391 protein-coding genes and 6 tRNA genes (2 of these 397 running past the window's edge) are annotated in these 461,373 nt (G+C 50.0%); 241 read left to right on the top strand and 156 right to left on the bottom strand.

All coding sequences use genetic code 11. The annotated features are described in order from the left end of the window. The 5 genes from HF324_RS32830 to HF324_RS32810 form a co-directional block, all read left to right on the top strand. Nucleotides 1-86, top strand: the 3' end of a protein-coding gene (locus HF324_RS32830; protein ID WP_168861675.1) for an FtsX-like permease family protein. 2,323 nt of this gene lie to the left of the window's left edge; only the last 86 of its 2,409 coding nucleotides appear in the window; the start codon falls outside the window, past its left edge; it ends in the stop codon at nt 84-86. 75 nt (nt 87-161) lie between these two features. Further along, on the top strand, nt 162-827 hold the full coding sequence (locus tag HF324_RS32825; RefSeq protein WP_168808067.1) for an ABC transporter ATP-binding protein: 666 nt from the start codon (nt 162-164) through the stop codon (nt 825-827). Nucleotides 828-981: 154 nt separating this feature from the next. Then, entirely contained in the window at nt 982-2,334 is a 1,353-nt protein-coding gene (locus tag HF324_RS32820; RefSeq protein WP_168808065.1) for a TolC family protein, read from the top strand. 80 nt (nt 2,335-2,414) lie between these two features. Beyond that, on the top strand, nt 2,415-3,716 hold the full coding sequence (locus HF324_RS32815; RefSeq protein WP_246269354.1) for an efflux RND transporter periplasmic adaptor subunit: 1,302 nt from the start codon (nt 2,415-2,417) through the stop codon (nt 3,714-3,716). Between the two features lie 169 nt (nt 3,717-3,885). Then, entirely contained in the window at nt 3,886-4,914 is a 1,029-nt protein-coding gene (locus HF324_RS32810) for an NAD(P)H-dependent glycerol-3-phosphate dehydrogenase (RefSeq protein WP_220100652.1), read from the top strand. Nucleotides 4,915-4,929: 15 nt separating this feature from the next. Here HF324_RS32810 and HF324_RS32805 read toward each other — a convergent pair whose 3' ends face one another. After that, complete coding sequence (locus HF324_RS32805; RefSeq protein ID WP_078669906.1) at nt 4,930-5,208, bottom strand: hypothetical protein; 279 nt, start codon at nt 5,206-5,208, stop codon at nt 4,930-4,932. Between the two features lie 662 nt (nt 5,209-5,870). On the opposite strand from HF324_RS32805, the gene HF324_RS32800 reads away from it, so the two are divergent. From HF324_RS32800 to HF324_RS32785, 4 genes are all read left to right on the top strand, one after another. Next, entirely contained in the window at nt 5,871-8,147 is a 2,277-nt protein-coding gene (locus HF324_RS32800; RefSeq protein ID WP_168861674.1) for a glycosyltransferase, read from the top strand. Beyond that, nucleotides 8,116-8,514, top strand: a complete 399-nt coding sequence (locus tag HF324_RS32795; RefSeq protein WP_246269353.1) for a response regulator — start codon at nt 8,116-8,118, stop codon at nt 8,512-8,514. The genes HF324_RS32800 and HF324_RS32795 overlap by 32 nt, the downstream gene beginning before the upstream one ends. A 69-nt stretch (nt 8,515-8,583) precedes the next feature. Beyond that, nucleotides 8,584-10,017, top strand: a complete 1,434-nt coding sequence (locus HF324_RS32790) for a sigma-54-dependent transcriptional regulator (protein ID WP_168808057.1) — start codon at nt 8,584-8,586, stop codon at nt 10,015-10,017. A 58-nt stretch (nt 10,018-10,075) separates the two neighbouring features. After that, entirely contained in the window at nt 10,076-10,585 is a 510-nt protein-coding gene (locus HF324_RS32785) for a low affinity iron permease family protein (RefSeq protein WP_168861673.1), read from the top strand. On the opposite strand, the gene HF324_RS32780 is transcribed toward HF324_RS32785, so the two are convergent. Both HF324_RS32780 and HF324_RS32775 read right to left on the bottom strand, forming a co-directional pair. Beyond that, complete coding sequence (locus tag HF324_RS32780; protein WP_168808053.1) at nt 10,582-12,021, bottom strand: hybrid sensor histidine kinase/response regulator; 1,440 nt, start codon at nt 12,019-12,021, stop codon at nt 10,582-10,584. The two genes, HF324_RS32785 and HF324_RS32780, sit on opposite strands and share 4 nt — an antisense overlap. Before the next feature lie 77 nt (nt 12,022-12,098). Next, a complete protein-coding gene (locus HF324_RS32775) occupies nt 12,099-13,529 on the bottom strand; it encodes a sensor histidine kinase (RefSeq protein WP_168808051.1) in 1,431 nt (476 codons plus the stop codon). A 320-nt stretch (nt 13,530-13,849) separates the two neighbouring features. Here HF324_RS32775 and HF324_RS32770 point away from each other — a divergent pair, with 320 nt between their 5' ends. The 4 genes from HF324_RS32770 to HF324_RS32755 all read left to right on the top strand — a co-directional run bounded on the left by HF324_RS32770 (nt 13,850) and on the right by HF324_RS32755 (nt 16,681). Then, nucleotides 13,850-14,053: a hypothetical protein gene (locus HF324_RS32770; RefSeq protein WP_168808049.1), complete on the top strand. Its 204-nt coding sequence runs from the start codon at nt 13,850-13,852 to the stop codon at nt 14,051-14,053. A 31-nt stretch (nt 14,054-14,084) separates the two neighbouring features. Continuing rightward, the gene (locus HF324_RS32765) at nt 14,085-14,660 is read left to right on the top strand and encodes a YciE/YciF ferroxidase family protein (RefSeq protein ID WP_168808047.1); all 576 of its coding nucleotides are present in this window, start codon (nt 14,085-14,087) and stop codon (nt 14,658-14,660) included. A 91-nt stretch (nt 14,661-14,751) separates the two neighbouring features. Beyond that, nucleotides 14,752-15,618 carry an SDR family oxidoreductase gene (locus tag HF324_RS32760; RefSeq protein WP_168808045.1) on the top strand — a complete coding sequence of 289 codons (867 nt, stop codon included), beginning with the start codon at nt 14,752-14,754 and terminating at the stop codon, nt 15,616-15,618. Continuing rightward, on the top strand, nt 15,611-16,681 hold the full coding sequence (locus tag HF324_RS32755) for a DNA topoisomerase IB (RefSeq protein WP_168808043.1): 1,071 nt from the start codon (nt 15,611-15,613) through the stop codon (nt 16,679-16,681). The genes HF324_RS32760 and HF324_RS32755 overlap by 8 nt, the downstream gene beginning before the upstream one ends. Here HF324_RS32755 and HF324_RS32750 read toward each other — a convergent pair. Next, on the bottom strand, nt 16,667-17,014 hold the full coding sequence (locus tag HF324_RS32750; protein ID WP_168808041.1) for a hypothetical protein: 348 nt from the start codon (nt 17,012-17,014) through the stop codon (nt 16,667-16,669). The two genes, HF324_RS32755 and HF324_RS32750, sit on opposite strands and share 15 nt — an antisense overlap. A 119-nt stretch (nt 17,015-17,133) precedes the next feature. Between HF324_RS32750 and ku the strand changes: the two genes are divergently transcribed. The 5 genes from ku to HF324_RS32730 all read left to right on the top strand — a co-directional run bounded on the left by ku (nt 17,134) and on the right by HF324_RS32730 (nt 22,458). Continuing rightward, on the top strand, nt 17,134-17,922 hold the full coding sequence (gene ku / locus HF324_RS32745; protein ID WP_168808039.1) for a non-homologous end joining protein Ku: 789 nt from the start codon (nt 17,134-17,136) through the stop codon (nt 17,920-17,922). Beyond that, nucleotides 17,919-18,533 (top strand): DNA polymerase ligase N-terminal domain-containing protein, encoded by a 615-nt coding sequence (locus tag HF324_RS33770; protein ID WP_258539355.1) that lies wholly within the window; start codon nt 17,919-17,921, stop codon nt 18,531-18,533. The genes ku and HF324_RS33770 overlap by 4 nt, the downstream gene beginning before the upstream one ends. Before the next feature lie 53 nt (nt 18,534-18,586). Beyond that, nucleotides 18,587-20,455 (top strand): DNA ligase D, encoded by a 1,869-nt coding sequence (ligD, locus tag HF324_RS32740; RefSeq protein WP_258539354.1) that lies wholly within the window; start codon nt 18,587-18,589, stop codon nt 20,453-20,455. A 26-nt stretch (nt 20,456-20,481) separates the two neighbouring features. Next, nucleotides 20,482-20,997: a DUF4199 domain-containing protein gene (locus tag HF324_RS32735; protein ID WP_168808036.1), complete on the top strand. Its 516-nt coding sequence runs from the start codon at nt 20,482-20,484 to the stop codon at nt 20,995-20,997. Between the two features lie 129 nt (nt 20,998-21,126). Next, complete coding sequence (locus tag HF324_RS32730; RefSeq protein ID WP_168808034.1) at nt 21,127-22,458, top strand: sigma-54-dependent transcriptional regulator; 1,332 nt, start codon at nt 21,127-21,129, stop codon at nt 22,456-22,458. Between the two features lies 1 nt (nt 22,459). Here the strand turns inward: HF324_RS32730 and chrA are convergent, their stop codons facing one another. The 4 genes from chrA to asnS all read right to left on the bottom strand — a co-directional run bounded on the left by chrA (nt 22,460) and on the right by asnS (nt 27,306). Beyond that, nucleotides 22,460-23,653 carry a chromate efflux transporter gene (gene chrA, locus HF324_RS32725; RefSeq protein ID WP_168808032.1) on the bottom strand — a complete coding sequence of 398 codons (1,194 nt, stop codon included), beginning with the start codon at nt 23,651-23,653 and terminating at the stop codon, nt 22,460-22,462. 358 nt (nt 23,654-24,011) lie between these two features. Then, entirely contained in the window at nt 24,012-24,968 is a 957-nt protein-coding gene (locus HF324_RS32720; protein ID WP_168808029.1) for an isopenicillin N synthase family dioxygenase, read from the bottom strand. A gap of 119 nt (nt 24,969-25,087) precedes the next feature. Then, the gene (locus HF324_RS32715; RefSeq protein ID WP_168861672.1) at nt 25,088-25,618 is read right to left on the bottom strand and encodes an ExbD/TolR family protein; all 531 of its coding nucleotides are present in this window, start codon (nt 25,616-25,618) and stop codon (nt 25,088-25,090) included. A 248-nt stretch (nt 25,619-25,866) separates the two neighbouring features. Continuing rightward, nucleotides 25,867-27,306 carry an asparagine--tRNA ligase gene (asnS, locus tag HF324_RS32710; RefSeq protein WP_168808025.1) on the bottom strand — a complete coding sequence of 480 codons (1,440 nt, stop codon included), beginning with the start codon at nt 27,304-27,306 and terminating at the stop codon, nt 25,867-25,869. 464 nt (nt 27,307-27,770) lie between these two features. Here asnS and rho point away from each other — a divergent pair, with 464 nt between their 5' ends. Beyond that, nucleotides 27,771-29,477, top strand: a complete 1,707-nt coding sequence (gene rho / locus HF324_RS32705) for a transcription termination factor Rho (RefSeq protein ID WP_168812033.1) — start codon at nt 27,771-27,773, stop codon at nt 29,475-29,477. A 185-nt stretch (nt 29,478-29,662) separates the two neighbouring features. Here rho and HF324_RS32700 read toward each other — a convergent pair whose 3' ends face one another. From HF324_RS32700 to trmB, 9 genes are all read right to left on the bottom strand, one after another. Continuing rightward, nucleotides 29,663-30,277: an outer membrane beta-barrel protein gene (locus HF324_RS32700; protein ID WP_168808023.1), complete on the bottom strand. Its 615-nt coding sequence runs from the start codon at nt 30,275-30,277 to the stop codon at nt 29,663-29,665. Between the two features lie 62 nt (nt 30,278-30,339). Then, on the bottom strand, nt 30,340-31,203 hold the full coding sequence (locus tag HF324_RS32695) for a TetR/AcrR family transcriptional regulator (RefSeq protein WP_168808021.1): 864 nt from the start codon (nt 31,201-31,203) through the stop codon (nt 30,340-30,342). 73 nt (nt 31,204-31,276) lie between these two features. Next, nucleotides 31,277-32,026: a LytR/AlgR family response regulator transcription factor gene (locus HF324_RS32690; protein WP_168808019.1), complete on the bottom strand. Its 750-nt coding sequence runs from the start codon at nt 32,024-32,026 to the stop codon at nt 31,277-31,279. 34 nt (nt 32,027-32,060) lie between these two features. Further along, a complete protein-coding gene (locus tag HF324_RS32685) occupies nt 32,061-34,142 on the bottom strand; it encodes a histidine kinase (RefSeq protein ID WP_168808017.1) in 2,082 nt (693 codons plus the stop codon). 19 nt (nt 34,143-34,161) lie between these two features. Further along, the gene (locus HF324_RS32680) at nt 34,162-34,392 is read right to left on the bottom strand and encodes a 4a-hydroxytetrahydrobiopterin dehydratase (RefSeq protein ID WP_168808014.1); all 231 of its coding nucleotides are present in this window, start codon (nt 34,390-34,392) and stop codon (nt 34,162-34,164) included. 92 nt (nt 34,393-34,484) lie between these two features. Further along, on the bottom strand, nt 34,485-34,928 hold the full coding sequence (locus HF324_RS32675) for an IPExxxVDY family protein (protein WP_078669930.1): 444 nt from the start codon (nt 34,926-34,928) through the stop codon (nt 34,485-34,487). A gap of 35 nt (nt 34,929-34,963) precedes the next feature. After that, nucleotides 34,964-35,401, bottom strand: coding sequence for an MGMT family protein (locus HF324_RS32670; protein ID WP_168808012.1), 438 nt, complete (start codon nt 35,399-35,401; stop codon nt 34,964-34,966). Continuing rightward, a complete protein-coding gene (locus HF324_RS32665; protein WP_168808010.1) occupies nt 35,325-35,531 on the bottom strand; it encodes a C1orf53 family protein in 207 nt (68 codons plus the stop codon). The genes HF324_RS32670 and HF324_RS32665 overlap by 77 nt, the downstream gene beginning before the upstream one ends. Continuing rightward, nucleotides 35,503-36,210, bottom strand: coding sequence for a tRNA (guanosine(46)-N7)-methyltransferase TrmB (gene trmB / locus HF324_RS32660; protein WP_168808008.1), 708 nt, complete (start codon nt 36,208-36,210; stop codon nt 35,503-35,505). The genes HF324_RS32665 and trmB overlap by 29 nt, the downstream gene beginning before the upstream one ends. Before the next feature lie 610 nt (nt 36,211-36,820). Between trmB and HF324_RS32655 the strand changes: the two genes are divergently transcribed. Both HF324_RS32655 and HF324_RS32650 read left to right on the top strand, forming a co-directional pair. Continuing rightward, nucleotides 36,821-37,288 carry an Lrp/AsnC ligand binding domain-containing protein gene (locus HF324_RS32655; RefSeq protein WP_029465139.1) on the top strand — a complete coding sequence of 156 codons (468 nt, stop codon included), beginning with the start codon at nt 36,821-36,823 and terminating at the stop codon, nt 37,286-37,288. Nucleotides 37,289-37,354: 66 nt separating this feature from the next. After that, nucleotides 37,355-38,284: a tryptophan 2,3-dioxygenase family protein gene (locus HF324_RS32650; RefSeq protein WP_168861671.1), complete on the top strand. Its 930-nt coding sequence runs from the start codon at nt 37,355-37,357 to the stop codon at nt 38,282-38,284. A gap of 4 nt (nt 38,285-38,288) precedes the next feature. On the opposite strand, the gene HF324_RS32645 is transcribed toward HF324_RS32650, so the two are convergent. Together HF324_RS32645 and HF324_RS32640 are read right to left on the bottom strand one after the other, a co-directional pair. Continuing rightward, on the bottom strand, nt 38,289-38,993 hold the full coding sequence (locus HF324_RS32645) for an alpha/beta fold hydrolase (RefSeq protein ID WP_168861670.1): 705 nt from the start codon (nt 38,991-38,993) through the stop codon (nt 38,289-38,291). A gap of 160 nt (nt 38,994-39,153) precedes the next feature. Next, nucleotides 39,154-39,906 (bottom strand): SDR family NAD(P)-dependent oxidoreductase, encoded by a 753-nt coding sequence (locus HF324_RS32640; RefSeq protein WP_168808003.1) that lies wholly within the window; start codon nt 39,904-39,906, stop codon nt 39,154-39,156. Between the two features lie 139 nt (nt 39,907-40,045). On the opposite strand from HF324_RS32640, the gene HF324_RS32635 reads away from it, so the two are divergent. The 8 genes from HF324_RS32635 (at nt 40,046) to HF324_RS32600 (ending at nt 49,034) form a co-directional block, all read left to right on the top strand. Then, a complete protein-coding gene (locus HF324_RS32635) occupies nt 40,046-40,759 on the top strand; it encodes a DUF4290 domain-containing protein (protein ID WP_168861669.1) in 714 nt (237 codons plus the stop codon). Next, nucleotides 40,756-42,066, top strand: coding sequence for a UDP-N-acetylglucosamine 1-carboxyvinyltransferase (gene murA / locus HF324_RS32630; RefSeq protein ID WP_168807999.1), 1,311 nt, complete (start codon nt 40,756-40,758; stop codon nt 42,064-42,066). Before HF324_RS32635 ends, murA begins: the two co-directional genes overlap by 4 nt. Nucleotides 42,067-42,175: 109 nt before the next feature. After that, entirely contained in the window at nt 42,176-42,745 is a 570-nt protein-coding gene (gene gmk, locus HF324_RS32625; protein ID WP_168807997.1) for a guanylate kinase, read from the top strand. A 42-nt stretch (nt 42,746-42,787) separates the two neighbouring features. After that, nucleotides 42,788-44,053 carry a hemolysin family protein gene (locus HF324_RS32620; protein ID WP_168861668.1) on the top strand — a complete coding sequence of 422 codons (1,266 nt, stop codon included), beginning with the start codon at nt 42,788-42,790 and terminating at the stop codon, nt 44,051-44,053. Between the two features lie 579 nt (nt 44,054-44,632). Further along, a complete protein-coding gene (gene tatC, locus HF324_RS32615; protein ID WP_168807994.1) occupies nt 44,633-45,490 on the top strand; it encodes a twin-arginine translocase subunit TatC in 858 nt (285 codons plus the stop codon). Between the two features lie 34 nt (nt 45,491-45,524). Next, the gene (gene rpiB, locus HF324_RS32610; RefSeq protein ID WP_168807992.1) at nt 45,525-45,986 is read left to right on the top strand and encodes a ribose 5-phosphate isomerase B; all 462 of its coding nucleotides are present in this window, start codon (nt 45,525-45,527) and stop codon (nt 45,984-45,986) included. A 126-nt stretch (nt 45,987-46,112) separates the two neighbouring features. Next, on the top strand, nt 46,113-47,600 hold the full coding sequence (locus tag HF324_RS32605) for a M28 family peptidase (protein WP_168861667.1): 1,488 nt from the start codon (nt 46,113-46,115) through the stop codon (nt 47,598-47,600). Between the two features lie 903 nt (nt 47,601-48,503). After that, complete coding sequence (locus HF324_RS32600) at nt 48,504-49,034, top strand: HdeD family acid-resistance protein (protein WP_168807988.1); 531 nt, start codon at nt 48,504-48,506, stop codon at nt 49,032-49,034. 101 nt (nt 49,035-49,135) lie between these two features. On the opposite strand, the gene HF324_RS32595 is transcribed toward HF324_RS32600, so the two are convergent. Beyond that, nucleotides 49,136-49,336, bottom strand: a complete 201-nt coding sequence (locus HF324_RS32595) for a hypothetical protein (protein WP_168861666.1) — start codon at nt 49,334-49,336, stop codon at nt 49,136-49,138. On the opposite strand from HF324_RS32595, the gene HF324_RS32590 reads away from it, so the two are divergent. The 8 genes from HF324_RS32590 to HF324_RS32555 all read left to right on the top strand — a co-directional run bounded on the left by HF324_RS32590 (nt 49,326) and on the right by HF324_RS32555 (nt 57,122). Next, nucleotides 49,326-49,826 carry an RNA polymerase sigma factor gene (locus HF324_RS32590; protein ID WP_078669945.1) on the top strand — a complete coding sequence of 167 codons (501 nt, stop codon included), beginning with the start codon at nt 49,326-49,328 and terminating at the stop codon, nt 49,824-49,826. The two genes, HF324_RS32595 and HF324_RS32590, sit on opposite strands and share 11 nt — an antisense overlap. 384 nt (nt 49,827-50,210) lie before the next feature. Beyond that, a complete protein-coding gene (locus HF324_RS32585; protein WP_168807984.1) occupies nt 50,211-52,556 on the top strand; it encodes an ATP-dependent helicase in 2,346 nt (781 codons plus the stop codon). 4 nt (nt 52,557-52,560) lie between these two features. Continuing rightward, entirely contained in the window at nt 52,561-53,019 is a 459-nt protein-coding gene (locus tag HF324_RS32580; protein WP_168807982.1) for a regulatory protein RecX, read from the top strand. Between the two features lie 65 nt (nt 53,020-53,084). Beyond that, nucleotides 53,085-53,891: an amidohydrolase gene (locus HF324_RS32575; protein WP_168861665.1), complete on the top strand. Its 807-nt coding sequence runs from the start codon at nt 53,085-53,087 to the stop codon at nt 53,889-53,891. Between the two features lie 12 nt (nt 53,892-53,903). After that, nucleotides 53,904-54,293 (top strand): VOC family protein, encoded by a 390-nt coding sequence (locus HF324_RS32570; RefSeq protein WP_168807978.1) that lies wholly within the window; start codon nt 53,904-53,906, stop codon nt 54,291-54,293. A gap of 11 nt (nt 54,294-54,304) precedes the next feature. Continuing rightward, the gene (gene nagA / locus HF324_RS32565; RefSeq protein WP_168807976.1) at nt 54,305-55,402 is read left to right on the top strand and encodes an N-acetylglucosamine-6-phosphate deacetylase; all 1,098 of its coding nucleotides are present in this window, start codon (nt 54,305-54,307) and stop codon (nt 55,400-55,402) included. Nucleotides 55,403-55,443: 41 nt separating this feature from the next. Next, nucleotides 55,444-55,617 (top strand): hypothetical protein, encoded by a 174-nt coding sequence (locus tag HF324_RS32560; protein WP_168861664.1) that lies wholly within the window; start codon nt 55,444-55,446, stop codon nt 55,615-55,617. Further along, nucleotides 55,614-57,122: an ArnT family glycosyltransferase gene (locus tag HF324_RS32555; RefSeq protein ID WP_168861663.1), complete on the top strand. Its 1,509-nt coding sequence runs from the start codon at nt 55,614-55,616 to the stop codon at nt 57,120-57,122. The genes HF324_RS32560 and HF324_RS32555 overlap by 4 nt, the downstream gene beginning before the upstream one ends. A gap of 198 nt (nt 57,123-57,320) precedes the next feature. Here the strand turns inward: HF324_RS32555 and thiL are convergent, their stop codons facing one another. Together thiL and HF324_RS32545 are read right to left on the bottom strand one after the other, a co-directional pair. Continuing rightward, nucleotides 57,321-58,352, bottom strand: a complete 1,032-nt coding sequence (gene thiL / locus HF324_RS32550) for a thiamine-phosphate kinase (RefSeq protein ID WP_168807972.1) — start codon at nt 58,350-58,352, stop codon at nt 57,321-57,323. Nucleotides 58,353-58,364: 12 nt separating this feature from the next. Then, nucleotides 58,365-59,135, bottom strand: a complete 771-nt coding sequence (locus HF324_RS32545) for an inositol monophosphatase family protein (RefSeq protein ID WP_168807970.1) — start codon at nt 59,133-59,135, stop codon at nt 58,365-58,367. A gap of 166 nt (nt 59,136-59,301) precedes the next feature. Between HF324_RS32545 and HF324_RS32540 the strand changes: the two genes are divergently transcribed. Then, nucleotides 59,302-60,846: a GH3 family acyl-acid amido synthetase gene (locus tag HF324_RS32540; RefSeq protein ID WP_168807968.1), complete on the top strand. Its 1,545-nt coding sequence runs from the start codon at nt 59,302-59,304 to the stop codon at nt 60,844-60,846. 23 nt (nt 60,847-60,869) lie between these two features. Further along, nucleotides 60,870-61,508, top strand: coding sequence for a LysE family translocator (locus tag HF324_RS32535; RefSeq protein WP_168807966.1), 639 nt, complete (start codon nt 60,870-60,872; stop codon nt 61,506-61,508). A 111-nt stretch (nt 61,509-61,619) separates the two neighbouring features. Here HF324_RS32535 and HF324_RS32530 read toward each other — a convergent pair whose 3' ends face one another. Both HF324_RS32530 and HF324_RS32525 read right to left on the bottom strand, forming a co-directional pair. Further along, nucleotides 61,620-62,654: a 2-oxoacid:ferredoxin oxidoreductase subunit beta gene (locus HF324_RS32530; protein ID WP_168807964.1), complete on the bottom strand. Its 1,035-nt coding sequence runs from the start codon at nt 62,652-62,654 to the stop codon at nt 61,620-61,622. Nucleotides 62,655-62,702: 48 nt separating this feature from the next. Next, a complete protein-coding gene (locus HF324_RS32525; RefSeq protein ID WP_168807962.1) occupies nt 62,703-63,047 on the bottom strand; it encodes a carboxymuconolactone decarboxylase family protein in 345 nt (114 codons plus the stop codon). A 246-nt stretch (nt 63,048-63,293) separates the two neighbouring features. On the opposite strand from HF324_RS32525, the gene HF324_RS32520 reads away from it, so the two are divergent. After that, a complete protein-coding gene (locus HF324_RS32520) occupies nt 63,294-65,507 on the top strand; it encodes a transferrin receptor-like dimerization domain-containing protein (protein ID WP_168861662.1) in 2,214 nt (737 codons plus the stop codon). 55 nt (nt 65,508-65,562) lie between these two features. Here the strand turns inward: HF324_RS32520 and HF324_RS32515 are convergent, their stop codons facing one another. Both HF324_RS32515 and HF324_RS32510 read right to left on the bottom strand, forming a co-directional pair. Next, a complete protein-coding gene (locus HF324_RS32515; protein WP_168807957.1) occupies nt 65,563-67,308 on the bottom strand; it encodes an N-acetylmuramoyl-L-alanine amidase in 1,746 nt (581 codons plus the stop codon). A gap of 141 nt (nt 67,309-67,449) precedes the next feature. Continuing rightward, on the bottom strand, nt 67,450-69,240 hold the full coding sequence (locus HF324_RS32510) for an acyl-CoA dehydrogenase FadE (protein WP_168807955.1): 1,791 nt from the start codon (nt 69,238-69,240) through the stop codon (nt 67,450-67,452). A gap of 297 nt (nt 69,241-69,537) precedes the next feature. Between HF324_RS32510 and HF324_RS32505 the strand changes: the two genes are divergently transcribed. The 23 genes from HF324_RS32505 to HF324_RS32395 all read left to right on the top strand — a co-directional run bounded on the left by HF324_RS32505 (nt 69,538) and on the right by HF324_RS32395 (nt 91,138). Then, nucleotides 69,538-70,338 (top strand): alpha/beta hydrolase, encoded by an 801-nt coding sequence (locus HF324_RS32505; protein ID WP_168861661.1) that lies wholly within the window; start codon nt 69,538-69,540, stop codon nt 70,336-70,338. After that, nucleotides 70,339-71,481, top strand: coding sequence for a glycosyltransferase (locus tag HF324_RS32500; RefSeq protein WP_168861660.1), 1,143 nt, complete (start codon nt 70,339-70,341; stop codon nt 71,479-71,481). Between the two features lie 105 nt (nt 71,482-71,586). Further along, a complete protein-coding gene (locus HF324_RS32495; protein ID WP_168807949.1) occupies nt 71,587-72,708 on the top strand; it encodes an ABC transporter permease in 1,122 nt (373 codons plus the stop codon). Between the two features lie 48 nt (nt 72,709-72,756). Next, on the top strand, nt 72,757-73,191 hold the full coding sequence (locus tag HF324_RS32490; RefSeq protein WP_168807947.1) for a hypothetical protein: 435 nt from the start codon (nt 72,757-72,759) through the stop codon (nt 73,189-73,191). Between the two features lie 67 nt (nt 73,192-73,258). Beyond that, the gene (locus tag HF324_RS32485) at nt 73,259-74,371 is read left to right on the top strand and encodes a glycosyltransferase (protein WP_168807945.1); all 1,113 of its coding nucleotides are present in this window, start codon (nt 73,259-73,261) and stop codon (nt 74,369-74,371) included. Between the two features lie 55 nt (nt 74,372-74,426). Beyond that, a complete protein-coding gene (gldC, locus tag HF324_RS32480) occupies nt 74,427-74,771 on the top strand; it encodes a gliding motility protein GldC (RefSeq protein ID WP_168807943.1) in 345 nt (114 codons plus the stop codon). A gap of 32 nt (nt 74,772-74,803) precedes the next feature. Then, on the top strand, nt 74,804-75,253 hold the full coding sequence (locus HF324_RS32475; protein WP_168807941.1) for a GatB/YqeY domain-containing protein: 450 nt from the start codon (nt 74,804-74,806) through the stop codon (nt 75,251-75,253). A gap of 122 nt (nt 75,254-75,375) precedes the next feature. After that, complete coding sequence (locus HF324_RS32470) at nt 75,376-75,918, top strand: CvpA family protein (protein WP_168807939.1); 543 nt, start codon at nt 75,376-75,378, stop codon at nt 75,916-75,918. Between the two features lie 60 nt (nt 75,919-75,978). Next, on the top strand, nt 75,979-76,755 hold the full coding sequence (locus HF324_RS32465; protein WP_168807937.1) for an alpha/beta fold hydrolase: 777 nt from the start codon (nt 75,979-75,981) through the stop codon (nt 76,753-76,755). A 115-nt stretch (nt 76,756-76,870) separates the two neighbouring features. Then, nucleotides 76,871-77,530 carry a CBS domain-containing protein gene (locus tag HF324_RS32460; protein WP_168807934.1) on the top strand — a complete coding sequence of 220 codons (660 nt, stop codon included), beginning with the start codon at nt 76,871-76,873 and terminating at the stop codon, nt 77,528-77,530. A gap of 114 nt (nt 77,531-77,644) precedes the next feature. Then, nucleotides 77,645-79,084, top strand: coding sequence for a POTRA domain-containing protein (locus HF324_RS32455; RefSeq protein WP_168807924.1), 1,440 nt, complete (start codon nt 77,645-77,647; stop codon nt 79,082-79,084). A 121-nt stretch (nt 79,085-79,205) separates the two neighbouring features. Continuing rightward, nucleotides 79,206-80,096, top strand: coding sequence for an NAD kinase (locus HF324_RS32450; RefSeq protein WP_168807922.1), 891 nt, complete (start codon nt 79,206-79,208; stop codon nt 80,094-80,096). 169 nt (nt 80,097-80,265) lie between these two features. After that, nucleotides 80,266-81,132: a type IX secretion system protein PorG gene (porG, locus tag HF324_RS32445; protein ID WP_168807920.1), complete on the top strand. Its 867-nt coding sequence runs from the start codon at nt 80,266-80,268 to the stop codon at nt 81,130-81,132. Nucleotides 81,133-81,351: 219 nt separating this feature from the next. Further along, complete coding sequence (gene uppS / locus HF324_RS32440; RefSeq protein ID WP_078669975.1) at nt 81,352-82,113, top strand: undecaprenyl pyrophosphate synthase; 762 nt, start codon at nt 81,352-81,354, stop codon at nt 82,111-82,113. Further along, the gene (locus HF324_RS32435; RefSeq protein ID WP_168807918.1) at nt 82,094-84,841 is read left to right on the top strand and encodes a BamA/OMP85 family outer membrane protein; all 2,748 of its coding nucleotides are present in this window, start codon (nt 82,094-82,096) and stop codon (nt 84,839-84,841) included. Before uppS ends, HF324_RS32435 begins: the two co-directional genes overlap by 20 nt. A 66-nt stretch (nt 84,842-84,907) precedes the next feature. Further along, complete coding sequence (locus tag HF324_RS32430; RefSeq protein WP_078669977.1) at nt 84,908-85,423, top strand: OmpH/Skp family outer membrane protein; 516 nt, start codon at nt 84,908-84,910, stop codon at nt 85,421-85,423. 60 nt (nt 85,424-85,483) lie between these two features. After that, nucleotides 85,484-85,993, top strand: coding sequence for an OmpH/Skp family outer membrane protein (locus HF324_RS32425; protein WP_168807916.1), 510 nt, complete (start codon nt 85,484-85,486; stop codon nt 85,991-85,993). Between the two features lie 187 nt (nt 85,994-86,180). Continuing rightward, nucleotides 86,181-86,336, top strand: coding sequence for a 50S ribosomal protein L34 (rpmH, locus tag HF324_RS32420; RefSeq protein WP_012788729.1), 156 nt, complete (start codon nt 86,181-86,183; stop codon nt 86,334-86,336). 12 nt (nt 86,337-86,348) lie between these two features. Continuing rightward, a complete protein-coding gene (locus HF324_RS32415; RefSeq protein WP_309475683.1) occupies nt 86,349-86,747 on the top strand; it encodes a ribonuclease P protein component in 399 nt (132 codons plus the stop codon). A gap of 90 nt (nt 86,748-86,837) precedes the next feature. Beyond that, nucleotides 86,838-87,059: a membrane protein insertion efficiency factor YidD gene (gene yidD / locus HF324_RS32410; protein WP_168807914.1), complete on the top strand. Its 222-nt coding sequence runs from the start codon at nt 86,838-86,840 to the stop codon at nt 87,057-87,059. Between the two features lie 56 nt (nt 87,060-87,115). Then, nucleotides 87,116-88,792, top strand: a complete 1,677-nt coding sequence (locus tag HF324_RS32405) for a S41 family peptidase (protein WP_168807912.1) — start codon at nt 87,116-87,118, stop codon at nt 88,790-88,792. Nucleotides 88,793-88,938: 146 nt separating this feature from the next. After that, the gene (locus HF324_RS32400; protein WP_168807910.1) at nt 88,939-90,321 is read left to right on the top strand and encodes a Gfo/Idh/MocA family protein; all 1,383 of its coding nucleotides are present in this window, start codon (nt 88,939-88,941) and stop codon (nt 90,319-90,321) included. Between the two features lie 22 nt (nt 90,322-90,343). Continuing rightward, on the top strand, nt 90,344-91,138 hold the full coding sequence (locus tag HF324_RS32395) for a 3-keto-disaccharide hydrolase (protein ID WP_168861659.1): 795 nt from the start codon (nt 90,344-90,346) through the stop codon (nt 91,136-91,138). Nucleotides 91,139-91,282: 144 nt separating this feature from the next. Here the strand turns inward: HF324_RS32395 and HF324_RS32390 are convergent, their stop codons facing one another. Then, on the bottom strand, nt 91,283-91,888 hold the full coding sequence (locus HF324_RS32390) for a superoxide dismutase (protein WP_168807907.1): 606 nt from the start codon (nt 91,886-91,888) through the stop codon (nt 91,283-91,285). 238 nt (nt 91,889-92,126) lie between these two features. Between HF324_RS32390 and HF324_RS32385 the strand changes: the two genes are divergently transcribed. The 3 genes from HF324_RS32385 to HF324_RS32375 all read left to right on the top strand — a co-directional run bounded on the left by HF324_RS32385 (nt 92,127) and on the right by HF324_RS32375 (nt 94,460). Beyond that, nucleotides 92,127-92,831, top strand: a complete 705-nt coding sequence (locus HF324_RS32385; protein WP_168807906.1) for a LuxR C-terminal-related transcriptional regulator — start codon at nt 92,127-92,129, stop codon at nt 92,829-92,831. 296 nt (nt 92,832-93,127) lie between these two features. Next, the gene (locus HF324_RS32380) at nt 93,128-93,337 is read left to right on the top strand and encodes a hypothetical protein (RefSeq protein WP_078669986.1); all 210 of its coding nucleotides are present in this window, start codon (nt 93,128-93,130) and stop codon (nt 93,335-93,337) included. A gap of 196 nt (nt 93,338-93,533) precedes the next feature. Further along, nucleotides 93,534-94,460, top strand: a complete 927-nt coding sequence (locus HF324_RS32375; RefSeq protein WP_168807905.1) for an SPFH domain-containing protein — start codon at nt 93,534-93,536, stop codon at nt 94,458-94,460. 97 nt (nt 94,461-94,557) lie between these two features. On the opposite strand, the gene HF324_RS32370 is transcribed toward HF324_RS32375, so the two are convergent. The 3 genes from HF324_RS32370 to ligA are packed head-to-tail and all read right to left on the bottom strand — an operon-like array spanning nt 94,558 to nt 97,806. Further along, a complete protein-coding gene (locus HF324_RS32370; RefSeq protein WP_168861658.1) occupies nt 94,558-95,229 on the bottom strand; it encodes an acetyltransferase in 672 nt (223 codons plus the stop codon). Between the two features lie 27 nt (nt 95,230-95,256). Next, nucleotides 95,257-95,697, bottom strand: coding sequence for a nucleoside deaminase (locus HF324_RS32365; RefSeq protein WP_168807903.1), 441 nt, complete (start codon nt 95,695-95,697; stop codon nt 95,257-95,259). Between the two features lie 3 nt (nt 95,698-95,700). After that, entirely contained in the window at nt 95,701-97,806 is a 2,106-nt protein-coding gene (ligA, locus tag HF324_RS32360) for an NAD-dependent DNA ligase LigA (RefSeq protein WP_168807902.1), read from the bottom strand. 168 nt (nt 97,807-97,974) lie between these two features. On the opposite strand from ligA, the gene HF324_RS32355 reads away from it, so the two are divergent. The 6 genes from HF324_RS32355 to HF324_RS32330 all read left to right on the top strand — a co-directional run bounded on the left by HF324_RS32355 (nt 97,975) and on the right by HF324_RS32330 (nt 110,220). After that, nucleotides 97,975-98,694, top strand: a complete 720-nt coding sequence (locus tag HF324_RS32355) for an NUDIX hydrolase (RefSeq protein ID WP_168807901.1) — start codon at nt 97,975-97,977, stop codon at nt 98,692-98,694. 777 nt (nt 98,695-99,471) lie between these two features. After that, entirely contained in the window at nt 99,472-102,867 is a 3,396-nt protein-coding gene (locus HF324_RS32350) for a methylmalonyl-CoA mutase family protein (protein ID WP_168861657.1), read from the top strand. 337 nt (nt 102,868-103,204) lie between these two features. Beyond that, entirely contained in the window at nt 103,205-105,634 is a 2,430-nt protein-coding gene (locus HF324_RS32345) for a bifunctional YncE family protein/alkaline phosphatase family protein (protein ID WP_168861656.1), read from the top strand. A 64-nt stretch (nt 105,635-105,698) separates the two neighbouring features. Continuing rightward, nucleotides 105,699-107,129 carry a glycoside hydrolase family 125 protein gene (locus tag HF324_RS32340; RefSeq protein ID WP_168807895.1) on the top strand — a complete coding sequence of 477 codons (1,431 nt, stop codon included), beginning with the start codon at nt 105,699-105,701 and terminating at the stop codon, nt 107,127-107,129. A gap of 93 nt (nt 107,130-107,222) precedes the next feature. After that, complete coding sequence (locus HF324_RS32335; RefSeq protein ID WP_168861655.1) at nt 107,223-109,004, top strand: MutS-related protein; 1,782 nt, start codon at nt 107,223-107,225, stop codon at nt 109,002-109,004. Nucleotides 109,005-109,137: 133 nt separating this feature from the next. Next, on the top strand, nt 109,138-110,220 hold the full coding sequence (locus tag HF324_RS32330; protein ID WP_168861654.1) for a PA0069 family radical SAM protein: 1,083 nt from the start codon (nt 109,138-109,140) through the stop codon (nt 110,218-110,220). On the opposite strand, the gene HF324_RS32325 is transcribed toward HF324_RS32330, so the two are convergent. Beyond that, nucleotides 110,217-110,366, bottom strand: a complete 150-nt coding sequence (locus HF324_RS32325) for a hypothetical protein (protein WP_168807889.1) — start codon at nt 110,364-110,366, stop codon at nt 110,217-110,219. The genes HF324_RS32330 and HF324_RS32325 overlap by 4 nt on opposite strands. 584 nt (nt 110,367-110,950) lie before the next feature. On the opposite strand from HF324_RS32325, the gene HF324_RS32320 reads away from it, so the two are divergent. The 5 genes from HF324_RS32320 to HF324_RS32300 all read left to right on the top strand — a co-directional run bounded on the left by HF324_RS32320 (nt 110,951) and on the right by HF324_RS32300 (nt 117,158). Further along, nucleotides 110,951-111,517, top strand: a complete 567-nt coding sequence (locus tag HF324_RS32320; protein ID WP_168807887.1) for a DinB family protein — start codon at nt 110,951-110,953, stop codon at nt 111,515-111,517. A gap of 828 nt (nt 111,518-112,345) precedes the next feature. Then, entirely contained in the window at nt 112,346-113,410 is a 1,065-nt protein-coding gene (locus HF324_RS32315) for an AAA family ATPase (protein ID WP_168807885.1), read from the top strand. 129 nt (nt 113,411-113,539) lie between these two features. After that, nucleotides 113,540-114,289, top strand: a complete 750-nt coding sequence (locus tag HF324_RS32310) for a hypothetical protein (RefSeq protein WP_168861653.1) — start codon at nt 113,540-113,542, stop codon at nt 114,287-114,289. A gap of 12 nt (nt 114,290-114,301) precedes the next feature. Then, complete coding sequence (locus tag HF324_RS32305; protein WP_168861652.1) at nt 114,302-115,714, top strand: RtcB family protein; 1,413 nt, start codon at nt 114,302-114,304, stop codon at nt 115,712-115,714. A gap of 226 nt (nt 115,715-115,940) precedes the next feature. After that, nucleotides 115,941-117,158, top strand: coding sequence for a sterol desaturase family protein (locus HF324_RS32300; RefSeq protein ID WP_168807879.1), 1,218 nt, complete (start codon nt 115,941-115,943; stop codon nt 117,156-117,158). Here HF324_RS32300 and HF324_RS32295 read toward each other — a convergent pair. Both HF324_RS32295 and HF324_RS32290 read right to left on the bottom strand, forming a co-directional pair. Continuing rightward, the gene (locus HF324_RS32295) at nt 117,143-118,264 is read right to left on the bottom strand and encodes an acyltransferase family protein (RefSeq protein ID WP_246269347.1); all 1,122 of its coding nucleotides are present in this window, start codon (nt 118,262-118,264) and stop codon (nt 117,143-117,145) included. The genes HF324_RS32300 and HF324_RS32295 overlap by 16 nt on opposite strands. A 68-nt stretch (nt 118,265-118,332) precedes the next feature. Then, nucleotides 118,333-118,833, bottom strand: a complete 501-nt coding sequence (locus HF324_RS32290; protein ID WP_168812027.1) for an RNA polymerase sigma factor — start codon at nt 118,831-118,833, stop codon at nt 118,333-118,335. A 542-nt stretch (nt 118,834-119,375) separates the two neighbouring features. On the opposite strand from HF324_RS32290, the gene HF324_RS32285 reads away from it, so the two are divergent. From HF324_RS32285 to HF324_RS32185, 21 genes are all read left to right on the top strand, one after another. Continuing rightward, a complete protein-coding gene (locus HF324_RS32285; RefSeq protein ID WP_168861651.1) occupies nt 119,376-121,883 on the top strand; it encodes an SLBB domain-containing protein in 2,508 nt (835 codons plus the stop codon). Between the two features lie 20 nt (nt 121,884-121,903). Further along, the gene (locus tag HF324_RS32280; protein ID WP_168807875.1) at nt 121,904-122,992 is read left to right on the top strand and encodes a Wzz/FepE/Etk N-terminal domain-containing protein; all 1,089 of its coding nucleotides are present in this window, start codon (nt 121,904-121,906) and stop codon (nt 122,990-122,992) included. Nucleotides 122,993-123,060: 68 nt separating this feature from the next. Next, nucleotides 123,061-124,077, top strand: coding sequence for a UDP-N-acetylglucosamine 4,6-dehydratase (inverting) (gene pseB, locus HF324_RS32275; protein ID WP_168807873.1), 1,017 nt, complete (start codon nt 123,061-123,063; stop codon nt 124,075-124,077). Nucleotides 124,078-124,083: 6 nt separating this feature from the next. Beyond that, nucleotides 124,084-125,298, top strand: coding sequence for a UDP-4-amino-4,6-dideoxy-N-acetyl-beta-L-altrosamine transaminase (pseC, locus tag HF324_RS32270; protein WP_220101256.1), 1,215 nt, complete (start codon nt 124,084-124,086; stop codon nt 125,296-125,298). A 165-nt stretch (nt 125,299-125,463) separates the two neighbouring features. Next, nucleotides 125,464-126,156: a pseudaminic acid cytidylyltransferase gene (pseF, locus tag HF324_RS32265; protein ID WP_168807863.1), complete on the top strand. Its 693-nt coding sequence runs from the start codon at nt 125,464-125,466 to the stop codon at nt 126,154-126,156. 123 nt (nt 126,157-126,279) lie between these two features. After that, nucleotides 126,280-127,149, top strand: coding sequence for an aldo/keto reductase (locus HF324_RS32260; RefSeq protein WP_168861649.1), 870 nt, complete (start codon nt 126,280-126,282; stop codon nt 127,147-127,149). Beyond that, on the top strand, nt 127,146-127,904 hold the full coding sequence (locus tag HF324_RS32255) for a cytidylyltransferase domain-containing protein (protein ID WP_168807859.1): 759 nt from the start codon (nt 127,146-127,148) through the stop codon (nt 127,902-127,904). The genes HF324_RS32260 and HF324_RS32255 overlap by 4 nt, the downstream gene beginning before the upstream one ends. Nucleotides 127,905-127,912: 8 nt before the next feature. Then, nucleotides 127,913-129,232, top strand: a complete 1,320-nt coding sequence (locus HF324_RS32250; RefSeq protein WP_168807857.1) for a glutamate-1-semialdehyde 2,1-aminomutase — start codon at nt 127,913-127,915, stop codon at nt 129,230-129,232. A 295-nt stretch (nt 129,233-129,527) separates the two neighbouring features. Beyond that, nucleotides 129,528-130,307: a hypothetical protein gene (locus tag HF324_RS32245; RefSeq protein ID WP_168861648.1), complete on the top strand. Its 780-nt coding sequence runs from the start codon at nt 129,528-129,530 to the stop codon at nt 130,305-130,307. A 6-nt stretch (nt 130,308-130,313) separates the two neighbouring features. Next, complete coding sequence (locus HF324_RS32240; protein WP_168807853.1) at nt 130,314-131,186, top strand: methionyl-tRNA formyltransferase; 873 nt, start codon at nt 130,314-130,316, stop codon at nt 131,184-131,186. Between the two features lie 8 nt (nt 131,187-131,194). Beyond that, nucleotides 131,195-132,235 carry a pseudaminic acid synthase gene (gene pseI / locus HF324_RS32235; protein ID WP_168807851.1) on the top strand — a complete coding sequence of 347 codons (1,041 nt, stop codon included), beginning with the start codon at nt 131,195-131,197 and terminating at the stop codon, nt 132,233-132,235. A gap of 18 nt (nt 132,236-132,253) precedes the next feature. Continuing rightward, nucleotides 132,254-133,351 (top strand): hypothetical protein, encoded by a 1,098-nt coding sequence (locus HF324_RS32230; RefSeq protein WP_168807849.1) that lies wholly within the window; start codon nt 132,254-132,256, stop codon nt 133,349-133,351. Between the two features lie 27 nt (nt 133,352-133,378). After that, nucleotides 133,379-134,653, top strand: coding sequence for a hypothetical protein (locus HF324_RS32225; RefSeq protein WP_168861647.1), 1,275 nt, complete (start codon nt 133,379-133,381; stop codon nt 134,651-134,653). 2 nt (nt 134,654-134,655) lie between these two features. Further along, nucleotides 134,656-136,194: a lipopolysaccharide biosynthesis protein gene (locus HF324_RS32220; RefSeq protein ID WP_168807845.1), complete on the top strand. Its 1,539-nt coding sequence runs from the start codon at nt 134,656-134,658 to the stop codon at nt 136,192-136,194. A gap of 50 nt (nt 136,195-136,244) precedes the next feature. Beyond that, complete coding sequence (locus HF324_RS32215) at nt 136,245-137,522, top strand: glycosyltransferase family 4 protein (protein ID WP_168861646.1); 1,278 nt, start codon at nt 136,245-136,247, stop codon at nt 137,520-137,522. Between the two features lie 10 nt (nt 137,523-137,532). After that, nucleotides 137,533-138,471 (top strand): NAD-dependent epimerase/dehydratase family protein, encoded by a 939-nt coding sequence (locus HF324_RS32210; protein WP_168807841.1) that lies wholly within the window; start codon nt 137,533-137,535, stop codon nt 138,469-138,471. Next, on the top strand, nt 138,444-139,340 hold the full coding sequence (locus HF324_RS32205; protein ID WP_168807839.1) for a glycosyltransferase family 2 protein: 897 nt from the start codon (nt 138,444-138,446) through the stop codon (nt 139,338-139,340). The genes HF324_RS32210 and HF324_RS32205 overlap by 28 nt, the downstream gene beginning before the upstream one ends. Nucleotides 139,341-139,367: 27 nt before the next feature. After that, nucleotides 139,368-140,537, top strand: coding sequence for a hypothetical protein (locus HF324_RS32200; RefSeq protein ID WP_168807836.1), 1,170 nt, complete (start codon nt 139,368-139,370; stop codon nt 140,535-140,537). A gap of 35 nt (nt 140,538-140,572) precedes the next feature. Continuing rightward, a complete protein-coding gene (locus tag HF324_RS32195; protein WP_168807834.1) occupies nt 140,573-141,622 on the top strand; it encodes a glycosyltransferase in 1,050 nt (349 codons plus the stop codon). Nucleotides 141,623-141,664: 42 nt separating this feature from the next. Then, nucleotides 141,665-142,477, top strand: coding sequence for a glycosyltransferase (locus HF324_RS32190; protein WP_168807832.1), 813 nt, complete (start codon nt 141,665-141,667; stop codon nt 142,475-142,477). 55 nt (nt 142,478-142,532) lie between these two features. After that, complete coding sequence (locus HF324_RS32185) at nt 142,533-143,606, top strand: acyltransferase family protein (RefSeq protein WP_168807830.1); 1,074 nt, start codon at nt 142,533-142,535, stop codon at nt 143,604-143,606. Here HF324_RS32185 and HF324_RS32180 read toward each other — a convergent pair. Further along, nucleotides 143,563-144,258 (bottom strand): class I SAM-dependent methyltransferase, encoded by a 696-nt coding sequence (locus HF324_RS32180; protein ID WP_168807828.1) that lies wholly within the window; start codon nt 144,256-144,258, stop codon nt 143,563-143,565. The genes HF324_RS32185 and HF324_RS32180 overlap by 44 nt on opposite strands. A 414-nt stretch (nt 144,259-144,672) precedes the next feature. On the opposite strand from HF324_RS32180, the gene HF324_RS32175 reads away from it, so the two are divergent. The 7 genes from HF324_RS32175 to HF324_RS32145 all read left to right on the top strand — a co-directional run bounded on the left by HF324_RS32175 (nt 144,673) and on the right by HF324_RS32145 (nt 153,810). Further along, complete coding sequence (locus HF324_RS32175) at nt 144,673-145,836, top strand: hypothetical protein (RefSeq protein ID WP_168807826.1); 1,164 nt, start codon at nt 144,673-144,675, stop codon at nt 145,834-145,836. A gap of 114 nt (nt 145,837-145,950) precedes the next feature. Beyond that, nucleotides 145,951-147,063, top strand: a complete 1,113-nt coding sequence (gene gmd / locus HF324_RS32170) for a GDP-mannose 4,6-dehydratase (RefSeq protein WP_168807825.1) — start codon at nt 145,951-145,953, stop codon at nt 147,061-147,063. A gap of 2 nt (nt 147,064-147,065) precedes the next feature. Continuing rightward, nucleotides 147,066-147,830 (top strand): GDP-L-fucose synthase family protein, encoded by a 765-nt coding sequence (locus HF324_RS32165; RefSeq protein ID WP_309475643.1) that lies wholly within the window; start codon nt 147,066-147,068, stop codon nt 147,828-147,830. Nucleotides 147,831-148,232: 402 nt separating this feature from the next. After that, nucleotides 148,233-149,822, top strand: coding sequence for a hypothetical protein (locus tag HF324_RS32160; protein ID WP_168861645.1), 1,590 nt, complete (start codon nt 148,233-148,235; stop codon nt 149,820-149,822). Nucleotides 149,823-150,073: 251 nt separating this feature from the next. Further along, nucleotides 150,074-151,975: an ABC-F family ATP-binding cassette domain-containing protein gene (locus tag HF324_RS32155; protein WP_168861644.1), complete on the top strand. Its 1,902-nt coding sequence runs from the start codon at nt 150,074-150,076 to the stop codon at nt 151,973-151,975. Nucleotides 151,976-152,048: 73 nt separating this feature from the next. Next, nucleotides 152,049-153,044, top strand: coding sequence for an aldo/keto reductase (locus tag HF324_RS32150; RefSeq protein WP_168807821.1), 996 nt, complete (start codon nt 152,049-152,051; stop codon nt 153,042-153,044). A gap of 88 nt (nt 153,045-153,132) precedes the next feature. After that, nucleotides 153,133-153,810, top strand: coding sequence for a carboxypeptidase-like regulatory domain-containing protein (locus tag HF324_RS32145; RefSeq protein ID WP_168861643.1), 678 nt, complete (start codon nt 153,133-153,135; stop codon nt 153,808-153,810). 85 nt (nt 153,811-153,895) lie between these two features. On the opposite strand, the gene HF324_RS32140 is transcribed toward HF324_RS32145, so the two are convergent. Both HF324_RS32140 and HF324_RS32135 read right to left on the bottom strand, forming a co-directional pair. Beyond that, nucleotides 153,896-155,488 carry a RagB/SusD family nutrient uptake outer membrane protein gene (locus tag HF324_RS32140; protein WP_168807819.1) on the bottom strand — a complete coding sequence of 531 codons (1,593 nt, stop codon included), beginning with the start codon at nt 155,486-155,488 and terminating at the stop codon, nt 153,896-153,898. A 19-nt stretch (nt 155,489-155,507) separates the two neighbouring features. After that, on the bottom strand, nt 155,508-158,627 hold the full coding sequence (locus tag HF324_RS32135) for a SusC/RagA family TonB-linked outer membrane protein (RefSeq protein ID WP_168807817.1): 3,120 nt from the start codon (nt 158,625-158,627) through the stop codon (nt 155,508-155,510). A 907-nt stretch (nt 158,628-159,534) separates the two neighbouring features. Here HF324_RS32135 and HF324_RS32130 point away from each other — a divergent pair. Further along, entirely contained in the window at nt 159,535-160,185 is a 651-nt protein-coding gene (locus tag HF324_RS32130; RefSeq protein ID WP_168861642.1) for a hypothetical protein, read from the top strand. 326 nt (nt 160,186-160,511) lie between these two features. Beyond that, complete coding sequence (locus HF324_RS32125) at nt 160,512-161,006, top strand: hypothetical protein (RefSeq protein ID WP_168807806.1); 495 nt, start codon at nt 160,512-160,514, stop codon at nt 161,004-161,006. Nucleotides 161,007-161,492: 486 nt separating this feature from the next. Here HF324_RS32125 and HF324_RS32120 read toward each other — a convergent pair. Both HF324_RS32120 and HF324_RS32115 read right to left on the bottom strand, forming a co-directional pair. Then, nucleotides 161,493-161,567: transfer RNA gene (locus HF324_RS32120), tRNA-Arg, on the bottom strand. A 48-nt stretch (nt 161,568-161,615) separates the two neighbouring features. Beyond that, nucleotides 161,616-162,182: a MarC family protein gene (locus tag HF324_RS32115; RefSeq protein ID WP_168807788.1), complete on the bottom strand. Its 567-nt coding sequence runs from the start codon at nt 162,180-162,182 to the stop codon at nt 161,616-161,618. A 64-nt stretch (nt 162,183-162,246) separates the two neighbouring features. Between HF324_RS32115 and HF324_RS32110 the strand changes: the two genes are divergently transcribed. The 4 genes from HF324_RS32110 to HF324_RS32095 all read left to right on the top strand — a co-directional run bounded on the left by HF324_RS32110 (nt 162,247) and on the right by HF324_RS32095 (nt 169,263). Then, a complete protein-coding gene (locus HF324_RS32110; protein WP_168807786.1) occupies nt 162,247-162,831 on the top strand; it encodes a helix-turn-helix domain-containing protein in 585 nt (194 codons plus the stop codon). Between the two features lie 125 nt (nt 162,832-162,956). After that, a complete protein-coding gene (locus HF324_RS32105; protein ID WP_168861641.1) occupies nt 162,957-166,166 on the top strand; it encodes a SusC/RagA family TonB-linked outer membrane protein in 3,210 nt (1,069 codons plus the stop codon). A gap of 20 nt (nt 166,167-166,186) precedes the next feature. After that, the gene (locus HF324_RS32100) at nt 166,187-167,773 is read left to right on the top strand and encodes a SusD/RagB family nutrient-binding outer membrane lipoprotein (protein WP_168861640.1); all 1,587 of its coding nucleotides are present in this window, start codon (nt 166,187-166,189) and stop codon (nt 167,771-167,773) included. A 185-nt stretch (nt 167,774-167,958) separates the two neighbouring features. Continuing rightward, entirely contained in the window at nt 167,959-169,263 is a 1,305-nt protein-coding gene (locus HF324_RS32095) for a DUF5690 family protein (RefSeq protein ID WP_168807780.1), read from the top strand. 136 nt (nt 169,264-169,399) lie between these two features. Here the strand turns inward: HF324_RS32095 and HF324_RS32090 are convergent, their stop codons facing one another. From HF324_RS32090 to HF324_RS32035, 12 genes are all read right to left on the bottom strand, one after another. Further along, nucleotides 169,400-169,615, bottom strand: a complete 216-nt coding sequence (locus HF324_RS32090) for a Sec-independent protein translocase subunit TatA/TatB (protein WP_078670031.1) — start codon at nt 169,613-169,615, stop codon at nt 169,400-169,402. Between the two features lie 132 nt (nt 169,616-169,747). Then, entirely contained in the window at nt 169,748-170,305 is a 558-nt protein-coding gene (cobC, locus tag HF324_RS32085; protein WP_168861639.1) for an alpha-ribazole phosphatase, read from the bottom strand. Next, nucleotides 170,287-171,063, bottom strand: a complete 777-nt coding sequence (locus HF324_RS32080; RefSeq protein WP_168807776.1) for an adenosylcobinamide-GDP ribazoletransferase — start codon at nt 171,061-171,063, stop codon at nt 170,287-170,289. The genes cobC and HF324_RS32080 overlap by 19 nt, the downstream gene beginning before the upstream one ends. Further along, nucleotides 171,060-172,103, bottom strand: coding sequence for a nicotinate-nucleotide--dimethylbenzimidazole phosphoribosyltransferase (gene cobT, locus HF324_RS32075; RefSeq protein WP_168807774.1), 1,044 nt, complete (start codon nt 172,101-172,103; stop codon nt 171,060-171,062). Before cobT ends, HF324_RS32080 begins: the two co-directional genes overlap by 4 nt. Before the next feature lie 11 nt (nt 172,104-172,114). Beyond that, the gene (locus HF324_RS32070; protein WP_192023216.1) at nt 172,115-172,627 is read right to left on the bottom strand and encodes a bifunctional adenosylcobinamide kinase/adenosylcobinamide-phosphate guanylyltransferase; all 513 of its coding nucleotides are present in this window, start codon (nt 172,625-172,627) and stop codon (nt 172,115-172,117) included. 117 nt (nt 172,628-172,744) lie between these two features. Further along, complete coding sequence (locus HF324_RS32065; RefSeq protein WP_168807772.1) at nt 172,745-174,073, bottom strand: DUF5074 domain-containing protein; 1,329 nt, start codon at nt 174,071-174,073, stop codon at nt 172,745-172,747. Between the two features lie 128 nt (nt 174,074-174,201). After that, a complete protein-coding gene (locus HF324_RS32060) occupies nt 174,202-174,798 on the bottom strand; it encodes a DUF6580 family putative transport protein (protein WP_078670037.1) in 597 nt (198 codons plus the stop codon). Between the two features lie 17 nt (nt 174,799-174,815). Next, entirely contained in the window at nt 174,816-176,756 is a 1,941-nt protein-coding gene (locus tag HF324_RS32055) for a TonB-dependent receptor plug domain-containing protein (protein WP_168861638.1), read from the bottom strand. A 134-nt stretch (nt 176,757-176,890) separates the two neighbouring features. Further along, nucleotides 176,891-177,541, bottom strand: coding sequence for a tetratricopeptide repeat protein (locus HF324_RS32050; protein WP_168807768.1), 651 nt, complete (start codon nt 177,539-177,541; stop codon nt 176,891-176,893). Between the two features lie 64 nt (nt 177,542-177,605). Further along, nucleotides 177,606-178,511, bottom strand: coding sequence for an EamA family transporter (locus HF324_RS32045; protein WP_168861637.1), 906 nt, complete (start codon nt 178,509-178,511; stop codon nt 177,606-177,608). 93 nt (nt 178,512-178,604) lie between these two features. Then, on the bottom strand, nt 178,605-179,831 hold the full coding sequence (locus HF324_RS32040; protein WP_168807764.1) for an MFS transporter: 1,227 nt from the start codon (nt 179,829-179,831) through the stop codon (nt 178,605-178,607). Nucleotides 179,832-179,915: 84 nt separating this feature from the next. Continuing rightward, entirely contained in the window at nt 179,916-180,590 is a 675-nt protein-coding gene (locus HF324_RS32035) for a FadR/GntR family transcriptional regulator (RefSeq protein WP_168807762.1), read from the bottom strand. A 156-nt stretch (nt 180,591-180,746) separates the two neighbouring features. Here HF324_RS32035 and HF324_RS32030 point away from each other — a divergent pair, with 156 nt between their 5' ends. The 8 genes from HF324_RS32030 to HF324_RS31995 all read left to right on the top strand — a co-directional run bounded on the left by HF324_RS32030 (nt 180,747) and on the right by HF324_RS31995 (nt 190,327). Then, nucleotides 180,747-181,451, top strand: coding sequence for a sterol desaturase family protein (locus HF324_RS32030; protein WP_168807760.1), 705 nt, complete (start codon nt 180,747-180,749; stop codon nt 181,449-181,451). Nucleotides 181,452-181,547: 96 nt separating this feature from the next. Then, nucleotides 181,548-183,941 carry an alpha/beta hydrolase family protein gene (locus HF324_RS32025; RefSeq protein WP_168861636.1) on the top strand — a complete coding sequence of 798 codons (2,394 nt, stop codon included), beginning with the start codon at nt 181,548-181,550 and terminating at the stop codon, nt 183,939-183,941. A gap of 277 nt (nt 183,942-184,218) precedes the next feature. Beyond that, on the top strand, nt 184,219-185,097 hold the full coding sequence (locus HF324_RS32020) for a helix-turn-helix transcriptional regulator (RefSeq protein ID WP_168861635.1): 879 nt from the start codon (nt 184,219-184,221) through the stop codon (nt 185,095-185,097). Nucleotides 185,098-185,244: 147 nt separating this feature from the next. Continuing rightward, nucleotides 185,245-185,577 carry a hypothetical protein gene (locus HF324_RS32015; protein WP_309475642.1) on the top strand — a complete coding sequence of 111 codons (333 nt, stop codon included), beginning with the start codon at nt 185,245-185,247 and terminating at the stop codon, nt 185,575-185,577. Nucleotides 185,578-185,761: 184 nt separating this feature from the next. Continuing rightward, nucleotides 185,762-187,108, top strand: a complete 1,347-nt coding sequence (locus tag HF324_RS32010) for a TolC family protein (protein WP_168861634.1) — start codon at nt 185,762-185,764, stop codon at nt 187,106-187,108. Nucleotides 187,109-187,121: 13 nt separating this feature from the next. After that, entirely contained in the window at nt 187,122-188,354 is a 1,233-nt protein-coding gene (locus HF324_RS32005) for an efflux RND transporter periplasmic adaptor subunit (RefSeq protein WP_168807751.1), read from the top strand. Continuing rightward, nucleotides 188,351-189,097, top strand: a complete 747-nt coding sequence (locus HF324_RS32000; RefSeq protein WP_281354956.1) for an ABC transporter ATP-binding protein — start codon at nt 188,351-188,353, stop codon at nt 189,095-189,097. Before HF324_RS32005 ends, HF324_RS32000 begins: the two co-directional genes overlap by 4 nt. A gap of 9 nt (nt 189,098-189,106) precedes the next feature. Next, on the top strand, nt 189,107-190,327 hold the full coding sequence (locus HF324_RS31995; protein WP_168861633.1) for an ABC transporter permease: 1,221 nt from the start codon (nt 189,107-189,109) through the stop codon (nt 190,325-190,327). Nucleotides 190,328-190,426: 99 nt separating this feature from the next. On the opposite strand, the gene HF324_RS31990 is transcribed toward HF324_RS31995, so the two are convergent. After that, nucleotides 190,427-190,732: a hypothetical protein gene (locus HF324_RS31990; protein WP_168807747.1), complete on the bottom strand. Its 306-nt coding sequence runs from the start codon at nt 190,730-190,732 to the stop codon at nt 190,427-190,429. 203 nt (nt 190,733-190,935) lie between these two features. Between HF324_RS31990 and HF324_RS31985 the strand changes: the two genes are divergently transcribed. Then, on the top strand, nt 190,936-191,502 hold the full coding sequence (locus HF324_RS31985; protein WP_168807744.1) for a hypothetical protein: 567 nt from the start codon (nt 190,936-190,938) through the stop codon (nt 191,500-191,502). Between the two features lie 109 nt (nt 191,503-191,611). Here HF324_RS31985 and HF324_RS31980 read toward each other — a convergent pair whose 3' ends face one another. Next, entirely contained in the window at nt 191,612-192,007 is a 396-nt protein-coding gene (locus HF324_RS31980; protein WP_168861632.1) for a nuclear transport factor 2 family protein, read from the bottom strand. A 147-nt stretch (nt 192,008-192,154) separates the two neighbouring features. On the opposite strand from HF324_RS31980, the gene HF324_RS31975 reads away from it, so the two are divergent. Then, on the top strand, nt 192,155-193,156 hold the full coding sequence (locus HF324_RS31975; RefSeq protein ID WP_168807740.1) for an AraC family transcriptional regulator: 1,002 nt from the start codon (nt 192,155-192,157) through the stop codon (nt 193,154-193,156). Here HF324_RS31975 and HF324_RS31970 read toward each other — a convergent pair. After that, on the bottom strand, nt 193,144-193,698 hold the full coding sequence (locus HF324_RS31970; RefSeq protein ID WP_193114978.1) for an SMI1/KNR4 family protein: 555 nt from the start codon (nt 193,696-193,698) through the stop codon (nt 193,144-193,146). The genes HF324_RS31975 and HF324_RS31970 overlap by 13 nt on opposite strands. A 162-nt stretch (nt 193,699-193,860) precedes the next feature. On the opposite strand from HF324_RS31970, the gene HF324_RS31965 reads away from it, so the two are divergent. After that, nucleotides 193,861-194,142, top strand: a complete 282-nt coding sequence (locus tag HF324_RS31965) for a hypothetical protein (RefSeq protein WP_078670054.1) — start codon at nt 193,861-193,863, stop codon at nt 194,140-194,142. A 55-nt stretch (nt 194,143-194,197) separates the two neighbouring features. On the opposite strand, the gene HF324_RS31960 is transcribed toward HF324_RS31965, so the two are convergent. Then, on the bottom strand, nt 194,198-195,049 hold the full coding sequence (locus HF324_RS31960; protein ID WP_168807736.1) for an AraC family transcriptional regulator: 852 nt from the start codon (nt 195,047-195,049) through the stop codon (nt 194,198-194,200). Between the two features lie 83 nt (nt 195,050-195,132). Here HF324_RS31960 and HF324_RS31955 point away from each other — a divergent pair, with 83 nt between their 5' ends. After that, nucleotides 195,133-195,531, top strand: coding sequence for a DoxX family protein (locus HF324_RS31955; RefSeq protein ID WP_168807734.1), 399 nt, complete (start codon nt 195,133-195,135; stop codon nt 195,529-195,531). A gap of 81 nt (nt 195,532-195,612) precedes the next feature. Here HF324_RS31955 and HF324_RS31950 read toward each other — a convergent pair whose 3' ends face one another. Beyond that, nucleotides 195,613-197,208, bottom strand: a complete 1,596-nt coding sequence (locus HF324_RS31950) for a Na+/H+ antiporter (protein ID WP_168861631.1) — start codon at nt 197,206-197,208, stop codon at nt 195,613-195,615. A 104-nt stretch (nt 197,209-197,312) separates the two neighbouring features. On the opposite strand from HF324_RS31950, the gene HF324_RS31945 reads away from it, so the two are divergent. Further along, nucleotides 197,313-198,032: a hypothetical protein gene (locus HF324_RS31945; RefSeq protein ID WP_168861630.1), complete on the top strand. Its 720-nt coding sequence runs from the start codon at nt 197,313-197,315 to the stop codon at nt 198,030-198,032. Here HF324_RS31945 and HF324_RS31940 read toward each other — a convergent pair whose 3' ends face one another. After that, nucleotides 198,033-198,752, bottom strand: coding sequence for a carboxypeptidase-like regulatory domain-containing protein (locus HF324_RS31940; RefSeq protein ID WP_168861629.1), 720 nt, complete (start codon nt 198,750-198,752; stop codon nt 198,033-198,035). It lies immediately after the preceding gene. Nucleotides 198,753-198,820: 68 nt separating this feature from the next. Here HF324_RS31940 and HF324_RS31935 point away from each other — a divergent pair, with 68 nt between their 5' ends. The 3 genes from HF324_RS31935 (at nt 198,821) to HF324_RS31925 (ending at nt 200,595) form a co-directional block, all read left to right on the top strand. Next, nucleotides 198,821-199,495 carry a hypothetical protein gene (locus tag HF324_RS31935; protein WP_168861628.1) on the top strand — a complete coding sequence of 225 codons (675 nt, stop codon included), beginning with the start codon at nt 198,821-198,823 and terminating at the stop codon, nt 199,493-199,495. A 62-nt stretch (nt 199,496-199,557) separates the two neighbouring features. Continuing rightward, nucleotides 199,558-199,785: a hypothetical protein gene (locus HF324_RS31930; RefSeq protein ID WP_168861627.1), complete on the top strand. Its 228-nt coding sequence runs from the start codon at nt 199,558-199,560 to the stop codon at nt 199,783-199,785. Nucleotides 199,786-199,794: 9 nt separating this feature from the next. Further along, entirely contained in the window at nt 199,795-200,595 is an 801-nt protein-coding gene (locus HF324_RS31925; RefSeq protein ID WP_168807723.1) for a hypothetical protein, read from the top strand. Here the strand turns inward: HF324_RS31925 and HF324_RS31920 are convergent. Then, complete coding sequence (locus HF324_RS31920; protein ID WP_168861626.1) at nt 200,573-201,139, bottom strand: 2'-5' RNA ligase family protein; 567 nt, start codon at nt 201,137-201,139, stop codon at nt 200,573-200,575. The genes HF324_RS31925 and HF324_RS31920 overlap by 23 nt on opposite strands. A gap of 203 nt (nt 201,140-201,342) precedes the next feature. On the opposite strand from HF324_RS31920, the gene HF324_RS31915 reads away from it, so the two are divergent. Continuing rightward, nucleotides 201,343-202,089 (top strand): glycosyltransferase family 2 protein, encoded by a 747-nt coding sequence (locus tag HF324_RS31915; RefSeq protein WP_168807719.1) that lies wholly within the window; start codon nt 201,343-201,345, stop codon nt 202,087-202,089. A gap of 9 nt (nt 202,090-202,098) precedes the next feature. Here the strand turns inward: HF324_RS31915 and HF324_RS31910 are convergent, their stop codons facing one another. The 14 genes from HF324_RS31910 to HF324_RS31845 all read right to left on the bottom strand — a co-directional run bounded on the left by HF324_RS31910 (nt 202,099) and on the right by HF324_RS31845 (nt 214,591). Continuing rightward, nucleotides 202,099-202,680, bottom strand: coding sequence for a hypothetical protein (locus HF324_RS31910; RefSeq protein WP_168861625.1), 582 nt, complete (start codon nt 202,678-202,680; stop codon nt 202,099-202,101). 243 nt (nt 202,681-202,923) lie between these two features. Then, entirely contained in the window at nt 202,924-203,196 is a 273-nt protein-coding gene (locus tag HF324_RS31905) for a hypothetical protein (protein ID WP_168807715.1), read from the bottom strand. Between the two features lie 50 nt (nt 203,197-203,246). Then, nucleotides 203,247-203,591, bottom strand: coding sequence for a DUF5615 family PIN-like protein (locus HF324_RS31900; RefSeq protein WP_168807713.1), 345 nt, complete (start codon nt 203,589-203,591; stop codon nt 203,247-203,249). Next, nucleotides 203,588-203,815 carry a DUF433 domain-containing protein gene (locus HF324_RS31895; RefSeq protein ID WP_168807710.1) on the bottom strand — a complete coding sequence of 76 codons (228 nt, stop codon included), beginning with the start codon at nt 203,813-203,815 and terminating at the stop codon, nt 203,588-203,590. Before HF324_RS31895 ends, HF324_RS31900 begins: the two co-directional genes overlap by 4 nt. A 245-nt stretch (nt 203,816-204,060) precedes the next feature. Further along, a tRNA-Arg gene (locus HF324_RS31890) sits at nt 204,061-204,132 on the bottom strand. Between the two features lie 56 nt (nt 204,133-204,188). Next, nucleotides 204,189-206,003: an AMP-dependent synthetase/ligase gene (locus HF324_RS31885; protein WP_168861624.1), complete on the bottom strand. Its 1,815-nt coding sequence runs from the start codon at nt 206,001-206,003 to the stop codon at nt 204,189-204,191. Nucleotides 206,004-206,034: 31 nt separating this feature from the next. Then, a complete protein-coding gene (locus HF324_RS31880) occupies nt 206,035-206,289 on the bottom strand; it encodes a 2TM domain-containing protein (RefSeq protein WP_168807707.1) in 255 nt (84 codons plus the stop codon). An 84-nt stretch (nt 206,290-206,373) separates the two neighbouring features. Then, on the bottom strand, nt 206,374-207,036 hold the full coding sequence (locus HF324_RS31875; protein ID WP_168807705.1) for a YceI family protein: 663 nt from the start codon (nt 207,034-207,036) through the stop codon (nt 206,374-206,376). A 64-nt stretch (nt 207,037-207,100) separates the two neighbouring features. Next, on the bottom strand, nt 207,101-208,756 hold the full coding sequence (paaN, locus tag HF324_RS31870; RefSeq protein WP_168861623.1) for a phenylacetic acid degradation protein PaaN: 1,656 nt from the start codon (nt 208,754-208,756) through the stop codon (nt 207,101-207,103). A gap of 132 nt (nt 208,757-208,888) precedes the next feature. Continuing rightward, the gene (locus HF324_RS31865; RefSeq protein WP_193114977.1) at nt 208,889-209,974 is read right to left on the bottom strand and encodes a tetratricopeptide repeat protein; all 1,086 of its coding nucleotides are present in this window, start codon (nt 209,972-209,974) and stop codon (nt 208,889-208,891) included. A gap of 237 nt (nt 209,975-210,211) precedes the next feature. Further along, a complete protein-coding gene (locus HF324_RS31860; protein WP_168861621.1) occupies nt 210,212-211,456 on the bottom strand; it encodes a DUF1015 domain-containing protein in 1,245 nt (414 codons plus the stop codon). A gap of 171 nt (nt 211,457-211,627) precedes the next feature. Continuing rightward, nucleotides 211,628-212,698 (bottom strand): 3-phosphoserine/phosphohydroxythreonine transaminase, encoded by a 1,071-nt coding sequence (serC, locus tag HF324_RS31855; protein WP_168807697.1) that lies wholly within the window; start codon nt 212,696-212,698, stop codon nt 211,628-211,630. 192 nt (nt 212,699-212,890) lie between these two features. Beyond that, nucleotides 212,891-213,877 (bottom strand): zinc dependent phospholipase C family protein, encoded by a 987-nt coding sequence (locus HF324_RS31850; RefSeq protein ID WP_258539343.1) that lies wholly within the window; start codon nt 213,875-213,877, stop codon nt 212,891-212,893. Nucleotides 213,878-213,982: 105 nt separating this feature from the next. After that, the gene (locus HF324_RS31845) at nt 213,983-214,591 is read right to left on the bottom strand and encodes a DUF502 domain-containing protein (RefSeq protein WP_168807695.1); all 609 of its coding nucleotides are present in this window, start codon (nt 214,589-214,591) and stop codon (nt 213,983-213,985) included. Between the two features lie 384 nt (nt 214,592-214,975). Between HF324_RS31845 and HF324_RS31840 the strand changes: the two genes are divergently transcribed. The 6 genes from HF324_RS31840 to HF324_RS33765 all read left to right on the top strand — a co-directional run bounded on the left by HF324_RS31840 (nt 214,976) and on the right by HF324_RS33765 (nt 224,620). Further along, nucleotides 214,976-215,587: a TetR/AcrR family transcriptional regulator gene (locus tag HF324_RS31840; protein WP_168807693.1), complete on the top strand. Its 612-nt coding sequence runs from the start codon at nt 214,976-214,978 to the stop codon at nt 215,585-215,587. Nucleotides 215,588-215,589: 2 nt separating this feature from the next. Next, a complete protein-coding gene (locus HF324_RS31835; protein WP_168861620.1) occupies nt 215,590-216,951 on the top strand; it encodes a TolC family protein in 1,362 nt (453 codons plus the stop codon). Nucleotides 216,952-216,988: 37 nt separating this feature from the next. Further along, nucleotides 216,989-218,098 (top strand): efflux RND transporter periplasmic adaptor subunit, encoded by a 1,110-nt coding sequence (locus HF324_RS31830; protein WP_168807691.1) that lies wholly within the window; start codon nt 216,989-216,991, stop codon nt 218,096-218,098. A gap of 30 nt (nt 218,099-218,128) precedes the next feature. Continuing rightward, nucleotides 218,129-221,686: an efflux RND transporter permease subunit gene (locus HF324_RS31825; RefSeq protein WP_168807690.1), complete on the top strand. Its 3,558-nt coding sequence runs from the start codon at nt 218,129-218,131 to the stop codon at nt 221,684-221,686. A gap of 417 nt (nt 221,687-222,103) precedes the next feature. Continuing rightward, nucleotides 222,104-223,372: a kynureninase gene (gene kynU, locus HF324_RS31820; RefSeq protein WP_168807689.1), complete on the top strand. Its 1,269-nt coding sequence runs from the start codon at nt 222,104-222,106 to the stop codon at nt 223,370-223,372. A gap of 9 nt (nt 223,373-223,381) precedes the next feature. Then, nucleotides 223,382-224,620, top strand: a complete 1,239-nt coding sequence (locus HF324_RS33765; RefSeq protein WP_258539342.1) for a 2'-5' RNA ligase family protein — start codon at nt 223,382-223,384, stop codon at nt 224,618-224,620. A gap of 250 nt (nt 224,621-224,870) precedes the next feature. Here HF324_RS33765 and HF324_RS31810 read toward each other — a convergent pair whose 3' ends face one another. The 3 genes from HF324_RS31810 to HF324_RS31800 form a co-directional block, all read right to left on the bottom strand. Next, a complete protein-coding gene (locus HF324_RS31810; RefSeq protein ID WP_168861619.1) occupies nt 224,871-225,620 on the bottom strand; it encodes a head GIN domain-containing protein in 750 nt (249 codons plus the stop codon). A 146-nt stretch (nt 225,621-225,766) separates the two neighbouring features. Continuing rightward, nucleotides 225,767-226,084, bottom strand: a complete 318-nt coding sequence (locus HF324_RS31805) for a peptidase associated/transthyretin-like domain-containing protein (RefSeq protein ID WP_168807687.1) — start codon at nt 226,082-226,084, stop codon at nt 225,767-225,769. 227 nt (nt 226,085-226,311) lie between these two features. After that, nucleotides 226,312-227,052: a Bax inhibitor-1/YccA family protein gene (locus HF324_RS31800; protein WP_192023214.1), complete on the bottom strand. Its 741-nt coding sequence runs from the start codon at nt 227,050-227,052 to the stop codon at nt 226,312-226,314. A 301-nt stretch (nt 227,053-227,353) separates the two neighbouring features. Between HF324_RS31800 and HF324_RS31795 the strand changes: the two genes are divergently transcribed. After that, the gene (locus tag HF324_RS31795) at nt 227,354-229,201 is read left to right on the top strand and encodes a 2-oxoacid:acceptor oxidoreductase subunit alpha (protein ID WP_168807686.1); all 1,848 of its coding nucleotides are present in this window, start codon (nt 227,354-227,356) and stop codon (nt 229,199-229,201) included. Nucleotides 229,202-229,384: 183 nt separating this feature from the next. Then, nucleotides 229,385-229,975 carry a DUF6134 family protein gene (locus HF324_RS31790; RefSeq protein ID WP_168807685.1) on the top strand — a complete coding sequence of 197 codons (591 nt, stop codon included), beginning with the start codon at nt 229,385-229,387 and terminating at the stop codon, nt 229,973-229,975. 203 nt (nt 229,976-230,178) lie between these two features. Here HF324_RS31790 and HF324_RS31785 read toward each other — a convergent pair whose 3' ends face one another. The 7 genes from HF324_RS31785 to gldA form a co-directional block, all read right to left on the bottom strand. Beyond that, nucleotides 230,179-231,381, bottom strand: a complete 1,203-nt coding sequence (locus HF324_RS31785) for a nucleoside permease (protein WP_168807684.1) — start codon at nt 231,379-231,381, stop codon at nt 230,179-230,181. A 113-nt stretch (nt 231,382-231,494) separates the two neighbouring features. Then, nucleotides 231,495-232,214, bottom strand: a complete 720-nt coding sequence (locus tag HF324_RS31780) for a YqjF family protein (RefSeq protein ID WP_168807682.1) — start codon at nt 232,212-232,214, stop codon at nt 231,495-231,497. A gap of 33 nt (nt 232,215-232,247) precedes the next feature. After that, nucleotides 232,248-232,895 carry an endonuclease III gene (gene nth / locus HF324_RS31775; RefSeq protein WP_168807680.1) on the bottom strand — a complete coding sequence of 216 codons (648 nt, stop codon included), beginning with the start codon at nt 232,893-232,895 and terminating at the stop codon, nt 232,248-232,250. A gap of 90 nt (nt 232,896-232,985) precedes the next feature. Next, complete coding sequence (locus HF324_RS31770; RefSeq protein ID WP_168807678.1) at nt 232,986-233,198, bottom strand: hypothetical protein; 213 nt, start codon at nt 233,196-233,198, stop codon at nt 232,986-232,988. Between the two features lie 110 nt (nt 233,199-233,308). After that, nucleotides 233,309-233,620 carry an FtsB family cell division protein gene (locus HF324_RS31765; protein WP_168807677.1) on the bottom strand — a complete coding sequence of 104 codons (312 nt, stop codon included), beginning with the start codon at nt 233,618-233,620 and terminating at the stop codon, nt 233,309-233,311. 111 nt (nt 233,621-233,731) lie between these two features. Beyond that, the gene (gene eno / locus HF324_RS31760) at nt 233,732-235,021 is read right to left on the bottom strand and encodes a phosphopyruvate hydratase (protein WP_168861618.1); all 1,290 of its coding nucleotides are present in this window, start codon (nt 235,019-235,021) and stop codon (nt 233,732-233,734) included. 26 nt (nt 235,022-235,047) lie between these two features. Then, nucleotides 235,048-235,995, bottom strand: coding sequence for a gliding motility-associated ABC transporter ATP-binding subunit GldA (gene gldA / locus HF324_RS31755; protein WP_168807674.1), 948 nt, complete (start codon nt 235,993-235,995; stop codon nt 235,048-235,050). A gap of 84 nt (nt 235,996-236,079) precedes the next feature. On the opposite strand from gldA, the gene HF324_RS31750 reads away from it, so the two are divergent. Both HF324_RS31750 and bcp read left to right on the top strand, forming a co-directional pair. Continuing rightward, nucleotides 236,080-237,774 carry a peptidoglycan DD-metalloendopeptidase family protein gene (locus HF324_RS31750; RefSeq protein ID WP_168807673.1) on the top strand — a complete coding sequence of 565 codons (1,695 nt, stop codon included), beginning with the start codon at nt 236,080-236,082 and terminating at the stop codon, nt 237,772-237,774. A gap of 23 nt (nt 237,775-237,797) precedes the next feature. Beyond that, a complete protein-coding gene (gene bcp / locus HF324_RS31745; protein ID WP_168861617.1) occupies nt 237,798-238,271 on the top strand; it encodes a thioredoxin-dependent thiol peroxidase in 474 nt (157 codons plus the stop codon). A gap of 144 nt (nt 238,272-238,415) precedes the next feature. Here the strand turns inward: bcp and HF324_RS31740 are convergent, their stop codons facing one another. Beyond that, entirely contained in the window at nt 238,416-239,969 is a 1,554-nt protein-coding gene (locus HF324_RS31740; protein WP_168807671.1) for an SUMF1/EgtB/PvdO family nonheme iron enzyme, read from the bottom strand. A gap of 226 nt (nt 239,970-240,195) precedes the next feature. On the opposite strand from HF324_RS31740, the gene porU reads away from it, so the two are divergent. The 8 genes from porU to HF324_RS31700 all read left to right on the top strand — a co-directional run bounded on the left by porU (nt 240,196) and on the right by HF324_RS31700 (nt 251,756). Next, nucleotides 240,196-243,594, top strand: a complete 3,399-nt coding sequence (porU, locus tag HF324_RS31735; protein WP_168861616.1) for a type IX secretion system sortase PorU — start codon at nt 240,196-240,198, stop codon at nt 243,592-243,594. A gap of 108 nt (nt 243,595-243,702) precedes the next feature. After that, nucleotides 243,703-244,878: a type IX secretion system outer membrane channel protein PorV gene (gene porV, locus HF324_RS31730; protein WP_168807661.1), complete on the top strand. Its 1,176-nt coding sequence runs from the start codon at nt 243,703-243,705 to the stop codon at nt 244,876-244,878. Between the two features lie 129 nt (nt 244,879-245,007). Next, entirely contained in the window at nt 245,008-245,496 is a 489-nt protein-coding gene (gene ispF / locus HF324_RS31725; RefSeq protein ID WP_168807658.1) for a 2-C-methyl-D-erythritol 2,4-cyclodiphosphate synthase, read from the top strand. Nucleotides 245,497-245,619: 123 nt separating this feature from the next. Next, a complete protein-coding gene (dut, locus tag HF324_RS31720; RefSeq protein WP_168807657.1) occupies nt 245,620-246,063 on the top strand; it encodes a dUTP diphosphatase in 444 nt (147 codons plus the stop codon). 3 nt (nt 246,064-246,066) lie between these two features. Then, nucleotides 246,067-247,800, top strand: a complete 1,734-nt coding sequence (locus HF324_RS31715) for a tetratricopeptide repeat protein (RefSeq protein WP_168807655.1) — start codon at nt 246,067-246,069, stop codon at nt 247,798-247,800. A gap of 68 nt (nt 247,801-247,868) precedes the next feature. Continuing rightward, a complete protein-coding gene (gene lolB1 / locus HF324_RS31710; RefSeq protein WP_168807653.1) occupies nt 247,869-248,699 on the top strand; it encodes a lipoprotein insertase outer membrane protein LolB1 in 831 nt (276 codons plus the stop codon). 114 nt (nt 248,700-248,813) lie between these two features. Continuing rightward, complete coding sequence (locus tag HF324_RS31705) at nt 248,814-250,265, top strand: murein hydrolase activator EnvC family protein (protein WP_168807650.1); 1,452 nt, start codon at nt 248,814-248,816, stop codon at nt 250,263-250,265. 111 nt (nt 250,266-250,376) lie between these two features. Beyond that, nucleotides 250,377-251,756 carry a murein hydrolase activator EnvC family protein gene (locus HF324_RS31700; protein WP_168807648.1) on the top strand — a complete coding sequence of 460 codons (1,380 nt, stop codon included), beginning with the start codon at nt 250,377-250,379 and terminating at the stop codon, nt 251,754-251,756. On the opposite strand, the gene bshA is transcribed toward HF324_RS31700, so the two are convergent. Then, nucleotides 251,753-252,892: an N-acetyl-alpha-D-glucosaminyl L-malate synthase BshA gene (bshA, locus tag HF324_RS31695; protein WP_168807646.1), complete on the bottom strand. Its 1,140-nt coding sequence runs from the start codon at nt 252,890-252,892 to the stop codon at nt 251,753-251,755. The two genes, HF324_RS31700 and bshA, sit on opposite strands and share 4 nt — an antisense overlap. Nucleotides 252,893-253,080: 188 nt before the next feature. Here bshA and HF324_RS31690 point away from each other — a divergent pair, with 188 nt between their 5' ends. Beyond that, nucleotides 253,081-254,454 (top strand): M20/M25/M40 family metallo-hydrolase, encoded by a 1,374-nt coding sequence (locus HF324_RS31690; RefSeq protein ID WP_168861615.1) that lies wholly within the window; start codon nt 253,081-253,083, stop codon nt 254,452-254,454. A gap of 25 nt (nt 254,455-254,479) precedes the next feature. Next, complete coding sequence (locus tag HF324_RS31685; protein WP_168807642.1) at nt 254,480-254,869, top strand: hypothetical protein; 390 nt, start codon at nt 254,480-254,482, stop codon at nt 254,867-254,869. Between the two features lie 106 nt (nt 254,870-254,975). On the opposite strand, the gene HF324_RS31680 is transcribed toward HF324_RS31685, so the two are convergent. The 5 genes from HF324_RS31680 to HF324_RS31660 all read right to left on the bottom strand — a co-directional run bounded on the left by HF324_RS31680 (nt 254,976) and on the right by HF324_RS31660 (nt 260,513). Next, nucleotides 254,976-255,680 carry an SAM-dependent methyltransferase gene (locus tag HF324_RS31680; protein WP_168807640.1) on the bottom strand — a complete coding sequence of 235 codons (705 nt, stop codon included), beginning with the start codon at nt 255,678-255,680 and terminating at the stop codon, nt 254,976-254,978. A gap of 2 nt (nt 255,681-255,682) precedes the next feature. After that, entirely contained in the window at nt 255,683-256,384 is a 702-nt protein-coding gene (locus tag HF324_RS31675; protein WP_246269340.1) for an EI24 domain-containing protein, read from the bottom strand. A 241-nt stretch (nt 256,385-256,625) separates the two neighbouring features. Then, on the bottom strand, nt 256,626-257,645 hold the full coding sequence (locus HF324_RS31670) for a PorP/SprF family type IX secretion system membrane protein (RefSeq protein WP_168807636.1): 1,020 nt from the start codon (nt 257,643-257,645) through the stop codon (nt 256,626-256,628). Between the two features lie 244 nt (nt 257,646-257,889). Further along, complete coding sequence (gene upp / locus HF324_RS31665) at nt 257,890-258,543, bottom strand: uracil phosphoribosyltransferase (RefSeq protein ID WP_168807634.1); 654 nt, start codon at nt 258,541-258,543, stop codon at nt 257,890-257,892. 47 nt (nt 258,544-258,590) lie between these two features. Beyond that, on the bottom strand, nt 258,591-260,513 hold the full coding sequence (locus HF324_RS31660) for a vWA domain-containing protein (protein WP_168861614.1): 1,923 nt from the start codon (nt 260,511-260,513) through the stop codon (nt 258,591-258,593). 109 nt (nt 260,514-260,622) lie between these two features. Here HF324_RS31660 and HF324_RS31655 point away from each other — a divergent pair, with 109 nt between their 5' ends. Next, complete coding sequence (locus HF324_RS31655; protein ID WP_168807631.1) at nt 260,623-261,714, top strand: anhydro-N-acetylmuramic acid kinase; 1,092 nt, start codon at nt 260,623-260,625, stop codon at nt 261,712-261,714. A 77-nt stretch (nt 261,715-261,791) separates the two neighbouring features. Here the strand turns inward: HF324_RS31655 and ade are convergent, their stop codons facing one another. Continuing rightward, nucleotides 261,792-263,426 (bottom strand): adenine deaminase, encoded by a 1,635-nt coding sequence (gene ade, locus HF324_RS31650; RefSeq protein WP_168861613.1) that lies wholly within the window; start codon nt 263,424-263,426, stop codon nt 261,792-261,794. 108 nt (nt 263,427-263,534) lie between these two features. On the opposite strand from ade, the gene HF324_RS31645 reads away from it, so the two are divergent. Then, nucleotides 263,535-264,272 carry a LolA family protein gene (locus HF324_RS31645; RefSeq protein WP_168861612.1) on the top strand — a complete coding sequence of 246 codons (738 nt, stop codon included), beginning with the start codon at nt 263,535-263,537 and terminating at the stop codon, nt 264,270-264,272. Between the two features lie 38 nt (nt 264,273-264,310). Here HF324_RS31645 and HF324_RS31640 read toward each other — a convergent pair whose 3' ends face one another. Next, nucleotides 264,311-265,315: a helix-turn-helix transcriptional regulator gene (locus tag HF324_RS31640; RefSeq protein WP_168807626.1), complete on the bottom strand. Its 1,005-nt coding sequence runs from the start codon at nt 265,313-265,315 to the stop codon at nt 264,311-264,313. A gap of 142 nt (nt 265,316-265,457) precedes the next feature. Between HF324_RS31640 and HF324_RS31635 the strand changes: the two genes are divergently transcribed. Together HF324_RS31635 and HF324_RS31630 are read left to right on the top strand one after the other, a co-directional pair. Then, nucleotides 265,458-266,060 carry a hypothetical protein gene (locus HF324_RS31635; protein WP_168807625.1) on the top strand — a complete coding sequence of 201 codons (603 nt, stop codon included), beginning with the start codon at nt 265,458-265,460 and terminating at the stop codon, nt 266,058-266,060. Nucleotides 266,061-266,902: 842 nt separating this feature from the next. After that, nucleotides 266,903-267,538, top strand: coding sequence for a peroxiredoxin (locus HF324_RS31630; RefSeq protein ID WP_168861611.1), 636 nt, complete (start codon nt 266,903-266,905; stop codon nt 267,536-267,538). Between the two features lie 377 nt (nt 267,539-267,915). Here the strand turns inward: HF324_RS31630 and HF324_RS31625 are convergent, their stop codons facing one another. The 3 genes from HF324_RS31625 to rlmN are packed head-to-tail and all read right to left on the bottom strand — an operon-like array spanning nt 267,916 to nt 271,172. Next, a complete protein-coding gene (locus HF324_RS31625) occupies nt 267,916-268,635 on the bottom strand; it encodes an RluA family pseudouridine synthase (RefSeq protein WP_168807623.1) in 720 nt (239 codons plus the stop codon). A 3-nt stretch (nt 268,636-268,638) separates the two neighbouring features. After that, complete coding sequence (locus HF324_RS33760) at nt 268,639-270,069, bottom strand: pseudouridine synthase (protein ID WP_258539341.1); 1,431 nt, start codon at nt 270,067-270,069, stop codon at nt 268,639-268,641. Nucleotides 270,070-270,128: 59 nt separating this feature from the next. Continuing rightward, nucleotides 270,129-271,172 (bottom strand): dual-specificity RNA methyltransferase RlmN, encoded by a 1,044-nt coding sequence (gene rlmN / locus HF324_RS31615; RefSeq protein WP_168807622.1) that lies wholly within the window; start codon nt 271,170-271,172, stop codon nt 270,129-270,131. A gap of 226 nt (nt 271,173-271,398) precedes the next feature. On the opposite strand from rlmN, the gene HF324_RS31610 reads away from it, so the two are divergent. Then, nucleotides 271,399-272,673, top strand: a complete 1,275-nt coding sequence (locus HF324_RS31610) for a thiolase family protein (protein ID WP_309475641.1) — start codon at nt 271,399-271,401, stop codon at nt 272,671-272,673. A 99-nt stretch (nt 272,674-272,772) separates the two neighbouring features. On the opposite strand, the gene HF324_RS31605 is transcribed toward HF324_RS31610, so the two are convergent. Continuing rightward, the gene (locus HF324_RS31605) at nt 272,773-273,345 is read right to left on the bottom strand and encodes an RNA polymerase sigma factor (RefSeq protein ID WP_078670126.1); all 573 of its coding nucleotides are present in this window, start codon (nt 273,343-273,345) and stop codon (nt 272,773-272,775) included. A 324-nt stretch (nt 273,346-273,669) separates the two neighbouring features. Between HF324_RS31605 and uvrA the strand changes: the two genes are divergently transcribed. Next, nucleotides 273,670-276,486, top strand: coding sequence for an excinuclease ABC subunit UvrA (uvrA, locus tag HF324_RS31600; protein WP_246269338.1), 2,817 nt, complete (start codon nt 273,670-273,672; stop codon nt 276,484-276,486). Nucleotides 276,487-276,560: 74 nt separating this feature from the next. Here uvrA and HF324_RS31595 read toward each other — a convergent pair whose 3' ends face one another. Further along, on the bottom strand, nt 276,561-277,001 hold the full coding sequence (locus HF324_RS31595) for a DUF4293 domain-containing protein (protein WP_078670128.1): 441 nt from the start codon (nt 276,999-277,001) through the stop codon (nt 276,561-276,563). Between the two features lie 146 nt (nt 277,002-277,147). Between HF324_RS31595 and HF324_RS33970 the strand changes: the two genes are divergently transcribed. The 13 genes from HF324_RS33970 (at nt 277,148) to HF324_RS31535 (ending at nt 297,614) form a co-directional block, all read left to right on the top strand. Then, complete coding sequence (locus tag HF324_RS33970; protein WP_168807621.1) at nt 277,148-279,475, top strand: NADP-dependent malic enzyme; 2,328 nt, start codon at nt 277,148-277,150, stop codon at nt 279,473-279,475. A 196-nt stretch (nt 279,476-279,671) separates the two neighbouring features. Next, nucleotides 279,672-280,439 (top strand): hypothetical protein, encoded by a 768-nt coding sequence (locus tag HF324_RS31585; protein WP_258539340.1) that lies wholly within the window; start codon nt 279,672-279,674, stop codon nt 280,437-280,439. Then, nucleotides 280,391-280,702, top strand: a complete 312-nt coding sequence (locus HF324_RS33755) for a hypothetical protein (protein ID WP_258539339.1) — start codon at nt 280,391-280,393, stop codon at nt 280,700-280,702. The genes HF324_RS31585 and HF324_RS33755 overlap by 49 nt, the downstream gene beginning before the upstream one ends. A gap of 62 nt (nt 280,703-280,764) precedes the next feature. Further along, entirely contained in the window at nt 280,765-281,508 is a 744-nt protein-coding gene (locus HF324_RS31580) for an MlaE family ABC transporter permease (RefSeq protein WP_168807618.1), read from the top strand. A gap of 2 nt (nt 281,509-281,510) precedes the next feature. Beyond that, a complete protein-coding gene (locus HF324_RS31575) occupies nt 281,511-282,335 on the top strand; it encodes an ABC transporter ATP-binding protein (RefSeq protein WP_168807616.1) in 825 nt (274 codons plus the stop codon). A 122-nt stretch (nt 282,336-282,457) separates the two neighbouring features. Next, nucleotides 282,458-283,345: a succinate--CoA ligase subunit alpha gene (sucD, locus tag HF324_RS31570; protein ID WP_168807614.1), complete on the top strand. Its 888-nt coding sequence runs from the start codon at nt 282,458-282,460 to the stop codon at nt 283,343-283,345. 196 nt (nt 283,346-283,541) lie between these two features. After that, nucleotides 283,542-289,544 carry an alpha-2-macroglobulin family protein gene (locus HF324_RS31565; RefSeq protein WP_168861610.1) on the top strand — a complete coding sequence of 2,001 codons (6,003 nt, stop codon included), beginning with the start codon at nt 283,542-283,544 and terminating at the stop codon, nt 289,542-289,544. Between the two features lie 111 nt (nt 289,545-289,655). Further along, nucleotides 289,656-290,705 (top strand): NAD(P)/FAD-dependent oxidoreductase, encoded by a 1,050-nt coding sequence (locus HF324_RS31560; protein ID WP_168807610.1) that lies wholly within the window; start codon nt 289,656-289,658, stop codon nt 290,703-290,705. 129 nt (nt 290,706-290,834) lie between these two features. Continuing rightward, nucleotides 290,835-292,583, top strand: coding sequence for an aspartate--tRNA ligase (gene aspS / locus HF324_RS31555; RefSeq protein ID WP_168807608.1), 1,749 nt, complete (start codon nt 290,835-290,837; stop codon nt 292,581-292,583). 279 nt (nt 292,584-292,862) lie between these two features. Beyond that, nucleotides 292,863-293,447 carry a glucosaminidase domain-containing protein gene (locus tag HF324_RS31550; RefSeq protein WP_168807606.1) on the top strand — a complete coding sequence of 195 codons (585 nt, stop codon included), beginning with the start codon at nt 292,863-292,865 and terminating at the stop codon, nt 293,445-293,447. A gap of 22 nt (nt 293,448-293,469) precedes the next feature. Beyond that, nucleotides 293,470-294,891, top strand: a complete 1,422-nt coding sequence (locus HF324_RS31545; RefSeq protein WP_168861609.1) for an SGNH/GDSL hydrolase family protein — start codon at nt 293,470-293,472, stop codon at nt 294,889-294,891. Between the two features lie 7 nt (nt 294,892-294,898). After that, nucleotides 294,899-296,143, top strand: coding sequence for a GDSL-type esterase/lipase family protein (locus tag HF324_RS31540; protein WP_168807602.1), 1,245 nt, complete (start codon nt 294,899-294,901; stop codon nt 296,141-296,143). Beyond that, the gene (locus HF324_RS31535) at nt 296,130-297,614 is read left to right on the top strand and encodes an MBOAT family O-acyltransferase (protein WP_168807600.1); all 1,485 of its coding nucleotides are present in this window, start codon (nt 296,130-296,132) and stop codon (nt 297,612-297,614) included. Before HF324_RS31540 ends, HF324_RS31535 begins: the two co-directional genes overlap by 14 nt. Before the next feature lie 72 nt (nt 297,615-297,686). Here HF324_RS31535 and HF324_RS31530 read toward each other — a convergent pair whose 3' ends face one another. Further along, nucleotides 297,687-298,607, bottom strand: a complete 921-nt coding sequence (locus tag HF324_RS31530; RefSeq protein WP_168861608.1) for a helix-turn-helix transcriptional regulator — start codon at nt 298,605-298,607, stop codon at nt 297,687-297,689. A gap of 172 nt (nt 298,608-298,779) precedes the next feature. Here HF324_RS31530 and HF324_RS31525 point away from each other — a divergent pair, with 172 nt between their 5' ends. Next, nucleotides 298,780-300,108, top strand: coding sequence for a porin (locus HF324_RS31525; protein WP_258539338.1), 1,329 nt, complete (start codon nt 298,780-298,782; stop codon nt 300,106-300,108). Between the two features lie 7 nt (nt 300,109-300,115). On the opposite strand, the gene HF324_RS31520 is transcribed toward HF324_RS31525, so the two are convergent. Both HF324_RS31520 and HF324_RS31515 read right to left on the bottom strand, forming a co-directional pair. Continuing rightward, on the bottom strand, nt 300,116-301,174 hold the full coding sequence (locus tag HF324_RS31520) for a sensor histidine kinase (RefSeq protein ID WP_168807596.1): 1,059 nt from the start codon (nt 301,172-301,174) through the stop codon (nt 300,116-300,118). Nucleotides 301,175-301,337: 163 nt separating this feature from the next. Further along, on the bottom strand, nt 301,338-302,021 hold the full coding sequence (locus HF324_RS31515) for a response regulator transcription factor (RefSeq protein WP_168807594.1): 684 nt from the start codon (nt 302,019-302,021) through the stop codon (nt 301,338-301,340). A 265-nt stretch (nt 302,022-302,286) separates the two neighbouring features. Between HF324_RS31515 and HF324_RS31510 the strand changes: the two genes are divergently transcribed. From HF324_RS31510 to HF324_RS31445, 14 genes are all read left to right on the top strand, one after another. Beyond that, nucleotides 302,287-304,488, top strand: coding sequence for a hypothetical protein (locus tag HF324_RS31510; RefSeq protein ID WP_168807592.1), 2,202 nt, complete (start codon nt 302,287-302,289; stop codon nt 304,486-304,488). A gap of 196 nt (nt 304,489-304,684) precedes the next feature. Beyond that, nucleotides 304,685-306,445 carry an ABC transporter ATP-binding protein gene (locus HF324_RS31505; RefSeq protein WP_168807591.1) on the top strand — a complete coding sequence of 587 codons (1,761 nt, stop codon included), beginning with the start codon at nt 304,685-304,687 and terminating at the stop codon, nt 306,443-306,445. A gap of 298 nt (nt 306,446-306,743) precedes the next feature. Further along, entirely contained in the window at nt 306,744-307,859 is a 1,116-nt protein-coding gene (atpB, locus tag HF324_RS31500; protein ID WP_246269336.1) for a F0F1 ATP synthase subunit A, read from the top strand. A 102-nt stretch (nt 307,860-307,961) separates the two neighbouring features. Next, nucleotides 307,962-308,219, top strand: a complete 258-nt coding sequence (gene atpE / locus HF324_RS31495; protein ID WP_078670146.1) for an ATP synthase F0 subunit C — start codon at nt 307,962-307,964, stop codon at nt 308,217-308,219. Nucleotides 308,220-308,380: 161 nt separating this feature from the next. Continuing rightward, nucleotides 308,381-308,875, top strand: coding sequence for a F0F1 ATP synthase subunit B (atpF, locus tag HF324_RS31490; RefSeq protein WP_078670147.1), 495 nt, complete (start codon nt 308,381-308,383; stop codon nt 308,873-308,875). A 59-nt stretch (nt 308,876-308,934) separates the two neighbouring features. Next, nucleotides 308,935-309,495 (top strand): ATP synthase F1 subunit delta, encoded by a 561-nt coding sequence (gene atpH / locus HF324_RS31485; RefSeq protein ID WP_168807587.1) that lies wholly within the window; start codon nt 308,935-308,937, stop codon nt 309,493-309,495. An 82-nt stretch (nt 309,496-309,577) separates the two neighbouring features. Then, nucleotides 309,578-311,155 carry a F0F1 ATP synthase subunit alpha gene (gene atpA / locus HF324_RS31480; RefSeq protein ID WP_168807585.1) on the top strand — a complete coding sequence of 526 codons (1,578 nt, stop codon included), beginning with the start codon at nt 309,578-309,580 and terminating at the stop codon, nt 311,153-311,155. Between the two features lie 376 nt (nt 311,156-311,531). Next, nucleotides 311,532-325,670 carry a DUF7927 domain-containing protein gene (locus HF324_RS31475; protein WP_168861607.1) on the top strand — a complete coding sequence of 4,713 codons (14,139 nt, stop codon included), beginning with the start codon at nt 311,532-311,534 and terminating at the stop codon, nt 325,668-325,670. A gap of 26 nt (nt 325,671-325,696) precedes the next feature. Next, complete coding sequence (locus HF324_RS31470) at nt 325,697-326,698, top strand: PorP/SprF family type IX secretion system membrane protein (protein ID WP_220100649.1); 1,002 nt, start codon at nt 325,697-325,699, stop codon at nt 326,696-326,698. Nucleotides 326,699-326,710: 12 nt separating this feature from the next. After that, entirely contained in the window at nt 326,711-328,144 is a 1,434-nt protein-coding gene (locus HF324_RS31465) for a tetratricopeptide repeat protein (RefSeq protein WP_168861606.1), read from the top strand. After that, nucleotides 328,126-328,374, top strand: coding sequence for a hypothetical protein (locus HF324_RS31460; RefSeq protein WP_168861605.1), 249 nt, complete (start codon nt 328,126-328,128; stop codon nt 328,372-328,374). Before HF324_RS31465 ends, HF324_RS31460 begins: the two co-directional genes overlap by 19 nt. A 198-nt stretch (nt 328,375-328,572) precedes the next feature. After that, nucleotides 328,573-330,729 carry a TonB-dependent receptor gene (locus HF324_RS31455; RefSeq protein ID WP_168807577.1) on the top strand — a complete coding sequence of 719 codons (2,157 nt, stop codon included), beginning with the start codon at nt 328,573-328,575 and terminating at the stop codon, nt 330,727-330,729. A gap of 11 nt (nt 330,730-330,740) precedes the next feature. Next, nucleotides 330,741-331,388 (top strand): hypothetical protein, encoded by a 648-nt coding sequence (locus HF324_RS31450; RefSeq protein WP_168807574.1) that lies wholly within the window; start codon nt 330,741-330,743, stop codon nt 331,386-331,388. A 199-nt stretch (nt 331,389-331,587) separates the two neighbouring features. After that, the gene (locus HF324_RS31445; RefSeq protein ID WP_168807572.1) at nt 331,588-331,887 is read left to right on the top strand and encodes a winged helix-turn-helix domain-containing protein; all 300 of its coding nucleotides are present in this window, start codon (nt 331,588-331,590) and stop codon (nt 331,885-331,887) included. Nucleotides 331,888-331,896: 9 nt separating this feature from the next. On the opposite strand, the gene pdxA is transcribed toward HF324_RS31445, so the two are convergent. Continuing rightward, nucleotides 331,897-332,985: a 4-hydroxythreonine-4-phosphate dehydrogenase PdxA gene (gene pdxA / locus HF324_RS31440; RefSeq protein ID WP_246269335.1), complete on the bottom strand. Its 1,089-nt coding sequence runs from the start codon at nt 332,983-332,985 to the stop codon at nt 331,897-331,899. Nucleotides 332,986-333,051: 66 nt separating this feature from the next. Between pdxA and rsmA the strand changes: the two genes are divergently transcribed. From rsmA to HF324_RS31420, 4 genes are all read left to right on the top strand, one after another. Continuing rightward, the gene (rsmA, locus tag HF324_RS31435; protein WP_168807571.1) at nt 333,052-333,804 is read left to right on the top strand and encodes a 16S rRNA (adenine(1518)-N(6)/adenine(1519)-N(6))-dimethyltransferase RsmA; all 753 of its coding nucleotides are present in this window, start codon (nt 333,052-333,054) and stop codon (nt 333,802-333,804) included. Next, nucleotides 333,801-334,730, top strand: coding sequence for an NAD(P)-dependent oxidoreductase (locus HF324_RS31430; RefSeq protein ID WP_168861604.1), 930 nt, complete (start codon nt 333,801-333,803; stop codon nt 334,728-334,730). Before rsmA ends, HF324_RS31430 begins: the two co-directional genes overlap by 4 nt. Nucleotides 334,731-334,916: 186 nt before the next feature. Beyond that, nucleotides 334,917-335,390 (top strand): transcription elongation factor GreA, encoded by a 474-nt coding sequence (gene greA, locus HF324_RS31425; protein ID WP_168807566.1) that lies wholly within the window; start codon nt 334,917-334,919, stop codon nt 335,388-335,390. Between the two features lie 209 nt (nt 335,391-335,599). Next, complete coding sequence (locus HF324_RS31420; RefSeq protein WP_168807565.1) at nt 335,600-335,989, top strand: HIT family protein; 390 nt, start codon at nt 335,600-335,602, stop codon at nt 335,987-335,989. Nucleotides 335,990-335,991: 2 nt separating this feature from the next. Here the strand turns inward: HF324_RS31420 and HF324_RS31415 are convergent, their stop codons facing one another. Both HF324_RS31415 and ruvC read right to left on the bottom strand, forming a co-directional pair. Then, nucleotides 335,992-336,690 carry a response regulator transcription factor gene (locus HF324_RS31415; protein ID WP_078670371.1) on the bottom strand — a complete coding sequence of 233 codons (699 nt, stop codon included), beginning with the start codon at nt 336,688-336,690 and terminating at the stop codon, nt 335,992-335,994. 174 nt (nt 336,691-336,864) lie between these two features. Then, a complete protein-coding gene (gene ruvC, locus HF324_RS31410) occupies nt 336,865-337,425 on the bottom strand; it encodes a crossover junction endodeoxyribonuclease RuvC (protein WP_168807563.1) in 561 nt (186 codons plus the stop codon). A 76-nt stretch (nt 337,426-337,501) separates the two neighbouring features. On the opposite strand from ruvC, the gene HF324_RS31405 reads away from it, so the two are divergent. The 3 genes from HF324_RS31405 (at nt 337,502) to HF324_RS31395 (ending at nt 340,077) form a co-directional block, all read left to right on the top strand. Next, entirely contained in the window at nt 337,502-338,446 is a 945-nt protein-coding gene (locus HF324_RS31405) for a lysylphosphatidylglycerol synthase domain-containing protein (RefSeq protein ID WP_168807561.1), read from the top strand. 9 nt (nt 338,447-338,455) lie between these two features. After that, the gene (locus HF324_RS31400; protein ID WP_168807559.1) at nt 338,456-339,247 is read left to right on the top strand and encodes a DUF3108 domain-containing protein; all 792 of its coding nucleotides are present in this window, start codon (nt 338,456-338,458) and stop codon (nt 339,245-339,247) included. Between the two features lie 122 nt (nt 339,248-339,369). Beyond that, nucleotides 339,370-340,077 (top strand): response regulator transcription factor, encoded by a 708-nt coding sequence (locus tag HF324_RS31395; protein ID WP_168807557.1) that lies wholly within the window; start codon nt 339,370-339,372, stop codon nt 340,075-340,077. Nucleotides 340,078-340,239: 162 nt separating this feature from the next. On the opposite strand, the gene ruvB is transcribed toward HF324_RS31395, so the two are convergent. Continuing rightward, entirely contained in the window at nt 340,240-341,280 is a 1,041-nt protein-coding gene (gene ruvB / locus HF324_RS31390; RefSeq protein WP_281354954.1) for a Holliday junction branch migration DNA helicase RuvB, read from the bottom strand. 202 nt (nt 341,281-341,482) lie between these two features. On the opposite strand from ruvB, the gene HF324_RS31385 reads away from it, so the two are divergent. Next, a complete protein-coding gene (locus HF324_RS31385) occupies nt 341,483-342,787 on the top strand; it encodes a M28 family peptidase (RefSeq protein ID WP_168807555.1) in 1,305 nt (434 codons plus the stop codon). Between the two features lie 145 nt (nt 342,788-342,932). Further along, a complete protein-coding gene (locus HF324_RS31380) occupies nt 342,933-343,688 on the top strand; it encodes a hypothetical protein (RefSeq protein WP_168807553.1) in 756 nt (251 codons plus the stop codon). 167 nt (nt 343,689-343,855) lie between these two features. Here HF324_RS31380 and HF324_RS31375 read toward each other — a convergent pair whose 3' ends face one another. Further along, nucleotides 343,856-344,719: an endonuclease/exonuclease/phosphatase family protein gene (locus HF324_RS31375; protein WP_168807551.1), complete on the bottom strand. Its 864-nt coding sequence runs from the start codon at nt 344,717-344,719 to the stop codon at nt 343,856-343,858. A gap of 91 nt (nt 344,720-344,810) precedes the next feature. Next, nucleotides 344,811-345,500 (bottom strand): peptidoglycan DD-metalloendopeptidase family protein, encoded by a 690-nt coding sequence (locus tag HF324_RS31370; protein ID WP_168807549.1) that lies wholly within the window; start codon nt 345,498-345,500, stop codon nt 344,811-344,813. A gap of 44 nt (nt 345,501-345,544) precedes the next feature. Here HF324_RS31370 and HF324_RS31365 point away from each other — a divergent pair, with 44 nt between their 5' ends. The 4 genes from HF324_RS31365 to HF324_RS31350 all read left to right on the top strand — a co-directional run bounded on the left by HF324_RS31365 (nt 345,545) and on the right by HF324_RS31350 (nt 348,277). After that, nucleotides 345,545-346,327, top strand: a complete 783-nt coding sequence (locus HF324_RS31365) for a prolipoprotein diacylglyceryl transferase family protein (protein WP_168807548.1) — start codon at nt 345,545-345,547, stop codon at nt 346,325-346,327. After that, complete coding sequence (locus HF324_RS31360; protein WP_168807547.1) at nt 346,320-347,726, top strand: radical SAM protein; 1,407 nt, start codon at nt 346,320-346,322, stop codon at nt 347,724-347,726. The genes HF324_RS31365 and HF324_RS31360 overlap by 8 nt, the downstream gene beginning before the upstream one ends. Nucleotides 347,727-347,839: 113 nt before the next feature. Further along, nucleotides 347,840-347,998: a hypothetical protein gene (locus tag HF324_RS31355; RefSeq protein ID WP_168861603.1), complete on the top strand. Its 159-nt coding sequence runs from the start codon at nt 347,840-347,842 to the stop codon at nt 347,996-347,998. A 24-nt stretch (nt 347,999-348,022) separates the two neighbouring features. Then, nucleotides 348,023-348,277: a hypothetical protein gene (locus tag HF324_RS31350; RefSeq protein ID WP_168807545.1), complete on the top strand. Its 255-nt coding sequence runs from the start codon at nt 348,023-348,025 to the stop codon at nt 348,275-348,277. 126 nt (nt 348,278-348,403) lie between these two features. Here the strand turns inward: HF324_RS31350 and leuS are convergent, their stop codons facing one another. Beyond that, on the bottom strand, nt 348,404-351,169 hold the full coding sequence (gene leuS, locus HF324_RS31345) for a leucine--tRNA ligase (RefSeq protein ID WP_168861602.1): 2,766 nt from the start codon (nt 351,167-351,169) through the stop codon (nt 348,404-348,406). Between the two features lie 262 nt (nt 351,170-351,431). On the opposite strand from leuS, the gene HF324_RS31340 reads away from it, so the two are divergent. The 3 genes from HF324_RS31340 to HF324_RS31330 all read left to right on the top strand — a co-directional run bounded on the left by HF324_RS31340 (nt 351,432) and on the right by HF324_RS31330 (nt 353,488). Next, nucleotides 351,432-352,304: a cell division protein FtsX gene (locus tag HF324_RS31340; protein ID WP_078670167.1), complete on the top strand. Its 873-nt coding sequence runs from the start codon at nt 351,432-351,434 to the stop codon at nt 352,302-352,304. A gap of 28 nt (nt 352,305-352,332) precedes the next feature. Then, entirely contained in the window at nt 352,333-352,614 is a 282-nt protein-coding gene (locus tag HF324_RS31335; protein ID WP_168807543.1) for a DUF3098 domain-containing protein, read from the top strand. A 79-nt stretch (nt 352,615-352,693) separates the two neighbouring features. Continuing rightward, the gene (locus tag HF324_RS31330; protein WP_168807542.1) at nt 352,694-353,488 is read left to right on the top strand and encodes an undecaprenyl-diphosphate phosphatase; all 795 of its coding nucleotides are present in this window, start codon (nt 352,694-352,696) and stop codon (nt 353,486-353,488) included. Between the two features lie 148 nt (nt 353,489-353,636). Here the strand turns inward: HF324_RS31330 and HF324_RS31325 are convergent, their stop codons facing one another. Together HF324_RS31325 and tsaE are read right to left on the bottom strand one after the other, a co-directional pair. After that, the gene (locus HF324_RS31325; protein ID WP_168807541.1) at nt 353,637-354,854 is read right to left on the bottom strand and encodes an alanine dehydrogenase; all 1,218 of its coding nucleotides are present in this window, start codon (nt 354,852-354,854) and stop codon (nt 353,637-353,639) included. Between the two features lie 40 nt (nt 354,855-354,894). After that, nucleotides 354,895-355,332 (bottom strand): tRNA (adenosine(37)-N6)-threonylcarbamoyltransferase complex ATPase subunit type 1 TsaE, encoded by a 438-nt coding sequence (gene tsaE / locus HF324_RS31320; RefSeq protein WP_168807539.1) that lies wholly within the window; start codon nt 355,330-355,332, stop codon nt 354,895-354,897. Nucleotides 355,333-355,463: 131 nt separating this feature from the next. Between tsaE and HF324_RS31315 the strand changes: the two genes are divergently transcribed. Together HF324_RS31315 and HF324_RS31310 are read left to right on the top strand one after the other, a co-directional pair. Continuing rightward, nucleotides 355,464-357,572, top strand: coding sequence for a heavy metal translocating P-type ATPase (locus tag HF324_RS31315; RefSeq protein ID WP_168861601.1), 2,109 nt, complete (start codon nt 355,464-355,466; stop codon nt 357,570-357,572). A gap of 35 nt (nt 357,573-357,607) precedes the next feature. Then, the gene (locus HF324_RS31310; RefSeq protein WP_168861600.1) at nt 357,608-359,509 is read left to right on the top strand and encodes a RecQ family ATP-dependent DNA helicase; all 1,902 of its coding nucleotides are present in this window, start codon (nt 357,608-357,610) and stop codon (nt 359,507-359,509) included. 127 nt (nt 359,510-359,636) lie between these two features. Here the strand turns inward: HF324_RS31310 and HF324_RS31305 are convergent, their stop codons facing one another. The 11 genes from HF324_RS31305 to HF324_RS31260 all read right to left on the bottom strand — a co-directional run bounded on the left by HF324_RS31305 (nt 359,637) and on the right by HF324_RS31260 (nt 370,498). Further along, nucleotides 359,637-360,683: a Gfo/Idh/MocA family oxidoreductase gene (locus HF324_RS31305; protein ID WP_168807525.1), complete on the bottom strand. Its 1,047-nt coding sequence runs from the start codon at nt 360,681-360,683 to the stop codon at nt 359,637-359,639. Nucleotides 360,684-360,797: 114 nt separating this feature from the next. Then, nucleotides 360,798-362,216, bottom strand: coding sequence for a helicase HerA-like domain-containing protein (locus HF324_RS31300; RefSeq protein WP_258539337.1), 1,419 nt, complete (start codon nt 362,214-362,216; stop codon nt 360,798-360,800). A gap of 5 nt (nt 362,217-362,221) precedes the next feature. Further along, a complete protein-coding gene (locus HF324_RS33750; RefSeq protein ID WP_258539336.1) occupies nt 362,222-362,350 on the bottom strand; it encodes a hypothetical protein in 129 nt (42 codons plus the stop codon). Nucleotides 362,351-362,547: 197 nt separating this feature from the next. Continuing rightward, the gene (locus HF324_RS31295; protein WP_246269334.1) at nt 362,548-362,928 is read right to left on the bottom strand and encodes a co-chaperone GroES; all 381 of its coding nucleotides are present in this window, start codon (nt 362,926-362,928) and stop codon (nt 362,548-362,550) included. A 57-nt stretch (nt 362,929-362,985) separates the two neighbouring features. Beyond that, entirely contained in the window at nt 362,986-363,825 is an 840-nt protein-coding gene (locus HF324_RS31290; protein WP_168807521.1) for an MBL fold metallo-hydrolase, read from the bottom strand. 122 nt (nt 363,826-363,947) lie between these two features. Then, nucleotides 363,948-365,216, bottom strand: a complete 1,269-nt coding sequence (locus HF324_RS31285) for an MFS transporter (protein ID WP_168807519.1) — start codon at nt 365,214-365,216, stop codon at nt 363,948-363,950. Between the two features lie 53 nt (nt 365,217-365,269). After that, nucleotides 365,270-365,890 (bottom strand): ABC transporter ATP-binding protein, encoded by a 621-nt coding sequence (locus HF324_RS31280; protein WP_168861599.1) that lies wholly within the window; start codon nt 365,888-365,890, stop codon nt 365,270-365,272. Continuing rightward, a complete protein-coding gene (gene lpxA / locus HF324_RS31275; RefSeq protein ID WP_168807515.1) occupies nt 365,874-366,674 on the bottom strand; it encodes an acyl-ACP--UDP-N-acetylglucosamine O-acyltransferase in 801 nt (266 codons plus the stop codon). The genes HF324_RS31280 and lpxA overlap by 17 nt, the downstream gene beginning before the upstream one ends. Before the next feature lie 5 nt (nt 366,675-366,679). Continuing rightward, a complete protein-coding gene (locus tag HF324_RS31270; protein ID WP_235021570.1) occupies nt 366,680-368,098 on the bottom strand; it encodes a bifunctional UDP-3-O-[3-hydroxymyristoyl] N-acetylglucosamine deacetylase/3-hydroxyacyl-ACP dehydratase in 1,419 nt (472 codons plus the stop codon). Nucleotides 368,099-368,134: 36 nt separating this feature from the next. Next, nucleotides 368,135-369,184, bottom strand: a complete 1,050-nt coding sequence (lpxD, locus tag HF324_RS31265) for a UDP-3-O-(3-hydroxymyristoyl)glucosamine N-acyltransferase (RefSeq protein WP_168807513.1) — start codon at nt 369,182-369,184, stop codon at nt 368,135-368,137. A gap of 87 nt (nt 369,185-369,271) precedes the next feature. Then, the gene (locus HF324_RS31260) at nt 369,272-370,498 is read right to left on the bottom strand and encodes an HD domain-containing protein (protein WP_168807511.1); all 1,227 of its coding nucleotides are present in this window, start codon (nt 370,496-370,498) and stop codon (nt 369,272-369,274) included. Nucleotides 370,499-370,840: 342 nt separating this feature from the next. On the opposite strand from HF324_RS31260, the gene porX reads away from it, so the two are divergent. From porX to HF324_RS31230, 6 genes are all read left to right on the top strand, one after another. Next, nucleotides 370,841-372,394: a T9SS response regulator signal transducer PorX gene (porX, locus tag HF324_RS31255; RefSeq protein ID WP_168861598.1), complete on the top strand. Its 1,554-nt coding sequence runs from the start codon at nt 370,841-370,843 to the stop codon at nt 372,392-372,394. A gap of 127 nt (nt 372,395-372,521) precedes the next feature. Beyond that, entirely contained in the window at nt 372,522-372,842 is a 321-nt protein-coding gene (locus HF324_RS31250; RefSeq protein WP_168807507.1) for a hypothetical protein, read from the top strand. An 8-nt stretch (nt 372,843-372,850) separates the two neighbouring features. Then, on the top strand, nt 372,851-373,612 hold the full coding sequence (locus tag HF324_RS31245) for an MBL fold metallo-hydrolase (RefSeq protein WP_168807506.1): 762 nt from the start codon (nt 372,851-372,853) through the stop codon (nt 373,610-373,612). A gap of 71 nt (nt 373,613-373,683) precedes the next feature. Next, complete coding sequence (locus HF324_RS31240) at nt 373,684-374,613, top strand: ComEA family DNA-binding protein (protein WP_168861597.1); 930 nt, start codon at nt 373,684-373,686, stop codon at nt 374,611-374,613. Between the two features lie 11 nt (nt 374,614-374,624). Next, nucleotides 374,625-375,764 (top strand): acyl-CoA dehydrogenase family protein, encoded by a 1,140-nt coding sequence (locus tag HF324_RS31235; RefSeq protein ID WP_168807502.1) that lies wholly within the window; start codon nt 374,625-374,627, stop codon nt 375,762-375,764. 440 nt (nt 375,765-376,204) lie between these two features. Continuing rightward, nucleotides 376,205-377,080 carry a c-type cytochrome gene (locus tag HF324_RS31230; protein ID WP_168807500.1) on the top strand — a complete coding sequence of 292 codons (876 nt, stop codon included), beginning with the start codon at nt 376,205-376,207 and terminating at the stop codon, nt 377,078-377,080. A gap of 71 nt (nt 377,081-377,151) precedes the next feature. Here HF324_RS31230 and HF324_RS31225 read toward each other — a convergent pair whose 3' ends face one another. The 10 genes from HF324_RS31225 to HF324_RS31180 form a co-directional block, all read right to left on the bottom strand. After that, nucleotides 377,152-377,466, bottom strand: a complete 315-nt coding sequence (locus HF324_RS31225) for a YtxH domain-containing protein (protein ID WP_193114976.1) — start codon at nt 377,464-377,466, stop codon at nt 377,152-377,154. Nucleotides 377,467-377,631: 165 nt separating this feature from the next. Then, nucleotides 377,632-378,873 (bottom strand): ATP-dependent Clp protease ATP-binding subunit ClpX, encoded by a 1,242-nt coding sequence (clpX, locus tag HF324_RS31220; RefSeq protein ID WP_168807496.1) that lies wholly within the window; start codon nt 378,871-378,873, stop codon nt 377,632-377,634. A 258-nt stretch (nt 378,874-379,131) separates the two neighbouring features. Next, nucleotides 379,132-379,836 carry an ATP-dependent Clp endopeptidase proteolytic subunit ClpP gene (clpP, locus tag HF324_RS31215; protein WP_168807494.1) on the bottom strand — a complete coding sequence of 235 codons (705 nt, stop codon included), beginning with the start codon at nt 379,834-379,836 and terminating at the stop codon, nt 379,132-379,134. Further along, on the bottom strand, nt 379,826-381,205 hold the full coding sequence (gene tig, locus HF324_RS31210; protein ID WP_168807492.1) for a trigger factor: 1,380 nt from the start codon (nt 381,203-381,205) through the stop codon (nt 379,826-379,828). Before tig ends, clpP begins: the two co-directional genes overlap by 11 nt. 226 nt (nt 381,206-381,431) lie before the next feature. Next, a tRNA-Leu gene (locus HF324_RS31205) sits at nt 381,432-381,513 on the bottom strand. Nucleotides 381,514-381,683: 170 nt separating this feature from the next. Next, a complete protein-coding gene (locus tag HF324_RS31200; protein WP_168861596.1) occupies nt 381,684-382,583 on the bottom strand; it encodes a DUF1501 domain-containing protein in 900 nt (299 codons plus the stop codon). Further along, nucleotides 382,580-383,827 carry a sugar MFS transporter gene (locus HF324_RS31195; protein WP_168807488.1) on the bottom strand — a complete coding sequence of 416 codons (1,248 nt, stop codon included), beginning with the start codon at nt 383,825-383,827 and terminating at the stop codon, nt 382,580-382,582. The genes HF324_RS31200 and HF324_RS31195 overlap by 4 nt, the downstream gene beginning before the upstream one ends. 2 nt (nt 383,828-383,829) lie before the next feature. Next, nucleotides 383,830-385,035: a n-acyl-d-glucosamine 2-epimerase gene (locus HF324_RS31190; RefSeq protein ID WP_220100648.1), complete on the bottom strand. Its 1,206-nt coding sequence runs from the start codon at nt 385,033-385,035 to the stop codon at nt 383,830-383,832. A 3-nt stretch (nt 385,036-385,038) separates the two neighbouring features. Further along, a complete protein-coding gene (locus HF324_RS31185) occupies nt 385,039-385,971 on the bottom strand; it encodes a DUF4434 domain-containing protein (protein ID WP_168807486.1) in 933 nt (310 codons plus the stop codon). Between the two features lie 12 nt (nt 385,972-385,983). Continuing rightward, entirely contained in the window at nt 385,984-387,846 is a 1,863-nt protein-coding gene (locus tag HF324_RS31180) for an FAD-dependent oxidoreductase (protein ID WP_168861595.1), read from the bottom strand. A 206-nt stretch (nt 387,847-388,052) separates the two neighbouring features. Between HF324_RS31180 and HF324_RS31175 the strand changes: the two genes are divergently transcribed. Then, nucleotides 388,053-389,276, top strand: coding sequence for an ROK family protein (locus HF324_RS31175; RefSeq protein ID WP_168807482.1), 1,224 nt, complete (start codon nt 388,053-388,055; stop codon nt 389,274-389,276). Between the two features lie 184 nt (nt 389,277-389,460). On the opposite strand, the gene HF324_RS31170 is transcribed toward HF324_RS31175, so the two are convergent. After that, on the bottom strand, nt 389,461-391,755 hold the full coding sequence (locus HF324_RS31170) for a tetratricopeptide repeat protein (RefSeq protein ID WP_168861594.1): 2,295 nt from the start codon (nt 391,753-391,755) through the stop codon (nt 389,461-389,463). Between the two features lie 277 nt (nt 391,756-392,032). After that, nucleotides 392,033-392,440: a response regulator gene (locus tag HF324_RS31165; RefSeq protein WP_168861593.1), complete on the bottom strand. Its 408-nt coding sequence runs from the start codon at nt 392,438-392,440 to the stop codon at nt 392,033-392,035. Nucleotides 392,441-392,577: 137 nt separating this feature from the next. Here HF324_RS31165 and HF324_RS31160 point away from each other — a divergent pair, with 137 nt between their 5' ends. From HF324_RS31160 to HF324_RS31135, 6 genes are all read left to right on the top strand, one after another. Further along, nucleotides 392,578-396,606: a response regulator gene (locus tag HF324_RS31160; protein ID WP_168861592.1), complete on the top strand. Its 4,029-nt coding sequence runs from the start codon at nt 392,578-392,580 to the stop codon at nt 396,604-396,606. A 2-nt stretch (nt 396,607-396,608) separates the two neighbouring features. Beyond that, nucleotides 396,609-396,983, top strand: coding sequence for a response regulator (locus HF324_RS31155; RefSeq protein ID WP_168807474.1), 375 nt, complete (start codon nt 396,609-396,611; stop codon nt 396,981-396,983). A 3-nt stretch (nt 396,984-396,986) separates the two neighbouring features. After that, entirely contained in the window at nt 396,987-397,814 is an 828-nt protein-coding gene (locus HF324_RS31150) for a CheR family methyltransferase (RefSeq protein WP_258539335.1), read from the top strand. Nucleotides 397,815-397,833: 19 nt separating this feature from the next. Continuing rightward, nucleotides 397,834-398,421 (top strand): chemotaxis protein CheB, encoded by a 588-nt coding sequence (locus HF324_RS31145; protein ID WP_246269332.1) that lies wholly within the window; start codon nt 397,834-397,836, stop codon nt 398,419-398,421. 29 nt (nt 398,422-398,450) lie between these two features. Continuing rightward, nucleotides 398,451-400,034, top strand: a complete 1,584-nt coding sequence (locus tag HF324_RS31140; protein ID WP_168861591.1) for a hybrid sensor histidine kinase/response regulator — start codon at nt 398,451-398,453, stop codon at nt 400,032-400,034. 67 nt (nt 400,035-400,101) lie between these two features. Then, nucleotides 400,102-400,488 (top strand): hypothetical protein, encoded by a 387-nt coding sequence (locus HF324_RS31135; RefSeq protein ID WP_168861590.1) that lies wholly within the window; start codon nt 400,102-400,104, stop codon nt 400,486-400,488. A 67-nt stretch (nt 400,489-400,555) separates the two neighbouring features. Here the strand turns inward: HF324_RS31135 and HF324_RS31130 are convergent. The 7 genes from HF324_RS31130 to HF324_RS31100 form a co-directional block, all read right to left on the bottom strand. Beyond that, nucleotides 400,556-400,631, bottom strand: a tRNA-Ala gene (locus HF324_RS31130). A gap of 56 nt (nt 400,632-400,687) precedes the next feature. Further along, nucleotides 400,688-401,107 (bottom strand): response regulator, encoded by a 420-nt coding sequence (locus HF324_RS31125; RefSeq protein ID WP_078670208.1) that lies wholly within the window; start codon nt 401,105-401,107, stop codon nt 400,688-400,690. Continuing rightward, nucleotides 401,091-402,188, bottom strand: a complete 1,098-nt coding sequence (locus tag HF324_RS31120) for a sensor histidine kinase (protein WP_168807468.1) — start codon at nt 402,186-402,188, stop codon at nt 401,091-401,093. Before HF324_RS31120 ends, HF324_RS31125 begins: the two co-directional genes overlap by 17 nt. Before the next feature lie 15 nt (nt 402,189-402,203). After that, a complete protein-coding gene (locus tag HF324_RS31115; RefSeq protein WP_168807466.1) occupies nt 402,204-404,378 on the bottom strand; it encodes a sensor histidine kinase in 2,175 nt (724 codons plus the stop codon). Nucleotides 404,379-404,391: 13 nt separating this feature from the next. Further along, on the bottom strand, nt 404,392-405,510 hold the full coding sequence (locus HF324_RS31110) for a ThiF family adenylyltransferase (protein WP_168807463.1): 1,119 nt from the start codon (nt 405,508-405,510) through the stop codon (nt 404,392-404,394). Between the two features lie 18 nt (nt 405,511-405,528). Continuing rightward, a complete protein-coding gene (locus HF324_RS31105; RefSeq protein WP_168807461.1) occupies nt 405,529-406,251 on the bottom strand; it encodes a hypothetical protein in 723 nt (240 codons plus the stop codon). Nucleotides 406,252-406,364: 113 nt separating this feature from the next. Further along, nucleotides 406,365-406,661 carry a hypothetical protein gene (locus HF324_RS31100; RefSeq protein WP_168807459.1) on the bottom strand — a complete coding sequence of 99 codons (297 nt, stop codon included), beginning with the start codon at nt 406,659-406,661 and terminating at the stop codon, nt 406,365-406,367. A gap of 86 nt (nt 406,662-406,747) precedes the next feature. On the opposite strand from HF324_RS31100, the gene HF324_RS31095 reads away from it, so the two are divergent. After that, a complete protein-coding gene (locus HF324_RS31095; RefSeq protein ID WP_168861589.1) occupies nt 406,748-407,473 on the top strand; it encodes a superoxide dismutase in 726 nt (241 codons plus the stop codon). A gap of 175 nt (nt 407,474-407,648) precedes the next feature. Here HF324_RS31095 and HF324_RS31090 read toward each other — a convergent pair whose 3' ends face one another. The 3 genes from HF324_RS31090 to HF324_RS31080 form a co-directional block, all read right to left on the bottom strand. Then, complete coding sequence (locus HF324_RS31090) at nt 407,649-409,160, bottom strand: ArnT family glycosyltransferase (RefSeq protein ID WP_168861588.1); 1,512 nt, start codon at nt 409,158-409,160, stop codon at nt 407,649-407,651. Between the two features lie 215 nt (nt 409,161-409,375). Then, on the bottom strand, nt 409,376-410,047 hold the full coding sequence (locus tag HF324_RS31085) for a phosphatase PAP2 family protein (RefSeq protein ID WP_168807453.1): 672 nt from the start codon (nt 410,045-410,047) through the stop codon (nt 409,376-409,378). 11 nt (nt 410,048-410,058) lie between these two features. Then, nucleotides 410,059-411,516: an LptF/LptG family permease gene (locus HF324_RS31080; protein WP_168807451.1), complete on the bottom strand. Its 1,458-nt coding sequence runs from the start codon at nt 411,514-411,516 to the stop codon at nt 410,059-410,061. A gap of 248 nt (nt 411,517-411,764) precedes the next feature. Here HF324_RS31080 and HF324_RS31075 point away from each other — a divergent pair, with 248 nt between their 5' ends. After that, nucleotides 411,765-412,379: a hypothetical protein gene (locus tag HF324_RS31075; RefSeq protein ID WP_168861587.1), complete on the top strand. Its 615-nt coding sequence runs from the start codon at nt 411,765-411,767 to the stop codon at nt 412,377-412,379. Here HF324_RS31075 and HF324_RS31070 read toward each other — a convergent pair whose 3' ends face one another. Further along, on the bottom strand, nt 412,380-412,760 hold the full coding sequence (locus HF324_RS31070; RefSeq protein ID WP_078670219.1) for an START-like domain-containing protein: 381 nt from the start codon (nt 412,758-412,760) through the stop codon (nt 412,380-412,382). Between the two features lie 364 nt (nt 412,761-413,124). Between HF324_RS31070 and HF324_RS31065 the strand changes: the two genes are divergently transcribed. The 9 genes from HF324_RS31065 (at nt 413,125) to HF324_RS31025 (ending at nt 421,445) form a co-directional block, all read left to right on the top strand. Next, nucleotides 413,125-413,991: a sigma-70 family RNA polymerase sigma factor gene (locus HF324_RS31065; RefSeq protein ID WP_078670220.1), complete on the top strand. Its 867-nt coding sequence runs from the start codon at nt 413,125-413,127 to the stop codon at nt 413,989-413,991. Nucleotides 413,992-414,428: 437 nt separating this feature from the next. Continuing rightward, nucleotides 414,429-415,754, top strand: a complete 1,326-nt coding sequence (ffh, locus tag HF324_RS31060; protein WP_168807447.1) for a signal recognition particle protein — start codon at nt 414,429-414,431, stop codon at nt 415,752-415,754. A 108-nt stretch (nt 415,755-415,862) separates the two neighbouring features. After that, complete coding sequence (gene rpsP / locus HF324_RS33920; protein WP_078670222.1) at nt 415,863-416,321, top strand: 30S ribosomal protein S16; 459 nt, start codon at nt 415,863-415,865, stop codon at nt 416,319-416,321. 38 nt (nt 416,322-416,359) lie between these two features. Beyond that, nucleotides 416,360-416,938: a ribosome maturation factor RimM gene (gene rimM / locus HF324_RS31050; RefSeq protein ID WP_246269331.1), complete on the top strand. Its 579-nt coding sequence runs from the start codon at nt 416,360-416,362 to the stop codon at nt 416,936-416,938. A 121-nt stretch (nt 416,939-417,059) separates the two neighbouring features. Further along, entirely contained in the window at nt 417,060-417,731 is a 672-nt protein-coding gene (trmD, locus tag HF324_RS31045) for a tRNA (guanosine(37)-N1)-methyltransferase TrmD (protein ID WP_168807445.1), read from the top strand. A gap of 152 nt (nt 417,732-417,883) precedes the next feature. Then, nucleotides 417,884-418,231 (top strand): 50S ribosomal protein L19, encoded by a 348-nt coding sequence (gene rplS, locus HF324_RS31040; RefSeq protein WP_078670224.1) that lies wholly within the window; start codon nt 417,884-417,886, stop codon nt 418,229-418,231. 166 nt (nt 418,232-418,397) lie between these two features. Then, nucleotides 418,398-418,661, top strand: coding sequence for a Sec-independent protein translocase subunit TatA/TatB (locus tag HF324_RS31035; protein WP_168807443.1), 264 nt, complete (start codon nt 418,398-418,400; stop codon nt 418,659-418,661). A 50-nt stretch (nt 418,662-418,711) separates the two neighbouring features. Then, nucleotides 418,712-420,157 carry an Asp-tRNA(Asn)/Glu-tRNA(Gln) amidotransferase subunit GatA gene (gene gatA, locus HF324_RS31030; protein ID WP_168861586.1) on the top strand — a complete coding sequence of 482 codons (1,446 nt, stop codon included), beginning with the start codon at nt 418,712-418,714 and terminating at the stop codon, nt 420,155-420,157. Nucleotides 420,158-420,167: 10 nt separating this feature from the next. Further along, nucleotides 420,168-421,445 (top strand): lytic transglycosylase domain-containing protein, encoded by a 1,278-nt coding sequence (locus tag HF324_RS31025; RefSeq protein ID WP_168861585.1) that lies wholly within the window; start codon nt 420,168-420,170, stop codon nt 421,443-421,445. A 121-nt stretch (nt 421,446-421,566) separates the two neighbouring features. On the opposite strand, the gene HF324_RS31020 is transcribed toward HF324_RS31025, so the two are convergent. The 3 genes from HF324_RS31020 to gap all read right to left on the bottom strand — a co-directional run bounded on the left by HF324_RS31020 (nt 421,567) and on the right by gap (nt 425,442). Beyond that, entirely contained in the window at nt 421,567-422,979 is a 1,413-nt protein-coding gene (locus HF324_RS31020; RefSeq protein ID WP_168807436.1) for a cation:proton antiporter domain-containing protein, read from the bottom strand. Nucleotides 422,980-423,072: 93 nt separating this feature from the next. Continuing rightward, complete coding sequence (locus HF324_RS31015) at nt 423,073-424,263, bottom strand: phosphoglycerate kinase (RefSeq protein WP_168861584.1); 1,191 nt, start codon at nt 424,261-424,263, stop codon at nt 423,073-423,075. 162 nt (nt 424,264-424,425) lie between these two features. Further along, complete coding sequence (gene gap, locus HF324_RS31010; RefSeq protein WP_168807432.1) at nt 424,426-425,442, bottom strand: type I glyceraldehyde-3-phosphate dehydrogenase; 1,017 nt, start codon at nt 425,440-425,442, stop codon at nt 424,426-424,428. Between the two features lie 140 nt (nt 425,443-425,582). On the opposite strand from gap, the gene HF324_RS31005 reads away from it, so the two are divergent. The 4 genes from HF324_RS31005 to HF324_RS30990 all read left to right on the top strand — a co-directional run bounded on the left by HF324_RS31005 (nt 425,583) and on the right by HF324_RS30990 (nt 430,265). After that, a tRNA-Glu gene (locus HF324_RS31005) sits at nt 425,583-425,654 on the top strand. A gap of 412 nt (nt 425,655-426,066) precedes the next feature. Further along, entirely contained in the window at nt 426,067-426,750 is a 684-nt protein-coding gene (locus HF324_RS31000; protein ID WP_168807422.1) for a DUF1345 domain-containing protein, read from the top strand. A 115-nt stretch (nt 426,751-426,865) separates the two neighbouring features. Then, nucleotides 426,866-426,937 (top strand) — tRNA-Glu (locus tag HF324_RS30995). A 274-nt stretch (nt 426,938-427,211) separates the two neighbouring features. Then, nucleotides 427,212-430,265 (top strand): DEAD/DEAH box helicase, encoded by a 3,054-nt coding sequence (locus HF324_RS30990; RefSeq protein WP_168861583.1) that lies wholly within the window; start codon nt 427,212-427,214, stop codon nt 430,263-430,265. On the opposite strand, the gene HF324_RS30985 is transcribed toward HF324_RS30990, so the two are convergent. Continuing rightward, on the bottom strand, nt 430,240-430,632 hold the full coding sequence (locus HF324_RS30985; RefSeq protein ID WP_168861582.1) for a winged helix-turn-helix transcriptional regulator: 393 nt from the start codon (nt 430,630-430,632) through the stop codon (nt 430,240-430,242). The two genes, HF324_RS30990 and HF324_RS30985, sit on opposite strands and share 26 nt — an antisense overlap. A gap of 82 nt (nt 430,633-430,714) precedes the next feature. On the opposite strand from HF324_RS30985, the gene HF324_RS30980 reads away from it, so the two are divergent. The 3 genes from HF324_RS30980 to HF324_RS30970 all read left to right on the top strand — a co-directional run bounded on the left by HF324_RS30980 (nt 430,715) and on the right by HF324_RS30970 (nt 434,759). Next, nucleotides 430,715-431,455, top strand: coding sequence for an SDR family oxidoreductase (locus HF324_RS30980; RefSeq protein ID WP_168861581.1), 741 nt, complete (start codon nt 430,715-430,717; stop codon nt 431,453-431,455). A gap of 137 nt (nt 431,456-431,592) precedes the next feature. Then, nucleotides 431,593-432,447, top strand: a complete 855-nt coding sequence (locus tag HF324_RS30975; RefSeq protein ID WP_168861580.1) for a ligand-binding sensor domain-containing protein — start codon at nt 431,593-431,595, stop codon at nt 432,445-432,447. Beyond that, nucleotides 432,447-434,759, top strand: coding sequence for a sensor histidine kinase (locus HF324_RS30970; protein ID WP_168861579.1), 2,313 nt, complete (start codon nt 432,447-432,449; stop codon nt 434,757-434,759). Before HF324_RS30975 ends, HF324_RS30970 begins: the two co-directional genes overlap by 1 nt. A 97-nt stretch (nt 434,760-434,856) precedes the next feature. Here the strand turns inward: HF324_RS30970 and HF324_RS30965 are convergent, their stop codons facing one another. From HF324_RS30965 to HF324_RS30945, 5 genes are read right to left on the bottom strand one after another with little or no spacing between them, the layout of a single operon-like run. Next, a complete protein-coding gene (locus tag HF324_RS30965) occupies nt 434,857-436,263 on the bottom strand; it encodes an MBL fold metallo-hydrolase RNA specificity domain-containing protein (protein ID WP_168807412.1) in 1,407 nt (468 codons plus the stop codon). Nucleotides 436,264-436,292: 29 nt separating this feature from the next. Further along, a complete protein-coding gene (locus HF324_RS30960) occupies nt 436,293-436,817 on the bottom strand; it encodes a DUF4442 domain-containing protein (protein ID WP_246269330.1) in 525 nt (174 codons plus the stop codon). Further along, nucleotides 436,810-437,337 carry a thioredoxin family protein gene (locus HF324_RS30955; protein WP_258539334.1) on the bottom strand — a complete coding sequence of 176 codons (528 nt, stop codon included), beginning with the start codon at nt 437,335-437,337 and terminating at the stop codon, nt 436,810-436,812. Before HF324_RS30955 ends, HF324_RS30960 begins: the two co-directional genes overlap by 8 nt. A gap of 10 nt (nt 437,338-437,347) precedes the next feature. Further along, the gene (gene ppk1 / locus HF324_RS30950) at nt 437,348-439,339 is read right to left on the bottom strand and encodes a polyphosphate kinase 1 (RefSeq protein WP_168861578.1); all 1,992 of its coding nucleotides are present in this window, start codon (nt 439,337-439,339) and stop codon (nt 437,348-437,350) included. Nucleotides 439,340-439,345: 6 nt separating this feature from the next. Next, the gene (locus HF324_RS30945) at nt 439,346-440,596 is read right to left on the bottom strand and encodes a Pycsar system effector family protein (RefSeq protein ID WP_168861577.1); all 1,251 of its coding nucleotides are present in this window, start codon (nt 440,594-440,596) and stop codon (nt 439,346-439,348) included. 148 nt (nt 440,597-440,744) lie between these two features. On the opposite strand from HF324_RS30945, the gene HF324_RS30940 reads away from it, so the two are divergent. Then, on the top strand, nt 440,745-441,569 hold the full coding sequence (locus HF324_RS30940; RefSeq protein WP_168807406.1) for a hypothetical protein: 825 nt from the start codon (nt 440,745-440,747) through the stop codon (nt 441,567-441,569). Then, nucleotides 441,566-445,213: a BamA/TamA family outer membrane protein gene (locus HF324_RS30935; RefSeq protein WP_168861576.1), complete on the top strand. Its 3,648-nt coding sequence runs from the start codon at nt 441,566-441,568 to the stop codon at nt 445,211-445,213. The genes HF324_RS30940 and HF324_RS30935 overlap by 4 nt, the downstream gene beginning before the upstream one ends. 89 nt (nt 445,214-445,302) lie before the next feature. Here the strand turns inward: HF324_RS30935 and HF324_RS30930 are convergent, their stop codons facing one another. From HF324_RS30930 to HF324_RS30910, 5 genes are all read right to left on the bottom strand, one after another. Further along, the gene (locus HF324_RS30930) at nt 445,303-447,645 is read right to left on the bottom strand and encodes a hypothetical protein (protein ID WP_168861575.1); all 2,343 of its coding nucleotides are present in this window, start codon (nt 447,643-447,645) and stop codon (nt 445,303-445,305) included. 256 nt (nt 447,646-447,901) lie between these two features. Then, complete coding sequence (gene lysA / locus HF324_RS30925; protein ID WP_168807402.1) at nt 447,902-449,125, bottom strand: diaminopimelate decarboxylase; 1,224 nt, start codon at nt 449,123-449,125, stop codon at nt 447,902-447,904. Between the two features lie 77 nt (nt 449,126-449,202). Beyond that, complete coding sequence (locus HF324_RS30920) at nt 449,203-449,604, bottom strand: RNA-binding S4 domain-containing protein (RefSeq protein ID WP_168807401.1); 402 nt, start codon at nt 449,602-449,604, stop codon at nt 449,203-449,205. Nucleotides 449,605-449,700: 96 nt separating this feature from the next. Continuing rightward, on the bottom strand, nt 449,701-451,071 hold the full coding sequence (locus HF324_RS30915; protein WP_168807400.1) for a dipeptidase: 1,371 nt from the start codon (nt 451,069-451,071) through the stop codon (nt 449,701-449,703). A gap of 129 nt (nt 451,072-451,200) precedes the next feature. Then, nucleotides 451,201-451,665, bottom strand: a complete 465-nt coding sequence (locus HF324_RS30910) for a response regulator (RefSeq protein WP_168861574.1) — start codon at nt 451,663-451,665, stop codon at nt 451,201-451,203. Nucleotides 451,666-452,056: 391 nt separating this feature from the next. Here HF324_RS30910 and HF324_RS30905 point away from each other — a divergent pair, with 391 nt between their 5' ends. The 4 genes from HF324_RS30905 (at nt 452,057) to HF324_RS30890 (ending at nt 454,942) form a co-directional block, all read left to right on the top strand. Further along, the gene (locus tag HF324_RS30905; RefSeq protein ID WP_168807398.1) at nt 452,057-452,635 is read left to right on the top strand and encodes a LemA family protein; all 579 of its coding nucleotides are present in this window, start codon (nt 452,057-452,059) and stop codon (nt 452,633-452,635) included. A gap of 96 nt (nt 452,636-452,731) precedes the next feature. After that, nucleotides 452,732-453,190, top strand: coding sequence for a TPM domain-containing protein (locus HF324_RS30900; protein ID WP_168807397.1), 459 nt, complete (start codon nt 452,732-452,734; stop codon nt 453,188-453,190). A 36-nt stretch (nt 453,191-453,226) separates the two neighbouring features. Then, nucleotides 453,227-453,997, top strand: coding sequence for a TPM domain-containing protein (locus HF324_RS30895; protein ID WP_168807396.1), 771 nt, complete (start codon nt 453,227-453,229; stop codon nt 453,995-453,997). A 30-nt stretch (nt 453,998-454,027) separates the two neighbouring features. Further along, nucleotides 454,028-454,942 carry a hypothetical protein gene (locus HF324_RS30890; protein ID WP_168807395.1) on the top strand — a complete coding sequence of 305 codons (915 nt, stop codon included), beginning with the start codon at nt 454,028-454,030 and terminating at the stop codon, nt 454,940-454,942. Nucleotides 454,943-455,000: 58 nt separating this feature from the next. Here HF324_RS30890 and HF324_RS30885 read toward each other — a convergent pair whose 3' ends face one another. Next, nucleotides 455,001-457,544: a M1 family metallopeptidase gene (locus HF324_RS30885; protein ID WP_168861573.1), complete on the bottom strand. Its 2,544-nt coding sequence runs from the start codon at nt 457,542-457,544 to the stop codon at nt 455,001-455,003. A 136-nt stretch (nt 457,545-457,680) separates the two neighbouring features. Here HF324_RS30885 and HF324_RS30880 point away from each other — a divergent pair, with 136 nt between their 5' ends. From HF324_RS30880 to HF324_RS30865, 4 genes are all read left to right on the top strand, one after another. Next, nucleotides 457,681-458,178 carry a biotin/lipoyl-containing protein gene (locus HF324_RS30880; protein WP_168807391.1) on the top strand — a complete coding sequence of 166 codons (498 nt, stop codon included), beginning with the start codon at nt 457,681-457,683 and terminating at the stop codon, nt 458,176-458,178. A gap of 78 nt (nt 458,179-458,256) precedes the next feature. Beyond that, a complete protein-coding gene (locus HF324_RS30875) occupies nt 458,257-459,669 on the top strand; it encodes a proline and serine-rich protein 1 family protein (protein WP_168861572.1) in 1,413 nt (470 codons plus the stop codon). A gap of 108 nt (nt 459,670-459,777) precedes the next feature. Beyond that, nucleotides 459,778-460,539, top strand: a complete 762-nt coding sequence (gene truA / locus HF324_RS30870) for a tRNA pseudouridine(38-40) synthase TruA (RefSeq protein WP_168807387.1) — start codon at nt 459,778-459,780, stop codon at nt 460,537-460,539. A 567-nt stretch (nt 460,540-461,106) separates the two neighbouring features. After that, nucleotides 461,107-461,373, top strand: the 5' portion of a protein-coding gene (locus HF324_RS30865) for a hypothetical protein (protein ID WP_168807385.1). Its footprint extends 54 nt past the window's final position; the window shows 267 of its 321 coding nt (coding positions 1-267); the start codon lies at nt 461,107-461,109; its stop codon lies off the right edge, out of view.

The following is a 461,373-nucleotide window of genomic DNA, read 5'->3' as shown; positions in this document are numbered from 1 at the left end:
TGGCCCTGATGGCCCTCGGGGCCATGAGCCTGAAGACCGTGCGGGCAGCCCTCAGCAATCCGGCCAATACTTTAAAAACTGAATAAAAAGATCCGGTGAAATGAACTTATATTGCTTCACCGGAAAATTGTAAGCAAGTCCAAATTTCAAAAAAAATTATCATGATAGAACTGCAGAAAATATCCAAGCATTACCCGGTAGGATTTGGTAAAAACGAGATCCTGAAAGACGTTGACCTGACGATCAGGGAAGGCGAATTTGTGTCTATTATGGGACCTTCCGGATCTGGTAAATCAACCTTGCTACATATTCTGGGATTGCTGGAAGAACCTTCTGCCGGGCAATATCTCTTTCAGGGAGAGCGGGTGGATAAAATGAACGAGAAAAAACGGACGCAGTTGCACCGCGGCGCCATTGGTTTCGTATTTCAGGCTTATCACCTGATAGATGAACTGACCGTTTATGAAAACATCGAGACCCCGCTTTTATATAAAAACCTTTCCGGTTCTGAAAGAAAGAGCAAGGTGGCGGATGTGCTGGACCGTTTTAATATGGTAGCCAAAAAAGACCTTTTCCCCAACCAGCTCTCCGGCGGCCAGCAGCAGCTGGTAGGCATCGCCCGCGCTATTGTGGCCGAGCCGAGGGTAATACTGGCGGACGAACCTACCGGCAACCTGCATTCGGACCAGGCGAAGGTGATCATGGAACTTTTTAAACAACTGAATGACCAGGATAAAATAACCATTGTACAGGTGACCCACTCTGACCTGAATGCTACCTATGGCAACCGGATCATCCAGATCCGGGACGGGCATATACAGGGGTAACGACAGATGGTGCGCTTAATCAGTATTAATCTCCAAAAAAAAGACTATGTTGTATACGCATGGCGTTGGGTATGACACCATACCTAACAAAATTTTGCCTTCTATCAAGAAGCGAGGAAAACTATCCTTACATTTATTATATTTTTGGCCTGTTATGAGAATATCCCAAATCGCAGGATTTTTCCTGTTCTTCTGCTTCTTTGCTAACATAACCCCGGCTGTAGCGCAGGATACGTGGAGTTTGAAACGCTGTGTGGACTATGCTATGGAACACAGCATCACTGTAAAACAACAGGAGGTGCAAAAACGGCTTGCAGAACTTACGCTGCAACAAAGCCGCCTCAGTATGATACCCGGCTTCTCCGGCAACGTCAGTGCAGGGTATTCCGATGGTCGTATCGCCAGCATTCAGGATAACGCCTATATCAACCAGTCTGTCTTCAACGCCAGTGGTTCACTTAATATGAGAGGCGATTTGTTCAACTGGTTTTCAAAACAGAACCAGATAGCAGCCAACAGGCTGGATGCAGAATCCAATAGTTTCCTGCTGCAAAAAGCCCGGAATGACCTCGCTTTCAATGTTGCAACAGCATTTCTGCAGATCCTGCTGAAGGAAGAACAGGTAAAAGTAAACGAGGTACAGGTAAAACAAACCTTGTCAAACCTCGACAATACCAAAAAGCTGGTAATCGCCGGTTCTGTTCCGGAAAGCAACCAGGCCGACCTGGAAGCGCAACTGGCGCAGGACAGCACCAACCTGGTGACCGCCAGGAATGATGTAATTTTGGCTATCTTGCAGATGAAGGCTTATCTGAACCTCGGATTTGAGATTCCTTTCGTACCGGAAATCCCGGAGAACATCGCCACGCTGCCGATGACACCTCTCGGGGAAATGGACCCGGAAATGGTGTATAGCGCCGCGCTGACCACCTATCCGCTGGTAAAATCCGATGAGCTCAGGATCAAAAGTGCAGACAGGGCCTACCGTTCAGCGAAAGGACAGCTATACCCGACCTTGTCCCTGGTGGGTGGGCTTTCTACCAGCTATGCCAACAACTTCTATGACCGTGACGGAAAGCTGATCCCTTTCAACAAACAGCTGGATAATACCTTCGGTAAAAATATCGGGCTGAGTCTGGGAATTCCGCTGTTCAGCGGCTGGCAACAAAGGACCGCTGTAGCAAAGGCAAAAGTGAATGTACATAGCATGGAACTGAGCCGCGACCTTGACAACCAGAAACTACGGCAGGACATCTATACCGCCCATGCCAACGCGGTGGCCGCCCTTCAGAAATTCAACGCTTCCACTACCGGCGTAATGGCCGCCCAGAAAGCGTATGACTTCGCCACCAAACGTTTTAACCTTGGATTAATGAACACCATTGATTATATCACAACGCAAACCAGATTGTTCAAAGCCCAGATTGATAAAGTCTCGGCGCAATACGATTACATTTTTAAAATGAAATTGCTGGAGTTCTACCGGGACCAAAGAATATCCCTGTAGACAGCCGGGAAATAAATTGCTTTATGAAGAAGAATAAAAAGACCCTTTTTTGGCTCACGGGCTTAGGTTTACTTGTTATTTTGCTCATTGTTTTAAAAGTTTCGGGTGTTATCGGTAAAGAAGAAGCACTGAACGTAGCGGCAGACAAAGCAGAAAAAAAGAATATCATTGAGGTAGTAACCGCCAGTGGCAAGATTTATCCCGAAATAGAAGTAAAAGTCAGCTCCGACGTATCAGGCGAAATTACAGAGCTGACAGTACTCGAAGGGGATACTGTGGCAAAAGGCCAGGTGCTGGCCCGTATTTACGGAGATATTTACGGTTCTATGGTGGACAAAGCCATGGCTTCCGTTAGTCAGTCACAGGCACAGCTGGCCAATACCGCTGCTGCGCTCAATTCCTACAAAGCCCGCCTTGACCAGAACAAGGCCGCTTATCTTCGTAATAAAGAATTGCTTTCCCAGAAAGTGATCTCCCGCTCCGAGTTTGAAACCAGCGAAGCCACTTTCCTCGCTTCCCAGGCGGATTACAACGCGGCGGTGCAACAGATCAACAGCAGTAAGTTTGGCGTGCAGAGCGCACAGGCCAATCTGAAAGAAGCTAACAAAAACCTCGGTCGTACCACGATCGTAGCTCCCATGAACGGTATCGTATCCCTGCTCAATGTAAAGAAAGGGGAACGCGTGGTAGGTACCGCCCAGATGACCGGTACCGAAATGCTGCGTATCGCTGATCTGAGCCGTATGGAAGTACAGGTGGACGTTGGCGAGAACGATGTCCCCAAAGTGAAATACGGTGATACCGCCATCATCGAGGTAGACGCCTATAACAACCGTCGTTTTAAAGGGGTGGTAACCCAGATCGCCAGCTCCAGCAAAGGCGCTGCTACAGCTACCACTGCCACTGCCTCTTCAGCGGAACAGGTGACCAGCTATATTGTGCATATCCGCATTCTGCCGGAATCCTATGCAGATCTGCTGAACCCTGCCCTTCACAAAGCATTTCCTTTCCGCCCCGGTATGAGCGCCAGCGTGGATATACAGACCCGGCATGAAAACAACGTGCTGTCTATACCCATCAATGCCGTTACCACCCGCGACACTGATTCCACAAAGAAAGAAGAGAAAAAACCGGAAGATGCCAATAAGAACACCGCAGCGCTGAACGAAGTGGTATTTGTATTGCAGAAAGACAACACCGTGAAAATGGTGCCCGTAAAAACCGGTGTGCAGGACGACACCAATATCCAGATCCTGTCCGGCTTACAGGAAGGTGACCAGGTGATCAGCGCGCCCTACAGCGCCGTGTCCCGCACCCTGAATAATGGCAAGAAAGTGAAGGTGGTGCCTAAAGACAAACTTTTCGAAGGGCAGAATAAATAATTGCTCGCAAAGAAATAAAGTTGGCAAAAGAACGCAAAGATTTTGCTGACCAGGTAAGAAAGCAAAGGAGCGAAGATCATATGATCTTCGCTCCTTTGCTTTCTTACCAAATAAGGTCTTCTTTGCGCCTTTGCGTGCCGGATTTCCTATCTTGCGTAAAATTAGCATTGTGAGCAAGGAGAATCGCATTGGTATTATCGGCAGTGGCAGTTGGGCTACTGCATTGGCCAAGATACTGACAGACAATGGACAGCATATCCACTGGTGGATCCGCAATGAAGATACCATCCGGCATATGCAGCAGCGCCATCATAACAAACATTACCTGACTTCTGTATATTTTGATACCAGCCTGTTGTCGCTCAGCAGCGATGTGCGTGCTGTGGTGGCAGCCTGTGATGAGCTGGTGCTGGCGGTGCCTTCGGCGTTCCTGACAGAAGTGCTGGAGCAGCTCCCTGCTTCGGCGCTGGAAGGGAAGAAGGTGATTTCGGCCATTAAAGGACTGGTACCGGGCAATAACCAGCTGATCAATGAGTACCTGGAAGAACGTTTCCGGCTGCCGGCTGCACATTACTTCACCATCACCGGGCCTTGCCATGCGGAGGAAGTGGCCAATGAAAAACTCTCTTATCTTACTTTCTCAGGCGTACATCAGGAGGCCGCACAGGCTATTGCCGATAAGTTTACCGGCAGCTATTTGCAGACGATCGTCAATACAGATATGATTGGCGTGCAGCTGGCCGCGGTGATGAAAAATATCTATGCGCTGGGGGCGGGGATTGCGCACGGCCTGGAATATGGCGATAATTTCCTGAGCGTATATATCACCAACTGCTTCCGGGAAATGCAGGCTTTCCTGGAGCAATACGAGGCCCGCAAAGCGGAGCTGCAGGGCAGCGAACCTACGGTGCATAACTACAGCGCCAGCGCCTACCTGGGCGACCTGCTGGTGACCTGTTACTCCCTGCATAGCAGGAACCGGACTTTCGGTAACATGATCGGGAAAGGATACTCCGTTAAAGCAGCGCAGCTGGAGTTAAATATGATTGCAGAAGGGTATTATGCCAGCAAATGCATGTATGAGATGAACAAGGAGATAGGAGCGGTGATGCCTGTTGCCCAGGCGGTGTATGCAGTATTATGGCAGCAGGTGCATCCATCCGAGGCCTTTCTTTCACTTGAAAAAGGATTTATCTGACACGAGGACTGACGACTAGTAGTCGTCATAGTCCTCATAATTATCTTCCCCTACTTTTACAATGGCTTTTACTTTGGGAAAATACTGTTTGATAAGGGCAGCTATTTTCTCAAAGAGATAGTCGTCTAATTTTGGTCCTTCATAGTATTCCACTTCATTGGTCTCGTCTGAAATGATGTATTCTGTAACTGTCTGATCTACAATTGCCAGGAATCTTCTTTCTTTGGCTACTTTCCGGATGTTGATTTTAGTGGGGACTCCATCCACGTTGAGGGTACATGCAATATGTCGCATAAGCGCGGTAAGGTTTTATAATGAATAGATAGATTTTGATCCAAGTAAATCGCCGATACTATAAAACGTCAAAAAAAGAAGTGTGTTAATCTTTGGTTAATTGGGCCCGATATGGTCGTGAGTTTAAAAATAAGCAAGTTTGGACAATTAACAAAATTGTATACTTTTTTTGATGTTTTATAAATATTTTAAATTATTTTTTCATCTCTTATGTCCTGTGCCGCCCAACAACCTGCTGTGGCCGGAGATCCGCTATTATGGCTGCAAGACAATCAGTGCCATGATTTACCCCCAGCCAGGCATCCGCGCCGGAACCGCTTGTGATATGTGCTTTCAGTGATCCCTTCACATCCTTGGTTTTATGGATGTATCCACTGCGAATGCTGTGCTTTGCCCCCCTGTTTCCGGTAAAGGAAACAAATATTTTACAATTATAATAATAAATAGATATATCAAATGTTAATTACTTCTTAACGCCGGGCAAAAATTGTTTTCCCCACCCGGGAAAAAACGGGATAAACATATGGGGAATATTTTCTACAGTTTTTGTTTGATGAATCCGGTAAAATGCAGCAGTCAGGCGTTGGATTGATATTTGAAAAGCTTAGATCCCGGACTACCCAATGGGTCCGTTGTGAATGAAAGCCTTAAATTTTTGACCAATGACTAAAAACTTGCTTTTTGTATCATCATTTCCGCCCCGTGAGTGCGGTATCGCTACATTTGCGCAAGATCTGATCAACGCGCTGGACAAAAGTTTCGCCGGGAAACTGAATATCGAAATCTGTGCACTGGAAGAATCGGGAAAACCATGGGGAAGCAAACAAGCCCCGGTCACGTACACCGTTAATCCTTTCGACATTGACAGCTGCATCGCCTTTGCGCAACAGGTCAATGAAAACAGTAAAATAGACCTGCTCTGCTTCGAGCACGAATTTGGCCTGTACGGCGGCGAATACGGGCACAACCTGCTCGCCATGCTGTCGCTGCTGGATAAACCTTTTATCGTCCGTTTTCATACCGTACTGCCATTCCCCGACCAGAAATGCCTGAAGGTAGTTAGCCTGATCGGCGCCCTGGCCACCAAAGTGACCGCCATGACCCGCTCGTCGGTTGATTTGCTGCGTGATGTATACCAGGTGCCGGCAGACAAAATCGTTCATATTCCACATGGCACCCACGCCCATATCATCGATGACGTGAATGCCCTCAAAAAGCAATACGATCTGGAAGATAAGCTGGTGCTCAGCACCTTCGGCCTCCTGAGCGAAAATAAAGGGCTGGAAACGGGTATCAGGGCCATGAAAGACATCGTCAAAACATATCCCAATGCCATCTATCTTATTCTGGGCAAAACCCATCCGGTCATCGTGGCCCGCGAAGGAGAGCGCTACCGCGAACGATTGGAAGAAATGGTAAAAGAATATCAGCTGGAAAACAACGTGCGGTTTGTTAATACCTACCTCTCCCTCGATACCTTACTGGACTATCTGTCACTGACCGATATTTACCTTTTCACCTCCAAAGATCCCCATCAGGCTGTCAGCGGAACTTTTGTATACGCCATGAGCGCAGGTTGTGCCGTTATTTCAACGGCCTTCGTTCAGGCAAAGGAAATGCTGGATGAAAGCTGCGGCTGCCTGATCGATTTCAATAATGCGGAACAACTGTCCCATGCTGCCATGACGCTGCTGGGCAATCCTGAACTGCGGCGCACCATGAGCCGCAATGCCATCGAGAAAACACGCAGCTCCATATGGGACAACGTGGCCATCGCGCACATGGCCATGTTCAGCGAAGTGCTCGATGACAGCAAAGTGACCATGCCCAATCTGCCGGCGCCTTACCTGGACCATGTAGACCGTCTGACAGACGAACGCGGTATGCTGCAGTTCGCCCGCCACGACGTGCCGGACCCGGCTCACGGTTATACCCTCGATGACAACGCCCGCGCACTCATCGCGCTCTGCATGTATATTACTACCATCAAACCCAGCACCTTCGCGGATTCCCTGATCCGTAAGTATATTCGTTTTATTGCCTCCTGTCGTAAACCGTCAGGCCGCTTCCTCAACTATGTAGACAAAGAAGGGAACTTCACCAGCCAGAATGAAGAAGTGAACCTGGAAGACGCCAACGGCCGTGCGGTATGGGCGCTGGGATACGCTCTTTCCTGCCACCGGGTACTGTCTTTCGATATGACACAGGAGCTGCTGTCCCTCTTCAGGCCCTGCCTGCGGTGGATGGACAGCCTCTCTTCCCCGAGGGCCATCGCTTTTGCCATCAAAGGACTGTATTATTTCCAGCATTACCGGAAAACCGAACAGGTCGCTGAGCTGCTCAATAAATTGGCCTCCCGATTGCAGGGATTATATACAGCGGAAGCAGATGATGACTGGAAATGGTTTGAATCGAGCCTTACCTACGGTAATGCCGTGCTCCCTGAAGCCATGATGCTGGCTTTCCAGGTAACCGGAGTGCCCGCTTACCGTAAAACCGCAGAAGAAAGCCTGGCGTTTCTTTGTGGCAAAACCTTTACTGACAGCTATATGAAAGTCATCAGCAATAAAACATGGTACCATAAACATATGCCCCCTGCCAATGAAGCAGGTGGAGAGCAATCCATCGAAGTGGCATATACCATGTTGGCCCTGGACACTTTTTATAACACTACTAAAAACCATTTGTACCTGGAAAAAATGCGCGTTGCCTTCAGCTGGTACCTGGGGAATAACCATCTCAAACAACTGGTCTATAACCCCCTTACCTACGGATGCTATGATGGACTGGAACGTAACAATGTTAACCAGAACCAGGGCGCCGAATCTACGGTGTGCTACCTGATTGCCCGTCTTTTGATGGAACAATGGAACAAACACAAATATGTTACAACCAAAAAAGACAACCGTGAACCGGTCCGGATCGGGTTCAGCGGATGAAATAAAAAACGGACCAAGTATCCTTATTATCGATGATGAACCGGACATTTGTCGATTGTTGCAGCTGACGCTCGTAAGACATGGCTACCAGGTAACCTATGTCCATGCACTGAATGAAGGAATGCTGCATCTGCGCCACCAGCAGCCGGACCTGCTGTTCCTGGATATCCATCTTCCGGACGGGTCAGGGCTCGACGCACTGCCGGTCATCAGACAAGAATGCCCAGCCTTGCCGGTGATAACCATTAGTGCCTATGACAACGGAATGGAGAAACAAAAAGCGCTGAGCGCAGGGGCTACCTTCTTCCTGCCCAAACCATTCAGCGTGAAACATGTTGATGAACTGATAGGCATCATCAGGCACTAACCGCCACGAGCCGGGATTTATTTAGTAATTTTAAGTAAGCTGTTGACAAATACCACATATTAGAGAAGTATGAAAAATATCCTGATTATAGATGACGAAATTAATATCTGTACGCTCCTCAGTAAATTTCTGAGCAAACACGGGTTCAATGTAGACACCACCATGACAGGCGCTGCTGCGCTTAAAATGATGAAGGAAAAAACATTCGATCTCGTACTGTGCGATTACAGGCTGAAAGATACAGATGGCGCACAATTGCTGCAGGACATCCATCAGATCAATCCGCAGACAATCGTCATTATCATCACCGGCTATACGGACGTGCGTGTGGCCGTGGAAATGGTGAAAAACGGTGCGTACGATTATCTGTCCAAGCCGCTGTATCCCGATGAAATACTGAACCTGGTGCACAAAGCTTTTGCGCACAAAGAATCCGAACAGGAGCGCCTGGCCGTGCAGCCGGTGGATGCCGGCAGCGCCCCGGAAGCCCGCGAAACGCTGCTGTCCCGCAACCAGAGCGATAAAAATGATAAATATGTATACGGTGAAAGTGAAGGCGCCCGTGAATTGATCCGCCAGATAAAATTGGTAGCGCCCACAGACTACAGCGTGATCATCTTCGGGGAAACCGGTACCGGTAAGGAATCGGTGGCCCACCTGATACATCACCACAGTAAACGTTCATCCCAACCGTTTGTGGCGCTGGACTGCGGAAGTCTTTCCAAAGAACTGGCTGCCAGTGAACTGTTTGGTCACGAAAAAGGGGCCTTTACCGGCGCTATCGGTACCAAAATAGGCGCTTTCGAACAGGCGCAGGGAGGCACGCTTTTCCTCGATGAAATTTCAAACCTCTCGTACGACATACAGGTGGCCATGCTGCGCGTGTTACAGGAAAAAGTGATCCGCCGCGTGGGCAGCCTCAAGGAAATACCGGTAGACGTACGCATCATCGTGGCGTCTAACGAAAAGCTGTCGGAGTCGGTGCAACGGGGCAAGTTCCGCGAAGACCTCTTCCATCGCTTCAATGAATTCACCATCTACATTCCGCCGCTGCGCGAACGCCGCGAAGACCTGCCGCTGTTTGTGGCTGCCTTTGTGGAACAGGTGGAACGGGAACTGGAGAAATCCTGTGGCAAAATATCACCGGAGGTATGGAAATGTTTCCAGCAGTACAACTGGCCCGGCAATATTCGTGAGCTGAAAAATATCATTCGCCGCGCCTGCCTGCTGACACCGGAAATGCAGGAAATCACCATGGCAGCCCTGCCGCTGGAGATGAAAGAGTCTTTTACCCAGCCACAGGAAGAAATGCAGGTAACCGGGGAACTGGCCATCATGGCTAATGACAACGACCTGAAGACTGTAGCGCTGCAGGCGGAGTACAACAAAATCATCAATGTGCTCAAAGAAGTAAAATACAATAAAACGAAAGCAGCACAGTTGTTAAACATCGACCGAAAAACCCTCTATAATAAATTACGCTTGTTGAATATCAACTACTAAAAGCAGGAGATGCAGGCAGGCTTTTTGCCTGCATCTCTTTGTAACAAATGAGGCAGCTATGAAACCACTATCCGAAAACCAGTCCGGTACACGATTCTTCGAAACCATGGCCGCCAAAGTAATAGCCGCTACCGGCAGCCCCTGGGCCTTCTTCCTGGCACTCGGTGTCATTATCCTATGGGGTGTAAGCGGCCCTATATTTCATTACTCCGATACCTGGCAGCTGGTCATTAATACCGGTACTACTATCATCACTTTCCTGATGGTTTTTATTATCCAGAAATCACAAAACAAAGATTCCAAATCTATCCAGCTGAAACTGAATGAACTGATAGCCGCACATAAGCTGGCCAGCAACCGGCTGATTGATGTGGAAAATCTCTCTGAAGAAGAATTGGACATCCTGCATAAATACTATCATGTAATGGCGGAAGAAACCGCCAAAAAAATCAGGATGAATGAGTCGCATTCAGTGGAAGAAGCGATTGACGGCGCACTCAGCAAACACGAAGAGCGCCTGCGCAGACGCAAGAAATTTCCTGAAGGCAGCGGAGAAGAAGAAGATTAAACCGCCGGTAGCGTGATGGTAAAGGTGGTTCCCTTCCCCTGTTCACTATCTACGTGAATGGTCCCCTTATGATTTAGCAGTATGTTTTGTGTGCTGGTCAGACCAAGACCGGTCCCTTTGGTTTTGTTGGTATAGAACGGGTCAAACAGCCGGGAGATTTTTTCTTCCGGGATACCGATGCCGTTATCCGAAATCTGTACCTGTGCTTTGTCCTGGTTGCGGCGGGTGGTAACGGTGAGGATACCCTTGCCCGGTGTCATAGCTTCAATAGCATTGATGATGATATTCAGAAAGGCTATCACCACTTTTTCATCATCGGCATTTACTTTTATATCGGGCGTTACCAGCTGTTTGTGGAGCCGTATTTCATGCAGCTGCATACGGTCCTGTGCCAGCCGGAGCGCATTTTCCATCAGTTGGTTAATGCCGTATTCTGCGGTGTGCAGCTCTATCATGCGTGTGCTGTCCAGCAGTTCGGTGATCAGCTGGTTAATACGGGTGCAGTTCCGCTCAATGATGTCAGTGTAGAGCGAGGAGTCGTCATTGGTTGCCACTTCATCTTCTTCTTTGAACTGGCTGACCGCCAGCAGGATGTTGGTCAGCGGGTTTCTCACCTCATGGGCAATTACCCTGGCGATACGGCCGGTGATCACAAATTTTTCCTGGTGTTGTTTCTCCTGTTCTTCCCTTTTTTTCTCCGTAATGTCCTGTATAACGCACAGGAATATCTGTTCCGCTTCATCCAGCATCACTGCATTGATGAGCACAAACAGTTTTTTGTTGTCGCGTGTTTTGAATTCATATTCCTGTGTGCCTGCTACGCCGTCATTGCAGATATTCTCCAGGAACTGTTCGCTCTGTTCCTGGAAGGTAAAGAGGTCGCGCAGGTGCAGCCGGAGAATATCTTCTTTCGCATATTGCAGCCGCCGGAGGGCGGCCGGATTGGCATCGATGATGTTTTTATCGCAGTCGGCCAGGATGATCAGGTCGTGGGCTTTTTCAAAGATGCCGAAGTATTTCCTTTCGCTTTCCTCGATGCTGCGGAGGTGTTTATATTCGTCGAGTGCATAGCGGATAGAGCGTTCCAGCAGGTCGGCGGTGATTTCGCCTTTCACGAGATAGTCGTACGCACCTGCTTTCATGGCTTCCTGGTCAATGGCATAGTCGCCTTTGCCCGTCAGCATAATGACGGGCATACTATATTGCATTTCCTGAAAATGATGGAGAATGTCCAGGCCGGTGTGTGGTCCCAGCCGGTAATCTACCAGGAAGATGTCATGGGCTTTCCTTTCAATGGCTTCAACGCCTTTCTGATAGGTAGGCGCCCATTCCAGGGTGTATTGACCGGGAGAAATATCACGCAATAGTTCCGTCACCAGGAAAAAATCGTCTTCATCGTCATCAATCATGAGTATCTGTATCGGACGCTCGCTCATCTGGATAAGTTAAAGAGTGGCAAAAGTTATCTGAACTTTGCCCCGCAAGAAAAGTGCTAATCTTTTCGGAAAGCGTGTCATCCTTCATTTTTATTCCCCTGCAGGAGGGGTAAAACAACGACAAAAGTGGCTCCCTGCCCGGGTTGGCCCTCTGCGAAGATGAAACCGTTGTGGCTGTCAACTATTTTTTTACAGATGGCCAGTCCGATGCCGGTACCGGTGTACTCGCTGATGCCGTGCAGGCGCTGAAAGATCAGGAAGATGCGCTCCGCGAAGGCCGGGTCGAAGCCGATGCCGTTATCTGCGATGCTGATACGGCAGAAGGAGGCGTCCCACCGGTTTTCTTTTACAAACCCCAGTTCCTTGCCTGTCAGCACCTGTTGCCGGATGGTGATCACGAGCGGCCTGTCGGGGCTGGCGAATTTGATAGCGTTGGCCAGTATGTTCTGAAATAGCTGGTGGAAAGAGGTATCGCTGCCTTCTATCTCGGGCAGGCTGTCGTAGGTGACGGTTACTTTTTTCTCTTCGAGGGTTACCTCCAGGTCGGTGAGCACTTCCTGTAAAAGCACATTCATATCTACCCGGGTGATGCTTTCCGGGGTGATGCGCCCTGCCCGCGAGAACACCAGCAGGTCGTTGATCAGCACCCGCATACGGGCCACTGCTGACACCATGCGGTCTATCAGCTGGATAGCGTCGGGAGGCAGGTTTTCCTTGTATTTCATCTGCAACCGGTCGCTGAAGGTGGATATCTTGCGCAGGGGCTCCTGCAGGTCGTGAGAGGCCACATAAGCAAACTGTTCCAGTTCCTGGTTAGTCTTATTGAGCAGGGAAATATTCTGCTGCAGATCGCGCTGGTAGGATTTCATTTTGCTTTCAATATGAAGCTGCAGGCGGAATTCGCGGGTCAGCGTCACATAGGAATAAATGCCGATCAGGATGGCCACGATCGAGGAGATGAAGATCACCGGCACCCACAGCACGGAGAAGAAATGAAACAGTTTGGATTTTTCATGCACGAGGCTTTCCTCGATGCGTATCATGTCCTGTACCTTTCTGTCCAGCCGGTCAGCTGCCTTTTCCCCTTCTTTTACGGACGTCTCCCGTCGTGCCACCGTCACCGTCTGGCTGCCGGACATGAGCTGTTCGTATTTGATGGTCAGCAGCTGCCGCAGGGTGTCCAGGTGTTTTTGCTGCAGGGGATTATCGGCCGTAATTTTTCGCAGCAGCAGGTATTCTTTTTCTATACGCATGCTTCTTTCCTGCATGGTGGGGTTCAGGAAAGAACTGTCTTTGGTGAGATTATAGCCCCGTATGGCCGCCTCTGCTTCTTTCAGTTGCCGGGTGATCACCTCCAGCCGTTTGGACACTTCTATGGCGTGATTCAGCCTGCCGGCGTTGTCCAGCAGGTTCTTGGCCACGAGGTAGGAAAAGATGGATGCAGCTATAATAACCGTAAAGGCAATGAAAAATCCGATGCGTATTTTTTTATATACTGGAAAATGCATTTGGTCTCTTCAATAGTGGTTACTGTGTAAGCAATTCAAGATACTATTTTATGTGCTAAAAACAGATGACCGGGCTGCCTATTTTTCTGAAGTCCTTTCTGCGCAACTATTTCCACAGTATGCTACTTATTTCTACGGCTCATGCGGAACCGTGAATACGCCGTGCGGCTGGCGTCGTTGACAAGTGTTGATGACGGCTGAATCCCTTTGCTGTACTGCGTTTGGTAGTAATGTAAGTGCGCATTGATGACGGTTATGGTGGCATTGGAATGAACTTTGATTTTTTTTCAACAGTTATTTAACCCATAAAACAGCAAGCTATGAACCCGGAAAGAAAAAAGCAGCCAGACGAGGAACCTAAGCCGGACAAGGAACAACCGGGAAGGGAAAATCCGACGCCTGTGCAACCTCCCCCCGACAAGCCTGAGCCCATTCCGGAAGAACTGCCCGAAAGGGAAGTGCCCCGGCAACCGGCAGACCCTCAGGCCGATCAGGCGTTTCAGAGACACACACCAGATAATTAGCATTTCATCACACAACTAAACTTTTACGTTTATGCCTACGTCCAGAACAACAGCAAAAACAGCTTCCACAAACAGAAAACCCGCCCGCAAATCCAATACAGCGGAGCAGATGAGTAATTCCAAATTCCATGAACTGTTCATGGAAGAACTGAAAGATATTTACTGGGCGGAGAAAGCCCTGGTAAAAGCCCTGCCCAAAATGCAGAAAGCGGCTACTTCCGAAGAACTGAAAACCGCCATCGGTGACCACCTGGAGGAAACGAAAACCCACGTTAGCCGCCTCGAAGAAATTTTCGAGATGATGGGCAAAAGAGCGATGGGCAAAAAATGCGAAGCTATGGAAGGGCTTATCGCTGAAGCCCAACAGGGTGTGGAAGATACAGAGGAAGATTCCATGGTCAGAGACGCCTGCATTATCATCGCCGCCCAGAAAGTGGAACACTACGAAATTTCCGCTTATGGCAGCCTGCGTACACTGGCTAACGTCATGGGCCATTCCGATGCAGTAGACCTGCTGGAGCAAACCCTCGAAGAAGAAAAACACGCAGACAGTCTGCTCACAGAGATAGCTGAATCTACCGTTAACGAAGAAGCAGCTGCGGAATAAATACGCTTGTGTAAAAGATTGTTCGTTTGTTGAATAGAAAAACTGCAAGGGTCCCTGTTATTGCACAGGGGCCTTTTTAAATGAAGATATCATGCAGAAATCCAATCCAAAGAAGGCCGTAAGACCGGCACAGCAACAGCGCCGTCAACCAGGACTGGAAACGGCTATGGACCCTAAGCCCGTATTTGACAAGAAGCAGCCATCCAAAGGCCGCCTGCAAGGCAAAGTAGCAGTCATCACCGGTGGCGACAGCGGCATCGGCAGGGCAGTGGCGGTCGCTTTCGCCCGCGAAGGGGCAGACGTGGCCATCTCTTTTTATGACGAAAAAGAAGATGCCGCCATCACCGCTAAAGAAGTAGCACGTTACGGTCGCCAATGCCTTACCATTGCAGGAGATATCCGCCAGGAAAAACATTGCCAGGATATCATCAAAAAAGTCATCAAACAGTTTAAAACACTGGACATAGTGGTCAACAATGCGGCGGTGCAGTACCCGCAGCAGGGATTGGAAGATATCACTGCAGAACAGTTGCATAAGACTTTTGAGACGAATATCTACCCGCATTTTTACCTCACCCGCGCGGCATTGCCGCACCTGAAAAAAGGCAGCTGCATTATCTGCACCACTTCCGTGACGGCCTACCGCGGCAGCAGCCATCTCATCGACTACAGCGCCACCAAAGGCGCTATTGTGAGCTTCGTCCGTTCGTTGTCGGCATCCCTGACGGAAAAGGGTATCCGGGTAAATGGCGTAGCGCCGGGCCCTATCTGGACGCCGCTCATCCCGGCAACCTTTACACCGGAGGAAGTGTCCAAATTCGGGTCGGACGTGCCCCAGAAACGGGCGGGCCAGCCTGTGGAGGTGGCGCACTGCTACGTTTTCCTGGCCTGTGAAGAATCTTCTTACCTCACCGGACAAATCCTGCACCCTAACGGAGGAGAAATTGTAAATGGATAACACCGCGATCATAACAGACCCCGTGGCGGTAGCCAGGGCAGTGAAATTACGCTACGTGAAGGCCGGCGCTCCCGGCTACTCCCGCGAACGCACGAAGAACGGCGACTTTGTCTATAAAGATGAACACGGCGCCGTCATCACCGACGATACCGTGCTGGAGCGTATCCGTAAGCTGGTGCTGCCGCCGGCCTGGGAAAACGTGTGGATCTCCAAATGGGCCAATGGCCACCTGCAGGCTACCGGCCTAGATGTGAAAGGGCGCAAGCAATACCGCTACCATACTACGTGGTCGCAGGTACGCAATGAAACCAAATATGACCGGCTGCGATATTTCGGCGCACTGCTGCCGGCCATACGGCGGCAAATACAGCAGGACCTCCATGGCAGCCAGCTAAACAAAGAAAAGGTGATCGCCATTGCACTGGCGGTCATGGAGGAGACACTGATCCGCGTGGGCAACAGCGCCTACGAAAAACTGTATGGCTCCCACGGCCTCACTACACTCCGCAATAAACATGTGACGATCAACGGCTCCGCAGCCTTCTTTCAATTCAGCGGCAAAAAAGGCGTGGCCCATAAAATCCAGTTACGCCACGCCGCGCTCACCCGCCTCCTCAAAAAGGTACGGGACATACCCGGTCACGAACTTTTTCAGTACTACGACGACAACGGTGAGACACACGCGCTGGATTCCGGGGAAATCAACGACTACCTGAAACAATGTACCGGGGAAGACTTTACCTGTAAAGATTTCCGTACCTGGGCAGGTACGGTACATGCGTTGAACCTGCTGGCGGAACTGGAGGACTTTACTTCTGTGACAGCCTGTAAACGCAATGTGGTGGGTATTATAGACACGGTGGCCGCCAAACTGGGGAATACCCGCGCCGTTTGCCGGAAATATTATATCCACCCCCAGCTGCTGAACGACTATGAAAACGGAACACTGGAGCCCTGGCTGAAGAAAATCCGGCTCCAACGCAAACAACCCGCCAATAGCGACGGGTTGCATGCTGATGAAAAAGTTCTGCTGGATTATTTGAAGCAGCTAGCCAAACAGTAGCTGCTCTTCCCTGTCTTCCACTTTGATTTTCTTGATAAACTCGTCGAACCAGGGCTCGTCGTGGGAGGTGTAGGCGCCATAGGCGTCCAGTACATACCCTTTATTGCCCTCGGCATCTTCCATTACATACAGAATGGAAGAATCTGACGGGTCTGATTCGCCTTCGAAACGATAGGTTTTGATAATGGTAAGGTCTTCCGGATTGTAGATTTTCTGCATGTCCGGCGATTGCATTCTGCCGTGGTCACTCATCTTCAGCTCATGGTCATATCCCTTTTCATGCAGTCGCTCTAAAACGCGTGTCAGTGTTGTCATTTCTCCTGGCTTTTCCATAAAATAAGGGTTTTGGTTACCAGAAGAAAAAACCAAAAGTTATGCCGCGCTGTTTACCATTATAGCGTACACTGGTACTATTTGTGTTAACATTAACGTATAACCAAAACTTTCACACTATGCGTGCAATTTGGTCAGGATCAATCGGCTTCGGATTGGTCAATATACCCGTCAAATTATACAGTGCCACACAGGACAGCAGGCTGGACCTCGATATGCTCGACAGCCACGGACTGGCTCATATCAAGTTTAAAAGAGTGAATGAAAATACCGGGAAAGAGGTGCCCTGGGAACAGATAGTGAAGGGATATCTCTACAATGATGAATATGTGATACTGGAAGACGAAGATTACGAAGCCGCCAGCCCTAAGAAAAGTAAGATCATTGAAATAGAGTCCTTTGTGGAAGAGGTTTCTATAGATGATATCTATTTTGAAAATCCTTACTTCCTGGAACCGGCCAAAGGTGGTGAAAAAGCATATGAACTGTTGCTGGAAGCCCTGCAGAAAACAGGGAAAGCAGGGCTCAGCCGCTTTGTGCTGCGCACGCAGGAACACCTGGCTGTCATCAGGCCCCGGGAAAATTACCTGCTGCTGCAGCAGCTGCGCTATGAAGAGGAGATACGCTCCTCGGAAGACCTGAATCTGCCGGATAAGGTGAAAATCGCTAAAAGGGAGCTGGACATGGCCATAGAGCTGATCAAACAATACTCCACCGAGTTTGATATCAGCCAGTATAAAGATGAATACAAAGCGGAACTGATGAAGATCATCAAAGCCAAAGCCGGCGGTAAGAAACCGGTAGTGAAGAAACTCAAGGTAGTACATACCAAGAGCGATGATCTGTTCGACCAGCTGAAAGCCAGCCTGGGCGGTAAACCTTCCACCAGTAAAAAACGCGCGTCATGAGCCTTACCCGGTATAAACAAAAACGGAACTTCGGGGAAACCACGGAGCCTGTCGCCGGCAAGCCGGCGAAGGGGAAACATATTTTTGTGGTGCAACGGCATCACGCCTCCCGGCTGCATTACGATTTCCGCCTGGAAGTAGATGGCGTGCTGAAAAGCTGGGCCGTGCCCAAAGGCCCTTCGCTGGACCCCGCCGATAAGCGCCTGGCCATGCAGGTGGAAGACCACCCGTATGACTATAAAGACTTTGAAGGGACCATCCCTAAAGGAAACTACGGCGCAGGCACGGTGTACATCTGGGACAAAGGCACCTTTGAACTGCTGCGTGACGATGGCAAAGATTTCGATAAAGAAGCCCTGAAAGAGATGAAGGCCGGTGATCTTAAAATAGTGCTGAAAGGAAAGAAGCTGAAAGGAGAGTTCGCGCTGGTGAAGATGAAAGCCTCGGAAGATAACGCCTGGCTGCTGATCAAACACCGCGATAAGTACGTGAAAGAGAAGTATGACAGTGAAGACTATACGCCGCAGCGGGTAAAAGAGCAGGGCCTTCGGGAGAAAGCCGCCGGTAGTAAAAAAAAAGCCCCGTCCGCAAGCCCGCACCGGAGCCGGTAAAGACATCAACCGCTTCGCGCAGGAAAGAGCCCATTAAAAAAGTCTACAAGCCTATGCTGGCCACCCTGGTAGACGCACCCTTTGACGATGCCGGCTGGCTGTTTGAAACCAAATGGGACGGGTACCGCGCCATCGCCGCCGTGCAGAACGGTAAAGTACAGCTGTATTCCCGCAATGAAAAAGACTTTGGCAAAGACTATCCCGCTGTAGTGGCGGCCGTGGAGAATATTGCGCATAATGTGGTGCTGGATGGCGAAATTATCGTGCTCGACAGTAAAAAGAGTTCGCATTTCCAGTCCCTCCAGAACTATAAAACCACCGGTAAAGGTAATCTCGTGTATATGGTATTTGACCTGCTGCATCTCAACGGTACTGAGCTGCAGCAGCTGACACTGCTGGAGCGTAAAAGCCTGCTGAAAGAGGTGGTAGCACAGCTCAACGATAAGCGGGTACAGTATTCGGGACATGTGCTCAAAAAAGGAAAGGAGTTCTTCGAAAAAGCCCGGCAGCAGCAATGGGAGGGTATGATCGCCAAAAAAGCCGACAGCCCGTATGAGGAAGGCCGCCGCTCCGCCTCCTGGCTGAAGATAAAGGTCACCAATGAACAGGAAGCCATTATCTGCGGTTTTACCGCACCCAGGGGCAGCCGCAAGAAACTGGGCGCGCTGGTACTCGGCTTGTATGATGATAAGCAGCTGAAGTATATCGGCAATTGTGGCGGCGGGCTCAATGAGGCTACGCTGGACATGCTGTCAGAAAAGCTGCGGCCGCTGGTGCAGCCTACGTCACCATTTGACCGTAAAATCAGGACAAACATGCCTGTCACCTGGGTAAAGCCCAAACTGGTATGCCAGGTGAAATTTTCAGAATGGACCGGCGACGGTATCCTTCGTATGCCGATATTCCTTGGATTAAGAGAAGATAAACCACCGTCAGATGTACATCCGGAAACACCTAAAACAGTTCAGACCATGGCTACCACTACCGCTGCTGCTACCGCAGAAAAAGACCGCGTTCTTACGCTCAACGGCAAAAAGGTAAACCTTACCAATCAGCAGAAAATATACTGGCCGAAAGAAAAGATCACCAAAGGCCAGCTGGTGGATTATTACCTGTCAGTAGCGCAGTACATACTGCCGCATCTGAAAGACAGGCCCATGTCGTTGCACCGTTTCCCGAACGGGATAGACAAACCTTCCTTTTATCAGAAAGACCTGGACCTGGAACAGACGCCGGCATGGATTAAAAGCATTGCGTTGCACGCCGCTTCCACCGGAAAGGATGTAGACTACCTGTTGTGCAATAACGAGGCTACGCTGGCTTATATGGTCAACCTGGGCTGTATAGAGATCAACCCGTGGCTGTCGCGCACCGGCAGGCTGGATAATCCTGACTACGTGGTGATGGACCTCGATCCGGAGAACATCGATTTTAAATATGTGGTGGAAGCTGCCCTGCATATCAAGGCTTTCCTGGACCCGTATAAGATAACTTCTTTCTGCAAGACTTCCGGTTCAACCGGCCTTCATATTTATATTCCTACCGGCGGTAAACACAGCTACGACACAGGACGGTTGTTTGCGGAATATATTGCCCGTCAGGTAAACAAACAGTTGCCGAAGAGCACCAGTGTTACCCGCGCCAAAGCAGCCCGTAATAAGAAAGTATACCTTGATTTTCTGCAAAACAGCCGCGGCCAGACAGTAGCCGCTCCTTATTCGGTAAGGCCCAAACCCGGCGCTACTGTGTCTATGCCGCTCCATTGGAAAGAGGTGAATGAAAAACTGAAGATCAGTGACTTCGATTTGTTTAACTCACTGGAACGGATAAACGAAGTTGGCGATATCTGGCACGATATTCAAAGTACAAAAAATGACCTGCGGAAGTTTATCCGTGATGTGGAACAGTCCGCAGACAGCTGATTTTTTTGACGTTAAAACCCAATGTTATGCAACAGTCATCGCAAGTTCCTGTGAAATTGTCCCCTGTTTACGGTATTATTATCGCGGTCATCTGTATGGCGCTGACAGTTATTTTTTATGTCACCAATCAGTACGGCACGCTATGGACCGGCTTCTGCACGAGCCTGGTGTTTTTCCTGGGCGTGATGTTGTCCATCGTGCATTATAATGGCCGGCATCATAACCAGACATCGATGAAGTCGGCATTTGCCATGGGGTTTCGGACCACGCTGCTGGCCACCTTCCTGGTAGCGGTGTTTTCGCTGGTATTTCATTTCCTGGTGGTCAGCGGAGATGGGCACTATATGGTGCAGCAGGAAAACGGCGCTGGCACCACCGTAGTCAGCAACGAAAATACGGAACAACAGAAGTTCTGGATCATGTTCCTGGGCAACGTGCTCTTTGCCAACATCGCGATGGGCGCATTGGCGGCGGTACTGGCGGCACTTGTTTTTAAAGCCAATCAGAAGACCACGCGGAACAGACCGGAGCAAAACGTATAATCATTTAGCTATTTTGATATTTGGTTATTTTGATATTTGGTTTAGGTTATTGGGTTATTTAGTTACTTTGTTGTGTTTATCGAAATCGATGAATAATTTAATAACCCAATAACCAAATAACAAAATACCTTGGAGGGCCATATACTCATTATAGACGACGAGGACCAGTTGCGGAAGCTCCTGAGCCGGTTGCTGTCACTGGAAGGTTACACCATGCATGAAGCGGGAAACATCCGCTCTGCCTTGAAAATCCTGGAGAAAGAGGACATCAGCGTGGTATTGTCAGATGTGAAGTTGCCCGATGGCAACGGGGTAGAGCTGGTGCAAACGATCCGCAGCCGCTTCCCGCAAGTGGAAACGATCGTTCTTACGGCCTACGGCAATATCGCCGATGGGGTACAGGCTATTAAGAACGGCGCATTCGATTATATCACCAAAGGAGACGACAACAACCGTATCCTCCCGCTGGTCAGCAAGGCGATGGACAAAGCCCGGCTACAGTTTCGCATCCGCGACCTGGAAAAGAAAATAGCCGGCAAATATAATTTCGACAATATCCTGGGCAATTCCCCCGAAATCAATACCGCCAAAGAACTGGCCCGCAAGGTGGCCCCTACCGACATGACAGTGCTGTTGCTGGGTGAAACCGGCTCCGGCAAAGAAGTGTTTGCCCATGCTATCCATGAGGGCAGCAACAGGCGCCAGCAGCCGTTTGTGGCGGTCAACTGCAGCGCCATTGGCAAAGACATCCTCGAAAGCGAATTGTTTGGCCACGTGGCCGGCGCCTTTACCGGAGCGGTAAAGGATAAAAAAGGTTTTTTCGAAGAAGCCCGCGGAGGCACCATTTTCCTGGACGAGATCGGGGAGATGCCGGTGGAACTGCAGGCCAAATTACTGCGGGTGCTGGAAGCGCAGGAGTTTTATAAAGTGGGAGAGGCCAAACCGGTTAAAACCGACGTAAGGGTGATCGCCGCTACCAACCGCCACCTGGAGCAGGAAATAGCGGCGGGCCATTTCCGGGAAGACCTGTTTTACCGCCTGTCGGTGTTTCAGATCTCGCTGCCCTCGCTCAACGAACGGAGAAAAGACATCCCGCTGCTCGCCACCTGGTTTATACAGCAGTTTTCCCCTAAACTGAACAAACGCCTCACCGGCATGAGCCCCGCTTTTCTACAGGCGTTGCAGCAGCATAGCTGGAAAGGCAACATCCGCGAGCTGCGGAACGTGATAGAGCGGGCCGCCATCCTTACGGACACGGATACACTGGACGTGTCTGCCCTGCCATTTGATTTCCAGCAGGGGGTGGACAATACGCCCTCGTCTATGCGGCTGGCCGAGATGGAGCGGAGCCACATCATCCGGGTACTGGCCCATGTAAAAGGCAATAAAACCAGGGCCGCAGAGCTGTTGGATATCGGCCTTACCACCTTGTACAATAAAATCAGGGAATATAATATCTGAGTTACAGCAGCCAGCCCATGAGCAGGCAGGCTATTACGATAAAGGGCGACGGCAGCCGGCTAAACAGCAGCAGCGCCAGGGTGGTAAACATGATCAGCAGGTTGTACCACGTGACCGGGATAGCGAAAAACAGGATCAGGGTGGCTGCCCACATAATACCTACCACCACGGAGTTGATCCCTTCCAACGCCCGGTAGATGACCACGTATTTTTTCAGGTTATGCCAGATGGGAAAGAAGAAGAGCACCAGCAAAAGGCTGGGCAGGAAGATAGCGATGGGAGCCAGGATACAGCCCAGGAACTGGTAACCCATCCCCAGATTACGCATGGCCATGCCGCCTACATAGGCGGAGATGGAGAACGTCGGCCCCGGAAGGGCCCTCATGATACCGGCGCCGGTCAGCAGCTCTTCGGCGCTCATGTAGTTGGACTTGGTGCGGGTAACGTACTGCTCCAGCATCATGGCGATGAGGATATCGCCGCCGCCGAAAACGAGGCTGCCGAAACGGTAGAAGTTCTCAAACAGGTTAAAGGGACGGCGGGTGATCCATTCATGGGACCGCGCATATTCAGAGAGAAAACCAGCCAGCACAAAAATGACCACAAACAGCCAGATATTCCCCCATTGTATTTTTTTAGGTTTGTCCGAAATGTCGGGGATACGTTTGTTACTGAAGTTGGACACAATTCCCCCCAGTATGATCAGCGCCGGAAAGGTCCATGGCGATTTCAGGTAAAAGGCGGCAAACATGGCGACGATCATGATCACGAACGTGGCCAGGCTGTTGATGCTGATGCGGAAAGCTTTGACGCTGCCGAAAGCAAGGAAGCCTACCGCCATCGGCTGTACGTATTTAAAAATATCTGTCTGTAACGCGCGCTTGTCGAAGTACTGCAGCAGGAAACTAAGCGAACCCATCATTAAACAGGCAGGCGTGATCCAGATAAGCAGGGTAACGATGGCGAGCATAACGCCGCCGCGTTTATAACCGATAAGGGTAAGTGTCTGGGAAGAGGATGCGCCCGGAAGGAGCTGGCAGAAGGCATTATATTCCATCAGTTCCTGCTCGGTAACGTCTTTTCGTTGGTACACAAATGTTTTCATCATCATTGCCAGGTGCCCCTGCGGGCCACCGTAGGCAGTTATGCTATGTAATAGCACCGCTTTCAGAAAAGGTATATGACGTAGAAACACAGTTATTGATAAAGTGAATTCCGCTCGATGGATTCAATAAGTTAGTAAAAATAATCCGACAAAATACAACAGTGTTGCTAATAATACTAATCCGTAATATAATAAGGGCACAATACTTGTAATAAGGGTGGCTATTGTAATCGAATATGGCCTTTTATCCGTTGTAACTGGTTTGTACTGTGAAACTTATAACCCACCGGCATGAAAGAGTGCCCGGACCAAAAAAGTGACCATATCAGAAAAACCTTGAAAAAAATAACCATGCTGAAAAGCCTGAAATAACCAGACTTGCCCTTGCGCAGGATAAACGAAAAGTCCCGGTAGGTAGTCCTGCCGGGACTTTGAACATATAGGAAGTCTATTTTTTCAATCCGATTTCGCGCAGGCGTTCATCGAGGTATTCGCCGGCGGTGATGGGTTCATAGGCCAGCGGGTTGTCGGCGGTAACGCAGCTTTCCAGGCAATCCAGTCTCATGGCGGATTTGGGATGCAGGAAGAAAGGAATGGAATAACGGGAAGTGTGCCACATTTCGCGGGGAGGGTTTACCACCCGGTGAGTAGTGGATTTTAACCGGTTGTTGGTAAGCCGCTGCAGCATATCGCCCACGTTTACCACAATCTGCTCCGGCAGGGAGGTAACCGGCACCCAGTTGTTTTGTTTATCCAGGATCTGTAACCCGTCGGCAGAAGCGCCCACCAGCAGGGTGATCAGGTTGATGTCTTCGTGTTGTTCCGCCCTGATGGCTGATTTAGGTTCCTCTTTGATAGGAGGGTAGTGGATAGCCCTCAGGATGGAGTTCCCGTTGTGGATTTTATCGTCGAAATATTTTTCGTCCAGTCCGAGGAACAGGGCGATGGCCTGTAACAGGTACCTGCCGGAAGTTTCAAAGCCGCGGTAGGCTTTGAAGAAGGTAGGCGTAAAAGCCGGGACTTCGTCTACCTGTACATTCGGCGGATATTCTTCCCCAATGGGATCGCTGTCTTCCACAGTTTGTCCAAACTGGAAAAACTCTTTCAGGTCGGGCGCCTCGTACCCTTTGGCGTGCTCTTTACCAAAAGAGGTGTAGCCGCGCTGGCCGGCCAGTTCAGGGATTTCATATTTATGTTTGGTGTCAAAGGGCAGCTGGAAGAACTGTTGCACATACTTGTAGAGGTCAGCAATCAGCTCGTCAGGAATGCCGTGATTCTTTACTGCTACAAAACCAACTTCTTCGTAAGCTTTTCCCAGTTGCTGCACAAAGGCTGCTTTCCGGCCGGCGTCACCAGAGGTAAAGTCCGCCAGATCTACAGAGGGGATAGAGTGGGTTATTGCCATATCATATTGTTTTGGAGCGGTAAAGGTACGGATCCAATTACGAATTACGGATTACGAATTACGAATTGTAAATTTATTTAATGTATTTTATCCCCAAATTCGTAATTCGTAATTCGTAATTATCTGAAGTACCCTTCTTCCTGCCGGCTGATATCCACGATAGCATAACGGTCTACCTGGTTGATCAGCATTTCATCCATGATATCCACCACATTTTCATAGCGGGCCTGTTTATCCGCTTTGATCAGCACCATCAGGTCATTCTTTCGGGTGGCGCGGTATACGGCTTCTTTTTTCCGGATGATCACGTCGCGGATACCGTTGTGATTCGCGAAGCTGGTGTAGCTGACCTGCGGCGGTGCTGCGGGATCATTACCCATGCCTTCATACCAGGCGATGCGGCCTTCCGGTCCGAGGATGACGGTCAGTGCTTTTTTAGCCGGGAGCGACATGGGATCGCTGTCAGTGCGGGGCATCAGCAGTTGCATGGTCTTGGGTTGGGCGAGGGTGGTCGTAAGCATAAAAAAAGTGATCAGCAGAAAGCCCAGATCTACCATAGGCGTCATATCCACGCGGGTGGATTTTTTACTGCTGCGGGTATTTTTACTGCCATGACGGCCCTTGGGCGCGTCGGTGTTCATTTCAGCCATAAGTAACGGTTTGGGATGTACGAAATTGGTTGAAAGCGCTTTCTGCATAAGAGATGCAGTGTCTTTTATTTTCCATACAGGATGGTGGCGCAGGGCATAAAAAAAGAAAAAACCCGTACAAGCCAGGCCTGTACGGGTTCCATAAATATCTAAAAAGAGAATGCCCGAAGGTAAATAAAAGTAGTTACAATGTAATCACAGTCTTGTCAAACAATCAGGCGAATCAGTGATAATCATATCTGTCACTGTTAGAATTCAGCGCTCTTCGGTGTTCTGGGGAAAGGTATTACGTCCCTGATGTTAGTCATACCGGTTACGAACAGCATCATGCGTTCGAAGCCGAGACCGAAACCGGAGTGGGGTGCGGTACCAAAGCGGCGGGTGTCGAGATACCAGGACAGTTCATCTACCGGTACGTGCATGTCCTGCATGCGCTGCACCAGTTTGTCATAGTCCTCTTCACGCTGGGAGCCGCCCACGATTTCACCGATGCCGGGGAACAGGATGTCCATGGCGCGAACGGTTTTGTTATCGTCGTTGAGCTTCATGTAGAAAGATTTGATTTCTTTCGGGTAGTCGGTAAGGATCACCGGTTTCCTGAAATGTTTCTCTACAAGATAACGTTCATGTTCGCTCTGGAGATCGGCGCCCCATCCTTCGATGAGATACTGGAACTTCTTGTTCCTGTTGGGTTTGCTGTCTTTCAGAATGTCGATCGCTTCAGTATAGGTGATGCGGACGAATTCGTTGTGCAGCACAAATTCCAGTTTTTCGATCAGGCCCATGTCACTGCGTTCCTGCTGTGGTTTCTGTTTTTCCTCTTCTGCCAGGCGGGTAGCGAGGAAGTCGAGGTCTTCGCGGTTATGCTCCAGGATATGGCTGATGAGCGATTTGATGAACGCTTCAGCGAGGTCCATGTTATCTTCCAGAGCATAGAAGGCCATTTCCGGTTCAATCATCCAGAACTCAGCGAGGTGGCGGGCGGTGTTGGAGTTCTCAGCGCGGAAAGTAGGGCCGAAGGTGTAAATTTCACCGAAGGCCATGGCGCCGAGTTCCCCTTCCAGCTGGCCGGACACGGTAAGGTTAGTAGACCTGCCGAAAAAGTCTTCTTTATAATCGATCTCGCCGGCTTCCGTGCGGGGCGGGTTTTTCATGTCGAGGGTGGTTACCCGGAACATTTCGCCCGCGCCTTCTGCGTCAGACGCAGTGACGATGGGGGTATGCAGGTATACAAAACCGCGGTCGTTAAAGAACTTGTGTACCGCGAAGGCCAGCGAATGGCGGATTCTGAAGATGGCGCCGAAAGTGTTGGTGCGGAAACGCAGGTGGGCGATCTCGCGCAGGTATTCCAGGCTGGGCTTGTTTTTCAGCTGCAGCGGATATTTTTCCGGGTCGCAGTCGCCCAGTATTTCGAGCGTTTCGGCTTTCAATTCCACACGCTGACCTTTACCCATGGAAGGGATAACCTGGCCGGCAGCGCTGATGGCAGCGCCGGTGGTGATCCTTTTCAGCAGGGCAGCATCGGTGTTTTCTGCATCGATAACGATCTGTAAATTATTATTGGTAGAGCCGTCGTTTAAAGCTATAAACTGGTTGTTACGGAAAGACCGCACCCAACCTTTTACCGTTGCTTCATAATGCGTCTTGTCGTCTGACAAGATTTGTTTGACTTTCAGTCTCTGGCTCATAAAAAATTAAATTTTGGATTGCAAAAATAAGTGTTCTCCGCCATAGTCCATAGCATCTTATGCCGGCCGCTACAAGATAATTAGTCCTGCCGGGTTGCAAAAAAAATGTTAAAAATGGATATAATACAAAAAAGGATATATGTGGGGGGCGGGTTTTGAGGGCCGCGCCCTTCCGCATTTATAGCCGGAACAGCGAAGCCGGAATAGCGTCACAACGGTGACTGCGGGGCGTTTGGGCTGAAATTTTTTTGGATAATAATAAAACTTGTTTTAATCTTGCGGTATAATCTGACTGATTAAGTTCAAATTCACGCCTTCATCAGCAGTTCCTAAACTCAATCATTCCCTATCAAATTTAATAATCTATTAAATTTCTTGACACAAAACAATTATTTGTAATTGGTGTATGTTGGTATGCAGTGGTACCCGCCTCACAACACTTCTAAAATTTGACAACACAGATGATGTACGACATCTTACAATTGAACGACATGCTCGTTCCTGAGCTGCTTGACATTGCAGAGAAGCTTGATGTTCCCAACGCGAAAAAATTGAACAAACAGGACCTGATCTACAAAATTCTGGACAAACAAGCAGTGATGGCCTCAGAAGATAACCAGTCCAACGGAGAAGAGAAAAAAGCACGCAAACGCAAACCTGTAAAGAAAGAAGAAGCGCATCAAGAGACTGAAGAACCCTCCTCCGCCGCGGAAGAAAAACCAGCCGCTAAAAAATCTACCAAAAAAGTTTCCGGAAGCAAAACAAAAGAAGTGGAAGCAGAACCCGCTCCCGCTCCGGCAGCTAAATCCAAAATAAAAGATTTCGATATAGACCTGGACAGCATTCCTTCGCTCACTTTTGACGATGATGATGATATCATCATTCCTGCTTTCACCGAAGATGAAGCGGAAGAAGAAGAGGAAGCAGCACCTGTTCCGGCACTGGAAGAAGAAGAGGAGGACGATGATTTTGTGATGCCGGAAGGTCTGGACCCGGTTGTTCCTGCTGCGCAGAAACAGCGCTATCCTAAAAAGGACGTAGCTTTTAACATTGAGTTCGACGGTGTGATCCTGAGTGAAGGCGTACTGGAAATGATGCCCGACGGCTATGGTTTCCTCCGCTCCTCTGATTATAACTACCTGAGCTCCCCGGATGATATTTATGTATCTCCTTCCCAGATCAAACTGTTTGGCCTGAAAACCGGTGACACTGTGAACGGTTCCGTTCGTCCGCCGAAAGAAGGAGAGAAGTATTTTGCACTGCTGAAAGTGGAAACCATCAACGGCAAGTCGCCGGAAGAAGTACGCGACCGTGTGCCTTTCGACTACCTGACGCCGCTGTTCCCCTTCGAGAAACTGAAGCTCACCACCACGTCCAATAACTACTCCACCCGTATCATGGATATGTTTACCCCTATCGGTAAAGGACAGCGCGGCCTCATCGTAGCGCAGCCGAAAGTGGGTAAAACCATGCTGCTGAAAGAAGTAGCCAACGCCATCGCCACCAACCACCCCGAAATCTATCTGATGGTGGTGCTGATCGATGAACGTCCGGAAGAGGTGACCGATATGGAACGCAGCGTAAAAGCGGAAGTTATCGCCTCTACGTTCGACGAACCGGCAGAAAAACACGTGAAAGTGTCTGCTATCGCTTTGCAGAAAGCAAAACGCCTGGTAGAATGCGGCCACGATGTAGTGATCCTGCTCGACTCCATCACCCGTCTGGCAAGAGCCCACAATACCGTTGCCCCTGCCTCCGGCAAGGTGCTGAGCGGTGGCGTGGAAGCCAACGCCATGCAGAAACCCAAACAATTCTTCGGCGCCGCCCGTAAAATAGAACACGGCGGTTCCCTTACCATTCTGGCCACTGCCCTGATTGATACAGGTTCCAAAATGGACGAGGTGATCTTCGAAGAGTTTAAAGGTACCGGTAACATGGAGCTGGCGCTGGACCGCAAACTGGCCAACAAACGTATCTTCCCGGCAATCGACGTATCTGCGTCTTCTACCCGCCGCGACGATCTGCTGCTCGACAAGGACGCGCTCAAACGTATCCACATCCTGCGCAATCACCTGGCAGACATGAATACAGACGAATCCATGCACTTCATGCTGCAGCATATGCGTGGTACCAAAAACAACGAAGAATTCCTGATCTCCATGAACGGATAATCAGGAGTCCAACTAATAATGAAAAAGCCCCGCCATACCGGCGGGGCTTTTTTGTGCGTCATATATGTATCTGGCAAAACAAAATGCACGTAAAACAAGAATCCCGCTACAGTAATACTGCAGCGGGATTATCCAATCTATCTAACCTTTTGACTTTCTTATGTAAAACATTCAATCAATACGGACTAGAAAATGAAGTTCACACCCAGGTTCAGCTGTTTGGTGAAGTTGAAATCGAAGTCGCTAACGTTGGTTTTAACACCAGTTCCTTCAGCTTTGTGCTGGGCGTAAGAGTAACCCAGGCCACCAAATGCACCTTCAATCATGAAGTGTTTAGTCACGAAGTAAGTGATACCAGGCAGTACGTTTACGTTGAAGCCAGTGTAGCTTTCAGTTTTGTTGCCTTCTACTTTAGTGTTACCGAAACCGTAGCCGGCATTTGCTTCAGCAAAGAATGCAAATTTGCTCTGGCCAATCATGTGGTAGTTGCGAACGAATACACCAGGAGTGATATCCAGGGTTTTAGTTTTTACATCACCGGTTGCAGTAGAAACTTTTTTGTTGCCAAACTGAGTTTCAGCAAAAACACCGATTACCCAGTTAGAGTTCAGTGCGTAACCTACTTTAGGGCTAACACCAAAAGAAGTATTGGTGGTTTTGTTGTCAGTGTCTTTTACTTTCGCTGAAGTGGTTTTTACATTAACATTTCCACCCAGGATAACATCGCCTTTTGATAACTGTGCCTTAGCTACTTGTGTGCCGAACAGTGCTACTGCGGCCATTACAATCAACTTTTTCATCTTTCGTAAAATTTAAATATACATTAAAACTGTTCTCTCTGTCTTTGATTCTTCTACATACATTAAAGCCTAGCCTGGTTGATTGCTGGTCTATATCTTAATCCATTAAAGAAAATGTCCAATACCTTTTTTTCCCGCTGCATAAAACAATGCAGCCCTTCCCGGTCCTGCGGATCAAAGCCTGTTGCCTGCCACTTGCACCATATTACCCATAAACCGAATAATACGTTGATCAACAACTGCGCTGTATCGTCAGCGTCAATATCTTCGTTCAGTTCCCCGAGGCTGATCCCTTTTCTGATAACGGCGGAAAGGAAGGAAATTTCCACCGTCTGCAGCAACTCTATCGTCTGCCGCATCAAAGAAGATGGCATATCTTTTATCCATTGGTTAATACCAAACAGAAAATGATACTCGATCAACATGGTTTCCTTCAACTCCAGATACCGGTTAATAATCGCATCGGTAGAAGGGGCCGTTTCCACAAACGCCGACATGTCAATGAAACAGTCCGCGATCATGCGCTCCACTACCGCTACATAAATGGATTCCTTATCTGAAAAATAATAATACAAAGACCCTTTTGAGATGTCCAGATCCCTGGCGATCTCTTCCATAGTAGTTTTAGACAGCCCGAACCTTTTGAACCGCTTTAAAGCGGCCTCAAGAATAAGTGTTCGCTTCTGGTCTAACTCTGCCATAGTTTGTTTCGTCAAATTTCCAAAGTCTGACTGTCTGACTTTTTTGTTTGACGAGTCAAAATTACAACCAAAACCTATTCCACCAAATTTTTTTGTTAAATAATTGTTACGTATTCTCCGCGCAACAGCATCAAAAAGAAAAAAAACAGGTACCCCTTTGCTCTGCCCGCTAAAAAAGAGGATGTTTTTTGAAGGAAATTGAACGAGGGGCCTTAAAATTTTCAAATTGCGTAATACAGCGGGCGTAAACCCCGGATAAACCAGTAGTTATCAAATACAATTTTTCCGCGATGCCGCGCTACCGCTGCAACCGGCCCAATAAGTCCTTCCGGCGGCGCTCTGTAATCTCCACCACCATGCCACTTTTGAGCACCACCCTGCCATGACTGGCATCGATCTGGCTGATATTCGACAGCTGTATCATCTGCATATTATTCACCTGGTAAAAAGCAAGCGAGGAAAACAAATCGGCGTAATACCGGAAAGGCCGCTCCGCCAGCAGTTCCTGGCCGTAATTCATCCGGAAAAGGCAGTTCTCCTGCCGGGCCTCCAGGCATTCTACGGCAGGAAGAAATATCGTTTGGGTGTCTCCGTTAGTGTCCTGCACCAGCAGTTTCCACGACGCCTGCTGCAGGTTGTGAAAGTTCTCCAGCAGCACCTGGTAGCGTTGTTTGCTGCTATTGCCCGCAATCCGGTCACGCACCAGCGAAACGGCCTGCAACAGGCTTTCCTTATCGATCGGTTTGAGGATCAGCTCCACTTCGGCGCAACGGATCACGTGCAGGAACTTCTTCTCAAAGGCGGTCACAAACACTGCTTCAAAAGAAACGTCCTCCCGTGTGCCCAACAGCACGTCAAAGCCGGTGCCATCAGGCATTTCAAGGTCAAGGAATACCAGCTCCGGCTGATGCTCCCTGATCCGCGCAATACCTTCTGCACAGTCGGAGGCCGTAGCCGCTACCGTTACTTCGGGGCAATATTTTTCCAGCATCAGGGCGATGATGTCCCTGCTGTTTCGCTCATCATCAATAATCACTGCTTTTATCATAACAGTATGTTGCTAACTAACGTTTACGTATATATTACAGTTGAGGTATCAGGATCTTTACCACCGTACCGCTTTCAGCTTCGTTCCGCGCTGACAGGTCAATGATTTCTATATGGATCTCCGTATTATACATTTTATTCAGCAGCTCGGCCCTGTTCTGGCTGATCTCCATGCCCGACGACTGGTGGTGCTTCGGCAGCGTGCGTAAAGAACGGGAGCGGGCAATACCAATACCATTGTCGGCAATCACGCATTCAAGCATGTCTGCGGCAACCTGTGTGAAACGGATAGACAGCTGGCCGATGGGCTGCTGCGGATTGGTCATACCATGCTTGACGGCGTTTTCCACATAGGGCTGCAACAGCATGGCCGGGATCTCCAGTTCCGCGGTAGCTATCTCCGGGTCCACCACGATTTCATATTCCATCCTGTTCTCAAACCGCATTTTCTCAAGGCCCAGATAGGTGTTGAGATAGGTGATCTCGTCAGCAAGGGATATAAAGTTACGCCGGGAGAAATCCAGCGTTTTCCGGATCAGGTAGGAAAAGTCGGACAGGTATTTCTGGGCATACTCATAATCGCGCTGCATTACAAACAGCTGTATGGAATTCAGGCAGTTGAAGATAAAGTGAGGATTGATCTGCGCCCGGATGGCTTTGAGTTCTATCTCGGTGAGCTTTTTATCGTACTCCGTTTCCAGCTGTATCTTGCGTTGTTCTTCCAGCTCCTGTTTCTTGCGGAGTATTTCGGTGGTCTGCTCTTTTACCAGTTCCTCCAACTGCTCGTTGAGCTTGTGTTGCAGCTCCTTGTTCTTATTCAGTTGTTTAATCAGCAACTCCTGGGTACGGGTCCTTTCCAGGTGCACCAGTTTGTTGCGGTAACTGAGGCCGGCCAGGAAAAACATGGCCTGCAGCAATACGCCGCCGATGAGCAGCATACTGGGCGCAGCCAGCTCGCCTAAAGCGCTCAGCAGTCCCAATGGCCTGATATGCATGAGGAAAGAGCCGAGGCAGGCCAGGTACAGGCATACCGACCCGTACAGGAAAAAGCGCACCAGCGGATGATGGCGGGAACGTCTGGCCAGCGCTACAAACACCACCAGGAAGGGAACCAGCGTACAGAAATAAACATAACTGTAGATGATTACCGGCAGATGGTATTGCTCCATCAGAATACAATAGATACAAACAATGATCAGCCCTCCCACCACCGTAGACACCCAGGTGAACACCTGTTCCATAAAAGGATACCGCTCTTTCAGGTTCAGGAAGGTATTGCCGAACATGAGGTACATAAGATAAAAACAGAACAGCAGCCCCGGTATGTCCCAGTAATATTTCAGCATGGGCCAGCGGTGGAAAAAAGAAAGCTGATAGGGCTTACTTTCCAGCCGCAGCGCAAAAAACAGGATCAGCCCGAGGATATAAATGGCAAAGTAGATATACGACCGGTCGGGCAACTGGATGTAGTTGATAACGGAGATGCTGAAGAAAACAAGGAGCATGCCCAGCAGCACCTGTATGATGACGGCCTCTTTGCGGTAGCTGTCCTGTTCCCTGTTATGGAACCGGGCAAAAGCCTGCTCGCTGAAGAGGGTGGGCATGAGCGGGTTTTCGTTGTACGATTTGTTGATGATATGGAGATAAAAAGTGCGGACCTGGCCGGGAGGCACGCTGACGTTAAAACCGTAGTGGTCCCATCTTTCCACGCCGCCTTTGTCATACATCAGGCCTGTCTGCATCAGCAGGGCGGCGCTGTCGCCGGGTGGTTTGGCGTACCAGTACATGAAGTCGTGCCATCCGGCAAAGAGGATGGCGGAGAGGCTGTCGGTGCCTTCATTTTTTATTTGCAGCCTGAACCAGCAGTTATTGACCTGGCCGTTATTTTTCTTGAAGTTGTGAAAATACCGGGGGGAAGACGCAAAAGGGAGGTGTACCACCTGCTGTATGGTCAGATGGCCCTCGGGGTCGGAGAGACTGTTTATGTAGGGACGCAGGTCCAGGGCCGAGGCAGCAAAGTCGTCTTTTGCTATCAGGGTGTCCGGAGCGGGGGTAACGGCAAGGGCGCCTACGGCGTAACAGTACAACAACAGCATTAAAATAATAATGCGCTTCACAAATGGTGTATGGATTTGATTATAATAATTGATCGATTGCTTTCGCCAGCGCCCGGTCTTTTTCTGTCACTACATTGCCCGCATCATGTGTAGTCAGATAGATGTCTACCTTGTTGTAGACATTGGTCCAGTAGGGATGGTGATCCATTTTTTCTGCGACCAGCGCCACCCGGGTCATAAACCCGAATGCTTCCCGGAAATCTTTAAAGGTAAAGGCCCGGTGCAATTGATTGTCTTTTTCTTCCCACATACAGCGAGTGTTTAAAGGTGAAAATGTGGCAATTCACTAGGTTACTGGTCAAATTATTAAGTGCTGTAACAGCTTCAGGTCGTCTTCCTGTCCTAAAAAATGAGGTTCATTTTATTTTTGATCTCTCTTGTATCCAGTAAAGATACTAATTGTACGAGGGGAACAAGGCGTAATTGTTCCAATAATTTTTTGACATCGTCCGCCTGGTAATAGTCGCCCTTGATCATCCAAAGGAAGTGTATATGTTTGAGCTCGGGCAGCAGGAACTCGGCCTGGCAGTGATTGTTGTAGAAATAGTGGGATACAGAATTAGTAGGTTCGTGGAACTCCATGACGGTGAAATGGAAGGACCTGTTTTTCTTGGAGAGCGTGATCTCCAGCAGATTGTTGACCCGGAAATTGGTATGCAGCTGTCGGTTGATCTGCCAGCAGAGCTGGTAATCCCGGGCGCTGGAGGCGATACCGATCAGGTGGGTGTTTTCAAAGAAATCCTCTACCAACTGTTCCTGGTCCAGTTTTAATTTTAGTATCGACATAGTATAAAAATAAGGTGAATCAGGGGAATTAATGCTCAGGCTTTCTTGCTGACAGTTTTTTTGGCGGTGGCAGCTTTGGGTTTGCCAGGGTCCCAGAATACATTTTTGAAGTCGCTGACCTTGTCGTTTTTGATGGTCACCCCTTCCTGTTCCAGCAGTTCCTGCATGAGGGTAGGAGTGGCGAAGAACTGGCGGCCACTGAGTTCTCCGATGCGGTTGACCACGCGATGGGCGGGGACCGCCGGTTTGGCGCTGCCGGCGCCGTTCATGGCCCAGCCCACCATGCGGGGCGTTAGTTTAATACCGGCCGCTTCCGCAATGGCGCCATAGGTCGTTACCCGGCCTTTGGGGATTTTGCGGGCTATTTTATACACCACATCGAAGAAAGAGACGGGCTTAGGATCGTCCGTCTTTTTCTTCGTTGCGGCGTTTTTCGAGGAGGACGGACCTTTTGGGTTCGGGTACTTTTTCATATGAAAATGGACAATGTTTACAGCCGTTGCCACAGCAGTAGCCCCGGTCCAGGTGATATTTTTCGGTAAATACCATATAGCCCTCCGCGTTATAGTAAAAATCAATCTTCTCCACTAACGGTTGCTTCATCGGAAGGCAGTTTTATGCTGCGCCAGTTCAACGGTGTGTCGGGCAGGCGGAATTTCAGGTAGCGGATGGTACGGCCGTCGGCCAGGTGCATGCCTTCGTAGTAGGTCTGTATTTTCAGCAGGGCGGGTACTTCCGGCAGTGCGTACACATCCGGGATATCTTCCACGAGGGTGAGGCCGGCGGCGGCGATCACTTCCTGCGTAAAAGCATATAATTCCGGGGAATCGGTTTTCAGGTTGATGGTGGCGCCGGTGGCCAGCAGCGGCTGGTACAGCTGCAGGAAGCGCGGGTGGGTCAGTCTTTTGCGGGCTTTGGATTTGCGGAGAAAAGGGTCCGGAAAGGTGATCCAGATGTCTTTGATCTCCCCGGGCGCAAAATAATTGTCCAGCTTTTCGATCTGTGTACGGAGGAAAGCCACATTGGTGAGTGATTCGTCGAGGGCTGTTTTGGCGCCTCTCCAGATGCGGTTGCCTTTCAGGTCTACCCCGATGAAGTTCTGGTCTTTGAACAGGCGGCCCATTCCAAGGGTGTAGTCCCCTTTGCCACAAGCCAGTTCCAGGGTGACCGGATGGTTGTTTTTAAAGTATTCGTTCCATTTTCCCTGCATGCCTTCCGGGTATATCAATACATTGGGGAAGGTCTCAATTTCAGCAAAGCGTTGTAGTTTTTTCTGTCCCATTTGGCGCAAAAATACCACGATATTTTTTTATTTAGTTATTTGGTTATTGGGCTATTGGATTTACGGATTTAGGGATTTGCGGATTTTGAAGGTGGGAATTTTGTTTTTTTAAGTTTTTGATTTTTTGGGAGATTTTATTTGTTCCCCTGATTTTAGGGATTTAAGAAGGACTTGGTTGCATCATGAGTTTATTTGCTGATTGGTCCCCAAAATCAAAAAATCGTAAATCAAAAAATCCCTAAATGAAAAAAGCCCATGAACCATAGGCTCACGAGCTCTTTAAACCAATTTGGCTGTAGGAGGAGGAGTCGAACCTCCACGGGGCAGTTAGCCATAGCACAATTAAGATTAGTGGTCAACCCAGTTATGCTACGTTTATCCCGAATTCCCCACCCCCGAGACAAGGGGGCATGTCTGCCAGTTTCATCATCCCACAATTTTTATTATCATTACTGTCACGTTCTTTCCGGTGGCTTTTTTGTAATGATTATAATGCAAATCTAAAGACGCGGGCGATTCCTTGCAAATTTTTTAAGAAAAATTTTTGAATTTTCGATATTTTTTAAATATTTGCATATAACTTTAAAACATTCAAAAACAAATTGTAAAAATGAGCCACAATTTGAATATTGACAAACTCGATTTGCAGATTATCAGCGAGATGATGAATAATGCTGAGATCTCCTACGCCGATCTGGGGAAGAAACTGTTCGTTTCCGGCGGCACTATCCATGTGAGAATGAAGAAATTGCAAGAACTGGGTATAGTTAAAGGTACTAAATTACATGTAGATTTGAAAATGATCGGCTATGATGTAATTGCCTTTATCGGTATTTACCTCGAAAAAAGTTCCATGTATGATACTGTAGCCAAAGAACTGCGTAAAATCCCGGAAATGGTGCGCCTCAATTATACCACCGGCAGTTACAGCATGTTCGCCGAAATCATCTGCAAAGACATTACCCAGTTGCGCCGTATCCTCCACGATGAATTACAGAAAATAAAAGGTATCGAAAGAACTGAAACCCTCATCTCGCTCGAAGAAAGTTTTTACCGCACTATCAATGTGGTGGAATAATTAAAGCAGGCCGGACCCGGAAAATGCTGCAGTTGCTTTTTCAGCCGGAATGATTAATTTCCGCCAATGGTTACAACAGAAATTGCCGATAAAATAAAACGGCTGGAAGAGAAATACGCCGCCATGGGGCAGAACCTGTCTTCCTATCTTGACGGGCTGCTGTATGCGGACTATCTGACATACTGGGATTATATCCAACTGGATGTGTTGCTCAACCTGCAACATCCGCGCACGCCGATTCCGGATGAAAACATCTTCATCATTTATCACCAGATAACGGAATTGTATTTTAAACTGACGCTGCAGGCCATCGAACAGATCGGCTTCGCGCCGGAACGGACCGCTACTGTGTTTACGACACAGCTGAAACGGATCAATAACTATTTCCGCAACCTGATCCACTCGTTCGAGATCATGGTAGACGGAATGGACAAAGATCAGTTCCTGCAGTTCAGAATGGCGCTGCTGCCGGCCAGCGGCTTCCAGAGCGGACAGTTCAGGATGATCGAGATCTGCTCCACCCGCCTGGTCAACCTGGTGTATGAACCCCAGCGCCCGGCTATGGAGAACAGCGACCTGAAAACGGTGCTGGACAATATTTACTGGAGAAGCGGCGCTACCGAACTGGCTACCGGCAAGAAAACCCTTACCCTGCAACAGTTTGAAAAGAAATATATGGGCCCCTTCCTGCAACTGGCCACCCGGTACGAAAACTGTAACTTACAGGCGGCCTACCGGCAGCTGCCGGAGGCTGACAAGGCAATCGTCTTACCCCTGCTGAAGGAATATGACCTGAACATTAACGTAAGATGGCCCCTGATGCACTATAAATCAGCCGTCAGGTACCTGCATAAAAAACCGGAAGACATTGCCGCTACGGGGGGTACCAACTGGCAACAGTTCCTGCCTCCGAAAAACAAGCGCATTGTATTTTTCCCGGAACTGTGGACGGAAGAAGAACTCAATAACTGGGGCAAACTGGCGATGGGCGAATAACCCCTCAGTCTATTTTCTGTGTAGTAAATCTCTTGATAAAATATGCCAACAACGGTACATCTGCCTTTTCCAGCGGATGTGCCGTGTCCGGCAGCATAGTCATCTGCGCCTCTGGCAAAGCCCGGAACACCTCCACCGTTTCCGAGACGGACACCATGTTATCCCGGTCACCCATCAGTAACATACAGGGAGAAGCGATCTGCGCATAATCCTGTGCCTTCAGCAGCGACTGGTGCCCCAGGTCCTCGATCAGCTGCGCTGTCCGCGTTACCACTTCCTTCCAGTCGTTCGGGTTGTGCCGCTCCGCCAGCAATTGTGCAAAACCGGGTACTTTTTCCGCTATCAGCGCGGGATTCAGTTGCTTCACCTCTTTGCCTGCCGTCGCTTCGTTCCAGTTGTATTTGGTGCCCAGCGTCATCACCCTCCCGATTTTCTCCGGATAGTGCCGGGCCAGGTACATGGCCACATAACCGCCCATGCTGTACCCGAAGATATGCACGAAGTCAAGCTGGTGCTGGTCGAGATATTCCAGTACCTCCGCAGCAAACACCTGTATATTAAAGCCATTTTGGGAAAACGGCACACCGCCGTGACCACTGAAGTTGACCGTATGGATATCGTAGTAGGGTTCCAGTTGCGCTGCCAGCTGTTCGAACTGTTTTGCGCAGCCCAGGGCGCCGTGCAGCAGCAGTAGAGGGAATTTATGCATTTTGAAATTTTGATATTTAGAGATTTACCGGAGTTTTTGTCTTAACAGATTGCTATTTAAAGGAAAATCCCTTTAAAAACAAACGCTTTAAAACAAAAACGTTTAAAACAAAGGCCGGTCAAATAACTAAATATCAAAATGTCAAAATCCGAAAATCCAATCATCGAGCCAGGTATGCCCCGTCTACCGGGTAATAACCACCGGTTACGAAGGAAGAGAGGGGCGCGCTTAGCCATAATACAAGTTCCGCAACTTCCTCCGGCTTGCCTAACCGGCCTATGGGATGCAAACCTACCAGGCCCTGCATCTCCTGCTGGCTCAGATGTTTGGTTAATAGAGGTGTTTCAATGAATCCGGGCCCCACGGCGTTAACACGGATGCCTTTGGCAGAATACTCGATGGCCGCTGTTTTGGTAAGGCCTACCACCGCGTGTTTGGCCGCTACATAGGCGCAGGAGCCTGCAAATCCTGCCGTTCCGAGGATGGAAGCCATGTTGACGATGGCGCCGGCGCCGGCTTTTACCATCACGGGCAACTGGTAGCGCATCCCGTAGAATACGCCGTTGAGGTTGATACCGATCACTTTTTCCCATTCGGTCAGCTTGTAGCTCCCGGTGGGAGCGGATTCTCCGCCGATGCCCGCATTGTTGCAGGCAATGTCCAGTTTGCCGTATTCTTTGAGGGTGGCCGCTACCAGCTGCTCATTGTCCTCCGCTTTGCTCACGTCCGCCCTTACGAAAAAAGCTTTGCCGCCCGCGCGCTGTATGTCTTCCACCACGGCAAACCCGCCTTTGTCGTCTATATCGCTGACCACTACGCTGGCGCCGTTGCGCGCATAAAGTTCCGCTACGGCGCGGCCGATGCCTGAGCCGGCCCCTGTTACCAAAGCCACCTTGTCTTTCAGAAGTTCCATAACATTCGTTTTGGCTCTTTAACAAAGCTGTAGTGTTAAATGTTCCTCGTATTTTTTTGTTATTTTTGCAGGGATGTTGTCACTTTACTATCTTCACTTTAAGATGTTCCTACATCAATAATACTTTTAAATACTTATAATGGAATATAATACCACGCGTAATTACCTGATAATGAAGGAATATGGCCGGAATATCCAGAAAATGGTGGAGTTCCTGGGAACCATAGAGGACGATGAGGAACGCCAGCGCAATGCCATGGCGGTGATTGAATTAATGGGTACGCTGAATCCGCATCTGAGAAATGTGGAAGACTTCAGGCACAAACTATGGGACCATCTGTTCAATATATCCGGCTTCACCCTGAAAGTGGAATCACCATATCCGGTGCCTACCCAGGAAGCTTTGCGGGCAAAACCGGACCGTTTGCCTTATCCCAAAAAATATCCGCGTAACCGTCACTTCGGTAAAAACCTGGAGATGGTGATCGATAAAGCCCTGCATGAGGATAATACGGAGAAAAAGGAAGGGTTTACCCAGTGCATCGGCAACTACATGAAACTGGCTTATTCCAACTGGCATAAGGAGAGCGTACACGACGACGCTATCAAGGCGGAACTGGCGGCTATCACCAATGGCGGCCTGGAATACCAGACCGGCAACGCGGCAGCCCCGGCGCCGACGGCTACGTTTAACCTCGGTGGCAACACCAGCGGCGGTGGCGGCGGAGGAGATCATTTCCGTACCAACAAACGCAAAAACTTCCAGCAGAACAAACAGTTCAAAAGCAACAGCGGCGGAGGAAAAAATAATAACAAGCACAATAACAAATACAACAAAAACAGGAACAAGTGAGCAGTGCTTTTGAAGTAAGAGGTGGCAACCGTCTCAAAGGTGAAATTATACCGCAGGGAGCCAAAAACGAAGCTTTACAGATCATCAGTGCCGTGATGCTGACTTCAGAGAAAGTCACCATTCACAATATTCCCGATATAGTAGATGTCAACCTGCTGATAGAGCTGCTGGGTGATGCCGGCGTGAAAGTAAACCGTATCAGCCGCGACAAGTGCGAGTTTCAGGCAGATGATATCGACCTGGCCTATCTGCAGGGCGCCGATTTTAAAAAGAAGTCCGGCCGTCTGCGTGGCTCCGTAATGATTGCCGGTCCGCTGCTGGCAAGGTTCGGCAAAGCGCTGATCCCCAAACCGGGAGGCGACAAGATCGGCCGCCGCCGGCTCGACACGCACATCATCGGTTTTGAGAAACTGGGTGCGCGCTTCAACTATGAATCCGACGATAACTATTTTCGCCTCGAAGCCCCCGGTGGCCTGAAAGGCACTTATATGCTGCTGGATGAGCCCAGTGTGACCGGTACCGCCAACATCGTGATGGCTGCCGTACTGGCGCAGGGCACTACCACCATCTACAACGCTGCCTGCGAACCCTACCTCCAGCAGCTTTGTAAAATGCTCAACAGCATGGGCGCCCGTATCAGCGGCGTGGGTTCCAACCTGCTCACCATTGAAGGCGTTACCAGCCTGGGCGGCTGTCAGCATACCATGCTGCCGGACATGATCGAAATCGGGTCATTCATCGGCCTCGCCGCCATGACGCAGAGCGAGCTGACCATCAAAAACGCCGGCGTGGAAAGCCTGGGCATCATCCCGGAAAAATTCCGCTCCCTCGGCATTCAGCTGGAAATCAAAGGCAACGACATCTATATCCCTTCCCAGGAAACGTATGAAATACAGACCTTCCTGGACGGTTCTATCCTGACCATTGCTGACCACCCGTGGCCCGGCTTCACGCCCGACCTGCTCAGTATCGTGCTGGTAGTCGCCACACAGGCAAAAGGCAGCGTGATGATCCATCAGAAAATGTTCGAGAGCCGCCTGTTCTTCGTGGATAAGCTCATTGACATGGGCGCACAGATCGTACTGTGCGATCCGCACCGCGCCGTAGTAATAGGCCTGGGCCGCCAGCACCCGCTGCGTGGGATCACCATGTCTTCTCCGGATATCCGTGCCGGTGTGTCGCTCCTGATCGCCGCCCTCAGCGCAGAAGGCAAAAGCACTATCCAGAACATCGACCAGATTGACCGCGGTTACCAGTACATCGACGAACGGTTGAGAAACCTGGGAGCCGATATTAAACGCGTATAAAAACAAACGGTTAATATTACCTCAAAACCCAAACTCCGGGCAACCTTTTGCCGGATTTTGGGTTTTGCATTTGAAAGACACCGCCACATTTCGATTTTTGATTAGCATAATGGAAAAAAAGATCATCATTATTACCGCCCCCTCCGGAGCGGGTAAGACCACCATCGTAAAGAAACTGCTGGCCAGCATGCCTGTACTGGCCTTTTCCATATCTGCCGCCACCCGCACCGCCCGCGCCGGCGAGGTGAACGGCAAAGATTATTATTTCATGACCACCGAAGAATTTCACGCTAAAATCGATGAAAACGCCTTCGCTGAATATGAAATGGTATATGCGGGTAAATATTATGGCACCCTGAAAAGCGAACTGGAACGTATCTGGAACAATACACAGATACCCATGGTGGATATTGATGTGAAAGGCGCCCTTTCTATTAAAGAACACTACCACGATAAAGCCCTGACAATTTTTATTCAGCCGCCTTCCATCGATGCGCTGCGCGCCCGTCTCAGTGACAGAGGCACCGAAACACAGGCGTCTATCGACGAGCGGCTGGCCAAAGCACAGTATGAACTGTCGTTTGCCCATGAGTTTGACAGGATCGTTGTCAACGATGAACTGGAACGCGCCTACGAAGAAGTAAAAACGCTGGTACAGGATTTTTTAAATATAAAATAGCAGGGTGATCGTTGGTGTACCTAATTCATTATTTTTGTTAGGATGGACGGATACACAATTATAATTCTAGTTTCTCTCTTACTGCTGGCAGGCTTCTTTGCGGGCATCGAAGCTGCCTTTGCCAATGTGAATAAACTCAGCATTGAGCTCAAAAGAAAGCAGGGGAGAGCTACCGGCAAAATACTGGCCGGTTTTACCGAGCACCCCAGCCGTTTTCTGGCTACCAGCCTGGTAGGGCTGACCATTACGGTCGTGATCTACAGCATCCTGCTGGCAGGCTTCTTCCAGCCCGTGTGGGAAGCCAGCACCGCTGCGCCGGACAATGTGCCCATGCCGCTGGTGATCTTCCTGGAAATATTGCTGGCATCACTGGCCATGCTGTTTCTCGGATTTTTTATTCCAAGGGCTATCTTCCGCTCACGTCCCGAAGCATTGCTGAGCTTTTTTGCGTTGCCTATTTCTGTCGTGGCCAAACCACTGTACATCATTGGCAACCTGCTGGTGTCTATCTCTGAATGGATGCTGAAATATCTTTTCAACGTCCGTATCCTCGAAACACGGGAGTCCTTTACCCGCGTGGATGTAGAGCATTTCATCCGGCAGTCGCAGCAACATGTGGGCGAAAACCAGGAACTCAATACGGAACTGTTTGAAAACGCTCTCTCACTGGCGCATGTGAAAATCCGTGGCTGCCTTATCCCGCGCAAGGAAATTGAAGCGCTCGATATCAAAAGCCCGATCATCGATGCCCGCAAAAAATTCATGGAAACCAAACTCTCCAAGATCATTATCTATGATACCACCATCGATAATATTCTCGGATATATTCATCAGCTGGACATGTTCAAGAACCCGCAGGACATCGAAAGCATCATCCATCCGATACTGGCCGTACCGGAAACCATGAGCGCCATCGATCTGCTGAGCAAGTTCAACAAAGAACGCAAAAGCATTGCGTGGGTGGTGGATGAGTTTGGCGGGACCGCCGGTATTGTGACCATAGAAGACGTACTGGAAGAAATTTTCGGGGAAATCAAGGACGAACACGATGAAGAAGAATTCGTGGAAAAACAGATCGCCGAAAAAGAATACATTTTCTCTGGCCGGCTGGAGCTAGATTACTTAAACGAAAAATACAGCCTCGATTTTCCGGAAGATGAAAGCGAAACACTGTCCGGTTATATCATCAACCATCATGAAACCATTCCGAAGATCAAGGAACGGATTATTATCGGTGACTATGAGTTTGATATACTGAATGTTACGGATACACGTATCGAAATGGTAAAGATGAAAATCCTGGGCTAGAAGATTGTTTTTTGACCAGTGTTATACGATGTTTATATGATATAAAATTTTTTATAATATCTGTATTAACGGTACAATAACAATTTTGCTAAAACGTTTTCAAAAAAAGTAGTAGGAATTTAACACGGATTGTATACATTTGCTGTAGATGATGTAACACAATGATTTGATTTTTGTTAAAAGGTTGTAAAAAAAGTGTTCCAACATTGATAATAAAATAATTCTTGTTATTTTTGTATTACAAAATAAAAGCAACCAGTGATTCTTACTTATTCTGAACGCTTGCCATCAATTAGGTAAGTAGCTGAACTGGAAGCAAAAGACATTCTCGAATTCAACTTTTTTGGGGTTAACAAACAATGGATGAAAGGCCGGCTCTTGATTCTTCTCGGGCTGGCTCTTTTTTTTGTCCCTGCTCATCGCCTGCTATCTTCCGCAACATCATGCCGTTGCAGCACATCCTCTCTTAAAAGACTATTAAAACCTCCTACTTTATCGCCCATGCGCTGTAAATTGTAGTCTCCATCCGCTATATTTGTGCTCCTGTAGAAGAAACATTCAACTTCGACCGATCGTATCATGTTAAAGAAACTTTTTTCCAATAATGAGGACAAGGCAGAGATGTCGTTTTTTGATCACCTCGAAGATCTCCGCTGGCACCTCGTAAGATCAGCATTTGCGCTTGTGGCGTTCAGTATATTCGGGTTTGTGTATACCCAGGAAATTCTGGACAATGTGATTTTCGGGCCTACGAATGCGGATTTCCCTTCCTACATCGCCTTGTGTAAGCTGAGCCACTGGATTGGCATGGGCGACAAACTTTGTATTACACCGGTAAAGGTGACTTTCCTGAACTATAAGATGGTAGGCCAGATCATGCTGCAGTTCAAGCTGGCCTTTATGATCGGATTTGTATGCGCCTTCCCCTATATTTTCTGGGAGTTCTGGCGCTTCGTGAAACCGGCGCTGAAAGAGAAAGAGCTGAAAGGGGCCAGGGGCGCTATCTTCTGGGTGTCTTTCCAGTTTTTTCTGGGTATCGCTTTTGCCTACTTCCTGATGGCGCCTTTCACCATCAACTTCCTGGCGTCTTACACCGTGACGGACAAAGCGCTGAACCAGTTCTTTATGGACGATTATTTCGATCTGATGACCCAAATCGTCCTTGGTATGGGACTGTTGTTTGAATTGCCGATCCTGGTGTTTTTCCTGACCAAACTGGGCATTTTGACGCCGGACTTCCTGCGGGCCTACAGAAGGCACGCTATCGTGGTTATTCTGATCCTGGCGGCCGTTATTACCCCGCCCGACCTGATTGACCAGCTGATTGTATTCGCACCTTTATACTGTCTTTACGAAATCAGTATCTTCGTGTCCAAGAAAGCGCTCCGTGACAGAGAATCAGTAGAACGGAAACAGGAAGTGCAGGAATGGTCCTAAAAGTGGATGCTCATTAACCGTAAACACTCACGCTATGCAACAACATAACACCTTTGACACTGCTTTGCCTGTAGCCATCGGCTCAGACCATGCAGGATTTGAATACAAGGAGGAAGTGATTTCCTACCTGGAAGCGAAAGGGCTGTCCGTTAAAGATTTTGGTACGCATTCCAAAGATTCGGTAGACTACCCGGATTACGCACATCCGGTGTCCACAGCTGTGGAAAGAGGACTGGCTGCCTTTGGTATCCTGATCTGCGGCAGCGCCAACGGGGTGGCTATCACGGCCAACAAGCACCAGGGTATCCGCGCTGCCATCTGCTGGGGCGAAGAGCTGTCCAGGCTGGCGCGTTCCCACAACAACGCGAATGTATTGTGCATCCCTGCCCGTTTTGTGGATGTTGCCGTAGCCAATCAAATGGTGGACGTGTTCATCGATACGCCGTTTGAAGGCGGCCGTCACCAGAACCGTGTCAGCAAAATGGCCTGCCTGTAATGGTTTTTGACCACTCCCCACAAAGGATGGTCTGTACCTTTTCATATTATTTGTAACTTAAAGAGCCGGATGAAAATCCGGCTCTTTTTTTATAGGCCGGCATCCGGCGTCATCAAAAAACAGTTCATGAGATTGTTAGTCACGGCAGTATGTGTCTTTTCGCTGTCCACCGCATTTGCACAAGGGAAATCCCCGCTGATATTCGACCAACCCAACGCCCTGCGCTACGGCGCTACCATTACACCTGCATCCGCAAAGGCGCAGCTGGCGGTGATCGCCGGAGAAGAGATGGAGGGCCGGGAAACCGGCACACGCGGGCAGGAGAGGGCTGCTGCCTACATCATATCCCAATTTAAGGAGGCCGGGCTGCAACCCGGGGCCAACGGGCAATGGGAGCAACATTACCCCTTGTACCGCGACAGCCTGGAAACAGGTACCATCACCACAGATGGCCGTACCTTCCATTTCGGAACAGATTTCTACGCCAATGTACAGGAAACGCTCAACAGCACGGTGGAAGCAGCAGTAGTCTTTGCCGGCTATGGCATCGTCACCCCCGGTCGCAACGACTACCAGGGACTCGATGTGAAAGGTAAGATCGTGATGGTCCGTGAAGGCGTGCCTGCCGGCGTGCCGCGCGAAAAAGCCAGCCCCGCAGAGAAGGCTGCCATTGCCGCTTTCAGAGGGGCTGCCGCGGTACTGGTGGTAAGCAGAAGCGCTAACCGCTTCCGGCTGCTGGACCAGGAATATCTCCGCAAAACAGACATCTATAAATTCCGCGATACCAGCAGCAGGCCGGGCGTTTACTATATTACGCCGGCTATGGCGGGCGTAATGATGGGGCGGGACAGCGCGCAGGCGGAACGGGGCTTGTTGCCCGTAACGTCGCCGCAACCGGTGCAGATCCGTTTTGCCAAAAAAGACCTTACCCTCTGGCCGTCCAATGTGCTGGGGTATCTTGAGGGCACAGACAAAAAAGACGAAGTGGTATTCATCACCGCACACTACGATCACCTCGGTATTGTAGATGGCAACATCAACTACGGCGCAGATGACGATGGCTCCGGCACCACCGCTGTGATAGAAATGGCGAAAGCCTTCGGAAAAGCCGCCCGCGAGGGCCGCAGGCCGCGCAGAAGCATCGTGTTCATGACGGTGTCCGGCGAAGAGAAAGGTCTGCTGGGATCTGCCTATTATACCGCCAACCCGGTGTATCCCCTGGCCAAAACGGTGGTGGACCTGAACATTGACATGATTGGCCGTATTGATCCGGAGCACGAGCACGATCCCAATTACATCTACATTATCGGCGACGATAAAATCAGCAGCGAACTGCGCCCGCTCAGCGAAAGCGTCAACAAGGCATATACCCGTTTCACGCTGGATTATAAGTTCAATGATCCGAACGATCCGCACCAGTTTTATTCCCGTTCCGATCACTATAACTTCGCCCGGCACGGTATTCCGGTAATCTTTTATTTCAATGGCACCCATGCAGATTATCACCAGCCGACGGATACGGTGGAAAAAATCAACTATGGGCTGCTGGCCAGAAGGGCACAGCTGGTGTTTTACACTGCATGGCAGATAGCGATGACAGACACAAAACTATAACTGTGATGGCTTTGATTATTACTGATTCTTCTGATTTGGGAAGAAGGGAGAGGGTAGGATAGAAGAAACATTACAGTATTTACCGCCTTTATGGATGATCGGTCTGACAGGTCGTCCGTGAAGGCGGTTTGTTTTTTACACCATTATTTTGAAAGTAAAGTATACGGTCTTAAACCTCCGGGATTTGGAGTTGTCATATAACCGGTTTAGTGATTTATCCGGGCTGCTTCATTCTTTTATTTTGGGTGCCATCAGCAAAAGGTAGTCATCCTGCCTATGACGGGAGAGATCGTTCATTTTCGCTGTGGTATTGACGTTCCATACTGCTCAGGTATCCGCTTTTTATTTTCCTGGATCGGGTAAATCTGCAGGAATCATGAACATTGCACTTTTTTTTGTTTTTTTTAACAAAATTTTATAAATTGTGTATAGAGTCCTAGCTTAAAATAATAGATATATATATCATATATCTTATGTGAATTTGAAGTTGAATGTAAGTGATGTCATTTGAGTGTGAATGGACGATTTTATATACGAGAGTCAGGTAAAACCCTTTAAACTTTTCGACAAACCTGTTGTTGTTCAAGTCGGTATTTATAGTAATCAGGCGGTGTATAAGCTTGTCTTTTTATTGAAATCGGAAACTTAGACCCCGCTATTTGGTAACATTATAAAATTACCATCATGAAAGCACCTGCCACCTTTCCTTTGATGACCCATTGTACCCGCAGGATGTATGCATTAGTCCCGGGCCGATGTTGTCATGGAATTCCATAGGGGGCATCATTATCGTTTTATAATTAATCCTGCATGAAAACTCAAGATATACCTGGTTGTTTATAATGATTGTGTACCCTATTCACCTGGCTGGAGCGCCTGTTGTGAAATTATAAAACGAAATGCATGCGGAACTTTTATAGTGCCTATTGGTGGATTTTTTTGCTCAGGGGAATATTTGCGTTGGTTTTGGGTGTGCTGGCTATCGTTTGGCCGGGGGCTACTTTCACCACTTTGATTGTCTTTTTGGGAGCTTATCTCTTTATTGCCGGCTCTTTTGCGATGGTGGGCGCTATTGCCGCCCGCAAAACGGCTGAGAACTGGGGGCTTTTTTTGCTGTCTGGTTTAGCTGGAATTATATTAGGGATCCTTACATTGTACAATCCTTTTGCTACCGGCGCCGCACTGATATTCCTGGTAGGGTTCTGGGCGATGCTGGCCGGTATTTTCGAAATCATTATTGCGATCAGGTTAAGAACATTGATAACCGGTGAAGGTTGGTATATCGCAGGCGGATTGCTGTCTATACTTTTTGGCATTCTGCTTTTATCTAATCCTGAAAACGCTGCTATTACGCTGACCTGGTTGTTTGGCTTTTATGCGGTGATGTCGGGAGTCATGTTGATATTATTATCGTTCCGGTTACGGAAAAAATAAAACTGAAACGGAAACCCTTGTTGTTGTTCAACTAAATTATCCCCATATGCAAGCTTATTTTCTAACTAAAACGCTTATACGATGCTGATCAAAACACCTGGTTAGTGGCACCTGTTGCTGCGTCTGCCGCCGGTGTTGATACCGCCGCGGCTCCCGACGCCCGCAGGTGCCGGCAGTACGCCGGTCCGGAGTACCGGCGGCCACCATTGCTGCCCCACGCACACGCTCGCTCCCTGGCCCTGGAAGGGGTTAGCATGCTGCAGCCTATTTTGAAACTTAAAGTTAACCGTTATGTCATCCACCGAATTCAATAATTTGTTACTGGGAAATGCTGATTTCCTGCGGCCGTATGCTGTTACGCTGACAAAAGACTCTGAATCCGCCAAGGACCTCTACCAGGAAACCTTGTTCAGGGCGCTGTCCAACCGTGATAAATACCTCGCCGGCACTAATATCCGTGCATGGTTATATACCATCATGCGGAATATTTTTATCAACAACTACCGCAGGGGAAACCGTCAGTATAAATTGCTGGACAACGCAGTAGGCGATTACCTGTTGAGCCACCAGCCTTCTGCTATCGGCAATTTCGCTGAATCCGACCTCCGCGTGAAAGACGTGCAGATGGCCGTGTATAACCTGCCGGTTATCTTTAAACAGCCTTTTCTGCTCTATTTCGAGGGCTATAAATACTATGAGATCGCCGCTATCCTTAATGAACCATTGGGAACAGTGAAAAGCCGCATCCACTTTGCGCGGAAAATGTTGAAAACCAGGATAACCAGACACTAAATATTATTATTCCCAATAAGGCTTTGGGAAACCGAAAGCCCGGCAAACAGGACAAAATACCGGAAGCCGCTGTTCTATGATTTACCCGATAGCAGGCTGAGATGTGTTAAGATACGCCTGCCACCCGCGCTGCAGAACCCTCCTGCAGCTCAGATAGCCAGTATCTGTTGTACTGCCTTTGCGGGCTTCGGTTCAGTCCGTAGCCCGGAAAACCGATATACCTGACGGCCCTTGTTTTTTATCACCGGAAAAAATATCCGCCATCGCCCCTTCAGCCTGCTGGCCCATCCCGCCGGTTAAAGTCATGCGCGTGCTCAAAGACGACCGCAAAATCAAAAGAATCACAGTTTCATTTCGTACTTTTACACCCTCAAAAAAGTCGTGATGAAGGCAAATTATTTAGACGAGCTTAACGAAAGACAGCGGGAAGCAGTTACACATATCAATGGCCCCCTGATGATCGTTGCAGGCGCGGGTTCAGGAAAAACAAAAGTTCTGACCACGCGTATTGCACACCTGATGCGGAACGGGGTAGACGCGTTTAATATTCTGTCGCTCACGTTTACCAACAAAGCGGCGCGCGAAATGAAAGAACGTGTGGAAAAAATCCTGGGAGGCAGCGAAGCCCGCAACCTCTATATCGGTACCTTCCACTCCGTATTTGCCCGCCTTCTCCGTGCAGAAGCACACCGGCTGGGCTACCCCAACGATTTTACCATCTATGATGCAGATGATGCCAAAAGCGTTGTGAAAACTATCGTGAACGAGCTTAACCTCGACGATAAGCACTATAAACCGAACTTCGTATACAACCGGATCTCCGCGGCTAAAAACAGCCTGATGGGGCCGGAAGAATACCAGCTCGATCACCTCGTACAACAGGAAGACATGCGGGCCAACAGGCCCCTGATCGGGAAGATCTACGATATGTACGCCAAACGCTGCTTTAAAAACGGCGCCATGGACTTCGACGATCTCCTCTTCAAAATGTACGTGCTGCTGAAAAGCTTCCCGGAAGTACTGCACAAATACCAGCATAAGTTTAAATATATCATGATCGATGAGTACCAGGATACCAACCCGGCTCAGTACGAGATCATTAAACTGCTGGGCGCTGTCAACGAAAATATATGCGTGGTGGGAGACGACGCCCAGAGCATCTACTCCTTCCGCGGTGCCACCATTCAAAACATCCTCCAGTTCGAAAAAGACTACGATGACGTAAGAGTAGTAAAACTGGAACAGAACTACCGCAGTACTAAATCCATCCTGAGCGTGGCCAATGAAGTTATTGCCCACAACAAAGGACAGATCGAGAAAAACCTGTGGACAGACAATAACGAAGGCGATACCATCAAACTGGTACGCACCATGACCGATAACGAAGAAGGCAAATTCGTAGCGGACACCATTGCAGAACAAAAGCTGCGCAACCACTACGATAACCGCGACTTCGTGATCCTCTACCGTACCAACGCCCAGAGCCGTTCCTTCGAGGAAAGCCTGCGCCGGAAAGGGATCCCCTACCGTATCTTCGGCGGCCTGTCGTTCTACCAGCGGAAGGAAATCAAGGATTTCGTGGCCTACCTCCGCGTCACCATGAACACCCGCGACGAAGAAGCCCTGAAAAGGATCATCAACTACCCGGTACGCGGCATCGGTAAAACCACCATGGAAAAAACCATTGTCCTTGCCAACGACCACAACATTACCATGTGGGAAGTGCTGGAGAGAGCCAGGGAGTTCGGTTTCAAAGGTGGCACCCTTGAAGCCATCGAAGCTTTTGTAGTGATGATCAAAAGTTTTCAGGCCTTGCTGACCACCCACAACGCTTATGATGTGGCCGTGGTAGTAGGTAAATCCACCAATATCGTAAAAGAGCTGTTCAACGACAAAACCACAGAAGGTCTCGCCCGTTACGAAAACGTGCAGGAATTGCTCAACTCCATCAAGGAATTCACCGAAACGCCGGATGAAGAAGGCGAACTGCTGGATAAGAGCATGGGCTCTTACCTGCAGCAGATCACCCTGCTCACTGACGCCGACCAGGGCAGTGATGAGGACAGCAACGTGGTAAAACTGATGACCATTCACGCCGCCAAAGGACTGGAGTTCCCCGTGGTATTCACTGTGGGCCTCGAAGAAACCCTGTTCCCCAGCGGTATGTCTATCAATACCCGGGAGGAACTGGAAGAGGAAAGACGCCTGTTCTATGTGGCCATTACCCGGGCCAAAGCAAGACTGTGGCTTACACATGCCAACAGCCGGTATCGCTTTGGCAACCTGGTACAGAATGAGCCCAGCCGTTTCCTCGAAGAAATGCCGGAGAAGTTCATCGACCGCAGTTATGCCGGTGGCGGAAGCGTTCGCAACGCTTTCGGCGGTGGCAGCACCTCCGGATGGGGCGGAGGCAGCAATATGGGCAATATGTTTGACCGGATGCAGAAAAAAACGCCCGGACAAACCGCTTCCCAGCCGTCTTCTTCTCCCAAACCGGCGCCACGTCCCGTGTCAGCAGCCACTACCCATGTGCCTACCCCCGGGTTTACCCCGGACGACCCCGCAGGCATGGAGCCCGGTATGCAGGTGGAACACCAGAAATTCGGCTTCGGCACCATTATGGGCATGGAGGGCGCTCCCAACAACAGGATCGCTACCGTGGTATTCCCCAAAGGTGGCGGCGAAAAGAAAATTATGCTTAACTACGCCAAGCTGAGGATCGTCAGATAGCTGCATGGAAAAAGAACTGGAGATGCTGCGCCGCTACTGCGCTTACCAGGAGCGGTGCCATCAGGAAGTGAAATATAAAAGCCTGGAACTGGGATTACGCGGAGAAGCAGTAGATGCGGCCATTGCGGAACTGATAGCCGACAATTTCCTGAATGAGGAAAGATACGCCAAAGCCTTTGCCGGTGGCAAATTCAGGATCAAACAATGGGGCCGCAACAAAATCAAAGCGGAGCTGAAACAGAAGCAGGTGTCTGATTACTGCATCCGTAAAGGGCTGGCGGAGATCGACGAAGACGACTATTACGCCACGCTGCGGAAGCTGGCCGATAAGAAATGGCAGTCGCTCAACAGGGAAACTGCGCTCAAACGGCGGTATAAAACCATGCAACACCTGATGCAGCGCGGCTTTGAAAGTTCCCTGGTCCAGGAAGCGCTTGAAGAAATTGCAAATAATGACGCCTGAACAAGGGATAATTTGAAAAGTTTCTAATCCATCAGGCAGTACTTTTGTAGTCACAATACCCGATAATGGCAGATTTAAAAGTTACACTGATACAATCCCAGCTTTACTGGGAAGATATTGCGGCAAACCTGCAGATGTTTGACGAGAAAATCGATCGCATAGGTGAGCGGACAGAAGTGGTGTTTCTCCCCGAAATGTTCAGCACCGGCTTCAGCATGCAGCCGGAGAAACTGGCGGAAACCATGGACGGAAGCGCTGTGCAATGGATGAAGAAAAAGGCTGCCGAAAAAAATATCATCCTCACCGGCAGCCTGATCATCGAAGAAAACGGGCATTACCTGAACCGCCTCGTCTGGATGCTGCCCAACGGCACCTATGGCACTTACGATAAACGCCACCTGTTTGGTTATGCCGGCGAACATGAGCATTACCAGCCGGGCGACAAACGGCTGATCGCACAGGTGAAAGGCTGGAAAATCAATCTGAATATCTGTTACGATATGCGTTTCCCGGTATGGGCACGCAATACCATCCAGCCGGACGGCAATCCTGCCTACGACGTATTGGTATATGTGGCCAACTGGCCGGAACGCCGCAGCACCGCATGGACTACGCTGCTGCAGGCCCGCGCCATTGAAAACCAGTGTTACGCCATCGGCGTCAACAGGGTGGGCAATGACGGCAATAACATCTACCATAGCGGGGAAACCAGCCTGATAGACCCTATGGGCGAAATTATCTACCGCAAGTCACATGATGAAGATACCTTTACGTATACCCTTCAGCGTGACCGGGTGGATGAAGTGAGGAAAAACATCCCTTTCCTGAAAGATGCCGACAACTTCACTATTCTCAGTAACGAACTCGTTTAATCTCTGTTATAGATGCATCTGCAGGCCGTGCACCATATCGCTGTTATTTGCGCTGACTATCACCGTAGTAAAGCCTTTTACACCGATGTGCTGGGCCTGCAGGTCATCCGGGAGGTATACCGCGAAGAACGCGACTCCTGGAAGCTGGACCTGGCGCTGGGCGACCAGTATGTGATAGAACTTTTTTCCTTCCCCGATCCGCCGCCACGGGCCAGCCGCCCGGAAGCCTGCGGCCTCCGTCACCTGGCCTTTGCCGTGAAAGATATCGCGGCTGCCGTACAGGAGCTGCACCAAAAAGGCGTATCCCCGGAACCCATTCGTACAGACCCATACACCGGCAAGCGTTTCACTTTTTTTACTGACCCTGATGGCCTACCTTTAGAGCTGTACGAACAATCCTAATACTTCCGGCCATGTCCGTTATTTATACAAACGCCCTGATATTCACCGGCGACAGGATACTCAGTGACCATGCAGTAGTGACGGACCATCACATTATCACAGGCATTGTACCTGCTTCCGAATATAAAGACCATCCCAACGTGATAGACCTGCAAGGCGGGTTTATGGCGCCGGCCTTTGTGGATTTGCAGGTATATGGCGGCAATGGCAGCGTATTTTTCCTGCATCCTTCTGTGGAAAGCCTCCGCGCTGTTTATGAAGCCGGTAAGGCCGGCGGGGCAGCGCATATCATGCCTACGCTGGCCACGGTGGCGCCGGAGAAAGTATTGCTGGCCATACAAGCCGTGAGAGACTACTGGCAGGAAGGCGGCCGGGGCGTGCTGGGACTGCATCTCGAAGGGCCGTTTATCAACCCGGTGAAAAAAGGCGCTCACCTGGAAAGGTATATCCATCCCCTTACCCGCGAAGATGTGGACTGGATACTGTATCACGGCAAAGGCGTGGTGAAGATGATCACGCTGGCGCCGGAATGCTGCGATCCTGCGCTGGTGAAGGCGTTCCAGGAGGCGGGGATCACCATTTTTGCCGGCCACAGCAACGCCACCTATGCCGAGGCCACAGCCGCTTTTGAAAACGGTATCCACCATGTCACGCATCTGTTTAATGCCATGTCCCCGTTGGAAAGCCGGGCGCCCGGCCTGGTAGGCGCAGTATATAATCAGTCGAAGGTATTTGCCAGTATCGTGGCCGACGGGGTGCACGTAGATTTCGCCAATGTGAGCATCAGCCATAAAATAATGGACGGCCGCCTTTTTCTGATCTCCGATGCGGCAGCAGAAAACCCGGAAGGAGACTATGTATATATTCAGCAGGACGACCGCTACGTCAATGCAGCCGGTGTACTGGCCGGTTCCCGGCTTACCATGCTGCAGGCCGTGCACAACTGCGTAGAGAAAGCAGGCATCCCCTTGCACACCGCGCTGCAGATGGCATCTCTTTGTCCGGCGCGGGCTTTACGCCTCGATTCGAGGCTGGGACGCATCGAAACCGGCTATGAAGCGGCATTTATCGTGCTGCGCGACCACTGGGATATGACAGTTTACTGCTAATACTACTATCTTCGCAGGATAAATCATCATTTCATTAGCGCATGGATGCCATAATCCGTTTTTTTACAAGACGCCAGTACAAGAACCTGTTCCTGCTGACCTGGGTGGTCCTGGGCCTGCTGCAGGCCTGTTTTTCTGAACTGTGGGACGATGAAGCCTACTACTGGGTGTATTCCAGGCATATGGACTGGGGATATTTTGATCATCCCCCATGATCGCCCTGTTGATAAAAATGGGCTACGGCATTTTTCACAACGAACTGGGCGTACGGTTGTTTATTGTGCTGTTCAACACCGCCACCCTGTGGCTGACCGCCCGTTTGATCGCTTCCAAAGACAATATCCTGTTTTATCTGATCATGGGCTCCATGGGCGCCATGCAGATAGGCGGTATGCTGGCTGTTCCGGACCTGCCGCTGATATTCTTTGCCGCCGTGTACTTCTGGGCGTACCGTTATTTCCTGGCCGGCCAGAACTGGCGTAATACGCTGCTGCTAGGCGTTGCCATGGCTTTAATGTTCTACAGCAAATACCACGGGGTATTGCTGGTGTTCTTTACGGTATTGTCCAATATGAACCTGCTGCGGGTGGGTAAGTTCTGGGCCGCCTGTATTATCACCACCATCCTGTTTTTCCCGCATATCTACTGGCAGTACACACATGGCTTCCCTTCCCTGCAATATCACCTGGTAGAACGTAACGCATCGTCTTACGATATCACCTATACGCTGGACTACCTGGCGGGACAGCTGTTGCTGTTTGGCCCGCTGATGGGCTGGCTGCTGCTGTATTATGCTTTCCGTTGCCCTATCCAGAACACTTTTGAGCGGGGGCTGAAATTCAGCCTGATAGGAGTGCTCGTGTTTTTTGCCATCAGCACTTTTAAAGGAAGGGTGGAGGCCAACTGGACCGTGATGGTATTTACGCCGGTGGTGATACTGGCCCACCAGGCGATTGTTCGCAGAGGCTGGTCCCGTAAGCCGCTGTTATATACGTTGCCCGTATCCCTGTTGCTGGTGCTGGCGACGAGGGTATACATGATATGGGATTTTATGCCGGGAGTGGAAATAAGGCCGGAGATCCATCACAACAAAGAATGGACATCCGCGCTGGCCACCCGTGCCGAAGGGCGTCCGGTGGTGTTTACGAACAGTTACCAGCTGCCCTCCAAGTATATGTTCTATACCGGTAACCTGTCTTACAGCCTTAACAGCCGTTATTCCCGGCGCAGCCAGTATAATTTCTGGGACACGGAAACGCAGCTGTGGGGTAAACCGGCCATGGTCGTATTTGAGCCGGGGGCTGATATGCCGGTTACCGATAGCATCAAAACCATCCGGGGTACCTGGGACCTCAACATACAACCGGCTTATTATTCTTATTCGCTGGTGCAGATGAAAGCCGGACTGCAACACATCAAAGCCCGTCCGCGTGAACAGGTGAACGTGCTGCTGCAGCCGAACAACGGTTATAAAAGGCCGCTGCCGATAGACCGCGAGCACCCGCCCATGCTGGGTTATGGCTTCTCTACCAAAGAGGAAGCATTACCTCCGGTCAAATCGGAGCTCACGCTGGAGCGAGCCATGCTGCGCAGGGTGGTGACCATGCCGGTGGTGATGCCGGATAAACCAGGGGAGTACCTGCTGAAATTCTGTGTGTTTGCCGGTGATCTGATCCCTACGCATAACAGCCAGGGGATAAAGGTGATCGTGGAGAAATAATCACGCAAAGGCGTCACGCAAAGGCGCAAAGCAGCAAAGAGCGCAAAGATTTTTTTAAGATTAAATAAGAAAGCAAAGGAGCGGAGATCAAATTTGATCTCCGCTCCTTTGCTTTCTCTGCTCGCTTATATTTTATTCTTTGCGCTCTTTGCTGCTTTGCGCCTTTGCGTGACGCCTTTGCGTGACGCCTTTGCATGATTACTGTTTAAACGCGTTCCAGCCCTGGGCTACCAGTTTGAATTTGTTGCCGCCCTTGGTATGGATATGTGCGCCTTCGGCGATGTCTGTCATATAGCCGATAACGCTGATTTGCTCATTGAGCACGATCTTATCGTAGTCCTGTTGTTTCATGGTGAACAGCAGTTCATAGTCTTCTCCGCCGCTGAGTGCGCAGGCAGTAGGATCGAGGCTGAATTTGAGGGCCATTTCCTTGCTTTCCTGTGCAATGGGTATTTTCTCTTCATACAATACCACGCCAAGGTTGCTTTGTTTGGCGATGTGGAGTATTTCGGAGCTGAGGCCGTCGCTCACGTCCATCATGGCGGTGGGCACTATTTCCTGTTCCTGCAGGAACTCGATGATATCTTTACGGGCTTCGGGTTTCAGCTGGCGGCCGATGATATAGGTTTGATCTTCCAGATCGGGTTTTACCTCGGGATTTTCGAGGAATATTTTCTTTTCCCTTTCGAGGAGGGTGAGGCCAAGGTAAGCCGCGCCCAGGTCGCCGGTAACGCAGAGCAGATCGCCTTTCTGGGCGGTGGATCTTTTCACGAACTGGTCGGGGGTAACTTCGCCGATGGCGGTTACGCTGATGATAAATCCTTTCTGGGAATTGCTGGTATCACCACCTATAAGGTCTACACCGTATTTTTCACAGGCGGCGTAAACGCCTTCATAGAACTCGGTGAGGGCTTCGAGGGATACTTTGTTGGAGAAGGCGATGCTCACGGTGATTTGCGTGGGCGTGGCGTTCATGGCGTAGATGTCGGAGAGGTTTACTACCACCGATTTGTAGCCGAGGTGTTTCAGCGGCGTATACATCAGGTCGAAGTGAATGCCTTCTACCAGCATATCCGTGCTGATCACGGTTTGTTTGCCGAAGTGATCGATGACGGCGGCATCGTCGCCTACACCGAGTACGGTGCTGGCGTTTTGTATTTCAATATTCCTGGTGAGGTAGTCGATCAGACCAAATTCGCCCAGGTCTTTTATTTCTGTTCTTTCTTCCATGTTGTCCAATACTTATTTACCGTTAATGAGGTTCCTCAGTTCACTATGGATATGGCCGTTGGTGGCCAGGATATCGTTTTGATAAGGGGAGTATTTATCGCCGGAGAAGTCGGTCACTTTACCGCCCGCTTCTTCTACCATCAGGTATCCGGCGGCGCTGTCCCAGGCCTGGAGGTGGTGTTCCCAGAAACCGTCGAAGCGGCCGCAGGCAACCCAGCAGAGGTCTATCGCTGCGGAGCCGAGGCGGCGTACGGGGATGCCCTGCTGGATAACGCTGGTCAGCACCTGTAGGGGATTACGGTCACTTTCTTCCCATTTGTAAGGGAAGCCGGTCACCAGGCAGGAGGTGGCCACGCTGGCTTTGGCAGAAACATGGATGGGTTTGTCGTTCAGGGTGGCGCCCTTACCTTTTTCAGCAACGAACAGCTCGTTCATAAAAGGATTGTATACCGCGCCCAGCACCATTTCTCCTTCTTTTTCCACGCCTATGGAGACGCAGCAGATAGGGATGCCGTTGGCAAAGTTAACCGTGCCGTCTATGGGGTCGATGATCCATTTATAGGCAGAATCCGTTTCCATGGCGCCCACTTCCTCGCTGAGAATGAAATGGTCAGGATAAGTATCACGGATTACCTCGATAATTACCGCTTCAGATTTTTTATCCGCTTCCGTTACCAGATCGTTGACAGTGCTTTTGCTGCTCACTTCGAAAACCCCGTTAAAATATTGTTGGAGTATTTTTCCGCCGGCTTCAGTAGCTTTGAGTAAAGTAGATTTTAGCATGCCGCAAAGGTAAAAACGAATTATCAATTGCCGGTTGCCAATTTTATCGCTTTATTAGTAAAAAATACATGTGTTAATAGTTAACTTGCAATCTATAACTGGTAATTCGCGTTTATATTCATTATTCAACTTATTTTTGCAGTTCAATTAAAGAGAGGGAAAGTTAATGGCCATCATAGGTAATCTGATTTCCAGGTCACTACGTATCAGGAAGAAGTTCACGTTTAAGTTAGGTACACCTCGCCAATACCAGCTGCAGGTGCTGCACCGTCTGCTGGAGAAGGCCAAGGATACTGAGTTTGGCCGGCACTACGATTTCCAGGACATTTTGGACAGTCCGAATTTCATCGGTCAGTACCGGGAGAAAATACCTGTGCACAATTACAGTAAGATGCACAAGGAGTGGTGGTATCGTTGCCTGGAAGGGGAAGCCAACGTTAGCTGGCCGGAGAAGATCAAGTATTTTGCGCTGAGCTCCGGTACTTCTGAATCAGCGAGCAAGCATATTCCTGTTACCAAAGCCATGCTGCGGACGGTGAAGAAGGTGGGCGTGAAGCAGCTGTATTCCATGGTGAACTTCAACGTTCCGCCCAAGTCTTTTACAAAAGGAATCCTGATGCTGGGAGGCACTACCTCCCTGTTCGAAAAAGGCGACTATTACGAGGGAGACATGAGCGGCATCCAGGCCAAAAACATCCCGCGTTGGTTCCGCCGTTTTTATAAGCCCGGGGGCAGCATTTCCCGCAAGCCTAACTGGGAGCAGCGTATCAAGCTGATTGTCCGTAAAGCGCCCAGCTGGGACGTAGGGACCGTATGCGGTGTGCCTGCCTGGGTACAAATTGTATTTGAAGAGATCATCAAATACCACGGCGTAAAAAATATTCACGAAATATGGCCTAACCTGGCTATCTATATCCACGGCGGGGTATCTTTCGAACCTTACCGCGAGAGCTTCCAGAAGTTACTGGGTAAGCCGATCAACTTCATTGAAACCTACATGGCCTCCGAAGGTTCTTTCGGTTTCCAGGCACGCCCGGGCGTAAGAGGCATCAAACTGGTGCTCAATGCCGGTATCTTCTACGAATTCATTCCTTTCAATGAAGAGAACTTCGACGCAGACGGAGAAGTAAAGCCTAACCCCAGGTCTTACATGATCAATGAGGTGGTGGAAGACGTGGAGTATGCGGTGATGTTGTCTACCTGTGCGGGCGCATGGCGCTACCTGATCGGTGACGTGGTGAAATTTACTTCCGTGAAGGAACATGAAATCGTGATCGTAGGCCGTACCAAGCAGTTTCTCAGCCTTGCCGGCGAGCATATGAGTGTCGACAATATGAACAAGGCCATCGATACGGTGCAGAAAAAGATGGGTATCACCATCCGCGAATTTACCGTAGCGGGTTTCCCTTACGAGAACCTGTTCGCCCACCGCTGGTATATCGGTACCGATCAACCGGTGGCGGACGTGGCTAAGATCCGTGAAATCATTGACCAGACGCTGGCCGAAGTGAATGATGACTATGCGGTGGAAAGAACTTCCGCTTTGAAAGAAGTGTTTGTAGAAGTGTTGCCTAATGAAGTATTTATCGATTACCTGCGTTGCAAAGGCAAGGAGGGCGCGATGAATAAATTCCCGCGGGTCATGAAAGGTGAGAAACTGAAAGACTGGGAGAAATTCCTGGCAGGTAAGACAGTGAAGCACCAGGCATAACCCGTGACCCCGAATATATACACATGATAACATCAATTGTAGCTGGATTAGGACTGGGATTATTTCTGTCGTTATCGGTGGGGCCTGTAATTTTCGCCATCATCAAGTACAGTATCAATAATGGCTTCAAGGCGGGCATCAGCTTTGCGCTGGGCGTGTCTATGAGCGATATTTTCTTTGTATTGACCGGTAACCTGGCCACCTCCTTTATCACCGGGCTGGAAGAATACAAACGCTCTATCGGTGTGGTAGGCGGCTTCCTCCTGATTGGTATGGGTATTTACGGGCTGTTCTTCAAAAAAGTGAAAATCAGTACCGGAGACGAAAGACCGGAAATGTTCCGCACGCATGACTACCTGAAGATATGGCTGGCCGGCTTCCTTATGAATACGCTGAACCCCGGGGTCATTATCTTCTGGCTGGGTGTATGCGTGGCCAACGCCGCCACTTCTGTGGGCCATCGCTTTGTGATGTACGCGGTCTGTCTCACCCTGGTGCTCTCCGCGGATATCCTTAAAGTCTTTATCTCCGACAAAATCCGTCATAAACTTACCCTCACCAATGTTGAATGGCTTAACCGCGTAGCGGGCGTGAGTATGATTATCTTCGGCGTGGTGCTGTTGTACAAGGTGATGTTTGAGCTGGGATCACTCGGCCATTGATAGAATTACGAATTACGGATTACGAATTGAGGGCTCTTTTATAGGTAGGTTACTTAGTAACTTCTCCATAAAAGAGCCCTCAATTCGTAATTCGTAATCCGTAATTCGTAATTAACTGATGGTCCAGGTTTCGTTACCAGCCAGCAATTTATCCAGGTCGCCGGGGCCTTTCCTGGAGATGGCGTCTTCCAGCTGCGCGGCCATTACGGCTTCGTAGGTAGGACGTTGCGTTTGATAGAACACGCCGAAAGGACGCGGCATATGTCCTTCGATACGAGGATCGTCGAACAGGCGGGTCAGCAGCTGTGCTTTATAGAAATCGCTTTCATCGTGTATCCAGAGGTCGGCTGCGCTGTATTCGCTGCCCAGTTCCACTACTACGGGTTTGAGGCCGTCGAGGCGGAGTCCTTTATTTTTCTGTGCGCCGAAGATCAGCGGCTGTCCTTGTTCTACGAACAGGGTCTCTTCTGCTTTGCTGGATTTTTCGGTGAATATTTCGAATGCGCCATCGTTGAAGATGTTACAGTTCTGGTATATTTCCAGGAAAGATGCGCCTTTGTGGGCGTGGCTGCGTTTCAGCAGTTCCTGCAGGTGTTTCGGGTCGCGGTCCATGCTGCGGGCAATGAAGGTGGCGTCGGCGCCCAGTGCCAGTGCCAGCGGGTTGAACGGGTGATCGATACTGCCGAAAGGCGTGGATTTGGTCACTTTGTTCTCTTCGGAAGTAGGAGAGTATTGCCCTTTGGTCAGACCATAGATCTGGTTGTTGAACAACATCACATTCACGTCGAAGTTACGGCGCAGCAGGTGGATGGTGTGGTTACCGCCGATAGACAGGCCGTCGCCGTCGCCAGTAACGATCCATACGCTCAGTTCGGGGCGGGTAGCTTTGAGACCGGAAGCGATGGCGGTAGCACGACCGTGGATCGAGTGCATGCCGTAAGTATTCATGTAATAAGGAAAACGCGAAGAGCAGCCGATACCGGAAACGATCACAATATTTTCGCGGGGAATGCCCAGCGAAGGCATAATGGTTTGAACCTGTTTAAGTATAGAGTAGTCGCCGCAGCCAGGGCACCAGCGTACTTCCTGGTCCGTTGCAAAATCTTTGGCTGTTAAGGCCTGCGGAGCTATAGTTGCTGTTGACATTTGTATGAGTTAAGTATATATGAGTATGTTTATATGTAGTCTGTAAAGTTACTGATTATTCAGCTCTTCCCAATATTCAGCTGCCCTGCGGGTATGCGGAATAACGATCGTGCCGCCTACAATGTTGGCCACGGCAAAGATCTCGTACATTTCCGCTGTGCTGATACCCTGCTCATGGCATTTGCCCAGATGGTATTTGATGCAGTCGTCGCAGCGAAGCACCATCGACGCCACCAGCCCCAGCATTTCTTTCGTCTTAGTACTCAGCGCTCCCTCGGCATAGGTGTTGGTATCGAGGTTGAACAGCCTGTTAATCACCTTGTTCTGCTTTCCCAGAATCACTTCGTTCATCTTACTGCGGTAGTCGTTGAACTCCTGTATCGTATTCGACATATAAATCCTCTTTATAATTGTTTAACGGATGGTTTCACAGGGATAAAGCTATGAAAGTGTTTACAAATATACATTAATCTACTGACCGAGTGGACTATTCGGCCTATAACCTGTGATTATGGACAATAACAAAAAGTTATGTTGACAATTTCTTCATCAAAAAGGTCTATTGATATGGTAGACTATTTGTATATTGTCTGATATACCAACTTTCTTTTTGTCAACCAACAGATCTGAACCTCTATTATGAAAAAAACGCTTTTTTACCGCCTGCTGGCCGTATGCGTATGTGCCAGCGGCACCGTACTGGCGCAGGACAAAAAAATGCTGGGGTATACCGACAGCGAAGCGGCCCGCCAGCAACAACTGGAAACCCGCTTTGACCAGCATCTCAGCAGCAGCCATATTGGAGAAGCCATTAAAGCCCTTTCTGCCAAACCGCATCATATCGGCTCCGCCCAGGGCAAAGCGGTGGCGGAAGACATCCTGCAGCGTTTTAAAAGCTACGGCTGGGACGCTGAAATCGTTACCTACCAGGTGTTGTTTCCCACGCCTAAAGAGCGCCTGCTGGAAATGACCGGCCCTACCAGCTATAAAGCGGTATTAAAAGAACCTGCCCTCAGGGAAGATGCTACCTCCGGCCAGGAAGGCCAGCTGCCGACCTACAACTGCTGGAGCGCTGATGGCGACGTCACCGCCCCGCTGGTATTCGTGAACTACGGTCTCCCGGAAGATTATGAATACCTCGAACGCGCCGGCGTAGATGTAAAAGGCAAAATCGTCATCGCCAAATACGGCCGCTCCTGGCGTGGCACCAAACCCAAAGTGGCGCAGGAACACGGCGCCGTGGGCTGTATTATCTACTCCGACCCTAAAGACGACGGCTACTTTGCGGGCGACGTATACCCGCAGGGCGCTTTCAAAAACGAATATGGCGTACAGCGCGGCTCTATCATGGATATGGTCATCTATCCCGGAGACCCGCTCACGCCCAACGAAGGGTCCACAACCAACGCCAAAAGGCTCGACCGCCTGCAGGCTCCTAACCTGCTGAAAATACCGGTACTGCCCATCAGTTACCACGACGCAGCCCCGCTGCTGAAAGCACTGGACGGGCCCGTAGCCCCGGATGCCTGGCGCGGCACCCTGCCTTTTACCTATCATATCGGACCGGGAAAAACCAAAGTACACCTCAAACTGGCGTTCGACTGGCAGATACGTCCCTGCCACAACGTGATCGCTAAAATAAAAGGTGCCGAAGAACCCGATCAGTGGGTAGTACGCGGCAACCATCACGACGCCTGGGTGAACGGGGCAGCCGACCCCATCAGCGGGCTCGCGGCACTGCTGGAAGAGGCCAAAGCCATCGGCGAACTGACCAAAGAAGGGTTCAAACCCCGCCGCACACTCGTATACTGCGCCTGGGACGGCGAAGAGCCCGGCCTCATGGGCTCCACTGAATGGGTGGAAGACCATGCGGCTGAACTGCAGGAAAAAGCAGTGGTCTATGTCAACTCCGACAGCAACGGCCGCGGTTTCCTCAATGCCAGCGGTTCCCATGCCCTCGAAACACTGATCAACCAGGTAGGCCGTGATATCATCGACCCGCAAACAAAGGTCAGCGTACTGGCCCGCCGTCAGGCTGCCGATGTGCTCAGAGCGGCTACCGTTAAGCAAAAGAAAGAGAAACTGTCCCGTCAGGGTATTCCCATCAACGCCATGGGCTCCGGCTCCGACTATTCTTCCTTCCTTCAGCACCTCGGCGTTCCCTCGCTGGACCTCGGCTATGGCGGAGAAGACGCCGGTGGCGAATACCATTCCATCTACGACTCCTACGATAACTATGTACGGTTCAAAGACCCTACTTTCAGTTACGGCGTAGTACTGTCACAGACTGCCGGTCATACAGTATTACGTATAGCCAATGCCGTTACACTGCCGTTTGATTTCCGTAACCTCTATGAAACGACGAATGGTTATGTAAATGAGCTGACAGCGCTGGCAGCCGACCTGAGGGAGTCTACCGCGCTCGAGAATCAGCTGATCCGTGAAAACAAGTACCAGCTGGCTGCAGACACGGCCAAACACCTGTTGCCGCCGGCGCCCCGGGCGGTGGTGCCCTACATCGATTTCAGCCCCTTGCAGAATGCACTCGCCGCGCTGGACACCGTGACACAGGGTTTTACAGGTAAGCTGGCCACCGGCAAACCGCAGCTCAATAAACTGCTTTATCAGGCAGAACAACAATTGCTTAACAGCAACGGGCTGCCTTCGCGGCCATGGTATAAACATACGCTGTACGCACCCGGATTCTACACCGGCTATGGCGTGAAAACCATTCCCGGCGTAAGGGAAGCGCTGGAACAGCGTCGCTGGAAAGAGGCCGGAGAACAGATAGATGCAGCAGCAGCAGCTATCAACCGGCTCGCCAAATATCTGCAGACGGCAACTACCCGCTAAAAACAGAAAGGGCTGATCCATCGATCAGCCCTTTCTGTTTCAATAAGGTGAAGTGCTATCTGCCATCCGCCAGGCCTTTCAGGTAGTCTTTCAGCCCCAGCATAATTTTGCTGACCAGTTCCTGCTGGAACTGCGGGTCCAGTATCTGCTCCTCGTCGCCGGGATTACTGATAAACAGTGTTTCAATGAGCGCATCCGGGAACTCTGTCGGGTTGTTCAGGATAAAGTTAAAACCACCGTTGTTTTTAAAATCATTTAACCCGGTTTCCAGCAGTCGCCGGTGAATAGCGGCATTCAGCTGTTCGCAGAAAGGATGTTTATAGTAGGTGGCAGTACCGGATACATCTACCGGGTTGCCGGAAGAATTGAGGTGTATGCTGAGCAACAGGTCGGGGTTGGCGTTGCGGAAGAACGACAGCCGGTCTTCATTGGCCACGAACTTTTCACTGGTGCGGGTCATGATGACGCTGGCGCCTTCTCTTTCCAGTGCTGCTTTCAGTTGCAGTGACAGGTTGAGCGTGAGTGTTTTTTCATAAACGCCGGTAAGACCTACGGAACCCATATTGCCGCCGCCGTGACCGGCGTCTACGCCGATGACGAGGCCGCGCAGGGAAAGATTCTCCGGAACGCGTTTAACCTTCACCGTTATACGGTTGCCTTCATAGTATATCTGGTACCCCCACGGGGCGTGTTTCAGGGAGATGGCCATGCGGAAAACGTCATGCGCCGGCTGTTGCCATTGTACGCCGGTGATTTCCCGCGTTCCCTGCAGCAGCGTGCTGATACCCTGTTCTGCATATGCCCCGTGTACATCCACAATGATTTTTCCGGGAGATACAATTTGCGTGGAGGTGTACGGCAGTTTATCCGATAGTTCCACGGATACATAATCCGCTTTTTCATCGCCCCATACTTTGGCGTCTGATACGATGCTGACGGCGGGGGCTTCCTGCGGGATTTCCGTATCCAGCAGCGGCTCGGGGATAAAGGCCGTCTGGAGGGATGACAGCCGTACCTTATAGTAGTCGCCTTGTTTACCGACTACCTGCAGCAGCACGTCTTTATCAAGATAGCCGGTTTTATCCGGACCAAGCCGGTCGCCGTTTGCGGAGGAAGTGAGATAGGTCATGTTGTCGATCGTACGGCCCGTCAGCGGGGTGCCCTGGGGCATCATACTGTAACGGTAGGTACTGTTCAGCACAGCTGTTTCGCTGCCGTTTTGAAGACGGACGGGTATCCTGCCGTTCAGCAGCGAATCTGAAGGCTGCAGTATATACATGCCGGTGTAATAACCCGGTACACCGCCACTCTGGGAGGCAGGCAGTTCGCGCAGCGGTACATTGTTGAACCAGGTGGCCCTTGCGCCGGGATAGCCTTTCATCTTTATACGCAGCGTGTCGCCGGCAGACAATTCCAGGTTGCCTCCGGGGGATATTTCCATAAAGTCTATGCGAAAGACGCTGGTGGCGCGGGCTGGCGGCGGCGGGGCATAATACCAGGTGATATTTTTCGTATAGGTTTTGCCGTTATCGTCTTCTGCTACGATGGTAAAACTGTTTCTTCCTTCTGTCAGTTCTTTTTTCACGGCGAAGGTGCCGGTGCTGTATACGTATACCTTTTCCCCGTTGATGGTAACCTGGCAGCCGGTACAGGTCCTGCCGGCGATAAACTGCCGGGCAGTGCTTACATTACTTTGTTCCCGGGAAGGTTGGCTGAGCCGGATAAACGCCTGGCTGCTGGCCCGGAGGGGAACTACAATGGCAATTAAAGTCTGGAGTAATAATCTCGATACGTGCTTCATATCCCTGCGTAATCATGTAAAGATAGGAGGGAAATAGGAGAAAGCAATTGATATTTAATGATTTAGGGATTTTCGGATTTTTTGATTTTGGGTATAAGACAGCGAAATCAAAAAATCCGAAAATCGAAAAATCCCTAAATGTTAGAAGATGTATTTATTTTCTGCAATCAGCTGGTCCGCTATTTTTCTGCGGGCTTCTTTTGCGTTGAAAGGTTCTGCTTTGGTGAAGCGTTTGAGGCCGAGTAACATCATCCGTTGTTCGTCGCCTTCCGCGAATGCGTTGATGGCGTCTTTACCGGATTTGTTGATGCGGTCTGCTGCGTCGTAGAGGTAGGTGCGAACGATGTCTGTCTGCAGGGCGGCGGCAGCTTCGCCTTTGTGTTGTACCAGTTTCATGAGGCGCAGGAGGGCGCTTTCAGCCACAAAGGTTTCGATGGCCATATCGGCGATGTTCATCAGCACTTCCTGTTCGGTTTCCAGCTTCATCATGAGTTTCTGGGCGGCGGCGCCGGCAGTCATGAGGATGGCTTTCTTGAAGTTGGCGAGGAGTTTTCTTTCCTTGCTGAAGGCGCTTTCATCGTCGTTACCGAAATCGGGGATGCTCATCAGTTCCTTCATGACGTTCATGGCAGGGTTCATGAGGTCCAGTTTGCCTTTCATGGCACGTTTCAGCGTCATGTCCAGTGTCAGGAGGCGGTTGATTTCGTTGGTGCCTTCGAAGATGCGGTTGATACGGGAATCGCGGTAAGCTTTGGAGATGATGTATTCATCGCTGAAGCCGTTGCCGCCGTGAATCTGCACGCCTTCGTCCACCACGTAGTCCAGCACTTCGGAACCGTTTACTTTCAGGATGGCGCATTCTACGGCGTATTCTTCGGCGGCGCCCAGCAGGGCTTCGTTGAAGGGTTTGCCGGAGGCGAGCAGTTCTTTTTCCTTTTCATCGATCAGCTGCGCGGTGCGGAACAGGGCTGATTCGGCTGTCCAGGTACGGATGGCCATCTCCGCCAGCTTATGTTTAATGGCGCCGAAATTGGCGATCGGTTGTTTGAACTGTTGACGGGTATTGGCATACTGTACGGAAGTAGTGATGCACTTCTTGGCGGCGCCGAGCGCAGCGGCGCATAGTTTCAGCCTGCCAATGTTCAGGATGTTGAAAGCGATCAGGTGTCCTTTACCGATTACGCCGAGTACATTCTCCACAGGTATTTTAGCGTCCTGGAAATAGATCTGGCGGGTGGAAGACCCTTTGATGCCCATTTTATGTTCTTCCGCCCCTAATGTAAAGCCGGGGGTGCCCTTCTCTACGATAAAAGCGGTGAATTTATCGCCGTCGATTTTGGCGAACACGGTAAACACGTCCGCAAAGCCGGAGTTGGTGATCCAGCTTTTCTGGCCGTTGAGCACATAGTGCTGGCCGTCTTCCGTGAGTTTGGCGGTCGTCCTGGCGCCGAGGGCGTCTGAACCGGAATCGGGCTCGGTGAGGGCGTAAGCGCCTTTCATCTCACCGGTAGCCAGTTTGGGAATATATTTCTGTTTCTGGGCTTCTGTACCAAAATAGAGGATAGGGAGCGAGCCAATGCCGGTGTGAGCGGCCATAGCTACAGAAAACGAGTGACCGGCGCCCAGTCCTTCATTGATAATGGTAGCCGTTACAAAATCTTTACCCAGCCCACCGTATTCTTCAGGGAAAGAAGCGCCCAGCAGCCCCTGCTCGCCTGCCTTTTCCAGCAGGGAAGGCATCAGGCCCTCTTCCAGTTTATCAATCCGGTCAACGATCGGGGTGATCTCCTTGCTGATGAACTGATCGGCCATGTCTTTAATCATCAGCTGCTCTTCCGAAAAATCTTCGGGGGTAAACACATCCTCCGGTACACTTTCCTTTATCAGGAACTCTGCGCCTTTCAGCGCTTGCTTATCAACTGTTGCGTCCATGTTTTCTGATTTTTTTGGTACTTCCGTAATTTACCGAATTAACCTGAAATATAACCATACCGGCTGCAGCTCCTGTACCCCTGCAGCTCCTGTACCCCGGTTGGCCCGCTGTTTGCCCGCGGGGCGGCTGTTCCGGGGCGGAATTTTTAACAAAACCAAAACATTTCCCATTCAGGGATTTTTTGATTTACGGATTTTGAAGAACGCCGGACTGCCTCTAAAATCAAAAAATTCGTAAATCAAAAAATCCCTAAATCAAAAATGGCTGGGGTTTTTTCCCTATCATTGTTGCCCCTTATGCATTTTTATCTGCCATATGCTAAAAGCCGGTTCCACGGAATCACCAGTGGAACGGGTCCGCAACTGCTGATCTGCCTGCACGGGTTCGGGGAAAGCGCCGCTCACTTTACGCCATTGGCGGAAGGCCTGGGCGACCGGTTCACCATGGTGGCGCTGGACATGCCGCTGCATGGGGAAACGGTCTGGCAGGAAGAACGCCCTTTCGAAAAAAAAGATCTGGCGGCCGTAGTGGAAATGGTGCTGCAACAGCAGCAGCAAGAACGGTTTTCGTTGCTGGGGTATAGCATGGGCGGCCGCCTGGCACTCTGCCTGGTGGAGACCATGGCCAATAAGATAGATCATCTCGTGATGCTGGCAGCCGATGGTCTCCGGAATAACCCCTGGCATATGTTCGTCACCCAGACCAGCGTGGGAAACAGGATCTTCAAATACAATACCGACAACCCCCGGCTGTTTTTTACCTTGCTGGAGCTGTGGCGTAAGCTGGGACTGCTGAATCAAAGTGTGTACAAGTTTGCTTTGCACCGGATGAACCAGCAGGCCAAGCGGGAGCAGGTTTACAGCATCTGGACACTCATGCGCCGGATGATGCCGGATAAAAAAAAGTGTAAACAGTTATTGGGAGCCCATCATATTTCCACGCTCCTGATATTTGGTAAATATGACCGGGTAATACCGCCCGTACTGGGCACCCGGTTTATGGACGGTTCGTTCCCCTGTAAAATGCTGGTCCTCGATAAAGGACATCAGCTGATTTCAAAGGAGCTGGCCCCCGTTATTAAAACAAACCTGAGCTGAATGTATTTTTTCTTGATCGTTATAGCCATACTGGCTCTTGGATACGGATTGTTGATGCTGTGGTACAGCCGCGGCTGGAGAAAGCTGCCGGACTATGTGCCGGCGAAACCCATAGAAGGCGCTACCAGTGTAACTGTTATTATCCCGGCACGGGATGAGGCGGAGAACCTGCCGGTCCTCTTAAAGGCCTTACAGCAGCAAACCTATCCTGTTGAACTGCTGGAAGTAATTGTTGTCGATGATTTTTCCACAGATGATACCCCTGGCATCGTTACCCGCTTTCCGGCCGCCAATATCCGCCTGTTGAAAATGGAAGATATGCTCTCTAAAGACGAACGTCTTAACGCCTATAAGAAGAAAGCGATCGCCATGGCCATCGAGCGGGCGAAAGGAGACCTGATCGTTACTACAGATGCGGATTGTGTGATGGGACCGCGGTGGATCGAAACTATCGTCCGTTTCTATGAAGCTTACCGCCCGAAGTTTATTGCGGCGCCGGTAAGTTTTTACAGGGAGCGTAATTTCTTCATGAAGCTGCAGTCGCTCGATTTCATCACCATGCAGGGTATTACAGGGGCGGTAGCCCGGCTGAAGTCCGGTACCATGTGCAATGGCGCCAATCTCGCCTACGAGAAGGCCGCTTTTCATGCGGTGGGCGGTTTTGCGGGGATCGATAATATCGCCTCCGGCGATGATATGCTGCTGATGTACAAGATCTACAACGCTTACCCCGAAGGGGTGCTGTACCTTAAGAATGACGATGTGATTGTTCGCACCCTGCCGGTGGAAACGCTGCGCGGGTTTATGAACCAGCGTATCCGCTGGTCGTCCAAGGCCGACAAATATGAAGACAAGCGCCTTACCTGGATGCTGTTGCTGGTGTATTTCTTCAACGTGGGCACACTGGCCCTGGGCGCTGTGGCACTGTTTGTGCCGCACTGGTGGCCTGCCTTCCTGATCCTGATGCTGTATAAAGTAACGCTGGAACTGTATTTCCTGGTGCCGGTGGCCGGGTTTTTCCATAAAACGGCTTTACTGGTGTGGTTTATACCGGGACAGATCTTTCATATTCCTTATATTGTTCTTGCCGGATGGCTGGGGAAGTTTGGCAGTTATCAATGGAAGGGCCGGCAGGTGAACTGACTTTCATTTGGTTATTGGTTATTTGTTCATTTTGGTATTTTTTCAATAGAAGTGTTCCTGCTTCCGCCAATACCCAAATAAAAAATAAAAAAATAAAAAAATTCTATGGGGGCTGCCTGGAAAAGGCTTCAGAAAAACAAAGGCGCACTGGCTGGTTTGATAGTAATAGCGCTGGCCGTGGTTGTCAGCCTGCTGGCGTATGTGATTGCGCCGGATAATACGCCGGACGCCAACAGGATGGTGCTGGAAGTAGGAGGGCAGCATCCCGGGTTCCGGGTGCATATGCTGGCCGTCAAAAAAGCGCAGCCGGTGGCCCGGGTGTCTTTTTTCGGGAGGTTATTATATGGACAGGAATCTGACGTTACGTGGACCCCGGTGCGTTCCTGGCAGGTGAAAGACACTATGCTGGTGGTACAGCGATATGTAGATGAATCCCTGTCCCGTGAAGAAAAATACGATCTCCGTGAAATATGGTATGGCAGCCGGCAGGCGGGGGATATGCCTTTACCGGAGCTGCAGCGGCGGGTTACCGGTGAAAGGATTTTTCCGGTGACCTACTGGCTGGGGACCGATAAATTCGGCCGGGATATCCTGAGCCGGCTGCTGGTAGGTACCCGTGTCAGCCTGGGCGTGGGCTGCATTGCGGTGATCATCTCCCTGACCATCGGGGTGTTTATGGGCGCTGTTGCCGGTTATTTCAAAGGTACGGCCGACGACCTGGTGATGTGGCTGGTGAACGTGGTGTGGTCTATGCCGTCGCTGTTATTGGTGTTTGCGCTTACCCTCGCGCTGGGCAAAGGTTTCTGGCAGGTGTTCATAGCGGTGGGGCTCACCTTGTGGGTAGGAGTGGCCCGTATTATCCGCGGGCAGATACTGGCACTGCGGGAGCTGGAGTTTGTAGAGGCTGCCCGGGCGCTGGGATATGGGCATACCCGTATTATCGTTCGCCATATCCTGCCTAATATCCTCGGGCCGGTGATGGTGGTAGCGGCCGGAAATTTCGCCACCGCCATCGTGGTGGAGGCGGGACTGAGTTTCCTGGGCGTAGGGGTGCAGCCGCCGCAGCCTTCATGGGGACTGATGATCAAAGAAAACTACAACTTTATTATCACGCATAACCCTTTGCTGGCGCTGGCCCCCGGCGTAGCGATCATGTTGCTGGTACTGGCTTTCAATCTGTTAGGCAATGGTCTGCGCGATGCGCTGGATGTGAGAAGTAAAATTTGATTTACATAAGGAAAAAATATAATTTTATTGCTTACATACCCTGTTGCCATGTCTTTAAAAAACTATTTATCCATACTGCTGATAGGTGCCCTGATCGCACTGGCTGCCTGCAAAAAAAATAAAAAGAGCGGGGACCCTGCGCCTGTGACGCAGGAGGAGGCCCTTCAGGTGGAGCTGGCCGGCGTAGTGGCCGGTAAAGCCAATGTAGCTATGGACAGTACCTTCACCTTCCAGGTGAAAGTGACCTCCAAAGTACCGGACAAAGGGGTGAAAGTAACGCTCAACGTGGTGACAGACCCCGGAGGTATCCCGCTGGCGCAGGACGATGTTCCCAACGCAACGGGTAATGTGGTCAATATTACGCTGAAACATCTGAAGGAAGTAAAAACCTATAAGGTAACCGTTACCCTGGCATCGCTGGGTAATACCGCCAATATCGCTACTCCGCTGGAATTCCTGATTACCAATAAGTCCGGCTCCTAAATTATCCGTCTTGCGGCAAAACAAAATAATGTAGGTTTGCAGGCTGTCACATCAAGTGAAAACGACTATGCAAATTGCTGTTAATGCCGCCTGCCTGAGAAAAGACCTGCCTGCAGATGCCGGACAGGTGGCAACTGAGATCATATTCGCCCTCTGCCGGCAACAGCCGGAGCACCGTTTTACTTTTTATTTTGATGGGGAGATACCCGCGCACCTTAGTTTTCCGGCCAATGTTACTCCGGTGGTGCTGCCGCTGAAAGGAGGTAAGCGATGGCACCGTTACTGGTGGCGCGAATGGCAGTTGCCGCGTGCCATGAAAGCCGGGGGCGCGCAGTGGTACATTGGGCTGGACGGCACCCTGCCGTTGCGCAGCAAAGTGCCGGCGCTGATCCTGTTAAGGGACCTGTCGTTCCTGAAGGATGCCGGCCTGCAATCCACCGGGGAACAGGAGTCGCTGAAGAAACACATTACCCGTTACCTGGACAGGGCCGGCAGGGTAGCCGTGTTGTCGGCCACCGCCAAAGAGGAGCTGCTGCGTTATGCTCCCGCCGCCGCCGGTAAGGTGGTGCAGCTGGAACCGGCCGTCAGCAGCGTTTTCCGACCGCTGGAATGGGACGACAGGGAGGCTGCCAAAAAGAAATGGTCCGGAGGCGTGGAATATTTTCTGGTGACGGGCAGTATTCATCCGCGCAACAATATGATGCCGGTGTTCAAAGCTTTTTCCGCCCTGAAGAAGCGGCAGCGCACCAACCTGAAACTGGTGCTGGCCGGCAACCTGGCCCCTGAAGGCGCGGAGATCGTGAAGGCGCTGGAGTCCTTTAAGTTCCGGCATGACGTGGTATGGAAGGAAAACCTGACGATGGAGGAGCTGGCGTCGGCCATTGGAGGCGCTTACGCGCTGATATACCCCACCCGTTTCGACGGGCTGCCGTTGCCCTTGTATATGGCCCGGCAGTGCCAGGTGCCAGTGATCGCGCTGGAGAGCGTGGCGGCCCGGGAAGCTGGCGGAGAAACGGTACTATATACCGATCCTGCCAATATCGATGACCTGTCGGAGAAAATGAGCCTGCTGTATAAGGACGAGCAGTTGCGCAGCCGGTTGCTGGCCATGGAGCCACCGGTAAGGCCGGGAAGCAGCTGGGAGGCTGCCGGAGCAGCACTGGCCGGCCTGTTAAAATAAAGCCGGATGTCAAAATCCTGAATGATTAGTTATTTTTGCGCTTTAATAGAAAAACATGAGTAAGAAAAACATACAGATCCAGGTGGGTCTGGACGAAAATAAAGTGCCGGAAACGATTGAGTGGAGCGCCACTGACAGTAAGGAAGAACGGATGATCAAGGCGAAAGCCATGATGGTTTCTTTCTGGGACCCGGCGGAAAAAGCCGCCCTGCGGATTGACCTGTGGACCAAAGACATGATGGTAGACGAGATGGCTGATTTCTTCTTCCAGACCATGATGACCATGGCCGACACGTATGTGCGGGCCACCCAGTACCGTGACCAGGGCGATGAAATGAAAGCCTTCGCGCGGGACTTCTTCAAAAAATTCCAGGAAAAACAAGCGGCAGAAACCAAATAATCGACCAGATTATCCATTAAACGTAACCACATATGTCATTAGAAACAAACATCAACGCCGAGATCAAAACGGCGATGCTGGGCAAGAAAGAAGCAGACCTGCGTGCGCTGCGCGCCATCAAGGCGGCCATCCTGCTGGCTAAAACAGCAGAAGGCAGCACCGGCGAGCTGACCGAAGCCGATGAAAGCAAGCTGTTACAGAAACTGGCCAAACAACGGAAAGATTCCCTCGAAATTTTCCGTCAGCAGAACCGTGAGGACCTGGCGAAGAAGGAAGAAGAGGAGCTGGAAGTAATTGAGCGTTTCCTGCCCAAACAAATGACCGAAGAGGAATTGAGAGTTGCCCTGACAGGCATCATTGCGTCTGTAGGCGCCGCTTCCCCTGCCGATATGGGCAAGGTGATGGGAGCGGCCACCAAACAACTGGCCGGTAAAGCCGACGGAAAGGCTATTTCCGCAATGGTGAAAGAACTCCTTAAATAAGGATTTTTTGATTTACGGATTTTGAAATTTGGCGATTTGAAGGATGTTTAATCACCGGTAGTTGGTAAAATCGCTCAATAAATTCCAAAATCCGTAAATCAAAAAATCGTAAATCATAACTATTGTCGATTGATATCGTTTTTGCCATTATCATGGTGTTTGCCCTGTACAAGGGGTATACCCGTGGACTGATAGTGGCGGTATTTTCGCTGGTGGCCGTAACGCTGGGTATGGCGGTAGCCCTTAAACTTTCCGCAGTGACGGCCCTGCAGGTCCAGCAACGATGGGATGTCCATTCCCGCTGGGTCCCCGTACTTTGCTTCGTTTGTCTTTTTGTGGGAGTGGTATTGCTGGTACGGCTGGGCGCAGGCGCCCTGCAGAAGCTGGTGGAAATGGTCATGATGGGATGGCTGAACCGGCTGGGCGGTATCCTGTTATATGCCCTTATCTTCACGATTATTTACAGTGTGGTGTTGTGGATGGCCAACCAGATATACCTGCTGAGCCCGGAAACCAAATTGCAATCTGTAGTATATCCTTATATTGAACCTATAGGCCCCTGGGTACTGGACCATATGGGTGACTGGATACCTGTTTTTAAAGACATTTTCTCCCAGTTACAGGACTTTTTTGATAAAGCTGCCCGGCAGTTGCAACCGGCCTGACAGTATTTAGATTAATAAAAAGAATTATTTTAGCGTAAAATTGACTTTCAAGATTTGGCAATGGATTACGAAATCAAAACACAGGGCAAGTTTAATTTCATAGAAGAAGGAGAAGGAGAACCACTGGTATTATTGCATGGACTTTTTGGTGCTTTGAGCAATTTCTCGCACATGATCGAGTATTTCCGGCAGTATAACAAGGTTGTGATACCCATGTTACCCCTGTATGATTTAAACATCCTGGAAACGTCTGTTGGCGGACTGGCGAAGTTTGTGCATAAGTTTATAGAGGCCAGAGGCTATCAGAACATACACCTGCTGGGCAATTCCCTCGGCGGCCACGTGGCGCTGGTATACCTGCTGAAACACCCTGAAGCACCGGTTAAGTCCCTGATACTCACCGGTAGTTCCGGCCTGTTTGAAAACGGCATGGGAGAAACCTATCCTAAGAGAGGAGACTACGAATACATCCGTAAAAAAGCAGAACTAACCTTCTATGATCCCAAGATCGCTACCAAAGAGCTGGTAGACGAGATGTTCGAAATTGTGAACAACCGTCTGAAAGTGATCAAGATCATTACCCTCGCCAAGTCAGCTATCCGGCATAACCTGGGCGATGAACTGAAGGACATACAACAACCTACACTGTTGATCTGGGGCCGTAACGATACCGTAACACCACCTATGGTAGGCGAAGAGTTCCAAAAACTTATACCTAATTCTGAACTGGAATTCATTGACAAATGCGGCCACGCCCCGATGATGGAAGTGCCCGATGAATTCAACAAGATCCTGCATGCTTTCCTGGAAAGACTGAAAACAAAGCCAACTGCCTGAAACTTAGCTGCAAACGCCATTATACCGCCCTCTGCAGGAGCGGCTGGTAGCCTGTGCGCGTAATTTCTTTTTTGTTGGAAGATTCTTTGTTATTATTGTGTAAGAATACACGAAAATGACCGCCAGAGAACTCATATCCACCGTGCCAATTCTGCAGCCTTCGGATGCAGGTGCCAAGGCATTGCGCCTGATGAATGAATATCATCTCACGCAATTGCCGATGGTAGTGGAAAATAAGTACATGGCGCTGGTGGAGGAAGATCAGATCATGGACCTGGAAGAGCCGGAAATAAAGCTGGAGTCCATACACTACAACGGCGCCAACCGTACGGCCATCCAGGAAGGAGCCCATCTCTTTGAGGCGCTGAAGTTGTTTCACGAATTCAAATTGTCTGTACTGCCCGTCATTACCAAAGAAAATGACTACCTGGGCATTATTACAAAAGATAACCTGCTGGCAGCCCTGGCCCAATACAACGGCGCCAAGGAAGCCGGCGGCATCCTGGCGCTGGAAATGGAGCCCCGGGACTACAGCCTCAGCGAAATCGCCCGTATCGCAGAATCAAACGATGTAACCCTGCTCAGCGTAAATACGTTGACCGATCCGTCCGGTAAACTGGAAGTACTGCTGAAAACCAACCGCCAGGAACTGCATTCCCTTGTAGCTACCTATGAGCGGTTTAATTACACCATCAAATACATCTATTCTGAAGAACAGGAGGAAGACCTGCTCAAAAAGAACTACGACCTGCTGATGAATTATATCAGCATGTAAGGCTCACCGCATTAAATTTCCGGTTATTTGATTAATTTGATAGGGTTCGTTATCTTCCATGATAGCGACACACATTTAAATAACTTTAGAAGACGCTAAATCAGAGAGCCTACAATGCTGAGATGCTGTTATTACTTGCTGGGAATCGTATGCCTGCTCGGCATCGGATTATCCGGCACGGCCGCAGGCCGGATAGAGGGGGAAGGAGAGGCTGTTACAGCGCTGGTGCAGGATTCCGGCTACCTGGTTGTCCGTAATATTGCTATTATTGGTAACAAGAAAACCCGTACCTCCATCATTCTCAGGGAAATCAGTACTGTGCCGGGAGATACCATCTACCTGAAAGATCTGGCGGAAACGCTGGAAGAACGCCGCAAACAGCTACTGAATACTTCTCTCTTCCTGAATGTCACCGCCAACGTCAAAAACTGGGACGGCAACAGCGCCGATCTGGTGTTTGAAGTATGGGAGCGGTGGTACACCTTTGCTTTTCCCATTTTTAAACTCGCCGACCGCAACTTCAACCAGTGGTGGGTGGAAAAAGGACATAAACTGAACCGCCTCAACTTCGGCGTGAAAGGCACCCAGGAAAACCTGACCGGCCGCAATGACGGACTGGACGCCACCCTGCAGTTCGGTTATACACAGAAGATCGCCCTCGCCTATAACCTGCCCTATATCGATAAAAGTTTCCGCCACGGACTGGGCATCCTGTTTTCATATAGCCGTAACCGTGAGGTAAACAATTTCACCAGCAATAACAAACAGCAGTTTTTCAAAAAAGACGACGAATACCTGCGGCAGGCCTACGTAGTTGGCCTGCGCTACAGCTATCGCAAAGCCATCAACGCCCGCCACCAGGTGTTTCTCAACTATAACTACGAAAAAGTGGCGGACTCAGTGGCCATCATCAACCCGGATTACCTGGGAAAAGGGCGCACCAGCGTACGCTACCTGGACCTGGCCTACCGGTTTACCTATATCAAAGCAGACAGCTGGATATACCCGCTGAAAGGCGTGAGCGTCATGGGCGAGGTGGCCAAACGGGGCATCGGTCCGCTCAGCGATATCGATGACGTCCGTTTCCGGCTCAATTATACCAAATACTGGCAGTTGCGCCGCAAAACCTACCTGGCGCTGGGCATGCGCGGACAGGTGAAATTTTCCGCCGATCAGCCCTATATCAACCAACAGGCGCTGGGCTATGCGGAAGACTACCTGCGCGGATTGGAGTATTATGTGATAGACGGCACCAGTTTCGCTATTCTGAAATCCACTTTACGCCAGGAGCTGGTGTCTTTTAAAATCAAGCTGCCCCTCGTCCCGAAGAAATTCAATAGCGTGCCTTTCCGGATCTTTGCCAAAACCTATGGCGATGCAGCCTACGCCTACAGCAAATTTCCGGGCAACGGCTTCCTGAATAACCGCTTTCTGTATACCGGCGGCATTGGCATCGATATCGTTTCCTTCTATGACACCTGTCTGCGTATAGAGTACAGCGTTAATCAGTTAGGGCAAAAAGGACTATTTTTGCACACCAGTGTAGATATGTAAGTCAATTACGAATGACGGATTACGAATTACGAATGAGGAATTCGTAATTCATCTGTACTCCGTAATGGGCAACAAGTGGGGTTGTAATTCGTAATTCGTAATTTGTAATTCGTAATTTAATATGCAGGTTGCTCTTTATAGCAGGGGATTTATTTCAGAAGACATAGCCAATATCCGGTTGTTGCTGGATGAATTACAACGCGCGGAGATTTCCGCTACTTTTTACGAACCGTTTTACCGCATCCTGGTACAGTATATTCCTTTTGAAAAGGATCCTGCCCTGTTTTCCTGTGCGGAAGACCTGCCGGGAAAAATAGACTTCCTGATGAGCCTCGGCGGCGATGGCACCCTGCTGGACACCGTATGTTATGTCCGGGATACCAATATCCCCGTTATCGGGATCAATTTCGGGCGGCTGGGCTTCCTGGCCAGCATCGGTAAAGATGAGATCCATGCGCTGGTACAGGCCCTGCTGGACCGTACCTACATGGTAGACCAGCGGTCGCTCATTCATCTCGACGCCAATGTGCCCCTGTTCGGCGATATTCCATATGCATTAAACGAATTTACCATACATAAGAAAGATACCTCCGCGATGGTGAAGATCCACACTTACCTGAACGGCGAGTTTCTCAACACCTACTGGGCAGACGGGCTGATTGTGTCCACACCGACAGGATCTACCGGGTATTCCCTGAGCTGCGGCGGTCCCATCGTCTTCCCGGATGCGGGTAATTTCGTGATCACCCCGGTGGCGCCGCACAACCTCAACGTGCGCCCGATCATCGTTCCCAATGAAAGCGTTATTTCCTTTGAAGTAGAAGGCCGGAGTGACCAGTTCCTGTGTACGCTGGACAGCCGGATGGAAACCATCGACAGCTCTGTGCAGCTGGCTGTCAAAAAAGAAAAGTTTAAAATCAGCCTGTTACGGCTCGATGAAAGTAATTTCCTGCATACCCTCCGCAATAAACTGCTCTGGGGTATCGACGCCCGGAACCGGATCAAAATATGAGTGTGGGTTATAATATTTGTTAAATATATTCCTACATTTACAAATGTATTGCCTGCTGATTGTAAATTCAGTTATGCCTGTGAAGAAGGTTGGTAAGGAAGCTGTAGCATAAATGACCAGTCACACATTAAATAAATCCGGCATTATTGCGTTTAAGTAGAACTGATTTATGCTGAAACCTTTTTTATATCCTAAGAACTTCGTGCTATCGTTCCTGTTGGCGGCGGCCTGTTTGCTGGCCGGCGAGGCGAAGGCGCAAAATGAACTGGAATATGTGGGTGAGCTGGGAATATCGGTCGGAGGGGCGCAATATTTCGGGGATTTGAACACCAGGGGGGCCTTGAACACCATCAAGCCGGCAGTCGGCATTTACTACCGTAAATACCTCAATGAGTACGTGGGCGTACGGGCCCATGGCCGTTTTATGCAATTGGGCTACTCAGACGCATATAATAAAAATGAATTTGAACGCCGCAGGAACCTGAGTTTTAATACGGATGTATTCGAGCTGGCCCTGCAGGGCGATTTTAATTTTTTTAAGTTTGAACCCGGCAGCCTGGACCATCGTTTTTCCCCGTATTTGTCCGGCGGCGCCAGTATCTTCCATTTTAACCCTTACGCCTACCTGGACGGGGTCAAATACAAATTACAGCCCCTGCGCACGGAAGGGCAGGGAACAGCCCTGTATCCCGACCGGAAGCCCTACAGCCTTGTTTCTTACGCCTTCGTGATCGGCGGCGGCTTTAAATATAATATTTCAAAAAAAGTGAATGTGGGCCTGGAAGCGTTGTACCGGTTTACGCAGACGGACTATCTCGATGATGTAAGTACCACCTACGCCGGACCGGGGGCATTTCCGGCATTGGCAGGCGACAAGGCCAGTGTGGCCTACCTGTTACAGGACCGGTCATACGCCACCGGCGAGCGTTTGGGCGTAACGGGGCGCCAGCGGGGCAACAGCCGCGACAAGGACCAGTTTCTGACCATAGAGCTCACGATTAGTATATTGTTCACTTCTTACAACTGTAGATTTTAATTTACGGTTAATATACTTTCTACAAGTCGGCATTTCTTGCCTCCGGATGGCCCGGTTCTACCGCCGAAAATCCTGAAATCCCCGCTGGTATTGATTTCGCTGTTAAAACTACGTTAAAACAAGGGGTCAAGCTTTGCTAAAAAAGTCATTGCTCTATTTTTGTATCTTTGCACACTTTTAGTGAATCTGTATAAACTGATATAATACGCCTGACACAAAATGAGCTTGAAGGATAAATTAGACTTACAACGGTTACCCCGCCACATCGCCATTATCATGGACGGTAACGGCCGTTGGGCTAAGGAGCGTGGACAAGACAGGCTGTATGGGCATCACGAAGGCGTGGAAAGTGTGCGCAATATCGTTGAAACCTGTGCAGAACTTGGAATAGGCTACCTGACCCTGTATGCTTTCTCAACTGAAAACTGGGACCGCCCCGTTTACGAGGTGAACGGCATAATGGAATTGCTGGTGAATACTATCCGGAAGGAAGTAGGTACCTTATCCAAAAACAATATCAGGCTGAGTGTCATCGGTGACATGAGCATGCTGCCCCCCCAGGCCCAACAGGAAATGGAAGAGGCTATTGCGCTGACCAGCCACAATACCGGCCTCAATCTTATCATGGCCCTCAGCTACAGTGCCCGTTGGGAAATCGTGAATGCTGCCCAGAAAATCGCTCTGGATGTGAAAAAGGGAACCCTCGACCCGGCTTCCGTAACACCGGAGGTATGGGAAAAATATCTCTGTACCGCAGGACTGCCCGACCCGGAATTAATGATCCGCACCAGTGGTGAATGCCGGATCAGCAATTTCCTGCTATATCAACTGGCTTATGCAGAACTGTATTTTACAGATACCCGCTGGCCGGACTTCCGCAATGAACATCTTTACCAAGCCATCTTAAATTATCAAACCAGAGAACGGCGCTTTGGCAAAACAAGCGAACAAATTCAGCAGAATGAAGAAATTATTTCCTAAGGGCCTTCTGGCTATAGCATTATGTTGCAGTGCAGGCATACGTGTATCCGCTCAACAGAAAGATACCGTGCCTCCCGCGCAGCCTCCCGCTAATCTGCCGGCAATTATGGCTAATCCGCAACAGTATGAAATTGCCGATATCACCGTTGCTGGGACCCAATACCTGGATAAAGCATTACTGCTGTCTCTCTCCGGCCTCAGTGTAGGCGATAAGGTGGTATACCCCGGCGGAGACCAGTTCACCAAAGCTATCCAAAGCCTCTGGTCCCAGCGTCTCTTCGCTGACGTTACCATCTACGTCACCAAAATCGAAGATGGCAAAATCTGGCTGGAAATCGGCCTGACGGAAATGCCCCGTATGAACAGCTTTCAGTTCAAAGGCATCAAAAAAACAGAAGCTGACGACATCGCTACCAAAGCCGGCCTCCGTAAAGGCACCGTGGTAACCCCGGCCCTTAAACAAAACGTGATCGGCGTAGTACATAAATTTTATGCTGACAAAGGCTTTGGCAACGCCACCGTAAGGATCGAGGAAAGAAAAGACAGCGGCCAGGTAAACTCCATGGGCCTCGTCTTCCTGGTGAATAAAGGCAACAAGGTACGTATCGACAATATCAACTTTGTTGGCAACTACAACATCCCCGATTCCAAACTCAAAAAGAGAATGAAGGGCACCAAGGAGCGCACCCGCTTCACCCTTCACCCTGATACCAGGCAGGTGTATGTGGACTCCCTGGCACAGCCGGACGACTTCTGGAAAACCTACGGGTTCCTCCAGCCCACCCGCGCACTGGATAAGCTGGACCCCTACTTCCGCTTCAAACTGTTCAGCTCTGCCAAATTCAACGAAACGAAGTATATCGAAGATAAAAGCAAAGTGGTGAGCTACTATAACTCCAAAGGTTACAGGGACGCGCTCATCCTCAAAGACACCACCTATAAGTCCAACGCCAGCAACCTGAATATCGACCTGGCCGTTTCTGAAGGTAAAAAATACTACTTCGGCGACATCACCTGGAAAGGCAACACCCGCTACTCCGACTCCGTGCTGACCCGTATCCTGGGGATCAAAAAAGGAGACGTGTATAACCTCGAACTGCTGGAAAAAAGACTGGGTAAACAAATGTCCCAGGAAGGCGGCGACATCACCGGTTACTACATGGACTATGGTTACCTCTTCTTCCAGATCGATCCCGTGGAAATCGGCATCCGTGGCGATACCATCGATTATGAGATCCGCTTGCGCGAAGGCCCGCAGGCCACCATTAAAGAGGTACGCATCGCCGGCAACGAAAAAACCAATGAACACGTTATCCGCCGCGAGCTGCGTACCATCCCCGGGGAAAAGTTCAGCCGCGCTGACCTGATCCGCTCCAACCGTGAAATTGCCAACCTCGGCTTCTTCAACCCGGAAAAGATCGGTATGAACCCCGTGCCCAATGTGGCCGATGGTACCGTGGACATCGACTATACCGTAGAGGAAAAAGCCAATGACCAGCTGGAACTGTCTGCCGGCTGGGGCGGTTACATCGGTCTGACCGGTACACTGGGCGTTACGTTCAACAACTTCTCCCTGCGTAATATCTTCCGTAAGGAAACATGGGACCCGCTGCCCAGCGGCGATGGCCAGAAGCTCTCTGTCCGCGTGTCTTCCAACGGTAAAGCATACCGCTCTTACAACTTCTCCTTTACAGAACCCTGGCTGGGCGGTAAAAAACGTAACCAGTTCTCCGTTAGCTTCTACAGCAGCTACCAGAACCCATACGCTTACAGCAACTACTACGCGAACATCTATAACCAGAACGCCACTACTACCGATGGCCACTTTAAGGTAATGGGTGCTTCCGTATCGCTCGGTAAGCAGCTGAAATGGCCGGACGACTTCTTCACGCTGATCTACTCTGTCAACTACCAGCAGTATAAGCTGAAGAACTACAACTACTTCGGTATCGCCGGTTTTGACAACGGTACTTCCAACAACCTTAACCTGAAGTTCACCCTGGCACGTTCTTCTGTAGACCAGCAGATCTTCCCGCGCAGTGGTTCCAACTTCATGCTGTCTGCCCAGTATACGCCGCCGTATTCTGTGTTCAACCCGAACAAAGACTATACGAAAGAGCCTATCTCCAAACAGTTTAATTTTATCGAGTACCAGAAATACCGCTTCAACGCAGAATGGTATGTGCCGTTGAGCCGCCCGATGGGTAGCGATAACAAGACTTTCGTGTTGAAAGTGGCTGCCAAGTTCGGGTATATCTCCCGGTACAACAACCGTACAACGCTGTCTCCTTTCGGCCGCTTTGAGCTGGGGGGCGACGGTTTGAGCAACTTCGCGATCTATGACCGTGATATCATCTCCCAGAGAGGTTATCCGGTGTATTATACCTCCGATCCGAGTATAAACCCGGAAAGCGGTCAACCGATAGATTACCGTGGATTCACCGTATTCAACAAATATGTGATGGAGCTGCGTTATCCGTTCAGCCTGAACCCCAGTTCCACCATTTTCGGTCTGGCGTTCATCGAGGCGGCCAACGGTTACCGCGACATGCAGGATTACAATCCTTTCCGCCTGCGTCGCTCTGCTGGTATAGGTATGCGCTTCTATCTGCCGATGTTTGGTCTGCTTGGATTTGATTATGGTATAGGATTTGACCGTATCAAGTCCGGCGGTGGCCTGAAGGATGCGGCTAAGTTTACCTTCATGCTCGGCTTTGAACCAGAATAATTGTGAAATAAATTTATATATTGCAAAGATTAACCGGTGTTCCGGAAGCCAAAAATCTATAGTAGCATGAAGAAAATATTTATTACAGCGGCCTTAGTGGTGGCCATGGCAGGTGCAGCCAATGCACAGCGCTATTGTGTGATAGATACCAAATATATCCTGGAGAGCATCCCTGAATACAAGGACTCCCAGAAAAAACTGGATGCAGTGGCGGAACAATGGCAGAAAGAAATTGACGCCAAGTTCCAGGAAGTGGATAAAATGTACAAGTCTTACCAGGCGGAGCAGGTAATGCTCACGGAAGAGCTGAAACGCAAGCGGGAAGACGAGATCGTTGCCAAAGAGAAGGAAGCCAAGGACCTGCAGAAAAAACGTTTCGGATATGAAGGGGACCTGTTTAAAAAGCGGGAGGAGCTGGTAAAGCCGATCCAGGACAAGATCTACAATGCTGTTCAGAAGCTTTCTGCCAGCAGAATGTACGATTTCGTGCTGGACAAGGCCGGCGGCACCACCGTTATTTTCTCAGATCCTAAACTGGATAAAAGCGAGGAAATATTGAAATCGCTGGGCGTAAAGAAATAATCACTTGTACCTATTTTTTAACTAATAAGTATTAAAATTTTTTTAAACACAGACAACATCATGAAGAAGTTCGTAATTATTGCTTTCGTGGCAGTTACCGGTTTGTTCAGCGTGAATGCAATGGCCCAGTCCAAAGTAGCACATATCAATGCGCAAGCGCTCGTAGGTAGCATGCCTGAAGCCAAAAAAGCAGAGACTGATCTCCAGACTTATGCACAAAGCCTGGAAGCTGAGGGCAAAACAATGGTGGACGAGTACACTAAAAAAGTAAAAGAATTCGACGAGAAAGCGGCCAGCATGACTGACAATATGAAAGAAATCAAAGGCCGTGAAATCCAGGACGCGCAGAAACGCATCCAGGACTATCGCGAAAGAGCTGAATCCCAGGTACAGCAGAAACAACAGGAGCTGCTGAAACCGATCTACGATAAAGCCCGCAAAGCTATCGAAGACGTTGCCAAAGAAAAAGGTTACGGCTATGTGATCGACAGCTCTGCCGGTCTGCTGCTGGTGTCTCCTTCTGCTGACGACCTGCTGCCGGCTGTAAAAGCTAAACTCGGTATCAAATAATTAACTTCGTTAATATAAGAGATGGAATACGGCGGATGCTGTATTCCATTTTTTATTCCGGAAGCAGGTATTTTGCGATTTATTTTACTTTTTGAATTATTTCTGCTACCTTTGCCTTCCGTTTTAAAAATAGCGTCTCCGAAAGGGGAATCTTTTAGTATAGTACAGGTAAAAACATAAAAAAGAAATGAAACGTACTTTTCAACCGCATAACAGACGCAGAAAGAGCGTTCACGGCTTCAGAAAGAGAATGGAAACTGCCAACGGCCGTAAGGTACTGGCTTCCCGCAGAGCTAAAGGTCGTAAGAAGCTGACTGTTTCTGACGAGCGTAAGCTGAAATAATCCAGTAGCTAAATACTATTTGCCATAAAAACTAATTCTTTTACAAAAGAGGAGAGGTTAAAGAGCAGAAAACTTATTGAAACGCTTTTTCGTGAAGGAAAAGCGTTTTCTGTTTTCCCGTTCCGTGTCGTTTACCTGCCCGTAAAGGAGCTGCCGGTAAACAAATACCCGGTGCAGGTAGGTTTTAGTGCCTCCTCCCGGCGTTTTCCCCATGCGGTAGACCGTAACCGCATTAAAAGGCTTTCCCGTGAAGCCTGGCGCCTCCAGAAGCAGGGTTTGTATGATCACCTGCGCGCCGAATCCCGCCAACTCGCCGTTTTCCTCGTCTACACGGATAAAAAAATAGCGGATTTTTCTACCCTTCACCACAAAATTTCGGTAATTTTAGAGAAATTGAAGAATAGCTACTAGCCTGTTGCTGTTAGCTTTTAGGGAATGCTGGGAAAGTTGTTTTACTAAAAGCGGACACCCCGGCGGGCTATGGCCTAAAAGCGATGCTATATGAAGCGCTGGTTAAGTTACCCGTTTATTTTCCTGATTAAAGTATATCAGTGGCTGATCTCTCCGCTGCTCGGCGCCAAATGCCGCTATACGCCCACCTGTTCCCAGTATGGACTGGAAGCGTTCCGGAAACACGGCGTTTTTAAAGGAGGCTATCTGACGATAAAGCGTATCTTGTCGTGCCACCCCTGGGGTGGGCACGGTTACGATCCGGTTCCCTGACAGCGCCGCTTCCACCCGCCAACGATCATCATCATTCATCTTATACCCTCATTTGCATGCGTGCATTCTTGAATAAAAGGAAAAAGTTGCTGGCAGCCCTGCTGTTGCTGGTCACCGCCGGTGGCCTTTTCGCCTATAACGAAAGCGACCGCTACTTCCAGATCGCCAAAAACCTCGATATCTTCGCCGCCTTTTATCGGGAGCTGAATACCTACTATGTAGACGACCTGCCCCCGGAGAAAGTGATGCACCGGGGCATAGAGGCCATCCTCGAAGAAACGGACCCTTTCACCGATTTTGTGACCGAAGAGAACCTGGACGACCTGAAGTTCATGGCCACAGGCAAATACGGCGGGGTAGGAGCCTCTATCAACAAAAACGGGGAATGGACCTCCATCACCGACGTGTATGAAGGCAGCCCGATGGACAAAGCCGGAGTCAAACCGGGAGACATCATCGTTACCATGGACGGAAAATCCGTGAAAGATACCCCCCAGGAAGAAATCAGCAAACTGTTGAAAGGCGCCCCCGGCACCCCCCTGGATATCCTCTTCCGGAACCCGGTAAGCGGTAAGGAAACCCCTAAAAAGATCATCCGCGAGGAGATCAATGTAAAGCCTGTCAGCTACTCCGGCCTGGTAGGCAAAGACGTGGCCTATATCCGGATGACACAGTTCACCGAAAACAGCGGCGCCATGGTGCGCAATGCCTTTCAGCAGCTGAAACAGGCCAATCCCGGCCTCAAAGGCGTGATACTGGACCTGCGCGGCAACCCCGGTGGCCTGCTGGATGAGGCAGTCGTGGTGTCCAACATATTCGTGGAAAAAAATAAACTCATCGTCAGCACCAAAGGCAAAGTGAAAAACTGGGACCGCAATTACGAAACTTCGGAGGCGCCGCTGGATACCCATATTCCGTTGGCAGTACTGACTAACCACTCCTCCGCTTCTGCCGCAGAAATCGTGGCAGGGGCCGTACAGGACCTCGACAGGGGCCTGGTGATCGGTCAGCGCTCCTATGGCAAGGGACTGGTGCAAACCACCCGCCAGCTGCCTTATAATACCAAACTGAAAGTCACCACCGCTAAATACTATACGCCCAGCGGCCGCTGTATACAGGCGATCGACTACTCCCACCGCGCCGATGACGGCAGCGTGGACTATGTGCCGGACTCCCTTAAAAAAACCTTCCGCACCGTGAACGGGCGTACGGTAAAAGACGGCGGCGGTATCGAACCGGATACCCTCGTACCACCCACCTATATCAGCCAGGTGTCTGCCACCCTGCTGCGTAAACAGTTTATCTTCGACTACGCCACCAGCTATTACTACAGTCACCCTAAGATAGCGCCTGCAGCAGATTTCGCACTGACAGACGAAGAATTCTCTGATTTTGAACGTTATCTCGACAACAAGGACTACAGCTATAAAACCCGCAGCGAAGACGCGCTGGAGAATTTCAAGAACACCGCAAGGCGGGAGAAGTACTACGACGCCGTGTCTAAGGAGCTGGAACAACTGGAGCAGAAGATGAAACATGATAAGAAGCAGGACCTGCTGAAAAATAAAACAGAGATCAAACGCCTGCTGGAAGAGGAAATCACCAACCGCTATTATTCACAGCAGGGCCGCATCGCCAAATCGCTGGCATGGGACCGGGAGGTAAATACCGCAGCAGCCATGCTTCGCGACCCTGTCGTATACAAACAGGCGCTTACCACCAGCCGCAAGTAGATTCAAACCCGCCCGATATAACTGTAAAGCCTGCTTCCCTTGTCCGGAGCAGGCTTTCGTATTGCTAAAATTATGATTTCCCATTTATTGTTTTTATTTTAACAAACGCATTCATCAATTTCTTCCATTAAAGTAAAAAGATATACATGCCAGTAAATTCCAACGAAAGCTCACGCCGGCATTTTATCAGCAAATTTGCAAAAGGTGTGGTGGGGGCCTCTTTATTGCCTAGCATCATTACAGCAGCTGACAGAAAACGGAACGTTGAATCACTCTCACGACTAAACGAAAAGTACAGTGCCAATGACCAGATCCAGGTGGCATTGATCGGCGCCGGAGGTATGGGCACCGCAGATGCCAACACCGCGATCACCGTACCCGGTGTGAAGCTGGTGGCTGCCTGCGACCTGTATGACGGCCGCCTGGCAGACGCCAAAAAGAAATGGGGTAATGATATTTTCACTACCCGCAACTACAATGAAATCCTTGACCGTAAAGATATTGACGCGGTCATCATTGCAGTGCCGGACTTCTGGCATAAGGATATTTCCGTGGCAGCGATGAACAAAGGCAAATCTGTTTATTGCGAAAAGCCGATGGTACATGACGTCAGCGAAGGCCCTGCCGTAGTAGACGCACAGAAAAGAAACGGCAAAGTGGTGTACCAGGTAGGCAGCCAGGGCATGAGCTCACTGGGCAATGAAAAAGCCCGTCAGCTGCTGAAAGACGGCGCTATCGGTAAACTGAACTATGCAGAAGGTTTCTGGGCGCGTATGTCGCCAACAGGCGCCTGGCAGTACCCGATCCCGGCAGATGCTTCCACTAAAACGGTAGACTGGGACGCTTACCTCAAGAATGCACCCAAACGTGCTTTTGACCCGCTGCGCTTTTTCCGCTGGCGTAACTATAAAGACTATGGCACCGGCGTTTCCGGCGACCTGTTCGTGCACCTGTTCTCCAGCCTTCACCTGGTAACCGGTTCTATCGGTCCCAATAAAGTAATGGCTACCGGTGGCCTGCGTTACTGGAAAGACGGCCGTGAAGTGCCGGATATCATGCTGGGCATGTTCGATTACCCGGAAACGGCCATCCATCCGGCGTTTAACCTGTCGCTCCGCGTGAACTTCGTAGATGGTACCGGTGGTACCAACTACCTGCGTATGGTGGGCAGCGAAGGCTCCATGACCGTAGAATGGGATCGTGTAACGTTGTATCGCAACAGAGTGGCGGTAGACGAGAATGATCCGCTGGCCGCCGCCAACGCCGCTGCTGACGCTGCCAAATCGTATACCTATCACCGTGCGGAAATGCTGTCGCCGGACAAGATGATCTACGAAGCCGACAAAGGCTATAAAGGCGCGCATTTTGATCACTTCTACAACCTGTTCAATGCCATGCGTACCGGTGGCAAAGTAGCGGAAGATCCGTTGTTCGGCTTCCGTGCAGCTGCACCGGCGTTACTGTGTAACGAAAGTTATTTCAACAATAAGATCATTCAGTGGGACCCACAGAACCTGAAAGTTGTATAATAATCCATAAAACGTGAACCATATGAAAAAGTTTTTAGTACCTGCCCTGTCCGTGATGGCCGTCACTGTGATGTCGTGCGGCGGAGGCGCTACCAAAGAAGCGAAAGATTCAACAGTTGTAACGGATTCGGTGACCACTACTGCCCCGGCAGCTCCGGCAGTAGATACCACGGCGATTACCGCGCTCAGCGACGCGGACAAAGCAGCCGGCTGGCAGTTGCTGTTCAACGGCACCAGCAAAGACGGCTGGCGCGGTTTCAAAAATAAGCCCACAGAACCATGGGTGGTGGAAAACGGTGTCCTGCACTGCCTGGGCAGCACTACCGATAAAAGTGATAAACGCGGCGACCTCATCACCGACAAAGAATACGAGAACTTTGAACTGACGGCCGACTGGAAGCTGGCGCCGAAAGGTAACAGCGGCATCCTGTACATGGTGACCGAAGAATTTGACGCACCCTACCTGAGCGGACCGGAGTATCAGATCATTGATGACAATAACTTCCCGGAGAAACTGGAAGACTGGCAGAAAACCGGCGCTAACTACGCGATGAATCCTCCGCTGGTAGCTGCATCCAATCCCATCGGACAGTGGAATACCACCCGGATCGTTGTTAACAAAGGACATGTGGAGCACTGGCTGAACGGTCAGAAAACAGCTGAATATGACCTTGGTTCAGAAGAATGGAAGAAACACAAAGCCGAAGGCAAATGGAAAGATGCCAAAGGCTACGGTATGTCTAAAAAAGGCCACATTGCGTTGCAGGACCATGGCAGCGAAATCTGGTTCAAGAATATCAAGATCAAGGAGATTTAGGGATTTTTTGATTTACGAATTTTTTGATTTCGTAGACCGATAAAAAAACAGACCGAAGCGAGTGATTTCGCTTCGGTCTGTTTTTTTATTCGCTCTTCTGATCCACGAAATCAAAAAATTCGTAAATCAAAAAATCCCCAAATATCAGAGCGCTGCTTCGTATCTTTTATTGATAGCGTTCCAGTCAACCACGTTCCAGAATGCGTTCAGGTATTCCGGGCGACGGTTTTGGTATTTCAGGTAGTAAGCGTGTTCCCACACGTCTACGCCCAGGATGGGGGTGCCTTTTACTTCAGCAACGTCCATCAGCGGGTTGTCCTGGTTAGGCGTGGAAGTTACCTCCAGTTTGCCGTCTTTTACGATCAGCCATGCCCAGCCGGAACCGAAGCGGGTAGCGCCGGCAGTGTTGAATTTCTCTTTGAAAGCGTCGAAAGAACCGAAAGTGCTGTTGATCGCTTCTGCCAGTTTACCGGTAGGCTGACCACCTGCGTTAGGAGCGAGGCTGGTCCAGAAGAAGCTGTGGTTCCAGTGGCCACCGCCGTTGTTTCTTACTGCAGGGCTGATTTTTCCAGCATTTGCCACCAGTTCTTCCAGTGATTTGTTCTCGTTTTCAGTGCCGGCAATCGCTTTGTTCAGATTGTCAACATATGCCTGATGATGCTTACCATGGTGAATTTCCATTGTCAATTTATCAATATGCGGCTCTAACGCGTCTGTTGCGTAGGGTAAGCTCGGGAGTGTAAATGCCATAACTCGTGTTTTTATTGGGTTTAAAAATATTATTTACTGATAGTCGCCAAATTTACTGCCAATCCGTTAAAAATCAATTTCATTTTTCAATTACTAAATTAGGCCCCGTCCGATGCTATGTCATATGGAAAATTATTTTATATTTACATATACTCGGTTTAACAGGACGTAACATCAGACATGTTTTTTCGTATGTGCCTGACAGTTGTTTACCTATTGTTTGTTTAAAACGTATAGTATGCATACAGGCTCGGACTTAGGGCAAAACCTTTCCCTCACTGCCTTACAGAAGGAAAATGAGCAGTTAAAAGATCGTCATCTGTGGTTGGAGAGCATTGTAAACAGTGTACCGGCCATGCTTTATTGTTATGATAATAACAACAAAACCATCACCTGGTGCAACCATTACCTGGCAGCGGCTTTTGGCTATACGCCTGCGGAGATGACCGGCCTCGGCATGGACTTTTTCAGGCACATCATGCATCCTGATGATTTTAAAATGGCGGTGGTGGCCCAGCAATCATTCATAGACAATAAAAGCCATTTCGGCGGGGTGGCCCGTATACGCAGGAAAGGCGATACAGACTACCGCTGGCTGCTGGGCATGGAAGTGCCCTTTACCTGGGATACGCAGGGGAAAGTGAAAGAGATCATCTGCGCTTTCCTCGACCTCACCAATGCCATTGATACCAACGCCCAGCTGACGGTAGCGCTCAGTGAAATACTGCGGCGGCAGAATGAAAACCTGCTGAATAAACTTACCCCCCGTGAAAAAGATGTGCTGGGACTGGCAGTACAGGGGCTCAATAACAAGGAGATTGCCAACTCTTTAAACCTAAGCCGTTATACGGTTGAAACGCACCGTAAGAATATCCGGCTGAAGCTGAAAGTCCGCAATACGACGGAACTGGTGGCCATCGCCCGGAAGATAGGTTTTCAGTAAGTAACGATTGGTTAAAATAATATCAGTTTTTTGCGATTTTGCATCGGTTTTTTTGCACCCTCAAAATGAGCATCCAGGTATGAAAAACATATTAATAAATTGTATATTGTTGATTGTCAACTATTGTAACTGCAAAAACTGCGAAAAAAATTTTGCTAAACCCTGCTAAATTTTCATAAAAATACCCAAGGTTGGGTATTTGCTTGCTTTCGTATCTCCACTAATTTAGTGTATTAAAAAGAAGTATGTTTTTTAAACATCCGGACATGATTATTGGCTGAAATACCCCTATCACTATGATAACCGAGGAAAGAGCATTTGATATCTTACAACTGGAACAAACTGCCACAGCAGAAGAAATCGTCGAGCGCTATGAGGACCTGAAAGATCAGTACAGGAAAATCAAGGACGAAACGGAGGATCTGCGGACCCGGCTGGCCTACCAGCTGAAACAAATTGAACTGGACGATGTGTTCATCTACTTCAGGAGAAAACAAAGGATCTAATTAACTCAGCTTTTTATAATATTCATTCATTGTCTTTTTAAGCTCAGTTTTTCATCCATTGTTTGTCTTCATACAAACACCCTCAAAATGTAACCTGCTTTCAGCTTGCCGGTATTCCTTTGTCCATCCTGTACATTGCGTTTTATTTGATTATATTTAGGGCCTTAAACCCGACCCTAAACCAAAAACACGCATTATGAATGTATTTCTGATGATCCTGGGAGTGCTGGCGCTGATAGTGATCTTATCCTCTTTTGTAACTGTGCAGCAGGGGAATGTAGCGGTTACTACTATCTTCGGCAAGTATAACCGGATGTTGTTCCCCGGACTGAACTGGAAAATACCCCTGATTGAAAAAGTATTCAAGAAAATTTCTATTCAGAACAGATCTGTCGAGCTGGAGTTTCAGGCCATTACTGTAGACCAGGCCAACGTTTATTTTAAAGCAATGCTGCTGTACTCCGTGTGGAACCAGGAAGAAGAAACCCTGAAAAACGTAGCGTTTAAGTTCATGGACGAGAGAAGTTTCATGCAGGCGCTGGTACGTACCATCGAAGGTTCCATCCGTGGTTTTGTGGCCACTAAAAGACAGGCGGAAGTGCTGGGCCTTCGTAAAGACATTACCGAGCACGTAAAAGAGCAGATCGACAAAACGCTGGAAGAGTGGGGCTTTCACCTGCTGGACCTGCAGATGAACGACATTACTTTTGATGAAGTGATCATGAAGTCGATGGCGCAGGTAGTGGCATCCAACAACCTGAAAGCTGCTGCTGAGAACGAAGGCCAGGCGCTGCTGATCACCAAAACAAAAGCTGCCGAGGCCGATGGTAACGCCATTAAAATTGCTGCGGAAGCAGAACGCCAGGCAGCACAGCTGCGCGGTATGGGCGTGGCCCTGTTCCGCGAGGAAGTGGCCAAAGGTATGACCACTGCCGCCAAAGAGATGCAGCAGGCCAATCTCGATACCTCCGTGATCCTTTTCTCCATGTGGACGGAAGCGATCAAAAACTTTGCAGAGAACTCGAAAGGCAACGTTATCTTCCTCGATGGTTCTTCCGAAGGCATGGACCAGACCATGAAACAGATGATGGCGATGAATAAGCTGATGCAGAACCAGAAATAATTACGAATTACGAATTACGAATTGAGGGCTTCATGATAGAGCGGTTACTAAATAACCTTTCCATCAGGAAGCCCTCAATTCGTAATTCATAATTGCTTTAAAGGTATTTGTCTCCCGGTTGCCTGTCTCTTATTTTTCTGGCAGGTGTGCCATACCACACACTTCGGGGACTGACATCACTGAGTACAACAGCCCCGGCTCCCACTACACATTGTTCGCCTATATTAATTCTGTGTTTAATAACAGCGCCTATACCGATCGCTGTATTTGCCCCAATATTTACATTGCCGCCTGTTGTCACACCTGGCGCAATGCTGGTAAAATCCATTATCTGGTTATCATGGTCTATACTGGAGGCTGTATTGACGATGCAGAAGTTGCCAATCGTTGTATTCGTGTTAATGACAACATTAGCGCATAGGACATTGCCTTCTCCGATAATCGCCCGGGGGGATACTACACTGGAAGGGTGGCAGGCATTGACAAATTTAAACCCCGGGGCCACTGCTTTTATTCTTGACACCATATTAGCCCGGTCAGTGTTGTCTCCGATGGCAACAATGCCACCATAGATGTCATATGTCGCTGTTAGCGTGGGTATATCGTTTTCGTGACCAAGCACGGTAAGATGGTCTATACATGGAGTGTTTTTAGGTTTAAAACTGTCAATAAAACCCACGATATTGTATTCCTGCATCAATTGCAGGATCTCCATTACTACAAATCCATGGCCCGATGTGCCGACAATAACTATGTTTTTTCGTTGCATAGTAAGTTTTTCAATAAAATAATATGGTTAGCGTCTTTGCTCGAAAAAGGTTTTCATGAGTTGCAGGCTTTCTTCTTCACAGGGACCTGCTTCCAGCTTTGTTTTCGGATGGAAGGGCGACCGTTCGCCGGTGGCCCGCCGGTAGCTGTTTTTATCGTCTGCCGCGGCGTAAACGATGCGGCCTATTTTGCTCCAGTACAAAGCGCCGGCGCACATCAGGCACGGCTCTACGGTAACATACAGCGTGGCCTCCATCAGGTATTTGCTGCCCAGCGTGTTAAACGCCGCGGTGAGCGCGATCATTTCCGCATGGGCGGTGCAGTCGTTCAGCCGCTCCACCTGGTTGTGACCACGGCCGATTACCTGGTTGTTCAGCACCACCACGGCGCCGATGGGCACTTCTCCGTCTTCAAAAGCTTTGTGCGCCTCTTTCAGCGCCTGCTTCATATAATAAGTATCGTCAATCATAATCTATTTAATCATCTCCAGGAACTCATCTTCCGTGATAATCCTGATGGTGTTGATTTTCTTCGCTTTTTCCAGTTTGCTGCCGGCCTCTTCGCCTACCACGAGATAGTTGAGTTTACTGCTCACGCCGCTCATGATTTTACCGCCCTGTTGCTCCACCATTTCTTCTGCTTCGCTGCGCTTCAGCTTGTGCAGGGTACCTGTGAAGAGGAAGGTCTGGTCAGCGAGGTTGCCGCCGGTATGGCGTTCACTCTTGGTGTTGGTCATATTGATGCCCAGCGACGCCAGCTTTTCCAGCATATGGATGTTATCGTCGTTGGTGAAGAAGACGCGGATAGAACCCGCAACTTTAGGGCCGATATCTTCCAGCGCCAGTATTTGTTCTTCTGTCCAGTGGCGCAGGTCCATGATGTTGGTGACGGCATTGGCCAGTGTTTTGGCGGTGGTTTCGCCGACATAACGGATACCGAGGCCGAAGATGAGGCGGTGCAGGGGTTGTGTTTTGGACTGTTCGATCGCTGTTTGCAGGTTGCTGAGCGATTTTTTGCCAAAGCCTTCCATAGCGCCTATTTTTTCGAAGTCCAGCTCATAGATGCCGGGGATGTCTTTCATGAGGCCCTGCGCATAGAACTTGCGGACATTGCTTTCGCCGAAGCTTTTAATGTCCATGGCATCTTTGCTCACGAAGTGGATCATCCGTTCCACGACCTGTGCTTCACAGTTGATGTTGGTACAGCGCCAAACGCTTTCTCCTTCGGGTTTCACGAGTTGGTCGCTGCAAACGGGGCACTGTGTGGGGAATACGATATCCTTTTCTTCGCCGGTACGGAGGTCGGCCACGGACTTAACAATATAGGGGATCACGTCGCCGGCTCTTTCTACCAGTACCATGTCGCCCAGCTTCAGGTCTTTTTCCCGGATCACGTCTTCATTGAACAGGGAGATGGAGGATACCGTTACGCCGCCAATGTGGACAGGATCTATTTTAGCGACCGGCGTGATGGAGCCGGTACGGCCTACCTGGAATTCCACGGCGCGCAGGCGGCTGGTGGCCTGGCGGGCTTTGAACTTATAGGCGATGGCCCAGCGGGGGTGGTGGGTGGTCATACCCAGTTTGTCCTGCAGGGCATAATCATTTACCTTGATCACCATGCCGTCGATTTCGTACGGCAGGTTGTCACGTTCTGTTTCAAACTGAAGGCAGTAGTCGATCACGGCTTGTACGCCTTTGACGACTTTTTTCTCTTTGGCAGGGCTGCGGAAACCGAGGGTTGACAGCAGGTCAAGGGTGCCACTGTGTGTTTTGATGGCATCCGGTTCTTCCCGGCCGGCTTCCATGGAATGAAAGCTCATGTGATAAAGGAAGGCTTCCAGTCCGCGTTTGGCCACTTCGTTGGGATCTACCATGCGCAGCGAGCCGGAGGCGGCGTTGCGGGGATTGGCCAGCGGTGGCAGGTTTTCAGCGACACGTTTGTCATTGAACGCCTTGAAAGTGTTTTTATTGATCAGCACTTCCCCCCGTATTTCTATCTGGTGGATACCATATTGGGAGAAGCTGGCAGACAGCGGAATAGAACGTATCTGGCGGATATTGGTGGTGATGTCTTCACCGGCGATGCCATCGCCGCGGGTAGCGCCTCTGGAGAGCCGGTCGTTCTCATAAATGAGGGAGATGCTGGCGCCGTCGAATTTAGGCTCGATGCAGTATTCTATTTCCTGCAGTCCGCTGGCCTCCCGGGCTTTGCGGTCCCAGTCAATGAGGTCGTCGGCGTTGTAGGAGTTTTCGAGGCTCAGCATCGGCACCAGGTGCTGTACGGTCACAAATTCTTTGGTGAGGCCTTTGGCCACACGCTGGGTGGGGGAGTCGGGACTGATGAGGTCCGGGCGTTCCTGTTCCAGTTTTTTGAGCCAGGCAAAGAGCTGGTCATATTCGTAGTCGCTGAGCACAGGATCGCTCTGTACATAGTAACGCCAGTCATTGTAAGAGATGACGCGGCGCAATGCCTCCAGGGTTTCGTCAATGGAATGCAGCAACGTTTGTTGCTGCTGATGCTTCAGCAGGTCTTTGGCCAGCTGTGCCAGGGTTATTTCTATTTCCTTTGTGTACATATTGCTTGATACTGAGCTGTAAAAATAAACTTATCTTTCCGCTTCACTAAAACAAAGCAAAAAAATCCGGCCTTTTTTGCTTTTAATGTCCCTTTTTTTTCTTTCATTTGGATTATGAATACCTTACCGCGAGGTTTAAGACGATAACTGTAATTCCACGTATTTTTTATGATGTCCATGTACACCAAAAACATCAATACTCACCTTGTTGAGATTAAGAGTTATTTCAAAGTTGCCATATCGGTAGATTGTGTCATTTTCGGATTTAATGGGAATGAACTGAAAGTACTGCTGATTGAGTCCGACCTGAAAGAATACAAAGGAAAATGGTCGCTGCTGGGAGACATCGTGCGGCCGGACGAAGAGCTGGACGAAGCGGCCTACCGGGTATTGAAGGCGCGTACCGGGCTGGATGATCTGTATATGGAGCAGGTGCAGACGTTCGGAGCGATCAACCGCCATCCTGCCGGCCGTGTGATCACCGTAGCCTATTATTCGCTGGTGAACATCGAACATGTGGAACTGAAAAAACACAATAACGACCTGCACTGGCACTCTGTCAAAGACCTGCAGAACATGGCTTTCGACCATAAGCAGATACTGGATACCTGTCATGAACGACTGAAGCAGCAGGTGATGGTACAGCCCATCGGTTTTAACCTGCTTCCTAAAAAGTTCTCCCTGCGCGAACTGCAGAACCTCTACGAGGCTATCCTGGACGTGGAACTGGACCGCCGTAATTTCAGAAAGAAATTCCTTTCCATGGACCTGCTGATGGACCTCAATGAAGAGGAAGAAGACGTGCCACACCGCCCGGCCAAGCTCTACAAGTTTAACTTCGATAAATACGACCAGCGTAAAAAACGATACCTCGGCATCGGATTTTGATATTGGGCTCTTTTGGTATTTGGTTATTTAGCAGGCTTTTACGGGATTTATACTCCAAAACACAGTAACGAAATACCCCCATAATCAAATAATACTTTTTTAGCCCTCAGGGCTCTCTCCGCTTAAATTCCTGTTAATATAGATGTTGATGAAATCCTTTGCCATGAAGGATTAGACGTGCTATGCCCGGTGGCGCGGACATTTGAACTTATTTTCCGTAAAAAGGGAAAAAAAGTTTGTTTTTAACAAAAATTTAAGTAAGATTGTGTAAAATATACACACCCTGCGCAACGGCTATTGGCAGGGGTGTGATGAAAACCAGAATTTAGATCGTATTTGCACGTTTTGCCATTGAGTCGGGGTTTAGAAATTTTCCATTTATCAAGTATGCCAGAAAGAAATCAATAAAGTATTTATCAATAGTTTGATTTTATAGTTCCACGTTATGAAACAAGAAGGCCGCTAAGCACTTTTGTGAGTGTCTTATTTTCCACGCTTTCCCTTGTGCAGTCATTTGTACAGGGGAAAGTTGTTTTTAGGGAAAAACTAACCCTTCCCGGCTATGCTTAAATAATTTGCAACAGGATTCTTTTTCCGTTTGATCTCTTCTAAACCCCTGTTAGTCCTGTATTTCAGGCAGTTTTTCCGTAACTTGCATTGCTCGCAAAGCAGGTAAGAAAGCAAAGACACAAAGATTGTTGTATAAGATTTTATTGTGTTGTGTTCTTTGCGCTCCCCGTTCTCTTGTTTGCTTTGCGTGAAAAAAAAGAATCTCATATGTCATATACACCACAACATAAGGTCCGTATCGTAACCGCAGCAGCACTGTTCGACGGGCATGACGCCGCTATCAATATCATGCGGCGTATCATGCAGGCCAAAGGCGCCGAAGTGATCCACCTGGGACATAACCGTTCCGCTGCAGAGATAGTAGACTGTGCGGTCCAGGAAGATGCACAGGGAATAGCCGTTACCTCCTACCAGGGCGGGCACGTGGAATTTTTTAAATACATGTATGACCTGCTGCAGGAGAAAGGCTGCGGGCATATTAAGATCTTCGGCGGCGGTGGCGGTACCATCCTCCCTGCGGAAATCGAGGAACTGCACGCCTACGGCATAGCCCGGCTCTATTCTCCGGACGATGGCCGCCAGATGGGCCTTGAAGGCATGATCGAAGACCTCATCCGCCAGTGCGATACGGCTGTCACCCCGCTGAGCAGCGGTGGCAGTGTGGAAGACATCCCGCAGCTGAAGAAGAGTAAAAACCCGAAAATCATCGCCCGCGCGATCAGCCTCGCGGAAAACGACATGCCGGTAGCGCTGCTGAGCGGCGTTAAAACACGCAAAGCAGTGACAGTAGACGCAGACGCTGGCGCCCATATCACCAGCACACCGGACGGCACCTCGCCGGTACTGGGTATTACCGGCACCGGCGGCGCGGGGAAAAGCAGCGTGACGGACGAACTGGTACGCCGCTACCTCACGCATTTTTCCGATAAAACAGTGGCCGTTATCTCGGTAGACCCCTCCAAGAAAAAGACGGGCGGCGCCCTGCTGGGAGACCGTATCCGGATGAACGCCATCCACCACCCCAGGGCTTACATGCGCTCCCTCGCTACCCGCGAAAGCGATAAAGCCATCAGCGAACATATCCAGGAAGCGATCGATATCTGCAAACTGGCAGGCTTCGATTTCATCATCCTCGAAACATCCGGTATCGGCCAGAGCGATACCGCCATCACTGATTACTGCGACGTGTCCCTCTATGTGATGACACCTGAATACGGCGCTGCCTCCCAGCTGGAGAAAATCAACATGCTGGACTACGCCGATGTGATCGCCATCAACAAGTTCGATAAAGCCGGCGCCCTCGACGCCCTGCACGATGTGCGCAAACAATATAAACGCAACCATACCCTGTGGACGGCGAAAGATGAAGAGCTGCCGGTAGTAGGCTCCATCGCCTCCCAGTTCAACGACGCAGGCATCAACCTCCTCTTTGAAAAAGTGATGGAAAAAGTAGTGGAGAAAACCGGCGCCCCCTTCGGCCCGATGGCCCACGAAAGCCTGAAGTCCACCACCACCAAATCCCAGATCATTCCCCCGGCAAGGGTGCGTTACCTGGCGGAGATCGGCGAAGCCATCGCCGACTACAGCAAATGGGTGGACGAGCAATGTAAGATCGCCACACAGCTCTACCAGATAGCAGGCGTTATCGGCATTGATGCTTCCAAAGCGCCAATGCTGGCCGATATTCAGGCCAAACTCACGGAAGCGCTGCACCCGGAATGCAAAAAGCTGGTAGACGAATGGCCGGCATTGCTGAAAAAATATGCTGCCGATAACTACGAATTCCAGGTAAGGGACAAAGTGATCAAATTACCCTTGTTCACCGAAAGCCTCAGCCATAGCCGTATTCCGAAGGTTAGTCTGCCTAAGTACAACGACTGGGGCGACATCCTGCGGTGGCAGCTCACCGAAAACCTGCCGGGAGAGTTCCCTTATGCTGCCGGCGTGTTCCCGCTCAAACGCGAAGGGGAAGATCCTACCCGTATGTTTGCCGGTGAAGGCGGCCCGGAAAGAACCAATAAACGGTTCCACTACGTATCGCTCGATCAGCCGGCAAAGCGCCTGTCTACCGCGTTCGACAGCGTGACGCTCTACGGGGAAGACCCGGCTGTGCGTCCCGACATCTACGGGAAAATCGGTAACTCCGGCGTCAGCATCGCCACGGTAGATGACGCCAAAAAGCTGTACAGCGGCTTCGATCTCTGCGATCCGAAAACATCGGTGTCCATGACCATCAATGGCCCGGCGCCGATCCTGCTGGCTTTCTTCATGAATGCTGCCATCGATCAGCAGTGCGAAAAATACATCCGCGAAAACGGGCTGACAGAACAGGTGCAGGCCACGATCCGTGAGAAATTCAAAGACCATCCGCTGCCGCACTACAACGGCGACCTGCCGGCGGGTAACGACGGCCTCGGCCTCAACCTCCTCGGCATCTCAGGTGAAGAAGTGCTGCCCCGCGAAGTGTATGAAAAAATCCGCACCCACGCCCTCAGCACCGTACGCGGTACCGTGCAGGCCGACATCCTGAAAGAAGACCAGGCGCAAAATACCTGTATCTTCTCTACCGAATTCGCCCTGAAGCTCATGGGCGACGTGCAGCAATATTTCATTACACAGAAAGTCCGCAACTTCTATTCGGTCAGCATTTCAGGTTACCACATCGCCGAAGCCGGTGCTAATCCCATCACGCAGCTGGCCTTCACACTGGCCAACGGCTTCACCTATGTGGAATACTACCTGAGCCGCGGCATGCATATCGATGACTTTGCGCCTAACCTGTCCTTCTTCTTCAGTAACGGCATGGACCCCGAATATGCGGTAATAGGCCGCGTGGCACGCCGTATCTGGGCCAAGGCCATCAAATACAAGTACAAAGGCAACGACCGCTCCCAGAAGCTGAAATACCATATCCAGACTTCCGGCAGAAGCCTCCACGCGCAGGAGATCGACTTCAACGATATCCGCACCACGCTGCAGGCGTTGTATGCCATCTATGACAATTGCAACTCCCTCCATACCAACGCCTACGATGAAGCCATCACCACGCCCACAGAAGAAAGCGTGAGAAGGGCCATGGCCATACAGCTCATCATCAACCGCGAACTGGGTACCGCCAAAAACGAAAACCCGGTACAGGGCTCTTTCTTCATCGAAGAACTGACCGACCTCGTGGAAGAAGCCGTGCTGGCTGAATTTGAACGTATCACCGAACGCGGTGGCGTACTCGGCGCAATGGAAAGGATGTACCAGCGGAATAAAATCCAGGAAGAAAGCCTTTACTACGAATCGCTGAAACATACCGGCGAATACCCGATCGTAGGAGTGAACACCTTCCTGAACAAAAATGGTTCTCCTACCATCATCCCTGCAGAAGTGATCCGCTCCACCACAGAAGAGAAAGACTTCCAGATTAAAACGCTGGAGGCCTTCCATCACCGCCATCAGCATAAAAGCGCCGCTGCACTGAAACAGCTGCAGCAGGTGGCCGTCAACAACGGCAACCTTTTCGCTGAACTGATGGAAACGGTGAAACACTGCTCCCTTGGCGAAATCACGCACGCCTTGTATGAAGTGGGTGGCCAGTATCGCCGCAACATGTAACGGTGATGGCCATGATTTTTACTGATTCGCCTGATGTGCGGAGATAAAAAAAGATAATCATTGACTTGCTATATGGGCTGGCTTTTAGGGCCGGCCCTTTTTTATATCCGCCCTGGCGATTTGAAACTACCTAAGTAATAACCCCTGATTAAGCCGTGATCATTAAAGCATCTGAACAACAACGTTGCCCGGGACGTTAGTCCCGGGGGCAAATAAAAATCTCCGCTCCGAATATTATATTAGTATTATCAATAGCGTGGCTATTGTTTCGCGCCGGGTGTCTGTCCTATTTTTATCAGCTTATTGGTTAATTGTCAGCACATTATCAGATATGCATATGAAAAAAATGATTTTCAGTGCGCTGTTACTGGCCGGGTTACAGGCCGCAGCACAAACAACAGATACCGTGGCCGCGCGGATATTATTGCCCAACGGATGGGCGCTCACACCTGCCGGTCATTCCCTGCCGCTGGGCGATTTGCCCCTGAACATGGTACTCTCCGCCTCCGGGAAATACCTGGCGGTAAACAACAACGGACAAAGCAAACACACCCTGCAACTGATAGACGCCCGGCAGGAAACACTGCTGGACGAAGTGGTTATCCCAAAATCATGGTATGGGCTGGCTTTCAGCAAAGATGAAAAGACGCTTTACGCTTCCGGCGCCAACGATAACGTAGTGCGGGAATACCAGCTGCGAAACAACAAGCTGTTGGCGACAGACAGTATCCGCCTCGGGGCGGCATGGCCGAAAGAAAAAATATGTCCTGCCGGCATGGCGCTGGACCATTCACGGAACCGACTATACGTAGTAACAAAAGAAGACAGCAGCCTTTACCTGCTGGACTTGTCTGCCAAACAGGTTATACAGCGGGTGCCCCTGGGGGCAGAGGCTTTTACCTGCCTGCTGTCCAAAGACAACAAAACGTTGTACATCTCCCTGTGGGGAGGAGATGCCATCGCGGTGTATGATATCGCAGCCGGTAAAATCATGCAGGAGATAAATACAGGTAGTCATCCTAATGAAATTATTTTATCTAAAAATGGTAAGTACCTGTATGTGGCGAATGCCAACGATAACTCGGTATCTGTTATTGCCACTGCCGGCGGTAAGGTGATAGAAAACCTGCATGCCGCGCTGTATCCGGACGCGCCCACGGGTTCCACTACCAACGGTCTTGCGCTGTCGGAAGATAATAAAACACTGTACATAGCGAATGCAGACAACAACTGTCTCGCGGTGTTTGATGTGGCCACCCCGGGCAAGAGCCATGCGGAAGGGTTTATCCCGGTAGGGTGGTATCCCACCTGTGTGCGGGTGACCGGTAAAAAAGTGCTGGTGGCCAATGGAAAAGGTTTTACTTCCATGGCTAACCCGGAAGGACCTAATCCGATCAGTCGTAAGGACGCCAGCGGTTCACATCTGGCCAACACCCGTAAGGACCGCCCGGTGCAATATATCGCAGGGCTGTTTAAAGGCACGTTGTCTGTCTTCCGGGAACCGGGAGAAAAGGTGCTGGGGCAGTGGTCAAAACTGGTATACGATAATACGCCCTATACAAAGAACAAGGAGTTGCGCGCACCCGGAGAAAAAGGCAATCCTGTCCCACAGGAGGCAGGGCAGTCTTCACCTATCAAATATGTGTTTTACGTTATCAAGGAAAACCGCACGTATGACCAGGTGCTGGGCGATGTCAGGGAAGGCAATGGTGATAGCAGTCTCTGTATCTTTCCTGAGCGGATCACGCCCAATCAGCATAAGCTGGTCAGGGACTATGTGCTGCTCGATAATTTTTATGTGGATGCAGAAGTAAGCGCTGATGGTCATAACTGGAGCACGGCAGCTTACGCTACCGACTATACGGAAAAGACCTGGCCTACCAGCTATGGCGGCAGAGGCGGCACCTATGATTATGAAGGTAGCCGTAAGATAGCCTATCCCAAGAAAGGGTTTATCTGGGATTATTGCCATCGTGCGGGCGTAAGCTTCCGCAGTTATGGTGAATTCGCCGGTAAAGGGTCGGCTACGCTGAAAACGCTGGAAGGCCATTATTGCAAGGCGTATCCGTCGTTTGACATGAGTTTCCTGGATGTGGACAGGCAGCAGATCTGGCAACATGACTTCGATTCACTGCTGGAGGCGGATGCGGTCCCCCGTTTCAATACCATCCGGCTGGGCAACGACCATACCAGCGGCATGCGGAAAGGCGCCTATTCGCCTTATGCTTCCGTGGCGGACAACGACCTGGCGGTAGGTAAACTGGTAGAATACATCTCCCATAGCCGTATCTGGAAAGAAAGCGCCATTTTTATCCTGGAAGACGATGCCCAGAACGGCCCGGACCATATCGATGCCCACCGCTCCACCGCTTATGTGATCAGTCCTTATGTGAAGCGGAAGACCGTGAACCATAACATGTACTCCACTTCCGGGATGTTGCGTACCATGGAGCTGATCCTGGGGCTGCCGCCCATGAGCCAGTACGATGCTGCCGCCACGCCTATGTGGGAGCTTTTCACCGCTACGCCCGATCTGACGCCTTTTGTGGCGCTGGAAGCCAATGTGGATATCCGGGAGCGGAACACCGCCTGGAATGAGAGCGCCCGCCGCTCTGCTGCTTTTGATTTTGCCCATGAAGACCGGGCGCCCGACCTGGAGCTGAATGAAGTGGTGTGGAAGGCCGTCCGTGGCGAGAATGCGGTGATGCCGGCACCCCGGCGGAGCGCCTTCGTGAAGCTGCAGGAGAAGGAAGAGGACGACGATTGATAAATCGATTAAGCAAATCCCGGAAACTTTTCTATTTTAGCCCTACTTAAATGTAATAAACAGTATGGTAGCAAGGAGAGATTTTATCAGGAACAGCGCACTGCTGGCAGGTGCTGTTAGCCTGGGGATGCCCAAAACTGTGTTGGGCTGGGATGGTTATTCTTCCCAACGTCCGCCGGTGGCGAAACGAAAATTTACCAGCGACGCGGTGGAAAAGACAATCGCCAGCGTAAAAAAACAGATTGCCGACAACAAACTGGCCTGGATGTTTGAGAACTGTTTCCCGAACACCCTTGATACCACTGTCAACTTCAAAACAATGGACGGCCGGCCGGACACTTTCGTGATCACCGGTGATATCAACGCTATGTGGCTGCGCGACTCCTCTGCGCAGGTATGGCCTTACATTCCGCTCATCAAGGAAGACAAGAAGCTGGAACAGATGGTGGCGGGGGTGATCAATCGCCAGGTGAAATGCATCCTGATAGACCCGTACGCCAACGCCTTCAATGATGGGCCTACCGGCAGCGAGTGGGAGAAAGACCTGACAGACATGAAGCCGGAGCTGCATGAGCGTAAATGGGAGATAGACTCGCTCTGCTATCCCGTACGCCTGGCGTACCACTACTGGAAGCATGGTGGCGATACCAGCGTCTTTGACGCGAAATATAAACAGTCGGCCCAGCTGATCGTTAAAACCTTTAAAGAACAACAACGTAAAGAAGGCAAAGGCCCTTACAAGTTCCAGCGTGTCACCGCCTGGCAGTCTGATACCGTCCCGAATTCTGGCTACGGTTCACCGATGTTGCCGGTAGGGCTGATCGTTTCCATCTTCCGTCCTTCCGACGACGCTACAGTGTTTCCTTTCCTGATCCCGTCCAACATGTTTGCAGTGGTATCCCTGCGGCAGCTGGCGGAGATCAGCACGGAGATCTACAAAGATGCGGCTTTTGCCAAAGAGTGCGCTGAACTGGCGGACGAAGTGGACCGCGCCATCAAAGCCTATGCGATCGTAGAACATCCGTACCTGGGCAACATGTACGGATTTGAGGTGGATGGTTTTGGAAATCGTTTATTCATTGACGATACCAACGTTCCAAGCCTGCTGTCTATTCCCTACCTGGGCTATACCACTGCAGACGACCCGCTGTACCAGGCTTCCCGCCACTTTGTATGGAGCAGCTTTCATCCGTGGTTCTACAAAGGCAAATATGGCGACGGCGTAGGCAGCCCGCATACCGGGGTGGACTACATCTGGCCGATGAGTATTATCATGAGAGCATTGACCAGCCAGAGCAAGGAGGAAATTGCAGCGTGTATCAAAACACTGCGCAATACTGACGGTAACACGGGTTTCATACATGAGTCGTATCACAAGGACGACCCTACGAAGTTCACCCGGAAATGGTTCGCCTGGGCGTGTACCCTGTTTGGTGAACTTATCCTGAAGGTGAGCCAGGAGTATCCTGATCTGCTGAAACGGCAGTACGCCTGATCATTTTTTTAGTTTATTATTTTTTATGTTGATATTTGGAATGCAGCGGAGACGATCGTCTTCAGCTGCATTTCACTTTTAAAAATGTAAGTAATGGAGCACCCTCATCTATACCAGCAACGCATCAACGACTTTCAACAGGCGATTGACAGGGAGAAGAAGCGGACAGCGCTGCTCTCGTGGTCCCGGTTGTTGAGTTTCCTGTTGATCATTGCCGGGGTGGTGTTTTACTTCCGTGAGGGAAGGGAAGGGGCGTGGCTGCTGGCCACAGCAACGGGAGTGGTGGCTTTCGGTTTTTTCCTTAAAAGACATAATCGTTCCCAGCAACAACTGGCGTTACTGAAAACGTTACTGGAGCTGAATAAAAAGGAACTTCAGCAGGCTACCACCTGGGAGTCTTCCTTTGAAGACGGTCATGAGTTCATCAACGATCAGCATGATTATTCCGGCGACCTCGACGTGTTTGGCCCTGCTTCCATTTTTCAGTCGATCAACCGTACCGGCACCTTGTCCGGAAAACAACGGCTGGCGGCTTCGTTGTCGGCCCCGATGCTGGACGCTGCGCAGATCCTGGCTACCCAGGAAGCGCTGAAAGTGCTGGCCCCCGAAACGGATTTCCGGCAGCATCTTACTGCCAATGCCATGCTGGCCAAAGAGGATGCCAGCGACCGCCGCGAGCTGGCGCAATGGCTGGATATGCCTTTTGCCTTTATCCATAACCGGTTTATGGGGATTGCCCGGTGGCTGTTCCCGGCGTTAACGCTGGCGGCAGTGGTGGCAGGCAGGTACATGGGGCATTACTATCTTTTTATCGGGATGGTGATGGTCAACTGGCTGGTACTGCTGAGCATCCAGCCTAAATTGCTGGAGCAGTACAAACTGATATCCCAGAAGGAAAGGATCCTGGAGAAGTTTGCCCTGTTGCTGGGATTGATTCGTAAAGGCGCGTTTGAGCAGTCGGCGTTGCTGCGGCAGCAGCAGGAAACGGCGCGTGAGGCAGATGTAGCGCTGCATCAGTTGTCCCGCATCAGTTCCGCGTTTGACCAGCGGCTGAACCTGTTGGTGGGCATCGCTCTCAATTCTCTGCTGCTATATGATCTGCATTGCATTCTGCGGCTGGAGCGGTGGAAAGAGCAGCATAAAACGGCGGTGGACAAATGGATTGATGTGATAGCGCAGCTGGAGGTATGGAACAGCCTGGCCACTTTTGCGTTTAATCATCCGGGGTATGCTTATCCGCAGCCGCAGTCGGAGCCGATGTTGCTGGAAGCGGAAGGGTTAGGGCATCCGCTGATCCCGGAGAGCGAATCCGTTAAAAACGACGGGCATATTGGCCGGGATGCCAGCTTCCTGATTATTACCGGTTCCAATATGTCGGGCAAGAGCACTTTCCTGCGCAGCGTAGGTGCCAACCTGCTGCTGGCCATGTGCGGCGCGCCGGTATGTGCCGGCCGGCTGGTGTTTACGCCCATGCGCATCATGACCTCCATGCGTATCAAAGATTCTATCGCCAGCCATACTTCCTATTTCCAGGCGGAGCTGCTGCGGCTGCAGCATATCATTGTTCAGCTGAAAACAGGGGAGCGGGTGTTCATCCTGCTGGACGAGATCCTGAAAGGCACCAATTCGGAAGACAAGCTTTCCGGTTCCCGCAGCCTGATAGAGCATTTCCTGGCGTATAACTGCCTTGGGATGATTGCCACGCATGACTTGGAGCTGGGGCACCTGGAGGAAAATTATCCGAGCAAAATCCGGAACTACTGTTTCGAGAGCACTATCCAGGACGACCACCTGTTCTTCGATTACCGTATCCGCCCGGGTATTGCGCGTAACAAAAACGCTACTTTCCTGATGAAACAGATGGAAATCATTTAGATTTTGATATTTGGATATTTTGTTATTTGATTATTTGCCGAAGTCCCTGGAAAATCAGGCGCTCGTCAAATAATAAAATACCTGAATAATAAAATGACAAAATATTTAGTATTTTTACTAAAATATTTAGTGTATGACATTGCCATTCCAGGAAGGAGGAGCCGAAACTCCCTATTACAAAGGACGTGGTGCGCAGATCAATCCGCGAAACAAATACCTGAAGGGCGAGTATGTGCAGGAGCATGCAGAGGGGATTGACGAGTGGTGGCAGGCGGATGTGCCTACCCAGGTATTTGAGGAGCATGCCAAAACGCTGGTCAATAAGGTGGAGAGCCCGGACGTGGGAATGTGGTATTCCATGAACCCCTACCAGGGCTGTGAGCATGGCTGTATTTATTGTTATGCCCGTAATGCCCACCAGTTCTGGGGATTAAGTGCGGGATTGGATTTTGAACGGAAGATTATTGTCAAACATAATGCTCCGGAGCTGCTGCGTAAGTTCCTGGACAATAAAAACTGGGTGCCCAAGCCTATTTCCCTCTCCGGTAATACAGACTGTTACCAGCCGGTGGAGCGTAAGATGTGGCTTACCCGGCAGCTGCTGGAAGTGGCGCTGGAGTATAAACAGCCGGTGGGCATCATCACCAAAAACTCGCTGGTGCTGAGGGACCGTTACCTGCTGCAGCAGCTGGCACAGGAAAAGCTGGTCTGTGTGTATGTTTCCATTACCACCTTACAGGAGGAGCTGCGGCAGAAGATGGAGCCGCGGACCACAACGGCGGCGCAGCGGTTTAAGATTGTGAAGGAGCTGAGTGATTTTGGTATACCCGTTGGCGTGATGACGGCGCCTATGATCCCCGGGCTGAATGATCATGAGATTCCGCGGCTGCTGGAGATGGCTGCTGCCAATGGGGCGAAGTATGCCGGGTATACCGTTGTGCGGCTCAATGACGCGGTGAAGCTCATTTTCAATGACTGGCTCTATAAAAACTTCCCTGACCGTGCGGACAAGGTGTGGCACCAGATAGAGAGCATGCACGGGGGAAATGTGAATGACAGTGAATTCGGCCGGCGGATGCGGGGGGATGGCAATATCGCGGAGCTGATCCGGCAGCAGTTCAGGGTACACGTAAAAAAGAACGGCTTGAACCAGGAGCGGTTTGAGTTTAATACGGAGTCCTTCCGCCGTCCTACCAGCCAACTGAGTTTGTTCTAGGAAAGAATGACGGCAAAATGCTGGTCCTGAATAGTTTGGAGAATAGCCGGGAAGTGGCCGGGGTGGCGGGGCTGCAGCTGGATGCCGTTGGCCGCCGTCTGGCAGATGTTGCGGCCGGATAGCAGCGGAGGTCTGTAGCGGGCCATGGTGAGGGAGAGAGGAGGAGTGAATCCCGGATATAAACGAATTGTTAACTCTATAAAAAAAGTAGGCTATATTATTGTGTAATCAAAAAAATAAAATCTACCTTTGTAGCAAATAACAAAATTTCTTAGTGCAACTTCTGTCAACATATAAGATTATTGCGATGGCCTGCAAGCAAAAGCAGGTCTATGACGGATTGCGGGCACGTTGCACCGATTGTTAACGAAAAAGTTATCAAACGATATAAACAAAGGTCCCGCTCTCAACAGAGGCGGGACTTTTTGCTTAGTAGCAGTACTGAAATGACGACAGTGAAAGAACTTCAGACGATAACTGGTCAGAATATTCAATACACCATCTGGTGTAAAGGGAATGGCTTTGCCTTAAAAAAGCCATACGGACAAGGTATGCAGTAATGTAAGCTTAACCCATTACATGATTGCCCGGTCCGTAAATACGGCCGGGTTTTTTATTTCACGGGAAAATCCGGCACAGAAATGGCAAACAATTTTTTAAGAACGTTATGTGCTCGGCCCATTTGATCTCGTACAGACAGGTATAGTGCATAACCCCAAAACGTTAGTATATGAGAAACGTTATTCAAGTTGTAAGAGAGGCTTTACTCACCAATTTCAGAGAATTGGACAATTGGTTTGACAAGGAACCGGCGTTGCTGGACTTCAAACCGGACCGCGATCAATGGAGTATACGGGAAGTGCTGGAACATATTTCCCTCACTAACTACTTCCTGTTACTGATCATCAACAAAAGTACCCGCAGGGCGCTTGACCGTAAAAGAAACGGCCATACCGTTGTTGTGCCGGCAGATTACCAGGAGAAATTCAGCCAGATCGATGTGATCAGCAGTAAGTCTTTCGGATGGGTAAGGCCGGAACACATGGAGCCTACAGGGCTTAAAGATATGCAGGAAGTAAAAGCGCTGCTGAAACAACAGTATGCGCAATGCATGTACAATCTGTCTTTGCTGAAGAATGGCGAAGGAGTGCTGGTATTCACCAACATGTCTGTAAACCATCTGGGCAAACTGGATATCTATCAGTACATCTATTTCCTGACCAAACATATAGAACGTCATATCCGCCAGATGAAAAGACTGGAGAGGGAATATGAAGAAAGCGCCGTTCTGATCTGATTTTTTTGGTCGACCAACAACGTCTATTATTGTTATCCTCATTCGATTACAACAACCGGAAGTATGCGCACTTCCGGTTTTTTTATACCGTCAGGAGCCGACACTATATTTATCTACATAGAAAAAATATTTGAAAAAAGTCTGTTAAAAATTTGCATTATCACTATTTATCACGTTATCTTTGCATCGTTAAAAATTGATAATAGTAAACACTCGTAAAAATGGTACGCTTTAAATTAAATATGGAATCAGCAATCCCCTGCGGCACGCAGGATTGGGGCGGGTTCCGGGCGTTTCATGGTTACAGGTAGTACAAAATATTTGTATCATATAACAGAAGCCCGGATCCATGGATCCGGGCTTTTTTTATGATGGTTTTGATAATGATATTACCACTGAATACAATCAATAACCGGGCACTGGCCGCTGGAATGCGCCGCAGTAAAGGATTCAAGGATAGCATCAATCATATTGACGCTAAACGGACCTGGCATGCCTTAACGTAGTATGTGCGTTAACGTTAGTAGCCCGGTCCGTGTAAACTGACCGGGTTTTTTTGTGTTCATCGCGAAAAGATATTTGAGGAGGTACAATTTATAAACAGGTAGCGGAGTAATCCTGCTCCGCTGATCCTCTCTCTTTAAGTTGTTTTTTTCGTCTCTGTTTGAATTAGCCCCCATCTTCAGGTTATCAAGAGGATAACTTGTAACTTCCCCCAAAAAGAGGTACCTATACGTACCGGAAATGATAAGCCTGATTTGCCTGGAGCCCAACAGGGCTCCGGTAAATCACTATCAGGGAAGATTAATTTTAACGTGCAATTTGTAAATGAAAACAATGGTCAATAACCAGATAGATATCACCGATGGAGAATACTTTGCACCCAAAGGGGTGTATACGTTTCATTTTAACAGTATACCCAACATCAATAATATCTACGATATAGACGGAGAAAAAGCAGCGGCGGCGTTTGTAAAGACTTTTGAAAAAATGATACTGCATACCTACCGCTACACCGACTACGATACTAAAAAGAAAAAGTATAAGCATGCCCAAACGGTGATGGTGCTCAGCAACAACAGCGTAGTGGCCTTCTGGCATTCCTGGGTGGAAATACTGCACGATGGTGCGGATACCGCTTTTGTCTCAAAAGTAACTGAAACGGCTACACGCTATAAGGAAAAACAACGCCGCGAACCGCATGAGATCAACCTGATCGTGAGCGGGCGTAAAGGGCTGGAGCTGAAGAGCATGGAGATCAAACGCACGAAGCTGGACATCGGGCTGTTTTATGAAGATGATTTCCGTGAGGTGGACAAGGTGATACAGCAACGGCTGCGTAAGGATAAAGACAAGGGCATCGTGCTGCTGCACGGTATTCCTGGAACCGGTAAGACAACCTACCTGCGTTATCTCATCGGTAAAATTAAAAAGCGCATCCTGTTTGTATCGCCCGACCTGGCACACAATATCATGAATCCCGAATTCATGGAACTGCTGATAGATAACCCCAACTGCGTGGTAATTATCGAAGATGCAGAAAACGTGATCATGGACAGGAAGTTCAGCGGCAATTCATCGGTATCCAATCTGCTCAACCTGTCCGACGGACTGCTGGCAGACTGCCTGAATATACAGCTGGTGTGCTCTTTCAACAGCGATCTGTCTGCTATTGACAGTGCGCTGCTGCGCAAAGGAAGACTGATCTCCAAGTATGAGTTCAAAAAGCTTTCGCCGGCGAAAGCGCAGCGCCTGTCCAAACATTTGGGCTTCGACACCGTGATCAGCAAACCCATGAGTGTTGCTGAAATAGCCAACCAGCATGAGCCATCCTTTGAAGCGCCGAAAAACGTGATCGGCTTCAGAAGGACCCTGCTGGAAGAAACCGTATAAACAAACATTATTCATCTCATTTAAAATATTATTCGTCATGAAAAAGAATCACTTGTCTGTATACAATCCAATGGTACACCGTGTTTACCGATCGGTAAACACTATTGAAAAACAAACAGACCATTTGTTATGGACAAGTTATTTTCTGACGAACTACAATATTATATCGATACCGCACGGCTCAGAACCGCAAGACAAAAGCGCCGTGCAGTTATAACAGCAAGGGATAAACAGCTGCTGCAGCTGGACGAATATGAAAAGGAGCTGTGGAGTCAAAGCCGCAAGCCTATATATGTTCCGCTGGACCCGCCTGTACAAAAAGGGTACGTACGTTTCTTTGTATTAAGGGATGATGTGGCCCGTGGAAAACAGGCATTATTTTTTCAGGGTATCCTGGATAAAATCAACACAGAACAATACTTTCACCGGAAGGATTTTAAAAAGAAAAAACGGGTACGTGGCAAGAAGGTGTGGGTAGACAAAGAGCAGCATGTTAAGAAGCTGTATGCGTGGGAAGTGGAAAAGCTGGGGCTTACGCCGCAGGAAATGGCTTACTTTGAAGTACGGCCCGAATTTTCCAAGCTGAAAGGAAAAGAAGTTCTCATGACTGTGTTTACGGAGCCCTGGCGTTTTGTATTGCGGGTGCGGCCGTATATGCTGACGCACCGGAGAGTGGTAGATCCTGTGCTGGAATCACGGATGAGGGAGGTGGATAATTACATCACCATCCGCCAGTTGAGACACCGCATGAACTGGCTTACACAAAGCCGTGGAGGCGGGCGCAGACGCTGGGAACCTCCCGTGAAAGCAAAAGAACGGTATAAAAAGAAAACCCTGCTGCAGATGCTGCAGGAAGAATATTACGATAACATTGATTGAAACACCCCCATTATGTCTGAATTGAAAATGACCGGAAAACAATTACGTGCCCTGGGTTACCCGCAGGGTCCTGTAATCAGTGTAGCCATGGACGTTATTGCCCAACATTATACAACGGCGGCTACGGACGAGATAGAAACGGTACTGGCCAAAGTGCTGGCAGATCCGGCGGCCTATGCCGAAGACGCGGTATGGGCGCAGGTAGCCCTTGCTTTGATCCCGGAAGAACGTCCGGCAATAATACCCTTGCGCGAGAAACCGGTGGATTATGCCGTTTTCGGCGCCGGCTTTATTGAAGAAGGTACGATCCGGCAGCTGAACAGTGCAGTGCGTTTACCCGTAGCCGTAGCCGGTGCGCTGATGCCGGATGCCCATCAGGGTTATGGCCTGCCTATCGGTGGCGTGCTGGCCACGGAGAATGCCGTTATTCCCTACGGCGTAGGCGTGGATATCGGATGCCGTATGTGCCTGAGCATCGTGGACCTGCCGGTGGAGAGCCTGACGACGAGGGCCGGTCAGTATGAGAAAGCATTGAAATACAAAACCAAATTCGGCGCCGGTGCAGAATGGAAAAGGAACGACGAAGATCCGGTACTGGAAAGAAACGAGTTCAAAGAAATTCAGATATTGCGCAACCTGCAGGCAAAAGCAGCGGGGCAGCTGGGAACTTCCGGTTCCGGTAACCACTTCGTAGAGTGGGGCGTAGTGACGATCACCGATGCCGGTAACGAATGGGACCTGGCGCCGGGTGATTATGTAGCATTGTTGTCGCACTCCGGGTCCCGTGGCCTGGGCGCCCAGGTGGCCGGACATTATACCCGGCTGGCGAAAGAGCTGTGCGTACTGCCGAAAGATGCGCAGCACCTGGCCTGGCTGGACCTGGACACAGAAGCCGGGCAGGAATACTGGCTGGCGATGAATCTTGCCGGTGATTACGCTTCTGCGTGCCATCACCTGATCCATAAAAGACTGATCGCTGAAATGGGCGCTACCATGCTGGCACGGGTGGAGAACCACCATAACTTTGCCTGGAAAGAAATGCATCATGGTAAGGAGCTGATCGTGCACCGTAAAGGCGCTACCCCTGCCGGGAAAGGCGTACTGGGTATTATACCGGGTTCTATGACCGCTCCTGGCTTTATTGTGCGTGGCAAAGGGGAAACGACCAGCCTGCATTCCGCGTCGCATGGCGCCGGGCGGCAGATGTCCCGTACCAAAGCCATTGCTTCCATCACGCATGACGAGATGCGGAAGATGCTGCAGGATAACGGTGTAACGCTGATCGGCGGCGGACTGGATGAGGCGCCGGGCGCCTACAAGAATATCCGTACCGTGATGGCAGCGCAAGCCGACCTGGTGGAAGTAGTAGGCCAGTTCCAACCTAAAATGGTGCGGATGGCCGATGGCGGACCAGCAGAAGATTAGCAGAAGACTAAATAGATATATGCAATGTCGCAAAGGCGGGAGATGGCGCGAGCTGTTTCCCGCCCTTTGTTTTTTATAGTCTACAAGTTTAGTAGGATATTCAAAAAATATTCTCTAATATTGTTACCAGTTACCACCAATAACGAGATTCAATACCCTTGCACATGGGCTGGCACCATGCGGGGATACCTGTGTTTTCATTTTTAGCGTTTTAAACTTTATCAAAGTGCATTTGAATTTTCTGGCATTGGCGGTTCCTTTTTTCCTGACATTTATGGGGCTGGAGTACCTGGTGGCGCATCAGCGGGGAAAACGCTATTTCAAGTTCAACGATTCCGTAGCCAACATCAGCGTGGGCATTGCCGAGCGCCTGCTCGACACTTTTACAGTAGGCCTTTTTTATTTCCTGTATGACTATCTGCACCGCCATTATGCCTTGTTTGATATAAAACCGGGCGTCCTGCTGTGGGTAGCGCTGCTGGTATGCACTGACTTTATCTGGTACTGGTACCACCGGCTGGCGCATGAGGTGACGTTGTTCTGGTGCGCGCACGTGGTGCATCATCAGAGCGAGGAATTCAACTATACCGTATCGGCGCGGATCACTGTTTTCCAGGCCTTCATCCGTACCGGTTTCTGGGCGGTGTTGCCGGTGATCGGATTTCCGCCGGCGATGATCACCAGTATGTTGCTGGTGCACGGATTGTACCCGTTTTTCATTCATACCCGTACGATCGGCAAGCTGGGCATCCTGGAATACATCCTGGTAACGCCTTCGCATCACCGGGTGCATCACGCGAGCAATCCAAAGTATCTTGATAAAAACTATGGTGATGTGTTTATCATCTGGGACAAGTTGTTCGGCACCTTTCAGAAAGAAGAGGAGGAGCCGGTATACGGGCTGACGAAACCCCTGGAGAGCAATAGTTTCCTGTGGCAGCATTTTCATTTTATACTGGAAATGATCTATTCCGTGAGGCGGGCAAGCGGCTGGAGGAATAAGTGGCGCGTAGTGTTCGGGAAGCCTGACTATGTAGACCCCGCGGCGCGGGAGGTGCTGGAGGCGTCGTTTCTGCTGCGGAACCGCACCATAACGGAAACGCCTAAGCTGAATAATTATGTGGTGTGGCAGATGGCTGCCACACTCACATTGTTATTTACTTTTTTATTGCTGGAGCATTATGTGCCGGTATTTGTACAGATATGTGTGACCCTGCTGATCCTGCTGACGCTGATTAACTGCGGCGCTATCATGGAGCAGAAACGGTGGGTGTTTTACCTGGAGTATGCGCGTTACGGTGTTTTATGTTTCGCGCTGTATTACTACTGGCCGCATCCTTCATTGCTGACACTGGCGGCGCTGGTGTTAACCACAGCGCTCCGGTTCCGGTCGCGGCTGAAGGAGCGGTATTACCGGTTGGTATACGGTTATACCCGTACGTAAATTTTCTTTTTGTCCATCCAGTAACCGATCGCGGCGAAGGCGCACACATGGAAGAGGGCGAACAGGAAAGAGCCTACCATGTTCCCACCTATGGGTTGAAATACGCTCTGGTACAGCCATGAATACATGTTCTGGCCGGGTACGGGGCGAATCAGCAGGTATAATTTTACGACTACGCCGGACAATACATAGATAAAGAGCGGGTTTTTACCGAAAACGGTGAAGAAGGTCGTCCACCGGGTTTGTCCGCGGAATTCCACTATATACATCAGGATGGAGATCAGCAGCAGTGCGATGCCTACAGTGTAGAGCACATAGGAGCTGGTCCATATTTTTTTATTGATCGGGAATACCATGTCCCAGCAGAGCGCTGCGAAGATGAGCAGGCAACCCATGATCATCAGGCGGGCGAGCATTTCATAGGTTTTACCTTTTTCCTGGATGAATTTACCGGCGAGGTAGCCGAAGATCACGTTGCAGATGGCCGGGAAGGTGCTGAGTATGCCTTCCGGGTCGAAAGGCACTCCTTCTCCTCTATACATGTGATTTTCTCCCAGTATTAACTTATCGAGCGGCAGGCCGGCATAGCCTTCGAGGCTGTAGGGATCTCCGGTGCCGAAGGCGATCAGCACAAACCAGTAGGCGAGCAGGATGACGCAGGCGGCCACGAAGGCGCCCCTGTCTTTCAGGTAGTGGACGATGAAGGCGGCGGCGCCATAGCAGAGGGCTATCCGTGGGAATACGCCCAGGATGCGCAGGGAGCTGAGTGGTTTCATGACCAGGTGCCCGTCGTCCCATTTTACGAACGGGAACCAGTTGAGCAGCAGGCCGATGCCGAAGATCATCAGGGTGCGTGTGAGTATTTTCCGGATAACGGCGGCGTTGCCGGCTTCGGCGTATTTTTTCATGGCAAAGCTCATGGCATTGCCTACGGCAAAGAGAAAGAAGGGAAATACGAGGTCGGTGGGCGTGCAGCCGTGCCATTTGGCATGCTCCAGTGGTGGGTATACGTATTCCCAGCTGCCGGGATTGTTGACCAGGATCATGGCGGCCACTGTCAATCCGCGGAACACGTCCAGCGATAAAAAACGTTGCGATGCAGTCACTATAGGATGATTTGGTTGTTTGGTAATTCGCCAAGATAAATATTATAGTGAAGGATCGCAACAGTCATTTAGTGCCGGAGCACCTGTGTCTTGAGTATTTTACGGGCGAAGTGGATCCTGCTTTTGATGGTCCCGAGGGGTTCCTGGAGGATATCGGCTATTTCAAAATATTTATATCCTTCGTAATAGAGCAGGAATGGCTGTTTAAAGATCTGCGGAAGATGGTAGACAGCGACGTGTATGTCTTTTATCCGGAGATTGGTATCAGCTTTGTTAGTAGTCGGGCTCTGCTGGTAATTGAGGAAGAAATCGCTGACGCTGGGTTCGGCGATCATCCTGTTTTTGGCTTTTTTCCGGTAGTGGTTGATGAAGATATTGCGCATGATGGTAAAGAGCCAGGCGCGGATATTGGTGCCTTCCAGGTATTTCTCCTGGTTGGAGAGGGCGCGGAAGAGTGTTTCCTGGTATAGGTCCTTGGCCTGTTCGGCGTCTTTGGTAAGGGTAAAAGCAAAGGGTTTCAGGAAATCAGCGTTTCCGATGAGCAAGGTGTTAAATTCAACAGATGACATCATGTTTCAGGTTTTGGCTTAACTGAATGAAACGGAATCACACGGCGTCTGACGTTCACGAAATGTTAATAAATTGATTTACAAGGGCTTTAGGATATTTTTTAGTCGAATATGGTCTTCTGAGTGTTCCGGTCCGGTAAAAAAGCGCTGATTTTGGATGGTTAATAAATACAACAGGTCTTATCAGCATGACTCTCTGATATTATTAACGAGAAAAAGTAAAAAACGGATTGAAAATCTTTCAGTTATATTGAAAGAGTTAAATTATAAAAATATTTATATTATAAATAACTTAAAATTAATTTAAACCTGTGCCGGTAAGGTAATTTTCCTGATCTTACAGGAACCATCAGTAGATGTTCCAACGCATATCAGATAATGTCTAACGATTTCGAAACAAAACGGTTAGCTTATCTGATTCCTGTAACATTTATATGTTATTTTTAATAGATTTGCAACTTGTTTGGCCATCCCCATAAGGTATGGTCCGTTTAAAGTTGTTTTCCAGAAAGTATTCGAGAAGTTTTTTATCCTATTAATACATGTTCAGAAAATTATTGCTGCTACAGCTTTTCCTGTTTATTGGCTATTGTGTGACCGCGCAGAATCCAGCATTATCCAAAGAACAAATCCGGCAGATGAAGGTGGACAATCTGAGCGATGATCAGATTCGTCAGCTGGTGGCGGATATGAAAAAGAATAATATTGCTTTTTCTGATATTGATACCTATGCACAGCAGAAGGGTATACCGGACATTGAGGTGACCAAGCTGAAAGGCCGCATCCAACAGATGGGGCTGGACAGGGAATTAGAGCAGAGCCAAAAGAGCAAGGAGAACAGTAACAGAGGGAATGAAGATGAGGCGGGTACCCGCAAGCTAGACGATGATGACGAGTTAATGGACTCCACCACAGAAAAGAAGGACCGGACAAAGAGTAAGGAGGAGCGGGAGCGGGAAAAAAGACGGAAGCGCATTTTTGGGTCCGAACTGTTCAACAACAAAAACCTGACGTTCGAGCCCAATCTAAAGATGCCTACCCCGCCTAACTATCGTCTGGCAGCAAATGACGAAGTCCTGATAGATGTATATGGTTATTCCGAGGTACAACACCGGCTTAAGGTAACGCCGGACGGCTATGTCCGTATTCCCAATCTCGGTCCGGTTTATGTAAACGGGATAACCATGGAGGAAGCTAAAAACCGTATCACCAGGCAGTTGGCCACCATATATAGTGGTATTGGGAGTGGTAACACTTTTGTGCAGGTTTCTCTCGGTAGTATCCGCAGTATCCGGGTATTATTGATTGGAGAAGTGGTAAACCCGGGTTCTTACACCATTCCGTCATTGGCCACGGTCGCCAACGCATTGTACGTTTCCGGGGGGCCTGGTGAAAATGGCTCCTTCCGGGATATCCAGGTTATCCGAAACGGCTCGCCAGTTGCCAGGTTTGATCTCTATGACTTCCTCGTAAGGGGCGACCTCAGTAATAATATTGTGTTGCAGGAACAGGATATCGTAAAGGTGAATCCCTATAAGACCAGAGTGGAGCTGACCGGAGAGGTTAAACGCCAGGCTATTTTTGAAGCGAAGGAAAATGAAACCCTTCAGAATATCCTCGATTATGCTGGTGGTTTCACAGATCTTTCTTTCAGGGATGTAATACGTGCCTACAGGGTAAACAATAAAGAAAGGGAGGTAGTCAACATTCCGGCGGGAGAGATCGCTTCTTTCAAAGTACGGTCAGGGGACCAGTTCTTTATCGATTCTATCCTCAACCGCTTCAGCAACCGCGTAACTATTGCCGGTGCGGTATTTCACCCTGGTAACTATGCCCTGGAAAATAATATGACCGTTAAGGACCTGATGAAGCGGGCTGATGGTGTGAAAGAAAATGCTGCCTTGTCAAGAGGTCTGATCCGGCGTTTGCAGGCCGATTATACTCCTTCCTTCATCAATTTCAGTGTGCAGGACGTTCTGTCTGGCAAATCAGATGTGCGTTTGCAGAAGGAGGACAGTGTAATGATATACTCCAAGTTTGATCTCCGGGAAGAATATGAAGTAAGGATCGACGGGGAGGTTAATAAACCAGGATATTTCAACTATGCAGACAGTATGCACCTTGAAGATCTGATCCTGCTGGCAGGAGGCCTTACAGACGCGGCTTCTGTGCAGGAAGTGGAAATCTCCCGGAGAAAACGCGGTGGTGTATATGACGCAAAAGACAGCACCAAGGCAATTGTGGAGCGATTTAGTATCAATGCAGACCTCAGCAATAACCCGGAAGCAAAAGCCTTTGTATTACAACCTTTTGATGAGGTGGTCGTGCGCCGTTCTCCGGCCTATGCGTCGCAAGCCAACGTGATGGTTAGCGGAGAGGTGGTTTACCCGGGTGATTATACCATAAATAGCCGTTCTGAGCGTATTTCAGACCTGATCAAAAGATCAGGCGGATTGCGTCCGGAAGCTTATGCTGAAGGCGCAGTGATGATGCGGAAAACGTTTATCAATGAAGGAGACAGTATGCTGTTGGCTAACAAGCTGCAGGTGTTCTATAATAAATTACAGGACAGTACGGATATTGCCAGGGTACAGGCTGCGGTAGACCGGAAGGAGCAGCTGTTGGGTATCAATCTGGAGCAAATCATGAAGCATCCTGGTTCCAAGTATGACCTTCTCCTGGAAGAAGGGGATATTATCAAAATTCCCAAGAAGCTGCAAACTGTTCAGTTGTTTGGCGAAGTATACTTTCCCAAGAAAGTGAGATTTGATAAAGTATATAACTTTAAAGATTATATCCATGGTGCAGGTGGGTTTACAGCTCAGGCTTTGAAAAGACGCAGCTATATTGTGTACGCCAATGGCGAGGTAAAGAACACAAAGAAGGTATTCTTTTTTAACTCGTACCCCAAGGTGAAGCCAGGGGCAGAAATATATGTGCCAACGAAGAAAGAAAAGAAAGGTTTGAACGGCCAGGAAGGGGTTGCCATTGCAAGCGGGCTGGCGTCTATTGCACTGGTAATAGTAACAATTCTGAATACTATAAAATAGAGTTTGTAAACGAAGTTTTTATGGGCGGGCCACATACCACAACTAATGCCGAAAAAAATAAATTTGTAGAGGAAATTTCCTTCAAAGACCTGATTCTTAAGTTAAAAGAGTTCTCTAAATATATATGGCGTAAAAAAATTATTGTAATATTATCCGGATTGATTGGTGGTGGGCTGGGGCTAACAGCCGCTTTCATGTCTAAGCCAACTTATAAAGCGGAATTAAGTTTTGTGCTGGAAGAAAGTAATTCAAACCCACTGGGCGCTTACATGGGAATTGCGAGTCAGTTCGGCTTGGACCTGGGAGGAAAAGGCGGTAGCGGCCTTTTTGAGGGGGATAACATTATGGAGTTCCTTCGTTCCCGGCTGATGATTGAAAAAGCCTTACTGTCTGCGGTAACTTATGACAATAAACAATCCACGCTCGCCGAACTTTATATGGATGCATATAAGACGAGGCAGGGCTGGGAAAAAGATTCCCTGTTAAAAAAGGTAAGTTTTCCTTTGAATGCAGACAGAAGTAGTTTTTCGCGGCAACAGGATAGCGTACTGAATACAATACAGGGGGCAATAGCGACGAACCATCTGAATGTGGCAAGGCCGGATAAAAAGCTCAGTTTCATCGTGGTGGGTTGTACAACGTTGAATGAAACCTTTTCGAAAGAATTTGTAGAAACATTGGTTAGAGAAGCCACCCGCTTCTATATAGAAACAAAGACCAAACGTTCCACTACAAGTGTGGACCGCCTGCAGGCCCAGGCCGATTCAATGGAAGTATTACTGAACCGGAAGACCTACGAAACGGCACGGGTGCAGGATATCAACCAGAATCCTGCGAGACAGGTGGCAAATGTCAAAAGCGAATTAGTGATGCGTGACAAAGTAGTGCTGCAGACAATGTATGCTGAGGTTGTGAAAAACCTGGAAATAAGTAAGATTGCCATGGCACAGGATATGCCCGTTATTCAGATAGTTGATAAGCCTATTCTTCCCCTTGATAAAAGAAAGTTTGGCAAGCTGAAAGGCATTGCGCTGGGTGGCATATTGGGAGGAATGTTATGTGTATTGGTCTTAATCGGGAATAAAGTTTTGAGAGAAGAATTGGCTTAATACCGGAATCAACTACCCGATAATTTTCTTGTAAATTAAGTTTGGTAATAATTTAATAATAATTCTAAATGTTGGATTTAAATAACAAAAGCCTTCTTATAACCGGTGGTACTGGTTCTTTTGGTAAAGCATTCACAAAAATCATCCTGGAGCGCTGGCCACAGATTAAACGACTTGTCATTTACTCCCGTGATGAGCAGAAACAATTTCAGATGGCGATGGACTATCCGGAGTCCAAGTATCCTCAGATCAGGTTCTTCATTGGTGACGTGAGAGATTTTGACAGGCTGAGAAGGGCTTTAAAAGGAATTGATTATGTGATTCATGCTGCAGCGATGAAACATGTGCCAATTGCGGAATACAACCCGATGGAATGTATCAAGACCAACATCATGGGGGCAGAAAATGTTATTAACGCTTCTTTGGAAACCGGTGTACAGAAGGTGGTTGCATTGTCTACTGATAAGGCTGCTGCTCCGATTAACCTGTATGGTGCAACGAAGCTGGCCTCAGATAAACTGTTTGTAGCCGCTAATAACATCAAAGGCACCAACCCCATCAAATTTTCAGTAGTACGGTATGGAAATGTAATGGGCTCCAATGGCTCTGTTATCCCCTTCTTTCTCAATAAAAGAAAGGAAGGTGTGTTACCCATTACGGATACAACGATGACCCGTTTTAATATCACACTTACAGAGGGAGTGGACATGGTATTGCATGCCCTGGATTCTGCCTGGGGGGGCGAAATATTCGTTCCGAAAATTGCTTCCTACAAAATTACTGATGTGGCAATGGCTATCGGACCTGACTGTGAACACAGGGTTGTGGGCATTCGTCCCGGCGAGAAAATTCATGAAGAAATGATTACTACTTCGGATTCCTTTAGCACTTACGATCTGGGAAGATACTACGCCATTTTGCCACAGAACCTTTCCTTCAAAGTCAAAGACTTTGTAGAGCAGCTGAATGCTAAACCAGTGCCTCAGGGATTTCGTTACAACTCAGGAGAAAACGATCAATGGGTATCTGTAGACGAGATTCGTACGCTTATAAAAGACCATGTTGACCCAACTTTTACCATTTAATTGCTAATGATGAAACCGATACCATACGGAAGACAGGAAATAACAGCTTCGGATATACAGGCGGTAACCAGTGTTTTAACATCTGATTATCTTACACAAGGTCCTAACATTAAGGCGTTTGAAGATGCATTTGCGGCCTACATAGGCGCAAAATACGCGGTAGCAGTGTCTAATGGTACAGCCGCATTACATCTGGCCGCCATGGCCGCTGGCGTGAAACCCGGCGACCGCGTAATTACAACACCGATCACATTTGCAGCCTCGGCTAACTGTGTGCGTTATTGTGGCGGTGAAGTGGTTTTTGCAGATATTGATCCGGACACTTTCCTGTTGGATATTAATAAGGTAAGAGCGCTGCTGGAACAACATCCCCGAAATACTTTTCAGGGAATCATCCCGGTCGATTTTGCAGGGTATCCGGTAGATATGGAGGCATTCAGAACGTTGGCTGATGAATACGGAATGTGGATTATTGAGGATGCCTGTCATGCACCAGGTGCCTGGTTTACCGATAGTAAAGGTGTAAGGCAAATGGCCGGAAATGGGGTTTATGCAGACCTCGCCATTTATTCATTTCATCCGGTAAAACACATTGCTGCAGGAGAAGGCGGGATGATTACTACGAATGATGAAACGTTGTATAAAAAACTGTTGACGCTCAGGACGCACGGGATAACCAAAAACCAGAACGATTTCAGTAATTCCCTGGAGATGGCTACCGGCGTACCGGGAATGGAAACAGGTACATTTCCTGGCTGGTATATGGAAATGCAGGACCTGGGGTTCAATTACCGCCTGACCGATTTTCAGGCTGCACTGGGGCTAAGCCAGCTTCAAAGGGCAGATGAAGGATTGATGCGCAGGGTAGAGATCGCCAGGGTCTACGATCAGGCATTTCAGCATAATGACAAAATTGAATGCCAACAGTTACAGTTGAAAGAACGTGACCTGGAACACGCTTATCACCTCTATGTCATTAAGCTAGCGGATAGGCTGGGATTATATAATTATCTGAAGGAAAAGAATATTTACGCGCAGGTACATTATTTTCCGACACATCTGATGCCTTATTATCGCCAACAAGGCTGGAAACCCGGGGACTTTCCATTGGCAGAAAAATACTATAGCCAATGTTTGAGCTTACCAATGTTTCCTAGTTTGACGGAAAAAGAACAAACATTCGTTATTGATCAGATAAATCAGTTTTTAACCTCGAAATGAGCTTAAATATCCTTGCATTTTTACATGTTAGGATTTTTTTTACTAAATTTGGAGACCTGTTCTATTGATAGGCCTGGCTTTTCATTTGTATTAACGTCATGTAATTCCCGTTGAACCATATCAGGGGATGTGATCTATATAACCGAACTAAGGGAGCAAATCTTTATGAAAAATGTTGCTTTAATACCTGCTCGTGGTGGAAGTAAGCGGATTCCGGGAAAAAACACAAAGGATTTTCTTGGTAAACCTATTATTCATTATTCAATTCATGCCGCTATTGAGTCTGGTTTATTTGATGAGGTAATGGTTTCTACGGATGATGAAAAAACTGCCGAGATTGCAATGGCTGCTGGTGCCAAAGTGCCCTTTTTAAGATCAGCTAAAGCTTCTGACGATTATGCGACGATTGCAGACGTTATTAAAGAAGTACTGGACAGTTATAAGGAAAAGCAGAACCTTGAATTTGATAACCTCTGTTGTATTTTCGCTACTGCACCATTCACCACTCCGGAAAAGCTCAGATTGGCGTACGAGCTTATGAATGAAAAAAATTATATATCCGTTTTCCCAGCGTCCAGATTTTCTTATCCCATTATGCGTGCATTAAATGTAGACAGCGCTACCAATAAAGTGTCGATGGTGTGGCCGGAGTATATGCAGACGCGTTCTCAGGACATTCCCGATGCCTATCATGACTGCGGTCAATTTTATTGGGTCAAAGTGGCCGGATTCATGAAACATAATGCCTTGTTTACCCCTAATTCAGGCATAATAGAATTGAACTTTACTGAATTCCAGGATATTGACACGGAAGAAGACTGGAAACTGGCAGAACTTAAATATGAATTAAACAAATAACGCCATTAGCCCCACTTAATACCCGGGAACTTTATTTTTGCTTTAAGAACTGATTTATAGAGGGTGTTTTCACTTTAAGCGTCGATAAAGAGGACGATTATCGTGACTCACTTAAATACCTTTATGAAGAAGTTAATACTGGGCACAGTCCAGTTTGGTTTAAGTTACGGGATAAGCAATAGGAATGGCCAACCGCAACCCGGGGAGGTATTTGAAATTCTTCGGGTTGCCAGAAAAACAGGAATTGAAACGCTGGACACAGCAGAAGATTATGGTTCAGCCCAGGAACTCATCGGTCAATACCACAACAGCAGGGAGAAGAATTCCAGTTTTGATGTTATATCTAAAATTTCTCATGAGTTTGGAAGCCAGTCAGTCTCAGATCATGTAAAGCAGACCTTATCGGTTTTAGCGTTAACCACTTTAGAAGCATACCTGTTTCATAGTTTCCGGATGTATAAGGCATCTCCTGAATTATTGAACGAGTTGGTGTCTTTGAAGGGCAAAGGGATGATCAGGAAGCTAGGCGTGTCCATCTACACTAATGACGAGTTACTGGAAGTTATTGAGGATGACCGTTGTGATGTCATTCAGATTCCCTATAACCTATTGGATAATTCCTCGCAAAAAGGAGCACTCCTGGAGAAAGCCAAAGCAGCAGGAAAAGAGCTGCACGTGCGCTCTGTATATTTACAAGGCTTGTTCTTTATGTGCCCGGAACAAATTCCCCGAAACCTTTTGCCACTGGTGCCTTACCTGAAAAAAATAGAGGAGATAGCCAGAGGTCATGCTGTTGATATGGGGACGCTTTCACTGCAGTATGTTTATAACAATCCCCTCATAGATAAAGTATTAATTGGCGTTGATACGGTTGAGCAATTAACCCATAATATTGACGGGCTAAAGGTACCGTTGGATAGGTCTGTTTTCTCGGAAATTGATAAAATCCTTGTTAAAGAACCCCACTTATTAAATCCTGTCAACTGGAAATGAAGATAATAGCTGTTACCCAAGCCCGGGTGGGGTCTACCCGCTTGCCGGGCAAAGTACTGAAAAGCATCAATGATATTTCATTATTGCAGATTCACCTGGAAAGAATAGCGCTGGCCCAAAAGCCGGATAAGATAATAGTAGCAACTACCAATGAAGCAGGGGTGGAGGCCATTTGTGAGGTAGCGGCTGCACTGGGTATCGATAGCTACCGGGGAAATACCACTGACGTTCTAGACCGGTTTTATAATGCCGTTAAAGAAGAAAGACCGGATTACGTCATCCGGCTGACATCGGATTGTCCGCTGATAGATCCGGAAATAATTGATAAAGTAGTCTCAGCAGCAGTAACAAAACGACTGGATTATGCGTCCAATACTATGGCCACTACCTTTCCCGATGGCATGGACGTTGAGGTGTTTACATTTCATGCTCTGGAAAAGGCATGGACGGAAGCCAAACTAAAGTCAGACCGGGAACATGTAACGCCCTATATATGGCGTAACTCTACCTTTAAAGGTGGTGGAATATTTTTATCTGATAATGTAACCCATGAAACGGATTATGGAAATATCCGTTTAACAGTCGATGAACCTGCTGACCTGGAGCTGGTCACCCAACTAATTATGCAGCTGGGAAGCAAGGCTGGATGGAAAGAGTATGTTGCCTATCTGCTGTTGCATCCCGACCTGTTGAATCTCAACAGTAATATCATTCACAACGAGGGTTACATCAAGTCCCTATTAAACGATAATTAATTTCAAACATGATCACTGACTTCAATATGTCTAATCAATACAGAGCTAAAATTCATGAGCTCATTCCGGGTGGTGCCCATACTTACTCTAAAGGCGACGACCAGTTTCCCCAGTTATCACCGGCAGCTATTGCGTATGGAAAAGGGGCACATGTATGGGATATAGATGGCAATAAATTTCTTGATTGTTCTATGGGGTTGACATCTGTAAGTTTGGGACACGCATATGAGCCTGTACTGGAAAGGGTAAGGGAGGAGTTGGCCAAGGGGGTGAATTTTCAGCGTCCCGCTTATATCGAAATGGAAATGGCGGAAGCTTTTCTGGCATTGATACCTTGTCATCAGATGATAAAATTTGCCAAAAACGGGTCTACAGTAACCACAGCAGCCATTAAACTGGCAAGGGCCTATACTGGCAGGAGAATGGTAGCCTTCCCTTCGGACCATCCTTTTTATTCTTATGATGATTGGTTTATCGGACAAACTGCGTGTTCTAAAGGGGTGCCTCCTGAAAATGCTGTATTGTCTGTAACCTACAAATCAGATGATCTGGTTTCCCTGACGGAGCTTTTTGAAAAGTATCCCGGTCAGATTGCAGGCGTAATTTCTGAACCGGAGAAAAACTTTGGCTTGTCAGAAAACTATTTGCAGCAGGCTATTGACCTTGCGCACAAACATGGAGCGTTATACATCGTAGATGAAATGATCACTGGCTTCAAGACAGATTTCCCGGGTTCCATTAAAAAATATAATGTGCAGCCGGATCTGGCTACCTGGGGAAAAGGTATTGCCAATGGCTTTTCTTTCTGCGCTTTGACTGGCAAACGGGAGATTATGGATTTAGGCGGAATAAAAAATGAGGGGCAGGAGAAGGTTTTCCTGACGTCCACCACACATGGGGGAGAAACACATGCCATTGCAGCAGGGCTGGCGACCATTAAGGAGTTTCAGGAAAAAAATGTGATTAAGCATAATCATAGGATCGGGGATTATTTCCTAACCAGGGTGAACGCTGAAATTTCAGCAAGTGGGTTAAATGACCAGGTACAGATGGCTGCCTGTAACTGGATGCCGGTATTTATCTTTAAAGATGCGTCCGGGGTGCCCAGTATGGGACTCAGAACATTGTTTTTACAGGAAATGATTGCCAGAGGAGTGCTTTTTCAGGGCTCTTTCGTTCCTTGTTTCAGTCATACTACCGATGACATAGACTTTTTTGCGGAAGCATTCCGCGCATCCCTGGAGCGATATAAAGAAGGTCTGGCCGTAGGGTACGAAAAACTGTTAACCGGCAGCCCGGTGAAACCCGTATTCAGAAAATATATATAAATAATTTTATATTCATTTCAAGATATAACTTTAGTAAGTTTGCACATCGTTTAATTATATTTTTCGTAGGGGCGAAGACCAAAAGGAGTTTCTTAATGAAATCACGCGTTTTTTTCCGGGCAGATGGAAATAGCAAGATAGGATTAGGTCATGTAATACGTACCTGTGCGCTGGCACACATGTTAAGGCATGATTTTGATTGTTTTTTTTTAATTCAGGCCCCTCTGGATACCCTTCGGAAGGAAATTTTGTTGTCAGGAGCCCAGGTAATTGAACTCCCCCCCAGACTGATTATTTGGCGGACGCCCGGCACTGTGCTGCTTTTTTTACGGATAAAGACATCATGGTGCTTGATGGGTATAATTTTTCATCTGATTATCAATGTGTTGTAAAAACATCAGGGGCAAAACTTGTTTGTATAGACGATATCCACCAGTATCACTTTTATGCCGATGCTGTAATAAATCATGCTGGTGGAATTACCCCTGCGGACTATAGTGCAGCACCGGATACTGATTTTTATTTGGGCCCTGCCTATGCCCTGCTCCGGGAGCCGTTCCTGCATGCAGCCAGAAACAGGGCGTTGGCAAGTCGGCAAAACCAATTGTTAATCAGTATGGGAGGAGCCGACCCGAATAATGATACCTTGTCTGTTTTGTCAAAGGCGTTAAAAAGTGAGACGATTGATGACTTTTATGTAGTTATCGGAGGTGCGTATAAATATTTGGAAGAACTGGAGGCATTTATAGGGGGGCAAAACAAATCGATATACCTGCGTAAAAACCTGACGGCTATCGATATGTGTAATTTAATGCGACAATGTGGAGTAGCTGTTTGTCCGCCGAGCAGTACTGCTTTTGAGTACTTAAGCGTCGGTGGACAGCTTTATTTGCATATGATTGCGGACAATCAGCGGGATATAGGGAAGTATTTTCTTGAATCAGGATTGGCGTTCGATTTTGATCGTTTTGGGCAAATCGGCGGCCGTCAGGCAAGCGATGCCCTTTCTCTTCAGCAAGCAATCTTTGATGGACAGTCCGACAGCAGGTTGATTCAAATTTTTAAAACGTTATAAGTTATTATGTTAGAGGTAGTATTCCTGGGAAGCGGTGGACTGGGGCTGGATGTTCTTAAACAGGTTTGGTCTTCTTACCGGGTGAAGGCAGTCCTGACAGATAAAAAGTCGGTATCAATTATTTCATTCTGTAATGAACATCAGATCCCTTGTTTTGCAGGTAATCCGAGGGGCAACAAAACCGCCGATTTTGTTAAGGATATCCGATGCGATATACTACTTTCTGTCAATTATCTTTTTGTTATTGAAAAGGACCTTATTGATCTTCCTGCTTTATTTGCGATAAATATTCATGGTTCACTATTGCCAAAGTATCGGGGAAGGACCCCGCACGTGTGGGCTATTATTAATGGGGAAACGGTGACAGGGGTAACCGTACATCTGATTGACGAGCTTGTTGACAATGGTAAAATATTGAAACAGCGTGAGGTCAGCATATCACCTGATGATACCGGTGCTACTATCCTCGAAAAATTCAGCTATTTGTATCCCTCCATGGTGCAGGAAGTGCTGACTGAAATAGCACAGGAGAAAGTGACGCTGGTAGAGCAGGATAATGCCAAGGCAACTTACTTTGGAAAAAGGACACCGGAAGACGGCAAGATCGAATGGAGCTGGTTTAAGGAACGTATCCGGAACTGGATACGCGCGCAGGCGGCCCCCTATCCGGGCGCTTTTGCTTTTTATGAGGGGCATAAAGTGTCCATTCATAAAGCTACGTTTTCTGATATGGGATTTGCTCAGGATATAGCAGACGGGACTATTCTTGCCACAGATCAGCAGACGCTGCATGTTAAAACGCCCAACGGTGTACTTCAATTAAGCGATATCAAAGCAGAAAATCCCATTACATTTAGAATCAATGGTTTATTAAAATAGATTTTTCCATGAAAATTGCCAATTTCGTCATTGCACCTGATAGTCGACCTTTTGTTATTGCAGAGATGAGTGGAAATCACAACCAGTCATTGGAAAGGGCTTTGCAAATTGTTAAAGCTGCAGCAGACTCCGGCGCCCATGCAATTAAGTTGCAGACCTATACTCCGGATACGCTAACAATTGATCACAGGGGTGGATTATTTGATATAACAGATGAACATTCACTGTGGAAAGGACGGAATCTATACGATCTGTATAAAGAGGCTATGACTCCCTACGAGTGGCATAAACCCATTTTCGAGTATGCGAAGGAGCTGGGAGTGCTTTGTTTTTCCACTCCATTTGATGAGAATGCAGTAGACATGCTGGATGAATTAGGCGCGCCCTGCCATAAAATTGCATCTTTTGAAAACAACCACCATCCGCTACTAAGAAAGATTGCAAAAACGGGAAAACCGGTGATTATGTCCACAGGTATTTCTGCATTGGGCGATATCGAGGAAAGCGTAGGAGTATTGAGAAGTAATGGCTGTCAGGATTTAGCATTGCTGAAGTGTACCAGTTCTTACCCGGCCACCCCTGAAAATACCAACATTGTTACTATTCCGCATATGAGAGAGATGTTTAAATGTGAAGTGGGTTTATCTGATCACACAATGGGGGTTGGTGCCGCGGTAGCTGCTGTCGCATTGGGCGCCAGAATTATCGAGAAACACTTTTGTCTCAGCAGGGCAGAAGGTGGTGTGGATAGTGCATTTTCGCTGGAGCCAGATGAATTTAAATTGTTGGTCACTGAAACAGAAAGGGCGTTTCTTGCTTTGGGAGAAGTACAGTACGGAATAATGAAAGCAGAGGAAAAAAGCCTGCGCTATAAACGCTCTGTTTATGTTATAAAGGATATCAATGAAGGAGAACTGCTGACACCTGAAAATATCAGCATCATAAGGCCGGGAGACGGTTTAGCTCCTAAATATTATGAGCGTTTGCTGGGAAGGCCGAGCAAGCAAAAATTACAGAGGGGAACTCCTCTTACCTGGGATTTAATATGATTTTATCTGTACCTACATATGAATACAATATCTTCCGCACTTAGAACCGCTGTTTTATCAGGGTGCTGCGTTATTTTATCGATCCTGACAGGATGCAAGAAGGAGGGATTGAAAGGAGAAGTTGGAGATGTTTTTAAATATACCGAATTCCAGATAATGCCAGGAGTTACCCTGGGAAGCGTATATTATACTAATAAATTTAATGCATTTACCGACCTTGCCTATTTTAAAGGACGATGGATGGTTGTTTTTCGTGAAGGTACCCAACACGAAGGGGGAATGCCCGGGCGTATTAAAGTGTTGACGAGCGCTGATGCACAAAATTGGAAAGTGGAACAGACGTTTGCCCTGGACTCTGTGGATTTGCGCGATCCTAAACTTGTGATTGATTCGGTAAACAATACGTTGTCTGTCACTTTCTTTGGTATTGATCTTAGACCCCGGTCCGCTATCCGCATTCGAAATTACTATGTTGAATACAGCAACCCGAGCACTGATATAGCAGAAATAGTGGAGGAGTGGCCTAACAAGGAAAACTATTATTTATGGCGCTGGACCTCTGAAAGCAATGAGAATTATTGTGTTGGTTACAGGATCTCCCGATATGAAGATACCACTACCAACTTGATATTATTGGCTGGAAATCATAGATTTGGTAATCGTAAGATCATAAATCACCTGAATTTAAGGGGGCAACCGACGGAAACGACGTTAAGATTTGGAGAGAATAAGCGCATGGTAATGGTTGTCCGGTCAGATGAAGGAGCGTTTCATATCGGTACAGCAGAAAAGCCTTACACCAACTTTGTCTGGTTACCCAATAATGAGTTTACAAGATTGGCGTCACCTAATTTTCTGTTTTATAAGTCATATCTGCTGATAACAGGCAGAGACCTGAGAGATAACAAGTTCAGGTTCTTTGCCTATAACCAGGTTAGCGGCAAGATAGAGAAGGAAATAGAGTTCCCGGGTGGTTATGAAGTAGGATACGGTGGCATGTCTTTCAATCCTGCTAATAAATCTGAAATGTGGGTGTCTTATTATTCGATAGAACATGGAGGACGTAAGAGTAATATTTATCTGGCAAAAATAAATTTACCGGAAGTCCTTAAATAAAAAATTAAAATAAATTTTAACTCGTTCATGAAGAATGACTCTTTGTATCAGTATATCAGGCAATCACATTCTAAAGACTTGTTGTTATATGATAATCTGAGATATGTATTAGAAGGTCAGGTGTACTATTATGGGAACCATTTCTTATTTTCCAACGAACGCAGGCAGAAAGCGAAAGACATTATACAGTGGAAAGAACTGTTAAAAACAGGGTATGCGTATTACAATTTTGTCAGGAAAAACGGTAAAGACGCAGCACCGCGAGTGTTATCGAACGCTTATTTTAATTTTAATGCTGAACTCGAGAGGTTAGGCTATGCTGTGTTGGCCCCTTGCTGGTCTTTTCGGAAAGGTGACCGTCAGTTATTTGGTGATATGGCCTTTTACAAGGCGATGAAGCAGATAAGGAAGCGTGTCTTTGGTTCAGATTTTAATGATCTTACCAGTGAGGATTTCAGTAAGGCGTACTACGCATTTCGAAGTAAGCTGGCAGACAAGGTTGTTGAATCTGATGTAAAGGCGCTTTTTGTTCCTAATGATGTCTCTTTCTTTGAGAATCTGTCTATCAATGTATTTAAAGAGCTTAAAAAACCCTCTTTTATTTTCCTGCATGGATTACCCGGCAGGTATAATATTATAGATGAAAACCGAACGGATTATCTCATTGTTTGGGGAAACCGCATAAAGCAGCACTATATTGATACAGGTTTTTCAGCGAATAAAATTTTTGTGGCGGGGCATCCTTTCTATAAACAGCTATCTGTAAAGGAAGTGAGGTCCGGCATGACGGATATATTGGTGCTGGCCAAAGTCGGGCTTGGTTCTCCGCATAGTGATGGAATGACCTTGTACGACAGGGGAGCACAGATCGTTTATTTACTGGAAATTCAAAAGGTGTTACAACAAAAAGGCATTAAGCAAGTGCGCCTTAGATTTCATCCATCTGCAAACCCTGATTGGCACTATCAGTTTATTGACAGGAATTTCTTTGTACCGGATTTCCAACCATTGAATAATTCCTTGCAAAAGGCAAGTTTGGTTATTGGCCCGGTTTCTACGGTGTTTTTGGAAGCATTATACAATGGGGTGAACTATATGGTTTTTGAACCAAGTGAGAATGGCGTAAACATCTTTAACGAACTTTTGGTGGCGCCGTTTAACGGAAAGGAGGAAGGAGTTCCCTTTGCCGGCTCGGGGGTGGCTCTCCACCGGCTGCTGACAGATAATGTGAAGGCAGACACCGCAATTTTCAATGAGTATGTAGCGCCGTTTGATATTGGATTCATTAAAGAGATTACTTAAAGATGTTACAATCATATACGAAAAACTATATACGCATTTATTTCTGGCAGATACTTTCGATTGTACTTAACCTGCTTTCTCTTTTTATTGTTATTCCCCAGCTATCTTCCCAGCCAGGGGTTTATGGTATTTATTCCATTTGTGTATCAGCCATTATTTTTCTTTCCTATGCTGATTTAGGCTTTTTAAGCGCCGGATACAAGTATGCCAGCGAAGCTTATGCAAAACGCGACCGGGAGCGGGAAGTCGATATTTTAGGCTTTATTTGTTTTATCCTGTTTTGTCTGGTCCTGATTTTCTCAGGGGTTATGTTGTTGTTGTCTTTCCATCCTGAATGGTTGATAAAGGGGATCAATAAGGACAGCAACCTGATAGTGGCCCAGAGACTGCTGCTGATCCTCGCCATTTTTTCTCCTAACGTTGTATTGCAGCGCGCCCTGCAGGTCATATTCGGCGTACGTCTGGAAGACTATATTTATCAGATAGTACTGATAGCAGTGAGTATCTGCAAAATATTATCTGTTTTCTATTTTTTCCGTCCGGGACATTATGATATTGTTCCCTATTTTCTTTTTACCCAGATCGTTACAACTACCGGATTGTTATATGCATTTTATCTGACTACGAAACGATATGGGATTTCATTGATGAGTTTTCTTAAAAGACTCAGATTTTCCCCGGTTCTTTTTAAGGAAATCAAAGCGCTGGCGTTAAGTACGTTTTTTATCACCCTGTCATGGATCATATACTATGAACTGGATATTTATGCTATTGCAAGACTGTCCGGGGCACAGGCAGTAGCCTATTATTCCATCGGTCTGACCTGTTTGTCTTTCTTTCGCTCTATTTTTGGAACGCTTTTTAATCCCTTCTCTGCCCGGTTTAATCATTTTGTGGCGCTTAACGACGAGAAGGGACTCAGATCATTGTATAAAACCGTTCTTTGCGTAATGCTCCCGCCGGTTGTATTTCCGATAATTGCCATCGCCAGCCTGAGCAAACCTTTCGTTTTCAGCTGGGTTGGCAGCAATTTTTCTGATAGTGTACAGATTGTGAGATTACTGGTACTTAGCAACATCCTCGCTTTTATATCCTATCCTTCCGGGATGCTGATGGTGGCAAATAAGAATATTAAGGCGCTTTATTTTCTGGCAATATTGCAACCGGTACTTTTCTGGGGTGGTATTAGTTTATTATTCCCCTTTATCGGGTATTTGGCTTTCTCTTACTTTACCCTGCTGTCGTTTATGGTGAGTGGCGCGATCTATTTATGGATTTCCCTGAAATTTTTGCGAATGAATCTGTTGAATTTCCTGGGTACGGTTATAAGGCCAGCGGTGTTACCCGTCCTGGCGATGCTTTTGATATTGATTCCTTTATCGGCTTACCTGCCGCAGGAAAAAAGCAAGCTGAACCTGTTGCTTACCGTGTTTGCTGGTGGTACTGCGGCGCTGATCGCATTGGTCATTTACTATTTTACATCCACTATTTTTTGTGACTATATAAAGAATATATATTATAAATTTGTTCGTAAAGGGTAAAAAAGTATCAAATAGAATAAATATGATATGTTTATAGTTCAAAATATAGTATGGCTAAAAAGAATGTGTTGATTTTTACGGATTGTTATATTTATGGAGGAAGTGAACGGTTGATGACTTTTCTGTTAAGTAACCAGTTGCTGAATGAACAGTTTGATCTTACCCTGGCCTTCAGAAATCACAAATCGTATGTTGATGGATTGAATAATGATCTGCGGAAATGGGGCGTCAACGCTAAAACACATCCTGTTACGCTACTTTCCAACACAGCTTTTTTTCATAGGATCTCATGTTCGCGCCTTCACCCGCTTTTAAAGAAAGGTATAAAAGTTCCTTTCTACTTGGCAGAGCGCATAGGTATATATTTTATTTTTAATATATTTGTCATGCTGGGCTTCCTTCTCAGAAGGAAGCCGGATATTGTTCATGTGAATAATGGTGGATACCCGGGGGCCCGGTCATGCAATCAGTTTGTACTTTGCTGCCGTGCGTTGGGAATCCGTTCAATAGTCTATCAGGTTAACAATATCGCTTATCCGGCTCCTCATATCTTTGCAAGGTGGTATGACAGACTGATTGGTAAATATGTATATTCTTTTATAACAGCCTCTTCTGAGGCTCGGTCGGCTTTGACCAGCCAGCGAAACTTCGATCCGGTGAAAATAGTCCAGATTCCTAATACCGTGAAATTAGAGGCGGCTACGATGGGCAGGGCTCAGATTTTAGCAGAGGCCCGATGGCCGGAGGATACTTTTCTGCTGGTTCAGGTAGCTTTTCTGACAGCGAGAAAAGGGCAGATATATTTATTACGTGCCTTAAAGGAAATCATGGATGGAAATCACCCTGTTTTAACAAAGAAGTTAAAGGTATTGTTGGTAGGCAATGGTGAAGATGAAGATATGCTGAAAGAGTACGTTTCTGAAAATGATCTCCAGAGCTATGTTTTCTTTGCAGGGTATCGCACCAATTCTGTTGATTTTATCCAGGCATGTGATGTATTCATGTTACCCTCGGTAACCAATGAAGATATGCCATTGGCGTTGCTGGCAGCGATGAACATGGGGAAACCTTTGATTTCGACCGGTTTTGCCGGTATTCTGGAAGCTGTCAGGAATGGCGAAAATGGGATATTGATTTCTAAATCCACGGACGAGATCACGGCACAATTAAAGTCGGCCATTATTCAGTTGTTTGAACGGCCGGACCTGAGGATATTGTTCGGGGCAGAAGCGCAGAAGACGTTCAATGAAAAGTATTCAGAGGCCGCTTACGGGAAAGCTTTATCCGGCTTATATGAGAGCAGTATCGTAACCAAAGCTTCTTATTAAAGTATGTAACATGGAGACAATATTAATACTGGGAGGATATGGTTTCCTGGGTAGTAATGTAATTGATTATGCCGGTAGGTATCTAGGCGGGCAATACAATTTTATTGTATTTGACTTTTATATCAATCATCCATTGCAGGCACAATTCAGCAATGTTATTAAAACCTACAAAGGTGATTTTACCAATCAGGAGGATGTAAGGGTAATTTTTGAGGAGAATAAAATAGATTATATATTTCATTTCATCAGCACTACCGTTCCGTCTACTTCCAACAATAACATTATTTATGATATAGAGTCCAATCTCGTTCCCACGATTCATTTGCTGGATCTGGCTCACCAATACGATATTAAAAACGTGGTATATATATCTTCAGGAGGGGCCATTTATGGTGCTGCTTCAAAATATGTTCATAAAGAAGAAGACCCTTTGCATCCTATAAGTTCATATGGTATCGTTAAGATGTCAATTGAAAAGTACCTCAAACTATATAATCACCTGCACGGAATTAACTATCTCGCTCTCAGGCTGTCTAATCCTTATGGGGCGTACCATTTGTCGGAGAAACAAGGGCTCATTAATGTGGCTTTGAAGAAGGCGCTGAAGCAGGAGCAGTTTGAGGTATGGGGTGATGGAACCAACATCAAGGATTATATTTATGCAGAAGATTTTGCGAAAATCATCTTCCGGTTGTTGGAGAAAAAAGTGGAGAACAAGGTAATAAATGTAGGGTCCGGCAAAGGCTATTCCATTAATGAGCTGTTGGAAATTGTGAAGGGCCTGGTACCTTCTTTCCAGATCAAATACCAGGATGTAAAATCTTTCGATGTGCCTAAGGTCATTCTGGATACCAGTGAAATGGCCGGGTTTATCGATTTTGAGTTATTGGATATTGAAAGTGGAATTAATAAAACGTATAAATGGATACAGGAACAGCAACCGGACTAACTTTTTCTATTATTATACCAACATATAACAGGGCTGAAAAACTGAGAAAATGTCTGCAGTCATTACGACAACAAACATATCAGCATTTCGAAGTGCTGGTATGCGATGACGGTTCCCAGGATGATAGCAAAGCAGTGGTGGATTCGTTTAGAGAACATCTCAATATAAAATATTTTTATAACGACAATTGGGGCGGGCCGGCATATCCCAGAAATGTGGGAATAGAAAATGCATCGGCCCCCTGGCTGTGTTTTTTGGATTCTGACGACAGCTGGTATCCGCAAAAGCTGGAGCGTGTGAAAGCACATCTGGATGCCTATGATTTAATCTGCCACGATTTTGATGTGGAGGGCAAGGTAACCTACAGGTCCCGGTTAAAAACCCGGCCGTTGGGTAAGGATGTTTTCAAAACCTTAATGACGAAGGGAAATTCTATCGTGACGTCCAGTGTTTGTATAAGAAAGGACGTGTTCCGTGAAATGAAGGGATTTTCTCTTGAAAGGGAACTGATTGCTGTAGAAGACTTTGATTTATGGTTGCGGATGGCCCATAAAGGGTATCGTTTTGGGGTTATCTCAGAGGCAATGGGTGCTTATTGGACAGGAGATGGCAATATAACTGGTGTTAATGATAAACAAATAGCCCGTATTAAAGCGGTGTTTGGACGTCATATGCATGAGCTGCCGGCCAACAGTCATGCGTACGCGCAGTCGCTGGGCTTTCAGTATTATCTTACAGGAAGAATAAAACATAAGATGTGTGAGTTTAAGGAAGCGAGAAGGCTTTATGCGAAAGCGATAGCCAAAGGAGCGCCGGTGATAAAATTCAATGCATGCTGTCACCTGTTAATTGCATTGATTCGCAAATAAAAAATTGATTTACGATAATAATAACAGATGCTGGAAGCAATCTTCTTTTTTTTGATATCGGTACTGATGCTGAGTTCGCTGCCTTTTTCAGGGTCACTCTGGATCCCGGCCGCTGTCCGCATTGGAGTCTTGCTGACGCTGCTGGCGCTGTCTATTGCCATATCATGGAAGAAGAAGCCTATCTTTTACTTTTTTCTGATCTATTTCCCTGCGGCTGTCATATTGGCCCTGCTTTGGAGAAGGAATTCTCCCCAGTCATTACCTCCAATATTATATACCATTTCATTCGTTGGGTTTGCGGTGTTATTGATGCACATTGCCCGGCGGCTGCCACTGTTGCCTTACCTGATATCAAGGTTCCTGTATCTGCTGGTGATGTTTACGGCGATAATGGCTGTCCTGTCTTTTTTAGCTTTCAACCTGGACCTGATCCCGTATAAGGAGATTAAGCTGGGTGATTTTGATTATTACAACTTTTATTACCATCCGGTATTTGGATACGTTGCACCAAAGAAATTCGGAGATATCGAAGTGGGACGAATTGCTGGTTATATGATGGAGCCCAGTTATACGGCTTGGTTTCTGACGAGCAACTTTTTTATCGCTGATAAATATTTTAAGCACAGGGGCATGCCGTTTCTGGTATCTAAAGTGATCATTTTTGCGGGAGCGATAGCAACATTATCAATGGGAGGATTATTGGTGTTCGGTGTTGTGTTTCTTATTATGATTGCATATGGCATACTCGGAAAACTCAATGTAGGCACAAAGTTGAAAAACATAGTGATCGGTACTGTTATGGCGCTCGCCTTTGTTGGAATGTTAATGGTGCCAAAGGAGCAGGTTAGTGAGTCATTAGGTAATTCTTCTTATGGTGACAGAGACGCACGTGTACAATCGAGCTTTTTAATATTAGGCACTTCCGGCATTGTCGATTTGGCATTAGGGCATTCTCCTGGATTTATCGAGAATAGTGATCTTGGGAAGGGAGAATCAAATCAATATATGAAACTGCTTGTTGAGGAAGGTATTTTTATTTCACTGCTGGTGATCGGGTGGATAGTTGCTAATACGAAGAAAAGCAAATACTATATGTTGGCCAATTTGATATTTTTAAGCAGTGTTGTTATTTTATGGACACCCTTGTTCATCGTAAATATTATGTTCTGCAGGTGGAAAGATGAGGGTATTATTTAATGAATTAAATAAGAGACTAAATACTAAATATTAATATGAAAATTGCATTTATACTACCTTCTCTCGCTAATAAGGGCCCCGTCATAGTAGCACGGGACCTGGTAAATGAGATGGTGAAAAGAGAGGGTATAAAATGCACTGTTTTTTATTTAAAAGATATAGTGGAGCTGGAGTTTGATTGCGAAGTCATCCATTTTGCCGCGGCCAATGAGGTAGACCTGAGCAGGTACGATATCGTGCATTCGCATATGTTTATGCCCAACCTGTTGGCTGCCCGTCGTAAGAAGTATATCAGGCCGGCCAAGTTGGTGGCTACTCTTCATAGCTACATGGATAAGGATATGAAGAATACTTATGGCGCCTTTAAAGCTTTTTTTATTGAACGTATATGGTGTGCTTTTCTGAACCGGTTTGATAAGGTGGTTTGTCTGTCAGGCGACATGCAGCGATACTACGGGAAGCGGATCAATAAAAAACTGCTTACATATATTTATAACGGCAGAACGACTGTTACCCAGGACGATGGTGCTATCAGCGACTCTGATCTGCAACAGATTATGGTACTTAAAAAGTCCCATGCTGTTATAGGAGCTGTTGCGGGAATTTCGAAGATAAAGGGATACGATCAATTGGTCAGAGCTTTGGCCACTAACCCTAAGTTTGCCTTATTGGTCATCGGCGATGGGGTGGAAAGGGAACCGCTTATGCGACTGGCAAATGAGCTGGGAGTAGCTGAGCGATGTTTGTTTTTAGGGTATCGGTCTAACGCAACGGATTATTTTCGCTACTTCGACGTATATGGACTGACTTCCATCTCAGAAGGATTTCCGCTTGTGTTACTGGAGGCGGCCAGCAGAGGAATACCGACTGTGTGTTCTGATTTGCCCAATTTGAAGGAAATGTTTGACGACAAGGAAGTCTGTTTTTATAAGCTGCACGATATAGCAGATCTGAGCAGTAGCCTGGACAGGGCGCTGCGCAGAAAAGAGGACCTGTCGGAGCGTATAAAGAAGCGATACAATGAAAACTATCGGATCGATATTATATGCGATAAGTATCTGGCCTTGTTCCGGAGTTTGCTATAAGTAATATGAATTAATATATGTTTTATCAGATAATTGTGACTTATGTATGATGTAGTGGCATCTATCGTTTTATATAACAGTGCTGCCAATATGGTGGAAAAGGCCATCAAATCAGTGCTTGAGAGCCCGCTGAACGTAAAGGTTTACCTGGTGGATAATTCTCCGGATGATTCGTTACGGACATTGAATGATATTGACAGGGAGAGGATTGTATACATTCATAACGGTAAAAATATCGGTTTTGGTGCTGCTCATAACATTGCTATCAGGAAAAGCAGAACGGAAACAAAGTACAATCTCATTTTGAATGGCGATGTGCATTTTGATCGTACCGTCCTCCCGCAAATCTTTGATTATATGCAGCAGAACGGGCATGTTGGGCAATTAGGGGTAAAAACCCTGTATCCGGACGGCTCCCTACAATACTTATGTAAGATGTTGCCTACCCCATTTGATCTTATTGCGCGAAGATTTATCCCGGGGCCGCTTCGCGGTTTATTCAAACAGAAACTGCTGCGGTATGAAATGCGACATCGGAGCTATGACAATATGATGAAAATCCCGAACTTGTCCGGTTGCTTTATGTTCATACGGGCCAGTGTTTTAGAAGAGGTAGAAGGATTTGATGAGAATATTTTCCTGTACACGGAAGATGTTGATCTTACCAGGCGCATTCATAGTAAATATGATACAATATATTATCCGTATGCGACTATTTATCATGAATTTGCGAAAGGTTCGTATAAATCTCCTGTCTTGCTCAAGCATCACATAAGGAGTGCTATTTATTACTTCAATAAATGGGGCTGGTTTATTGATAAAGAAAGGAGCCGGATCAATAAGATGTTGATTTAAAAGCAACATTTCAGATTGAACCCGCTTGATAAAACAGGATTAATATTGTACTTCTATGCATCAGAATAACTTTGATTTTCTAAGATTTTTGTTTGCTTTTGTTGTCGTGCTGGGGCATATTGTGGCATTATCTGCCGTAGATAGTCTGGAATTTCTCAGGCCTTATTTTGATACGCATTTATGTGTAACCGGTTTTTTTGTTGTAAGTGGTTTTCTTATTACCCAAAGTTATATACGCTCGCGGGATCTCAAAAAATACTTAATTAAAAGGGCCAATCGACTACTGCCTGCATACATTTTTGTTGTTTGTATAACTGCGCTGGGTTTATCCGTGATCAGTACTGTACCCGTAAAGGAGTATTTCACCGGAGTCGGATTGTATAAATATCTTGTCTGCAATTTGCTGTTCATGAATTTTTTGCAACCATGTCTGCCAGGAGTATTTTTGCATAATATACTCTGTGCAGTAAATGGCGCTTTGTGGACCATTAAGCTGGAAGTGAGTTTTTATTTACTCCTTCCTGTAATCATTTATATAGTAGACAGGGTCAAAAAGAAGTACCTGGTTTTCTTAGGTATTTATTTACTGTCTCTCTTTTACCGGGATGCCTTTGAATTCCTTTATCATGCGACAGGAAAAAACCTATATTCAATTTTAAGTCATCAGTTGCCCGGTTATATGACCTACTTTATAGCCGGAGTAGCATTACACTATTGGTTTAACGCTTTTTTGCGTTATAAAAAGCATATGATTGCTGTGGCTCTTATCGTATTTCTGATTGAATATTATTTTAAAATAGAATACCTGCTCCCCATAGCCTGGTCGGTTATTGTAATGTATTTTGCGTATAGCTTTACCGGCTTAAACGGATTCGGTCGGTATGGTGACGTTTCCTATGGAATTTATATTTTTCACTATCCGATTATTCAGATATTTGTTGCTTTTGGTGCCTTTCATCGCTACAATCCATATAAAATATCATTTATCATCATTCTAATTGTCCTGTTAGTGGCAATACTTTCCTGGCATCTTCTGGAAAAACGCTTTTTAAAACGAACGACAGCAAAAATTGGATTGGATGGGCTTATTCAGCCAAAACAAGCAGTGAATGGCCGCCCAACAAGGTAACGGCGAAGTCCTTATTAAGGTTATATAACAGTATCCTTGGCAGCTTGGCTATTTTTGATTTAAATGATCTGGATAGTTGTACGCCACTGGGGGTATAAAAATGGTCAATGATTTTATATCCGTTGTCTCTCAGTGTTGCCAGGGCTGTTTCTTTTGTATAGTAGTGAAGATGGCCAACTTTTTCTCTGGTTTTCATGATCGTGCCTCTGAGCAGGGCGAGTACTGAAATATCAAGTGGTATATGAAACATTTTATAGCGGGCCTTGTTTTTGCAGTCTTTTATGAAGCCTATATAATCTTCTACATGTTCAAATACGTCCATAACAAGCAGTAGTTCACTCTTTGTGTTGAGTGCTGACATGTCGCTCAGATAAAACGATAACCGCTCGTTGGCCCGTGAAGAACTTAATGCAAAGGCGTCGGGTGAAATTTCGTATCCCTCAAAAATTGTGTCCGATGGTAGTTGCTGGTATAATTGATGCAATATCTCCCCTGCGCCGCAGCCGATCTCGGTAATGGTCTTGGGAGATAAATTATTTCGTTTCAGCATGGAAATAATTTGGGTTGCTTTCCATGCTGAATCTTCGATATGCCAATTAGGATTTTTTTGTTTGTATTCTCCATTGGTGACTTCGTAAATACTTTGTTGCATCTTGTTGTTAGTTTAATTAGGAATTACATGACGAACTAGGCACTGACCAGCAACACAGACTGAAAGTTATGTATTGAATACATGCATAATCTCACAATTTACATAAATTATAGTTGCAATATAAACTGCTCGTTAATTTGGTGACTTAATTCCACCCGGAATGTCTTAACTTTATTGCCATGTCCTTCCTTTACTCTATAGCCTAAATTGGTTATGATTTAATTTAAATTTTAATATATGCTAAAGACTTATTCTTTTAGTAGGATAATAAACATCATCATCCTGTCATGTGTTTTACCCTTTGTTGGTTATGGACAATGGAAGCAGGATAAGTTTATTCTCGGTACTTTTTATGACCCACAGGTGAGAGATTGTAAACTTGATACGGCAGAGTATATAAAGGTTTTAAAGGGCGTGAAAAACTGTAACCTGAATCTGCTGACAGGTGTGGATGGGTGTTACGATTTTAAATTCGTGTCGTACAAGCTGGAACTCCTCAGTCAGCTGGGACTGAAGACGCTGCAGGTAAACCTGAACTCCGCTAAAAAGAAAGGAGTTGATTTTAATGCTGCACAGGCTGCTGATTGGGTGAAGTTTGTCACTGGTCTTGATGAAAAGAAAAGATCGGCTTTCTATGGTTATTTCATATATGATGAACCACTGCCTAAGGATGCTGCTCCTATAAGAAAGTGGATGGCATTTGCGAAAACGAAGGACCCGGGGAAGCTGGCTTATCTGAATCTGCTGGCCTGTTATGTTTTTAAGACACGGAAGGAGTACGAAGATTATCTCGATGCATATATTTCACCGGCCAATTCTCCGGAAACGCCGGATGTGATCTCGTACGATTTTTATCCTTTCATACAAAAAGGTATTAAGGACAACTTTTTTTACAATTTGTATATTCTGCGGAAAAAAGCTGCAGGCCGGCCGCTATGGTCATGCGTGCTCACTACCAAGCACAGGGAATATACAGATGTCGGACCCTATCAGCTTAATTTCATGGTTTTTGCGCCCGTTACCTACGGCTTTAAAGGGCTGCTATATTTTACCTATCAAACTATCGTAGGATCAAACATGCCTTTTGGGGCAGCTATGATTGCCAATAATCAACCCACCACCAAGTATTTCCAGATTCAGAAGATTAATGCTTTCATGAGAGATGTGTGGGGGCCGATAGTCATGAATTCCATCAGTACCGGCGTTTATCATGTATCGGGGCAACCTTACAATCAGCAACCGGAAGAAGGGGAAGAAATTACGGCCAGCACGCCAATTATAGCTGCGGTAAAGGATAACAACATGGCTGTCGGAGTCTTCAAGTCGCTGGTGAAAAATGGAGAGTATAACCTGATGCTTTTTAATAAATCTGCAAAGTCCCTTAAACAGGTGCCTGTTGTATTAAAGAATAATCTTGTGTCCAAAGTATCCCTGGCGGTTCCTTACCTGAGTTACAGGAAAGGCATCAAAGTGTTTAGCCCGTTAAAGGCTACCTATAACAGTACCTCCAATACGACTACAGTATATGTGGATTTTAAAGGGGGAGAAGGCCGGGTTTTAAAACTGACAGGCATGTAAGGCGAGTGTAGCAATAGGTTTGGTCAAATTCATATTTATTGATATGTTTTGTATAATTCTTGCGGAGGATAGGAAAAGAACACTATTTTTGTATAAATACAACAGATTACTATAATGAAAATTGCCCTTATTACAGGCATTACCGGTCAGGACGGAGCGTACCTGGCACAGCTTTTATTAAAGAAAGGTTATGAGGTACATGGTATAAAAAGAAGAAGTTCTCTCTTTAATACTGACAGGATTGACCACCTTTATCAGGATCCGCATGAAAAAAATGTTCGTTTTAAACTGCATTACGGCGATCTTACTGATAGTACCAACCTGATTCGGATTATCCAGGAAGTTCAACCAGATGAAATATATAACCTGGGGGCCATGAGCCATGTACAGGTGAGCTTTGAAGCCCCTGAATACACTGCTGATGCTGATGGTATTGGTACTTTGCGGATACTGGAGGCGGTCAGATTACTCGGTCTGACGGGAAAAACAAAAATCTACCAGGCGTCCACCTCTGAATTGTATGGCCTCGTTCAGGAAGTTCCTCAATCCGAAAAGACACCGTTTTACCCCCGCTCTCCCTATGCCGTAGCAAAAATGTATGCCTATTGGATCACTGTGAACTACCGGGAAGCCTACAGTATGTTCGCGTGTAACGGGATATTGTTTAATCATGAAAGTCCGTTACGTGGTGAAACCTTTGTAACGAGAAAGATTACCCGGGGGGTTGCCAAGCTATCCATGGGGATGCAGGACAAACTGTATATGGGCAATCTGGATGCAAAACGTGACTGGGGCCATGCAAAGGATTATGTAGAGGCAATGTGGCTGATCCTCCAACAGGATAAACCGGAGGATTTTGTGATTGCCACGGGTATTACTACCACTGTCCGGGACTTCATCTCGATGGCTTTCGCCGAAGTGGGCGTTCAGCTGGAATTCAAAGGGGAAGGAATAGATGAAAAAGGATATGTGAAAAGCAGCAGCAATGCAGAATGCCCGCTGAAGCCTGGACAGGAAGTGGTGGCTATAGATGCCCGTTACTTCCGTCCTACTGAGGTGGAACTCCTGATTGGCGACCCTACAAAAGCGCAGACCAGGTTAAACTGGAAGCCACAATACGATTTACCTGCCCTGGTAAAAGAAATGGTGGCTGCTGATGTAGAACTGTTCAGGCGTGAGAAGCTGTTGAAAGATGCAGGGTATAAAGTGCTGAACCAATTTGAATAAACATGCAACCCGGAGATAAAATATACGTTGCCGGTCATCGCGGAATGGTGGGTTCTGCCATTGTGCGGCGACTGGAGCAAGAAGGATTCAATAATATCATCACCCGTACATCCGGAGAACTGGACCTGCGAGACCAGACTGCCGTAGCGGCCTTTTTTGAGCAGGAAAAACCGGAATATGTGTTCCTCGCAGCTGCAAAGGTAGGAGGCATCGTCGCTAACAATACCTATCGTGCGCAGTTCATCTATGAAAATCTGATGATTCAAAATAATGTTATTCACCATGCTTATTTGAATCAGGCGAAGAAACTGATGTTCCTTGGATCTTCCTGTATTTATCCGAAAATGGCCCCGCAACCGTTAAAGGAAGAGTACCTGTTGACCGGTCCGCTGGAACCAACAAACGAGCCCTACGCTATCGCTAAGATCGCCGGCATTGAAATGTGCGATGCCTACCGCGCCCAGTATGGCTGTAATTTCGTTTCGGTAATGCCTACCAACCTGTATGGTCCTAATGACAATTACGATCTGAATAACTCCCACGTATTGCCGGCCATGCTGAGAAAGATGCATGAAGCAAAGCAGCACGGACAGCAGGAAGTAGTGCTTTGGGGAACGGGTTCGCCAATGCGCGAATTTCTCCATGCTGATGATATGGCAGACGCATGTTTTTTCCTGATGCAGCACTATAACGAGAAAGGCCTTGTGAACATCGGTGTGGGAGAAGATATCAGCATCCGTGATCTGGCCTACCTGATCCGGGGATAGTGGGTTATGAAGGGGAACTGGTATTTGATTCCACAAAACCGGATGGAACACCCCGCAAATTAATGGACGTCACCAAACTTCATAGCTATGGATGGAAAGCATCCATTAAACTGGACGATGGCATCCGTAAAGTATATGAGGAAGTGCAACATCAGTTCGGAAGAAAATAATTTTGTTTATTGCTCCTGATGCTGCAAATTTGTAATACTGCTTTAATAACCCTGCCCTTGTATGGGCAGGGTTATGTTCTTTAATATTCATCCCGCCGCTGTCGCCACAAATTATTGAAAATACTATCTTTGCGTCTTATTGAAGCCTGCCATCGCATTGTCAGGTCATAGTGAAGATGTTTGTGATACCTGATTCCGTGGATTAACAAATTTTAGAATCAAACAAAAATTAATGAAGCATCTTGTTTGGATGGCAGCAATTCTATTGCTGGCCCGTGCAGCCACTGCACAGGAAAAATTGCCTGTTATTTTGCCGTATAATCATATGAATATACGGGAATTGTACCTTGACTCCAGTAATCACCACACAGCCTTTAAGCCTATCCTCCACGTGGATACCAGCGCTATGTATACCCAACCGGATACCACTAAACGCAGCTGGATTTACCGGAAGTTATTTCAGGAACACCTGCTGGAATTCAGCAACAAAGAATACAACGTATTTATTGACTTCCTGCCGGATTTCCAAATTGGCAAAACCCGTGAGGGAAGCAGAACTACGTGGTTGAATACACGCGGGGCCATTATTCAGGCAAATATTGGATCCAAATTCTATTTTGAGTCCTCTTTTTATGAAAATCAGGGTAAATTCCCCTATTATCTCGATCAGTATATCCGCAAAAATGATATCGTTCCAGGGCAGGGAGGTATTAAGAGCTACAGCGAAGGCAAGGCTTTTGACTATAACTACGCCAGCGCCCTGTTGTCCTATACACCCAATAAATACCTGAACCTTACTGCAGGATATGGACAGAATTTCTTTGGAGATGGCTATCGCTCTTTGATTCTTTCCGATATCCAGTTCAGCTACCCTTATCTCCGGATGACCGGTACCCTCGGGAATGTGCAGTACACCGCCATGTGGGCCCAGTTTATGGATAAACACAGCAAGGATTTCGCCACTGCTTATAATGACCTCGGCTATTATAAAAAGTGGGGCGTGTTCCATTTCCTGGATTGGAACGTCAGCAAACGCCTGACGATTGGCCTGTTTGATGCAGTGATCTGGCCTGATGCAGACTCTTCCGGGCGCAAGCGCGGCTTTGACTGGAGCTATATGAACCCGATCATTTTCCTCCGCTCTGCCGAATTCTCCGAGGGCTCCTCTGATAACGCCCTGGTAGGCGCCAACGCGAAGTTCAAACTGTTTCCCAAAACGACAATCTATGGTCAGCTGGTGCTGGATGAGTTCAAATTAAAAGAGGTGTTCGGAGGTAAAGGCTGGTGGGCGAACAAACAAAGCTGGCAGCTGGGCTTCCGTTCGTTCGACCTGTTCCAGGTTAAAAACCTGGATCTGCAGGGCGAATATAACGCGGTAAGGCCTTATACCTATAGTTACAAAAGTACCATGATCAACTACGAGCATTATAACCAGTCGCTGGCTCATCCGCTGGGAGCTAATTTTCAGGAATTCCTGGGAATTGCTACCTACCGGATCAAACGCTGGTATGGCCGTGGTCAGCTGATGTATGCAAAATATGGAGACGATCCTGATGCAAAGACCAACTACGGCCATGACATTTCCAAGCCTTATACAACCCGCCCAAATGACTTCGGCAACTATATTGGCCAGGGCGTTAAAACCAACCTGCTTTATGCCCAGGGTACTGTTGCCTATGTACTAAATCCGAAGTATAACTTAAGGGTGGAGGCCTCTCTGGCAGCACGGAAGCTCAAAAACGACATCACAGGCTCAACAACCGACTTGATCTTTAATTTCGGCCTTCGAAGCTCCTTCAGACAGTTCTATTACGATTTTTAAATATAAGTAAGTGCTAAAAACACGCAAGCCCTTCCGCGTTACGCGCAAGGGCTTTTTATTTTACGCAAAAGAGGGGCAAGGATAATGGACAAAGGCCGAAATAAAACGAACAACAAAAAACGTTCTCATTAGGTGTAGGATCATCCGCCCGGCCATCCATTCCTATACTGAATATACGAAAAAAATCATAATATCAAATACATAATTCGGGATTTGGGAGAGTTTTCCTGAATATGTATAACTTCGCGCTTATGCATTACGTTACAGTAGAAGGGCTCACTAAATCATACGGCGTTAAGCCATTATTCCGGAATATCTCTTTTCACATCGAAGAAGGCGATAAAATAGCGCTGGTAGCGCTGAATGGAACGGGTAAATCCACCCTGCTCAAGATTATCCTGGGCAAAGAAGCCCCCGATGAAGGAAAAGTGTGGATACACAAGGATGTGACCGTTGTAATGCTGGAGCAACAGTCCGATTTCGACCTCAACAAATCCGTGATCGAGAATATCTTCGATCACGACAACCCCACACTGAACGCTATCAAGGAATACGAACTCCTGACAGAAGAAGGCCACGAGCCGGATGTGGAAAAGCTCACCGCGGCTTTCGCCCGCATGGATGAGCTCAATGCCTGGCATTTTGACGCCAAAGTGAAACAGATCCTGGGTAAACTCAATATACATCATCTCGATCAGCCCGTAGGCTCCCTTTCCGGCGGCCAGCAAAAACGGGTAGCCCTGGCTAAAGTGCTGATAGACATCGGCTTTGAACACAAACACGTGCTGCTTATCATGGACGAGCCTACCAACCATCTCGATGTAGGGATGATCGAATGGCTGGAAAATTATCTTGATCAGGAAAGAGTGACCCTCCTCCTGGTAACGCACGACCGCTACTTCCTTGACAGCGTCTGCAACGAAATCATGGAGCTGGACCAGGAACAACTCTTCATTTACAAGGGAGACTACGAAAATTACCTGGAACGCAAAGCGACCCGGGAAGAAATGGACCGCTCCAGCGTGGAAAAAGCCCGCAATACCTATCGTAAGGAGCTGGAATGGATGCGTAAGCAGCCCAAAGCCCGCACCACCAAATCCAAAGCCCGTCAGGACGCCTTCTATGAAGTGAAAGAAAAAGCGTCCACCAGGATGGCGGACCAGCAACTGGAACTGAATGTGAAAATGACCCGCCTGGGCGGTAAAATCCTGGAACTTAAAAAGGTCTATAAAGCTTATGGCGACCATGTGATCCTCAAAGGATTTGATTATACCTTCAAAAAAGGAGAGCGTGTGGGCGTAGTCGGTAAAAATGGCGTCGGTAAGTCCACCTTCCTTAATATGCTTCTGGGCTCCGAGCAGCCGGATTCCGGTAAAATCAACGTGGGAGAGACTATCGTGTTTGGTAACTATTCCCAGACAGGCCTGGTGGTGAAAGAAGATATGCGCGTGATCGAGTTTGTAAAGAACATCGCGGAAAACTTCCCGCTGGCGGACGGTACTAAAGTGAGCGCCGCCCAGTTCCTTGAATTGTTCCTCTTCCCGGCGGAAAAACAATACACCTATATTTCCAGGTTGAGCGGTGGCGAAAAAAGAAGGCTGCACCTGCTGTCTATCCTTTTCCGCAATCCCAACTTCCTGGTACTCGATGAACCTACCAACGACCTGGACCTGCCCACCCTCAGTATCCTGGAGAACTTCCTCATGGAATACCAGGGCTGCGTGATCATAGTAAGCCACGACCGTTATTTTATGGACAAACTGGTGGACCACCTTTTTGTGTTTGAAGGCGACGGCGTAGTACGTGACTATCCCGGTAATTACACCCAGTACCGTGAATGGCAGAAAGAAGAAGACAAACGCAAGTCAGAAGAAAAGAGAGAAACCAAAGCCGAAACGGTACAGGCAACCGCTACAGCCGCCACAGACAACGGTCCGCGTAAAATGTCCTACAAGGAAAAGCGGGAGTTCGAATCACTGGAAAAAGAGATGGAGTCGCTGGAAGATGAAAAGAAAGCCATCGAAGCTAAACTGGCCAGTGGAACATTGCCTTATGAAGAGATGGAGCCGCTTACGCACCGGATAGGAGAAATCATCCAATTACTGGATGATAAGGGTATGCGCTGGCTGGAATTAAGTGAACTGAATGGTTAAAATAACAGTTATATATCAGGGAGTCCGGAGATGAATTTCCGGACTCTTTTATTTTTGACGCAAAACAAGGGTTATGGAATACAGACAACTGGGACAATCTGACTTAAAAGCCTCTGTGGTTACTTTCGGCGCATGGGCCGCCGGTGGCTGGATGTGGGGCGGTACCGAACGTAAGGATGCCGTGAGGGCCATCAGGGCTTCCTACGATGAAGGAGTGACTTCCATCGATACGGCTCCTATCTATGGACAAGGCACCAGCGAAGAAATTACCGGGGAAGCCATCAAAGGCCTCCCGCGCGACAAAGTGCAGATCATGACCAAATTTGGTATGCGCTGGGACCTGGCCAAAGGCGATTTTGGTTTCCACAGCCAGGATAACCAGGGAAGGGATATCGATATCTATAAATACGCCGGTAAGGCCAGTATCATCAGAGAATGCGAGGACAGTCTGCGCCGCCTGGGCACGGATTATATTGATCTGTACCAGATCCACTGGCCCGATTCCACCACGCCCATTGCGGAATCGATGGATACGGTGGCAGAGCTGATTAAACAGGGCAAAGTGCGGTATGCAGGCGTGTGTAACTATAACGCTGAACAGCTGGAAGAAGCCCGTAAATACGTACCGCTGGTGTCCGACCAGGTGCCTTACAGCATGGTGAAACGTGGGATTGAAGAAAAGGAGGTACCTTATTGTATTGAAAATGGATTATCTATCCTCGCTTACAGCCCGCTGGAGCGCGGCCTGCTGACTGGTAAAATGAAACCCGGCCATCAGTTTGCCCCGGGCGATCACCGCGCCGGCATTTATTTCTACAGAGAAGAAAACCTGAAGCGGACCAACGCTTTCCTGGAAAAGCTATATCCGTTGGCGTTGGATAAAAATGCTTCTCTCTCCCAGCTGGTCATCCGCTGGACGATTGAGCAGCCGGGCATCACCATTGCGCTGGTAGGCGCCCGTAACGCTGAGCAGGCGGTGCAAAATGCTAAGGCGGCCAATATTCTGCTCACACCGGAGGAAATCAGTTTCATCTCGGCTGAACTGGATAAGCTGGTGCTGGAAAAGTAACAGGGATAAATTTACGGCCGGCACGGGACCTCCTGCGCCGGCCGCGCTGTTTCAGTCAAAAGGCGTAAATTATGGTAATTCATTACTTATGCGAAAGATATCCCTGATCGTTTCTATACCGCATCCTTGCCAGCAATCCTGGGAAAATATGATACCTGCCGCCGGGGGCCGTTTCTGTGACAGTTGCCGGAAGACCGTCATTGATTTCACCGGCCTCACAGATAGCGAGGTACTTGCATTACTTTCCAATACCTCACAGCAGTATTGCGGCCGTTTCAGGCAGTCGCAGCTGGACCGGAAGATACGCCCGGAGCCGCAGGCCGCCTCACTGTTGCCCGTTGCCGTACTGGGCGCGCTGCTGGCAGCCGGGGTGCCGGCTACCATGGCAGCTGCCGCGGACCATCCGGTGCACCAGGCAGATACCACGATGTTGCGCACCATTAGCGGAAAAGTGACACTGGAAGGGGGAGCTACTATGCCAGGGGCTTTGGTAGCGATCAAAGGAAGCAATACAGGCGCCGTTGCAGATGCCAACGGCCACTACCATTTAAATATTCCTGCCTGGGAACAGAAAATAACCCTGGTTTTTTCCTTTATTGGGTGTACGACGGCTGAGGTACCGGTAACAAGTCAGCAGACGGTTGATGTAGTATTGAAAGAAATTGATACCCAGTTGCTCGGAGAAGTAGTTGTCGTAGGTGCTATACAGAAAAGAACGCCCTGGCAACGTATCAAGTACAAATGGCGAAGGTTATGGCACCGCTGACCGCAACAATTTACAACTGAATGGTAAAATAAAAAACGGGGACGGCTATACGCCGCCCCCGTTTGTATTAAAAGAGAAAAGAGGATTAGTTGGATTTTACCGGAGCAGAAGTGTTGCTGGGGGTATTGAAGTCCAGCTCATTTTGCGGAACGTCCCAGTAATCGAGATAATTGTATTCGATAGTGGCATTGGCATCCAGGGTATTATCCGGTTTGATCACCCATGCGTGTTGGCGTCCGCCACCTTGTGCGGCAGGAGCGGTAACGTTCCATCTCCGGGCGTCATAGAAGGCCACATTTTTGAGGAAGAGGCCAATTCTTCTTTCGCGGCGCAGCTCTTCGAGGGCGTTTGCCTGTGAAAGGCCGGTACCGGAAACATGTGCGAGGCCTGACTGTTGATAGTCACGTACGGCGTCAACATATTTCAGCCCTTCGTCGATATTGCCGAGGCGGATGTTTGCTTCTGCGATCATCAGTGCATTTTCTTCGTAGGAGCAGGCAACTGGCAATTCCGCCAGACCCGTAGTAGTGGAGGCCCAATCGCCGCCATCGCCTATTTCATAAAGATACCACCTGGTAGCGTATTGTGCGCCTCTGTTTCTTTCATTGCCGTAGGCGGCATACGGACCGTCTATGTTGCGGGTATAACGCTCATCCCCTGCTTTGAAGTCCTGAACGAGGCGTTCGCTGATGTTTTCCCAACCAATCTGTAAGCGGTAGGGAGACCAGGCGGTGATGGACACCAGGTCGTTTACATCTGCGCTGCGCATCGTGAAGATTTTGTCCTCTTGGGTAATACCAGCAGTGGCGAGGTTTAACACATTGGTCCAGTCTGCATTGGTCATCTGGGCCACCTTTTTGTTTACCAGGAGGTTTCTGGCCTTATAGGTGTTAATATGTCTTTTCCATGCATCAGGACTGATTACGCCGCCTTTACCACTAGTAGTAAAATCGGGAATAAGGCGTTTGAACAGCGCATTATAAGTTTCGACGTTTGTAACCTTGTTTAGCTCAGCCACACAAGCGTCGAAGTTGTCATTACCTAATTTTACTATCGCATCGTGGGTTACGAACTCGTTGTTCATCAGGGTGCCGTCTACAAATTTATCGGCCTGTACCCCGGCGATATAGATGGAACCGATGCGGGAGTAGGTAAATCCTTTCCACCAGTAAGCATAAGCACGGATCAATGCTTTTTTGGTAGCTACCTGATCTGCTGTGCCTTTCAGCTCCAAATCGCTTTTGGAGGTGACATCCAGGATCAGATTAGCCTGGTTATTCACAAAGTAGAGTGCCGCCCATTCGTTGTAAAATGCATTGTCATTACCAAAAGAACGGTCGTTGCGGTTCTTTAACTCCGTGCCCTGAGAGCCGCCCTGGGGTGGCGTCAGTACTGTACCGTTGGACAAAGTAATTTTGGACACTTGGTTCACCCACCTCCAGGAGAAGTTACCTGCACTGATGGTGTAGCTGTCGCCCATGGCATCATGATTGGCGAGAGCTATCCACCAGAATTCAAGACCGAATTTGTTATAAATGCCAAGAGCGCCTCTAACCAGTCCTTCTTCTGATTTCAATACGGCCGGGGTAGGTTCATTAGGATTCACCAGGTCCAGGCTGCTCTTACTGCAACCGAAAAGGAGGGAGGCGGAGAATATTGCGAGAAATACTTTCTTCATGTTCGGAATTTTTTGTGTTTTAGAAGCCAAACGTTACACCGATTTGTATAGACCTGAAGTTTGGGAAAGAGTATACGTCGATACCTCTTCTGGTAGGGTCATTTACACGGGCGCTGGCTTCAGGATCCAGACCGGAGTAATTACTGATGGTGAAGAGGTTTCTTCCGGTGAGGCTGACCTGCGCCGTGTTGATGAATTTGTTGGTCAGGAATTTGTCCAGCCTGTAGTTGAGGGTGAGGTCACGCAATCTCAGGAAAGAGCCGTCTTCTACAAATACGGAGTTTGTACCGTTGGTGTTATAAAGACTGTTATAGTAAGCGATGAAGGCGCCAGTTTGACCGTTAATAGTAACTGGCTTTTCGAAGTCACTGCTGATCTTGTCTGCATATAACCATTGCCGTGTCTGGTTGTAAACCTGGCCGCCATATACCCAGTCAAGTTGGAAGGATAACGTCAGCTGACCGTTGAAAGTCAGCGTATTATTGAAACTCATGTTGAATTTAGGAGTAGGGTCACCGATTTTTTTGTTTTCGGTGCCGAACATTACAGCCTTGGTGTTTTTATTTACTACGTAACCGTTGGGGCCAACTTCATAGTTACCTTTTACGGCAGTAGCGGGGAGCTCATCGATGCTGGTGAGCGGTGTAACGCCAAAGAATGCGCCCACGCTTTCACCTTCTTTCAGCACAAATTGGCCTTCGCCGGAGCCTCCAATAGTGATAGGTTTCCCGTTGGAGATCTTATCAACGATAGAACGTTGTTTCCCGAATTTTACCCCAAAGTTCCAATACATCTTTTTGCTTTCCAGTACATCCAGGTCAAATGAAAACTGGAAACCGTTGGATTTGATGGTCAGCGCATTGGTTCTGATGCCGCTGGCACCGGTAGACGGAGAGAGATCAATAGACCGTATAACGCTGCTGGAACTCCTATCCCAATAGGTAGGAACAAAAACAAGTTTTCTAAACCACTTGCCTTTACCGAGTTCAAGACCGAGGTCGATACCTACTTCCGCTTCTTTAGAAGTTTCTACAGTAAGGTCAGAGTTATTCAGGGTATTTTTGAGAATAAGATAGTTCGCGTCACCGATAGCGCCTTTAGAGAGAGTGATTTGTCGGTCATATGGCTCCGGTTGGATACCTGCTACGCCATAAGCGCCCCTTAATTTCAGTTCATAGATGCTTGGAACTTTTAACAACTCGCCCAGCCTGAAGTAGGCATCGCCACGACCGAATGTGAATGGTTTGGTACCACGACCGAACGCAGAAGAGTAGTCTATCCTTACTCCACCGGAGATGCCGAACAGGTTTCCGTAATCAATATGTTGATTGATCAGATAGCCGTAGGTGACGAATTCTATGCGGGTTTCATCGTTGCTTTTGGAGGCAGCATTGGCTAATGTATAGGGTGGAAAGGGTGCGAAACCAACTCCTTCCGAAATAACGTTGCCATACACACGTTTACGCCAGTCGTATGCAAACTGGGTGGAGGTGGTGATAGGCACTTTCAGGTTGAAGTCGCGTTCAAAATCAGTTTTTACGAACAAAGTTATCAGCGAGTTCTGGATTGTCTCATTGTCTCTGTCGTAAGTGAGCTTCCCATTAAACGGGTCAATGCCCTTTCCAGGAGTCAGCGTTTGCTCCTGATTGTGGATAAAATCGGTGAAATCGTAGCGGGAATAGTCAATACCATATTTATAGTCTATTTCCAGAAACCTGACAGGTTGATAATTGAGGCTAATACCTTGTACCACCCGGCTGGTTTTGGCCTCATATGTCCGATTCTGAAACGAATAGTACGGATATACAGAGTTATCGCTTGTGACGGTATTGAAAGGATAATTACCGATGGAATCTCTGAACAATAAGTCCTCATATTGATAGGATGACATGGCGGTGCCTAATCCGCTGAAGATGTTATTCTGACCTGTAATGGCGCCGGTTGTATTTTTAGAAGTGATGAGTTGTGTAGTAGAGCGGAGTTTAAGATTTTTCAGGATATCTGCTCCCAGGTTCAGGGAGAGATTGGTTCTGCTGTAGTCTCCGTTGATAATACTGGTTTGTTTGAGGTTGGAGACGTTGAGCGCAAAATCATACCCTTCTTTGCCCCCGGAGATATTGATGGCGTTGTTGTATGTAGGCGCGCCGTTTTTAAATAACTGATCAACGTGATCGTAGGTAGGTTCTTTGAAGTCTTTATCCATGACAGTGTTAGGAGTGATATCCCTGTTAGGTTGCGTCCAGGTGCCTTTTGCATCTTGTTTAATCCGGTTGCCCCTGGTGTCGAGGATAAATCCTTCAGCATCGGTAGGATAATAGTGTTTACGAAGGTATTTGAAATTACCTTTTAACACGTCATCAAAGCTCACTCTTGAACTAAAGTTGACATTTACTTTTCCGGTACGGGTTCCTTTTTTGGAGAACAATTGGATAACGCCGTTGGCACCCTGTGCGCCATAGATGGTAGCAGCGGCAGCTCCCTGAACTACTTCCACTCTTTCTATGTTAGACAGGTCAAGGTCTGCAAGCCTGGAGGAGAGGTTGCCGGAGGAGCCGTTCAAGCTGCTGCCGGCATTGACTTGCACGCCGTCCAGGAGGATCATGGGTTGGGTGCCGTTGCCCCCCAATGAGTTGATACCGCGTAGAATAATTTGTGCCTGCTGGCCTGGCTGACCGGAAACAGAGGATATCTGTGCACCCGCGATTTTACCTACCAGGGCCTGGTCGATAGAAGCGGCAGGTACTTTAGGCAGATCTTTTCCTGACAACGATTCTACCGCAATAGCGACTTTCCTTCTGTCAGTGGCTGCGCCCACACCGGTCACCACTATTTCCTGCAGACCTTTGGTGTCTACCTGCATGGAAATATCCACGCGGCTTTTGCCGGTGGTGGACACCGTTTGGTTGAGATAACCGACATAGGAAAATACCAGCGAAGCGTTGTCGCTCACCGGTAGTTTGTAACTTCCGTCAGGACCTGTCATGGTGCCTGTTCTGGAGCCACTGATGCTGACAGTCACACCTGGTATCGGCGCGCCGTCTTTTGCATCTGTGACCTTTCCGGAGATTGTTCGTGTCTGAGCATAAGCATGCACAATACTGCTGGCCACGAACAGCCATAAGAGTAGCAAATTTTTCATGAGCAATTTAGATTTGATTTGAGATAACATATAAAGACAGGAATTCCCCGACCACCTACAGCATATGGCTCCGAGATCAGTAAGAAATAAAGGTGGATTATCCTTGATTACTGTGGGTCACTCACGAGTATATATGTAAATGGCAATAACAAAACCACAGGCCTTGCCGGGCCTGAAAATGACAGTACGGATGTTAAAAAAATTCTTAATTACAAGCAAAAACAAGTGTTTCTACGATGCTGTGACTAACGCTTTGATCATAGGTTGACTTAAATTTTTTTGGTTGAAAAGTTCTCTATCTCTTCACGGGCAACAGCACAATTTTAGATTTATGATTTACTTCACTAATTGTAGAATATTTAGCTTCCAAACAATTCGGCAAACGTTATGGGTAAATAAGGATGATACAGATTTTGGTTATCTAGTTGAATGTCTCCAAATATAGATAAAACCCTGCTATTCAACATAACACATTGGTGTTATAGAGAAGTTTACGAGGATATACTTCAGTGCAGATATTTAGCACCCTGCGAAAATTCAGGAAATAACCGCAGATATTGAAACGCCTGCCGCGGATATCGACCTGCCATGAAAGGACGTTTGAGGATACACTACTTTTACTTCAGTTTACGGATGGCGCTTAAAAGAAGCAGATTTTAAAGCCATTCAGGATAAAAAAATATCCACTGTTTGATGGTTTGCTGCCATTGATTTTATGGCTTGTCTGAGGTCTGGATCGTGGCAGCAAACATTCCCCGAATGCTATGCTGGTAAAGTGAAAGAACAATACTACGGCATTATGCCAAAGTTCACAATCATAAACGACTAGTAACGTTAACCCAAAACAAAAAACGCCCATTCAGTTCTCTGATGGGCATTTTTCATATCTTCTATTTAAACGGATCAAATGAAAAAGAAAATTTCGACAGGTGACATTTTTTACTGGAAGCAAGAAGGCCATCCCCGCTATATTTTCGGCAGGGTACTGTTTGATGTGGACCGGCAACTTAAAAATGCAGCCGTCAATAGTGAAAGTTATTTTAGCAGTTATACCGGTTGTCAGCTTGTTGAGATATACAAAGGAATATATGCTTCCACACTTCCTCCTGATAATCCGGAGATATTGATCCCACGGGTATTTGTTTTCCGTATGGACCTGAAGAGCCATCAAATTGAATGCGGAAAAGCCGGATACAGGGAAGTGGATATTACCAAAGTAGAGTTTCCGGAAGTCGTAGGGAATGCTTACAATGAAGTAAGATTGATGAGAGGAGAATTGTATTTCCGTACCAGTATAAAAGGCCCTGTGGAATATCCGGGCATACTACCAGGCGCAGAATTTCCTATGGTAGTACTGGATGCTGCGCTGTCGCTGCAGGGGCGGGAGGATCTGATAGCGGGGGAATATTATCCGGAAAGCCTGACGGACCTGGATCTGTATTATCATCCGGATATACGGAAGGAGATTTACCATGATCTGAAGATCAGTCCAGATGTCAGTTATTATGAACTGGCGAAAGAAATGGGGTGTGATTTGGCGCGGTTGTATGGGAAATGAATCTGATAGCAGGATTGGGTAATATTGTATTTTGCTAAGGTTAAAGTAAGCTGTTGAGTAGTGTTATCAGTTCGCTTTCGCTACTGATCAGGACATTTCTTGCTTTACTTCCCATATTGGGTCCAGGCCTTAGCTGGGGTGACGCGGAGGCATTGGCATGGGAAGGGCTACAAGATACCAAAGCCTGGTTGTTATTTGCGCAAGCAAACCCAACAGAAGCAAATAATGTTTTGCTGAGGGGTGACCAATATGACAAGAATCAGAATAAAGGTACCCGCTGCTATAACTAAATACTAATTTTTTGTCTGGTTATAAAAATCCAACTTATGAGATTGTTTATTCTAATTAACTTTTTTAGTTTGACAAGCATTTCGTTTTCTGGAACTGTAGCAGCACACACTAGTGAGCATCAAAATGCAAAAGATGAACTGATTCGGATATTGGAAAGGAATGTACGATACCCGACGGAATTGTCTGAAAAGAAGATTGCATCAGCATTTTCAATGAAGATTATTTTTAATTCTCAGGGGGGAATTTTAAAAATATTGCCTTCAAAATATTTTCCTGAAAAGATGGTCGCTCAACTAACGAAGGCTGATTTATATAGTAAAATAAATTGGGAGGAGATATTTAAACGAAAATTAAAAGAAGGGGATGCATTAATCATTCCTATTGTCGCTTACAATTCGATGGAGAAAAATTCCACATTTTACGAATATACACTAGAAGATTTATTCAATTATCCCGAGGATAATAAGTTTTTTGTCGATTGTACGATCATGCAGACTTTTACCCTGGTATATAGAGCAGCGGTAAAATAACCATACCAGGTCATACTTTTATTTGATTAAGGGGGAAGAAGGTTGTAATTAACATTATTTAACTTCCCCTGTATGAGCACTTTGCCTATGTGCGCGCGTAAATGACCTGGGGAAAGTCTTCCCCTGATCGGCCAGTTCAAGGGTAGCTGTGGATAGTACCTCGCAGAACTTGGCATTTCTTACCAGACAGGTCACAATGGTCACGCCAAAGGGGATGATCAGAAAGTGCCGGAAAAAGGCGTTTGTATGTTCTACGGCTCCGGGCAACTCGTTACAGTTAAAAATCAACTTGGCATAATGGGTGAATTACAGGTGATCAAAGCCCTACCAGTTATATATTTGGGGGTAAGGTATGGGGTAAGGTTTGGGGCAAGATTTCGTTTAATCCCCCTTTACTCCCTTTTACCGCCCTTTCCTCCGAAACCCACGTCCATAAATGAAAAACGCCCAATTCCAGTAAAGCTGAAATTGGGCGAATGAATCTTTTGGTAGCCTCGTCAAGAATCGAACTTGAATCTGGAGCTTCGGAAACTCTTATACTATCCATTGTACTACGAGGCCAAAAGGGAACGCGAAGTTACATTTTCTCCGGAATAATCCCAAATTACATTAAAGATTGATATTACTTTTAAAAATTTTTACCGCGATGGCCAGCAGGATCACCCCGAAAAACTTGCGCAATACCATCAGCCCGGCCTTTCCCAGCAAGCGTTCTATGTAGTTGAGGCTCTTTAAAACCACGAAAACGATCAGCAGGTTCAGCACAATACCAGCCAGGATATTATACTCCCCGAAGTTGGCTTTAAGCGACATAATGGTGGTCAGGGTACCCGAACCGGCGATCATCGGGAAGGCAATGGGGACGATACTGCCGGATTTAACGTCCTGCCCGCTCTTGAAAAGTTCAAGTCCCAGGATCATTTCCAGGCCGATGACAAAAATGACAATGGAGCCGGCTACCGCAAACGAATGCACGTCTACGCTGAACAGCCGGAGGAACTGCTCGCCTACCAGCAGGAACAGCACCATCAGGAAGCCGGAAGCAAGGGTGGCCTTACCGGCGTCGATATGCCCCAGTTTCTCCTTCAGAGACACCAGCACCGGGATGGAACCAACGATATCTATAACGGCAAACAGCGTGAACGCGATGGCTAGAATTTGGTCGATACTGAACATGCGGCAAATATATAACGTAATGCATTAGCTTTCTCTCCCTATATTTGTCCCAAGACCGACCTATATGACCGAGGATATTATCATTCAGATCAGTAACAGGATCAAGGAAAAACGGAAAGCCAAAGGCATTACCATACAGGAACTGGCTGATAAAGCAGAAGTCAGCAAAGGCCTTATCTCCCAGATAGAGAACAACCGCACCGTGCCCTCCCTGCTGGTGCTCATCAATATCATCCGCGCGCTGAACCTCGACCTCAACGAATTCTTCAATGAAATAGACCAGCAGTCGCAACAGGCCAAGGTCATCATCAAACAAAAATCTTCCTACCAGGAGTTCGAAAAAGAGCCCGCCAAAGGGTTTCAGTATAAAAGGATACTCACCAAAAACGTCAAACATTTCCCGGTGGATATCGTCATGCTGGAACTGAAAAAAGGCGCCCGCCGCTCCCAGGTCGTTAAAACCGACGCCTATGAGTATAAATATATCATCAAAGGCAAAGTGGAATACCTGATCGATAACGAAAAATATATCCTCGAAGAAGGCGACTCCCTCTTCTTCGACGGCCGCCTGGGCCACAAACCCGCCAATATCGGCGAAGATACCGCGCAGATCCTCGTCGTGTATTTCTTCCTCGACTCAGAGAAATAGTAAACTTTTTTGACCTGTTATATACAAATACTTAACGTTAAATTTAGTATAACTTAACATTTCCATCATATTCGAACTTAACCTTTGCATGGTAATCAACATTACCCCCCTTAATCTAAATTGCCATGCAAGCAAACCTACGACAGGCACTTACGCAGCTATGTGCCCTGCTACTGCTGTTGCTGAACGTATCAACAGCAACAGCACAACAAGCCGTCACCGGAAAAGTCCTTTCGGCCGGCGATCATCAACCGGTCATCGGCGCCACGGTGAAGGTAACCGGCGCCAACAGAGGCGCAGTCACCGATGCCAACGGTAACTTCAGCATCACCGCCAGCGGTACAGATATCCTCGAAGTAAGCTCCATCGGCTTCCTGACCGGTAAATTCCCGGTCAATAACCACAACTTCCTTTCCATCGTTCTGCAGACAGACAAAAAAGCACTGGAAGAAGTAGTGGTAACAGCGCTGGGCATACGTAAAGAAGTAAAACGGGTAGGCTACGCTGTACAGGAAGTAAAAGGCGCCGACCTCGTGAAAGCCCGGGAACCCAATCCCATCAACGGCCTTGTAGGTAAAGTGGCCGGCCTCACCGTAGGCGCCTCCGCTGAACTGCTCGCCGCTCCCATGGTACAGCTCCGCGGTAATAACATCAACCTCTACGTGGTAGACGGCGTGCCTATTAACTCCGATACCTGGAACATTTCCCCGGATGATATCGAAAGCTATACTGTTCTGAAAGGCGCCACTGCATCTGCACTCTATGGCTCCCGTGGCCTCAACGGCGCCATCATGATCACCACCAAAAAAGGCTCCAGGGACAAAAGAGGCTACTCCATCGAATTCAATTCCAGTACCATGTTCGAAAGAGGCTTCAATGCCATTCCCAAAGTACAGGACCTCTACGGCCCCGGTGACCACGGAAAGTACGCGTTTGTTGACGGTAAGGGCGCCGGTGTAAACGATGCCGACTACGACGTATGGGGACCGAAATTTGAAGGCCAGCTCATTCCACAATACGACAGTCCTATTGATCCCGCTACCGGCAAACGCACCGGCACCCCCTGGACAGCCCGCGGTAAAAACAACCTGCAACGCTTTCTCCGCACCGGCATGCTGAGCACCAACAACCTCGCCGTGTCGGCACATACGGACAAAGCCGACCTGCGCTTCTCCCTGTCTAATTCCTACCAGAAAGGCATCGTGCCCAATACTTCCCTGGATATCGTCAACTTCAATATCTCCGCTGGCTATAGCTTCTCTCCCAAACTGCGGCTGGAAGGCTATCTGAACTATAACCGCCAGGCCAGCGATAATTTCCCGGATGTAACGTACGGCCCCAACAGCCTTATCTATAACACCGTTATCTGGGCAGGCGCCGACTGGAGCATGGACGACATGCGCAACTACTGGCAGCCGGGAAAAGAAGGTATTCAGTCCATCTACGCCGAATACCAGCGCTATCACAACCCCTGGTTCATGGCCTACGAATGGCTGCGCGGCCATCACAAAACAGATCTGAACGGCTACGCTAAACTGACGTACAAACTGTCTGATAAGCTGGAACTGATGGCCCGCACCCAGGTCACCAGCTATGACCTCTTCCGTACGGAGAAGATGCCCTATTCCGCCCACCCCTATGGCCGTGAGGAAGGTAAAGGCGACTACCGCGAAGACAAACGCTCCCTGTACGAAAACAACACCGACGTGATGCTGTCCTATGCCAACGTGTTTCCGCACAAAATCGGCATCCGGGCCTCCGTAGGCGGTAACGCCCGTTCGTATAAATATAACTCCAGCTTCGTTTCCACCAACTACCTCAACGCTCCCGGATGGTATGGCTTCGGAAACTCCCGCGATCCATTGTATGCTACCAGCTACAGCGCGCCCATGCTGGTGCTCAGCGCCTACGGTTATGTAGACATCGACCTGGGCAAATACGCTACCGTGTCACTGACCGACAGGCTGGACAAAGCCTCTAACCTGCCCGTGACACACAATACCTATTCCTATCCTTCCGTATCACTCAGCACCGTAGTGTCTGACTATGTACACCTGCCGGAAGTGATCTCCTTCCTCAAATTCCGCGGCTCCTATGCCAACGTGAAAGGCGGCTTTACAGTACCGACCATCGGCGCTACCCCGGAAGCCAACTATCCGCTGGGATATGGTACCGAATACCAGTCTTCGTATGACGGTCCCCGTTATAACATGCCGGTATACAGCGTATCACCGGTATATGGCAACCAGGCCGCAGCATATTATGCCCGCGTTATTGCCAATCCCGACCTGCAGCCGTTTACCAGCAAGGTAACAGAAGCAGGCATGGATATCCGCTTCCTGAAAAATCGTATTGGCGTTGACGCTACCTACTTCTCCAACCTCAACGGCCCGCGCATCTACACTCTGCTGCTGGCACCCAGCACCGGCGACTCCGCCTATCTCGTGAATGGCGTGAACACCCGTAAAACCGGTTATGAAATATCCGTAAACGCTACACCTGTTAAAAACCCACGCGGCCTTACCTGGACAGTAACCGCCAACTGGGCTACCTTCCAGGAGAAATACGTAAGCATCTACGGAGACCAGACTAAACTGAACGCCTATATCGGCGTCGGCGACCGGGTGGATAAATTCTTCGGGACCAAATTCGTAAGAACACCGGACGGCCAGATCATCAACGGCCCGGACGGCCGCCCTATCGTGAATCCGACCCAACAATACCTCGGTAACGCCAGCGCTGACTGGGTATGGGGTATCAACAACAGCTTCCATTACAAAGGCTTCAACCTCAGCTTCCAGTTCGATGGCCGCGTAGGAGGACAGATGATCGACTATATCCAGCAGCAGACTTTCCGCGGCGGACGTAATATCCTGACCACGGAAGGCGCCATGGGAGATGCCCGCTATCAGGACTATAAAGGCGTGAAATCATGGCAGGGAGAAGGCGTGGTGATCACCAACAATGTGCCTATCCAGTATGATAACAACGGTAACGTGACCAATGCAGACAAACTGCAGTTCGCTCCTAACACTACCAAAACTTTCCTGCAGGACTACATCAGCGTATACTACAAAACCAACGAAGCAAACCTGATCAGTAAAACTTTCGCCAAACTGCGGGAAGTAACACTGGGTTATACCCTGCCGGAAAACCTGTTGAGAGGTACTTTCATCCGTTCAGCCAATGTCTCTTTTGTGGGCAGGAACCTCCTGTATTTCGCTAAAAACAAAGATGTGGACCTGGACCAGTACCCCGGCGCCGACCAGGGCTCTTCTACCCTGCAAACACCAACTACGCGCCGGTTTGGCTTTAATGTTAATCTCACCTTCTGATCCGCTTAAACACGCATTGTATGAAATCACTGAAAATAGTTGCTTTTGCTGCGCTGGCCGGTATCGCCCTCAGCAGCTGCAACAAAAAGTTTGAAGACTATTCCGTCAATACCAATAAACCCGCAAAAGTGCCGCCAAGCCTGGTGCTGGGAGGTATCCTGGGAGATATGAACGCAGATAAGCCCTGGAGCGTGGTGATGCGCTGGAACCAGTTTGACTGCTGTAACTATAACTATTACGGCGACCAGCGTTACGACTGGAACGGCGCCGACTTCGCCAGTTATTTCTCCCTGACCAACGTACAGCAGATGGAAGCAGAAGCCATCCGTCTCGGCGGTAAGGATGTGAATCCCTATAGCGCGCTGGGTAAATTCGCCCGTGCCTTCTTTTACTACCGGCTGTCCAGCCTCGTGGGAGATGTGCCCCTGAAAACGGCATTGCAGGGTAAAGACAATATCGCGCCCGCCTACGACGCACAGAAAGTAGTGTTTGTACAGGTCCTGCAGTGGCTGGAGGAAGCAAATACCCAGCTGGGCGCACAGATCGCCAATCCGGATAAGTCCAATACCGCAGAAGGGCAGGTGCTGAAAGGCGATTTTTACTATGGCAACGATCTTACAAAATGGCAGCGCGCAGTGAATACCTTCCGGCTGCGGGTACTGATAGCGCTGAGTAAAAAAACAGGCGAGTCAGATCTTAACATCGCGCAGCAGTTTAAGGATATTGTTAGTAACCCTGCCAGGTATCCACTGATGGAATCGATGGACCACAACATGCAGTTCATCTATAATAATATCAATAAATATCCATCCAACCCCGATAACCTCGGTTTCGACGCTACCCGTTATAATATGTCGGCCACCTACCTCAATACACTGGTCGCGCTGAAAGACCCAAGGGCTTACATTACAGCGGAACCGGCCACCAAACAGATCAATGAACTGCACAAGCTGCCTTCGGACATCACGGCTTATGTGGGCGCTTCTTCCGGGGAGAGCCAGGAAGATATGTCTTCCAAAATGTCTAACGTGGATACCGCCGCTTATTCGCTGCGCAGCAGAAGCCGTTACTATAACAGCTATGCGGCCGAACCTGGTGTGATCGTCGGCTTCCCCGAGCTGTGCTTCAATATGGCGGAAGCTATCAACCGCGGCTGGATCACCGGAGATGCGGAAGCATGGTATAAAAAAGGCATCAAAGCTTCGCTGGGCTTCTATGGTATCCCTACAGAAGTGGCGGGCACTGTCAGCAAAACGTATAAAGGTACCCGTTATGACATTCCGTTCAGTTTTGAAAATAACTATTACCAGCAGGCTGCGGTGAAGTATCAGGGCAACAATGCGCAGGGCTTAACACAGATCCTGACACAGAAATACCTCGCGTTCTTCGAAAACTCCGGATGGGAGGCTTATTTCAACTGGCGCCGTACCGGGGTACCTGTGTTCCTGACCGGCGCGGGTACCGGCAACAGCGGCGTGATCCCCAAACGTTTCAAGTATCCGGATACAGAAAGGGCGGCCAATACCATTAACTGGACCACTGCGCTGAAAAGCCAGTTCGGCGGAACCACAGATGATATTAACGCCGTGATGTGGCTGGTGAAATAATTACGAATTAACGAATTACGAATTGAGGGCTTCCTTTTAGAAAGGTTATTAAATAACCGCTCTTGTGAGGAGGCCCTCAATTCGTAATTCGTAATTAATTTAGTAATACTTAACAATTAGTTCAGTATTGCTTAACAATTAGTTTACATTGGATAAGCACCTTTGGCCCAAATACTTGAATGGAAATGCTGACGATTCCCTGGATACAAAAGCGGCTGGAGCGTGCGCCGAATATTGTTTTGTCTTTGTATGCCGCATTGGTGGCCTTTGGGACCTATTCCTGCATGTATGCCTTCCGCAAACCGTTTACGGCAGGAATATTTGAAGGACTTTCCTTCCTGGGGATAGACTATAAGATCTGGCTGGTGATCAGTCAAACCATAGGCTACGCCTGCAGTAAATTCTACGGTATCCGGTTTATCGCGGAAATGAAGGGCAGCAACCGGGCGCAGTATATCATGATGCTGATCCTGATCTCCTGGGCGTCATTGCTGGGCTTTGCGTTGGTACCGGCGCCGTATAACATCCTCTTCCTTTTTATCAATGGCTTCCCGCTGGGGATGATCTGGGGACTGGTGTTTAGTTACCTGGAAGGCAGGCGCAGCACAGAGTTTATGGGGGCGGTGTTATCCATCAGTTTTATTTTTTCTTCCGGTTTCGTAAAATCTGCCGGGAAGATGACCGTCCTGTCCTGGCATGTATCGGAATTCTGGATGCCGTTTGTAACGGGACTGTTGTTTTTAGTGCCTATTATGGTGTTTATCCTGCTGTTGGAGCAGATACCGCCGCCGGGTGCGGAAGATGTAAAGATGCGCACGAAAAGGGTGCCGATGAACAAGCAGGAGCGGAAACGTTTCCTGCAGACATTCCTGCCAGGGTTGGTGCTATTGATCGGTAGTTATGTTTTACTGACCGTGCTGCGCGATATGCGGGACAATTTTGCCGCGGATATCTGGAAAGACCTGGGCTACGGTACAGACACAGGCATCTTCACCCGCACGGAAATACCCGTATCTATTGCCATTATCGCCATTATGGGCATGCTGGTTTTTGTGAAGAACAACTACCAGGCATTTATGCTGAACCATGTGATCGTGATTTCCGGGTTCCTCATCGCGCTGGTGAGCACGCTGCTGTTTCGGCAGCACCGGCTGGACCCTGTGTGGTGGATGACGCTGACGGGGCTGGGCCTGTACATGGGGTATATCCCTTTCAACTGTATTTTCTTCGAGCGACTGATAGCTGTTTTTAAATACGCCAGTAATGTAGGCTTTATCATGTATGTGGCCGATTCGTTCGGGTACCTGGGAAGTGTGGGTGTGATGTTGTTCAAAAACGCCAGTCATATGCCGTTGTCCTGGAGCCAGTTTTTTGGAGATGCCGTACTGGGCGTTTCTGTCACGGGGATAGTGATGATGGTAGTGTCTTCCTGGTATTTCAAAAAAAAGTATAATGGCGACAGCCTGAAATTAGGAATAGTGAACCAATAACAATTTGGGGATTTTCTGATTTACGATTTTTGATTTCTGCCATTAAAAAAAGCGAAGACCAACCTGGTGAGTATTGGTCTTCGCTTTATCAATTTACGAAATCAAAAAATCGTAAATCAGAAAATCCCTAAATATATTAGGCCTTGGGAGCTTCAGAAGCGCCTTTGGATTCTTTTTTGGGTTCATCTTTGGCATCTTTGAACTCGCGTATGCCACTACCCAAACCACGCATTAACTCAGGTATCTTTTTACCACCAAACAAGAGGAGAACTACCAGCGCAATCAGCAGTAATTCTTTGATACCGATTTCCTGCAGGAACAAAAACGGAATATTCAAAAGTGATGTTGCCATTATAAACTGTTTTTTATTGTGTGCTTTTAATATACGGCGATTCCGGACATAAAGTTAGCACGAAATAAGAGTTTTTTCGACTTTTGCCGAGATATTTGAGAATTTTAATATAATTATCACTAAGACAACATATTACGAATTATAAAAAATAACTTTTATATCTCCGTTCTCTACTTGTAGTTGCGAAATTCTCCCATACTGCACTTTCAGGTCGAAGGAATCTACGAGGGGCGTATTAGTGGCATGGGCCAGGATAGACCGGATGACACCGCCATGGGTAACGAGCACCGCGTTATTCCCTTTTTCGATGATCTCTGCCATAAAAGCCATGCTGCGGGTATAAAGTTCCTCATAGCTTTCGCCCTGGGGTACCCTGGCCTGAACAAAATCATCCGCCCAGGTTTGCAGTTCTTCTTTGCCGATGGCCTCCCAGGACAGCATTTCCCAGGCGCCGAAATTCATTTCTTTCAGTCGTTCATCCGTATGGATGTTTTCACCAAAGAGCGTGGTAGCGAGCTTTTGACAGCGTTGTAAAGGGCTGCTGTATATATCGAACGTGCCGGCAGGCAGTTTGGCTTTTATAGCGGCAGCTTCCGTTTCAAAGGTATCGGCTACACCGATATCTGAAAATCCGTAACAGATGCCGCTCTCAATAGCCGGCGTCGTATGTCTTATGAGGTAAATTTCCATGCGAGAATGCAAAAGCACAAATATATGACTGTTTCAGCAACCTGCTGTACCGCCCCGAGGCAGTCACCGGTGTAACCGCCAATCCATTTGTTCATTAGCCGGGCCATGTACCAGCGTACCAGTACAAGTGCCGGCAGGATCAGCAGCAGCGCATAATTACGGGTAAAGGCAATCACTGCCAGCAGGGGCGCTAGCCCGAAAGCGCCGGCCAGCAGGAGGTCTGGCAGCATAATACTTTTGGATACCGGCTTAGCCTTGCTGTCTTCGTTCTCCCTGACATACTGGTGCGTGTAGATAATGCTGACAGCTACAAAACGGCTCAGCGGCTGCGCAACGATCACCGCCAGCATCACTTTGTTGAGCGTCAGCGGTATGAGGCAGATGTATTTGGTGGTCATCAGCAGCAACAGGCCCAGCATGCCATAAGTGCCGATGCGGCTGTCTTTCATGATTTCCAGTATCTTTTCTTTGGTCCAGCCGCCGCCAAAGCCATCGCACATATCGGCAAAGCCGTCTTCATGAAAAGCGCCGGTGACCCAGATGCTGATAATAAGGGACAATAATACGGTCACCAGGCGGGGAGCGATATCACCGAATGCATACAACACCACCAGCATAAAGCCCCCGGTGATCCAGCCTATCAGCGGCAGGTAACGGGTGGCCTTGTTGAGCATGTCCGGACTGTACGCATTAACGGTAACGGGTATACGGGTATAGAACATGATAGCGGTTAGCAAAAGCTGCCACTGTTTTTTCATATGGTACGGTTTGATACCTGGGCGCTGTTAAAGCTGGCCATTTCCTGCAGGAAGAGCACAGCGCTTTGGATAACAGGAATAGCCATGGCCGCGCCGGTACCTTCGCCGAGGCGCATATCCAGCTGCAGCAACGGCTGTACGCCTAAAAACTGCAACATGGCCTTGTGGCCTTTTTCTTCCGAGCAATGCGCGAACACACAGTAGTCTTTTACGGCAGGCTGCATGGCCACGGCGGCCAGCAGTGCAGACGATACAATAAACCCGTCGATCACCACCATCATCTTCAGGGCCGCGGCCTGCAGAATAGCGCCGGTGATCATGGCTATTTCAAAGCCGCCATAGGTGGCCAGCGCCAGCTCGGGAGTGTGCGGTTTCACATGATGCGCCATCACCTGCTGCAACACGGCCTTCTTCTGCGCCAGCTGCTGCATATTACTGCCGGTACCGGTACCAACGCAATCGGCGATGGAGATACCGGTAAAATGACTCATCAGCAGCGCGGCGGACGAGGTATTGCCGATTCCCATCTCTCCGAAGCCAATGATATTGCAACCGGCGGCATGCGCCAGCTTCACTTCCTCGGCGCCGGCGGCCATCGCCAGCCGGCACTGGTCCGGCGACATGGCAGGACCATGCAGGTAGTTGTTGGTACCACAGGCAATCTTACGGTCATGCAGCAACGGATGTGCGGGAAACTCATGATTGACGCCTGCATCCACCACTGTCAGCTGCAACCGGTGCTGCCGGCAAAACACATTTATGGCGGCGCCGCCCTGCAGGAAATTGTACACCATCTGCGCGGTAACGGCCTGCGGGAAGGGGTTCACCAGCCCTTCGGCGGCAATACCATGGTCGCCGGCAAATACCAGCAGGTGAGGGTGCCGCAATTCCGGGGTAAGGCTGTTTTGTATCATACCGGCCTGTAATGCCAGCTGTTCCAGCCTGCCCAGGGAGCCGGGCGGTTTTGTCTTCTGATCAATCTTGTCCTGTAATGCTGCTTTCAGTTCTTCGGACAACGGGGAGACGGCTATCTGCATCATGTAGTTTTTTATCAGTCTCTTTTCTTTATTACAACCGGAATGCCGGAAACCATTAGTACGACAGTGTCGGCTATACGTGCGATGTATTGGTTGGCCCAGCCCTGAAGATCGGTAAACTTACGGCCAACGGCTGTTTCAGCATGGACGCCCATGCCTATTTCATTGGTGACAATAATGAAGTGGCCCGGCAGTTCCCGCAGCGCGTCTATCTCCGCCTGCAGGGATGCCAGCGCTTTGTCAATATCGTAATCGTGAAGCGTAAAAAAATTCGTAAGCCATAAGGTGACACAGTCTATCACTACGGTGCGCCCTGCCAGCGGCAACCGGCTTACATACAATGTTTCTTCGTAGTTGGTCCACGAAGCGCCGCGCTCTGCCTGGTGGCGCCGGATACGGGCGGCAAAATCCTCGTCCCATATTTTGGCGGTGGCCACATATACCGGCAGCTCGCCGGCTGCCAGCGCCTGGTCTTGTGCATACCGGCTTTTACCAGACCGGGCGCCACCTGTAACGAGTGTGATCATATAGATAAGTTACGAATTACGAATTACGAATTACGAATTGAGGGCCTCTTTTTGAAAGGTTATTAAATAACCGCTCTGTAAGGAGGCCCTCAATTCGTAATTCGTAATTCGTAATTTCTAATTGAAAACGGGTATAGCCGGGAAGAAATAACCGGTATACGGAATGCTCTTTACAACAGCGCCGGTAGACGCGTTATAGATGAAGAGCGTGTTCTTTTCAAAGTGAGTACCGTAGCCGGGTTCCACGCCGGTGGCCACCAGCGTGTTGTTGGCCGGGTTATACCGGAAACCGGCGCCATACAGCTCTCTGTCGGCCGGTAAGGTAATGAAAGGCGTCTGCAGGGAGGCAGCGTTGCCCGGCAAGTATTTGAAGATCTGTTTACCGTTGATGCCCCAGTCATTGGTTTTGGCTATGAATACGGCATTCTCAATGGTGGAAGCGGTGATCATCGTTGCATTCCATGCACCCCATGCGCCATACAGCGGGAAGGGCAGCGTGATGGTATTTACGGCCAGCGAGGTAGGGTTGATGGCGTACAGGTTCTGGCCTGCGCCTGCCCATACCGTACCATCCGGCGTGCGCGCCAGGCCTACGTCTGCTTTTACCAGCGTGGACACAATGCTGAAGTTGGAGGCGTTGAGCACCACGATACCAGCCGACTGGGACATCACAAACACATAATTGCCGGCTGTCAGCATACCGCCCACCTGCCCGTCGATACCGGCAATTTTGGCGCCTATGGCGAAAGACCCGAGGTCTACGGGATAAACCCCGTCGGTAGTAGAGAGCAGGCCGGTGCTGTTGTTAACAGGGCAGAAAGCATTGGCCATAGCCGGTGGCTGAGCGGTACGGCCCAGCTCTTTCATGGAATGCACATCGGCTATCACCAGCGGGGCGTCTTTGGACACCAGGTAGATCCGGTTGTTGAAAACAGTACCATAACCTGCGGTGTTGCCCAGTGTTTTGCCGGGGTTCTCCCGCTGGAAGATGTTGCGGTGCAGGCTGTCTTCACCGTAACGGTAAAAATTCACATCGGCCTTGTCATGTCCAAACCAGCCTTCATTCACAAGGAAAAAACCATTGTCATACTTGTCGGTTACCTTGATACGGTAGAAGTAGGAGTTGAGACTGTTGCCTGCGCTTACTTTAAAGGAGATAGTATAATCACCGGCAGCGGTAGGCGTAAAGGTATAGATGGAGTCGGTGCCGGCAGTTACTCCGTTAACCAGCCAGAGGAATGTCGGCTCTTTGGCGTTGACGAGCTGTGGACGCAGTACGCGGGTTTCGCCAACGGCAATGGTGTCTTTACCATCTTTAAGTCCGGGGTTGCTGATAACAGGAATAACCACTTCTGCCACGTTATCTTTCTGACAGGCGGAAAAAGTCAGCAACGCAGCTGCTGCCAGTAGAAAGAGCTGTTGCAAACGGCATGTAAATCTTCGCATGGTACGATTGTTTGTTGGATCTAAATATTTAGAGATTTAGCTACTGCCACAGAGCAGGCTATTCTTATCAAATAACCGGTGCTCTGTAACAATAATTAAATCTCTAAATCAAAAAGTGAGGAAATATCTTAGTGAGCCAGACGCAGTTTGCGTTGTACGAGGGCATAGCCGCCGAAGAAAATAGCGCTGTATACCAGTGTGCCTACCAGGAAATACTTCATGAAAGGAATAGCCAGTATATAACATTTGGTCAGGCCTGCCATGTCTCTGGTGAAAGGCAAACCGGTGGTAATATCGGTAGAACCGCTTACCCATACGCCGAAGTTGGAAATCAGGAAGTGTACCAGCGCGCCTGCTACGGCTGCAACAGCAATACGGCCCACGCTCATTTTACGGATCACCAGCTGGCCAATCAGCACGATAAACACGAAGCTGATATAGTTGGCAGCCCAGCCTTTGTAGAGCAGTCCCTGTGCATATTCACGATGGAATACCTGCATCAGGATCACATCACTGAGGAATAACGTCAGCAGCGGGAAAGCATAGGATTTCCATTTTTCGGAGAAAGAAGCGCCGCCAAACAGTGCCATAGCACCTACCGGCGTAAACATGGCGATCGGTTGGAGCGTAGACTGGTCTGCTCCCAACACTACTCGTATTATACCTGCTACGAGCATAAACAGCAGCAGAATGCCAAACCGGGGATTAAGATTCTTTAAAGACATTATGTTGGATTTAATGTTTACAAATTCAAAACAACGCCGGCATTACAGTTAAACCGGCGGGAATTATAGCCAAGGATATCAAAATACTGATAATTGGTAATATTTCGGAACCCGGCATAAATTTTCAGCAAGTTACCAAATTTATACTCACCATAGAGGTCTACGGTGTAATAATCTCCCATAGGCGTTGTTCCCTGGTAACGTTCGCCGGTGTACCGGAAGGCTGCGCTGGCGTACAACGCAGGGGTTACCTGGTAGCCCAGCGTGGCATTCACGGCGTGTTTGGGAATCCTGTACAGGTTATACCAGGAGGTATCCTTGCCGTTCTGCGTGGTATGTAACCGGCCGTCGGTATAAACGTAATTGACGTTCAGGTCCAGCTGGCGGGTAATGTGCCAGTCGGCCTCCACTTCTGCGCCGTAAGCCCACTGTTTGTCGGCATTTACATAATGGCTGGTGAAGAGGATCAGGTCTTTGGTATGACGGGCAAAGCCGGTCACCCGGAAATCCAGCGCCCGGTTGGCCACGGAAGCCTGATAACCGGCCTCGTAGCTGACGGTAGACTCCGGCTTCAGGTCTTTGTTGCCATATATCGCGGTATACAACTGGTACAGGGAAGGGATTTTATACCCGGAAGAGAGGTTTACGAACACCTTATGGTTATCCCTGATCAGGTAAGACGGGTTGAAGGTGAAGGTGCCATTATTACCGTAGATATTATGATGATTGAAACGGCCACCGGCTTCCATATTGAATCCGCCGAGATTATGGAGCAGTACGGACGCATAGGCGCTGATCTGGCGGGCATGGGCGCTGTCGTCTGCCAGCCGGGTGTACTCCATTTTCGGATTGGGGTCCCACGGAGCGGGCTGGCCCAGCCGCTGGTTCAACTGGTCCATATTAGCCGCGCTGAAAGCGCCGCCGGCCACCAGCCGTATAATACGGGAGGCGTTCCAGTTCACATAACTCTCTGCCTGGTGTATGTTGGAGGTGAAGTCAGACAGGTCGAACACGCTGTAACCGGTAGGAGCCACATAACCCGAATCGTTGACGATATGGCGTTTGGTACGCTGGTAGCTGTACAATATATGCCAGCTGCCGTTTTTGAACTGGTATTCGCTGCTGAAGCCATTGAGCAGGTTATTGGATTTGCCGGTATAGTCGCGGTCGTCGATAAAGGCGCCCTCGTCGAGATCGTGATGATAGTCGCTGTAGTTGAACAGGTACTGCAGCCGCCAGCGGGAAGTGGCCTGCAGGCCCAGTTTGGCGAATACGCTGTGCTGCCGGAAGCCGTCCTTGTCAAAACCGGCTTTACCGGTGGAATCGTAGGCGTCGGACAGGCCGTTGGAAGTTTCGTATTTATAGCCCAGCAGGTACGAGAACTTACCGGCGCTGCCATAGGCGCTGACATTATCGAGGAAGCTGTTGTAGCTGCCATAGCTGGTATTGGCGGACAAGCCGGATTTTTTATCGCTTTTTTTCCGGGTGATGATATTGATCACGCCAGCTACGGCATTGGAGCCGTAGAGGGTAGATTGGCTGCCGCGCAGGATCTCAATTCTCTCCACCAGTTCGGGAGTAATGAAATTGAGGTCGAAGGAGTTGGAAATCTGGGAGGCGTCGCTTACCGGCAGACCGTCTACCAGTATCAGGGCGTTACCGTTGGAGGCACCCCGCATATATACTTCCGGTACGGTGCCCCGGTTGTTCTGGGCGCCGTTGATCGTGATGCCTGCTTGTTCGGCAAGAAGGGCGGCGATGGTTTTGCCGCTGTTTTTTTCCAGGTATTCATGAGAAAGAATGGTGACTACCTTTCCGGTTTCACCGGCTTTCTGGGGGCCTTTAGTGGCGGTGACAGATACCTCGTTCAACTGGCTGATCCGCGGCACAGAATCCTGTGCTGTAGCGGAAAAGGGTAAAGAGAAGAGGAGGGGAAGTGTGTAAAGTTTTAAGTTCATAGGGGGCGAAATTACGAATCCAATTACGAATTACGGATTACGAATTACGAATGGAGGGCTCCCTCATAGAACGGTTATTTAATAACCTTTCCAAAAGGGAGCCCTCCATTCGTAATTCGTAATCCGTAATTATATTATCCAGGCATCCTGGAGATGTACTTGTCCATTTCCTTGATCTGGCTAACGATCTGGGCGGTAGTAGGCTTCTGTGCTTTGGCTCTGCGGAAGTATTCTTTGGCAGATTTGAAGTCACGGCGGCTCATAGCGATAGATGCCAGTGTGAGCAGGGCGGCGGCGGTGTTTTCCTTGTCAGGTAAACCCATGCGCACGGCTTTTTTCAGGTTCTGGTCAGCCGTTTTCAGGTCGTTCTTCTGGTAGGCGATGGTGCCCAGCTGGAAGTACTGCATGCCTTCGTATTCTTTCATCGGGCTGCCGGACTGGATGCTCTGGCGGATGGTGGCTTCTGCTTTGTCGAGGTCGTTGCTGTACATAGCCATGTTACTTTGCATGAAGTAGTATACAGAACGGATCGGTTTATACAGCAGTTTAGGGAACTTCACTTTGTTCATGAGGGCAGTGGCGCGCTCTATATCACCGGCTTCCACGGCTTCCTGTACCAGCCGCATGGGGCCGAACAGGAGGTGTGTTACAATACAGATAACGGCGAGCAACAGCACAATGGTCGCTTCCCACCAGCCTATCGTTAACCCGAGGACAATACCGGCTACCAATAACACGATCCCGACCGGGAAACGATATAGAATAAAAAAGTTAAATGCTTTCATGAAAAAACTGTTCGTAAGTCACTTGTTTCTAATAGCGGGGGCAAAGATAAATAAAAAAAACACCTTATGGGTTTAATAGTTCGCTTTTAGCAGGCGCCGCTGTCGGTTTTTTCAGGTTGGCCGCCACAATGGCCGCCAGGATGACAAAGATGCCCGTTATCTGTAGCGGGGTGATGACCTCGTGCAGCAGCACGGTGGCTGCTATCGTTGCTACGGGCAGTTCTGCGGCGCTGAGAATGGCGCCGAGCGCCACGCCCGTCTGCGGCATGCCCTTAGAGAACAGGAAGGGGGGTAATACCGTCCCGAAAAGGGCCAGCGGAAGGCCCCACACCCAAAGAGGAGGGGTGGTAAACCGGCCGTTCCACAGATAGGTGGGCGGGAACAGCAGGGTGATGATGATAAACGCGCCGGTAACGATCCAGGCGCTTTTCAGCACCGGTGTCAGGGAATGGCCCACCCGGCCGCTGACAACGATGAAAGTGGTGTAAAAGAGCGCCGCCAGCATGCCAAAGCCGATGCCGCGCCAGTCGAGGTGAAAACCGTTGCCGTTGAACAGCCCGCCGGCCAGCAGCGTTCCTGCCAGGATAAATGCAACGGCCGCCCATTGGATAGCGGTGGGCCGCTTTTTATAGATCAGCCATTCCGCCAGCATGCTCATCCAGGTAAATTGCATCAGCAGTATAATGGCAATACTGGCCGGGATATATTGTACACTTTGATAATAGGTGATGCTCACCAGGCCGGTAGAACTACCCAGTATAAAGCAGGTCCGCGCCTCTTTGTTTTTCAGCCCCCGGGTGGCACGGCCGGATAAAAAGTGAAGGCCCCATAATGCCAGCATGCCAAAACCGGCCTGCACGCTGCACAGCTCCCCCAGGGTAAAGCCCTCCTGGTAACCCAGCTTAACAATCGTCGATAAAATTCCAAAGCTGCAGGCGCCCAGGAGCACCAGCAGAATACCTTTCCACATGCTAAGTAAATTTTTGATTTTTTGATTTTCGATTTCGAGATTTTATAATTCCCAAAATCGAAAATCAAAAAATCAAAAAATCGAAAATCAAAGTTATCGCTTTTCTTTTTTCTCCAGGTTGGGCAGGAATCCGGTAAGGAGACCAATCAACGGGAGGAAAGAGCAAACCTGGTATACGTACCCGATACTGGTAGCATCGGCCAGCTTACCCAGCAATGCGGAGGCCACACCGGCCATACCGAACGCCAGGCCGAAAAAGAGACCGGCAATCATACCCACTTTGCCAGGCACCAGTTCCTGTGCATACACCAGGATCGCAGAGAAGGCGGAGGAGAGAATAACGCCGATGAATACACTCAATACGGCAGTCCAGAACAGATTTGCATAGGGCAGCAGCAAAGCGAAAGGCGCTGCGCCCAGGATGGATATCCAGATGACGTACTTACGGCCGATACGGTCGCCCACAGGGCCTCCGAAGAATGTGCCGGCAGCCACGGAAAACAGGAAGATGAACAGGTATACCTGTGAACTCTGGATAGATACGCCGAAACGGTCTATCAGGTAAAAGGTATAGTAGTTGGTCATACTGGCCATGTAAAAATATTTCGAGAATATCAGCATCAGCAGGATACCGAGCGATATGATCACGCGGGCGCGGGGCAGGCTTGGCTGCTGCAGATGCTGTACTGCTTTCTTCGGTTTTATCCGGTGCGTGTTGCCTTTATACCAGTTGCCGATGTAGATCATCACAAAAATAGCCAGCAGCGCCAGCAAAGAGAACCAGATCACATGGAACTGTCCGAAAGGCACAATGATCAGCGCTGCCAGCAAGGGCCCCAGGGAACTGCCGGCGTTGCCGCCTACCTGGAACAATGACTGCGCCATACCGTGCTTGCCACCGGAGGCCATATGCGCCAGCCGGGAAGCTTCGGGGTGAAATACGGAAGAGCCAATGCCTACCAGCGCCACAGACACCAGTACCATCGGCAATGAATGGGCCAGGGACAGGCTGATCAGCCCCAGCAGGGTAAAGGCCATGCCCACCGCCAGTGAAAAAGGCTGCGGCTTTTTATCCGTGTACAAACCTACCAGCGGTTGCAGGATAGAGGCCGACATCTGAAACGTCAGCGTAATCAGGCCGATCTGGGTGAAATTCAGCTTCAGGGTGTTTCGTACCAACGGATAAATGGCCGGAATCAGCGATTGTAACGTGTCGTTCAGCAGATGCGTGAAGCTAAGCGCAATCAGTATCGGAAATACCGTCTGCTGGGCAACCTGTTCAGAGGCTGTTTTGGGTGCCTCCTGTGTAAAAGTTGTCATGGTTTCTTGTTTGAAGATCAGATCATCTGATGTTTTAAAATAAAAAAATTACAAGGTGCGGGCGAAGCGCGGCAAGCCGCCGGGCTACTTGCTTTGTGTACTGATTTTAGTAGCCCAGAGCAATGCTTTTTTGGAATCCTTGTCTACAATACTTTGCAGCAAGGCGTCGTGCAGCGACTGTGATTCCACAAACGAATCCGTATTGTGATAACGGGACACGAAGGACGTTTTCAGGTGGGTGGCCACCGTTCTGTAAAGGTCCAGCATGATTTCGTTTTTGGAAGCTTCGGCAATCGCCGTATGGAAGTTGATATCCGCCTGAATACAAGGCTCCAGCTCATTGGCCGTAGCATAGGTGAAACGTTTCTTGAGAAATCCTTTCATCTTTTCTATGTCCTTGTTATTACGGTGGATGGCAGCTCTTTCCGCAATCTTTACCTCCAGCAACAGCCTCACTTCGTTCAGCTCTTCAAAATCTGCCCGTTGCAGCCGCTGGCCCAGCGGCTCCCCGCTGCCAATCTGTGATATCACAAAGGTGCCAAGTCCCTGCTGCACCTTTACCAGGCCCTTGTTGGCCAGTATCTTCACCGCCTCCCGTATACTCGAGCGGCCCACGCCGAATTGTTGCATCAGCTCAGGTTCCGTCGGCAGCCGTTGCCCGGTTGTATACTTACCGCTGAAGATCAGTTCCTGCAGCCTGTCGGCTACTTCTTCCGCGAGATTTTGACGTTTTAATGGTGCAGCTCCTGTATTCATCATATCATCAGATGTTTGCAAAGATAATGAATCATTTGGTTATTTGGTAATTTTATTATTTGGTTATTGGATTTACAGATGTTCGGATTTTTTGATTTTCGAATTTTGAAAAACGGACGTAACAGGAATGGCAAAATACCCAAATGATAAAATACCCAAATGACAAAATTTCTAAATGATACGCCTGACTGGCAACTGTGGCTTTTTTTTCTGATAGAAAATGCGCTCATCGTCCTGGGCGTACTCGCCTGGGGCAACCGCCTGCTGCAACGGCCACGGAGAGAAATGTTCCGCTATACCTCTCATCAGTGGAGACTTTGTATAGTGACCTTCCTGCTCAACACACTGGTCACTATAGCCGGTTACCAGCTGTGGAAACACGGATATATCCGTATTCATGAAACCCTGTCATGGCGGGTGCTTACAGACGCGCTGGCGCTGTTCCTCGTGATGGACCTGCTCATGTACCTCTTTCATTACCTGATCCATCAAACCTTCCTGTACCGGCTGTTGCACCGCCTGCATCATGAAGCCACCGATCCGGTACCTATCGACCTGTTTGTGCTGCATCCGCTGGAAACGCTCAGCTTCGGCGCGCTGTGGCTGCTGGTACTGCTGCCGTTCAACATGAACCTGTACGGCATACTGATCTATCTTACCATTAACGTCGTTTTTGGTATGACCGGTCATCTCGGGATGGAACCCCTGCCGGAAAACATGCGCCAATGGCCGGTATTGAAATACCTCGGCACCTCCACCTTTCATCACGGCCATCACCGGCAGGAGCATTTCAACTACGGCTTCTATACCAGCATATGGGACCGCCTCTTCGGTACCTTCAGGCAGGAAAACGGCCACCGGTAGCGCTGACGGCTGTTTACCGTTCAAATAACACACTTCCGGTAATCGGAATAATATACTATTTTGGCCGGATTCATTTTTTCAGAATCAAACTGCTGTATGAGAAAATTAGTACTGACACTGTCGGTGTTCATCACGTTCCGTGCCTATGCACAAGACGCGCTGAAATACCAGACACCTGCACAAAGCATTATGGAACTGGCCATGGCAGCACCTTCGCCTGCTGTTAACTTCAGCAGGGGAGACCTGATGCTGATCATGGAACGTACAGGATTCCCTACCATCGAAGAACTGTCACAGCCGGAATACCGCCTGGCCGGATTCCGTATCAACCCGTCCAACTTTGGCCCCAGCCGTGCCAGCTATGTAACCGGTATCCGTATCAAAGAAATGAACGGTAAACGGGAATACGCCGTGACCGGCCTGCCGGCCAACGCCCGCATCGGCAACGTCACCTGGTCCCCGCTGAAAAAGAGCCTCGCCTTTACCGTTACCATGAACAATGGCATCACCCTCTGGAAAGCGGATGTGGCTACCGGTGAAGCGAAACAAATCAGCTCCCGCCGCCTGAACGACACGTTCAGCGGTGCTTTCCGCTGGATCGACGAAGACCGTATCCTGGTACTTTCTGTGCCTGCAGCCATCGGCGCCGCACCGGAAAAACCACTGGCGCCGGAAGGTCCCACCGTGCAGCAAACAGCCGGTAAAGCCGCTCCCGCCGCTACCTACCAGGATATGCTCAAAAATCCCTATGATGAAAAACTGTTCGATTACTACTTCCAGTCAGAACCGGTGATCATCAGCGCCAGCGGAGAAAAAGTTATCGGCAAACCTGCCGTATATACCGGTATCACACCGTCTCCTGATAAACAATACTTACTGGTCCACCAGCTGAGCCGCCCTTATTCTTATCTCGTGGGGGCCTACCGCTTCCCCGCAGAGATCAGCATCTGGGACCTTCAGGGTGCCGTAGTGAAATCCCTCGCCAAAAATCCGCTGGATGAAGTGCGTCCCAAAGGTTTCGACGCTACAAGCAACTATCCCCGCGGCTATCAGTGGCGCAGCGACGCTCCCGCCACCATCTGCTGGGTACAGGCCCTCGATGGCGGCGATCCTAAAAAGGACGTGCCTTTCCGCGACGTGGTGAACACCCTCGAAGCACCGTTCACCGCAGCGCCCGTGGAACTGGTGAAAACCAAAGACCGCTTCGGCGGCCTCATATGGGGCAACAGCCAGCTGGCTTTAGTGCAGGAAGGCAACAGCACCAAACAGACCTTGAAACTGAGCCGCATCGATCCATCCCGTCCCGGACAGGAACCCGTGGTGGTCATCGATCGTTCTGAAAACGACCGTTACAACGACCCCGGTGAACCGGTTATGGTGAAGAACCAGTATAACAGGTCTGTTTTATACGTATCTCCGGCCAATGAACTGCTGATGATTGCGCCGGGCGCTTCTCCTGAAGGCGACCGCCCGTTCCTCTCCAGCTTCAGCCTGAAAAACGGTAAGCAGCACATCCTCTGGCGTTCACAGGCCCCCTACTACGAACAGGTAGCAGAAGTGATTGACCCTGCGAAACTGCAGATCGTGGTTGCCCGCGAATCCGCATCGGCGCCGGTGAATTATTACCTGCAAAACCTGAAAAAGAAATCAGCCGCTGTGGCGCTGACCAGCTTCCCGCACCCGCAGCCCTTGCTGGAAGGCGTACAGAAACAACTGCTGAAATACAAAAGGAAAGACGGCGTGGACCTCACGGCCATGCTGTACCTGCCCAAAGGCTACGATCCCGCTAAAGACGGCCGTCTGCCGGTACTGATGTGGGCTTACCCCCGTGAGTACAAATCAGCCAGCGACGCAGCACAGGTAAGAGGCTCCGCGTATAAATTCACCCGTGTTACCTACGGTTCCCCTATTTTCTGGGTTACCCGCGGCTTCGCCGTGATGGACGCTACCGAAATGCCGATCGTGGGCGAAGGGGATAAAGAACCTAATGACAACTTTGTGGACCAGCTGGTGATGAACGCCGAAGCGGCGGTAGATAAAATCACCGGCATGGGCGTGGGCGATAAAGACCGTATCGCTGTGGGAGGACACTCCTATGGCGCGTTTATGACGGCCAACCTGCTGTCGCACACCAGCCTGTTTAAAGCCGGTATCGCCCGCAGCGGCGCCTATAACCGTACGCTGACACCCTTTGGTTTCCAGAACGAACAACGTACCTACTGGCAGGCGCCGGACGTGTACTATAAAATGTCCCCGTTCTCTTACGTGGACAAACTGCAGACGCCGATCCTCCTGATCCATGGCGAAGCGGACAATAACTCCGGCACCTTCCCCATTCAGAGCGAAAGACTGTACAACGCCCTCAAAGGCAACGGCGGCACCGCCCGCCTGGTGTTTCTGCCCCAGGAAAGCCACGGGTACGCCGCTAAGGAAAGTATCCTGCACATGCTGTGGGAAATGGACAGCTGGCTGATGAAATACGTTAAATAACCGAAGATCCCCGATCCGGCATTATCATAACGCCAGCCTCTATAAGGGATCTTCCATTAACGATCATTATTAATAAACTCCTGTTTCCATATTCAGCTGCACATTAAAACAGCCTGAACAACATCGTAGCCCGGGGCGTGAGCCCCGGGCTTTTTAAATTCCGCGGCGTTTCCCCAAAACGTTTATATGACGAAAAATATGCAATAGGTAAAAAGTACCATTGAAGCCCCATTTAACACAATCAATTTCCCGTGATGCCCTGTACCTTTGTGTCATCATGTCAAAGGCACATATCCATACATATGATATCTGTTCGCTGGGGATGGGCAAGCCTGCATCAGAAGACATTCTGGTGGCGAGATTTACCGATTACCTGGCGGCGCATCCGGACATCAGGTTTCCTCACCGGCATTCCTTTTACCACCTGGCATTTTTTACCCGTGGCAAGGGGGCCCATACGATCGATTTCGAGCGTTTTCCGGTGGAACCGGGCCAGCTGTATTTCATGGTCCCCGGGCAGGTGCATAGCTGGTTTTTTGAAGGACGGATAGAAGGATATGTCGTTAATGTGGCGGCCGGCTTTTTTAATGCTTTTTTGCAGGATGCCGGTTATGTGGAACGTTTCCCTTTTTTCAGCGGGGTGAGCGCCGAAGGGGTAGTGACGCTGCCGGAAGAAGCGCAGCCCGGCATCGTAACGCTGTTTGAGAAAATGCTGGTGGAAATGGACGGCACGGAAGCCTATAGCCACGACATGTTACGATTGCTGATGCTGGAGATGTTTGTGAAAGTAAGCCGGGTCACACGCAATGGCGATGCGCCACAGGAGCCGCCACATAACTATGTGCTGCTGCGTAATTTCCGCAAACTGGTGGAACAGCATTACATGCAGCTGCGGCTGCCGAAGGAATATGCCGCGCTGCTGTACGTCACTCCCAATTATCTCAACGCTTTCTGCCGGCATATGCTGGGAAAATCGGCTGGGGAGATCATCCGCGACAGGGTGCTGCTGGAAGCCAAAAGGCTGCTGATCAATGCAGATATCAGTATCTCCACCATCGCATACCAGCTGAGCTTCGCCGACAATTCCTACTTCACGAAATTCTTCAAAAAATATGAAGGAGTAACACCGGAGGAATTCCGGAAGAATATTTCCTGACATTAAAAGCTTCATTATATGTGTGCAGATAAAAATCATGAGAAACCGAACATTTTCAAAAGCATATTCACCAATAAATGTGCACGCTGCAGAAGGGGTTCTATCTTCCTCAGCAAAAATCCCTATGACCTTAAAAACTGTATGAAAATGCCGGAAAAATGCCCGGTGTGCGGTCAGCAGGTAGAAGTGGAAGTAGGGTTTTACTACGGCACCGGCTACGTGAGCTACGCGCTTTCCATAGCCATCTGCGTGGCCAGCCTTATCGCCTGGTGGCTGTTTGTGGGCTTCTCTATATATGATAACAGCATCTACTGGTGGCTGGGATTCAACGGTATACTGTTGCTGAGCCTGCAGCCGGTGCTGATGCGCTGGTCCAGGACCATCTGGATGGCCTTCTTTGTAAGATATGATGAAGACTGGCACCAGGGGCCTCCACAGGGCACCGGCCGGGTAAACACCACCTTCAAAGGCGCTATTTAAATTACGAATTACGAATTACGAATGGAGGGCTTCCTTTTGGAGAGGTTACTAAATAACCGTTCCATGAGAGAGCCCTCCATTCGTAATTCGTAATTCGTAATTCGTAATTTTTTCGTTATATTAGGATTACTATTTAACTCCGTATCTGTCATTAGCTATCTTTCATAACAGCAATGATTACACGATGGAATTTCTCCGGCGGTTTGTTACTTGGTTATGTCTGTCCCTCTGGATATATGGCAACAATCCGCTGAAAGCCCAGGATAGCGCACAAACATCGCTGCCGGCTATCTGGAGCTTACAGGATTGTCTGAACTACGCGATGCAAAACAACATCCAGCTGAACAGCCTGCGGCTAAGCCGGATGAGTAGCGAACAGGACCTGTTGCTATCCAAAGCAGCCCGGTGGCCTGATCTTTCCGGCTCGGCCTCCCAGACCCTGACCGGCCGTAAAACCCTCACTGCCAGCGGCAGCATGCCCTATGAAGGCGCCCTGTCGGGCAACTACTCCGTCAACTCCAATGTCACGCTGTACCAGGGCGGCTATCTCCACTACGACATCAAACAAAAAGGACTGCTGACACAGGTCGCTGATCTGAACATCGCACAGCAGATCAACGATATGACGATCCAGATCACGCAGGCTTACCTCAATATCCTGCTGGCCCGGGAGAATATCGTTTATGTGAAAGACCTGGTGACCACTTCAACAGCGCAGGTGCAACAGGCGCAACAACGTTATGATGTGGGCAGCATCGCACTGAAGGACCTGGCTTCGCTGCAGTCGCAGCTGGCGGCCGACCGCTACAACCTCGTTACCGCGGAGAACCAGCACCGGCTCAATAAACTCACGCTGAAACAACTGCTGCAATTGCCCAGCCCTTACGACTTCGACATTTTTTCACCGGATACGCTCGTCACCAGTCACCTGGTGGTACCCTTGCAGGAAGCGCAGGACACCGCCCTCGCCAACAGACCCGAAATAAAAAGCGCCCGGCTGGGCGTTGAGGTATCTTCACTGGACCTGGCCAAAGCCCGCGCAGGGTTCCTGCCTACGCTCAGCGCCGGCGGCACGCTGGGCAGCTCCTCTCTTAAAGATCCGGGCAACAACTTTTTCAAACAACTGGATAACAACTTCTACCAGCAGATAGGCCTCACGCTGTCCGTCCCGATTTTCACCCGCCGGCTCAATAAAACCAACGTGGAAAAATCAAAGCTGGAAGTAGGCCAGTCGGAGCTAACGTTGAAGAATACACGTACCAACCTGTCGCAGACGGTAGAGCAGGCGTATATCAATGTGCAGAATGCACAGGGGCAATATGACGCCGCGGTAGAGCAACTGCGTTATGCCACTGAAAGCTACCGGATCGCTACCGAGCAGCTGAAGGTGGGCGTGGCTAACATGGTGGATTTCCTGCAACAGAAAAACCTGTATATACAAGCATTCCAGTCTTACATACAGGCTAAGTACAATGCAGCACTGACAATCAGGATATATGATTTTTACAGGGGCGTGCCTGTAAAACTATAAATGCATTTGACGTATGAGAAAATATAAAAAGGTTATCATCGTGGCGGTTATCCTGCTGGTGGCGCTGGCCATCTGGTTTCTTTTTTTCAGGAAGAAACGCCAGCCGGTGGTGTTTGATACGGTGAAGCCCGCCTATGGCCATATAGCCACTACCGTTACCGCCACGGGGACCATACAGCCGGTGGATACCGTAGCGGTAGGCGCCCAGGTGTCCGGTACGCTCAAATACCTGTATGTGGACTTTAACTCACAGGTGAAGAAAGGAGAGAAACTGGGTGAACTGGACAAGGTATTGTTCCAGGCGCAGGTAGACCAGTACCGGGCCAACCTTCAGGTGGCGCAGAGCAACCTGGATTACCAGAACAATAATTTCCACCGGCAGGAGCTGTTGTATAAAACAGGCGCCATCGCCAAAGCAGATTATGACGTGGCTTACAATCAGCTGGGACAGGCAAAAGCACAGGTGGCCAGCGTGAACGCGCAGCTGGCGTCGGCCCTCAAAAATCTATCTTTTACAGATATTATCTCCCCGATCAATGGGGTGGTGCTCAACAGGAGCGTGAGCGTAGGACAGACAGTAGCCGCCAGTTTTAACACGCCTACCTTGTTCGTTATCGCGAAAGATATTACCAAGATGCAGGTGGAGGCCAGCGTGGACGAAGCGGACATCGGTAATGTAAAAGACTCACAGCGTGTAACCTTTACCGTAGATGCCTACCTGGAAGATGTATTTGCCGGTAAAGTACAGGAGATACGCCTGCAGCCTTCCGTATCTTCCAATGTAGTGACGTATAACACCATCATTAACGCCACCAACGAATCCATGAAGCTGAAGCCGGGCATGACCGCCAACGTGACCATTTACACCGCAGAGAAAGACAGTGTACTGTTGCTGCCGGTGAAAGCGCTCAAGTTCCGGCCGGATTCAGCGCTGTTGAAGGATTATGTTATCGTCAGCGCCATCGGGCGGCGACAGCGTGCTGCAGCGCCTGCAGACACGAGCGGCAAGTTCAAAAGTGTACAGCGTGTGGGATCTTCCAACTATGTATGGGTACTGAGAGGAGACAGCCTGTTACAGAAGCATGTTCGTACAGGCCTCAACGATAATACCCAGATCGAAGTCATTCACGGTCTTACTCCGCAGGATGTAGTGGTGACAGCCGTCAACGGCAGCACCGGACCTGTGGCGGCTGCCGGTAACAAAAGCCCGTTCCTGCCGAGGATGGGAGGAGGGCGCAGGCGATGAACGGCAAGATCCTCGAATTACAGCAAATCAGGCGTGAATTTGTGATGGGCACGGAGGTGGTCCGCGCCCTGAAAGGCGTGTCGTTTGACGTACATGCCGGCGAGTTCGTCACCATTATGGGTAGCAGCGGCTCGGGTAAAACCACGTTGCTCAATCTCCTCGGCTGCCTCGACAAACCAACGTCCGGCGAATACCTGCTGGACGGGGTGAATGTCAGCCAGCTGTCGCGCAATGAGCTGGCAAGGCTGCGCAACCGGAAGATAGGTTTTGTATTTCAGGCTTATAACCTGTTGCCCCGCACTTCCGCGCTGGAAAATGTGGAGCTGCCGCTGTTTTACAATCCTGCGTTATCGGCTTCGGAGAGAAAGGAAAAGGCAGTGAATGCCCTTGCCGCCGTAAAACTGGCCGATCGGCTGGACCATACGCCCAGCCAGCTTTCCGGCGGGCAGCAACAGAGAGTGGCCATCGCCCGCGCGCTGGTCAACCAGCCGGTAATGATCCTGGCCGATGAGGCCACCGGTAACCTGGACACCCGTACGTCTTACGAAATCATGTCGCTCATGCAGGAGCTCAATAAAGATGGCAAAACCATCGTTTTTGTGACCCATGAGCCGGATATCGCCGCTTTCAGCAGCCGGACAGTGATGCTCCGCGATGGCAAAGTGGTGAAAGATACCGTCAATGAAAATGTACGCTCGGCCAAAGAGGCGCTGGAAGCGCTGCCGCCGGCGGATGATTATTAATTCAACGACATGAGCGCCATCAACCTCATAAGGATTGCTTTAAGGGCTTTGCAGCGCAATAAGCTGCGGGCCTTTCTGACCATGCTCGGTATCATCATCGGCGTAGCGGCGGTGATTGCCATGGTGGCCATAGGAGAGGGGTCCAAAGAAAGCATCCAGTCGCAGCTGAGCGCTATGGGCTCCAATATGATCACAATACTGCCGGCCAGTAATGTATCAGGCGGCGTGCGTATTGAGGGAGCGAGCTTTCAGTCGCTCACCATCGTGGACGTAAAAGCGATACAAAAAGGAGCGGAGCATGTGGCCGCTGTGTCGCCGGTGTCCTCCACCAAAGGACAGGCGATCTTCGGTGCGCTGAACTGGCCTACCAGCCTCCAGGGCGTAGCGCCATCCTATTTTGAGATCCGAAAACTGGATATAGCCGACGGCGTTAGTTTCACCGACGCCGATGTGGCCACGGCCGCCAAGGTATGCGTACTGGGTAAAACCGTGATCGACAACCTGTTTCCCAGCGGGGAAAGCCCGGTAGGCAAAGTCATTCGCCTCAATTCTATCCCGCTGCAGGTGATCGGTACGCTGGTGCCCAAGGGACAGAGCTCTTTCGGGCAGGACCAGGACGATATCATTCTAACGCCCTATACCACGGTACAGAAGCGCATCCTGGCCACCATCTATTTTCAGAGCATTTATGCTTCGGCCGTGAGCGAAGGAGCTTCCGCACAGGCTACGGACGAAATTACCGACATACTCAGGGAAACGCACCGGCTGCGTCCTGCGGACGAAAACAATTTCCAGGTGCGTACCATGGAAGAGCTAATCAAAACACTGAGTTCCACCAGCAGCCTGCTGACGGTGCTGCTCACGGCCATAGCGGGTATTTCCCTCGTCATCGGCGGTATCGGGATCATGAATATCATGTACGTATCGGTGACCGAACGTACACGGGAGATAGGACTGAGAATGTCCATCGGCGCCAGGGGAATAGATATCCTGCTGCAGTTCCTGGTAGAAGCTATTATCATCAGCGTTACCGGCGGGATCATCGGTGTGATACTGGGGATAACGGCTGCCAAGGTAATCACCCTTACGCTGGGATGGCCTACCATCGTGTCTGAATCGTCTATTGTGCTCTCTTTTATGGTGTGTGCGCTGACGGGTGTGTTCTTTGGTTATTATCCCGCCCAGGCCGCCTCCCAGCTGGACCCGATAGAGGCGTTGCGGTATGAATAACGGCTTGATAATTTGGAATGCGCAGTTTGTGTTAAATAAATAAAAAAACCGTCAGGAAAATGACCCCGACGGTTTTGGAACACAATTTTAACTTACAAACTACTCTTTCTTATTATGAATCTGTGACGGTTTTAGGTACACTTTTTTGCCTTTTTCATCCACGATGTATTTCTGGTCTTTTCTGTTGATATATACCGTTTCTCCGTTAGGCCCTTCTTTGCCTTTATAGACTTTGTCGGTAATGGCGGAGGCGCCTTTCACTGCGATCGAAGCTGTTTTATTCCCTACTTTTTTAGCAGTGCTGTCCAGTTTGTTCTGTGCAAATACAGCTTGAGCTGGCAGGGTGGCCACTGCGCCAAAAGCGAGGGCGAACAGCGCGGCGGAAATTGTTTTTGGAGCTCTCATAATGACTATCTTTTTGTTAGTTAATAATCTATTGCAGTGGTTGTTAATCCAATTTTAGTGCCATTCCCAAATACGGGGAGCTGCTGATTGAAAACCATATCGTTATAGATAATGTTTTTCTAACGGAGCTGGAAACCACCGGGGATTTTCCCCGCGGTAGTATCAGGACTTTTTCGTATATTGATTAACGATAACCTGTATCTATGAGATATTCGAATGGTCTGTACCTGTCTGTTCCTACACCTTGCGGGGAGAATTGGGATAAAATGACCAATACTGCTGCGGGTAAACACTGCGATAGTTGTGCTAAAACCGTAATAGACTTCTCCTTCATGACGGATGCTGAAATTTTTGCTGTTATCAGTAACAGCAAGGGGAAGATTTGCGGCCACTTTCAGGATAACCAGCTGAACAGACCGATCAATCCTCCGGTATCTCCCCGCAAAATTTTTTTGCCTGCGCTGCTGTTGACGGCCGGTCTCATTACCGGGATCGCCAATCATAGCTATGCGGAAGCGCGCGACCTGGAGCAGCTGGAAATGCTGTTGACGTCAGTGCCGGCAGACACGGTGACAAAGACTATGAAGACTTATGATTTACCTGCTATAGAAGTGGTGGCCATACCACCCATTATATGCCGGACGGTTATAACAGGTGCTGTGCATGTTGTTGAGGCGAAAGAGCTGCATCTGCGCGGTCGTAACTTTGCGGACCAGGTATATCCCACAGACGAGGAACGCCGTCGGGTTAAAAAGAAACATTGGTTTTAACAATTGGTTTTTGCTTGTCTTAATTATTCCTGTAGTTCCAATACAATAACAGCACAACCCTTCAGGAGGCCCGCTTCCCGAAGGGTTGTGCTGTTGTTGGAGGATGCTGTTAATTTCCCCAGAAAAGATCTTCATGTGCCGGATCTGCGGCATATACTTTCGCCGCTACGATCTGTCCGTCTTTTACCGTATATACGTCTACGTTATCAGTGTCCAGCGTGGCGCCGGCCCTGTTGGCTTGCCAGCGTAATACTACTGCTGCCTGATCGCCATTCACGGTGATGGATTTTACATCGGAGAGTGTCATAGTGTTGGCAGACACTTCAAACATGCCTCCCACCATTTGAAATACTTCACCGCTGGAATTTTTGATGCCGGAGAAACGGTTGTTGCCTGGCTGGTCCCAGGTGATGGCGGGGTGCAGCAAAGCGCCCAATTTTTCGAGATCTGCCTGTTGTACTGCTGTAACAAATGCTTTAACGACGGATAAGGTTTGATTTTCCATGATTATCTTTTTTTGAGTGATTTGTTGATTGTTTGATGGTACAAAGCTACTATCACTGACACCCCCCTTGTTTATCATTTCACGACAAACGATTGTCATTTCACGCCAGCCTGTTTTTTATCCGGATGGGATGGATAACTTTATGCTATGAAACAAATTGTATTATCCATTATAGCGTATGCGGTGCAACGGGATATAGACGTGGCTAAGTTGTGTCAGCTGGCGGGCATCCACCTGGCAGTATTAAAGAAAACCAATGCGCCGCCGGTCACACAGCAGCAACTGGACGCGCTGTGGTTGCATGGCGCACGGTTATCAGGCGATCCGCTGTTTGGACTGCATTTTGCCGCCTCCGTGCAGCCGGCGGCGTTAGGTATCGTCGGGCAGATTATTCAAACCAGCGCCACGGTGGGAGAAGCGATCACCCATGCCGCAGCGCTGACGCACCACGTAACAGACCAGTGCCGGCTGGAGATTGCCCGGAGTAATAAAAGCTTTACGGTAAGGTTCATTCCAGCCGGTGGTAACGTAAACGAGCCTACGATGGCTTTCCGCTCATTGGTGGAGTTGTTGATGGTGATCACCATCCATGAGATGTCGGGACTGATGCTTGAAAAAATAACGCCGTTGACGGTACGGTTACCTTATAATGTACCGGACGCTGCGGCTTATGAACAGGTTTTCCGTTGCCGGCCAACAAAGCGTGCCGGGGAGTATGCGCTGGTGTTCGATATCCGTTATTGGGAAGAGCCGATTTTAACGGCCAACTATGAACTGCAGGAACTGTTGCTGAAGAAAGTGGCGGCTATGGCGCCACAGCAGCCTGCGAAAGCGGCGGGCACGCTCCGGACAAGAGTATATAACTACCTGTTGGCCAATTCTTACCTGGGCATAATATCACTGGAAGAGATGGCGGCCAATTTTAACCTGAGTCCGCGCAGCCTTCAGCGTAAGCTGAAGGACGAAGGGGTAAAATACCAGGAAATTGCGGATGCCGTGCGGAAATCCCTGGCGTTGTATTATATCTCTTCCGGCAGTTATCCGCTGAAAGATATTTCTTATATGCTGGGATATAATGAATTGAGTGCTTTTACCCGTGCCTTCAGGCGGTGGACGGGCAGCAGTCCGTTACAATATCAGTCGTTGTAGTTGAAGGTGGTGTCTTTATGTACGATGCCCCACTTTTTAACGAAAATATAATCTCCCTTTTCGAGGGCGTCGAGATAGTTGCTGATCCATTCCCGGAAGGAGGGCGCTACAATTTCACGGTGCCCGTCGTCATGCCAGAGGGTGATGATCTGGCCATAGTGGCCACCGGGGGCGGGATCCAGGTCCAGGCAGAGGAAATTACCGAAGCCGTCGGCGGTAATGGGTATCCAGCGGGGATTCCACCAGTCGGACCGGATACCGGTGTCCGGCTCGGAAGCGATGGGCTCATCATTATAGGTAAATGTCCCGGAAGCGATCAGGTCGTGCCAGTAATGCCATTTGTTGATGATCTCTTCCAGCGGTAGCAGCTGGTCGCCGTCTACCAGTCCGGGCCTTGGTTTCTGCTGTCCGTCATGAACGGCGTAGAAAGCCTTGAAATCGGCCGGCAGGGCTGATTCTGTTAGTTTTTCCAAAGACTCCAGCGATGCAGTGGAGACGCCGGGGTTAAGTACATGCAGTAGCCTGGGGGCATGCTGTCTCATCCAATTTTCCCATCGTGTCCAGTATTCTTGCATATGGTATGGGTTTAAACCGACTATAAAGATGTAAAAAATCCGCCATAAATAAAAGCGGGGAATGATACGGGCGCGTGAAAGAAATGCCTACTTTTGTAACCAGCATCATTTAAACGAAAATATACCACTATGGCACAGTTACCTAAATTTCTGATCGCAGACGATCCTGTAACAGACCCGGAAAATGAATATATTTTTCACACTGAAAAACCCCGCTTCTTCGCCAAACGTGTAGAAGAAGACGAAGAAACTGCCTACATCGATATCATCGAGGAAATCGACGATGTGGAAGCATTCTACAAAAATGCTCCGGAAAAGAAACAGGAGTTGCTTGAACAACTGGAAGACTGGTACTACTCTTACATGGAATGGCTGGAAGACGACGGCGAAGAAGACGACGAAGAAGAATAGTAACTGTAAGAAATTGAAAAGCGTCCGCTATCGCGGGCGCTTTTTTGTTGCCTCATCAGTCGGGTTGCAATTGCAACTGCAGTTCCTTTCTGAATGCGGATGGATTGACCCCTTTATATTTTTTGAACATCCTGTTTAGATGGCTTTCGTCGGTGAAGCCCAGCTCGTAGGCTATTTCTCCTACGCGCATGCTGCTGTATTGCAGCCTTGTTTCCACCAGTTTCAGTTTGTACTGCGTGATATATTGCTGCAGACTGTCGCCGTTGTTCCGTTTGAAGTATTCACTCAGGTACGTCGGCGATATATTAAAGTGGGAGGCGATCTGCTCGGCCCGCAGTTTCTCGGGAGAGTAGATATTTTCATGGATATAATGAAGGATGTTCAGCGGCGCGTCACTTTTGCCCGGCTGCCGGGATGGTTCGGGCAACTGGCTGGAGATATTGCGGGCCACGATCATCAGGATGGTATTGACTATCTGTTGTGACAGCGCTTTATGATAAGGCTGCTGGTTTACCTGCTCGCGGATAAGCGCGTCTATCAGTGATTTTACCAGCGGTTTGTCGCTTTTGTTTTTGAGAATACAGCCCGGCAGGTGATTATTGTTCTGGAAGATGAATTCCAGCTGCTGTATCCATTCTTTAGGCTGATCTTTCAGGTAGACGTCATTAAAGCGGATAAAGAAAAACCTGGTGCTTTCCTTTACCTCAAAAGAATGGCAATCCTGCGGCATCACGAGGAACAGCTTATCGGCGCTGTAGGGCAACTGGTTCTTGTTTACACACTGGACCCCGCTGCCTTCCATAATATATACCAATTCAAAGAAGTTGTGTTTATGCGCATCTATCGGGCATTCGGTACATTCGCGGTACTCAATTTCAAAAGGCTGATATAAATTTTCCTGTAACATCTTATAAAGTTACTGAATGATCCCTGATTTGTACAAAGAATTTTACAGGAAGAAACGGATCTTTGATATATAAAATTACTGTAATGGAAAACAACACAATTGCCTTTGTACTGTTAAGATTGGCTGTAGCAGCCAGCATGTTCGGCCACGGTCTCGTAAGACTTCCCAAACTTAGCGGATTCAGCCAATGGATGGTCACTTCTTTTGAAAAATCAATGCTGCCCGGCGCCATGGTACTGCCTTTTAGCTATATACTGCCCATCGCTGAGTTTATTGTGGGCCTGTTCCTGATACTGGGGCTGTTCACCCGCCTGTCTCTCATTGGCGGCGCGCTGATCATGATCGCGCTGATACTGGGCACTACCCTGATAGAAGACTGGCACTCCCTGCCTTCACAACTGATACATGCGGCCTTCTTTGCGGTGCTGCTGGTGTTCATCCGGTATAATGGTTTTGCCCTGGATAAGCTGATAAGCAGGTGATCCGGTGGCCAGCCCGCTGACCATACCCCGAAAAGATCTTCATCATGTGCCTTTTCCGGGTATGGTCAGCAGCATCAACGTTTATTCGTGACCAGGACGTTTGATTTTCATTTCATCAAGGTCCAGCTGCATTTCCTGGCTGCGGATCACTTCATCGCTGAACGTGTTATGTTGCCGCAGCCGGAACAGCTCCTGCCGTTGCCGCGCGTAGATGTCCATCAGCACGGAATGATACAGGTCCACTTCCGCCTTTTCCGTGTCGTCGCATTCCAGTGATTCCAGCCGTGCAGAAGTGCTGTTGATATTATGTTCCAGGTCTTTTTTCAGGAAACCTACCAGTTCATTGTCAGCAGCTTCCACGCTGTATTTTTCTTCCAGCCGCTGAAGGGCCACTTTCATCATGGCCAGCCGCATACCGGCTTCCTGCTCCGCCAGCGGCGTGATGTCATCTATCTCACCTACTTTGATCAGCTTTATCAGCCAGGGAAGCGTGAGTCCCTGGAACACCAGCGTGACCAGTATAACAATGAACGTGATAAAAATGATCAGGTTACGGTGCGGAAACAGTAATGGCACCGACAACGCGGAAGCTAACGACACCACGCCCCGCATACCAGCCCATCCCACTACCAGTGGCCCTTTCCAGCCCGGACTCGATTCCTGTGTACGGATTTTTTTGCTCAGCATCCGGGGAATAAAAGCGCCGGGATATACCCATAACAACCGTACCGCTATGGTGAGGAAAGCGATGATCAGCCCGTAGCGGATGGCATCGCCAATAGAATAATCCCCCAGCGCGTGTACGATAGTAGGAAGTTCCAGTCCTATGAGCATGAAAATGATACCGTTGAGCACAAAGATCAGCGTGCTCCAGACGCCCAGCATCTGCATCCGCGTGGCGCCATCGGGGAAGACCAGGTGAGAGCGGTACGAGAGGAACAGCCCACCGCTGACAACCGCCAGTACCCCGGAAAAATGGAACTGTTCCGCCGCCAGGTAAATGAAATACGGCGTCATCACCGTCAGCGCGGAATCTATACTGGGCGTGGTGGGCAGCCAGCGGTGAATCAGATACATGACATACGCTACCGCCAGTCCTATCACCACGCCCATCCCCGCAGATAAAAAGAACTGTCCCACAGCTTCCTGCATCACAAAGTGCCCTGAGACCACCGCTGCAGCGGCAAAGCGGAATACGATCAGGCTGGAGGCGTCGTTGATAAGGCTCTCCCCTTCGAGAATGGTCATCGCCCGCTTGGGTACTTTCAGGTGTTTCAGCACGCTCGTCGCCGCCACAGCATCCGGCGGGGAGATAATGCCACCCAGCAGGAAGCCCAGCGCCAGCGTAAACCCGGGTATCATCGAATGCGATACATAAGCAATAATACAGGACGTGAAAATAACCGCCCCGAAAGCCAGCATCATAATGGGCCGCTTCCACTTCCAGAAATCGTTCCACGACGTATACCAGGCAGCTTCGTACAACAAAGGCGGCAAAAAGATGGTGAACACCATATCCGGGTCTATCTCCATCGCCGGCAAGCCGGGGATGAAACCAATGCCCAGTCCCGCTAACACCAGGAAAATTGGATAGGAAATCTTCAGCCGCTGGCCCAGCATGACCAGCATAAACACAACGAACAATAAAGTAAGGACAAGAAGCAACGAGTGATGCATATGAGGGGATATATTTGCCGTTAATTTAAACAATTGGACGACAAGTTTTCTGGTGAACTATATGGATTTTTGCCTGTCCGGCATCTGTAAATAAAGCTCTCCCGATGCCTCTACGCCTGATCTTCCTATTGCTCATCGTGAGTGGTTGCCGTTTCCAGCCGGTCAATATGGTAAATGGCGGACTGGTATTAATCGATTCCTCCCTGCCTGCTGACAAGGCAAAGTTTTATCACGCTGATGAACACACCACCGGATACCCGATTTATTACATGGGGCCTGTCGCGGATACCATTGTACTGCCGTCACGACCGTTGTCTCCTTACCGGAAATCGGCGGATGAAGCATTTGATGGAGACGTTCCCCGGGCCCCGGCGGACAGTGCACATCTGCGAATAGTGGTGGATACCGCCTTCCCTTTGTCCGGTGGTATCCGTTATGCTCGTTTCGGTTGTTCGAAGAAGGCTCAGGCCACCGCTGTACTGGATTCTATCGTGTATTACAAGGCAGTTCCCGTGTTTCTCTATAACAAGGGAGTCGGAGTGTTTAACATTGGAAAGTTTGGTGCGCTGAACCATATTATTATGCAGGCGAGGAACGAAAGCGGCAATTGGCAGGATGTCGTAAGGCCACCTGACTACTATTGCAGTACGGGAGCCAGTGAACAGGTGTTGAAAGCCGGGGAGGTAGCCATCGCAAAGCTTTTTCTGATGGACGGAGACTATACTACCACCTGCCGGCTGAAGTTTAGGTTATGGAAGGACAGTGTGTATTCCAATGTGTTTCCGTTTGTGATTGACAGACGGCAGTTGAAGAAGGCGTTATAGTTATTTCTCTGTTTGTTCCCGGTATTTATCATACTGCTGCCGGATGTACACATACAGGTCGTAGTCGCTGATCGCTCTTACAAATTCATAAGACGGCTGATACCGCAGCATAAACTGCGCGAGGCTGTCTCCGTCCATTCCTGTGAGGCGTTGCACCAGCGATGAATTGAACTTCTGTTCCACCAGATTTTCTTTTTCTTTGTCCAGCAATATTTTCCTGAACTTTTCTTTCTTCCTGTTCTTGCGAAAGGATACTGCTTTGTACAGCTGATTGATATTTACAGCAATGAGTGGTCCGGCGCTCACGATCACTTCATTCCAGCGCGGGCGATGGAAATCGAATTCTCTCCTGAATTCCTGTCGCAGGCGCAGGGAATCCCGCAGGTGGTTGTACTGTATGATGTTAACGGCTTTTAGCTCCAGTGGCTGGGATTGCAGCTGGTGGGTGACTGTCGTCCGGTCTTTACTGACGACATAAAGCAGTGGTATAAAGCCCAGTGCTTTCAGTAACAGCGTGTCGCCGTTATGTGCGCTGAGTTGATAGTATCCCTGCTCATTGCTGGTGATGGCGCTTTGCGTGCGTTTATTCAGCACCGTTACCCCGGCTACCGGGATAGTGTCTTCCCGGAAAATAGTGCCTTGTATGGTACGCTGGGCATGGGCCTGCAACAATGCCAGCAGCAATGATAACAATAAGATAATATGCCGGAGTGGCCGCATAACGGCAAGATATAAACGCTTTCTTAAAGGAAAAGTTAATATTGCAGGTTTTGGTTTAAATTAGTATCATGAAAGGATTCTGGTCATATTTCTGGGTAGTATACATGCTCTTTTTTGCCATCCCTTTTCCCATGCTGATTTACTATAACACAAGGGAAGGGTTGTCAGATACCAACCCATATCTGGCGATCACCTGGCTGGCACTGTCAGTGATATTATGGATCATCCTGGTACAGCGTTGGTTCCGGAACTGGATACTGTTGCCGTTTAAGATGAAACGGAACATGGATTACCTGTTGCGCGAAGGCGAACGTCGGGAAGCCCGTGTGATTGAGAGTAAGGATGGCAAACAGTTTAAACATGACATGATTACCAAAGGGATGACGGTCAGCCTGCGTAACTTCGTGGGAACGCCGATCACTGAAAAGCTGGAACTGGTAGATACCAAACCGGGAGAAATGCGTTTCGAAAAAGGAAGGGTCATTTACCTGATGATAGACAAAACCCTGAAGTTACGGCCTTACCTGACCGTTGATACAGCACAGGCGGACATAAAAGCGGGACGGATGCTGTTGACGGTTTTGCTGTGGTTGCTCATTGTAGGGGCCATAGCAGGCTATTATTATTTCTCTTACCACCTGGAGAATGACGGTTATGGCTGGCGTTTCATGAAGTTCTATCATCCGCTGGTGTTATGCCCGGTAATTTTGTTTGCCACTCATTTTGGATTGGGGCTCTGTTAAAGCTATTCAGTGGGGGAGACCCGGACACGCTGTTGCGGATCAAATACTATGGGATACAAACGATGGCGGAGGTGGTAAGTGCATCGCAGACAGGTACTTATATCAACGAACAGCCGCAGGTGAAATTTGAGCTGCGGTATAAAGATGAGTATGGCAAGACCTACAACACAGAACTGAAAAAAATTGTATCGCTGATTGATCTGGGAATGACCCGCCAGGAAACCGTTTCTGTTTTTTACCTGAAGGACAAGCCTTCGGAGGTGGCGTTTGCAGACGATCTGGATGACTAAACTAATTTTATGCTGAAGAACCTGTCTATAATTTCAGGGTTATTGTTGCTGCTGGGTTGCTTTTCCTGCAACCAGCTGGCGGATACATTCAAAGATACCTTCAAGGAAAAGACGGATGATAAAAGGGAAGATGCACCATCCAGCAACAGCACTACGGTAACTTCCTCCGTTGTTATCGAGTCGCATGTTTCTTCGGATACTATCCGCAGCACCAGCACTTATCGTTATCCCGGAACGGCCCGCTCTGCCGAAGCTACCCGTTCCTCCGGTAGTACCGGTACTTCCGGTACTACCGCCACTGGCGGCGCTTCCGGCCCGTCCCGCAGCACTGCCCGCAAGGCAGCTTTTTTGATGGACGAAGCAGGGCTGAAAGCGGCTCAGGCCAGTCTTCGGGCTTTGCCTGCCTATGCCGGCAAAAAAATGTATCTCTACAATGATATCCATGCATACGATGACGGTCGTATCAACCTGCAGCTCCGCCATCCGGATAACCCCGAATATGTGGATGCCTACCACTTTCGGAACGGCAGATGGACGGGACCGGAGCCGGTCCAGCTTTCCATCCGCGACAAGGTGGAACAAAAAATGGTGCCGCTGGACGACGTTGATTTTGCCAGTATGGCGAGAGTGTGTAAAAATATTGCGGAGAAGTCTGCCACGATAGAAGGAGCGAAGGTGCCCACCCATGTCTATGGTATTGTCCAGGAGAAACGGATGATATGGTATCCGGCATCTATCAGCGGCAGCCGTGAGAGATACGCGATCAGTTTTAACCCGGATGGCAGTGTCAAAAAATTTTTCCGGGAGTAAACGGCACTTCCTGCAGCACTTCATAGTGAGGCGCTTCCACCGCTTTTTTCAGTATGGTCACCTTGTTACAGCAGAAGCTGTCGTAGCAATCAAAATCACGCAGATTTACCTTTAGAAGTTCTTCGTTGGCCACATTCCGCGCAATGGTGATATGCGGCCGGATAAGCCGGCGGCGCCTGAATTCCGTCATAATAGTTCCATGCAGGCGGTGTATGCGATCGCTGTTGGCGGGCTGTAACATCAATGTGCCGGTAGTGCCGTGGTGAAAAATACCTGCGCCACCGAGTTGTACATCGAATTCCCGAAAGCCTTCCACCGCATGTGCTACCCGCCGGATAACAGACTGGTCATCTTCTGTTATTTGAAATTTCATCAGGGAGATATGGGCTATCGATCCCAGGTTGTAGGACGGTATCCTGATCATGCCTGCCAGCAGGCTTTTCATGGCGGCCACCTTGCGCACGATTGCCTGTCCCGGAGAGAGCAATAAAAAGTATTCATAACAGCTGAATAGTGAGAGCTGTGCATAGTTCCCCCGTCGCATAACAACGAACATTTAACATGACAATAAATGGGTGAAATAATGGGGTAGCAGGTAGTCATTAAAGTTAATAAAAGTATGGATGGCTAACAAAAAATAATGATGACGGTCTTCATCTCCCGATAACAGTAAAAAAGCACCTCAAATAATAAATTTCCATGCTATGAGTAAATTTGCCAAATTGCAGGCTGGAAAACAAGCAGGGTATGCAGGAAACAGGAAAACTGGTTAGTATCATTATCGCCACTTATAACTCAGAAAAATACATTGGGGAGTGTTTGTCATCCATTCAGTCGCTGGGACAACCGGCCATAGAGGTCGTGATTGTGGATGGCGGCAGCACGGACAATACCATCAATATTGTAAAAGGCTTCGACAGCAGCCTGGTGTCCTGGGAAAGCGGCCCGGACAAAGGCATTTACGATGCGTTGAACAAAGGCGTGGAACGGGCCCGGGGCCGGTGGCTTTACTTTATGGGCGCCGATGACCGCCTGCTGCCGGGTTTTGGGGAGATGATACAGCAGCTGAAGGACGAGAATACCGTTTACTATGGCAATACCACCGAGTATTTCGAAAAGGAAGGCCCGCGCTACCTATTGCTGAAAGGGGCCTTCAGCAACTACCGGCTGGCAAAATTCTGCATGAATCACCAGACAATCCTTTATCCCGCCGGTGTATTCCGGAAATACCGCTATGACCTGCGTTACCGGGTCTTTGCCGATTATGCCCTCAATATCCAGGTATGGGGTGACAAAGCTTTTAAGAAGGTACATCTTCCCATTACCATCGCGCAGTACAATATGGACGGTTTCTCATCCGTCACCAAGGACAAGGATTTTGTCTTCCGGCAGGAGAAATTCGGCCTGGTCAGAAAAAGCATGGGGTGGTGGATCTACCTGCGCCTGCTATCCAGGAAATACAAATACCAGTTGCGCGGAAAGAGCTGGGAATAACATCTTGCCTCAATTGTCCCGGGTTGCCGGTAACAGCCGGCCATAGGCTGCCAGTACGCGGTCTACTTTCCGCCGGTGCTCGGCCCGTACCGCCTGCACGCTTTGCTGCCTTACATAGGCGCATAACCTGATAATTTCATCATCCAGTATAAACAAAACAATTTCAATCCGCAGCATCCTGTCCCACTGGGTGATGCCGGGGATATCGTCCGTGTCGGGCCGTGGGCGGAGGTCTTCCAGCAGCAACTGTTCAAACAGCGCCGGATATAGCTTGTAAAGCACCGGGACGGCAGGAGAGGTGCCGCGTTCTGTTTTCAGGACAGCCGCAGCCATGCGCGGCGAACGGATAAAACTGCGTATACGCCTTCGGAGGCGGGAGAGGAATTTGATCGCCGTCGTCTTCCTGAACTTAATACTGGCTTCCATCAGAAAGCGGATGATCGCTTTGATGTGTAGTTCTGATTTGAGGAGATGGTCGTCTATCGTGACGCCTTTGACTATTAAAACCTCATCAGGAGAGCTATGGTCCAGCAGGTACGTTTTAAATAGCTCGGGGTTAGCCTGGTGTAAAGGTATTTCGGGACTGTTCATAACAAATGTTTTTGGGGTCAATGAGCTGTTACTCTTATAGATACACGTTGGATACAGGATTTGTTCAGCGAGTTAGGAAATATATTATTAAAAATATATCTATATTATTGTTGTTTTAAAATTTGTTTAGGTGATAGCTACCAGGAGGCCTCTTGGATTAAGCCCCCTGATAGTCTGTTATTATCACTTAGTCTGGCGTCCGTTTAATATTTTGTTACATTAATAAGGTCGGCAATACTATCACTAATGGGCTTCTATTATGTGCGTAGAAAAATAGTCGTCTATCAGCACTTCATCGAAATCAAAGTCCGCATCGTAATCATTCAGCTCATTATGTGATAGGGCGATGATCCCATTATCATTTTCTCTTGTATAAACAAATCTCTTTTTCATCGCATCCTCAAATGCTTGAAGTATTTTCGGGCCATGTTTTCTCAACTGCTTTATTACTTTGGATGGGATGCAGGTAGTTCCATTTGCGGAGATCTGATATAGAGATTGATTTCCGGTCTTCAAATGTTGTTGGGTAATTGCCAATTCTGGCTATAGTAAGGGAGGAATTGGGCTTAAAGCTGCCTTATCCTTATTTTCTTTGGGGTTAGGGTAACAAATACGGGACGTCGCAGCTCCTGCGTTTGCAATAGGTAGATAATTGCTTTTGTGATCTCCTTGTATTCATGGAAAGTATAGCGAAGAAAGAGAACACTAAGGTTTTTGATGTGGTGAGCAAATACCCACTCCCCAAAGTCCTTATCTTCTGTGAGTAGTAAATAATCGTTTTTTAAGGCCCATTGTATTACTTCCTCGTCCTTAATGCCCTTGCTTAGTTCTGTTACGGAGGTAACACCAAAGCCTTCATCCCTCAATGTTTTAACAATGTAGGAATGTATGTTTTCATCAGCTAAGATCATGCTACTGCAATAATACTTTCGTTATCAATAACATCTGAAGCGTAAGCCAAAGCGGCAGTAATAGCAACAGGGGAAAGAGAAGGATATGCCTCTACGAGATTTGCAATAGTAGCTCCCTCAGATAATCTTTGTAATATCAAAGCAACGGTAATGCGTGTACCCTTAATGACTGGCTTACCAAGCATTATATTAATATTTGACTCTATGTATTCTCTGTAATCCATGATAGCACAAAATTTAACCACAATTTAGGCAAAAAATATCACCTGCTTATCGGGTCAGACTGTTTTGTCTGTCCCAAATCACATAGAGAATGAGGGCATTTTTTATTGCATATTGTTTGACATAATTGTAATTTAAGAACATATTAGTATCATCATCCGTTGTCATCTTTCCTCTGAAGCTCATATCCACCCATAAAAAACGCCCAAACCAAGCAAAGCTAAGTTTGGGCGAATCATCTTTTTTGTAGTCCCGACAGGGATCGAACCTGTATCTAAAGTTTAGGAAACTTCTATTCTATCCATTGAACTACGGGACCATCCTGATTCCCTTCCGGGGTATCGGGTTGCAAAAGTAAGGGTTTTAAATTAATATTTAAAGACTTTCTATATCAACTTTTCCTCCCGAAGGCGCATAAATGCTGTCTATTTCCTTTTTGTACTTTTCGAGGATCACCTTCCGCTTGGCTTTCAGGGTGGGGGTGAGTTCCCCGGCGTCTACCGTCCATTCATGGGGAAGTAACTGGAACTTTTTGACCTGTTCGATGTGGTTGAAGAACTGGTTGTACTTATCCACGGTCTGTTTGTAGAGGTCCTGCACTTCCTGGCGCTTCAACAGCTCTTCGTTGCTGCCGGCGGAAATTCCCTTTTTCTGGGCCCAGCCGCGCAGGTTGTCGAAGGAGGGCACAATCAGTGCCGCGGTGAATTTGCGGTCTTCGCCTACCACCATGATCTGTTCTATATAGGGAGACTCCTTGAACTTGTTTTCTATCGGCTGAGGGGCCACGAACTTGCCGCCGGAGGTTTTGAACAGCTCCTTTTTCCGGTCGGTGATTTTCAGGAATTTATGATCGATCAGTACACCGATGTCGCCGGTATGGAACCAGCCGTCGGTGATGGCGTCGGTGGTAAGGTCGGGGCGTTTGTAGTACCCTATGGTAACGCTGGGGCCTTTGCACAGTATCTCGCCGTCTTCTGCAATTTTTACCTCGACATTGCTGATGACAGGGCCTACGGTGCCGAACATACGGTCTTCTTCATTATAGCGGTTTACGCTGATGACGGGCGATGTTTCCGTAAGGCCGTATCCTTCCAGAATGGGGATACCGGCGGCGGTGAATATTTTCAGCAGCCTTATCTGGCAGGCGGCGGCGCCGTTAACGATACACTGTATATTGCCGCCCAGGGCAGCGCGCCATTTGCTGAAGATCAGTTTGTTGGCCAGCTTCAGCTGGAAGTTATACCAGGCGCCGGCGTTGTGGTTGATCTCATAACGTTTGCCCAGGTCTACGGCCCAGAAAAATAAGGCGCGTTTAATACCTTTCAGCTCAAGACCGGTCGCCATGATCTTTTCATACACTTTCTCCAGCAACCGTGGTACGGTGGTGAAGATGGTCGGTTTGATCTCTCTCAGGTTGTCGGCGATGGTGTCCATGGTTTCGGCGTAATAGACAGGCACGCCGGCGGTAAGATAGAGGTAGGTGACCATCCGCTCAAAGATGTGGTTGAGCGGCAGGAAACTGAGCGCACGGGCGTTTTTGTTGACCGGCAGGTAAGGCTGACAGGCCAGCACGTTGCTCATCACGTTTTGATGGGAGAGCATGACGCCCTTTGGGGTGCCGGTGGTACCGGAGGTATAGATGATGGTCACCAGTTCCTCGGGAGATATGTTTTGCTGCACTTCTTCTATCAGGGGATAGTTGCTTTCGTCGGCCAGCGCCGGCACTTCAGACCAGTGGCGGGCGCCGGTTACCTGCTGGAAGGTAAAGATTTCCCGGATGGTGGGAAATTTATCCCGGGCAGCCAGTACTTTATTCAGCAGCTCCTCGTCACTGACAAACAGGATACGGGCTTCGGCATCGTTGAGCACATATTCCAGTTCCTGTTGACTGATCGTCGGGTAAATGGGGGTGAGCACAGCGCCGATCTGCTGACAGGCGAGGTCGGTCAGTAGCCATTCCGGCCGGTTGGGCGATATAATAGCGATCTTGTCTTTCTCTTCATTGGTTTTGATGCCTGCCCGGATACCCAGCTTCAGTAAGCCTGAGCTGAATTTGCGGGTGATGGCAGCTACTTCCTGTGTGCTGTATTTCCTCCATTGTCCGTTTTCTTTGCCGGTAAGCATATCCTCCCTGGGATAGTTTTCCAGCTGATACCGGATGACGTCGAATAGTCGCTGCGGTCGGTCCATTATGCTGTTTTTTTGAGTGTGCTGTACGTGCTTATATTCTTTTCAGCGTATTATCGAAAGTGTCTTTATGATAAGTATTGAAGTATTGAAGGGCAAGTGCAATGCCCCATCCTAAGGAGGGCCCCAGTGGCCAAAGGGCACTTCCGGGCATGTCCCGGTCAGAAAGGAACCATACCAGCCACAATCCCGTGTTGATCACCAGGTAGATGATAAGATGACATTTAAAGCCGGCCCTGGCCTTTGCGATATGCCAGAGACGTTCATCTCTTTGCTGGGTAGTTTCCATGACAGGTGGTTTTATCTGTGAAGCGGCTTTACTCAATTTAAAATATTTTATCGGCTTTCCGGCGGAAAAAACAAGAAATATGAGCTATCGGGAGGCACTGATATGAAACCCTATGTTTACCTGCGAATTAATCAGTTTATCCTGTAATGATTTGTCAGCGCGATAGTTGATACCCCACAGGGTACGATCGATATTGAAATTGGCGACTGCGGTAAGATGATGCCCGTCTATGCTGATACGTACAGGGAAGGAGATATTTTTAGTGACAGTTTTAATGGTCAGGTTGCCGGACATGACGTGTGTGGCGTCTTTTAACGCTACCTCTTCTCCAACAGCAGGGTAGTAGGTGTTGATACCGGTCATCTCGAAAACGGCGGTAGGAAATTTATCCACGTCGAAAAAAGAACTGCCTTTCAGTTCGCGCTCCAGCTTGTTCTTCATGGCGCTGTCTGCGGCGAGGTCTATATTCTGCAAACTGTGCATGTTGATCACCAGCCGGCCGCTGGTGACCAGGGAGTCTTTTACATAAATCGCTCCGCCGGCGAGCCGCAGGGTACCCTGATGTTTACCGGTAGGCTTGGTGCCTATCCACGATATCACGCTGGCAGCGGTGTCCGCCAGGTAAGCGTTGCCGATGGCTGCTTTTACCGCCTGAGGATTGCTGGCAGCGGCTTTGTCGGCCTTGGGCGCCTGTTCACAGGCAACCAGGATACCGGACAGTAAAAAAAGGTATACAATACTTTTCATAAATATCTCCCTGCATTTATAATGCCCGGCATTCCGGAAGCACCGGAACGCCGGAGTGATCAATCTATTCTATCAGTTCCCGGTTGCCCACCCATACAAACCGCTTGATGATAAATTCCTGGTTGGTGAAACTGGCGTTACCGGCCGGATTGCCTCCGCTGACGTGGAAGTCGGAAAAGGCGGCATGCTGGTTTACCCAGATGAAACCGGTCAGATTAAAGGAAACAGGTGTAAACACACTGTTCATTTCATCTGCGATCTTCTCTTTGGTGGCAGGATCTGTGGTGTACGCCGCGCAGGTAATGGCGCCATGCTTCTGTGCCATCTGTTTGGCCAGCTGAATGGTATGTGCCGTGTCTTTGGTTTTAACGATCAGCACAATGGGGCCAAACAGCTCCTTTTCATAAATATTGGTATCAGCGCTGCTGACTTCAATGACGGTAGGTGCCATCACCCTCGCTTTGCTGAATTCTTCGTTGGTAACGGGTGCGCCTGCCAGTACCACTTTGCCGCCCAGCTGCTGTGCTTCCAGTGTACGCTGCAGGGTGCTTTCGTTCTGAAGGGCGCCCAGCGTGCCTGCCCCCATTTTCGGATTGTTGGTCAGCGCTACGATGGCGTCCCTGAACTTCTGTACCACCTCGTTGAAACTTACCTGTCCCGCTGCGGTAGCAATACCGGTTTCAGGAATAAAGAAGTTCTGCGGCGCGGTACACATCTGGCCGGAATACAGGCTCACGGAGAAGGCGAGGTTCTGTATTACCGCGTCCAGGTCTTTTACGCTGTCAAGCAGTACGGAGTTGACGCCCGCTTTTTCTGTGAAGACCGTTTTGCCGGGAAGTGATTCTACATAATTACCGAAAGCGCTGCTGCCGGTATAGTCTATCAGTTTTACGTCCGGATGTTCAGACAGTTTTTTGGCGATCAGGTTATCTGAACTGTCCGGCGCCAGCTGGCAAAGCAGCGGGTCGTGCCCGTTTTCCTGTAACACCTGCTGTATGGCGGCCACCGCAATGGCGATGGGCAGGATAGCCCGTGGGTGCGGTTTTACGATCACAGGGTTGCCTGTGATCAGGTTGGCGTACATACCGGGCAGGGTGTTCCATACGGGGAAGGTGGAGCAACCGATCACTACGCCGATGCCTTTCGGAATGGCGCGGAATGTCTTGCGGAGCCGGATGGCGGATTTGCCCATGGGCTTTTCCCATTCCAGCTCAGCAGGGTACCGTTGCAGCTCATGATAACCGGTGGCAATGGCTTCGAGGGCACGGTCGTTGGCGTGCGGACCGGAAGCCTGGAAGCTCATCATAAAGCTCTGCCCGGTAGTATGCATGGTGGCATTGGCGATATCAAAAAAATAATCCTTAATACGTTCAAGCGTTTCCGTTAGTACGCCGGCTCTTTCGGCAACCGGGGTACGGCCCCAGGCGGAAGCGGTATCCCCGGCCCTTCTCACCAGGTCATCGACGGCGAAGACCGGGTAGGTAACGCCCAGCACTTCCTGGGTATAGGGTGACACTTCTTCTCCTGCCCAACCGGTTTCTCCGCTCTGCAGCAATTGTTTGAAAGGTTTGTTCAGCAGCTGTTGATAACTCTGTACGCCTTTTGCATGGGCTTCTTCCCCGTAAGCCTTGGGGTGCTCCGGATAGTGCGAATAGAAAGTTCTTTCGTGATTCGCTTTAACAGCGGCATCAATCGTGTTTTGGTGTTTCGTAGCGAGCATTATTCAGATTTTGAGATTATTCAGACAGCCGGGATGGTTATCATCCCGGCTGGAAAAAGCTTAAAAAACGGCTCTCTTGCTAATCCAATGCTGCATTTTTCACATCGTGGCCCGGGGCGTAAGCCCGGGAACTCAATACCCCGCGTTGATCAGCGTGAATTTTCCGTCATTGTAATATTCATCGGGCCTGGGTTTCAACGGATGATTGCGCTGATATTTCAGAAAGTCGTCATAGTCCTGTTTATGCAGCGCTACCCATGCTTTGTAGGAGGCCTGATTGGCAGCAGGACCGAAGAGCCAGTGGTTGTAAGATTCAAACATACCCTGCTGCAGCATCGTTTGCTGAAAGTCAAAGAGCGCATAAGGATAGGTGTTGCTATAGGAGTGGTACCAGTCCAGCAGGAAACGGGTGCGGGCCATGATCAGCGCGTCCGGGTCTACACCGCCGGTGATCACGCTCAGCTGTTTGCCCATGCACTGTTTGAAAGCCTGGACGAAACCGCCGTCCCCTTTGCTTTTTTTGCCCTTTCTGCCTTCTTCTTCAGGCACCATGCTGTCGAACAGGCTCGGGTCGTTGAACAACTTTTTGTACGATTCCAGTACAATGTTCCTGATTTCGGCGGTCCGGGTCGTGAAACTCTCCATGTTCATGAAGGTTTCACCATATAAGATGCACCACAAAGGGCTGTTGCTGTAATAGTAGGTTTTGGTGGCATTGTAGTAGTTGCCCGGAAAGGTAGGGTCCTGTTCAATGCCTTTGAGCCAGGAGCGCAGTGCGCCGTCATACATCTTGAAGTTCATCGCCAGCGTACCGTTGTCGTTGTACAGCTCGCCGCTGTTCGGGAATTTGCGGATGGCTTTTTCATACATCCGTTGCGCAGTTTTCCACTCTTCCCGTCCCTGGTAGATGTTGCCGGCAATCTGGAATACCTGTACGTCTGCTTCTTTCCTGCTGAGCAGCGGTTCTATCACATTTTTTGCTTTGTTAAGGTCTCCTTTCAGGTAAAAGGTAAAACCCAGCTGTTTCCTGTATTCAAAATTGTCGGGTTCCAACTGTAAAGCCTGGTTTAATACCAGCACAGCATTGGAATAATCCCCGTTACGCATGAAGTTGGTAGCGGTCCTGTATAATTCATTTGCATCCTGCGCCACCGCCACTTGTGAAAATAATACCCCCGCAACAAATACTGCTTTCAATAAAGAAGACCTCATATGCATTCCTGTCTGTCGTTTGTTGTAAAAGTAAGGAAAATGGGGTAATGTGCCGCTGATCAATCTCCCGGCAGAAATAAATAAGGACAGGAAATTTTATATTATGTATTTAATTTATTTGTTTGAAGTGATATTTTTGAAAGGGGAGGTAGGGGCAGGCCGGCACAGCCGGCAACATCCGCCAAAAAAATTCCCCTGATGGTAAAACATCAGGGGAACCGCAATATTGTAAAAATATGTTGATTAAATCACATGCGTTATCAGGCCATCCCGCAACTTGGGTTCAAACCAGGTGCTTTTAGGAGGCATCACATTGCCACTGTCGGCAATATCAAACAATTGCTGGATGGTAACGGGGTACAGGGCGAAAGCGATTTTCATTTCTCCGCTGTCTACCCGTTTAACCAGCTCCTGTAAGCCACGGATACCGCCCACGAAGTCGATCCGTTTGTCGGTACGCTGGTCTTTGATGCCCAGGTGTTTGTCCAGGATGTTGTTGGACAGGATGGTCACGTCCAGGATACCGATAGGATCGGTGGTATAGGTACCTTCTTTGGCTACCAGGCGATACCAGGTCCCCTCAAGGTACATGCTGAATTCGTGCAGCATGGAAGGTTGCTGGGGCTGGTGGCCGATTTCTTCTACAGTGAAGTCGTAGTCGAGGCGGGACAGCAGTTCCGCTTTGCTCAGGCCGTTGAGGTCTTTCACCAGGCGGTTATAGTCCAGGATAGCGAGCTGGCTGGCAGGGAAGATGGTGGTCAGGAAATAGTTCACCGGGTTTTCCACGGAAGTGATGGTACCTTTTTCCTGGAATTCTTTCTGTACCAGGCTGGCGGACGCAGCACGGTGGTGCCCGTCGGCGATATACGTGCAGGGCACTTTTTCGGCGAACAGCGTAGTGATTTCCTGTACGGCGGCGGGGGTGTTGACCACCCAGATGGTATGCCGGATACCGTCATCCGCAGTGAAGTCGTATGCCGGTTTGTTATTGTTTTGCCAGTGGTCGATCAGGGCGTTGACTTCCGGTACGTCGTTGTATGCCAGGAAAACGTTGCCTGTCTGGGCCAGCGTGGTTTTAATATGGTTGATACGGTCCAGTTCCTTGTCCGGGCGCGTAAACTCATGTTTTTTGATAATGCCTTTATTGTAGTCATCTACGGAGGATGCACATACCAGGCCTGTCTGGGCGCGGCCGTTCATTACCAGTTTGTAGATGTAGTAGGCGGGTTGTGCTTCCTGGAACAGTACGCCTTCCTTTACCAGGCGTTGCAGGTTTTCGGCCGCTTTATCGTATACCTGCTGGCTGTGGGTGTCTATCCCTTCCGGCAGATCTATTTCAGATTTGGAAACATGATAATACGAATACGGATTACCGGCGGCGGCAGCTTTAGCTTCGTCCGAACTGAGTACGTCATAAGGCCTTGCAGCTACTTGTGCCGCCAGTTCTTCTTTGGGCCTTAATCCTTTAAAAGGTCTGATAATAGCCATGATAAAAATGTAGATGAGGGTAAAAGTAATAAAAACAATTACGAATTACGAATTACGAATTACGAAAAAGTGCGAATACAGTAACGGATTGCGAATTAAGGCTTTCTAACTGAGTTGTGGATTCAGTCAGAAACCTTAATTCGTAATCCGTAATTCGTAATTCGTAATTGTTTAAGCTTTCTTCAGGGAGAAGTATTTCATGGCTTCCACCATTACTTCTACGCTTTCGTAGGGCAAAGCATTGTACATGGATACCCGGAAACCACCGGAGAGGCGGTGTCCCTTAATGCCAACAATATCTTCTTTCTTACAGAATTTCAAAAATTCCTCTTCCATTTCAGGCTTGTCCATGATGAAGCAGGCGTTCATCAGGCTGCGGTCTTCTTTGGCCACCGTACCACGGAACAGCGGGTTGTGGTCAATTTCATCGTACAGCAGGGCTGCCTTTTTCTCGTTGATTTTTTCGATGGCCGGTATACCGCCCTGCTCTTTTAACCAGCGAAGGGTGAGCATGGAGATATATACCGCAAATACGGGAGGGGTGTTCAGCATAGACCCGTTGTCTATGTGATTCTTGTAATCCAGTATAGCCGGGATTTTACGGGATACTTTACCGAGCATGCTTTTACGGATGGCCACCATGGTAGCGCCGGCAGCGCCCATGTTCTTCTGAACACCGGCGTAGATCAGCGAGTATTTGTTGAAATCCATGGAGCGGCTCATAATGTCGCTGCTCATATCCGCAATCAGGGGAACGTCTGTTACCGGGGTCATATGCCACTGGGTACCGTAGATGGTATTGTTAGTGGTAATATGCAGGTAGCTGGCCTGTGGGGGAATGTTGAACTGCTTGGGGATGTGGTTGTAGTTACTGTCTTTGGAGCTGGCTACTACATCGACGAAGCCAAACAATTTCGCTTCCTTGATAGCCTTGTTGGACCATACGCCGGTATCGACATATGCCGCTGTCTCACTGCTTTCCAGCAGATTCATGGGCACCTGCATAAACTGCGTGGTGGCGCCTCCATGTAAATACAGCACCTCGAAGTCATCATCAAGCTGCATCAGTTCCCTAACCAGGTTACGCGCCTCTTCCATCACCGCTACAAACGGCTCCGTTCTGTGGCCTATTTCCAGTATAGACATCCCTGATCCCTCAAAATCGATCAGCGCTTTACTGGCTTTGTATAATACCTCGTTGGGCAATACAGAAGGACCTGCGTTAAAATTATGCACCTTCATGTTACGATCTAGATTAAATTCATTTTTTGATCTTTCCACTTTGTTTTGGTTTTTCTAAGGAAACGGAAAAAAAACGGCACGGGTGTTTTAAAACCTGTAAGGCGCGTGGTGTAGGATAGGTTAAAAGACGGTAGGAACAAAGATAAAATTTCTTTTCCAATTATTCAGTATCAGCCGAAATATTTTGCCCGTTTATTCTGTTCTGCCCAGCATGCGTCCCTCTGTCCACCGCCGTTGCAGCTGTTCGAACTCCTGTAGCTCGCTCTCTGTAAGGCTTGTGTGATGAAGCTCCCTCAGAGAGGGCTGTCCTGCATTTACCCAGGCAGTATACCAGCAGGCCGCCACGGCGGCTATAGCCTGTTTCATCCGCCGCGCTGTCATGCCTCCCAACAACTGGTGATACGCTTTCGTATAACCTTCAGCGTAAGTTCTCGTTAACACGCCGTTCCTGACTTCATATGCATAACGCTGAGCCGGCGGCGTCTGTTCACATAACTGCTTTTCTTTTTGTAAAACGGTATCCGCTGCCAGGCCGCTGCTGGTGACGATCTGCCATACATAGGCCCGCCAGTCGCTGATATAGCGCGCTTTGCCGGCCCAGTAGTCAAACTCCGCGTCCGCCAGCAACTCCGGGATGCGCGACTCCCACAGCCCGTGGATGCCCGTCTGCCCGGTGAACTGCCCGTTGTGATTGGAACAGGCATGCAGCGGCACATGTGCGTCCGCCACGTAATGCCCGGCTTCTGCCGATAACTGCAATATCCGCTGCTGGTCCCGCTCCCGGAACGCCTTCGTCAGCATAAACATGATCTTTTCCAGGTGCCAGGGCAATATACCGTTGCGCTGCAGCGAATCGGCCCCGTACCGCGCTACCGCCTCCTGCCAGCTGTGCGGTATCTGCCGGTAAGGCGGCCGGTCCAGCACGTCTATGTCCAGGTAGTGCCGCGGCGCCTCGGCAGCCACCATATACCGCCGTTTATCCGGATCGGTAGCGTGCACACGGATATACTCCAGCTGCGGCTTGTACAACACCAGCATCTCCGGCGGCAGACAAAAGACCGCCAGCCGGTTGATCCGCTCGTGGGCGAAAAAGCCCCAGCCACCAGCCTTGCCGGCATACATCATTAATATAAAAGTGAAACTTACAGCGAAACGCTGCTTCAGGATACGGGTTAACATAACAAACAATTTAGAAATCCGGTTATTTAGAAATTTAGCTATTTATCCCAAATTGGCCAAGCATCCGTAAGAATTAAATAACCAAATTTCTAAATAACCCATTGACTAAATATTGGTGACGCCGCCGCTGACGGCAAATTTCATGGCCTCTCCGGCCGAAACGTTTTCCAGCGGTTTCACCCGCTCCTTCGGCACAATAAACACCTTACCGGTAATAGCGTAGGCGTGCGGCACATAAACGGCCATGTAACCTTCCATGCCCAGACTGGTCACGTCCGTCTGGGTAATAAATCCCATCTCCCATACATCCACGCCGTAAATCTGTACCAGCACAGGATGGTCGAACTTTTTCTTCTCTCCCACAAAAGCATCGAATACATCCTTGATAGAAGTGTAAATGTATTTGATAAATGGAGTACGCTCCAGCAGATGGTCAAACAGATCGAAGATCCGCCCGATAATAAAAGAAGAACTCAGATACCCTACCACTACCACTAATACCAATACCAGCGCAAACCCTACGCCCTTGTATTTTAAAAAGTTGAATGAGGTGTCGTCCGGAATGATCTCCTTCGGAATAAGATTGTCAATAGTAACAAACGCCCAATATAATGTCAGTGCAGTGATCCCGATAGGGGCCAGTATCAGCAGGCCCTGGAAGAAATACCGCAATAAACGGGACGCAAACACTTTTAATCTGAGTTTTGGCGACATGGCAAAAGGAATGAGGCACAAAATTAGACAAATAAGCGGAAGATTGTCCGCTCTCCGTATTGCCTGATTGTAAAGATTGCCGGAGGCCCGCTATCCCATTGCTGTCAGGTTTTTTCATCCCATGCTGTCCGGCGCTATTTCCTGCTGCCCCTGCTGCCCGGCGCCGCATCCCGGCTTCGGCGCCACCCATCTGCACCGCCGCTAATCGGGTCTGCACCTCCGCTAAATCGGATCTGCACCGCCGCTAACCAGGCGGATCAGTGGTGATCATGGCCATCCCCATTCCGTGTTGCCACATATAAAAAATAAATACTGGAAACTTTGGAAGTTTAAAAAGTTTCCATAGTTTTGTCTTCGCATCACAAAGCCTGTTAAAGCACTCTTATGGAACCGCAGGAACGTATCATGGACACGGCTTTTGGCCTGTTTCGACAATATGGCACCAGGTCAATCACCATGGATGACATCGCTGAAAAAATGGGCATCTCCAAAAAGACACTCTATGCCCATTTTATGGATAAAGACGACCTGGTCACCCAGGCGCTTACCCGTTTTATCGGCCTCGTCGAAGCGGAATGCCTGACAGACCGCGACAAATCAGCAGACGCCATCGAGGAACTGTTCCTCGTTATGGAGATGCTGGACCGCCGCATGCGAAACATGAACCCCGTGATCCTGCTCGACCTGCAAAAGTTCCACGCGAAAGCATACCAGGTTTTTTTGAACTATCAGAACAACTCACTGGCCAACACGATCCGCGAAAACCTGGAACGTGGCATCAGTGAAGGACTCTACCGGCCGGACCTCGACATCAGAATTCTGACTCAATACCGCGTTTACGGATGTATGCTCAGCTTCCAGCCCGAAGCGTTTACAGGCAATGCCGACATGAACAGGGTACAAAAAGTACTGCTGGAAAATTTTCTGTACGGAGTAGCCTCTGCTAAAGGGTACAAGCTTATCGAAAAGTACAAACAACTATCGCAAAACATATAACTATGCAACGTATCAGAAGGCTCACCGGCATGGCTTCCATGGTGGGGCTGCTCGCGCTGGCTGTCAACGCCGGCGCCCAGACCACCTCCCAGGAGCCTGTCCGCCTGTCGGCCAGGGAAGCAGTGGACTATGCCCTGGCTAACCAGTCGGCGGTAAAAACAGCCAGACTCGATGAACTGATCCAGCTGGCCAAAAACAGAGAAGTCAGCGGCCTCGCCCTGCCCACCATCAACGGTACCGGCCAGTATCAGTACAACCCGATCGTCCAGAAACAAATGTTCAGTGTCGGCAATTTCATGCCAGGGGCGCCCAAAGATTCCTTTGCCGCGATCAGTTTCCAGCTGCCCCAAAACCTCATGGGCGAAGTAAGGCTCACCCAGACGCTCTTCGACCCCAGCGTACTGGTGGCCCTACAGGCACGTAAAACCCTGGAAGACCTGGTCTCAAAAAATGTGGCCAAATCACAGATAGACGTCAAAGCCAACGTCTACAAAGCCTATTATAACGTACTGTCAGCCCGGAAAGCACTGGCTATCCTGACCAACAACATCACTACGCTCGAAAAACTACTCAACGATACCAGAGAAATTAATAAAAACGGCCTCGTCGAAAAACTGGACGTAGACCGCCTCGTCGTACAGTACACCAACCTCCAGACTGAACAGACAAAACTCCGTAACCTCGTGGAAATAGGTGTGGCTGCACTCAAATACCAGATGGGCATGCCGCTGAAACAACCGGTAGAGCTCACCGATACCCTGTCCACCGAAAGGATCGCCGAAAGCATCTCCGATATGGACAAATTCGACTACTCCCAGCGCGTCGAATACCAGTTGCTCGAAACACAAAAGAAAGCCAACGAATACGACCTGAAAAGATATAAGCTGAAAGGCCTGCCTTCCCTGCAGCTCTTCGTCGCTACCGGCGCGCTCCGCGGCAGTGACAAATTCGACTACCTCAAAAGCCAGATGTGGTACGGCTACCTCAACACCGGCCTTAACCTCTCTGTGCCCATCTTCAGCGGTATGCAACGCAGAAGGCAGGTAGACCAGGCCCTGCTGGCGGTAAAGAAAAGTGAAGTGGCCATCGAAAATGCCAAACTGGGCATCGATCTCGAAATAGAACAGTCCGCTTCCACCTTCCGCAACAACGTGCTGACGCTGCAGGCACAGGAAAAAAATATGCTGCTCGCAGAAGATGTACATAATACCACCCAGATCAAATACCGCGAAGGCGTGGGCTCCAGCCTGGAAATGACGACAGCCGAAAACGACCTGCTCACCGCCCAGAACAATTATTTCACCGCGCTGTACAACGCCATCGTTGCCAGGATAGACCTGCTCAAAGCTTATGGCAAACTATAGTGCAAAACCTTTTCAATCACCTATCACTACTAGCTATATGAATAAAAGATATCTTTTCATGGTCCCGGTGCTCGCTGTCGTAATAGCTGCCTGCGGCGGCGGTGGCAACAAAGCAGAACAACTGGAAAAACTCAAAAAGGAGAGAGCGGCCCTCGATACCAAAATCGCCGCCCTTGAGAAAGAAGTTGGCAAAAAAGATACAGTAGCCAGGATGAAAGATGTTACCGTGTCTGAAGTAAGAGACACCGTGTTCGAACATTATATCGATGTGCAGGGTAGCGTGGACGCCCGCGAAAACGTAAACGTGTCTGCCCGTACCATGGGCGTCATCACTGCCATCTACGTGAAAGAAGGCCAGCAGGTGAGCAAAGGACAGACACTGGCACAGGTAGACGACCAGGTGCTGAAAGCCAATATGGCCGAACTGCGCACCCAGATGGACCTGGCCAACACCCTCTTCGAAAAACAGAAAAACCTCTGGTCACAAAAAATAGGCTCCGAAGTACAGTACCTCAACGCTAAAAACCAAAAGGAATCACTGGAAAGGAAAATGGCCACCCTGCAGGACCAGCTGGCCCAAACCCGCATCATCGCCCCCATCAGCGGCACCGTGGATGCGGTGATCGCCAAGGTAGGAGACAACGCCACTCCCGGTAATCCTACCTTCCGCGTAGTGAACGCCAACAACCTGAAAGTGACCGCCAACGTGGCGGAAGCGTATGCCGGCCTCCTGAAAACAGGGGACCGCGTTATCCTGTCTTTCCCGGATATCAACCGCGAGATCAAAACAAACATCTCCTTCGCTTCCCGGACCATCGACCCGCTCAGCCGCACCATCAAAATCGAAGTGCCGCTGAAGCCCGATAACGCCATACGTCCTAACATGATCGCGCATATCAAAATTGTGGACTATACTACCAGCAACGCTGTCGTAATTCCGGTAAACCTCATCCAGTACTCTTCCGGTAAACCCTTCGTGATGGTGGCTGAATCCAAAAACGGACAGCTGGCCTCCCTGCGCAGGACCGTCGAAGTGGGACGCACCTATAACGATAAGGCTGAAATCAAAGACGGCTTAAAAACCGGTGATAAAATCATCACCACCGGTTATCAGGGCCTCAATGATAATGACCTGATCAAACTGTAATGCTGACCACTAACAGCTAAAACCAAGTTTATGCAAGACAATCTCCATAAAGAATTTAAACCCACCAGCTGGTCGATCGATAATAAGGTGAGCATCTATGTTGCCACCATTATCATCGCGCTGGCGGGTATATTTTCCTATATCAACCTGCCCAAGGAGCAATTCCCGGAAGTGGTGTTCCCGCAGTTTTATATCAACACCATCTATGCCGGTACTTCCCCGGAAGATATGGAAACACTGGTGACAAAGCCCATCGAGAAACAACTCAACGGCATCTCCGGCGTAAAGAAGATCAAAAGCACCTCCATGCAGGACTTCTCCGCCATTACCATCGAATTCAACGCCAATGAAGACATCGAAGCAGCCCGCCAGCAGGTAAGGGAGAAAGTGGACGACGCGAAAAAAGACCTGCCGAAAGACCTGACACAGGAACCGCAGATCGTAAAAATTGACGTGTCCCAGATCCCCATCATGAACGTAAACCTCTCCGGCGATTTTGACCTGCAGACACTGAAACGGTATGCAGATGATATGAAAGACCGCATCGAGGCGCTCAACGAAATCACCCGGGTAGACCTGGTAGGGGAACTGGAAAGAGAGATACAGATCAATGTCGATAAATATAAAATGGATGCCGCCAGGATCGGTTTCGAAGACATCGTCGGCGCTATCCAGGGGGAAAACATCACCATCTCCGGCGGCCTCGTAACGATGGACGGCCAGAAACGAACCCTCAGCGTAAAAGGCGAATACAAGGACCCTGCGAAGATCGGTAACATCATCGTCCGCGGACAGTCCGGCGCCACCGTTTACCTGAAAGACGTGGCAGACGTGGTGGACGGCTTCCTCGAACAGGAAAGCTACGCCCGCCTCGCCGGTAAAAACGTAATTACCCTCAACGTCATCAAACAAAGCGGTAAAAACCTGATCGATGCGTCTGATAAAATACAGGCGATCAAGGCAGACATGGAAGCCAACTACTTCCCGAAAGGGCTGCATGTGACCATCACCGCCGATCAGTCCAAATCCACCCGCGTTACCCTGCATGACCTGATCAATACCATTATCATCGGCTTCATCCTGGTAACCGTTATCCTCATGTTCTTCATGGGCGCGGTGAACGCCATCTTCGTGGCGCTGTCGGTGCCCATCTCCATGTTCATCGCCTTCCTGCTGATGCCGGTATACGGGTTCACCCTCAATATGATGGTGCTGTTCTCCTTCCTGCTGGCATTGGGTATCGTGGTAGACGACGCCATCGTGGTGATTGAAAACGTACACCGTATTTTTAACGAACGAAAAGACCTGGGTATAGTAAGAGCCGCCAAGATAGCGGCGGGAGAGGTGTTCTTGCCCGTATTGTCAGGAACCCTGACCGTGCTGGCGCCTTTCGTACCGCTGTTATTCTGGCCCGGCGTTATCGGTAAATTCATGTTCTACCTGCCGGTGACCCTGATCACTACGCTGGGAGCCTCGCTGGTAGTGGCTTACATCATTAACCCGGTGTTTGCGGTGGACTTTATGGACCGCCACGAAGGAGAAGATCATCCCAAACCGAAGTTTGACCGTAAGTTCCGGATACTGACCGCCGTATTCGCCGTGATCGCATTGCTCGGATATGTCAACGGCAGCGTGGGCGTGGGCAACTTTGTGATTTTCGCCTACCTGATGATCGTGCTGGAACGCTTCTGGCTGGGCGGCGTGGCACGCCACTTCCAGCACAAATTCTGGCCTAAAGTACAGGAACGCTACAAACATATCCTGAAATGGTGCCTCGTGGGCTGGCGTCCGGTATGGATCCTGGTAGCCACTTTCGCGCTGCTGATCTTCAGTATCATCCTTACCGGTATCCGCAACCCGAAAGTGGTGTTCTTCCCGCAGGCAGATCCGAACTTTATCTACACCTACATAGAATTGCCCAACGGTACCGACCAGAAATACACCGACTCCATCACCCATATCGTGGAAGACCGCATCACGAAAGTAGTGGGCGCCAGCAATCCTATCGTGGAGTCTATTATTTCCAACGTGGCCAAAGGCGCCGGCGACCCGTCGCAGATGGACATGAGCACCCAGCCGCAGAAAGGGAAGGTGACCGTGGCTTTCGTTGAATTCGGCGCCCGTAACGGACAATCCACCGTCCAGTACCTCGATAAGATCCGTACGGCCGTAAAAGGCATCCCGGGCACGAATATTACCGTAGAACAGGAACAGGGCGGCCCTCCCACCGGTAAACCGATCAACATTGAAATCTCCGGTGACAATTTTGACGAGCTGACCAGTTCTTCGTTCAGGCTTAAACGTTACCTCGATTCGCTGCGTATTGACGGCGTGGAAGAGCTGAAAAGCGACTTTGAGGCCAACAAACCCGAGATCGTGGTGAACATTGACAGGGAGAGGGCCAACAATGAGGGCATTTCCACCCGCCAGATCGGTGGGGCCCTGCGTACCGCCTTGTTCGGCTTTGAAGCGTCCAAAATCAGGGATGCCAAAGATGAATACAAGATCATGGTAAGATTGCAGGAGAATCAGCGTAACAACATCAATAACCTGATGAACCTCAACCTGGTGTACAGGGACATGAATATGGGCGGCGCAGTGCGCCAGGTGCCGCTGTCGGCAGTGGCGGATATTCACTATTCCAACACTTACGCCGGTATCAAGCGTATTGACCAGAAACGGGTTATCACCTTGTATTCCAACGTGTTGACCGGCTTTAACGCCAACGAGGTAGTACAGCATATCCAGACAGCGCTGAATGATTTCAGTCATCCTAACTCCGTGACAATCAAGATGACCGGTGAGCAGGAAGACCAGCAGGAGACGATGAATTTCCTCCTGATGGCCATGCTGGGCGCGTTCGGGCTGATCCTGATGATCATGGTGACGCAGTTCAACTCCATCGGGCGGCCGCTGGTGATCTTCATGGAGATCCTGTTCAGTATCATCGGGGTGTTCCTGGGCTTCTCCATCTTTAAAATGGATATTTCCATTGTGATGACCGGGGTGGGTATTATGGCGCTGGCAGGCATTGTGGTGCGGAATGGCATCGTGCTGGTAGAATTTACCGACCTGCTGGTAATGCAGCATATGCCGGTGTATGAGGCTGTGGTGGAGGCGGGCAAAACCCGTATGACGCCGGTGCTGCTGACCGCAATCGCGGCCATCCTGGGACTGATTCCGCTGGCAGTGGGCTTTAACATTGACTTTGCCACCCTGTTCAGCGAGTTTAAGCCGCATATTTTCTTCGGCGGGGACAACGTGGCCTTCTGGGGCCCGCTGGCCTGGACGATGGTGTTTGGGTTGATTTTTGCGACCTTCCTGACCCTGATCCTGGTGCCGGTGATGTATGCCATGAACAAGCGCTCCATCGATGTGCTGGACCGCTATAAAATGTCCAGGACACTGAAGTATGTGCCTTTCCTGGTGCTGATATTAAAATTATTTATGAAGAAAGACGAGGTGAAGAAGCTGCATGATCCGAAGTATATGTCACCGAAGCCTTATAATTTCTTCCCGGCCCCTGAAAAGGAGCAGCAGGAGGAGATTCACCGGAAGAACGCCAAGGTGGGGGTTTCCGTGAATTAATGACATGATAATTACATCTTTTAGTAATACAGTGTAACAGTTGTAGGTTAACAGTCTCCGTCCTGATTCTTCAGGACGGATTTTTTTTTGTATATTGTGGATGAAACCATATTTTTATTGTTGTTAACAAATTTTAACAATCAGGATGGTGGGCAATTCGATAGCTATTGTTACATTTGACCCTCAGAGCGTTCACGTTACTAGCTATATACAGCCTTAGCCTTATATGCCATATGATTATCGGAAGTTAAATTTTTGACAGAAGACGGTCTGTTTTAAACAGTTATACAGGGTTGCCTGTTTTATTAGATGTAGAAATTGTACAGAATTAGATTTTAGCGAAGGAAAGATAGTGGTATCAGCGAGCGATACCCTCAGCCATTAAAATCGGAAAGACTGGCTAAAGATTGGAAGACCATGAAGTACGTAGCAACCTTAGCATTTGCTAAAGAGCAGGACCGGCAGGATCCATTAAATAAATTCAGGGAGCAGTTTTATTTCCCCCAAAGAAAAGGAAAGGACGCAATTTATTTATGTGGCAATTCACTCGGATTACAGCCTAAAAACGTAAAATCAGCGATAGAACAGGAATTGGCAGATTGGCAGCAGTGTGCAGTAGAAGGATACTGGGCGGCCAAGAATCCCTGGCTTTATTATCAGCAATATTGCAGCCAGCCGCTGACCGGAATGATGGGAGCGAGCCGGCAGGAGCTAACGGTGATGAATACACTCACTGTTAATTTACACCTGATGATGCTGAGTTTTTACCGGCCAACCAAACAGCGGTTTAAGGTGTTAATGGAGGCAGGAGCTTTTCCGAGCGACCAATACGCGGTGGAAACGCAGGTCAGGTTTCATGGTTTTGACCCGGAAACAGCCATTATTGAGGTTTCCCCCAGGGCCGGAGAACATTTAATAAGATTAGAAGATATTTTAGATATTATTAACAAGGAAAGTGATAGCTTAGCATTAGTTTTATTCGGAGGGATTAATTATTACACCGGACAATATTTTGATATACCCGCTATTACGGCTGCTGCCCATCAGGCAGGTGCTTATGCCGGTTTCGATCTGGCGCACGTAGCAGGAAATATTCCGGTGTCTTTGCACAATTGGGACGTAGATTTTGCCGTTTGGTGTTCATATAAGTACCTTAACGGAGGTCCCGGCGCAGTAGGAGGCGCCTTTGTGCATGAAAAATATGCCAGCGACCGCGGATTTCTCCGCCTGGGTGGCTGGTGGGGCAACGAAGAGAGTGCACGTTTTAAAATGGAAAAAGGGTTTGTGCCTAAGAAAGAAGCCGAAGGATGGCAACAAAGTACCGCTCAGGTCTTTAACATGGTAAGCCTGAAAGCATCCCTCGAACTATTTGAAGCAGCCGGTATCGGCGCTTTGAGAGAAAAAAGCCAGGGACTGACCAATTACCTGGAGTTTTTGCTGCAGCAGTTGAAAGGCATTAATTTTGAAATTATTACACCTAAAAATTGTAATGAACGTGGCGCACAACTATCTTTGCTGTTCCTGGAAAAAGGAAAAGAGATACATCAGCAAATGACGGATGCCGGTATAATCGTTGACTGGAGGGAACCCGGAGTCATCAGGGTTTCGCCGGCGCCGATGTATAACTCTTATCAAGATGTGTTTCATTTTTATGAAATCATAGCTAATATTGCTTCAAACGCTTAATTAAGTAAGATGAATTTTGAGAGAAACGAACGCCCCCGCAGGCCCTACTCTTCTGATACCAACAAAGAGAATGATCCCAACAAGGAGAGAGGTGACTACAGACCCAACTTAAACAATGAGCGGGAGGGTGGAAAACCCGACTACAACGGTGGAGACGGGGAACGTCGTCCACGTACTGATTACAATCGCGAGGGTGGGTATCGCCCCCGTACTGAGTACAACCGCGATGGCGGTTACAATCGTGAAGGTGGCTACGATCGTGGCGGCGGCGGATATGACCGCGGCGGCGGTGGTGGTTATGATCGCGGTGGTGGCGGCTATGATCGTGGTGGTGGATACAACCGCGACGGCGGTGGCTATAACCGCGAAGGTGGTGGCGGCTACGATCGTGGCGGTGGTGGTTACGACCGCGGTGGCGGTGGTGGTTACGACCGCGGTGGCGGTGGTGGTGGCTACAACCGCGGTGGCGGTGGTGGTTACGACCGTGGCGGCGGTGGCGGAGGCTACAACCGCGGTGGCGGTGGTGGTTACGACCGTGGCGGCGGTGGCGGAGGCTACAATCGCGGTGGCGGTGGTGGTTACGATCGCGGCGGCGGAGGCTATAACCGCGGTGGCGGTGGTGGCGGCTACAATCGCGGCGGCGGCGGCAGACCAAGACCCGGTGGCCAGAACAGACGCTTCGAACCCAAACCAGATAATAAGATTTACTTTATTGCACTGCTGCCCACTGCAGAAGTAGGTAAGGAAATCATCAAGATAAAACAGGAGTTTGCTGAACAATACGGACCAATGTACGCATTGAAAGTACTGCCTCACATCACCCTGCAGGTACCTTTTACAGCCGACCCGGCACTGGAAAAAGCCTTCTGCGATGAACTGACGGAATTCGCTAAAACACAGGCTCCTTTTGAAGTGTCCCTGAAAGGCTTCGGTACCTTCCCGAACAAACAGAACCGCGTCCTGTTCATCAACGTGGAAAAAAGCGAGACCATGGCCACCATGCATCGCCAGCTGATCAACTTCCTGCGTAAGGAATTCGGATTCAGCACCATGCTGGCACGTACCGGCTTTACACCGCACGTAACCGTTGCATTTAAAGACCTGGACGACGAACAGTTCAACAAGGCCTGGCCCGAATACGAAAACAAGGAATACGAGGCTACTTTCAAAGTAAACAACCTCTACTTCCTGCGTCATAACGGCAAATCCTGGGAAGTACTGCAGAAATGCAAACTGGGCGGCGCCTGATTATTTGAAAATTTAGTTATTTAGATATTTAGCCATTGGGTTCTTCCCAATGGCTATTTTTTTCGGGAATGCCTGCGCCCCCATCACTATAGAACCACGTGCTTCCTAAACCCAATATCAAAATATCAAAATAACCAAATACCAAAATATCTAAGTCCCTCAATGAAAAAGGGCCTCCGCTACAGCTGCAGAGACCCTTCCATTGTATATACTGTGAATAATCACAGTCTAACAGTGCAGGTTATACGAATCAGATCTTCTTTACTTTGCCTGATCCTTTAATATTCGTTTGTACTTTTTGCGGATTACCGGCATAGGTCACGTCACCGCTGCCGTAAATGCCTACAGACAGCTGGTTCTGTACGCGTATGGTGTGGTCGCCGGATCCTCTGATGGTAATATCGGCCTGCTGGGTATCGAGGTCAAGCGCTGCGACCTGACCGCTGCCGTTAATGGCGCTGTTGAGGGAAATGGCCTTGCCTTTAAGATCGAGGTTGCCCGAACCGTTGATCCGGGTATGCAGTTCCTGTACAGCGACTGCCAGCGCTGCGTTGGCGCTGCCGTCAATCTGGTAGGAAAAGGTGTTGCTTTGTAAGGTGTCCTTATTATCCAGACTGCCGGAGCCGGCGAAGTTAATACGCTGGTAACTGCGGCTGTGCACAAACACCTGTATCGGCATATGACGCCACAGCCTCACCCGGTTCCGCAAACGGATGAACAGGGTATTGCTGCTGGTATTGGTCTCGATAGCGCCAATAACATTGTCTTCCGCCCTGATCTCTACGGCTGCGGTACTGTCCTGCACCAGGTGCACTTCAAACGGACCGGATATTTCCACTTCTGAAAAAGGAGAGGTGTTGCGGGTTTCCGCCACAATATGGCCTGATCCGGCTATCTGGTCCCGGGCGCAACCGCTCAGGATAAGGGTAAAGATCGCCAGCATCAGTAATAACCAGCTCACACTGAGACTGGTGTAAGTTATGATAGCTTGTTTCTTCATAAAAAGTCATTTTAGGGGGCTATGCAAAAATGACGGCTGAAGAAACAATTACCCCTACGGAGGTACCTAAAAAAAATAAGCCGGCCGTACAGACGTACGGAACCGGCTTTTGATTAACCCCTATGAAAACCAACTATTGCTCTTGATTAATTTGTCAGTTTAATTTCTCCCAAATCAGTCGCCTTTCCATCTTCTACTTTCACATCTGCGATGGTGGCAGGTTTAAAAGGAGCCTTCGCGCCTATAATCACTGTATAGGTCCCTGATTTGGCATTCTGAAAGCTAAAAGCACCGTCGTTGACAGGTGATTTTAACGTGTCTGTTCCAGTGATAGCCAGTGCCTCAGTAGCGGCATCTGCAGGTGTTACTTTACCTGTGATAGAGCCACCCTCAATTCCTTTGAAAGCAAAGGTTCCAAACGCTACTGCTGCCAATGCCAACATGGTTACTTTCAATTTTTTCATAGCACACGATTTAACAGTTAAACAATAAAGATTCTATGGTTAAAGTAAAGGTGTCAGCATATTGCTATCGCTTTTTTTGATGTAAAGAACTGATGGTAGTTTTGCAAACACGGTGCCATAAAACAGCAGGTATATCCCCTTTAACAATTCTTTTGGAAGACATTAACAAAACAAAAAAGTCTCCCGGTTTACCGGGAGACTTTTGCTATACAGGGAAAAACGATCGTTTATCTTCTGTTTAATTTGCTCAGCAGGCGCAGGATTTCGAGGTACAACCATACCAGGGTCACCAGCAGGCCGAAAGAAGCATACCATTCAAAATACTTGGGAGCGCCCATGGCCGCACCCTGTTCAATCATGTCGAAGTCCAGTATCAGGTTCAGCGCGGCAATAGCTACCACGATCACGGAGAACACGATGCCGAAAGTACCACTGCTGTGGATCAACGGCATTTCAATATGGAATAAACGCAGTACCAGCGCAATCAGGTAAAAGATACCGATGCCAAGGGTAGCGGTCATCACGATAGATTTAAAACGTTCGGTAGCGCGGATAACGCCGGTGCGGTACAGTACCAGCATGGCGATGAAGGTGCCGAAGGTGAGGCCTACCGCCTGCAGTACAATTCCCTGCCACTGTGCGTTAAACATCGCGGAGATGCCGCCGAGGAAAAGACCCTCTGCCAGTGCGTAAGCAGGTGCCAGGTAGCCGGACCATTCTTTCTTGAAAATAATAACCAGTGCCAGTATAAAGCCACCAATGGCGCCGCCGATAACCAGCGGAAAAACGTTGGAGCTGCCTTTTACAAATTGACCATAGGAGAAAACAGCTGCTGCCATCAGCATGATCAGCAGAAAAGACATTTTGTTAACAGTACCACGGATGCTCATGGTAGCGCCATCAGAATGAGCAGCCTTGTCAAAAATACTTTCTTTGAGTACAGGGTTGTTCGATTGAAACAGTGCCATAAAATATAGTTTAAAATTATTAACGGGATAAAAGTACGATTTGATTTGACATCCAGCTCCCGTTACCGCTGAATTTGTATTAAAATTAGCAATTATTGGTCAATAACCTCTAGTTATCACCCATAACAAGAAGTAATGTGAAAGCCCTTTTCTGGCAGTAATAGTCTACTGGATTTGTGTACTTTTGTAGATAAATGGACATGATTTTGCGCAGGTTTGGCCATAACATCCGCCGATTGCCTAAATTTACACCTGTTTTATACAGAATACCTTATACTAAGATACCTTAAAAGAATAATAGATGTCTAATACTTCGATTCAACAACTGGATGATGTAGTGATAAAATTTGCGGGCGATAGTGGAGACGGGATGCAGTTGACAGGTACCCAGTTTTCCAATAATACCGCGCTGATCGGCAATGACCTGAGCACATTTCCGGACTTTCCGGCCGAAATACGGGCCCCGCAGGGTACCCTGGCGGGCGTGAGCGGTTTCCAGCTTCATTTTTCTTCCAACAGAATATTCACCCCGGGCGACGCCTGCGACGTACTGGTAGCCATGAACGCCGCCGCCCTGAAAGCCAACCTGAAAGGACTTAAAAAAGGCGGTATCATTATCGCCAATACCGACGGCTTCGATGCCAAAAACCTCCGGCTGGCCAACTACCCCGAAGGCGTTAATCCGCTGGAAGACGGCTCCCTGGCCAACTACCAGCTCCATGTGATGGACGTTACCAAAATGACCCGTGAAGCACTGAAAGAGACTTCCCTGGGCATGAAAGAGAAAGATCGCGCCAAAAATATGTTCGTGCTGGGTTTCCTCTACTGGCTGTACGACCGTAGCATGGAAAGTACAGAAGCTTTCCTCCAGGAGAAATTCGGCAAAAAACCGGAAATCCTGGACAGTAACCTGAAAGTACTGCGTGCCGGTTACAACTTCGCAGATACCGTAGAGGCCTTTACCACCCGCTATCGCGTGGAAAAAGCCCGCATGGAGCCGGGCACCTACCGCAGCATTACCGGTAACACCGCCCTGGCCTACGGCCTGGTGGCAGCCTCCCAAAAAGCCAATCTGCCGATATTCCTGGGTACCTATCCCATCACACCGGCTTCTGATATCCTGCATGAACTGAGCCGCTTCAAAAATTTCGGCATCCGCACCTTCCAGGCGGAAGACGAAATTGCCGGTATCACCTCCGCCATCGGCGCCTCCTACGGCGGCCATATGGGCATAACCACCACCTCCGGCCCCGGTATGGCCCTGAAAGGCGAAGCCATGGGCCTGGCCGTGATGCTGGAAATTCCGCTGCTGATCGTTGACATTCAGCGTGGCGGCCCCTCTACCGGTTTGCCTACGAAAACGGAACAATCTGACCTGTTGCAGGCTTATTATGGCCGTAACGGCGAATGTCCCATGCCGATCATCTCCGCTTCCACGCCGGCCGACTGCTTCTCTGCCATCTATGAAGCGTTCCGTATCAGCGTGCAGCACATGACACCGGTGATCTTCCTCAGCGACGGCTATATCGCCAACGGCGCCGAACCATGGCGCTTCCCGAAAAGCGCTGACCTGCCGGCCATCGAAGTGAAATTCAAAAAACAACTGGAAGAAGGAGAAGAACACTTCCTGCCTTACCATCGTGACGAAAACCTGGTCCGCCCCTGGGCAGTGCCCGGCACCCCCGGCCTGGAACACCGTATCGGCGGCCTCGAAAAACAAAATATCACCGGCAACGTTAGCTACGATCCTGAAAACCACCAGCTGATGGTGAAAATCCGCCAGGAAAAAGTAGATAAGATCGCTGACCATATTCCGCCGCAGAAAATTGAAGTCGGCCCGGAAAAAGGTAAAGTGCTGGTGCTCGGCTGGGGCTCCACCTTTGGCGCCATTAAAAGCGCCGTGCTGGACCTGCTCGCCGAAGGCCACCAGGTAGCCCACGCTCATATCCGCCATATGCGCCCGTTCCCGAAAAATCTGGGTGAAATACTCCACAGCTACGATAAAGTACTGATACCGGAAATCAACAATGGTCAGCTGATCAAAATTATCCGCGATCAATACCTCATAGATGCGCAGGGATATCATAAAATCATGGGCGTTCCCATCACCAAGGGAGAACTCATTACCCGCATTAAGGAAATGTTATAAGATAATAAACGCTAATGCGTTAGACAGGCCAGGGGCGCAACGGAGACCATCTCTGCTGCGCCCCTGCTGTATCAACAGGACGGGCAGGCGCCAAACTTCAGGGATTTTTTGTATTTTCAATAAGGGGACTATTACAGCTACCTCCCCTTTGATGTTTAATTTTTTAGTTTAAGCCTCCTATTTATGAAATGCCTTTTTCGTGTATTATTATGCGTTGCAACGGTAGCTGTATTCTACCTCCCGGCACATGCCCAAACGACCACTTTTGAAGTACGGATCGCCAATCATGCAGTGGGCACTATCGAAGCACAACGTAAAGTAACCGGATCTGCCAAGAGTATCACGATTAAAACACGTATTCAGACACTACTGGCAAAAGTCAACAGCGATATCCTCAATGAGTACGACAACAACGTGCTCACCCTGGCCAGGTCTACCCGCGTGGCAGGGAAAAAAGGAGAAGATAAGGAAACGACAACGCGCCGTAACGGAAACGACTATACGATAATATTGAACGGCGCCCGTTCAGTGATCGGCAACACGGAAATAGCGCATTGCGTAGCCGATCTCTATTTTTCGGAACCTAAACAGGTGTCGCGTATCTTTTCGGAAGCGCTGGGCAGATTCCTGCCCCTCCGCGCACTGGGAAGCGGCCAGTACGAACTGGCACTGCCGGAAGGCAAGAAAAACATCTATAAGTATACCAACGGCGTATTAACGGAGGTAGAGGTTAACCACACTTTAGGGAAAGCACTTTTTATTAAGACAATTTAGATATTTGATTTACGGATTTTGGAATTTTTTGATTTACGGATTTTGGGAGAAGAAAATTTTAATATCAAATATTAAATACCCAAATTTTTAAATTTTAAATTCGATATTATATCAATCTCCCCATATTTAACCCCAAAAATCTGTAAATCAAAAAATTCCAAAATCCGTAAATCAAATACCCCAATAGCCAAATAATCAAATAATCAAATCTTTTCTGTTTTGTCCTGGAAGAGCAGCATAAACAGCACCAGCACAGCGGCGGCGATACCGGCAGGGATCAGCCAGACGCCTTGCCAGTTGTGACCGGAGGCGGTTTTGTAAGACTCTACGATAGGACCGGAGATCAGGAAACCGATCAGCATGCCTACACCGTACGTAGCGAGGGTAACGAAACCCTGCGCAGAGCTTTTGAATTCTTCCCCTGCCAGCTTATCGGTGTAAATCTGACCGGTAACAAAGAAGAAGTCGTAGCAGATACCATGCAGCACGATACCTACGATCAGCATCCAGTAATTGGAATCCACATTACCGTAGGCAAACAGCACATAACGCAGCACCCACGCCAGCATACCCAGCGCCAGCATCTTTTTCACGCCCAGGCGGACAAAGAAGAGCGGCATTACCAGCATGAAGAAAAATTCGGACATCTGGCCGAGGGATTGTTTACCGGCGGCGGCAGTCATACCAATTTCATTCAGGAACGGATTGGTGAAGTTGTAATAGAACGCCAGCGGGATACAGATAGCGATGGAAGCCAGGAAAAACAGCAGGTAAGAGCGGTTTTTCAGCATCCGGATGGCGTCCAGGCCGAGGATTTCTTTTACAGAGATCTCGGTACCTTTTTTAGCCGGTGGCGTTTTGGGCAGCGTAAAGCTGAAGAGGCCCAGCAGCAGTGATGCGCCGGCAGCCATCTTAAAGGTGAGGCCGAGGGTGTTGGATTTCTCCCAGTTGAGCCAGCCGATCAGCAGCCCGGCAATGATCCAGCCGAAGGTGCCGAATACGCGGATGGTGGAGAACTCCTTGCTGGGATCGCTCATCTGCCGGAAGGAGATGGAGTTTACCAGCGCCAGTGTTGGCATGTACAGGATCATGTACACCAGCAGTACGGGATAAAAGCTGTCGAAGCTGGTCATACCGGAACAGGTCCATAACAGGGCTGCCCCGATCAGGTGAATGGCGCCAAGGATCACCTGGGCGGAAATAAAACGGTCCGCAATGATACCCACGATGAAAGGTGCAATCACAGCCCCGATCGATTGGGTGAGGAACGCAACGCTCACCTGGTTGGCGTTGGTGTCCTGCAGATTTTTTAATACGAACGTACCCAGTGTCACAAACCATGCTCCCCAGATAAAGAATTCGAGGAACATCATGAAGGACAATTGTACTCTTACGGCTGATTTCATAACGTTTTTAGCTTTTTAAATGCATCTGAATGAACTGCTTAAGATAGCAAATTATTGTAAATCGTTGCAGAAATTTATGATGGAAGAAAAAAACGGAACGGGTTTCCCATGGCTCAGGAGCGCAGCTTGCGGCCATGCATCACTGCGATGGGAGAGCCATTGGCCAGGAGGGCCGACAAGGGGGCCTGTTCGAGTATCGGGCCAAAGGCCGGCCCATACAACCGGGAAGCATGGCACCGGTAGTCGTAGTCGATCACCGGATGAAGGTCCCACTTCGGGTGGCTTACTTCATATTCACCGGTAGTACGATGGTCCAGCCGGGTATAACCCCAGTAATGCTCGGTGATAAAAGCAGCTTCGCTGCCTTCCTCAAGTGGGCGGGGGGTGGCTGCGGCGGTGGCTTTCAGGAAATTCATCTGGCCGGCCACTTCCCATTCGTACTGTACATGGAGGGTGTCGGCATCCGGCTGCGCCCATTGGTGGCGCATCCGGTGGGTGGCGTAGTTTTCCTTGTAGAGCGTATTGGCTACCAGCGTGATCAGCGGTTTGGGTACCAGCTCCCGGATAAACACTACGCCGCGCTTCCATTGGCCCTGGTCTTTATAGCGGACGTAAAAACGGAGGTTCACTTCCTCGAACGTGCGGTGACCGGGAAAGCCGATGCCTTTGACTTTCGTGTCCTGGAAGAGGAAGCCGACGAGGCTGATATAATGGATATTGTTAAAGGTGTCCGGTTCGGTGTGAGCCGGGAGGTATGGCCGCAGCGTGTTGGCATCTGCAGCAAAATTGAGCATCAGCAGATTCCGCCAGCTGGCAGTCAGGAATGGGCGCATACGGAAGATTTAGCTATACTGAATATATGATTGTTATTGTGCTTTTATGATTTGCTGATAGTATTTACATGCCGGCCGCAGGCCACATTCGCCGCATTTGGGATTCCGGGCCACGCAGATATAGCGGCCATGCAGGATCAGCCAGTGATGGGCGATATACACCTTTTCTTTCGGGATGTGTTTCAGCAGCTGCAGCTCTGTCTGCAAGGGCGTTTTGGCATTGGTGGTAAGGCCTATGCGGGCGGCTACCCTGAATACGTGCGTGTCCACGGCCATATTGGGTTGCTGGTGTACTACGGAGGTGATCACGTTGGCGGTTTTACGCCCCACGCCGGGCAGTTTTACCAGCTCGGCCACGGTATCCGGTATTTCACCGTTGAAGTCCTCCATAACCATCTGAGCCATTCCGATCAGGTGTTTGGTTTTATTGTTAGGATAACTGATACTGCGGATCAGGGGAAACAGCTCGTCAAAGGTGGCGTGGCTGAGCGCTTCCATATCCGGGTAACGTTCAAAGATGGCGGGAGTGGTCAGGTTCACCCGTTTGTCGGTACATTGGGCGGAGAGGATCACGGCTACCAGCAGCTGGTAAGGATTATCATAAATCAGTTCTGTTTCGGCATTAGGTGCATGTTGCTCGAAATAGCTGATAACGAATGCAAAACGCTCTTTTTTGGTCATGCCGTAAAAATAGGAAAAATGAGCCGATAACTGCACGTGGAGCTTGCAGTACGATCGACAGGCAGTAAAGTCAGTACAAGTGTTGCCGGATTATGGCTTTTCCGGCTTGCTGGCAGCGTAATCAAAGATCAGCCGGAGCGTGGCGGCCCTGGGAGAAAAACGAACGGTGTCGAGGACGGCTTTGGTGTCTTCGAAACAAGCCTGCTCTTCCCGGGTCAATGAAGCTTCCTGTTGTGAACGTCTGAGATCGCTATCAGTAACAAGACACAGGTTGGAGAGGGTAGATAGTGTAAAATTACTCATGCAATATAGATTTGATAAGAGAATTGTATCCTACTTTATAACGACAGAAAGGTGCAATGTATTGTTAATTTAAGATAAATTTTTGCGATCTGCAAGGGGATGGGGACCAATTATTGCTGGGGAGCGGGGCTTATAATGAACAGGTCTTCATTATCTTTTTTCATATAGTATTTCTCACGGGCGAATTTCTCCAGTTTCTCAGGGCTGGACAGCAGCTCCTGTTGTTCTTCGCGGGTTTGTTTGATTTCTTTGATGAAGAACTCTTTCTGGTCTTCCAGCTTATTGACTTCTGACTGGAACTGGTATTGGTACATGAGGTTGGTCTTGTCCAGGAAGGCGATCCATATAACGAACGCAAGGGTCGTGATAAAGAACTTGTTCTTTACGTAGCGAGGCAGTTTTATGGATTTCAGAAAAGACATAATGCAATTTAGGGATTTTTTGATTTACGATTTTGGAATTTAACCGAAGCGGATCGTCGCAGCATTTTAAATTCCAAAATCGTAAATCAAAAAATCCCTAAATATCAGGTGTTATTTTTTTACGCTCATGGCGTTAGTAGGATAGATCGCTACTTCACCCAGTTCTTCCTCGATGCGGAGCAGCTGGTTGTATTTGGCCATACGGTCGGTGCGGGAAGCAGAACCGGTTTTGATCTGGCCGCAGTTCAGCGCTACTGCGAGGTCAGCGATGGTAGTATCTTCAGTTTCGCCGGAGCGGTGGCTCATGATAGAGGTGTAACCTGCTTTGTGGGCCATGTTCACCGCATCGATAGTTTCGGTGACAGTACCGATCTGGTTTACTTTGATCAGGATGCTGTTGCCGATGTGTTTATCGATACCTTCTTTCAGGCGTTTTACGTTGGTTACGAACAGGTCGTCGCCTACCAGCTGTACGCGGCTGCCTACAGCTTCGGTCAGTTTTTTCCAGCCGTCCCAGTCGTCTTCAGCCATACCGTCTTCGATGGAAACGATGGGGTATTTGCTGCACCATTCTGTCCAGTAAGCCACCATTTCATCGCTGGTGATTTCTTTCTGGGAGCTCTTATAGAACTTGTATTTTTTGGTTTCTTCGTTGTACATCTCGCTGCTGGCGGCGTCCAGGGCAATAGCGATCTGCTCGCCCGGGGTGTAACCGGCTGCTTTGATGGCTTCCAGTACAGTTTCGATAGCTTCTTCGTTGCTCTGGATTTCAGGAGCAAAACCGCCTTCGTCACCCACGTTGGTGCTGTAGCCTTTGCCTTTCAGTACGGATTTCAGTTTGTGGAACACTTCCACGCCCCAGCGGAGACCTTCGGAGAAAGTGGCAGCGCCGATCGGAACGATCATAAACTCCTGGAAATCAATTTTATTGTCCGCGTGTGCACCACCGTTTACGATGTTCATCAGGGGAATAGGCAGGGTGAATGCGTTTACGCCGCCGAGGTAGCGGTACAGGGGTTGGTTGCATTCTTCTGCTGCTGCTTTGGCTACGGCCATGCTCACCGCCAGGGTAGCGTTAGCGCCCAGTTTGGCTTTATTGGGGGTTCCGTCCAGGGAAATCAGCAATTTGTCAATACCTGCCTGGTCGGTCACTTCCCAGCCGATCAGCTCTTCTGCGATGATTTCGTTTACGTTTTTAATAGCTTGCAGTACGCCTTTTCCGCCATAAACGCTCTTATCGTTGTCGCGCAGTTCTACGGCTTCGTGTTTACCGGTAGAAGCGCCGGAAGGAACGGCAGCACGGCCGAAATGACCGTCTTCGGTGGTTACGTCTACCTCAATTGTAGGATTACCGCGGCTATCGAGGATCTGCCTGGCATGGATTGCTGAAATGGTACTCATAATTCGAAAGTTATAATTGTTAGCTATTAGCGGTTAGCAGCGGGCGTTTCACCCATCGGTTCCACACGCTTTGTTATTTCCCGGAAAATAGATTCCAGGCTTTGTGAATTGCTCTGCAAAGAAAGGATGTTCCGGTTATTAATCAAAGCAAATTGTAACAGGTTTTTTCGCACAATGTCTACCTCGCTGGTATACAGCTGCCAGGTGTTACTTTCCAGGGCGGCTACCCGGGAAACGCCGGGTATCTGCAACAGTTCGGCTTCGGTGGCAGGCTCGCCGAAAGCCACCTGCAGGTAGCCGCCAGCGGCGTTTTGCTGCTGGAGGTTGGCCAGCTGGTCGTCTGCCACTATTTTCCCTTTGTTGATGATGATCACCCGTCCGCAGAGCGCTTCTACTTCCTGCATAATATGGGTAGACAGGATCACGGTCTTGTCGGTCCCCAGGTCTTTGATCAGCTGCCGGATATCGGCCAGCTGGTTAGGGTCCAGCCCGGTGGTAGGCTCATCCAGGATCAGCACCTCGGGGTCGTGCAACAGGGCCTGTGCCAGCCCCACCCGCTGTTTATAGCCGTTGGACAACGCCCCGATCTTTTTGCGGCTCTCCGGCAGTAAGCCGGTCATGTCAATCACTTTGCGGATACGCTCAGCACCGGTTTTACCCAGCTGATGCACGCCGGCCACAAACTCCAGGAACTCCTTAACATACATGTCGTAGTACAGCGGGTTGGATTCCGGAAGGTATCCTACTCGTTTGCGTACTTCGAGCGACTGGCGCACAATGTCATACCCGCACACACTGGCGCTACCGCTGGTAGGGGGCAGAAAACCGGTGATCATTTTCATCGTGGTGGACTTCCCCGCCCCGTTAGGGCCCAGGAAACCGGTGATTTCCCCCTTCTTCAGTTCGAAGGAAACAGCGTCCACCGCCCGCTGTTCGCCATAGACCTTACTCAGTTGTGATACCAGGATAGACATGTAGGATATACTTGTTTTGCGGCATCTAATGTACGGAAGAAATTACGTCTGTCAATTCCTATTTTTTTTCTACCATTGCATATTATGAAGAGAGTCATCGGCTTATTTTGCTTACTACCGCATTTATTACAGGCACAATCCGTTCCCGAAAAGAATTACCCAAAAGGCTATTTCAGAAATCCCCTGGAAATCCCTATAGAACTGGCAGGTAACTTCGGTGAACTCCGACCCAACCACTTCCACTCCGGCATGGATATCAAAACCCAGCAGCGTGAAAACATGGCGGTACATGCCGCGGCAGATGGCTACGTAAGCCGTATCGGCGTTTCGCATACCGGCTTTGGCAACGTGTTGTACATCACCCACCCCAATGGTTATACGACGGTATATGCGCACCTGAACGCCTTTTTCCCGGCTTTGCAGGCGTATGTGAAAAAGCAGCAATACGCCAATGAAAGCTGGTCCAGCGACCTGTCCATCCCGGCAAATATGTTCCCGGTAAAAAAAGGCGACTTTGTAGCCTGGAGCGGCAATACCGGCGGATCTGCCGGCCCGCACCTGCACTTCGAAATCAGGAATACACAGACCGAGAAACCGCTGAACCCACTGCTGTTCGGCTTTAACATCGCAGATACCCGCCCGCCGGATGTTTATCGTATAGCCATCTACGATAGAGACAAAAGCATCTACGAACAACAACCCATGATACTCCCGGTGAAAAAAGTGGGAGACCACTACACCACCGCCCAGCCAATAGTGAAAGTAAGGGCGCACAAAGCGGGACTGGGCATCAACGCCATCGACCGCATGAACAATGTGCCCAATACCTACGGTATCTACGAGGTGTTCATGTACAACAACGGCGTGCCGGATATCGACTTCCAGCTGGATGACATCGGGTACGACGAAACCCGTTACCTGAACGCACATATCGACTATAAAGTGAAAAAGGCCAACGGGCCTTACCTCCAGCTGCTGTTCTCCCTGCCGGGCAACGAACTCGGCATCTACCACGATCTGAAGGGCGAAGGCATCATCAACCTGTCAGACGGCGAGGTACATGAAGTGAAACTGCTGGTAAAAGATGCCTACGGCAATACCTCCACCGTGAAGCTCAACCTGCAGCAGAGCGGAGACGAAGCGCCGGAGAAAACCTGCGCCAATCCCATGTATCCCGACTCCCGCAATATTTTTGAAAATAACCAGGTGGAATTTTATGTAGACGAAAGAGCGCTGTACGACCAGATCTGTTTCAACTACCAGGAAGTGGCCGCCACCTCCCCTAAATTCTATTCCAATATCTACCGGCTGCATACGCCGCAGGTACCGGTACACGATTTCTTCGATGTACGGCTGAAGCCCACGAAAACAATCCCGGAATACCTGCAGCCCAAAGTGGTGATGGTACGGGAAGGACTGGGCAGCAGCAATACCTCCGCCACGGTAAAAGAAGACAGCTGGTACAAAGGGACCTTCCGCGATTTTGGCAACTTCCACCTTGAAATAGATACGGCAGCGCCCAAAGTAACGCCTGTAGCGGTAAAACCCGGCGCCAACCTGTCCAAAGCCACCAAACTTTCTTTCGTGATGAGCGATGCCAGCGGTATCAAAGATTTCCGCGGAGAGCTGGATGGCCAGTGGGTGATGTTTTCCCGCAAAGGCAACGTGCTCACCTACACATTTGATGAACATTGCCCGCCGGGCAACCACATCCTCGTGATGAAAGTGACCGATGTTGCAGGCAATGAAGGCAGCTATCGCCTGTCTTTCAAACGTTGATTTTTAAAGTTAAAAAATACGATATGGTAAACTTAAAGGAAGGCGACAAAGCGCCGGTATTCAAAGGCAAAGACCAGCACGGAAAGACCGTATCACTGACGGACCTGAAAGGAAAGCGTGTGGTGCTTTACTTTTATCCGAAAGATATGACGCCCGGTTGCACCGCCCAGGCCTGCAACCTGCGCGACAACTACAGCGCACTGACGAAAAAAGGATATGAAGTGATCGGTGTCAGCACTGACAGCGAACAAAGCCATCTGAAGTTCATCGAAAAATATGAACTGCCTTTTACCCTGCTGGCGGATGATGATCATAAGATCGTGAACCAGTACGGTGTTTGGGGCGAAAAGCAGATGATGGGCCGGAAGTATGATGGCATTCACCGGACCACTTTCCTGATCAATGAGAAAGGGGTGATTGATCATATCATCAAAAAACCGGACACTAAGAATCACACGGAAGAGATACTGGAACTCTGGTCACGCAAAGAAGCGTAAGTAAGCAGAGAAGCAAAGACCGAATAGGTTAAATAAGAAAATAAGAAGGGGCGAAGATCAATTTGATCTTCGCCCCTTCTTATTTTCTTATTTAAAACTTAAAAAATCTTTGTGTTCTTTGCTCCTTAGCGTTCTTTGCGTGAACTAGCGCTTCTGTCTTTGTTTCTTGAACAGGTTACCTGTCTTGAACTTATTGCCTTCAGGGCTGCCCACACGGTCCATAGCGCAACGGAAGCCTACGGTGTTGGTGGCCATGTCTTCCTGCATGTAACGGCGTGTGCCGGGGGAGAGCCAGTAAGCGCGGTCGTTCCAGCTACCACCTTTCACCACATGTGATTTGTCGTTGATCAGGGTAGTGATACCATAACCGTATTCCACCTGGGAGAGGGAGTCACCATCGAGGTAGTTGATCACGTCGCCTTTCTGATAGTTGAGGCGGTTAGCACTTTCTTCGTCGGTCACATCACGCATTTTCAGGTGGCCCAGGCTGTCTTTTTCGAACTCTTTGTTTTCGTTCTGGTATACCGTCTGGAATTTGTTACCACGGAAGTAGTTAAAGTCTTCACCATCGATCGGGTTGAGTGGCCTGTAAACGTCCAGTACCCATTCGGACACGTTACCGGACATATTATAGATGCCGAAAGTGTTGGGGTAGAAGGAGCGGGTAGGACCAGGGATGGACGCACGGTCGTTCAGACCACCGGCCACACCCATGTTATCACCGGAACCACGCTTGAAGTTGGCCAGGAACTGACCCTGCATGGTACCGCGGCGGATGTCGCGCAGACCACTGGTGTTGGTGCCCCAGGAATATACCTGTTTGTTCATGATCAGCTCTTCCCCGTGTTTACCTTCTTTTTTGGAAGGGCCGGGGTTCTGGCCGATATAACCCAGTGCGGCGTATTCCCATTCTGCTTCTGTGGGCAGGCGGTAGTTCGGCAGCATGATACCGTCTTCAAACTGGACAGTACGCGGCGTGCCGTCCGGGTTTTTGAACTGGTCTTTGGTGCTTTTGGACATTTTGCCCGGAGTACCTTCATACAGGCCGGCGCTGTAGGCTTTGGTATCAAATGTATTGTCGTCTGACTGGTTGGTGATGTCTGCTTTGGAAAGCAGGCCTTTGTCCATCAGCAGCTTCTCGTTGACACGGTTGGAACGCCATTTACAGTAGTCGGTCGCCTGTTTCCAGGTAACGCCCACCACCGGATAGTCGTTATAGGCAGGGTGGCGGAAGTAATACTCCACCAGCGGCTCGTTATAGGCCAGTTCACTACGCCATACCAGGGTGTCCGGCAGCGCGTTGCGGTATACGTCCGGGAAAGACTCTCCATAAACACGGGCGAGCCAGAACAGGTATTCGCGATAGTGTACGTTGGCTACTTCTGATTCATCGATGTAAAAAGAGGAAACTGTAATACGACGTGGAATGTTGTTCCAGTCGCCCATTACATCCTGCTCAGTGGCACCCATGGCAAAAGTACCGCCCTGTACAAACACAAGACCCGGTCCGGTTTGCTGGTTTTTATTCTTGGCTACACTGAAACCGCCCATTTTCTGGTCGTTATAGTTCCAGCCGGTAGCAGAGGAAACTTCTTTCTTTTTGCCGAAAAGTCCTCCACCGTCCTTCTTGTTACAGGCAGTCATGGATAGCATTACGCCGGTACCTACGAGCAATGATAAAGAGGTTAATCTACGCATGCGATACAGCTTTAGTCGATTATATTTACAGTAAACGCAAATGTAATCTTTTTTATTTTATGGCGAAAAAAATTAATTTGTAATTTACCTTCATCCGATCAATCCCCGGCATCAACCAAGGACAGGACAGCAGCGAAAATTAAGAGATATATTTCAAATTTTTATCCTATATTTTCTCTACATTACACCGGCCTTTCAGGAAGGATGGAAAAGGGCTATCAAGATAATGAAACCTTCGAATATTTTTCCGGCGCTCCTGTTAATTTTTCTGTATCACTACAGCAGCGCTGTTGAACCGACTGTTCCCCGGACCTACAAAGACCACAGCGTACTGGCATCGGGCCACTGGTATAAACTGTCAGTGACGGCCCCCGGCGTCTATAAAATTGACCTGCCCCTGCTGCGTCAGCTGGGCGTGGATACCCGGCAACTGGCCTCCGCCGGCATACGCCTGTTCGGTACCGGTGGTCAGCTGCTGCCCGAGCCGAACGCCGGGCCCCGCTACGACGACCTGCCGGAAGTATCGCTCCGGGTGCAGGACGGGGGAGACGGCCAGCTGGACGGCGATGACTACCTGCTTTTTTATACGCCCGGCCCTCACCGCTGGCAGTGGGACCCGCTGCGGCCCGGCTTCGTGCACCAGTACAATCTTTACAGCGACGCAGCTACCTATTTTCTGACGGTAGGCGGCAACGGCGCCCGCATTGTACAGGATAATAACATACAGCCCGCCGCAGGCAAGACGTACTCCTTTGATTACCATACTTTTTATGAACGCGACAGCCTGAACTTCCTCAGTAGTGGCAAACAGTGGTGGGGACAGGAATTCAGCAAAGTGGCTGGAACCAGCCGTTCTTACAGTTTTTCCCTGCCCGGACCGCCCGCTGGCCCCGTCACCGTAGGGTTTAGGGTGGCCGCCCGTGGCGCGGCCGGCAGCAACTTCGGCGTAAGCCTTAACGGCGCCGCCGCCGCCAGCGCCTACCTGTTGCCCGCCGGCAGCAGCGTCTTCGAATCCTACGCCATTGCGGCCTATGCCACCGGCGCCGCTACCGTCGCCGGTGATGCGGTGACGGCGGCGGTAACTTTCCAGCCGGGAGACCTGAACGCCAAAGGGTGGCTGGACTACCTGGAGCTGATGGCGGCCTGTCCGTTGCGGTTGCCTGCCGGAGGGCAGCTGGACTTCCGCAACGTCACGGTGAACGGCCGTACGCAGTACTTCCTGGCCAATGCTACGGCACAAACGCAGGTATGGGACGTTACAGATCCGCTGCGGCCGCTGGCCATGGCTGCCCGCCTGCAGGCCGATACCCTCACTTTTACGGGAGATGCCGGGCCGCTGCGGGAATACATTGCCTTTAACTCCGGAGCGGCCCTGCGCCCGGTGGCCGGTGGGGCAGTGCCCAACCAGGACCTGCACGGCCAGCCGGGAGCAACGCTGCTGATCGTAACGCACGAAGCCTTCCTGGCGGAAGCAGAACGCCTCGCCGCCTGGCGCCGCTCCCACGACGGGCTGAGCGTGGCCGTGGTCACCACCGCCCAGGTATTCAATGAATTTGCCTCCGGCACGCCGGATCCCACCGCCATCAGGGATTATGTGAAAATGCATTACGACCGTGGCACCCGGCCAAAATACCTGCTGCTGTTCGGCGCCGCCTCCTATGATTACCGCCAGCGGGTGAAAAATAATACCAACCTGGTGCCCTCCTGGCAAAGCGACGCCTCGCTGGATGCCATTCGTTCCCATGTATCGGATGACTTTTTCGGGTTCCTCGACGATGCAGAAGATATCACACGAACGGACATATCCAACCTGCTGGACATCGGTATCGGACGGCTGCCTGTGCGAACTGTCCCGGAAGCGCGGACGGCGGTGGACAAAATCATCCGTTACCAGCAGCCCCGGTCCTTCGGGCCGTGGCGCAACAGCGTAACGTTACTGGCCGATGATGAAGATGATAACCTGCATCTGCAGGATGCCGAAGCGATGAGTAACATCATCGCAAAAAATAATCATCTCCCTGGTATCGGTAAAATATATGTGGACGCCTATCCCCAGGAAAGCACTGCTGCCGGAACACGGTCCCCGGAGGTGACCAAAGCCGTGAATAACAGTATCAATAAAGGAACGCTGGTGCTTAACTATAACGGTCATGGCAGTTACAACCGCCTGGCTGAAGAAACCATCATGGACGTGAACAGCGTGCAGGAGTGGAAAAATGAACAGCGCTTACCGTTGTTGATTACAGCCACCTGCGATTTCGCGCCATTTGATGATCCGGCTATTCATTCCCTGGGAGCGCAATTGCTGTTGCAACAACAAAGTGGCGCCATTGCGCTGATGACCACCACAAGGGCTGTTTTCTCCAATTCCAACCGCATCATGAACGCCAATTACCTGGAAGCTGCTTTCACACCGCAGGCAGATGGCTCCATGCGCACGTTAGGCGCAGCCATACAGGACGGTAAGAACAAAACCTACAGTACCTCCGGCGATGTGATCAACAACCGCAAATTCCAGCTGCTGGGAGATCCTTCCCTGAGACTGGCTTTCCCGCAGTGGCGGGTGGTGACAGACAGCATCAACGGTCGCGGGGTAACAACAGAAACGGATACCCTGAATGGGCTGCAGCATTGTATCATTAAAGGGCATATTGAAGACGCACAGGGAAATAAGTTGCAGGATTATAACGGTACGCTGACGACAACGGTGTATGGCCAGCCGGCTACCCGCCGTACACGGGGCAACGATCCGCGCAGCCGCGCAGTAGATTTTCAGGTACAGGAGAATGTCCTCTTTAAAGGCACGCAAACTGTTACAAATGGCGGGTTCACCGTTGCTTTCACCGTCCCGGCAGACCTGCCGGATGGTAAAGGCAAAGGGAAGATCAGTTATTACACCAGTAATGCCACTGCAGACGGAGGTGGTTACTTTGACGGATTTATTACGGGAGGGATGTTGCCCGGCGCGCCGGCCGACGTGACAGGGCCCGGCGTAAAAGTATGGCTTGACAGCAAAGCGTTTACCAGCGGGGATATGACCGGCCCTGATCCGTTGCTGATGATCGATCTGGCAGACAGCAGCGGCATCAATATATCGGGCAGTCAACCGGCACATCACCTGGTGGCGATACTGGATAGTTCAGAATATTTGATTTTAAATGATTATTTTGAAGCATCTTTGGATAATTACCGGGAGGGACAGGTGCGTTTTCAGTTGACCGGATTGCCAACAGGAGCGCATCGTATAACCATTAAAGCCTGGGACACCTATAACAACAGCACTGTAAAAACGATTGCCTTTAAAGTTGCAGCACCGGGATCAATAGCAGTAGAGGAGGTTGTTAATTATCCCAATCCTTTTCACGACGTAACAAGGTTCTCTTTTTTGCATAACCAGCAGGGGCAACAGTTACAGGTGGATTTACAGGTATTTACCACGGATGGAAAATTGGTAAAGAAAATGCGTAGCACAATAATTTCCGGAACAAGCCGTTTTGATGGAATCCCCTGGGACGGCAGAGGTGATTCAGGAGCAAGGTTACCCGCCGGCATTTATATCTACCGGCTGATTATAGGCAGTAATGGTCAAAACAGGGCTTTGGGTGGAAAAATGGTATTGTTATAACCTATGTATGGGAGAGCAGATTTGACATGATCCCCTTTATCAACCCCTTTTCGTTTTAATATTAATAAATAAGTTTATTTTTACACCCTATCAAAATACGAACATTGCATGATCCGAAAGGTAGCTTTGAGCCTTGTGTTCATATACGGTACTTTCAGCAGTTTTGAGACCTCAGCACAGATTAACACAGACCAGATTGATGGCCGTACCAATACAATCAATACTGCGGTGCCTTTTCTCCGTATAACGCCTGACGCCAGAAGCGGTGCTATGGGTGATGTGGGACTGGCGATTGCGCCGGACGCCTCTTCCATCTACTGGAACCTGTCCAAGCTGCCTTTTGCTGACGCAAAGGCAGGCGTGGCTGTTACTTACACTCCCTGGCTGAAGGAACTGGTGAACGACGTATTTCTGGCGACAGTCAGCGGATACACGAAGCTGGACGAATACCAGGCTATCTCAGCATCCCTGCGTTATTTTTCATTAGGGACCATCAATTTCAGGGATGTCACCAACCAGGACCTCGGGGATTTCCGTCCGCGGGAGTTCGCACTCGACGCCGGTTATGCCCGTAAATTGTCCGATAACTTCTCTATGGGATTAACCGCCCGTTATATCTACTCCAACCTGGCCGGCGGGCAGTCCAACGGAAGCGCCATGATCCGTCCTGCGAAAGCTTTCGCAGCAGATCTTTCGGCCTTCTATACCAAAGAGTTTGAAAAAGACGACGGGCTCACCAACCGTTTAAGCCTCGGTGGGTCCATTTCCAATATCGGTACTAAAATCTCTTATACCAGTTCCGCACAGAACAAGGACTTCCTGCCTACTAACCTGGGCCTCGGCGCTGCCTATACGTTCGCGCTGGATGAAGCCAATCAGCTGACTTTTGCGCTCGATGTCAATAAGTTGCTGGTGCCTACCCCGGATTCTACCGGCGAATACAAAGAAAAAGGCGTACTGCAGGGCATGTTCAGCTCTTTTGGGGATGCACCGGGCGGCTTGAAGGAGGAGTTACGGGAGGTGATGTTCTCCGTAGGCGCAGAATACTGGTACAACAATATGTTTGCAGTAAGGGCGGGATATTTCAATGAAAACAAATACAAAGGCAACCGTAAGTATGTAACGGCCGGTATAGGCATCAAATACGATATTTTCGGTCTGAATTTTTCTTACCTCGTGCCCTCCGGCTCCGGTATACAACGTAACCCGCTGTCCAATACGCTGCGCTTTACCCTTACGTTTGACCTGGGTGGCCGCGATGAAGAAAGCAGAACGGGCTGGTGATCATCACCATCAAATTTCTAAATAACAAAATTCCAAAATATTAACCGGTCCCTCCGTTTTTTAACGGGGGGATTTTTATATTTAAAGCCTTACCTTGCGCATTGGCATAAATATTCTAAAATATAAGCTATGAGTAGTATACGTATTGGTCTGGGAGTAGATTTTCATCAGCTGGTGGAAGGCCGGGATTTCTGGCTGGGCGGTGTGAAGGTGCCGCACCACAAAGGCGCTTTGGGGCACAGTGATGCAGACGTGCTGTTGCACGCTATCTGCGATGCCATGCTGGGCGCTCTGTCGCTGGGTGATATCGGCGTGCATTTCCCGGATACGGACAATACCTATAAGAATATCGACAGTAAGATACTGCTGGCCCGCTGTGCGCAGCTGATCGGCGAAAAAGGTTATGGTGTGGTGAATGTGGACAGCACCCTGTGCCTGCAGGCCCCTAAAATCAAGTCTTATGTACCTCAGATGCAGGCTGTCATTGCGGAAATACTGCGTGTAGGAGTGGAAGACGTATCTGTAAAGGCCACCACAACGGAAAAGCTGGGCTTCGTCGGACGTGAGGAAGGCGTTACCGCACACGCCGTCGTATTATTGGAGAAAATCGCTCAATAAATTACGAATTACGAATTACGAATGATGACGTCATTTTCAGGCAGTAGTTATTGAGTAATAGCCCCGTTTGTGATTCGTAATTCGTAATTCGTAATTCGTAATTTTTAAAAGTATCTTTGCTCAATGGCTGATATAATTGTGAAAATCATCAATAAGTCGGATAATGAACTGCCGTCTTATGCAACGGACCAAGCGGCGGGTATGGACCTGCGCGCACACCTGGAGACAGCGTTAACGCTCCAGCCATTGGAAAGGGTATTGGTACCTACCGGCCTGTTTATGGAACTGCCTGTCGGTTACGAGGCGCAGATCCGTCCGCGCAGCGGCCTGGCTTTTAAACAAGGCCTGTCCATACCCAATTCACCTGGCACCATCGACGCTGATTACAGGGGAGAGATCAAAGTAATTATGATCAACCTGTCCAACGAACCACAAACGATACAACCCGGAGACCGGATAGCCCAGATGATCATCGCTCCCTACGTACAGGCCGTAATGCAGCCCGTGGAAGTGCTGAACGAAACCGTTCGCGGTGAAGGAGGCTTCGGTCATACCGGTAAATCCTGATAGATGCGTGTATTCTTAACCGTTATAGGTATTGCCGGCATATTAATCACAGGCGCGTGCAGCGGGCCTAAAAAGACGCTGCGCCATCAGGCCGTGATCAAAGACCCTGCTGTGCTGGAGCAGCGGGCTGACAGCCTTTTCTTTGCTGCCCAGCGCTCCAAAATGCTGGGGGATTTCCGTACGGCGATCACCCAGTACTCCGACTACCTGCGGTTAAACAAGAATAACCCCACCGTCTATTATGAACTGGCCCGTTTGTTTATGGAAGTCCAGAATCCCGGCTACTCCCTCGGCTTCGCCCGCAGGGCGGCGGCTATGGACCCGGACAACCACTGGTTTCAGATCACCCTCGCGGATGCCTTTGCGGTGAATGAACAATTTGACAGCGCTGCCGCTGTCTTTGATAAACTGTCTGTCCGTTACCCCGAAAATGAGGACTACCTGTACAACAAAGCCATGTTCCTCACCAAAGCCAACAAACCGGCGTCTGCCCTGGCTGTATTCAGCCAGCTGGAGAAAAAAACAGGGGTGGTGGAGGAAGTCATTTACCAAAAACAACGGCTGTTACTCAAAATGAGCCAGGTGGATGCGGCAGCCGCCGAAATCCGTAAACTCATTGATAACAATCCGCAGGAACTGCGCTATTATTTCCTGCTGGCGGAAGTGTATGATGCCAATGACCGTGGTACGGAAGCCACCGCCATCTACCAGGAGGTGCTGCGCAAAGACCCTGACAATGCCCGAGCGTTGCTGGGCCTCGCTTCCTACGCCCGTAAGAACAATGATAAGCCCGGCTACTGGGCTTTCCTGACCCGCGCCTTTGCCAATCCTTCCTACAGCATCGATGAGAAAGTGGCTTACGTGTATCCTTATCTGCAGATGATGCAGCTGGATTCCACGAAAGTGGAAGAAGGCCTGGAGCTGACTTCCCTGATCGTAAAAGCGCATCCGAAAGACGCCAAAGCATATGCCCTGAGAGGAGACATGTACTCGCAGGCGGATATGCTGGACAGCGCCCAGCAAAATTATACCCGGGCGCTGAGCCTCGACTCCAGCCGCTTCTCCGTATGGTACCAGCTGATGTGGATCTATTCCCGTAAAGAAGAACCCAACGCGCTGCTGGCACTCAGCAACACCGTAACAGAAAAATTCCCCCAGGAATTTATGGGCTACTACTTCAAAGGAGTGGCCAGCTTCCTGTTACAACAATATCCCGCTGCCATCGGCGCACTGACCAAAGCGCTGGAGACAGGCAACGGGGAAAAGAAATTTATGGCCGACGTACAGTCGTTATTGGGAGACGCTTATCACGCTACCGGACAACATCCGCAGTCTGACAGCAGTTATGAAAAAGCGCTCCAGCTGCGGCCCGACGATCCGCTGGTACTCAACAACTACAGTTATTACCTGTCACTGCGCGGCGAAAACCTGGACCATGCCGCGGAAATGTCTAAACGGTCCCTGGAACTGGAACCGGATAGTCCTACCTACATGGACACCTACGCCTGGATACTGTTCCGGCAGGACAAGTTCGAAGATGCCAGGCATTGGATAGAGAAAGCCCTGCAGTTTCCCGAAGCACAGCAGAATCCGAATGTGCTCGAGCATTACGGGGATATTCTGTTTAACCTGAAAGATGTCACAAAAGCGGTGGAATACTGGCAGAAAGCCAAAGACAAAGGCGCTACCTCTGTAGGCCTTGTCCGTAAGATCGCAGAGAAAAAATACATTCAATAGCGTTCGGCCGGGAATGCCCGACAACACCACCGTTGGTAGCGCTGATACCGCTAAAAGCTTATAGCTGCATGAAAAAAACACTACTGTTATTAATAGGAATAGCCGGTCTGGCCTTCACCGCCTGCCGTCACCCGAAAAAACTGTCACGCAACACGTTCCCGGCCACAGACACCAGCAGGGTGGCCGCCCACCGGGACACCTCCTCCGCAGAAGAACGGAACGCCTTCATCAGCAACATGCTGAAGGGTATCCGCAGTAATAACATTGACTTTAACACCTTCTCCGGCAGAATGAAGCTGGCTTTCGAAAACGAAAGCAAAAGCCACAACAACCTCACAGCCACCATCCGGATGAAAAAAGACAGTATCATCTGGATATCTGTCAGCGCCCCCATCATCGATGAGGTGATGCGTGCCGTTATCACACCCGACAGCCTCAAGCTTTACAACAAGCTCGAGAAACAGCTCTTCCTGCGACGCATGGCTGATGCGGAAGATTTGCTGAACATACCGTTTGACTTTAAAACCCTGCAAGACCTGCTCATTGGTAACCCGGTATACCTGACAGACTCTGTCTACGGCCTCGTGAAAACGCCTTCCGTTATCTCCTTCAGCTGCCGGAATCCCCGGTTTATAAGCCTGTTCAACGTATTTTCGGATGACTACGGCCTCCAGCAGAGCAAAGTAATGGATGCCGACAGCACCACTGCCAACAAACGCTCCTGCGAACTTACCTATGGTGACTATGCCAAAGTGGCCAACCGGATGTTTCCCACCGTGCGCCGTATTTTCGTGGAAGAAAAAAGTGTGACGAAAGTTGCGCTGGACTTTACCCGCTATGACTTTGACGTGCCGCTGACCTTCCCGTTCAGCACGCCGGCGAGCTATAAACGCATGTAATTAATTTTCCCGGCAAATGTCATCTTCATTAAACTAATAAACGTTGTATATTTATCGTTTATATACTTGAACCTTGGTACTTAATTGCAGTTACTTAAAATAGTCATGTTGTATTTGAAGAAGATTATCCCGTTAGTATGCATCATATGGTTGTTACCGGCTATACTGGTGGCTCAGAATACCAGCCAGCAGCAACCGACGCGGGAGGAACTGGAGCGCAGGAAAAAAGAGCTGCAAAGAGAGATCGAAGAAGCCAATCAACAGCTGAAGGATACCAAAAAATCTACCAAGGAAAGCCTGGGCCAGCTGCGCGCACTGCGCGACAAAATCACCCTGCGTACCCGGCTGATCAATAATATCAACGACGAGATCAATTTCATCAACGGGGACATCAATACCGCCAACCGCGATGTAAAAACCCTGCAGAAAGACCTCGACACCCTGAAAGCGCAGTACGCCCAGCTGGTCGTATATGCCTACAAAAACCGCTCTTCCTACGACATGCTGAACTTTGTGTTTTCCGCCCAGAGCTTCAACGATGCCGTAAAACGTTTTCAATATCTCAAGCAATACCGCGAATACCGCCGCCGTCAGGCCGATAATATCCTGTCTACCCAGGACCAGCTGAACCAGAAAATCCAGAGCCTCCAGAACCAGCGCCTGAAACGCGCCGACGCGCTGAAGACAGAGCAGGACGAGCGCGCTACCCTGGAACAGGATAAGAAAGAGAAGGACGAAGTGCTCTCAAAGCTGAAAGGGCGTGAGAAAGAGCTGGTAGCGGATATCAATCAGCGTAATAAAGATGCCCAGAAAGTACAGGCTGCCATCCGTGCGGTAATCCGCCGTGAGATCGAAGAAGCGCGCCGTAAGGCCATGGAAGAGGAAGCTGCCCGCCGTAAAGCTGCCGAAGAAAAACGTAAAAGAGAAGAAGAAGCCCGCAAAGCCGCACTGGCTGCCGCAGAGAAAGCGAAGGCCGATGCCGCCGCCGCTGCTGCTGCCAATAACGCCAATAACAATCCTGCCGCCAATAACCCGCCGGCCAGGCCAGCGCCAACACCGGAACCGCCCAAACCTGCGCCGGAACCTCCGAAACCGGCTCCTGCCCGTAGTGAAAACGTGCTGGAAGCTACCCCTGAAGCGCTGGCGCTGTCCGAAAGCTTTGAGGCCAACCGTGGTAAACTGCCCTGGCCCGTGGATGCCGGCAATATCATTGAACACTTCGGGATACACCAACACGCCGTGATGGAACATATCACCGTACCTTCCGACGGTATCGTGATCGCCACCACCAAAGGAGGCGCCGTGAAATCCATCTTCGACGGGGAAGTGAAATCAGTAGTAGTGATGCCCGGCTCCGGCTATGTAATTATTATCCGTCACGGACAATACTTTACAACCTATGTTCGTTTGCAGACTACCCGTGTGAAGAAAGGAGACATGGTGAAAACCGGCCAGGTGATCGGTACCGCCAGTGTGAACGATATCGAAAACACCGGTGAAGTGGAACTGCAGATCTGGAAAGGGGTTACCAAACAGAATCCCGAACAGTGGATCAGACGCAGATAATTTGATCATTTGTGCATTTGGTTATTGGTTTCATTGATGAATGCCCCGGCTGCCCTTCAATGGCTAAATAACCAAATGGTCAAATAGCTAAATGTCTAAAACCGTTCCTTTTTGAAAAAACTAATCCCAATTTTAATAGCTTGCTGGCTGTTACCGGGCGTGCTGTATGCACAGCGCGGTAACAAAACATCGCGTGCGGCGCTGGAAAGCCGTAAAAAGGAACTACAGAAAGAAATACAGGAGGCCACCCGCGCCTTGCAAAATACCCGCAGGTCCACCAAACAAAACCTCGGACTGCAGCGGGAGCTGCAGCAGAAAATAGACAGCCGTAACGCACAGATCAAAAACATCAACATAGAAATCAACCAGCTGGACGGCGCCATCAGCAGTACTAACGATAACGTACAAACGCTGGAAAAAGAAGTGGACTCGCTGCGCGCCCGTTATGCCCAACTGGTAGTATATGCCTATAAAACCAAACGGGAGTACGATGTGCTCAACTTCCTCTTTTCCGCCACCAGCTTTAACGACGCCCTGCGCCGGTACCAGTACCTGCGGCAGTATAGGGAGAACCGCCGCCGGCAGGCAGAAAGCCTGTTATCTACCAAAGTACTGCTGGCGCAGAAGCTGGAAAACCTCGAACAGGAACGTACCCGGAAAGCCGGCGTCCTGTACTCCGAACAAAAACAAAGAGGAGCACTGATCGCGGATAAAAAAGAAACCGATCAGACCATCGTGCAACTGCAGCAACAGGAGAAAGAATTACAGCAGAATATCCAGAAAAGCCGCGCAGAAGCCAGGCAGGTAGACCGTGCCATCCAGGATGCTATTCGCCGGGAAATAGAAGCTGCCCGCAAAAGGGAGCTGGCTGCTGCTGCCGCCCGTAAACGCGCCGCTGCGGCCAAAGCAGCAAAACGCAGGGCAGAGCAGGAAGCGGCACGCAAACGTGCTATCGCCGCCGCTAAAAAGGCCGGCCGTAAACCGCCGCCGCCCCCCAAACCGGTGGCCGACAGCGAAGAAGAAGAGGCTGCACCGGCGGCGAAAGAAGACGTGCTGGCCGCCACGCCGGAAGCGTTATCGTTGTCCCGCGACTTTGAAGCCAACCGGGGAAGGCTCCCATGGCCCGTTGACGCCGGAAGGATCACCGGCCGCTTTGGTACCAGTACCGTCGGAAAAGTAGAAGTGGAACACAATGGCATCGTGATCGCTACGGCAAAAGGCGCTGCGGTGAAAGCGATCTTCGATGGAGAAGTGATAATGGTATTCAGTGTTCCGGGCGCAGGGTATATGGTTACCCTACGCCATGGAAGATATTTTACCAACTATGTCAGGCTGGTAGATGTAAATGTCAGAAAAGGCATGTCCGTGAAACGCGGCCATGTGCTGGGCGCTGCCGCCGCCAGCGCACTGGCGGGTAACGGAGAGATAGAATTACAGATCTATCGCAACATGGTACAGCAGAACCCCGAACGATGGATACGCAGCCGTTAGAGTAACTGCGCCTGCTGTTGCAGTACCTGCTCGTACAATGCTTCGTATTTCGGAATGATATTGTCAATATGGAAACGTTGCGCCTGCGCCAGTGCGCCTTTCCGCAGTTTAGCCAGCAAGGCGTCGTCCTGCAGTAGCTTAATGGCATGGGCGGCCATACCGTCCACATCTCCCACATCGCTCATATAGCCGGTTTGACCGGGAATATTGATCTCCGGTAAACCGCCGGCATTCGAAGAAATGACCGGGACCTGCGCTGCCATGGCTTCCAGGGCAGCCAGGCCAAAGCTCTCATAGTCGGAAGGAAGGAGGAAAAGATCGCTGATAGACATCACGTCTTCCAGTTGTTCCTGCTTACCCACAAACCGCACATCTTCACAGATACCCAGCTCGCGGCACAGGCATTCGATAGTAGGCCTGTCAGGACCGTCGCCCACCAGCAGCAGCTTGGAAGGCACTTCCTGTCTTACTTTTGCAAATACCTTTACCACATCGGGCACCCTTTTCACTTTACGGAAGTTGGATACGTGCAGCAATATTTTCTCGCCGTTAGGCGCAATGGCATTGCGGAAATGAGGCATCTCGCGGCGGCTGAACCGCTGGGTATCTACGAAGTTGTAGATCACGGAGATATCTTTCTCTATCTGGAAATACTTATAGGTTTCGTCCCGCAGATTTTCAGATACGGCTGTAATAGCGTCTGATTCATTGATGGAGAAAGTTACCACCGGGGCGTAAGTCTTGTCTTTGCCTACGAGGGTGATGTCTGTACCGTGCAGGGTGGTGATAAAGGGCACTACCCGGCCCTGCTTGCTAACGATCTGTTTAGCCATGTACGCAGTAGAAGCGTGAGGGATGGCATAGTGTACGTGGAGCAGGTCCAGCTTCTGGTTCAGGATAACGTCCACCATGGTGCTGCTGAGGGCAGACTCATAAGGCGGAAAATCGAAAAGAGGATAGGTCGGTACCTGTACCTCATGGTAGTATATGTTGGCGTGAAAAGCATTGAGCCTCACGGGCTGTTGGTAGGTAATGAAGTGTACCATATGGCCTTTGTCTGCCAGGGCCTTGCCCAGCTCGGTGGCCAGCACGCCACTACCTCCGTATGTCGGATAACATACTATTCCTATGCGCATGATCTTTATTTTAACGAACGGAAAGCGACAAGTAATAAAGCCCTGATAATGTGTGCCAGCGACCAGATTACTTTGCGTAACGAAGGTAACGCTGAAATTCGAATTAGCGGAAACCGCTAAACCATTTATTTGTTATTTGTAAGAACCCTGCCAATTAATTAGTTTTATTGCAAAATTTAGCCGCTTATATGAGAAAACGCCTTTTGCCAATGCTGTTGACCTGCCTGTTACCGGCAGTAACCAGGGCTCAGCAGTCAGACTCCCTCGTTTTAAGACAGATGGCCGACGAAATCCTGAGAAACAGCACTGCTTATGAAAACCTCCGCGTACTGACAAAGACCATCGGCGGCAGGCTGGCAGGCTCTCCTCAGATGGTAAAGGCCGAACAGTGGGGCGTAAAAGCCCTGAAAGCCGCCGGGGCAGATACGGTTTACCTGCAGGAATGTATGGTGCCGCACTGGGTACGGGGTGAAAAAGAAGAAGCCCGCATCGTCTCAAAGCTGCGTGATTTCGTGCCGCCATTAAATATCCTCGCCCTCGGCAATTCCGTAGGCACCGGCAAAGCCGGTGTTACGGCCCCTGTCGTGGAAGTGTCCTCTTTTGAAGACCTGGAAGCGAAAAAAGACCAGGTAAAGGGCAAGATCGTGTTTTATAATTACCACTTCAAACCGGAATTCATCAAGACTTTTTATTCTTATGGTGATGCCGTGAAGTTCAGAGGTCAGGGCGCCAGCAAGGCAGCCAGATACGGCGCTGTAGCGGTGATTGTACGCTCCATGTCCCATGGGGCCAATAATTTCCCGCATACCGGCGCAATGGCGTATGACCCGAAATATCCGAAAATACCGGCCGTAGCGATTGGCCTGCAGGATGCCGACCGCCTGAGCGCCCGGCTGAAAAGAGACAATTCCGCCAAAGTATTCCTCCGCACCACCTGCGAGATGCTGGAAGATGTTGTTGGTCATAACGTGATCGGCGAGGTCCGCGGCAGTAAAACCCCAGACCAGTACATCACGGTAGGCGGCCATCTCGATTCCTGGGATGTCTGCGAAGGCGCGCATGACGACGGCGCCGGCTGTGTGCAGTCCATCGAAGTGCTGCGCACTTTCAAGGCACTGGGCATCAAACCCGCCCGCACCCTGCGCGTAGTGCTGTTTGCCAACGAGGAAAACGGCACCCGTGGCGCTAAAAAATACGCGGAGCTGGCAAAGGAACGTAATGAAAAACACATACTGGCACTGGAAAGCGACGCCGGTGGCTTTACGCCAAGAGGCTTCACTTCCACCATGGAGCCGGAGAAAAAAGCGAAAATGATCAGCTGGAAGCCCCTGCTGGAGCCCTACGGACTGTATGACCTGGAAGGAGAAGGCGGCGGCACCGACGTTGGACAGCTGCACGCAGCACTGGGAACCCCCATGGTTGAACTTTCTCCTGACAGCCAGCGTTATTTTGATATTCATCACGCGGCCAACGATGTGTTTGAAGCAGTGAATAAACGCGAACTGGAACTGGGCGCCTTTGGTATGGCCGGTCTGATTTATCTCGTGGATCTTTACTTTTGATCATAACGTTTACTAAACTATTCACATGGGCCGGTTTATTTTTATTATCATTACTATCATTGTCCTGGTACTGGGCGGCATTTTCCTGTACAAGTTTTACTTCGTCTTCGGCAGAGGCGTAAAGGCGGGTGAACTCAACTACTTCGTGGAAAAGGGCTATGTCTTCAAAACCTATGAAGGGAAACTCATCCAGTCCGGTTACAAAGGCCGTACCGCGGGGACCATTCAGTCCAATGAATTCCAGTTCTCCGTAGCGGACGAGCGTGTTGCGCAGCAACTGATGACTGCCAGCGGCAAAACCGTGGAGCTGCACTACAAAGAATACCTCGGCGCATTGCCATGGCGCGGCTACAGCCCGTTTATCGTGGATAGTGTTATCAGTGTCAGAGACGCTTCCGGCAGAGATCTTCCATAAATTACGAATTACGAATTACGAATTGAGGGCTTCCTTATGGAGCGGTTACTAAATAACCTTTCCATAAGGAAGCCCTCAATTCGTAATTCGTAATTCCGTAATTGCTTTAGGCGTGGAGTAAAAATATCGCCGGCCGCTTATGCAGGTCCGGCAATGCTTTGCGCCATTCTTTGATAGTTTTTGTTTTGATGTATTCTTCCGGTCCGGTGATATCAACGGCCACGCACAGCCGGGTATGATCTTTACAGTGGTCCAGTATGTCTTTCAGCAGTTGATTGTTACGGTAAGGTGTTTCTATGAACAACTGTGTTTGTTTTTTTCGTTCGGATTCGTCTTCCAGCTGGCGCAGCGCTTTGCCTCTCTCCGGGGCTTTGATGGGCAGGTAGCCGGTAAACTGGAAGTTCTGGCCGTTCATGCCGGAAGCCATCAGGGCCAGCAGCATAGAGTTGGGGCCTACCATGGGGACCACGCGGGCATCGATGCTGTGGGCAGCCTGCACAACGAGGTGGCCCGGGTCTGCGATAGCAGGGCATCCCGCCTCGCTTAATACGCCGATATCGGTACCTGCCAGTAGATGTTTCTTCGCCAGGGCTATGTCTGGTGGCTGGTTTTCATGCATCGGCAGCAACTGCAGTTCATCGATATTGATGTTTCTGTCCAGCGCTTTCAGGTAGCGACGGGCAGTCCGCTCATTTTCTACATAGAACACGCGCAACTGCTGTGCGATCGTAGTTATATAGGCAGGAATGCTGAACAGGGCGTCAGCGCTCAACACAGTGGGGATCAGGTACACTTTGCCTGTAGCACTCATGGTTATATCAGTTTTTTATGTTGTAAATCGATGGTGGCGGCGATCACGGCGTAGGAGGGAGCCAGCATCCAGCCTACTACCGGTACCAGCATGAAGATGTAAAACACCATGCCGTTGCCCAGCGCCATTCCGCGGTGCTGGCGGATAAACTGTATGCTCTGTGCCATAGAAAGGCGGTGGCGTTCGCAGCTGTAGTCCATCATGGAAAAGCCATAGAAATAAGCTTCGATAAAAAAGCCGATCATGGGTGTGATCCATCCTACCACGGGGATAAAGGATACCACCAGTAATATCAGGATGGCGCCCGTCTGGTATATGATGTTGCGGAAAGACATCCGGATGCCGCGCCAGATGTCCTGCCCCAGCTGTGCCCAGCTGAAGGGAAACTCACGGTACTCGAGAATAGCTTCTGTTTTCTCCGACAGGTAGGAGAAAACGGGGGAGGCTACAATGAGAAAAAGGTATTTGAAATAGGAAAAGTACCAGAACACAAAAACGATGCGGACAGAGAAGGCCACCAGGATAAACAGGAAGCTCAGCCAGCTGCTCTCCAGGTCCTGTACCCATTCGGTGATATGCAGCAGTCTGGTCAGGTATTCCACAAAATCACCTGAATAGCCCCAGACAAAATAAAAGCCGGTGAAAAACAGTAAACAGTAAATGATGCCGGGTATCAGGATCCACTTCCACAACTTATGTTGCATAATGAACTGATGGGCTTTTCCATATGATTGAATGGCCGACAGTACTTCTCTGAATGAAAACAACAACGCCTGAGATTTTTTTGGTGACAGAAAATTTTGATGATGAACGAAACTAAGGCAAAAATATTTCAAATCCGGCCAGGATTTACTGAAATCGCTGATTTTGTGTGGCTCATGATAAAAAAAACCGTGCAGCCTAAGCAACACGGTTTTGATATATGATCAGGTGACAGACACGGTGTCAGAAACGGGGACACAAGGTTTTATACTTGTTGTTCTCGTTCCGGGTATGGATGTAGATCAGGGAGATCTCCAGGCCGCCGCGGGCATTGGAGGCAGGACGCAGGCTGGATACGTTGGTATCGTAGGTCATACCTACCTGGAAGCCTTTGATCTGCATGCCTACATAAGGTATGATAGCGTCTTTCATGCGGTACCAGCTGCCGAGGAACAGTACGGTTGGGTTGTTCTCGTCTATTTCGCTGAGTGTAAAACCATAGGCGCCGCCGAAGGTAAATTCAGAGGCGGTGCTTTGCTTCATGTACAGGATACTGGTGTGAAAACGGTCTTTCCCGTTGACCGGTACAGAGCCGCCGCCGTGAACGGTCCAGCGGTAGCTGAGGCGGTTCTGGGTCTGGTCCATGAAAGATTCTACCGGTTGGGTAATATGATAATAGGAAGCGCCCAGGTAGATGTTGGACGATTCTCCGATCAGCCCGTTGTACAGGATGCCGATATTGGGATCGAAGTAGGATATTTTCGGGTTGACCAGTGTTTCGTTGCTGGGAATCAGCGGGTTATACCCGTTGTTGTCCATCTGGTTTTCGAACTGCAGTTTGGTGTTGTCTATCCTCTTCTGTACCAGCGTTCCCTGTAAACCAATGGCGATGGTATGGTTGCCTTCCGGGTCCAGCCCTTTATGATAGGCGGTGCTGGCCGACAGGTAGGTAGAAGTAAGGGCGCCGCCACCGCTTCTGTCGTACATGGCCATCAGGCCCACTCCCCAGATGTCCGTGTAGGAGATGACGTTTTTCAGGATACCGAAATCAATGGCAGCGGTGCCGGTCACAAAGGGCGTAGAGATGCTGCGCCATTGCGAACGGTAGTTGCCCGAAATACGGTAATCGCCTGAAAATAAACCTGTAAAAGCCGGGTTAAGGGTGAGCGGAGACGCAAAAAACTGCGAAAAGTGCGGGTCTTGTGCCCGCAGTGGATTTAAATAGAAGAATATGGTCAAGAATAGTAATAAAGCTCTTTTCATATGATAAGCTTAAAGCATAGGGTTTATGCAGTAAGGGTGAAGGTACACCAAATATGTTATATTTCAAATTAAATCCATGTGTAAAAATATTAATACGGAATGAAAATCCTGTCGCGTATAATAAATTTACGGATTTAACAATTTAAATAATGGTGTAAAATCGTGTGATATACTTCCATTATTTAAATCGCCAAATCCGTAAGCTGTATTCAGAAAATTCCTTTTATTAAACGCCGCGCCGGGATTATTGTTGTAATTTATTTCCAAAAGCCAGATCTCCGGCATCGCCCAGACCCGGTACAATATAGCCTTTGGCGGTCAGTTCATCATCAATATCTCCAGCCCAGATGGTAATATTGGCTTTGGTATTGCGCAGCACATATTCGATACCCACGGTGCAGGCAATGGCCACTACCAGGTGAATGTGACTGGGTTTGCCGATTTCCTCCAGGTGCTCGATGGTTTTTACCAGGGAAGAACCCGTAGCCAGCATCGGATCGGAAAGGATCAGCACCTGTCCTTCAATGGAAGGACTGCTCACATATTCCAGGCTGATATCGAAAGAGCCGTCGTGGTTGTGTTTACGATAAGCGGAAATAAATGCATGGTCGGCCTTATCGAAATAATGCAGCAAACCCTGATGGAGCGCCAGCCCTGCCCGCAGAATAGTAGCCAGCACCGGCTGTGTTTTCAGCACCCGGCAATTGGCGATACCCATAGGCGTGGTCACTTCTTTCTCCACATAATCCAGTGTTTTGCTGATTTCGTAGGCGGCTACTTCCCCCAGCCTTTCCATATTACGCCGGAAGCGCATACGGTCCTGCTGTACTTCCACATTCCGGATCTCGCTTAGCCATTCACCTACCAGCGAATTTGTTTCACTTAAATTGATTATCATATATCTGCTTCGCTTTGAAGCGGCAAATTACCGAAAATATATGTAACCTATTCCTGATCCTTGCTGACCAGCTGCGCTTTTTTCACCAGCTGAATAAACTCCGCCCGGTACCCTTCTTTATCCTGCCCTTTGGCGGAAGATGCCAGTTGCAGCACATCGTTGTAGGTGATAGTGCCTTTAAAGGCAGAATTACGCAACAGCTGCCCGAAAGCCGCCGCGGCGGTGGCCATCCGGAAGTCTTCAGGGGCCTCGGTGATCTGCTGCCGGTTGTAGGGCAACACCTGTTCCATCAGCTTGCTCGTGTTTTCCTGAGGTTGCTTATAGCGCAACTTTACGGTCAGCACTTCCGGAAGATGGCCCACAACGGTGTTCTGCTGGTATTTCAGCGGATCTACCCAGTTAACGCCCTTGCCGGCCTTGTCAGTGGCGGAAATGATTTCATACAGGGCGGTCACGGTATGCCCCACGCCCATATCACCGGCGTCTTTTTTGTCGTTGTTGAAATCTTCATTATTCAGTAACCGGTTTTCATAGCCGACTAACCGGTACGACTGCACGAAAGCGGGGTTGAATTCCACCTGCAGCTTCACATCCTTAGCGACGGTGAACAACGTACCGCCGAATTCGGTCACAAAGGTACGGCGGGCCTCTTCGAAATTATCGATGTAGGCGTAGTTGCCATTGCCTTTGTCGGCCAGCAGTTCCAGCTTGTTGTCTTTGTAGTTGCCCATGCCGAAGCCCAGCACCGACAGGAAGATACCCTGCTGCCTTTCTTTTTCGATGAGCCGTTGCAGCTCCCCGTCAGAGGAAGCGCCGACATTAAAATCTCCGTCGGTGGCCAGGATGATACGGTTGTTGCTGTTGGCGCTGCGGTGCTCGGCCGCTATCTTGTAGGCCAGCTGTATGCCCTCGCCCCCGGCAGTGGAACCACCTGCCTGCAGGGATTCCATGGCCTCCAGGATTTTCTTTTTCTCATTGCCGCTGGTAGAAGGCAATACCACGCCGGCAGCACCGGCATACACCACCACGGCTACCCGGTCTTCCGGGCGCAATTGCTGTACGAGCGCCGCGAAAGCGCGTTTTACCAGGGGCAGTTTGTTCTCTTCGTCCATAGAGCCGGACACATCGAGCAGGAACACCAGGTTGGAAGGCGGCAGCTCACGGGCATCCACGTCTTTGCCTTTGATGGCAATGCGGACCAGCTGGTGACTGGTATTCCACGGGCATACGGCCATATCGGTATAAATGGCTACAGGATCTTTTCCGGTGGGTGATTTATAGTTATAGTCGAAATAATTGATCATCTCCTCTATACGTACTGCGTCCTGCGGAGGCTGAACGCCCTGGTTCAGGAAACGGCGCACATTGCTGTAGGAAGCCCTGTCCACATCAATGCTGAAAGTGCTCAACGGCTGGTCGGTAGCGGTATGAAAGATGTTTTCCGTGATGGCGCTGTAGTCTTCCGTATTAAAATGGTTTGCCGGCGCACGGCGCTTTGTATTGCCGTAGTTAACAGCTACGCCGGCTACTTTACCCTGCAGCGCGTATGTCATCGGTGACGCTACCGGCGTGGAAGACGGTTCTGACAACGGCTCCGGGGCCTTATGCACATAACCGGTAGTGATCACTTCTTCCAGCAACCTGTCATCTTTGGCGTTAACAGGATGTAGGACGGATTGCATGTTGATGACAATGGATGAGAGGCCGGCAGTAATTTGTACAGTGGTGGTTTCATAATCCGTGGCTATGGCTTCAAGGGTTAACGGGCCGTTGGGGACGTTCAGGGTAAACCGGCCTTTCTGATCGCTGTGGGTGATGGCTTTACCACCTTTTTTGAGGCTGACGATAGCACCGCTGATAGCGGCATGGGTCTTTTTGTCCTGGACACGACCTGTAATGGTGCGCATCTGCGCGGTCGCCTGCATCACCAGCAGACAACTCAACAACAGCAGGGAGAGGTATTTTTGCATAATATGGGTGTTTTCTGCCGGCATGATGCAGGGGATATCATCGATTCCATAAACCGGTTAAAAAAAATTACCGGAAGGGAAACCCTACCTTTGCCAAAATTTTAGTTGAATGGTATACAATGTAATAGGTACCATGTCCGGCAGCTCGTTGGACGGACTGGATATCGTTTTTGCCGAGCTGACGGAAATCAGGGGACAATGGACTTATGTCATCAAGGCTTCGGAAAGCCTGCCTTACGAACCGGAATGGGTGGAGAAACTGGCCGCGGCCACCACTTTGCCTGCAAAGGAATACCTGCTGCTGCACACAGCCTACGGGCATTATGCCGGCCAGCGTATCCTGTCTTTCATCGAGAGAAATGAACTGGACCATAAAGTACATTTTATAGCATCCCACGGACATACGACTTTCCACCTGCCCGGTCAGCAAATGACGGCCCAGCTGGGAGACGGCGCAGCCATGGCGGCGGTAACCAGGCTGCCGGTGATCACCGACCTGCGCGCAGTAGACGTAGCGCTGGGCGGACAGGGAGCGCCTATAGTGCCTATCGGGGAGAAATACCTGTTGGGCGGTTATCAGTTCTGGCTTAACCTGGGCGGTATTGCCAATATCTCCGCGCAACTGCCGGATGGTTTCGCGGCATTCGACATCTGCCCGGCCAACCGGGTGCTCAACGAGCTGGCCCTGCAGCTTAATAAACCCTATGATGAAGGCGGCGCACTGGCGGCCGGCGGCGTGACCGATACCGGTTTGCTGGCGCAACTGAACGCATTGCCTTACTACCGGCAACCATGGCCTAAATCACTGGCCAATGATTTTGGTACAGATACCGTGCTTCCCATGGTCAACGGACTGCGTATATCCGTTCAGGGCAAACTGCGGACTTACACAGAACACATCGCCGCACAGATCGCGCAGGCGGCGGGCCAGCTGAAAGCTACCATGCCGGAAGGTCCTGCTAAACTGCTGGTGACCGGTGGCGGTGCTTTCAATACTTTCCTGGTGGAGACGATCCGCCAGCAACTGACCCCGCTCGGCATTGATGTGGAAGTGCCCGACGAACTGACCGTAGCGTTTAAGGAAGCGCTGGTCATGGCACTGATAGGCGCTTTAAGATGGAGGCAGGAGGTGAATGTGCTTTCTTCTGTAACAGGAGCAAAGCAGGATTCTATCAATGGCGCACTCTGGATCAGCCAATAAAACGACGGACCATATAATATTAACGGCGGCAGACCTTTGGATCTGCCGCCGTTTTTTCGGGAGATATAGAACTGGCGTTATGCTTCTACCGGTGTAAAGGCAAATTTGTCGCCGTCAAACAGGCCCAGGTCACTGAGCTTCAGATGCGGGATCACCAACAGTGCCATGAAAGATAAGGTCATGTAGGGTGAGGCGAGCGTAGCACCCAATAGTTTGGCCGCCTGGTCGAAGCGGCTGTACTGTTCAGCGATCGTATAGCCGTCGAGGTTGCTCATGAGCCCGGCGACGGGCAGTGGCAGTACCTGCGCGTCCTGTTGCTCTGCCAGGCTGATACCGCCCTGATGAGCGATCACACCGTTGATAGCAGCGCAGATGCTGGCGTCGTCGACACCGGCGGCGATAATATTATGGCTGTCGTGTGCCACAGAAGAGGCAATAGCGCCGCGCTGCAGGCCAAAGCCGCGGATAAAGGCAATCGCCGGCGGGGCCTGCCGGTAACGGTTCACAACCACCAGCTTAATGACATCCTGTTGCGTATCGCAGGCGATATGCCCGTCCTGTACCGGCAGCGTGGCCTGCAGGGCGTTGGTGATCAGCTGTCCGTCCATAGCTTCCATTACTTTGACAGTCGCGGCAGGGCCGGCGGCAGCCACCCTGAAATCAGCCGGCGCTGACGGTCGGCACACGAAGTTGTTCACTGCAGGAGTATCTACCGGCTGGATCAGCGTTTTACCGTTTTCGGCTACTTTAATACCATTGATATATGTTGCGAGGATAGGAAAGGCTTTGAGATCGCCGGCAATGATAAAATCTGCCGGATCGTTTTCCCGCAGCAGGCCTGTGTCCAGCCGGTAGTGCAGCACCGGGTTGATGCAGGCGGCACGCAATACCTTAAACAGATCGATGCCGTGGCCAAGCGCCCGTTTTACCAGCTGGTTGATATGTCCTTCCACGAGGTTGTCCGGATGCTTGTCATCACTGCAGAACATGATTTTTTCCGGGTGATCGTGCAGCAGGGGGATCAGGGCTTCGAAGTTTTTGGCGGCGCTGCCTTCGCGGATCAGCACATGCATGCCGTAGTCAATTTTTTCCTTGCCTTCTTCCAGGGTAAAACATTCGTGGTCAGTGCTGATGCCTGCGGCGATATAGGCTTGCGCCGCTTCGCCGCGAAGCCCCGGTGCGTGGCCGTCTACCGGTTTGTTATACTTTTTGGCGGCTGCTATTTTGGCCATCACGTCGGGGTCCTGGTGCAGTACGCCGGGGAAGTTCATCATTTCAGCCAGGTATTTGATATCGTCGCGTTGCAGCAGCTGATCGATATCGGCCACGTCTACGGTGGCCCCGGCTGTTTCGAAGACGGTGGCGGGCACGCAGGACGGCGCGCCGAAGTTAAATTTAAAGGGTACTTTCCTGCCATTGTCCAGCATGAACTGCACGCCTTTCACACCCATTACGTTGGCTATTTCGTGAGGATCGCTAACCGTAGATACGGTGCCATGCACGACTGCGAGGCGGGCGAATTCCGAAGGGATCAGCATGGAGCTTTCTATATGTACGTGGGCGTCTGTAAAGCCCGGGAGGATAAAATGCGGATAGTCGTTGGTGTTACGGACGATCTGCCGGATGCGGCCGTCCGCAATATGCAGCGTGGCCGGGTAAATTTCCTGTTGCAGGATGTCTACAATATTGCCTGAGATCTGATAACTGTTCATGCCGTAAAGCTAAGGAATAGCCGGCATTTTCAGCGTTTGCGTTGCGGAAGCTGCAAAAGGAGGTACGTTTTTTGGTGCCCTTGTCCATTCAAAAAAAAGACCGTGTTTATGAGATATGCAAAGATGTTTTCACTGGCAGCAGGGATGGTGATAGGCAGCATCAGCCTGCAGGCCCAGACAGTGAACGAGATACTGGACAAATACACTGCTGCTTTGGGTGGGACCGATAAGCTGAAAGCCATCAAAACACAATATACGGAAGGGGAGATGACGCTGAACGCCCAGCAGGGCCTGAAAGTCCCTGTCAGAAAGTGGGTGAAACAGGACCAGGCGATGCGGATGGAGTTTGACATCCAAAATACCAAAAATATACAGGTAGTGCGCAAGGATGCCGGCTGGCAATATATGCCGGTGACCACCAACCAGAACGTGGAGGAGATAGATCCCGCCGTTCGCAAGCTGATGCAGCCGCAGCTGGATGTTACCGGGGAGCTGTTTGATATCGCAGGCAAAGGTAAAAAGGTGGAGCTGGCAGGTAAAGAGACGCTGGACGGCGGAGAGGTATATAAGCTGAAAGTGACCACTGCCGAAGGACTAAATGGTTTTGCATACCTGGACGCCAACACTTTTTACCTGGTGAAGGCGACGAACGAGATCGATATCAAAGGGCACAAAGCAGAGCTGATAACGCGCTTGTCTGATTACCGGAAAACGGTGGATGGCTATGCTTATCCCGCACAGGTGGAGCAAACGACGGCTGACAATAATGTGAAGATCCGCGTGAACAGGGTAGAGGTAAACCAGCCAATGGCAGATTCCCTTTTTGAGAAGCCTGCCGCTAAATAAGGAGAGCAGGAGGCCGGGGCGGATGCCCCGGCGCTGCGTTATTTATACAGTTTTATCATTTCTTTGGCTTCTGAAGCCAGTTTATCCGCCAGGTGCTGTGGCTCCAGTACTTTTACCTGGGCGCCATAACTCAGCAGCAGCATGGTCAGTTCAGGATTGATTACTACCTGCAGGGCTATACGGCATTCCTTACTATTGTCTGCCAGCACCTGCTGGGAGGAATGGATCGGCTGCGACTTGATATATTTTCCCTGTCTGGGGGAGAAGGACAGCACCACTTTTTCCGGTTCGCCATCATGCACGGTGATACCGATCGCATGCTGGAAGTAGCTGGCGTCGTCAAAATTCTTTTCATCAAAATGTTTCATGGTGGGCCACAGGTTCACCACCCTGTCCAGTGCGAAGGTGATGACTGCCCCGCCCCTGGTCTGCTGGCTTTTGCCGATAAGGTAAAAGCGGTGCTGGTATTCCCGCAGGTGGTAAGGTTCCACCCAGTGTTCCTTCGGTTCGTTACGGTCAAAGCTCTGGTAGGCGATGCGGATCACTTCCAGGTTTTTGATGGCGTCTACTATATCGGGGATAAACTGGGCGCCCTTGTATTGGGTGGTGCGGGTGAATTTGATGAGCCCTTTGTGTTGCAGGGCTTCCCGGTTCATTTTGAGGCTCGCGGCTATTTTGAGGATAGCGTCTTCAAACTGTTGCACAACGGGCAGGCTGCGGAACTGCTCGAGTATGCCGATAGCGATTTCCAGCCCCTGCAGGTCAGCTTCCTCAATAGGGATATTGCTGATGGAGAAGGAATCATCCGCATAACGGTACGTGCGGCTGCTACGGTCATATACGATAGGCGCCATATAGTTGAGCTCCGGGTCCTGGCGCATGTCCTGAATATCTTTCTGAATAGTGCGGGTAGAGATCACCGCATCCATTTTGTCCGATACATATTCTATCAGGTTTTCCAGGGTGGGTTTGGGCAGCCTTTTGTTGCGCAAACGCTCGTCTATCCAGCGATAGCGCGAAACTGCGTCCTTGTTCTTTGGCACAAGCGTAAAATTTTGGCTTAAAAATACGCATTTCCGGGCTTCAGGGGGAGATGATAAAAAAAATTTCACACGTTGTTGTCACTACGCAAATCCCTTGCGTGAGGAGCCGGTAGCTTTGTATTGTTATCAAAAGCTGATAGTTATGAGTAAAGCACATACATCAACAGCAACTATGCAAATGCAGGCCATTTCAGTGGGCCAGATCATTATGGACGATTCCAACTATCTGACATTATGGGGTCATGTGCAGCAGGATGGCGTGTGGTATCCTTGTGATCTTGTAACTACTTATGAAGTAATGAATACAATGTTAAGGTACAGCCATGAAAAAAATGATGCCGTACAAATGACCATTGTGAGGAAGTTGGAAACGATGCACCACATCCCGGAACTGATTGACATAGAGGTAGAGCTGGGAAGTGCAGTGGTTTTTGATAACATGCTCTTTTACATGAGCAGGCCGGAACACCATGAATGGGAGATCTGTGCGGATGATGCCTGCTATTTTATTCAAAAAGTGGTGGCTATGCCGGTGACGCCTCCGGTACCGCCGATGCGCGCAGCGCTTGCGGAGAAAATGGAGGAGTGCCTGCAGACACTGCGCAACAAATATGACCTATACCTTGGATTTATTGAAATAGACCTGGAAGAGGAAGCTGCCCGCGTGAAAGCCGGCCTGACCGATGATCTTAGTTACAGTACGGCTTATTATGCCTGGCAGCTACATCTTTCTGAGCCATCTTGATTGAAAACCCCGTTTTTTCATCCGGATGTTTGTGAAACCCTTGTCCATTGTCCCTTTAACCCGTGAAATATCCTTGTTTGTTAGTTCCATTTTTTACAAATCCCGTTGATTGAATCCAGTTTGTTTGCCCCCGTTTGTTAACCTCAAAACCCTATTTATGCCCTGGCCATTGTAGTTGTGTTTAACCCTGATTCATCCATTGTCCGCGGCCGCCGGGTTTTTACGTTGACTTGCCTGCGTAAGCCCGTCCGTCGGAACAGGCAGTTACTGTCAGGAAAAGCCTGCCGGTAGCGGCCGCGGTAACCCGGATCATCTGTTGTGGCCCCGTCATCCATTGAGCCCGTAAAGTTCGATAACCGTGGCAGCCTGCCTGCCCCGAGGTCCATTACCCTCGCTGGTGGCAGCCCCCGTGGCGAATCGGTGCCAAACGGTTCATGGTTGTTTATCCCTGAAATAATCCATTGTGACCCTGAAGAGACAGGCTGCACATTTCCCTATAGGTGCAGCCTGTCTACCCAAACTACCTGCCGGTTCCCTGTTTTCGCCTTCCTGGTTTTAAACCAGGAGGGTACCCGGTCGGAGATTTACTTTCCTGTTTCTAGTTGACTTGTGGCGTAGGAAGATGCCGCTGCGGTATTCATGGGAGATTTGTTTTCCCGTTTTTTAGTGGGAAAGGTGCCTGGCCGACAACGACGAAAATCAGTAGCGTATTAAAAAATCCAGGTAAACGGACCCACTTTATCCAGTTCGCAAAAAAAAGCGATGAAAAAGTGAAAAAGTTATTTTAAAGTCTATAATTCTTGTAGGAAAATGCTATTTTTGGTCAAGTAAATTGTGAAACTATGAGTTTAAGACTGGGCGATACTGCTCCCAATTTCAAAGCTAAGACCACAATAGGAGAAATAGATTTTTACGAATATCTCGGCGACAGCTGGGGCGTCCTGTTCTCCCATCCTGCTGATTTTACCCCTGTTTGTACAACAGAACTTGGCAAAACAGCCCTCCTGAACGGCGAATTTGCCAAAAGGAACGTTAAAGTGCTGGCACTCAGCGTAGATCCGCTGGATAAACATATGAGTTGGATAGGAGATATTAACGAAACGCAACATTGTGACGTAACTTTTCCTATTATTGCAGATGAAGACAAAACGGTAGCCAACCTCTACGGTATGATTCACCCGAATGCTTCTGAAACATTTACCGTAAGATCACTGTTTATCATTGGTCCCGATAAAAAAGTAAAACTGACGATCACCTACCCGGCATCTACCGGCAGGAACTTCAACGAAGTTTTACGCGTTATCGACTCCTTGCAGCTGACGGCTAAATACAGCGTAGCTACGCCGGCAGACTGGAAAGACGGGGAAGATGTTATTGTGACGGCAGCAGTGCCTACGGCAGAAATACCGGAACGTTTTCCGAAAGGCCATAAAATTATCAAGCCTTATCTGAGAACAACACCACAGCCAAACAAATAAAAAACGAAACAAAAGGAGCCGATCCACTTACACAACCAGGTGCCGGCTTTCACTATAAGAGTTTTTAATGGTTGGTTTTTGATTTTTACGAAGCGGGGATTTTTCCCCGTTTTTTTTTGCCTGATAGCCGGGTTATTTAATATTTTAACCTGTTGGTGCCGCTCTAAGCAGCGGTGCGACCCGCTGGTGGCGATAATGGCAGATGACGGACCGCGGAAGCAAATATGGTGAATGCATCAAAAAAGCCCGCCGGCATAATGCCAACGGGCCAGTATTAAACCAAAACGACTTGTGTCTTATTCATCGGTAATAGCGCCTGCTACTACAGGCTCCCAAATACCCCAATATCAAAATTTTAAAATTTCAAAATGCTTCGGTTACCGGTTTTTCCGTAATTGCGTAACTACCGCATTGATATCTTTCGGCAGCGGGGCTTCTACGGTATAGGCCTTGCCGGAAGGGTCTTTAAACACCAGCATGGCAGCATGCAGCGCCAGGCGGGAGAGCAGGGGGCGTTCTTCTTCTGTATGTTTGCCCAGCTTGAATTTTTTCTTGATGGACGATAACAAAACAGGCTGAGGGCTGCCGTACAGTTCATCTACCGCAATCGGGTGACCGAGATGTTTCATGTGCACCCTGATCTGGTGGGTACGGCCGGTATGGATCCTCCATTTCATGAGGCTGTAAAGTCCAAAAGACTCCAGTACTTCATAGTCTGTCAAAGAAGCCTTGCCCTTGCGGTTGGTCACCATCTTCCCCTTCTGTACCGGATGTTCCATAATACCTTCGTTGACAGAACCTTTTTCCGGCGTGGGAACGCCATGTACCAGGCCAAGGTAGTATTTCTCCACATCGCGGCTTTCAAACAGCTGGGAGAAGTATTTGTGGGCCGCTTCGTTGCGGGCGAACAGGATAATGCCACTGGTATCGCGGTCCAGCCGGTGTACGGTGAATATTTCCCCGTAAGCCTTTTTCATGACGGCTATCAGGGACGTTAGTTCATTGTCGTGCCGGTCGGGCAGCGTCAGCATGCCGGATGGCTTGTTCACAACAACAAAATCAGGTGTTTCCAGTAAAATATGCTCTTCTAATCGCACCGGTTATTTTTTAAAATGTTTCAGCAGGATCACTTCTTTTTCGTTGAGATAACGCCATTGGCCACGATTGAGCGTCTTTTTGGTGAGGCCGGCATACATCACGCGGTCCAGCTTTTCCACATTGTAGGAGAGGTGCTCAAAAATACGACGGACGATACGGTTCTTGCCGCTGTGGATCTCGATACCGATCTGTTTTTTGTCCTTGGGGTCCACATACCCTAACGCATCTACGTAGGCTACGCCGTCTTCAAGGGTAAGACCGGCAACGATCTGATCGAAGTCCGTTTTGGTAAGCGGCTTATCGAGCTCTACCTGGTATATCTTTTTGATGTTGTGCTTGGGATGGGCGAGCGTCTGCGCCAGTTCGCCGTCATTGGTGAGCAGCAGCAACCCGGAGGTATTGCGGTCCAGGCGGCCCACAGGGTACACCCTTTCTTCGCCGGTGGCATCCTGGATCAGGTCCATTACGGTTTTGCGGCCTTCGGGATCATCGGTGGTGGTGATAAAACCTTTCGGCTTGTTGAGCAGGATGTACAGCAGGTTTTTGGTCAGATTTATTTTTTTATCCGCCAGCGTCACGGTGTCGGCGCTGGTCACCTTGGTAGCGGGCTCCAGTATCACGGTGCCATTGACGGTCACTTTGCCTTCTTTGATGAAGTCTACCGCTTTGCGGCGGGAGCACAGGCCACAGTGGGCGATGTATTTGTTCAGCGGCATTTCGCCCGGAGCGAAAGAACTTTCTTTGGCTTCTTTTTTATGGCCGGCGGCCTGTTGACTGCCGGTGCTGCCTCCGCTTTTGGCGGCCATCCGCCTTTCCTGTTTGTCGGTAAAGCGGTCGTTGGTGCGGTCAAAGAATTTTTTACGGTTAAAGCCGCTGGGTGTTTCCTTTTTGGCGCCGCTTTTTGCTTCGTTGAAGTCTCCATGGAAGGAGCTTTCATCTTTGCGGGTATAGCTGTCGTTTTTTTTACCGAAAGGTTTTTTGTCACCGTAGGTGCGTTTGCGGAAAGCGGGTTTCTCGTCATCGCGGTTGTCACCGGAGAAGCCTTTGCGTACGGGCTGTTTACCGTCGCCGAAGCTGCGTTTTCCGGAGGCTGCTTTGTCGTCCCTGGAGAAGTCTTTATCACCGAAGCTGCGTTTGCGGGGAGTGGTTTTATTATCTCTGGAGAAATCCTTATCACCAAAGCTGCTTTTGCGGGAAGGCTGCTCTCCGTTGTCAAACGTACGTTTGCGGAAGGTGGTGTTGCCATCCTTGCTGTAAGTACGTTTACGCTGAGCGGGAGCATCTCCTGCATTATCTTTTGCAGATGCTCTTCCGGGCCTTTCGCCGTCAAAGGAGGAGCGGTTGCGGTTGCCTGCTGCCGGCTTGTCTGTGTTGTCCGTTTTTCTTCCTTTAAAAGGAGCCGGGCCCTTCTTAGCAGGTTGTTTCTTCTTCATAAATTATTATTAATTGATGGCCATGCAAGCATGGCCCATAGATGTTTTTATTGTGCTGATTATCCTTTATTGGCCAGTTGTCCGCAGGCGGCGTCGATATCTTTACCACGGCTCCGGCGCAATCTGGCATTCACACGGTTTTTTGCGAGATAGTCCATAAAGTCTTCGGCAGTTTCAGCGTCGGGCTTCTGGAATCGGGCGTTGTCAATCGGGTTGTATTCGATGATGTTCACCAGGTCGGCAGGCACCTGACGGTAGATTTTTATCAGCTCGTCAGCATCCTGTTTGGAATCGTTGAAGTCCCTGAAAAGAATGTATTCGAAGGATATCTCGTTACCGGTTTCTTTGTAGAAATAATTCAGCGCCGCAATCAGTTCCTTCAGGTTGTTGGAATCGTTGATGGGCATGATTTCGCTGCGTTTCTTGTCGTTGGCGGCGTGTAAGGACAGGGCGAGGTTAAAGCGCACCTTGTCGTCTCCCAGCTGGCGGATCATTTTGGCTACGCCCGCGGTAGACACGGTCACCCGTTTGGGAGACATGCCCAGGCCGTCAGGAGCGGTGATCCGTTCAATGGACTGCAGTACATTTTTATAGTTGAGCAGGGGCTCGCCCATGCCCATAAATACGATATTGGTCAGTTTCTTTCCATTATGCTCCAGGGCCTGCTGATTGATCAGCGCCACTTCGTCATATATCTCGTCAAAGTCAAGGTTACGCTTGCGGTCCATATAACCGGTGGCGCAGAATTTACAGCTGAGGCTGCAGCCTACCTGGGAAGATACGCAGGCGGTTTGACGGGTATCGGTCGGGATCAGCACGCCTTCCACAAGATGATTATCGTGCAAGCGGAAGCGGCTTTTGATGGTACCATCGTTGCTATGCTGGGTGGCATCCACTTTTACGGCTGGGAGCACAAAGTTTTCTTCCAGCTTGTGACGGAGGTCTTTAGACAGGTTCGTCATCGCTTCAAAGCTGGTGGCATGGCGCAGCCATAACCATTCATACACCTGTTTCGCACGAAAGGCCTTTTCATCAATAGACCCAAAATATTCTTGTAAGGCTGGCAGACTTAAGTGCCGGATATTTTTCTTGTCAGACTTCATTATTGACCGTTATATGAGCAAATGGCTGCCTTACGGCAGTCGGAAAGCATCTGCAAAGATAGGTAAAATAGCAGTAGGACCCGCGTTTATCATCTTTTAGCTTGATAATCAAGCTGAAAGGAATAAAAAAGTAATTAATTTATTGATAGTCAACTGTTTAAATATTTTAGTTGGTTATTGGTAAAAAATTTTCTGTTACGGAAGCCGGTGGGAGAGCCATTCAGCCATGATCAGCACGGAAAAAGCGGCGGCGGCAGAAAAGAGTTTTATATTGCAGGTAAACACCAAAACCAACAAAATCAACATGCAAGTCGCTTATATTGTAGATGCAGTGCGCACGCCTATAGGCCGCTACGGCGGCGTATTAAGCACCGTCCGCCCGGACGATATGCTGGCCCGCGTACTGAAAGCTTTGACAGACAGGAACCCTTCCATAGACCCGGCAGCCATTGAAGATGTGATTGCAGGCGCTGCCAACCAGGCCGGCGAAGATAATCGCGACGTAGCCCGTATGGCCGCACTGCTGGCCGGTTTACCGGTAACGGTGGGCGGTTGCACCGTCAACCGCCTTTGTTCCTCCGGCCTGCAGGCCATCATGGACGCCTCCCGCGCCATTATGTGCGGGGACGGTGAGATATACCTGGCTGGCGGTGTGGAAAGCATGACCCGCGCCCCCTTTGTCATGAGTAAGGCCGACGGTCCCTTCAGCCGGAAAGCCGAAGTTTTCGATACCACCATCGGCTGGCGCTTTACCAATCCGCAGCTGGCAGCCCTGCACCATCCCTATTCCATGGGCGAAACAGCGGAAAACGTAGCCCGGCAATGGCAGATAGGGAGGGAGGAGCAGGACCGCTTTGCCCTGCGCAGCCAGCAACAGTACGCCGAAGCCCTGAAAGCCGGCCGCTGGGGCGACGAAATAGTTCCCATCACCGCTGCTGCCGGTAAGGAACAGGTACTGGTGTCACGAGATGAACATCCCCGGGAAACTACCCTCGAAAAACTGGCGGGCCTCCGCCCGGCATTCGCCAAAGATGGTTCGGTCACCGCAGGCAACTCATCCGGCATCAACGACGGCGCCGCCGCTGTCATGATCGTCTCCGAAAAAGCACTGCAACGGTTCAACCTGAAACCGCTGGCCATGGTGCGCGCTATGGCCGTGGCTGGAGTAGACCCTTCCATTATGGGCATAGGACCGGTGCCTGCCACCCAAAAGGCGCTGCAACGCGCCGGCCTGACCATAGGCCAGCTGCAGCTGGCCGAATTTAACGAAGCCTTTGCCGTACAGGTACTGGCCTGTATGCGTGACCTGGGCGTCAACCCCGATATCGTGAATGTGAACGGCGGCGCTATAGCCATCGGCCATCCGCTGGGATGCAGCGGCGCCCGCATTGCCACCACGCTCCTGCATGAAATGAAACGCCGCCCGGAAGCGCGTTACGGCCTCGCCACCATGTGCGTAGGCGTAGGACAGGGAGCCGCCATGATCTTTGAGAAGTGCTGAGAAAAAGCTTTACAGGCAGGAAGAGACTTGCCTAAAAATAACGAGCGGTCGGACATTACATCCGGCCGCCCGCTGCTGGCAAGCAAAAAAAAGGGTCGTTCATAGACAAATTTGCTTCTCCGTCATCATCTTCCGGAGATTGATCAGGCCATACCTCATACGACCCAAGGCAGTATTGATGCTCACTTGCGTGAGATCGGCAATTTCTTTGAAACTCAGTTCCGCATAATGTCGTAGGATAATTACTTCCCGCTGCTCCTCCGGGAGCATGTCCAGCATGATGCGGACGCGGTCGTGGCTCTGACGGGTAATGATCTTGTCTTCCACACAGCTGTCGCTGAAGCCCAGTACGTCGAAGATATCTTTGTCATCGCCGGTTTTTATCATCGGGGTGCGCTTGATCTTTCTAAAGTGGTCCACACACAGGTTGTGTGCAATACGCATCGCCCAGGGCAAAAACTTCCCCTTCTCCGTATAGCGTTCAGCCCTGATCGTGTCGATGATTTTGATGAAAGTATCCTGGAAAATATCTTCCGCCAGGAAAGAATCCTTTACAAGCAACAAAATGGAAGTGTACACCTTGTCTTTATGACGGTGAACCAATTCCTCCAATGCTGAAGTATGGCCTTTCTTGAAAAGGGTGATCAACTGCTCGTCGCACAATTTGTACATTATTTGCATAAACTTCTACAACTAGAACGGGTTAGTAAATAAATACAGATTTTACAGCCTGTTGGTTGTTTAATTGAGTAAAGTTTAGGCGATAATGAGCAGTTTTAAGCGTTAAAGATTTTGTTACGATTCAAAGGTATAGAAAACGTTCTACGCAAATATAAAAGAATACTTCAATAAAACAAATAATAAAACCAGCTTTTTTGCCCTTGGAGAGTAGCTTTTAGCCATTTTGGGGTACTATATCCAGGTTAATTTTCTGTGAATGAATTGCCTGACCAATTACTATTCATCTAACATCTTTTCCCGTAAATTTGTTCTGTCATGGCAATGAAAACTAAGAAAAAAGAAACCATCATTGATCCTCAGCCGGTTAACCCGCAGGACAATATCTTCATAAAAGGCGCCAGGGTCCACAATCTCAAGAATGTGAGCGTCTCCATCCCCCGCAATAAAATGGTGGTGGTGACCGGCGTGTCCGGTTCGGGAAAATCTTCCCTCACCATGGACACCCTGTACGCAGAAGGACAACGCCGCTACGCGGAAAGCCTCAGTTCCTACGCCCGTCAGTTCCTCATGAGGATGAACAAACCGGACGTGGACTATATCAAAGGCATCTGCCCGGCCATCGCAATCGAACAAAAAGTGATCACCCGCACGCCTCGTTCCACCGTGGGCTCTATGACGGAGATCTACGACTACCTCCGGTTGTTGTTCGGCCGCGTCGGGAAAACCTATTCCCCCGTTTCCGGCCAGCTCGTGAAAAAACATGAAGTCAGCGACGTAACAGACTTTATCAGTAACCTCGAGCACGGCAGTAAAGTATTGCTGATGGTACCTTTCCGCCGCCACGCGAAAAGAGACGTGAAAGAGGAGCTGAATATCCTGATGCAGAAAGGCTTCTCCCGTTTGTACGCGCCGTCAGCCGGCGGCAATGGCCTGCTGCGCATCGAAGAGCTGCTGGAACAAAAGAAGCCGGCCGTGCCCGCAGACGCCTGGGTGCTGATAGACAGGCTGGTGGTTAAAGATTTTGAGGAAGATGACAAACATCGTATAGCCGACAGTGTGCAGACAGCCTTTTACGAAAGCGAGGGCGACTGTTACGTGGAAGTGGACGGCAAAAACGTGACCCACTTCGCCAACCGCTTCGAGCTGGATGGTATCCAGTTTGAAGAACCGGTGCCCAATCTCTTCTCTTTCAACAACCCCTACGGCGCCTGCCCCACCTGCGAAGGTTTTGGACAGGTGCTCGGTATCGACGCCGACCTCGTCATCCCCGATAAACGCCTCAGCGTTTTTGAAGGCGCCATCGCTCCCTGGAGAGGTGAGAAAATGGGCGAATACAAAGAAGCGCTCATCAAAGTGGCCCGTAAATTCGGATTCCCGGTACACAAACCCATCGCAGACCTCACAGATGAGCAGGTGCAGCTGCTGTGGACGGGCAACGAACACTTCTACGGCCTGAACGAATTCTTCAAAATGGTAGAGCAGAACCTCTACAAAGTACAATACCGCGTGCTGCAGGCACGCTACCGCGGACGTACCGTATGCCACGAGTGCGGCGGCGGCCGTTTGCGGAAAGAAGCGCTCTACATCCGCGTAGGCGACAGCAACATCGCCCGCCTGGTAGACATGCCGGTATCAGACCTGAAAAACTGGTTCGATAACCTGCAACTCAACGAATATGATCAGCAGGTGGCCAAACGTATCCTGTTTGAAATCAACCACCGGCTGAAAACATTGCTGGACGTAGGGTTAGGATACCTGACGCTCAACAGGGTGGCCAATACCCTCAGTGGTGGCGAAAGCCAGCGTATACAGCTTACCCGCACGCTGGGCAGTAACCTCACCAACTCCATGTACATCCTCGATGAACCAAGCATCGGTCTGCATGCCCGCGATACCCACCGCCTGATCAACGTGCTGAAAGAACTGCGCGACCTTGGCAATACCGTGGTGATCGTGGAGCACGACGAGCAAATGATGGAGGAAGCCGATTATATCATCGACATGGGCCCGCTGGCCAGTCACCTCGGCGGCGAAGTGATCTTCGCCGGCACTTACCCGGAAATACTGACCGACGGTAAAAGCCTGACCGGCAAATACCTGAGCGGCAATTACCGGATAGACCCTCCGCAAAAACTGCGTAAATGGAAAAAAGCCATTACCCTCGAAGGCTGCCGTCAACATAACCTGAAAGACATCTCCGTCGATTTTCCGCTGGAAGTGCTGACCGTGGTGACAGGCGTGAGCGGCTCCGGTAAAACCACGCTGGTAAAACAGATACTCTACCCGGCGCTGATGAAGCTGAAAGGCGAATTCGCAGAAAGGGTAGGGTACCACAAAGCACTGAAAGGCGCAGTGGATGACATCACCCAGATAGAAATGGTAGACCAGAACCCGATCGGTAAATCATCCCGCTCCAACCCGGTGACCTACATCAAGGCATATGACGAAATCCGCGACCTCTTTGCCCGGCAGCCGCTCAGCAAAATGCGCGGTTTCCAGCCCAAACATTTTTCTTTCAACGTGGACGGCGGCCGTTGCGACGCCTGCAAAGGAGAAGGTGAAGTGATTGTGGAAATGCAGTTCCTCGCAGACGTACACCTGCTGTGTGAAAGCTGCGGCGGTAAAAGGTTTAAAGACGAAGTCCTGGAAGTGACCTATAAGGGCAAAAGTATTTACGAAGTGCTGGAGCTGGGCGTAGATGAAGCTTTGGAGTTCTTTAAAGACGAAAAAGATGTCTGCAATAAAATCCGCCCGCTGAGCGATGTGGGATTAGGCTACGTAAAACTGGGACAGAGCAGCGATACCCTGAGCGGTGGTGAAGCACAACGTGTGAAGCTGGCTTCCTTCCTCGGTAAAGGCAAAGCGCAGGGCAAAATCCTGTTTATCTTCGACGAACCGACTACGGGCCTGCATTTCCATGATATCAAAAAACTGCTGAACTCTTTCAATGCGCTGATCGATCAGGGGCATACGGTACTGGTGATAGAACACAACCTGGACGTGATCCGCAGCGCCGACTGGGTGATCGACCTGGGGCCGGAAGGCGGCGCCGGCGGCGGAAGTCTGCTGTACACAGGCGTGCCGGAAGGATTGAAGAAAGTAAAAGAAAGTTATACCGGAAAATTTCTTTGAAAAATACCCAACAGAAAAGAGGGCTGGTCAGTGATGATCAGCCCTCTCTCTTTATAGTGCAATGTTTTGATGGTCTATCTGAGCCTGTCCAGCGATTTGATCAGCTTCTCGTCTTTATAGATGCCCCTGGCAGCCATAAATAGAAGGACAATCAGTAACACCGGCAGAAAAGAGGCTACCTGGTAAGATGCTGAAGTAATGGTGATACCGCCGGCAGCCAGCTTGTTGGCCGTTTGCTGTACCACATAATACTGATAGCCCAGTGCGGCAAATACAAACAGGATGTTGAAGATCGTCAGGCGGAACTGCAGCTTGCGCTTTTTAAACAGGAAAATGCAAACCACAGCCAGCAGGATGATGATCACGTACAGCACGAATAACAGGTAGTTGCTGGAGGCGTTCACAGCAGTAACTGTTCCATTGCTCAGTTTAGCTTTCCACAGATCAAAAGACAGTGTAGCGGCTCCGGCTCCGGCAGCCAACAGCAGGTAAAGACTCTGAATACGTTGTATCATGATATTTGCGAATGTTTAACGGCGTAAAAGTAAGCAAATTTAGTGGTTGAAAAGCGCAATATCTGATAGCAGACTGCGGATTTTGATAGTCCGTATAGTGTAATACTTCGTATATTGCACGCCCAATAACAATCTTTTATACTTATATGGCAAGAAAACTGAATAAGCAGGATGCGTTGGACTATCATGCAAAGGGAAGGCCGGGCAAGATCGAAGTAATACCTACGAAAGATACAAAAACACAATGGGACCTCTCCCTGGCCTATTCTCCGGGCGTTGCCGAACCTTGCAAGGAGATTCACAGAGATGTAGAAAACGTTTATAAATATACCGCCAAAGGGAACCTGGTAGGAGTGATCAGCAATGGTACCGCCGTACTGGGACTGGGAGACATCGGTCCTGAAGCCGGTAAGCCCGTGATGGAAGGAAAAGCGGTGCTGTTCAAGATATTTGCCGATATCGATGTATTTGATATTGAACTGAATACCAAAGACCCGGATAGTTTTGTGGCGGCAGTAAAAGCGTTGGAACCTACTTTCGGCGGTATCAACCTCGAAGATATCAAAAGCCCTGAGTGCTTTGAGATCGAAGACAGGCTGCGTAAAGAGCTGAAAATCCCGGTGATGCACGATGACCAGCACGGTACTGCTATCATCTCCGCAGCTGCGCTGCTCAATGCGCTGGACCTGGTAAAGAAAAAAGTCGACAAAGTAAAAATAGTGGTGAATGGCGCGGGAGCCGCTGCCATGGCTTGTGTAAGGCTGTATGTGGCACTGGGCGCCAAACCGGAAAACTTCATCCTGTTCGATAAGGACGGCGTGCTGAACAAGACCCGCACAGACCTTACCGAAAGGCACATGCAGTTTGCCACCACCTCCAAAATAAGCACGCTGACAGAAGCCATGAAAGGCGCCGACGTATTCCTCGGCCTCTCCGTAGGTAACGTGGTAACACCGGAAATGGTGAAGAGCATGGCTAAAAACCCGATCGTGTTCGCCATGGCCAACCCCGATCCGGAAATAGCCTACGATACAGCCATCGCCTCCAGACCGGATATCATCATGGCTACCGGCCGTTCCGACTATCCTAACCAGGTGAACAACGTACTCGGATTCCCCTATATCTTCCGTGGGGCGCTGGACGTAAGGGCCACCCAAATCAACGAAGCCATGAAACTGGCCGCGGTACGGGCGCTTGCCGAACTGGCCAAAACCCCCGTGCCGGATATCGTGAACCTGGCCTACAACGAAAGAAACATCGTTTTCGGACCTAAATATATTATTCCCAAACCGCTGGACCCCCGCCTGTTAAGCACCGTAGCCCCTGCAGTAGCAAAAGCCGCTATGGAAAGCGGTGTGGCGCACAACCCTATCACTGACTGGGAAGGGTACAAGCAGGAGCTCAACAACCGTCTGGGCCTGGATAACCAGCTGTTCAGGGTGATCGGCACCAAAGCCCGCCGCGACCCGCGCAAGGTCGTGTTCGCGGAAGCCGACAACGTAAAAATCCTGAAAGCCGCACAGGTAGTGAACGACGAAGGCATCGCCTTCCCGATCCTGCTGGGTAACGAATCCCGCATCCGCCAGATCATGCTCGAAAACTCCATCGAAATTGACGACGTGGTGATCATCGACCCCAAAAGCGATGAAATGCAGGCAAAACGTCACCAGTTTGGCGATCTCTTCTTCGAAAAACGCAAACGTAAAGGCTTTAACCTTTACGAAGCCCGTAAAATCATGCGCGAACGCAATTACTTCGGCTGCATGATGGTGGAAACCGGAGAAGCTGACGCCCTGATTTCCGGCCTTACCCGCAAGTACCCTGACACCATCCGTCCGGCCTTGCAGGTGATAGGCATGGAAGAAGGCGTGAAACGCGTGGCTGGTATGTATATCATCAATACCAAACGCGGACCGCTGTTCCTCGCGGATACCACGGTCAACTTCAATCCTACTGCGGAAGAACTGGCAGACATCACCCTGATGGTGGCGAAAGAAGTGAAACACTTCAACATTGCGCCCCGTATCGCCATGCTGTCTTACTCCAACTTCGGCTCCAGTCAAACGCCGGAAGCCCAGCTGGTAGCCAAAGCACGCGAAATCGTGAAACAACGCGATCCCCAGCTGGTGGTAGATGGTGAAATCCAGGCCGCAATGGCTTTCAACAAGGAGATCCTGAAAGACAACTATCCGTTCACCGAACTGATGAACGAGGAAGTAAATACCCTCATCTTCCCGAACCTCACCGCCGGTAACGTAGCGTATAACCTGCTGCAGGAAGTAGCCGGCTTCGACGCCATCGGCCCGGTACTGCTGGGAATGAAAAAACCGGTGCACATCCTGCAACTGGGCAGCACGGTAAGGCAGATCGTAAACATGGTGAACATCGCTGTGGTAGACGCGCAGGAGAAATGCCGCAAAGTGGCGGAGTGCAAAGAGGAAAAAGCCAAAGCGGACAAGAAAAAGAAAAAATAGTCACGCAAAGGAACGTAAAGATAATATTAAGAACGCTAAGGAGCGAAGACCAGCATACAGCATATAATAGCTGATGGTCTTTGCTCCTTAGCTTTTTATAAAAAGTGATTAACTTTATAAGCGCCGGTTAGAGGCTGGTCTTCCGGTAAATCTCCGCTTCCTGGCGTTCTTAATATTATCTTATATTCTTAGCGTGATGCAGACAATCTCCAAAAAGAAGATCTTCTTCCCGATCAACGAGGCTTTCCGTAACTACCTTAAATTGTATGAGCGGGAGGTGAAGCTGCCCCTGACTTACCAGGAACTGCGCTATTATGAGCACTCCATTTCCGTATACGACAAGGATGGTAAGGATACGCTCTGGGAAACCGTGTTTTATCCGCAGAGCACCATGAGCGCCATTCATGCCGGTTTGAAACGGATTTACTCCATCCTGAAGGCTGGTGGTGATCAGACTGCGGAAGAGCACCTGCACATAGAACGGATCGACTACTGCACTTTTGGGAATTCCCATCCGTTCCGTATTAAAATTGTCAATAATTACAACGAGGTATATGACTATTTCTACATCAAGGTAGCCGACGCTTCCCGTATCTACGGGCTCGAACTGGAACACATCCTGTCGCCCTACTGGATGAACTTCCTGATCGACGGCAATACCCTGGTGGAAGAACATATTGCCGGCGTGCCCGGTGATCAGTTTATCCTGCATTATCTCGACAGAATGGATTTTAACCCCAAACGTATCGCCAAAGAATTCGTTAAGTTCAACGAACGTTGTTTTGTGCGGTTGCTGGGCGATATGCGCTCCTATAACTTCATCATCGATATCACCCCGATTTTGATGATGTGCAGTTCCGCATCCGGGCTATTGACTTTGACCAGCAGTTTTATGAAGGCCGCCGTACCCTTTATATGCCGCAGTTCTTCAAGGAGAACCGCGTATTTGTGGAGCTGGCCATGAAACACCTCAATGCTGAAGTAGTGAAGCAGTACCAGCAGGAAGAGCGGGCGCTGATAGCGCGCCGCCTCAAGGTACAGCGGCACCGTATTAAAGACCTGCGGGATGTGATCATGACCGACAGAGTGTCTTTCCCGGAGAAGGTGCAGCAGCTGGGAGATGAGCTGGCAGAATATTATCACGATGCGGTTTTTTCACGTTGCAGGACCATGGGCGAAATTATCGAGCGTAGTTTGAAACGCTTGCTGGTAAGCAGTTTACGTTAACCACACCATAAAATCTTAAATTCGGGTCGGATTGGCAAAATCCTTCATATCTTTGACCAGCTATGGAATTCAGATTCTTTTATCACTTTGGAAATTTTCTGCTGATGCTGAAGGGCATGTTTTCCCGTCCGGAAAACATGAAGATGTACTGGAAGCAATTTATGCAGCAGTGCGTAGATATTGGCGTAGGGTCGTTTGGGATAGTATTTATTATTTCCCTGTTCATGGGAGGGGTTACCACCCTGCAAACCGCTTACCAGCTGGTAAGCCCCATTATTCCCAAGAGTACCATCGCGCAGGTGGTGCGGGACACCATCATCCTGGAATTTGCGCCTACCCTTACCAGTATCGTGCTGGCCGGGGTGATAGGCTCCAAGATAGCCTCTGAGCTGGGCAACATGCGTATCTCCGAACAGATAGACGCCCTGGAGATCATGGGTATCAATACCAGGGGGTACCTGATACTGCCTAAGATCCTGGCGGCCGTCCTCATGATTCCGTTGCTGGTAGCTATTGCCGGTTTCCTCGGTATCTGGGGCGGTAAGGAAGCGGGCGTGCTGTCCGGTGTACTCTCCAGCGAGCAGTTCATGATGGGGCTGCGGCAGGAGTTTAAGGCGTATAACGTATTTTTTGCCATGGCCAAGTCCTATACGTTCGGGTTTATCATCGCCAGCGTGTCGGCCTATTACGGCTATAACGTACAGGGCGGTGCGCTCGAGATCGGTAAAGCCAGCACCACCTCGGTAGTGGTGAGCTGCGTACTGATATTATTTATGGACTACGCATTAACGGCTATATTACTGTAACCATGATTGAACTGAAAGATATTACCAAAGGCTTTGGAGATAAGGAGATACTGAAAGGCGTTTCGGCCGTTATGGAGTCCGGTAAGGTAAACCTCATCATCGGCGCCAGCGGCAGCGGTAAAACTGTTATGATGAAGTGCATTGTGGGACTGATGGAGGTAGACTCCGGTACCATTTTGTATGATAACCAGGACTTTACGGCCATGGACCACCGGGCCAAAAAGGAAGTCCGCCAGCAGATCGGTATGCTGTTCCAGGGTTCAGCCCTGTTCGACAGTATGACGGTAGAACAAAATGTGATGTTCCCGCTGGAAATGTTCAGCAAAGACTCTTTTAAAGAGCGGAAAAAGCGGGTGGACGAATGTCTGGAGAGAGTGCAGCTGAAAGATGCCGCCAAAAAATTCCCTGCCGAAATCAGCGGTGGCATGAAAAAGAGGGTAGGGATCGCCCGTGCCATCGTACTGAATCCCAAATACCTGTTCTGCGACGAACCCAACTCCGGCCTGGACCCTCAGACTTCCCTGCTGATAGACCAGCTGATCAAAGAGCTGACCCGGGAATACAATATTACCACTGTCATCAATACCCACGATATGAACACCGTAATGGAAAGCGGCGACCATATTGTATATATGTACCAGGGACAGAAACAGTGGGAAGGCAGCAATAAAGAGATTGTCTTCAGTAAAGACCAGAAACTCAATGACTTCATCTTTGCCTCTGAGTTCCTCCGGGATGCCAAGGAAATGCGCCAGCTGGATATGTTCAAGGACAGCAAATGGAAAGATCAGCTGGAAGAACAGCTGAAGCGCGACAGCAAAAAGTAATTTCCCTGTGAATTGGTAGCTTTATCTTAAAGGCCATAAATTGCAGAATTATGGAAATCGGCTTATTTTTGCCGCACCTATAGAAGAAACATATAAAATAATAAACCAATAAAACAAGCGCGATGAGTGTTTTAGTTAATAAGGATAGCAAAGTGATCGTGCAGGGATTTACCGGTACTGAAGGTACTTTCCATGCTACACAGATGATCGAATACGGTACCCAGGTTGTAGGCGGTGTTACCCCCGGTAAAGGCGGTACTTCCCACCTGGAGCGCCCGGTGTTCAACACCGTGGCCGACGCGGTAAAAGCTACCGGCGCCAATGTATCCATCATTTTTGTACCGCCGGCATTTGCCGCCGACGCGATCATGGAAGCTGCCGAAGCTGGTATTGCCCTGGTAGTATGTATTACGGAAGGTATCCCTGTTCAGGACATGATCAAGGCTAAAAACTTCCTGCAAGGTTCCAATACCCGCCTCATCGGGCCTAACTGCCCCGGTGTTATCACCGCTGAAGAAGCTAAAGTAGGTATCATGCCCGGCTTCATCTTCAAAAAAGGTAAAATCGGTATCGTATCCAAATCCGGTACCCTGACCTACGAAGCTGCTGATCAGGTAGTTAAAGCCGGTCTGGGTGTTTCTACCGCTATCGGTATCGGTGGCGACCCGATCATCGGCACCCCCACCAAAGATGCGGTGGAGCTGCTCATGAACGACCCTGAAACAGAAGGTATCATCATGATCGGTGAAATCGGTGGTAGCATGGAAGCTGACGCTGCCCGCTGGATCAAGGAATACGGCACCAAACCGGTAGTAGGCTTCATCGCCGGCCAGACAGCGCCTCCGGGCCGCCGTATGGGCCACGCCGGTGCTATCATCGGTGGTGCGGAAGATACTGCTGCCGCTAAAATGAAAATCATGGCAGAATGCGGCGTTACCGTAGTGGAAAGCCCTGCCAACATCGGTAAAACGATGGCTGAAGTGCTGAGCAAAAAGGCTGCACTGGCTTAATCAGTTTACCCACATATATTTGAAAGGTGAAAAGTGAAGCGGGTCTCCCAGCACTTTTCACCTTTTTTTTGACCCCCTTATGGAAACCTTTGTAATTCCTGCATCCTGTACAAAAAGACTAACTTACCCGTAAATAGCGATATATATGCGTTTATGCCTCTCATTATTCATTGTTTTATTCTTAACCAACAGCGTGATGGCTCAGACCTATTATGACAATTCCTGGAAGAAAGTGACCGCCCTCGACGACAAGAATCTGCCTAAATCCGCGCTGGGTGAAGTAGACCTGATCTATGCCCGGGCGGTGAAAGACAACCTGCCGGCCCAGCAGATCAAAGCGCTCATCTATCAGATGAAATATACCGATCAGCTGAGCGACAGCAGCATCCAGCAAAACCTGGAAAAGCTCGATCAGAAAATCGCTGCGGCCAAAGGCGCCCAGCAGGCCATCCTGCAAAGCATCAAAGCCGAAGTATTGCTGAACTATCTCCGCAACAACCGGTACCGGCTCTATAACCGCACTGCCATTGCTGACGAGAAACCCGGCCCGGACATTACCTCCTGGAGCCAGGAATACCTCCACAGCCAGATTACCGCCGCCTACCAGGCGTCGCTCGCCGACAAAGCCACCCTGGAAAAAACACCCATCGGGGATTTTGACCCTATCCTGGTCAAAGGCGCCGGCACCCGCCAGCTCCGCCCCGTACTGTTCGACCTGCTGGCCCACCGTGCACTGGACTATTTTAAATCGGGCGAAAACACCCTCGCCAAACCGGTAAACCAGTTCGAACCCGACGACCCAACCGCCTTCGCGCCGGCTGCCACTTTTGCCCGGCACTCGTTTGCCGCCACAGACAAAGCTTCGCTGCAATACCAGGCCATCCTCGTACTGCAACAACTGACACGCCTGCACGAAAATGATAAAACAGCCCTGCTGGATATTGACCTCGAAAGGGTCCAATACATGCAGCAGATCTCTGTAGCGGAAGATAAAGCCTCCCTGTACCGCAAAGCACTGGAGGAAATGACGGTGGTCTACAACAGTGAAAAAGAAGTGACCGGTGTGCTGGCCCTGCTGGCCAATACCTATATCGGCAACGCCCTGTACGGTAAAGCAGACAGCACGGCCAACCTGGCAAAAGCCAAAGAAATATGTGAACAAGCCACACAGAAAGGCCCGGGAACACAAGGCGCAGCCGACTGCTCCAACCTGCTGGCCGAAATCAAAGCACAATCCCTCGAACTGACAACAGAAAAGGTAAACGTGCCCTCCCTGCCTTTCCGAACCCTGGTGAAATACAAAAACGCCGACAAAATATACCTGCGCATACTACAGGTGGATGAAGCTTTTGCCGCCGCCCTCCGGCTGGCGCAGAACGACTACAGCGACCGTCAGAACAGGTACTGGAGACTGCTGCTGGACAAAAAACCGGTGAAAGCCTGGGAACAATCCCTGCCCGACCCGAAAGACTACAACCACCACGCGGCAGAAATAAAAATCGATGCCCTCCCGCTGGGACAATACATTATCCTCGCCAGCATCAAACCCGGTTTCGAGCTGAAAGAAAACCCGATGGCGCTGCAGTTTGCCTGGGTATCCAATATCAGCTACCTGGAAAACAACGCAACGTTCATTGCCCTGGACCGCAGCACCGGTAAACCCCTGCCAGGCACCAAACTGACCGCCTTCAGCCAGGAATGGGCCGACGGAAAAGAGAAATGGGTACAACTGCAGTCTACCGTCACCGCCGCTAACGGTTCTGCTGAACTGAACATGAAAGGTACCGGCAACCGCTCGGTGCGGCTCAAGTGGGAACGCCAGGGAGACATCCTCTTCCTCGATGATCACAAATACATCTACAGGTATCAGGACGGTGAGCTTAAACCCAAACCGCGCATTTTCCTGTTCACCGACAGAAGTATCTACCGCCCCGGACAGACCCTTTATTTCAAAGGGATCGCTTTGGAGCAGGAAGCCGGTAAGAAAACCAGCAACGTGATCAAAGGCATGAAAAGCATCTTTGTTTTATATGATGCCAACAGCGAGAAAGTAGATTCTATTGTGGTTACGTCCAACGAATACGGCGCTTTCTCAGGAAAATTCATACTGCCGGAAGGCCGCCTCAATGGCAACTATGTCCTGCGGGATACGAAAAGTTATGGCGCACAATCCTTCCGCGTGGAAGAATACAAACGCCCTAAGTTCTATGTCGAGTTTGATACCATCAAAGGTACTTATCGTTTAGGGGAAACCGTTACCACCGAAGGCAAGGCCCTGGCCTACGCCGGTAACAACATCAACGGCGCTACCGTGAAATACCGCGTGGAAAGAAGGACCCGTTTCCCGTACCCCTGGTTATTCAGAGGGTATTTGCCAGCGGGGGCTTCCCGTGAAATTGCCCACGGTGAAACAACTACCGACGAGAACGGCCACTTTAAAGTAAGCTTCCCCGCATTGCCGGACAAGACCGTATCTCCCGATCAGAAACCCATCTTCACTTATGTAGTATCGGCAGACGTAACGGACCTGAACGGAGAAACCCGCAGTGCCAGCCAGTCAATAGCCGCGGGCTACCAGTCGATGGAAATCAACATACAGGTGCCCGAGCGCGTAGAAGCCGGCGCACTGAAAGATGTACGCGTCTTTACCCGCAACCTGAACGGCGCATTTGAACAAGCCTCCGTTAAAGCAACGGTACAGCCGCTGGAACCCAACAAGCGACTGCTGCGTCTCCGCTACTGGGAACAGGCAGACCAGTTCGTAATCACGGAAGCAGCCTATATCAAAGACTTCCCGCTGGACATCTACCATGATGAAGACGAAAAAGACAAATGGCCCCGTAAACCGGCGGTATGGGAACAACAGTTCACCAGCACCGCTACCGGCGAAGTGACGGTAGACAGCAAAAAACTTACCCCCGGCTACTACGAACTGGTGGTAAGCGCTACCGATAAAAACGGGCAGCCTGTGGTACAGAAAGCTGTCTTTGAACTGGTAGACGTACGCGCTAAAACGCTCGCCGCTCCTGCTTACCTGTGGAGCTATCAGCCGGAAGCCAAGACAGAGCCGGGTAAGAAAGGCGCCGTTATATTAGGCTCCTCTGCCAAAGACCTGAACATTTTACAATTCCTTACCCGGATAGGTCAGTCTTCACAGATGACCAACATCAACCTGGATGGCGTAAAACAGTATGACTATAACGTCACCGAAGAAGACCGTGGCGGTATTGGGCTTGATTACGTCTTCGTGAAAGATAACCGGGTATTTATCGCCCAGCAGACCATCCAGGTACCCTGGGATAATAAAGACCTGGACATCAAAATCGGTACCCACCGCGATAAGCTGCTGCCGGGAGAAAAAGAAAAGTGGAGCGTGGAAATTACCGGTTACAAAGGGGAGAAAGCCGCTGCCGAAATGCTGGCTTCCATGTACGATGCGTCGCTGGATGCTTTTGTGCCACATCATTGGAGCAAACCTGATATCTATCCTGATATCCTGTCCCGTGGCCGCCTCGTGTACCACGGCTATGATAACTTCAATATGGTGACTTCCCAGTATTATTTCGAAACAGACAGACAGGGCGCCGCTGCTAAGGAGAAAAGCTATGACGTGCTGAACTTCTTCGGTTGGGGAATGGGCAATGGTACGTATGAGAAACTGGCAGGTAGTGCGCATAATGTGAGAATACGGGGAGTTGCCGGTGCTGCGATGGCCATGGCGCCCGCGCCGGCCGCTGTACAGCGGAAAGAGGTGATGAAAGAATCCGCAGCGCGCTCCATGAACTACGTAACAGAACAGGCAGCAGACTCCGCTGCCCCGGAAGAAACACCCAAAACACCGGAAAACAATACCGGTAATGTTCCTGTGCGCAAGAACTTCCAGGAAACCGCTTTCTTCCTGCCGGAGCTGCGTACTGACAAAGACGGAAAACTGTCCTTCGAATTCACCATGCCGGAAGCCCTCACCAAGTGGAACTTCCAGGGACTGGCACATACGCAGGACGCTGCTTTTGGCAGCGTCAGCGCCAGCATCGTTACACAGAAACAACTGATGGTGGTGCCCAACGCGCCCCGCTTCGTAAGGGCCGGCGACAAAATTGATTTCACCGCCAAAGTGAGCAATCTGACCGATTCTCAACTGATCGGCCAGGCCCATCTTGAACTGCTGGATGCTGCTACGATGCAGCCGGTGGATGGCTGGTTCCAGAATATTTTCCCGGTACAGCATTTTACCGCTAACGCCGGTCAGAGCACTGTAGTGACCTTCCAGTTACAGGTGCCGCGCAACTTCACCAGTGCGCTGCTGTACCGCGTGAAAGCACAATCCGGCAATTACAGCGACGGCGAAGAAAATGCACTGCCGGTATTGACCAACTCCATGCTGGTAACAGAGTCTATGCCGCTGCCGGTACGTGGCGACGGTAAACATACTTTCACCTTTGAGAAACTGCTGCAGTCAGGCGCTTCATCTACACTGCGCCAGCAGGGTGTTACGGTGGAATATACCAGCAACCCGGCCTGGTATGCCGTACAGGCGCTACCATACCTGATGGAGTATCCGTACGATTGCTCCGAGCAGGTGTTTAACCGCTACTATGCCAACGCATTGGCTACGCATATCACAAAGAACGTTCCCGGTATCCGGCAGGTTTTTGAGAAATGGAAAACCACGGACACCGCAGCACTGCTGAGCAACCTGCAGAAAAATGAAGAACTGAAATCCCTGCTGTTGCAACAGACGCCCTGGGTGCTGGAAGCGAAAAACGAAGCACAGCAGAAGAAAAATATCGCCCTGCTGTTTGACCTGCAACGGATGCAGCGCGAAAGAAAATCCGCGCTCGACCAGCTGGCAGCGAAACAGCAGCCAGACGGCTCTTTTGCCTGGTTCAACGGCATGTGGGCCGATCGTTATATCACCCAGTACATTCTGGCCGGTATTGGTCACCTGCAACAGCTGACCAGCGTAAATGATCCTGTGGCCGCCAGCATTGCGAACAAAGCTATGCAGTACCTGGACAGGCAGCTGGACAAAGATTACCATCAGCTGATCAAAAACAAGGCAGATCTGAAAAAACAACAGATCAGTGAAATACAGGTGCAATACCTGTATGCCCGCAGCTTCTTTGACCAGCCGGTACCGAAAGGCATGGAAGCTTCCTTTAATTATTACGCCGGGCAGCAGCAGCAGTTCTGGACTAAAATGGGCCGTTATGCACAAGGTATGGTTGCCCTGAGCCAGTTCAAAAAAGGTGATAAAGCCACGCCTGCCGCTATCCTGAAGTCACTGAAGGAAAATGCCATCAACCATCCGGAAATGGGCATGTACTGGAAAGATGTAGTAGCCGGTTATGGCTGGCACCAGGCGCCGATAGAAACACAGGCGCTGCTGATAGAAGCTTTCCAGGTGGCTGGTAAAGACGAAGCGGCTGTTGCCGATATGAAAACATGGCTGCTGAAAAACAAACAGACCAATAACTGGAGCACCACCAAATCCACTGCCGACGCCTGCTACGCGATGTTACTGCAGGGCAGCAACTGGCTCACCGCCAGCCCGGAAGTAGATATACAGCTGGGCCAGGAAACCATCAGCAGCAAACAACAAACTGCTGAAGCAGGTACCGGCTACTTTAAACAGCACATCGATGCAAAAGATGTAAAAGCCGATATGGGTAATATCAAGGTGACGGTGAAAGACAGCAAAGGACAGCCTTCCTGGGGCGCCGTATACTGGCAGTATTTTGAAGAGCTGGACAAAATTACCGCCGCTAAAACACCACTGGTACTGGAAAAAGAACTGTATAAAGAAGTAAGTTCAGATAAAGGCCCGGTGCTGACTAAAATCGCCGAAGGCAATGAGCTGAAAGTGGGCGACAAGGTAAAAGTGAGGATTGTGCTCAGGGTAGACAGGACTATGGAGTATATTCACCTGAAAGACATGCGGGCCGCCTGCTTTGAGCCGCAGAACGTACTGAGCAGCGCTAAATGGCAGAATGGCCTCAGCTACTACGAAAGCACCAAAGACGCGTCTACGGATTTCTTCTTCAGTTATCTGCCGAAAGGTACTTATGTATTTGAGTATGCATTGTTTGTAACGCATCAGGGTAAGTTCTCCAATGGCATCAGCACCGCACAGTGTATGTATGCACCGGAGTTCAGCGCCCACAGCGAAGGAATCAATGTGAAGGTAGTGGAGAAATAACAACCCGGACAGGATAAACTGATTTCCGCTTTCAGAAAGCCCCGCTGGTATTATACCGGCGGGGCTTTCCACTTTTATGGGTATTTTTAGGACTTCAGATGAACAGATAGTATGACAAGCGTAGATTACATCATAGTAGGACAGGGGATTGCCGGTACCATGCTGAGCTGGTCGTTGTGGCAGGCGGGTAAAAAGGTGCTGGTGGTAGACGATGCAAAATCCAACAGTGCGTCGCGGGTGGCGGCGGGCGTTATTAACCCGGTTTCCGGGCGCAGGTTTGAACCGGCGTGGATGTACGATACCATCTACCCGTTTGCCCGGGATGCTTACCGCAGGTTGTCCGAACTGCTGCAGATACAGGTGCTCACGGAGCGCCGGTTGTGGAATGTGTTCCCTTCGCAGCAAATGCAGGAAGCTTTTATGAAGAAAGCCGCCGGCGGTCCGTATACCTTGCAGCCGGAGCGGATGGAATATGAGGAGGTCCTGGACCAGCCTTTCGGCGCAGCCATTATAAAAGGGGCTACTGTCAACCTGCGGGTGTTGCTGCCCGCCTGGCGGCAGTTCCTGGCCAATATGGGGGCGTTGCGGGAGGCGCATCTGAACCTGGGCGAGCTGGAGATGACAGCCACGGGCGTTCGTTACGGCGACGTTACCGCACAGAAAATTATTTTCTGCGATGGGGTGGCTACGACGCAAAACCCCTGGTTCGATAAACTGACATTTTTGCCTAATAAGGGAGAAGTGCTGTGGGTGAGGGTCCCGGGGCTGCATACCGAAGATATCATCAAAAAAAGCATTACGCTGGTGCCCTACGGGCCGGAATTGTTCTGGGCCGGGTCTTCTTTTGTGTGGGACTATGACGACGACCTGCCCACAGGCAAACAACGGGAGGTGCTGGAGAAGGGGCTGCAGCAGCTGTTGAAAGTGCCTTACAGTGTGGAGTACCAGCTGGCGGCGGTGCGTCCTTCCGGTAATGACCGCCGGCCCATGATGGGGCTGCACCCGGAGAGGCCCGCCGTGGGGATCTTTAACGGATTGGGCACCAAAGGCTGTTCGCTGGCACCCTTTATGGCGGCTCATTTTACGGAAGTATTGGCTGGGAACGCCCTGCTGATGCCGGAAGTAGACATAAATAGATATTTTAACATCTCCGGGGGGTGAAATGCCCGCATCATGCCGTATCTTTGCCCCCCTTACAGGTATGGCTGAACAACTGAACAGTGGTCTCGGAACAGCTGGCAGCACATCCGGGGATTCAACCATAAAACATTAAAATTCAATTTTTTACGCATGTACAGGACGCACACTTGCGGGGAGTTAAGAATGGAGCAGATAGGCCAGGAGGTGACGCTGGCCGGATGGATACAGACAGTCAGAAAATTTGGCAGCATCAACTTTTTTGATCTGCGGGACCGCTATGGTATCACTCAGCTGTTGTTCAACGAGAGCCTCAATGACAAACTGGATGCACAGCCGCTGGGCCGTGAGTTCGTGGTGCAGGTGACCGGGGTGGTGACAGAGCGTACCAGTAAAAATAAAAATATCCCCACCGGCGACATCGAAATCACGGTGAGCGACTATAAAATCCTGAATGCGGCTAAAACACCGCCTTTCACCATCACCGACGATACCGACGGGGGCGATGAACTGCGCATGAAATACCGCTATCTCGATCTCCGCCGTAACGCGGTAAAACAAAACCTGGAACTGCGGTATGCAGTAGGCCGCGCTGCGCGTAACTACCTGCATACGAGGAATTTCATCGATATCGAAACACCGTTCCTGATCAACTCCACGCCGGAAGGCGCCCGCGACTTCGTGGTGCCCAGCCGTATGAACCCTAACCAGTTCTACGGTTTGCCGCAGTCACCGCAGACTTTTAAACAATTGTTGATGGTGAGTGGTTATGATCGGTACTACCAGATCGTAAAATGTTTCCGCGATGAAGACCTCCGGGCCGACCGCCAGCCGGAGTTTACCCAGATCGACTGTGAAATGAGCTTTGTAGAACAGGAAGATGTACTGAATGTTTTTGAAGGTATGATGAAATATATCTTCAAAGAAATCAAAGGCATTGAGTTCGAAGGCGATTTCCCGCGTATGACATGGGATGATGCCATGGAATATTATGGCAATGATAAACCGGATATCCGCTTCGATATGAAGCTGGTCAATCTCAACGATACCGTAAAACAGAAAGGCTTTAAAGTATTCGACGACGCAGAACTCGTGGTGGCTATCGCCGCTACAGGCTGCTCCGAATATACCCGTAAACAGCTCGATGAACTGACAGAATGGGTGAAAAGACCACAAATCGGTATGAGCGGCCTCATCTATGTTAAATACAACACAGATGGGACACTGAAGAGCTCGGTTGATAAGTTTTTTGACGAACAGCAATTGCAGCTGTGGGCGCAAAAATGTCAGGCGAAACCCGGAGATCTCATCCTGGTGCTGGCCGGCAGGGAAGAGCGTACCCGCAAGGCCATGAGCGAGCTGCGCCTGGAAATGGGCGAACGCCTTGGTTTCCGCAATAAAAACGAATATAAACCGTTGTGGGTGATAGACTTCCCGCTGTTTGAATACGCCGAAGAAGAAAATCGCTGGGTGGCCCGTCACCATCCGTTCACCGCACCGAAACCGGAACAGATCGCTCTTATGGACGATATGTCACAGTACGCTAACATTAAGGCTAACGCATACGATATCGTATTGAACGGCACTGAAATAGGAGGAGGCTCTATTCGTATTTTCCAGCGCGATCTGCAGCAGAAAATGTTCGCAGCGCTGGGAATGTCACCTGAAGAAGCAGAACGCAAATTTGGCTTCCTGCTGGGAGCTTTTGAATATGGCGCACCGCCGCACGGCGGTATCGCCTTCGGATTTGATCGCTTGTGCTCGCTTTTAGGCGGTAGTGAGAGTATCCGCGACTTTATCGCTTTCCCGAAAAACAATCACGGACGCGATGTCATGATGGACGCTCCGGCCGAGATCAGTCAAGCCCAGCTTGATGAATTAAAGATCAGCCTGGTAAAATAGGATTACCGGCACAATCTTTGCACAATACGGAGCTTTTGAAGCGAAAAAATCCCCTTTGATATGGCATTTTGCCGCATCAAAGGGGATTGATGCTAATATAAAGGAACATTTTTTTTAACAAGAAATTAACGACGAAGATAAGGTTAGAGAAGAAAGAACGTATTAATTAATTTTTTAAAGTAATATTGCGGTGTGAAGTGTGATCATCGTTGATATGTGAGGTAAGTAATGATGCTGAAAACAAACAACAATCTTTCACCTGTTACAAAGAATACTCCTATGAGAAAGGTAACAACCTACATCAAACGGTCAGTATGGGTATGTGCGGTGCTTTTATTGCTGATGCTCAGCAATGTTGGGTATGCTCAACAGTCCACGGGTAATTATCTGAAGAAATTTAAACCGGTATCTGTAGAACTCATGCAGGAAACCGGCATTCCGGCCAGTGTTATCCTCGGGGTAGCCATGCTGGAATCCGGCACAGGTACCAGCAGGAATGCCAAATTGCTCAACAACCACTTTGGTATTGTCGGCAAAAACAATCTTGCACAAACCGCCCCCGGCAAAAAATCCCGGTATAAGCAATACGCTTCTGCCGTCGCTTCCTACGAACATTTCGTGGAAGTACTCGCCAGAAAAAAATGGTTCAGCCAACTGAAAGGTAACCCCGAATTCGCGGTATGGCTCAAACATATGAATCACAGCGGCTATTCCTCTGCTGGCCACGAATGGATCAGAAGAGTGACTGCCATTATTAACCGTTACAAATTATATAAACTGGACGAAGGAATGGATAGCGATAGCCTGGCACGGAGCTCTTCCTGGTTAAGCGTAGGCATGCCGCCAACTACCGACGACCAGTGAGTGTGCTAATCGACTCGAAAATATGTCTGGCGAAAACAAGTCTGCCTACCCTTTTTACATTATCGTAGGTTCATTGATGTGCCTGGTGATAATCTCCCAGCTCAACTTTAGTTTTTCTTTCAAAGATTTTCAATTCCGCCGCCTGGACATGTTGTCGGAACTACGATCGTCCGGTCCGGAAAAAGATAGTGCAACGCTTACTGCTGCGAAAGGCGGCGGTAAGCGTTCTCATGCTGACTCTACAGCAGCGGCCGCCGGCAAAACACCGGAAGGGACTGTGGTAAACCCCGACGCAGTGTACGACTTCATGTCCTACAAAGGCATTCTTAACTACACGGCCACCACCACCGGCGATAGCAACGCCGGCATGGACCGCTTCATGGAAGCTCTCAGGGAACTGAAAGCAGGTAAACGTAAAAAAGTACGCATCGCCTACTTCGGCGACTCCATGATCGAAGGAGATCTCATCACCTCCGATCTGCGCGACAGCCTGCAAACCTTCTTCGGCGGCGCCGGGGTCGGCTTCGTGCCCATCACCTCCGTGGTGGCCAGCTTCCGCACCACCATCACGCATACCTTCTCGCGTGACTGGAAAGATTACCACTATAAAAATTCACCCCCCTCCAATATTATGCTGGGCCTGTCCGGTCATACCTTCTACCCGGGCGGCGGCAGCTGGATAAAATATACGCCGGTCAAAAAACCGCGTCTCGACAAATTCGACGAGATATCCCTGCTGTACGGCCCCGCTGAAGCAACGACCATCAACATCAACGACAGGCCTTACACCCTCTCCGGCAACGCGCCGGTGAACAAGCTGGATTTCCGCCAGGATACCAGTGCAGGCACTATCACCATTAAATATGGCGGTGGACCTGCGGCCCCCTTCTATGGCGTTTGCTTTGAGACAGACAACGGCATATATGTGGACAACTTCTCGTTCCGCGGAATCAGCGGCGTGGAGCTCGGACGCCTGTCTGCCGACATGGTCCGCCGCATGCAGGAAGAACGCCCGTACGACCTCGTAGTGCTCCACTACGGCGCCAACGTGCTGTTCCGCCCCGAACTGACAGATTACAGCTGGTACGAAAGACCCATGAAAAAAGTAATGGACTCGCTCCGCAGGGACCTGCCCGGAACATCTTTCCTGATTGTAGGTACAGCCGATAAGTCCTACAGAAAGGGAGACCGCTACATCACCGCACCGGGCGTGGAAGCGCTGCTGAAAGTACAGCACGATCTGGCTACCACCTACGGTACGGCGTACTGGAACCTCTACGCCAACATGGGCGGCTCCGGTTCTATGGTGAAATGGGTGGAAGGAGATACCGTGCTGGCGAATAAAGACTATACACACCTTAACCGACAGGGAGCGGCCAAAGTGGGGGCGCTGCTGTATAAAGCTATTATGAATGATTTCAGGCAGGGAGAACAACAACCGTAGAAAAAGTATGGCAGCAGTAGTAATACTGTTGCTTGCCACATTTACCGCCTATGCGCAGCCGCAGGCTAACGTGATCCAGCAGGACACCGCCCTGTACCGCGCATTTGAATCCCTGTATCACGCAGACAGTAATGTGGTTTCCATACTTCATCTCGGAGACTCCCACGTACAGGCAGGCTTTTTCCCGCTCGCTACCGCCTCCATGCTGCAGGAGCAGTTTGGCTACGCCGGCAGGGGATATGTTTTCCCGTACAACGTGGCCGGTACCAACGGCCCCGAAGACTACCGCTGGAACAGCACTGCCCGCTGGACCATGGAAAGGGTCATCGACCGCTACAAGCCACCCGTACTCGGCCCCGGCGCCATCGCCATCCAGACACAGGTGCAGGCGCCGGCCCTCTCTTTTGCAGGTAAACAGGACGGCGGCATGGACAATAACTTCCGGAAAGTGCAACTGTTCTACGACGCAGCCACCGACAACAATACCATCTTCAGTCCCGACGCTGCAGACATCAACGTAACAGGCATGCCGTTTCCCGGGACGCCCACCATCAAAATGGCCACCCTGGATTTCCTGCAGACATCCCAAACCTTCCAGGTACGCTGGGAAAATACCGGTAACCTGCCCTTCCGTTTCTATGGCGCTGTGCTGCAAAATGGCCGTAATGGCGTACTGTATCACAGTATCGGTATCAATGGCGCCATGTATCAGCAATACAACGACCTTAACAGCATCCTGCTGGCGCAGATGGCCGTGTTTAAACCCCGGCTGGTCATCATCTCCCTGGGTACCAACGAAGCCTATGGCCGCTTTGATCCGCTGGCCTTCCGCGATGAAATCGATAAAACAGTGCAACTGGTACGGGAACAGGCGCCCCAGGCCAGCATCCTGCTGACTACGCCGCCAGACTGTATGCGGGCCGTGAAAAAAGCTGTCAGGAAAAAAATAAGCAAGAAAAAATACAGGACCTACTATACCACTTCGTATTATCCCAATCCTTACATTGCCATGGCAACGCAACAGATTACAGGATATGCCAGACAACACGGTATCGCCTGCTGGAATTTCAACGCAGTAAACAAAGCGGAAAACAGCCGCTTTGCAGGCGGCTGGGCCCCGGACCACATTCACTTTAATACAAAAGGATACCAGTTACAGGGACAGCTGTTGTATGAAGCACTGCAGCAGTCCTACAATCAATATTTACAGGTAAAAAAGAAAAACCAAGTCAATTCGGATGATCGACGTTAATAAGCTGCTGGCCCAGCTGCTGTACAATCCATCAGACCCGGTACTGTTTAACAGTGCCTTCTTCTTCTATTTTTTTGCTGTCTTCCTGTTGTGCTACCTCGCCGTCAGCCGCAGTCAGCAGGGCAGGGTGTGGGTATACACCATCTTCTCCCTTTACTTTTTTTACAAAGCCTGCGGTTTTTATGTAGGTCTTGTGGTGCTCTCGGCCATCGTCGACTTTAACCTGTCGCGCTGGATATATAACACCACCAGTCACCAGGTCAAAAAATCACTGTTGATTTTTAGTATTATCCTGAACATCGGGCTGCTCTTCTATTTCAAGTACACGGATTTCTTTATCGGCATCATCAACGATGTGACCAACGGCCACATCACCCCGTTGCACCTGCTGCTGCCGATCGGTATTTCGTTCTATACCTTCGAGAACCTCAGTTACACGATTGACGTATACCGCGGAGAAATCAAGCCGGTGAACCGCTTCATGGATTACCTGTTCTTCCTGTCTTTCTTCCCGAAACTGATGATGGGCCCCATCGTGCGGGCGGCGGATTTCATCCCGCAGATCCATCAGCCCTACCGGTTGAACGGGGAAGACATCGGCAAAGGCATGGCCCTGATCGTGGGCGGCCTGTTTAAAAAGATCGTGATATCCGACTTTATCTACCAGAACTTCGTACAGTATATTTTTGACGATCCCAGCAAGCACACCGGGCTGGAATGCCTGTTGGGCGTGTATGGCTACGCGTTAGTGATCTATTGCGACTTCTCGGGTTATTCGGATATGGCCATCGGTATTGCCAGGTGGACCGGTTTTAAAATCCCGGCGAACTTCGACTCTCCTTACCAGAGCTCCTCTATTACAGAATTCTGGCGCCGCTGGCACATTTCCCTGTCCAGCTGGCTGCGCGACTATCTGTACATCCCTTTGGGCGGTAACCGTAAAGGCAAGGTCCGCCAGTATATCAACCTGGCGCTTACGATGCTGATCGGTGGCTTCTGGCATGGCGCCAGCTGGAACTTTATCTTTTGGGGCGGCCTGCATGGCGCGGCCCTGGCGATAGACAAAGTGCGGATTGACAGCCAGAAAAAACGAAAAACGGAGATGAGCGGCTTTGGCGCCGGTCTGATGAAGGTGGGCGGTGTCCTGCTTACTTTCCACTTCGTATGTTTCTGCTGGATATTCTTTAAAGCCGCCACTTTCCATGATGCATGGTCACTCATCCACCAGATCGTGTATGACTTCCAGCCGGGCATCCTTATGGAGCTGTATAATGGCTATACCGCTGTGTTCTGGGTGATGATACTGGGCTTTGTGCTGCACTTCCTGCCGGCAAAAGCGGAATTGAAAATGGCTGGTGTACTGGGCCGTATGCCATTAGCCGGAAGCATCGCCATCATGGTGATCTTTATCTGGCTGCTGGTGCAGGTGAAGAGCACCCAGCCGATGATCCCGATCTATTTTCAATTTTAATATTTTCCGATTTACGATTTTTTGATTTCGTGAATGAGCGAAGAAATCAAAAAACCGTAAATCGAAAAATCCCTAAATGGTCTTCTGCCAGGGGATATAAATCTCAGACACGCTTGGTTCGGGCAGGGAAATAAAAAAGTGGTTGGTGCGCATATAAAAATTGCCCATGCGGCAATTGGCGTTAATGAATTTATACATGGGAAGTCCCGCTTCAGCAAAACTGAGCGGGACTTTCAGTTTTTTATAATGTCCTTCCGCTATTTGCCTGTCTGCCAGACGGTAGGCTTCCTGGTAGCGGCGGATGATCTGATAATGGGCCATGTCGTTGGCAGGCGTGTTGGGCAGCAGCAGGCCTACGTACATCATCATACGGTCGTAGGTGGTAACGGGTACTACGTCGAGCGTACCGGTGATGATGCGGGGGCCGTCCATCGCCAGTTCTGTAGTGAGGTCGCGGAGCTGCCGGGAATAGCGTGCCATGGAAGCCACCATGCCTTTCACCGGATCGTTGCCACTGGGGAGAATGTTGTAATACAGCGTACAATCCGGCAGCCGGGTGTCCACGGTATTGTCCATATTGAAATACTCCGGGAAGTCCTGCCGGGAAGCGGTAGCGATCCGTGTTTGCTCCAGGGTGTACAGTTCGGCCGGCATATAATCCCGGTTGCGAAGTTCGGAGGGGCTGGTGTTAAACCAGCCTCTGATGGCTTTGGCGAACGATTCGCTGGTATAGCGGCACAATTCACCAATATCAGCAATGGAAAAATTGCTGTGACGGAGATATCCTACGCCGGCCTCCAGCCGCGTACGTTTCACGTACCTGGCATATGGCTCCCCCATCAGCGAGGAAAATTTATGCGAAAAAATGTCTTTGGACACGGCCAGCATATCTGCCACCGTCTGCAGTTTGACTTCGATGAGGGAATTGTTGTGGGCATAGGCAATGGCCAATTGAACTTTCCATGCCCAGTGCTCCCTGGTGGTCGTTTTCATAAGTTACATAATCCTCCTTCAATTTAGCCCTTTGGCGTCGTTTTACGACCGGAAGGACATCGGATTAACGAGGGATTAACCGGACTGATGCCGGTCGGGGAAGGTGCGTCAAAGAGGATTCGCTGTGAATATCTCCCTGAAAATCCTACTTTTGCGCAAATTTTTTGCGCAGATGCAACTGTTCAGACCTCTCCTGCTGATGGCAGTACTGTTGGCGTCCTTTATAAGTGTAAAGGCACAGTTTCTCATGGATATGATCGATACCACCACAGAGCTGGGAAAAGGGATGATTTCCATGTACCACAAGTACGATGCCCTGCGTTTCAGCGGATATATCCAGCCACAGTTCCAGCTGGCGCAGGACAAAGGGATCGACAGTTACGCTGCCGGCGATTTCCCGGCTGCCGTCAATAACCGTTTCAGCCTGCGCCGTGGCCGTATCCGCGTGGATTACGAACGCTATAACCACGACGATATGCCGGTGGTGCAGTTCGCCTTTCAGTTTGACGGGACGGAGCGGGGCGTGGCGATACGTGATTTCTACGGAAGGGTATTTGATACGAAGTTCAACCTGTTTTCACTGGCAGGCGGTATGTTTGCACGGCCTTTCGGTTACGAGGTGAACCTGTCTTCGGCCGACCGTGAAACACCGGAGCGCGGACGTATGTCGCAGATACTGATGCGCACGGAGCGCGACCTGGGCGCCATGGTTTCTTTTGATCCCCGCCGCAAAGGCCATCCCCTGCGCTACCTGAAAATAGATGTAGGCCTGTTCAATGGCCAGGGCCTTACCGCCAGCAGCGATTTTGACAGCCATAAAGACCTGATTGCCCGTGTGGCCTGGAAGCCTTACCGTTTCAAAGGCAACAATTGGGTACTGTCAGGTGGCGTTTCTGTTTTATACGGCGGTATGCAGCAGTTTACCCCCTCGGTTTACCGGATGGGCACTGTCAACGGACAGAAGGTATTTGCGCTGGACTCCAACGCGCTGAACGTGGGTAAGATAGCGCCCCGCCACTACTACGGCGCCGATGTGCAGCTGAGAATACCCAACGGGCCTAAGAGAGGTTATACGCAGTTCAGGGCGGAATATATCCGTGGCTCACAGACCGCCACCGCCGCCACAACCGAAACGCCTGGCGTGATCCCGGTAGATGCGCAGGGCAATAAGCTGCCGTTGTATATCCGGCGGTTTGACGGCGCCTACCTGTATTTTATTCAGCACCTGGGCAGTGAAAAACACCAGGCGGTTGTAAAATATGACTGGTATGACCCAAATAATGAAGTGAGCGGGAAAGAAATTGGCGCTCCCGGCGCTAACCTGACCGGCGCGGACGTACGTTACAATACGCTGGGGCTGGGATACCTGTATTACGCCAACGAACACCTGAAATTCATGGTGTATTATGACTGGGTAGAGAACGAAAGCACCAGCCTTTCCGGCTATACCACCGATATCAGGGACAATGTGCTTACCTGCCGGATGCAGTACCGGTTCTGATTTCCTCTTATAGCATGGATTCTTTACCGGCTTCCATCGTAAAGCCGAACGTGCTGCCTATTTCCGGTTTGCTGCGGACGGTGATGGACTGGTCGTGCGCTTCCACGATGTGTTTCACGATGGCGAGGCCGAGGCCGGTGCCGCCGATATCGCGGCTGCGGGCGCGGTCGGTGCGGTAGAAACGTTCAAACACGCGCGGGAGATGTTCTTCCGCCATACCGATGCCGTCGTCTGATATTTCCACCAGTACCCGTTTGCCATCCATGTTGTAGATGCTGGCCACTGTATGGCCGTCGGGTTTACCGTATTTGATGGAGTTGTCTACCAGGTTGATCAGCACCTGGCGGATTTTTTCTTTGTCGGCCACCACGGGGATGGGAGCTTCGCAACCCTTTTTGATACTGAATTTGATGCCTTTGGTATTGGCTTTCAGGGAGAGCGTGTCGAACACATCTTTCACCAGGTCCTGGATGACAAAAATTTCTGCGTTGATGGTCATTTCCCCGCTTTCCAGTTTGGAGATCTCGTCGAGGTCATCGATCAGACGGCATAGCCGGTCGATATTTTTGGTCGCGTTTTTCAGGAACATCTTGTTGACCGCAGGGTCTTCCAGTGCGCCGTCCAGCAGGGTGTGGATGTAGCCCTGTACCGCGAAGATGGGCGTCTTCAGCTCATGGGAGAGGTTGAGCAGGAATTCTTTTCGGAAAGCTTCGTTGCGGCGCAGGTTCTCCAGTTCTTCTTTTTTCTGGCTGGCCCACTTTTCCACGTCTTCGCTTACCTCCTCGATGGTTTTCAATGGCAGGATATTTTTCTGGAAAAATTCTTCTCTTTTAGAAGCTTTTGTCTGGTAGATAAACTTGTAAATGAGTTTTATTTTCCGGTAGATAAAGTTCTGCAGGGTATACAGATAGAGATAGTAAGACACCAGGAAGGTGAGAACGAAGGCTCCCAGCATTATCTGCCAGTTACCATCCACCAACAGCATGCCCAGCGCTATAACAGCGGACAGAATAAGGGCGGTGAATCCCGCCAGTTTTTGCGGGGACAGGTTTTTAGCTTTAAACATACTCCAGAGTGAGTAATTGGTATAATAATGGGAAATTACTTTAAATTTCGTTCTTGCCATAAAAAAGCCATTCGCCGCCAGCAGAAAGCATCAACGGTTAACAATAGTTCCGGTGCAGAAAGGTGGTTTCCGTCAGTAATAAAAAGGGAAAGAGGTCTCCGTCTTACATTTCAAATTTATATCCTACTCCTTTCACGGTGGTGATCAGGTCGATACCGATTTTCTGCCGGATCTTACGGATATGCACATCGATGGTACGGTCGCCCACGATTACTTCCGTGCCCCATACCTGGTTCAGAATTTCATTGCGCAGGAATACACGGCCCGGTTTGGAGGCGAGCAACTGCAGCAGTTCAAATTCCTTTTTAGCAAGAATGATTTCCTGGCCTTTATAGGTAACCGTGAATTTCTCCCGGTCAATGATGAGGTCTCCCAGCTGTACCGTTGTTTCTTCTGCTTTGTGCAGACGGCGGAACAATGCATTGATACGGCTTACCAGTAATTTGGGTTTGATCGGCTTGGCGATGTAATCGTCTGCGCCCATGTTCAAACCGTCAATTTCAGATTTTTCATCGTTCAGGGCTGTGAGGAACAGCACCATGGTATCTTTGAAGTCAGGGATTTTTCTTAGTTCGCGACAGGTGTCGATGCCGTTCTTGTTGGGCATCATGATGTCCAGCATAATGAGGTCCGGCCGGAATATCTTCGCTTTCTGAATAGCCTCGCTGCCGTCCTTGGCTGTTACCGTTTCGTAACCGGCCGTCTTGAGATTGTAGCTGATAATTTCCAGTATGTCCAACTCGTCATCTACTACCAGTATTTTTCCTGCAACCGCTTGGTCTACCATAAAAATTTGCTTTTAAAAAGACGGCACAAAATTATAAAGCCGGTTCCGTGATTAATGGAAAATTAACATTATGAAATTGTTAATTCAATACCACTCTTTTTCACATTGACAAACAGCAAGTTACACAGAATTCCGTTGCGGATTAACATGTTCTTATTTTAGTATTCGTATTCTTCTGATCCTGATGTGATAAGCTGCCGGTACATACAGCTCTCATAATTTGGTTGTAAATTTGCTATCTGGTCGAGTGAAAAGTACATTTACAATGAGAAAAATTTTACTTCTGTTATTGCTGGCGGCTTCTCAAAGCAGCCTTGTGCACGCGCAAAACGGTCATTTACAGATACCTATCAGCAGGCAGGGATTCCATGACAACATTGATAAAGAACAGGCTGCAGCCGCGAAATTTGACGGCAAGGCGGACGATCTGGTGAAAGTGTCTGATGATCAGACCATCAATCTCCAGGTAACCAACGCCCTGCTGAAAGAAGTAGACGATATGCAGATCGAAATAGAACGGGACTCCGCACTGGACCACCGTCTCAAAGTAAAATACCTGACAGGGCTTTATACCGTCGTAAAGGATTATAACCAGAAAAGGTCCCGTCGTAAAATAGAGCCGGAAGAAGCGCCCTCTATGATCAGTGCCTACCGCAATATGATGCGGGCAGATATCAAAGGGAAAAGCATCGAGCCCTACATCAAAAACCTCTCTTTCGACGCCTCCGAACGTATTATCGAAATCTTTCACGATAACCCGGGCTACAAAGAGGCAAGAGGAGAAGTGTTCTCCAAATACGCTTTCAACAACCTGGAAACCGTGATGCCCAAATTACAGGGCTACCTGGACTATCCGGGAACAGACTCCATCGTGGCGGCAGTGGCCCGCAAATACCCTAACCAGGTACTGACTTACGCCACTTCCTACACGCCGATGGCCAACCTGATCAAAAAGAACCAGGACCCGGTGGTGCAGCTGATCGTCCGTATCGGGCAGTCCCCGCAAAGCACCAAGATCCTGCCTTTCATTGACCAGCTGATGGACGGGTCTATCACCGTAGAGAAACTGGAAACGGTAGTGGACAACGACTACCAGTACTACAAACAGATGGTGAAATCCATGGTGGCGCTGCAGAAAATGAAGAGCGAAGGCCGTAATCCTTTCGGTATGAAGGCCATGATGGAAAACATGCTGGCCAAATCACTGCTGTATATCCGCGAAGTGAACGACCTGCACGAAGAATCGGCCGCCGTACGCTTCCGCATCGTGAAAGACTTTACGCCGGAAGAGTTGTATTACCTGATCATCAACGGGCAGGAAGAACTGTATACTTCCAGTTATACCAATCATAACAACGCCGGTTTGTACGACCAGATGATGATCCGTATGAAACCGCCCCGCGGCGATAGTCTCCTGATGATGATCAACTTCGATCGCTTCAAGAAATTCATCGCCATGGCCGCCGGCTTCAACACACTGGACCATTTCCTGAAATCCATGGCGCCGGAAAACTCCAACTACCTGATGCAGAAATATGTGCAGAATCTGGAGAAAACCGAAGACCTGGAAGACGCGGTGGACGTAGCCAACTCTTTCGGCAGTATCCGCGATGAGAAGCTGCTCAACTTCCTCCGCGCAGAAGTGAAGAAAAACCTGGCTTATGTAAAAAAACACAACGACAGAAGAGGCACGGTGATCTATCAGCTGCTTACCAGCCTGTTTGAAAACGAATCCGCCAAAGGGGAAAACGATTCTTCCAAAGCCACGGATATCGCTGCTGAACTGTCATTGCCGCCCATCAACTTCGTAGGTTTTAATACGCTGCAAAGCGATAGCGGCCGTGTGTACCAGCAGGTGTTTTTCTACGGCGACAAGGACGGACAGGATTCTTACGCCAGCTTTATGGGCAACTTCCCGTCTTCCGACTGGAAAGCGGTGAAGAACAAATACTGGGTGACCATCACATCCCTGAAAGGCAAGCCCACTACCATCTACGCCAACCTGCCGATAGATGAACCGGGCGATAAGGAAGCCATACAGCGGTTGTCTGAATACCTCGATGAAAACGATATTCACCCGACGATCTTCATCCACCGTGGTCACAGTTACCATATCAACACCACGCTGGACAACCTGCAAAGCTCTGCCAAGATCGTGGTACTGGGCTCCTGCGGCGGTTATCACAACCTCGCTACCGTACTGGAAAAATCTCCGGAGGCACATATCATTTCCTCCAAACAGGTAGGTACCCGTTTTGTGAACGAGCCTATCATCCACAGCCTGGAAGATGTGGTACGTGCCGGTAAAAATGTGGACTGGGTAGTAATGTGGGCGCAGCTGGGCAAAAGATTTGCGCCGGACGCCCGTAACCGGGAGCTGTTCAGCGACTACGTACCGCCGCACAAAAACCTCGGCGCTATCTTCATCAAGGCTTACCGCCAGATCATGAAAGATGAGAAAAAATAGTCACGCAAAGGCGCAAAGCAGCAAAGAGCGCAAAGATTTTTAAGACTAAATAAGAAAGCAAAGGGGCGAAGATCAAATGTGATCTTCGCCCCTTTGCTTTCTCTGCCTGCTTATATTATCCTTTGCGCTCTTTGCTGCTTTGCGCCTTTGCGTGAAATGTACTAGGTTTGTTATAGTTTAGTCTAAAATCATTCCCTTGGAAAATCTGGCCGTAAAGAAAGTATTTGATTTCAGTTTACTACGACGCATCTTCACGTTTGCGGCACCTTACAAGCGGGCATTGTACCTGTCTGTGGTGATGACCGTGATTTTCGCTGTCATCTCTCCGCTGAGGCCCTATCTGATTCAGGTTACCGTTGATAAATATATTGCCAGCCAGCTCATGAAAATGCTGGTGACCGTAACGATTGTACAGATCGCTTTGCTGGCGGTGGAAACCGTTGTCCGGTTTTACTTTTCGTACCTCACCAACTGGCTGGGGCAGTCTGTGGTGAAAGACCTGCGGGTAACGGTGTACAAGAAGATCGTGCACCTGAACCTGGCGTTTTTCGATAAAACGCCGATCGGGACGCTGACCACCCGTACGGTGAACGACATTGAGGCCATCAATGACGTGTTTTCGGAGGGGATTATCTCCATCGTTTCTGACCTGCTGACCATTCTGGCGATACTGGTGGTGATGTTTATTGAGGACTGGCGCCTGACGCTGGTCAGCCTGTCGCCTTTCCCGATATTGATTTTTGCGACTTATGTTTTTAAGGAAAGCGTGAACAAATCCTTCTACCGGGTGCGGAATGCGGTATCAGCGCTCAATGCCTTTGTGCAGGAGCACCTGACCGGCATGGTGGTGGTGCAGGCGTTTACCGCGGAAAAACGGGAGTTTGCACGGTTCAAACATATTAACAAGGAGCATCGCAAGGCAAATATCGACGCCATATTTGCGTATTCGGTGTTTTTCCCGGTGGTAGAAATTATTCTGGCGATTTCCCTGGGCCTGATGGTATGGTGGGGGTCCAACAAGGTATTGAACTATGAAGTGACACAGGGGGTGATGATTGCGTTTATTATGTACCTCAATATGCTGTTCCGTCCGCTGCGTATGCTGGCCGATAAGTTCAACACCCTCCAGATGGGGATGGTGGCCAGCGAGCGTGTGTTCAGGATACTGGACAACCAGGATTATATCCCTGACAGGGGCCATGAGAAAGGGGAGCAGATGAAAGGCGCTATCACTTTCGACCATGTGCATTTTGCGTATGTAGATGACCGTTATGTGCTGAAGGACATTACCTTCCATGCTGATCCGGGGGATACTGTGGCGATTGTGGGGCATACCGGTTCCGGCAAGACGACCATTATCAGTATCCTGAACCGGCTGTATGAAATCCAGAAGGGCAGTATTAAAATCGACGGCATTGAGCTGCCGGCTTATTCGCTGGAGGCCTTACGCAGCAGGATAGGGGTGGTGTTGCAGGATGTTTTCCTGTTTTCCGGTTCTATCTACGATAATATCACCCTGCATAACAAGGCGATTACCCGGGAGCAGGTTGAGGAAGCGTCCCGGCTGATCGGGATACATGATTTCATTATGCAGTTGCCCGGCGGATATGACTACCAGGTGATGGAGCGGGGCAGCACGTTGTCTTTGGGACAGCGACAGCTGATTTCCTTTGTGCGGGCGTTGTTGTACAATCCGGCCATCCTGATCCTCGACGAAGCTACCTCTTCCGTGGACACGGAATCCGAAATGATGATCCAGCAGGCTATTGATAAGCTGATAGCAGACAGGACCGCAGTGATTATCGCTCATCGGTTATCTACCATCAGCAAGGCCGATAAAATTATCGTGCTGGACAAAGGGGAGATTAAAGAGATGGGCACCCATGAGGAACTGCTGAAGCTGGAAGGGTTCTATTACAAGCTCCACAGTATGCAGTTTAATGCCAATAAGGTATAAATGCCGGGGGCAGGCCGGGGTTACTGCGGCTTTGTGGCAGTTCGGCCGCGACTATTAAATAATAAAAAAATATATATGGCAGATCGCTAAAAGATCTGCCATTTTTTGTGTTCTTTTCTTAACAGGCAGTTCGCTTTCAGGACGATTTAAGATGTTGGTTATCAATATATTTATATTATCTCCATCATTTTTTCCATAGTCGCTGAATTTTTGAGACAAAATCGTTTATCTTTGCGCAAAATTTCAGAAAACGGTGATTTCTTTCAGTAAGTTCAAACACGGAGTGGTAGCACTTGTGATGGCTCTAGGCCTTCACGGTTTTGGTAATTTTGCTTATGCAGCGCCTGTAGAGGGTGCGGAACATGCAACAGAAGAGCATGCTCATGAAGCAGAAGCTACAGAACCTAAAAAATTTGATGCGAAGGAAGTAATTCTCGGTCACGTTAAAGATGCCTATGACTGGCACTTTTTCAGCATCGGCGAGTCACATTATACCATACCGCTGCCGGTTATTATTTACAACCCTGCACGTGGACTTTCTGTATTTTCTGCTTCTCATTTCCACCATGGTCATGAGGCGTATGAGGGTTACCGTATTGTGAATGCGCATTATCTGCATGAAAAAGGCCTGGACCCTGCCCAGTTCATCGAAGGCCGGATCATCGCAGTGGATGGCAACGATATGCCTACCGGCGAGAAGATCTACGACTTCTCTATGACGAAGAACGTTACTTCCATGCTGATTGCCGCTATCCTGCTGATCGTGCTGATGCTGAACGTAGCGAAAGCTTACCGGGTACGTGGCTCCAAAAAGGCCCCCAAAGGCTTCCAGAGCCTGGTAGAACCGGTGATCATCTTCATGCGCGACGAAGTGGTAAAACCGAACATTCCCGGTAAAAAAGCTGAGAAATACACTCCGCTGATCCTGACAATATTCTTCTTTATCCTGATCAACAACCTGCTGGGCCTGTTACCGGGTTCTGCCAACGTAACCGGTAATATTGCGGTAACTGCGGCGCTGGCGCTGATCAGCTTCATCGCTACGATGTTTGCTACCAACAAACATTTCTGGGGTCACATTTTCAATCCTCCTGTGCCTTTTGGCGTAAAATTCATCCTGGCTCCGGTAGAGCTGATCGGGGTGTTCACCAAACCGGTTTCCCTGATGATCAGGTTGTTTGCCAACATCCTGGCGGGCCACATTATCATTCTGAGTATCATTTCCCTGGTGTTTATATTTGGTTCCCTGAACAAAACAGCTGGTTACGGCTTCCTGCCGATCACGATTGTGTTCAACATTGTGATGATGATGCTGGAGCTGCTGGTAGCATTTATCCAGGCGTTTATCTTTGCCAACCTGACAGCTGTGTTTATCGGTCAGGCGATGGAAGGCGGACATGACGATCACCACTAAATAATTACGAATTACGAATTACGAATTGAAGTGATTGGTAGTTCCTGATTCGTAATTCGTAATTCGTAATTCGTAATTTTTTAAATCAAATACATATTCATTATGGCACTTTTGACTGTTTTATTGCAGGCTGCTGCTGCATCTGGTTTAGCTAAAGCTGGTGGTGCTGTTGGTGCTGGTATCGCTGCTATCGCTGCAGGTATCGGTGTAGGCAACATTGGTAAAAGCGCTCTGGAGTCTATCGCTCGTCAACCGGAAGCTGCTAACGACATCCGTGCAAACATGATCCTGGCTGCTGCGCTGGTTGAGGGTGTTGCCCTCTTCGGTGTAATCGCTGGTCTGCTGGCGGTAGTTCTGTAAGCCAAACTTTTTACTGCATCCGGCGCACAGGGCAATGGATGCAGTAATTCTGATTTTGGGATTTTTTGATTTTTTGGGGTAATGATTTTAAATCGAACTCAAAAACTCGTTGATCTCAAATCAAAAAATCTAAAAATCGAAAATCAAAAAATTATATTTATATGGATCTGTTGCTCCCCGCGTTAGGTTTGTTTCTGATTTCATTTGTCATCTTCGTTATCGTATTCCTGGTGCTGAAAAAATTTGCCTGGACTCCGATCCTCGCTGTTTTGAAAGAAAGGGAAGGTTCTATCGCAGATTCCATCGCTTCTGCTGAAAGAGTAAAAGAAGAGATGGCACAAATGAAAGCTGAGCACGAGCACGTACTGGCTGAAGCGAAAGCTGAAAGAAGCAAAATTCTGAAAGAGGCGAAAGACGCGAAAGACGCGATCATCAGCGAAGCGAAAGCGCAGGCACAGGCTGAAGCCAAAAAAATCATCTCCGAAGCTTACACCGCTATCGAAAACCAGAAAATGGCTGCGTTAACGGATGTGAAAAACCAGGTAGGCACCCTCGTGATCGAGGTAGCTGAGAAAGTGCTGAGAAGAGAACTGTCTGACAAATCAGCACAGGAATCTTATGTGAAACAACTGGCCGGAGAAATTAAACTGAATTAAGAGATTAACTGTCAGCCTCCGGGATCCCGGAGGCTGACGGCTAAAAGCTATAAGCATATATGCAGAATCCCCGTTTAGCATCAAGGTATGCGAAATCATTGATTGACCTGGTCCAGGAAAAGGGCCAGCTGGAAGCGGTGCAGAACGACATGCTGTTCCTGCAGCAACTGGTGAAGTCCAACCGCGATGTGGTGAATTTGCTGAGAAGCCCGATCATCAAGGCCGATAAAAAGCAGAAAATCATGGCCGCCATCCTCGATGGCCGTGTAGGCGCTACCACGCTGGCTTTTGTCAACCTGCTGATCAACAAGGCGCGTGAAGCTTTCCTGCCGGAAATTGCAGTGGAATACACCCGCCAGTATAACATTATCAAAAATATCAGCACGGTGAAGATCACCACGGCAGTAGAGCTGGACAGCGCTACCCTGGACACGATCCGTCAGAAAGTAGCCAGCGAGATACCACAGCAGGTACAGTTGGAAACTGCCGTGAATGCAGACCTGATCGGCGGTTTCGTACTCGAGGCCAACGACAAACTGTTCGACGCTTCCGTAGCGCGTGACCTGCATGATATTAAAAAACAATTCAGTCAGAATATTTACGTATCCGCGATACGCTAAATGAAAACAGCAGCCGCTGCGTACACGCAAAGCTGTTGTCGTTATACTAACTTTTTTAACGACTTTTTTTAAAAGCATAATTATGGTTGATATTAAACCTGATGAAATTTCGGCGATATTACGCCAGCAGTTAAGCAACTTCAATGCTTCTGCCGATCTCGAAGAGGTGGGTACAGTGTTGTCGGTGGGTGACGGTATCGCCCGCATCTATGGTCTGGGAAATGTGCGTTATGGTGAACTGGTTGAATTCGGTAATGGTGTAAAAGCCATCGCATTGAACCTGGAAGAAGATAACGTAGGTGTGGTATTGATGGGTGAGTCTCAGGATATCAAAGAAGGAGATAAAGTACGTCGTACCGGTAAGATCGCTTCCATCAACGTGGGCGAAGGTCTGGTAGGCCGTGTGGTAAATACGCTGGGCGAACCTATCGATGGTAAAGGCCCTATCACTGGTGAACTGTACGAAATGCCGCTGGAACGTAAAGCTCCGGGCGTACTGTACCGCGAGCCGGTAAAAGAACCGCTGCAGACAGGTATCAAAGCGATCGACGCGATGATTCCTATCGGCCGTGGCCAGCGTGAGCTGGTGATCGGTGACCGTCAGACCGGTAAAACTGCCATCTGTATTGACACCATCATCAACCAGAAAGAATTCTACGAAGCAGGTAAACCTGTATTTTGTATATACGTGGCTGTAGGTCAGAAAGCATCTACCGTTGCGGGCGTAATGAAAACTTTACAGGAAGCCGGCGCTATGGCTTACACTGTGATCGTTGCCGCTTCTGCATCTGAGCCTGCTCCGCTGCAGTTCTACGCTCCGTTCGCCGGTGCTGCCATCGGTGAGTTCTTCCGCGACAGCGGCCGTCCTGCCCTGATCGTATACGATGACCTGTCCAAACAGGCCGTTGCTTACCGTGAGGTGTCCCTGCTGCTGAAACGTCCTCCCGGCCGTGAAGCTTATCCTGGTGACGTATTCTACCTGCACAGCCGCCTGCTCGAACGCGCTGCGAAAATCATCAACAACGATGATATCGCCAAACAGATGAACGACCTGCCTGAGTCTATCAAACACCTGGTAAAAGGTGGTGGTTCCCTCACTGCATTGCCGATCATCGAGACACAGGCTTCTGACGTATCTGCCTATATCCCGACGAACGTAATCTCCATCACCGACGGTCAGATCTTCCTGGAAGGTAACCTGTTCAACGCCGGTGTACGTCCTGCGATCAACGTAGGTATCTCCGTTAGCCGTGTGGGTGGTAACGCGCAGATCAAATCCATGAAAAAAGTATCCGGTACCCTGAAACTCGACCAGGCCCAATACCGCGAAATGGAGGCCTTCTCCAAATTCGGTGGTGACCTGGACGCTGCTACCAAAGCAGTTATCGACAAAGGCGCCCGTAACGTGGAAATCCTGAAACAAGCACAGTTCAGCCCGCTGCCGGTAGAAAAACAGGTAGCGATGATCTACCTCGGTACCAATGGCCTGCTGCGTGACGTTCCGGTTAAACAGGTACGCGCTTTTGAAGAAGCTTTCCTGAACGAAATGCAGGTACGCCTGCCTGACGTATTGGGCGAGTTCAAAAAAGGTAACCTGCCGGAAGATGGTATCAAAAAAATGATCACCCTCGCCAATGAACTGAAACCCCGGTTCATCTAATACAGACCTGAATCCTTTTTTATAAAGAAGCCTCTGCCAATAATGGCAGAGGCTTCTTGCTTTATATCCGTCCATCGCGGTTATATAAAAAGATAAGAATATAAAAAATATACATATTATTAATATTCAGTCTGTTACGAAATTTTTTAACGTAGATTTTTTTTATTAATTGATCCGGCCGATTTATATTTGGTGGCAGAGCAATTAAACTGACCAAGATCGAATCGATGTTTTTACCCCGTTCATAACCTTCACCGCCTTTTAGACGAATTGTTTTCATTCCGATTTTCCATTACTGTAAGTGTTACTGGTTGCATGTGAGAAGTCATGACTGTTTGTGTCCCGGCCAGAGATACTCCGTCTAAATGCGTTGTCTATGGATGTATGTCTACGTTTGTTCCTGTGCATGGTAAAAATAATGATCCGTGTCCGCCCGGACGCATGGCATTTCGTTTACGCCTGCCTGTTATTGTCCCTTTCTGCCCGTGCGCAGTTCACCATCACGGAAAATTTTAAAGGCAGTTCGGCCGGCAACGTAACGCTCGGCGGCGCGGCCAAACTCACTTCCGGCGCAGATGACCCTGCGGGGCAGGGATGGCTGCGACTCACGGAAGACGTGGGCAACCAGGTGGGCTACGCCTTTGTGAACGCCGGTTTCCCGTCAACCCTCGGGGTACTGATGGACTTTGAATATGTAGCATGGAGGCGCACCAATCCCAGCCTGGGCGGCGGTGACGGTTTTTCCGTCTTCCTGTTTGATGACAACATCACGGCAGCCACTTTTAAGCTCGGCTCCAGGGGCGGCAGCCTGGGCTACGCCCAGTCCACCTCCACCGGCAATACTGGCCTGGCTGGCGGCTACGTAGGCGTGGGCATCGATGAATATGGCAACTATGCCAACTGTAGTGAAGGCAAATCCGGCGGCGTATCCGGCAGCTGCGGCACGCTTTACCGCGATTATATCTCTGCCCGCGGCCCGGCGCCGACCTACAGTTACCTCGGTGGCAGCTCCGTCGGCACTTCACTCGATTATGATGTAGTCACCAGCACCCGCCCTACAGCTGCACAGTTTTACCGCCGGGTACAGGTGACCATCCTGCCTACCGGTACCGGTCAATATACCCTTACTGTAAAGTCCACTAACGTACAAGGGGGCACGCTGCAGACACTGTTCGGCCCCATTACCCTGACGTCCCCGCCACCGGCACGTATGAAGCTGGGTTTCGCTGCCTCTACCGGCGGCGCCTACAACCGGCATGAAGTCAGAAACCTCATCATCACCACGCCGGGTAACATCCGCATACAGAAACTGGTAGATAAGCCGATCGCCAAAGTAGGAGACGCGCTTACCTACAAGGTGACAGTCTACAACGAAACTACTTCCGCGCTCACCGGCCTGCCGCTGCAGGATGTATTTTCACCGGCCAACGGATTCAATATTTCCAACGTCACCTTCTCCAACGACGGCTTTGCCGGTAATACCGCCAGCGGCTATACGAGCACCAGCTTCTCCAATGCCACGCTGAACATGCAGTCCAGCAGCACCAGTACCTTTACCGTCACGGGAACAGTGGCTTCGATGCCACCGGGAAAAGTGCTGACCAATAAGGTTTGGGTGACGCCGTCGGCTACAGGTATTACAGACCCCGATGCGTCGAACGATACCTCCGGTGTGTCTACCAATATTATTGCGCCTGACCTGGCGATCACCAAAACCCATAACGGCAACCTGCGGAAAGGACTAACGGGTAATTATGTGTTAAACGTTACCAACGGCGGCGTAGATGCCAAACCGGACATCAGCCAGGTAACGGTGACTGATGTGGTCCCCGCAGGACTTACGATCAATGGAACGCCAACCGGTACCGGCTGGAGCATTAGTGTGTCCGGTGCTACGGTGACGGCTACACGACAGGATGTACTCGCGGCCGGCGCCTCGTACCCGCCTATTACCATCCCTGTGAAAGTGTCAGTGGGCGCGCCTGACAGCATTACCAACACTGCCACGGTAGCCAATGCCTATGAAGTCAATACAGCTAACAATACGGCTACCGATAAAATTGATACCCGCCGCAATATGGACCTCCAGGTGGTATCTTCCGTATCACCACCCAACAAACAGGGATGTCTGAACACTCCTTACAACATCCAGATCAATATCCGCAATAACGGTCCCGACTCGGCTGTGAACGGGAAATTCAGCTTCAGCGTACCTACAGCCATCAACAATATTTCGCTGGTGAGCCGCACTATTACTGCAGGCAGTGGTTCTTTCGGCACGGGCAGCTCCGTCAGCAATATCGGTTATACGGATTCTGTGACCCTTACCAGCGGTGCGGCAGCAACCTATATTTTCTCCGTCACCGTTACTACCCAGGCGCCTGCTGACCTGGCCATCTTCGAAGCCAGCCTGCTACGCTCCGCCACTGACCTGGATATAGACGCTTCGGACCCTACCCTGGCAGTGCCTACCAACCCGAATCATGAATGCGATGCGGCGCCCTCCGGCGGCGGGTGTAACAACATCCTGCGCGACACCACTTTTGTGCGTAACAAACCGACGCCGTCCAGCGCGGGCATTGACCAGGCGGTATGTAACGTTACCTCCGCTACGCTGAACGGTAACAATCCCGTTACCGGCACAGGTACCTGGCGGCAGCTGACAGGCCCCAATACTGCTGCTATTGCAAACCCGGGCATGGCCGGCACAAATGTCAGCAATCTCATAACAGGCGCATATACTTTTGAATGGGCTATCAACAACGGCAGCTGCGCCACTTCCGCTGATACGATGCAGCTGACGGTGGATGCGCCGCCCAGCCTGGCTATCGCAGGGCCGGACCAAAACCTCTGCAGCGCAACTGCCACTACAATGGCTGCTACCGCGCCGGTAATCGGTGCCGGCGGCTGGCGCCAGTTGAGCGGCCCCAATACGGCTGTTTTGGCAGACTCCACTAAAAACAACACCGGTGTCAGCGGATTGGTGCCAGGCAGTTATGCATTCGTGTGGACCACCCGCAACGGTTCCTGTCCGTCGCAGGCAGACACCATGACGGTAACCATCAATACGCCGGGGCCCGCAGCCGATGCTGGTCCTGACCAACAGTTGTGTAACGTGACCGCTGCTACGATGGCGGGTAACGCCGCCGCACCAGGCACCGGTACCTGGACACAGATCGCCGGGCCTAACAATGCGACCATCGTCAGCCCCAATCAGAACAATACGGCCTTGCAAAACCTGACGCCGGGCGTTTACCAGCTGGTATGGACTGTCAACAACGGCGCCTGCGCTTCTACTGCTGATACGGTGCAGGTCACTGTATATGCACCGCCAACAACGGCCAATGCGGGTCCCGATCAAACCAGGTATAACAACGGCCTTTTCACTATGAGCGCCAATGCACCTGTCAACGGTGCTGGCAGCTGGGCGGTAGTAAGTGGCGCCGCTGCTGTGGCAGGCAGTAACGATCCTAACACGAACGTAACGCTGCAACCCAATACCAGCGCCACCCTTACATGGACGATCACTAACGGCAATTGTCCGCCTTCTGTGGATACCGTGGTACTGACCTTCAGACGACAGGCCGATCTGAAGATCACCAAGTCTGATGCAGGTAATACCTACCAAACCGGTAGCCCGCTCGTATATACGTTGACGGTAGAGAACCTTGGGCCTTCCGATGTCTCCGGCGCCAGCATACAGGACGTACTGCCGGCATTAATGAGCAACCCGGCGTGGACTGCTGTTACCAGCGGTGCGGGCGTAACGGTAAGCGCTACTTCCGGCAGCGGCTCTTTGCTCAAAATAAACGTAAACATACCCTTCGCCGCAGGTAACAAAATAGTAGTCACCGTCAGAGGTACGGTGGCCGCTACCGCCAAGGGCGGGGATGTGATCGAAAATATGGGCGTGCTGGCATTTCCTGCTGATACGCCGGACCCTGACCAAAGCAACAACACTTCCACCGTAACCGGTACGGTGCCCAATAACCCGCCTGTAGCGGTAAACGATCAATATACCACCCCACGCGATGTGGCGGTAAACGGTAATGTGCTGACCAACGACAGTGATCCTGAAAGCCAGCCGCTAACGGTAACGGCTACACCGGTTACACCGCCTGCACACGGGCAGATAGTACAGCGTGCTGATGGCACATTTACCTATACGCCCAATCCCGGGTTTACCGGTACGGATTCCTATGTGTACCAGGTGTGTGATAACCAGGGCGCCTGCGCTACGGCCACTGTGACCATACAGGTAACCGCAGCAGTGACTGATCTCGTGGTGACCAAAACAGCTACACCGGCCAGTGCGGTCGCCGGTCAGCCGCTGACCTACAGGATCACGATCACCAATAACGGTCCGTCTACCATTCAGCCTAATGAAATCATTACCGTAGCGGATTCCATCCCTGCGGGATTCCTCGCTGGTACTTTTACTCCTTCTGAAGGGACTTACGACCCGGGCAGCCAGCAATGGACCGGACTGACCATGCCTGCAGGAAAGTCAGTTATCCTGACTATTAATGGAAGTGTGGAATCACAATTCAGCGGCAGCAGTCTCCGTAACGTAGTATACCTGACACCGCCTGCCGGCGCCGTAGACCCGGGCGTTGACAGCGCCTCTGTGGTAACGCCGGTGAGCAGAAGCGTGGAAGTAACGGTAGACAAAACCGATAATACACCATTGTATGTACCGGGTACTACCACGCAGTATAAAATTACTATCGTAAATAAAGGGCCTTCCGATCTGACCGGGGCCACCTTCCGCGATCTGCTGCCGGCGGGCATCACCGTCGCTTCATGGACAGCTGTGTCTCCCGATGGCGCACAACCGGCTACGTCCGGCAACGGCGCTATTGATCAGCCGCTGAACATCCCGGCAGGGTCAAAAATCGTTTATACGTTAACGTTAAATATTCCGTCCGGCTTCACAGGCGCGCTGGTGAATACTGCCAACGTAACAGTTCCTGCCGGTTATACAAACATCAATCCTGCAGGCAACACTGCTACGGATACAGATGATCCGGACCTGCAATACAATATTAAGCTGTCTAAATCCGGTCCGGCGCAGGCCGTAGCCGGGGATAGCATCACCTATCAGCTGCAGATCACGAACAGCGGTCCGTCAGACCTTATCAATGCTACAATAGCAGATATTTTGCCGGCGGTCATCCGCAATGCAGCCTGGTCAGTGGCAGTACAGGGCAGCGCTACAGCCGCCCGTACTTCCGGAACCGGTAATGTGAGCTTCACCGGCAGCATCCCTGCGGGAAGCGGCAATAGTATCCTTGTTACTATCAAAGGACTGATCAATCCGGCCGCCACCGGCAATTTTAACAATACCGCCACCATTACACCGGCTGGAAAAACCCCGGTGTCTTCCAATACGGTAAATACCGTTATCAACAACAAAACAGGACTGACCCTTTCCAAAGCAGGACCGGCTTCCGGGACTGTGGTGGCGGGCAATAGTATCAGTTATCTCATCAGGCTGACGAATGCCGGTCCTTCTGATGCCAACGGCATCGTATTACAGGATGTGGTCCCTGCCAATATTCAGAATGTTACCTGGAATGTGACTACGCTGGGTACCGCTTCCATGGCCGCCGGCGCACCGGTGTCCGGTACAGGCAATAACGTGCGTACAACCGTCAACGTTCCAGCGGGTGCGGCTAATGTGGTGGAGGTGCAGGTTACCGGGGTAGTGGTCCCCGGGGCTACCGATACACTGACCAATACCGCCTCCGCAACATTGGCGGGCATTGATACCGCCACCGCCACCAGTAAAACAGTGGTGCTGACAGAACCGGGGCTGCAGGTACAGAAATCCGGGCCCGCTACCGTTAATGCAGGCACTGCTATCGTATATACGATCACGGTAGGCAATACCGGCCCGTCTGATGCGGTGAACGCTACCATTACGGATCTTGTGGGGGCCAATTCCATCCATAATGTCAGCTGGACAGCAACCGCTTCCGGCGCGGCGGTAGTGAACAGCGGCGCCACCGGTACCGGCAACAGTATAAGTGTAAATGCGAACATTCCGGCGGGCGCCAATAACGAGGTGACCATTACCATTACCGGTACTGTGATGAGCAGCGCCACCGGTAGTATAGTCAACACCGCCACGGTAGCCGTACCTGGCAAACAGCCGGTCAACTCCAACGAGGTGGTGACCACCATCGGCCAACAGCCGGGGCTGGTGATCACTAAACAGGGGCCTGCCAATACTACGGCAGGAGGTGTACTGTTATATGTATTAAGGCTCTCCAATACCGGCCCGTCCGACGCTTATAATGTAGCCTTTGCAGATACCGTCGCGGCAGCGGTACAAAACCCTTCTATCAGCGCCAGGGCTTATGGAAAAGCCAAAGTGGAATCACAGGATGTGACCGGCAACATAGCGCATATGGTAGCTGATCTGCCGGCAGGAGACAGCAACTATGTTTTGATATTAATAGGAGGTAAGGTAGATCCCGCCTTCAGCGGACAGTTCAGCAACCAGGCCGCTGTTGACGCCGGCGGCGGGCATACCGCCGTTTCACCGGTGGTGGTAACAACGGTCAGCAATGTGCCGGCGCTTGAGTTGAGCAAGAGTGCTCCTGATACAGTGGCTGCAGGACAGTCGCTGACCTATACCGTAACCGTAGGCAACCATGGTTTATCTGATGCCAAAGGCGCTGTGATCACTGATGCGGTGCCGGCAGGCCTTACCAATGTGAGCTGGACCGCCACCGCCGCCGGCCGTGCGGCTGTCACCGCCGGCGCCAACGGTACCGGTAATAACATCCGGGTGACCGGAGACATTCCTACCGGTAACGATCATACGATTTCAATTACGATCACAGGCACCGTTTCCCCGTCCTTTACCGGCATGCTTACCAACTATGCGACCGGTACGGCAGGCGGACAGCCACCGGTGATGTCTGATACCGTGAATACGGTGGTGCTCAATAAGCCACAATTGCAGATCAGCAAGTCTGCACCCGCCAGCATATCGGCCGGAGGCCAGATCACCTATGTGATTACGGTGACCAATGCCGGTCCTTCCGATGCACAGAACGTCAGCATCGCCGATATAGTGGATACAACGGTGCAGCATATTCAATGGCAGGCCACCGCCTCCGGCGGCGCAGTGATCAGCAGCGGTGCTGCCGGCAATGGCAACCAGATGCAGGTAACCGCTAACATTCCTGCCGGCGCCGGCAAAGTGATGGTGACCATACAAGGCACGGTGAACCCGGCAGCAGCAGGCACACTGAGCAATGTGGCCACTGCAGACGTTACCGGTCAACCTTCCGTAGCGACGGAAGTGTCGACGCAGGTACTCAACAATCCGCAGTTGTCTCTCAGCAAAACAGGCCCGGCGCAGATCAATGCAGGTGAGCGGATCAGCTACCGGCTGGTGGCCACCAACTATGGCCTCTCCGATGCCCGTAACCTGACGATCCGGGACGTGGTGCCACAGCAGCTTACCAACGTAAGCTGGACTGCCTCTGTGGCGGCTAGCGGCGCTATACTGAGCGGTAATACCGGTACTGGCAATAACATCCTGGTGACCGGCAACCTGCCGGCAGGTACCGGTAATCATATATTCGTTGACGTTAGCGGCACGGTAGCGCCGGATTATACAGGTGTGCTGCGCAACAGCGGATATGTGGCGATGCAGGCGAAAGACACCGTGCACAGTGATACGGTAGTGACGACGGTGCAGAATAAACCATCGCTGCAGATTGTAAAAACAGCGCCGGATACAGTGGCCGCTGGCAGCGCTATCACCTTTACGCTGACCGTCACCAACCCCGGTCCGTCAGACGCTGCCAGTGTAACCGTGACTGATGCCGTACCGGCGTTTGTGCAGAACGTAAGCTGGTCTGCCGAAGCCAAAGGGACCGCTACTTTACAAACTACCAGCGGCACAGGCAGCAATAACATACCCGTTACAGGTACATTGCCGGCGGGTGCAGGTAATGCCATTATCATCACTATTCGTGGAACTGTAGATCCGGCCTTCACCGGCGATATCCCCAACATGGCGCAGGCTACTGCCGCCGGTCAACCGCCGGTAAGTTCCAATACCACCACCACCCATGTAATGAAACAGGTGTCGCTGGCCGTTATAAAAGCCGGTCCGGACCGGATTGCAGCGGGTGCAAATATCGCCTACCTGATAGGATTCAGGAACTACGGGCCGTCCAACGCTACCGGTGTGCAGTTCCGCGATACCGTGCCTGCTGCTATCCATAATGTGACATGGGATGTCATTGGTTTGGGCAATACTGTGATCACCGCAGGCCAGAGCGGTACGGGCAACCAGATCGCAGTGACGGCCGATATGCCATCCGGCATACCTGTCAGCAGTGCGCTGGTAGTGGTGCAGGGCACTGTAGATGCCAGCTATACCGGCCCGGCGCTGGTAAACATAGCGCATGTATCATCCGCAGATCAACCAACACCTGCCCGTGATACGGTGATAACCAACATTTACAATGACGCTAAACTGGATATCGTGAAGAATGGTCCTGGTAAAGCATTTGCCGGCGATTCGATAAAATACACTATCCACCTTGCGAATAACGGGCCATCCGATGCGGTGAATATCGCTGTCAATGACGTGATAGATCCGGCCATCCTGCAACCGGCGTGGACCGCCGCGGCCACCGGTACTGCCAGCGTTGGCACTGCCGGCGGCACCGGTAATGTGACACTGACCGGTAATATTCCTGTGGGCGCAGGCAACGGCATAGATATAACGGTAACGGGCATACTGAATGCCGACTTTACAGGTACCAGCCTGTCCAATACAGCTACTGCCGCTATCACTGGTCAAACGCCGGTATCGTCTACCGTTAACACCACCGTAGGCCGCAGTGGTAATCTCCGCGTGGTGAAGAGCGCGCCGGGCAGCGCCGCCGCAGGCTCCGATATCACCTATGTACTGACGGTGCATAACGCCGGGCCGTCCAACCTGAAAGGAGTGGCTATCCGCGATGTGATCCCGTCCGGTATATTGCAGGCCACATGGACAGCTGTTTCTACCGGTCCTAATACCGTAGTGTCTGCCGGCAGTGGTAACGGTAATGTGGACCTGACAGCAGACATGGCCGCTGATACCAGCAGCATTGTCATTACGGTGAAAGGAAGAATAGATCCGTCTACCGCCAACGGTACCAATATCAGCAATACTGTGACAGCAACGCCTCCGGCAGGAGTAGATAATCCGCAGCCGGTAAGCGCTACGGCCATCACCGCGGTAAGCCGTCAGGCAGACCTGGTGATCGTGAAATCCGGTCCGGCTAATATCAACGCGGGCCAGGACATCACCTATCAGCTGCAGATCACCAACCGCGGCGAGTCTGACGTAGACGATGCCGTGATTACAGATGTCATCCCATCCGGCATTATTATCAGTGGCGCTACCGCCACCGCTACCGGTAATGCTGCCGCTGCTGTGCCGGTGATTACCGGCAACACCCTCACCCTCACCGGTGATATCGCTGCGGGCAACGGCAACAGCATCCTGGTGACCATCACCGGAACCGTAGATCCTTCCGCTACCGGCACTATCAGCAATACTGCTACTGTAACGCCGCCGGCAGATGTGACAGAAACTATCCCGGCCAATAACAGCAGCAGTATCTCTACCGTCATCACCACAGATGTAGGCGTACAGGTATCCAAGTCGGGCCCCGCGTCCGTGAATGTAAAAGACCCGATCGCCTACAGCATCGTACTCACCAACAATGGTCTTTCTGACGCTACCGGCATCACCATCACAGATGCTGTGCCGGCAGATATTACGGTCAACAGCTGGACCGCCACCGCTACCGGCAACGCCGGCGTAACGCCGGCCAGCGGCACCGGCAATAACATCAGCCTCTCCGGTATGCTGGGTGGCAGCAGCTCCGGTACCATCACCATCACCGTGAACGGTACCGTGAAATCCACTGCTGCGGCTACCATCACCAATACCGTTGTGGTAGAAGCAGGAGGGACCAAAACCAGTTCCGTGGTGACCTCTGTGAATAAGTCCGTAGACCTGCGCATCAGCAAGTCCGGTCCGACAGCTATGCTGGCCGGAGAAGCGATCGACTACCTGCTTACCGTTACCAATAACGGTCCGGCTGATGCCATGGGCGCTGCCATCCAGGATGTGGTGCCTGCCGGTGTGATGAACGTAACCTGGACGGCGACGGCTGTAAACGGCGCCACCGTTACCAGCAGCAGTGGCAGCGGTAATAACATTTCCCTGAATGCAGACATACCGGCTAACAGCGGAGAAGTGACCATTCATGTAAAAGGTATTGTAGATCCTGCCTTCACCGGAACGCTGGTGAACACCGCGAGCGCTAAGCCTCCGGCAGGTGTGACCGACCCGCTGCCGGCCACCGCCACCGTAAACACTGTGGTGACCGCCGCTACTGGTATTACTATCGTGAAATCCGGCCCCGCCAGCATAGTGGCAGGTAACGGTATCGCATATACGCTGTTGGTCCGTAACAACGGCCCGTCCAATGCTACCGGCGTGGTTATCCGCGATACGATACCGGCCGGCATTGCCAACGTGAACTGGCAGGGTGTGGCAACGAATGCCACGATCAGCGGCGCCGCTTCCGGTACCGGTAATGTAAACCTGACCGCAGATATCCCTGCCGGCGGCACGGTAACGGTGACCATCAACGGCATCACCGATCCGGCCTTCAACGGTACCCTCAGCAACAGGGCCGTCGCCGGAACAACCCTGAGCAATACCATAGATACCCGTATCAACAATACGCCGGGACTGGTGATCACTAAATCCGGTCCGGCTACAATCGCGGCAGGCAGCAATATTTCCTACAGTATTTCAGTGGCCAATAACGGCCCGTCTACCGCCGTAGGCGCTACCATCAGCGACGTGCTGCCGCAGCAGGTGCAGAACGCCACCTGGTCAGCTACCGCCGGCAACGGCGCAACGATCGGCGGCGGCAACATCACCAATGGCAGTGGCAATGTCAGCTTCAAAGCAGATATCCCTGCCGGCGGTACCATCATGGTGATGGTCAACGGGCAGGTAAATGCCGCAGTGACAAGCGGTACCATCACGAACGTGGCCGCCATAACGCCTGCCAATGGCGCACCGGTAACTGACACGGCACAAACACTTATCACACAGCTCAGCAAACTGAGGGTGGTGAAAGCCGGTCCTGATTCCGCTGCTGCAGGCTCCAGGATCGCGTACACCATCGACGTGTACAATGACGGTCCGTCCAACGCCGCCAATATGCAGATCGCTGACGTACTGCCGCCGCAGCTGCAGCAGGTTACCTGGTCGGCCACTGCCACCGGCGCAGCTGCCATCAATGGCGGCAACCTGCAGGACCAGGCCGGTAATGTAGCATTGACTGCCAATGTTCCCCCGGGAAGCAGCCACTCCATACATATCGTCGTGAGCGGTGTATTACAGCCTTCCTTTACTGTTACTGACACCATCGGCAATACGGCCACGGCTACACTGAATAACATCACGACGTCTTCTGAGAGGGTGATTACGATCGTATACAACAAGGCGTCTGTACAGCTCAGCAAGTCAGGCCCGGCTACTGTAGCTGCCGGCGGGCATATCAGTTACAACCTGGTATTGCAGAACGGTGGTCCGGGCGACGCCGCCAATATCCAGGTGAGTGATGTTCTGCCACCGCAGCTGCTGAACCCTGTATGGTCTGCTACGGCCTTTGGTACAGCGGTGATACAGGGCGGTAACATCGTCAATCAAACCGGCAACGTGGCCCTGACAGCGAATGTGCCGGCAGGCGCCGATAACCGCGTCGTTATCACGATAGAAGGAGACACCGACCCGGCGCTGACAGGCACTGTTACCAATACCGCCAGCTATACTTTCGGCGGTACTACCGTGCCTACGCCACCAGTGGTGACAACAGTTACTTCGCAGACAGCGCTGCAGCTCAGCAAATCCGGTCCGGATACGCTGGCCGCCGGCAGCAGCATTACCTATACGCTGCAGGTCACCAATAACGGGCCATCCAACGCTGCGAACGTGACGATTGCAGACGTAGTGCCGGCGGCAGTAACGAACGTAACATGGACCGCCGCCGCCACCGGCGCCATAGTACATGGCAGCGGCAGCGGTACCGGCAATAACATCAGTATCAACGCAGACATACCGGCAGGCAGTGGACATAGTGTATTGGTGACCGTTACCGGTACCATCGCTTCCAATGCCAGCGGCATCGTGAAGAATACGGCGACGGTATCCAACAGCACCGGCGTAATGGCGCAAGACAGCGTACAAACGCAGCTGGAACAGCAGCCGGGCGTGGTGTTCACCAAGTCCGGTCCGGAAGAAGCCGCCGCCGGTAATGATATCGTATACACGCTGGACCTCAGCAATACCGGTCCTTCCGACCTGCGGAATGCAACCGTTACAGACATCATCCCGTCGCAGATAGGAGCCGTGTCCTGGAAGATCATCACCCAGGGAGCCGCCTCTCTGGCTGCAGGTACGCCGGTGTCCGGAACTACGCAACAGCTCTCCTTTAAAGCCGATGTACCTGCCGGAGCGGGCAACAGCATACAGGTGATCATCAACGGGGTGATTGCGCCTGACTTTACCGGTACGATAGAAAATACCGCCCGGGCGACAGATAATTCCGGCCGCGTATATCCGTCATCCGTTGCAACAACCGTCAGCAACGAGTCGCAGCTGGCCATTGCTAAAACAGGTCCGCCAAATGCCACTGCAGGCAGTACCATCACCTATGTGGTGACGGCCACCAACCTGGGCCCGTCCAACGCGAAAGGCATCCGTATTACGGATATGGTCCCTGCCGGTGTCACCAACGTCACCTGGCAGGCAGCAGGTACCGGTGCAGCGACGGTTACCGCCAATGCCACCGGCAGCGGTAATAATGTGGACGTGACTGGCAACATTAACGCCGGAGCAGGCAACAGCATCCGGATCATTATCAACGGACGGGTGGCCAGCAATGCGGCTTCAAGAGGCATCTTCAACAGCGCGCTGCTGACCAGCGCCGACGGCCGCCAGGTGCCCAGTGATACTGTTTTTACCAGCATTATCAGGACCCATACCGTAGGGCTGGTGAAAATAGCGCCGGCCACGGCCGCCGCGGGCGACAGTATCCAGTATGACATCATCGTGTCCGACCCGGGCGTGAGCGATCTCAGTAAGGTAACCGTACAGGATATTATACCTGCCGCCATTACAGGCGTACGCTGGACCGCTTCCGTGAGCGGCGCCGCACAGGTGCTTAGCGGGGGCAGTGGCACCGGTAATATGGTCAACCTCACCGCCATAATCCCCGCCGGCAGCGATAATATGGTGCATATCCTGGTAAAAGGACAGATAAGCCCGGCCTTCGCCGGTGTGCTCACCAATAAGGTCACTGCCACCGCGGAAGGCGATACCTTCAACGCTACCGCCACTACTACGGTACAACGGAACCTGGACCTGGCCATTACCAAGTCCGGCCCGCCAACCGCCAGTACCGGCGATACCATCCACTATGTGCTCACCGCCAGAAATAACGGTCTGGCGGCCGGAGATGGAGCAGTGGTGACAGATGTGCTGCCGGCAGGCATTAACGACATCGAAGGCGTAGTGCTCACCGTCAGCGGTGGCGCAGGCAATGTCCGGGTAAATGTGAGCAATCGCACGGTGACGGCCACTATCGGCACGTTCCCGGCGGGCAGCGAAGCAAGGCTGGGTATCAGTGGCGTAGCGCCGGTACCAGGCTTCCTGAGCAATACTGCCACTATTACCGCCCCCAATGGCGCAATTGATACCAATCCAGCCAACAATACGAGCGGAACAATTGTTACAAAAGTGGAACAACGGCTGATCCTGAAACTGGCTGACCTCCAGCTGAAAAAAGTGCTGATGAACAACGAGCCGTTGCAAACAGGCGGTAAGGCCGTATTCCGGATAACACTGACCAATGCAGGACCGGATTCAGCACATACTATCGTGGTGAGGGATACGCTTACCGGTAACCTCGATCTTTTAGGCGGTATCAATGTGAGCGCGGGCATCACCCGTTATGACGCGGTGTCCAGGATCGTGGTATGGGAAGTGCCTGTACTGGCATCCGGACAAACGGCCACCATGGAGCTGACCGCCCGCATCAACAGTAACGGTATAGTGGTGAATGCAGCGACCGTTACCAGCGCCGTTAAAGATCCGGACCTGTCTAACAACACCGCTGTGACGTCACCCGTAACAGTATCCGGCGATGATATTTTCATCCCGAACGTGATTACGCCGAACGGCGACGGCAGGAACGATCGCTTTATGATCATCGGTATCTCCCGTTATCCCAACTCATCGCTCTTTATCTATAACCGCTGGGGTAACCAGGTATATCAATCCAAAAACTATCAAAACGAATGGGATGGCCACGGATTAAGCGAAGGCACTTACTACTACGTACTGAAGCTGAGAACGGCAGAGGGCGGAGAAAGGTCCTACAAAGGATGGATAGAATTGATGCGGTAATCAACCTAAAAAACCGGTCCACACATATGACAAAGCGATTTTTATTACTTGTATGCGGCTGCATCGGGCTACTGACAGCCACTGCCCAGCAAAATGTGCAGTTCAGCCAGTATGTGTTCAATGGCCTGAGCGTAAACCCTGCCTATGCAGGATACAAACAGGATTGGTATCTGAATGCGATATACCGCCATCAGTGGGTGGACTTCCCCGGGGCGCCCACCACGGCAGGCATCTCTATAGATGGTCTTACCAATGCCAGGGATGAAAGGGTAGGGGTAGGCGCGCAGGTGATGCTGGACAAACTGGGGCCGCAGGAAAACCTTTCGGCCTACGGGTTTTACTCCTACCGTATTCCGCTGGACCCGGAAGACACCCGGCGCCTGTGTATCGGCATCGGCGGTGGTATCACCCAGTACAGCATAGATGGCACCGCCTTAAAATATGTGGACGACCTGGACCAGGCCATTCCGCTGGGGAAAACTTCCAAAATAGTGCCGGATGCGCGTTTCGGCGTATATTACTACACGCCTAAGTTTTACGCCGGCGTATCTGTAATGGACCTGTTCTCGCTCTATTCCGCAAACATCAACTACTACTGGGGCGGATACAATTACAATACGCTGAAAAAAACACAGCACCTTTACCTGACTGCCGGTTATATGCTCAACCTGTCCGAAAATCTCAAGCTGAAACCCTCCCTGATGGTGAAAGAGGATTTTAAAGGACCGACCAATGTAGACCTGAATGCGTTCCTGTTGATCGCCGACCGGTTATGGGTAGGCGGATCTTATCGTACAGGCGTGAAACTGTGGAACAAACCGGCGTTATCCAAAGACCTGGAGCAGCTGGACGCTGCCAGCGTACTGGTAGAGTTTTATGCCACGCCGCAATTACGCATTGGTTATGCCTACGATATTACGGTCAGCAAAATGGCCAGCTATCAGCAGGGATCACATGAAATCTCTGTAGGCTTCCTGTTTAACAGTAAAAAATATGAATCCCGCACCCGTAGCCCAAGGTACTTTTAAAATATTGCAGGCATGAGAAAAACAATGATCCATTATTTTACCACCGGCATACTGTTTTGCTCCACCCTGGCGGCCGTTGCCCAGGAACAGCCATCTATCAGCAAAACAGCGGATATCCGTTTCCGCAGGGAGGAGTATGCACAGGCGGCAGGACTATACGAGAGGTTGTTACGTACCCGGGAAGGCCGCAAACATGCAGCTGAAATAAAGGAGCGGCTGGCCACTTCCTACCGGTTGTATAACCAGTATGAGAAAGCCGCCTACTGGTACGCCCAGCTGTTGCAGGACAATACCGCTACGCCGGAAGACCGCCTGCATTACGGCGATATGCTGAAGAGCCTTGGCCGCTACGATGAAGCCAGACAACAATACAGTCAGTACCCGGACCAGCAGCGGGTTGCCTCCCGCATCGCCGGTTGTGATTCTGCGGCGAGGTGGCAAGGGCTTCCGGGGGCGGTGAACCTGAAAAACGAAACCGGCGTCAACACCGGTAAAAATGACTGGGGTGCCACCTGGCACGGCAATCATGTCGTTTTGGTGTCTGACAGCGTGCGCAGAAATGTATGGTACATCAAAGGGACCCGCCGCCGCTATGGCCGCAATAATGCGGGGTACGGCAAGTTGTATGAAGCGGAAGCCGGGCAGTCGGGCATCGGTTATGTGAAAGATTTTTCATCGGTGATCAATAACTATCCTTACCACGTAGGGCCGGTTTGTTTTACCCCCGGCGGCGATACCGCTTATGTAACCGTTACTGATCCTGCGCGCCGCATACCTTACGATAAAAAGGAAAGACCGGTGTATGGCACGCGGCATCTGAAGCTGCTGGTGTTTGTAAGGCAGAACGATCAGTGGCAGGCGCCGGTGCCATTTCCCTATAACAGCAACGACTACTCGATAGGACATGCCGCCCTGAATGAAGGGGGCAATATCCTGTATGTCGCTTCGGATATGCCCGGCGGCAGCGGAGGGACCGACATCTGGTATTGTGAAAAACAAGCAGACAACAGCTGGGGAAAACCACAGAACGGCGGCCCGGAACTGAATACTGCCGACGATGAGGCGTTTCCCGTAACAGGGGCCGGCGATAGGTTGTATTATGCCAGCAAAGGCAAAGCCGGTTTGGGCGGGTACGACGTATTTGCCGCCAGCGGCAACAGGGCGGCGTGGACCACGCCGGTAAACCTGCTGCCTCCCTTTAATTCCAGCACAGATGACTTCTGTTATGTGCCGCAAACCAGCCGGGAAGGGTTTATCTCTTCCAACAGGCCCGGCGGCCGCGGCGGCGATGATATTTACAGCTTTAACCTGCCGCCTGCGCTGCCGGAACTGCAGCCGTTGCCGGTGCCGTTGTTGCGTATACCCTTCACCGTTGATATCTGCGCGCGTACCGCTACCTGCGTTTATCTGTACAACAAAACCAGGGGATGGGATGGTGTTACATGATTATGCCGCCTTCGGAGAAAATAGAAGCGAAACTGGAACCGGATGCAGCATATGTTATCCGCGTATATTACCCCGATCATGTAGAAAGTGTGGAGTTTGATACTAAAAATATGAATGAGAATACGCCGGTCAGTAAGTCCATTTGTCCTGCGCCGCCGGCTGTGAAAGAAACGCCGCCGTATCCTTCCAAAGGACACGGGCATCCACCTAAAAAGAAACGGAAGAAGTAAGGGTGCCGCCATAGGTGCATTATGTATAATGCCCCCAACTATATATCGTCTGCATTGCCTGCATAAAATATCCGGAAGGACTTTGTGCAGGCTTTTATTTTAGTTTTAATTGATAATCAAATAATTACAAAATTATTTTGAGATAATTTTGTTTACAATATAAACTAGTTTATCTTCGGTTCGCCTAACTCCAAAAAAATGTTCAGGATCAACCTTTATCTATCCCTTTTACTTTTTTCACCTGCGATATTGCTGGCACAGCACAAAATCAGCGGGAAAGTAACAGACAACAGGAAACGTCCGTTGTCCGGTGTCAACGTGTACATCAAAGGCGCTTATGACGGCGCCACCAGTAAAGCCGACGGCAGCTTTTCCTTTACTACCGCCGAAGCGGGCGAACGTATCCTGGCTGCCACGCTGAGCGGCTATCAGCCAATGGAAATTAAAATCACGACAGAGAACGGCGAGCAGCTGTCTATCGTGCTGAAGAGCGCCGCCAATGCGTTGCGCGTGGTGACTATTTCTGCCGGCAGCTTTGAAGCCAGCGACGACAAAAAAGGCACCGTGCTGAAACCGCTCGATATTGTGACCACCGCCGGCGCCGGCGCAGATATTGTGAACGCTATCAAGACGTTGCCCGGCGCGCAACAGACCAACGACCGCGAAGGCCTGTTCGTGCGCGGCGGCACGGGATACGAAACGCAGACGTTAATAGACGGTATGCTGGTACGCAACCCCTTTTCTTCCTCGCTGCCGGATATGCCCGGCCGGGGCCGTTTTTCGCCATTCCTCTTTAAAGGCACCACCTTCAGCAGCGGCGGATATTCCGCGCAATATGGCCAGGCGTTGTCTTCCGCACTGGTACTGGAATCTACCGACCTGCCGCAGCGATCTTCTTCCAGTGTAGGCCTGTCGGTCATCGGCGCCAGCGCAGGCGTGGAAAACCTCTCCAGGGATAAAAAATCTTCCTGGGGCGTAGAAGGCGATTACACCAATCTCGCACCTTATTTTCAGGTGGTGAAACCCAAACAAACGCCTGAGCTGGGGCCTGAAATCATTGGCACTTCCCTGAATTTCAGAAGAAAAACTTCGGCTACCGGTCTGCTGAAGTTCTACGGCTACGGCAACTGGAGCAAGATAGGCTTTAGTTCTCCCAGCATTGAATACCCCGGAGACAGGGAGTCCTATCAGGTCCGTAACGGTAACATCTATACGAACATGACATGGCGCGAAAGCCTTGGCAAAGACTGGCGGATATATGTGGGCGTCTCTTTCAGCAACAACCGGGACAACATTGTAACAGACACGCTGGGTAAAGGCCAGACACCGGCAGATATCCGGCTCCGCTCCTCACTCAGCCAGTCCCGCGTGATGCTGACCCGCAACATCGGCCAGTTCTCCGCTGTCCGTTTCGGCGGAGAATACCAGTATGCCACTGAACTGTTCACTGTGAACCAGCGGCCTTTCAACTACGCTGACAACTATACGGCGGCCTTTGCGGAAGGGGACATTTATTTCACGCCCAGCTTCGTAGGCCGCGTAGGCGGCAGAGCGGAATATTCTTCTGTGCTGGCCAGGATGAACGTAGCGCCCCGTGTATCGCTGGCTTATAAAGTGGACAACTACAGCCAGTTCTCCGTGGCCTACGGTGATTATTACCAGAAACCGGAGCCGCAGTATATCCGTTTCGACCACGGCCTTGGCTATATGAAAGCTACCCATTACATCGCCAGCTATCAACGGGTGGCCTCCGATTATACTTTCCGTACAGAGGTGTTTTACAAGCAGTATGCAGATCTCGTGAAAACGGCGCCCTATTATAGCAATAACGGCAAAGGCTATGCGAAAGGCATAGAGTTGTTCTGGCGCGACCGGAAGAGCATTAAAAACGTAGATTACTGGATCTCCTATTCCTGGCTGGATACCAAACGCGACTACCTGAACTATCCCAGAGAAGTGCAGCCCGATTTTGCCGCCACGCATACGGCCAGCCTGGTATACAAGCATTTTTTCCCGAAGCTGAGCACCAATCTCGGGCTGACGTATACTTTCGCCACCGGCCGCCCGTATTACAATCCGAACCTGCCGGCGGATAAATTCATGTCGGAGAGAACCATGGACTATCACGCGCTTGGTGTAAGCGCCAGCTATCTGACGACCATCCGCAAAGCTTTCACCATTTTTGTCCTGAGTGTGAGCAATGCACCGGGCAATAAACAGGTATTCGGTTACCGTTATTCCTCCGATGGATTGCGCCGCGGAGAAATCACGCCCAGCGTGCCACGGTTTATTTTCCTGGGAATGTTCATGAACTTCGGTATTGACAGAAGACAGGACGTTATTAATAACTTATAATTCACACACATATGAAACGTTTACTCCTTTCCCTTTTTATGATTGGCGGACTGGCAACGGTCGCTGCAGCGCAATCCGCGCAATATCAGGACGCTATGTCCAAACAGGTAGCTGATCTGGACAGCAGCGGCACATTTGCGCCCGACGCGCTGGTAGCTAAAACCAATACTTTTGAACGTATTGCCGAAGCGGAAAAAACGCAGTGGCTGCCGTATTACTATGCTGCCTATTGCCAGGTAATGTCCTGCTTTGTGGGTCAGGATAAAGGCAAGATTGATGAACTGGCAGACAAAGCTGCCGCCAATCTGGACAAAGCAGAAACTTTAAATCCGAAGAACTCCGAGGTGGCGTGTATCCGTTCCCTGGTGGCTTCAGCGCGACTGATGGTGGACCCTGCCAGCAGAGGAATGAAGTATGGTATGGAAGCCGGTCAACAGATCGAGCTGGCAAAATCCTACAACGCAGAAAACCCGCGCGTATACCTGTTGCTGGGCCAGTCGCTCCTGTTTACCCCGGAACAATTCGGCGGCAGTAAATCAAAGGCGAAAACAATGCTGGAAACAGCCTTGCAGAAATATGCCGCCTTTAAACCCGAAAGCGCTATTGCTCCTCACTGGGGAGAGCCTTATGCAAAAGAACTGCTGACAAAAGCGCAGTAATTTGGCTATTTGGTTATTTTGAAATTTTATTATTGATTTACGGATTTTGGGATTTTGGAATTTTTTGGAAGACCTGTGCGAACAAAAACATCACCCAAATCTCAACAAAAAACATCAACATCAACATCAAAAAGTCCCAAAATCCCAAAATCCGTAAATCAAATAATCAAATGCTTAAATAATAAAATATATAAATAGTATGGACTTTAAAGATCTGGACCCTGTTTTACATTCACAGTTGCGCCTTGCGATCATGAATGTGTTGTTGAGTGAAAAGGAGGCGGAGTTTACGCTGCTGAAGGAGAGAACGAATGCGACAGCGGGTAATCTGAGTGTACAGATCAATAAGTTGCGGGAGGCTGCTTACATAGAAGTGGTGAAGCAGTTCAGGGACAATTATCCGCAGACGCTGTGTAAGATCACGCCTGCGGGCAAAAAAGCTTTTGAAGATTATGTGCATGCCATTCAGGCTTACCTGAAAGTGGGCAAATCGAAGTAACCGGCGGTACTATTCGGAGGCCAGTTCTGTTTTCTTCAGCGGGTTGCGGGTGTTTTCCGCGTAACGTTCCCGTTGTTCGATGATATCGAGGCAGGTGAAAATGGCCTGTCTGAAAGAGTTGGGATCAGCCAGGTTTTTACCGGCGATATCGAAGGCGGTGCCATGGTCCGGGGAAGTACGGACAATATTGAGGCCTGCCGTATAGTTGATGCCTTCGCCGCTGGCGAGGGATTTAAAGGGTATCAGGCCCTGGTCGTGGTACATGGCCAGTACGCCGTCAAACTGTGTGAACATTTCCCGTGCAAAGAACGCGTCCGCACTGTACGGGCCGAAGCAAAGGATGCCATTGCCTTTGGCGTGCCGGATGGCCGGTGCGATCTGTTCAATTTCTTCTCTGCCGATCAGTCCCTCGTCGCCTGCATGGGGGTTGAGGCCCAATACCGCGATGCGTGGTTTATCGATGCCAAAATCCTTTATCAGGCTTTCTCTCATCAGCTGCAGCTTGGCGAGGATATTTTCTTTTGTTACAAATTTGGAGACTTCCGCAATGGGCACATGCTCGGTGAGGAGGCCAACGCGCATATTGTCGGCGGTCATAAACATCAGTACGTCTTTGGCATTGAAGGCCGCCTTCAGGTAGGGCGTATGACCGGTATAATTGAATTGCTGGCTTTGTATGTTGTTTTTATGGATGGGGGCAGTGACCAGGCCCTGCACATGACCGTCTTTCAGGCATTGGATGGCTACTTCCAGGGCACGGGCGGCGTATTTGCCACCAGCCTCATTGAGTACGCCCGGTGTGATCTGCACCTCTTCTTCCCAGCAGTTGTATACATTCACCTGTTTGTGGTTCAACCGGGTGAAATCCTTTATAGACTGGTAGTTGAAGTTATTTTCATTCATCAGCTTCCGGTAGAAGTTGATGGTTTTATTAGATGCGAAGATCACCGGCGTGCAAAACTCCATCATCCTGTTGTCCAGAAAGGTTTTGATGATGATTTCTGCGCCAATGCTGTTGATATCACCGATGGTGATGCCGATAACCGGTTTGTTGGTCTGTGTATTGCTCATACTGATATTGCCTCCAATGAAAGGCAAATATAGCCAGTTTGCGGGAGAAATATTACGCCTTTGGCAGAAACAGGCTTATCTTTGCAGCCACGCATGTATACATTAAAAAAATCACTGGGCCAGCATTTCCTCACAGATGAGAACATGTGCAGGAAGATTGTGGAGTCCTTACCTGTAATAGAAGGCCAGCAAGTGCTGGAAGTGGGTCCTGGCGGCGGGGCCATCACCAAATACCTGTTGCAGCTGCCGGGCATTGATTTCAAGGCGGTGGAGCTGGACAAGGAGAAGGTGGAATACCTGGAGAAAACGTATCCTGCCATTCAGGGCAAGCTGATAAACGAAAGTATTCTCGATACCGCCCTGCCTTTTGAAGGCCAGTTCCGGATCATCGGTAATTTCCCGTACAACATTTCTACACAGATCATGTTCCGGCTGCTGGAGTGGCGGGCGCATGTGGACGTGGCTGTAGGTATGTTCCAGAAAGAGGTGGCTGTGCGGATAGCTTCCGCCCATAAAAGCAAGGAGTATGGCATCCTGAGCGTGCTGTTGCAGGCCTTTTATAAGGTAGAGTATCTTTTTGAGGTGCATGAGAACTGTTTTAATCCGCCGCCGAAGGTGAAATCGGCCGTGATCCGGCTCACCCGGCTGGAGCAGCCGGCGGACATTGCTTCCGAACGGAAGTTCACCGTGCTGGTGAAAACAGCGTTCAACCAGCGCCGGAAACAACTCCGTAATCCGCTGAAGCCCTTGTTCGACAAGGAAACTTTGCAGGACCCGATTTTCACGAAGAGGGCTGAAGAATTGACTGTTGCTGAATTTGCAGCATTATCCCATAAGATGATATGAGCAGAAAAGTATTAATTACCGCTAAGGTACATCCATATTTAACGGACCAGTTGAACAACAAAGGCTTTGAGGTAGTATATGATCCTTCCATTACTTACGACGGGGTGCATAGTGCTATTGCCGATTGTGTGGGACTGATTGTCACCACCCGCATCCGGGTAGATAAAAATATCATCGACAATGCCCGGCAGCTTCAATGGATAGGCCGGCTGGGTTCCGGGATGGAACTGATAGATGTGCCTTATGCTGAAAGCAAGGGCATTCATTGCGTCAGCAGCCCTGAAGGTAATATGGACGCAGTAGGTGAACAGGCGGTGGGCATGTTGCTTTGCCTGGTCAACAATATCCTGCGCAGCAACCTGGAGCTGAGACAGGGTGTCTGGGAGCGTGACGGCAACCGGGGCTATGAGCTCAATGGCAGAACGGTAGGCATTATCGGTTACGGTCATACCGGCAGCAGCTTTGCCCGTAAACTCAAGGGCTTTGATGTGAATATACTGGCGTATGACAAGTACAAGAAAGGCTTCGGTACGGCTGATGTAAAAGAGGCCAGCCTGACCGATATCTTCACCAATGCCGATGTGGTGAGCCTGCATCTGCCGCTGACGGAAGAGACGCTGCATATTGCCAATATGGCTTTCTTCCAGTCATTTAATAAACCTGTCTGGTTTATGAATACTGCCAGGGGCAAGCTGGTGAACAATGCCGATATCATTGCGGCTTTGCAGCAGGGCATCATTGGCGGCGCCTGTCTTGATGTGTTGGAAAATGAAAAACTGGGCACCTATACACCGGTGGAGAAAGAGCAGCTGAACTGGTTGCTGAATGCCCCGAATGTAGTGGTGACACCACATATAGCCGGTTATTCCCACGAGGCGAGCATTAAGATGGCGCGCATCGTGCTGGAGAAGCTGAATATCCTGTAGGGTCCTTGTCCCCGGACCTTGTATCCTGAATTAAATTGTTGATTTTCAATTGATTTAATTCGGGAGGGTGTTTTTTTTTCTTTACCCGGAATTTATTATATTTGCAATAACACCCGTAAACAACGCTTCTGTGCAAATGGAGGCGTTGATTTTTTTTTCTTATAACCATAAAAAAACAAGCAGGTTATGTCTGGCATAAACTACGTTACGAAAGAAACCCTGGATCAAATGATGAACGAGCTCACCCTTCTTAAAACGAAAGGTCGTGCTGAGATTGCCCGTGCTATTTCTGAGGCACGTGAGAAAGGGGACTTGAAGGAAAATGCCGAATATGATGCCGCCAAAGAAGCACAGGGAATACACGAGGCTAAAATCGCGACGCTGGAAGCAGCGATTGCCACTTCCCGTATTGTCAGCGCAGATGCCATCGATACATCCAAAGTATCTATTTTATGTAAGGTGACCATTACCAATATGGCCAACAAGAAAACCGTGACTTACCAACTCGTTTCTGAAACGGAAGCGGACCTGAAGGCGGGCAAGATCTCCGTGACCTCCCCGATCGGGAAGGGCTTGCTGGGTAAGCAGGTAGGTGACGTGGCGGACGTGCAGGCGCCCAATGGTGTGATCAGGTTTAAGATCGACAGTATATCAGTATGATCCCCCGGATGATGCTGTTCTACCATATGGAAGGGGTTGCAGCGATGCAGCCCCTTTTTCATTTTGTTATTTGGATATTTTGTTATTTAGTGATTGGGGTATCTGGTTTGCAGATTTTTAATGTTGGTATTTCGTTATTTTGGTAAATGAAATCCGCCCTGGGGGCAATCAGTAAATAACAAAATAACTAAATAACAAAATAGACAAATATGACAATCTTCAGTAAAATCATCAAAGGAGAGATACCCAGTTACAAAATTGCGGAAAACGAGCATTTCTATGCCTTTTTGGACATTTTCCCGTTGATGAAAGGGCATACGCTGGTGATTCCCAAAGTGGAAACAGACAAATTTTTTGACGTCTCGGATGATTTATTGAGGGAGTGGTTGGTATTTGCCAAGCCTATTGCCAGGGCTATTGAGCAGGTGGTACCGTGCAACCGGGTGGGGGTGAGTGTGGTGGGGCTGGAAGTGCCTCATGCGCACATGCACCTTATCCCGATTAATTCCGTGCAGGACATGGATTTTTCGCGCGGCAAGCTGAAACTGTCAGAGGAAGAATTTAAAGCAATCCAGGAACAGATAGTAGCGCAGCTGTAGTATTATGACTTCACAGGGATATTGAACCGGAAGCCGACACCGTGCAGTGTTTCCAGTTTCACATGTGGATCAGACTTGAAGTGTTTTCTGAGTTTGGTCACAAAAACATCCATGCTCCGGCCCAGGAAGTAGTCGTCTTTGCCCCATACATGAGAAAGGATATCTTCCCTTTTCAGTGTTTTGTTGGGGTTTTCGCACAGGTATCTGAGCAGTTCGGCTTCTTTCTGGGTAAGGGAAATGGAGATTTCTCCGGTTTCATTGTAGAGGCGGAGGTCTTCATAGTCAAACATCAGTTTGCCGATAGCGAAAGTGGTGCTTCTTTTGGCGATCTGGCTTCTGGTCCTTTTCAGGAACACTTCTATACGCAGGATCAGTTCCTGCATGCTGAAAGGCTTGCTGATATAGTCATCAGCTCCGGTCCGGAGGCCGGCGATACGGTCTTCTTTTTCGTTTTTGGAGGTCAGGAAGAGAATAGGAATGTGGTCATTAACCGTGCGGATCTGTTGCGCCAGCGTGAGGCCGTCTTTTTTGGGCATTACCACGTCGAGCAAACAAATATCGAAAGTGCGTAACTGGAACTGTTCCCACGCGGCCTGGCCGTCTATACTGTGCACAACATCGTAGCCCGCTTCTTCCAACCGCTTCTTTGTAACTGCACCAATATATTCATCATCTTCCACCAATAGGATTCTTGCTTTCATATTTGCCTGATGCTGATTAATAAAAAGCTTGTTGCGCAATTCATGCTTAACAAATGATGGTCATTTTTCATAGTGATGCTAATTTTCCGGCCTTGCCGGGTTAGCCATTGATTCAGGATGAACAATTTCAAACAAAGTAACTACATTTTACGAATTTATGAAATAACCTTTTAGCTACCTGGAAATCCGTTCGGGGTGTTTTTGCAAAAACTGTTCCCATCCTTTCGCCTTGCTTACGGCGGCCAGTGGACTGCTTTCCTGGTAGAAATGGCAGACTGCCACGGCCAGGGCGTCCGTTGCATCGAAGTAATCGGGCCGTTCACCGATACTGAGAATACGTTGCAGCATCAGCCACACCTGCTCCTTGTCGGCGTTGCCATTACCGGTAACCGACTGCTTTACTTTTTTGGGTGAATACTCCGCTACGGGTAAACCGGCATGCATGGCGGTGGCGATAGCCACACCCTGTGCTCTGCCGAGCTTCAGCATACTCTGTACGTTCTTCCCGAAGAAGGGTGCTTCAATGGCGAAACAAGTTGGTTTAAACTCCTGAATCAATTCATGTACGCGGGTGTGAATCAGTTGTAAGCGTTCGTAATGGTCCTTGGTCCGGGATAACTTCAGGACATCCATCTCCATCAGACTGGCTTTCTTTCCTTCCACGTGGATAAGTCCATACCCCATAACCAGGGTGCCGGGGTCAATGCCTAGAATTATTTTTGCCTTGTTTGCCAACCACAGTATATTTTTGCAAAAATCTTGATATCTGAACAAAAGTACCAAAATAATTCTCAATTACTTATTAGGAGCAGTGCTTTTTACATGGCTGGCATACTCCATTTACAGCCAGTTGACCCATCGCGAAAACCTGGAACAGTCGCTCGCGCACATGAACAGGACCCTGCAGGAGAAAGGCTGGGTGGGGTTAGTGCTGGTTTTGGTACTGATGTTTTTTAACTGGGGACTGGAAGCCAAAAAGTGGCAGAAGCTGGTCCGCCCGCTGGAGCCCATCTCCTTTAGAAGGGCTTTCAGCGCCATTCTTTCCGGTGTGTCCTTTTCCATTAACACCCCTAATCGTATAGGCGAATACGGTGGCCGGGTGCTGTACCTGAAGAACCACAACAAGCTCAAAGCAATTGCCGCCACTATTGTAGGAAGCTTCAGCCAGCTGATCGTGACTGTTATTTTTGGGTTAATAGGCATGCTCTATTATCTCAATAACTTTAGGCTGGTAAAGGAAAACAGCTATTTTCCCCCGAACTTTTGGGAGAAAATTGTGTTTGGTATCCTCCTGGTAATTTGTGTGCTGACGATATTGTTATATTTTCGGCTACAGATTATTCTGGCTGTATTTGAGAAAGTCAGGTTCCTGCGAAAAGCAAAGGTTTTTGTACAGATCATCGTGCGCTATTCTGCCGGTGATTTACGTTACCTGTTGCTGCTTTCAGCCCTGCGGTACGTGGTCTTCTCGGCACAGTATTTGATTTTGTTGGACGCGCTGGGACTGGAGTTTTTGTGGTGGCAGGCTTTCCTGCTGAATAGCGTCATCTACCTTGTCATGGCCATGGTGCCGACCATCGCCATCGCAGAACTTGGAATCCGCGGAAAAGTCAGCATCTATTTCCTCGGACTGCTCAGTACCAATACAGCCGTTATCATAGCAGCCACGGGGGGTATCTGGTTAATCAACCTTTGTCTGCCGGCAGTGATTGGAAGTGTGCTGCTCCTCGGTGTAAAAATTTTTAAGGACAAATAGCTTCCAGCAATGAGGTATCTTCTGCTTATCTTCTTATGCTTTGCCTGTGTAACCCCCGCTCATGCGCAAAATGACTTCTGTTCTATCCGTAATTCCAGCTTCAACGTCGGAGAAAGTATCACCCTCAAAGTGATGTATAACCTCGGTAAAATGTATGTGGGGGCCGGAGAGGCCGTTTTTACCGTAGCCCTCGAACGTTTCGCCAACCGCGACGTGTACCACATCACCGGCGATGGCCGCACCTTCCGCGCTTACGACTGGATCTTTAAAGTGCGCGACAAATACGAAACCTGGCTGGACACCGCTACCATGCAGCCACTGAAGTTTCTTCGCAATGTAAATGAAGGCGGCTATAAAATCTATAACAACGTGGTGTTTAACCAGGCGGCCCATCAGGCGGTCAGTACCAACGGCACCTTCACTGTGCCCCCCTGCGTACAGGACGTGATCAGCTCCATCTACTACGCCCGCAATATCGACTTCTCCCGGTACCAGGAGGGAGACAAAATTCCCTTCGCCATGTTCCTGGACGACCAGGTGTATAATATCTATATCCGGTACCTCGGCAAGGAAGAAGTCAACACCCGCTTCGGTAAATTCAGGGCCATTAAGTTCAAACCACTGCTGATCAAAGGCACCATCTTTGAAGGAGGAGAGAAGATGACCGTCTGGGTAAGCGACGACGCCAATAAGGTGCCACTGCGGGTGGAAAGCCCCATCTCCGTAGGCAACATTATTGTAGACATGGTGAACTACAGCAACCTCCGGCACCCCTTCACCTCGTTGATAAAACAACGATAGAATATTTACCGCCCTGAAAATGAATAGATTTAACAATTCTTTGGGGTGCACCCGTCTAAATTTTACCGACCTTACGTGCCGTAGAAAAACTTTATATTTGTTATAATCAACCCTTTATGATTATGGAAGAACGTAAACCGAAAATATTACTGGCGGAAGATGATACCAACCTGGGCATGGTACTTAAAAACTACCTCGAACTGAATGACTACGATGTGGAATTATGCCGCGACGGCATCCTGGCACTGGCTGCCTTCCGCCGCGAGAAATTCGATATCTGCCTGCTGGACATTATGATGCCCAATATGGACGGATTTAAACTGGCGGAAGAAATCCGGGACGTAGACCCCGATATTCCCCTGTTTTTCCTCTCTGCCAAAACCATGAAGGAAGATATCATCCAGGGGTATAAACTGGGCGCCGACGACTACATCTCCAAACCGTTCGACAGCGAACTGCTGCTGCTCAAGATCAAAGCCATCCTGAAACGCAACCAGGAACTGAACAGCAAGGAAGAGGAACAACACGAGTTCCAGATCGGCTCCTACGCTTTCAACTCCCGCCTGCGTACCCTTGCGCACAACGGCGACAGCCACACGCTCTCCCCTAAAGAGAACGAACTGCTGCACATGCTCTGCGAACACAAAAACGACCTCCTGCCAAGGGAACTGGCCCTGAAAAAGATATGGGGCAGCGATACCTACTTCAACGGCCGCAGTATGGACGTATATATCGCCAAACTCCGCAAATACCTGAAAGATGATCCGAACATCGAGATCGTGAACATCCATGGTAACGGCTTCCGGCTGGTAGTGAAAGAAACACCGTGATAGCCACGATTTTTGCTGGTTTTTCTGATCCCTGAAGATCGTCGCAATTGATAAGAATTTGATTAACAGGAAGGGCCCCCATTGAATCTTTCAATGGGGGCCCTTCCTGTTATAATGCTGTTCGCTATTATCTTCGGGGATCAGAAAAATCAGCTATCACTGTTAAAATAGTAGGTTGGAACCTCCACGGAACGGCGTTTTCCCCAGGTGCACATAGGCTTTTTCCGTTACCTCGCGGCCGCGGGGCGTGCGTTTGATAAAACCTTCCTGGATCAGGAACGGCTCATACACCTCTTCCAGGGTACCGGCTTCTTCCCCCACTGCGGTGGCAATGGTGGTGATGCCTACCGGTCCGCCTTTAAAGTTTTCGATGATCACCTGCAGAATGCGGTTGTCCATCTCATCGAGGCCGTATTCATCCACGTTGAGGGCCTTGAGGCTCAGCTGCGCTATCTCGAGGTCGATGACACCGTTGCCGATCACCATGGCAAAGTCGCGCACCCGGCGCAACAGGCCGTTGGCAATACGCGGGGTGCCCCGGGAACGGCGGGCAATCTCTGCGGCCGCGTCTGAAGTGATCTTGGTGCCCAGCAGCCCGGCCGCACGCCAGATGATTTTCTGCAGTGTGGCGGCATTGTAGTATTCCATCCTCGACTTGATGCCGAAACGGGACAACAGGGGAGCGGTCAGCAGCCCCGAACGGGTAGTGGCCCCGATCAGCGTGAAAGGATGCAGGTTGATCTGTATGGAGCGGGCATTGGGCCCGCTGTCAATCATTATATCTATACGGTAATCTTCCATGGCGGAATACAGGTATTCCTCCACCACGGTGCTCAGGCGGTGTATCTCGTCGATGAACAGCACGTCCTTGTCTTCCAGGTTGGTCAGTAGCCCCGCCAGATCGCCGGGCTTCTCGATCACAGGTCCGGAAGTCTCCCGGATATTTACCCCCAGCTCATTGGCCACAATGCGTGACAGCGTGGTTTTGCCCAGGCCCGGAGGACCGTGGAACAATACGTGGTCCAGCGCTTCCCCCCGCATCTTGGCGGCTTTGATAAATATCTTCAGGTTTTCGATGATCTGCTCCTGTCCCGAAAAATCCATGATTTCCCGGGGCCGGATACTGTTCTCAAACTCTTTCTCAGCGGCGCTGAGCTTAGTTTCTTCTGGTCTTAAATGCGGATTGGACATAATACTGACCAAAAATACCAAATTATATTCAGCCGGTGGCCGGATATTCATGCGTGTGTATACTAGCCTGCAAAGATGTTAATCTATTCCGCAGGAAAAAATGGCGGCATTGCAGTCAATTAACACAGATGATGTTATCTTACAGGCCTGACGGCAACGACCGCCGTCGGGTCCAAACAACAACCAGAACGAAATACAACCCATCAAACCGCTCATGAAAAGACTGATTTTATCACTTGCTGCGGGGTGCATGCTCACCACCGGTTACAGTCAACAGATACCACAGAAAGAAGTCGCCCGTATCATTAACACGCTGGCTGCTGACGATATGCAGGGCCGGCAGTCCGGTACGCCCGGTTCCGACAAGGCCGCTGCCTTTATCAGCGACGAATTTAAAAAGGCCGGCCTCCTGCCGCTGCCCGGAGAGAAAAACTACCTGCAACGTTTTAACTACTACGGGCTGCATACCACCGCCACCAGCATCACTGTCAATGGCGCCGCCAAAGACTGGCCCGTAGTGGCAGTCGGCGCATCAAGGCATGTACAGCTGCACAGGGACACTGCCAGCTGTACAGAACTGCATGTGGCCAATGCGGATGAATTGCGCGCTGCGCTGGGAAAACGTAAATCGATGACCCGGAACATCGTGGTGTGGATGGCGCCGGCGTTGAGCGGCTATATCGCCAACCTCGAAGGCTCCATCTCCAACCGCATGTACGCCAGAGAATCCGAAGTGCCTACGGATACAGCCCAATGGCAAATGATACTGGTGCTGGAAAAAGAACCGGTGACAGCACAGGACACATGGTCGGTAGACCAGACCCGCAGCGTGCGGACGCAGGAGTTCACCAACGTGGCCGGTATGATCAAAGGCACTGCCAAACCGGAGGAATATGTGATCTATTCCGGTCACTACGATCACCTGGGTATTTTACCTGCCGAAGCCGGCGACAGCATTGCCAATGGCGCTGATGACGATGCATCCGGTACGACTGCTGTCATTATGCTGGCGAATTATTTTAAGAAGAAACGTCCTGCCCGTTCCCTGATTTTTGTGGCCTTCACCGCGGAAGAGATGGGTGGCTACGGCTCCTCTTATTTCTCCGGACAGATGGACCCCGCCAAAGTGGTAGCGATGTTCAACATTGAAATGATCGGTAAGGAATCCAAATTTGGTAAGAACAGCGCGTTTATCACAGGCTTCGAAAGATCTGACTTCGGTACTATTCTGCAGAAGAACCTGGAGGGATCCGCTTTCCGTTTTCACCCCGATCCTTACCCTGAGCAAAACCTGTTCTATCGCTCCGATAACGCCAACCTGGCCAAGGTAGGCGTGCCGGCGCATACGATCTCTACCACGCAAATTGATAAAGACAAGTTTTATCATACCGTGAAAGATGAAGTGTCTACACTGGATATAAAGAACATTACAGACATCATCAAAGCGATCGCTGTTAGTTCCGGCAGTATCGTGAATGGAACGTCAACGCCTACACGTATAACGCCTGTGTCTCAATAGGGGCGGACATCATATATTCATCCGGTTGAGTGAGCTCAACCGGATTTTTTATTTTTAATTAATACAGTATCAGTTCTTTTTTCGAATTTCTTGTTTATTTTTATAGCCGATATTTCCCCGAGTAGTCATTTAAAACCATATCAATATGAAAACCGGAATCCTACAATTCTGCGGTGCCCTTGGCATCGCGACCATGATGCTCGCATCGTGTTCCAAAGATATGTCGGGACCTGATCAGCAAACCCCCGCTGGTGTGAAGGACTCGACAGCTATCAACTACGAAATCGCTGCGGTAAATCCAACGTACACTTTATCACCTGATGCTGCGGGCCGTCTGTCTGCCATTACCGGCGACGCCTCCATGGCCAGGAGCTCCGGTGGTTTTGATATTACGTGGGACACCGCCACTGCCCGCTTACGGGAGATCCGCTTCGATGCAAAACGCGGTAAAGATGAACTGGAATTCAGATTGAGAACAGACCGGCAGATCGATCTGAAACAGATCCCTGCACAGCTGGGCGCCATCAAAATTCCGCTGGGTACCTATCAGCAGGTGAAAGTGTATGCCAGGGTAGAAGGTGACAAAAAAGATCCTGCTGTAAGATTAATAGGATTCCTGACCTGGGATGGTAAAAAAATCCCGATGGAGATCCTGTTGTCCGGCGTGATCGAGTTGCAGGCACACGGAAAAGATGTGGTTGTTACCGACAAAAACATCGACTGGAAAGGCTCTCTCAAGATTTCTATGGACCTGATCCTGACCAAGCTGCAGGTGGGCGACTTTACAGGTTCCTTTGCCAACGGCAAACTTAAAATCAGTGTAGACATCAACGGAAACCTGCATAACAAGGTGGTTGACGCGCTGGAAAACAGCATGAGCGTTGAACACACTCACGATTGAGTCTCGCGAAGACGGCTAAGTGAGCAAAGAGCGCAAAGTTTATATAAGTGAGCAAAGAAAAAGGAACGAAGATTACAATCTGATCTTCGTTCCTTGCTTAACTATTTTGCTTGCTTATCCTTTAATTCTTTGTACGCTTATTATCTTTGTTTCTTTGCTCACTTTGCTCACTTTGCCTTTTCTGTGAGCACTACCCGTGCCAACACGGCGAAGTGATCGGATGCAAAGCGGCCGCCCCACGTCTGCGATATGGAAGCGTGTTGCAGTACTTTAAATTTCCCTTTCAGAAAAATATAATCGATCGGCTGATCATCCACTTCAGCAGCATGCCACCCGTTGAAAGTCCCGGTAGGACCGTAATGTGGCGTGGCGCTAATGCTTTTGCTATCGGTGAAATGCAGCGGGTTGCCGGTATTCATCACTACCTGTATCGGCTCATCATCGGGTGTGGCGTTGAAATCGCCGGTGATGATGGCCGGCGTGCTGCCGGCAATTTTATGTACCTGCTCCAACAGGAAACGGGCGCTTTCCCGGCGTGCCACTTTACCCATATGATCAAAGTGGGTGTTGAAATGATAGAATATCTTTTTGGTTTGTTTATCCCTGAACTTCCCCCATGTTACAATACGGGTGATGGCAGCGTCCCAACCTTTGCTGCCGGGAACGTCCGGCGTTTCTGATAACCAGAAGGTCGCTGTTTTGAGTAACTGCAGCCGGCTGGTATCGTAGAAGATGGCAGAGAACTCTCCTTTATCTTTCCCGTCTTCCCGGCCGCCACCGATAGATTTGTACCCGGGTAGTAAACGGCGCAGGTCTTCCATCTGATCAAACAGCGCTTCCTGTACACCCAGCGTATTCGCCTGATGAAACAATACTTCCGATGCTACTTTCTCTTTCCGGTAGGGCCATGCATTCAGACTGTCGCTTTTGGTGTTCAGCCGGATGTTGAAGGTCATCACCTGCAGCGGTGTCTGTGCCATCGCTGCGCCCATGAGCAGGCATAATAAGCCTGTCAGCCATATGTTTCTCATATTGTATCTGTTTAGCCGGTAAAAATATCAATCGCGCTGCTTTATGTCAAGCAGCGAGGGATGGATGGCATTTTTTAATGCTGTAAGCTGCTTATCCGCGGGTATTCCGGTTCAATTGCAGGATAAGGTCCGGATCGGGGCAGTTCTGCAGGTATTTGTCACGCTCGCTGTAGCGGCATACGCCGGGATAGTCGCCGCGGTAATGCATCATGTCTATGATCACCTGGAAATGCAGGTGTGGCGGCCAGCCGCCGTTTTCGGAAGGCGTTCCGAACCAGGCGAACTGCTGCCCGGCGGCAATGGGCATCTTCTCATAAAGTCCCTGCAGGTTGGAGATACTGAGATGACCGTATAAGGTATGGAACGTATAGCCGTCCAATTGATGCTGAAGGATAATAGTGGCGCCGTAATCCCCGAAATCGTCGTTGAAGCGGAAGCTATGCACATGGCCTTTGAGCGGGGCGGATACCGGCGTTTCTGCGGCACCCCATACATCAATGCCCAGGTGGAGCCGCCGCGGCTCTTCGCCGGCATCGAAATGAGGGCTCACTGCATAGATGGTACGGTGCTCGTTATACCCTCCTATACCGAGCCGGCAGCCGCTTTCGGCAAGGGTATGGGTGATATAGGAACAAAACCGGTCTATATTATTCAGGACAGGCCTGGTAAGGGTCGTATTGTTGGCGGTAAAATCCATGACCAGCAGCTGTTCGTCAGGATGAAGCAGCGTGATCACCGGTTGGAAGGTGGATTGGTGTTGTTTGAGGACCTCCTGTAACATATTTTGTCAGCTTAAACTGTACATCTAAATATAAATATTAATTTGTGTTTAAAATAATCAGTTACCCCGTGGTGTATCCTGTCTATGTGTCTGTTGGTTCCCTTCATCTTCCGTTGCACGCGATAACGGAGACGTTAGGGATGTTTATCGGTTTCCGCTATTTCCTTTTCCTGCGCCGGCGCCAGGGCGACCGGGTAGAGAGCAGTAACCGCATCTGGTCCATCATCGGGGCTACCTTCGGTGCTCTGCTGGGGAGCCGCCTGCTGGGAGCGCTGGAAAACCCGCCGGGACTGTTGCATGCTGATAACCTGCTGTTATATATCTACCAGAATAAAACTATTGTGGGAGGCCTGCTGGGTGGTCTGATAGGGGTGGAAACCATCAAGAAGGCGGTAGGGGAGCGGCAATCGACCGGCGATCTGTTTACCTACCCGCTGATACTGGCCATGATGATAGGCCGCATCGGCTGTTTCAGTATGGGCGTGTACGAAGAAACCTACGGGGTGCCTACCACATTGCCCTGGGGGATGGACCTGGGAGATGGCCTGCTGCGGCACCCGGTAGCGCTGTACGAAATTGTTTTCCTGTTGCTGCTATGGCAGCTGCTACGCATGATAAGCCGCCGTTATACACTGGTCAGCGGCGCCCGCTTTCAACTATTCATGATCGGGTACCTGTTCTTCCGTTTTATGCTGGATTTTATCAAGCCCGGCTACCGGTATGGCTTTGGCCTGGGCTCCATACAACTGGCCTGCCTGGCCGGACTGATTTATTATGCACCTGTTATTATTTCCCCATCACGATTAATTGAGAAACAATATGCCTGAGAAAAATTACACGTATTACGACTTTACGGTAAGCATCTGTAGCACCTGTCTGCGGCGTGTAGACGCGAAAGTGATCTTTGAGGACAACAAAGTATTTATGGTAAAGACCTGTCCTAGCCATGGCCGGGAAAAAGTGCTCATCGCCACCGACATCGACTATTACAAAAATACCCGCAATTATAATAAACCATCGGAGGCGCCGCTCAAAACCAATACCCGCACGCATTACGGCTGCCCGTATGACTGTGGGCTCTGCCAGGACCATGAGCAACATTCCTGTCTTTCGGTGATTGAAGTCACAGACCGCTGCAACCTTACCTGCCCCACCTGCTATGCCATGTCTTCGCCGCATTACGGCCGTCATCGTACGCTGGAAGAGATAGAGCAGATGCTGGACATCGTGGTGGCCAATGAAGGGCAGCCCGACGTAGTACAGCTCAGTGGTGGTGAACCGACGATCCATCCTCAGTTCTTCGAGATATTGGACATCGCCAAAAAGAAGCCTATCCGCCACCTGATGATCAACACCAACGGCATCCGCATTGCGAAAGACAAGGAATTTACCGCCCGGCTGGCGACGTACATGCCCGATTTTGAGGTATACCTGCAGTTCGACTCTTTCCGGCCGGAATCACTGGAACGTATGCGGGGGAAAGATCTTACGGACACCCGGAAGCAGGCGCTGCAAAATTTGAACGAAGCAAACCTCAGCACCACGCTGGTGGTGACCTTACAACGAGGCGTGAATGAAGATGAGATAGGCAGTATCATTGAGTATGCCCTGCAGCAGCCCTGTGTCAGGGGTGTTACCTTCCAGCCCGTGCAGGTAGCCGGCCGAACAGACGATTTTGATCCGGCCACCGACCGTATAACGTTAACGGAGGTACGTCAACGTATACTGGAACAATCTCCCGTTTTCAATGCCCACGACATCATCCCGGTGCCATGTAACCCGGATGCGCTGGCCATGGCCTATGCACTGAAAATTGACGGCAAAGTGTTTCCGCTTACACGTTTTGTAGATCCGGCAGTGCTGCTGAACAACAGTAAAAACACCATTGTATATGAACAGGACGAAAAGCTGCATCAGCATGTGCTGAAGATATTCAGCACCGGCATTTCCACAGATGCGGCAGCCTGCGATATGCAGTCGCTGTTGTGCTGCCTGCCGCAGGTACAGGCGCCGGGACTGGATTACAATAATCTCTTCCGGATCGTGATCATGCGGTTTATTGACGCCTATGACTTTGATGTGCGGGCTATTAAAAAGTCCTGCGTACACATTGTGCATAAAGACGGCAGGATCATTCCCTTCGAAACCATGAACCTGTTTTACAGGGATGATAAAGAGGAATATCTGAAGACATTACAGGAAGAAAGAGCATCTGTTCAGTTATAAACATTGCATATGAAACCTTTTGTAAGTAAACTATTGTGGCTGCTGGGAGTACCGCTGGTACTGGGACTGGCGATGCTGCTGGGGGCGAAGAGGGAATTTTGAGCGCTGGTTTGATGTTGATGTTCCTTACGCCTATTTACCTCGTGATCGGGTGTTTGCTGGCGATATTTTCGAAGGCCTATGCGGAATTCGGTAAGGCCATGGTGCTGGCTGCCGGCGTGATGCTGGTGGTGGGCTTGTCCACCTGCGGTATTATGCTCTCCTCGATGTAACGTTTGCAGATCAAATCCATGCTTATGCGCAACTTCAGATGGAAGACAGCCTATCTCACTGCGGTCCCGCTGCTAATTTTTTTCATTGCGCTGGCTATCGGCAAGGGCGATAACCTGGATACGGCGGGCATCCTGCTGGGATTGCTGGTAGCAGCCTACGGCATTGTCGGCGTAATGCTGCTGATAGCGGAGGACAGGGAAGAGGGGCTGGCGTTGTTGCTGTCGGGTTTTCTGATTATGCTGGTGGCGTTTATCACCGGGTGGATCATCCTGATGTAGGGATTTTTTGATGTACGATTTTTTGATTTTGTGAATAAAAAAGCGAAGACCAAAGCGGTTATTATCTGCTTTGGTCTTCGCTTTTTATCTGTTGGCGAAATCAAAAAATCGTACATCAAAAAATCCCTAAATAACCACGTTGATCATTCTGCCTTTCACGATGATCACTTTTTTAGGTTGTTTGCCTTCCAGCCATTTCTGCACTACTTCGCTGGCCAGCACTTCTTTTTCGAGGGCGCTGTTGTCGGCATCCAGCGGCAGGCCCATTTCCGTGCGCGTTTTACCGTTTACCGCGATGGGATAGTTGAAGGTGCTTTCTTTGGTATAGCTTTCGTCATACACCGGGTAAGCGGCATCCAGGATGCTGGTGGTATTGCCCAGCAGGTGCCACAGTTCTTCTGCGAAGTGCGGCGCATAAGGTGTCAGCAATATCAGCACCGGCTCCAGTACGGCACGTTTGTGGCATTTCAGGGTGGCGAGTTCGTTTACACAGATCATAAACTGGCTCACGGCGGTGTTATAGGAGAAGCTGTTGGTGTCGCCATCGATCTTGTTGATGGTTTTGTGTAATATTTTCAGCTCTTCCGGCGTAGGGGCGTCGTTGGTAACGATGAGCCCTTTGTTTTCGTCCGCAAAGAGGCGCCACAGTTTCTTGAGGAAACGGTGTACTCCCTCAATACCTTTGGTGTCCCAGGGCTTGGACTGCTCTACCGGTCCGAGGAACATCTCGTACATGCGGAAGGTGTCGGCGCCGAATTTATTCACCAGGTCGTTCGGGTTTACGGTGTTGAAGAGGCGTTTGCTCATTTTTTCCAACAGCACGCCACAAATATATTTTCCGTCTTCCAGGATGAAGGTGGCTTCTGCGTAGTCGGATTTCCATTTTTTGAATGCTTCGGTATCCAGTTCCACGCCGTCTACGATGTTTACGTCGACATGCAGCGGATCTGTTTCGTACTGGTCTTTCAGGCCATGAGAAACAAACTGGTGGGTACCGCGGATACGGTATACCAGTCGGGAGCTACCGCCAATCATACCCTGGTTGATCAGGGATTTGAAGGGTTCGTCGAATCCGATGTGGCCCAGGTCATAGAGGGCTTTGGTCCACATGCGGGAGTAAAGCAGATGGCCTACGGCATGTTCGGTACCGCCTACATATACATCCACCTGGTTCCAGTAGTCCGTGGCTTTACGGTCGGCAAAGGTGGTGCTGTTGTGCGGGTCCATATAGCGGAGGAAGTACCAGCTGCTGCCGGCGTAGCCGGGCATGGTGTTGGTTTCGCGTTTTACGCCGGGTGCTACGTTTACCCAGTCGGTGATATTGGCCAGCGGGCCTTCTCCTTCTTCTCCTGGTTTGTATTGGTCTACGTGTGGCAGTTCCAGCGGGAGGTCTTTTTCTTCCAGGGGGTAGGCAACGCCGTCTTTAAACACGATCGGGAAGGGTTCGCCCCAGTAGCGCTGGCGGCTGAAGCCGGCGTCGCGCATTTTGAAGTTGATCTGGCGTTTGCCGATCTTCATCTCTTCCAGTTTATTGATCACCACGTCCATGGCGGGTTTCATGTCCATGCCATCGAGGAAGCCGCTGTTTTGCAGGGTGGCGTCCTTGGTGGGATTGGCTTCTTCGCCGTTGAATGCATCCCCGATGATATTGGTGATGGGGATGTTGAAGTGGCGGGCGAAGCTGAAGTCACGCTGGTCGCCGCAGGGCACGGCCATGACGGCGCCGGTGCCATAGCCTGCCAGTACGTATTCCGCGGTCCATACCGGTATTTCGCGGCCGTTGAACGGGTTGATGGCGTATGCGCCGGTAAAGCAGCCGGTGATTTGTTTCACGTCTGCCATACGTTCTCTTTCGGAGCGGCTTTGTACGTATTCGAGGTATTTTTCCACCTCCGCTTTTTGTCCGGCGGTGGTGATTTGTTGTACCAGCTCATGTTCCGGTGCGATCACGATGAAGTCCACCCCGAAGATGGTGTCCGGACGGGTGGTATATACTTCGATGCGGTGATCGGAGCCTTTGAGGGAGAAGGCAAGTTCGGCCCCCTGGCTTTTGCCGATCCAGTTGCGCTGCATTTCTTTCATGGCATCGCTGAAGTTAACCGTTTCGAGGCCTGTCAGCAGGCGGTCGGCATATTCCGTGATGCGCAGGAACCACTGGCGCATTTTCTTTTTCACGACGGGGAAGCCGCCGCGTTCACTCACACCGTTGATCACCTCGTCGTTGGCCAGTACGGTGCCCAGGGCAGCGCACCAGTTCACTTCGGCGTAGTCGAGGAAGGCGAGGCGGTACTGCATGAGTACTTCCCGTTGTTCTTTTTCGGAGTAGCTTTTCCATTCGGCGGCAGTGAAGGTACGCTGACGGTCGCCGGGACAGGCGTGGCGGCTGTTGCCTTCCTGTTCGAAGATGGCCGTCAGGGTGCTGATGGGCTCTGCCTTTGCGTTGAGGCGGTTGTACCAGCTCTCAAACAGCTGCAGGAAAATCCACTGTGTCCATTTATAGTAGGATGGGTCGCTGGTGTTAACCTCGCGGTCCCAGTCATAACAAAAGCCGATATTGTCCAGCTGTTCCCGGAACGCCTTGATGTTCCGGGCGGTGGTCACGGCGGGATGCTGTCCGGTTTCCAGGGCGTATTGCTCCGCCGGCAGGCCGAAAGCGTCGTATCCCATGGGATGCAGTACATTAAAGCCTTTTAGCCTTTTATAGCGGGAGTAGATGTCTGTTGCAATATAACCCAGCGGGTGACCAACATGCAGGCCGGCCCCGGAAGGGTAGGGGAACATGTCCAGCACGTAACATTTGGGCCTGGGGCTGTCATTGCTTACTTTATAAGCGTGGGACTCCTTCCATTGCTGTTGCCATTTTTTCTCGATTGCCCTGAAATTGTATTCCATATCTCAATGTAGATGAACGGTAACTGTCCGGATATAAACAATACATCCGGTCTTTACCGCGTTATCAGTTATAAATTTAAAACCGGTTGATGCCGTTCCGGCAAAATAATGTTAAAAATATTAATACAGCAATGACATCCCCCAACATCTTTATATATTGCCGTTTTCTTAACATATATTGTCGCCAGTGACAGGTTCGACTGGCAAAATTAAACACATAACTACTAATTTTTATTATTTTCGCCGATAAACTGCAAGATTAATGGCGCAATCCGGGAAATCATCAGCAAAGAAGTCTAAACCGTCCTATATCTACTCCATTATCGGGGTAGCGCTGGTATTGTTTTCATTGGGCACCCTGGGTCTGGTGGTCATCCATGCCAGCAAGCTCAGCAAGTATTTCAAGGAAAACATTGAAATACAGGTGATTCTGAGAGATAATGTGAAAGAGAACCAGGCGACGGCCCTGCGCGACTCCATTGCACATAAACCGTATATCAAATCCATCGAATACGTATCGAAAGATGTGGCGGCAGAGCGCTTTAAGAAAGACTTTGGCGAGGATTTCATCCAGCTGCTGCAGTACAACCCACTGTATGCCAGCATCAACATCAAGGCCAACGCCAATTATGTGAACACCGACAGCCTGAAGGTCATCGAAAACAATCTCACCCAGCAGAATATCGTACGGGAGATATCCTATCAGCGCAGCCTGGTGCAGAAACTGAACGAAAACGTGAATAAAATAGGGATGGTGATCCTCATTATCAGCTGCCTGCTGGCGCTGGTGGTCATCTTCCTGATCGACAATACCATCCGCCTGGCGATGTTCAGCAACCGTTTCCTGATCAAAACCATGCAGATGGTGGGCGCTACCCGCTGGTTCATCGCCAAACCGTTCGATCTCCGCAGCATTGCCAATGGCGCTATCAGCGCGCTCATTGCCATCGCCGGCCTGCTGGGCATCCTGTCCTTTGCCGATAAAGCGCTGCCGGAGCTGAACGGATTACGCGATAACCTGATGATCGCCCTGCTTTTCCTCGGCATGATCGTCGTAGGCATCGCTATCTCCCTGTTCAGTACCCACCGCTCCGTGATGAAATACCTGCGGCTGAAACTGGACGATCTTTATTAATACAACATCATCTTAACTTATAAACACTATGGCTAAAGAAACGCTCAGATCAACTGTGACAAAAGATACCCAGGTGACCGACAGCCGGCCTATCTTTCCTAAAGAAAACTACAAATTTATGCTGGCAGGCATTGTGGTCATCGTTATCGGGTTCCTCCTTATGATGGGTGGCAACAGCAACGACCCTAATGCATTCAAGCCGGAAGAGGTGTACAGCTTCCGCCGTATCACACTGGCGCCTATTGTCATCGTACTGGGACTGCTGATTGAAGTGTATGCTATCATGGCCCGCCCCAAAACGAAAGAGTAATTTTGAGCCAACGATCATATAATGACAGCGATGATGCCCTCATCGCTTTTTTTATCACATTTTAACCATACTTGTTTTAATGAACTTCTTCCATGCTATCATTATTGCCATTGTGGAAGGGCTGACGGAATTTCTGCCTATTTCCTCCACAGGGCATATGATCATTGCCAGCTCCCTCTTGGGTATTAAAGACGATGAATTTACCAAACTGTTTGAAGTAGTGATACAACTGGGCGCCATCCTGGCCGTTGTGGTATTATACTGGCGGAAATTCCTTGTTTTCGATAAAAACAGGTTCAATTTCTACCTTAAACTGGTGGTAGCGGTGATTCCCGCCCTTATTGCCGGTTATCTCTTCAGCGATAAAATAGACCAGCTGCTGGAAAGCCCGCTCACCGTAGGTATCACCCTGCTGCTGGGAGGTTTCGTGCTGCTGTTTGTGGATAACTGGTTTCAGAAGCCAACGATCGATACAGACGAGAAAATGAGCATGTTCACTGCCCTGCGGATCGGTTTCTTCCAGTGCCTGGCGCTGATACCGGGCGTAAGCCGCAGTGCCGCCACTATTATCGGCGGTATGCAGCAGAAGCTTACCCGTAGCCAGGCGGCCGAATTCTCTTTTTTCCTGGCCGTACCTACCATGGCCGCCGCCACCGGTTACAAACTGCTCAAAGGCAGGGAGCTGCTGCTGGCGCATCCGGAAAACCTGAAACTGCTGCTGGTAGGTAATATCGTGGCTTTCATCGTGGCTATGGCCGCTATTAAGTTCTTCATCGGCACCCTGAAAAAGTACGGGTTTAAGATGTGGGGCTATTACCGCATCATCGTTGGCGCTATTATCATTGCCGCCATCCTGATGGGAAAACAATTATGATTTCATTCCCGGGACCCGGGGCTGCAACCGCGGACTATGTCGGGATAGCGTTATAAAACAAAGCGCCGATGATGTTATATCATCGGCGCTTTGTTTTATGAACATCTTCGCTTATCAGCGACAGTTGTAAAAATCGTGATCATCACCGTTATCCTTTGACCGCTAACAGCAGCTCCAGGTCTGTATATTTAAGTTTGAATTTTTCGCTGAGATGGTAGTTGGTCAGCGCTCCTTTGTACAGGTAAATCCCGTTTCTTACGCCGCGTTTGATCCATACCAGGTTTTCGAAACCACCGTCGTCGGCAGCTTCCACCAGCAGCGGCATCAGGACGTTGCTGATCGCTTCGGAGGCGGTGCGGGCAAAGCCGGACGGGATATTGGGTACACAATAGTGTACTACGTCATATTTTTTGAAAACCGGGTTCTCGTGGCTGGTGATTTCTGATGTTTCGAAACAGCCGCCGCGGTCGATACTCACATCCACGATCACAGAGCCGGCTTTCATGTTGCTGACCATTGCTTCTGTGACCACGATAGGCGTACGGCCGCTCTGCGAAGAGAGGGCGCCCACCGCCACATCGGCATTGCGTAATTGCTCCGCCAACACTTTGGGCTGTATCACGGACGTGAATACGCGCACTCCTATATTGTTCTGGAGCCTTTTCAGTTTATAGATATTGTTGTCAAACACTTTGACGGAAGCTCCCAGCGCCATGGCGGTACGTGCCGCAAATTCGCCTACAATGCCGGCCCCGATGATCACCACCTTGGTAGGGGGTATACCGGTAATGCCGCCCAGCAGGATACCTTTGCCTTTATTGCCGTTGCTCAGGTATTGCCCGGCAATAAGCATTACCGCGCCGCCGGCAATTTCACTCATCGCCCTTACAATGGGATAGGTGCCGGCATCGTCTTTCAGATTTTCGAAAGACAACAGGGTGATGCGTTTGTCCATCATCTTCTGCACCTGCGGCGCTTTCAGCGCGGCCAGGTGGATGGGGGAGATAACGATCTGGTGGGGATGTAAGAGTTCTATTTCCTCGTCGTTCAGCGGTGCCGATTTGACGATGATCTCTGCCTTGAAGACTTCCCTTTTGTCGTAAACGATTTCTGCGCCGGCCTCTGAATAGTCGGTGTCGTAATAATGTGAACCATCGCCGGCTTTATGCTCCACCACGATATGATGTCCGTGTGCAGCCAGGATGCTAACCGCGTCGGGCGTCAGGGCAATCCGGTTTTCCTGGAAGGAATTTTCTTTGGGTATACCGATAAATAAACGGGAATTTTTTTGTGGGATATCCAGCGTTTCTTCCAGAGGTGAATAAGTAAAGCCAGCACTCACTACAGGTTTTTGCCTTTGCTCCATAAATCGGTCAATATTGTTTTTCTGTATTTGTAAAGATACACTATTTGTCAGATGCGGAGATTTCGCGAAGTACCCTTTTTTGGTCGGGCAGTACCTCCAGCTGAAGGTGGATGGTATCGGGAGGCAGCAGGGGGGCTACTATGTCCGGCCATTCCAGAAAACTGATGGCATCCTGGTAAATCGTGTCTTCCACACCGGCGCTGATAGCGTCGTTTTCGTCCTTCAGCCGGTAGAGGTCCAGGTGGTAGATCCGTTGCGGTTTTCCCTGTGCATCGAGGTAACCGTATTCATTGATAATGGAAAAAGTGGGGCTGGCGGTGGCGTCGGCTACCCCTTTGGCCGCACATAAAGCTTTGATCATCGTGGTTTTACCGGCGCCCATGGGGCCGTTAAGCGTAAATACCTGTTTATCGCCAAAATAATCCCAGAAAGCACCGGCTACCTCCGGCAGCTGTTCCAGCGTAAATGTCCATTGCATAGGCAAATGTAGCGATTTATAGCTGTTTTTTCAGGCAGCAGCGATATGTTAAATCTACACGCTGTTGCATTAATATTTGACCAGCTTACCCTGCCATGGGGTAATTTTACAACCGGAAAAAAGGAGACACCATGACACCAGTTAGCTGTAAGGTGGAAGGCATGCACTGCACCAATTGTGCGCTCAGCGTATCCCGATACCTCGAGAAAAAAGGCATGGAAAATATCAACGTCAGCTTTGCGACGGAGGAGGTGAGTTTTACCGCCCCCGCCGGAGCCGATTCGGCTGAAGTGCTCAACGGCATCAACGATCTCGGTTTCCGTGTGGTAATGCCTGATCAGGCGCCGGCCAAAGTACCGGCCTACCAAACCCTGACTTTTAAATTTTTCTTTTGTTTAATATTTACACTGCCACTCCTGCTGCATATGTGGGTGGACTGGCACTGGCTGCATAACCCCTGGACGCAGTTCTGGCTGACCCTGCCGGTATTTCTCACCGGGCTGTGGCATTTTGGTAAAAGCGCCCTCCGCTCCCTCATGAACCGCATGGCCAATATGGACGTGCTGGTCACCCTCGGAGCTTCGGCGGCCTTCTTTTACAGCGTTATCGGTGCGCTCATCAACGGCAATCCCGACTATCTCTTCTTCGAAACGACGGCTGCCATCATCACCCTGGTATTCCTGGGGAACCTGCTGGAAGAAAAATCCGTCAGGCAAACCACCACCGCTATTGCGGAACTGGCCCGTATGCAGATCACCACGGCACGGCTGATCAATACCGACCAGGGGCACGAACATATCCGCGAGGTAGACAACCGGACGCTCCGTCCCGGCGACTGCGTGCTGGTTAACACCGGCGATAAAATACCCATGGACGGCACCATCTACTGGGGCAGCGCACATGTCAACGAATCCATGATCACCGGGGAAAGCGATCCTGTCAGCAAAAAAGAAAAAGACAAAGTGATCGGCGGTACCCTCCTGGAAGACGGCAGCATTAAAGTATACATCACGGCTACCGGCAAAGACACCGTGCTGTCTTACATCATAGACCTGGTAAAGCAGGCCCAGAGCGACAAGCCGCCCATGCAGCGGCTGGCCGACCGCATCAGCGCCATTTTTGTGCCACTGGTGCTGGGTATCGCCATCGTTACTTTCCTGGGATGGTATTTTATCGGTCACACCACCTTCGGCACTGCTATGATGCGCAGCATCGCCGTACTGGTGATCGCCTGTCCCTGCGCAATGGGACTCGCCACCCCGGCGGCTGTTATGGTCGGACTGGGACGTGCTGCGCGCAACGGCATCCTTATCAAAGGAGGGCATACCCTCGAGCTGTTTAAAGACATCAAACGGGTGGTATTCGATAAAACAGGTACGCTCACAACGGGCAAACTCACCCTCCGTGATTATCATACCACGATGGAAGACACTGCCTTCCGGCAGATCGTTTACAGCCTGGAAAAATACTCTTCCCATCCTATTGCACGCTCCGTGGCGGCCATGTGGAAACAGGCCGGAGAAGTGCCGCTGCAGCAGGTGCGGGAGCACAGGGGACTGGGCATGCGCGCCAAAGACAAAGAAGGCAACGAATGGCAGCTGGGATCCTTCCGCATGGCTGCCGGTCTGACTGATGACGATCATCATAACCTTTACCTGGTACGCAACGGCGCCCTCATGGGATGGCTCGATTTCGCAGATGAAATACGGCCGGAAGCGGCTATGGTGGTCCGGCAGCTGAAAGCCTCCGGTATACAGCCGGTGCTGCTCAGCGGCGATACTGCCCGTAAATGCGGGGAACTGGCCGCCGCGCTGGGTATTACCGAAGTATACGCCGAACAGTCGCCACAACAGAAACTGGAACAGATCGACCGTTTTATACAGCAGTCACCCACCGCCATGGTGGGCGACGGTATCAACGACGCGCCCGCGCTTTCCAAAGCCACCATCGGTATTTCGCTCAGCGATGCCACGCAGGTGGCCATGCAGAGCGCTAACGTGGTGCTGTTGAATAATAACCTGGGCAGTCTGCCGCTGGCGCTGGGACTGGGGAAACACACTTACCTGACTATCAGACAAAACCTTTTCTGGGCGTTTATATACAACGTGGTGGCCATCCCGGTGGCGGCGCTCGGACTACTCAATCCTATTGTGGGCGCAGGAGTGATGGGCCTTTCCGATGTGGTGCTGGCCATCAATTCTGTACGTCTGCGGTATAAACGGGTGGTAAGTGCGTCGTAAGTAGTAAATTGCGAACGCACTATTCAGCGAAAGATTTGAGTACACCCAAAGCCATACTACAGCAATACTGGGGTTATCACCAGTTCCGCACCTTACAGGAAGATATTATCACCAATATCCTGGCTGGCCAGGACACACTGGCGCTGTTGCCTACCGGCGGCGGTAAGTCCATTTGTTTCCAGGTGCCGGCCATGATGAAGCCCGGGCTGTGCCTGGTGATCACACCGCTGATCGCGCTGATGAAAGACCAGGTGGCCAACCTCAAAAAGAAAGGCATCTCTGCGTATTCCATCTATTCCGGTATGTTGTACAAAGATGTGGAGCGTGTGCTGGAAGCGGCCCGCAGGGGCGGCTGTAAATTTTTATACGTATCTCCCGAACGTTTGCAAAGCAAGTTGTTTCAAACTTATTGCGATGGCCTGCCGGTCAACCTGATCGCTGTGGATGAAGCGCACTGTATTTCCCAGTGGGGATACGATTTCCGTCCTGCCTATCTGAAGATAGCGGATATCCGCAGTTTCTTCCCGGAGGCGCCGGTACTGGCGCTCACGGCGTCTGCCACGCCCCGGGTGCAGACAGACATCTGCGATAAGCTGCTGATGAAGGAGGCGAAAGTGTTTACCAAAAGTTTTGCCCGCGCTAACCTCTCCTACAGCGTGCTGGAAGAAGCCACTAAGATCGATAAAGTAAAACATATACTGGACCGCGTGCCCGGCTGTGGTATTGTGTATTGCCGCAACCGTAAGCGCACCAAAGAAATAGCCGACCTGCTGCAGCTGCAGGGTATCCCCGCCAGCTACTACCATGCAGGGCTGCCACAGGCAGAAAGGGCCGCACGGCAGGAAGCCTGGATCAACAACGAAACCCGGGTGATGGTCTGCACCAACGCTTTCGGTATGGGCATCGATAAGCCGGATGTCCGCATCGTGGTACACTACGATATGCCTGACGGCCTGGAAGCCTACTACCAGGAAGCGGGACGCGCCGGCAGAGATGAACAAAAGGCTTATGCCGTGTTGCTCTACAACGAAGAGGAGCTGGCCGAAATGCAGGAGCGTATTGCCTTGCAGTTTCCCACGCTGGAACAGGTGCGGGAAGTATACCAATGCATTGTCAACTACCTGCAGGTGCCTGTCGGCAGCGCGGAAGGCGTGTATTTTGATTTTGATATCAATGACTTTGCCCGCACCTTCCAGTTGAACCTCACGATGGTATACAGCGCTGTGAAGCTGTTGGAACAGGAAGAAGTGCTGCAGCTGAGCGAAAGCGTGTTCCTGCCGTCACGGGCGGAGTTTGTGACCAATAAGGAATCGCTGTATGCTTTCGAAAATGCATATCCTGCGCTGGAAGAGATCACGAAGGTACTGCTGCGTACCTACGAAGGTATTTTTGATCACCCCGTACCCATATACGAACGCCAGATAGGCCGGATCATGTACATGGAGGACGATGATATCGCCGCCTTGCTGCAACAGCTGCATCAATACGGCATTATCCATTACCAGGCGCGGCGTGATGAGCCACAGCTCTGCTTCCTGCAGGAACGTGTATCGGCGGCCAACCTGCGCATCAATATGGCGCGGGTAGAAGTGAGGAAGAAAGTATATGCCGACCGGCTGGCGGCGATGTTTGCCTATGCCCGGCATGGTGATACCTGCCGTACACAGCAGCTGGTGGCCTATTTCGGTGAGAAAGACGCAGCCCCCTGCGGTGTCTGCGATGTATGCCTGAAGAAAAAATCATCCCCGCCGGATGCCACGCAGTTTAAACGTATATCCGACAGCGTTACACTTATTCTGAAAGATAAGCCCCTGCTGTTTGCCGATCTGCATCAGCAGATGCCTGATGTACGCCGCAGCGACCTGATGGCCGTGTTGCAGTTTATGAATGAAGAAGGGTTATTGCGCCGCGATGAGGAAGGGAAACTCTGCATTTAGGGATTTTTTGATTTACGATTTTTTGATTTCTCGAATAAAAAAAAGAAGACCTGAGCGGTTGTTATCTATGCGCTCAGGTCTTCGCTGTTATAATATCATGAAATCAAAAAATCGTAAATCAAAAAATCTATAAATTAACCACACGGCCTTCTTTGCTGCTCAGGAAGGCGGCTTCAATAATTCTGATCACATTTTCCGCATCTTTAGGATCTACCGGGTTGGGCGCATTGTTGGCGATGGCCTCGTAGATGCCCTGGTAGTAGTCCATATAGTTGCCATTGGTGCCGGGCAGGTATTGTTTAACGGTTTTACCGTCAATGGTGGTGTGCAGCAGTCCCCATTCATGCGGCGCTTCGGCGCCCCAGTCGGGACTGTTGGGCAACAGGCCCCGCAGCAGTTGTGCTTCCTGTATATCGGATTTTGTTTTGATGAAAGAGCCGATGCGGCCATGGATCTGGTAGGAGGGCAGCGCTTCCCGGATAAGATAACTGCATTTCAGGCGTACGCGGAGGTTATCGTAGAAGAGCACCAGTTCAAAGTAGTCGTCTACGAGGGAGTCTTTGCGGATGATCCGGATATCGGCCCATACGGCTTTCGGAAAACCGAAGAGCTGCAGTCCCTGGTCTATCAGGTGGGAGCCGAGGTCATAGAGACTGCCGGTACCCGGGTTGGCTACTTCCTTGTGTTTTTTGTAGCTCAGTTCTTCCTTGAAGCGATCGTAGTGGATCTCTGCTTCGAGGACATCACCGAGCAGGCCTTCGCTGAGCACTTTGCGGACGATCTTAAAATCGCTGTCATAGCGGCGGTTGTGGTATACGCTCAGCAGTAGTTTTTTCTCTTTCGCCAGGGCGATGAGTGTTTCCGCTTCCGCAGTGGTAACGGTGAACGGTTTTTCTACGATCACGTTTTTCCCCGCTTCCAGTGCGGCTTTTACGTATTCAAAGTGGGTATAGTTCGGCGTGTTTACTACAATCAGCTCCAGTTCTTTATCTGCCAGCATATCCGGCACGGACGTATAGACTTTTACGTTAGGGTACCGCTGCCTGGCGAGGTCCTTGCTGCGTTCCACGACGGCCGTGAATTCAAAGCCCGGGTTCACGTAGATGAACGGTGCATGGAAAACTTGTCCGGACATGCCAAAGGAGCAGATGCCCGTCTTAATCACTTTACTCATAATTATCGTTTGAATCGGCGTGTAGCCGGTTAAGATTATCCGGATTAAAGTATAAAAAAACGATCAGTTTTTTTACAGAAATCCTTTCCCCGGCAATCCTGACCGGCCATGCTTTTAGAAAATAGACTTCTTCCTGCTCCTGCCGCCCAGACCCAGTGCGCCCAGCAGGCTGCGGGTGATAACGTTGGCGGCTGTACGGCCTGCCTGCCGCATGGCGGAGCTGCCCATCACCTGTTCGAACAGGCTTTTTTCTTCTTTTTTCTTCCCGGAGCCGGATGACTCGGAGGCGGTGGCTGTGGCGGTTTTCTCCGCGGCTTCCTCCAGTTTGGCGGTCAGTATTTCATAGGCGCTTTCACTATCGATGGCTTCGGCGTATTTCTTCACCAGTTTGGAGTTGCTGACCAGTGCGTCTATTTCCGCATCGGAGAGCACGTCCATGCGGGAGCGCGGCGATACCAGCATGGTGGCTGCCAGCGGGGTGGGCACGCCTTTTTCGTTGAGGCAGGTGATCAGCGCTTCGCCGATACCTATCTGGGTAAGCAGCTCGTCGGTTTTATAGAAATCAGACAGCGGGTAGTTTTCTGCAGTTTGTTTGATGGTTTTACGGTCATTGGCGGTAAAGGCGCGCAGGGCGTGCTGTACTTTGAGGCCCAGTTGTCCGAGCACGGAAGGCGGAATGTCCATGGGGTTTTGGGTACAGAAGAAAATGCCCACGCCTTTGGAGCGTATCAGTTTGATGATGGTGTCGATCTGTTTCAGCAGCGCGTCGCTGGCTTCGTTAAAGATGAGATGTGCTTCGTCGATGAACATCACCAGTTTAGGTTTCTCGAGATCTCCTTCTTCCGGCAGCGTGGCATAAAGTTCTGCCAGCAGGCTGAGCATGAAGGTGGAGAATAGTTTGGGGCGGTCCTGGATATCGGCTACCCGCAGGATGGACACCATGCCGCGGCCGTCGTCGCTGATGCGCATCAGGTCGTCCACTTCAAAAGATTTTTCCCCGAAGAAGACATCGGCGCCCTGTTGTTCCAGCTCTATCACTTTGCGCAGGATGGTACCGGTAGAGGTGGTGGATATTTTACCATAATCTTTTTCCAGTTCGGCTTTGCCTTCGTCGCTGGCGAACTGCAGTACTTTTTTAAAGTCCTTCAGGTCCAGCAGGGGCATTTTATTATCATCGCAATATTTAAACAGCATGGCTACCAGGCCGGCCTGGGTATCGTTCAGTTCCAGTATTTTGGAAAGCAGGACAGGGCCGAATTCACTGGTGGTGGCGCGCAGGCGGACACCTTTCTCATGACTGAGGGACAGCAGTTCTGAAGGGTAAGCGGCGGCGGACCAGGAGCCGCCGATTTTCTGGTACCGTTCCTGGATTTTAGGGTTGTCGGTGCCGGCAGCTGCAATACCGCTAAGGTCGCCCTTGATGTCCATCAGTAACACTGGTACGCTGGCGTCGCTGAGGCCTTCGGCGATCACCTGCAGGGTCTTGGTTTTCCCTGTACCGGTGGCGCCGGCGATCAAACCATGCCTGTTCATGGTTTTCAGGGGAGGGATACGTCTGCTCCGCTGATCACTTCACCATCCAGCATAGCACATCCTAATTTGAAATGCTCGCCTTTAAATGTATAGCCGTTCTTAATGGATTCCAGAAATGCTTCTTTATTGGCCATGGTGTAAAATGTTTTTTATGAAGATAACAAAAAGCGGCTGCAATCGCTGCCGTCGAATGGCAGTTTGCACACCGGGACCGAAATATAATCTCCCGATAATATAAACAAAAATCTCCCCGGCAGCCCGTGTATCTCCCCAACGGGCAAAAAAAATCCCGCCCAGCGGACGGGAACTAAATATCAAAATCCCTAAATGATCACAGGTCTTCTTCCCTTTCCAGCATCAGGATGGCTCCCTGTGGCACAATGAAGTATGTTTCGTCTTCATATACGATCTCGGTGGACCCACTCAGCAGGAAGATGGCCAGATCGCCTTCTTTGGCCTGTAACGGGATATATCTCACTTTGTCTTCCTCCGGTTTCCAGGAGTCCTCTTCTTCCACAGGAACGGGAATAGCGTAACCCGGACCGGTTTTGATCACATATCCTCTCTGTACCTTTTCTTTTGACTGCACACCGGGGGGCAGGTATAATCCGCTTTTGGTACGGTCATGCGGCGTTGTTGGCTTAATCAGTACCCGATCGCCAACAACGATGAGTTTTTTGAGTTTATTATCCGGTGTAATATGTATAGCCATGCTTTCCCCTGATCAAAAATAGTGCGGGCCTGCGGGACAATGACATACTGACAGTGTCTACAGGGCGCTGAGTGCAAATGTTTCGCCTGCCCGGATTCCTTTTTCAGTGTTTTGCAACGTGCAGCACTCATTTACCGGATCATGTTCGAAGAACAGCACATACTGTTTGTCCAGGGCCTCCTGCAGGAACCTTTTCTTTTCCGTGAGGGTGGTCAGCGGGAACATATCGTACGCCATCACATAGGGGATGGGCAGATGCCCGACAGACGGGAGCAGGTCGGCCATGTACACGATGGTTTTGTCTTTATACCGGATCTGGGGCAGCATCATGGCATCGGTATGGCCGTTGGCAAACCGGATATTAATATGATCTGTAAAGGCGATGCCTTCCTGGTGGGCGATAAATTTCAGCTGACCGCTTTCCTGGATGGGCAGGATGTTTTCCCTGAGGAAGGAGGCTTTCTCCCGGTCGTTGGGCACGGTCGCCCATTTCCAGTGGTCTTCATTGCTCCAGTAGGTAGCGTTTTTGAAGGCTGGCAGCAGTTTATCTCCTTCGCGTACAATGCTGCCGCCGCAGTGGTCAAAATGCAGGTGCGTTAAAAATACGTCGGTGATGTCGTCCCGGTAAAAGCCGTGCGCCGCAAGGGATTTATCGAGTGTGGCATCGCCGTGCAGGTAATAATGGCTGAAGAATTTGGCGTCCTGTTTATCGCCGATGCCGTTGTCTATCAGTATCAGGCGGTTACCGTCTTCGATGAGGAGGCAACGCATAGCCCAGGTACACAGGTTGTTTTCATCCGCAGGATTCGTCTTGTTCCACAGTGTTTTGGGCACTACGCCAAACATGGCGCCGCCGTCCAGTTTGAAAAAGCCAGTTTCAATGGTATACAACCGCATATTATTTGGTTATTTGGTTATTTGGTTATTGGGGCATTTTGATATTTGGTTATTGGGCTGTTTCTGAAGAGAAAAATAAAGCGCCCTAAACTCAATAACCCAATGTCAAAATACCCAAATTTCTACATCTTCCGTTGCTTCAGCAGTGCGGAAATAATCCACAGCAGGCCGATCACGAAAAACACGACCAGCGCCAGCACGGAGTTGCGCATGTTCTCCGTATAATCATCAATATAGGCAAAAGAAAACATTCCGATTACAATGGACAGCTTTTCAGTAACGTCGTAATAACTGAAGAAGCTGGCGGTGTCTTCGGTTTCGGGCATCAGTTTGGCGTAGGTGGAACGGCTGAGCGATTGTATGCCGCCCATCACCAGGCCTACTGCGGTGGCCAGCAGATAGAAGTCGGTAGCGGTTTGCATTTTGTATCCAGCTATGCAGATACCGATCCATACGATGACAACGCCGATCAATACACGAAGATTGCCGAAGATGCCGGAGAGGCGGGCCATGCCCCACGCGCCGGCAATGGCTACCACCTGGATGATCACCACGGTGCCGATCAGTTTGTCGGACGGGAGGTTCAGTACTTTGCTGCCGAAGATGGTAGCGGCCATCATCACCGTCTGTACGCCCATGCTGTAAAAGAAGAAGCCACGCAGAAAACGTTTCAGCACCGGCATGGTTTTCACCTGGGCATATACTTTACGCAGTTCGTTGAATCCTTCGGTGAAAGCGCCGGCGTTGTGTTTGCTGACGGTGGCTTTGGTGGCCGGCAGCCTGGCGAAAGTGATCTGGGCAAATCCCAGCCACCAAACGCCTACCAGCAGGAAGGTACTCCTGACAGCCTGCCCTTCGTCCAGCCCGAACGGCAGTAGCATCACGAGGGCGAAACCTATCAGTTGCAGCAGTACGGAGCCGATGTAGCCCATGCTGTAGCCGCGGGCGCTGATACGGTCACGGTCTTCAGGCGCGGCTATTTCCGGCAGATAGGAGTTGTAAAACACCAGTCCGCCGCAGTAACCCATGGTGGCCAGCATAAACGCCAGCACGCCCAGCCATAGGGTGCTTTTGGTAAAAAAGAAAAGGGTGGCGCAGGACAGCGAACCCAGGATAGTGAAAAATTTCAGAAAGTTCTTCTTATTGCCCCGGGTGTCGGAAATAGACGACAGGATGGGAGAAGCGATCGCTACCAGCAGGAAAGCCGCTGCCATGGTGTAGTTATACAGGGCAGAGTTGACAAAACGCATCCCCAGGAAGGATACATGTTCGTCGGTGACGGCAAGGAAATAAATCGGGAAAAAGGTAGTAGTGATAACGAGATTGTACACGGAGTTGGCCCAGTCATACATGGCCCAGCCGTTAAGGACTTTTTTGCCGGCAGTAATCATTCGTGAAGACGGTTAGTTGGCAACGAAGATAACAAAATCGCGATATGGCCGCACTATTGTTTGTAGTCGGTGATGCGGATGTGGTGTTTGCACATGAAGTACTCCTGTTCATCGTTGGAGCTGACGATGATGAGGCGGTTATGGCCGTATTGGTTGATCAGTCCCTGGTATAGCGCTACGCCGGCGGCATCGAGGTTGGTACAGGGTTCGTCCAGCAGTAATACGGGCACATCGCTGAGGATGGCCAGCGCCAGTTTGATGCGCTGCTTCATGCCGGAGGAGAAGTTGCGGAGTTGTTTATGGGCGGCCTTTTCCAGTCCGACCATTTCCATGGCCATGGCGGGTGTAATGCCGGGCAGCAGGGATTTGAACTGGGTGTGGAAGGTGATGATCTCGGTGAGGGTGAATTCTTCTATGAGCTCGAGATAGGGGGCTGCAATAGCACAGTACCGGAAAAACGCATCGGGAGCGATGGGTTTTTCCGGTGTGCTGTATTGTACGGTGCCTTCATTGTGTTGAACGGCGCCGCTGATAACCTGTAGTAAAGTGGATTTTCCTGAACCGTTGGGCCCCAGAATCGCGTAGCGTTCTCCTTCCTGGAAGGTGAGGCTCACACCACGAAATATCCAGTCGTAGTTGAAACGTTTACCTGTTTGGTCAAGAGATATCGTCATTGGAATGGGAAGTATAACCTCTCATAATACCACGGCCGGACTCACGGATGAAGGACAGGATCTCGTCTCTTTCGTCGGTGGCAGGGAATTCAGCTTCGATGATGCTGATGGCCTTGGATAATTTATAGCCCTTCACAAAAATCACACGGTAAATATCCAGGATATGATTGATTTTTTCCAGGGAGAAACCTCTTCTTTTCAGGCCTACCGAGTTGATACCCACATAGGAGAGGGGTTCACGGGCGGCTTTAACGTAAGGGGGTACATCTTTTCTGACAAGGGAGCCGCCGGTAACGAAGGCGTGGTCGCCTACTTTACAGAACTGCTGGATGGCCACCATGCCGGCCAGTACCACGTGGTCGCCCACGGTGATATGTCCTGCGAGGGTGGTGTTGTTGGAGAAGATGCAGTGGTTGCCCACTTCGCAGTCGTGCGCAATGTGGCCGTAAGCCATGATCAGGCAGTTATCGCCGATCCTGGTTTTCCACTTGTCGCGCGTGCCGCGGTTGATGGTCACGAATTCACGGATAGTAGTGTTGTTCCCGATTTCCACAGTGGTTTCTTCACCCGCATATTTTAAGTCCTGAGGGATAGCAGAAATAACGGCGCCCGGAAAGATGCGGCAGTTTTTACCGATGCGGGCTCCTTCCATGATAGTCACGTTGGAGCCTATCCAGGTGCCGTCGCCGATTTCTACATTTTTGTGGATGACGGTGAACGGATCAATTTTAACATTAGGCGCTACTTTGGCGTCCGGATGTATGTATGTAAGCGGGTGGATCATTGCTTTTATTTGCCTTCTCTGGTTTTTATAATTTGTGCTATCATGTCGGCTTCGGTAGCAACCTTATTGCCAATGAAAACCGTTCCCCGCATTTCCACGAGCCCTCTTCTGATGGGGCTCAGCAGTTCCATTTTCAGGATCATGGTGTCTCCCGGCACGACTTTCTGTTTGAATTTACAGTTGTCGATTTTCAGGAAGTAGGTGTCGTAATTCTCCGGGTCCGGTACGCGGTTCAGTGCCAGGATGCCGCCTACCTGGGCCAGCGCTTCGAGCTGTAAAACGCCCGGCATCACCGGGTTGGCCGGGAAGTGCCCCTGGAAGAAATGTTCGTTGAAAGTGACGTTTTTGATACCAACCACTCTCTCTTCGCCCAGTTCAATGATTTTGTCTACCAGCAGCATCGGATAACGGTGTGGCAGCGTTCTTTCGATACGGGGAGTATCAAAAATCGGCGGCTGGTTGGGATCGTATACCGGAACGTCTTTATTGTGCTTGTTCTTTTTGATATAAGCCTTGATCTTACGGGCAAACTCCACGTTGGAAGCATGACCCGGACGGTTGGCGATGATATGCGCCTTGATGGGATAGCCAATCAGGGCCAGGTCGCCCACTACGTCCAGCAGTTTGTGACGTGCCGGCTCGTTGGGGAAACGCAGCTCAATATTATTGAGGATACCTTCGCGTTGTACTGACATCGTTTCGCGGTTAAAGGCTTTGGCGAGGCGGGTCATATCCTCCTCGTTTACAGCGCGGTCTACCACCACGATGGCGTTGTTGATATCGCCGCCTTTGATCAGGTTGTTGTTCAGCAGGTACTCCAGCTCGTGAAGGAAGCAGAACGTGCGGGAGGAGGCGATCTCGTTCCGGAAGTTCTCAATGCTCTTCATTTTCGCGTGCTGGGTGCCCAGTACGGGAGAGTTGAAGTCGATCAGGCAGGTGATGCTGTAGTCCAGTGCCGGCAGCGCTACCATCTCTACTTTTTTTTGTTCGTCGTAGTAGCTGATGTTGGTATCTATGGTATAATAGATCTTTTTGGCGTCCTGGTCCTGTATCCCTGTTTTCTCGATGGCTTCGATGAAGGGGAGGGAACTGCCGTCCATGATAGGAATTTCCGGGCCGTCCAGCTCAATCAGTACGTTGTCAACACCGGTACCTACCAGCGCTGCCAGCAGGTGCTCGATCGTGCTCACACGGGCGCCGTTATGTTCCAGCGTGGTGCCGCGGGCGGTATCTACTACGTAGTCCACGTCCGCTTTTACAACGGGCTGGTTAGGCAGGTCTACACGTTGGAATTTGATGCCGGACCCCGGGGATGCCGGTTTCAGCGTCATGTTTACACTGGCTCCTGTATGCAAACCCACACCCGAAATGCTGATGTCGCCTTTCAGGGTATGCTGGTTCTGCAACTGTTGATTTTCCATCATATTAACTAATGTATAACTGTTTGATCTTCAAGTTAATTAAACCCCTGCTTTTTCCTGTAACAGTTGTTTTACCATCTCCTCTAATTCCTTCACGCGTTTTTCAAGGTCCGGCAAATTTCTAAAAATTGCCTGACTTTTCAGCGAACTTTTATAATCGTAGGCCGGGGAGCCGGTGAGGGAGCTGTTGGGAACAGTGATGGACTTGGAAAGTCCGCTCTGGGCGTTGATCTTGGTGCCGTCAGCGATGTGGATATGGCCTACCATGCCCACCTGGCCGCCGATCACACAGTTCTGGCCGATTTTGGTGCTGCCGGAAACGCCGGTCTGCGCAGCAATCACGGTGTTCAGCCCGATGTCCACATTGTGGGCCACCTGGATCAGGTTGTCCAGTTTCACCCCCTGGCGGATGATGGTGGAACCCATCGTTGCCCGGTCAATGGTAGTATTGGCGCCGATTTCCACGTCGTCGTGGATCACCACGTTGCCGATCTGCGGTACTTTTTTATAGGAACCGTCGGGCTGCGGCGCAAAACCGAAACCATCGCCACCGATCACGCAACCGGCATGCAGGATGGTGCGGCTGCCTACGATACAGTTGTCATATACTTTTACGCCGGGGTACAGCACCGCGTCGTCGTTTACAATGACGTTCTCGCCCAGGTATACCCCCGGGTATATTTTTACGTTATTGCCCAGTACCACGTTTTCGCCCAGGTAGGCAAACGCGCCCACAAATACGTTCTGCCCCATCTTTACAGACTGGGGAATGTGGGAAGGTTGCTGGATGCCGGATTTGTTGCCGGTCAGGTAACGGTATTTCTCCAATAACAGGGCAAAACTGCTGTATGCGTCTTTTACCCGGATAAGCGTGGAATGGATAGGGCGTTCTATCACCAGGCTTTCATTCACAATCAGAATGGATGCTTTCGTCGTATATATGAACTCTTCATACTTAGGATTGGCAATAAAACTGAGCATGCCCTCGCCTGCCTCTTCGATTTTGGCGATGTTGCTCACCTTCACGTCCGGATTTCCCTCCAGCTTACCATCTAACATGGTCGCTAACTGTAATGCGCTAAACTGCATAAATAATATTTGTAATGTTTTCCAGGCCTACTCCGGAATGTATGAAATTATTCTTTAATGTTTTAAAGCTTGTAAAACGTTGTTAGCCTAGATTTTTGGATGACAAATGTAGAATTTTTTTACCGGTATAGCCAGTGTGTGACTAATCAATGCGTTGTCTATCGAGGAAATGTCTTTTACAGTTCCGTCTTTAAACAGGATATTGATCTTTTCATCGTTTACGTTATAAGCCCTCAGCGAGGCCACATCCGTGAAAACAAAATAATCAAGGTCACTGTCTGTGATCTGCCATTTTTGTGCCACCTGTTGGCGAAGCAGGTCCACCGCACTGTTGTCGAACGGTTCGTTGGTTAATACTACTTTGAATAACTCCCTGTTAATGAGCCATTTACATAAAAGTGACAGTACTTTGTCCGGGTGCTCCGACCAGACTTTGATGGCTCCCATGATATCATAATCATCCAACATGCAGAACAGTCGCAGACAATCAGGCTCCCGTTCGAAATTGTCTTTGCTGACCGTATTATACAGGAAATAGGACAGTGCCGGCGAACAAAACAGCTGCTGGCCGTCCTGTGCCAGGGCTTTGGCCCGCTGCAGGATCTTTACCAGCATGTTTTCCGCGCTCAGTACCGTTTTATGCAGGTATACCTGCCAGTACATGAGCCGGCGCGCCACAATGAACTTCTCAATGGAATAGATGCCCTTCTCTTCTACCATCAGCTCTCCCTGGTGTACGGTCAGCATCTTGATAATGCGATCGTAGCCGATAGTGCCTTCGGCCACACCGGTAAAAAAGCTGTCGCGGTTCAGATAGTCCATCCTGTCTACGTCTAACTGGCTGGAAACCAGTTGATGCAGGAACTTCTTATGATAACGGCCATTAAAAATATCGAGAGTAAGTGACAGTGCTCCGTCCATCTGGCGGTTGAGGTCTTCCATCAGCCACTGGGAGATAGCTTCATGGGAAACGTCCTCGATGATACCATTCTCCAGTGCATGGGAATAAGGCCCGTGGCCAATGTCATGCAGCAAAATGGCCAGTTTGGCGGCTACCTCTTCTTCAGGCGAAATATCCACGCCTTTGCTCTTCAGCTCCTGAAGGGCCATGGTCATCAGATGATAGGCGCCGAGACTGTGATGAAAACGCGTATGCATGGCCCCCGGGTATACCAGGTGTGCCAGTGCCATCTGGTGTATCCGGCGTAAACGCTGGTAACAGGGGTGGGAAAGGAGGTTAAAAATCAACGGGTGATCTATGGTAATAAAGCCATACACCGGATCATTAACAATTTTTCGCTTGCGTTCGGTCATTGCATCAGATTATTCAATTTCAAATGCCTAAGCGCACCTGAAATCCATAGTGCCATTATGCAAAACTACACTATGAATTAATTATATGTATTTTTTTTACTTATAATGACGCTTTGAAGAGGGGAAACCCCTATTCACAGTAAAAAACAATTGGTAGGTTACAGGTAGAAAATTGTTATACGCGAAGGTAATTAACTTTGAGGACCGACCCGCTTTTTCCATCCCGGTTTTTGCCCGCATGACCCATTTTTAACATATAATTACGCCAAACCAGGATACGGGGAATGATTTTTGCCAAAAAATAGCGGTAATTTTCTGTTTTCCGCAACCATAAAACGAACTATGAGCCAGATCAACATACTATGGGTAGATGATGAAATAGAGTCCCTCAAATCACAGATTATTTTTCTCGAAAGCAAAGGTTATAACGTATCCGCCCTCACCAACGGCTATGACGCACTGGAGTTTCTGAAAGAACAGGTGGTGGACGTGGTACTGCTCGACGAATCCATGCCGGGACTTACCGGCCTGGAAACACTGGGAAAAATCAAAGAGATAGACCAGCAGATACCCGTAGTGATGATCACCAAAAATGAGGCGGAAAATGTCATGGACGACGCCATCGGCGCGCAGATCACCGACTACCTGATCAAGCCGGTCAACCCCAACCAGGTGTGGTTATCGCTCAAAAAAATCATCGACAATAAAAGGCTGGTGGCCGAAAAAACGACCACCGCCTACCAGCAGGAATTCCGCTCCCTGTTTATGGCGCTCAGTTCCAACCCGGACCACAACGAGTGGATGGACATCTACAAAAAACTGGTGTACTGGGAAATGGAGATGACCAAAGCCAACAGCCCGGAAATGCTGGAAGTGTTCAACACCCAGAAAGCGGAAGCCAATACGGAATTTGCCAAATTCATCAGCCGCAACTATTCCAACTGGCTGCATCCCAAAGCCACAGAAGCGCCGGTGATGTCGCACACGCTCTTCTCCAAAAAGATCGTTCCCCTGATGGACCCCGACGTGCCGAATGTGTTCCTGCTGATAGACAACCTGCGGCTGGACCAGTTCAAGGCCATCCTCCCCATCTTCCAGGAATCTTTCAGAATGGTGGAAGAAGATACGTTCTACAGCATCCTGCCTACCAGCACCCAATACAGCCGCAATGCCATCTTCGCCGGACTGCTGCCGATAGACATCGAACACAGGTTCCCCGAAGAATGGAAAAACGACGATGAAGAAGGTGGCAAAAACCTGTATGAAGAGAAGTTCTTCGCCGCCCAGCTGCAACGGCTGAAGATGGACAGCCGGTTTTCCTACACCAAGGTCACCAACCATACCGACGCGCAACACATGCTCAGCAACATCCACAACCTGCTGGACTACCCGCTGAGCATCATCGTATACAACTTTGTGGATATGCTCAGTCATGCCCGCACGGAAATGGAAGTGCTCAAGGAACTGGCCAGCGATGAAACATCCTACCGTTCCCTCACCGCCAGCTGGTTTGAACACAGTCCGCTGCACCAGGCGCTCAAACGCATCGGCGATAAAAAGATCAACCTCATCATCGCTACCGACCACGGCAGCGTGCGGGTGAAGACACCGGTAAAAGTGATCGGCGATAAACAAACCACTACCAACCTGCGCTATAAACACGGCCGCAACCTTAACTACGATCCGAAGGAAGTACTGGCTTTCCGCGATCCGAGAGATGCCGGTCTTCCCAAGCCCAACGTCAACTCCTCCTACATTTTTGCCCGTGGCGATGGTTACCTGTGCTATCCCAACAACTACAATTATTTTGTGAACTATTACCGCAATACCTTCCAGCATGGAGGTATTTCACTGGAGGAGATGATCGTTCCGGTAGTAAGAATGGTTTCCAAATAGAGAATTACGAATTACGAATTACGAATTACGAATTGAGGGCTGCCTTTTGGAAAGGTTACTTGACAGCCAGCCCATAAAACAGCCCTCAATTCGTAATTCGTAATTCGTAATTGTTTAAATTTGTAGCATGAATATTAAGATCACACCTAATAACCTGACCAAGCTGGAGAAGATTTTTGAAGATGCAAAATACCTGTTGCGTTTTGAAAAAGGTTCTTTCACTTCCGGTTATTGTATCCTTGAAGACAAAAAGGTTGTGGTGATCAATAAATTCCTGAACCTGGAAGGACGTATCAACACGCTGCTGGATATTTTATCCACGCTGCCGCTGAATGAGGAATTGCTCACCGCAGAGTCGCACAAGCTCTACAGGCAGATCCTGAACAGTAAGCCCGCGCAGGATGCCGGAGAGGCAGCCGGCGCCGGGGAACAGGCATCAGAAAACTAACGCTACGGATGAAAGTTACATTTCTTGGAACAGGCACATCACAGGGAGTACCGGTCATCGCTTGCGGTTGCGAAGTATGCACTTCTGTCAATCCCAAAGACAACCGCCTGAGAAGCAGTATCTTTATTTCTTCGCCGGCAGGCAATATTGTGGTAGACACCACGCCTGACTTCCGTTATCAGATGCTGCGGGCGAAGGTAAAACACCTCGAAGCCGTACTGATCACCCATTCGCATAAAGATCATATCGCCGGGATGGACGACATCCGGGCATTCAACTATTTCCAGCAGGGCGCTATCGATATCTACGCCACTGATTTTTCGCAGAACATTATCATGCGTGAATTCGCCTACGCCTTTGCGGATTTCAAATACCCCGGCATCCCGGAAATTAACCTGAAAACCATTGACGACGCGCCGTTTGAGATCAACGGACTCACGATCACGCCTATACAGGTGATGCACTATAAAATGCCGGTGATGGGTTTCCGGATTCATGACTTCACGTATATCACCGACGCCAACTTCATCGCTCCGGAGGAAAAGGAAAAGATCCGCGGCTCCAAAGTGCTGGTGCTGAACGCCCTGCGGAGAGAAAAACACATCTCTCATTTTACCCTCGACGAAGCCATAGCGCTGGGCCGCGAGCTGGAAGTGCCGCAGGTGTATTTTACGCATATCAGCCATCAGATGGGCCTGCACGACGAGGTGATGAAGGAGTTGCCCGACGGCATGGCGCTGGCTTATGACGGCCTTACGCTGGAAATATAACGGCGTTTACTTCCTGTTAACATTTTCCTGGCAACAGTGCATTAACTTGGGGACAAGCGATAACCCCAAATATGCACAAAACTCCCCTGAAAGAATTATTCCGCTTTTCCCGTAAGGAACAGGCAGGGATCATCCTGTTGCTGCTGCTGGTATGGCTGACCCATCGGGCGCCCGACCTTTGGTTTTATTTGTATCCCGTAACGCTGCCGGATACCACCGGTTGCGCGGCGGCCCTGCGTTCGCTGGACGCCGCAGCTGCCGAAGCACAACGTGCGCCCGCGGACGACAGTGTAGCCGCTGCCGTTGTGCCCCGCGCTTTGTTTTATTTCGATCCGAATACGCTGCCGGCGGAGGACTGGCAGCGGCTGGGCGTCAGCCCGCGGACAGCCGCCACCATCGATCGTTACCGGCAGAAGGGCGGGCGGTTCCGTACGGCGGCCGACCTGGCACGGATATACGGACTGGCGCCCGCGTTGTGCCGGCAGCTGCAGCCCTATGTGCGGATCACGCGTGCTGTCGCCTGCCGGGACAGTACCCGGCAGGCGGAACGCAGGGATACGGCGTATCATTACAGGGAGTATCACCGTAAGCCGCCGCCCCGGGCGATCGATGTGAACGCCGCCGATACGGCCGAATGGCAGTCGTTGCCGGGCATAGGGCCGGGATTTGCGAGGCGTATCGTCGCCTTCCGGGAGAAGCTGGGCGGGTTCTACGACATCAGCCAGGTAGGCGAATGTTATGGTTTGCCGGATAGCACCTTTAAAAAAATTCAACCTTTCTTACAGATCGGTAATAGATCTCTAAAAAAAATAGACCTCAACCTCACAGATGAAAAATCTTTGGCTGCACATCCATACATACGCTATAAACTGGCCCGTCTGATCGTACAGTACCGCAGTGCCCACGGGGGTTTCAGGCGTGTTGAAGAGCTGCGGCAGCTGCCGTTGGTGGATGACGTTATTTATCGTAAAATTGAACATTACATTGTAATCACTTTTTAAACCCGCACGTTATGAATTTTGAGCCAACGGATATGCAGCAACAGATCGCGCAAATGATCCGGGATTTCGGAAAAACACATATTGTACCGCACGTGTTGGAGTGGGACGAAGCACAGGAATTTCCTGTAACGTTGTTCAAACAACTGGGCGGGCTGGGATTAATGGGAGTACTGGTACCACAGGAATATGGCGGCAGCGGTATGGGATACCTGGAATATGTGACCGTTGTCAGCGAGATCGCCCGCTTCTGCGGCGCTATCGGCCTGAGTGTGGCGGCGCACAATTCGCTGTGCACAGGTCATATCCTCCAGTTTGGTAATGAAGAGCAGAAAAAGAAATACCTGCCCAAACTCGCTACTGCTGAGTGGATCGGCGCATGGGGCCTTACAGAGCCCAACACCGGTTCCGACGCCATGAACATGAAATGCGTAGCGAAAAAAGACGGCGACCACTGGGTGCTCAATGGCACCAAGTGCTGGATCACACACGGCAAAAGCTGCGATGTGGCCGTAGTGATAGCCCGCACCGGCGATGTACGGGACAGTCACGGTATGACCGCCTTTGTGGTGGAGAAAGGCACACCGGGCTTCAGTGGCGGCAAAAAAGAAAATAAGCTGGGCATGCGCGCTTCTGAAACTGCAGAAATGATTTTTGACAATTGCCGTATTCCGGCGGAAAACATGCTGGGCGCGGAAGGAGACGGGTTCATTCAGTCCATGAAAGTGCTGGACGGCGGTCGTATCTCTATTGCGGCGCTGTCGCTGGGCATCGCCATGGGCGCACGGGACGCCGCAGTGAAATATGCGAAGGAAAGGCACCAGTTCGACCAGCCTATCGCTTCGTTCCAGGGCGTTTCTTTTAAGCTGGCGGATATGGCCACCGAGATAGAAGCCGCTACGCTGCTGACTTTGCAGGCCGCAGACATGAAAAACCGCGGCGTGAAAATGACCAAGGAAGCCGCCATGGCTAAATATTACGCATCCGAAGTCGCCGTAAGGGTGGCGAACGACGCCGTGCAGATTTTTGGTGGTTATGGCTATACGAAAGACTTCCCCGTCGAGAAATTTTATCGTGATGCAAAATTATGCACCATCGGAGAGGGCACGTCCGAAATACAGAAGATTGTCATCGCCAGAGAGGCATTAAGATAACTACAGCGAATTATTTATTGATTTTGATAGGATTGGGATAAGCGAATTTTTTTAATTTAAAAAAAGATAAAGGGCAAACCATTTATCTTTTTTGACAATAAAATGAAATATTACCCCTTTAGTGTTATTTAATATTGCAAAAGGAACGTTAAATTTGGGTTAATTCATCACTCTTTACCGTTTATCAACCTTAACACAAAATCAAAGAAAGATTTGAAACACTTTTACGCACAGGAAAGCACCCTTTAAAACGGGTGCTTTCTTATACCGGAAAAGCCCTTATCTTCATCTTACTAATAGCATTACGACCTGTAATCCACGTTATGCTTTCCTACGTTAAAAGCATCTTTACCCCAAAAATGAGTAGTACTACTGATATCCGGCAAATTTCCCCGTTTTAATTTTACCGCCTGATTCCTAAACCAACAATTGTAACCATCATGTTCCCCAAAGTCCTGAAGTGGACCGGCATTGTATTGCTGGGCCTCGCAACATTGTTGCTCCTTGTTTCCGGTATTTTCTTTTATCTGTACGGCACACATGCCGACAAGCGTTATGCGGTAACGGTGCGCCCCATAGACATCCCGCATGATTCGGCCACTATCGCCGCGGGCGCCCATCTTTTTGCTATTAAAGGTTGCAGTGACTGTCACGGTGCGGACCTGGGCGGTAAAGTATTCTTTGATGATCCGGCCGTAGGCCGTTTAGTGGGCGCCAATCTCACGGGCGGGCAGGGCGGCCGTCCGGCGGGCTACACGGACCAGGACTGGCTGCGGGCCATGCGACATGGCATTGGCGCTGACAATAAAAGCCTCAAACTGATGCCTTCCTATGAGTATGCGAAGCTGTCCGACAAAGATATGGCTGCGCTGATTGCTTTCTGTAAAGCACAACCGCCGGTCAACAGGAGCCTGCCGCCTACGACGACCGGTCCGCTCGGTAAAGTGCTGACAGTATTGGGAAAGCTGCCGCTTTTCCCTGCAGAAAAGATAGATCATGCTTATCAGCAACCCGCTACGGTGGCGGTTTCTGTAACGAGAGCCTACGGTGAATACCTGTCGGTGTCCTGCTCGGGATGTCATAATCCCCGCTTCACTGGTGGCGACAGTCCTGTTCCCGGTGGCAAAAAGGTGGCTGATATCACCTCTAAGGGAAACGTGGGCAGGTGGACCGCGCAGGAGTTTATTGCCACGTTGCGTACGGGGAATACGCCCGAAGGGCTGAAGCTTAAAAACGATGAGATGCCCTGGAGTATGACGGCGCAGTACTCTGATGAAGAGCTGCAGGCGTTGTTTCTGTACCTGAAAAGCCTGTAAGGCCCGTGTAAACGGAAAGCCCCGTTGACCGCGTCAACGGGGCTTTCCGTTTAATATTTTCGGGTGGCTGGTTATGCCTGTTTTTTCTCCTTGTTGAAGAGGTCGGAGATTTTTTCTTTGGCGTCTTCCGCCCAGTCTTCCGCTTTATCTTTCCAGTCTTCTGCTTTGTCTTTTACATCGTCGAGGAAGTCATTGGCTTTGTCCATGAAGCCTTCTTTCTTTTCGCCGGGTTTGTCGGACATATTGGCAAACCAGGTATCTACAGTACCCGCAATAAAGGGAGGAAGTTTGCCTTTCACATATTCTTTGATCACTTCAATCGACTGGGCGGCCTGTTCAGGGGTGAGGCCGGCTTTGGCCTGTAATTGCTGAATAAGTTCCTGCATAATAGTGGGTTTTAAAGGTTAATTACAAAGACAATTACGAATTACAAATTACGAATTACGAATTACGAATTACGAATGAAGGGTAGTTTTATCGGGCGGCTATTAAGTAACCTTTCCAAAAGGCAGCCTTTAATTCGTAATTCGTAATTTGTAATTCGTAATTGGCTACGCTACTTTGAGCTTCGATAAGGTAGACTGTTCCAGTTTAGCCTGGGCGTACTCTTTCGTCAGCGCAAAAGTGGTTTCGTTGGCGGATGGCAGTTCATACATGGCATCGCTCAGCACCACTTCGCAGATAGACCGGAGGCCGCGGGCACCCAGTTTGTATTCCATAGCTTTGTCCACGATGTATTCGATCGCTTCGGCTTCCACCTGGAGGTCGATGTTTTCGATAGAGAACAGTTTCTTGTATTGTTTGATCAGTGCGTTCTTCGGCTCGGTGAGGATCGCTTTCAGGGTGTCTCGGTCCAGCGAGTTGAGATAGGTCACTACCGGCAGACGTCCCAGTAATTCCGGGATCAGGCCGAAGGATTTCAGGTCCTGGGAATTCACATACCGGAGGATCTGTTTCCTGTTCTCTTCTTCTTTGTCTTTGTTGACAGTGAAGCCGATGGAATGGGTCTGTACTCTTCTGCTGATGATACGGTCTATACCGTCAAAAGCGCCGCCGCAGATGAACAGGATGTTGCTGGTGTTCAGCTTGATCAGTTTCTGTTCGGGGTGTTTACGGCCGCCCTGTGGGGGAACCAGTACTTCGGCGCCTTCCAGCAGTTTGAGCAAGCCCTGTTGCACGCCTTCGCCGCTTACATCACGGGTGATGGAAGGGTTATCGTTTTTACGGGCGATTTTATCGATTTCATCGATGTATACGATGCCGCGTTCCGCAGCTTCCACGTCGTAGTTGCATACCTGCAGCAGGCGGCTGAGGATACTTTCCACGTCTTCCCCTACGTAGCCGGCTTCTGTGAATACAGTGGCGTCTACGATGGTGAAGGGTACGTTGAGCTGTTTGGCGATGGATTTGGCCAGCAGGGTTTTACCGGTACCGGTTTCACCGACCATGATGATATTGGATTTTTCAATTTCCACTTCATCGTCTCCTATTTGCTGGTTGAGCCTTTTGTAGTGGTTGTATACCGCTACGGCCAGTATTTTTTTGGCATCGTCCTGCCCGATCACGTATTCATCCAGGAACTTCTTCATGTCCATGGGCTTGGCTACTTTGGGCATAGCGCTGGCAGTGGTGGGTGCAGATTTTTTGCCGGGAGTGAAAAGCTCCGCGTCAATGATCTCCTGCGCGTTGGCCACACAGTTTTCACAGATATGTCCTTCTGCGCCCGCAATCAGTATCTGCACATCATCTTTGGAGCGGCTGCAGAAAGAACAACGAATTTTCGATTCTTTCATTTTCAGAATAAATTATTTTTCGACGAATCTCAAGTCCTGCAATCTCGTTACAGGGTTACAAATTTACACTAAAAATCCGGGCGGGCGGAAAATAAAACAGCCCCGCCTGAGGCGGGACTGTTAAAGTTATCTTAACCGGCCAGGATGTTCCTGATCAGTCCGGATATTGTCGTTGTTACGGGATAAATCAAGCATTCTCAGGATTTAACAATTACTATTTATGCTATATCTGTTGTTTCTTGACGCCCGGTTACCGGATTACTGGGGAGTATCCAGTTGTTTTTTCGGATTTTTCTGAAGAACGTCGTCGATGATGCCATATTCTTTGGCTTCGTCGGCGGTCATCCAGTAGTCACGGTCAGAGTCTTTTTCCACTTTTTTCACGGGTTGACCGCAGTGACCGGCAATGATTTCGTTCAGCTCTTTTTTCAGCTTAACGAACTCACGGGCAGTGATTTCGATATCAGAAGTCTGACCTTCAGCGCCGCCGTGAGGCTGGTGGATCATTACGCGGGCGTGTTTCAGGGCAGTACGTTTGCCTTTGGAGCCGGCTACCAGCAGTACAGCGCCGAAAGAGGCGGCCATACCGGTACAGATAGTGGCTACGTCAGGAGAAATGATCTGCATGGTGTCATAAATGCCCAGGCCTGCGTATACGCTGCCACCGGGGCTATTGATGTACATCTGAATATCACGGTTGCGGTCGGAAGACTCCAGGAACAGTAGCTGTGCGGTGATCACGTTCGCCACATAGTCATTTACCGGGTCGCCGAGGAAAATGATACGATCAGCCATCAGCCTGGAGAATACGTCCATCTGCGTCATATTCATCTGGCGTTCTTCCAGGATGTAGGGAGTCAGGCTGTTGATAGAGTGGCTCTTGGCATAGCTGTCTACTACCAGGCTGCTGATTCCGCGGTGTTTAATGGCATATCTTCTGAATTCGTCGTTATTAATGTTCATGATGGTGATGTTTATGAGGTAAATTAACAAATTCTTCTGCTTTGATTTCCTCTTCTTTCACGTTCACCTTGGTCTCAGCCCAGTCAAACAACTTGGCGGTGATCATTTCGCGGTAAGTCTGGTCAACAAATTTTTCGTCCTGCAGCAGGCGGTCCAGGTAGCTGTCCAGCCATTCAGCTCCATCAGCGGCAGCACCGCCGTAGTAGCCCAGTACTTTTTGTTTGGCGTTCTCTCTCAGGTCTTCGAAAGAAACTTCCAGTTTATTGTCACGGACCAGTTTATCGCTGATCAGCGTCCAGCGCAGTTGATGGTCGAAACCCGGGAATTCTTTTTCAGCTTCTTCTGCGGTTTTAGGTTTTTCACCACCTACCTGCAGCCAGCGTTTCAGGAAATCCTTTGGTAATTCGATCGGCGTTTCGTGAACCAGCACTTCAAACAGGTCGTTGTGCATATGGTTGCGGCTTTCTGAATCCCAGTATTTCGCGATTTCTTCTTTCAGTTTAGCGCGGAAAGCCTCTTCAGTGGTGATGCTGTCAGCAGGATAAACTTCTTTGAAGAACTCTTCGTTCAATTCTCTTTTTTCGATCAGGGTGATCTTGGTGATAGTCAGTTTGAAGTGCTTTTTAGCGGCTTCTTTATCGCCGGTTTCAAAGCCCAGATCTTTCAGGATCCAGCCCAAACGTTGTTCATCGAAAGATTTGCCCAGTTCAATAACAATGCTGTCGTTGATTTTTTTGCCTTTCAGCTCAGCCTGAACAGCGTCAGTGAAGTATTTTACCAGCAGGCTGTTTTCTTTGTTGATACCACCTTCTACTACGTTGCCTTTGGCATCTGCTTCCTCAAAAGTAACGTTGATGATGTCGTCTTCGGTGGAAACGGCTTCTGCTTCAGAAGGTTTGCCGCCTTTCAGCTGTAAACGCTGTAATTCGTCGTTTACCATCTCGTCGGTTACAGTTACTTTGTAACGGGTAAGGGTGGTTTTGTTGTTCTCGAGCGGAGTTACCTCAAAAGTTGGTTTCAGGCCTACTTCAAACTCGAAAGCATATTCTTCCGGATTAGCAAAATCGAGGTTTTTAGCGGTTTTTTCCAGAGAGAGCGGCTGACCGAAGATCTCCAGTTTTTCTGCCTGTACATAACCCATCAGCTCTTTTTCCACGGTTTTCAGCACTTCGTCGCCGAAAATGGCCGGACCGTGCATCTTCTTAACCATACCGGCAGGCACCATTCCTTTACGGAAGCCCGGGATGTTTGCATTCTTGCTGAATTGTTTTACTGCTTTGTCAAAATTAGGAAGGTAATCTTCCTGGCTCACTTTCACAGTGATCTTATCGTTCAATAAACCAATGTTTTCTCTGGTAACGGTTGCCATAATTGAATTGTATAAAAATGTTCTTTAAGAAGCAATAATGATTCCTTGTTTGATTTTCTGCCATGAAGTCACAAACGGCAAGCAGGAATGGCAGGAAACTAAAAAATAATAAAAGACAATTGATTAGGTGAGAGCGCGTCAGATAGGAACGCAGTGACAATGAAAGTGAAGGAAAGCATAGCATTATCACGTTGCCATATTGACACATTGCCACTTAATGTAAGTGTCCGGGTGGAGGGACTCGAACCCCCATGCCTTGCGGCACCAGATCCTAAGTCTGGCATGTCTACCAATTTCACCACACCCGGAACTGATAAAAATAAGAACTTTTGCTTTTCAGCCGTCAGCCCCGAGAGCCGCGTGAAAATAAAAAAAAAAGCAGTCCTTTCTTACTCAAAAAGGACTGCAAAGGTATTATTTTCTATGAATTAAAAAAATTTGTGAACAGAATCCGGGAGAAAGGCCCCAGCCACTCCTCTTACAGCCATCCCATGGCGGGAAAGCGGTCATTCAGCCTGCTGCCGGTTTCCAGCCAGCGGCCGGCAATAGTGGCGTAGAGGCTGCGGAAATCGGTCTGTACCGGCAAATGCCCTCCCGTCAGCCTGCAGGGCTCAATTCCCCACTGCTTCAGCCGGCTGCCGAAAATATACACCTGGCCGCCTTCGCCATGATCGGTGCCCCGGCGCACATTTTCGCCTATACTGCGGCCAAACTCCGACCAGGTGACCACCAGCGTATCGTCCAGTTGCCCGCCCCGCTCCAGTGCCTGCATAAACCGGCTTACGCCCCGGGCATAAACCCCCAGCAAGCCGTCATGCTGCACCCGCTGGAACTGATGCGTGTCGAAGCCGTCCAGCGCCACATGATAAACACGGGTGGCATCTCCCTGCATGATCCTGCGGGTGACATCTTCCAGGGAAACATCAAAATCCTGTTCCCCGTAATCCGTCACAGGCACGCCGGCAGGTAACCAGTGATTGGCTTCCAGCCCCTGGCAGCAACCGGTGCGCCAGATCTGCCCGGAATGATAATGGGAAGGGTCGGTGTCGGGATAACCAACCTGCTGCAATACGAGCAGCTGCCGCCGTTCGTACAGGGGCATCAGCTCCTTCAGCGCCGGATGAAAGCCCCAGCCATCGGCTGCCGGCAGTACTTCTTCTGCCTGGACGGCCAGCATGGGCCGCTGCTGGTAATAGTGCGGCTGTCCATAGGGAATCACGGTGTTCAGCCCGTCGTTGCCGCCCTGCAGGCGGATAAATACCACCCTGCGCCCGGCGGCGGCTACAGGCGCTTTGGCCACGGCTGCCTGCACAAAGGCGGGTAATAACAACATGCCGGATGCCAGGCCCGACTGCCTTAAAAAATCTCTCCTTTTCATACTGGCTGTTTTGATGCTTTATACCCGTTGAGGCCATAAAACAGGATGTAGAGATAACAGATCACCGGTACCAGGAAAGCGATCTGCCAGGTGGCGTGGTCTTTCAACAAGCCCTGGGCGTAGGAAATCACCGCCCCGCCGCAAATGGCGGTGGACAGCAGTCCTGATGCCGCCGTGGTATGACGGCCTACCCCTTCTACCGAAAGCGAAAAAATGGTGGCAAACATAACGGCGTTGCATAAGCCCACCGCGATCATGCTCCACACGGCCACAAGGCCGGTGGTGCTCACAGACAACAGGACCAGCGCCACGGCCCCCACTGCACAGACGGCCAGCACCCGCGCCGGCGGCAGCACCCGCAGGAGGCCCGCACCCGCTAAACGCCCTACGAGCATGCCTCCCCAGTAAAAAGCCACGTAGTTGTTGGCCACATTCTCGGGAACGTCCAGAAGATCGGTGATATAGTTGGTCAGGAAAGTACCGATAGATACCTCCGCGCCTACGTATACGAATATGCCGATAACGCCGAAACGCAGGTTCCGGAAGGAGAATACGCCCTTGCCATCGTCCTGGCCGGTTTTACCGGCGCTGCCGGTAGTGCTGATAACGGGAAGGGACAAACGCGAAACGATAAAGGCAATCAGCAGCAACAGCGCAGCGATGCCCAGGTAGGGATACCTGACCGCCTCGCTGGAGGCATGCGATTCTTCGAGCTTCGCCAGGATAAAATGCGCGCCGAACAGCGGCGCCACCGTAGTGCCGGCAGACCCTACGCCCTGTATCATCGTTAGCCGCGCGGAGGCGGTATTGGCCGGCCCCAGCGCCGTGATGTAAGGGTTGGCGGCCACCTGCAGCAGCACGATGCCGATAGCGATGACAAACAGCGCGGCCAGGAACAGCACGTACTGATGATACACGGAAGCCGGGTAAAATAACAGTCCGCCTACGGCCGCAACGGCAAAGCCCAGCACCATCCCTTTCTTGTAGCCGGTACGGCTCACGATCCTGCCGGCAGGCACAGACATGATGCCGTAGGTGAGAAAGAAATAAAACTGCACGAGCGACGACTGGGAATAACTCAGGGTAAACCCTTTCTTGAAAAAGGGTACCAGCGTATCGTTCAGGCAGGTGATGAACCCCATCATGAAATACAGTACGGCCAGCGAAATCAGCGCAGGCATGTAGGACTGCGTGCTGCCGGTGACCGTCGCGGACGATTGGTTGGTTGTGGATATTACCGCCATAATTATTTCGGTTGAGTAGATAATGTTTGCCTTGCTGCCAGCTGCTGCAGCGTGTTCCAGCTTTGGTAAAGCCCTCTTGGCACATGGAAACAGCCTTTCCATTTACCGCCTTTGAGCGGAAGCAAAGGCTCTCCCTGCCTGTTAAGATAACCAAACCATTCACCATTTTCAGGGTCCGGGAAATGTTTCCAGGTATAATCGTGTACTTTTTTAAACCACTCCCAGCATCTCTCATCGCCGGTATGCAGGTAGCCCTTCAGCAGGCTGATGATAGTTTCAATATGCACCCACCAGAGTTTCTGGTCCCATTCCAGTTGCTGCGGCGGGTACCCTTTTACGTCCAGGAAATAGAAGATGCCGCCGTGTTCCTTGTCCCATCCGTATTCCAGCAGTGTCAGCGCGGTGTCTTTGGCTTTCGTGATCAGCGCGGTATCATTGGTGCGGGTGGCCAGGTCCATTACAAACCACATGGCTTCCAGGCCGTGGCCGGGATTGATCAGCCGGCCCTCGAAGGAATCGGAAAGCCGGCCTTCGGGCGTGATGTTTTCCATGATCAGCCCCGAGTCCGGCTGATAGAAGACTTCCATGACGGTGTGAATGCCTTTTTGAATGGTGTCTTCCACCAGTTGCTTGTCCAGCAGGGATTCCATCTCCAGCACAAGATTGCAGAGGATCATGGGCAGGGCGAAATTCTGCAGGGGACGGGTGCCGGCGATGGCCTTCGAATAATGTCCTTTCGGGTTGTCCTGCCGGCGGAGAATATTATGGAAAGTGCTGATGGCAATATCGCTGTAGTCTGCATTGCCGGTGGCCTGGTACAGCTGTCCGAAAGCCATGGCGGCAAAGCAGTCCGAGAAAATGTTGTAGGGCGCTGTCAGCGGTTCGCCGGTGCGGGTCAGTGAAAAGTACCAGCTGCCGTCTTTGTCGCGGCCGTGTTTCCGGAGAAATTCCGCGCCCTGGACAGCCATATCCAGCCATTCCTGCTTTTGTTCCACTTTGTTGTACAGCATGGCGAAGCACCATACTTCCCGGCATTGCAGCCAGATGAACTTATCGGTGTCGAAGACTTTACCGGCCCTGTCGAGGCAGGTAAAGTAGCCGCCATACTGCTTGTCGGGCGAATGCTGCATCCAGAAAGGGATAACGTCATTCAGAAGGTTGTTGCGGTATAACGCGGCATAATCGTGAAATTCCATTGTTCTGTTCATGCGTCAGAGGGTTTTGAGGTATTCTTTATAGCGGTTATAGAGGTGCCCGGCCTGCAGGTAAGCGGACTGGGGGCTCATAAAATGGGAAAACTCGAAGGTGATGGCTTTGTCGTAGCCTGCTTTGCGGGCGGCTTCCAGCTTCATGCGCAGCTTTTCGAACTTGATGGGCATGAATTTGATGGGCATGTCGCGGTCGAACGACTCGGCGTTGGTCCAGCATTGGATGCCGTAGCGGTCGGCCATTTTTTTGTTGACGGCAAAGAAATCGGGCAGCTCGTGAAATTCGATATGGCCGTCCTGGAAGGCTACGGCGTCTACCACGCCTTTGATGCCATCGAATATTTCGCTCCATTCGCTTTCATGTTGTTTCAATGATACCGCGTCTTCCTTGGTAATAGTGGAAGAAGCGGCCATGACGGCCTTTTTGCCGTCTATCCATGGAGAAATGAGCGTGGGCAGGTTGTTGGAGATGTCTTTGCAATGCTTGCCCAGCTTGGCGTAGAGGTCTATCACCTTACCGGTGCGGCGGCTTACTTCCTGCGTGAGGTACCATCCCTGGAAGGATTTATAATGACCGTAATTCTTCCATACTTCGTCGATCACTTTCAGGTTGATGTCCACTTCTTTCTGGAAATCGCCTTTCCACCAGTATTTACCGGAGTCGTAGAGCCCGAAGTAGAATTTCATATGGTGTTTATCGGCCAGTTCGAGGAACATCTTCACGAGGTCCACCGGGGGCTCATAGCCGCCTTCTTCCCGCATGACCACTTTGGAAGGGTAGGTGAGCCAGCGTTGGAATCCGCTGCGGATGAGGAATACCGTGTCGATGCCAACGGCTTTCATATGGGAAAAGTCGGCGTCCCATTCTGCGCGGCCCCAGTTCTGGTGGGGGATATCGTGGCTGATTTCGTCGAGGAATGTACCTGTTATTTTCATGGTGTGGTTGTTTTATGGTTGAATAGCGCCGGTAAAGGACACGGGAATATCGAAAGGGTGAAGGAAATGATCGGTGAGCACAGCGGCCATTTCGCGGTTGAGCGGCAGGTCGTTGCGCAGGTCGTTGCTGAACTGCAGCTGCTGCCAGGCAGTGGCCAGCTGGTCGTTGGTGACCGTGGCGCCGGCGGCCTGCAGCGCTTTTACCAGGAACGCCGGTGTGAGGTCCTGCCCGGTGGGGGCCAGTTTGCGGGCGGCCGGGTAATAGCTCAGCAGCCCCTGTATGAATTCGTATTCACTGATGGGGCGCTGCGGATAAAACCAGGTCTGGTTGGCCCACGTGTAGGGGATACCGATGCCACGAAGGATACCGGTGGCGCCTATACGCTGTATGGCATCGAAGTGCGGATGTTCTTTGGGTACGTCGATGTAGGGCATCAGGTATACGCCGGCTTTCAGCAGGGCTTGTTGCACCTGTCTGACCGCTACCTGCCTGGGTTGTATTTTTTGTTGCAGGGAGATGGCTGCCAATGCGCCGGCAGCCTGGCCCACCTGTAGTACGACCGGTTGCAGGCGGGTAGCGCCGTTGACGATATTGGTGACGCTGATGCTTTTCTCCGCTACGATCAGGCCGTCTGTGGTATCGGGTATCAGCGATCCCAGCGGAATATTGTAAGAAGGCACTTTGGCTTTGGAGAAATCTATTTTAGGTACGGCCGGGTCTTTTTCCTGGTGGTGGTCGATCGGGTAGTCTCCCACGGCAATGCCCGTACGATAGTAGGCTTCCGGCTGATCGAAAGGATGCGCCAGATGATTAAAGCTCAGTGTGGCGACGCCTTTGAGGCGGCGGGCTTCCCGATAGTAGGGGATCATGGGCAGTTTATCGGCGGTGGGGTATTCGTCGTCGGCGAGGCCGAGGTGTTTGTATCCCAGTTCCGTTTGCAGATAATAGACATACCGGAGTGTATGCATTTTGGCCTGTTGCAGGGCTTTGGCGCGGGCATCGCGGGTCATTTCTATAACGTTGAGCGGGTAGTCGTTGCCGCAGCCGGGCCAGTTGATCATGTATTTATGATTGGGCAGTTTGCCGTACTGCATCATATGATCGCAGTTCATTTTACTGCCGCCGTTGCCGCTGTAGGGATCGTCGTTGGCGCAGCAGCAGCGGAAGAGGGCCGGATCGTACCCGGCAGGGCGGGCGATGGTTTTATCGGCGCCGGCGCCATAGTCTTTCAGGGTGGCCACATAGGTGAGCACCTGGATGTAGTCATTGGCTTTGAGCGGAGCTACGGCTTCACCTGTTTCGAGGCGGCTGTCCATGCCGGTGCGGTATCCGGTGCGGGTGGCGGCCATGATGTCGCCCAGTTCGGTGGCGTCTATGATGAGTGGTGCTTCGATGGTGCCGCGGCGTTTGTTGCGGATAAAGTTCACCTGCCAGCGGCCATTTACTTTTTGGATACTTGTCCAGCTGGTGTTGAAAAGTATTTGCAGCTGTTTCTCCCTGGCGGCCAGCGTTTGCAGGATGCGGTTGCCCACAGTGGGTTCAAAGAGGGTGTTGCTGACCCAGCCGGTGGCCACAGCCCTGGGGCCGCCATAGTGCTGGTGCAGCTTTTCGCGGAATTCGCCCCAGAGGCCCGATGGGAGGGCGTGATTACCGTCGATGGCGGATACGCCGGCAGCTGTGAGCATGCCGCCGAGCCAGGCCGTTTCCTCCAGGATGGTGACTTTAACGCCCATGCGGGCGGCCTGTATGCCGGCGGTGGTGCCGCTGGCGCCCCCTCCGATGATCAGGAGGTCTGTCTGCAGCGACTGGGCGCTGAGTTGCCAGGTAAAAAAACACAGAAGTTGGCTGATAAGTATGCGTCTGATAGCAATCATAAGAACCGGATAGACGACTAAAATAAAAAATTTAATTATTAACTGGTAGTACTAATTAATAAAATTTATTTATTCTTGCTAAATAATAAAATATTTTTTGAAATATTACTCGTTTCTGTAAATAATCGGTTTGATTACGCCCGCTTTTAATAATTATTAAGAATAACGTTATTAACTTGGTCCCTCAATTAAGTAAAGCACACTATATGGCTAAGACCTTTTTCGAAGAACTGAACAATGAAAATGTTACCGGGGTAGCCTATAAGAATATCCACCTGAAGAAAGCCGCCCTGGCCTACTTCGCCAACATCGGCAATGCCACTATTGCCGATATGTGCAAGCAGCTGAACCTCAGCGCCCCTAAAGTAACCACCTTGCTCAACGACCTGATCCAGGACGGACTGGTAAAGGATTATGGAAAAGTAGAATCCACCGGCGGCCGTAAACCCAATCTGTACGGACTGGTGCCTGATTCTGCCTTTTTTATCGGCGTAGATGTCAAACAGCATCATCTTAACCTGGGGTTGTCTGACCTGCAGAAAAACCTGGTCTGCACGGAGGAAAACATCCCTTATAAACTGGATAACAACAAAGCCTCCCTGGAAGAGCTCTGCACGCTTATCAGCAACTTTATCAACGGGCTGCCTGTGCCGCGGGAAAAAATACTCGGCATCGGCATCAACCTCTCCGGGCGTATCAACTATGCCACCGGCTATAGCTACAGTTTCTTTTATTTCGATGAGGAGCCGCTCAGTAAAATTATCGAGACTAAAATAGGCATCCGTGTTTTCCTGGAAAACGACTCCCGCGCTATGGCCTACGGAGAATTCTGTTCCGATGCCGTACACGGGGAACGCAATGTGCTTTTCCTGAACCTCGATTATGGAATCGGGATGGGCGTGTTGATAGACGGTCAGTTGTACTACGGTAAATCAGGTTACAGCGGTGAAGTAGGCCATATCCCCCTGTTTGACAATGAAATCATCTGTCACTGCGGGAAAAAAGGTTGTCTCGAAACAGAAGCTTCCGGATGGGCGCTCACCCGCATGTTCCAGGAGAAACTACGGGAGGGCTCCTCGTCTATGCTAAGCCGCAGGCCCGGCGCACCGGACAGCATCCAGCTGGAAGATATTATCGACGCCGCCATTCACGATGATGTACTGGCGATAGAATTGATCGCCAAAATAGGTGAGAACCTCGGCCGCGGCATTGCGCTGCTGATCAATATTTTCAACCCTGAGCTGGTGATCCTGGGCGGAAGCCTGGCTGCCACACAGGACTATATCCGGCTGCCCATCAAAAGCGCCGTGAATAAATATTCACTCAGCCTGGTGAACAACGATACCAAGCTGCGGATCTCCAGCCTTGGGGAAAAGTCGGGTATTATCGGTGCGTGCCTGCTGGTAAGGAATAAAGTGCTGATTAATTAGTGTTCGTTGGTTCACGCAAAGATCGCAAAGAGAGCAAAGGCGCAAAGATTTTGTTTAAGTTTTAATAAGAAAGCAAAGGAGCGAAGACATATTGTGATCTTCGCTCCTTTGCTTTCTCTGCTCGCTTATATGATCTTTGCGCCTTTGCTCTCTTTGAGATCTTTGCGCGAAAGCGTTGTGTGATCTACTCTTTTTTCTTCCTCAGGAAAGAAAACAGTCCGCCGTTATTTTTCAGGCCTGCTTTTTTGCTGACTGCCGGCTGGAAGCCCGGGTCTTTTTCAAGAATACGGTCGATGGTTTTCCGGCAGGCGGCCAGGTCGCCCTTTCCTTCCTGTGCCAGCGCCATGGTGTAATAGAACGCTGAGGATTCTGCATCCCAGCTCCAGTTCATCTCTTTATAGGTTTGTACGCACTGGTTGGCATACAACAGGGCGTTGTCGTAATCCTGCAGCCCGAGGTAGGCTTCCGCGAGAAAGGCATATACGCCGCAGCGGTTGTTGGGGGAGTTGTCCGATTCATCACCGCGGGACATGATATCAAGGGTTTGCAGCATATCCTGTATGGCGGCGTCATAGCGTTCCAGTTTAAGGGCTGCTTTACCCCTGAAATAATAAATTTTCATCTGCGATACCAGCGGTAGTTTAGCGATACCGCCGATGGATATACGATTATTGACAGCGCCGATACAGTGTTCATACTGGCCGTTGTCATAATACAGGTACATCAGGTTGAAATAGGCATCGCTGTCGTCCGGTTTTTCCTCGAGATGTTTTTCCAGCGCCAGGATCCTCTCGTGCAGGTCGTCCTGGCTGTCTGTCCTGATAAAGGCGCGGCCGGTTTTAATGCGGTCTATGTTGTAGATGATAATGTCTCGTTCTTCTTCTTCCAGTTCATTCATATCGCCGGCGATCCATTCTTCGTATTCCGCGAGGATCTTGTTGTACAGGGCCATGGCTTCATCGTAGCGTTCCAGGGCGGTCAGGTCTTCAATGATCCGTTCGTGAATGGATACATAGTACACCAGTGGCAGGGTGGAGATGAACGTATTGAGGATCATCTGCCGGTCGGCCACAGCCTCGGCGTATTTACCCAGCTGGTGGAACGCATCTGCGCGGGATTCCAGTTGTTCCCAGAACGGCGACATATTGTAGCCTACGCTGTGGATGTGGATAGCTTCTTCATATGCGCCCAGTTCAAACAGGGTGATGCCGTAGTTATTGCAGCACATCGCGAAATGGTGCGGGTGTCCGGCATAAGACGAGCCTGTATTTTCGTACCAGTACGGGTAATACAGGGCATAGGCTTTCTGGTACAGGTACTTTTTCAGTTGCGTCAGTAGCTGCCTATTGGTGGCGTCCTGTTCATCCTGCAGCAGTTCATTGCATACCACGCCGGCGGTGTACCAGTCGTAGGCAATGGGATAATCGATGTCGGTCCAGCTGTCCGGGAATTGCCCGTGTGTTTTATAGTAGGCATAATACCACCGGATAATGGTGGACGGGTAAGCCCGGAGGGCCATGGCTTTTTCGTAGTACGGCAGCGATTCGCTGAAGCTGCCGATATTGAAGAGGGCTGTGGCGGTAAAGTGATAAAAGTAGCTTTCTTCCGGGTACAACGTGATAAAACGTTTGCCGGTGGATATCTGTTCCAGCGTGCCTTCTGCCTCATCTTCCCCGTAGAACTGGTGCCAGAAGTCGATGGTGCCCCAGCAGAATTCCCTCGCCAGCGCCGGGTGCCTTACGCCCTGGTCCAGCAATGCTTTCACCTCCTGAAGGATTTTCAGCATGTCTTCCTCTTCCTGTTCACCGGAGGTGCTGGCGATATGCAGCATTTCCGCGGCAAAGTCGTAATCCGCCATTTCCAGGGCGAACTGCAGGGTGGAGAGCGTCCTGTTGTTGTAAACGGTGCATTGGAATGCCTGCCGGTAATAATCCAGCGCGGTGGGCTTATGGTCGTTGTGGTAGTATACGTCGCCGATGCGGGTGTAGCATTGGAACTTTGCCACGTTGAGCTGCGGCAGATCGTCGTGGTAGAGCGACTGGTAGATTTCCAGGTTGCGCTGCATATCGGCCAGCGCTTTGTCTGTTTCGTTGAGCAGCACCCATATCTGAAAGCGGTACAGCAGTGCTTTGGTGATCAGTTCGTCGTCGCCGTTGTCGATGATGTGCTGGCAGTCCTCCAGTGTTTCCTCCACTTTGTCGTTGATGACATTGGCGCCCATATAGGCGCGGTGTACCCTCGCCTGAACGTGTTGGGGGTCATATTCCAGCGCTTTGGTGAATGCTTCGTATGCAGTTTGGTATGCAGTGATCATTTCCTCCCTGTCTTCCGCGGATTTGGCTATTTCCAGCCGGCACTTGCCCATCAGGTACCACGCCGCGGCTTCCGCGGGGTGCGTTTCCAGATATGTCTCCAGTTCAATCGTCGCTACCGTGTACGCCTGTTCCTGATACAGCCTTTCCAGTTCTTCCAGATTCATAATACCATTAGATTAGAACGTGCAATTTATTAAGTTTGAAGCAGGTTGTCCAGCTTCACAAACAATTTCTGAATATTAAAATCGTTTATATATATTTATTGGATTAATCGGGATGCTGCAAAATTTCACTGCCTGTACAGGAAAGCCGCGGTGGGTGCGTGTCTGGGGAAACTTTCCAAGTCCTGTCAGGTCTTTCCGGCAACAAAAACGAATATCTTAACAATTATAAATATCCGGCCATGCAATTCCTTGCAAGGCCTTTTTCAATGCGGTATAGCTACAGGGAATATTGAATAGTATGCTCCAGTATACCTTTTAGCAGCTGATTCAGCTCGTGCAGGCTATTGGGCTTGGTAATAAAGTACGAGGCGCCCAGCGCTCGGGTTTCCTTTTTATCGGATTCATGGGACGAGGTGGTATAGATAATCACCGGGATATGACGAAGATGCGTTATCTGCCGTAATTCTGCCAGGAACTGCTTGCCGTCTACCCGCGGCATATTCAGGTCCAGGAAGATCAGGTCCGGTACAAGCCCTGCTTCCAGCTTGGCCAGGGCATCTTCACCATTGATGGCTTCATTGTAAATAATATCCGGCACCAATTCCTTCAACACGTCGCCAAATATCATCCTGTCGTCAATATCATCATCAATTAAAAGTACAGAGGAATACTTACAGCTCACCATATGAGATTTAGAATAAAGACAAATTTATGATTTTGTTGTTATTTTCATAGCACCGGTTTATTCTTAGGTATACGGTTTGTGAAGCCATTTACCCGGTATTTATTTTTTCCTGATAAAAATTAAACGAGCTCAGGCGGATGAAGAAATTTTTTATGCAGCTGCCACTGCCCAGGAAGTTATTCCTGATTGCTATTGTTCCCTTGATATGCCTTATCTATCTGGGTATCCAGATTTTCAACAAACAGAGTGAGGATATCCGCAGCATCGAAAACCTGCTACAGGACGTCAATACAGCTACCACTATCATGAAAGTGGCCGATGAAATACACATGGAACGCCGCGCCAGCGTCAACTATGTGCTGGGCAACTATTCTATGAACGAGCTACTGATGCAGCGGGCCAAAACGGACCTCTCCATCGATGCCGTAAAGTCCAGGCTGCTGGCTGCTGATAGCCGGTTCTTTACCTATTCGCTGCTCAATACGCTTCCGAAAAAAAGAAAAGAGATTGACAACAAGTCCATGCCGCAGCGGGAAGTGCTGGATTATTATTCCAACCTGATCTTCCGGCTCAACAACCTCGCACATGCCAGTACGCCCGATATCGCGGTGCTGAAAACCCTGCAGCAGGACCTCAGCTCCCAGTACCTGCTGGCGCAGATGGCAGCCTACCAGGGCCTGATACGTATGGACATTTATTACTTCATCCTGAAAAAGGAAGTATGGCCGGATGATTTCTCCCGTATCGAAAACAACAACGACATGTACGCCTCGCTGCGGGCCGAATTCCTCGATAAGTCTTCTCCCGCCTACGCTGCTGCGCTCCTGAAAGCGGAGAAAAGCAACGAGGCGGTCATCACGACGGATTTCATCAACAGCACCATCAAAAACAGGAAAATAGATACGCTTTTTAATGCCGACTCCTGGTGGGACAACTCCAGCATGGCAGTGGACCAGCTGAAACAATTGCAACGCAGCATTGTAGACAAGGTAAGCAGGGAAGCCCGTACCATCTCCCAAAAAGAAAACGATCTTAAAACACGTTACCTCATTTTCCTGGTACTGATAGTGGTGATCGTTATTGCCTTCGTTACCTACACCGCCAACACCATCACGGAGAGTTTGAATATTCTTCGTTCTGCAGCCGATAAGATCGCTAAAGGCATGAGCGGCGAAGCGCCCGATATCCGCACCAAAGATGCCATCGGCAGCCTTTCCAAATCACTGGGCGCCATCGATCAAACAGGGCAGGAGCTGGCTATTGCGGCAGACAGCATTGGGAAGGGAGATTTTAATATTGCCGTGAAGCCCCGCAGTGCAGACGATACGCTGGGTAATGCGATCGTGCAGATGGCAGCCGATCTGAAGGTTTTCCGGGAAGCAAATGAAAAGGAAATATGGATACAAGCCGGGCTCAACAAGATCACCGAGACCCTGCTGGCAGAAAGAGATATGCATTCCCTCACCAACGATGCGCTGTCAGATCTCGTGAATTATACCGGCGCACAAACAGGCGTGCTCTATATCCGGCAGAATGGGGACCTGCATTTCTCCGCAGGTCATGCCCTGTCAGACCAGTACCCGGCGCCTCCTGTGGTGGCTGCCGGTAAAACCCTGATGGGACAGGCGTTGCAGCAACGGGGGCTGATCCATCTCCGCGAAGCTCCCGACGATTTCCTGCATATCGCCGGCGGCACGGCATCGTCCCAACCGGGACACGTGCTGATTATGCCGCTGATACATGCCGGCATCGCGGAAGGCGTGGTGGAGATAGGATCGTTGTTTCCCTTCTCTGAAAGCGCCCTGCAATACCTGAAGCGGGCCTCCTACAGTATAGCGGTGGCCATACAAAGCACCCGCAGCCGCATCCGCCTGCAGGAACTGCTGGAAGAAACACAGTCACAGGCCGAAGAGCTGCAGGTGCAGCACAGCGAACTGGAAAGCCTCAACGCTGAACTGGAAGCACAGACCCAGAAACTGCAGGTGTCGGAAGAAGAACTGAAAGTACAGCAGGAAGAACTGATGCAGTCCAATGCCGAGCTGGAAGAGAGAAGCCGCCTGCTGGAAGAAAAAAACCAGATCATCGTGGAGCGCAACCTGGACATCCATAAAAAAGCAGAGGAGCTGGCGCTGAGCACAAAATACAAATCCGAGTTCCTCGCCAATATGTCGCACGAGCTGCGTACACCGCTCAACTCCATCCTGCTGCTGTCGCGGTTGTTGTCTGAAAACCACGACCACAACCTGAATGCAGACCAGGTAGAATATGCACAGGTGATCAACTCTTCCGGTAAAGGACTGCTGACGCTGATCGACGAAATACTGGACCTGTCGAAGATAGAATCCGGTAAGATGGAGCTGGAATACAGCCAGGTATCGATTGATAACATTTTCTCCAATATGCAGGCGCTGTTTGAGCCGATTGCGCGGGATAAGGGACTGACGCTGCAATTGTCTGCTGCTTCCGGCGCGCCGGCGTCTATAGAAACAGACCAGACCAGGCTGGAACAGATATTGAAAAACCTGTTGTCCAATGCGCTGAAGTTTACTGCCAAAGGTTCCGTAACCCTGTCGGCGCAGGCGGGTGATATACCGGGTACCATTCGTTTTGCCGTGAAAGATACCGGCATCGGTATCCCGGAAGAAAAACAACAGGTGATCTTCGAAGCCTTCCAGCAGGCAGATGGCTCTACCCGCCGCAAGTACGGCGGCACCGGGCTGGGGCTGTCTATCAGCCGCGAACTGGCCAAACTGCTGGGTGGACATATCTCCCTGGTAAGCAACGGCAACGACGGCAGCGAATTCTCTATAACGGTACCGGTAGTACGAAAAAATGAGCGGACGGTTGCAGCGCCGGCATTTGCACCGGCTACCGTTAAAGAACCTACCGTGGTAGATGAAGGACTGTCTGCCAGAGATGGGATCTCTTATCTGGCGCCGCTGATCCCGGCAGATATTCCTGATGACCGGGACCATATCCAGCCGGGAGATTCCACGGTGCTCATTGTGGAAGACGATACTTATTTTGCAAAAGCGTTGCTCGACTTCACCCGTCAGCGCGGATATAAAGGCGTGGTGACAGTAAGAGGAGATATGGCCGGAGAACTGGCCCGTAAGTACAGGCCGGTCGGCATCCTGCTCGATATCCAGTTGCCCGTGAAAGACGGCTGGCAGGTGATGGAGGAGCTGAAAAGCGATCCGGCCACCCGTCCGATACCCGTGCATATCATCTCATCGCTGGAAGCGAAAAAAGAAAGCCTGATGAAAGGCGCGGTGGACTTTGTGAGCAAGCCGGTCACCATGGAAAGTATGCAACACATCTTTGAAAAACTGGAATTTGTGCTGCAGCGGTCCACCAAAAAAGTGCTGATACTCGAAGAGAACGCTAAGCATGCCAAGGCGCTGGCTTATTTCCTCGGTAACTACCAGGTGAATTCGGAAATCAGCAGCACTGTAGGCGAAGGCGTGCAGCTGTTGCAGCAAAAAGATGTGGACTGTGTGATCCTGGACATGGGCATCCCGGACCAGCAGGCTTACGAAGCCCTGGAGACCGTCAAGGAAATCAAAGGGCTGGAAAACCTGCCTATCATCATCTTTACCGGTAAAAGCCTTTCACGGGCTGAGGAACAACGTATACGGCAGTACGCTGATTCCATTGTGGTGAAAACGGCGCATTCCTATCAGCGTATGCTGGACGAAGTGTCGTTGTTCCTGCACCTGGTGTCGGAGAATAATGCCGTCTCACAGAGCGGCAATGGTAAGACGGCGTTGCTCAACGAAGTGCTGAAAGGCAAAACGGTACTCGTTGCCGACGATGATGTACGGAATATCTTCTCGCTGACCAAGGCGCTGGAAATGCATCAGATGAAAGTCCTTTCTGCGGTAGACGGCAAAGAAGCATTGCAGCAGCTGAACGAGCACACGGTGGATATTGTACTCATGGATATGATGATGCCGGAAATGGATGGTTATGATGCCATTGCCGCTATCAGAAAACAACTGTCCATGGCGCACCTGCCGGTGATTGCCGTTACGGCCAAAGCCATGATGGGCGACCGGGAGAAATGTCTGAAGGCCGGCGCTTCGGATTATATTTCCAAGCCCGTGGATGTAGACCAGTTAATCTCTTTATTACGCGTATGGTTATACGATAAAGGCATGAAATAGCTATGGAGCAGAAAAAAGTACTGATAATAGATGATGATGCCCGCAATATTTTTGCGCTGAAGGCGGTGCTGCGCTCCCGGGGTATATCCTGCATATCAGCTTCCACAGGGGCTGAAGGGCTGGCGCTGCTGGAGGGTGTACATGAAGTAGGCGTAGTACTGATGGATATCATGATGCCGGACATGGACGGCTATGAAACCATCGCTGCGCTGCGGGCCAAAGAAGGGGAGTCGCATCTGCCGATTATCGCCGTCACGGCCAAAGCCATGGTGGGCGACCGGGAGAAATGCCTCGAGGCCGGCGCCGACGATTATATTTCAAAACCTGTTGATGTAGATGTGTTGCTGTCGCAGCTACATCAATATTTATTCGTATAGCCGGTGCACAGGAATCATATCAGTGAACAGGAAGTAAGCATGTTGCTCAACGATGTGCTGGAAAGATACGGGTACGACTTCACCGAGTACGCGCATGCGTCTATTAACAGGCGGGTAAACCATCTTTTCCAGGCTGACCGTTTCCCGAGCTTCGCCGAATTCCGTTATCGTATTATTTCAGATGCAGGCTATGCACTGCGTTTTGTGGAGGAGATCACGGTGAATGTAACGGAGATGTTCCGTGATCCGCAGTTTTATTATGCGCTTCGCCAGCAGGTGTTGCCGGTGCTGGCCACTTATCCGCTGATACGGATATGGCATGCCGGCTGTTCTACGGGGGAAGAAGTGTACTCTTTTGCTATCCTGCTGAAAGAAGCAGGCTTGTTGCACAAATCGGTGATTTATGCAACGGATATCAACACCAGCGTGCTGGAGAAAGGGCGGACCGGCATTTTCCCGCTTTCACAGATGCAGCAATATTCGCGCAACTATATGGAAGCGGGCGGCCTGGAGGACTTTTCTTCGTACTATACCGCCAACTACGAGTACGCCAAGTTCAGGCAGGACCTCGGCGGAAAGATCATTTTTTCTCCGCATAACCTGGTGACGGATGGTTCCTTTAATGAATTTCAACTGATCATCTGCCGGAATGTGCTGATCTATTTTAATAAGACGCTGCAGGACAAAGTGCTGCGGCTGTTTTGTGACAGCCTGGAACCCCTGGGCTTCCTGGCACTGGGGAGTAAGGAATCGCTTAATTTTACCAGCGTGTCGGCACAGTTCAGGCAGCTGGATGGCAGGGAGAAAATCTGGCGTAAACATCATCTGTAATTAATAAATTATTGCCCTTATGTCTATGGCTACAGCTTCCCGTGTGGTGCTGATCGGTGGCTCCGCCGGTGGTTTACAGGCTATCCTGACGTTGTTGCCCGGTTTGTCTTCCCGGATGAATGCCGCAGTAATCATTGTGCTGCACCGGCAAAGCCGTACGGACTCTATGCTGGCGGAACTGCTGTCAGCCAAAACCACGTTGCCCGTGCACGAGGCGGAAGAGAAAGAACCGCTCCTGCCGGGCGCCATTTACATTGCGCCAGGAGATTATCACCTGCTGGTGGAAACAGACCACACCCTGAGCCTGGATTATTCCGAAAAGATACACTTCAGCCGGCCCAGTATAGACGTTACCTTCAGTTCAGCCGCCGCTGTATTCGGCGAGGACACTATGGCTGTATTATTGTCCGGCGCCAACAGCGACGGCGTAGAGGGACTGGCGGATGTACACGAGGCCGGCGGCATTACTATGGTACAGGACCCGGAGACGGCCACCGTGGATTTTATGCCCCGTCATGCCATACAGACAGTGCCGGTAGATCATGTGCTGGCGGCCGATGTAATGGCTTCTTTTATTAATAATTTTGCCGGCGTGCTGGCCGGTTGAGGTATGGTTATTGAAAATGTATTTTTTGTATGATTTTGATTGTTGATGATAAGCCAGAGAATATTTTATCCATCCGGAAAACGCTTGAGCTGTATCAGTTTGAAGTGGATACAGCCCTGTCCGGCGAAGAGGCGTTAAAGAAAATACTGAAGCACAGTTATACCCTGATCATCCTGGACGTACAGATGCCCAGCATGGACGGCTTCGAAGTGGCAGAAGCCATCTCCGGCTACAGCAAAGCGAAAGATATTCCCATCATATTCCTGTCTGCCGTTAACAAAGAGAAACGTTTTATTGTAAAAGGCTACGATTCAGGAGGCATCGACTATCTCACCAAACCGGTAGATCCCGATGTGCTGTTGATGAAGGTGAAAACTTTTTCCCGGCTTTACCAGCAGTCACAGGAGCTGAAGCAGATGCACCAGTCGCTCCAGGAAGAAGTGGAAGTCCGCAAGCTGGCGCAGAGCGCGCTCAGTGAAAAAGTAAATGAACTGCATACCATGCTGGAGGTGCTGCCCCAGATAGCCTTCACGGTTACCCCCGACGGGCAGATAGAATACGCCAACCGCAACTGGTTTAAGTACGCCGACGGCCTGCAGCAGCTACCGGAAACGCTGCCGATGGACAAGAGCCTGCGGCAATGTCTCGATGACACCCTGCGTGCCGGACTGCCGCTGGAAAAGGAAGTCTACCTGAAAGACCGTACAGACAACAGCTTCCGCTGCCACCTGCTGCGTATTATCCCCGTGCGGGAAAGCGCCGGCATCAGCAAATGGATCGGTACTTTCACTGATATCGCTCATCAAAAACAGGCCAACGAAATACTGGAGCAGAAAGTACGGGAACGCACCGAAGAGCTGGTCGAAATCAACAAGTCGCTGGAAGCCAGTAACCACGACCTGCAGCAGTTTGCCTCCGTAGCCTCGCATGACCTCAAGGAACCCTTGCGTAAAATACAGCTGTTTGGCGCCATTGTACGCGACCGCTTCCTGAAAACCGATCCCGGTGCCATGTCCTACATGGAAAGGATCGTAGGCTCGTCGGAAAGAATGGCCCGGCTTATCAACGATCTGCTGAACTACTCCCGCCTTTCGGCAGCAAGCATATACGAAATTACCGACCTCAATGTGGTGGTGCAGGAAATCATCAGCGACCTCGAACTGACCATCACCGAGAAAAATGCTGTGGTGCGTGTGGAAAATTTGCCACAAATTGAAGCGGTTCCTGGGCAGATCCGGCAGGTGTTCCAGAATATTATCAGCAACGCGCTTAAATTTTCCCGCAAAGATCAGGCGCCGGAAATTCATATCTCTTCCGAAATGATCAAGGGGGGCGCTATTGACAATCCTTCAGAGAGCAATGCCGACTTTTGCCGTATCGTCATCCGGGACAACGGTATCGGGTTCAACGAAAAATATCTCTCTAAAATCTTTACCATTTTTCAGCGACTGCACAACGCAGACCACTACGAAGGCACTGGTATAGGACTGGCTATCGCCAAAAAAGTAATTGACAAACATCAGGGTACTATTACCGCCACAAGTGTGGAAGGTGAGGGTACTTCCTTCATTATGGTATTGCCTGTAAAGCAGGTGAAAGTGCCGGTGGCATGATAGGGATAGCTTGCTCTTTGCGTTGTAAGGGTAAGGAGGCGTTTGTCTTTCTTTTAAGCTTTATCATATGTCTTATTACATTTCAAAGCCGGCGTTGCTGAAAAAAATTTTATGGGCTGATTTTGCACTTGGTTCCGGCACGGCGGTTATTGGTCTCGCGGCATATAAAGTGCTGGCGTCTTTTCTCGGCCTTCCTGTTTCGCTGGTGGTGTTTGTGTCGGCGGTGACCTTACTGTATGCGCTGGTGGCTTTATGGCTGGCAATGAGGGACAGTCCGGTTGTGGGATGGGTACGGCTGCTGATATATGCCAATGCATTCTGGACGTTGGTCAGTATCGGGCTGGTGATCGGTTATGTTGGAAGTGCTGCAATCTTCGGCGCTGTTTTCCTGGTGTTGCAGGTGGTAGTGGTAGGAGGACTGGCTGTACTGGAAAAACGGTGTATCAGCAGATAGGGGGTAAAAAATCCATGTCCTTAGTATAAACAGAAAACCCGCGCTTAGCGCGGGTTTTAGAGATTTTTGGTGGAGGATAGCGGGCTCGAACCGCTCACCTCAAACATGCCATGCTTGCGCTCTACCAGATGAGCTAATCCCCCATATTTTTCCCTTTCGGGAATGCAAAAATAGATAATTTTCTGAATTCGCCAACTTTTTACACAAAATCTTTGAAAATTCCTTCCACGGTCTCCTTCAGTTCCTTTAGCAGCAAGGGTTTGCGGAGTAATTTGATGACCAGCGGATTGGCGTTGGTGCGGGTGATATCGCCGTAATCAAGCGAAGAGGAAACCATTACAATATGGCACTGCGACTTGATTTTCTGGGGGTAGGTATCGAACGCCTGCAGGAATTCGAAGCCATCCATTTCTGGCATCTGGATATCCAGCAGGATGATCGTCGGGGGAATTTTGGGCAGGGCGATGTTGGACGATAAAAACTCCAGGGCTTTGTTGGCGTTGGCGAATGAAATCACCGTTCTGCTGATTTGTTGAAATGTAATCAACTTCTCATGCAGCAATAAATCAATCTCATTGTCATCTATCAATATGACGCGCAGGTCAGGTATCGAATTCATTTCTGTTCGGGATGGTAATTTCAAATTGGGTGCCCTCGCCGTATTTGGACTCTACATTTATAGTACCGCCAATTTTGCTAAGGGCTTCTTTTACGATATACAGGCCAATGCCACTTCCTGGTTTATTGTTGTTCTTGGAGCGAAAGAACATTTTAAAGATATTGTTCAGATGCTCGCTCAGAATACCGATACCATTGTCCCGGATGCAAATGGTAGCTTTATGCGGTTCCACTTTTACCGACAGATTGACCATCGGTTCTGGTTCTTCCGGTTTTTGGTACTTAACAGCGTTGGAAATAAGATTGTTTAAAATAACGCTGATCCGGAAGGTATCGCCCCGGAATTCGGCTACCTGGTCTACATGGGTATGGAAGTGTATGGCCGTATTCTGTGGCTGAAAAGCGGTGATACAATCATTCAGCAGGTTGTTGAAGTCGATTTTCTCGTACTCTACTTCCAGCCGGGAATTACGGTAATATTCGATAATTTTCTGGATAAATCCATCCAGCTTCAGCACACAGGATTCCACCATGTTCATATAGCCGTTGGGGTCTACCACAGAATTGTCGAGCCGCGAGAGGTTAATAATGCCCAGTACAGACATCAGCGGGGAGCGCAGGTCATGCGAGGTGGAGTAGATAAAGCGGTTGAGCTCATCATTGGTTTTTTCCAGTTCCACGATCTTTTCCTTGAGCTGCTTGCGGGTGGCATAGATCTCATAAGCGTTGTTGATCGTTTTATGCAGTTCATGCTCATCCCAGGGTTTCTTGATATAGGAAAAGATATGCCCCTTGTTGATGGCATCAATGATGTCTTCCACATCGGTATAACCGGTCAGCAAAATGCGCATCGGGTCGGGGAGGGTGTCTTTTATTTCGTTAAAAAACTCCACCCCGGTAGAAACAGGCATTTTCTGGTCCGCTATGATGATATGGACCATAATCTCCTTCAGCAGTTGCTTGCCTTCCTGTGCAGAGTTAGCGGTGTAAATCTCGTAACTCCTGCGGAAGCTGGCCTTGAAGGCGTTCAGATTATGGATTTCATCATCGATATATAATATTCTAATGCGGTTTTCTTTCATTAAAGGGTCTTATGGTTAAGATTGATGATTCGTGATGTTGAGAGGTAAATATATAATAAATTCCGCTCCCTGCCCGGGGGTGGAATTTACGATGATTTTACCCTTGTGTTTCTCTATGATGCTGAATACGATAGAAAGTCCGAGCCCTGTTCCTTCCCCTACGTCCTTGGTGGTAAAGAAGGGGTCGAAGATCTTCTGTTGCACCTCCTCTGACATGCCGATACCGGTATCCCTGATCCGGATAATGACAGTTTGGCCTTCCTGCCGGGTGGTGATGGTAATGGATTCGTCATGCTGCTCCTTTTTGCTTTTGATCGCATTCAGCGCGTTGGAAAAGATATTCATGAACACCTGGTTGATCTTCCCGGCGTAGCATTCCACTTTGGGCAGTTCTGCGTAATCTTTGATGATGTTCACATTGGGCGGAATAGCGTTGCGAAGCAGTACCAGCGTAGAGTCCAGCCCTTCGTGGATGTCGATGGATTTCACGTCGCTTTCGTCCAGGCGGCTGAAGGTACGCAGCCCTTTTACGATCTCTGCGGTACGGGCGGCGCCGTCTTCGATGCCTTTGATCAGGGATGAGATTTCTTCGTGGATATAGTCTATATCGATTTCCCGCTTGAACTGTTCGATGGACTTCAGCTCGCCCGGTATATCGGCTTTGCCGGCCAGCCCGTCGTAGCGGTTGAGCAGGGCTTGCAGGTCGGCGATATCCAATTTCAGGGGCTTGATATTGGAGGTGACAAAGTTGATCGGGTTGTTGATTTCATGGGCGATACCGGCAGTCAGCTGACCCAGGGACGCCATTTTTTCCTTTTCCACCAGCCGTGTCTGGGTGTCTTTCAGGTTGGTCAGCGCCACGTTCAGGTCCCGGTTACTGTTTTGCAGTTCTTCGGTGCGTTCCTGTACTTTGGCTTCCAGTATGATATTTTGTTCCCTTACCAGCTGTTCGTTTTCTTTGGAGATCTCGAGGGCGATGGCCTGCGAAGCTTCTTTTTCCGCCTTAAAGGTATTGATTTTGTCGGCCAGGGCGAAAGACAGGAGGATGACTTCTATCGCCGACCCTATGACAATAATGTGGCTGGTAAAGATATTATAGGGGATGATGCCCACGTCTTTCAGCACAAAGCAGATGATAGCCAGGATGAATACCGTCCATGCCAGTACGAATATTTTGGCGGTGCGGGAGTGTTTGACGGCCTGCATGATGGCGAACAGCAGGATAAAGCTCACGCCGGTGATGGCAAGGAAGTCGATCAGCGCATAGGCGATCGAGAAGTAGCCCAGCAATGATAAAACGATGGTGCTGGAGTAAACGATCACAAAGAGGTTCATGATCCGGTAAGCCCAGGGGGCTTTTTCCCTTACATGAAGGAAGCTCTGTACAAACACCAGCACGGAAATGCCGGAGAGGGCGCCGGCCCACAGCACGCTTTGTTCGGTGATATACAGGTTTTCATGCCAGAAGAAACGGTACCCGAAGCCGTGCAGGCACAGCTGGGTAAGGCCTACGCAGGCGATATAGATGATGTAGTAGAAATAGCTCCAGTCCCTTACGGAAGAGAAAATGAAGATATTGTAGAAAATCATGACGAGGATGATGCCGATGTAGATAGACAACAGCAGGTCATCGTTGTACAGCTTACTGTATATCTCGCGGGAGGTCCCGATATAAATGGGTACCAGGATGGTCTCCCGGCTTTGTATGCGTACGTAAAAGGTTTGAGCGGTGCCGTTAGGGATGCTGATGTTGTAAACGAAGTTCTGGTGAACGACCGGCCTCTTTTTAAAAGGCCGCAGTTCCCCGCCGGGAATCACTTCGTAGCGGTTGTCGGGGCCGGGGTAGTAGAGGTCTATCAGGTCCAGGATGGGATAGGTGATATTAAACATCAGCTCCGGCTGCTGTGTATTGTTTTTGACGGTGAAGCGGAGCCAGATGGCGTCTTTGGTGAGACCGAAATTAGGGATCTGTTTCTGCAGCTTCTGGAAGCCGGGGGAATGCTCCACTTCTGCAAAGGTGAGGTGGCCGGCCGGGTCCAGCAGGTATTCCAGCTGACCGTATTCGGCCAGTTGGATCGGGTAGTTGGGGGAGATGTTGATCGTATCTGCCCAGGCGGGTATCCATCGGACTGTTACTAACAGCAACAGGCATACGAACCTGTAAAATGCCGGTCTGATCAGAAGTCGCATACCTTATGTCGGATCATTTATCGTGATTAAAAATCTGTTCCAGGTCTACGTAGTAACGGCCGGAGGCTATTTCCCTGTTCAGCCCCACTTCCCGGCATACATGGGCGATAGCGGCGCCTCCCAGCATTACTGCCGAAGCCAGTTGGGGCCAGGTGGTAATAGTCTTACCTATCTCCGCGAGGGAGGCTTGCATTTTGGTTGACATGGCATTGAAATTAACGATACGGTCTACCAGTTGCATCCTTTCCGGTCCCTGCATGTTTCGGATCCGGGCGGCGGTGATATCTTCCGGTATACGTCCATGCAATATAGGTAAATCATGTTGCAGATCAAACCGCTCTACATCCACCATGCCCCGGTCGCTGGTATCCATTACCACGGGTATATGCATTGCTCTGGCACGCTGGCGGGCCAGCACCTTGATATCCAGGCCGTCGCATTCTTCCACCAGGATGTCCAGCCGGCCCCCTTCGGTCAGAAAAGCGTCAATATTATCTTCAGAAATACCATTATCATAACAGCGGACCTGCAGAAAAGGATCGATTTCCGCAATTTCCCGGGCAACCAAAACGGTTTTCAGGATACCCACATGATGAACCCCTGTCCGGATGCGGTTCATGTTACTGAGATCGAGCTTGTCAAAGTCGGCTATACGGAGTTCTCCGCACAGCCTTTCTATGGCGAGTGCCAGCGCTACGGACTGTCCTACGGAGAGGCCGATGACGCCTATTTTTTTGGTTTGCAGGACTTTTCGCTCTGCTTCCGTGATTTTATGCTGATTGCGGCTGGTGCGCAGCAATACGAATTCGGCTTCGTCGAGTATATGCACCACGCGGCCGGACCAGGGGTAGTATACCCATACGCCATAAGCGGCTGGCGGTGTGTTGCCCAGATGAGCGGCTACTTTTTCGGCGATGGCTGTTTCGGATAATCTTTCTGCCGGGTGCTGAAGGCGGATAAGCTCTGCCAGCTGAGGCTGTATTTCGTCGAAGACCCGGATACCGGGTTGCTGGGTAATCAACTGGGTGAGGGCTTCCAGCTGTGCGGGGTCCTGTAACCTGAAAAACCTTACTTCCCTTTCTGATGATTGTTGTTGGCTCGTTGCTATGGCATCTACAAGTACGTTGTTCATTGTTAAGTTTATTTATTGCTACCGGGATAGCGGCAGGTCACTCGTGGCTGCCGACATGATCCTCAGGTCATAGTCGACCTGCATCTCTCCCTTGGGCCCTTTTTCTACAATCGTTTGCACCGGATTGTTGCGTAAACTCATCATTCTTTCCCGGTCCTCCGGGTGAGCGCTCTTCAGTTCCAGGGGGTCGTTCAGTATGAGCGCAGTGGCGATCAGGTCTTCCTTGGGGTAATAAAAAGTGCCCTGGTTGCCGATATTGGTCATAATCTGATACCCGGTACGTATACTGTTACGGAAGGTCGTCTGTGCACAGAAGCCCAGGAAAGTGCTGACGGGCAACTGGTTCAATACGGCGTTCACCACCCTGAAAAGGACGATGCTGCCAATTCCCCAGCCGGCTACCTCCCTGGAATTCCACAGGCCGCAGAATTCCCCTGTGCCGCCTGCTGCGGCCAGCTCCTTTACGATATCGTATATCCTGGGGTCCATACTGTTGATGGCGCTTTCAATGGGAAGCGGAACGCTCCCGCCGGCGAGTTGTATCCGGCATCCCCCATACGTTTTGGTATAGTCGTCATTGCTCACGGTAATAATGTAGGTATAAGGTTCGTACATCCAGTCCACGTTGGCAGAGGTAACTTTCGTAACACCATATGCCTCCAGCACTTTCCGATGTCCTGCAATATATTGCAAACATTCTTCGGGATATTCGATCGCCTTGAATACTCTTACCTTGAGCATGTATGGGAATGCTTTAAGTTTTTTTTAGTTTAGTTAGCCAGGGTCGGGTGGCCCTTAAAAAAATATTCGGTGTTTTAAATAAGCATATCAGCAAAAAAGCTACCGCTTTCTCACTACGCTGTTACAATGGCGGGTGTAAGCAGCATAGTATCGTTGGCCATTCTAGCAGGGATTGCATTTCTATTTCCGCAGTTAGCATCTCCCGGGATAAATAGTTCCATTTGTTGAAAAAGATTAAAAAGCTCTACATCTTCACATGAAGGTAATGGTAAAATAGTATTATTTCCAGAATAATCCATAAAGAAAGTCCCGTTTTTTGAATAAATGCTAAACACGCCGGATGTCGGGTACTGGTATTCAATCGTATAAGTATCTGTAAATATTTTAAGGGTGACAATCACCGCTTTCATTGGTGTAAATTTTGCTGCATTGAATTCCCTTTACAATTAGATTTGTATCTGTGTTATTTCTATAAACAAATTTCAATTCTTTTAATATGAACAAAAGAGAATTCATAAAACTGACCAGCCTGGCTGGCGTAGCAGCGCTCAGCGGCCCTCTCAGCAGCCTGGCCATGCCCGTTACTTCCGTGAAAACCAGCTCAGACGATCCGAAGGCCCCTTTTGTGGTACCGCCATTGCCTTATGCTTATGACGCCCTGGAACCTCATATCGATAAAATGACGATGGAAATACATCATGACAAGCACCATGGCGCCTATGTGAAAAACCTTAACGAAGCGATAAAGGACACCGCATTCGCTACCCTGTCGCTCGGGGAAATACTGCGTAAGGTGACGGATAAAGATAAAGCCATCCGTAACAACGGCGGCGGCCATTACAACCACTCCCTGTTCTGGACCATATTGTCTCCTAAAAAAACAACACCGTCCGATAAGCTGAAAGCAGCCATCAATAGCCACTTCGGCTCCTTTGAGAAGTTCCAGGAGAAATTCAACGACGCGGGTAAAACACAGTTCGGCTCCGGTTGGGCATGGCTGATCGTTGGCCCGGGCAAAAAACTGTCCGTGATCAACACGCCTAACCAGGACAATCCGCTCATGCATAACATCGTAAAGGAAAAAGGTACGCCCATCCTCGCACTCGACGTATGGGAGCACGCTTACTACCTGAAATACCAGAACAAACGCCCGGACTACATCAATGCCTTCTGGAACGTGGTGAACTGGGAGGAGGTGGAAAAACGCTACAACAACGCGTAAGTTTCACGCAAAGCTTCACGCAAAGGCGCTAAGCAGCAAAGCGCGCAAAGAAATAAAATTAAGAACACAAAGAAAGCAAAGGAGCGAAGACCAATTCGAGTTGGTCTTCGCTCCTTTGCTTTCTTATTAATCTTAAAAATCTTTGCGCGCTTTGCTGCTTAGCGCCTTTGCGTGATTACTTGCGTTTAAGGAACACAAATCCGTTCTTTTCTCCAATCACTTCAAGGTTCGGATGATGAACGAATTCCTCGCTGTCGGTAATCCGGCAAATGAAATAGGCGGGTTTATCAATTGCGCCGTTCAGCAGCCAGTCGGTATTATAATAGTTTTTATTGCTATGGGGCTGCTCCCGTGAATAGTAATGCTGCGCATAGCTGTGGTAGCCGAGCGCTTTCACATACACATCCTTTCCCTGCAGCGAAATAAAGAAGTCGATGGCCGCGCCCTGGGAATAACGTTCTACTTTGGGCACAAAATGTACCACCGTCACCTGTATGATCAAAATGGTGCTGAGAAACAGGCATAGCAGTCCATTGGTGATTTTCTGGCGGGACAGTAACACGGCGCTGACGATCACCAGGATGATATAGGCGATGCCGTAGCCGGTTTCCGCTACAGACCAGGATACCTGCGCCTGCAGGTTGGCCACTGCGAATTTATCGCCGATATAAGGAATCAGCTTGTCTTTGTATACGCCCACCAGCGGCAATGCCGCGATGGCAATGCCCAGCACAACGCCGATCACGCACAGCAGCGCAATGTTCCAGCCGCGGAGGCGAAGTTTGCCGTTGGACAGTTTATATACCTGGTAAGCTGCCAGGTAGGACAGCGGGAAATAACACAGGGAAGAATAATGCACGATCTTGGTTTTCACGATGGAAAACAGGATGAGCACCACCCAGAACAATACCCACATCCACACTTTGAAATCTTTCTGTTCGGTCGCTGCCGGTTGCCCGTAGATCGTCTTTTTCCTGCCGCGGATATACGAAAACAGGAAGATGCTGGCCGGGAAACAACCAATCAGGAGTACTACCCAGTGGTAGAAGAACGGGCCGCCGTGACCGGCATCTTCGGTGGTGAGCAGGCGGATCTGGTAAGCCACAAATTCATTGACAAACCACCAGCCATGGGCGATGATTTCATAACCAAACCAAAGCAGGGTGGTGATAGACGCAAAAAGGGCAATTAGGCCCAGATGCGCCAGTTTAATACCAATGCGGAACTTATTCCAGAGCCAGTACACCAGGAGGGTGAGCATAGACACAAGAATGGCCACAGGTCCTTTGGTCAGTACCGCCAGGCCGAGGAAAAAGCCGCTCAGCATGGCCATACGGTAAGATTTTTCGCTATAGGCGATCCGGTAGGCGAAATAGATGGCGAGGAAAATGAAGTAGTTGAAAGTAGGGTCGATAATACCTGACTTGAAATAGAAGTGGGGGAGCCAGGAGCCGGCGTATACCAGGGCCCACCAGATGCCCATTTTCTCGTCCGCCAGTTTTTTACCGATAGCGTAGAGGCTCAGCAGGGTAGCGATACCAATGATTGCATTCGGAAAACGGGCCGCGAAGTCATTGACGCCAAAGAGCAGCATGCTGCCGGCCTGCATCCAGATAAACAGGGGCGGTTTTTCCCAGAAAGGCCGGAAATCGATTTGTACCTGACTGTAGTTATGGCTCACAATCATTTCCCGGGCTGCTTCTGCAAAGTTTATCTCGTCCCAGTCAAAAAGGTGTACAGCCCCAGAAAAGGTATAAATAACAGGGCTGCCACAAGGGCAATCAACAGGTATTTCATTATAACGGTTTATAAAAATAAGCATTACGGCTCGCTAAAAAAGTAAAGGAGCAAAATCCGCAAAGGTGCTTTGCGAACTTTGCTCCTTTGAAAAATTTACAGGATTTACGCCGCGTTGGCGTTTACAACGGCTTCCGCACATACTTCCGGAGAAGTGGCGGAGTCCCTGAATCTGAAGAACCCACATACAATAACAGTGCTAAGGGTCCCTACGATGCTGCCTACGTAAACGTCAGCGAAAAAGTGTTGTGCCAGGTAAATGCGGGAATAGCCTGCTGTCAGTGCTAATACAATAAACAGCAATCCCAGCTTTTTATTGCGCAGCCATACCGACAGGAAACTGAACATGGCAAAAGCCCCTGCAGAGTGCCCTGAAGGGAAGCTGCAGCTGCCATGCACCGTAACCCACTTTACCGTATGTACCAGCGTGGCGGCTTCATCACCAAAATAGCTGATGGGCCTGGGCGCATTAAAATAGTGTTTAGCTACCTGTACTACAACGACTGCCAGCAGAAATACTGCCAGACCAATGAAGAATACCCTGAACTTCTGCATAAGCAGCATCAGCAACAGGATTAAGCTAAACATGATACCATCGCCGAGATAAGTGATCCCGGTGACCAACACATCTCCAACCGTTGAGTGCTCTCCGTTGATACCCAGAAATAACTCACGTTGACTGTAGGTTGCCAGCATTACTCCCCCTACTATAAGCCATAGCAGGAAGGGCAGAAAGAAATATGCATTCTTTCTGAACAGTGTAAACAGCGTTTTCAAATCTGTAGGTTTTAAATTGTAGGTTGCTTTTTAAACTTGTTACGTCTAAACTTTTGTAAGAACTTTTTTATTTTTTGATATATGCGAAAATAAAATTCTTTATTGAATAAGTTGGAATCATTCATGGCTTTATAAATTAAAAAGCCGGCGATCGGTACCAGGACGATATTTGACAGCCACATCCCCGACCAGGTGAACATCACTCCGCTGCGGGCCATCTTTTCCCCGATCATGAAAAATATATTGAAGATCACAAAGAAGATCACGGCAAACACCAGCGGGGTGCCCAGGCCTCCCTTACGGATAATGGAGCCCAGCGGGGCGCCGATCAGGAACATCACCACACAGGCTGCGGCGAGGGTAAACTTACGCTGCCACTCCACTTTATGCATTAATATAACGCTGTGCTTGTCAGAATATTCTTTGGTAGGGGCCTCAAGGGAGCTTAACGTTTCCCGTACGCTTTGTTCTGCCCTGTCCAGCACATTGCGGCGGCTCTTTTCCGGGACGATTTCTTCAAAATCCTTCACCTGCAGCGGCGGCGCGGTAGCCGCCCAGGCGGAATCCTTCCATTTGAAGAAGGGAAAACGTACCGTCACATAGGCGTTGACGGTGCGTGCGAAAATATTTTGGGATTTCTGCAGGGAGTCAATGGCCAGGTCCAGCTGCCGGATATTGAGCATCTGCTGGTTGGAGGCAAAGAGGTCCGTATTCAGCCGGTTAAAGGCGAAAGAGCTGAGGTCGAAGGCCTTGGAGTATTTTTTAAAGCTGAAGCGGATCATGTCGCCGGGAACGGAATAGCCGTTGTTGCCTTTTTCCTCATATCGCCAGCCATTTTCGAGGATGAAGTAAAGGAAACGTTTGTTGGCGGTGAGCACCATCTGGCCTTTTTCGGCGAGAATGACTTTGTCGCCGCCGCCACCGCCGGTGGAATGATCGAAGATCATTACCTGATGGATGGTCTGGTTGTCTTTATCTTTCTGGGCCACCTTGATGGTATAGCCGGGGATATCACGGTAAAATACGCCCGCCTTGATGTTGAAGGCCGGTTTGGAGTAGGTGATGTCGTACAGCAGGGATTTGGCCTGCAGGTTGGCGACGGGGATCACATAGTTGGCAAACAGGAATGCCAGGACCCCGATGATGCTGCACACCACCAGGAGGGGCCGGATGAAACGCAGCAGGGAAATTCCGGCTGATTTCAGGGCTACCAGTTCAAAGCTCTCTCCGAGGTTGCCGAAGGTCATGATAGACGACAGCAGCACGGCCAGGGGGAGGGCGAGCGTCACCAGCGTGGCGCTGGTATAAGCGATCAGTTGCACGATCACCATTGTGTCCAGTCCTTTTCCTACCAGGTCGTCCACATATTTCCAGAGAAACTGCATTACCAGCACAAAAAGCGTCACAAAGAAGGTCGCCACAAAGGGGCCCAGGAATGTTCTAATAATTAATTTATCGAGTTTCTTCACTGATAATGCCTGATTTTTTTCTCGCAAAGAAACAAAGTAAGCAATGAACGCAATGAATGCTGACAAAAGGGCCAAACGTACAGGCTTATTGGTAAACCCGGTTTGAAAGGATGTTGCGTTTACACCGGCTGGTTGGTGTAATATGTCAACTTCTTGGCGTTCTTTGCTTACTTTGCCACTTTGCGAGCAAAGGTAGTACGATTTCACAAAGGAGTGTTAAAGCATCCCTGAAAATACCGTTAAATTATATGGAAAATTTTTATCTGACAGCAGAAGAGGCAGCCATTGTATTTACGCCACGGGTCATGGAGCTGAAAAACAGGGCGATAGAGAAGGTGATGTTGTTAATGGGACAGTTACAGGAAGCGCTGGCGGCATGGGATGCGGCGGCCGGTTTCCCATTTGAACCGGTATGGCTGCAACAAGGGCCTAAAATTTCGAAAGGGGAGCAGTATAAGTCACTGCCGTGGGTAATACTGGATTATCCGCGGTATTTCAGTAAAACCGACGTGTTTGCTTTCCGCAGCATGTTCTGGTGGGGGCATTATTTCAGCTACACCCTGCACCTGGCGGGGATGGTCAAAAAGCAGTTTGAGGCGTCGCTAATGGCGGCTTATGAGCCACTGGCGGCTGCCGGGTTTCAGGTGTACCTGCCGGACGATCCCTGGGAACATGACTTTGAAAACGGAAATTACCGGTCCATAGGTGATATGAGTTTAGCAGAATGGAAAAGGCTGGTTGGCCGGAAAAATTTCATTAAACTGGCGAAACCGTTTGCATTGGAACGCTGGGGAGAAATAATTACTGATATAGTGGAGGCTTATGCGACCCTACTCAATGAATTGACGGTGAAAAGGCCGTGATTAGTTTCCTATCCGATGGAACAGATCTTTTACCTGGGATTCCCAAAGTTGGCTTTGGTCTTTAATCTCTCTCTTGTCAGCGAAGTCTTTCACAACCAAAATGGTCATATTGGTGACTTCTGAAATTTGAATGCGGAATTCAAAGAACTCCTCCTTCGGGGCATGGAGCCAGTGGAACCTGATAAATTCGTCTTCCTCCTGTTCCAGTATTTCTGCTTCTTCAGAACTGCCATTCCAGGAAAAGGAAAATACATTGTCCCTGAAGTCTACCCTGTCTGCGAACCATTCCTGCAAACCAGCGGGGGTTGACAGGAATTCGTATAGGATACCGGGGGAGCACCTAACCGGGAATTCCAACTCGTAAAGCACTTTCTTAGACATCTCTCAAATAATTAGTAAATCAATATCATCAGGTTGCAATTATAGAAAATATTTTATTCTGTCAAAATAATTTACGGTTTTTTTTTAATTAATCTGAAGAATGTATGAACACCTTATACATTTTAAAAATATTATAATATTTTACTATTTATAAATGCGCTCTCTCTGATGCTTCCGGCAGATGTCGTACCGGTAGCGGGTTTAGCGGGAAAATAATAAGCTCTTAAAGATCAATCGATTTTATTTGGAAATGATTTAAAAACGACAGATTTTTTTTGGTCGGCTTCTAAAAAAAGTTATTTTTGTCAGGCATTCATCAAATCTTAACTTTTTCTTAACCTGTAACTGTTCCGACTCTATGTCAATGCGCCAACTTAAAATCACTAAATCCATTACCAACAGGGAATCTCAGTCCCTCGAGAAGTACTTGCAGGAGATTGGGAAGGTGGATTTAATTACGCCGGAAGAAGAGGTAAACCTCGCTATCCGCATCAAGCAGGGCGATCAAAGAGCGTTGGAAAAGCTGACTAAAGCTAATCTCCGCTTTGTGGTATCCGTTGCCAAACAGTATCAGAACCAGGGTCTGTCACTCAGCGACCTGATCAACGAGGGCAACCTGGGGTTAATTAAAGCTGCTCAACGTTTTGATGAAACACGCGGTTTTAAATTCATTTCCTACGCCGTATGGTGGATCCGTCAGTCCATCCTGCAGGCACTGGCCGAACAGTCCAGGATCGTAAGGCTGCCACTCAACAAAGTGGGCCTCAGCAACAAGATCAGCAAGGCATATTCCCAGCTGGAACAGGAGTTTGAAAGGGAGCCGTCACCCGATGAGCTGGCCACCATCCTCGAAATCAACACCGATGAAGTGGAAGCCACCCTCGGCGTAGCCGCCCGCCACGTTTCTATGGACGCGCCGTTTATCGACGGGGAAGACAATTCCCTGCTGGACGTGCTCGAAAATCCAAACGCCGTCAGCGCTGACGAGGAACTGGACCATCACGACTCCCTTCGCCGGGAAATTGAAAGGTCCCTGTCTACCCTCACAGACCGCCAGAAAGATGTGATCATGCTGTATTTCGGTATCGCTGTGGAACATCCCATGTCGCTCGAAGATATCGGGGAAAAATTCGGCCTCACCCGCGAAAGGGTACGCCAGATCAAAGACAAAGCTATCACTAAGCTAAGGACTACCTCCAGGAGCAAATTACTCCGGAATTACCTGGGTTAGTCAATTACGAATTACGAATTGGTGGGGCGCCAGGATGCCTGCTGATGCCAGGTGGGTGTATTTTTATTTTAATTATATTGAATTTGTTGGATAATAAACGCTTTGAGCGGAGGTAATGGGGGAGGCTCCATCATCTCCGCTTTTTTTGGGCCCTGTCTGTGGTATGCTTTCTGTGATACCTTGTCTGTGGTATTTTGTGGTATTCTATCTGTGGCACACTGCCAGTAAATTTTTCTTTCTTTGGTAGTTCAACTTTGGTAGTTCATCTTTGGTACCTTGTCTGAGACATGCTGTTATCTTCGCTTTCCGGGCTCCGGCCAGCGTCCCTGCGCCATCAGGCGCATCAGGAACCCCCAATTCGTAATTCGTAATCCGTAATTCGTAATTGAAAAGTCACCCAAAAACAATAATTTTGCTGTCCGTTTAAAATATCAACAATGTTTGAATCATTATCAGAGAGATTAGATTCCGCGTTTAAGCAGCTTAAAGGGGAAGGCCGTATTTCAGAAATCAATATCGCCAGTACCGTGAAGGAAATCCGCCGTGCACTGGTGGATGCAGACGTGAACTATAAAATAGCCAAGGAATTTACTGATAAAGTAAAGGATAAAGCCATGGGAGAAAAGGTGCTGACCGCCATCTCTCCCGGACAGCTCATGGTAAAGATCGTGAAAGACGAACTGGCCGAGCTGATGGGCGGCACCGAAGCGGAAATTGATATCAAAACATCTCCCTCCATTATACTCATCGCTGGTTTGCAGGGCTCCGGTAAAACCACTTTCTCCGGTAAACTGGCCAACTTCCTCAAAACCAAGAAAAGCAAGAAACCGTTGCTGGTGGCGGCAGATATCTACCGTCCGGCAGCGATCGACCAGCTGAAGGTGCTGGGCGAACAGATCGGGGTGGAAGTGTATAGCGAGCCTGAAAATAAAAATGCCGTGCAGATCGCAGAGAATGCGGTCAAACACGCCAAAGCCAATGGCAATAACATCATCATCATCGATACCGCCGGCCGCCTGGCCGTGGATGAGGTGATGATGACCGAGGTGGCCAACGTGAAAAACGCCGTGAAGCCACAGGAAGTGCTGTTCGTGGTAGACTCCATGACCGGCCAGGATGCGGTGAACACCGCCAAGGCGTTTAACGACCGGCTGGACTTTACCGGCGTGGTGCTCACCAAACTCGACGGTGATACCCGCGGCGGTGCGGCCCTCACCATCCGCTACACCGTGACCAAGCCGATCAAATTCGTGAGCATGGGCGAAAAGATGGACACCCTCGACGTGTTCTATCCGGAGCGTATGGCACAGCGTATCCTCGGCATGGGCGATATCACCACCCTCGTGGAACGCGCACAGGCCCAGTTCAACGAAGAGCAGGCTAAAAAGCTGGAGAAAAAGATCCGCCAGAACCAGTTCGATTTCGACGATTTCCGGGAACAACTCCAGCAAATCAAAAAAATGGGTAACCTGAAGGACCTGATGGGCATGATCCCCGGTGTGGGCAAAGCCGTAAAGGACCTCGATATCAGCGACGACGCCTTCAAGGGCATCGAAGCCATGATCAACTCCATGACACCCGATGAACGCGGTAACCCCGACCTCATCGACGGCAGCCGCCGCAAACGCATCGCCAAAGGCAGCGGTAAAAATATCCAGGACGTGAACCAGTTCATGAAACAGTTCGAACAAATGCGCCAGATGATGAAAATGATGAATAAGTTCGGCGCTGGTGGCAAGGGGCTGAGAGGGCTGGTGAAATAAAATATTTCGCTCCGCAAACTTTTTTTTGCAAATACCAATTAGAAGGTTACATTTGCATCCCTAATTAAACAATATTTCCTAACTCGCAAAAAATAACTCGACTTATTTATGCCAGTAAAAATCAGACTGCAGAGACATGGCGCAAAGAAGAGGCCTTTCTATTTTATCGTAGTAGCCGACGCTCGCGCTCCCAGGGATGGTAAATTCATCCAGAAAATTGGTACTTACAATCCATTAACAGTTCCGGCTTCCATCAACATCGATACTGAAAAAGCATTGCGTTGGTTGCAGAAAGGCGCTCAGCCTACCGACACTGTTAGACGGATCCTGTCTTTCAAAGGTGTATTGTATTTGAAACACCTGTTAAGAGGTGTTACCCTGAACCTGTTCGACGAGCCTACTGCTTACCAGAAATTTGCACAATGGCAAGCTGAACACGAACAGAAAGTATCTGCCCGTCGCGACGGTCACAGAAAAGCAAGAGTAGCTGCTCCGATCGTAAGAAAGGTTGAAGACACTCCTGCTGCTCCATCCGCACCCGCAGAAGGAGAAGGTACAGAAGCATAAAACGGCAACGTTTTAACAATACCTGAAAAAGGAAATGTTTGCATTCGCAAATATTTCCTTTTTTAATTTCATGGCAGGGCACGCTCAATATGATGAATAATTATTTCAGTATAGGAAAACTGGTGTCTGCGCACGGATTACAGGGCGAATTGCTGGTACGGCACAGCCTCGGCAAAAGATCCGCCCTCAAAGGCGTTACCGCTATTTTCCTGGAAGAAAGGAAAAACAGCTTTATCCCCTATTTCCTGCAGCAGGCGACGGTAAAAGACGCAGCGCATATCTACATCCGCCTCGAAGGGGTGGATTCCAAGGAGGCGGCGCAAAAGCTGCTGCCCGGGCAGATATATCTCCAGGAAGAAGATTTTAAGGCGCAAACGGCCTCTTCCTCACCGCTGGCGCTGCTCGGCTACACCGTCGAAGACGCTCACCATGGTCTGCTGGGCACAATAGAGGAAGTCATCGAAATGCCAATGCAGGTGCTGGTAAAGGTGCAGATCCAGGGAAAAGAAGCCCTCCTGCCAGTCAACGAGCAGTCACTCGTGAAAGTGGACCGCAAAAAACAGGTGGTACACCTCGATCTGCCGGAAGGGCTGGTAGAACTATATACAAATCAATAAACCGGCCCGGAAATGACCGGGCTGATGGTTGAGAACAATATCCAAAAGGCTGAATACCCGGTCCTAACCCGGGTTTTAGCCGCGCCTGGGGCTTTAGTCCCGGAAAAAAGCAATATCACTTATGCGGATAGATATCATTACAGTACTGCCGGAGCTCCTCGAAAGCCCGCTGTCCCATTCCATCATGAAACGGGCACAGGCGAAGGGAATGCTGGAGGTACATGTACACCCGTTAAGGGCCTATTCCAGCCTGAAACATAACCAGGTCGACGATTATCAGTTTGGCGGAGGCGCCGGCATGGTCATGATGCTGGAACCGATCGTCAACGCCATAGAATCGCTGCAGGCCAAAGTGAAGTATGATGAAATCATCTATCTGACGCCTGACGGGGAAACGCTGAACCAGCGGATGGCCAACCAGCTGTCGCTCAAAGGCAACCTGCTTATGCTGTGCGGGCACTACAAAGGCATTGACCAGCGTATCCGGGACCATTTCATTACGAAAGAGATCTCTATCGGCGACTATGTGCTGTCCGGCGGGGAATTGGGTGCGGCAGTGCTCGTGGATGCCATCGGGCGGTTGCTGCCCGGCGTGCTGAACGATGAAACCAGCGCCCTGTTCGATTCTTTCCAGGACAATCTGCTGGCACCGCCGGTATATACCCGGCCCGTGGAGTTCCGCGGCTGGAAAGTACCCGATGTGCTGCTGAGCGGCGACCATAAAAAAATTGAGGAATGGCGGCATCAACAGGCAGTGGAAAGGACACAGGCCCGCCGCCCTGACTTGTTGTAAATTAACTACTTAAAAATAACAGAATCAGCCATGTCTGTGTTTTCCACAGGCAAATCCGGAAAAAAGGTGGATAATCTCAACATTTATTCGCGATTTAATTTGGTAAATGCCAATTCTTGTTTTACTTTTGCACTCCCATAAATATTTGAAAGATGAACGCAATTTCGTTTGTTCACGAACAACTGACAGCTAAAAAACAGTACCCTAAGTTTAAAGCAGGCGACAACGTCACTGTCAATTATAAAATCGTGGAAGGTAATAAAGAAAGGATTCAGTCCTTTAAAGGTGATGTGGTGAAAATCCAGGGTACAGGGTTTACTGCGTCTTTCACTGTTAGAAAAATTTCTGACGGTATTGGTGTGGAAAGACTGTTCCCGCTTTACTCTCCTCATATCGATGCTATCGTATTGAACAAGGTAGGTAAAGTAAGAAGAGCGAAACTTTATTACCTGCGTGAACGTGCCGGTAAGAAAGCCCGTATCAAAGAAAAAAGGGTTTAGTATAAAATACAGGGAAATTAGTTACAGGCGGGGCCGCATGGCTCCGCTTTTTTCGTGTGCTTAAAATGCTATTAAATCTGTGTTTTTAACAACTCCGACGGGTGAAAAAGCGGATTTTATAAGCTATCTTTGTTGACTTAGATAACTTAAACAAACATTTGAGAAGATGACTGCTGTTTTTGTAAAATCATCATTTTTGATTCTCCAGGATATTGGCATGTCTGAACTGCTGTTGATTGCCGTTGTGGTATTACTGCTGTTCGGTGGCAAAAAGATCCCTGAACTGATGCGGGGATTGGGTAAAGGTATCCGTGAGTTTAATGACGCCAAAAACAATGTGCGCCAGGAAATTGAAGAAGGTATGAGGGAAAAGCCTGTGCAGCCCGCTACTACCGACACTAAGCCAACTGATGCTCAACACAACGCATAATCCGGCGTAACATAACTGTCCCTGATTTTAATATTTTAACTGATTTAGCTTTGACTGAATTCAGCAGTATTGCTTCTTTTCATAAAGCATTATACGCCGGCAGTACAAGCTGTACGGACCAGGTACGTGCGTATCTCGACCGGATAGCGCAGCTAAAACATTTGAATGCCTTCCTGGAAGTGTATGAGGAGGAAGCCCTGGAAAAAGCGCGGGAACTGGATGAACGGATCAAAAACGGTCAACCGGTAGGCGCGCTGGCAGGCGTGGTGGTAGGTATTAAAGATGTGATCTGCTATAAAGGCCATCATGTAGGCGCCGCTTCCAAGATCCTGGAAGGGTTTACCTCCATTTATTCGGCTACAGCCGTGGAACGGTTGCTGGCTGCAGATGCTGTTATCATTGGTAATCTCAACTGCGATGAATTCGCCATGGGATCTACCAATGAAAATTCGGCTTACGGGCCTACCCTGAATGCGTTGGACAACACCCGGGTGCCGGGCGGTTCATCAGGAGGCTCTGCCGTAGCAGTGCAGGCAGACCTTTGCCTGGTAAGTCTGGGCAGCGATACCGGCGGCTCAGTTCGCCAACCGGCGGATTTCTGCGGTATCATCGGGCTGAAGCCTACTTACGGCCGCATCTCCCGCCATGGCCTGCTCGCCTATGCGTCATCTTTTGATCAGATAGGCATTTTCGGCAAGGAAATTGCTGATGTGGCGGCGGTTCTGCAGGTGATCGCAGGACCGGATGAGTTTGATAGCACAGCAGCCCAGCGGGAAGTCCCTGATTACCAGCAATACCTGTCGCACAATAAAAGCTACAGATTTGCGTATTTAAGAGATGCCCAGTACCATGAAGGATTGGACGCTGAAATGAAGGATGGCTATATAGACCTCTTTGAAAGCCTTGTAGCAGCAGGACATACCGTTACCGGTAAAGGTTTTGACTACCTTGACTATGTCGTTCCTGCCTATTATGTGCTGACAACCGCGGAAGCATCCTCCAACCTGTCGCGTTATGACGGGGTCAGATTCGGGCACCGGACCAGTGAGAAGAACCTTGAACTGGTCGATTTTTACAAAAAAAACAGGTCAGAAGGGTTTGGTATAGAAGTAAAACGTCGTATATTACTCGGGACTTTTGTATTGAGTGCGGGTTATTACGATGCTTACTATACGAAGGCACAACAGGTAAGAAGAATAGTTACAGACAAGCTAAACGAGATACTGGAAGAATTCGACGCCATTTTAATGCCAACGGTGCCGTCGACAGCTTTTAAATTAGGCGAGAAGACAGAAGACCCGATTGCCATGTACCTGGCTGATATATACACGGTACTGGCGAATCTGGCAGGGGTCCCGGCCATTTCAGTGCCGTTGGGCCGGCATTCAAACGGAATGCCATACGGTGTACAGATCATCACAAAGAAGTTTGACGAAGCGGCCTTGTTACAAATTGCTCATCAGCTGATGGCAACTGACAGGGCATCGATTGTTTAAAATAAATTGTATGAGAAAAATCTTTTTACTATTGCTGTTGCCAGCATTGAGTTTAGGAAGTGTGGAGGTAATGGGTAGCAACAGCGTACCTAAAGAGACGGCGTTACCCTGGGTCTCGCCCGACACTACAGTGAAATTCCGCAAAGTACATTTGCCGAAGGACTCTGTAGCGCCTACTCCCACCACCATGGCAGTGAAGAAAGCTGCCCAGAGCCTGCCGAACACCATTCGCAGCGCTAAAGTATACGAACAGATCAACAACAACCTGGTAGCCGGTTATGTAAACAACTACGCTACCCGGTACAGCCAGCATCTTCAGATCATGGTGGAAAGAGGTCAGCCTTATTTCGCCATGGTAGAGAAAATCTTCCGTGAACACGGTATCCCGGAAGAGATGAAATATCTCGCTGTTATCGAATCCAGCTTTAATACCAACGCACGTTCCAGGGTAGGAGCCGTTGGCGCCTGGCAGTTTATGGCCGGTACCGCCCGCATCTTCGGTCTGAACGTAGGTAAAAAAGTAGATGAACGGAAAGACTTTTACAAATCCACTATGGCTGCGGCCCAGTACCTGAACAAACTGTACGAGCAGTTTGACGACTGGTTGCTGGTAGTAGCGGCTTACAACTGCGGTCCCGGTGGCGTACAACGCGCCATGAAGGCCAGCGGTCGTGAAGATTTCTGGGGCATGCAATATTTCCTGCCTGCAGAATCCCGTAACCATGTGTATAAATTCATTGCTACCGGTTACATCCTGGATCGGTTCAACAACTTCTTCGGTGTGAGCGACGAACCTGGTATGCCTGTAGCGGAAAATACGGCCGCTCCTGCAGCTGCTACCGCCGCTGTGGCCAGAGGCCCGCTGACAGAAGACGAGATCTTCGGCAGCGTGGAAATCAACGTGACCGGCAAATACCGCCTGGAAGCCATCGCCAAAAAACTGGAGATGTCTGTAGCTGAACTGGACCGCTATAACCCGGGCTTTGCCAAAGCAATGGCCAGCGCAGAAAACAATTACGATCTGCGCATCCCGAAAGAGAAAATGAAGCTGTTCCTCGCTGAAAAAGACGAGATGCTGAAAGAGTCCGTTCAGATGACACTGGATGATAAAGCAGTAGGAGTGGACAAATCCAAGTTCCCGCCTCCGGCTAAAATGCCTGCAGCGAAAACGGCGCCTGCCAAGAAAGCGGCTACCGCCACCAGCACCAGGAAGCACAGCAGCGCTAAAAAATATACTGCTGCAAAAAAACAAACGACCAAAAAGAAGACCACTACCCGTAAAAAGTAGTTCCTTCTGCAGATAAAAGAAAATAAAAAACCCGTGCGGTATTACCTGCACGGGTTTTTTATTTATGATCTGCCGGATCGTTTGCAGGTACGCATCACCCAAGGCGTTATAGTCCGGGAAACTATACTGCCAGCAGGCCTTTCTTTCTTTCACTGAAAGCCACGAGGTCCAGCAGTGGGCCGGTCATAAAAGTGGTGGCCAGCGCCATCAGCACCATCATGGCAAATATTTCGGGCGACAGGATGCCGAGATCGTACCCGATATTGAGCACTACCAGCTCCATCAGGCCGCGGGTGTTCATCAGCGCGCCGATCGACACAGACTGGCGCCATGATTGTCCCATGAGCCGGGCGGTAAGGGTGCTGCCTCCAAATTTACCGGCTACGGCCACCAGCATGATCATCCCGCATACCACCCAGAGGTGGCTTTCATTCAGCAGGCCGATCTGGGTACGCAAGCCGGTAAACACAAAAAATATCGGTAACAGCAGCAGTACGCTCACATCTTCCAGTTTATCCGTCAGCAGTTGTTTGACGCCTGCTTCCTGTGGCATGATAACGCCTGCCAGGAAGGCGCCGAAGAGGGCATGTATGCCGATCACTTCCGCAGCGAGGGCAGAGAGCAGCAGGGTGAGGAACACCGCAGAAATGGCTGCTTTCTGGCGTCCGCGGGACATGTGGCGGTTCACCGTACGGGCCAGCCAGGGCCTTACCAGCAGCAGCACTGCCGCTACAAAAACAATGGACAGCACAATGGTAATCAGTGCGCTGACCAGTCCTCCTGCTTTTACGATCGCCACTACTACCGCCAGTATACACCAGGCGGTCACATCATCCGCGGCGGCGCAGGTGATGGCCATGGTGCCCAGCGGTGTGCCGGTAAGCTTTCTTTCCTGTACGATACGGGCCAGCACCGGGAAGGCCGTAATGCTCATAGCGATGCCCATAAACAGCGCAAAAGCGAGGAAGCTGACACCTGCCGGCGCGAAGGTGGTAAAAAGGTAATAAGCCAGCCATACGCCCAGGAAAAAGGGCACGACGATGCTTGCATGACTGATCATAACGGCGTCGTGCGCTTTGTTCCGGATTTTGCTGATGTCCAGCTCCATGCCTACAATGAACATAAAAAAGGCGAGGCCTATCTGGCTGAGGAACTGAAGTGTCTTTAGAGACTCTGCCGGAAAGAGGAAAGCGGAAAGGGAGGGCATGGTCCATCCGAGGAGGGAGGGGCCCAGCAATACGCCTGCGATGATTTCTCCTACCACCGCCGGCTGCTTTATTTTATTGGCCAGTATGCCAAACAGGCGGGCTACCAGCATGATGGCGATGATCTGCAACAGCAGCAGGGCCAGGGGGTGTTTCAGGTTGTCGAAGTACTGCCACCAGTTGCTGGCAGCGGCTGGTGTGGCCGGCGGGGTGGCGGCAACGGGCAGGAGCTGTTTTACCGGCAGCAGCCTTCCCTGTTCGAGGATCACCCATATCAGTATCCCAAACACACCGATGATGGCAGGGTAGAGGAGGAGGCGTTTTTTCATAAGGTGATTTGTAAAAGTAAATACGGACTTGCAGAGTTGGTAGAAGCTTCCCCTGCAAATCCGTAATGCTGTAATGTTTGATAGATATTACAATCAGATGGCTGCGATGCCGGGCAGTATTTTGCCTTCGAAGAATTCCAGCATAGCGCCGCCGCCGGTGGACACGTAGCTTACCTTGTCGGCCAGTCCGAACTGGTTAACCGCCGCTACGGAGTCACCGCCGCCCACGAGGGAGAACGCTCCCTGTGCAGTGGCCAGCACGATAGCGTCCGCAACGCCTTTGGTTCCTTTCTGGAACGCTTCCATTTCGAAAACGCCCATAGGACCGTTCCACAGGATGGTTTTGGATGCCTGGATGGTTTCGCTGAAGATGGCTACGGAAGCGGGTCCGATATCGAGGCCCATCCAGCCGGCGGGGATATTATCGTTGGACACCACCTGGGTGGCGGCATCGGCAGCGAATTTGTCCGCCGCAACAGAATCTACCGGCAGGATCAGCTTAACGCCTTTGGTGCGGGCTTTGTCCAGCAGTTCATTGGCGAGGTCCAGTTTATCATTTTCACAGAGGGAGTTGCCTATTTCCTTGCCTTGCGCCTTGAGGAAGGTATAAGCCATACCGCCGCCGATGATGATGTTATTGGCGCGGTCCATCAGTGTTTCGATGATCAGTATTTTGTCGCTCACTTTAGCGCCGCCGAGGATGGCAGTGAAAGGGGCGGTGGCGTTGTTGAGTACTTTCTCCGCGTTGGACACTTCCGCTTCCATGAGGAGGCCGAACATGCGGTCCGGCTGAGCGAAGAACTGTGCGATAACCGCTGTGGAGGCGTGTGCGCGGTGGGCGGTGCCGAAGGCATCGTTGACATACACGTTGCCCAGTTTAGCCAGCTGTTCAGCGAAGGAGGCATCGCCTTTCTCTTCTGCTTTGTGGAAACGCAGGTTTTCCAGCAGGAGCACTTCGCCCATTTGCAGGTCGGCAGCGGCTTTTTCGGCTACGGGGCCGGTGCAGTCTTCTGCAAATTTAACGGTAGCGCCGTCCAGCAGGGAAATGAGATGGTATACGAGGTGTTTCAAAGAATATTTATCGGTAGGACCATCTTTCGGGCGGCCGAGGTGGGACATCAGGATGACAGCGCCGCCATCTTTGAGGATTTTCCTGATGGTAGGAACGGCAGCGCGCATGCGGGTGTCGTCCGTGATTTCGAACTTATCGTTCAGGGGAACGTTGAAGTCCACGCGGACCAGGGCTTTACGGCCGTTGAAATGATAGTCGGAGAATTTGCTCATATGTAGCGATTTAAGAGAAGGATTTAGCCATAAAAAAACCGCGGGCCAACAGCACAAAGCGAGTTTCAACCAAAATGATCTGGCCTGGCTGCTGCTATGGTGTAGTTGTTCCGCGGAATGTAAAAAGTATCCCCGGCAGCGACTGCCGGGGATACGATCTGATTATTTGCTGATCAGGCCGGCGAAGTACTTCACAGTACGAACCAGCTGAGATACGTAGCTCATTTCGTTGTCGTACCAGGACACGGTTTTAACCAGCTGATGATCACCAACGGTCATTACTTTAGTCTGGGTAGCGTCGAACAGGGAACCGTAGTGGATACCGATGATGTCGGAGCTTACGATTTCATCTTCAGTGTAACCGAAAGATTCGTTGGAAGCTGCTTTCATCGCTGCATTCACTTCTTCAGCAGTTACTTTTTTGCTGAGGATGGTCGTCAGCTCAGTGAGAGAGCCGGTGATGGTAGGCACACGCTGTGCGTTACCGTCCAGTTTGCCTTTCAGTTCAGGCAGTACCAGGCCGATAGCTTTTGCAGCACCGGTGCTGTTCGGAACGATGTTGGCGGCAGCAGCGCGGGCACGGCGCAGGTCACCTTTCGGATGCGGAGCATCGAGGGTGTTCTGGTCGTTGGTGTAAGCGTGAACGGTGGTCATCAGGCCGGTAACGATACCGTACTTGTCCTGCAGTACTTTGGCCATAGGAGCCAGGCAGTTGGTGGTGCAGGAAGCGCAGGAGATAACCGTTTCAGTGCCGTCCAGCAGTTCGTGGTTTACGTTGAACACGATGGTTTTCAGATCACCGGTAGCAGGAGCGGAAATTACAACTCTCTTAGCGCCAGCGGTGATGTGCGCAGCAGCTTTGTCTTTATCAGCAAAGAAGCCGGTGCACTCAATCACTACGTCAATGTCGTGCTCTTTCCAGGGAATTTGAGAGGGGTCTCTTTGTGCATATATCTTCACATCTTCGCCGTTCACATTAATTGCGTTCTCGGAATGTTTAACTTCTGCATCAAACCTACCCTGCGCTGAATCATATTTCAGCAAATGCGCCAGCACGGTTGGGCTGGTAAGGTCATTGATAGCTACCACATCAATGCCGGGCATTTTGTAAATCTGGCGGTATACCAAACGACCGATACGGCCGAATCCATTAATACCAATTTTGAGAGTAGTTCCCATTTTTTGTCGTGATTTGAGTATGAAAAAATCGAGAGCGAATTTACAATCAATGCGTTTATTAATCAATATAAATTTGAGTTATCAAAAATTATTTTGGAAATATAAAACAATAATGTACTTTTGCAATCCCAAAACGATACGCCGCGTTGGTCAAGGGGTTAAGACGCCTCCCTTTCACGGAGGAATCACGGGTTCGATTCCCGTACGTGGTACGAAGTAAAAACCGGTCTCAATGACCGGTTTTTTGTTTTATACCAGGTGGATATATATGTTTCCACTTTTTGATGTTTGGGTGCTGCGGCATTTTTTCAGTGAACGTATTTTCTGGTTTCCACGATCAATAACATTCTGCATAAAGTTTTTTCAATTCTTCATCGTTGCCATGAAACCCGGTAATTCTCCTGCTTTTTTTTAACGGATAAAAATTCAAACGGAAGCAAAAACGGGCGGAAACTGAACCTAATGGTCCTCATCCGGTTGCGACTCCGGGTTCGAAATGGCTGCCTGGCCTTTCGGGTGAAGCATGGGAAATGATATCAACACCGCATGGGATGATGGCTGCTGATAAAATACTGCGCTATAAATGTTATTTTTAATTGCACATACCTCAAATCCGCAAATCTTATGGCAAAACGGAGAAAGCTTAAAGATGTCATCCGTCTCTATCCTTTACAGCGCAGTATGATCAGCCTGGGGCTCACGGCACTCGTGTGGGCAATATTGCAAGTGTGTCGTATCACTATCAGTCCGTTGGTGCTTTCCGTGCTTTTATGGGACGTTTTCGCCCTTTCCTATATCGGCATCGCCTGGCTGGTGTTTGTGTGGCGCAAGGTGCCTGAAATTCGCGCATGGGCCCGGGAGGATGACGGCGGACGAACTTTCGTGACCATCTTTCTCCTCGTGTCTTCCTTTGCCAGCATGATCATCGTGGCATTGCTGATGGTGTCTGACGAGCCGGAGAAACCGGGTATCTACCTGCCGGTGGCGATTGTGGGGATATTATCTTCCTGGGCATTGGTACACACCACCTACAGCTTCCACTACGCCCACCTGTTTTATGATGACGATGTGCATGACAGCAACCGTCACGCCGGCGGACTAAATTTCCCGCAGGAGAAATATCCTGACTACGTGGACTTCGCCTACTTTTCCTTTGTGATCGGAATGACTTTCCAGGTATCGGATGTGGAGATCGGCAGCCGCGCCATCAGACGCACCGTGCTGATACATGGATTATTATCCTATCTGCTCAATACATTTGTGATGGCGTTGACGATCAACCTGATCGCCGGGCTGATTCATAAATAAAATGCTCCTCAAAAAAGCAGCTGTTTATCCTGTCAATCATCTCCCGAAAAATAAATTCAAAAAAAATTTTGTGATGTAAAACTATTCCCTATCTTTGCAATCCCAAAACGGAAATGCCGCGTTGGTCAAGGGGTTAAGACGCCTCCCTTTCACGGAGGAATCACGGGTTCGATTCCCGTACGTGGTACAAAAAAAGCCTGCAAATTTTGCAGGCTTTTTCTTTTTCTGACGATAACATCCCGCTCTTTCTTCACAATGCCCGGGTCGTGAATGCACAATCGTTGACACCTCATTTGATTACCCGCCGGTTTATTGTTATATTCGTTCAGTGCGTAAATAAGTTTTCGTGCTGTAGTAACCCAAATTATCAGGAACAAACGTACCCCCGCTCAAAATAATCAGGCACCACGTACAATTGTTCGCCCTCATCTTAAACTGATACTCCAAAATCAATCTGCACTTTGGCAAATAATGAACATATACAACTGCTTGCATACTGGCGAAGCTCCCTTGCGGACGCATCCCGTGTGGAGATCCCGGTGGAGAAATCCCCCCATCAGTACAAGGCAGTGGTTGATTTCGTAAAGGGAAGTGTTTCAGCAGAACAAGCAGCTGTGCTGATTGATAAAGCGGAAGAACAGCTGAATGATATAAAGGGACGAAAGAGCAAAGACGATCCGGAATGGGAGTACCTGGATGAAACGAATATCCTTATAGCGCCTTTCCGTGTAAGTCCTGATCCTGAATATACCAGGTATTCAGGAGAACCGGATGTTAGTTATCCATTCTGGATAAGGGCTGCGGTAAACAGAGAAGGGAATTTAAAGACCCACGATGACACTTTCCCTTACATTCCCCGTCCGCATCTGGAGCCTCAGGTAAATGAAGCGGTAAACTTCGTTTTTTCGGACGTAGATACAGTCGACGCCGCCTTTGCCATGCCCTTTATGAATGACGGCAAATGGAACAGTTACCGCAAATACCTGGAAGAAGTGTTCAGAAAAATTACCGGAGTATCCATTTGGCAATATTCCGCAGAAAGACATACCGTGGAGTTTTCCTATACCATGGTCGCTTATGAACCATTAACCAGCGCAGCAGACGGGATTATAAAATTATACGACTATCTGATCCGGGAAAAAGAAGTGCCTGCAGTATTGGAGCGGCTGGCTGATAAAGCTGATGCCGGCCAGCGGCCGTTACTGGCGGCGGATAATTTTGAGCAGGCATCGGTCCGCCATCTGGGGCAGATGGCTTATGCCTATCCGTTATCCGTATCCCAACGAAAGTCTTTATATCATTTACAAACACTCGATAATGGTGAAATCCTGGCGGTAAACGGTCCTCCAGGCACTGGCAAAACTACTTTGCTGCAAAGCGTGGTGGCGAATGAAGTCGTACAAAGCGCCCTCAAAGGAGAAGCGCCCGCTGTAATCCTCGCCTGTTCTACCAATAACCAGGCTGTTACCAATATTATCGATAGTTTTTCCGGCATCACACAAAAGCCCGGACTGCTGTATGAACGCTGGCTGCCGGGTATTAAGGGGTTTGGCCTTTATCTTCCGGCGCAGGGAAAGAAGGTAGCGCAAAGCATTCCGCATCTTAAACGTATAGCCGGAAGATTAGCCGGCGCACATATCGATAAGGAAAATGTCTCCTATCTCGCAACCGCTGAACTTCAATATGTTGATAATTTTGAACGTTGTATGGCACAAAAGGGCTTAAGCGTTCAGGAAATTACCCTGCTGCTGCGGAGCAAACTGAAAGAGAAAGAGAAGCAGCTTGAAGAAGGCATACAACTATGGCAACAATATAAAAGAATTTCGGCCCTGATCGAAAAGTTAGCGCCGGAGGCTGATATCAGTTTGTTTCAGTACAATACACTGAATGAAGCGCAATTAGCGCAAATTGAATCTGCTGTGAGAGCGCTCGAACAGCAGATCGTTGATTACCTGGACAAAGAATCTGTTTGGATAAAGCTCTTTGGGTTCCTGCGGTTTGTAAAAGAAAAAAGAGCCTTCCGGTTATCGTATTTGTTTCGCGGGTGTCCGCTAAACTACGATGCAGTGGACTTTTACAACATAGGCTCTTTCCATCATTTTTTTAATGAAAGACTTAAACTGATACAACAGATCAGGAAGTATGCACAAGCCTGGAACCAGTGGAAGAAAGCCTGCCATATACAGGCAAACCCGCCTGCCGATGACGAAGGGTTTAAGGCAGCTGAACGAAACCGGCAGTCATTCTTCTACGACGAGTTGGAAATGGGTTTGAAATACGATTTGTTTTATCTCGCCATCCATTATTGGGAGGGCAGATGGATACTGGCCACACAGGAAGTTATTGCGGAAGACCGTATTCACAGAAACGGAACAGCCGATGCAGCAAAGCGCTGGCAGCGCTTTGCCATGTTGAGTCCCTGCTTTGTTTCCACTTTTTTTATGGCGCCGAAGTTTTTTACTTACTCAAAGCTAATTAAAGGAAGTGGATCGAAAAGTGTTTGGGACACACCGCCATTAACTGCTTTTATTGATCTCCTTATTGTTGATGAGGCCGGGCAGGTATCTCCGGAAGTGGGCGCGGCTACTTTTGCGCTGGCCCGGAAAGCAGTAGTGGTAGGAGATACCCTACAGATAGAGCCTGTATGGAACGTACCGGCGAAGGTGGACCATGCCAATTTGTTCCGCTCCCGTGTGATATCAGATATCAATGATCAGTATGCAATTGGCGAACTTCTGACGAAAGGCTTCCTGAGCAGCTCCGGTAGTATTATGAAACTGGCCCAGAAGGCGACGCCTTATCAAATGTATCAGGACATGGAGCGTGGAATGATGCTAACAGAACACAGGCGATGTTTTGATGAAATTATAACCTACTGCAACAAACTTGCTTATCATGGTTTATTGGAGCCCAAAAAAGGTCCGGCAAAAGATATATTATTCGCGCCTATGCAGTTTCATGCTGTCAGCGGCATTTCTGAAGCAAGAGGGACCAGTAAGGCCAATCAGGAAGAAGCCGTTGCAATTGCCTCCTGGGTTTTAACCCATCAGCAACAGATTATCAGCTATTACCAGGAGATAGAAAATGCTGCTGCAAACAGAGAAAAGCGGGTGGCTAAAACACTTCGGCTGGCGGATGTTATAGGCATTATCACTCCATTCACCGGCCAGAAATATGAATTGTCCAAAACGCTTCGGAAATCAGGAGTGGACCTCTCCGGGCTCACCATCGGTACTGTACATGCACTGCAGGGAGCGGAGCGCCCGGTGATTTTATTTTCTGCCACCTACGGTAGCAACGATATAAAGAAGGGGTACTTTTTTGACCGCGGGGTAAATATGCTAAACGTAGCAGTATCCAGGGCTAAGGATGCCTTTGTGCTGTTCGGGAATAAAGAAATATTGACGAAAAGCGATACTACGCCTTCCGGACAATTATACCGTTACATTAAATGGCTTACTGAAAAGCCGATGACCATCGGCCAGGAAGCTAGTTCTTTTCCTCCCCACCCCTGATGATCTTCTTCCGGTGTGCTTTCCCCCATTTGATCATCTCCAGGATAATATCTCCAAAAGTGCGGCAATAGCCGGTAGCCGTATATTCTACGGTCACCGGAACGGTCGGCGTCACTGTTCTTTTGACCAGCTGATTGGCTTCCATCTCTTTCAGTTCCCTCGACAACATCCGGGTGGTAATGCCGGGAATGCTGCGCTCTATCTCCCTGAAACGATGGTTGCCGTTGCAGATGGAATTGATAATAGGCAGCCGCCATTTCCCGCCGATCACATAAATCGTATCCTGCAACGCCTGCAGCTCATCCTTCTGACTGCGGGAATTATTCAGGGTTTCGGCTATTTCCTTCAGTCTTTTTTTATCCGTCATACTGGTATACTCAGTTATACTGGTTACAAAGTTATATCAATTCCCCCATACCTTTGTCATGAATTATTTAATCATACAAATCATGGAAACACTGAAAGGAAAAACAGCCGTCGTGACCGGCGGTAACAGCGGCATCGGTTATGCCACAGCCAGGGAATTAAAACAACAGGGTGCGACGGTGATCATCACCGGCCGCCGTAAAGATGCTATTGACACGGCCGCGGCCGAGCTGGGCGTTACCGGCCTAGTGGCCGACCAGGGCGATCTCGCTGCCATCGAAAGCCTCGCCGGTACCATCAAAGCAACATTTGGGAAAGTGGACATCCTGTTTATCAACGCCGGCGTCCTGGGCGGAGGTGCTATCGAACAGGCAACGGAAGCGGTATTCGACCAGGTGATAGATATTAACTTCAAAGGCGCCTATTTTACGTTGAGTCGCTTTATCCCCCTCCTGAATGACGGCGCATCGGTGACCTTCCTCTCGTCCAACACGGCCAGCATGAACGTCGCCAACTCTTCTATCTATTCCTCCAGCAAAGCGGCTTTAAATGCCGTGATGAAAATTGCGGCCCTTGAACTGGCGCCAAGGAAAATAAGGGTGAACGCCATAAGCCCCGGACCGATTGAAACAGCGATCCTGCAAAAACAAGGATACGACGAGGCGCAGCTCGACGGCCTGAAAGCCTGGATGCTGGACCGTATACCGTTGCAGCACATGGGGAAAGCCGGCGACGTGGGAAAAATGGTAGCCCATTTATCCGGTGATGCGGCCTCCTTTATTACCGGCGCGGAACTGGTGATGGACGGCGGTATGAGCCTCTGACTACCGCTGCTCCCACTTACCGCTGACACACTCTCACGTCCCACGGATTGCCGTCAATATTAAGCGGGACCGATTTTTGACATATCAAGGCAAACATTTAGTACATTTATCTTACAGCTACTTTTTTCCTGAACACCATGATCGAACAGATTATCTGGTCAGTCGCCCCATTACGGTATCGCACAACGAGGTATCTCTGCACCCTGTTGTGCGGCCTCTTTGTAATGCTTACTGCCAGCGCGCAGCAGGAAAATATCTCGTATCATTTCCGTCACCTTGATATCAGCAACGGTCTTGCCAGTAACCACGTATCCGCCATCCTGCAGGACCGCAAAGGGTTTATCTGGATCGCCAGTACCGCCCTGCAACGGTACGATGGTACCAACCTGGTGACCATGGCCAACTTCGACAGGGTGCCAGGCTCCATCTACTACGACGATATCTGCCTCTGCGAAGATAGCCGTGGCCGCATCTGGATGGGCACCCCGGATAATATCCGTGTATACGACCCGGTAACAATGCTCATCAAAACCCTCAAAGTGGCCGACAGAACGGAACTGCCGGAGGGTCTGCAATGCAGCAACATCATACAGGACCACCACGGCGTGATATGGGCCACCACCCGCGACGGCCTCATGCAGTTCGACGAAGCCTCTTTCAGCTTCCATAAAGCAGCCATGGTGCCCGAAACCGACCGCCTGCAAATGCAGGACGGTATTATGGAGGACGAAACCGGGAACCTCTGGCTCAGTGGGAAAGAGCATTTGTATATTCTCGACCGTGACCGTAAACAGCTGTTCACCCCCGGCAATAACCCCGGACACCTGCCGGTACTGGATATCCGCAACAGCTTTAAAAAAATCTATACCGATAAACAACACCGCATATGGCTGGCCGGCAGAAAGGGCATCCTCTACCAGTACATTCCCACCGCCAATACGCTGCGGGAATACCGCTTCAATACCCCGAAGGCGATCATATTTTTGATGTGATGACGGACGGTAACCAGCAACTCTGGGTAGCCACAGAAAAAGGCGGCATTTTCCGGTTGAATGACTCGCTGCAACGGTTCGATTTCAACATCACCAGCAACAATGCGGATGAAAGGGGATTTCATTATGACTACGAAGCCAATTGTATGCTGAGCGACCGGGAAGGCCACCTGTGGATAGGTACCGACCGGGGCGTGAATATCCTCAGTATTCACAATACCGCTTTCCGGATGCTCGACCACCGCACTGCCTTTGATAAGACCGCCAAACGGCTGCCGGCGGCAGAGGTGACAGGCATTTACCAGGCTACTAACGGCGACGTATACGTGGGTTACTGGGGAAAAGGTTTCAGCAGGTTGTCTTCCCGGCTGGAACTGCTGGACAACTATTTTCATGGTACTGATACCGCCAGGACCATTCCTGAGCAACGGGGCCTGGTATGGACTTTCGGTGAACTGAAAAACGGCACTATCCTCGTGGGACAGGAAAATGGCAACCTGTCGCTTTTTAATCCCGCTACCGGGCGGTTTATCCGGCATCTTACCTCTCCTGCGCTGCACGAACAAACGTTATTGCGCCTGCTGGTACAAGGGGATACGGTGGTGTGGATAGGTCTTTATAAGCGTGGCCTCGCCAGCTGGGACCCGCGTACCAACCGGTTTACCTATTATCATGAAATCACCGACTCGCTGAAACGTCCTTTGTCGGTGCTGCAGATCGTGACCGAGCGGGATTCGCTGCTATGGCTGGCTTCCAGCGGTGGTGGGTTGATCCTTTTTGATCCGCACAGGCGAAAGATCGTTACCCGGCAGAATTTTGAATGGCTCCAGCACAGCTATAACAACGTCACCTCCCTGGTAAGATATAATGACAGCACCCTGTTAGCCGGTACCGATCACGGGCTCTGGATGTACAACACCCGGAACGGCACTTACGTACCCGTCAGGATTGACGGGCAGCTCTTTGACGAATGGGTACTGAATATCCGGGAAGATGTCCGCGGGAAGTTCTGGTTCATCACGCCTTATGGCTTTTACCGGTACACTATCCCCGGTGGAAAACTGGAGACATTTACGCAGAACGACGATATCATCGACAACTCCCGCAAGGTACGCCGCCGTATCTCCTGGCTGAAAGACGGCCGGCTGCTGGTGGGCGCCTCCGATCACTTTGTGGTATTTGAACCCGATAAACTCGAAGTGGCGCCACCTCCGCCCGATGTGACCATCGTCAATATGAAGGCGTTGGACAGTATTGTACTGATAGAAGAAGCGCTGCGCGGCAATAAACCTGTTGAGCTGAAACACCGCCAGAATATCATCAGCATAGAATTCAAAAGCCTGTCTTATCACCAGGAGAAGATCCGTTACTACTATCAGCTGGAGGGGCTGGACGAAGACTGGGTGAGCGCGGAAAACATGCTGGTGGCCAAGTATACTAACCTGGCGCCGGGCAGTTATACTTTCCGGGTAAGGGCGGTCAATTCAGCCGGCACTACCTCCCTGCATACCAGTGAACTGAAAATATTCATCCGGCCGGCATTCTGGCAAACGCCCTGGTTCCGTATCCTGTGTGTCTTGCTGGCGCTGGGACTGATTTATCTTTATATCCGGCTGCGTATTTCCTCCGTGAAGAAAGAGGCGCGTGAGCGGGCCGCTATCCAGCAGCAGATGGCGCAGCTGGAAATGAAAGCGCTGCGTGCACAAATGAACCCGCACTTTATTTTTAATGCGCTGAACTCGATCCAGACATTTATGATGAAGAGTGAAACGGAGCAGGCACTTGCTTACCTGGCGCGGTTTGCAAGGCTTATCCGTAATGTGCTGGACAACTCCCAGCTGAATAATATCCCTGTCTCCAAAGAGGTGAATATGCTCACCAACTACCTGGAACTGGAAAAGCTGCGTTTCGCAGATGCCTTTGAATATGAGTTTATCGTAGATCCTGAACTGGAGCCGGATTTTGTGGAGATACCCACCATGATCCTGCAACCCTTTGTGGAGAATGCCATCTGGCATGGTATCCTGCATATCCCCGATAAAGGGAAAATCAGGATTATGTTCGCCCGTGTAGGCGACAGGGTATTATGTACCATAGAAGATAATGGTATCGGCAGGGCCAGGTCGGCAGCGCTCCGGAAAGTGGACGGCCAGCACTACTCCCGCGGGCTGCAGATTACCCGTGACAGGTTACAGCTGTACAACAGCCGTTTTAATATGGATGCCAGCTTTGATATCGAAGATTTGAATGACGGCGCAGGAAACGCAACAGGGACAAGGGTTAACATCTGGTTCCCGTATGTACATGAATAGTCAATTACGAATTACGAATTGAGGGCTCCCTTTTAGAAAAGTTATTAATGAACCGCTCCATAAGACAGCCCTCAATTCGTAATTCGTAATTCGTAATTTATCTCAGGCCAATTTCATAATGTCTTTCGGGGATTTCTATATCGAGGAATCCTTTTTTGACCAGCCAGTTTTTGAAGATCGTTTGTACGTCGTATTCGCCGTGTACGAGGAATAGTTTTTTCACATCGCCCGGATGCTGGCAGGCAAGCCACTGGCTGAGATCTTCATAGTCGCCATGCGCGCTCATAGAGCGGATAACGCCCACTTCCGCTTTTACTGCATAACGGGTACCATAGATAGATACTTCTTTTGCGCCGCGCATTAACCGTCCGCCCAGCGACTGTGGTTCGCAATAGCCTACAATGAGAATGGTGTTGCGCTCTTCGTCGATATTGTTGGCGATATGATGTTTTACGCGACCGGCTTCCGCCATGCCGGAGGCGGAGATGATCACGCAGGGCTCCTTGCGGAAGTTAAGGCCTTTGGATTCATCCACCGATTTTACGTAGTGCAGTCCCGGGAAATCGAACGGGTCGTTATCCCGCTTCAGCAGGTCAGACACTTCCCTGTTAAATACTTCCGGATGTGCTTTGGTAACGGCAGTAGCTTCGGTAGACAGCGGGCTGTCCACGAAGATGTCTACCCTGGGTAGGGTCCCGTTAATCTGTGCTTTGTTTAGGGCGTACAGCAGTTCCTGCGTACGGCCTACGCTGAAGGCAGGGATGATCAGTTTCCCTCTTTTTTCCACGCAGGTTTCTTTGATATAACGCAGCAATTCTGCATCGGCGGGCGCTGCGTCGGCATGCAGGGTGCTGCCGTAGGTAGACTCAATGAGGATATAGTCTGCCTGCGGGAAAGTAGCGGGTGATTTGAGGATGGCGTCATTATACCGGCCAATGTCACCGCTGAAAGAGATCTGTTCTGTTTTGCCGTTTTCCCTGATACGCAGGTGCACGGCGGCGGCGCCTACGATATGACCGGCGTCGGTAAACATCACCTGCACGTCCGGATCGATGTCAACCCAGGTATTATACTTGCCGACCGGCTTCAGGGACTGGATCGCCCTTTTGGCATCTTCTACGGTGTACAGCGGCTGTACATATGGTTTGCCTTCGTTAGCTCTTTTTTTGTTGGTGAACTTCACATCATCTTCCTGTATCTCTGCGGAGTCGAGCAGCAGGATCTCGGTGAGGTCGCGGGTACCGGGCGTGCAGTAGATTTCGCCGCCATAGCCCATTTTCACAAGGCGGGGAATCAGGCCGGAGTGGTCGATGTGGGCGTGGGAGAGGATCATATACGTGACTTCCGTTGGGTCAAAACCAAAGTCTCTGTTCAGTTCATCGGTTTCTGCGCCCATGCCTTGAAACATGCCGCAGTCCAGCAGGATCTTTTTTCCGTTCTTTAGTGTGATCAGGTGCTTGGAGCCGGTAACGGTGCGGGCCGCACCATGGAATGCTATTTTCATTATCCTTGATTTAGGGTGATGACCACCATTTATGATTTTCCTTTAAAAGACCAGGTGACGGCGAAGGAGGCAATTAGCGTGCCTTGTTTGTCCCTGCCTTCGCTGCGCATGGTAACGGCGACCGCTTCTTCCTGGTTCATGGCTTTGCTCATAGCGGCCTTCATGGCAGGGAGGTCGTTACAGGTGAAGTAAGTGAGGCCTGTGGCTTTTTTCACAAAGGTGGATTCCAGTCCGGTAACAAGCATGGATATACGTTTGGGCGCACTCTGAACATACATCATGGCGGGAAGGCCGGTGCTCATTTCTGCGGCCATAGCAAGACAGGCGAAGTAAGTGGAGCGGAACGGGTTCTGTGACAGCCACCGGTAGGGTACGGAGGTGGTGCAGGCATCTTCCCCGAGGGCATGTACCCTTACGCCGGCGAGCCAGGCTGCAGGCAGCTTCCAGAAGAGGTAAGCCCTGAATTTAAACGGATGCTGCGCAAACTTTATAAAAGTATGCACAGCATCCGTATTGAAAGTGGTCATGCCGTTGTTCATGGCAATATTATTCATTGACGTAATTGGAGGGCAGCAAAGCGGCTGGCGACCATTGTTTGAAGAACTCCGCCAGTTTCTTATTGTCGTAGGAGTCGGCCGATTCCAGCAGGCCCGTATTCTGCGTATGCAGCCGGTTGCCCTTGCTATCCAGCACTACCAGTACCGGGAAACCGAAACGCTGCGGAAATCCCAGTTCTTTCAGGATAGGCAGGTTTTTGTTTTCTTTGCTGTAGTTGAGGTGATATACCACATAGTCTTTGTTCATGGCGGCTTTCAGCGCTGCGTCGTCTTCCACGAATTTGTACAGCCGCTTACACCAGATGCACCAGTTGCCGCCTACCTGTATCAGCACATGTTTTTTCTCCTGTGAGGCCTTCTTAACGGCGGCGGCTATATCCGCCTTCGCATCGGCGGCCGGATTGTAAATGTGTTCCAGGTCATGTGTCTGCGCCTGTACATCTATCGCCGGCAGGGCGAAAAACAGTCCAAGGAGCAATGCCCATACCATCTTCTTCATAATAGTCAGTTTATTCATCCAGTCTAATTTACACTATATTTTGAACATAAGCCTGTATGGCTTGCTGCGCGTGGTGACCGTCGGCCAGTTGAAGCGATACGATGTCTTTCAGCTGCTGCCGCAGGCTGGCGTCATATACGGGCACGCATACTTCAATGCGGCGGTGCAGGTTCCGGTTCATCCAGTCGGCAGACCCCATATATACTTCTTCCTGTCCGTTGTTGTGGAAGATAAACACCCTTGCATGTTCCAGGTAGCGGTCCACGATACGCACCACGCGGATACGGCTGCTTTCCGGGATACCGGTTTGCAGGCAGTTGATGCTGCGCACGACCAGGTCCACCGTTACGCCGGCCTGGCTGGCTTCGTACAGTTTGGCGATCATGGATTTCTCCTGGAGATTATTGATTTTGACGGTGATCTTCGCCGGCAGTCCTTTTTGCACGTTGGCGATCTCCCGGTCTATCATGTCAGTAAAGCGGGTGAGCATGTTGAACTGGGCTACCAGCAGGTGTTCAAACTTCAGGAAGTGGTAAGCCATGGGTTGCTCCCTGCTTTGCAGGTAGAGGAACAGCAGTTCCATTTCCCGGGTGATGCCGGCATGTGCGGTGAACAGCACATGGTCTGTATAGAAGCGGGCGGTGCTTTCGTTGAAGTTGCCGGTGGCGATCAGGCCGGAATAATCCCAGCGGTAGCCGCGCCGGCGCTTTACCAGCGCTGTTTTGGCATGTACCTTCATGCCGGGGATGCTGTAGATCAGTTTTACGCCGGCTTCTTTCATTTTCTTGGACCAACGGATGTTATTGGCTTCGTCGAAGCGCGCTTTGAGTTCTACGAACACGGTTACCGCTTTGCCGTTTTGCGCGGCGGTGATCAAAGCCTGTGCTATCTGCGAGCCGGAGGCGATGCGATAGAGCGTTACATATATCTCTTCCACGTCAGCGTCTACGGCTGCTTCGCTGAAGAAGCGCAGTACGGGGTCGTATTGCGCATACGGGAGATGCAGCAGCAGGTCGCGGCGTTGTATCAGGTCCAGCAGGTAGTCGGCCGCGGCAGCTTCAGGCTGCGCTACCGGTTTTGCTTTGGGATATAAGGCGCCGGGAAGGCCTGCCGGCATGGGCAGGTCTGCCAGGTCTTTCAGGTTGTGGTAACGGCCGCCGGGCACCATCTCGTTGTCGGCCACTTCAAACTGGCCGGCCAGGAAATTGCGGAGTGATAACGGCATGGAGGCATCGTACAGGAAGCGGGTGGGCACGCCCAGCTCACGCTTGCGGATCATGGTCTCCACTTCCTCCAGCACGTCGCCCTTCATTTCGTCCATATCTATTTCCGCATTGCGCGTGAGCTTGATGCTGTAGCTCTGGTGGATGATGTACCCCCGGAAGAGATAAGGCAGGTGGGCGCGGATGATATCGTCGAGCAGCGCGATGTGGAACTGTCCTTCGGGTGCGTCCAGCGTCATGAAGCGTTTCAGTCCCGAAGGTATGTTCACCAGCACGATCTCCCGGGTATCGGGCGTCGCCTGGGGGCTGACGGTGACTACCAGGTACAGCGCGTTGTTCTCCGGGAAAAATTTTTTGTGCCGTTGGCTGAGCCATACAGGCTGTAGCCAGGCTTGTACGGTAGCCTGGAAATACGACCTGGTGCGGGCGGCCAGTTCGGGTGCGGGGTCTGGCCCGTAGAAGAGGGTGACGCCCTCTTTCTTCAGGGCCGGCAGCACCATGCCGGCAAATATCTTCCCGTATTCTTCCTGGTGGCGGTTGATGGTGTCCATCACTTCCTGTAAGGTCTCCGGCGCAGGCGATTCTTCGCCGGCGGCGTCAGGGTCCCGCTCCAGCACTTTGTTGATCGCCAGGATGGCGGGCATGCGCACCCGGAAAAATTCGTCGAGATTGGAAGAGAAGATGGACAGAAACTTAATGCGTTCGTATAGTGGTACCTGTGGGTCGGCTGCCATCTGCAATACCCTGTGGTTGAAGGACAACCAGCTGAGATCGCGGTTATATAAAGGAATAGCCATGAATACTTATGCTTTTACCGGGAAAAAGATGGCGGCGATCATGAAGGCCAGCACGGAGGCGATGAGGCCAAACATAAAAACGTTATAGGATATACGGAGCAGTTTGTATTTGTGCGCCAGTACCACGCCGAGGTGGTATACGTCTTTGGTCATGCTGCCGTAAAGGAAATCGGCGTCGTCCATCATTTTTCGCATGCCCCATTCGTATTCATCCAGCTTCATCTTATAAAAATTACCGAAGAACAGCAGGTTGGCGTTTTTGTTGTTGATATCATCGGCGGTGAAAGTGCCGCTGGTGACGTTGGGTCGGGTGGCCAGCACCGCGAAGATGACGGTGGTGACGGAGGTGATCAGGAAGATGACCGCCGGAAGCACCATATTGGGATAGTCTTCCAGCCGCCGTACCAGTACGGTGAGCATGAAGGAGATGATAATGGAATTGACCGATATCATGATATGCGCCTTGCTGTCGGCCATGGAACTCAAACGGATATGGTTGGTGGAGGTGATGCGGAACATCGTTTCCACGCCACGGTCGGGCTTTTTATCCTTGTCTTTCTTTTTATTTTTCTCCAGCAGTGCCGCATCGGCGGTAGCGGCGTTGTCTGCTACGGCGGCTACCGGTATGGCTGCTGCTTCCTCTGCGGCTTCGGCCGTTTTCTTTTCCAGTTTCTTATACAGCTTCTGCAGGTTTTCTTCTTTTTGTTGTTTGGTATAGGTCTGTGCGTAGTCCGTCCAGTAATGGTGGGCGGTGAGGAATTTGATGTTGCTCGCCAGCCAGGTACTGCCGGGGATCTCCTGCTGTGTTCTCAGCTCCACTTCTTTGCGCAGCAGCTTGTTGCGGTCGGCATAGTCTTTAGATCCAAGATGAAACAGGTCGGCGTCGCACACGATCTGCTCCACGAGGTTGTGGGGCGACTGTGGCATTTTGGTGGCGAGGATAGCGCCTTTTACCATGGCCTGTATATGCTCGGGCGCCTGTTGGCTTTGTAAGAAGTTGACTGCTTCTGCGGCGCCGTTTTCCTCGTGTTTACCGGCTTCTCCCAGCAGATAGCCTGCGTCATGGAACCAGGCAGCTACGTAAACGGCCTGCAGTTCTTCGTCCTGAAGGCGGTAGTGGGCGGCGATCTGTGCGGCAGCTTTTACCACCTGCAGCGTATGTTCCAGGTTGTGGTATACCAGTTCAGGATGCGGATGTTGCTGGTACTGGGCCATTACAAAGTCTCTGGCGGCGTCAATGAGTGAGCTGTTCTGCATATTCTTAGTTTTGTCAGGCAATGGGAGAAAGCGGTACTTTTGCATGCATTCCCCGATTTACGCCTTTGCGTGAGGGAAGTTACTGCATTTTTGAGTTAAATTTATGCTACAAAGCTGACGTATGAACCGAACAACCCTGTTGATAATCATGTTAGCGTTCCTTTCCTGTAATAACATCAGCGACCAGGAACAGAAAGTATTTGCATCCCCGGCAGGCTACGACCTGAAACAGCCGGTACGTTACAGGGTCAGGGAGTCGATGCAGGAGATCTCCGGCATAGAAGCTTTCCCCGACGAAACCAATATGATAGCGGTCAATGACGAGGAAGGCAAGGTGTACCAGATCGATGTACACACCACCAAAGCCTATCCCACCTGGAAATTCGCCAAACATGGGGACTTTGAGGACATATGCCGTACCGACAGCGGATGGTTTGTGCTTAAAAGCAACGGCTCATTATACGAAGTTCACGGCCTCTTCGCCGACAGTGTTTCCGGTACGCACCACAAGTTCCCCAAACCTGGTAAACGGGAATTTGAAACCACTTATTTCGACAGCCTCCGCAACGCGATCATCCTGATCTCCAAAAATGCGGCGGATGATAAAAAGGCAGGAGTGACCAGCGCTTTCCGCTTCGACCTTGCGACCCGCAGCTTCGATACGGTGCCTGTCTTCCAACTGAACAACCAGGAAATTGCCAAACTGGCCGGCACGGACATGCGCTTCTTTAAGCCGTCCGCTGCAGCGATACACCCGGTAGAAAAACGCCTGTATATCGTGGCATCTGTCAACGGCCTGCTGGTGATCACCGACCTGCAGGGACATGTACAGGAAGCCTATAACCTCAAACACCGGCTCTTCCGGCAACCGGAAGGTCTTACCTTTGCGGCCAACGGTGATCTGTATATCTCCAATGAAGGCGGTGACGACGGCTCCGCCAATATTCTTAAATTCACTTACCATCGCAAATGAGCAACAGAGCCATTATCCTTGTCACACTCGCTTTTCTGACCTGCGGCCGCATATTTGCGCAGGCCCCCGCTGTCGTTAAAAGGATCATCCTGATCGGCGATGCCGGCGAACTGCACGAAAACGGACGTAACCCTGTTGTAGATGCGGTAAGGCAAAAATACGACCTGCAGGAAGATATCAACACCGTTCTCTTCCTCGGTGATAACGTATACCCGAGAGGGTTACCCGATCCCTCACAGTCATCGTACCCCATAGCCAAAGAGATACTTGATTACCAGGTAGGACTGGTGAAAGGCACCCGCGCCAGGGGCATCTTCGTACCCGGCAACCATGACTGGGACAAAAGCAAACCCGATGGATGGCAGGTAGTCCGCAATCAACAGGAATATATCGACTCGCTGCACCTCGATAATGTTGACTTCCAGCCGAAAGACGGCTGCCCCGGCCCGGTAGAAGTGAAGCTGGCGGATAATATCACGCTCATTATTATGGACAGCGAATGGTGGGTGTTCCCTTATGAAAAACCAGGCGCCGAATCATCCTGCGATTGCAAAGACAAAGAAGAGGTGGTGGACAGGCTGGCGGACATCGTGGCCAATAACCGGAACAAACTGCTCATTTTTGCGACGCACCATCCGTTCCGTAGCTACGGTCCCCATGGCGGTTATTACACCATCAAACAACATATTTTCCCGCTGACGGACCTGAAGCCCTGGCTGTATGTGCCCTTGCCGGTGATCGGGTCCATCTATCCGCTGGCACGCGGTGTATTCGGCACACCGGAAGACATTCCCAACCCCAAATACCAGTACATGATCAAAGGGGTGGAAGAAGCTTTTAAGCCCCATGGCCCGGCAGTCTTTGTCTCTGGCCACGACCATACCCTGCAGTTGATCAAAGACAAATCCAATACCTACCTCGTGAGCGGCAGCGGCGCCAAAAACAACCGTGTTAAAAAAGGCCGCAAGTCGTTGTACGCCACGTCGGAAAACGGTTTCAGCACCATCGAGGTAATGTCCGATGGTACCGTGCGGGCGCAGTATTTCCTGGCCAAAGACCTGTCGGCGCCGGCCTACAGTGATACCGTGTTAAAAATCCAGGATATCCGCAGCCAGGGGCTGGCGTTCCGCGAGCCGGCTAACCTGCCGGAATTCGTGACAGTGGCCGCGGATACACAATACGCGAAGGCGAATAAGTTCCACCGTTTCCTGCTGGGCGATAACTACCGCAGCGTATGGAACACGCCGATGCATTTCCCGGTGATAAATCTGCAAAAAGAAGGACTGACCATCTTACAGCGCGGCGGCGGTAAACAAACCCACTCGCTACGGCTGGCAGACAGTACAGGGAAAGAGTACGCCATGCGTTCCCTGAAGAAGTTTCCGCTGGCGGCCATCCCTGAGATGCTGCGTGAAACCATCGCCCGGGAGGTGGTACAGGACCAGATATCCGCTGCCAACCCCTATGCGCCGCTGGCGGTCAGCGTGCTGGCAGAAGCGGAAGGCATACCACATACCCACCCGTCTTTCGTTTATCTTCCCCTTGATACGTCGCTGGGCACCTACGCCAATGTCTTCGGCGATGAAGTGTTTCTGTTGGAAGAGAGAGAACCCATCACCGGCGATAAGGATAAAACATACAATACGCCTAAGGTACTGGCCAAAATACAGGGCGACAATGATATCCACATAGACCAGAAAGCGGTGCTGCGCGCCCGTATTTTCGATACCTACATCATGGACTTTGACCGGCATGACGATCAGTGGCGCTGGTACCGGGAAAAACACAAAGGCCAGGAATACTATTACCCGGTGCCCCGTGACCGTGACCAGGCTTTCTTTGTCAACGAAGGACTGTTGCCCCGGCTCATATGCAAGCCGTGGCTGCTGCCCGGTATCCAGGGCTTCCGCGACCGTATCCCGGATGTGAACGGCTTCCAGTTCAGCGCCCGCTACTTTGACCGTTCCTTCATGAACGAGCTGGAGAAAAAAGACTGGGAGAAACAAACCGACAAGTTCCTCGGTAAGATGACGGACAGCGTGATACAAGCTGCTGTCAACGCTTTCCCGGACACCATCCGGTCACAGGTAGGACCTATGATGCTGCACCGGCTCTCTGTCCGCCGGAACATCCTCAAAGACAACATGCTCAAATATTACCGCTTCCTCGCAAAAGGCGTGGACGTACCTGCCACACAGAAAAAAGAGCTGATACAGGTGGAGAAGAAGGAGGGAGGCGCCGTAACGCTGAATATGTTCAAGATCAGCAAAAAGGGAGAAGTAGAGCAAAACATCTATTCCCGCACCTTCGATCCTAAAGAAACCAAAGAGGTGAACGTATACGGCCTGGGCGGCAATGACCGTTTTGAGATCAAAGGCAATCATGGCACTCCCATCCGGATACGGCTGATCGGTGGTAAAGACGCAGACACTTACATTGACAGCTCCACGTCCGGCGCGGGCAAACGGATACGTATATACGACCAGCGCAGCGGCAAAGATACCTTTCTGCTGGATGGCCATACCCAACGCCGCCTGTCAGACGCCCCGGAGAATATCCGCTATAACCGCAGCGCTTTCCAGTACAACAAAACCTTTCCCATGCTGGCAGCCGGTTATAACCGCGACGATGGCGTACAGCTGGGGGTAGCGCTGCAAATGATCCGGCATTCGTTCCGCAAAGAGCCTTATGCGGCCAAACATATTTTTACGGCCACCCATGCACTCGCCACAAAAGCCTGGAACTTCCGGTACGACGGGGAGTTCACCGATGTTGTCGGCAAATCGGACCTGTTGCTGATGGCAAGGGCCAAAGCACCGAACAATACTATCAACTTCTTCGGGCTGGGGAATGAAACCGTCTTTGATAAAAGCGGTGGCAAAAAGATCACCTATTACCGTGCACGGTTTAACCTGTACACGCTGGAAGCGCTGTTACGCACCAAATTAAGTAACCATTTCAGCTTGTCTTATGGGCCTTCGGTGAATCACTACGCTTTCGACAAAGATGAGAATGACAACCGCTTTATTACCAACTTCGCGAAGAACGGGCTGGATTCTGCCGGTGTATTCACCAATAAATATTATGCAGGGCTTAAAGTGGTAGCCCAGATAGACACCCGTAACAATACGCTGGCGCCGACAAGAGGTATCTTATGGACCACCTCCTGGGCGGGCAACAAAGGGCTCAGCGGCGACAGCAAAAATTATATGCAGCTGCAATCCGATCTGAGCCTGTATATGAGCTTCCGGATACCGGCCAATTTTGTAATTGTCAGCCGTTTTGGGGGCAGTAAGATCTGGGGCGATTATGAATTTTTCCAGGCAGCTACCATCGGCGGTACGCAAAACCTGCGCGGTTTCCGCAACTACCGTTTTGCCGGCGGAGCGTCAGCCTATAACAATACAGAAATACGGGTGAAGCTGTTTGATCTGAAGACGTACGTGCTGCCGGCGACTGTGGGCCTGCTGGCGTTTAATGACGTGGGCCGGGTATGGAAAGATAACGAGCAATCACACGTATGGCACGACGGGTACGGCGGAGGCCTGTACCTGGCGCCGGTGAATGCGTTGATTATTACGGCGGTGGTAGGGCATTCGAGTGAAGAAACGATTCCCTATGTAACATTAGGCTTTAAATTCTAAAAGAAAGCCCCGGTGCTTTTAAGGAAGTCAGCTTTCAGTGCTGAATCCATAAAAGGACCGGGGCTTCTTCAATATTGTAGCCCGGGACGTTAGTCCTGGGTTTCGTGTTCCATGTTCACCCGCACGCGCAGGGCTTTAAGGCCGCTGACACCCTGAAGCTCTTCCAGGTCCAGCATTTCGATATCAGGCAGCAGGATATTCTTTGCCTGCAGGAAAGAGATGTATTTTCTCAACTCCTCCATCTCCCGAACATAGGAATATACCATCGCGATCGTGCCAGGCTGGGTAAGGCGTTCGCCGGTATCTTTCACGTGTACTTTATCGATTCTTTTTTTGATGATCTCATAGCGGATGTTGTAGGCGCCTTCCACGTCGAAGCGGCGTTCGTCGCTGCGGAAACTGATGGTAATGGGGGCGCTGTGCATGAGGATCATCTGCGTGGTTTGCAGCGGTATCTTCAGCTGCGGCGATATTTTATTGGTCAGCCGGGCAATCCGCGCCATAGACGAAAGTTGCCACAGGCGGAGGTTACGCAGGTATAGCTGGTCGAATTTCTTTTCCTGCGCAATAGACTGTCCGATGTAGATCGTGTATTCGATACCGTCTGTACGGTATTTTTCAAAGTAACAGGGGAAGGACTGCTGGATGTACAACCGCTCTTTTTCCAGGTACTGGCTGATGGCCCTGTTGATGACAGAGAGGCTTTCTTCATATTCGCGGCGATGGCGGAATACGTGGCCCTGTTCCTTATCGATTTTATTGAAATAGTTGTTCAGCACCGGTTTCAGCGTTTCGCTGCCTTCGCACAGGTGTTCGAGTATGGGCTGAATTTCCTGTTCCATGAATTCGTTGACCTTCAGGTCTTCACCGGCGGTGAGGTTGTCGCTGAGGCCCCGCAGGAGGTCTTCCGTTTTAAACATCAGCTCTTCCAGCAGCGGGAGGTGTACTTCCTGTGCTATCTGCTGCAGGGTGTATTTGATCAGCTCCAGTTGCTCCTGCAGGTCTTCCCGCAGGGCGTTGCCCTGTTGTACGGAGGAGTTGCGGATATCGATGGCGCCATAGAGCGGGTATACTTCTTCAAAGGAAATATTTTCGATGTCTTTGCGTTCTTCCGGCGGCGTCAGCAGGTAGTTCCATGCCGCCTCCGTGAATTTCCATTCCACGGAGGGTTGCAGGGCGGTGAACTGGTCTTTCAACACTTCGTTGAGCCGGTTGTCGAGGATGCTCATGCTCCGGCTGAGCATCATGACGATCAGCGGGTAGGTGCTTTCCAGTTTCCACAGCGGTTCAGCAGATAGTGCATTGGGCGTGGAGGATGCCAGTTCCAGTACACCCAGTATTTCTTTTTTATGGGTGATGGGGAAGAGGATGAAGCTCTGGATATTCTTGATGGGCAGGTATTTCAGGAACGGGTATTGGGTGATGCTGGCGTCGGTGACCGTCGGCAGTATCAGCGGAGTGGGCTGTTTGGTCCCATGGTCCAGCAGTAGCTGGAAGAAATGTTGCTGTTGCTTTTTGTTACCTACGCCGAGGATGGGATCGGCGTTTGAAAATTGTTCTTCCAGCACGTTTTTGCCATTCACTTTCGGGAAGGGAACGATATGCGCCGTGATACCTTTGCCGCCCATGATGGTAGGGATCATTTTTTCCAGCGTACGGTAGCTTTCGGCTTCGTTGCTGGCTTTCATGTTCATTACCAGGCCTTTGATATTGTTCAGTATTTCTGTCTGGGTAACGTCTTCCACGGTCCAGATCACAAAGCCTTCCAGCATGAAGTTATCCGGTGGGATAATGTCTTTCAGTGCATCGGGGCATGTCTGGTAGGTGCAGTAGTTGGTGTAGTCCAGCGGCGGCGGGTTGTCGCCTTTCACCTTCACATCTACGAAACGCGGGTCTATGTTGACTTTCACATATCTTTTGGTGCCGTCGGGCAGTTCCATATGATGGATGATCTCGTTCTGGTAGTTCACCGGAAAATGATATATCCTTTCCAGGATGAGTTTATAGAGCCAGGTCAGCTTGTCTTTTTTTACTTTGTTGACCGAGATACCCTGTGGTACTACTACCAGGCCTGAGCCGTTGTCGGTAAACATCTGGCGGAACAGGTCGGAATAGTAGAAAATGGCGAATTTAAACGGCACGCCGATGCCGTAGATATCGCGGGTCGTATCGGTGGTGACAGGGAATATGGCGGCTGTCAGCAGGTCGAGGTATTCTTTGTATTCCGTAAGGTCGGCAGATGGCGGAATGGGTTGGAGGATTTCGGGATGGCCTTCAAATTTCCGTATGATCATTCGATAAAAAGCGGAGCGCGGATCGTCTTCATTCTTCGCTTTCTCCTTGAGGAAGCGGACGAAGGGGACGAAAGATATATTGGAATCAATTACCTGTTCATCATGTGTTACACTGGAGTGTGCAGTTAAAATCTTCATATAAACGGTATATAATTATCACCAAAGGCTGTTCATTTATGCGCCAGCAAAAAATTCTTATTACAATTTACAGTAAAAACAGTGTGCAGGAGTAATGAGGGGAGATAGTATGCAGACGTAAAGGTAGGACCAATATTTTATAATTTTCAAATTTTGGAATTTCTTGATTTTCGCTATTTGATAGCCAATGTTTAACAAATTGGGGAATTGTATAATGAAAATCCGGAAATCAAGAAATTCCAAAATCCGAAAATCTTTAAATCAGTTCGATCTGGTTTTTCAGCAGGTCTTCGAGGGTGTCCCGCTTGCGGATCAGGAAGGGCTTGCCGTCTTTGACCATCACTTCTGCCGGTTTCAGGCGGGAGTTGAAGTTGGAAGACATTTCGAAGCCATAGGCGCCTGCGTTGTAGAACACGAGGTAGTCGCCTTCGCGTACTTCATTGATTTTGCGGTCCCAGCCGAAGGTATCGGTTTCGCAGATGTTACCTACCACGGTATAAATGCGTTCGGTGCCTTTCGGGTTGGAGATATTGCGGATCAGGTGGAAGGCGTCGTAGAACATGGGCCTGATCAGGTGGTTAAAGCCGGAGTTAACGCCTACGAATACGTTGGCGGTGGTTTGTTTGATCACGTTGGCTTTTACCACGAAGTACCCGCACTGGCTTACCAGGTATTTTCCTGGTTCGAACCAGAGCTGGAGCGGTTTCTCGTAGTTTTTGGCGAAGTTGTTGAAGGCGTCGCTCAGTTTTTTGCCCAGCAGGTCGATGTCTGTTTCAGGATCTCCCTGTTGGTAGGCCACTTTAAATCCGCTGCCCAGGTCGATGGACTCGAGGTCGGGGAAGTGCTGGGTCATTTCGAACATGATTTCCACGCCGCGGAGGAAAACGTCCACGTCTTTGATTTCGGAGCCGGTATGCATGTGCAGGCCGGTCACTTTCAGTTTGGTGGATTTCACGATCCTTTCGATGTGGCGCATCTGGTGGATGGAGATACCAAATTTGCTGTCGATGTGCCCGGTGGAGATTTTAAAGTTGCCACCCGCCATGATGTGCGGGTTGAGCCGGATGCTGATGGGATAGCTGCCGCCGAATTTGTTGCCAAATTGTTCCAGGATGGAGAGGTTATCGATGTTGATAATCACGCCGAGTTCTTTGGCAGCAATAATTTCCTGCAGGTCAACACAGTTGGGGGTAAAGATGATATTTTTCGGATCGAACCCGGCTTTAAGGCCCAGCTGTACTTCCTGTATGGATACCGTGTCCAGTCCGCAACCAAGGGAGTTAACGTACTTAAGGATGTTGATATTGGTCAATGCCTTACAGGCGTAGAAAAAGCGGGTATTGGCCTTATGGAAGGCTTTCTGAAGCTTTTCGTACTGGGTTTTGATCTTTTCTGCGTGGTATATATATACCGGGGTACCAAATTCATCTGCTATTTTCACGAGGAAGTCGGTAGCAAGAACGTCGCTTTGTTTAGGCATTGATTTACTCCTTGATTTAAGAATGAGGAGGCAAAATTACTACGCAAAACTGAAATATTATAATAGAGCGGGTGAAATCACTCTTCGCCGGTATCGCCCTCCATAAATCCTTCGATGCTTCTCCGGTCTTTTTTGGTGGGACGGCCTATTTTGCTTTGTCTTTTGCCGGTATGGAATACGGCTGCCACGGGTTTGGGAGCGGTTTTGTCCTCTTCCGGGGTGTTGTCCACATAGTATTTAACGGCTTCGCTGTAGGCTACCCGGTTGGCCAGCAGGCCGGTTACCTGTATCACCCATTTGCGGCCTTCTGTTTTGATTTCGAAGGTATCGCCGATAGCCACGGGTTTGGCGGCTTTTACGTTGTTACCGTTCAGCTTCACCTTTCCGCCGTCGCAGGCTTCTGCTGCCTGGCTGCGGGTCTTGAACACGCGGATGGACCAGAGGTATTTATCTACCCGTAATTTTTCGGTGTTACTCATATTATAAAAATTTATAGATTTTCGATTTTTTGATTTGGGAATTTCGGGTCTTTGATTCCCTAAAATTCCAAAATCAAAAAATCGAAAATCAAAAAATTATTTACTCATCTCGGCAAAGTACTGGTGGAAATACGGGATGGTTTCAATGCCTTTGTAGTAGTTGGCCACGCCATATTTCTCGTTGGGAGAGTGGAGGTTATCGCTGTCCAGTCCGAATCCCATGAGTACAGTTTTGAGTCCGAGGGTTTTTTCAAAGAGGGCTACGATCGGAATGCTGCCGCCGCCGCGAACGGGGATGGGCTCTTTGCCGAAAGTGGCCTCTATCGCTTTGTGGGCTGCTTTGTAGGCCACAGAGTCGGTAGGTGTTACATAAGGGCTGCCGCCATGATGTTTGTTCACTTTTACGGTCACGCTCTTCGGTGCGATGGCTTCAAAGTGTTTGGTAAACAGGTCGGAGATCTCGTGCCAGTCCTGGTTGGGAACGAGGCGCATGGAGATCTTCGCAAAGGCTTTGGAGGGCAGTACGGTTTTAGAGCCTTCGCCGGTATAGCCGCCCCAGATGCCGTTTACCTCAAGTGTCGGACGGATGCCGGTCCTTTCGATGGTGGTATAACCTTTTTCGCCCCATACGTCGTTGATACCCAGGTCTTTTTTGTATTCTTCTTCGTCGAACGGAGCGGCGTTGAGGGCTGCTCTTTCTTCGGCGGTCAGTTCCTGTACTTTATCGTAGAAGCCGGGGATGGTGATGTGGTTGTTTTCATCGTGCAGGGAGGCGATCATTTTGGCGAGGATGGTAGCCGGATTGGCTACGGCGCCGCCATAAACGCCGCTGTGCAGGTCGCGGTTAGGGCCGGTCACTTCCACTTCCATGTAGGCGAGGCCGCGGAGGCCTGTGTCGATGGAGGGGCTGTCGAGGCTGATCATAGAGGTATCGGAGATCAGCACCACGTCGGCTTTCAGCTTCTCCTTGTTTTGTTCCAGGAAGATACCGAGGTTGGCGGAGCCCACTTCTTCTTCCCCTTCGATCATAAATTTGATATTGCAGGGGATGGTGTTGGTCCGGTGCATGGTTTCAAAGGCTTTTACATGCATGTAAAACTGTCCTTTGTCGTCCGCGCTGCCGCGGGCGTAGATGTTACCGTCTTTGATCACCGGTTCAAAGGGGCCGCTGTGCCACAGTTCCAGCGGATCTGCAGGCTGTACGTCGTAGTGGCCGTAAACCAGTACGGTAGGCAAAGAAGGATCTATGATCTTTTCACCGTATACGATGGGATGTCCTGCGGTCGGGCATACTTCTACATTGTCCGCGCCGGCTTCCTGCAGGCGTTGCTTTACAGCTTCGGCACATTTTTGTACGTCGCCGTTAAAGCGGGAGTCAGCACTCACAGAGGGAATGCGCAGTAATTCCAGTAATTCTTCCAGGAAACGGTCCTGGTGTTGGGCCTGGTAATCTTTCCAAACTTGCATGATTCAGAAAATTAAGTTCACAATGGGGTGCAAGTTAACGGAAAATCAACATTCGGGAATTTGGGATCCGGAGATTACTGGGGAGCAGGGGTAATAATAAGATATTTAAATATTTTATTATTTTATTATTTAGGAGATCAGTTTTTGCCGAACGAGGAATTCCAGCTTTTCATTGACATCCAGCAGCTTGGCGGTCAACTCCTTATTTTCCTTGCGGAGGGAATACACCTCGTAAGCTTTTTCAATGTTATGTTTGAGTTCTTCTTCGTTCCAGGGTTTGGAGAAGTATTTATACACCTGGCCCTTGTTGATGGCGTCTACCACGGCGTTGATGTCGGCATAGCCGGTAAGCAGCATACGGATGGGCTCGGGGTATTTTTCCAGAATAGATTCAAAAAACTCTATCCCGGTCATTTTGGGCATGCGCTGATCGGAAATAATGATGTGAAATTCGTGTTCTTCCAGCAGTTTCACCGCTTCTTCTGCCGATGTGGCGGTAAAAACGTTGTAAAGTCTCCTGAATGAAGCTTTAAAGGCATTCAGGTTGTGTATTTCATCATCAATATAGAGTATATGGATGTGTTGTGCACTCATTTAAGCAGACTTAGTTCCAAGTTAGTAATAATAAATGAGTTAGAAACAATGAAACCAGTTACGTCGATTTAGTATTAATCCTGCCCCATTCACTTTTTTGGCATTTATCGGCAACACGGCTAACGATAAACGTTACTATAAAGGTACATATAAACATACTGTATTAGTGTGAATTTTTCAAGTATGGATGAACTTTTTTTAAAATTCATCGTTTCCCTAAGCAATAGCGATTTAGTGCATTAGTTTCCATATTTTCGTGTAGGGATGAAAAACGTGCGTTTACCGCGTTTTTTATAGCATTCACCGTGAAAACAACTACTTACACCGGCAGGCCGTGAAACAGGAACATCTTTTGCGTCATGGCAGGCACAAAAACTTTAAATTCTTATTCATGAAAAAAGGGATCATTGTAATCATTGTTATTGTATTACTGGGTATGTTAGGTTGCAATAAGTACAATGGATTGGTTAAACAGGACGAAAATGTGAAGAATAAATGGGGTGTAGTACAGAGTAGCTATCAGCGCAGGGCCGACCTTATTCCTAACCTGGTAAGTACGGTGAAAGGCGCCGCCAACTTTGAAACCACCACGCTCACGCAGGTGATGGAAGCCCGCGCCAGCGCCACACAGATCAAAGTGGACGTAAATGACCTCAGCCCCGAAAAAATCCAGCAATACCAGGCTGCCCAAGGTCAGCTGAGCCAGGCGCTTGGCCGCCTGCTGGCTGTTTCCGAAAGCTATCCTGAACTGAAAGCCAACCAGAACTTCCTCAACCTGCAGGCGCAGCTGGAAGGTACGGAGAACAGGATCAACGTAGCCCGTAATGATTTCAACGATGCTGTTAAAAGCTACAACGGTGACGTACGTTCCTTCCCCGGCAACATCATCGCTGGTATCGGCGGCTTCAAACAAAAAGGCTATTTCGAAGCAGCGGCCGGCTCTGACAAAGCACCCGAGGTTAAATTTTAATATTTAGAAATATTTTAATTTTTTGATTTTTTGATTTGGGGGGTATGCCTCCCCAATCAAAAAATCAAAAAATCGTAAATCTCCAAATAGTATAGCATGCGTCTTTTCCCTTTCAACAAAAAGAAAGAGATTTTTTCCGAAGCGGATAAAAACAAATTGGTGCAGGCTATCCGGGTAGCCGAAAGGCTCACATCCGGTGAGATCCGGTTATTTGTAGAAAACCATTGCAGTTATGTAGATCCCATGGACCGGGCCCGTGAAGCATTTGTGTCGCTCGGTATGGAGAAAACAAAACAACACAATGGCGTATTGGTATATGTGGCCCTGAAAGACCATCAGTTTGCCATCCTCGGCGACCAGGGAATCCATGAGAAAGTAGGCAATGACTTCTGGCAGAAAGAAGCCGTGCTCCTGAAAACACATTTTCAGGCCGACCGTATCATTGAAGGGATCGAAGCATGTATCCGTGAAATCGGTGAATCCCTCCGTACCCACTTTCCGCACGAGAGCGGCGACGCCAACGAGTTACCGGACGATATTGTTTTCAGTATCTAACGGCCACTATTTTAAACGACTTTTAGATAGACGAACATGAGGATATTACGCTGGTTTTTACCTGTATTATTGTTGTTGACGGGATTGCTGGCGAAAGCACAGAATATTCCGCCAAGGCCCAATCCTCCCACTTTAGTGAATGACTTCGCCGGCATCCTGCTGAAAGATGAAGATGAAAGGCTGGAACAAAAGCTGGTAGCCTATGACGACAGTACCTCCACACAAATAGCGATCGTTACCCTTAAATCCATCGGCCCCTACGATATCAGCCAGGTAGCGCTGAAAATTTTAAGAGATTGGGGTATTGGCAGAAAAGGAAAGAACAATGGCATCCTTATTCTTGTTTCCATGGAAGACAGAAAGATAAGGATCGAAACAGGTTATGGCATGGAAGGTGCTGTACCTGATGCGATAGCCAATGAAATTATAGCACAGATCATCAAGCCCGCTTTCCGCGAAGGACAGTACTACCAGGGCCTCGACAAGGCGGTAGACGCTATCATCAAGGCTGCGGCCGGCGAATATAAGGGAGACCCGCGGCGAAGCGAACCCGGTATCAGCCCGGGCGCTATCTTCCTCCTGATCCTGGTGATCGTGATCATCATATCCATCATCAGCCGTGGCGGCGGTGGCGGCGGCGGCACCACCTATAACAGGCGCGGCGGCTGGATATGGCCGGTGATCGGCAGCATGGGCGGCTTCGGACGCGGTGGCGGCGGAGGCTGGTCCGGCGGCGGAGGAGGCGGAGGCTTCGGTGGTTTCGGCGGTGGTTCCGGCGGCGGCGGAGGCGCCAGCGGCAGCTGGTAATACTTTGAAAACCTTTTGAAAAATAACGCTATGTCATTCATGTATGTGTTAAACGGAGATGCTACATTGTCCCTGCTGCGGCAAAGCAAGCTAAAAGGCGGTGTGGTAGTGTGCCGGGAAATGATGAGCGAAGGCAAAGTGAAAATCACCAAAGACGCTGATGTGTTTTTTGAGAGCCGCGCCAAACATCTGGAATTTCACTACGGAATCGATAAACAAACCTATTTTACCAATGTGGTACATGAGCTGGAGAAATTAAAAAACTCCGGCTCATTTGATGAAATCGTACTCTGGTTTGAGGCAGACCTCTTCTGCCAGATCAACCTCCTCTTCATTATCCATTACCTTAAAATCAATCTCGCTACGCTGCCTCCCATCAGCCTGGTAGACCTGCCCCATCATCGCGAAGCGGCGGATTTTCCAAGACTGCTGGAAGAACGGGTATTGCTCGGGCCGGCAGACATACAGCATGCCCTCGACGCCTGGGACGCCTACTGTGCAGACACCCCGCAGGCGCTGGAAACAATCGGCCGCATGCCCGCAGGCAACCTCAAACACCTGCCTGCCGCCATTCTCGCCCACCTCCAGCGGTTCCCGGAAGTAAGCAACGGCATGAACGCCCTCGAAAAATTCTTCCTGCAAAAATTATCCCTCGGCCGCTACCGTAAATATGATCTTTACATTGCCTTCTGGGATGAACTGTGGATCTATGGCTTTGGCGATTTTCAGCTGGACCTGCTCCTGCTGAGGATGCAGCGCGCCGGCGTTATCGAAGAAGATGCGCAGATGGTCGGTATTACCAGCCTGGGCCGGGAAGTGCTGGCTAACGAACAAAATTATCTCGATTATGTCCCCCTGGAGCACCGGTGGCTGGGCGGTGTAAGGATGGCCAGGTCATCCTGGTGGTGGGACCCGGTAAAAGGCAGCATCGTAAAAAAAGCATAAAAGCAAAGAGCGAAGACCAGACGGCCTTCGCTCTTTGCTTTTATATCATATTGTAATGCTAATCTTTGATGACTGCCCGGATAGCATCAGATGCCTTACGCATATAAGCGGCCTGCTCACGCAAACCGTCGCTGTCTTTGCCGGTAACGGTAGTAGCGTCGCCGTCTTTCTTCCGGGCTATCTCCTGTAACCAGTTGCTGATATAAGTGTTCACCTGGCCGTTCTTGAACTGCTCGGTCATCGCCTTTACCTGGTCCACACCATGCTGTACGGCAGCGGTGTTGTTGATTTTGGAAAGGAAACCGAGATAGTCGAACGCAGCATTCAGCTTGTCCTGGCCGGAAGTCTCGTCAAATTTGGCAGCAACGAATGCCACATCTTCGGGATTACCCTGACGGGCATATATCCCTGCAATAGCGCTTACCAGTTTGCCTTTGGTGTCTTTCTCCAGTTGTTTGGCGATACCGTAAGCCTTGCTGAGGTCCAGTTCAGACAAAGCTTCCAGCGCAGCGGCTTCCACGGCGTAGGATTTGTCTTTGGTGGCGGCTTCAAACAGCGCGCTGTACTGTGCGTCTTTCAGGTCGCCCAGTTGTTTGATGGCGGCGGCTTTGGTCAGAGAGCTCGGGTCTTGTTTGGCCAGTTCCATCAATGCCGGTACTGCAGCAGCTTTTACGGCGGGCAGCTTCAGGTTGAGCGAAGAAGCGGCCAGCGTACGAAGCCCGTGATATTTGTCTTTCAGCGCCTGTACCAGCAGTTTCACGGCTTCAGGGTTGCGGCCCTGTTCTTCCACGGCAGCTTCGATAGCTACGCGGCGGTCCAGGTAGTTGGGTGCATGGGCGTATTGGTAGGCAAAAGTGGAGAAGTCGCGGTGGTCGTCTTTTTTGGAAAGGACCACCTTATCGGCGTCTACATTCACCAGGTCGGGTTTGGTGGTGTAAGCAAAAGTGAAGGAATCCACGCGGTTGCTCACCGTTACCTGATGGCGTTCTTTTTTACCACCGCTGTAGATGTCGATGGCCATCGGCAGCTGCCATACCTTGGCGTCTTTCTGGATCTGCTGGATCAGCACTGTCACTTTGTTATTATTGTATTTGTAGCTGATGTCCAGTTCAGGGAAGCCCTGCCCAAAGTACCACTGGTTGAAGAACCAGTTCATATCGCGACCGGTCACTTCTTCGAAGGCGAGGCGCAGCTGGTGGGCTTCGGTAGCTTTGAAAGCATTGTTCTTCAGGTACAGGTTCAGCGACCTGAAGAAAGCGGAATCCCCTACGATGTTACGCAGCATATGCAGGATGCGGCCGCCTTTCTGGTAGGTGATCTGGTCAAACATATCTTCCTTATCGTGATAGTGGAAGCGTACGAGGTGTTTGTCGCCGGAGTACTGCACCATAGAGAGATAAGACATAGCGGCATCGTAGCTGTGTTCATCGGCGGCATCTTTACCGTATTTATGTTCCAGCCAGAGGTATTCGCTGTAGTCGGCGAAGGACTCGTTGACAGTCAGGTTGCTCCAGGATTCAGCCGTGGCCAGGTCGCCAAACCAGTGGTGGAACAGCTCGTGTGCAATAACGCATTCATTGTAGTTGTTGTTGTCGAGCAGTTCGCGGTCCGTTTTCTGCAGGAATTCGCCGTGCAGGGTGGCGGTAGTGTTTTCCATGGCGCCGGAAACGTAGTCACGGCCGGTGATCTGGGAATATTTCACCCAGGGGTAATCGTATCCCAGTATATTGGAGTAAAAAGTGAGCATCTCCGGAGTATTGCCAAAGATGTTCCTGGCGTATTGCTCGTAAGGTTTTTCGAGATAATAGCTGACTTCCCTGCCTTTCCATTTATCTTTTACGATGGCGTATTCACCTACCGCCATCATGAACAGGTAAGGCGAGTGGGGGAGGTCCATCTTCCAGGTGTCAGTACGGGTGCCGTCGGCGTTATTTCTCTGGCTGACCAGTTTACCGTTGGAGAGGGTCACATATTTTTTAGGAACGGTCATGCTGAGTTCCTGTGTGCACTTCTGATTGGTTTTGTCTATCGTGGGAAACCATACAGAGGAGCTTTCTGTTTCCCCCTGTGTCCATATCTGGGTAGGCTTGTTCGGCTCTGTGCCGTCCGGGTTAATGAAATACAGGCCTTTGGCATCGGAGATGGCGGCGCTGCCTTTCACTTTCAGCTCATTGGGCTTGCTGGTATAATTTATATAGACAATGTAAGATTCTTTGGCGGAATAGTCTTTATCCAGTTTGATATGCAGCTGAAGGCTGTCGTAGCTGTAATGCAGCGGCGTGTTTTTCCCGCCTTTTACGATCGCCACTTCATGGATATCCATGCCTTTGGCATCGAGCGTGAGCGAATCGGTGGTGTAAAAATGAGGTTTCAGGGTAATCCAGGCTTTGCCATAGAGGTACCTTTTGGGGTAATCAAACCGTACGTCCAGTTTGGTGTGTACCAGGTCGTTGACCTTGGTGGCTGCCGCTCTGTAGATCTTCAGGGCCGGGTCATCGGAGGCTGCTTGCCCGGATTGGGCCATCAGGGAAGTTGTGACGCCCAGACCGGCCATCCCGCCCATCAGTACACCCAGCAGGGACCGCTTCAAGAGTTGATTCATGTAAAAACTGTTTTAATTAAATATATCAGCTTCTGATTATATAAAGCGTCAAATTTAAACAAATGGCCTTATAATGAGCCAAGTGGTTAAAAATGCTATTTTTGTTAGACCAAGAGGCTAATAAATACAGCAAATTATGATCAAAGCAACAGTTAACGGCAAGTCTGCGTTCAGCATCACCCAGGAATCAACCATTACCTGCAACGGGCAGGCGGTGGACTGGTCGGCGGTACAGGTACCATCAGGTGACTACAGCATCATTATGGACGGTAACAGCTATCAGGCCCAGGTGCTGAAAGTGGACAAAGAGAGCAAAACGGTGACGTTGCAGATTGATCAGCAGCAGTATGAGGTAGCGATTGAAGAACCGATAGATCAGCTGCTGGCGTCGATGGGTATTAAAGACGCCTTGGCCAGGAAAGTAAATGATATCAAAGCCCCCATGCCCGGACTGGTGCTCAAAGTGCTGGTGGCCCCCGGACAGGTGATTCACAAGGGAGATCCGGTATTGATCCTCGAAGCCATGAAAATGGAGAATGTATTCAAGGCTGCTGCAGATGCCGTGGTCAAAGAAATCAAAGTAACAGAGCGCACCGCCGTGGAAAAAGGGGAGGTGCTGATCGTACTGGAATAATATTTGCGTAAGGACAGTTTTATACCAATTTTTAGTATGCTTTTCAAATACAGGACAGTATTATACTTACTGGCATGCTTGTTTTTCTGTGGCCAGGCATGGGCGCAGGGGCAGCAGCATTACGTATATATACAAAGTGAAAAAGGCCAGCCCTTTTATGTGAAGGTGAACGGCCAGGTGCTGAGTTCCACCGAAAGGGGATACATTATCCTTCCCAGGCTGGACGCCGGCACGGTACCGATGTCTATCGGGTATGCCCAGAGCGAAGGCCCTGCACAGGAGCAGAAGTTCTATGTGCGGATCGCCAAAAATGACCAGGGCTTCCTGCTGAAGAAAGGCGCGTTGTACAACCTGCAGACATTCAGGGAAACCAAAGCGGATAACGGCGACGGCAGCGCTGCTACAGCAGCGGCGGAAGAGCCGGCCCCGGAAACCGTGGCGGCCAATGCACCGGAAGATACCGCCCGCAAAGAGATGATGGGCAACCTGCAGAAAGACCTGGAGACTACCTTCGCCCAGAAAGCAACGGTGACAGGCCCCGGCAAGCCATCTTCCCCCAAAGGCGGTAATGCGTTTTCCTCCGCACTCGATAAGGTAGTGGTGTCCGGCGACGACCGGGACGAACCCGTAGAAGTGGCCGCTCCTGAAAAACCGGCGCAGGGTACTGCAGCTCCTGTAGAAGAACCCGAAGTGAAAAAGCCCCGTGGCAAAAAGCATAAAGCTGAACGCGACCCGCTGACCGCAGAGGAACAGGATATATTGAAATCTGTGATGGCGGAAGAAAGTAAAGCCGCCGCCAGCGAGGTTGCTGCAGCAGACCAGCCCAAACAGGAAATGGAAGAGCAGCCAGCGCCCAAAAAGCAGAAGAAACATAGGAAAAGAGAAGGTGAGCCTGATTTCATAGAGTTCCAGGATGGAGCCCAACCTGCGGCTACAGCCCCCGCAGCAGTAGCGGCCGCTCCGGTGGAAGCTGTGGCCCCGGCGGCAGACCTGCCAGCCACGGAAGAGGCACCGGTACGCAGGAAGAAAAAGCGGAAACTGTTTGACGATACCGAGCATCCGAATAATGTTATTACCGATTCCAGCGGCTATGGCCTGGCAATGGACGCGGCTCCTTCCCGGAAAAAGAAGAAGAACGACGAGGCGGTAGCGGAAACAGCAGAAAAGAAAGATGCCGGTACCCGTTTGATCAACACCGATTGTGGTAATATCATGGATGAAGCCACCTTCCGTAAGGTGCTGCGCAAATTTGTGAGCGCCAAATCAGACGACAGCATGATCGACATCTTCCGTAAGTCTACCCGCAACTACTGTCTCGAGACCCAGCAGATCAAATCACTGGCGCTGTTGATGAACAGCGACGAAGCCCGTTACCGTTTGCTGGACATGGCTTACGCCAAGACTTATGACACCGAGAAATACGGTTCCCTGGGATCGTTGCTGACCGAAAGCTATTACAAAGGTCGTTTTAACGCGATGCTGCACAAATAACCCAATAATCAAATATCCAAATATCCAAATAACCTGGCCTTCGGCCGATGAATGAGCGGAGATGACCATCTTCGCTCATTTTTTTTAATTGTATTATTTTCGCCCCCGATGAACAGATATTTTATAGAGGTAGCCTATAAAGGCGCGCAGTACAGCGGGTTCCAGGTGCAGGAGAATGCCCATACCGTGCAGGCCGAGGTGGACAGGGCTTTGAGCCTGTTGCTGCGGGAGAAAGTGGAAAGCACCGGGTCCAGCAGGACAGATGCGGGCGTAAACGCCCGGCAGAATTTCCTGCATTTTGATACAGCGCAGCCGCTGCATCCGCAGTTTCTGTATAAGATCAATGCTATTCTGCCGCCTGATGTGGTGCTGAAGGGAGTGTACCGGGTGCCGGCAGAAGCCAACAGCCGTTTTGCGGCGCTGGGGCGTTCCTATGAATATACGTTGTATACCCGTAAAGATCCGTTTATGCAGGACCGTGGGTATTTCTTCCCCTATAAGCTGGATGTGGACGCGTTGCAGGAAGCAGCCGGTATCATCCGGGAATACAGTGATTTTACGACTTTCTCCAAGCGGAATACGCAGGTAAGGACGTTTATCTGTGCCATTGAGCAGTCTTACTGGACGGTATCAGGAGAACATATCGTCTATAACGTTAGCGCCAACCGTTTCCTGCGGGGGATGGTCCGCGGGCTGGTAGGCACCATGCTGCGGGTGGGGCGCGGGAAGCTGACCATACCGGAGTTCAGGGCGGCGATAGAGAGCAGGGACTGTACCCGGGCGGACTTTGCAGTGCCGCCGCAGGGGTTGTTCCTGATGGAAGTCCGTTACCCGGAAGGGTTGCTGGAGCCGGTGTCTTTCATCCGGTAGATGCTGAAGATATGCAAGAGAAAGGGATTGGTCTGAACGGTCAGTCCCTTTGTTTTTTTCGCAAGGGCTCCTGGTACACTATAGAAGGACTATGTGAAGACGCTGCGCGGTATACTTGTTCACCTCCTTCCTGGCAACGCTGCAGAAGCGCTATGCTAAGATGCTGCACCGCGCAAACATCTGCATTACCGATGCAGAAGGAATCCGGAGCTTTATTGGCGGTGATGATACAACATCGGTACTTATATGCTCCTGCAAAAGGGATTGCTGAATGTACGGCATCAATACCACACGCTCCTGCAAAACGAATAGCAGCAGCGCCTGGCGGTGATGATACGGTGTCAATACCGCACGTTCGGGGGGACTCATGCAGAACACACCATTAGGTGGAGCGCAGACGGCGCGTAGCGGCTGGACTCCCATTTCGAACCGTACTGTACTCACGGGAGGTTGCGGGCGTTTGTCCCGGGATTTGGTGACGCCACAAGGCAATTTTCCGGTAAATAGCATGGTCAATTGCATCGGCGCCGTGTTTTTGTGCAAAAAAATTTAAGGTTGAAATGCTTTATGGTAAAGGATTTTAAGGGTTTGATAAAAAATAGTTCATCAAAAAAGTTGGAAGTAATAAAAATCCGCCTACCTTTGCGCTCCGCTTTGATAGAAAGCACGCACACAAAAGCTCTTCACATACTTCATTTTTACACTTGCCGGATGAGTAACGTATCGTTGCAGATGATGGATGACAGTGCATTTGCGCTGACGCTTCTCCGAAAAGAAAAAATAAAAAATCTTGAAAAAAGATTTGGTGGAAATGAAAAGTTGCTTACCTTTGCA

The sequence above is a fragment of the Chitinophaga oryzae genome (assembly GCF_012516375.2).
GTDB lineage: Bacteria > Bacteroidota > Bacteroidia > Chitinophagales > Chitinophagaceae > Chitinophaga > Chitinophaga oryzae.
The sequence above is the reverse complement of the archived record's forward strand: the minus strand, read 5'-3'. Positions and strand labels throughout refer to the sequence as shown.

Bases quoted from the DNA above. Each gene is read 5' to 3' on its own strand.
- HF324_RS32825 (WP_168808067.1), top strand. From the start codon at position 162: ATGATAGAACTGCAGAAAATATCCAAGCATTACCCGGTAGGATTTGGT.
- HF324_RS32820 (WP_168808065.1), top strand. From the start codon at position 982: ATGAGAATATCCCAAATCGCAGGATTTTTCCTGTTCTTCTGCTTCTTT.
- HF324_RS32805 (WP_078669906.1), bottom strand. From the start codon at position 5,208: ATGCGACATATTGCATGTACCCTCAACGTGGATGGAGTCCCCACTAAA.
- HF324_RS32800 (WP_168861674.1), top strand. From the start codon at position 5,871: ATGACTAAAAACTTGCTTTTTGTATCATCATTTCCGCCCCGTGAGTGC.
- HF324_RS32790 (WP_168808057.1), top strand. From the start codon at position 8,584: ATGAAAAATATCCTGATTATAGATGACGAAATTAATATCTGTACGCTC.
- HF324_RS32785 (WP_168861673.1), top strand. From the start codon at position 10,076: ATGAAACCACTATCCGAAAACCAGTCCGGTACACGATTCTTCGAAACC.
- HF324_RS32780 (WP_168808053.1), bottom strand. From the start codon at position 12,021: ATGAGCGAGCGTCCGATACAGATACTCATGATTGATGACGATGAAGAC.
- HF324_RS32775 (WP_168808051.1), bottom strand. From the start codon at position 13,529: ATGCATTTTCCAGTATATAAAAAAATACGCATCGGATTTTTCATTGCC.
- HF324_RS32770 (WP_168808049.1), top strand. From the start codon at position 13,850: ATGAACCCGGAAAGAAAAAAGCAGCCAGACGAGGAACCTAAGCCGGAC.
- HF324_RS32765 (WP_168808047.1), top strand. From the start codon at position 14,085: ATGCCTACGTCCAGAACAACAGCAAAAACAGCTTCCACAAACAGAAAA.
- HF324_RS32760 (WP_168808045.1), top strand. From the start codon at position 14,752: ATGCAGAAATCCAATCCAAAGAAGGCCGTAAGACCGGCACAGCAACAG.
- HF324_RS32755 (WP_168808043.1), top strand. From the start codon at position 15,611: ATGGATAACACCGCGATCATAACAGACCCCGTGGCGGTAGCCAGGGCA.
- HF324_RS32750 (WP_168808041.1), bottom strand. From the start codon at position 17,014: ATGGAAAAGCCAGGAGAAATGACAACACTGACACGCGTTTTAGAGCGA.
- ku (WP_168808039.1), top strand. From the start codon at position 17,134: ATGCGTGCAATTTGGTCAGGATCAATCGGCTTCGGATTGGTCAATATA.
- HF324_RS33770 (WP_258539355.1), top strand. From the start codon at position 17,919: ATGAGCCTTACCCGGTATAAACAAAAACGGAACTTCGGGGAAACCACG.
- ligD (WP_258539354.1), top strand. From the start codon at position 18,587: ATGCTGGCCACCCTGGTAGACGCACCCTTTGACGATGCCGGCTGGCTG.
- HF324_RS32735 (WP_168808036.1), top strand. From the start codon at position 20,482: ATGCAACAGTCATCGCAAGTTCCTGTGAAATTGTCCCCTGTTTACGGT.
- HF324_RS32720 (WP_168808029.1), bottom strand. From the start codon at position 24,968: ATGGCAATAACCCACTCTATCCCCTCTGTAGATCTGGCGGACTTTACC.
- HF324_RS32715 (WP_168861672.1), bottom strand. From the start codon at position 25,618: ATGGCTGAAATGAACACCGACGCGCCCAAGGGCCGTCATGGCAGTAAA.
- asnS (WP_168808025.1), bottom strand. From the start codon at position 27,306: ATGAGCCAGAGACTGAAAGTCAAACAAATCTTGTCAGACGACAAGACG.
- rho (WP_168812033.1), top strand. From the start codon at position 27,771: ATGTACGACATCTTACAATTGAACGACATGCTCGTTCCTGAGCTGCTT.
- HF324_RS32700 (WP_168808023.1), bottom strand. From the start codon at position 30,277: ATGAAAAAGTTGATTGTAATGGCCGCAGTAGCACTGTTCGGCACACAA.
- HF324_RS32690 (WP_168808019.1), bottom strand. From the start codon at position 32,026: ATGATAAAAGCAGTGATTATTGATGATGAGCGAAACAGCAGGGACATC.
- HF324_RS32680 (WP_168808014.1), bottom strand. From the start codon at position 34,392: ATGTGGGAAGAAAAAGACAATCAATTGCACCGGGCCTTTACCTTTAAA.
- HF324_RS32675 (WP_078669930.1), bottom strand. From the start codon at position 34,928: ATGTCGATACTAAAATTAAAACTGGACCAGGAACAGTTGGTAGAGGAT.
- HF324_RS32670 (WP_168808012.1), bottom strand. From the start codon at position 35,401: ATGAAAAAGTACCCGAACCCAAAAGGTCCGTCCTCCTCGAAAAACGCC.
- HF324_RS32665 (WP_168808010.1), bottom strand. From the start codon at position 35,531: ATGAAGCAACCGTTAGTGGAGAAGATTGATTTTTACTATAACGCGGAG.
- trmB (WP_168808008.1), bottom strand. From the start codon at position 36,210: ATGGGACAGAAAAAACTACAACGCTTTGCTGAAATTGAGACCTTCCCC.
- HF324_RS32655 (WP_029465139.1), top strand. From the start codon at position 36,821: ATGAGCCACAATTTGAATATTGACAAACTCGATTTGCAGATTATCAGC.
- HF324_RS32650 (WP_168861671.1), top strand. From the start codon at position 37,355: ATGGTTACAACAGAAATTGCCGATAAAATAAAACGGCTGGAAGAGAAA.
- HF324_RS32645 (WP_168861670.1), bottom strand. From the start codon at position 38,993: ATGCATAAATTCCCTCTACTGCTGCTGCACGGCGCCCTGGGCTGCGCA.
- HF324_RS32640 (WP_168808003.1), bottom strand. From the start codon at position 39,906: ATGGAACTTCTGAAAGACAAGGTGGCTTTGGTAACAGGGGCCGGCTCA.
- HF324_RS32635 (WP_168861669.1), top strand. From the start codon at position 40,046: ATGGAATATAATACCACGCGTAATTACCTGATAATGAAGGAATATGGC.
- gmk (WP_168807997.1), top strand. From the start codon at position 42,176: ATGGAAAAAAAGATCATCATTATTACCGCCCCCTCCGGAGCGGGTAAG.
- HF324_RS32620 (WP_168861668.1), top strand. From the start codon at position 42,788: ATGGACGGATACACAATTATAATTCTAGTTTCTCTCTTACTGCTGGCA.
- tatC (WP_168807994.1), top strand. From the start codon at position 44,633: ATGTTAAAGAAACTTTTTTCCAATAATGAGGACAAGGCAGAGATGTCG.
- rpiB (WP_168807992.1), top strand. From the start codon at position 45,525: ATGCAACAACATAACACCTTTGACACTGCTTTGCCTGTAGCCATCGGC.
- HF324_RS32605 (WP_168861667.1), top strand. From the start codon at position 46,113: ATGAGATTGTTAGTCACGGCAGTATGTGTCTTTTCGCTGTCCACCGCA.
- HF324_RS32600 (WP_168807988.1), top strand. From the start codon at position 48,504: ATGCGGAACTTTTATAGTGCCTATTGGTGGATTTTTTTGCTCAGGGGA.
- HF324_RS32590 (WP_078669945.1), top strand. From the start codon at position 49,326: ATGTCATCCACCGAATTCAATAATTTGTTACTGGGAAATGCTGATTTC.
- HF324_RS32585 (WP_168807984.1), top strand. From the start codon at position 50,211: ATGAAGGCAAATTATTTAGACGAGCTTAACGAAAGACAGCGGGAAGCA.
- HF324_RS32580 (WP_168807982.1), top strand. From the start codon at position 52,561: ATGGAAAAAGAACTGGAGATGCTGCGCCGCTACTGCGCTTACCAGGAG.
- HF324_RS32575 (WP_168861665.1), top strand. From the start codon at position 53,085: ATGGCAGATTTAAAAGTTACACTGATACAATCCCAGCTTTACTGGGAA.
- HF324_RS32570 (WP_168807978.1), top strand. From the start codon at position 53,904: ATGCATCTGCAGGCCGTGCACCATATCGCTGTTATTTGCGCTGACTAT.
- nagA (WP_168807976.1), top strand. From the start codon at position 54,305: ATGTCCGTTATTTATACAAACGCCCTGATATTCACCGGCGACAGGATA.
- HF324_RS32560 (WP_168861664.1), top strand. From the start codon at position 55,444: ATGGATGCCATAATCCGTTTTTTTACAAGACGCCAGTACAAGAACCTG.
- HF324_RS32555 (WP_168861663.1), top strand. From the start codon at position 55,614: ATGATCGCCCTGTTGATAAAAATGGGCTACGGCATTTTTCACAACGAA.
- thiL (WP_168807972.1), bottom strand. From the start codon at position 58,352: ATGGAAGAAAGAACAGAAATAAAAGACCTGGGCGAATTTGGTCTGATC.
- HF324_RS32545 (WP_168807970.1), bottom strand. From the start codon at position 59,135: ATGCTAAAATCTACTTTACTCAAAGCTACTGAAGCCGGCGGAAAAATA.
- HF324_RS32540 (WP_168807968.1), top strand. From the start codon at position 59,302: ATGGCCATCATAGGTAATCTGATTTCCAGGTCACTACGTATCAGGAAG.
- HF324_RS32535 (WP_168807966.1), top strand. From the start codon at position 60,870: ATGATAACATCAATTGTAGCTGGATTAGGACTGGGATTATTTCTGTCG.
- HF324_RS32530 (WP_168807964.1), bottom strand. From the start codon at position 62,654: ATGTCAACAGCAACTATAGCTCCGCAGGCCTTAACAGCCAAAGATTTT.
- HF324_RS32525 (WP_168807962.1), bottom strand. From the start codon at position 63,047: ATGTCGAATACGATACAGGAGTTCAACGACTACCGCAGTAAGATGAAC.
- HF324_RS32520 (WP_168861662.1), top strand. From the start codon at position 63,294: ATGAAAAAAACGCTTTTTTACCGCCTGCTGGCCGTATGCGTATGTGCC.
- HF324_RS32515 (WP_168807957.1), bottom strand. From the start codon at position 67,308: ATGAAGCACGTATCGAGATTATTACTCCAGACTTTAATTGCCATTGTA.
- HF324_RS32510 (WP_168807955.1), bottom strand. From the start codon at position 69,240: ATGGACGCAACAGTTGATAAGCAAGCGCTGAAAGGCGCAGAGTTCCTG.
- HF324_RS32505 (WP_168861661.1), top strand. From the start codon at position 69,538: ATGCATTTTTATCTGCCATATGCTAAAAGCCGGTTCCACGGAATCACC.
- HF324_RS32500 (WP_168861660.1), top strand. From the start codon at position 70,339: ATGTATTTTTTCTTGATCGTTATAGCCATACTGGCTCTTGGATACGGA.
- HF324_RS32495 (WP_168807949.1), top strand. From the start codon at position 71,587: ATGGGGGCTGCCTGGAAAAGGCTTCAGAAAAACAAAGGCGCACTGGCT.
- HF324_RS32490 (WP_168807947.1), top strand. From the start codon at position 72,757: ATGTCTTTAAAAAACTATTTATCCATACTGCTGATAGGTGCCCTGATC.
- HF324_RS32485 (WP_168807945.1), top strand. From the start codon at position 73,259: ATGCAAATTGCTGTTAATGCCGCCTGCCTGAGAAAAGACCTGCCTGCA.
- gldC (WP_168807943.1), top strand. From the start codon at position 74,427: ATGAGTAAGAAAAACATACAGATCCAGGTGGGTCTGGACGAAAATAAA.
- HF324_RS32475 (WP_168807941.1), top strand. From the start codon at position 74,804: ATGTCATTAGAAACAAACATCAACGCCGAGATCAAAACGGCGATGCTG.
- HF324_RS32465 (WP_168807937.1), top strand. From the start codon at position 75,979: ATGGATTACGAAATCAAAACACAGGGCAAGTTTAATTTCATAGAAGAA.
- HF324_RS32460 (WP_168807934.1), top strand. From the start codon at position 76,871: ATGACCGCCAGAGAACTCATATCCACCGTGCCAATTCTGCAGCCTTCG.
- HF324_RS32455 (WP_168807924.1), top strand. From the start codon at position 77,645: ATGCTGAGATGCTGTTATTACTTGCTGGGAATCGTATGCCTGCTCGGC.
- HF324_RS32450 (WP_168807922.1), top strand. From the start codon at position 79,206: ATGCAGGTTGCTCTTTATAGCAGGGGATTTATTTCAGAAGACATAGCC.
- porG (WP_168807920.1), top strand. From the start codon at position 80,266: ATGCTGAAACCTTTTTTATATCCTAAGAACTTCGTGCTATCGTTCCTG.
- uppS (WP_078669975.1), top strand. From the start codon at position 81,352: ATGAGCTTGAAGGATAAATTAGACTTACAACGGTTACCCCGCCACATC.
- HF324_RS32435 (WP_168807918.1), top strand. From the start codon at position 82,094: ATGAAGAAATTATTTCCTAAGGGCCTTCTGGCTATAGCATTATGTTGC.
- HF324_RS32430 (WP_078669977.1), top strand. From the start codon at position 84,908: ATGAAGAAAATATTTATTACAGCGGCCTTAGTGGTGGCCATGGCAGGT.
- HF324_RS32425 (WP_168807916.1), top strand. From the start codon at position 85,484: ATGAAGAAGTTCGTAATTATTGCTTTCGTGGCAGTTACCGGTTTGTTC.
- rpmH (WP_012788729.1), top strand. From the start codon at position 86,181: ATGAAACGTACTTTTCAACCGCATAACAGACGCAGAAAGAGCGTTCAC.
- yidD (WP_168807914.1), top strand. From the start codon at position 86,838: ATGAAGCGCTGGTTAAGTTACCCGTTTATTTTCCTGATTAAAGTATAT.
- HF324_RS32405 (WP_168807912.1), top strand. From the start codon at position 87,116: ATGCGTGCATTCTTGAATAAAAGGAAAAAGTTGCTGGCAGCCCTGCTG.
- HF324_RS32400 (WP_168807910.1), top strand. From the start codon at position 88,939: ATGCCAGTAAATTCCAACGAAAGCTCACGCCGGCATTTTATCAGCAAA.
- HF324_RS32395 (WP_168861659.1), top strand. From the start codon at position 90,344: ATGAAAAAGTTTTTAGTACCTGCCCTGTCCGTGATGGCCGTCACTGTG.
- HF324_RS32390 (WP_168807907.1), bottom strand. From the start codon at position 91,888: ATGGCATTTACACTCCCGAGCTTACCCTACGCAACAGACGCGTTAGAG.
- HF324_RS32385 (WP_168807906.1), top strand. From the start codon at position 92,127: ATGCATACAGGCTCGGACTTAGGGCAAAACCTTTCCCTCACTGCCTTA.
- HF324_RS32380 (WP_078669986.1), top strand. From the start codon at position 93,128: ATGATAACCGAGGAAAGAGCATTTGATATCTTACAACTGGAACAAACT.
- HF324_RS32375 (WP_168807905.1), top strand. From the start codon at position 93,534: ATGAATGTATTTCTGATGATCCTGGGAGTGCTGGCGCTGATAGTGATC.
- HF324_RS32370 (WP_168861658.1), bottom strand. From the start codon at position 95,229: ATGCAACGAAAAAACATAGTTATTGTCGGCACATCGGGCCATGGATTT.
- HF324_RS32365 (WP_168807903.1), bottom strand. From the start codon at position 95,697: ATGATTGACGATACTTATTATATGAAGCAGGCGCTGAAAGAGGCGCAC.
- ligA (WP_168807902.1), bottom strand. From the start codon at position 97,806: ATGTACACAAAGGAAATAGAAATAACCCTGGCACAGCTGGCCAAAGAC.
- HF324_RS32355 (WP_168807901.1), top strand. From the start codon at position 97,975: ATGATGTCCATGTACACCAAAAACATCAATACTCACCTTGTTGAGATT.
- HF324_RS32350 (WP_168861657.1), top strand. From the start codon at position 99,472: ATGTCATATACACCACAACATAAGGTCCGTATCGTAACCGCAGCAGCA.
- HF324_RS32345 (WP_168861656.1), top strand. From the start codon at position 103,205: ATGAAAAAAATGATTTTCAGTGCGCTGTTACTGGCCGGGTTACAGGCC.
- HF324_RS32340 (WP_168807895.1), top strand. From the start codon at position 105,699: ATGGTAGCAAGGAGAGATTTTATCAGGAACAGCGCACTGCTGGCAGGT.
- HF324_RS32335 (WP_168861655.1), top strand. From the start codon at position 107,223: ATGGAGCACCCTCATCTATACCAGCAACGCATCAACGACTTTCAACAG.
- HF324_RS32330 (WP_168861654.1), top strand. From the start codon at position 109,138: ATGACATTGCCATTCCAGGAAGGAGGAGCCGAAACTCCCTATTACAAA.
- HF324_RS32325 (WP_168807889.1), bottom strand. From the start codon at position 110,366: ATGGCCCGCTACAGACCTCCGCTGCTATCCGGCCGCAACATCTGCCAG.
- HF324_RS32320 (WP_168807887.1), top strand. From the start codon at position 110,951: ATGAGAAACGTTATTCAAGTTGTAAGAGAGGCTTTACTCACCAATTTC.
- HF324_RS32315 (WP_168807885.1), top strand. From the start codon at position 112,346: ATGAAAACAATGGTCAATAACCAGATAGATATCACCGATGGAGAATAC.
- HF324_RS32310 (WP_168861653.1), top strand. From the start codon at position 113,540: ATGGACAAGTTATTTTCTGACGAACTACAATATTATATCGATACCGCA.
- HF324_RS32305 (WP_168861652.1), top strand. From the start codon at position 114,302: ATGTCTGAATTGAAAATGACCGGAAAACAATTACGTGCCCTGGGTTAC.
- HF324_RS32290 (WP_168812027.1), bottom strand. From the start codon at position 118,833: ATGTCATCTGTTGAATTTAACACCTTGCTCATCGGAAACGCTGATTTC.
- HF324_RS32285 (WP_168861651.1), top strand. From the start codon at position 119,376: ATGTTCAGAAAATTATTGCTGCTACAGCTTTTCCTGTTTATTGGCTAT.
- HF324_RS32280 (WP_168807875.1), top strand. From the start codon at position 121,904: ATGGGCGGGCCACATACCACAACTAATGCCGAAAAAAATAAATTTGTA.
- pseB (WP_168807873.1), top strand. From the start codon at position 123,061: ATGTTGGATTTAAATAACAAAAGCCTTCTTATAACCGGTGGTACTGGT.
- pseC (WP_220101256.1), top strand. From the start codon at position 124,084: ATGATGAAACCGATACCATACGGAAGACAGGAAATAACAGCTTCGGAT.
- pseF (WP_168807863.1), top strand. From the start codon at position 125,464: ATGAAAAATGTTGCTTTAATACCTGCTCGTGGTGGAAGTAAGCGGATT.
- HF324_RS32260 (WP_168861649.1), top strand. From the start codon at position 126,280: ATGAAGAAGTTAATACTGGGCACAGTCCAGTTTGGTTTAAGTTACGGG.
- HF324_RS32255 (WP_168807859.1), top strand. From the start codon at position 127,146: ATGAAGATAATAGCTGTTACCCAAGCCCGGGTGGGGTCTACCCGCTTG.
- HF324_RS32250 (WP_168807857.1), top strand. From the start codon at position 127,913: ATGATCACTGACTTCAATATGTCTAATCAATACAGAGCTAAAATTCAT.
- HF324_RS32240 (WP_168807853.1), top strand. From the start codon at position 130,314: ATGTTAGAGGTAGTATTCCTGGGAAGCGGTGGACTGGGGCTGGATGTT.
- pseI (WP_168807851.1), top strand. From the start codon at position 131,195: ATGAAAATTGCCAATTTCGTCATTGCACCTGATAGTCGACCTTTTGTT.
- HF324_RS32230 (WP_168807849.1), top strand. From the start codon at position 132,254: ATGAATACAATATCTTCCGCACTTAGAACCGCTGTTTTATCAGGGTGC.
- HF324_RS32225 (WP_168861647.1), top strand. From the start codon at position 133,379: ATGAAGAATGACTCTTTGTATCAGTATATCAGGCAATCACATTCTAAA.
- HF324_RS32220 (WP_168807845.1), top strand. From the start codon at position 134,656: ATGTTACAATCATATACGAAAAACTATATACGCATTTATTTCTGGCAG.
- HF324_RS32215 (WP_168861646.1), top strand. From the start codon at position 136,245: ATGGCTAAAAAGAATGTGTTGATTTTTACGGATTGTTATATTTATGGA.
- HF324_RS32210 (WP_168807841.1), top strand. From the start codon at position 137,533: ATGGAGACAATATTAATACTGGGAGGATATGGTTTCCTGGGTAGTAAT.
- HF324_RS32205 (WP_168807839.1), top strand. From the start codon at position 138,444: ATGGATACAGGAACAGCAACCGGACTAACTTTTTCTATTATTATACCA.
- HF324_RS32200 (WP_168807836.1), top strand. From the start codon at position 139,368: ATGCTGGAAGCAATCTTCTTTTTTTTGATATCGGTACTGATGCTGAGT.
- HF324_RS32195 (WP_168807834.1), top strand. From the start codon at position 140,573: ATGAAAATTGCATTTATACTACCTTCTCTCGCTAATAAGGGCCCCGTC.
- HF324_RS32190 (WP_168807832.1), top strand. From the start codon at position 141,665: ATGTATGATGTAGTGGCATCTATCGTTTTATATAACAGTGCTGCCAAT.
- HF324_RS32185 (WP_168807830.1), top strand. From the start codon at position 142,533: ATGCATCAGAATAACTTTGATTTTCTAAGATTTTTGTTTGCTTTTGTT.
- HF324_RS32180 (WP_168807828.1), bottom strand. From the start codon at position 144,258: ATGCAACAAAGTATTTACGAAGTCACCAATGGAGAATACAAACAAAAA.
- gmd (WP_168807825.1), top strand. From the start codon at position 145,951: ATGAAAATTGCCCTTATTACAGGCATTACCGGTCAGGACGGAGCGTAC.
- HF324_RS32165 (WP_309475643.1), top strand. From the start codon at position 147,066: ATGCAACCCGGAGATAAAATATACGTTGCCGGTCATCGCGGAATGGTG.
- HF324_RS32160 (WP_168861645.1), top strand. From the start codon at position 148,233: ATGAAGCATCTTGTTTGGATGGCAGCAATTCTATTGCTGGCCCGTGCA.
- HF324_RS32155 (WP_168861644.1), top strand. From the start codon at position 150,074: ATGCATTACGTTACAGTAGAAGGGCTCACTAAATCATACGGCGTTAAG.
- HF324_RS32150 (WP_168807821.1), top strand. From the start codon at position 152,049: ATGGAATACAGACAACTGGGACAATCTGACTTAAAAGCCTCTGTGGTT.
- HF324_RS32145 (WP_168861643.1), top strand. From the start codon at position 153,133: ATGCGAAAGATATCCCTGATCGTTTCTATACCGCATCCTTGCCAGCAA.
- HF324_RS32140 (WP_168807819.1), bottom strand. From the start codon at position 155,488: ATGAAGAAAGTATTTCTCGCAATATTCTCCGCCTCCCTCCTTTTCGGT.
- HF324_RS32135 (WP_168807817.1), bottom strand. From the start codon at position 158,627: ATGAAAAATTTGCTACTCTTATGGCTGTTCGTGGCCAGCAGTATTGTG.
- HF324_RS32130 (WP_168861642.1), top strand. From the start codon at position 159,535: ATGAAAAAGAAAATTTCGACAGGTGACATTTTTTACTGGAAGCAAGAA.
- HF324_RS32125 (WP_168807806.1), top strand. From the start codon at position 160,512: ATGAGATTGTTTATTCTAATTAACTTTTTTAGTTTGACAAGCATTTCG.
- HF324_RS32115 (WP_168807788.1), bottom strand. From the start codon at position 162,182: ATGTTCAGTATCGACCAAATTCTAGCCATCGCGTTCACGCTGTTTGCC.
- HF324_RS32110 (WP_168807786.1), top strand. From the start codon at position 162,247: ATGACCGAGGATATTATCATTCAGATCAGTAACAGGATCAAGGAAAAA.
- HF324_RS32105 (WP_168861641.1), top strand. From the start codon at position 162,957: ATGCAAGCAAACCTACGACAGGCACTTACGCAGCTATGTGCCCTGCTA.
- HF324_RS32100 (WP_168861640.1), top strand. From the start codon at position 166,187: ATGAAATCACTGAAAATAGTTGCTTTTGCTGCGCTGGCCGGTATCGCC.
- HF324_RS32095 (WP_168807780.1), top strand. From the start codon at position 167,959: ATGCTGACGATTCCCTGGATACAAAAGCGGCTGGAGCGTGCGCCGAAT.
- HF324_RS32090 (WP_078670031.1), bottom strand. From the start codon at position 169,615: ATGGCAACATCACTTTTGAATATTCCGTTTTTGTTCCTGCAGGAAATC.
- cobC (WP_168861639.1), bottom strand. From the start codon at position 170,305: ATGGAAATTTACCTCATAAGACATACGACGCCGGCTATTGAGAGCGGC.
- HF324_RS32080 (WP_168807776.1), bottom strand. From the start codon at position 171,063: ATGAAAAAACAGTGGCAGCTTTTGCTAACCGCTATCATGTTCTATACC.
- cobT (WP_168807774.1), bottom strand. From the start codon at position 172,103: ATGATGCAGATAGCCGTCTCCCCGTTGTCCGAAGAACTGAAAGCAGCA.
- HF324_RS32070 (WP_192023216.1), bottom strand. From the start codon at position 172,627: ATGATCACACTCGTTACAGGTGGCGCCCGGTCTGGTAAAAGCCGGTAT.
- HF324_RS32065 (WP_168807772.1), bottom strand. From the start codon at position 174,073: ATGCGAAGATTTACATGCCGTTTGCAACAGCTCTTTCTACTGGCAGCA.
- HF324_RS32060 (WP_078670037.1), bottom strand. From the start codon at position 174,798: ATGTCTTTAAAGAATCTTAATCCCCGGTTTGGCATTCTGCTGCTGTTT.
- HF324_RS32055 (WP_168861638.1), bottom strand. From the start codon at position 176,756: ATGAACTTAAAACTTTACACACTTCCCCTCCTCTTCTCTTTACCCTTT.
- HF324_RS32050 (WP_168807768.1), bottom strand. From the start codon at position 177,541: ATGAAAGCATTTAACTTTTTTATTCTATATCGTTTCCCGGTCGGGATC.
- HF324_RS32045 (WP_168861637.1), bottom strand. From the start codon at position 178,511: ATGTGGAAAGGTATTCTGCTGGTGCTCCTGGGCGCCTGCAGCTTTGGA.
- HF324_RS32040 (WP_168807764.1), bottom strand. From the start codon at position 179,831: ATGACAACTTTTACACAGGAGGCACCCAAAACAGCCTCTGAACAGGTT.
- HF324_RS32035 (WP_168807762.1), bottom strand. From the start codon at position 180,590: ATGATGAATACAGGAGCTGCACCATTAAAACGTCAAAATCTCGCGGAA.
- HF324_RS32030 (WP_168807760.1), top strand. From the start codon at position 180,747: ATGACAAAATTTCTAAATGATACGCCTGACTGGCAACTGTGGCTTTTT.
- HF324_RS32025 (WP_168861636.1), top strand. From the start codon at position 181,548: ATGAGAAAATTAGTACTGACACTGTCGGTGTTCATCACGTTCCGTGCC.
- HF324_RS32020 (WP_168861635.1), top strand. From the start codon at position 184,219: ATGTCAAAGGCACATATCCATACATATGATATCTGTTCGCTGGGGATG.
- HF324_RS32015 (WP_309475642.1), top strand. From the start codon at position 185,245: ATGCCGGAAAAATGCCCGGTGTGCGGTCAGCAGGTAGAAGTGGAAGTA.
- HF324_RS32010 (WP_168861634.1), top strand. From the start codon at position 185,762: ATGGAATTTCTCCGGCGGTTTGTTACTTGGTTATGTCTGTCCCTCTGG.
- HF324_RS32005 (WP_168807751.1), top strand. From the start codon at position 187,122: ATGAGAAAATATAAAAAGGTTATCATCGTGGCGGTTATCCTGCTGGTG.
- HF324_RS32000 (WP_281354956.1), top strand. From the start codon at position 188,351: ATGAACGGCAAGATCCTCGAATTACAGCAAATCAGGCGTGAATTTGTG.
- HF324_RS31995 (WP_168861633.1), top strand. From the start codon at position 189,107: ATGAGCGCCATCAACCTCATAAGGATTGCTTTAAGGGCTTTGCAGCGC.
- HF324_RS31990 (WP_168807747.1), bottom strand. From the start codon at position 190,732: ATGAGAGCTCCAAAAACAATTTCCGCCGCGCTGTTCGCCCTCGCTTTT.
- HF324_RS31985 (WP_168807744.1), top strand. From the start codon at position 190,936: ATGAGATATTCGAATGGTCTGTACCTGTCTGTTCCTACACCTTGCGGG.
- HF324_RS31980 (WP_168861632.1), bottom strand. From the start codon at position 192,007: ATGGAAAATCAAACCTTATCCGTCGTTAAAGCATTTGTTACAGCAGTA.
- HF324_RS31975 (WP_168807740.1), top strand. From the start codon at position 192,155: ATGAAACAAATTGTATTATCCATTATAGCGTATGCGGTGCAACGGGAT.
- HF324_RS31970 (WP_193114978.1), bottom strand. From the start codon at position 193,698: ATGAGACAGCATGCCCCCAGGCTACTGCATGTACTTAACCCCGGCGTC.
- HF324_RS31965 (WP_078670054.1), top strand. From the start codon at position 193,861: ATGGCACAGTTACCTAAATTTCTGATCGCAGACGATCCTGTAACAGAC.
- HF324_RS31960 (WP_168807736.1), bottom strand. From the start codon at position 195,049: ATGTTACAGGAAAATTTATATCAGCCTTTTGAAATTGAGTACCGCGAA.
- HF324_RS31955 (WP_168807734.1), top strand. From the start codon at position 195,133: ATGGAAAACAACACAATTGCCTTTGTACTGTTAAGATTGGCTGTAGCA.
- HF324_RS31950 (WP_168861631.1), bottom strand. From the start codon at position 197,208: ATGCATCACTCGTTGCTTCTTGTCCTTACTTTATTGTTCGTTGTGTTT.
- HF324_RS31945 (WP_168861630.1), top strand. From the start codon at position 197,313: ATGCCTCTACGCCTGATCTTCCTATTGCTCATCGTGAGTGGTTGCCGT.
- HF324_RS31940 (WP_168861629.1), bottom strand. From the start codon at position 198,752: ATGCGGCCACTCCGGCATATTATCTTATTGTTATCATTGCTGCTGGCA.
- HF324_RS31935 (WP_168861628.1), top strand. From the start codon at position 198,821: ATGAAAGGATTCTGGTCATATTTCTGGGTAGTATACATGCTCTTTTTT.
- HF324_RS31930 (WP_168861627.1), top strand. From the start codon at position 199,558: ATGGCGGAGGTGGTAAGTGCATCGCAGACAGGTACTTATATCAACGAA.
- HF324_RS31925 (WP_168807723.1), top strand. From the start codon at position 199,795: ATGCTGAAGAACCTGTCTATAATTTCAGGGTTATTGTTGCTGCTGGGT.
- HF324_RS31920 (WP_168861626.1), bottom strand. From the start codon at position 201,139: ATGCGACGGGGGAACTATGCACAGCTCTCACTATTCAGCTGTTATGAA.
- HF324_RS31915 (WP_168807719.1), top strand. From the start codon at position 201,343: ATGCAGGAAACAGGAAAACTGGTTAGTATCATTATCGCCACTTATAAC.
- HF324_RS31910 (WP_168861625.1), bottom strand. From the start codon at position 202,680: ATGAACAGTCCCGAAATACCTTTACACCAGGCTAACCCCGAGCTATTT.
- HF324_RS31900 (WP_168807713.1), bottom strand. From the start codon at position 203,591: ATGATCTTAGCTGATGAAAACATACATTCCTACATTGTTAAAACATTG.
- HF324_RS31895 (WP_168807710.1), bottom strand. From the start codon at position 203,815: ATGGATTACAGAGAATACATAGAGTCAAATATTAATATAATGCTTGGT.
- HF324_RS31885 (WP_168861624.1), bottom strand. From the start codon at position 206,003: ATGGACCGACCGCAGCGACTATTCGACGTCATCCGGTATCAGCTGGAA.
- HF324_RS31880 (WP_168807707.1), bottom strand. From the start codon at position 206,289: ATGGAAACTACCCAGCAAAGAGATGAACGTCTCTGGCATATCGCAAAG.
- HF324_RS31875 (WP_168807705.1), bottom strand. From the start codon at position 207,036: ATGAAAAGTATTGTATACCTTTTTTTACTGTCCGGTATCCTGGTTGCC.
- paaN (WP_168861623.1), bottom strand. From the start codon at position 208,756: ATGCTCGCTACGAAACACCAAAACACGATTGATGCCGCTGTTAAAGCG.
- HF324_RS31865 (WP_193114977.1), bottom strand. From the start codon at position 209,974: ATGCATATGAGGTCTTCTTTATTGAAAGCAGTATTTGTTGCGGGGGTA.
- HF324_RS31860 (WP_168861621.1), bottom strand. From the start codon at position 211,456: ATGGCTATTATCAGACCTTTTAAAGGATTAAGGCCCAAAGAAGAACTG.
- serC (WP_168807697.1), bottom strand. From the start codon at position 212,698: ATGAAGGTGCATAATTTTAACGCAGGTCCTTCTGTATTGCCCAACGAG.
- HF324_RS31850 (WP_258539343.1), bottom strand. From the start codon at position 213,877: ATGTTAACCCGTATCCTGAAGCAGCGTTTCGCTGTAAGTTTCACTTTT.
- HF324_RS31845 (WP_168807695.1), bottom strand. From the start codon at position 214,591: ATGTCGCCAAAACTCAGATTAAAAGTGTTTGCGTCCCGTTTATTGCGG.
- HF324_RS31840 (WP_168807693.1), top strand. From the start codon at position 214,976: ATGGAACCGCAGGAACGTATCATGGACACGGCTTTTGGCCTGTTTCGA.
- HF324_RS31835 (WP_168861620.1), top strand. From the start codon at position 215,590: ATGCAACGTATCAGAAGGCTCACCGGCATGGCTTCCATGGTGGGGCTG.
- HF324_RS31830 (WP_168807691.1), top strand. From the start codon at position 216,989: ATGAATAAAAGATATCTTTTCATGGTCCCGGTGCTCGCTGTCGTAATA.
- HF324_RS31825 (WP_168807690.1), top strand. From the start codon at position 218,129: ATGCAAGACAATCTCCATAAAGAATTTAAACCCACCAGCTGGTCGATC.
- kynU (WP_168807689.1), top strand. From the start codon at position 222,104: ATGAAGTACGTAGCAACCTTAGCATTTGCTAAAGAGCAGGACCGGCAG.
- HF324_RS33765 (WP_258539342.1), top strand. From the start codon at position 223,382: ATGAATTTTGAGAGAAACGAACGCCCCCGCAGGCCCTACTCTTCTGAT.
- HF324_RS31810 (WP_168861619.1), bottom strand. From the start codon at position 225,620: ATGAAGAAACAAGCTATCATAACTTACACCAGTCTCAGTGTGAGCTGG.
- HF324_RS31805 (WP_168807687.1), bottom strand. From the start codon at position 226,084: ATGAAAAAATTGAAAGTAACCATGTTGGCATTGGCAGCAGTAGCGTTT.
- HF324_RS31800 (WP_192023214.1), bottom strand. From the start codon at position 227,052: ATGGCACTGTTTCAATCGAACAACCCTGTACTCAAAGAAAGTATTTTT.
- HF324_RS31795 (WP_168807686.1), top strand. From the start codon at position 227,354: ATGTCTAATACTTCGATTCAACAACTGGATGATGTAGTGATAAAATTT.
- HF324_RS31790 (WP_168807685.1), top strand. From the start codon at position 229,385: ATGAAATGCCTTTTTCGTGTATTATTATGCGTTGCAACGGTAGCTGTA.
- HF324_RS31785 (WP_168807684.1), bottom strand. From the start codon at position 231,381: ATGAAATCAGCCGTAAGAGTACAATTGTCCTTCATGATGTTCCTCGAA.
- HF324_RS31780 (WP_168807682.1), bottom strand. From the start codon at position 232,214: ATGCGCCCATTCCTGACTGCCAGCTGGCGGAATCTGCTGATGCTCAAT.
- nth (WP_168807680.1), bottom strand. From the start codon at position 232,895: ATGACCAAAAAAGAGCGTTTTGCATTCGTTATCAGCTATTTCGAGCAA.
- HF324_RS31770 (WP_168807678.1), bottom strand. From the start codon at position 233,198: ATGAGTAATTTTACACTATCTACCCTCTCCAACCTGTGTCTTGTTACT.
- HF324_RS31765 (WP_168807677.1), bottom strand. From the start codon at position 233,620: ATGTCTTTTCTGAAATCCATAAAACTGCCTCGCTACGTAAAGAACAAG.
- eno (WP_168861618.1), bottom strand. From the start codon at position 235,021: ATGAGTACCATTTCAGCAATCCATGCCAGGCAGATCCTCGATAGCCGC.
- gldA (WP_168807674.1), bottom strand. From the start codon at position 235,995: ATGTCTATCCTGGTATCACAACTGAGTAAGGTCTATGGCGAACAGCGG.
- HF324_RS31750 (WP_168807673.1), top strand. From the start codon at position 236,080: ATGAAGAGAGTCATCGGCTTATTTTGCTTACTACCGCATTTATTACAG.
- bcp (WP_168861617.1), top strand. From the start codon at position 237,798: ATGGTAAACTTAAAGGAAGGCGACAAAGCGCCGGTATTCAAAGGCAAA.
- HF324_RS31740 (WP_168807671.1), bottom strand. From the start codon at position 239,969: ATGCGTAGATTAACCTCTTTATCATTGCTCGTAGGTACCGGCGTAATG.
- porU (WP_168861616.1), top strand. From the start codon at position 240,196: ATGAAACCTTCGAATATTTTTCCGGCGCTCCTGTTAATTTTTCTGTAT.
- porV (WP_168807661.1), top strand. From the start codon at position 243,703: ATGATCCGAAAGGTAGCTTTGAGCCTTGTGTTCATATACGGTACTTTC.
- ispF (WP_168807658.1), top strand. From the start codon at position 245,008: ATGAGTAGTATACGTATTGGTCTGGGAGTAGATTTTCATCAGCTGGTG.
- dut (WP_168807657.1), top strand. From the start codon at position 245,620: ATGGCTGATATAATTGTGAAAATCATCAATAAGTCGGATAATGAACTG.
- HF324_RS31715 (WP_168807655.1), top strand. From the start codon at position 246,067: ATGCGTGTATTCTTAACCGTTATAGGTATTGCCGGCATATTAATCACA.
- lolB1 (WP_168807653.1), top strand. From the start codon at position 247,869: ATGAAAAAAACACTACTGTTATTAATAGGAATAGCCGGTCTGGCCTTC.
- bshA (WP_168807646.1), bottom strand. From the start codon at position 252,892: ATGCGCATAGGAATAGTATGTTATCCGACATACGGAGGTAGTGGCGTG.
- HF324_RS31690 (WP_168861615.1), top strand. From the start codon at position 253,081: ATGAGAAAACGCCTTTTGCCAATGCTGTTGACCTGCCTGTTACCGGCA.
- HF324_RS31685 (WP_168807642.1), top strand. From the start codon at position 254,480: ATGGGCCGGTTTATTTTTATTATCATTACTATCATTGTCCTGGTACTG.
- HF324_RS31680 (WP_168807640.1), bottom strand. From the start codon at position 255,680: ATGAGTGCTACAGGCAAAGTGTACCTGATCCCCACTGTGTTGAGCGCT.
- HF324_RS31675 (WP_246269340.1), bottom strand. From the start codon at position 256,384: ATGCAACATAAGTTGTGGAAGTGGATCCTGATACCCGGCATCATTTAC.
- HF324_RS31670 (WP_168807636.1), bottom strand. From the start codon at position 257,645: ATGAAAAGAGCTTTATTACTATTCTTGACCATATTCTTCTATTTAAAT.
- upp (WP_168807634.1), bottom strand. From the start codon at position 258,543: ATGATAATCAATTTAAGTGAAACAAATTCGCTGGTAGGTGAATGGCTA.
- HF324_RS31660 (WP_168861614.1), bottom strand. From the start codon at position 260,513: ATGCAAAAATACCTCTCCCTGCTGTTGTTGAGTTGTCTGCTGGTGATG.
- HF324_RS31655 (WP_168807631.1), top strand. From the start codon at position 260,623: ATGGTATACAATGTAATAGGTACCATGTCCGGCAGCTCGTTGGACGGA.
- ade (WP_168861613.1), bottom strand. From the start codon at position 263,426: ATGAACAGTTATCAGATCTCAGGCAATATTGTAGACATCCTGCAACAG.
- HF324_RS31645 (WP_168861612.1), top strand. From the start codon at position 263,535: ATGAGATATGCAAAGATGTTTTCACTGGCAGCAGGGATGGTGATAGGC.
- HF324_RS31635 (WP_168807625.1), top strand. From the start codon at position 265,458: ATGAGTAAAGCACATACATCAACAGCAACTATGCAAATGCAGGCCATT.
- HF324_RS31630 (WP_168861611.1), top strand. From the start codon at position 266,903: ATGAGTTTAAGACTGGGCGATACTGCTCCCAATTTCAAAGCTAAGACC.
- HF324_RS33760 (WP_258539341.1), bottom strand. From the start codon at position 270,069: ATGAAGAAGAAACAACCTGCTAAGAAGGGCCCGGCTCCTTTTAAAGGA.
- rlmN (WP_168807622.1), bottom strand. From the start codon at position 271,172: ATGAAGTCTGACAAGAAAAATATCCGGCACTTAAGTCTGCCAGCCTTA.
- HF324_RS31610 (WP_309475641.1), top strand. From the start codon at position 271,399: ATGATCAGCACGGAAAAAGCGGCGGCGGCAGAAAAGAGTTTTATATTG.
- HF324_RS31605 (WP_078670126.1), bottom strand. From the start codon at position 273,345: ATGTACAAATTGTGCGACGAGCAGTTGATCACCCTTTTCAAGAAAGGC.
- uvrA (WP_246269338.1), top strand. From the start codon at position 273,670: ATGGCAATGAAAACTAAGAAAAAAGAAACCATCATTGATCCTCAGCCG.
- HF324_RS31595 (WP_078670128.1), bottom strand. From the start codon at position 277,001: ATGATACAACGTATTCAGAGTCTTTACCTGCTGTTGGCTGCCGGAGCC.
- HF324_RS33970 (WP_168807621.1), top strand. From the start codon at position 277,148: ATGGCAAGAAAACTGAATAAGCAGGATGCGTTGGACTATCATGCAAAG.
- HF324_RS31585 (WP_258539340.1), top strand. From the start codon at position 279,672: ATGCAGACAATCTCCAAAAAGAAGATCTTCTTCCCGATCAACGAGGCT.
- HF324_RS33755 (WP_258539339.1), top strand. From the start codon at position 280,391: ATGCCGCAGTTCTTCAAGGAGAACCGCGTATTTGTGGAGCTGGCCATG.
- HF324_RS31580 (WP_168807618.1), top strand. From the start codon at position 280,765: ATGGAATTCAGATTCTTTTATCACTTTGGAAATTTTCTGCTGATGCTG.
- HF324_RS31575 (WP_168807616.1), top strand. From the start codon at position 281,511: ATGATTGAACTGAAAGATATTACCAAAGGCTTTGGAGATAAGGAGATA.
- sucD (WP_168807614.1), top strand. From the start codon at position 282,458: ATGAGTGTTTTAGTTAATAAGGATAGCAAAGTGATCGTGCAGGGATTT.
- HF324_RS31565 (WP_168861610.1), top strand. From the start codon at position 283,542: ATGGCTCAGACCTATTATGACAATTCCTGGAAGAAAGTGACCGCCCTC.
- HF324_RS31560 (WP_168807610.1), top strand. From the start codon at position 289,656: ATGACAAGCGTAGATTACATCATAGTAGGACAGGGGATTGCCGGTACC.
- aspS (WP_168807608.1), top strand. From the start codon at position 290,835: ATGTACAGGACGCACACTTGCGGGGAGTTAAGAATGGAGCAGATAGGC.
- HF324_RS31550 (WP_168807606.1), top strand. From the start codon at position 292,863: ATGAGAAAGGTAACAACCTACATCAAACGGTCAGTATGGGTATGTGCG.
- HF324_RS31545 (WP_168861609.1), top strand. From the start codon at position 293,470: ATGTCTGGCGAAAACAAGTCTGCCTACCCTTTTTACATTATCGTAGGT.
- HF324_RS31540 (WP_168807602.1), top strand. From the start codon at position 294,899: ATGGCAGCAGTAGTAATACTGTTGCTTGCCACATTTACCGCCTATGCG.
- HF324_RS31535 (WP_168807600.1), top strand. From the start codon at position 296,130: ATGATCGACGTTAATAAGCTGCTGGCCCAGCTGCTGTACAATCCATCA.
- HF324_RS31530 (WP_168861608.1), bottom strand. From the start codon at position 298,607: ATGAAAACGACCACCAGGGAGCACTGGGCATGGAAAGTTCAATTGGCC.
- HF324_RS31525 (WP_258539338.1), top strand. From the start codon at position 298,780: ATGCAACTGTTCAGACCTCTCCTGCTGATGGCAGTACTGTTGGCGTCC.
- HF324_RS31520 (WP_168807596.1), bottom strand. From the start codon at position 301,174: ATGTTTAAAGCTAAAAACCTGTCCCCGCAAAAACTGGCGGGATTCACC.
- HF324_RS31515 (WP_168807594.1), bottom strand. From the start codon at position 302,021: ATGGTAGACCAAGCGGTTGCAGGAAAAATACTGGTAGTAGATGACGAG.
- HF324_RS31510 (WP_168807592.1), top strand. From the start codon at position 302,287: ATGAGAAAAATTTTACTTCTGTTATTGCTGGCGGCTTCTCAAAGCAGC.
- atpB (WP_246269336.1), top strand. From the start codon at position 306,744: ATGGCTCTAGGCCTTCACGGTTTTGGTAATTTTGCTTATGCAGCGCCT.
- atpE (WP_078670146.1), top strand. From the start codon at position 307,962: ATGGCACTTTTGACTGTTTTATTGCAGGCTGCTGCTGCATCTGGTTTA.
- atpF (WP_078670147.1), top strand. From the start codon at position 308,381: ATGGATCTGTTGCTCCCCGCGTTAGGTTTGTTTCTGATTTCATTTGTC.
- atpH (WP_168807587.1), top strand. From the start codon at position 308,935: ATGCAGAATCCCCGTTTAGCATCAAGGTATGCGAAATCATTGATTGAC.
- atpA (WP_168807585.1), top strand. From the start codon at position 309,578: ATGGTTGATATTAAACCTGATGAAATTTCGGCGATATTACGCCAGCAG.
- HF324_RS31475 (WP_168861607.1), top strand. From the start codon at position 311,532: ATGGATGTATGTCTACGTTTGTTCCTGTGCATGGTAAAAATAATGATC.
- HF324_RS31470 (WP_220100649.1), top strand. From the start codon at position 325,697: ATGACAAAGCGATTTTTATTACTTGTATGCGGCTGCATCGGGCTACTG.
- HF324_RS31465 (WP_168861606.1), top strand. From the start codon at position 326,711: ATGAGAAAAACAATGATCCATTATTTTACCACCGGCATACTGTTTTGC.
- HF324_RS31460 (WP_168861605.1), top strand. From the start codon at position 328,126: ATGGGATGGTGTTACATGATTATGCCGCCTTCGGAGAAAATAGAAGCG.
- HF324_RS31455 (WP_168807577.1), top strand. From the start codon at position 328,573: ATGTTCAGGATCAACCTTTATCTATCCCTTTTACTTTTTTCACCTGCG.
- HF324_RS31450 (WP_168807574.1), top strand. From the start codon at position 330,741: ATGAAACGTTTACTCCTTTCCCTTTTTATGATTGGCGGACTGGCAACG.
- HF324_RS31445 (WP_168807572.1), top strand. From the start codon at position 331,588: ATGGACTTTAAAGATCTGGACCCTGTTTTACATTCACAGTTGCGCCTT.
- rsmA (WP_168807571.1), top strand. From the start codon at position 333,052: ATGTATACATTAAAAAAATCACTGGGCCAGCATTTCCTCACAGATGAG.
- HF324_RS31430 (WP_168861604.1), top strand. From the start codon at position 333,801: ATGAGCAGAAAAGTATTAATTACCGCTAAGGTACATCCATATTTAACG.
- greA (WP_168807566.1), top strand. From the start codon at position 334,917: ATGTCTGGCATAAACTACGTTACGAAAGAAACCCTGGATCAAATGATG.
- HF324_RS31420 (WP_168807565.1), top strand. From the start codon at position 335,600: ATGACAATCTTCAGTAAAATCATCAAAGGAGAGATACCCAGTTACAAA.
- HF324_RS31415 (WP_078670371.1), bottom strand. From the start codon at position 336,690: ATGAAAGCAAGAATCCTATTGGTGGAAGATGATGAATATATTGGTGCA.
- HF324_RS31400 (WP_168807559.1), top strand. From the start codon at position 338,456: ATGAGGTATCTTCTGCTTATCTTCTTATGCTTTGCCTGTGTAACCCCC.
- HF324_RS31395 (WP_168807557.1), top strand. From the start codon at position 339,370: ATGGAAGAACGTAAACCGAAAATATTACTGGCGGAAGATGATACCAAC.
- HF324_RS31385 (WP_168807555.1), top strand. From the start codon at position 341,483: ATGAAAAGACTGATTTTATCACTTGCTGCGGGGTGCATGCTCACCACC.
- HF324_RS31380 (WP_168807553.1), top strand. From the start codon at position 342,933: ATGAAAACCGGAATCCTACAATTCTGCGGTGCCCTTGGCATCGCGACC.
- HF324_RS31375 (WP_168807551.1), bottom strand. From the start codon at position 344,719: ATGAGAAACATATGGCTGACAGGCTTATTATGCCTGCTCATGGGCGCA.
- HF324_RS31370 (WP_168807549.1), bottom strand. From the start codon at position 345,500: ATGTTACAGGAGGTCCTCAAACAACACCAATCCACCTTCCAACCGGTG.
- HF324_RS31360 (WP_168807547.1), top strand. From the start codon at position 346,320: ATGCCTGAGAAAAATTACACGTATTACGACTTTACGGTAAGCATCTGT.
- HF324_RS31355 (WP_168861603.1), top strand. From the start codon at position 347,840: ATGTTGATGTTCCTTACGCCTATTTACCTCGTGATCGGGTGTTTGCTG.
- HF324_RS31350 (WP_168807545.1), top strand. From the start codon at position 348,023: ATGCGCAACTTCAGATGGAAGACAGCCTATCTCACTGCGGTCCCGCTG.
- leuS (WP_168861602.1), bottom strand. From the start codon at position 351,169: ATGGAATACAATTTCAGGGCAATCGAGAAAAAATGGCAACAGCAATGG.
- HF324_RS31340 (WP_078670167.1), top strand. From the start codon at position 351,432: ATGGCGCAATCCGGGAAATCATCAGCAAAGAAGTCTAAACCGTCCTAT.
- HF324_RS31335 (WP_168807543.1), top strand. From the start codon at position 352,333: ATGGCTAAAGAAACGCTCAGATCAACTGTGACAAAAGATACCCAGGTG.
- HF324_RS31330 (WP_168807542.1), top strand. From the start codon at position 352,694: ATGAACTTCTTCCATGCTATCATTATTGCCATTGTGGAAGGGCTGACG.
- HF324_RS31325 (WP_168807541.1), bottom strand. From the start codon at position 354,854: ATGGAGCAAAGGCAAAAACCTGTAGTGAGTGCTGGCTTTACTTATTCA.
- tsaE (WP_168807539.1), bottom strand. From the start codon at position 355,332: ATGCAATGGACATTTACGCTGGAACAGCTGCCGGAGGTAGCCGGTGCT.
- HF324_RS31315 (WP_168861601.1), top strand. From the start codon at position 355,464: ATGACACCAGTTAGCTGTAAGGTGGAAGGCATGCACTGCACCAATTGT.
- HF324_RS31305 (WP_168807525.1), bottom strand. From the start codon at position 360,683: ATGAGTAAAGTGATTAAGACGGGCATCTGCTCCTTTGGCATGTCCGGA.
- HF324_RS31300 (WP_258539337.1), bottom strand. From the start codon at position 362,216: ATGAACAGGCATGGTTTGATCGCCGGCGCCACCGGTACAGGGAAAACC.
- HF324_RS33750 (WP_258539336.1), bottom strand. From the start codon at position 362,350: ATGGCCAATAAAGAAGCATTTCTGGAATCCATTAAGAACGGCTATACA.
- HF324_RS31295 (WP_246269334.1), bottom strand. From the start codon at position 362,928: ATGGCTATACATATTACACCGGATAATAAACTCAAAAAACTCATCGTT.
- HF324_RS31290 (WP_168807521.1), bottom strand. From the start codon at position 363,825: ATGCGGTTGTATACCATTGAAACTGGCTTTTTCAAACTGGACGGCGGC.
- HF324_RS31285 (WP_168807519.1), bottom strand. From the start codon at position 365,216: ATGATTACTGCCGGCAAAAAAGTCCTTAACGGCTGGGCCATGTATGAC.
- HF324_RS31280 (WP_168861599.1), bottom strand. From the start codon at position 365,890: ATGACGATATCTCTTGACCAAACAGGTAAACGTTTCAACTACGACTGG.
- lpxA (WP_168807515.1), bottom strand. From the start codon at position 366,674: ATGATCCACCCGCTTACATACATACATCCGGACGCCAAAGTAGCGCCT.
- HF324_RS31270 (WP_235021570.1), bottom strand. From the start codon at position 368,098: ATGATGGAAAATCAACAGTTGCAGAACCAGCATACCCTGAAAGGCGAC.
- lpxD (WP_168807513.1), bottom strand. From the start codon at position 369,184: ATGCAGTTTAGCGCATTACAGTTAGCGACCATGTTAGATGGTAAGCTG.
- HF324_RS31260 (WP_168807511.1), bottom strand. From the start codon at position 370,498: ATGACCGAACGCAAGCGAAAAATTGTTAATGATCCGGTGTATGGCTTT.
- porX (WP_168861598.1), top strand. From the start codon at position 370,841: ATGAGCCAGATCAACATACTATGGGTAGATGATGAAATAGAGTCCCTC.
- HF324_RS31250 (WP_168807507.1), top strand. From the start codon at position 372,522: ATGAATATTAAGATCACACCTAATAACCTGACCAAGCTGGAGAAGATT.
- HF324_RS31245 (WP_168807506.1), top strand. From the start codon at position 372,851: ATGAAAGTTACATTTCTTGGAACAGGCACATCACAGGGAGTACCGGTC.
- HF324_RS31240 (WP_168861597.1), top strand. From the start codon at position 373,684: ATGCACAAAACTCCCCTGAAAGAATTATTCCGCTTTTCCCGTAAGGAA.
- HF324_RS31235 (WP_168807502.1), top strand. From the start codon at position 374,625: ATGAATTTTGAGCCAACGGATATGCAGCAACAGATCGCGCAAATGATC.
- HF324_RS31230 (WP_168807500.1), top strand. From the start codon at position 376,205: ATGTTCCCCAAAGTCCTGAAGTGGACCGGCATTGTATTGCTGGGCCTC.
- HF324_RS31225 (WP_193114976.1), bottom strand. From the start codon at position 377,466: ATGCAGGAACTTATTCAGCAATTACAGGCCAAAGCCGGCCTCACCCCT.
- clpX (WP_168807496.1), bottom strand. From the start codon at position 378,873: ATGAAAGAATCGAAAATTCGTTGTTCTTTCTGCAGCCGCTCCAAAGAT.
- clpP (WP_168807494.1), bottom strand. From the start codon at position 379,836: ATGAACATTAATAACGACGAATTCAGAAGATATGCCATTAAACACCGC.
- tig (WP_168807492.1), bottom strand. From the start codon at position 381,205: ATGGCAACCGTTACCAGAGAAAACATTGGTTTATTGAACGATAAGATC.
- HF324_RS31200 (WP_168861596.1), bottom strand. From the start codon at position 382,583: ATGAAAAGGAGAGATTTTTTAAGGCAGTCGGGCCTGGCATCCGGCATG.
- HF324_RS31195 (WP_168807488.1), bottom strand. From the start codon at position 383,827: ATGGCGGTAATATCCACAACCAACCAATCGTCCGCGACGGTCACCGGC.
- HF324_RS31190 (WP_220100648.1), bottom strand. From the start codon at position 385,035: ATGAACAGAACAATGGAATTTCACGATTATGCCGCGTTATACCGCAAC.
- HF324_RS31185 (WP_168807486.1), bottom strand. From the start codon at position 385,971: ATGAAAATAACAGGTACATTCCTCGACGAAATCAGCCACGATATCCCC.
- HF324_RS31180 (WP_168861595.1), bottom strand. From the start codon at position 387,846: ATGATTGCTATCAGACGCATACTTATCAGCCAACTTCTGTGTTTTTTT.
- HF324_RS31175 (WP_168807482.1), top strand. From the start codon at position 388,053: ATGGCTAAGACCTTTTTCGAAGAACTGAACAATGAAAATGTTACCGGG.
- HF324_RS31170 (WP_168861594.1), bottom strand. From the start codon at position 391,755: ATGAATCTGGAAGAACTGGAAAGGCTGTATCAGGAACAGGCGTACACG.
- HF324_RS31165 (WP_168861593.1), bottom strand. From the start codon at position 392,440: ATGGTGAGCTGTAAGTATTCCTCTGTACTTTTAATTGATGATGATATT.
- HF324_RS31160 (WP_168861592.1), top strand. From the start codon at position 392,578: ATGAAGAAATTTTTTATGCAGCTGCCACTGCCCAGGAAGTTATTCCTG.
- HF324_RS31155 (WP_168807474.1), top strand. From the start codon at position 396,609: ATGGAGCAGAAAAAAGTACTGATAATAGATGATGATGCCCGCAATATT.
- HF324_RS31145 (WP_246269332.1), top strand. From the start codon at position 397,834: ATGTCTATGGCTACAGCTTCCCGTGTGGTGCTGATCGGTGGCTCCGCC.
- HF324_RS31140 (WP_168861591.1), top strand. From the start codon at position 398,451: ATGATTTTGATTGTTGATGATAAGCCAGAGAATATTTTATCCATCCGG.
- HF324_RS31135 (WP_168861590.1), top strand. From the start codon at position 400,102: ATGTCTTATTACATTTCAAAGCCGGCGTTGCTGAAAAAAATTTTATGG.
- HF324_RS31125 (WP_078670208.1), bottom strand. From the start codon at position 401,107: ATGAATTCGATACCTGACCTGCGCGTCATATTGATAGATGACAATGAG.
- HF324_RS31120 (WP_168807468.1), bottom strand. From the start codon at position 402,188: ATGAAAGAAAACCGCATTAGAATATTATATATCGATGATGAAATCCAT.
- HF324_RS31115 (WP_168807466.1), bottom strand. From the start codon at position 404,378: ATGCGACTTCTGATCAGACCGGCATTTTACAGGTTCGTATGCCTGTTG.
- HF324_RS31110 (WP_168807463.1), bottom strand. From the start codon at position 405,510: ATGAACAACGTACTTGTAGATGCCATAGCAACGAGCCAACAACAATCA.
- HF324_RS31105 (WP_168807461.1), bottom strand. From the start codon at position 406,251: ATGCTCAAGGTAAGAGTATTCAAGGCGATCGAATATCCCGAAGAATGT.
- HF324_RS31100 (WP_168807459.1), bottom strand. From the start codon at position 406,661: ATGAAAGCGGTGATTGTCACCCTTAAAATATTTACAGATACTTATACG.
- HF324_RS31095 (WP_168861589.1), top strand. From the start codon at position 406,748: ATGAACAAAAGAGAATTCATAAAACTGACCAGCCTGGCTGGCGTAGCA.
- HF324_RS31090 (WP_168861588.1), bottom strand. From the start codon at position 409,160: ATGATTGTGAGCCATAACTACAGTCAGGTACAAATCGATTTCCGGCCT.
- HF324_RS31075 (WP_168861587.1), top strand. From the start codon at position 411,765: ATGGAAAATTTTTATCTGACAGCAGAAGAGGCAGCCATTGTATTTACG.
- HF324_RS31070 (WP_078670219.1), bottom strand. From the start codon at position 412,760: ATGTCTAAGAAAGTGCTTTACGAGTTGGAATTCCCGGTTAGGTGCTCC.
- HF324_RS31065 (WP_078670220.1), top strand. From the start codon at position 413,125: ATGCGCCAACTTAAAATCACTAAATCCATTACCAACAGGGAATCTCAG.
- ffh (WP_168807447.1), top strand. From the start codon at position 414,429: ATGTTTGAATCATTATCAGAGAGATTAGATTCCGCGTTTAAGCAGCTT.
- rpsP (WP_078670222.1), top strand. From the start codon at position 415,863: ATGCCAGTAAAAATCAGACTGCAGAGACATGGCGCAAAGAAGAGGCCT.
- trmD (WP_168807445.1), top strand. From the start codon at position 417,060: ATGCGGATAGATATCATTACAGTACTGCCGGAGCTCCTCGAAAGCCCG.
- rplS (WP_078670224.1), top strand. From the start codon at position 417,884: ATGAACGCAATTTCGTTTGTTCACGAACAACTGACAGCTAAAAAACAG.
- HF324_RS31035 (WP_168807443.1), top strand. From the start codon at position 418,398: ATGACTGCTGTTTTTGTAAAATCATCATTTTTGATTCTCCAGGATATT.
- HF324_RS31025 (WP_168861585.1), top strand. From the start codon at position 420,168: ATGAGAAAAATCTTTTTACTATTGCTGTTGCCAGCATTGAGTTTAGGA.
- HF324_RS31020 (WP_168807436.1), bottom strand. From the start codon at position 422,979: ATGAAAAAACGCCTCCTCCTCTACCCTGCCATCATCGGTGTGTTTGGG.
- HF324_RS31015 (WP_168861584.1), bottom strand. From the start codon at position 424,263: ATGAGCAAATTCTCCGACTATCATTTCAACGGCCGTAAAGCCCTGGTC.
- gap (WP_168807432.1), bottom strand. From the start codon at position 425,442: ATGGGAACTACTCTCAAAATTGGTATTAATGGATTCGGCCGTATCGGT.
- HF324_RS31000 (WP_168807422.1), top strand. From the start codon at position 426,067: ATGGCAAAACGGAGAAAGCTTAAAGATGTCATCCGTCTCTATCCTTTA.
- HF324_RS30985 (WP_168861582.1), bottom strand. From the start codon at position 430,632: ATGACGGATAAAAAAAGACTGAAGGAAATAGCCGAAACCCTGAATAAT.
- HF324_RS30980 (WP_168861581.1), top strand. From the start codon at position 430,715: ATGGAAACACTGAAAGGAAAAACAGCCGTCGTGACCGGCGGTAACAGC.
- HF324_RS30975 (WP_168861580.1), top strand. From the start codon at position 431,593: ATGATCGAACAGATTATCTGGTCAGTCGCCCCATTACGGTATCGCACA.
- HF324_RS30970 (WP_168861579.1), top strand. From the start codon at position 432,447: ATGACGGACGGTAACCAGCAACTCTGGGTAGCCACAGAAAAAGGCGGC.
- HF324_RS30965 (WP_168807412.1), bottom strand. From the start codon at position 436,263: ATGAAAATAGCATTCCATGGTGCGGCCCGCACCGTTACCGGCTCCAAG.
- HF324_RS30960 (WP_246269330.1), bottom strand. From the start codon at position 436,817: ATGAATAATATTGCCATGAACAACGGCATGACCACTTTCAATACGGAT.
- HF324_RS30955 (WP_258539334.1), bottom strand. From the start codon at position 437,337: ATGAATAAACTGACTATTATGAAGAAGATGGTATGGGCATTGCTCCTT.
- ppk1 (WP_168861578.1), bottom strand. From the start codon at position 439,339: ATGGCTATTCCTTTATATAACCGCGATCTCAGCTGGTTGTCCTTCAAC.
- HF324_RS30945 (WP_168861577.1), bottom strand. From the start codon at position 440,596: ATGCAGAACAGCTCACTCATTGACGCCGCCAGAGACTTTGTAATGGCC.
- HF324_RS30940 (WP_168807406.1), top strand. From the start codon at position 440,745: ATGTTAGCGTTCCTTTCCTGTAATAACATCAGCGACCAGGAACAGAAA.
- HF324_RS30935 (WP_168861576.1), top strand. From the start codon at position 441,566: ATGAGCAACAGAGCCATTATCCTTGTCACACTCGCTTTTCTGACCTGC.
- HF324_RS30930 (WP_168861575.1), bottom strand. From the start codon at position 447,645: ATGAAGATTTTAACTGCACACTCCAGTGTAACACATGATGAACAGGTA.
- lysA (WP_168807402.1), bottom strand. From the start codon at position 449,125: ATGCCTAAACAAAGCGACGTTCTTGCTACCGACTTCCTCGTGAAAATA.
- HF324_RS30920 (WP_168807401.1), bottom strand. From the start codon at position 449,604: ATGAGTAACACCGAAAAATTACGGGTAGATAAATACCTCTGGTCCATC.
- HF324_RS30915 (WP_168807400.1), bottom strand. From the start codon at position 451,071: ATGCAAGTTTGGAAAGATTACCAGGCCCAACACCAGGACCGTTTCCTG.
- HF324_RS30910 (WP_168861574.1), bottom strand. From the start codon at position 451,665: ATGAGTGCACAACACATCCATATACTCTATATTGATGATGAAATACAC.
- HF324_RS30905 (WP_168807398.1), top strand. From the start codon at position 452,057: ATGAAAAAAGGGATCATTGTAATCATTGTTATTGTATTACTGGGTATG.
- HF324_RS30900 (WP_168807397.1), top strand. From the start codon at position 452,732: ATGCGTCTTTTCCCTTTCAACAAAAAGAAAGAGATTTTTTCCGAAGCG.
- HF324_RS30895 (WP_168807396.1), top strand. From the start codon at position 453,227: ATGAGGATATTACGCTGGTTTTTACCTGTATTATTGTTGTTGACGGGA.
- HF324_RS30890 (WP_168807395.1), top strand. From the start codon at position 454,028: ATGTCATTCATGTATGTGTTAAACGGAGATGCTACATTGTCCCTGCTG.
- HF324_RS30885 (WP_168861573.1), bottom strand. From the start codon at position 457,544: ATGAATCAACTCTTGAAGCGGTCCCTGCTGGGTGTACTGATGGGCGGG.
- HF324_RS30880 (WP_168807391.1), top strand. From the start codon at position 457,681: ATGATCAAAGCAACAGTTAACGGCAAGTCTGCGTTCAGCATCACCCAG.
- truA (WP_168807387.1), top strand. From the start codon at position 459,778: ATGAACAGATATTTTATAGAGGTAGCCTATAAAGGCGCGCAGTACAGC.